At 57.9% G+C, this 457,702-nt stretch carries 435 protein-coding genes and 8 pseudogenes (1 of these 443 running past the window's edge); 200 read left to right on the top strand and 243 right to left on the bottom strand.

What is annotated here, in order from left to right; genetic code table 11:
* Positions 1-252 carry the final stretch of a sulfate adenylyltransferase subunit CysN gene (cysN, locus tag D0851_RS05900; RefSeq protein ID WP_117617792.1) on the top strand. It extends 1,407 nt beyond the left edge of the window, so 252 of the gene's 1,659 nt are visible here — the last part of the coding sequence; the start codon falls outside the window, past its left edge; the stop codon is at positions 250-252.
* Between the two features lie 68 nt (positions 253-320).
* Here cysN and D0851_RS05905 read toward each other — a convergent pair whose 3' ends face one another.
* Positions 321-1,529: an alginate export family protein gene (locus D0851_RS05905; RefSeq protein WP_117617793.1), complete on the bottom strand. Its 1,209-nt coding sequence runs from the start codon at positions 1,527-1,529 to the stop codon at positions 321-323.
* A gap of 611 nt (positions 1,530-2,140) precedes the next feature.
* Here D0851_RS05905 and D0851_RS05910 point away from each other — a divergent pair.
* The 6 genes from D0851_RS05910 (at position 2,141) to lnt (ending at position 8,804) form a co-directional block, all read left to right on the top strand.
* The gene (locus D0851_RS05910; RefSeq protein ID WP_117617794.1) at positions 2,141-3,157 is read left to right on the top strand and encodes a nucleoid-associated protein; all 1,017 of its coding nucleotides are present in this window, start codon (positions 2,141-2,143) and stop codon (positions 3,155-3,157) included.
* 238 nt (positions 3,158-3,395) lie between these two features.
* Positions 3,396-4,742: a tRNA (N6-isopentenyl adenosine(37)-C2)-methylthiotransferase MiaB gene (miaB, locus tag D0851_RS05915; RefSeq protein WP_117617795.1), complete on the top strand. Its 1,347-nt coding sequence runs from the start codon at positions 3,396-3,398 to the stop codon at positions 4,740-4,742.
* Positions 4,743-4,956: 214 nt separating this feature from the next.
* The gene (locus D0851_RS05920; protein WP_117617796.1) at positions 4,957-5,940 is read left to right on the top strand and encodes a PhoH family protein; all 984 of its coding nucleotides are present in this window, start codon (positions 4,957-4,959) and stop codon (positions 5,938-5,940) included.
* Entirely contained in the window at positions 5,937-6,410 is a 474-nt protein-coding gene (gene ybeY / locus D0851_RS05925) for an rRNA maturation RNase YbeY (protein WP_117617797.1), read from the top strand. Before D0851_RS05920 ends, ybeY begins: the two co-directional genes overlap by 4 nt.
* Positions 6,407-7,252, top strand: a complete 846-nt coding sequence (locus D0851_RS05930) for an HlyC/CorC family transporter (RefSeq protein WP_117617798.1) — start codon at positions 6,407-6,409, stop codon at positions 7,250-7,252. Before ybeY ends, D0851_RS05930 begins: the two co-directional genes overlap by 4 nt.
* The gene (gene lnt, locus D0851_RS05935; RefSeq protein ID WP_117617799.1) at positions 7,242-8,804 is read left to right on the top strand and encodes an apolipoprotein N-acyltransferase; all 1,563 of its coding nucleotides are present in this window, start codon (positions 7,242-7,244) and stop codon (positions 8,802-8,804) included. The genes D0851_RS05930 and lnt overlap by 11 nt, the downstream gene beginning before the upstream one ends.
* Here the strand turns inward: lnt and D0851_RS05940 are convergent.
* A complete protein-coding gene (locus tag D0851_RS05940) occupies positions 8,773-9,321 on the bottom strand; it encodes a zinc ribbon-containing protein (protein ID WP_117617800.1) in 549 nt (182 codons plus the stop codon). The two genes, lnt and D0851_RS05940, sit on opposite strands and share 32 nt — an antisense overlap.
* 499 nt (positions 9,322-9,820) lie before the next feature.
* Between D0851_RS05940 and leuS the strand changes: the two genes are divergently transcribed.
* The 5 genes from leuS to D0851_RS05965 all read left to right on the top strand — a co-directional run bounded on the left by leuS (position 9,821) and on the right by D0851_RS05965 (position 15,196).
* Positions 9,821-12,406, top strand: coding sequence for a leucine--tRNA ligase (gene leuS, locus D0851_RS05945; protein WP_117620303.1), 2,586 nt, complete (start codon positions 9,821-9,823; stop codon positions 12,404-12,406).
* A complete protein-coding gene (gene lptE / locus D0851_RS05950) occupies positions 12,390-12,995 on the top strand; it encodes an LPS assembly lipoprotein LptE (RefSeq protein ID WP_227539461.1) in 606 nt (201 codons plus the stop codon). Before leuS ends, lptE begins: the two co-directional genes overlap by 17 nt.
* Positions 12,992-13,999 (top strand): DNA polymerase III subunit delta, encoded by a 1,008-nt coding sequence (gene holA / locus D0851_RS05955; RefSeq protein WP_117617802.1) that lies wholly within the window; start codon positions 12,992-12,994, stop codon positions 13,997-13,999. The genes lptE and holA overlap by 4 nt, the downstream gene beginning before the upstream one ends.
* A 110-nt stretch (positions 14,000-14,109) precedes the next feature.
* Positions 14,110-14,373, top strand: coding sequence for a hypothetical protein (locus tag D0851_RS05960; RefSeq protein WP_117617803.1), 264 nt, complete (start codon positions 14,110-14,112; stop codon positions 14,371-14,373).
* 187 nt (positions 14,374-14,560) lie between these two features.
* Complete coding sequence (locus D0851_RS05965; RefSeq protein WP_117617804.1) at positions 14,561-15,196, top strand: endonuclease; 636 nt, start codon at positions 14,561-14,563, stop codon at positions 15,194-15,196.
* 112 nt (positions 15,197-15,308) lie between these two features.
* Here D0851_RS05965 and D0851_RS05970 read toward each other — a convergent pair whose 3' ends face one another.
* From D0851_RS05970 to bioB, 8 genes are all read right to left on the bottom strand, one after another.
* Positions 15,309-17,099 carry an acyl-CoA dehydrogenase C-terminal domain-containing protein gene (locus D0851_RS05970; protein WP_117617805.1) on the bottom strand — a complete coding sequence of 597 codons (1,791 nt, stop codon included), beginning with the start codon at positions 17,097-17,099 and terminating at the stop codon, positions 15,309-15,311.
* Between the two features lie 211 nt (positions 17,100-17,310).
* On the bottom strand, positions 17,311-19,110 hold the full coding sequence (locus D0851_RS05975) for an acyl-CoA dehydrogenase C-terminal domain-containing protein (RefSeq protein ID WP_117620304.1): 1,800 nt from the start codon (positions 19,108-19,110) through the stop codon (positions 17,311-17,313).
* A 487-nt stretch (positions 19,111-19,597) separates the two neighbouring features.
* Complete coding sequence (locus D0851_RS05980; RefSeq protein ID WP_117617806.1) at positions 19,598-19,843, bottom strand: flagellar basal body rod C-terminal domain-containing protein; 246 nt, start codon at positions 19,841-19,843, stop codon at positions 19,598-19,600.
* A 51-nt stretch (positions 19,844-19,894) separates the two neighbouring features.
* Positions 19,895-20,587, bottom strand: coding sequence for a dethiobiotin synthase (bioD, locus tag D0851_RS05985; RefSeq protein ID WP_117617807.1), 693 nt, complete (start codon positions 20,585-20,587; stop codon positions 19,895-19,897).
* Positions 20,588-20,648: 61 nt separating this feature from the next.
* Entirely contained in the window at positions 20,649-21,485 is an 837-nt protein-coding gene (bioC, locus tag D0851_RS05990; protein WP_117617808.1) for a malonyl-ACP O-methyltransferase BioC, read from the bottom strand.
* Positions 21,473-22,231, bottom strand: a complete 759-nt coding sequence (locus D0851_RS05995; RefSeq protein ID WP_117617809.1) for an alpha/beta fold hydrolase — start codon at positions 22,229-22,231, stop codon at positions 21,473-21,475. The genes bioC and D0851_RS05995 overlap by 13 nt, the downstream gene beginning before the upstream one ends.
* Positions 22,228-23,403 (bottom strand): 8-amino-7-oxononanoate synthase, encoded by a 1,176-nt coding sequence (bioF, locus tag D0851_RS06000; RefSeq protein WP_117620305.1) that lies wholly within the window; start codon positions 23,401-23,403, stop codon positions 22,228-22,230. Before bioF ends, D0851_RS05995 begins: the two co-directional genes overlap by 4 nt.
* Before the next feature lie 217 nt (positions 23,404-23,620).
* Positions 23,621-24,679 carry a biotin synthase BioB gene (bioB, locus tag D0851_RS06005; RefSeq protein WP_117617810.1) on the bottom strand — a complete coding sequence of 353 codons (1,059 nt, stop codon included), beginning with the start codon at positions 24,677-24,679 and terminating at the stop codon, positions 23,621-23,623.
* Between the two features lie 50 nt (positions 24,680-24,729).
* Here bioB and D0851_RS06010 point away from each other — a divergent pair, with 50 nt between their 5' ends.
* Positions 24,730-25,464: a ComF family protein gene (locus tag D0851_RS06010; protein ID WP_117617811.1), complete on the top strand. Its 735-nt coding sequence runs from the start codon at positions 24,730-24,732 to the stop codon at positions 25,462-25,464.
* A gap of 167 nt (positions 25,465-25,631) precedes the next feature.
* Here D0851_RS06010 and D0851_RS06015 read toward each other — a convergent pair whose 3' ends face one another.
* Complete coding sequence (locus D0851_RS06015; RefSeq protein WP_117617812.1) at positions 25,632-26,741, bottom strand: NAD(P)/FAD-dependent oxidoreductase; 1,110 nt, start codon at positions 26,739-26,741, stop codon at positions 25,632-25,634.
* 151 nt (positions 26,742-26,892) lie between these two features.
* Between D0851_RS06015 and D0851_RS06020 the strand changes: the two genes are divergently transcribed.
* Genes D0851_RS06020 through cmoB form a run of 5 tightly spaced genes read left to right on the top strand, consistent with a single transcriptional unit; the run spans position 26,893 to position 30,509 of the window.
* Complete coding sequence (locus D0851_RS06020) at positions 26,893-27,315, top strand: hypothetical protein (protein ID WP_162893691.1); 423 nt, start codon at positions 26,893-26,895, stop codon at positions 27,313-27,315.
* A gap of 9 nt (positions 27,316-27,324) precedes the next feature.
* A complete protein-coding gene (locus D0851_RS06025; protein ID WP_117617814.1) occupies positions 27,325-28,341 on the top strand; it encodes a serine/threonine protein kinase in 1,017 nt (338 codons plus the stop codon).
* Between the two features lie 32 nt (positions 28,342-28,373).
* Entirely contained in the window at positions 28,374-28,742 is a 369-nt protein-coding gene (locus tag D0851_RS06030; RefSeq protein ID WP_117617815.1) for a kinase, read from the top strand.
* Positions 28,735-29,514, top strand: a complete 780-nt coding sequence (gene cmoA / locus D0851_RS06035) for a carboxy-S-adenosyl-L-methionine synthase CmoA (protein ID WP_117617816.1) — start codon at positions 28,735-28,737, stop codon at positions 29,512-29,514. The genes D0851_RS06030 and cmoA overlap by 8 nt, the downstream gene beginning before the upstream one ends.
* Positions 29,515-29,516: 2 nt before the next feature.
* Entirely contained in the window at positions 29,517-30,509 is a 993-nt protein-coding gene (cmoB, locus tag D0851_RS06040; protein ID WP_117617817.1) for a tRNA 5-methoxyuridine(34)/uridine 5-oxyacetic acid(34) synthase CmoB, read from the top strand.
* Positions 30,510-30,562: 53 nt separating this feature from the next.
* Here the strand turns inward: cmoB and D0851_RS06045 are convergent, their stop codons facing one another.
* The 11 genes from D0851_RS06045 to D0851_RS06095 all read right to left on the bottom strand — a co-directional run bounded on the left by D0851_RS06045 (position 30,563) and on the right by D0851_RS06095 (position 43,579).
* On the bottom strand, positions 30,563-31,858 hold the full coding sequence (locus D0851_RS06045; RefSeq protein WP_117617818.1) for an adenylosuccinate synthase: 1,296 nt from the start codon (positions 31,856-31,858) through the stop codon (positions 30,563-30,565).
* 83 nt (positions 31,859-31,941) lie between these two features.
* Positions 31,942-33,123 carry an ATP phosphoribosyltransferase regulatory subunit gene (locus tag D0851_RS06050; protein ID WP_117617819.1) on the bottom strand — a complete coding sequence of 394 codons (1,182 nt, stop codon included), beginning with the start codon at positions 33,121-33,123 and terminating at the stop codon, positions 31,942-31,944.
* A gap of 178 nt (positions 33,124-33,301) precedes the next feature.
* Entirely contained in the window at positions 33,302-34,177 is an 876-nt protein-coding gene (gene hflC / locus D0851_RS06055; protein ID WP_117617820.1) for a protease modulator HflC, read from the bottom strand.
* 2 nt (positions 34,178-34,179) lie between these two features.
* On the bottom strand, positions 34,180-35,388 hold the full coding sequence (gene hflK, locus D0851_RS06060) for an FtsH protease activity modulator HflK (protein WP_117617821.1): 1,209 nt from the start codon (positions 35,386-35,388) through the stop codon (positions 34,180-34,182).
* An 83-nt stretch (positions 35,389-35,471) separates the two neighbouring features.
* Entirely contained in the window at positions 35,472-36,770 is a 1,299-nt protein-coding gene (hflX, locus tag D0851_RS06065) for a ribosome rescue GTPase HflX (RefSeq protein ID WP_117617822.1), read from the bottom strand.
* A 119-nt stretch (positions 36,771-36,889) separates the two neighbouring features.
* Positions 36,890-37,141, bottom strand: a complete 252-nt coding sequence (hfq, locus tag D0851_RS06070; protein WP_008170056.1) for an RNA chaperone Hfq — start codon at positions 37,139-37,141, stop codon at positions 36,890-36,892.
* Positions 37,142-37,173: 32 nt separating this feature from the next.
* Complete coding sequence (gene miaA, locus D0851_RS06075) at positions 37,174-38,181, bottom strand: tRNA (adenosine(37)-N6)-dimethylallyltransferase MiaA (protein ID WP_117620306.1); 1,008 nt, start codon at positions 38,179-38,181, stop codon at positions 37,174-37,176.
* Between the two features lie 28 nt (positions 38,182-38,209).
* The gene (gene mutL, locus D0851_RS06080; RefSeq protein WP_117617823.1) at positions 38,210-40,114 is read right to left on the bottom strand and encodes a DNA mismatch repair endonuclease MutL; all 1,905 of its coding nucleotides are present in this window, start codon (positions 40,112-40,114) and stop codon (positions 38,210-38,212) included.
* 20 nt (positions 40,115-40,134) lie between these two features.
* The gene (locus tag D0851_RS06085) at positions 40,135-41,493 is read right to left on the bottom strand and encodes an N-acetylmuramoyl-L-alanine amidase (RefSeq protein ID WP_117617824.1); all 1,359 of its coding nucleotides are present in this window, start codon (positions 41,491-41,493) and stop codon (positions 40,135-40,137) included.
* Positions 41,494-41,528: 35 nt separating this feature from the next.
* Positions 41,529-42,029, bottom strand: coding sequence for a tRNA (adenosine(37)-N6)-threonylcarbamoyltransferase complex ATPase subunit type 1 TsaE (gene tsaE, locus D0851_RS06090; RefSeq protein WP_117617825.1), 501 nt, complete (start codon positions 42,027-42,029; stop codon positions 41,529-41,531).
* On the bottom strand, positions 42,026-43,579 hold the full coding sequence (locus D0851_RS06095; protein ID WP_117617826.1) for an NAD(P)H-hydrate dehydratase: 1,554 nt from the start codon (positions 43,577-43,579) through the stop codon (positions 42,026-42,028). The genes tsaE and D0851_RS06095 overlap by 4 nt, the downstream gene beginning before the upstream one ends.
* 147 nt (positions 43,580-43,726) lie before the next feature.
* Here D0851_RS06095 and queG point away from each other — a divergent pair, with 147 nt between their 5' ends.
* On the top strand, positions 43,727-44,806 hold the full coding sequence (gene queG / locus D0851_RS06100; protein WP_117617827.1) for a tRNA epoxyqueuosine(34) reductase QueG: 1,080 nt from the start codon (positions 43,727-43,729) through the stop codon (positions 44,804-44,806).
* Here queG and orn read toward each other — a convergent pair.
* Positions 44,801-45,343: an oligoribonuclease gene (gene orn / locus D0851_RS06105; RefSeq protein WP_117617828.1), complete on the bottom strand. Its 543-nt coding sequence runs from the start codon at positions 45,341-45,343 to the stop codon at positions 44,801-44,803. The genes queG and orn overlap by 6 nt on opposite strands.
* Before the next feature lie 253 nt (positions 45,344-45,596).
* Between orn and rsgA the strand changes: the two genes are divergently transcribed.
* Positions 45,597-46,652 carry a small ribosomal subunit biogenesis GTPase RsgA gene (gene rsgA, locus D0851_RS06110; protein WP_117617829.1) on the top strand — a complete coding sequence of 352 codons (1,056 nt, stop codon included), beginning with the start codon at positions 45,597-45,599 and terminating at the stop codon, positions 46,650-46,652.
* 11 nt (positions 46,653-46,663) lie between these two features.
* Here the strand turns inward: rsgA and motB are convergent, their stop codons facing one another.
* Entirely contained in the window at positions 46,664-47,623 is a 960-nt protein-coding gene (motB, locus tag D0851_RS06115) for a flagellar motor protein MotB (RefSeq protein ID WP_117617830.1), read from the bottom strand.
* A 32-nt stretch (positions 47,624-47,655) separates the two neighbouring features.
* Positions 47,656-48,507, bottom strand: coding sequence for a flagellar motor stator protein MotA (gene motA / locus D0851_RS06120; RefSeq protein WP_117617831.1), 852 nt, complete (start codon positions 48,505-48,507; stop codon positions 47,656-47,658).
* A gap of 174 nt (positions 48,508-48,681) precedes the next feature.
* Between motA and asd the strand changes: the two genes are divergently transcribed.
* The gene (gene asd / locus D0851_RS06125; RefSeq protein ID WP_117617832.1) at positions 48,682-49,554 is read left to right on the top strand and encodes an archaetidylserine decarboxylase; all 873 of its coding nucleotides are present in this window, start codon (positions 48,682-48,684) and stop codon (positions 49,552-49,554) included.
* 17 nt (positions 49,555-49,571) lie between these two features.
* Here the strand turns inward: asd and epmA are convergent, their stop codons facing one another.
* Together epmA and efp are read right to left on the bottom strand one after the other, a co-directional pair.
* On the bottom strand, positions 49,572-50,540 hold the full coding sequence (epmA, locus tag D0851_RS06130) for an EF-P lysine aminoacylase EpmA (RefSeq protein WP_117617833.1): 969 nt from the start codon (positions 50,538-50,540) through the stop codon (positions 49,572-49,574).
* Between the two features lie 7 nt (positions 50,541-50,547).
* Complete coding sequence (gene efp / locus D0851_RS06135; protein ID WP_117617834.1) at positions 50,548-51,123, bottom strand: elongation factor P; 576 nt, start codon at positions 51,121-51,123, stop codon at positions 50,548-50,550.
* 45 nt (positions 51,124-51,168) lie between these two features.
* Between efp and epmB the strand changes: the two genes are divergently transcribed.
* From epmB to D0851_RS06150, 3 genes are all read left to right on the top strand, one after another.
* On the top strand, positions 51,169-52,209 hold the full coding sequence (gene epmB, locus D0851_RS06140) for an EF-P beta-lysylation protein EpmB (protein ID WP_117617835.1): 1,041 nt from the start codon (positions 51,169-51,171) through the stop codon (positions 52,207-52,209).
* Positions 52,210-52,431: 222 nt separating this feature from the next.
* Positions 52,432-54,237, top strand: coding sequence for a GTPase (locus D0851_RS06145; RefSeq protein ID WP_117617836.1), 1,806 nt, complete (start codon positions 52,432-52,434; stop codon positions 54,235-54,237).
* Positions 54,238-54,430: 193 nt separating this feature from the next.
* Entirely contained in the window at positions 54,431-56,515 is a 2,085-nt protein-coding gene (locus D0851_RS06150) for an EAL domain-containing protein (RefSeq protein WP_117617837.1), read from the top strand.
* Positions 56,516-56,526: 11 nt separating this feature from the next.
* Here D0851_RS06150 and serB read toward each other — a convergent pair whose 3' ends face one another.
* Both serB and parC read right to left on the bottom strand, forming a co-directional pair.
* Positions 56,527-57,759: a phosphoserine phosphatase SerB gene (gene serB / locus D0851_RS06155; protein ID WP_117617838.1), complete on the bottom strand. Its 1,233-nt coding sequence runs from the start codon at positions 57,757-57,759 to the stop codon at positions 56,527-56,529.
* A complete protein-coding gene (gene parC / locus D0851_RS06160) occupies positions 57,752-60,061 on the bottom strand; it encodes a DNA topoisomerase IV subunit A (RefSeq protein WP_117617839.1) in 2,310 nt (769 codons plus the stop codon). Before parC ends, serB begins: the two co-directional genes overlap by 8 nt.
* 275 nt (positions 60,062-60,336) lie before the next feature.
* Between parC and D0851_RS06165 the strand changes: the two genes are divergently transcribed.
* Entirely contained in the window at positions 60,337-60,594 is a 258-nt protein-coding gene (locus D0851_RS06165; RefSeq protein WP_117617840.1) for a hypothetical protein, read from the top strand.
* 113 nt (positions 60,595-60,707) lie between these two features.
* Here the strand turns inward: D0851_RS06165 and D0851_RS06170 are convergent, their stop codons facing one another.
* Positions 60,708-61,289 carry a YceI family protein gene (locus tag D0851_RS06170; RefSeq protein ID WP_117617841.1) on the bottom strand — a complete coding sequence of 194 codons (582 nt, stop codon included), beginning with the start codon at positions 61,287-61,289 and terminating at the stop codon, positions 60,708-60,710.
* 72 nt (positions 61,290-61,361) lie between these two features.
* Positions 61,362-61,907, bottom strand: coding sequence for a cytochrome b (locus D0851_RS06175; protein WP_117617842.1), 546 nt, complete (start codon positions 61,905-61,907; stop codon positions 61,362-61,364).
* Between the two features lie 559 nt (positions 61,908-62,466).
* On the opposite strand from D0851_RS06175, the gene D0851_RS06180 reads away from it, so the two are divergent.
* Positions 62,467-63,753, top strand: a complete 1,287-nt coding sequence (locus tag D0851_RS06180) for an EAL domain-containing protein (protein ID WP_117617843.1) — start codon at positions 62,467-62,469, stop codon at positions 63,751-63,753.
* On the opposite strand, the gene D0851_RS06185 is transcribed toward D0851_RS06180, so the two are convergent.
* From D0851_RS06185 to D0851_RS06220, 8 genes are all read right to left on the bottom strand, one after another.
* Positions 63,748-65,526: an SLC13 family permease gene (locus D0851_RS06185; RefSeq protein ID WP_117617844.1), complete on the bottom strand. Its 1,779-nt coding sequence runs from the start codon at positions 65,524-65,526 to the stop codon at positions 63,748-63,750. The genes D0851_RS06180 and D0851_RS06185 overlap by 6 nt on opposite strands.
* A 95-nt stretch (positions 65,527-65,621) precedes the next feature.
* Complete coding sequence (parE, locus tag D0851_RS06190) at positions 65,622-67,517, bottom strand: DNA topoisomerase IV subunit B (RefSeq protein ID WP_117617845.1); 1,896 nt, start codon at positions 67,515-67,517, stop codon at positions 65,622-65,624.
* Between the two features lie 67 nt (positions 67,518-67,584).
* Positions 67,585-68,061, bottom strand: a complete 477-nt coding sequence (locus tag D0851_RS06195; RefSeq protein ID WP_117617846.1) for a protease complex subunit PrcB family protein — start codon at positions 68,059-68,061, stop codon at positions 67,585-67,587.
* The gene (locus D0851_RS06200; protein WP_117617847.1) at positions 68,058-70,775 is read right to left on the bottom strand and encodes a S8 family serine peptidase; all 2,718 of its coding nucleotides are present in this window, start codon (positions 70,773-70,775) and stop codon (positions 68,058-68,060) included. Before D0851_RS06200 ends, D0851_RS06195 begins: the two co-directional genes overlap by 4 nt.
* A gap of 152 nt (positions 70,776-70,927) precedes the next feature.
* Positions 70,928-72,979 carry a TRAP transporter large permease subunit gene (locus D0851_RS06205; RefSeq protein ID WP_117617848.1) on the bottom strand — a complete coding sequence of 684 codons (2,052 nt, stop codon included), beginning with the start codon at positions 72,977-72,979 and terminating at the stop codon, positions 70,928-70,930.
* A 15-nt stretch (positions 72,980-72,994) separates the two neighbouring features.
* Complete coding sequence (locus D0851_RS06210; protein ID WP_117617849.1) at positions 72,995-74,005, bottom strand: putative solute-binding protein; 1,011 nt, start codon at positions 74,003-74,005, stop codon at positions 72,995-72,997.
* A gap of 58 nt (positions 74,006-74,063) precedes the next feature.
* Positions 74,064-75,128: a hypothetical protein gene (locus D0851_RS06215; RefSeq protein WP_117617850.1), complete on the bottom strand. Its 1,065-nt coding sequence runs from the start codon at positions 75,126-75,128 to the stop codon at positions 74,064-74,066.
* Between the two features lie 198 nt (positions 75,129-75,326).
* Positions 75,327-75,956, bottom strand: coding sequence for a TetR/AcrR family transcriptional regulator (locus D0851_RS06220; protein WP_117617851.1), 630 nt, complete (start codon positions 75,954-75,956; stop codon positions 75,327-75,329).
* A 148-nt stretch (positions 75,957-76,104) separates the two neighbouring features.
* Here D0851_RS06220 and D0851_RS06225 point away from each other — a divergent pair, with 148 nt between their 5' ends.
* The 8 genes from D0851_RS06225 (at position 76,105) to D0851_RS06260 (ending at position 87,718) form a co-directional block, all read left to right on the top strand.
* On the top strand, positions 76,105-77,901 hold the full coding sequence (locus D0851_RS06225) for an acyclic terpene utilization AtuA family protein (protein WP_117617852.1): 1,797 nt from the start codon (positions 76,105-76,107) through the stop codon (positions 77,899-77,901).
* A gap of 150 nt (positions 77,902-78,051) precedes the next feature.
* Complete coding sequence (locus D0851_RS06230) at positions 78,052-78,918, top strand: SDR family oxidoreductase (RefSeq protein ID WP_117617853.1); 867 nt, start codon at positions 78,052-78,054, stop codon at positions 78,916-78,918.
* 10 nt (positions 78,919-78,928) lie between these two features.
* Positions 78,929-80,545: an acyl-CoA carboxylase subunit beta gene (locus D0851_RS06235; RefSeq protein ID WP_117617854.1), complete on the top strand. Its 1,617-nt coding sequence runs from the start codon at positions 78,929-78,931 to the stop codon at positions 80,543-80,545.
* Positions 80,546-80,733: 188 nt separating this feature from the next.
* Complete coding sequence (gene atuD, locus D0851_RS06240; RefSeq protein WP_117617855.1) at positions 80,734-81,894, top strand: citronellyl-CoA dehydrogenase; 1,161 nt, start codon at positions 80,734-80,736, stop codon at positions 81,892-81,894.
* Positions 81,895-82,051: 157 nt separating this feature from the next.
* The gene (locus D0851_RS06245; RefSeq protein WP_117617856.1) at positions 82,052-82,873 is read left to right on the top strand and encodes an enoyl-CoA hydratase/isomerase family protein; all 822 of its coding nucleotides are present in this window, start codon (positions 82,052-82,054) and stop codon (positions 82,871-82,873) included.
* A 152-nt stretch (positions 82,874-83,025) separates the two neighbouring features.
* Entirely contained in the window at positions 83,026-84,996 is a 1,971-nt protein-coding gene (locus D0851_RS06250; protein WP_117617857.1) for an acetyl/propionyl/methylcrotonyl-CoA carboxylase subunit alpha, read from the top strand.
* Positions 84,993-85,820, top strand: a complete 828-nt coding sequence (locus D0851_RS06255; protein ID WP_117617858.1) for an SDR family oxidoreductase — start codon at positions 84,993-84,995, stop codon at positions 85,818-85,820. The genes D0851_RS06250 and D0851_RS06255 overlap by 4 nt, the downstream gene beginning before the upstream one ends.
* Before the next feature lie 68 nt (positions 85,821-85,888).
* Entirely contained in the window at positions 85,889-87,718 is a 1,830-nt protein-coding gene (locus tag D0851_RS06260) for a long-chain-acyl-CoA synthetase (protein WP_117617859.1), read from the top strand.
* Between the two features lie 220 nt (positions 87,719-87,938).
* Here the strand turns inward: D0851_RS06260 and D0851_RS06265 are convergent, their stop codons facing one another.
* Positions 87,939-88,919: an NADPH:quinone oxidoreductase family protein gene (locus D0851_RS06265; protein WP_117617860.1), complete on the bottom strand. Its 981-nt coding sequence runs from the start codon at positions 88,917-88,919 to the stop codon at positions 87,939-87,941.
* Positions 88,920-89,284: 365 nt separating this feature from the next.
* On the opposite strand from D0851_RS06265, the gene D0851_RS06270 reads away from it, so the two are divergent.
* The 5 genes from D0851_RS06270 (at position 89,285) to D0851_RS06290 (ending at position 93,988) form a co-directional block, all read left to right on the top strand.
* Positions 89,285-89,902, top strand: a complete 618-nt coding sequence (locus D0851_RS06270; protein WP_117617861.1) for a trimeric intracellular cation channel family protein — start codon at positions 89,285-89,287, stop codon at positions 89,900-89,902.
* A 154-nt stretch (positions 89,903-90,056) separates the two neighbouring features.
* Entirely contained in the window at positions 90,057-91,355 is a 1,299-nt protein-coding gene (locus tag D0851_RS06275) for an NCS2 family permease (RefSeq protein ID WP_117617862.1), read from the top strand.
* Between the two features lie 30 nt (positions 91,356-91,385).
* Positions 91,386-91,928 (top strand): adenine phosphoribosyltransferase, encoded by a 543-nt coding sequence (locus D0851_RS06280; RefSeq protein WP_117617863.1) that lies wholly within the window; start codon positions 91,386-91,388, stop codon positions 91,926-91,928.
* A gap of 23 nt (positions 91,929-91,951) precedes the next feature.
* On the top strand, positions 91,952-92,614 hold the full coding sequence (locus D0851_RS06285; protein WP_117617864.1) for a fumarylacetoacetate hydrolase family protein: 663 nt from the start codon (positions 91,952-91,954) through the stop codon (positions 92,612-92,614).
* 48 nt (positions 92,615-92,662) lie between these two features.
* Positions 92,663-93,988, top strand: coding sequence for an ABC1 kinase family protein (locus D0851_RS06290; RefSeq protein WP_117617865.1), 1,326 nt, complete (start codon positions 92,663-92,665; stop codon positions 93,986-93,988).
* A 110-nt stretch (positions 93,989-94,098) separates the two neighbouring features.
* Here the strand turns inward: D0851_RS06290 and D0851_RS06295 are convergent, their stop codons facing one another.
* Both D0851_RS06295 and D0851_RS06300 read right to left on the bottom strand, forming a co-directional pair.
* Positions 94,099-94,776, bottom strand: a complete 678-nt coding sequence (locus D0851_RS06295) for an SIR2 family NAD-dependent protein deacylase (protein WP_117617866.1) — start codon at positions 94,774-94,776, stop codon at positions 94,099-94,101.
* Positions 94,776-96,179: an FAD-binding oxidoreductase gene (locus D0851_RS06300; protein ID WP_117617867.1), complete on the bottom strand. Its 1,404-nt coding sequence runs from the start codon at positions 96,177-96,179 to the stop codon at positions 94,776-94,778. Before D0851_RS06300 ends, D0851_RS06295 begins: the two co-directional genes overlap by 1 nt.
* A gap of 190 nt (positions 96,180-96,369) precedes the next feature.
* On the opposite strand from D0851_RS06300, the gene serA reads away from it, so the two are divergent.
* The gene (serA, locus tag D0851_RS06305; RefSeq protein WP_117617868.1) at positions 96,370-97,599 is read left to right on the top strand and encodes a phosphoglycerate dehydrogenase; all 1,230 of its coding nucleotides are present in this window, start codon (positions 96,370-96,372) and stop codon (positions 97,597-97,599) included.
* A 69-nt stretch (positions 97,600-97,668) separates the two neighbouring features.
* Here serA and D0851_RS06310 read toward each other — a convergent pair whose 3' ends face one another.
* Together D0851_RS06310 and D0851_RS06315 are read right to left on the bottom strand one after the other, a co-directional pair.
* Complete coding sequence (locus D0851_RS06310; RefSeq protein WP_117617869.1) at positions 97,669-98,325, bottom strand: OmpA family protein; 657 nt, start codon at positions 98,323-98,325, stop codon at positions 97,669-97,671.
* A gap of 43 nt (positions 98,326-98,368) precedes the next feature.
* Positions 98,369-99,376, bottom strand: coding sequence for an alpha/beta hydrolase (locus D0851_RS06315; RefSeq protein WP_117617870.1), 1,008 nt, complete (start codon positions 99,374-99,376; stop codon positions 98,369-98,371).
* Positions 99,377-99,470: 94 nt separating this feature from the next.
* Between D0851_RS06315 and D0851_RS06320 the strand changes: the two genes are divergently transcribed.
* Positions 99,471-100,364, top strand: coding sequence for an alpha/beta hydrolase (locus D0851_RS06320; protein ID WP_117617871.1), 894 nt, complete (start codon positions 99,471-99,473; stop codon positions 100,362-100,364).
* Here D0851_RS06320 and D0851_RS06325 read toward each other — a convergent pair.
* Both D0851_RS06325 and D0851_RS06330 read right to left on the bottom strand, forming a co-directional pair.
* On the bottom strand, positions 100,342-100,620 hold the full coding sequence (locus D0851_RS06325; RefSeq protein ID WP_117617872.1) for a GIY-YIG nuclease family protein: 279 nt from the start codon (positions 100,618-100,620) through the stop codon (positions 100,342-100,344). The two genes, D0851_RS06320 and D0851_RS06325, sit on opposite strands and share 23 nt — an antisense overlap.
* Entirely contained in the window at positions 100,610-101,527 is a 918-nt protein-coding gene (locus tag D0851_RS06330; RefSeq protein ID WP_117617873.1) for a DMT family transporter, read from the bottom strand. The genes D0851_RS06325 and D0851_RS06330 overlap by 11 nt, the downstream gene beginning before the upstream one ends.
* Before the next feature lie 171 nt (positions 101,528-101,698).
* Between D0851_RS06330 and dctP (D0851_RS06335) the strand changes: the two genes are divergently transcribed.
* On the top strand, positions 101,699-102,805 hold the full coding sequence (dctP, locus tag D0851_RS06335; RefSeq protein WP_117617874.1) for a TRAP transporter substrate-binding protein DctP: 1,107 nt from the start codon (positions 101,699-101,701) through the stop codon (positions 102,803-102,805).
* Here dctP (D0851_RS06335) and D0851_RS06340 read toward each other — a convergent pair.
* From D0851_RS06340 to D0851_RS06350, 3 genes are read right to left on the bottom strand one after another with little or no spacing between them, the layout of a single operon-like run.
* Positions 102,779-103,582 (bottom strand): mechanosensitive ion channel family protein, encoded by an 804-nt coding sequence (locus tag D0851_RS06340; RefSeq protein WP_117617875.1) that lies wholly within the window; start codon positions 103,580-103,582, stop codon positions 102,779-102,781. The genes dctP (D0851_RS06335) and D0851_RS06340 overlap by 27 nt on opposite strands.
* Positions 103,583-103,592: 10 nt before the next feature.
* Positions 103,593-104,861, bottom strand: a complete 1,269-nt coding sequence (locus D0851_RS06345; protein ID WP_227539465.1) for a hypothetical protein — start codon at positions 104,859-104,861, stop codon at positions 103,593-103,595.
* Between the two features lie 34 nt (positions 104,862-104,895).
* A complete protein-coding gene (locus tag D0851_RS06350; RefSeq protein ID WP_117617876.1) occupies positions 104,896-105,735 on the bottom strand; it encodes a 23S rRNA (adenine(2030)-N(6))-methyltransferase RlmJ in 840 nt (279 codons plus the stop codon).
* Between the two features lie 138 nt (positions 105,736-105,873).
* On the opposite strand from D0851_RS06350, the gene D0851_RS06355 reads away from it, so the two are divergent.
* Entirely contained in the window at positions 105,874-107,199 is a 1,326-nt protein-coding gene (locus D0851_RS06355; protein WP_117620308.1) for an MFS transporter, read from the top strand.
* A gap of 12 nt (positions 107,200-107,211) precedes the next feature.
* On the opposite strand, the gene D0851_RS06360 is transcribed toward D0851_RS06355, so the two are convergent.
* The 6 genes from D0851_RS06360 to D0851_RS06385 all read right to left on the bottom strand — a co-directional run bounded on the left by D0851_RS06360 (position 107,212) and on the right by D0851_RS06385 (position 113,695).
* Complete coding sequence (locus tag D0851_RS06360) at positions 107,212-107,577, bottom strand: DUF4870 family protein (RefSeq protein WP_117617877.1); 366 nt, start codon at positions 107,575-107,577, stop codon at positions 107,212-107,214.
* Positions 107,578-107,645: 68 nt separating this feature from the next.
* Positions 107,646-109,286: a methyl-accepting chemotaxis protein gene (locus tag D0851_RS06365; RefSeq protein WP_117617878.1), complete on the bottom strand. Its 1,641-nt coding sequence runs from the start codon at positions 109,284-109,286 to the stop codon at positions 107,646-107,648.
* Positions 109,287-109,527: 241 nt separating this feature from the next.
* Complete coding sequence (locus tag D0851_RS06370; RefSeq protein WP_117617879.1) at positions 109,528-111,246, bottom strand: alkaline phosphatase; 1,719 nt, start codon at positions 111,244-111,246, stop codon at positions 109,528-109,530.
* Positions 111,247-111,257: 11 nt separating this feature from the next.
* Entirely contained in the window at positions 111,258-112,841 is a 1,584-nt protein-coding gene (locus D0851_RS06375; protein ID WP_117617880.1) for an alkaline phosphatase, read from the bottom strand.
* 229 nt (positions 112,842-113,070) lie between these two features.
* Positions 113,071-113,352, bottom strand: coding sequence for a hypothetical protein (locus D0851_RS06380; protein WP_117617881.1), 282 nt, complete (start codon positions 113,350-113,352; stop codon positions 113,071-113,073).
* Positions 113,353-113,443: 91 nt separating this feature from the next.
* Positions 113,444-113,695, bottom strand: coding sequence for a hypothetical protein (locus tag D0851_RS06385; protein ID WP_117617882.1), 252 nt, complete (start codon positions 113,693-113,695; stop codon positions 113,444-113,446).
* Positions 113,696-113,877: 182 nt separating this feature from the next.
* On the opposite strand from D0851_RS06385, the gene D0851_RS06390 reads away from it, so the two are divergent.
* The gene (locus D0851_RS06390; RefSeq protein ID WP_117617883.1) at positions 113,878-115,146 is read left to right on the top strand and encodes an alkane 1-monooxygenase; all 1,269 of its coding nucleotides are present in this window, start codon (positions 113,878-113,880) and stop codon (positions 115,144-115,146) included.
* A gap of 217 nt (positions 115,147-115,363) precedes the next feature.
* Here the strand turns inward: D0851_RS06390 and D0851_RS06395 are convergent, their stop codons facing one another.
* The gene (locus D0851_RS06395) at positions 115,364-116,143 is read right to left on the bottom strand and encodes a crotonase/enoyl-CoA hydratase family protein (protein WP_117617884.1); all 780 of its coding nucleotides are present in this window, start codon (positions 116,141-116,143) and stop codon (positions 115,364-115,366) included.
* Positions 116,144-116,251: 108 nt separating this feature from the next.
* Positions 116,252-118,054, bottom strand: coding sequence for an acyl-CoA dehydrogenase (locus D0851_RS06400; protein ID WP_117617885.1), 1,803 nt, complete (start codon positions 118,052-118,054; stop codon positions 116,252-116,254).
* Between the two features lie 284 nt (positions 118,055-118,338).
* Here D0851_RS06400 and D0851_RS06405 point away from each other — a divergent pair, with 284 nt between their 5' ends.
* From D0851_RS06405 to D0851_RS06445, 9 genes are all read left to right on the top strand, one after another.
* The gene (locus tag D0851_RS06405) at positions 118,339-118,527 is read left to right on the top strand and encodes a hypothetical protein (RefSeq protein WP_117620309.1); all 189 of its coding nucleotides are present in this window, start codon (positions 118,339-118,341) and stop codon (positions 118,525-118,527) included.
* A gap of 454 nt (positions 118,528-118,981) precedes the next feature.
* Positions 118,982-121,783 (top strand): monovalent cation/H+ antiporter subunit A, encoded by a 2,802-nt coding sequence (locus D0851_RS06410; protein ID WP_117617886.1) that lies wholly within the window; start codon positions 118,982-118,984, stop codon positions 121,781-121,783.
* On the top strand, positions 121,783-122,151 hold the full coding sequence (locus tag D0851_RS06415) for a Na+/H+ antiporter subunit C (protein ID WP_117617887.1): 369 nt from the start codon (positions 121,783-121,785) through the stop codon (positions 122,149-122,151). Before D0851_RS06410 ends, D0851_RS06415 begins: the two co-directional genes overlap by 1 nt.
* Positions 122,148-123,665: a monovalent cation/H+ antiporter subunit D gene (locus tag D0851_RS06420; RefSeq protein ID WP_117617888.1), complete on the top strand. Its 1,518-nt coding sequence runs from the start codon at positions 122,148-122,150 to the stop codon at positions 123,663-123,665. The genes D0851_RS06415 and D0851_RS06420 overlap by 4 nt, the downstream gene beginning before the upstream one ends.
* Positions 123,665-124,153: a Na+/H+ antiporter subunit E gene (locus tag D0851_RS06425; protein ID WP_117617889.1), complete on the top strand. Its 489-nt coding sequence runs from the start codon at positions 123,665-123,667 to the stop codon at positions 124,151-124,153. The genes D0851_RS06420 and D0851_RS06425 overlap by 1 nt, the downstream gene beginning before the upstream one ends.
* On the top strand, positions 124,150-124,419 hold the full coding sequence (locus D0851_RS06430; protein ID WP_117617890.1) for a K+/H+ antiporter subunit F: 270 nt from the start codon (positions 124,150-124,152) through the stop codon (positions 124,417-124,419). The genes D0851_RS06425 and D0851_RS06430 overlap by 4 nt, the downstream gene beginning before the upstream one ends.
* A 39-nt stretch (positions 124,420-124,458) precedes the next feature.
* On the top strand, positions 124,459-124,791 hold the full coding sequence (locus tag D0851_RS06435; RefSeq protein ID WP_117617891.1) for a Na+/H+ antiporter subunit G: 333 nt from the start codon (positions 124,459-124,461) through the stop codon (positions 124,789-124,791).
* Between the two features lie 96 nt (positions 124,792-124,887).
* On the top strand, positions 124,888-125,169 hold the full coding sequence (locus tag D0851_RS06440; protein WP_117617892.1) for a pyrimidine/purine nucleoside phosphorylase: 282 nt from the start codon (positions 124,888-124,890) through the stop codon (positions 125,167-125,169).
* Positions 125,170-125,338: 169 nt separating this feature from the next.
* The gene (locus D0851_RS06445) at positions 125,339-126,982 is read left to right on the top strand and encodes a fatty acid--CoA ligase (protein WP_117617893.1); all 1,644 of its coding nucleotides are present in this window, start codon (positions 125,339-125,341) and stop codon (positions 126,980-126,982) included.
* A 57-nt stretch (positions 126,983-127,039) separates the two neighbouring features.
* Here the strand turns inward: D0851_RS06445 and D0851_RS06450 are convergent, their stop codons facing one another.
* From D0851_RS06450 to D0851_RS06475, 6 genes are all read right to left on the bottom strand, one after another.
* Complete coding sequence (locus tag D0851_RS06450; RefSeq protein ID WP_117617894.1) at positions 127,040-128,293, bottom strand: D-amino acid dehydrogenase; 1,254 nt, start codon at positions 128,291-128,293, stop codon at positions 127,040-127,042.
* A gap of 145 nt (positions 128,294-128,438) precedes the next feature.
* Complete coding sequence (locus D0851_RS06455) at positions 128,439-128,795, bottom strand: translation initiation factor Sui1 (RefSeq protein ID WP_117617895.1); 357 nt, start codon at positions 128,793-128,795, stop codon at positions 128,439-128,441.
* A 37-nt stretch (positions 128,796-128,832) separates the two neighbouring features.
* Positions 128,833-129,360 (bottom strand): DUF4136 domain-containing protein, encoded by a 528-nt coding sequence (locus D0851_RS06460; protein WP_117617896.1) that lies wholly within the window; start codon positions 129,358-129,360, stop codon positions 128,833-128,835.
* A gap of 85 nt (positions 129,361-129,445) precedes the next feature.
* Positions 129,446-130,051 carry a YigZ family protein gene (locus D0851_RS06465; RefSeq protein WP_117617897.1) on the bottom strand — a complete coding sequence of 202 codons (606 nt, stop codon included), beginning with the start codon at positions 130,049-130,051 and terminating at the stop codon, positions 129,446-129,448.
* A gap of 51 nt (positions 130,052-130,102) precedes the next feature.
* The gene (locus D0851_RS06470) at positions 130,103-131,410 is read right to left on the bottom strand and encodes a sensor histidine kinase (RefSeq protein ID WP_227539466.1); all 1,308 of its coding nucleotides are present in this window, start codon (positions 131,408-131,410) and stop codon (positions 130,103-130,105) included.
* An 8-nt stretch (positions 131,411-131,418) separates the two neighbouring features.
* Positions 131,419-132,105, bottom strand: a complete 687-nt coding sequence (locus D0851_RS06475; RefSeq protein ID WP_117617899.1) for a response regulator transcription factor — start codon at positions 132,103-132,105, stop codon at positions 131,419-131,421.
* 178 nt (positions 132,106-132,283) lie between these two features.
* Here D0851_RS06475 and D0851_RS06480 point away from each other — a divergent pair, with 178 nt between their 5' ends.
* The 3 genes from D0851_RS06480 to D0851_RS06490 all read left to right on the top strand — a co-directional run bounded on the left by D0851_RS06480 (position 132,284) and on the right by D0851_RS06490 (position 134,570).
* Positions 132,284-132,628 (top strand): hypothetical protein, encoded by a 345-nt coding sequence (locus D0851_RS06480; protein WP_117617900.1) that lies wholly within the window; start codon positions 132,284-132,286, stop codon positions 132,626-132,628.
* A 62-nt stretch (positions 132,629-132,690) separates the two neighbouring features.
* On the top strand, positions 132,691-133,857 hold the full coding sequence (locus tag D0851_RS06485; protein ID WP_117617901.1) for a GNAT family N-acetyltransferase: 1,167 nt from the start codon (positions 132,691-132,693) through the stop codon (positions 133,855-133,857).
* Positions 133,858-133,904: 47 nt separating this feature from the next.
* The gene (locus tag D0851_RS06490) at positions 133,905-134,570 is read left to right on the top strand and encodes a hypothetical protein (protein WP_227539467.1); all 666 of its coding nucleotides are present in this window, start codon (positions 133,905-133,907) and stop codon (positions 134,568-134,570) included.
* Positions 134,571-134,583: 13 nt separating this feature from the next.
* On the opposite strand, the gene D0851_RS06495 is transcribed toward D0851_RS06490, so the two are convergent.
* Entirely contained in the window at positions 134,584-134,799 is a 216-nt protein-coding gene (locus D0851_RS06495) for a dodecin (RefSeq protein WP_117617902.1), read from the bottom strand.
* Between the two features lie 195 nt (positions 134,800-134,994).
* On the opposite strand from D0851_RS06495, the gene D0851_RS06500 reads away from it, so the two are divergent.
* The gene (locus D0851_RS06500) at positions 134,995-135,765 is read left to right on the top strand and encodes a DUF3750 domain-containing protein (protein WP_117617903.1); all 771 of its coding nucleotides are present in this window, start codon (positions 134,995-134,997) and stop codon (positions 135,763-135,765) included.
* 173 nt (positions 135,766-135,938) lie between these two features.
* Here D0851_RS06500 and D0851_RS06505 read toward each other — a convergent pair whose 3' ends face one another.
* Together D0851_RS06505 and D0851_RS06510 are read right to left on the bottom strand one after the other, a co-directional pair.
* A complete protein-coding gene (locus tag D0851_RS06505; protein WP_117617904.1) occupies positions 135,939-136,250 on the bottom strand; it encodes an AzlD family protein in 312 nt (103 codons plus the stop codon).
* Positions 136,240-136,992 (bottom strand): AzlC family ABC transporter permease, encoded by a 753-nt coding sequence (locus tag D0851_RS06510; protein WP_117617905.1) that lies wholly within the window; start codon positions 136,990-136,992, stop codon positions 136,240-136,242. Before D0851_RS06510 ends, D0851_RS06505 begins: the two co-directional genes overlap by 11 nt.
* Before the next feature lie 298 nt (positions 136,993-137,290).
* On the opposite strand from D0851_RS06510, the gene D0851_RS06515 reads away from it, so the two are divergent.
* Both D0851_RS06515 and D0851_RS06520 read left to right on the top strand, forming a co-directional pair.
* Entirely contained in the window at positions 137,291-138,412 is a 1,122-nt protein-coding gene (locus tag D0851_RS06515; protein WP_117620311.1) for a Glu/Leu/Phe/Val family dehydrogenase, read from the top strand.
* A 91-nt stretch (positions 138,413-138,503) separates the two neighbouring features.
* Positions 138,504-139,916 carry a sodium-dependent transporter gene (locus tag D0851_RS06520; RefSeq protein ID WP_117617906.1) on the top strand — a complete coding sequence of 471 codons (1,413 nt, stop codon included), beginning with the start codon at positions 138,504-138,506 and terminating at the stop codon, positions 139,914-139,916.
* 139 nt (positions 139,917-140,055) lie between these two features.
* Here D0851_RS06520 and D0851_RS06525 read toward each other — a convergent pair whose 3' ends face one another.
* The 4 genes from D0851_RS06525 to D0851_RS06540 all read right to left on the bottom strand — a co-directional run bounded on the left by D0851_RS06525 (position 140,056) and on the right by D0851_RS06540 (position 144,123).
* A complete protein-coding gene (locus tag D0851_RS06525) occupies positions 140,056-140,958 on the bottom strand; it encodes an NAD-dependent protein deacetylase (RefSeq protein ID WP_117617907.1) in 903 nt (300 codons plus the stop codon).
* 15 nt (positions 140,959-140,973) lie between these two features.
* Positions 140,974-141,705: a spermidine synthase gene (locus tag D0851_RS06530; RefSeq protein WP_117617908.1), complete on the bottom strand. Its 732-nt coding sequence runs from the start codon at positions 141,703-141,705 to the stop codon at positions 140,974-140,976.
* Between the two features lie 82 nt (positions 141,706-141,787).
* Positions 141,788-142,357, bottom strand: a complete 570-nt coding sequence (locus D0851_RS06535) for a DUF1415 domain-containing protein (RefSeq protein WP_117617909.1) — start codon at positions 142,355-142,357, stop codon at positions 141,788-141,790.
* A gap of 179 nt (positions 142,358-142,536) precedes the next feature.
* Entirely contained in the window at positions 142,537-144,123 is a 1,587-nt protein-coding gene (locus D0851_RS06540; RefSeq protein ID WP_117617910.1) for an ABC-F family ATPase, read from the bottom strand.
* Positions 144,124-144,306: 183 nt separating this feature from the next.
* Between D0851_RS06540 and D0851_RS06545 the strand changes: the two genes are divergently transcribed.
* A complete protein-coding gene (locus D0851_RS06545; protein WP_117617911.1) occupies positions 144,307-144,585 on the top strand; it encodes a peptidylprolyl isomerase in 279 nt (92 codons plus the stop codon).
* Between the two features lie 8 nt (positions 144,586-144,593).
* On the opposite strand, the gene D0851_RS06550 is transcribed toward D0851_RS06545, so the two are convergent.
* Complete coding sequence (locus D0851_RS06550) at positions 144,594-145,775, bottom strand: M24 family metallopeptidase (RefSeq protein WP_117617912.1); 1,182 nt, start codon at positions 145,773-145,775, stop codon at positions 144,594-144,596.
* A gap of 84 nt (positions 145,776-145,859) precedes the next feature.
* The gene (locus D0851_RS06555; protein ID WP_117617913.1) at positions 145,860-146,690 is read right to left on the bottom strand and encodes a DUF2059 domain-containing protein; all 831 of its coding nucleotides are present in this window, start codon (positions 146,688-146,690) and stop codon (positions 145,860-145,862) included.
* Positions 146,691-146,789: 99 nt separating this feature from the next.
* Between D0851_RS06555 and D0851_RS06560 the strand changes: the two genes are divergently transcribed.
* Entirely contained in the window at positions 146,790-147,497 is a 708-nt protein-coding gene (locus D0851_RS06560; protein WP_117617914.1) for a lysozyme-like domain containing protein, read from the top strand.
* Positions 147,498-147,503: 6 nt separating this feature from the next.
* Here D0851_RS06560 and D0851_RS06565 read toward each other — a convergent pair whose 3' ends face one another.
* A complete protein-coding gene (locus tag D0851_RS06565) occupies positions 147,504-148,403 on the bottom strand; it encodes a LysR family transcriptional regulator (RefSeq protein WP_117617915.1) in 900 nt (299 codons plus the stop codon).
* Positions 148,404-148,537: 134 nt separating this feature from the next.
* On the opposite strand from D0851_RS06565, the gene D0851_RS06570 reads away from it, so the two are divergent.
* Complete coding sequence (locus D0851_RS06570) at positions 148,538-148,732, top strand: hypothetical protein (RefSeq protein WP_117617916.1); 195 nt, start codon at positions 148,538-148,540, stop codon at positions 148,730-148,732.
* Between the two features lie 113 nt (positions 148,733-148,845).
* On the opposite strand, the gene D0851_RS06575 is transcribed toward D0851_RS06570, so the two are convergent.
* Both D0851_RS06575 and D0851_RS06580 read right to left on the bottom strand, forming a co-directional pair.
* Positions 148,846-150,528 (bottom strand): AMP-binding protein, encoded by a 1,683-nt coding sequence (locus D0851_RS06575; protein WP_117617917.1) that lies wholly within the window; start codon positions 150,526-150,528, stop codon positions 148,846-148,848.
* Positions 150,529-150,904: 376 nt separating this feature from the next.
* Complete coding sequence (locus D0851_RS06580) at positions 150,905-151,333, bottom strand: Lrp/AsnC family transcriptional regulator (RefSeq protein WP_117617918.1); 429 nt, start codon at positions 151,331-151,333, stop codon at positions 150,905-150,907.
* Between the two features lie 117 nt (positions 151,334-151,450).
* Between D0851_RS06580 and D0851_RS06585 the strand changes: the two genes are divergently transcribed.
* Positions 151,451-152,572, top strand: a complete 1,122-nt coding sequence (locus tag D0851_RS06585) for an arginine N-succinyltransferase (RefSeq protein ID WP_117617919.1) — start codon at positions 151,451-151,453, stop codon at positions 152,570-152,572.
* On the top strand, positions 152,562-153,368 hold the full coding sequence (locus tag D0851_RS06590) for a DUF1338 domain-containing protein (protein WP_117617920.1): 807 nt from the start codon (positions 152,562-152,564) through the stop codon (positions 153,366-153,368). Before D0851_RS06585 ends, D0851_RS06590 begins: the two co-directional genes overlap by 11 nt.
* A 39-nt stretch (positions 153,369-153,407) precedes the next feature.
* Here the strand turns inward: D0851_RS06590 and D0851_RS06595 are convergent, their stop codons facing one another.
* Positions 153,408-154,064, bottom strand: coding sequence for a protein-L-isoaspartate(D-aspartate) O-methyltransferase (locus D0851_RS06595; RefSeq protein ID WP_117617921.1), 657 nt, complete (start codon positions 154,062-154,064; stop codon positions 153,408-153,410).
* A gap of 232 nt (positions 154,065-154,296) precedes the next feature.
* On the opposite strand from D0851_RS06595, the gene D0851_RS06600 reads away from it, so the two are divergent.
* Positions 154,297-154,962 (top strand): hypothetical protein, encoded by a 666-nt coding sequence (locus tag D0851_RS06600; protein WP_117617922.1) that lies wholly within the window; start codon positions 154,297-154,299, stop codon positions 154,960-154,962.
* On the opposite strand, the gene D0851_RS06605 is transcribed toward D0851_RS06600, so the two are convergent.
* Entirely contained in the window at positions 154,959-155,732 is a 774-nt protein-coding gene (locus tag D0851_RS06605) for a TSUP family transporter (RefSeq protein WP_117617923.1), read from the bottom strand. The two genes, D0851_RS06600 and D0851_RS06605, sit on opposite strands and share 4 nt — an antisense overlap.
* A gap of 97 nt (positions 155,733-155,829) precedes the next feature.
* Between D0851_RS06605 and D0851_RS06610 the strand changes: the two genes are divergently transcribed.
* On the top strand, positions 155,830-157,707 hold the full coding sequence (locus D0851_RS06610) for a methyl-accepting chemotaxis protein (protein ID WP_117617924.1): 1,878 nt from the start codon (positions 155,830-155,832) through the stop codon (positions 157,705-157,707).
* Between the two features lie 37 nt (positions 157,708-157,744).
* Here the strand turns inward: D0851_RS06610 and D0851_RS06615 are convergent, their stop codons facing one another.
* The 4 genes from D0851_RS06615 to D0851_RS06630 all read right to left on the bottom strand — a co-directional run bounded on the left by D0851_RS06615 (position 157,745) and on the right by D0851_RS06630 (position 159,136).
* Complete coding sequence (locus tag D0851_RS06615; RefSeq protein WP_227539468.1) at positions 157,745-158,065, bottom strand: HigA family addiction module antitoxin; 321 nt, start codon at positions 158,063-158,065, stop codon at positions 157,745-157,747.
* Positions 158,066-158,079: 14 nt separating this feature from the next.
* On the bottom strand, positions 158,080-158,361 hold the full coding sequence (locus D0851_RS06620) for a type II toxin-antitoxin system RelE/ParE family toxin (protein ID WP_117617925.1): 282 nt from the start codon (positions 158,359-158,361) through the stop codon (positions 158,080-158,082).
* A 128-nt stretch (positions 158,362-158,489) separates the two neighbouring features.
* Complete coding sequence (locus tag D0851_RS20790; protein ID WP_264756469.1) at positions 158,490-158,612, bottom strand: hypothetical protein; 123 nt, start codon at positions 158,610-158,612, stop codon at positions 158,490-158,492.
* 122 nt (positions 158,613-158,734) lie between these two features.
* Positions 158,735-159,136 carry a hypothetical protein gene (locus D0851_RS06630; protein WP_205422276.1) on the bottom strand — a complete coding sequence of 134 codons (402 nt, stop codon included), beginning with the start codon at positions 159,134-159,136 and terminating at the stop codon, positions 158,735-158,737.
* Positions 159,137-159,332: 196 nt separating this feature from the next.
* On the opposite strand from D0851_RS06630, the gene D0851_RS06635 reads away from it, so the two are divergent.
* Entirely contained in the window at positions 159,333-159,605 is a 273-nt protein-coding gene (locus tag D0851_RS06635; RefSeq protein WP_117617926.1) for a type II toxin-antitoxin system Phd/YefM family antitoxin, read from the top strand.
* Entirely contained in the window at positions 159,586-159,858 is a 273-nt protein-coding gene (locus D0851_RS06640) for a Txe/YoeB family addiction module toxin (protein WP_117617927.1), read from the top strand. Before D0851_RS06635 ends, D0851_RS06640 begins: the two co-directional genes overlap by 20 nt.
* 102 nt (positions 159,859-159,960) lie before the next feature.
* Here the strand turns inward: D0851_RS06640 and D0851_RS21030 are convergent, their stop codons facing one another.
* The 3 genes and pseudogenes from D0851_RS21030 to D0851_RS21040 form a co-directional block, all read right to left on the bottom strand.
* On the bottom strand, positions 159,961-160,218 hold the full coding sequence (locus D0851_RS21030; RefSeq protein ID WP_117617928.1) for a DUF2931 family protein: 258 nt from the start codon (positions 160,216-160,218) through the stop codon (positions 159,961-159,963).
* Between the two features lie 14 nt (positions 160,219-160,232).
* A pseudogene (locus D0851_RS21035) lies at positions 160,233-160,487 on the bottom strand (IS66 family transposase); the annotation flags it as partial.
* A gap of 33 nt (positions 160,488-160,520) precedes the next feature.
* Positions 160,521-160,694, bottom strand: a pseudogene (locus tag D0851_RS21040) (DUF6444 domain-containing protein); the annotation flags it as partial.
* A 380-nt stretch (positions 160,695-161,074) separates the two neighbouring features.
* Between D0851_RS21040 and D0851_RS06655 the strand changes: the two are divergent.
* Positions 161,075-162,259, top strand: a complete 1,185-nt coding sequence (locus D0851_RS06655) for a YncE family protein (protein ID WP_117617929.1) — start codon at positions 161,075-161,077, stop codon at positions 162,257-162,259.
* Between the two features lie 7 nt (positions 162,260-162,266).
* Positions 162,267-163,685: a hypothetical protein gene (locus D0851_RS06660; protein WP_117617930.1), complete on the top strand. Its 1,419-nt coding sequence runs from the start codon at positions 162,267-162,269 to the stop codon at positions 163,683-163,685.
* Positions 163,686-164,007: 322 nt separating this feature from the next.
* Here the strand turns inward: D0851_RS06660 and D0851_RS06665 are convergent, their stop codons facing one another.
* Both D0851_RS06665 and D0851_RS06675 read right to left on the bottom strand, forming a co-directional pair.
* Positions 164,008-164,307 (bottom strand): helix-turn-helix domain-containing protein, encoded by a 300-nt coding sequence (locus tag D0851_RS06665; protein WP_117617931.1) that lies wholly within the window; start codon positions 164,305-164,307, stop codon positions 164,008-164,010.
* Positions 164,308-164,726: 419 nt separating this feature from the next.
* A complete protein-coding gene (locus tag D0851_RS06675) occupies positions 164,727-164,930 on the bottom strand; it encodes a group II intron maturase-specific domain-containing protein (protein ID WP_162893692.1) in 204 nt (67 codons plus the stop codon).
* 96 nt (positions 164,931-165,026) lie between these two features.
* Here D0851_RS06675 and D0851_RS06680 point away from each other — a divergent pair, with 96 nt between their 5' ends.
* Positions 165,027-166,088 carry a PA0069 family radical SAM protein gene (locus D0851_RS06680; protein ID WP_117617933.1) on the top strand — a complete coding sequence of 354 codons (1,062 nt, stop codon included), beginning with the start codon at positions 165,027-165,029 and terminating at the stop codon, positions 166,086-166,088.
* A 157-nt stretch (positions 166,089-166,245) separates the two neighbouring features.
* Positions 166,246-167,190: an alpha/beta fold hydrolase gene (locus D0851_RS06685; protein ID WP_117617934.1), complete on the top strand. Its 945-nt coding sequence runs from the start codon at positions 166,246-166,248 to the stop codon at positions 167,188-167,190.
* A 67-nt stretch (positions 167,191-167,257) separates the two neighbouring features.
* On the opposite strand, the gene D0851_RS06690 is transcribed toward D0851_RS06685, so the two are convergent.
* Positions 167,258-168,169, bottom strand: coding sequence for a LysR family transcriptional regulator (locus D0851_RS06690; protein ID WP_117617935.1), 912 nt, complete (start codon positions 168,167-168,169; stop codon positions 167,258-167,260).
* Positions 168,170-168,357: 188 nt separating this feature from the next.
* On the opposite strand from D0851_RS06690, the gene D0851_RS06695 reads away from it, so the two are divergent.
* Both D0851_RS06695 and D0851_RS06700 read left to right on the top strand, forming a co-directional pair.
* The gene (locus D0851_RS06695) at positions 168,358-169,869 is read left to right on the top strand and encodes a CoA-acylating methylmalonate-semialdehyde dehydrogenase (protein ID WP_117617936.1); all 1,512 of its coding nucleotides are present in this window, start codon (positions 168,358-168,360) and stop codon (positions 169,867-169,869) included.
* 28 nt (positions 169,870-169,897) lie between these two features.
* Positions 169,898-171,568: a GMC family oxidoreductase gene (locus D0851_RS06700; RefSeq protein WP_117617937.1), complete on the top strand. Its 1,671-nt coding sequence runs from the start codon at positions 169,898-169,900 to the stop codon at positions 171,566-171,568.
* A 77-nt stretch (positions 171,569-171,645) separates the two neighbouring features.
* Here D0851_RS06700 and D0851_RS06705 read toward each other — a convergent pair whose 3' ends face one another.
* From D0851_RS06705 to D0851_RS06720, 4 genes are all read right to left on the bottom strand, one after another.
* The gene (locus D0851_RS06705) at positions 171,646-172,317 is read right to left on the bottom strand and encodes an NAD-dependent epimerase/dehydratase family protein (RefSeq protein WP_117617938.1); all 672 of its coding nucleotides are present in this window, start codon (positions 172,315-172,317) and stop codon (positions 171,646-171,648) included.
* A 185-nt stretch (positions 172,318-172,502) separates the two neighbouring features.
* Positions 172,503-174,029, bottom strand: a complete 1,527-nt coding sequence (locus D0851_RS06710; protein WP_117617939.1) for a tripartite tricarboxylate transporter permease — start codon at positions 174,027-174,029, stop codon at positions 172,503-172,505.
* Positions 174,029-174,475: a tripartite tricarboxylate transporter TctB family protein gene (locus D0851_RS06715; RefSeq protein WP_117617940.1), complete on the bottom strand. Its 447-nt coding sequence runs from the start codon at positions 174,473-174,475 to the stop codon at positions 174,029-174,031. The genes D0851_RS06710 and D0851_RS06715 overlap by 1 nt, the downstream gene beginning before the upstream one ends.
* Complete coding sequence (locus D0851_RS06720; protein WP_117617941.1) at positions 174,472-175,449, bottom strand: Bug family tripartite tricarboxylate transporter substrate binding protein; 978 nt, start codon at positions 175,447-175,449, stop codon at positions 174,472-174,474. The genes D0851_RS06715 and D0851_RS06720 overlap by 4 nt, the downstream gene beginning before the upstream one ends.
* A gap of 259 nt (positions 175,450-175,708) precedes the next feature.
* Between D0851_RS06720 and D0851_RS06725 the strand changes: the two genes are divergently transcribed.
* The 3 genes from D0851_RS06725 to D0851_RS06735 all read left to right on the top strand — a co-directional run bounded on the left by D0851_RS06725 (position 175,709) and on the right by D0851_RS06735 (position 178,647).
* Complete coding sequence (locus D0851_RS06725) at positions 175,709-177,298, top strand: sensor histidine kinase (RefSeq protein WP_117620314.1); 1,590 nt, start codon at positions 175,709-175,711, stop codon at positions 177,296-177,298.
* A complete protein-coding gene (locus D0851_RS06730; RefSeq protein WP_117617942.1) occupies positions 177,295-177,984 on the top strand; it encodes a response regulator in 690 nt (229 codons plus the stop codon). The genes D0851_RS06725 and D0851_RS06730 overlap by 4 nt, the downstream gene beginning before the upstream one ends.
* Before the next feature lie 150 nt (positions 177,985-178,134).
* On the top strand, positions 178,135-178,647 hold the full coding sequence (locus D0851_RS06735; protein WP_117617943.1) for a DUF2244 domain-containing protein: 513 nt from the start codon (positions 178,135-178,137) through the stop codon (positions 178,645-178,647).
* A 27-nt stretch (positions 178,648-178,674) separates the two neighbouring features.
* On the opposite strand, the gene D0851_RS06740 is transcribed toward D0851_RS06735, so the two are convergent.
* A complete protein-coding gene (locus tag D0851_RS06740; protein ID WP_117617944.1) occupies positions 178,675-179,457 on the bottom strand; it encodes a substrate-binding periplasmic protein in 783 nt (260 codons plus the stop codon).
* A gap of 373 nt (positions 179,458-179,830) precedes the next feature.
* Between D0851_RS06740 and D0851_RS06745 the strand changes: the two genes are divergently transcribed.
* A complete protein-coding gene (locus tag D0851_RS06745; protein ID WP_117617945.1) occupies positions 179,831-180,721 on the top strand; it encodes a haloalkane dehalogenase in 891 nt (296 codons plus the stop codon).
* Positions 180,722-180,731: 10 nt separating this feature from the next.
* On the opposite strand, the gene rarD is transcribed toward D0851_RS06745, so the two are convergent.
* The 7 genes from rarD to D0851_RS06785 form a co-directional block, all read right to left on the bottom strand.
* Positions 180,732-181,622 carry an EamA family transporter RarD gene (rarD, locus tag D0851_RS06750; RefSeq protein WP_117617946.1) on the bottom strand — a complete coding sequence of 297 codons (891 nt, stop codon included), beginning with the start codon at positions 181,620-181,622 and terminating at the stop codon, positions 180,732-180,734.
* A 25-nt stretch (positions 181,623-181,647) separates the two neighbouring features.
* A complete protein-coding gene (locus D0851_RS06755) occupies positions 181,648-182,535 on the bottom strand; it encodes a DMT family transporter (RefSeq protein WP_117617947.1) in 888 nt (295 codons plus the stop codon).
* A 103-nt stretch (positions 182,536-182,638) separates the two neighbouring features.
* Positions 182,639-184,834, bottom strand: a complete 2,196-nt coding sequence (locus D0851_RS06760; protein WP_117617948.1) for a hypothetical protein — start codon at positions 184,832-184,834, stop codon at positions 182,639-182,641.
* Positions 184,831-185,565 (bottom strand): TVP38/TMEM64 family protein, encoded by a 735-nt coding sequence (locus tag D0851_RS06765; RefSeq protein WP_117617949.1) that lies wholly within the window; start codon positions 185,563-185,565, stop codon positions 184,831-184,833. Before D0851_RS06765 ends, D0851_RS06760 begins: the two co-directional genes overlap by 4 nt.
* 60 nt (positions 185,566-185,625) lie before the next feature.
* Positions 185,626-185,865, bottom strand: a complete 240-nt coding sequence (locus D0851_RS06770; protein ID WP_117617950.1) for a TIGR02647 family protein — start codon at positions 185,863-185,865, stop codon at positions 185,626-185,628.
* Positions 185,866-186,067: 202 nt separating this feature from the next.
* Positions 186,068-186,559, bottom strand: coding sequence for a hypothetical protein (locus tag D0851_RS06780; RefSeq protein WP_227539471.1), 492 nt, complete (start codon positions 186,557-186,559; stop codon positions 186,068-186,070).
* Between the two features lie 77 nt (positions 186,560-186,636).
* On the bottom strand, positions 186,637-187,161 hold the full coding sequence (locus D0851_RS06785) for a shikimate kinase (protein ID WP_117617951.1): 525 nt from the start codon (positions 187,159-187,161) through the stop codon (positions 186,637-186,639).
* A gap of 164 nt (positions 187,162-187,325) precedes the next feature.
* On the opposite strand from D0851_RS06785, the gene D0851_RS06790 reads away from it, so the two are divergent.
* From D0851_RS06790 to D0851_RS06830, 9 genes are all read left to right on the top strand, one after another.
* Positions 187,326-188,027, top strand: coding sequence for a lytic transglycosylase domain-containing protein (locus D0851_RS06790; RefSeq protein ID WP_117617952.1), 702 nt, complete (start codon positions 187,326-187,328; stop codon positions 188,025-188,027).
* Between the two features lie 22 nt (positions 188,028-188,049).
* Positions 188,050-188,982, top strand: a complete 933-nt coding sequence (locus tag D0851_RS06795; protein ID WP_117617953.1) for a LysR family transcriptional regulator — start codon at positions 188,050-188,052, stop codon at positions 188,980-188,982.
* A 68-nt stretch (positions 188,983-189,050) separates the two neighbouring features.
* Positions 189,051-189,866: a putative hydro-lyase gene (locus D0851_RS06800; RefSeq protein WP_117617954.1), complete on the top strand. Its 816-nt coding sequence runs from the start codon at positions 189,051-189,053 to the stop codon at positions 189,864-189,866.
* Between the two features lie 50 nt (positions 189,867-189,916).
* Positions 189,917-190,882 carry a TRAP transporter substrate-binding protein gene (locus D0851_RS06805; protein ID WP_117617955.1) on the top strand — a complete coding sequence of 322 codons (966 nt, stop codon included), beginning with the start codon at positions 189,917-189,919 and terminating at the stop codon, positions 190,880-190,882.
* A 58-nt stretch (positions 190,883-190,940) separates the two neighbouring features.
* Entirely contained in the window at positions 190,941-191,459 is a 519-nt protein-coding gene (locus D0851_RS06810; RefSeq protein WP_117617956.1) for a TRAP transporter small permease, read from the top strand.
* Positions 191,459-192,766, top strand: a complete 1,308-nt coding sequence (locus tag D0851_RS06815; protein ID WP_117617957.1) for a TRAP transporter large permease — start codon at positions 191,459-191,461, stop codon at positions 192,764-192,766. The genes D0851_RS06810 and D0851_RS06815 overlap by 1 nt, the downstream gene beginning before the upstream one ends.
* 31 nt (positions 192,767-192,797) lie before the next feature.
* Positions 192,798-193,532, top strand: a complete 735-nt coding sequence (locus tag D0851_RS06820; protein ID WP_117617958.1) for a 5-oxoprolinase subunit PxpA — start codon at positions 192,798-192,800, stop codon at positions 193,530-193,532.
* Positions 193,529-194,221, top strand: a complete 693-nt coding sequence (gene pxpB, locus D0851_RS06825; protein WP_117617959.1) for a 5-oxoprolinase subunit PxpB — start codon at positions 193,529-193,531, stop codon at positions 194,219-194,221. The genes D0851_RS06820 and pxpB overlap by 4 nt, the downstream gene beginning before the upstream one ends.
* A complete protein-coding gene (locus tag D0851_RS06830; RefSeq protein WP_117617960.1) occupies positions 194,211-195,146 on the top strand; it encodes a biotin-dependent carboxyltransferase family protein in 936 nt (311 codons plus the stop codon). The genes pxpB and D0851_RS06830 overlap by 11 nt, the downstream gene beginning before the upstream one ends.
* A 30-nt stretch (positions 195,147-195,176) precedes the next feature.
* Here D0851_RS06830 and putA read toward each other — a convergent pair whose 3' ends face one another.
* Both putA and D0851_RS06840 read right to left on the bottom strand, forming a co-directional pair.
* Positions 195,177-198,806: a bifunctional proline dehydrogenase/L-glutamate gamma-semialdehyde dehydrogenase PutA gene (gene putA / locus D0851_RS06835; protein ID WP_117617961.1), complete on the bottom strand. Its 3,630-nt coding sequence runs from the start codon at positions 198,804-198,806 to the stop codon at positions 195,177-195,179.
* 170 nt (positions 198,807-198,976) lie between these two features.
* Positions 198,977-202,480: an NAD-glutamate dehydrogenase gene (locus D0851_RS06840; protein ID WP_117617962.1), complete on the bottom strand. Its 3,504-nt coding sequence runs from the start codon at positions 202,478-202,480 to the stop codon at positions 198,977-198,979.
* A 160-nt stretch (positions 202,481-202,640) separates the two neighbouring features.
* Between D0851_RS06840 and D0851_RS06845 the strand changes: the two genes are divergently transcribed.
* A complete protein-coding gene (locus D0851_RS06845; protein ID WP_117617963.1) occupies positions 202,641-203,093 on the top strand; it encodes an Lrp/AsnC ligand binding domain-containing protein in 453 nt (150 codons plus the stop codon).
* Positions 203,094-203,123: 30 nt separating this feature from the next.
* On the opposite strand, the gene D0851_RS06850 is transcribed toward D0851_RS06845, so the two are convergent.
* Entirely contained in the window at positions 203,124-203,723 is a 600-nt protein-coding gene (locus tag D0851_RS06850) for a phenylacetic acid degradation protein PaaY (RefSeq protein ID WP_117617964.1), read from the bottom strand.
* 390 nt (positions 203,724-204,113) lie between these two features.
* Here D0851_RS06850 and paaG point away from each other — a divergent pair, with 390 nt between their 5' ends.
* The 11 genes from paaG (at position 204,114) to paaZ (ending at position 215,660) form a co-directional block, all read left to right on the top strand.
* Positions 204,114-204,905 (top strand): 2-(1,2-epoxy-1,2-dihydrophenyl)acetyl-CoA isomerase PaaG, encoded by a 792-nt coding sequence (gene paaG / locus D0851_RS06855; protein ID WP_117617965.1) that lies wholly within the window; start codon positions 204,114-204,116, stop codon positions 204,903-204,905.
* Positions 204,906-204,908: 3 nt separating this feature from the next.
* Positions 204,909-206,429: a 3-hydroxyacyl-CoA dehydrogenase PaaH gene (gene paaH / locus D0851_RS06860; protein ID WP_117617966.1), complete on the top strand. Its 1,521-nt coding sequence runs from the start codon at positions 204,909-204,911 to the stop codon at positions 206,427-206,429.
* Positions 206,426-206,872 (top strand): hydroxyphenylacetyl-CoA thioesterase PaaI, encoded by a 447-nt coding sequence (paaI, locus tag D0851_RS06865; protein WP_117617967.1) that lies wholly within the window; start codon positions 206,426-206,428, stop codon positions 206,870-206,872. The genes paaH and paaI overlap by 4 nt, the downstream gene beginning before the upstream one ends.
* The gene (gene pcaF / locus D0851_RS06870; RefSeq protein ID WP_117617968.1) at positions 206,869-208,116 is read left to right on the top strand and encodes a 3-oxoadipyl-CoA thiolase; all 1,248 of its coding nucleotides are present in this window, start codon (positions 206,869-206,871) and stop codon (positions 208,114-208,116) included. Before paaI ends, pcaF begins: the two co-directional genes overlap by 4 nt.
* 54 nt (positions 208,117-208,170) lie before the next feature.
* Positions 208,171-209,481, top strand: coding sequence for a phenylacetate--CoA ligase PaaK (gene paaK, locus D0851_RS06875; protein WP_117617969.1), 1,311 nt, complete (start codon positions 208,171-208,173; stop codon positions 209,479-209,481).
* A gap of 331 nt (positions 209,482-209,812) precedes the next feature.
* Complete coding sequence (gene paaA, locus D0851_RS06880) at positions 209,813-210,805, top strand: 1,2-phenylacetyl-CoA epoxidase subunit PaaA (protein WP_117617970.1); 993 nt, start codon at positions 209,813-209,815, stop codon at positions 210,803-210,805.
* 17 nt (positions 210,806-210,822) lie between these two features.
* Entirely contained in the window at positions 210,823-211,104 is a 282-nt protein-coding gene (gene paaB / locus D0851_RS06885) for a 1,2-phenylacetyl-CoA epoxidase subunit PaaB (RefSeq protein ID WP_008173800.1), read from the top strand.
* Positions 211,105-211,116: 12 nt separating this feature from the next.
* On the top strand, positions 211,117-211,881 hold the full coding sequence (gene paaC, locus D0851_RS06890) for a 1,2-phenylacetyl-CoA epoxidase subunit PaaC (protein WP_117617971.1): 765 nt from the start codon (positions 211,117-211,119) through the stop codon (positions 211,879-211,881).
* Positions 211,865-212,434, top strand: coding sequence for a 1,2-phenylacetyl-CoA epoxidase subunit PaaD (gene paaD, locus D0851_RS06895; RefSeq protein WP_117617972.1), 570 nt, complete (start codon positions 211,865-211,867; stop codon positions 212,432-212,434). The genes paaC and paaD overlap by 17 nt, the downstream gene beginning before the upstream one ends.
* A 13-nt stretch (positions 212,435-212,447) precedes the next feature.
* Positions 212,448-213,527 (top strand): 1,2-phenylacetyl-CoA epoxidase subunit PaaE, encoded by a 1,080-nt coding sequence (gene paaE / locus D0851_RS06900; protein WP_117617973.1) that lies wholly within the window; start codon positions 212,448-212,450, stop codon positions 213,525-213,527.
* Positions 213,528-213,614: 87 nt separating this feature from the next.
* Entirely contained in the window at positions 213,615-215,660 is a 2,046-nt protein-coding gene (gene paaZ, locus D0851_RS06905; RefSeq protein ID WP_117617974.1) for a phenylacetic acid degradation bifunctional protein PaaZ, read from the top strand.
* Between the two features lie 177 nt (positions 215,661-215,837).
* Here paaZ and D0851_RS20495 read toward each other — a convergent pair whose 3' ends face one another.
* The 6 genes and pseudogenes from D0851_RS20495 to D0851_RS06930 all read right to left on the bottom strand — a co-directional run bounded on the left by D0851_RS20495 (position 215,838) and on the right by D0851_RS06930 (position 221,094).
* On the bottom strand, positions 215,838-216,542 hold the full coding sequence (locus tag D0851_RS20495) for an ABC transporter ATP-binding protein (protein ID WP_227539518.1): 705 nt from the start codon (positions 216,540-216,542) through the stop codon (positions 215,838-215,840).
* Positions 216,543-216,752: 210 nt separating this feature from the next.
* Positions 216,753-217,202 (bottom strand): annotated as a pseudogene (locus D0851_RS20500) (hemerythrin domain-containing protein); the annotation flags it as partial.
* Positions 217,203-217,219: 17 nt separating this feature from the next.
* Positions 217,220-217,978 (bottom strand): ABC transporter ATP-binding protein, encoded by a 759-nt coding sequence (locus tag D0851_RS06915; RefSeq protein ID WP_117617976.1) that lies wholly within the window; start codon positions 217,976-217,978, stop codon positions 217,220-217,222.
* Complete coding sequence (locus D0851_RS06920; protein ID WP_117617977.1) at positions 217,975-218,982, bottom strand: branched-chain amino acid ABC transporter permease; 1,008 nt, start codon at positions 218,980-218,982, stop codon at positions 217,975-217,977. The genes D0851_RS06915 and D0851_RS06920 overlap by 4 nt, the downstream gene beginning before the upstream one ends.
* Positions 218,982-219,857: a branched-chain amino acid ABC transporter permease gene (locus D0851_RS06925; protein WP_117617978.1), complete on the bottom strand. Its 876-nt coding sequence runs from the start codon at positions 219,855-219,857 to the stop codon at positions 218,982-218,984. Before D0851_RS06925 ends, D0851_RS06920 begins: the two co-directional genes overlap by 1 nt.
* Positions 219,858-219,936: 79 nt before the next feature.
* Positions 219,937-221,094 (bottom strand): ABC transporter substrate-binding protein, encoded by a 1,158-nt coding sequence (locus tag D0851_RS06930; RefSeq protein WP_117617979.1) that lies wholly within the window; start codon positions 221,092-221,094, stop codon positions 219,937-219,939.
* Between the two features lie 307 nt (positions 221,095-221,401).
* On the opposite strand from D0851_RS06930, the gene paaX reads away from it, so the two are divergent.
* The 9 genes from paaX to D0851_RS06975 all read left to right on the top strand — a co-directional run bounded on the left by paaX (position 221,402) and on the right by D0851_RS06975 (position 232,473).
* The gene (paaX, locus tag D0851_RS06935) at positions 221,402-222,367 is read left to right on the top strand and encodes a phenylacetic acid degradation operon negative regulatory protein PaaX (protein ID WP_117617980.1); all 966 of its coding nucleotides are present in this window, start codon (positions 221,402-221,404) and stop codon (positions 222,365-222,367) included.
* Positions 222,368-222,418: 51 nt separating this feature from the next.
* A complete protein-coding gene (locus tag D0851_RS06940; RefSeq protein WP_117617981.1) occupies positions 222,419-223,315 on the top strand; it encodes an AraC family transcriptional regulator in 897 nt (298 codons plus the stop codon).
* A 475-nt stretch (positions 223,316-223,790) separates the two neighbouring features.
* Entirely contained in the window at positions 223,791-225,068 is a 1,278-nt protein-coding gene (locus D0851_RS06945) for a hypothetical protein (protein ID WP_162893693.1), read from the top strand.
* Positions 225,069-225,619: 551 nt separating this feature from the next.
* On the top strand, positions 225,620-226,876 hold the full coding sequence (locus D0851_RS06950) for an ABC transporter substrate-binding protein (protein ID WP_227539519.1): 1,257 nt from the start codon (positions 225,620-225,622) through the stop codon (positions 226,874-226,876).
* A gap of 148 nt (positions 226,877-227,024) precedes the next feature.
* On the top strand, positions 227,025-227,930 hold the full coding sequence (locus D0851_RS06955) for a carbohydrate ABC transporter permease (RefSeq protein WP_205422322.1): 906 nt from the start codon (positions 227,025-227,027) through the stop codon (positions 227,928-227,930).
* Between the two features lie 16 nt (positions 227,931-227,946).
* Positions 227,947-228,780 (top strand): carbohydrate ABC transporter permease, encoded by an 834-nt coding sequence (locus D0851_RS06960; protein WP_117617985.1) that lies wholly within the window; start codon positions 227,947-227,949, stop codon positions 228,778-228,780.
* 12 nt (positions 228,781-228,792) lie between these two features.
* Entirely contained in the window at positions 228,793-229,896 is a 1,104-nt protein-coding gene (locus D0851_RS06965; protein ID WP_117617986.1) for an ABC transporter ATP-binding protein, read from the top strand.
* Between the two features lie 44 nt (positions 229,897-229,940).
* On the top strand, positions 229,941-231,416 hold the full coding sequence (locus D0851_RS06970) for a mannitol dehydrogenase family protein (RefSeq protein WP_117617987.1): 1,476 nt from the start codon (positions 229,941-229,943) through the stop codon (positions 231,414-231,416).
* Positions 231,417-231,441: 25 nt separating this feature from the next.
* Positions 231,442-232,473: a carbohydrate kinase family protein gene (locus tag D0851_RS06975; protein WP_117617988.1), complete on the top strand. Its 1,032-nt coding sequence runs from the start codon at positions 231,442-231,444 to the stop codon at positions 232,471-232,473.
* Between the two features lie 77 nt (positions 232,474-232,550).
* Here the strand turns inward: D0851_RS06975 and D0851_RS06980 are convergent, their stop codons facing one another.
* From D0851_RS06980 to D0851_RS07020, 9 genes are all read right to left on the bottom strand, one after another.
* Positions 232,551-233,735 carry a YbfB/YjiJ family MFS transporter gene (locus D0851_RS06980; protein ID WP_117617989.1) on the bottom strand — a complete coding sequence of 395 codons (1,185 nt, stop codon included), beginning with the start codon at positions 233,733-233,735 and terminating at the stop codon, positions 232,551-232,553.
* 30 nt (positions 233,736-233,765) lie between these two features.
* Positions 233,766-234,332: an elongation factor P-like protein YeiP gene (gene yeiP / locus D0851_RS06985; protein WP_117617990.1), complete on the bottom strand. Its 567-nt coding sequence runs from the start codon at positions 234,330-234,332 to the stop codon at positions 233,766-233,768.
* A 29-nt stretch (positions 234,333-234,361) separates the two neighbouring features.
* Entirely contained in the window at positions 234,362-235,060 is a 699-nt protein-coding gene (locus D0851_RS06990) for a crotonase/enoyl-CoA hydratase family protein (protein ID WP_117617991.1), read from the bottom strand.
* Between the two features lie 313 nt (positions 235,061-235,373).
* Positions 235,374-235,766, bottom strand: coding sequence for a DUF2750 domain-containing protein (locus D0851_RS06995; RefSeq protein ID WP_117617992.1), 393 nt, complete (start codon positions 235,764-235,766; stop codon positions 235,374-235,376).
* Between the two features lies 1 nt (position 235,767).
* On the bottom strand, positions 235,768-236,466 hold the full coding sequence (locus D0851_RS07000) for an Rpn family recombination-promoting nuclease/putative transposase (protein WP_117617993.1): 699 nt from the start codon (positions 236,464-236,466) through the stop codon (positions 235,768-235,770).
* Between the two features lie 172 nt (positions 236,467-236,638).
* Positions 236,639-237,688 carry a mechanosensitive ion channel family protein gene (locus D0851_RS07005; RefSeq protein ID WP_117617994.1) on the bottom strand — a complete coding sequence of 350 codons (1,050 nt, stop codon included), beginning with the start codon at positions 237,686-237,688 and terminating at the stop codon, positions 236,639-236,641.
* Positions 237,689-237,765: 77 nt separating this feature from the next.
* Entirely contained in the window at positions 237,766-239,322 is a 1,557-nt protein-coding gene (locus D0851_RS07010) for a BCCT family transporter (protein ID WP_117617995.1), read from the bottom strand.
* Positions 239,323-239,557: 235 nt separating this feature from the next.
* The gene (locus D0851_RS07015; RefSeq protein ID WP_205422278.1) at positions 239,558-239,809 is read right to left on the bottom strand and encodes a dimethylsulfonioproprionate lyase family protein; all 252 of its coding nucleotides are present in this window, start codon (positions 239,807-239,809) and stop codon (positions 239,558-239,560) included.
* A 59-nt stretch (positions 239,810-239,868) separates the two neighbouring features.
* Positions 239,869-240,750, bottom strand: coding sequence for a DMT family transporter (locus D0851_RS07020; protein ID WP_117617996.1), 882 nt, complete (start codon positions 240,748-240,750; stop codon positions 239,869-239,871).
* 120 nt (positions 240,751-240,870) lie between these two features.
* Between D0851_RS07020 and D0851_RS07025 the strand changes: the two genes are divergently transcribed.
* Genes D0851_RS07025 through D0851_RS07035 form a run of 3 tightly spaced genes read left to right on the top strand, consistent with a single transcriptional unit; the run spans position 240,871 to position 242,549 of the window.
* Complete coding sequence (locus D0851_RS07025) at positions 240,871-241,503, top strand: helix-turn-helix domain-containing protein (RefSeq protein WP_117617997.1); 633 nt, start codon at positions 240,871-240,873, stop codon at positions 241,501-241,503.
* Positions 241,504-241,521: 18 nt separating this feature from the next.
* A complete protein-coding gene (locus D0851_RS07030; RefSeq protein WP_117617998.1) occupies positions 241,522-242,181 on the top strand; it encodes a hypothetical protein in 660 nt (219 codons plus the stop codon).
* Positions 242,182-242,204: 23 nt separating this feature from the next.
* The gene (locus tag D0851_RS07035; RefSeq protein WP_227539472.1) at positions 242,205-242,549 is read left to right on the top strand and encodes a hypothetical protein; all 345 of its coding nucleotides are present in this window, start codon (positions 242,205-242,207) and stop codon (positions 242,547-242,549) included.
* A 40-nt stretch (positions 242,550-242,589) separates the two neighbouring features.
* Here the strand turns inward: D0851_RS07035 and D0851_RS07040 are convergent, their stop codons facing one another.
* Entirely contained in the window at positions 242,590-242,964 is a 375-nt protein-coding gene (locus D0851_RS07040; protein WP_227539473.1) for a hypothetical protein, read from the bottom strand.
* Positions 242,965-243,113: 149 nt separating this feature from the next.
* Between D0851_RS07040 and D0851_RS07045 the strand changes: the two genes are divergently transcribed.
* Positions 243,114-243,683, top strand: coding sequence for an NnrU family protein (locus D0851_RS07045; RefSeq protein WP_117618000.1), 570 nt, complete (start codon positions 243,114-243,116; stop codon positions 243,681-243,683).
* Between the two features lie 18 nt (positions 243,684-243,701).
* On the opposite strand, the gene D0851_RS07050 is transcribed toward D0851_RS07045, so the two are convergent.
* The 4 genes from D0851_RS07050 to D0851_RS07065 all read right to left on the bottom strand — a co-directional run bounded on the left by D0851_RS07050 (position 243,702) and on the right by D0851_RS07065 (position 248,922).
* Positions 243,702-244,667, bottom strand: coding sequence for a putative zinc-binding metallopeptidase (locus tag D0851_RS07050; protein WP_117618001.1), 966 nt, complete (start codon positions 244,665-244,667; stop codon positions 243,702-243,704).
* Between the two features lie 241 nt (positions 244,668-244,908).
* A complete protein-coding gene (locus D0851_RS07055) occupies positions 244,909-246,018 on the bottom strand; it encodes a histone deacetylase (RefSeq protein WP_117618002.1) in 1,110 nt (369 codons plus the stop codon).
* Between the two features lie 91 nt (positions 246,019-246,109).
* Entirely contained in the window at positions 246,110-247,993 is a 1,884-nt protein-coding gene (locus D0851_RS07060; protein ID WP_117618003.1) for a monovalent cation:proton antiporter-2 (CPA2) family protein, read from the bottom strand.
* A 68-nt stretch (positions 247,994-248,061) separates the two neighbouring features.
* Complete coding sequence (locus tag D0851_RS07065; RefSeq protein ID WP_117618004.1) at positions 248,062-248,922, bottom strand: LysR substrate-binding domain-containing protein; 861 nt, start codon at positions 248,920-248,922, stop codon at positions 248,062-248,064.
* Positions 248,923-249,113: 191 nt separating this feature from the next.
* Here D0851_RS07065 and D0851_RS07070 point away from each other — a divergent pair, with 191 nt between their 5' ends.
* The gene (locus tag D0851_RS07070; RefSeq protein ID WP_227539474.1) at positions 249,114-249,389 is read left to right on the top strand and encodes a hypothetical protein; all 276 of its coding nucleotides are present in this window, start codon (positions 249,114-249,116) and stop codon (positions 249,387-249,389) included.
* Between the two features lie 13 nt (positions 249,390-249,402).
* On the opposite strand, the gene D0851_RS07075 is transcribed toward D0851_RS07070, so the two are convergent.
* From D0851_RS07075 to D0851_RS07095, 5 genes are all read right to left on the bottom strand, one after another.
* On the bottom strand, positions 249,403-250,320 hold the full coding sequence (locus D0851_RS07075) for a homocysteine S-methyltransferase family protein (RefSeq protein WP_117618006.1): 918 nt from the start codon (positions 250,318-250,320) through the stop codon (positions 249,403-249,405).
* A gap of 10 nt (positions 250,321-250,330) precedes the next feature.
* Positions 250,331-252,361, bottom strand: a complete 2,031-nt coding sequence (locus D0851_RS07080) for an alkyl/aryl-sulfatase (RefSeq protein WP_117618007.1) — start codon at positions 252,359-252,361, stop codon at positions 250,331-250,333.
* A 72-nt stretch (positions 252,362-252,433) separates the two neighbouring features.
* Positions 252,434-252,757, bottom strand: a complete 324-nt coding sequence (locus D0851_RS07085; RefSeq protein WP_117618008.1) for a hypothetical protein — start codon at positions 252,755-252,757, stop codon at positions 252,434-252,436.
* 18 nt (positions 252,758-252,775) lie between these two features.
* Positions 252,776-253,876 (bottom strand): mandelate racemase/muconate lactonizing enzyme family protein, encoded by a 1,101-nt coding sequence (locus tag D0851_RS07090; RefSeq protein WP_117618009.1) that lies wholly within the window; start codon positions 253,874-253,876, stop codon positions 252,776-252,778.
* Between the two features lie 129 nt (positions 253,877-254,005).
* On the bottom strand, positions 254,006-254,911 hold the full coding sequence (locus D0851_RS07095; protein WP_117618010.1) for a LysR family transcriptional regulator: 906 nt from the start codon (positions 254,909-254,911) through the stop codon (positions 254,006-254,008).
* Between the two features lie 106 nt (positions 254,912-255,017).
* Between D0851_RS07095 and D0851_RS07100 the strand changes: the two genes are divergently transcribed.
* Positions 255,018-255,644, top strand: a complete 627-nt coding sequence (locus D0851_RS07100; protein WP_117618011.1) for a class I SAM-dependent methyltransferase — start codon at positions 255,018-255,020, stop codon at positions 255,642-255,644.
* 306 nt (positions 255,645-255,950) lie between these two features.
* Positions 255,951-256,154 carry a DUF3185 family protein gene (locus D0851_RS07110; RefSeq protein WP_117618013.1) on the top strand — a complete coding sequence of 68 codons (204 nt, stop codon included), beginning with the start codon at positions 255,951-255,953 and terminating at the stop codon, positions 256,152-256,154.
* A 294-nt stretch (positions 256,155-256,448) separates the two neighbouring features.
* On the opposite strand, the gene D0851_RS07115 is transcribed toward D0851_RS07110, so the two are convergent.
* The 3 genes from D0851_RS07115 to D0851_RS07125 form a co-directional block, all read right to left on the bottom strand.
* Positions 256,449-256,850: a DUF2784 domain-containing protein gene (locus D0851_RS07115; protein ID WP_117618014.1), complete on the bottom strand. Its 402-nt coding sequence runs from the start codon at positions 256,848-256,850 to the stop codon at positions 256,449-256,451.
* Between the two features lie 34 nt (positions 256,851-256,884).
* Positions 256,885-257,265 carry a helix-turn-helix domain-containing protein gene (locus D0851_RS20935; protein WP_117618015.1) on the bottom strand — a complete coding sequence of 127 codons (381 nt, stop codon included), beginning with the start codon at positions 257,263-257,265 and terminating at the stop codon, positions 256,885-256,887.
* Between the two features lie 521 nt (positions 257,266-257,786).
* Positions 257,787-258,212 (bottom strand): NAD(P)H-dependent oxidoreductase, encoded by a 426-nt coding sequence (locus D0851_RS07125; protein WP_227539475.1) that lies wholly within the window; start codon positions 258,210-258,212, stop codon positions 257,787-257,789.
* A 13-nt stretch (positions 258,213-258,225) separates the two neighbouring features.
* Between D0851_RS07125 and D0851_RS07130 the strand changes: the two genes are divergently transcribed.
* The 3 genes from D0851_RS07130 to D0851_RS07140 all read left to right on the top strand — a co-directional run bounded on the left by D0851_RS07130 (position 258,226) and on the right by D0851_RS07140 (position 262,784).
* Entirely contained in the window at positions 258,226-258,840 is a 615-nt protein-coding gene (locus tag D0851_RS07130; RefSeq protein WP_205422281.1) for a substrate-binding domain-containing protein, read from the top strand.
* 346 nt (positions 258,841-259,186) lie between these two features.
* A complete protein-coding gene (locus D0851_RS07135; protein WP_117618018.1) occupies positions 259,187-259,705 on the top strand; it encodes a DsrE family protein in 519 nt (172 codons plus the stop codon).
* A 508-nt stretch (positions 259,706-260,213) separates the two neighbouring features.
* Entirely contained in the window at positions 260,214-262,784 is a 2,571-nt protein-coding gene (locus D0851_RS07140) for a GcvT family protein (RefSeq protein ID WP_117618019.1), read from the top strand.
* A gap of 26 nt (positions 262,785-262,810) precedes the next feature.
* Here D0851_RS07140 and D0851_RS07145 read toward each other — a convergent pair whose 3' ends face one another.
* Positions 262,811-264,193 (bottom strand): L-serine ammonia-lyase, encoded by a 1,383-nt coding sequence (locus tag D0851_RS07145; RefSeq protein WP_117618020.1) that lies wholly within the window; start codon positions 264,191-264,193, stop codon positions 262,811-262,813.
* Between the two features lie 331 nt (positions 264,194-264,524).
* Between D0851_RS07145 and D0851_RS07150 the strand changes: the two genes are divergently transcribed.
* Positions 264,525-265,643, top strand: a complete 1,119-nt coding sequence (locus D0851_RS07150) for a GlxA family transcriptional regulator (protein ID WP_117618021.1) — start codon at positions 264,525-264,527, stop codon at positions 265,641-265,643.
* On the opposite strand, the gene D0851_RS07155 is transcribed toward D0851_RS07150, so the two are convergent.
* From D0851_RS07155 to D0851_RS07170, 4 genes are all read right to left on the bottom strand, one after another.
* On the bottom strand, positions 265,635-267,338 hold the full coding sequence (locus D0851_RS07155; RefSeq protein ID WP_227539521.1) for a formate--tetrahydrofolate ligase: 1,704 nt from the start codon (positions 267,336-267,338) through the stop codon (positions 265,635-265,637). The two genes, D0851_RS07150 and D0851_RS07155, sit on opposite strands and share 9 nt — an antisense overlap.
* A 13-nt stretch (positions 267,339-267,351) precedes the next feature.
* Positions 267,352-268,281 carry a methylenetetrahydrofolate reductase gene (locus D0851_RS07160; RefSeq protein WP_117618023.1) on the bottom strand — a complete coding sequence of 310 codons (930 nt, stop codon included), beginning with the start codon at positions 268,279-268,281 and terminating at the stop codon, positions 267,352-267,354.
* A gap of 55 nt (positions 268,282-268,336) precedes the next feature.
* A complete protein-coding gene (locus D0851_RS07165; protein ID WP_117618024.1) occupies positions 268,337-269,698 on the bottom strand; it encodes a glycine cleavage T C-terminal barrel domain-containing protein in 1,362 nt (453 codons plus the stop codon).
* A 254-nt stretch (positions 269,699-269,952) separates the two neighbouring features.
* A complete protein-coding gene (locus tag D0851_RS07170; protein ID WP_117618025.1) occupies positions 269,953-270,948 on the bottom strand; it encodes an NADP-dependent oxidoreductase in 996 nt (331 codons plus the stop codon).
* 228 nt (positions 270,949-271,176) lie between these two features.
* Between D0851_RS07170 and D0851_RS07175 the strand changes: the two genes are divergently transcribed.
* Positions 271,177-271,938: an SDR family NAD(P)-dependent oxidoreductase gene (locus D0851_RS07175; protein ID WP_117618026.1), complete on the top strand. Its 762-nt coding sequence runs from the start codon at positions 271,177-271,179 to the stop codon at positions 271,936-271,938.
* A 6-nt stretch (positions 271,939-271,944) separates the two neighbouring features.
* The gene (locus D0851_RS07180) at positions 271,945-272,586 is read left to right on the top strand and encodes a TetR family transcriptional regulator (protein WP_117618027.1); all 642 of its coding nucleotides are present in this window, start codon (positions 271,945-271,947) and stop codon (positions 272,584-272,586) included.
* Between the two features lie 61 nt (positions 272,587-272,647).
* Here D0851_RS07180 and hypE read toward each other — a convergent pair whose 3' ends face one another.
* The 11 genes from hypE to D0851_RS07235 are packed head-to-tail and all read right to left on the bottom strand — an operon-like array spanning position 272,648 to position 282,631.
* The gene (hypE, locus tag D0851_RS07185) at positions 272,648-273,661 is read right to left on the bottom strand and encodes a hydrogenase expression/formation protein HypE (RefSeq protein ID WP_117620316.1); all 1,014 of its coding nucleotides are present in this window, start codon (positions 273,659-273,661) and stop codon (positions 272,648-272,650) included.
* Positions 273,662-273,686: 25 nt separating this feature from the next.
* The gene (gene hypD / locus D0851_RS07190) at positions 273,687-274,793 is read right to left on the bottom strand and encodes a hydrogenase formation protein HypD (protein ID WP_117618028.1); all 1,107 of its coding nucleotides are present in this window, start codon (positions 274,791-274,793) and stop codon (positions 273,687-273,689) included.
* A complete protein-coding gene (locus D0851_RS07195) occupies positions 274,790-275,065 on the bottom strand; it encodes a HypC/HybG/HupF family hydrogenase formation chaperone (protein ID WP_117618029.1) in 276 nt (91 codons plus the stop codon). The genes hypD and D0851_RS07195 overlap by 4 nt, the downstream gene beginning before the upstream one ends.
* The gene (gene hypF, locus D0851_RS07200; RefSeq protein WP_117618030.1) at positions 275,038-277,374 is read right to left on the bottom strand and encodes a carbamoyltransferase HypF; all 2,337 of its coding nucleotides are present in this window, start codon (positions 277,372-277,374) and stop codon (positions 275,038-275,040) included. The genes D0851_RS07195 and hypF overlap by 28 nt, the downstream gene beginning before the upstream one ends.
* Positions 277,371-277,655, bottom strand: a complete 285-nt coding sequence (locus tag D0851_RS07205; RefSeq protein WP_227539476.1) for a hydrogenase/urease maturation nickel metallochaperone HypA — start codon at positions 277,653-277,655, stop codon at positions 277,371-277,373. The genes hypF and D0851_RS07205 overlap by 4 nt, the downstream gene beginning before the upstream one ends.
* Positions 277,645-278,145, bottom strand: a complete 501-nt coding sequence (locus D0851_RS07210; protein ID WP_117618032.1) for a hydrogenase maturation protease — start codon at positions 278,143-278,145, stop codon at positions 277,645-277,647. The genes D0851_RS07205 and D0851_RS07210 overlap by 11 nt, the downstream gene beginning before the upstream one ends.
* Positions 278,138-279,427, bottom strand: coding sequence for a Ni/Fe hydrogenase subunit alpha (locus tag D0851_RS07215; RefSeq protein ID WP_117618033.1), 1,290 nt, complete (start codon positions 279,425-279,427; stop codon positions 278,138-278,140). Before D0851_RS07215 ends, D0851_RS07210 begins: the two co-directional genes overlap by 8 nt.
* Complete coding sequence (locus D0851_RS07220) at positions 279,417-280,199, bottom strand: oxidoreductase (protein ID WP_117618034.1); 783 nt, start codon at positions 280,197-280,199, stop codon at positions 279,417-279,419. The genes D0851_RS07215 and D0851_RS07220 overlap by 11 nt, the downstream gene beginning before the upstream one ends.
* A gap of 1 nt (position 280,200) precedes the next feature.
* Entirely contained in the window at positions 280,201-281,031 is an 831-nt protein-coding gene (locus D0851_RS07225) for an FAD/NAD(P)-binding protein (RefSeq protein ID WP_117618035.1), read from the bottom strand.
* Positions 281,028-281,498, bottom strand: coding sequence for a cyclic nucleotide-binding domain-containing protein (locus tag D0851_RS07230; protein ID WP_117618036.1), 471 nt, complete (start codon positions 281,496-281,498; stop codon positions 281,028-281,030). The genes D0851_RS07225 and D0851_RS07230 overlap by 4 nt, the downstream gene beginning before the upstream one ends.
* On the bottom strand, positions 281,495-282,631 hold the full coding sequence (locus D0851_RS07235; protein WP_117618037.1) for a 4Fe-4S dicluster domain-containing protein: 1,137 nt from the start codon (positions 282,629-282,631) through the stop codon (positions 281,495-281,497). Before D0851_RS07235 ends, D0851_RS07230 begins: the two co-directional genes overlap by 4 nt.
* A gap of 277 nt (positions 282,632-282,908) precedes the next feature.
* Between D0851_RS07235 and fabG the strand changes: the two genes are divergently transcribed.
* The 4 genes from fabG (at position 282,909) to D0851_RS07255 (ending at position 287,123) form a co-directional block, all read left to right on the top strand.
* Positions 282,909-283,652 carry a 3-oxoacyl-[acyl-carrier-protein] reductase gene (gene fabG / locus D0851_RS07240; RefSeq protein WP_117618038.1) on the top strand — a complete coding sequence of 248 codons (744 nt, stop codon included), beginning with the start codon at positions 282,909-282,911 and terminating at the stop codon, positions 283,650-283,652.
* Between the two features lie 24 nt (positions 283,653-283,676).
* Complete coding sequence (locus tag D0851_RS07245) at positions 283,677-285,572, top strand: PHA/PHB synthase family protein (protein WP_117618039.1); 1,896 nt, start codon at positions 283,677-283,679, stop codon at positions 285,570-285,572.
* 169 nt (positions 285,573-285,741) lie between these two features.
* Positions 285,742-286,365, top strand: a complete 624-nt coding sequence (locus tag D0851_RS07250; RefSeq protein WP_117618040.1) for a PEP-CTERM sorting domain-containing protein — start codon at positions 285,742-285,744, stop codon at positions 286,363-286,365.
* Between the two features lie 560 nt (positions 286,366-286,925).
* Positions 286,926-287,123 carry a KUP/HAK/KT family potassium transporter gene (locus D0851_RS07255; protein ID WP_162893649.1) on the top strand — a complete coding sequence of 66 codons (198 nt, stop codon included), beginning with the start codon at positions 286,926-286,928 and terminating at the stop codon, positions 287,121-287,123.
* A gap of 55 nt (positions 287,124-287,178) precedes the next feature.
* Here the strand turns inward: D0851_RS07255 and rhuM are convergent, their stop codons facing one another.
* Positions 287,179-288,180, bottom strand: coding sequence for a virulence protein RhuM/Fic/DOC family protein (gene rhuM, locus D0851_RS07260; RefSeq protein ID WP_117618042.1), 1,002 nt, complete (start codon positions 288,178-288,180; stop codon positions 287,179-287,181).
* Positions 288,181-288,316: 136 nt separating this feature from the next.
* Between rhuM and D0851_RS07265 the strand changes: the two are divergent.
* Positions 288,317-288,511 (top strand): annotated as a pseudogene (locus D0851_RS07265) (YtoQ family protein); the annotation flags it as partial.
* A gap of 170 nt (positions 288,512-288,681) precedes the next feature.
* Here D0851_RS07265 and D0851_RS07270 read toward each other — a convergent pair.
* The 4 genes from D0851_RS07270 to D0851_RS07285 all read right to left on the bottom strand — a co-directional run bounded on the left by D0851_RS07270 (position 288,682) and on the right by D0851_RS07285 (position 292,251).
* Positions 288,682-289,395, bottom strand: a complete 714-nt coding sequence (locus D0851_RS07270; protein ID WP_117618043.1) for an NAD(P)-dependent oxidoreductase — start codon at positions 289,393-289,395, stop codon at positions 288,682-288,684.
* 62 nt (positions 289,396-289,457) lie between these two features.
* Entirely contained in the window at positions 289,458-290,084 is a 627-nt protein-coding gene (locus tag D0851_RS07275; RefSeq protein ID WP_117618044.1) for an NAD(P)H-dependent oxidoreductase, read from the bottom strand.
* A complete protein-coding gene (locus D0851_RS07280) occupies positions 290,084-291,073 on the bottom strand; it encodes a cyclase family protein (RefSeq protein WP_117618045.1) in 990 nt (329 codons plus the stop codon). Before D0851_RS07280 ends, D0851_RS07275 begins: the two co-directional genes overlap by 1 nt.
* Positions 291,074-291,210: 137 nt before the next feature.
* Positions 291,211-292,251: a LysR family transcriptional regulator gene (locus tag D0851_RS07285; protein WP_227539477.1), complete on the bottom strand. Its 1,041-nt coding sequence runs from the start codon at positions 292,249-292,251 to the stop codon at positions 291,211-291,213.
* Between D0851_RS07285 and D0851_RS07290 the strand changes: the two genes are divergently transcribed.
* Entirely contained in the window at positions 292,234-293,145 is a 912-nt protein-coding gene (locus D0851_RS07290; RefSeq protein WP_205422284.1) for a DMT family transporter, read from the top strand. The two genes, D0851_RS07285 and D0851_RS07290, sit on opposite strands and share 18 nt — an antisense overlap.
* Positions 293,146-293,267: 122 nt before the next feature.
* Here the strand turns inward: D0851_RS07290 and D0851_RS07295 are convergent, their stop codons facing one another.
* Positions 293,268-293,723 carry a DUF4112 domain-containing protein gene (locus D0851_RS07295; protein WP_117618047.1) on the bottom strand — a complete coding sequence of 152 codons (456 nt, stop codon included), beginning with the start codon at positions 293,721-293,723 and terminating at the stop codon, positions 293,268-293,270.
* 329 nt (positions 293,724-294,052) lie between these two features.
* Between D0851_RS07295 and soxC the strand changes: the two genes are divergently transcribed.
* Positions 294,053-295,333 carry a sulfite dehydrogenase gene (gene soxC, locus D0851_RS07300; protein ID WP_117618048.1) on the top strand — a complete coding sequence of 427 codons (1,281 nt, stop codon included), beginning with the start codon at positions 294,053-294,055 and terminating at the stop codon, positions 295,331-295,333.
* Entirely contained in the window at positions 295,320-295,898 is a 579-nt protein-coding gene (locus D0851_RS07305; RefSeq protein WP_117618049.1) for a c-type cytochrome, read from the top strand. Before soxC ends, D0851_RS07305 begins: the two co-directional genes overlap by 14 nt.
* Before the next feature lie 123 nt (positions 295,899-296,021).
* On the opposite strand, the gene mtgA is transcribed toward D0851_RS07305, so the two are convergent.
* Both mtgA and D0851_RS07315 read right to left on the bottom strand, forming a co-directional pair.
* The gene (gene mtgA, locus D0851_RS07310) at positions 296,022-296,714 is read right to left on the bottom strand and encodes a monofunctional biosynthetic peptidoglycan transglycosylase (protein ID WP_117618050.1); all 693 of its coding nucleotides are present in this window, start codon (positions 296,712-296,714) and stop codon (positions 296,022-296,024) included.
* Positions 296,714-296,941 (bottom strand): hypothetical protein, encoded by a 228-nt coding sequence (locus tag D0851_RS07315; RefSeq protein WP_117618051.1) that lies wholly within the window; start codon positions 296,939-296,941, stop codon positions 296,714-296,716. The genes mtgA and D0851_RS07315 overlap by 1 nt, the downstream gene beginning before the upstream one ends.
* A gap of 123 nt (positions 296,942-297,064) precedes the next feature.
* Here D0851_RS07315 and D0851_RS07320 point away from each other — a divergent pair, with 123 nt between their 5' ends.
* The 3 genes and pseudogenes from D0851_RS07320 to D0851_RS07330 all read left to right on the top strand — a co-directional run bounded on the left by D0851_RS07320 (position 297,065) and on the right by D0851_RS07330 (position 298,038).
* A complete protein-coding gene (locus D0851_RS07320; RefSeq protein ID WP_117618052.1) occupies positions 297,065-297,367 on the top strand; it encodes a 2OG-Fe(II) oxygenase in 303 nt (100 codons plus the stop codon).
* Positions 297,368-297,389: 22 nt separating this feature from the next.
* Positions 297,390-297,525, top strand: a pseudogene (locus tag D0851_RS20940) (glyoxalase); the annotation flags it as partial.
* Between the two features lie 69 nt (positions 297,526-297,594).
* Positions 297,595-298,038: a YHS domain-containing (seleno)protein gene (locus D0851_RS07330; RefSeq protein ID WP_117618053.1), complete on the top strand. Its 444-nt coding sequence runs from the start codon at positions 297,595-297,597 to the stop codon at positions 298,036-298,038.
* Positions 298,039-298,157: 119 nt separating this feature from the next.
* Here D0851_RS07330 and D0851_RS07335 read toward each other — a convergent pair whose 3' ends face one another.
* Complete coding sequence (locus D0851_RS07335; RefSeq protein WP_205422286.1) at positions 298,158-298,640, bottom strand: hypothetical protein; 483 nt, start codon at positions 298,638-298,640, stop codon at positions 298,158-298,160.
* A 260-nt stretch (positions 298,641-298,900) separates the two neighbouring features.
* On the opposite strand from D0851_RS07335, the gene D0851_RS07340 reads away from it, so the two are divergent.
* The gene (locus tag D0851_RS07340) at positions 298,901-299,980 is read left to right on the top strand and encodes an alpha/beta hydrolase (protein ID WP_117618054.1); all 1,080 of its coding nucleotides are present in this window, start codon (positions 298,901-298,903) and stop codon (positions 299,978-299,980) included.
* Between the two features lie 5 nt (positions 299,981-299,985).
* Here D0851_RS07340 and D0851_RS07345 read toward each other — a convergent pair whose 3' ends face one another.
* Together D0851_RS07345 and D0851_RS07350 are read right to left on the bottom strand one after the other, a co-directional pair.
* A complete protein-coding gene (locus D0851_RS07345) occupies positions 299,986-300,717 on the bottom strand; it encodes a molecular chaperone DnaJ (RefSeq protein WP_117618055.1) in 732 nt (243 codons plus the stop codon).
* Between the two features lie 68 nt (positions 300,718-300,785).
* On the bottom strand, positions 300,786-301,481 hold the full coding sequence (locus D0851_RS07350; RefSeq protein ID WP_117618056.1) for a VWA domain-containing protein: 696 nt from the start codon (positions 301,479-301,481) through the stop codon (positions 300,786-300,788).
* Between the two features lie 326 nt (positions 301,482-301,807).
* Here D0851_RS07350 and D0851_RS07355 point away from each other — a divergent pair, with 326 nt between their 5' ends.
* A complete protein-coding gene (locus D0851_RS07355) occupies positions 301,808-303,106 on the top strand; it encodes an OprO/OprP family phosphate-selective porin (RefSeq protein WP_227539478.1) in 1,299 nt (432 codons plus the stop codon).
* A 322-nt stretch (positions 303,107-303,428) separates the two neighbouring features.
* Here D0851_RS07355 and D0851_RS07365 read toward each other — a convergent pair whose 3' ends face one another.
* From D0851_RS07365 to D0851_RS07375, 3 genes are all read right to left on the bottom strand, one after another.
* Positions 303,429-304,067, bottom strand: a complete 639-nt coding sequence (locus D0851_RS07365; RefSeq protein ID WP_117618057.1) for an SDR family oxidoreductase — start codon at positions 304,065-304,067, stop codon at positions 303,429-303,431.
* A gap of 311 nt (positions 304,068-304,378) precedes the next feature.
* Positions 304,379-304,621 carry a hypothetical protein gene (locus D0851_RS07370; RefSeq protein WP_117618058.1) on the bottom strand — a complete coding sequence of 81 codons (243 nt, stop codon included), beginning with the start codon at positions 304,619-304,621 and terminating at the stop codon, positions 304,379-304,381.
* Between the two features lie 151 nt (positions 304,622-304,772).
* Positions 304,773-305,228, bottom strand: coding sequence for a GatB/YqeY domain-containing protein (locus D0851_RS07375; RefSeq protein ID WP_117618059.1), 456 nt, complete (start codon positions 305,226-305,228; stop codon positions 304,773-304,775).
* Positions 305,229-305,423: 195 nt separating this feature from the next.
* Here D0851_RS07375 and D0851_RS07380 point away from each other — a divergent pair, with 195 nt between their 5' ends.
* The 4 genes from D0851_RS07380 to D0851_RS07395 all read left to right on the top strand — a co-directional run bounded on the left by D0851_RS07380 (position 305,424) and on the right by D0851_RS07395 (position 309,175).
* Positions 305,424-306,344 (top strand): patatin-like phospholipase family protein, encoded by a 921-nt coding sequence (locus D0851_RS07380; RefSeq protein WP_117618060.1) that lies wholly within the window; start codon positions 305,424-305,426, stop codon positions 306,342-306,344.
* 112 nt (positions 306,345-306,456) lie between these two features.
* Positions 306,457-307,437, top strand: a complete 981-nt coding sequence (locus D0851_RS07385; protein ID WP_117618061.1) for a ribonuclease Z — start codon at positions 306,457-306,459, stop codon at positions 307,435-307,437.
* A 90-nt stretch (positions 307,438-307,527) separates the two neighbouring features.
* Positions 307,528-308,490, top strand: coding sequence for a DUF6635 family protein (locus D0851_RS07390; RefSeq protein ID WP_117618062.1), 963 nt, complete (start codon positions 307,528-307,530; stop codon positions 308,488-308,490).
* A 16-nt stretch (positions 308,491-308,506) separates the two neighbouring features.
* Positions 308,507-309,175, top strand: a complete 669-nt coding sequence (locus tag D0851_RS07395; protein ID WP_117618063.1) for a glutathione S-transferase family protein — start codon at positions 308,507-308,509, stop codon at positions 309,173-309,175.
* Between the two features lie 412 nt (positions 309,176-309,587).
* Here D0851_RS07395 and D0851_RS07400 read toward each other — a convergent pair whose 3' ends face one another.
* The 3 genes from D0851_RS07400 to D0851_RS07410 form a co-directional block, all read right to left on the bottom strand.
* A complete protein-coding gene (locus D0851_RS07400; RefSeq protein ID WP_117618064.1) occupies positions 309,588-310,076 on the bottom strand; it encodes an RES family NAD+ phosphorylase in 489 nt (162 codons plus the stop codon).
* Positions 310,077-310,649, bottom strand: coding sequence for an antitoxin Xre/MbcA/ParS toxin-binding domain-containing protein (locus tag D0851_RS07405; RefSeq protein ID WP_205422287.1), 573 nt, complete (start codon positions 310,647-310,649; stop codon positions 310,077-310,079).
* 122 nt (positions 310,650-310,771) lie between these two features.
* Complete coding sequence (locus tag D0851_RS07410) at positions 310,772-312,463, bottom strand: methyl-accepting chemotaxis protein (RefSeq protein ID WP_117618065.1); 1,692 nt, start codon at positions 312,461-312,463, stop codon at positions 310,772-310,774.
* A 234-nt stretch (positions 312,464-312,697) separates the two neighbouring features.
* Here D0851_RS07410 and D0851_RS07415 point away from each other — a divergent pair, with 234 nt between their 5' ends.
* Together D0851_RS07415 and D0851_RS07420 are read left to right on the top strand one after the other, a co-directional pair.
* The gene (locus D0851_RS07415) at positions 312,698-314,608 is read left to right on the top strand and encodes a 3-oxoacyl-[acyl-carrier-protein] synthase III C-terminal domain-containing protein (RefSeq protein WP_117618066.1); all 1,911 of its coding nucleotides are present in this window, start codon (positions 312,698-312,700) and stop codon (positions 314,606-314,608) included.
* Positions 314,577-316,547, top strand: a complete 1,971-nt coding sequence (locus tag D0851_RS07420; RefSeq protein WP_227539479.1) for a hypothetical protein — start codon at positions 314,577-314,579, stop codon at positions 316,545-316,547. The genes D0851_RS07415 and D0851_RS07420 overlap by 32 nt, the downstream gene beginning before the upstream one ends.
* On the opposite strand, the gene D0851_RS07425 is transcribed toward D0851_RS07420, so the two are convergent.
* Positions 316,544-317,584 carry an AraC family transcriptional regulator gene (locus D0851_RS07425; protein WP_162893694.1) on the bottom strand — a complete coding sequence of 347 codons (1,041 nt, stop codon included), beginning with the start codon at positions 317,582-317,584 and terminating at the stop codon, positions 316,544-316,546. The genes D0851_RS07420 and D0851_RS07425 overlap by 4 nt on opposite strands.
* Positions 317,585-317,655: 71 nt before the next feature.
* On the opposite strand from D0851_RS07425, the gene D0851_RS07430 reads away from it, so the two are divergent.
* The 3 genes from D0851_RS07430 to D0851_RS07445 all read left to right on the top strand — a co-directional run bounded on the left by D0851_RS07430 (position 317,656) and on the right by D0851_RS07445 (position 320,071).
* A complete protein-coding gene (locus D0851_RS07430; RefSeq protein WP_117620320.1) occupies positions 317,656-318,465 on the top strand; it encodes a class I SAM-dependent methyltransferase in 810 nt (269 codons plus the stop codon).
* Positions 318,466-318,606: 141 nt separating this feature from the next.
* Entirely contained in the window at positions 318,607-319,203 is a 597-nt protein-coding gene (locus D0851_RS07435; RefSeq protein WP_117618069.1) for a DUF938 domain-containing protein, read from the top strand.
* A 418-nt stretch (positions 319,204-319,621) separates the two neighbouring features.
* Complete coding sequence (locus tag D0851_RS07445) at positions 319,622-320,071, top strand: hypothetical protein (RefSeq protein WP_117618070.1); 450 nt, start codon at positions 319,622-319,624, stop codon at positions 320,069-320,071.
* A gap of 39 nt (positions 320,072-320,110) precedes the next feature.
* Here D0851_RS07445 and D0851_RS20170 read toward each other — a convergent pair whose 3' ends face one another.
* The 5 genes from D0851_RS20170 to D0851_RS07470 all read right to left on the bottom strand — a co-directional run bounded on the left by D0851_RS20170 (position 320,111) and on the right by D0851_RS07470 (position 323,742).
* Positions 320,111-320,650 (bottom strand): hypothetical protein, encoded by a 540-nt coding sequence (locus D0851_RS20170; protein WP_162893695.1) that lies wholly within the window; start codon positions 320,648-320,650, stop codon positions 320,111-320,113.
* A gap of 117 nt (positions 320,651-320,767) precedes the next feature.
* Positions 320,768-321,982, bottom strand: coding sequence for a serine hydrolase domain-containing protein (locus D0851_RS07455; protein ID WP_117618072.1), 1,215 nt, complete (start codon positions 321,980-321,982; stop codon positions 320,768-320,770).
* 281 nt (positions 321,983-322,263) lie between these two features.
* Positions 322,264-322,641, bottom strand: coding sequence for a nuclear transport factor 2 family protein (locus tag D0851_RS07460; RefSeq protein WP_117618073.1), 378 nt, complete (start codon positions 322,639-322,641; stop codon positions 322,264-322,266).
* 147 nt (positions 322,642-322,788) lie between these two features.
* Positions 322,789-323,217, bottom strand: coding sequence for a DUF4399 domain-containing protein (locus D0851_RS07465; RefSeq protein ID WP_117618074.1), 429 nt, complete (start codon positions 323,215-323,217; stop codon positions 322,789-322,791).
* A gap of 90 nt (positions 323,218-323,307) precedes the next feature.
* The gene (locus tag D0851_RS07470; RefSeq protein WP_162893696.1) at positions 323,308-323,742 is read right to left on the bottom strand and encodes a thioredoxin family protein; all 435 of its coding nucleotides are present in this window, start codon (positions 323,740-323,742) and stop codon (positions 323,308-323,310) included.
* Between D0851_RS07470 and D0851_RS20510 the strand changes: the two genes are divergently transcribed.
* On the top strand, positions 323,647-323,961 hold the full coding sequence (locus D0851_RS20510; RefSeq protein ID WP_227539480.1) for a hypothetical protein: 315 nt from the start codon (positions 323,647-323,649) through the stop codon (positions 323,959-323,961). The genes D0851_RS07470 and D0851_RS20510 overlap by 96 nt on opposite strands.
* A 49-nt stretch (positions 323,962-324,010) precedes the next feature.
* Here D0851_RS20510 and D0851_RS07480 read toward each other — a convergent pair whose 3' ends face one another.
* Both D0851_RS07480 and dctP (D0851_RS20795) read right to left on the bottom strand, forming a co-directional pair.
* Positions 324,011-325,315, bottom strand: a complete 1,305-nt coding sequence (locus tag D0851_RS07480; protein WP_117618076.1) for a TRAP transporter large permease — start codon at positions 325,313-325,315, stop codon at positions 324,011-324,013.
* Complete coding sequence (gene dctP / locus D0851_RS20795) at positions 325,305-326,423, bottom strand: TRAP transporter substrate-binding protein DctP (protein ID WP_264756470.1); 1,119 nt, start codon at positions 326,421-326,423, stop codon at positions 325,305-325,307. Before dctP (D0851_RS20795) ends, D0851_RS07480 begins: the two co-directional genes overlap by 11 nt.
* A gap of 104 nt (positions 326,424-326,527) precedes the next feature.
* On the opposite strand from dctP (D0851_RS20795), the gene D0851_RS07490 reads away from it, so the two are divergent.
* From D0851_RS07490 to D0851_RS07505, 3 genes and pseudogenes are all read left to right on the top strand, one after another.
* Positions 326,528-327,025 (top strand): DUF2780 domain-containing protein, encoded by a 498-nt coding sequence (locus D0851_RS07490; RefSeq protein ID WP_117618077.1) that lies wholly within the window; start codon positions 326,528-326,530, stop codon positions 327,023-327,025.
* A gap of 368 nt (positions 327,026-327,393) precedes the next feature.
* Positions 327,394-327,579: pseudogene (locus D0851_RS07500) on the top strand (type II toxin-antitoxin system RelE/ParE family toxin); the annotation flags it as partial.
* Positions 327,576-327,866 carry a helix-turn-helix domain-containing protein gene (locus tag D0851_RS07505; RefSeq protein WP_117618079.1) on the top strand — a complete coding sequence of 97 codons (291 nt, stop codon included), beginning with the start codon at positions 327,576-327,578 and terminating at the stop codon, positions 327,864-327,866. The pseudogene D0851_RS07500 and the gene D0851_RS07505, both read left to right, overlap by 4 nt.
* Positions 327,867-327,928: 62 nt before the next feature.
* On the opposite strand, the gene D0851_RS07510 is transcribed toward D0851_RS07505, so the two are convergent.
* Positions 327,929-328,372 (bottom strand): cupin domain-containing protein, encoded by a 444-nt coding sequence (locus D0851_RS07510; RefSeq protein WP_117618080.1) that lies wholly within the window; start codon positions 328,370-328,372, stop codon positions 327,929-327,931.
* A gap of 692 nt (positions 328,373-329,064) precedes the next feature.
* On the opposite strand from D0851_RS07510, the gene D0851_RS20520 reads away from it, so the two are divergent.
* Complete coding sequence (locus D0851_RS20520; protein WP_227539481.1) at positions 329,065-329,277, top strand: DUF6635 family protein; 213 nt, start codon at positions 329,065-329,067, stop codon at positions 329,275-329,277.
* Between the two features lie 418 nt (positions 329,278-329,695).
* Here D0851_RS20520 and D0851_RS07530 read toward each other — a convergent pair whose 3' ends face one another.
* Positions 329,696-330,592: a LamG-like jellyroll fold domain-containing protein gene (locus D0851_RS07530; RefSeq protein ID WP_117618082.1), complete on the bottom strand. Its 897-nt coding sequence runs from the start codon at positions 330,590-330,592 to the stop codon at positions 329,696-329,698.
* A 120-nt stretch (positions 330,593-330,712) separates the two neighbouring features.
* On the opposite strand from D0851_RS07530, the gene D0851_RS07535 reads away from it, so the two are divergent.
* The 3 genes from D0851_RS07535 (at position 330,713) to D0851_RS07545 (ending at position 332,419) form a co-directional block, all read left to right on the top strand.
* Complete coding sequence (locus D0851_RS07535) at positions 330,713-330,997, top strand: DUF3175 domain-containing protein (RefSeq protein ID WP_117618083.1); 285 nt, start codon at positions 330,713-330,715, stop codon at positions 330,995-330,997.
* A 26-nt stretch (positions 330,998-331,023) separates the two neighbouring features.
* Entirely contained in the window at positions 331,024-331,155 is a 132-nt protein-coding gene (locus D0851_RS20800) for a hypothetical protein (protein WP_264756471.1), read from the top strand.
* A gap of 271 nt (positions 331,156-331,426) precedes the next feature.
* Positions 331,427-332,419 carry an MBL fold metallo-hydrolase gene (locus D0851_RS07545; RefSeq protein ID WP_117618084.1) on the top strand — a complete coding sequence of 331 codons (993 nt, stop codon included), beginning with the start codon at positions 331,427-331,429 and terminating at the stop codon, positions 332,417-332,419.
* Here the strand turns inward: D0851_RS07545 and D0851_RS07550 are convergent, their stop codons facing one another.
* From D0851_RS07550 to D0851_RS07570, 6 genes are all read right to left on the bottom strand, one after another.
* A complete protein-coding gene (locus D0851_RS07550; RefSeq protein WP_227539482.1) occupies positions 332,420-332,623 on the bottom strand; it encodes a cold shock domain-containing protein in 204 nt (67 codons plus the stop codon).
* A 119-nt stretch (positions 332,624-332,742) separates the two neighbouring features.
* Complete coding sequence (locus D0851_RS07555) at positions 332,743-333,039, bottom strand: type II toxin-antitoxin system RelE/ParE family toxin (protein WP_117618085.1); 297 nt, start codon at positions 333,037-333,039, stop codon at positions 332,743-332,745.
* Complete coding sequence (locus D0851_RS07560; protein WP_117618086.1) at positions 333,039-333,293, bottom strand: type II toxin-antitoxin system ParD family antitoxin; 255 nt, start codon at positions 333,291-333,293, stop codon at positions 333,039-333,041. The genes D0851_RS07555 and D0851_RS07560 overlap by 1 nt, the downstream gene beginning before the upstream one ends.
* A 189-nt stretch (positions 333,294-333,482) precedes the next feature.
* Entirely contained in the window at positions 333,483-334,106 is a 624-nt protein-coding gene (locus D0851_RS07565) for a DUF2931 family protein (protein WP_162893697.1), read from the bottom strand.
* Positions 334,096-334,470 carry a hypothetical protein gene (locus D0851_RS20175; protein WP_162893698.1) on the bottom strand — a complete coding sequence of 125 codons (375 nt, stop codon included), beginning with the start codon at positions 334,468-334,470 and terminating at the stop codon, positions 334,096-334,098. Before D0851_RS20175 ends, D0851_RS07565 begins: the two co-directional genes overlap by 11 nt.
* A 20-nt stretch (positions 334,471-334,490) precedes the next feature.
* On the bottom strand, positions 334,491-334,979 hold the full coding sequence (locus tag D0851_RS07570; RefSeq protein ID WP_117618088.1) for an Lrp/AsnC ligand binding domain-containing protein: 489 nt from the start codon (positions 334,977-334,979) through the stop codon (positions 334,491-334,493).
* Positions 334,980-335,173: 194 nt separating this feature from the next.
* Between D0851_RS07570 and ald the strand changes: the two genes are divergently transcribed.
* Both ald and D0851_RS07580 read left to right on the top strand, forming a co-directional pair.
* The gene (gene ald, locus D0851_RS07575; RefSeq protein WP_117618089.1) at positions 335,174-336,298 is read left to right on the top strand and encodes an alanine dehydrogenase; all 1,125 of its coding nucleotides are present in this window, start codon (positions 335,174-335,176) and stop codon (positions 336,296-336,298) included.
* A gap of 98 nt (positions 336,299-336,396) precedes the next feature.
* The gene (locus D0851_RS07580; RefSeq protein ID WP_117618090.1) at positions 336,397-337,782 is read left to right on the top strand and encodes an alanine/glycine:cation symporter family protein; all 1,386 of its coding nucleotides are present in this window, start codon (positions 336,397-336,399) and stop codon (positions 337,780-337,782) included.
* Between the two features lie 209 nt (positions 337,783-337,991).
* On the opposite strand, the gene D0851_RS07585 is transcribed toward D0851_RS07580, so the two are convergent.
* The 3 genes from D0851_RS07585 to D0851_RS07595 are packed head-to-tail and all read right to left on the bottom strand — an operon-like array spanning position 337,992 to position 340,529.
* Positions 337,992-339,794, bottom strand: a complete 1,803-nt coding sequence (locus D0851_RS07585; RefSeq protein WP_117618091.1) for a DEAD/DEAH box helicase — start codon at positions 339,792-339,794, stop codon at positions 337,992-337,994.
* A gap of 1 nt (position 339,795) precedes the next feature.
* Complete coding sequence (locus D0851_RS07590; RefSeq protein ID WP_117618092.1) at positions 339,796-340,212, bottom strand: helix-turn-helix domain-containing protein; 417 nt, start codon at positions 340,210-340,212, stop codon at positions 339,796-339,798.
* 5 nt (positions 340,213-340,217) lie between these two features.
* On the bottom strand, positions 340,218-340,529 hold the full coding sequence (locus tag D0851_RS07595) for a type II toxin-antitoxin system HigB family toxin (protein ID WP_117620321.1): 312 nt from the start codon (positions 340,527-340,529) through the stop codon (positions 340,218-340,220).
* Between the two features lie 444 nt (positions 340,530-340,973).
* Here D0851_RS07595 and D0851_RS07605 point away from each other — a divergent pair, with 444 nt between their 5' ends.
* From D0851_RS07605 to D0851_RS07615, 3 genes are all read left to right on the top strand, one after another.
* On the top strand, positions 340,974-341,534 hold the full coding sequence (locus tag D0851_RS07605) for a hypothetical protein (RefSeq protein ID WP_117618093.1): 561 nt from the start codon (positions 340,974-340,976) through the stop codon (positions 341,532-341,534).
* Positions 341,535-341,735: 201 nt separating this feature from the next.
* Positions 341,736-342,080: a PBPRA1643 family SWIM/SEC-C metal-binding motif protein gene (locus D0851_RS07610; RefSeq protein ID WP_117618094.1), complete on the top strand. Its 345-nt coding sequence runs from the start codon at positions 341,736-341,738 to the stop codon at positions 342,078-342,080.
* Positions 342,081-342,109: 29 nt separating this feature from the next.
* Positions 342,110-342,544, top strand: a complete 435-nt coding sequence (locus D0851_RS07615) for a DUF3010 family protein (protein ID WP_117620322.1) — start codon at positions 342,110-342,112, stop codon at positions 342,542-342,544.
* A gap of 127 nt (positions 342,545-342,671) precedes the next feature.
* Here the strand turns inward: D0851_RS07615 and D0851_RS07620 are convergent, their stop codons facing one another.
* The 3 genes from D0851_RS07620 to D0851_RS07630 form a co-directional block, all read right to left on the bottom strand.
* Positions 342,672-343,967 carry a mechanosensitive ion channel family protein gene (locus D0851_RS07620; RefSeq protein WP_205422288.1) on the bottom strand — a complete coding sequence of 432 codons (1,296 nt, stop codon included), beginning with the start codon at positions 343,965-343,967 and terminating at the stop codon, positions 342,672-342,674.
* 94 nt (positions 343,968-344,061) lie between these two features.
* On the bottom strand, positions 344,062-344,373 hold the full coding sequence (locus D0851_RS07625; protein ID WP_117618096.1) for a helix-turn-helix domain-containing protein: 312 nt from the start codon (positions 344,371-344,373) through the stop codon (positions 344,062-344,064).
* Between the two features lie 14 nt (positions 344,374-344,387).
* A complete protein-coding gene (locus tag D0851_RS07630; RefSeq protein ID WP_117618097.1) occupies positions 344,388-344,741 on the bottom strand; it encodes a type II toxin-antitoxin system RelE/ParE family toxin in 354 nt (117 codons plus the stop codon).
* Positions 344,742-345,270: 529 nt separating this feature from the next.
* Here D0851_RS07630 and D0851_RS07640 point away from each other — a divergent pair.
* On the top strand, positions 345,271-346,173 hold the full coding sequence (locus D0851_RS07640; protein WP_117618098.1) for a formate/nitrite transporter family protein: 903 nt from the start codon (positions 345,271-345,273) through the stop codon (positions 346,171-346,173).
* A gap of 47 nt (positions 346,174-346,220) precedes the next feature.
* Here D0851_RS07640 and D0851_RS07645 read toward each other — a convergent pair whose 3' ends face one another.
* Positions 346,221-347,213 carry a c-type cytochrome gene (locus D0851_RS07645; RefSeq protein ID WP_117618099.1) on the bottom strand — a complete coding sequence of 331 codons (993 nt, stop codon included), beginning with the start codon at positions 347,211-347,213 and terminating at the stop codon, positions 346,221-346,223.
* A gap of 19 nt (positions 347,214-347,232) precedes the next feature.
* Positions 347,233-347,955, bottom strand: coding sequence for a c-type cytochrome (locus D0851_RS07650; RefSeq protein WP_319922344.1), 723 nt, complete (start codon positions 347,953-347,955; stop codon positions 347,233-347,235).
* Between the two features lie 215 nt (positions 347,956-348,170).
* On the opposite strand from D0851_RS07650, the gene D0851_RS07655 reads away from it, so the two are divergent.
* The 3 genes from D0851_RS07655 (at position 348,171) to D0851_RS07665 (ending at position 349,960) form a co-directional block, all read left to right on the top strand.
* Complete coding sequence (locus D0851_RS07655; RefSeq protein ID WP_117618101.1) at positions 348,171-348,923, top strand: SDR family NAD(P)-dependent oxidoreductase; 753 nt, start codon at positions 348,171-348,173, stop codon at positions 348,921-348,923.
* Positions 348,924-348,960: 37 nt separating this feature from the next.
* A complete protein-coding gene (locus D0851_RS07660) occupies positions 348,961-349,452 on the top strand; it encodes an MOSC domain-containing protein (RefSeq protein WP_162893700.1) in 492 nt (163 codons plus the stop codon).
* Between the two features lie 73 nt (positions 349,453-349,525).
* Entirely contained in the window at positions 349,526-349,960 is a 435-nt protein-coding gene (locus D0851_RS07665; protein WP_117618102.1) for a tautomerase family protein, read from the top strand.
* Positions 349,961-350,021: 61 nt separating this feature from the next.
* Here the strand turns inward: D0851_RS07665 and D0851_RS07670 are convergent, their stop codons facing one another.
* Both D0851_RS07670 and D0851_RS07675 read right to left on the bottom strand, forming a co-directional pair.
* Positions 350,022-350,327, bottom strand: a complete 306-nt coding sequence (locus D0851_RS07670) for a hypothetical protein (protein WP_117618103.1) — start codon at positions 350,325-350,327, stop codon at positions 350,022-350,024.
* A gap of 137 nt (positions 350,328-350,464) precedes the next feature.
* Entirely contained in the window at positions 350,465-351,127 is a 663-nt protein-coding gene (locus D0851_RS07675) for a hypothetical protein (protein WP_117618104.1), read from the bottom strand.
* Positions 351,128-351,953: 826 nt separating this feature from the next.
* Between D0851_RS07675 and D0851_RS07685 the strand changes: the two genes are divergently transcribed.
* Genes D0851_RS07685 through D0851_RS07695 form a run of 3 tightly spaced genes read left to right on the top strand, consistent with a single transcriptional unit; the run spans position 351,954 to position 355,770 of the window.
* The gene (locus D0851_RS07685; RefSeq protein ID WP_117618105.1) at positions 351,954-354,191 is read left to right on the top strand and encodes an ATP-binding protein; all 2,238 of its coding nucleotides are present in this window, start codon (positions 351,954-351,956) and stop codon (positions 354,189-354,191) included.
* A gap of 2 nt (positions 354,192-354,193) precedes the next feature.
* Entirely contained in the window at positions 354,194-355,345 is a 1,152-nt protein-coding gene (locus D0851_RS07690) for a response regulator (protein ID WP_117618106.1), read from the top strand.
* 2 nt (positions 355,346-355,347) lie between these two features.
* Positions 355,348-355,770 (top strand): very short patch repair endonuclease, encoded by a 423-nt coding sequence (locus D0851_RS07695; RefSeq protein WP_117618107.1) that lies wholly within the window; start codon positions 355,348-355,350, stop codon positions 355,768-355,770.
* Between the two features lies 1 nt (position 355,771).
* Here the strand turns inward: D0851_RS07695 and D0851_RS07700 are convergent, their stop codons facing one another.
* The 15 genes from D0851_RS07700 to urtA all read right to left on the bottom strand — a co-directional run bounded on the left by D0851_RS07700 (position 355,772) and on the right by urtA (position 370,378).
* Positions 355,772-356,848 carry a restriction endonuclease gene (locus D0851_RS07700; RefSeq protein WP_227539523.1) on the bottom strand — a complete coding sequence of 359 codons (1,077 nt, stop codon included), beginning with the start codon at positions 356,846-356,848 and terminating at the stop codon, positions 355,772-355,774.
* A 78-nt stretch (positions 356,849-356,926) separates the two neighbouring features.
* The gene (locus D0851_RS07705; protein ID WP_227539484.1) at positions 356,927-357,931 is read right to left on the bottom strand and encodes a DNA cytosine methyltransferase; all 1,005 of its coding nucleotides are present in this window, start codon (positions 357,929-357,931) and stop codon (positions 356,927-356,929) included.
* A gap of 675 nt (positions 357,932-358,606) precedes the next feature.
* Positions 358,607-359,182 carry a HupE/UreJ family protein gene (locus D0851_RS07710; RefSeq protein ID WP_117618109.1) on the bottom strand — a complete coding sequence of 192 codons (576 nt, stop codon included), beginning with the start codon at positions 359,180-359,182 and terminating at the stop codon, positions 358,607-358,609.
* A gap of 43 nt (positions 359,183-359,225) precedes the next feature.
* The gene (ureG, locus tag D0851_RS07715; RefSeq protein ID WP_117618110.1) at positions 359,226-359,864 is read right to left on the bottom strand and encodes an urease accessory protein UreG; all 639 of its coding nucleotides are present in this window, start codon (positions 359,862-359,864) and stop codon (positions 359,226-359,228) included.
* A 22-nt stretch (positions 359,865-359,886) separates the two neighbouring features.
* Complete coding sequence (locus D0851_RS07720; protein WP_117618111.1) at positions 359,887-360,606, bottom strand: urease accessory protein UreF; 720 nt, start codon at positions 360,604-360,606, stop codon at positions 359,887-359,889.
* Complete coding sequence (gene ureE / locus D0851_RS07725) at positions 360,572-361,150, bottom strand: urease accessory protein UreE (protein ID WP_117618112.1); 579 nt, start codon at positions 361,148-361,150, stop codon at positions 360,572-360,574. The genes D0851_RS07720 and ureE overlap by 35 nt, the downstream gene beginning before the upstream one ends.
* 22 nt (positions 361,151-361,172) lie before the next feature.
* A complete protein-coding gene (gene ureC / locus D0851_RS07730; RefSeq protein ID WP_117618113.1) occupies positions 361,173-362,876 on the bottom strand; it encodes an urease subunit alpha in 1,704 nt (567 codons plus the stop codon).
* A gap of 148 nt (positions 362,877-363,024) precedes the next feature.
* On the bottom strand, positions 363,025-363,342 hold the full coding sequence (locus tag D0851_RS07735; RefSeq protein ID WP_117618114.1) for an urease subunit beta: 318 nt from the start codon (positions 363,340-363,342) through the stop codon (positions 363,025-363,027).
* Positions 363,343-363,352: 10 nt separating this feature from the next.
* Positions 363,353-363,655 (bottom strand): urease subunit gamma, encoded by a 303-nt coding sequence (ureA, locus tag D0851_RS07740; protein ID WP_070964506.1) that lies wholly within the window; start codon positions 363,653-363,655, stop codon positions 363,353-363,355.
* 172 nt (positions 363,656-363,827) lie between these two features.
* Positions 363,828-364,724: an urease accessory protein UreD gene (locus D0851_RS07745; protein WP_117618115.1), complete on the bottom strand. Its 897-nt coding sequence runs from the start codon at positions 364,722-364,724 to the stop codon at positions 363,828-363,830.
* The gene (gene urtE, locus D0851_RS07750) at positions 364,721-365,419 is read right to left on the bottom strand and encodes an urea ABC transporter ATP-binding subunit UrtE (RefSeq protein ID WP_117618116.1); all 699 of its coding nucleotides are present in this window, start codon (positions 365,417-365,419) and stop codon (positions 364,721-364,723) included. The genes D0851_RS07745 and urtE overlap by 4 nt, the downstream gene beginning before the upstream one ends.
* Complete coding sequence (gene urtD, locus D0851_RS07755; RefSeq protein ID WP_117618117.1) at positions 365,419-366,243, bottom strand: urea ABC transporter ATP-binding protein UrtD; 825 nt, start codon at positions 366,241-366,243, stop codon at positions 365,419-365,421. Before urtD ends, urtE begins: the two co-directional genes overlap by 1 nt.
* Positions 366,240-367,364: an urea ABC transporter permease subunit UrtC gene (urtC, locus tag D0851_RS07760; protein ID WP_117618118.1), complete on the bottom strand. Its 1,125-nt coding sequence runs from the start codon at positions 367,362-367,364 to the stop codon at positions 366,240-366,242. The genes urtD and urtC overlap by 4 nt, the downstream gene beginning before the upstream one ends.
* A 3-nt stretch (positions 367,365-367,367) precedes the next feature.
* The gene (gene urtB, locus D0851_RS07765; RefSeq protein ID WP_117618119.1) at positions 367,368-368,975 is read right to left on the bottom strand and encodes an urea ABC transporter permease subunit UrtB; all 1,608 of its coding nucleotides are present in this window, start codon (positions 368,973-368,975) and stop codon (positions 367,368-367,370) included.
* A gap of 95 nt (positions 368,976-369,070) precedes the next feature.
* The gene (gene urtA / locus D0851_RS07770; RefSeq protein WP_117618120.1) at positions 369,071-370,378 is read right to left on the bottom strand and encodes an urea ABC transporter substrate-binding protein; all 1,308 of its coding nucleotides are present in this window, start codon (positions 370,376-370,378) and stop codon (positions 369,071-369,073) included.
* Positions 370,379-370,736: 358 nt separating this feature from the next.
* On the opposite strand from urtA, the gene atzF reads away from it, so the two are divergent.
* The 8 genes and pseudogenes from atzF to D0851_RS07815 all read left to right on the top strand — a co-directional run bounded on the left by atzF (position 370,737) and on the right by D0851_RS07815 (position 380,692).
* On the top strand, positions 370,737-372,581 hold the full coding sequence (gene atzF, locus D0851_RS07775; protein ID WP_117618121.1) for an allophanate hydrolase: 1,845 nt from the start codon (positions 370,737-370,739) through the stop codon (positions 372,579-372,581).
* A gap of 73 nt (positions 372,582-372,654) precedes the next feature.
* Positions 372,655-375,094, top strand: a pseudogene (locus tag D0851_RS07780) (biotin carboxylase N-terminal domain-containing protein).
* Between the two features lie 212 nt (positions 375,095-375,306).
* A complete protein-coding gene (locus tag D0851_RS07790) occupies positions 375,307-376,020 on the top strand; it encodes a GntR family transcriptional regulator (protein WP_117618123.1) in 714 nt (237 codons plus the stop codon).
* Between the two features lie 445 nt (positions 376,021-376,465).
* Complete coding sequence (locus tag D0851_RS07795) at positions 376,466-376,735, top strand: ComEA family DNA-binding protein (RefSeq protein ID WP_117618124.1); 270 nt, start codon at positions 376,466-376,468, stop codon at positions 376,733-376,735.
* A 141-nt stretch (positions 376,736-376,876) separates the two neighbouring features.
* A complete protein-coding gene (locus D0851_RS07800; RefSeq protein WP_117618125.1) occupies positions 376,877-377,650 on the top strand; it encodes a (Fe-S)-binding protein in 774 nt (257 codons plus the stop codon).
* A 2-nt stretch (positions 377,651-377,652) separates the two neighbouring features.
* Positions 377,653-379,092 (top strand): LutB/LldF family L-lactate oxidation iron-sulfur protein, encoded by a 1,440-nt coding sequence (locus D0851_RS07805; protein WP_117618126.1) that lies wholly within the window; start codon positions 377,653-377,655, stop codon positions 379,090-379,092.
* Complete coding sequence (locus D0851_RS07810; RefSeq protein WP_117618127.1) at positions 379,089-379,742, top strand: LutC/YkgG family protein; 654 nt, start codon at positions 379,089-379,091, stop codon at positions 379,740-379,742. The genes D0851_RS07805 and D0851_RS07810 overlap by 4 nt, the downstream gene beginning before the upstream one ends.
* The gene (locus D0851_RS07815) at positions 379,739-380,692 is read left to right on the top strand and encodes a DMT family transporter (RefSeq protein WP_117618128.1); all 954 of its coding nucleotides are present in this window, start codon (positions 379,739-379,741) and stop codon (positions 380,690-380,692) included. The genes D0851_RS07810 and D0851_RS07815 overlap by 4 nt, the downstream gene beginning before the upstream one ends.
* A gap of 6 nt (positions 380,693-380,698) precedes the next feature.
* On the opposite strand, the pseudogene gloA reads toward D0851_RS07815, so the two are convergent.
* A pseudogene (gloA, locus tag D0851_RS07820) lies at positions 380,699-381,243 on the bottom strand (lactoylglutathione lyase).
* A 235-nt stretch (positions 381,244-381,478) separates the two neighbouring features.
* Between gloA and D0851_RS07825 the strand changes: the two are divergent.
* The 5 genes from D0851_RS07825 (at position 381,479) to D0851_RS07845 (ending at position 387,948) form a co-directional block, all read left to right on the top strand.
* On the top strand, positions 381,479-382,138 hold the full coding sequence (locus tag D0851_RS07825) for a GntR family transcriptional regulator (RefSeq protein ID WP_117618129.1): 660 nt from the start codon (positions 381,479-381,481) through the stop codon (positions 382,136-382,138).
* 394 nt (positions 382,139-382,532) lie between these two features.
* On the top strand, positions 382,533-383,555 hold the full coding sequence (locus tag D0851_RS07830; RefSeq protein ID WP_117618130.1) for a DUF6160 family protein: 1,023 nt from the start codon (positions 382,533-382,535) through the stop codon (positions 383,553-383,555).
* Positions 383,556-383,615: 60 nt separating this feature from the next.
* Positions 383,616-384,674: a lysylphosphatidylglycerol synthase transmembrane domain-containing protein gene (locus D0851_RS07835; protein WP_117618131.1), complete on the top strand. Its 1,059-nt coding sequence runs from the start codon at positions 383,616-383,618 to the stop codon at positions 384,672-384,674.
* On the top strand, positions 384,671-386,914 hold the full coding sequence (locus D0851_RS07840; RefSeq protein WP_117618132.1) for a glycosyltransferase: 2,244 nt from the start codon (positions 384,671-384,673) through the stop codon (positions 386,912-386,914). Before D0851_RS07835 ends, D0851_RS07840 begins: the two co-directional genes overlap by 4 nt.
* Before the next feature lie 86 nt (positions 386,915-387,000).
* A complete protein-coding gene (locus tag D0851_RS07845; RefSeq protein WP_117618133.1) occupies positions 387,001-387,948 on the top strand; it encodes a YbgA family protein in 948 nt (315 codons plus the stop codon).
* 88 nt (positions 387,949-388,036) lie between these two features.
* On the opposite strand, the gene D0851_RS07850 is transcribed toward D0851_RS07845, so the two are convergent.
* The 3 genes from D0851_RS07850 to D0851_RS07860 all read right to left on the bottom strand — a co-directional run bounded on the left by D0851_RS07850 (position 388,037) and on the right by D0851_RS07860 (position 390,666).
* On the bottom strand, positions 388,037-388,768 hold the full coding sequence (locus D0851_RS07850; RefSeq protein WP_117618134.1) for a YdiY family protein: 732 nt from the start codon (positions 388,766-388,768) through the stop codon (positions 388,037-388,039).
* A gap of 21 nt (positions 388,769-388,789) precedes the next feature.
* Positions 388,790-389,809, bottom strand: a complete 1,020-nt coding sequence (locus D0851_RS07855) for a rhodanese-related sulfurtransferase (protein ID WP_117618135.1) — start codon at positions 389,807-389,809, stop codon at positions 388,790-388,792.
* Positions 389,810-389,934: 125 nt separating this feature from the next.
* Complete coding sequence (locus D0851_RS07860; protein WP_117618136.1) at positions 389,935-390,666, bottom strand: DsbA family protein; 732 nt, start codon at positions 390,664-390,666, stop codon at positions 389,935-389,937.
* 127 nt (positions 390,667-390,793) lie between these two features.
* Between D0851_RS07860 and D0851_RS07865 the strand changes: the two genes are divergently transcribed.
* Positions 390,794-391,774: an NAD(P)H-dependent flavin oxidoreductase gene (locus tag D0851_RS07865; protein ID WP_117618137.1), complete on the top strand. Its 981-nt coding sequence runs from the start codon at positions 390,794-390,796 to the stop codon at positions 391,772-391,774.
* Positions 391,775-391,879: 105 nt separating this feature from the next.
* On the opposite strand, the gene D0851_RS07870 is transcribed toward D0851_RS07865, so the two are convergent.
* From D0851_RS07870 to tkt, 10 genes are all read right to left on the bottom strand, one after another.
* A complete protein-coding gene (locus tag D0851_RS07870) occupies positions 391,880-393,220 on the bottom strand; it encodes an ISL3 family transposase (protein ID WP_117618138.1) in 1,341 nt (446 codons plus the stop codon).
* Between the two features lie 12 nt (positions 393,221-393,232).
* Complete coding sequence (locus tag D0851_RS07875) at positions 393,233-393,484, bottom strand: hypothetical protein (protein ID WP_117618139.1); 252 nt, start codon at positions 393,482-393,484, stop codon at positions 393,233-393,235.
* 181 nt (positions 393,485-393,665) lie between these two features.
* Positions 393,666-394,052 (bottom strand): DUF86 domain-containing protein, encoded by a 387-nt coding sequence (locus tag D0851_RS07880; protein ID WP_117618140.1) that lies wholly within the window; start codon positions 394,050-394,052, stop codon positions 393,666-393,668.
* Positions 394,049-394,339, bottom strand: a complete 291-nt coding sequence (locus tag D0851_RS07885; protein WP_117618141.1) for a nucleotidyltransferase family protein — start codon at positions 394,337-394,339, stop codon at positions 394,049-394,051. Before D0851_RS07885 ends, D0851_RS07880 begins: the two co-directional genes overlap by 4 nt.
* Positions 394,340-394,515: 176 nt before the next feature.
* Positions 394,516-394,860, bottom strand: coding sequence for a chaperone modulator CbpM (locus D0851_RS07890; RefSeq protein WP_117618142.1), 345 nt, complete (start codon positions 394,858-394,860; stop codon positions 394,516-394,518).
* Positions 394,861-394,873: 13 nt separating this feature from the next.
* Positions 394,874-395,845 (bottom strand): DnaJ C-terminal domain-containing protein, encoded by a 972-nt coding sequence (locus D0851_RS07895; RefSeq protein ID WP_117618143.1) that lies wholly within the window; start codon positions 395,843-395,845, stop codon positions 394,874-394,876.
* Between the two features lie 206 nt (positions 395,846-396,051).
* The gene (gene fba / locus D0851_RS07900) at positions 396,052-397,116 is read right to left on the bottom strand and encodes a class II fructose-bisphosphate aldolase (protein ID WP_117618144.1); all 1,065 of its coding nucleotides are present in this window, start codon (positions 397,114-397,116) and stop codon (positions 396,052-396,054) included.
* Between the two features lie 238 nt (positions 397,117-397,354).
* Positions 397,355-398,515, bottom strand: a complete 1,161-nt coding sequence (locus D0851_RS07905) for a phosphoglycerate kinase (protein WP_117618145.1) — start codon at positions 398,513-398,515, stop codon at positions 397,355-397,357.
* Positions 398,516-398,572: 57 nt separating this feature from the next.
* The gene (gap, locus tag D0851_RS07910; RefSeq protein ID WP_117618146.1) at positions 398,573-399,613 is read right to left on the bottom strand and encodes a type I glyceraldehyde-3-phosphate dehydrogenase; all 1,041 of its coding nucleotides are present in this window, start codon (positions 399,611-399,613) and stop codon (positions 398,573-398,575) included.
* Positions 399,613-401,613, bottom strand: a complete 2,001-nt coding sequence (tkt, locus tag D0851_RS07915; RefSeq protein ID WP_117618147.1) for a transketolase — start codon at positions 401,611-401,613, stop codon at positions 399,613-399,615. The genes gap and tkt overlap by 1 nt, the downstream gene beginning before the upstream one ends.
* 225 nt (positions 401,614-401,838) lie before the next feature.
* Between tkt and D0851_RS07920 the strand changes: the two genes are divergently transcribed.
* From D0851_RS07920 to D0851_RS07980, 14 genes are all read left to right on the top strand, one after another.
* On the top strand, positions 401,839-402,840 hold the full coding sequence (locus tag D0851_RS07920) for a metalloregulator ArsR/SmtB family transcription factor (protein WP_117618148.1): 1,002 nt from the start codon (positions 401,839-401,841) through the stop codon (positions 402,838-402,840).
* 172 nt (positions 402,841-403,012) lie between these two features.
* Positions 403,013-404,203, top strand: coding sequence for a methionine adenosyltransferase (metK, locus tag D0851_RS07925; RefSeq protein ID WP_117618149.1), 1,191 nt, complete (start codon positions 403,013-403,015; stop codon positions 404,201-404,203).
* Positions 404,204-404,757: 554 nt separating this feature from the next.
* Positions 404,758-406,152 (top strand): adenosylhomocysteinase, encoded by a 1,395-nt coding sequence (ahcY, locus tag D0851_RS07930; protein WP_117618150.1) that lies wholly within the window; start codon positions 404,758-404,760, stop codon positions 406,150-406,152.
* Positions 406,153-406,164: 12 nt separating this feature from the next.
* The gene (gene metF, locus D0851_RS07935) at positions 406,165-407,034 is read left to right on the top strand and encodes a methylenetetrahydrofolate reductase [NAD(P)H] (protein ID WP_117618151.1); all 870 of its coding nucleotides are present in this window, start codon (positions 406,165-406,167) and stop codon (positions 407,032-407,034) included.
* A 279-nt stretch (positions 407,035-407,313) separates the two neighbouring features.
* On the top strand, positions 407,314-408,072 hold the full coding sequence (locus tag D0851_RS07940; protein ID WP_117618152.1) for a transporter substrate-binding domain-containing protein: 759 nt from the start codon (positions 407,314-407,316) through the stop codon (positions 408,070-408,072).
* A gap of 88 nt (positions 408,073-408,160) precedes the next feature.
* Positions 408,161-408,832 (top strand): amino acid ABC transporter permease, encoded by a 672-nt coding sequence (locus D0851_RS07945; RefSeq protein WP_117618153.1) that lies wholly within the window; start codon positions 408,161-408,163, stop codon positions 408,830-408,832.
* Between the two features lie 13 nt (positions 408,833-408,845).
* Entirely contained in the window at positions 408,846-409,592 is a 747-nt protein-coding gene (locus D0851_RS07950; RefSeq protein WP_117618154.1) for an amino acid ABC transporter ATP-binding protein, read from the top strand.
* Between the two features lie 166 nt (positions 409,593-409,758).
* Positions 409,759-410,841 carry an OprO/OprP family phosphate-selective porin gene (locus D0851_RS07955; protein ID WP_117618155.1) on the top strand — a complete coding sequence of 361 codons (1,083 nt, stop codon included), beginning with the start codon at positions 409,759-409,761 and terminating at the stop codon, positions 410,839-410,841.
* A gap of 182 nt (positions 410,842-411,023) precedes the next feature.
* Positions 411,024-411,188 (top strand): hypothetical protein, encoded by a 165-nt coding sequence (locus tag D0851_RS20180; protein ID WP_162893701.1) that lies wholly within the window; start codon positions 411,024-411,026, stop codon positions 411,186-411,188.
* A 117-nt stretch (positions 411,189-411,305) separates the two neighbouring features.
* Positions 411,306-412,034 (top strand): TorF family putative porin, encoded by a 729-nt coding sequence (locus D0851_RS07960; protein WP_008175315.1) that lies wholly within the window; start codon positions 411,306-411,308, stop codon positions 412,032-412,034.
* A 253-nt stretch (positions 412,035-412,287) separates the two neighbouring features.
* Positions 412,288-413,640 carry an adenosylmethionine--8-amino-7-oxononanoate transaminase gene (locus D0851_RS07965; protein WP_117618156.1) on the top strand — a complete coding sequence of 451 codons (1,353 nt, stop codon included), beginning with the start codon at positions 412,288-412,290 and terminating at the stop codon, positions 413,638-413,640.
* 30 nt (positions 413,641-413,670) lie between these two features.
* Positions 413,671-414,405 carry a 16S rRNA (uracil(1498)-N(3))-methyltransferase gene (locus D0851_RS07970; RefSeq protein ID WP_117618157.1) on the top strand — a complete coding sequence of 245 codons (735 nt, stop codon included), beginning with the start codon at positions 413,671-413,673 and terminating at the stop codon, positions 414,403-414,405.
* A 331-nt stretch (positions 414,406-414,736) separates the two neighbouring features.
* On the top strand, positions 414,737-415,966 hold the full coding sequence (locus D0851_RS07975; RefSeq protein ID WP_117618158.1) for a DUF445 domain-containing protein: 1,230 nt from the start codon (positions 414,737-414,739) through the stop codon (positions 415,964-415,966).
* A gap of 108 nt (positions 415,967-416,074) precedes the next feature.
* The gene (locus D0851_RS07980; RefSeq protein WP_117618159.1) at positions 416,075-417,124 is read left to right on the top strand and encodes an HDOD domain-containing protein; all 1,050 of its coding nucleotides are present in this window, start codon (positions 416,075-416,077) and stop codon (positions 417,122-417,124) included.
* On the opposite strand, the gene D0851_RS07985 is transcribed toward D0851_RS07980, so the two are convergent.
* Positions 417,107-418,468: a YihY/virulence factor BrkB family protein gene (locus tag D0851_RS07985; RefSeq protein WP_117618160.1), complete on the bottom strand. Its 1,362-nt coding sequence runs from the start codon at positions 418,466-418,468 to the stop codon at positions 417,107-417,109. The two genes, D0851_RS07980 and D0851_RS07985, sit on opposite strands and share 18 nt — an antisense overlap.
* Before the next feature lie 145 nt (positions 418,469-418,613).
* The gene (locus D0851_RS07990) at positions 418,614-419,549 is read right to left on the bottom strand and encodes a D-2-hydroxyacid dehydrogenase (RefSeq protein ID WP_117618161.1); all 936 of its coding nucleotides are present in this window, start codon (positions 419,547-419,549) and stop codon (positions 418,614-418,616) included.
* 81 nt (positions 419,550-419,630) lie between these two features.
* Here D0851_RS07990 and tmpT point away from each other — a divergent pair, with 81 nt between their 5' ends.
* From tmpT to D0851_RS08010, 4 genes are all read left to right on the top strand, one after another.
* Positions 419,631-420,284 (top strand): thiopurine S-methyltransferase, encoded by a 654-nt coding sequence (tmpT, locus tag D0851_RS07995; protein WP_117620326.1) that lies wholly within the window; start codon positions 419,631-419,633, stop codon positions 420,282-420,284.
* Positions 420,285-420,637: 353 nt separating this feature from the next.
* Positions 420,638-422,560, top strand: a complete 1,923-nt coding sequence (locus tag D0851_RS08000) for a PrkA family serine protein kinase (RefSeq protein ID WP_117618162.1) — start codon at positions 420,638-420,640, stop codon at positions 422,558-422,560.
* 33 nt (positions 422,561-422,593) lie between these two features.
* Entirely contained in the window at positions 422,594-423,889 is a 1,296-nt protein-coding gene (locus D0851_RS08005; RefSeq protein ID WP_117618163.1) for a YeaH/YhbH family protein, read from the top strand.
* On the top strand, positions 423,886-425,445 hold the full coding sequence (locus tag D0851_RS08010) for a SpoVR family protein (RefSeq protein WP_117618164.1): 1,560 nt from the start codon (positions 423,886-423,888) through the stop codon (positions 425,443-425,445). Before D0851_RS08005 ends, D0851_RS08010 begins: the two co-directional genes overlap by 4 nt.
* Before the next feature lie 76 nt (positions 425,446-425,521).
* Here the strand turns inward: D0851_RS08010 and D0851_RS08015 are convergent, their stop codons facing one another.
* From D0851_RS08015 to D0851_RS08030, 4 genes are all read right to left on the bottom strand, one after another.
* Positions 425,522-426,880, bottom strand: a complete 1,359-nt coding sequence (locus D0851_RS08015) for a TrpB-like pyridoxal phosphate-dependent enzyme (protein ID WP_117618165.1) — start codon at positions 426,878-426,880, stop codon at positions 425,522-425,524.
* Positions 426,881-426,947: 67 nt separating this feature from the next.
* Positions 426,948-427,685 carry an LrgB family protein gene (locus tag D0851_RS08020; protein WP_117618166.1) on the bottom strand — a complete coding sequence of 246 codons (738 nt, stop codon included), beginning with the start codon at positions 427,683-427,685 and terminating at the stop codon, positions 426,948-426,950.
* Complete coding sequence (locus tag D0851_RS08025; RefSeq protein WP_117618167.1) at positions 427,678-428,058, bottom strand: CidA/LrgA family protein; 381 nt, start codon at positions 428,056-428,058, stop codon at positions 427,678-427,680. Before D0851_RS08025 ends, D0851_RS08020 begins: the two co-directional genes overlap by 8 nt.
* Before the next feature lie 160 nt (positions 428,059-428,218).
* Positions 428,219-430,246: a methyl-accepting chemotaxis protein gene (locus D0851_RS08030; protein WP_117618168.1), complete on the bottom strand. Its 2,028-nt coding sequence runs from the start codon at positions 430,244-430,246 to the stop codon at positions 428,219-428,221.
* A gap of 513 nt (positions 430,247-430,759) precedes the next feature.
* On the opposite strand from D0851_RS08030, the gene D0851_RS08035 reads away from it, so the two are divergent.
* A complete protein-coding gene (locus D0851_RS08035; RefSeq protein ID WP_117618169.1) occupies positions 430,760-432,241 on the top strand; it encodes a WS/DGAT/MGAT family O-acyltransferase in 1,482 nt (493 codons plus the stop codon).
* Positions 432,242-432,265: 24 nt separating this feature from the next.
* On the opposite strand, the gene D0851_RS08040 is transcribed toward D0851_RS08035, so the two are convergent.
* Entirely contained in the window at positions 432,266-432,892 is a 627-nt protein-coding gene (locus tag D0851_RS08040; protein ID WP_117618170.1) for a TetR family transcriptional regulator, read from the bottom strand.
* Between the two features lie 195 nt (positions 432,893-433,087).
* On the opposite strand from D0851_RS08040, the gene D0851_RS08045 reads away from it, so the two are divergent.
* Positions 433,088-434,191: a ferredoxin reductase gene (locus D0851_RS08045; protein WP_117618171.1), complete on the top strand. Its 1,104-nt coding sequence runs from the start codon at positions 433,088-433,090 to the stop codon at positions 434,189-434,191.
* 54 nt (positions 434,192-434,245) lie between these two features.
* Positions 434,246-435,322: a fatty acid desaturase family protein gene (locus D0851_RS08050; RefSeq protein WP_117618172.1), complete on the top strand. Its 1,077-nt coding sequence runs from the start codon at positions 434,246-434,248 to the stop codon at positions 435,320-435,322.
* Here D0851_RS08050 and D0851_RS08055 read toward each other — a convergent pair.
* From D0851_RS08055 to D0851_RS08070, 4 genes are all read right to left on the bottom strand, one after another.
* Positions 435,312-437,147 carry a diguanylate cyclase gene (locus D0851_RS08055; protein WP_117618173.1) on the bottom strand — a complete coding sequence of 612 codons (1,836 nt, stop codon included), beginning with the start codon at positions 437,145-437,147 and terminating at the stop codon, positions 435,312-435,314. The genes D0851_RS08050 and D0851_RS08055 overlap by 11 nt on opposite strands.
* 113 nt (positions 437,148-437,260) lie before the next feature.
* On the bottom strand, positions 437,261-437,698 hold the full coding sequence (locus tag D0851_RS08060) for an RrF2 family transcriptional regulator (protein ID WP_117618174.1): 438 nt from the start codon (positions 437,696-437,698) through the stop codon (positions 437,261-437,263).
* Between the two features lie 24 nt (positions 437,699-437,722).
* Complete coding sequence (locus D0851_RS08065; RefSeq protein WP_117618175.1) at positions 437,723-438,115, bottom strand: YbaN family protein; 393 nt, start codon at positions 438,113-438,115, stop codon at positions 437,723-437,725.
* Positions 438,116-438,138: 23 nt separating this feature from the next.
* Positions 438,139-438,354, bottom strand: coding sequence for a hypothetical protein (locus D0851_RS08070; RefSeq protein WP_117618176.1), 216 nt, complete (start codon positions 438,352-438,354; stop codon positions 438,139-438,141).
* Positions 438,355-438,519: 165 nt separating this feature from the next.
* On the opposite strand from D0851_RS08070, the gene D0851_RS08075 reads away from it, so the two are divergent.
* Positions 438,520-439,005 (top strand): hemerythrin domain-containing protein, encoded by a 486-nt coding sequence (locus D0851_RS08075; protein WP_117618177.1) that lies wholly within the window; start codon positions 438,520-438,522, stop codon positions 439,003-439,005.
* A gap of 113 nt (positions 439,006-439,118) precedes the next feature.
* Entirely contained in the window at positions 439,119-440,111 is a 993-nt protein-coding gene (gene moaA / locus D0851_RS08080; protein ID WP_117618178.1) for a GTP 3',8-cyclase MoaA, read from the top strand.
* A gap of 51 nt (positions 440,112-440,162) precedes the next feature.
* Here moaA and D0851_RS08085 read toward each other — a convergent pair whose 3' ends face one another.
* The 14 genes from D0851_RS08085 to D0851_RS08150 form a co-directional block, all read right to left on the bottom strand.
* Positions 440,163-440,702: a nitrous oxide reductase accessory protein NosL gene (locus D0851_RS08085; RefSeq protein ID WP_117618179.1), complete on the bottom strand. Its 540-nt coding sequence runs from the start codon at positions 440,700-440,702 to the stop codon at positions 440,163-440,165.
* Between the two features lie 15 nt (positions 440,703-440,717).
* Positions 440,718-441,548, bottom strand: coding sequence for an ABC transporter permease (locus D0851_RS08090; protein ID WP_117618180.1), 831 nt, complete (start codon positions 441,546-441,548; stop codon positions 440,718-440,720).
* A complete protein-coding gene (locus tag D0851_RS08095; protein ID WP_117618181.1) occupies positions 441,545-442,477 on the bottom strand; it encodes an ATP-binding cassette domain-containing protein in 933 nt (310 codons plus the stop codon). Before D0851_RS08095 ends, D0851_RS08090 begins: the two co-directional genes overlap by 4 nt.
* Positions 442,474-443,742, bottom strand: a complete 1,269-nt coding sequence (locus tag D0851_RS08100) for a nitrous oxide reductase family maturation protein NosD (RefSeq protein WP_117618182.1) — start codon at positions 443,740-443,742, stop codon at positions 442,474-442,476. The genes D0851_RS08095 and D0851_RS08100 overlap by 4 nt, the downstream gene beginning before the upstream one ends.
* A gap of 224 nt (positions 443,743-443,966) precedes the next feature.
* A complete protein-coding gene (nosZ, locus tag D0851_RS08105; RefSeq protein WP_117618183.1) occupies positions 443,967-445,862 on the bottom strand; it encodes a TAT-dependent nitrous-oxide reductase in 1,896 nt (631 codons plus the stop codon).
* A gap of 65 nt (positions 445,863-445,927) precedes the next feature.
* Positions 445,928-448,036, bottom strand: a complete 2,109-nt coding sequence (nosR, locus tag D0851_RS08110) for a transcriptional regulator NosR (protein WP_413773554.1) — start codon at positions 448,034-448,036, stop codon at positions 445,928-445,930.
* Positions 448,037-448,184: 148 nt separating this feature from the next.
* Positions 448,185-448,586, bottom strand: coding sequence for a ribonucleotide reductase subunit alpha (locus tag D0851_RS08115; protein ID WP_117618185.1), 402 nt, complete (start codon positions 448,584-448,586; stop codon positions 448,185-448,187).
* A 35-nt stretch (positions 448,587-448,621) separates the two neighbouring features.
* Positions 448,622-449,008: a putative zinc-binding protein gene (locus D0851_RS08120; RefSeq protein WP_117618186.1), complete on the bottom strand. Its 387-nt coding sequence runs from the start codon at positions 449,006-449,008 to the stop codon at positions 448,622-448,624.
* A gap of 43 nt (positions 449,009-449,051) precedes the next feature.
* The gene (locus D0851_RS08125; protein ID WP_117618187.1) at positions 449,052-449,801 is read right to left on the bottom strand and encodes a Crp/Fnr family transcriptional regulator; all 750 of its coding nucleotides are present in this window, start codon (positions 449,799-449,801) and stop codon (positions 449,052-449,054) included.
* Between the two features lie 171 nt (positions 449,802-449,972).
* Positions 449,973-450,779 carry a peptidylprolyl isomerase gene (locus D0851_RS08130; protein WP_117618188.1) on the bottom strand — a complete coding sequence of 269 codons (807 nt, stop codon included), beginning with the start codon at positions 450,777-450,779 and terminating at the stop codon, positions 449,973-449,975.
* 123 nt (positions 450,780-450,902) lie between these two features.
* A complete protein-coding gene (gene narI, locus D0851_RS08135; protein WP_117620327.1) occupies positions 450,903-451,580 on the bottom strand; it encodes a respiratory nitrate reductase subunit gamma in 678 nt (225 codons plus the stop codon).
* A 23-nt stretch (positions 451,581-451,603) separates the two neighbouring features.
* Entirely contained in the window at positions 451,604-452,344 is a 741-nt protein-coding gene (gene narJ, locus D0851_RS08140) for a nitrate reductase molybdenum cofactor assembly chaperone (protein ID WP_117618189.1), read from the bottom strand.
* 10 nt (positions 452,345-452,354) lie between these two features.
* Positions 452,355-453,929: a nitrate reductase subunit beta gene (gene narH / locus D0851_RS08145; protein ID WP_117618190.1), complete on the bottom strand. Its 1,575-nt coding sequence runs from the start codon at positions 453,927-453,929 to the stop codon at positions 452,355-452,357.
* Entirely contained in the window at positions 453,926-457,669 is a 3,744-nt protein-coding gene (locus D0851_RS08150; protein ID WP_117618191.1) for a nitrate reductase subunit alpha, read from the bottom strand. The genes narH and D0851_RS08150 overlap by 4 nt, the downstream gene beginning before the upstream one ends.
* Positions 457,670-457,702 lie beyond the last annotated feature (33 nt).

Raw genomic sequence — 457,702 nt, forward strand, 5'->3', positions numbered from 1 at the left:
CTGGCATTGGCTCTGGAACGGGCGCTGTTTGATCAGGGTAAAACCACCATCGTGCTCAGCGAAGACAATGCCGGCAATGTTGATGATCGCCGCCGCTCCGCACAGGTCATCAGCGCCCACGGCGTCATCGCGATTGTGGCAAACCTCGGCTCGGACATCGCCTCGGCTTCCATCTGCGCAGACGACAGTGAAGAAATCGCAGGCGCGGTCAGCAAACTGGTGCAAGACCTGGTGCGCAACAAGCGAATCTGAGCCGAATGACGGATGAAAGGCCCCCGCTGGCAGTGGACGCCGCCGGGGCTTTTTTTCGGATATCAGCCTCAGAACTTGGCGGCCAGAGTCAGCCAGAGCTTGTCAGTATCCACTTTTCCGGTTGCTGCATCTCCGGCCATGTAGCGAGCGTATTTAATACCTGCTGAGTAGTTCTCCGCAAACTTGCGCTGATAGACCACATCAACCTCGCTACCCAAGTCACTGGCACCGCCAGGCGAGTCACTGGCCCTGAAGTCATGATATTTGAGGGTCAGGCCGCCGCCCGCCACGGGTGCCTTTACGCTGAGCGACGCGTCTTCCAACCCGACCAGCGGGGTGTTCAGAAACTGGTCAGCCCAGCCGTTCTGACCGTGCAGGGTTGCCAGTGGTGTAGAGAAGCCGTAGTTGCCATTATCCGACCCAAGGACTTCAAGTCCCGCTGAAACAATGACACCCGCGATATCAATGCCCGCATTCAGCTTGTAATACTCGGCATCAAAATCAGCACCGCCCGATTCTGCCTCCTGAATCGCATATTCGGCTTCGTAGATTATCCCCAGCGGCTCAAGGTCATACCGGCCAACATAACGAAGCCCGACGGTGTCGAGCGAGTTGTCAACGCCTTCATCAATTTCCAGCAGATAGGCATAGCCGGTCAGCTTGCCGAGGGGTGTTTGGTAGGCAACGTTGACTATGTGATCCTTGGATGGCAGGTCCCGGCTCTCGGCAAAGATGCGGTTGCGCTGACTCAGGAAGGCGTAGTCGATTGCGAGGTTGGTTGACGGGGTGTAAGTCAGGCGGGCCGCATCAAACGTCTGGCGATCCTGGCGCCAGCCAACGTCGCCAATAAACCGGTGATTGTCGTAAGTTATCACCTGACGCCCCAACCGACCGGTTATATCTCCGAACCTGTACTGAAGGTAAGCCTGGTCCAGCTCTGTTGTCTCGGGATCGGCAATAACAGAGTAATTTGGATTCTTCCCCAGCGTGTCGTTGTAGTCGTCAAGCCCAGCCACGTTCCGAACGTCCTCAAACTCGACAAGCCCGGATAACCCATTGTAATCCGCAGTACGATAGCCAAGGCGGGTTCGCAAAGTTACGCTTTCCGCGTCTCTGAGTGCATTGTCCTGTTGCACCTGTTCGAAACGCAAGCGAAGATCTCCGTATACCTCGGCCTTACTCAGGGCTTCATGAAACCCGGTCTGTGTGGCCTGCACCGAGCCACCCATCAGGGCAATCGCTATCGCCAATCCGGCCTTTTTCGTTACACATTGCATCGCAGTTCTCCGTTTCTGTTAAACCGACTGGTCAAGAGGAGACCGAAGAAAAATTCCGAGCCGCCTCACTGGCCATTTGCCAAAAAAAAAGCGCCTATTGAACCGAAGAAATCTCCGGGCCAATAAGCGCTTTTGCTTGAGTGACTTATTCCACGAGAATTGTGTCGCACGACACAACGCGACTCTTCCCGCTGACCTGAACCATAAGCATGGATTGCGCCAATTCTTGTTCAGGCCTTTACTCTGGCGCTTCCGACCCTTTCCCAACCTCTGCGGGGTAGCCCTGCCAAGCCTGAAAACTGCCCCTTATTCAGGCACAGGCACAGACATGGACCAGCCAAAGTGCGGGTCCCGAAGGCGGCTTCAGAGCTGAAAAGGCGATATTGCGGAATTCTCACGTGTCAAAATCGGCTTTGAACGATAATGCATCAGGATGGGTGGAAATTTGGATTTCCGCGTTTTTCATAATAAGCTGCCGCTCCTTGGACTATGGCCTTCTCTCCCATATCACTCACTGCGCAACCCATTGGATTTGACTGGCTTTACCATCCCGATGAAACGCTCATCATGGAGGCCTTTCAGTCAGGACAACGGCAACAGGGTAATTAACCATGGCAATCAAACACCTGAGGTCTGCCTTTTTTACGCATTTCCAGCCGGACCAGGCAGCCCATCTCAGTGCCGGAGACTCTCTGAGGGAGCCCGGTGGCGACTACGAGGGCCTGCACAAGCAGATGAAGCGGCTGTTTAACAGCAAGCCCGGCAAGAAATACGGACGGTTTTCCGAGGACCTGGGCGAGTGCCCGCTCAGTGCCTGGCTGAAAGACTACCTGGAAGACAGGCAAACCTTCGGCGCCATGACCGATCGCCTGTTCGGGCAGTGGCAGGAGCTGCTGACCGGCAGCCAGGAGGAGTTTGATGGCCACCTGATGATCGTGCATGACGCACTGGCCGACTCAGAGGTGGTTTATCTCTTTATCCTGGAGAACGACAGCGCCATGCGGTTTGATGGCAGTGAGTCACTGGATGCTACGGATGTGCTGAGTTTGTCCAGACTGAATCTGGCGGTTCGCATTGAGCTGGACGACTGGCGCAGCAACAACCCGGCGGAGAATTATCTGACCCTGGTCCATGGCCGCGGCACGGGTGAGCCCGGGGAGCTCTTTATTCGCCTGTGCGGGTTCACCAATCAGGTGGATGTGGAAAAAGAGACCATGACGTTCCTGGACGCGGTAGAAGCGTTCGCCAAATCCTCCGAACCGGAGAAAGCCGGCGAAGTGCGCAATAAGGCCTACGAGTTCTGCAAGGAACAGCATGCCCTGGGTGAACCGGTGGAAATCGAGGCACTGTCTGGCTATCTGGACGAAAACGAGCCGCAACGTTTCAGGGAATTTGCATCGAAAACCGCAGAGCTTCCGGAGAGCGGCGTGCTGCACCCGGATCATCGCAAGGTGAAGAAACTGGTGCGTATCGCGGGCTCCGGGGGTGGCATGAGCGTGTCGTTTTCATCCGACCTGGTGAATCAGGCGGTTTATTACGACCGCGATAAAGATGCTTTGACGATTACCCGGCTTCCCAGGGCGTTGCGGGAGCAGCTGCAGCGGTATCTGGAGGCTCGCGAGGAGTGAGGCGTCCGGAGTGGCCCGCTTCGTAACCTGAGAGCCGGGCGGGTATCCTGCACCCAAATCAGATCGCAACGGATAACACCAGAGCCAGACGGACACTAGCAACAAGCCGAGACAAAGGTGGTTGAAGAATGAGCACCTCGTTATAATACGCAGTTCCTTTTTGCTGGCGCCCCTTTAAATTAAAGCAAATTAAAGCACCCAGTTCCCGGCGCACCATCCACCAGATTACGTGAGACCCATGGCTAAAAAGCTGTACATCAAAACCCACGGCTGTCAGATGAACGAGTACGACTCCGCCCGCATGGCAGACCTGCTCAAGACCGGCGAAACCGTCGAAATGACCGATTCACCCGATGACGCCGACATCCTGTTGCTGAACACCTGCTCCATCCGGGAAAAGGCCCAGGAGAAGGTGTTTCACCAGCTCGGCCGCTGGAAGGGACTCAAGAGCAAGAAACCGGACCTGATTATCGGCGTTGGCGGCTGCGTGGCCTCCCAGGAAGGCCAGGCGATTATTGACCGCGCGCCCTACGTGGACATGGTCTTCGGCCCCCAGACCCTGCACCGCCTGCCGGACATGATCACCGAAGTTCGTAGCAAAGGTAATGGCGTGGGCGTGGTGGACGTCAGTTTCCCGGAAATCGAGAAGTTCGACAACCTGCCCGAGCCCGGCGCCGACGGCCCCTCCGCATTCGTTTCCATCATGGAAGGCTGCAGCAAATACTGCACCTTCTGCGTGGTGCCCTATACCCGAGGCGAGGAAGTCAGCCGCCCGGCGGACGATGTGATTGCCGAAGTCGCCCATCTCGCCGGCCAGGGCGTCCGGGAAGTCAACCTTCTTGGCCAGAACGTCAACGCCTACCGCGGCGAGACCCACGACGGCGACACCATGGACCTGGCGGAACTGATCGAGCTGGTTGCCGCCATCGATGGTATCGACCGCATCCGTTACACCACCTCCCACCCGGTGGAATTCTCAGACGCCCTGATCGACGTTTACGAGCGCGTGCCGGAACTGGTCAGCCACCTGCACCTGCCGGTCCAGAGCGGTTCAGACCGTATCCTGGCCGCCATGAAGCGGGGCCACACGGCACTGGAGTACAAATCCAAACTCCGCCGCCTGCGCAAGCTCCGGCCGGACATCAGCTTCTCCTCGGATTTCATCATTGGCTTCCCCGGTGAAACCGAGAAGGACTTCGAAGACACCATCAAGCTGATCAACGACATCGGCTTCGATATGTCCTTCAGCTTCGTCTACAGCGCCCGGCCGGGCACGCCGGCCTCGGACCTGCCAGACGAGACACCGATGGATGTCAAGAAACAGCGCCTGAGCATTCTGCAGGACCGGCTGAACCAGAACGTGATGGACATCAGCCGCAAGATGGTCGGCTCAACCCAACGGATCCTTGTGACTGGCCTGTCCAGGAAAGACCCCGGGGAGTATGCGGGGCGCACGGAGAACAACCGGATTGTGAACTTCCGACATGAGAATCCGGAGGTTGTCGGGCACTTCATTGATGTCGAGATTGTGGAGGCTTATCCCAATTCTCTTCGCGGGGTGCCTGTGGGTTTGGGGATGTTTTAGGCCTGGTGTTCCTATGGGTCCTGGGGCTGGTGCATGGCGAGTGGTGGTGAGCCCCTTCCCAAAAACCGCTACGAGCACGTCCATGTGCGCTTGTTTCCGGCCATCCTTGGCCTCCAACATTTTTGTGGCACAGGGGTCAGATGAAAGCTTTCATCTGACCCCAACTTCACAGCCAACTCCCCAAGAAACCGGGGGAGTATAAAACGGAGCAAGATTGAACACACACGACACCAGACAATTTGACCTGCACCCGGTGGACCAGCGCCGGCTGGCCACGCTTTGTGGCCAGTTTGATGAAAACCTGAAGATGATCGAGAAACGCCTTCAGGTAAAAGTCGGCCGGCGGGGCCATCATTTCCGGGTGGAAGGGGAAACCGAGCATGTGGCGGCGGCCGTTGAGGTTATCCGGCATCTGTATCGGGAAACCGAGGCCGCGGACGACATTCCGCCGGATACCGTGCACCTGTTCATCCGGGAAACCGGCTTTGAACGCCTGCCCGAGGACGTGCCCTATGACGGCGCAGTGTCGGTGATCAAGACACCCAAGCTGCAGGCCAAACCCCGGGGCGCGAACCAGCAGAAATACGTGCACAATATCCGCACTCACGACATCAACTTCGGGATCGGACCCGCCGGTACCGGCAAGACCTGGCTGGCGGTTGCCTGTGCCGTGGAGGCCCTGAAAGACGAGCAGGTGAAGCGGATCCTGCTGGTTCGGCCGGCGGTGGAGGCCGGAGAAAAGCTGGGTTTCCTGCCGGGAGATCTGGCTCAGAAGGTGGATCCGTATCTGCGCCCGCTGTACGACGCCCTGTATGAAATGCTCGGCTTTGAACAGGTGACCCGGCTGATCGAAAAAAGCGTGATTGAAATTGCACCACTGGCGTTCATGCGCGGCCGTACACTGAACAACTCGTTTATCATTCTCGATGAAAGCCAGAACACGACCCGGGAACAGATGAAAATGTTCCTGACCCGGATCGGCTTTGGCTCAACCGCCGTCATTACCGGCGACACCACCCAGGTGGACCTGCCCCGGGGTCAGAATTCGGGGCTGATTCATGCCGCCGGTGTGCTGAGCAAGGTGCCGGGCATCGGCTTTACCCGGTTTGAAGCGAAAGACGTTGTGCGTCACCCGCTGGTTCAACGCATTGTGGAAGCCTACGATTCTTTTGACGACGGGAGCGCGACCGGCCAGTGAGCGAGGTGACAGTAGACTTCCAACAGGTTTTCGAGGCACCCGGGGTTCCACCGGAACGGGCTTTTCAGGCATGGGCACAGTTGGCGTGGCAGGGGGAGGATCCGTCCGAGGTAACGGTGCGCATTGTCGGAACCGAAGAGAGCCAGGCACTGAATCGCCAGTATCGGGGCAAGGACAAGCCAACCAATGTGTTGTCCTTCCCATTTGAGGCGCCAGCCGGTATAACGGTGCCATTGGCCGGAGATCTGGTGATTTGCGCACCTGTTGTTGAGGATGAGGCCCGGGAGCAGCAGAAATCCCTGGACGCGCACTGGGCCCATATGGTGGTGCACGGCATGTTGCACCTCCAGGGTTACGATCATATTGAAGACGAAGATGCCGAGGTCATGGAAGCCCTCGAAGTCCGATTGCTGGCACAGCTCGGATTTGGCAATCCCTACGAAGCAGAGGAAACGGAAAAAGACTCATGAGCGACGATCAGTCGAGTCGCAGCCAGGGCAGCAAGTCCTGGCTGGAACGTATATCACAGGCCTTCTCCAGCGGGCCTGAGTCCGTCGAGGACGTGCTGGAAATCCTGCGGGACGCCGAGTCCCAGAACATCATCGATGTCGATGCCATGAGCATCATCGAAGGTGCCATGCAGGTGATCGACATGCGGGTGGATGAAATCATGATTCCCCGCTCCCAGATGGTCACCGTCAAGGCATCCCAGGACCCGAAAGAGTTTCTGGCAGAAATCATCTCCTCTGCCCACAGCCGCTTCCCGGTGATCGGCGACAGCCAGGATGACGTGATCGGCGTCCTGCTGGCCAAGGACCTGCTTCCCCTTGCCCTGAGCAACGACCTGAACTGGAACCGCATCCGGGAAATCCTGCGGCCGCCAACCTTTGTTCCCGAAAGCAAGCGCCTGAACCAGCTTCTCAAGGAGTTCAAGGAAAACCGCAACCACATGGCCATTGTGGTGGACGAGTATGGCGGCACCGCCGGGCTGATCACCATTGAGGACGTGCTTGAGCAGATTGTCGGGGAAATCGAAGACGAACATGACTTCGATGAGGAGACCCACATCAAGGCACGGGGCGATGGCAGCTACGCGGTCAAGGCGGTAACGCCGGTCGATGATTTCAACGAATTCTTCGAGACCGAATTCGACGAAGAAGAGTTCGACACCATCGGTGGGGTGGTACTCAAGGAGTTCGGACATCTGCCCAGACGGGGCGAATCGGTTGAATTCGGTGGCTTGGGCTTTACTATTGCCAACGCCGATAACCGTGTCATCCGTCTGTTGCAGGTAACCCGCAGTGAGCAATGACGTTACAAACGCCAAAGTCCTGAATACCCCGCTATCAACCAACCGCTGGCTCGGCGCGGCAACCCTCGTGGTTGCCGGCGCCCTGCAAACCCTGACCTTTTCCCCGTTTCAGTTCTGGTGGCTGGGGCCGGTCTCGGTTCTTCTGATTCTGCTGGTCACGGTTCCCCTGGCGCCGCAGAAACTGTTCAGGGCCGGATGGCTTACCGGCCTTGGTCTGTTTGGCAGCGGTGCCAGCTGGGTGTATATCAGCATCAGTGAACACGGCAACACGGCGATTCCCGTCGCCATCCTGCTGACCACCGCCTTTGTGGCGGGCCTGGCACTGTTCCATGGCCTGGCGTTCTGGTTCTGGGGCAAACTCGCAAAGAAGAATGCTATCCGCCGACTGATTCTGTTCCCTGCTATCTGGATTCTGGGGGACTGGTTCCGGGGCTGGTTGCTAACCGGCTTTCCCTGGCTGTACCTCGGTACCGCTCATACCGACGGCCCTCTTGCCGGCCTTGCGCCCTTAACAGGCGTCCACGGCATCACTTTCTGGATTACGGCTACCGGTGCTGCACTCTACGCGGGCTGGTGGCTGGTTAAACACCTGAGACCAGTCGCCGCCGGCGTAACTCTGGTGATTGCGCTGATTCCGTGGCTGATCGCTCCGGCCATGAACCGGATTGACTGGACCGAGCTCAGTACCGAGGCCACAACCTTTGCGGCCATGCAGGGCAATATTCCCCAGCAGATCAAGTGGGATCCGGAATTTCTCAGAGACCAGATTGTGACGTATCTGGGCATGACAGAAGGCCACTGGAACACCGACCTGATCCTGTGGCCGGAAACGGCCATTCCCATTCCCCAGGATCAGGCCGGCAAAATCATCGAGCACATCAGCACTGAGCTGGGCGAGAACAGCACACTGATTACCGGGATACCCTGGTACGGCTTCAGTGACCGTCTTGAGGACTTCACTTATCACAACAGCATTATTGCGATTGGCAATAGCGAGGGCATCTACCACAAGCAGAAGCTGGTCCCGTTTGGCGAATACGTGCCTTTGCAAAGCGTGCTTAGAGGACTGATCGGGTTCTTCAACCTGCCCATGAGCGATTTCAGCCCGGGCCCGGCCCGGCAGGACCCGCTCAGGGCAAATGGCATCAATATCATGCCGTTCATCTGTTACGAGGTTGCCTACCCGGATTTCGTCGCCTTCAACGCCCGGGGTTCCGGCCTTCTGCTCACCATCAGTAACGATGGTTGGTTCGGGGATTCCATCGGACCACTGCAACACCTGCAGATTGCCCGAATGCGGGCCCTGGAAACCGGCCGCTATATGCTCCGGGGCACCAACAACGGCGTGACCGCAATCATTAACCACCGGGGCAGGCTGACCAGGACCATCCCGCAATTCGAGCGCGCCACCCTGACCGGTGAGGTATACACCGCCAAGGGCAGTACGCCTTATATGCAAACCGGTTCCTGGCCGGTACTGACCCTGGCGGTCATCCTGATCGTGTTTGTCCGGGAGCGGATCATTCCTCCCGTTTCGGCCAGCGGCTCGTAACCCGCTCGTAGTAGTGGGAGCCGCAGGCTTCGCAGGGTTCCAGATGGCTGGTGGCTGTCAGGCAGCGCATGTGGCCACAATTCAGGCACTGGAACATACCCGCGGTGGCCACCTCACCTGAGATGTATTGACCCGCCTCCTTGTTCTCCAGCTTCTGTTTGAGCTCCAGGGTGTCTATCAGGGTTTTGTCGGCAACGGAGAACAGACTGTCCGCCAGTTGGTGTTCCAGCAAAGCGATATCAAGCTGCAACCATTCACTCAGGCCTTCGCCGGTTTCCTCGACGAAGTGCAGCAGGTGCTCAAGATCCCGCTGCAGATAGGCTCCCAGAAGATCCGCCTCTTCCCGGGTCATCTCCTCCAGTTCGTACTCGAACTCAACGGCTTTGCGTACTTCGTCCTCCAGCGTTTGCAGCGAGGTTTCCTCTAATTCATGGAGACGCGTTTTCACCCGCTCCAGCATTCGGTCATACACTTCCAGGGCTTTTCCTGAGAGATGGCTTCTTTCTGGTTTTGTCATAACTGCTCCTTCAAACAAACCTCGGGGTTCCAAAAAAACAAGCGTAAATCCGGACAGTTGGGGCAGGAGCCAGGCTGTGTCAGGCCCTTCCGGGACACGCTGTGAATACGTCCATGTACGCTTGACTGCAGCATCCATGCTGCAGACAGTCCCGGAAGGGCCTGACACACCCTGTCTCCCAGACGTTTGGTGCTCCCGTTCCTTGACAATAGCTCCCAGGGTTCGGGGCGGCGGCCGGTGCAGCTTCCTGAGACTGTGCGCAGCATGGATGCTGCGCTCAAGCCTACATGGACGTATTCACGGCGTGTCTCAGGAAGCTGCACCGGCCGCCGTCTCCCGCCAACACTATAAGTCTGGCACAAGAAAGTCTGGCACAAGAAGGGAAAATTGGCAGACTACCTGTAAAGCCAAGTGTGCGTTAGAATGTCCGGCCCGCTCCGGACATCATTTTGATACAGGGTTTTATTTTTCACACAAGGTAATTTCGGTAATGGCAGGAATGGACGAGCAATACAATCCCCGTGACGTAGAGCAGAATGCCCGTAATTTCTGGGAAGATAACAAGACCTTCATGGTCAGGGAAGAGCCGGGCAAACCCAAGTACTACTGCCTGTCCATGTTCCCCTACCCCAGTGGCAAGCTGCACATGGGGCACGTCCGCAACTATACCATTGGCGATGTCGTTTCCCGTTACCAGCGCATGCAGGGCAAAAACGTGATGCAGCCCATGGGCTGGGACGCCTTCGGCCTGCCCGCCGAGAATGCCGCCATTGCCAACAAGGCGGCTCCGGCCAAGTGGACCTACGCCAATATCGAATACATGAAAAACCAGCTCAGGCAGCTGGGTTTCGGTTACGACTGGGACCGGGAGCTGGCCACCTGCAAGCCGGATTATTACCGTTGGGAGCAGTGGTTCTTCGCCCGTCTTTATGAGAAAGGCCTGGTGTACAAGAAGATGTCCACCGTGAACTGGGATCCGGTGGATCAGACGGTTCTGGCCAACGAGCAGGTCGTGGACGGCCGTGGCTGGCGTTCCGGAGCCCTGGTGGAGCAGAAGAAAATTCCCCAGTGGTTCATCCGCATTACCGACTATGCCGAGGAGTTGCTGAACGATCTGGATCAGCTGGAAGACTGGCCCGAGCAGGTCAAGGCCATGCAACGCAACTGGATTGGCAAGTCCGTGGGTACCGAGCTGACCTTCCCGCTCAAGGACAAGGACAGTGGCCTGACGGTCTACACCACGCGCCCCGACACCCTGATGGGCGTGAGCTACATGGCGGTTGCCGCCGGGCACCCCCTGGCAAAAGAGGCCGCGGAGCGGCACCGTGATGTGGCCGAGTTTGTGGAGGAGTGCCGCAGCAGCAAGGTGGCCGAGGCTGAGCTGGCCACCATGGAAAAACGTGGCATTGATACCGGTTTCAAGGCCATTCATCCGCTGACCCAGGAAGAAATTCCGGTCTGGATTGCCAACTTTGTTCTGACCGACTACGGTACCGGCGCCCTGATGGCCGTTCCGGGCCATGACGAACGGGACCATGAATTTGCCCTTAAATACCGCCTGCCAATCAAACAGGTGATTGCTGCGCGCGATGGTCGAGAGATTGATGTTCAGGAGCAGGCCTTCACCGAAAAAGGCACGCTCGTGTCTTCCGGCAAGTACAGCGGCCTGACCAGTGAAGAGGCCTTCGACGAGATCGCCCGCCACCTGGAAGAGCACAACATCGGCAAGCGCACGGTGAACTATCGTCTGCGGGACTGGGGCGTGTCACGGCAGCGTTACTGGGGCGCGCCGATTCCGATGATGACTCTGGAAGACGGCACCGAGATGCCGGTTCCGGACGACCAGCTGCCGGTCCGCCTGCCGGAAGATGTCAAGATGGACGGCGTGCAATCGCCAATCAAGGCCGACCCGAAGTGGTGCAAAACCGAATACAACGGTCAGCCGGCCACCCTGGAAACCGATACCTTCGACACCTTCATGGAGTCGTCCTGGTACTACGCCCGGTTCTGCAGCCCCCATTACGACAAGGGCATGCTGGATCCGTCCGCCGCCAATTACTGGCTGCCGGTGGATCAGTATATCGGGGGTATCGAACACGCCATCCTGCACTTGCTTTACGCCCGTTTCTTCCACAAGCTGCTCAGGGATGTGGGCCTGGTCACCAGTTCCGAACCCTTTAATCGCCTGCTCTGCCAGGGCATGGTTCTGGCCGAAACCTACTACCGTGAGGACGGCAAGGGCGGAAAGGTGTGGATCTCTCCCGCGGATGTCACGGTTGAGCGTGATGAGAAGGGTCAGCCCATTCGCGCGGTACACAAGGACGATGGCGAGCCGGTGATCTCCGGCGGCGTCACCAAGATGTCCAAATCCAAGAACAATGGCATCGATCCCCAGGCCATCATTGACCAGCATGGCGCCGATACCGTTCGCCTGTTCATGATGTTTGCCGCGCCCCCGGAACAGTCCCTGGAATGGTCTGACAGCGGGGTTGAAGGCGCCCACCGTTTCCTCAAGCGTCTGTGGCGCCTGGTGAATGAACACGCGGCTTCCGGGCTTGCCCCGGCGGTGGACTCAGCCGCCCTGGACGATGGCCAGAAGAATCTGCGGCGCAAGACCCACGAAACCATCGCCAAGGTCAGCGACGATATCAGCCGCCGACTGACGTTCAACACGTCCATTGCCGCCGTTATGGAACTGCTCAACGATGTTGGCAAACTTCAGGGCGACACACCCCAGACCCGGGCCGTTCGTCAGGAAGCCCTGGACACTGCCGTTCTGGTGCTCTCCCCGATTGTTCCTCACATCTGCCACACGCTCTGGCAGGCACTGGGCCACGAGGATCCGGTAGTTGATGCGTCCTGGCCAAAGGCCGATGAAAGCGCCATGGTGCGGAGCCGGATTCAGGTGGTGCTTCAGGTCAATGGCAAGGTTCGGGCCAAGGAAGACGTTCCCGCCGACATCAACAGGTCCGATCTGGAAAAACTGGCTCTGGAGAACGAGAACGTGATGCGTTTCACCGAAGGCGCCACCGTGCGCAAGGTGATCGTGGTTCCCGGCAAACTGGTGAATGTGGTGGCCAGCTGATATGCCCCGGCACTCCGCCCTGCGCGCCCTGATCCGCATGTCGATTGCCGCCTCGCTGGTGGCGACTCTGGCCGGGTGCGGATTTCAGCTGCGTGGTGCGCCTCCGGTATCGGCAGCCCTTCAGCCCCTTGCCGTGGATTGTTCGTCAGCGGTTCCCGAAACGCTTTGTCAGTCAGTAAGGGAACAGCTCGAACTTGGAGAAATAGAGCTCGTTCCCGTTGCACGGGCTGACTATATTCTGCGCCTTGATAACTTTGAGCAGGACCGGCGCGCAAGCGCCATCACCGCCCAGGCTGCCGCCGCGGAGTACACGCTTCGCCACTCCGTGGCTCTTGAGGTTGTCAGCGCTGACCGCATTCCCGTGGTTGCCTCAACCCGCCTGAACACCAGCGAAAGTTACCGGTACGATGAAACCAACGTACTGGCGAGGCAGCGCGAGGAAGAAGCACTTCGCCAGCAGTTGAACGACCGCCTGGCGCAGCAGGTTCTTTTCCGTCTGGCTCCTCTGACCTCCGAACGGATTGATGCCATTCGGGCGGAATACAATCGCACTCAGGATGCCGGCGTTCCAGCAACAGGCAAACCATGAAAACCAATCCGGGACAGCTATCCCAGCTACTGAAAAAGAGCCTTTCACCAGTCTATCTGATTTCCGGGGATGAACCGCTGCTCGTTCAGGAGTGTTGCGATCAGGTCAGGCAGGCCGCGAAAGAAGCCGGATTCCATGACCGCCTGACATTCCATGCCGATCATCAACTGGACTGGAACGCGGTCGCGGACGAATTCAGCGCCATGTCCCTGTTCGCCGAAAAACGCCGCATAGAAATTCATCTGCCAACCGGCAAGCTCGGAGACGGCCGCGCCGTGCTCGAGCGTGTGCTTCAGTCTCCCCCTGAGGACATCATTCTGCTGCTGATCAGCGCCCGCCTGGACGCCGCGGAAACCCGCCGTAAATGGTACAAGGAGCTCCAGGGCAAGGGGGTGCACGTACCGGTCTGGCCAGTAGACGCAGACAAATTCCATGGCTGGCTTCAACAAAGGGCCAGCAGCCGCGGACTCAGCCTGACCCGCGGCGCTCTGGCGATCATGAGCGAACGCCTGGAAGGCAACCTGCTTGCCGCCAGCCAGGAGCTGGATCGGCTGGCGCTGCTGGCGAACGGCACTACGATTGACGAAGAAACCGTTGAACAGGCCGTCCAGGACAGCTCCCGGTTCAGTGGCTTCGAGCTGGTCACCGAGCTGATATCCGGCCGGGCGCCCCATGCCTGCAAGGTGATCAGCGTGCTGCAGCAGGAAGGTGAAAACCCGCTGGGGTTGCTGGCTGTCCTGAGCCGCGACCTGAACCTGTTGCTGGAACTGAAATCTTCAGGCGGCCAGGCTGAGAATCCGGCCTCATTCCTGAAGAAAAGAGGCGTGTTCCAGCCTCAGCGAGTACGAGCGATGGAACAGGCTGCCCGCCGGCTGAACCGCGCTCAGTTGCACGACGCCATTGCACTTTGCAGCAAGGTCGACCGAGCGACCAAAGGCTTCGACCCGCTCTCCCCCTGGCACTATCTCAGAGATATGTCGGCGCTCCTGGCCGCCCGCGCCTGATCCAGGTCAAACTCTTTCCTCCTTGCCATCTTGCGGCCCGGCAACCCCTTGACAGTTTTTTACAATCGGGCGCATTGTAAGCACACCATCAATCCAAGGAGGTGTTTCAGATGAGTCTTCAAGAAGAGTTCAAAAAACTGTCGGACAAGATAAAACAGTATCGGGATGAGGCGCGGGTGCAGCTTCACCTGGCCCGCGAAGACGTGAAGGACGAATGGGACGATCTTGAGCAGGATTGGGACCGCTTCCGGACCAAGATCGACCAGATGATGCACGATGCGGAAAACGCCTCCCAGGAAGCCCGCCAAACCACCCAGAAGCTGGGTGAGGATCTGAAGACCGGCTACCAGAATATCCGTAACAAACTGAAGTAAAAGTGTTAACCGGTTAACACTAAGCCACAAATCTCTACGCCAGGGGCTCCGTGGGCCGGAGTCTCTGTGTCATACTTCACAGTATCAGTGAACAAAGCGTCATAGTTTTGACCCGCCTGATCGAATCCTGACCAGCGGGGCCTGAATTGCCAGGGCGCTTGACCACACTGCGAGGTATAAATGGCGTATGAAACAATTCTTACTGATACCCACCGCACTCACCTTCCTGCTCACCACAACCCTCGTGATTGGCCAGAACATCCGTTTCAGTGATCCGGAAACCGTTATTTCCGAACATTTCTGGGGCAATCTCTACGCCAACGGAGGGAACTCATTCTTCTGCGACACTCCTTTTACCAGTAAAGGCTTCGTGCTGACCGACGGGTATGTATACCCGCTGGCCGATGTGCGCAGCGCGCTCGACTGTGGGACGTCGCGCCAATGTGAACAGGACAACCGTTATCGGCAGATAGCCTCAGACATGCACAATATGGTGCCGGTACGTAGCCGGACAGAAATGGGACGCCGCAATGTTCGATACGAAGACCTGGGTTCTGCCGTCAAGACCGACGAGTGCGGCATCCGCCAAAGCGCCCAGTTCTTTGAGCCCCCCGTTCGGGTCAAAGGCGATGTTGCCCGCACAGTTGCCTACATGGTCGACACCTACAAACTGCCCTGGCTGGGCTCTGCCGCCGTGTTCAAGGGCTGGAATCAGCTGGACCCACCTGACGACGGTGAGCTGACGCGCCATCGGCGCATTGCCGAAATTCAGGGGAACGAAAATCCTTTCGTCACAGATCCCGAGCGAATGGAAAGACTCTGAGCTTCAAGGCCGGAGCTGGTGCCAACCTCTATCAGATCAACAAGGAGTCATGAAAAAGGGGTCAGATGAAAGTTTCATCTGACCCCTTTTTATGCCCGCCTCAACTCTGAAATCAGAATTCTTCAGCAGTCAGAGCCATCATCGAGTCACTGCCGCTACGGATACCTTCGGCCAGGGAAACGGTTTTTGGCAGCAGGCGGTCAAAATAGAACCGCGCTGATTTCAGTTTTCCGCTGTAGAAGCCTGAGGTATCGCTCCCGGCCTTGGGTGCAGCCGCCTTCGCGATTTTCGCCCACATGTAGCCGAGGGCCGTCAGGCCGAACAGGTCGAGGTAATCTACTGAGGCAGCTCCAACGGCGTTCGGGTTGTCGCCGGCCTGTTTGATCACATGCTCTGTCACGTCATCAAGGCGCTCAACCGCGGCAGCGAGAGGCTCCAGGAACGGACGCAGGTGCTCGTCACCGCTGTTTTCCTCAAGGAAAGTCGCCACATCCTGGGCAAACAGTTCGTAAAGCTTACCCTGGCTGCCAACCACTTTTCGGCCCATCAGGTCCAGCGCCTGGATGCCGTTGGTGCCCTCGTAAATCTGGGTAATCCGGCAGTCGCGAACCAGCTGTTCCTGCCCCCACTCGCGAATGAAACCATGGCCACCGAATACCTGCTGACCCATGATGCAGGCTTCCAGGCCACGATCGGTCAGGAACGCCTTGGCCACCGGAGTCAGCAGCGCCACCATACCTTCGGCATGCTTGCGTCGCTCGTCGTCCTCGGCGTACTTGGAAATATCCAGCCACTGGGCCACGTAGGTTGAGAAAGCGCGGCCGCCTTCAACATAGCCTTTCATGGTCAGCAGCATACGACGTACATCCGGATGCACCAGAATCGGATCCGCCGCTTTTTCGGGCTGCTGTGCACCAGTGGGCGCGCGGCTCTGTATGCGATCAAGGGCATATTCCCGGGCACTTTGCAGTGAGGCTTCAGCGGCACCGATGCCCTGGATGCCAACGCCCAGACGCTCGTAGTTCATCATGGTGAACATGGCGGCCAGGCCTTTGTGCTCCTCGCCAACCAACCAGCCTTTGGCGCCATCGAAATTCATCACGCAGGTGGCGGAACCCTTGATACCCATTTTCTTCTCGATGGAGCCACAACTGAAGCTGTTACGCTCGCCCAGGGACCCGTCATTGTTCACCAGGAACTTGGGCACCAGGAACAGGGAAATGCCCTTCGGGCCTTTTGGAGCATCCGGAAGCTTGGCCAGCACCAAGTGGATGATGTTCTCCGCCATGTCGTGCTCGCCCCAGGTGATGAAGATCTTGGTACCTGTGACATTGAAGGAGCCGTCGTCGTTGGGCTCGGCCTTGCTACGGATAATACCCAGGTCAGTACCGGCATGGGGCTCGGTCAGGTCCATGGCACCGGACCAGACGCCGGAATACATGTTGGGCAGGTATTTTTCTTTCAGTTCCTGGCTGCCGTGGGCGTCCAGGGCGAGGCAGGCACCGGCGGTCAGCATGGGCGCCAGGCCAAAGGCCATGTTGGCACCCTGCATCATCTCCTCGAACTGGGCCACCAGCGTCTTGGGCATCCCCATACCGCCGAACTCCGGGTTACCGCCCAGACCGTTCCAGCCACCTTCAACGATGGTCTGGTAAGCCTCCCTGAAGCCCTCCGGAGCCGTTACTTCACCGCTGCTCCATTGGCTGCCCTGCTCATCACCTTCACGGTTCAGCGGGGCGAGAACGCCACTGGTAATCTTGCCAGCCTCTTCCAGGATGGCATCGGCCGTATCCGGGTCAACATTTTCGGCAATTTTCGGCAACGACGCCCACAGGGCGGGGGCGTCAAAAACCTCGTTCAGAACAAAGCGCATGTCACGTAGGGGTGCCTGATAATCAGCCATCTAAAACTCTCCAAAAATTCTGTCAGTCTGTCCAGGTGGTAAAGGGGCCTTGGTTCCGGCCAGTCACACCTGCTTGGGCTATGTGTCCGCTGAAGATTATTTTTTATGGGCGTTTATTCTACCTCAAAAGCGGACCGTAACTCATGAAAAAAGCCCGCCTCCGGGGAGCGCGGGCTTTTACGTCCTGTGGAACTGTGCTCAGTGCCCGCGCTTAGATAGCGAAGGCTTCCTCAGGCATATCCATCAGGCTATCAGCGCCGGCCAGCATGCTTTCGGCATGGGCTCTGGCACGGGGCAGCATACGCTTGAAGTAGAAGCGGGCAGTCTGCACCTTGGCGTTGTAGAACATTTCCTCGGAAGTACCCTCAACCATCTTGTCCAGGGCAACCTTTGCCATGCGGGCCCACAGGTACGCAAACACGGCGTAACCGGAGTACATCAGGTAATCCACAGACGCGGCGCCCACTTCTTCGCGGTTCTTCATGGCGGTCATGCCGATCTTCATGGTCAGGTCGCCCCATTCCTTGTTCAGAGCCGCCAGCGGCTCCAGGAATTCCTTGAGCTGTTCGTTATCGGCGTTTTCCTTGCAGAATATGTGAACCTGCCTGGTGAAGCCCTTCAGGGACTCACCCTGGGTCATCAGCACCTTGCGGCCCAGCAAATCCAGCGCCTGGATACCGGTGGTACCTTCGTAGATCATGCCGATACGGGCATCACGTACGTTTTGCTCCATACCCCACTCGGAAATAAAACCGTGGCCACCGAACACCTGCATGCCCAGGTTGGCCGCTTCATAGCCGATTTCCGTGAGGAACGCCTTGGCGATCGGGGTCAGAAAGCCCAGTGCCTCGTCAGCAGCCTTACGCTCATCCTCAGTCTTGCCGCTGTGAACGATATCAGCCTGCTGCGCAGTCAGGTAAATGAGGGCACGGGCACCTTCGGCAACCGCTTTCTGGGTCAGCAGCATACGACGTACGTCCGGGTGAACGATGATCGGATCGGCGATACCCTCAGGGTTCTTCGGGCCGCTCAGAGAGCGCATGGCCAGACGGTCCTTGGCGTAGGCCAGGGAGCCCTGGAAGCCCAGCTCGGCCGCACCCAGACCCTGGATGGCGGTACCGATACGAGCCGTGTTCATGAAGGTGAACATGCAGTTCAGCCCCTTGTTCTCAGGCCCGATCAGCCAGCCCTTGGCGCCGTCGAAGTTCATCACGCAGGTAGCGTTGCCGTGGATACCCATCTTGTGCTCAATGGAGCCACAGGAAACCGCATTGCGCTCGCCGGAAGAACCGTCGTCGTTCGGCAGATTCTTGGGAACGATGAACAGGGAGATACCCTTGGTGCCTTCCGGTGCGCCCGGCAGGCGGGCCAGCACGATGTGAACAATGTTCTCGGCCATGTCGTGCTCACCGGCTGAGATAAAGATCTTGGTGCCGGTGATGGCGTAGCTGCCATCCGCATTCGGCTCTGCCTTGGTCCGCAGGGTACCCAGATCGGAACCACAGTGCGGCTCAGTCAGGCACATGGTGCCGGTCCACTCACCACTGATCAGCTTGGTGAGGTAAGTCTGCTTCTGCTCTTCGGTGCCATGCTCTTCGATGGTATTGGTCGCACCGTGGCTCAACCCCGGATACATGCCGAATGACCAGTTGGCGGTACCCACCATTTCGCTCATAACCAGACCAAGAGAGTGCGGCAGACCCTGACCACCGTAGTTGGGATCAGCCGTCATGGACGGCCAGCCACCTTCCACATACTGCTGGTAGGCTTCTTTGAAGCCTGTCGGTGTTTTCACACTGTCTTCGCTCCAGGTGCAGCCTTCCTTGTCACCCACCTGGTTCAGCGGAGACAGAACCTGCTCACAGAATTTGGCACCTTCCGCAATAATGGCATCCACCATATCCGGAGTTGCGTCTTCAGCACCTTCCAGGTTGGCGTAGTGCTGCTCGCTGTTCAGCAGCTCGTTCATTACGAATTTGATGTCACGCAGGGGCGCTTTGTACTCAGGCATGGAATCCACCTCGGTTTTCGGTCTCAGCTGAAACAGGTTTGACAGCTTCTGGCCTTGGGTTTGCTCAGACACCGCAGCGCACTGCGCCGCAGCCTTAATTAAACACTTGTTTGAAACATACGTTTAGAGGCACAGAATTGTCAATAGCCGGATGCAAAAATTGTGTTGCCGTATGTCACAGGATCACGCGCCATAACAGTGCGCAGAGCAATCGCCCGGTCATCGCAAAGCGGAAAAATCAAGCGAGGAAAAGGAGTTGAGCAAAGACCGGTTCAGGCAGAAACAGGCTCGAACGATGAGGACCCGGCCCGGTCTTTCTCACCGTCTTTTTCAGCCATGGCGGAGACTGTTGAACTGCCGCACCAGCCCGGTGAACGCGTGCCGAACCCTGAACAGGAGAAGATACTCCGAAGGGCGTGGGAGAAACCGTTGGAAATACAGGAGGGAGTGAGGAAAGCACTTTCTTGGCCCCAGCATGGCCCCAGGCTCAGGCCATAATATCCAGCAACGTTCCGAGCGTCTCGTCCGCGGTTTTCACCACCTGCGCTGAGGCTTCGACACTGCGCTGGTATATCTTGAGGTCAACAATGGGCTCAATCAGGTTCCCCGCACCCCCGGCAGTCCCCTGGGGACCATCTACGCCGCCACGGGCAATCTTACGGGCGGCATTTTCCATGCCGACCATGCCGTCCTGAATGCCCTGGATACCAACTGCGAGTGTGTTGTTGATCATAACAGCTCTGCCCGATGACCATTATTTGACTCGATTAAGCCACATTTTTGGTCATTTTTCAAACAGGGAATCAATATTGAGGTAACTTGCCAGCATCTCCGGACGCGACTGTTCAAGCCACGGCAGTATTCCCAGGCACGGCGACGCCATGTGATTGACCAGGTAGTCCAGGGTGTCCTGCTCACAACTCATGGGCTCTGGCTCGGTCCGGTTGGCAACCCAGCCCGCCAGCATCAGCCCGTCATTGCGTATGGCTTCTGCCGTGAGCAAGGCGTGGTTGATGCAACCCAACCTGAGCGAGACCACGAGAATCACCGGCATGGCCAGCTGGCGCGGAAATTCTCCGTAAGTTTCCCGATCATTAAGTGGGACCCGCCAGCCTCCGGCACCCTCCACCAGCAGGAGGTCTGCAGGACGAATCTGCAAACCACGGCAGAACCCCACCAGGCGATCAACAGTAATGTGCCGGCCTGCCTGTTCAGCGGCCACGTGGGGCGCAATGGCCGGCTCCAGCGCAACTGGATTGATCAACTCATAAGCCAATGGTTCCGAGATGGCATTCTGCAGCATCAACGCATCTTCGTTGCGCAGGCCCTCGGGTGTCCGCTCACAGCCCGAGGCAATGGGCTTCATCGCCAGAGTCCGTTTCCTCATGACTCGTGCGGCGTGCAAAATCGCGGCAGATACCATGGTTTTGCCTACACCGGTGTCGGTACCTGTTACGAAATAGGATTTTTTCGCCATACTTCAGTCCTGTCAGGGGCACAAGAATATGCCAGCCTATTTCCTGTTTTCCGGTAAGGCCTCAGGTTTTCTTCCAGTAAATCCAGGCGGCCTCGTAGCTTGCCATAACCGTTCCGTCCGGCTCTTTCGAATACTGCCTGCACATGTCCCGCATCCTGCCCGGCGCGGTCACAGCCTTGCGGCGTTCAGCGCCCCGGAAACCTGCGCCAAGATGCCTGAGCTCACCTGCCAGCATCATGGGCGACGTGTAGGGCAGGCGGATGGTTCGGGTTTCGATGGTCGCCTGTGGCAGTTCAGCGTTCACTTTTGCACGCAGGGCCGTTTCAGTCTCGAAGCGGTTTACATGTTCATGCTCCGGATCCGCAGCTCTCCAGGCGTGTTTCAGCTCCTTCAGCGTACCGTCGAGGAGGCTGGAGACCATCAGCCGTCCACCAGGGCGCAGTATCCGCCGGCATTCCCGGAACACCGCCCGGGGATCCTCACACCACTGGATCATCAGGTTACTGAAAATCAGGTCGCAACTTGCATCCTGCAAAGGCAGGTGCTCGGCATCGGCAATGATCCAGTCAACGTCTTGAGAACCTTTTTCCCGGGCTTCCTGCACCATACCCTGAGACAGATCTACCCCCGCCACTGCCCCCACCTGCTCCATTGCCGCGAGCTTGCGGGTGAACCAGCCCGTGCCGCAACCAAGATCCAAAGCGCCTGAATCTGCCGCCACCGCGTTGCGGGTCAGGAGCTTCTGCAGCATGGTGTTGCCCATGAAACGCTGCAATCTTGAGGCACTCTCGTAGGTGCTCCGCGCGTTACCAAAGCCCCGGGCAATATCCGCCTTGAGCGTCCGGGAGGCGCCTTTCAGGCCGCCCTGACTACCGGTCACGGAACTCATGACGCCCATGCTGACAACTCCGCCTTCGAAGCCAGAAAAGAACGGATTGCCCCCCAGCAATCCGCGGCCGAACATCCACCCGGCCAGTGCGCCATACCCTCGACCACCGTCTGGCGACTGACGACCGGAATCTCAAGGTCGCCGGCCCAGGGCCTGACAACAATGTCCTGCCCGCCCATCACGTGAAGGGCGGGTGTGGCGAGCGATTGCCAAAGCGCTCTTTGATCCCCGGCATCCAGCCATGCAAGGCTCTTACAGAGATGATCGTTTGACACCAGGGTGCCTTTTTCGAGCCACGGCTTGAGCTTTTGCCGCTCCTGCTTCTCGTCGGCCGCTCCGTTGATCATCAACAGAAGAAAATGCAGCCAGTACCGTTGCGGATCCTGGCGAATGCCCCGGGCAAAAGCCCTGAACTCACGGGCCGCCATTCCATGGGGCCAGCTCTCATCGGCGACAAATTTCGGAAAACCGCCGAGAGTGATCGCACAGGACACCGAACCGGTTTCCCGGCAGGCGGCCTCCATCACAATCTGGCTGCCGAGGGACCACCCCATCCAGACCGACGGCTCGGGATACAGCGACAGCAACTCCTCGGCCACTTCAGGCACGGAACTGCAGCGGGCCAGCAGTTCATCGTCCAGCGAAACCGGCATCACCTCACCCGGCCAGAAACCATAAAGCCCGGCCAGCATTTCCGCCCGGACACCCCAGCCACCGACAACCACCAGACGCGGACAGACTTTCGCGGAACTCATATCGCCACTTCCGTGCCCTGAGCCAGGTGACGACATTCCGACAGCGCGTTCAACAGACAATCGAGATTCTCCTGAGTATGTGCGGCACTGAACGTAACCCGCAAACGAGCCTCACCCACCGGAACGGTGGGTGGGCGTATCGCCGACACCAGCAACCCCCTGTCTTCGAGCGCCTGGCTCAACGCCAGAGCAGCGTGGTTATCACCAATCATGATCGGCTGAATGGGCGTATGGGAGTGCATCAGATCATAACCCAGCGCAGACGCCTCTCTCCGGAACCGGGAAACCAGCCCCAACACATGTTCCCGGCGGGCATCATCGCGCTCGATCAGATCAATACTTGCGCAGGTCGCCAAGGCAAGCGCCGGCGGCATGGCCGTAGTATAGATGTAGGTTCGCGCTTTCTGAACCAGATAATCCATCAGCAGCGCCGGCCCTGCAACAAACGCACCGCTGGTACCGACCGCCTTGCCCAGGGTGCCGATCAGCACCGGAACATCCACTTCCGACAGTCCCGCCTCAGCCACACTCCCCCGCCCCTGGGGCCCGAGAACGCCAAGGCCGTGGGCATCGTCAACCACCAGCAGCGCATCATGGGCCCGGCAAACCCGCGCCAGCCCGGCCAGCGGCGCCACATCGCCATCCATACTGAACACACCGTCCGTCACCACCAGCTTGTGCCCGGACGTTTTCGCCAGCATCGCCTCCAGCGCGGCAACGTCCCCGTGGGCATACCGGCGAACCCGGGCCCGGCTCAGAATACAGCCATCGATAATGGACGCATGATTCAGCCGATCCGAGAAAATCGTATCCCCGCGACCGGCCAGCGCCGAAATCACACCCATATTGGCCATGTAGCCGGTCGAGAAGAACAATGCCGAACTGCGCCCGGTGAATTCCGCCAGACGCTGCTCCAACTGGTGGTGCGCATCATGATGGCCACAGATCAGATGGGAAGCCGCACCCCCGAGACCGGTGTCCGGTAGCGCGTCACGAAGTGCGTCAATGTTGGTGGGGTGATTGGCAAGACCAAGATAATCGTTGCTGCAGAAGGAGAGCAAAGATTTGCCGTTGGCAACCAAAGACGGCTGCTGGGGGCCTGAGATCAGTCGGCGTGTCCGGTACAAACCGGCCTGTTTACGCTGTTCAAGTTCAAGGGCAAAGTCCCGCACGAGCATGGCTCCGGATTAGGGGTTGCGCGTATAGCCTGGTGAAAGCTGCCGAAGATACCCGAAGTTTCCGGCAGGGTGCGGGCAGGGACCTCCGGGATTGTAGAGGGCCAGGGATGGCCCGAAACAAGCGCACATGGATGTGCTCGTAGCGTATCCCGGAGGTCCCTGCCCGCAGCCTGCTCCCCCCAAAGTCTGAAGGCCCAAAAAACCACTGATATCAGGCAGATTCCCGAGTAGCGTCATAGAACATATGGCGAGTCGCCTCATACTCCACCGCCTCGGCAATCGCCTCCTCTTCCTGCTCCTCGGAGGCACACTGCTCCCGCTGCTCCGGCCGGATCCCAAGACGCTTGAACAACAGCATATCGGCATCGGCTTCCGGGTTGGCAGTGGTCAACAGCTTCTCACCGTAGAAAATAGAATTGGCACCCGCCATAAAGCACAGCGCCTGCATCTGCTCATTCATATTCTCCCGGCCCGCCGACAGGCGCACGTGGGAAGCCGGCATCATGATCCGGGCCACCGCAATAATGCGAACGAACTCGAACGGATCCAGATCCTCCACATCCTCCATCGGCGTGCCCTTCACCTTCACCAGCATATTCACCGGCACACTTTCCGGATGGTGAGGCAGGTTCGCCAGCTGGACTAGCAGGCCGACGCGATCATCCTCATCCTCGCCCATACCCATAATGCCGCCGCAGCAAACCTTCATACCGGCTTTACGGACGTTATCCAGCGTATCCAGACGGTCCTGGTAGGTCCGGGTTGTGATGATGTGGCTGTAGTACTTCTCGGAAGTGTCCAGATTGTGGTTATAGTAATCCAGACCGGCCTCGGCCAGCTCTACCGCCTGCTCTTCCTTCAGCATGCCCAGGGTCATGCAGGTCTCCAGCCCGAGGGATTTCACCTGCTTGACCATATCAAGAACATAGGGCATGTCTTTCTTCGAAGGACTGCGCCAGGCCGCGCCCATGCAGAACCGGGAGGCGCCCTTCTGCTTCGCCGCCTGAGCCTCAGCCACCACCTTCTCGATTTCCAGCAGCTTCTCTTTCTCGAGGCCAGTGTTGTAATGACCGCTCTGAGGGCAATATTTGCAGTCTTCCGGGCAGGCACCGGTCTTGATCGACAACAGCGTGCTCACCTGCACCTCGTTGGGATCAAAGTGCTCCCGGTGCGCGCTCTGGGCACGGAACAGAAGATCGTTAAAGGGAAGCTCGAACAGTTCGCGGGCTTCCTGCAGTGTCCAGTCGTGGCGGAGTTCTGTAGCGGTCATGTAAAAGTCCTGTTAACCTTTCCCGGTCTCTGGGTTTACGGATGAATCAGATGATAAAGGGACTGAACTGGCTGTCAACCTTCATGGAACGAAAGGTTAACAGCATCAAACAGGGCGGACTTTGCGTCGCCTGCCTTTCTTCCAGTGCTTTCAATGGGTTATGTCAGCCATGCCGGGAAGATCTACCGGTTAACCGCTGGCACTGCCGCTGTTGCGCCCTGCCCCTGGCTTTTCCTTCTTCGGATCTGCTTTGCGGCGACTGTCTGAAATTCCCGCCTCCGTTCAAGACATCCTGCATTCCCTGGCGCTATCAGTATCCCCTGGATGGCATGATCGGCCGCTATAAATACAACGGGCAACGAAAGTTTGCGCGGCCGCTGATCGCGGATTTTGCCGGTTTTCTTGAACAGGAACTGGGCCGCGGAACGATAACAAGACCGGACGTACTGGTGCCCGCCCCCATGGATTCGCGACGCCGGCGCCGGCGCGGTTTCAATCAGGCCCAGGATATTGCCGAGAATGTTGGGCGGCACCTTGGGATTACTGTGGATGCCGGACTGGTGCAGCGGGTTCGCCGGGTTCGGTCGCAACGGGAATTGAGTCGGGATGAGCGGCTGGCGAATCTTCGCGGGGTGTTTGAAGTGACGTCGGTGGCACCTGAACGGGTGGCGATTGTGGATGATGTGGTGACGACGGGGGCAACGGTTCGGGTTTTGGCGGGGGCTCTGCGGGAGGCGGGGGCGCGGGATATTCAGGTTTGGGCCTTGGCTCGGACCCCTGGCTAGTTTCTTTGTGGCTCCGTGCAAGGTGGCTCCGTGCAAGCGCCGTGCCGGCAGGCTCTCCCGGGATACGCTACAAGCTCATCCCTGAGCGCTTGATTCGGGCCATCCATGGCCCTCAACAATCCCGGGAGAGCCTGCCGGCACGGCGCCCAAACCCTGCGATACGTCGATCAAACCAGCTTTTTCTTAACCAAGTCTGCTATCGCCAAACATGAAGTCAGTCCAGGCGATTCAACCCCAAAGAGATTTACCAGCCCCGGTACGCCGTGATCTTCCGGGCCATCAATTCGAAAGTCCGCAAAACCGCCATCAGGTCCACACAGCTTTGGTCGGATGCCGGCATAGGCCGGTTGCAGACGGGATGGGTCCAGGGTTGGCCACCATTGGCGGATACCCCTGGCAAAGGTTTCGAGGCGGTTGGGGTTGACGGTGTAGTCTTCATGTTCAATCCATTCCACGTCGGGACCGAAGCGGGCCTGGCCGGCCAGGTCAAGGGTCAGGTGAACACCCAGGCCGCCGGGTTCGGGGACGGGGTAGATCAGGGTGTTGAAGGGGTGGCGGCCGCTGTAGCTGAAGTAGACGCCGCGGGCGAACCATTGCTGCGGCTTGTGGTGGTCTGAAAGGCCTGCCCAGGTTTTGGCCAGGGGAACGGCGCCCAGGCCGGCAGCGTTGATGACCTGCGTCGCTTTTAGTGTCAGCGGATTGTCGCCTGCCACCCTGAGCAGGTGGTGGCCAGCAACGGACTCTGCCGCGACGACCGGTGACCGGAGGACGAGTTGGCCTCCGGCATCCTGCAGTTCTCCGAGCAGCGAGAGCATGAGGCCATGGCTGTCGATGATGCCGGTTTCGGGGGACCAGAGGCCGGCGCAGGCTTTGATTTGAGGAACCTGACGGGTAACGGCATCCGCGTCATGCATGGCCAGTTTGACGCCATTGCGGGCGGCGGCTGCCTGAATATCCTCAAGTTTCCGGGCTTGCGAATCACTGGCGGCAATAATCCATTTGCCACATTTCCGGTGGTCAACCTTGTGGCTCTGGCAGTACTCATAGAGGCGCTGACGGCCTTCCACGCACAGCAGGGCCTTCAGTGACTGCTCCGGGTAATAGATCCCGGCATGGATGACTTCGCTGTTTCGCGACGAAATACCGTCTCCGAACCGGTCTCCGCTTTCGAGAACGATCACATCGTGCCCGCTTTTTGCCAGTGCGCGCGCAATGGCCAGGCCGACGACACCAGCTCCGATAACAACGGTTTCTGTTTCAAGGAATTCTCCAGGCACTTCTTCCTGCTCCCGCTTAGCTGCCGATTACCGGAGCATACCCCATCCTCACACGCCAGCGGAAACCGGCCTCCGGGGTCTGAACACATTACTCAGGGACTCATACCGGTTATACTTGGCCCCGGAAATGAGTGCATGGAGTCCGGCGATGATGTCTGACAGGAAGCAGTTTGTACTGGTGATGGTGGTGGCCGCCCTGTTTGTAGGCTGGCTCGGCTGGCGCGGTTTTGAGGTTGTCAGCCTTAATGGGCGCCTGAAAGCCGACGATGTGGTTGCCAGCTACCCCTACAAACATCGGGTGCTCAGGGTGGAGGGCGATACCGCCATCATGAGCTCACTGCGCTCACACTCAACGTCTACCCACCATGCACTGGGCGCTGTGTTCCCCAGCATGCGAAATCTCGGGGACAGTCACCGGGACTGGCAGCGCGCAGAACGTGAACTGGCCCAGGTGCAGGCCCGTGCAGGGGATGTTGTACTTGGAGCTTCCGGCATATCCCGTATTCGCTGGGAGCTGGATGAAAACTGGTATCATCTGCAGTCCATGAAATCCAAATACGATACAAGGCTCTGACCTTCCACTATGACCCATGAACCCGCACTTGCAGCGTCCACCCACCCCTACGATTCCCTGACCCCGGACACCATTCTGGACGCGATGGAAGACGCCGGGTTTGCGGTAAGTGGCCGGCTTTTTGCGTTGAACAGTTACGAGAACCGGGTCTATCAGGTGGGTTTGGACGAAGGTCCGCCGGTGATTACGAAATTCTATCGGCCCGGGCGGTGGAGCGAAGCACAGATCCGGGAAGAGCATGACTTCACTATAGAGCTGGAACAGGCAGACATACCGGTCGTGGCGCCTATGCGGCTGGGCTCCGAAGATACTCTCGGTCACCATGGCGAATTCCTGTTTGCCGTGTTCCAACAGCGCGGGGGCCAGGCTCCGGACACCAGCGTGACAGACACCCTCTACAGGTTGGGGCAGTGGCTTGGCCAGATACACAACATTGGTGCCCGCAAGCCTTTTGCCCACCGGCCAGGCATTTCGTTACTCGATGGCATTGAATCCAGCAATCGGCTGTTAGTGGAAGGCGGCTGGATTCCAGCGGATCTGCGGCCCGCATGGGACAGTCTGATTCCGGATCTTCAAGCTCTGTGCGCTGCCCGTATTGATGAAGCGGGCCCTGTTGAGACCCTGCGTCTGCATGGCGACTGCCACGCAGGCAATATTCTCTGCCGGGAAGAACAGATGCTGTTCGTGGATCTGGACGATTGCCGCTCCGGGCCGGCCATTCAGGATATGTGGCTGCTGCTTAATGGTGACGACTTCGAGCGCGGTGCCCAGCTTGGGGAGTTGCTGGAAGGTTACGAGATGTTCCGTGATTTTAACCGCCGTGAACGCCACCTGATCGAGCCATTACGCTGCTACCGGCAGATCGCACACTGCGCCTGGCTGGCTAAACGCTGGGATGACCCCGCCTTTCCACGTTTTTTCCCCTGGTTTGCCCAACCCAGATTCTGGTCCGACCAGATTCTCTCGCTCCGGGAACAGCTGTCCGCCCTGCAGTCACCGGCAATTACGGTTCCAGGGCAGTACTAACCGCACATAAACACGCTTGAAATGAGGTAGGCATGAGCCAGAATGAGGCCCGTTACACCGTCCGCAGCCTGATCGTGACCGCGCTGGCTGCCATTATCGGCACTGTCCTGGTGCTTGAGATGACTGACAAGATAAGCCACACCAAGAACAAGGACCACGTCCCGGTTGGCGATTTCAAAGCCATTCATATCACCGGGGAGGAAACCTTCCGTATGTCTCCGAAAGCTTCGGAACTGCATGCAGTGTGCGAGAACGGCTACCTGGCCATTGCGGCGGATGTGGACCCGTCGTTCCGGGGCATCCTGGTCGATTACAAGAACCGCGGTGTGCGGTGCAGACGCCCTTCACCGACCGGGCCGGCAGTTCCACGGCAGCCGGAGACACAAGACGGCAATGAATAAGCCCCGCAAACCTTCCGTACCACCCGAGCAGGTGACGGACCGGCTGTTTGCCACCGAGCGCCGCCCGGAGGATTTCCGGTTTGATGCGTCGGTAGCACGGGTTTTTCCCGACATGATCCGCCGTTCGGTGCCCGGTTACACCACCATCATTCCGATGATCGAGGTGATCACCGAACAATACGCCCAGCCCGGCTCCCACTGCTACGATCTGGGTTGCTCGCTCGGTGCCTCGACCCTGGCAATGCGGCACGGAATTCCACACCGGGACTGTATCCTTGTGGGCGTGGACAACTCCGAGGCAATGATCGAGCGCTGCGAACATTACATTGCCCTGGACGACAATAACCTCCCCGTTACCCTGCGTTGCGAAGACATTCTGGACACCGAGCTCAGTAGCGCCTCGGTCACAACGCTCAATTTCACCCTGCAGTTTGTCGATCCGGACCAGCGGGCCGGCCTGCTCACCCGGATTGCCAAGGCAACCCGGCCCGGGGGCGTCCTGATCCTGTCGGAGAAAATCCGGTTTGAAACGGAAAGCGAGCAGGCGATACAGACCCGCCTGCACCACGAATTCAAGCGCGCCAACGGTTATTCAGATCTGGAAATCAGCCAGAAACGCACGGCCATTGAGCAGGTCCTGATTCCGGAAACACTCGCCGCCCACAAGGAACGACTCCAGGCGGCAGGCTTCGATCAGGTTCTGATCTGGTATCAGTGCTTTAACTTTGTTTCCATGCTCGCCATCAAGGCCAATACACCCGACACCGACTGACCATGGCAGAATTTGACTGGAAAACCCGATTCGGACCGCTTCTTGATCAGCTTTCAGATGACGGCCTTGATGCCTGGGCACAAACGCTCAGGCAGCAACTGACTCGCCACTTTGACGACAATCCCCATGGCGATCTCGATCGCTGGCAAGCCGCCCTCGCCCGCCTGCCGGATATGGCCGGTGTGGAGGCGCACCTGGACCGTTCCGCTGTAACCCTGACATCGCCACATGCCCTGACGCCGGAGCAGCAAGAGCACTTGCAGCAGGGGTTACGCGGGCTGATGCCCTGGCGGAAGGGTCCTTTCGAGTTCTTCGGCACCCGGATCGATACCGAATGGCGTTCCGACTGGAAGTGGGACAGAGTATCCCCCTACCTTTCAGACCTTTCCGGCCGTCGTATTCTGGATGTCGGTTGCGGCTCCGGCTACCACTGCTGGCGGATGCTGGGTAAAGGCGCTGGCCGGGTCATCGGCATTGATCCAGGCCTGTTGTTCATGTTCCAGTTCCTGAGCATCAAGGATTACCTGGGCAATGTGCCCGTGGACTTGCTGCCGGTCCGGATGGAGGATCTGCCGGCCGACCTTGAGACCTTTGACACCACGTTTTCGATGGGTGTCCTCTACCATCGAAGGTCACCGCTGGACCATCTGCTCGAACTGAAGGGTACGCTCCGGAAAGGTGGCGAGCTGGTCCTGGAAACGCTGGTGGTTGAAGGACCCGAGGGCTACAGCCTGATGCCCCGGGATCGCTACGGGCAGATGCGCAATGTCTGGTTCCTGCCCAGCTGCGACACCCTGCTGCGCTGGCTGGACCGCACCGGCTACCGCAATGCCCGGGTGGTTGATGTTTCGGCGACCAAAACCGAAGAGCAGCGCAGCACCGACTGGATGCGATTCAATTCACTGCAGGATTTCCTGGATCCGGACGATCCGTCGAAAACAGTCGAAGGCTATCCGGGGCCCCTGCGCGCAACAATAATCGCCGAGAAACCCTGAGCGCAAAAAAACCGCCGTGCCGTCTGGCAGGGCGGTTTTTGTTCCGCTGGCGATTACTCGCCGAACGGATGACGGAGCGTGATGGTTTCAATACGATCCGGGCCAGTGGAAATCACGTCGATCGGCGCTTCAATCTGCTCCTCAAGGAACCGGATATAGGCCTTGGCGTTCCCGGGCAACTGGTCCAGACTGGTCAGACCGACAGTGCTATCGCTCCAGCCCGGCAGCTCGGCGTAGACCGGCTCGATGTCCTTGTAGGTGTCACAGCCAATCGGTGGCCGGGTAATTTCGCCATTTGGCGTCTTGTAGCCGACACAGACCTTCACCGTCTCCATTCCATCCAGAACATCCAGCTTGGTCAGACAGATGCCGGACACGCTGTTGATCTGGATGGCGTGACGCAGGGCAACCGCATCAAACCAGCCACAGCGGCGGGAGCGACCGGTGGTAGTTCCCACCTCATTGCCCTTGACGGCCAGGTGCTGGCCCATCTCGTCAAACAGCTCGGTGGGGAACGGGCCTGAACCAACGCGAGTAGTGTAGGCCTTGGTAATCCCCAGCACGTAATCCAGGAACAGGGGGCCGAAACCGGAGCCGGTGGCGGTACCGCCGGCCGTGGTGTTGGAAGAGGTCACATACGGGTAGGTGCCAAGATCAATATCCAGAAGAGAGCCCTGAGCGCCCTCAAACAGGATGTTTTCACCACGCTTGCGGAAGTCATGGAGCATATCGGTAACATCCGCCGCCATGGGCAGGATTTCTTCGCCCATCAGTTTCAGCTCTTCAAGGGCTGCATCGATGTCCTCAGCCTCTTCCTTGAAGTACTCAGTCAGGATGAAGTTGTGGAAGGACATGATTTCACGCAGCTTTACCTCAAACCCGGCGGGATTGCACAGGTCGCCCAGGCGGAGGCCACGGCGTGAAACCTTGTCTTCATAGGCCGGACCAATACCGCGGCCGGTCGTGCCGATCTTGTCGACACCGCGAGCCCGTTCACGGGCCTGGTCAATTCGGACATGGGTGCGCAGGATAAGGGGGCATGCCAGGCTGATCCGCAGACGGTCACGAACGGCGACGCCATTGGCTTCCAGCTCACGCACTTCCTTGAGCAGCGCCTCCGGCGACAGGACGACGCCATTGCCAATCAGACAGTAAACATGCTGACGCAGGATACCGGAAGGGATCAGGTGAAGCGCCGTTTTCTTGCCGTCAATCACCAGGGTATGACCGGCATTGTGCCCGCCCTGGAAGCGAACGACGGCCGCGACCTTGTCGGTCAGCAGATCAACAATTTTACCCTTGCCTTCATCACCCCATTGGGTGCCCAGCACAACAACGTTTTTACCCATGATTCTCTCTCAATGCGACTGCCCCGCAGGACAGGCGTTTCGCAAGTTTACCTGTAAATGAATTCACCGAAGCCCCGGGGGCATCAGCCCAGCTTCTCCACGACCCACTGGCCGCCCTGTTTAACCAGCTTCCGGTCACAGCCTCTGGCGGCCGGATCAACACCGTTATCCTCCGGCAAGGCACGGACAACGGTTTCTGTCATTCTCAGGCCGGAAATCACGCCTTCCAGGGCCGGGTCATCATCCGCCGGCGCCCAGACTGCGCCGGACTTCCGTACCAGCCGCTCACCCAGGGAAACCAGTGCGCGGATATCGAGACTGAACCCCGTCGCGGGCCGCGCCCGACCAAAATCACTGCCAATGGCATCGTAGCGCCCGCCCTTGGCGACCGAGTCGCCATGACCGGGAACGTAAGCCGCGAACACAAGTCCGGTGTGATAGTTGTAGCCACGCAACTCGCAGAAATCGAAGCCGAAACTGACTTCCGGGTAGTCCCGGCCCAGCATGTCCGACACACGGCCCAACTGATCCAGTGCCGCATCCAGATTGTCAGATGCACCTTGCAGGACACGGCGTGCCCCGGCCAGCGCTTCCGGGCCGCCACTGACCCGTGCGAGCTCACGCAGGTGGGCACCGGAAGAACCCGCCGGACACCCGCCCAGCAGCTCATCGAGCTCGGGAACTGACTTGCGAGCCATGGCATCAAAAATCGCGGCTTCGGTGTCTCGGTCAAAATCCGCTTCGCCGATCAGGCTCTCGTAAATCGACACGTGCGCCAGATCCAGGTGAATACGCGGCAGCCCGGCAACCCGAAGGGTTTCCAGCATCAGGCTGATCACTTCCATATCCGCTGCTTCGGAGGCACTGCCAAAAAGCTCGCAGCCCGCCTGGATCGGCGTCCGTCCGGTCAGCATATGGCGCGGACGGGTATGCAGCACATGGCCAGCGTAGCATAGGCGGGTTATGCCATCCTGGCCCAGGGTGTGGGCATCGATTCGGGCAGCCTGGGGTGTCATATCCGCCCGAACACCCATCATCCGTCCTGTCAGCTGATCGGTCAGCTTGAAGGTTTGCAGTTCCAGATCGTGTCCGGTTCCGGTGAACAGGGATTCGAGGTATTCAATAAGCGGCGGGATTACCAGCTGATAGCCCCAGCGCTGGCAGGTATCCATTACATCCCGGCGAAGGGATTCGATCCGTCCGGCCAGCGGAGGCAGAATATCCTCTACCCCGTCCGGCAGTAACCAGCGATCAGATACTGTCATGAGATTCCGTTGTCCGTTATATCCGCACCGGCGCTGTTGGCTGGGGGATCACACAGAATTTAAGGCGACATTCGGGCAGAAAACCCGACACAAAACCGCCAGAATTTTACACGGTTGGCAGGCACAAAAAAACCGGAATACGGATGTATTCCGGTTTATTTCAACTTTCAGATGAGTATCACTTCGCGCCCTGGGGGTCCCTCAGGTACTTCATGAAATCGCCTTCCGAGTCGATCACCATGATGTCGTCCTTGTTGGAGAACGCATTCTGGTACGCGGAAAGGCTTCGATAGAAGCTGAAGAACTCAGTGTCCTGGCTATAGGCATCGGCGTAAATCTGCGCCGCCTCACCATCGCCCTGACCGCGAAGCTGCTCTGACTTGGAGAATGCTTCCGCCAGGACCACCGTACGCTGACGATCGGCATCCGCCCGAATCCCTTCAGCGGCCTCGCGACCACGTGAACGATACTCCTGAGCCAGCTTTTCCCGCTCAGTGGCCATGCGGCGATACACGTTCGTACGGACCTGCTCAGGCAACTCAATGGCCTTTATACGGATATCCAGCACCCGGATACCAAACTCTTTGAGCGCAGTTTCGTTGACCAGGTCCTTGAGTGAGGCCATCACATCATCACGTTCGCCTGAGACCACCTCACGCATGGTACGGACACCAAACTCATTACGAAGGCCGTTATCCACCCGCGACAACAAGAGATTCTGGGCCCGAAACTCATCGCCACCGGTAGCCCGGTAAAAGGTATCCACGTCGGTAATTTGCCAGGCAATATAGGAATCCACGTCCAGTGGCTTTTTCTCAATGGTCAGATACTGACGCGCCGGCAGGTCCATGGTAAGAACCCGAACATCAAACTCCCTCACTTCATCAATAACGGGGACTTTAAAGTGAATCCCCGCAGGAACGTTGGTTTCGATCAACTCCCCGAAACGCAGCAATACCCCACGGTGGGTTTCCGGAATAATATAAACGCTGGACGATACCAACAACAAAATGATGAGGGTACCAGCAAGACCGATAATGCTTTTGGGTCCCATGATTATCTCCCCGTTCTCGCGTTGGTGGACTGGCGATTGCGCAGTTCGCGAAGCACCTGATCCGTCAGGGACTGGATATCAGCCTGACCGGTCAGGCTGCCCGCATCCCCTGCGCTCTCGTTCCGGCCCGCAGACAGGTTGGCGCTGCCCTGACGGGTCAGACGATCCAGCGGCAGGTACATCATGTTATTTCCGGACTTGGTATCAACCAGCACCTTGCTGGAACTGGCAAGTACATTTTCCATGGCCTGCAGGTACATGCGCTCGCGAGTGACATCAGGCGCCTTCTCGTACACGGCCAGCAGATCCTTATACCGGGCGGTCTCACCGACCGCGCGCTCAACCACCTGGGCTTTGTATGCCGCCGCTTCCTCAACCATGCGCTGGGCCTTGCCACGGGCTTCCGGCACAACCTTGTTGCGATAGGTTTCTGCTTCTTCCTTGAGTTGCTGCTCGTCTTCACGGGCACGCTGCACTTCCCGGAAAGCATCCTGAACCGGCCCGGGCGGCTGGGTACTTTCCACGTTGACCCGCACAATCTCAAGGCCAGCACCGTACTGCCGCAGGAAGCTCTGGATTCGCTGCTCAACGTTTACCGCAAGTTCAACCCGACCCTCGGTCAATACCGCATCCAGAGTAGCACCGCCCGCTTCATGCCGAAGCGCACTGTCGGTGGCAAACGCCAGAGCCTGGTTAGAGTCACGGACATTAAGCACATAATCACGGGCATTACTGACCCGATACTGCACCTGCAAATCCACGCTCACCAGGTTCTCATCCTGAGTCAGCATCTGGCCCGTCGACTCGGCCGTACGGACGTTGGTAACCCGCACCTTGGTGACGTCATCAATCAACGGCACCTTGAAGCGCAGACCCGGGCTCTCTGTCCGGTCGTATTCCCCGAAACGCAGAACAACGGCCCGTTCCTGCTCGTCCACGGTGTAGAAAGACTGGAAGACGACGTAGCCAACAACAACAATGGCAGCCAGGGCGAGGATAGCGCCAAAACCAGGGCCGCCTCCGCCGGTGCTGCCATCACCACTGCCGCCGGACTTGCCACCTTTGCCGCCCAACATCTTGTTGAGCTTGTCCAGCCCTTTTTTCAATGCCTCATCGAGGTCTGGCGGACCCTGATCATTGCCGCGCCGACCACCACCGGTACCCCAGGGGTCGTTGTCGTTACGGTTTCCACCCGGTTCATTCCAGGCCATAGTGCTCTCCGTTTCTGACTTATAAAAAGAATGGCTGCAAATACTAGGGATTTATCTCCGCCCCGGCAATAGCCGTTGCGGTTTCAGGCATGCCCCAGCTCGAGCCTGACCGATTCTTCCCTCACTCCGGCCCGGCTCAGAAGCTGCAGCCAGTCCCGGTTCTGCAAACGAACTTCCAACACTGTATCCCCCGTTTCACGATGCTCCTCGCTAAGCACGGACCCGGCCTCATGCAGCAGCGCGCGCAGCTTGCCGTCGGCAGGCCCCAGCAAAACAAAATGATGCACAACGTCCTCTGCAAGTCTTTCCACAATGGCGTCATACAGGCCATCGAGCCCTTCCCCGGTCACCGCGGACACCCAGGCCCTGACGGGAACACCGTCTTCATTGCGCTCGATTCTCGGCGTGAAGTCTTCCAGCAGGTCAATCTTGTTAAACACCTGCAGCATGGGAATCTCATCTGCCCCGATCTCGGCCAGCACCTCTTCAACCTGCTCTATATTCTCGTCACGCCGGCTGTCGTGGCTGTCAATAATGTGCAGCAGGATTGTCGCTTGTGTCGTTTCTTCCAGGGTCGCCCGGAATGCTTCGACCAGCTTGTGGGGAAGGTGCCGGATGAAGCCCACCGTGTCCGCCATTACGACCGGCCCGACATCCGGAAGTTCCAGACGTCGCAGCGTCGGGTCCAGAGTCGCAAACAACTGGTCTGCGGCATATACGGAGGAAGTGGTAATCCGGTTGAACAAGGTTGATTTACCTGCGTTGGTGTAACCAACCAGAGACACGGTTGGAATATCCGCACGCTGACGGGCCCGTCGGCCCTGGCTCCGCTGCCGGCGAACCTTTTCAAGACGCTTGTGGATGGACTTTATCCGTTCCCGAAGCAGACGGCGGTCGGTTTCCAGCTGGGTTTCGCCGGGGCCCCGAAGGCCAATGCCACCCTTCTGCCGCTCCAGGTGGGTCCAGCCCCGCACCAGACGCGTCGACATGTGTTCGAGCTGTGCCAGCTCTACCTGCAGCTTACCTTCGTGAGTCCGGGCGCGCTGGGCGAAGATGTCGAGAATCACACCTGTACGATCGAGCACCCGGCACTTGAGTTCATGCTCAATGTTTCTTTCCTGACGCGGACTCAGCGCATGATTGAACAATACGACATCGGCTTCATTGGCGGCTACGGCGTCACGGATTTCTTCCAGCTTTCCCTCACCAACGAAAAATCTCGGGCTGGGTTGCTTGCGGGAACCGGTAACAATACCCGCCGGCTCAACGCCGGCGGACGTTACCAGTTCCCGAAACTCGCCGGGGTCTTCCGTACCGTCATGGGCAGTGAAATCGATGTGGACGAGTATCGCGCGCTCACCGACATCAGGACGTTCAAACAATTGGCATCAACTCCGGAACAGTGAAACTGTCAATATCATAAAAACAAACACCCGCGGCCATCAGATCCCTGAAAAGGATCTTCCGGAACGCGGGTGGCAATACCGGGAAAGCGGATGGATCAGTCTTCAGATTCGCCCTCTCCTCCCGGAGCCTGCTGCGGAATGCGGACATTGCGGGCAGGAACCACAGTGGAAATAGCGTGCTTGTAGACCATCTGGCTGACAGTGTTTTTCAGCAAAATCACGAACTGGTCGAAAGACTCAATCTGGCCCTGGAGCTTGATACCATTAACCAGAAAGATGGAAACTGGAATGCGTTCCTTGCGCAATGCATTAAGGTAAGGGTCTTGTAACGAATGCCCTTTTGACATGTGTTTTCTCCTGTTTTAGTAAGTGCAGATCGTCATTTGTCAGAGTTAAATGTGGTGCGAAGTCTGATTTTTTTCAAGGCGGCCTTAGCGATAAGTTTGTTTTCGCTGTCCAGCCAGTCCACATCAGACCACTTACGCAACCAGGTCAACTGCCGCTTCGCCAACTGGCGCGTGGCTGCAATACCCTTGCTTACAAATGTGTCGTAGTCGTCTGCCCCGGACAAATAGTTCCAGGCCTGGCGATAGCCGACACAACGCATGGAAGGGAGATCGGGGTGCAAGTCTTCCCTGAGCATCAGTGCCTGCACTTCGTCGAGAAAACCCGCCTCCAGCATCTTGAGGAAGCGCTGGCGGATTCTCTCATGAAGCACCCGCCGCTCCGGCGGCATCATGGCAAGCTGGACCACAGTATACGGTAGCAAAGATGTTTCGTCTGCCTGCCAGCGGGTGAAATAGGTGTAATCCTCAATATCGCTTCTACTGACAGACTCAGGCACGCCCTCGCTTTTACCGGCAACCTCTGCCTGCCAGAACGCTGAAATCGGCCTGCCGGTCACTCGGAGGACTTCCAGGGCCCGCAACAATCGCTGGCGATTGTTCGGATGTATCCGCTCCGCCGCGACAGGATCACCACTGCGCAGCTCCCGGTGCAGCGCTTCCCAGCCCCGCGCCTCAGCCTCCCGCTCCAACATCCTGCGCACTTTCAGGCTCGCCGCAGGCAAACCGGACATACCATGCAGCAGTGCCTTGAAGTACATCATGGTTCCACCTACCAACAAGGGTATCCGGCCCGCTGCCGTGATCTCGGCCATGGCAGCGAGGGCGTCGTGGCGAAAATCCGCGGCCGAGTAGGTTTGTGCCGGATCGCAGATATCGATCAGGCGATGCGGGGCCCGGGCCAGTTCTTCCGCCGTCGGCTTGGCGGTGCCGATATCCATGCCACGGTATATCATGGCCGAGTCGACACTGATGATCTCGCAAGGTAGCTGCTCGCACAGGGACATGGCCAGGTCGGTTTTACCGGACGCGGTCGGGCCCATCAGGAAAATGGCCGGCGGCAGTGACACCCTAACGCCCCCGCAGGAACAGCTTGTCCAGCTCGGACAGGGTTACCAGTGTCCAGGTCGGCCGGCCGTGATTGCACTGGCCGCTTCGCTCGGTGGCTTCCATATCTCTGAGCAATGAGTTCATTTCCGGAACGGTGAGCTGGCGGTTCGCTCTGACCGAACCATGGCACGCCATGGTGCCGAGCAGTTCGTGAGTGACCGCTTCCACCCGGTCGCTCTGACCATGCTCAATGAGATCCGCCAGCACGTCACGCACCAGCTGCTCAGCGTCGGCACCTCGCAAAAGCGCCGGCACCTGCCGGACAGCCAGGGTTTCCGGGCCGATCCGTTCTATCTGCAGGCCAAGCTTCTGCAGCTCATCGCCATGGCTCTCGGTCAGGGCGGCCTCTTTCTGGCTGACCGCCAAAGACAGCGGGACTAACAATGGCTGGCTTTTCAGGTCCTGCTCGGCAAGGGCCCGCTTCATCCGTTCATAGGTTATGCGCTCGTGGGCAGCATGCATATCTACCACGATCATTCCTGCCCGCCCCTGGGCGAGGATATAGATACCGTGCAGCTGGGCAATGGCATAGCCAAGTGGCGGCTCCTCATCACTGTCGGCCGGCGGCGTCGGAATGGGCGTGGCAACCCCGTCACTGACCGGTGTCGACTGCGGGCTTCCGGTTCCGCCACCGGCGTTCAGGGACTGATAGAACGCCATCTGATCACTGGCGCGCCATTCCTGCTGAGGCTGTGACTGACCTCCGAAACCGGCTGATGCACCTGAATGACCGTAACCCGGCACCGCTGGCTGGCCATTCCGGGAAGGGCCCCCCGGAGCACCCATGGCCGGTGAACTTTCCGCCTGAGCCGACGCTTCACGGCCGAAGGATTGAGCGACCGCACCCCGGAAATGATCATCCGGCCGAACATCGGCCAGGGCCTTGTGCAGGGTTCTGAAGATAAAATCGTGAACCAGCCGGCCGTCCCGGAAACGGACTTCGTGTTTTGTGGGGTGCACATTCACATCCACCGTGGTCGGGTCTACCTCCAGGTACAGCACAAAGGCCGGATGCCGGTTGTTATAGAGAACATCCCGGTAGGCCTGGCGCACGGCATGAGCCACCAGCCGGTCACGAATCACCCGGCCGTTGACAAAGAAATACTGCAGGTCCGACTGACTGCGGGAGAATGTCGGCAGCGCAACCCAGCCCCACAGACGAAGCCCCGTTGCTTGCGCATCGATAACCACCGCATTGTCGATGAATTGCTGCCCGCACAGGGCACCGATCCGCCGCTCCCGGTCAAGGGCTGAATCGGCAGGCCTCAGGCTTTGAACAACCCGCTGGTTATGACGGAGGGTGAAACCGGCATCAAACCGGCTCAGGGCCTGCCGGCGCAGGCACTCCTCCACGTGGTTGAATTCGGTTTTTTCGGTGCGCAGAAACTTGCGGCGGGCCGGGGTATTAAAGAACAGATCCCGCACTTCAACGGTAGTGCCCACCGGGTGTGCTGCGGGCGAGATCCTGGCGTCCATCTCCCGGCCTTCCACTTCCACCCGGGAGGCGGCTTCCTGTTCTGCTGTCCGGGAGGTCAGCGCCAGGCGGGAAACCGAACTGATACTGGCGAGCGCCTCGCCACGGAAGCCCAGGGAGGCAACGGCTTCCAGGTCATCAAGGCTGGCAATCTTGCTGGTAGCGTGGCGGCTCAGGGCCAGCGGCAAATCGTCCTCTTCAATACCGCTGCCGTCGTCCCGCACGCGGATCAGCTTGACGCCGCCCTGCTCCACCTCAACATCAACCCGGGTGGCACCGGCATCCAGGGCGTTTTCGACCAGTTCCTTGACGACAGATGCGGGGCGCTCCACCACTTCACCCGCGGCAATCTGGTTCGCGAGCCGTGGTGACAGCAATCGAATGGGGGGCATATTACGGGAAAACCTCTTGATCAGGACGCGGGAATACGAATGGTTTGCCCTACCATAACACGGTCATCCCGCAGGTCGTTATACTGCATCAGCTCACTGACCGTGGTCTGGTTTTGCCTGGCCACTCCGGAAAGCGTGTCACCATGCTGGATCCGGTAATGACTGACGCTGTTTCCACCTTGGCGATTCTGCTTCTGCCAGGCCAGCAAGGTGCCCGGCGGCGGGGTTTTCTGAAAGTAATCGTCAACGCCTTTCATAATAGCGCCGGCCAGCTTGTTGCGGTACCACTCAGTCGTCAGGTTTTTCTCTTCCTGGGGATTGGATATGAACCCGGCTTCCACGAGGATAGAGGGAATATCCGGAGACTTCAGCACCACAAACGACGCCTGTTCCACACTCGGCTTATGCAACTCCGCTACGCGTCCGAGCTTACCAAGAACCGAACTGCCAACACCCAGGCTGGCATTGATACTGGCGGTCATGGACAGATCCAGCAACACGCCTGCAAGCGTGTCATCACGGCCATCCAGGGACAATCCGCCAGCACCACCTATCAGGTCTGAACGATTTTCGCTGTTTGCCAGCCAGCGGGCGGTTTCACTGGTCGCCCCGCGCTGGGACAGGGCGAAGACCGACGCTCCCTTCGGCTGGGGCGTGCGGAAAGCATCTGCGTGTACGGATACGAACAGGTCGGCATTGTACTTTCTGGCCAGCAGCGTCCGGTTGCGAAGGCCAATGTAATAGTCGCCTGTCCGGGTCAGCTTGGCGGTGTATCCCGGCCGGTCATTGATCAGACCGGCAAGGGTATTCGCCATTTTCAGAACCACATCTTTCTCGCGCGTACCCCTGGGACCGATAGCGCCCGGATCCTCACCGCCATGGCCGGCATCAATCACCACGATAACATCCCGCTTGCCTGCCGAATCCTGGGTAACGGTTGGTTTGGCAGCCTTTTCCAGACGGCTGCCGCTCTCGTCAATCAGATCAACGACCAGCCGGTGGCCATATTGCTGGTTCGGCTCAAGCTGAAAGCTCCGGGGCTTGATGTCGGTTTCCAGATCCAGAACCACCCTCAGATCGTCTCCGTTGCGAGGCGCACTGCGAATCCGCTTGATCGGGCTGCCGGAAAGGTCCAGCCCTGAGAAATCCGCTTTCAGGCGGGTATTCTTGAGATCGATAACCAGGCGGGACGGCCCTGACAGGGAAAAGATGTTGTGCTCTACCTGCCCGGCGGTATCGAATACCAGACGGGTGTGGTCCGGCGCCGGCCATATCCGCGCACTTTCTACCTGTGTTCCGGCGAAAACGGGCAGCGCCAGAACCGCCAGTAACAGTGTCAGCGGCTGGACCAGTCTTGTTTTGAGTTCAGCGATTCTCATACAGCCTACCTGCCAGTTTCCATCAGGTTCCCGACCTAGTTGTGGCCCGGACCAATCAATTGCAGCTCATTGAGCACCGAGGCACCCCGCTCAGAACGGGCTCTGATAACGACGGAACGCCCCTCACCCTGCCGGTCCAGATGAATCTCCAGATCAGGGTCGGGCAGAATTCCTTTTCCCCGCTCGGGCCATTCGATCAGACACAGATTATCGCCGGCGAAGTAATCCCGGATGCCCATATATTCCAGCTCTTCCGCATCGCCGAGCCGGTAAAGATCGAAATGGTACGCCGGCGGCTCCAGGTCCTCATAGGGTTCCACCAGGGTATAGGTGGGACTTTTTACCGCGCCGGTGTGGCCAAGCCCACGCATGACACCCCGGCTGATGGTGGTTTTGCCCATACCCAGGTCGCCTTCCAGACAGATCACCAGGCCTCGGCCGGATTCGGCAACACGTCTCGCCAACTCCCGGCCAAGCTGTTCAGTTTCAGCCTCGCTTTCGAGAAACAGGCGGCGCTCATTCCCTGTCATGCTCATAAATCCCCCAGCACCCGACTGGGTTCAGACTCGCGGAATACCAGCGGCAGCGCATCAATCACATCGTTGGGTATCAACCCCATGAACCCCCGGGTCTCTGAGGCTTTGTCAGCCGCAGCCAGATGCACCGAAGCGCCGAGAACGGCCGCTTTGTCCGTCTCGCCAAGCTGGGCGTAAACGGCGCCAAGGATGCCTGACAGCACATCGCCCATACCACCGGTGGCCATTCCCGGGTTGCTGCCGCTGATAATATCGGCCGCTGCGTGTCCCGAGGCGACCACTGTGCCCGCCCCCTTCAGTAGCACAGTCCCGCCGTACATGGCCTGTAATCTATTGGCAGCGGCCACTCGGTCAGCTTCCACTTCCGGCACCAGACAGTTGAGCAATCTGGCGGCTTCGCCCGGATGAGGCGTTAAAATATGGTTATCCGCCGGTATGGCAACCCGACCAGACAACAGATTCAGCGCGTCGGCATCCAGAACCCGGGCCTTACCGCTGGAAATAACCTGTTCCAGCATCTGCTGGCCCCAGGCGCTGCGGCCTATCCCGGGGCCACAGACTATAACCGAGGCTGCTTCCAGCAACGGTGGCAATTCCGAGCCATGGATCAGGCCATGAGCCATCACAGAGGGGCACCTGGCCAGCGCGGCACTCACATGCTCGGGCCGGGTTGCCAGGGAAACAAGACCCGCCCCTGAGCGCGCTGCGGCCTCTGCCGCCAACAGGCCGGCCCCTCCAAACCCCCGGTCGCCGGCCACCACCAGTACATGCCCGAAACGGCCTTTATGGGCATTTGCCGGTCTTTCCGGCAACCAGGACATAACCGACGCCCAGTCACGACGGTGCGCAACCGGCTGCTGACCACTACCAGCAACCCCCTCAGCCGTGCCGAGGGGCTCAAACACAACCTCACCGGACACTGCGGCCCCCTGACCGGTAAACAGGCCAGCTTTAAGCCCGATAAACGTGACAGTCATTGTTGCCCTTACCACGTCACCCCCGGCTGCCCCCGTGGTCGCATTCAGCCCGGAGGGTAAATCCACCGCAAGCACCGGCGCTGACGCCTGGTTGCACCGCCTTATCAGCGCGGCAAAGGGTTCGCGGGGCGCCCCCGATGCGCCGGTACCCAGCATGGCATCAACAATCATTCCGGCACTGGCAAAACGCCCGTTGAGGCCAGATTCCGGAATACCCTCCAGTTCATCGACATCCACGCCGTCTGCCAGCGCCTTTTGCCAGGCCTTTCTCGCATCACCGGTGAGCTTTTTGGTTGGTGCGACGGCCACACAACGAACATCCATACCATGACGTTGAGCGTTGGCGGCAATCAGGTAGCCGTCGCCACCATTGTTTCCGGCACCACAGAGAACCAGCACCGGACCACCGTCCCGCCAGTGCCGGACCAGACAGCGAAACGCCGCCTGGGCGGCAGACTGCATCAGTTCAAAACCATCAACACCCTGCTGATCAATCACATAGCGATCAATCTGTCTGACCGCATCGGCGGAAAACAGCGCGTCTGGTAGACTGTGCGCAGCGGACGGCGGCATGAACCTTTGCTCCCGTTACAGAAACCGGTTTAAGAAAATTGGCCAGCTATCTGTAAAGCATAGCAAAACAGTTGAAAAGGTCATAACTTAATCAAATTAAATATCCGTACCCTCGTTCCCGGACGGATTTCATCACCGGCAGTTTCCATGAGCACCACGTCTACCTGTGACAAACCATCCCCGGAACTGGCTGATCTGCCAGCGCTAATCCGCCAGTGGGCAGCTGAGCTTGGCTTCTCCGATGTGGGCATCACAACGCCGGATACCGGTGAGCATGCAACTCATCTGCAAGACTGGCTTACCGAGGGATATCAGGGCGAAATGGATTACATGGCGCACCATGGCGACAAGCGTTATACGCCCACCTCGCTGGTGCCAGGCACCACCCGGGTCATCTCCGTGAGAATGGATTATCTCCCGGCGCCGGACAGCCCCCAAGATGCGCTCACTCACCGGGACAGAGCCTACGTTACCCGCTACGCACTGGGGCGTGATTACCACAAACTGATCCGCAAACGCCTGGCCCGGCTGGCAGGACGAATTGATGAGGCGCTGAACGGATACGACTACCGGGCCTTCGTGGACAGCGCGCCAGTGCTCGAGCGTGCCCTGGCCCAGAGAGCCGGCCTTGGCTGGATCGGCAAGAACAACATGCTGATTCACCCGAAAGCAGGCTCTTTCTTTTTCCTGGGAGAAATTTTTACCAGCGCTCCGCTGCCTGTTGACGCACCATTCGAGAAAGACCATTGCGGGAGCTGTTCAGCGTGTCTGGATGTGTGTCCCACCGATGCGTTTGTAGCTGCGCACAAGCTGGATGCGAGGCGCTGCATCAGCTATCTGACCATTGAACTCAAAGGCAGCATTCCGGAAGAGCTGCGGGCCCTGATGGGCAACCGGGTTTTCGGATGTGATGACTGCCAGCTGGTCTGCCCGTGGCAGAAGTTCAGCAAACCAACGAAAGAGCGGGATTTCCAGCCCAGGCACGGGCTGGATAACACCGACCTGGCCGAGCTGTTCCTCTGGACCGAGGAACAGTTTTTGAAACGAACAGAAGGCTCTGCCATTCGCAGAACCGGCTATGAGGGCTGGCTTCGCAACCTGGCCGTTGGGCTGGGCAACGCACCCTCAACCATTCCGGTTATTGAAGCCCTGAAAAAGCGCGCGGACCACCCTTCCGAAATGGTCCGTGAGCATGTCCAGTGGGCCCTGCGGCAGCACAACCTATAGCTTGAAGAAGTGTTCCCGGTAATGGCGCAGTTCGTTAATGGAGTCCCGGATGTCGTCCAAAGCCAGATGACTGCCTTTCTTTTTGACGCCGGCCAGCACATCTGGCCGCCAGCGGCGGGCTAACTCTTTAACGGTAGACACGTCCAGATTCCGGTAGTGGAAGAAGGCTTCCAGCTCTGGCATGTACTTGACCAGGAAACGTCGATCCTGGCCGATGCTGTTGCCGCACAGTGGTGACTGACCGGACTCAACGTGTTTTTTCAGAAACTCGATGGTCTGCTGCTCGGCTTCTGATTCGGAGATATCGCTTTCCTGAACACGCTTGGTAAGACCGCTTTCACCGTGCGTTCTGGTGCACCACTCATCCATGGCATCCAGAAAAGCATCTGGCTGATGGACAGCAATGACCGGACCTTCCGCTACTGTGTTCAGTTCCGAATCGGTGATAATTGTTGCCATTTCAATGATCCGCTCTTTTTCGGGGTCCAGGCCTGTCATTTCCAGATCGATCCAAACCAGGCGATCGCTATCTGCCATTATTTTCCCAGCCTTCTAGATTTAGGGGAGGCGGGGCTGGCATCGGCTTTCCGGAAACCGCTACAAGCACATCCATGTGCGCTTGACTCCGGCCATCCATGGCCTCCGACATTTCCGAAAAGCCGATGCCAGCCCCGCTCCGAAATTTGGAGATATGTCTTTATCGTCTTGGCAACGTCCAAGCCGAATAGGCACGATTCCAGTATGATGGCACACCACAGGCAAAACTTTCATCTGGTTATCCGGGACGTAAATGGCAAAACGGCGACTGAACAAACAGCAGCAATTCCGCATCAAGAGGGTCCAGGAAGAGCGAGCGGCCCGCGCGGCGCGCAAGGAAAGGAAGGTTCAGGAGCAGGCCGACGCTGGTGAGCTTGGGCCGGAGCAGGAAGGGTTAGTCATTGCTCACTATGGGCAACAGCTGGACGTGGAAGCACTGGAAGGTGAGCAAACCGGTGATGTAGTCCGGTGCTTTGTTCGAGCCAACATTGACAGCCTGGTGACCGGTGACAAGGTTGTCTGGCGACCGGGGCAAAATGAAACCGGCGTTATTGTTGCCCGCTGTGAGCGGCAGAATCTGCTGCAGCGGCCGGATAATTTTGGTGCCCTGAAGCCGGTGGCCGCAAACATTGATCATATTATTCTGGTGATAGCACCGGAGCCGGAGCCCCACGACAACCTGATTGACCGGTACCTGGTGGCCGCGGAAATCACAGATATTCCGGCGGTGATTCTGCTTAACAAGACGGATCTGCTTACCAACAGAAACCGGCAAAGCATTGATGCCCTGCTCCGGCGCTATGAAGCGCTGGGTTATGAGGTTGTGCGTACATCTGCAGCCGAATCTGGCGATCAGCCGTCATCGGAGGTTGAGGCCCTGGTCAAGGATCAGACCAGCGTGTTCGTCGGGCAGTCCGGCGTGGGCAAGTCGTCGATTATCCAGACGTTGATGCCGGGTGAGGCAATTCGCGTGGGCGCCGTATCGGAGAGTACTGGCAAGGGTGTGCACACGACCACAACGGCCAAGCTGTTCCATCTGCCGATGGGAGGGGATCTGATCGATTCGCCGGGTATCCGTGAGTTCGGCTTGTGGCACATGACACCGCAGGAGATCGAGCACGGGTTCCGGGAGATCCGGGACGTAATCGGTAACTGCAAATTCCGCAACTGCCGGCACATGGGGGATCCCGGCTGTGCGATTGACGCGGCGGCGGATCAGGGCAAGATCAGCCCGCAGCGGCTGAAAAGTTTCCACCGGATTCTTCAGGATATGTCGGAACAGCAGGCCCGCGGGCTGAAAGTGGACTAACGGATCCTGCCCTACCAGTTCAGCTCGCCCGGTGCCGGCTGTTCTTTTTCCTTGCGCCATTCCCCACTTTCAAGCCGCTCTCGGGCGGCTTCCTGCTCTGCTTCTGACGGGCGGGTAAGATCGATCAGGGGCTCATCGGTACGGCCCGCGCTGCTCTGGATGTTGTCTACGGTTTTCTTGTTCAGAACGATAATGGAAATGCGGCGGTTCACCGGCGCGGTCGGGTCTTCCTGATCGAACAGCACGGAGTCGCTCAGCCCTACCACCCGGGCAATCTGTTCCCCCCGAACCCCGCCAGCAACGAGCGCCCGGCGGGCTGTATTGGCGCGGTCAGCCGACAGCTCCCAGTTGGTGTAGCCCGGCCGGCCACTGAACGGTGCCGAATCGGTATGCCCTGTAATACTGAGTTTGTTATCGACGGAACCCAGCGTCTTGGCCAGTTCAAACAGGATATCCTGAGAGTAGTATTTAAGCTCGGCGCGGCCGCTGTCGAACATGGGGCGGCCTGACCGGTCGACGATCTGGATGCGCAGGCCTTCATCGGTAATGTCGATCAACAGCTGGTCCTTGAACTCCTGCAGGGTTTCGTTCTGCTCGATGCGTTCTTTCAGCTCCTGGAATAACTCCTCCATACGACGCTGTTCGAGGGTTTCCGAGAGCTCGTCCACGACCTGGTCTTCGATCTGAATCTGGCTTGATTCGATATCGGGACTCGCCTCGTTTATGACCGAAGCGCTGCCCTCAAGATCCACCGGGTTCGGTGAGCCACCCTCGGTAAATCCTACCGGATCACGAAAATAACCTTCCACGGCCAGCTTTTGTTCAGGAGACGCCGTCGCGGTCAGCCAGAGCACCAGGAAAAACGCCATCATTGCGGTAGCGAAATCGGCAAACGCAACTTTCCAGGAACCACCGTGGTGCCCGGCTGCGACAACCTTTTTGCGTTTGATTATGATCGGCTGTTCTTCCACGATTCGGCTCCGGAGATCAGTTGCAGGCGGTATTACTTGGAACGAACGTGATCGTTCAGTTCCTGAAAACCGGGACGCTTGTCCGTCGGCAATGCCTTGCGACCGAATTCAATCGCCATCTGGGGCGCTTGCCCCGACACTGTGGCTACGATGGCCGACCTTACGCATTCGTAGGCCTTGAGTTCGTATTTGGCGGCGTGTTCCATGGCAATGGACGTGGGGCCGACGAAGCCATAACCCATGAAGATACCGAGAAAGGTACCAACAAGCGCCGCGGCAACACTCAGGCCGATCTTCTCAGGCCCCTCGCTCATGAAGTTCATGGTGATGACAATGCCAAGAACCGCGGCAACAATCCCGAGGCCGGGCAGCGCGTCCGCAATCTTGTTGACGGCGTGCGCAGACTCTTCGATTTCGTGCTGGCGACTGTCGATCTCGTTTTCCATCATGCCTTCCAGCTCATGGGCCGCCATGTTGCCAGAGCTGATAATACGCAAGTAATCGGTAATAAATGCCTGCAATTCTTTTGACTTCATGATGGCAGGGTAACGACTGAAGATCTGGCTGGACTCGGGATTATCGATGTCTTCTTCTATTGCCATAACGCCCTGCTTTCGGGACTTGTCAAAAATCTCGTAAAGCAGGCTGAGAAGATCCATGTAGAACGATTTATTGTAGGGCGAACCGGTAAGCAGCTGAAAGCCGCGGCTAAACGTTTCCTTCAGGGTATGCATGGGGTTGGCAATGATGAATGACCCCAGAGCCGCGCCAAAAATTATCAGCACTTCTGTTGGCTGCCACAGCACCATGAGGTTGCCGCCATGGAGAACAAAGCCAGTAAATACACTGGCAATAACAATAACCGCACCGATGATCAGTAACATGGTAACTAAGCACGCCTTATGTTCTTGGTTATCGGCCGGAGCCGGAAGTCTTCACGCAAAAGGTGCCCTGATAATAGCAAGCCCCCCACAGAACCGCGAAGCCACGAAACAATTTCTATACAGGTCGCAGTCTTTGTTAAACTTCGCGCCTTTGAGCGCAAAGGATCACTATTCATGTTCGACAAGCTTTTTGTTCTGAGCCAGTACATCGCCCCGCAACGGGCGATTTCCCACCTGGCCGGTCGTCTGGCCGACGATGACCGTTCCCCCGCGCTCAAGAACCGGGTGATCCATTGGTTTATCGGCCGCTACGGGGTAGACATGAGCGAAGCCGCCGAGCCGGATCCGGAAGCCTACCCGAGCTTCAACGCTTTCTTCACCCGGGCACTGAAACCGGGTATCCGACCACTGGCCGAAGGTGAAGAAACGCTGGTCAGCCCTGTTGATGGCGTGATCAGCCAGCTCGGCCAGGTAACTGGCGACCGGATATTCCAGGCCAAGGGCCAGTCCTTCAGCCTGAGCGAGCTGCTCGGCGGAATTGAGAAAACCACCGCGCCGTTTGCGGGGGGCGAATTTTCGACCATCTACCTCTCGCCCAAGGATTACCACCGGATCCACATGCCCATGGCCGGCACCCTTCGGGAGATGATCCACATTCCGGGCAAGCTGTTCTCGGTAAACCCCGTGACCGCTGAAAACGTTCCCAACCTGTTTGCCCGCAATGAGCGCGTTGCCTGCATCTTCGACACTGACGCAGGCCCCATGGCCCTGGTACTTGTGGGCGCCATGATTGTGGGCAGCGTGGAAACCCGCTGGGCGGGGGTCGTGGTGCCGGGCAGCAAAGGGGTTACCGCAACTCATTACGAAGGCGAGCAGGCCGTGACGTTTGCCAAGGGTGAGGAAATGGGCCGCTTCCGGTTGGGCTCGACCGTGATCATGGTAATGCCCAAGGGTGCAGTCAGTTGGAACAGTGATCAGATCGCCGGCAAGACCGTGCGCATGGGCGAGGCCTTTGGCACACTATCCCGGACACACTCTCCCGTGTAGGAGAACGGCTTTCCGAATCATGCCCGCTCAAACGGAAATGCCAGCACCTCACGTATGTCCCCGGCGCCCAACTTGATCATCAGCAGGCGATCCAGCCCGAGCGCCACCCCGGAACACTCGGGCAGCCCCAGCCCGAGGGCTGCAAGAAAAGCCTCATCCAGCGCCATTTCCGGCTTCCCGGACCGTCGGCGCTGCTCATTATCCGCTTCAAAGCGGCGACGCTGTTCCCGTGGATCCGTCAGCTCCCAGTAGCCGTTGCAAAGCTCAAGGCCATTTATGTAAAGCTCGAACCGGTGCGCGGTTTCATGGCCATCCGACACGGAGACACGAGCCAGGGAGGCCTGAGCGGCCGGATAGCCAGTTATGAATACCGGCCGTTGCGTACCAAGGTTCGGTTCAACCGCAAAACTCATCAGCAGGTCCAGGCAGCCATCGCGCCCCAGGTCCGCCAGCTGTTCCGGTTCCAGCCACTGCTCGCAGCGACGCATCAGCTCGCGGTCCGTGGCCTCAAAGGGGTCGATATTTGCCCACCATTCCATCGCGTCCCTGTAACGGATGACCTCCGGCGGCCGGCAACCAAGCCAGCCACATACAAGGTCTGAAACCTCGGCCATCAATGCCACGTCGTCAAACCCTTCGCGATACCATTCCAGCATGGAGAACTCAGGGTTATGGCGTCGCCCAAGCTCGCCATTACGGAACACCCGGGAAACCTGATAAACCGAGCCGTAGCCCGCAGCCAGCAGGCGCTTCATGTGGTATTCAGGGGAGGTCTGTAGCCAGCCGCCGGTTCGGGCGCCGGCGGATACGTGCGCCTGAATGCCGTCCAGATTCGGATCGGTGACACCATGCTGCCCGAGAATCGGTGTTTCAACTTCCAACACCCCTCTTTGCGCAAAAAAGCCGCGCACAAACCCCAGTTGTTGTGCACGGCTTTTCAAGGCAGCCTGCGAGGCAGAGGGCTGCCAGACAGGTTCTTTGGTCATGTCAGGGTTAACTGCTCTTGACCCGGTTGACGTACTCTCCGGAGCGCGTATCAACCTTGAGTACTTCACCGGTGGTGATAAACAACGGCACATTGACCACGGCACCGGTTGAGAGGGTTGCCGGCTTGGAGCCACCCTGTGCCGTGTCGCCCTTCATGCCCGGATCGGTATCGACCACTTCGAGTTCAACGAAATTGGGCGGCGTAACCGACAGCGGCGCACCGTTATACAGGGTCACTGTGTAGACATCCTGCTCTTTCAGCCACTTCAGGGTGTCACCAACGGCCTTGGCATCAGCCGGGTACTGCTCGAAGGAGCCATCAGTAAGCATGAAATGCCAGAATTCCCCGTCGGTGTAGAGGTATTCCATATCCTGATCAATCACATCCGCCGCTTCCAGGCTTTCACCGGATTTGAAGGTGCGTTCCCAGACACGATTGGTCATGAGGTTACGCAGTTTGACGCGGTTAAAGGCCTGCCCCTTTCCGGGTTTTACGAACTCGTTCTCGAGCATGATGCAGGGGTCGCCATCAAGCAAAACCTTGAGACCACTGCGAAATTCGTTGGTAGAATATGAAGCCATGAAATGTCCACCTGACAAAATGCTGTTTAAAATTCAAAGGTCGCTATGATACAGCGAACCCCCGCCCATATAGAAGCCCACCTTTCTGACCAGGAGCAACGCAGCTGGCAGCAACTGCTCTCGGAGTCGGTCACATCGCCTGAAGAGCTGCTCCGGCGCCTGGGACTTCCTGACGAGCTGTGGCTTTCCGGCGCACGGCGGGGCCACCGGCTGTTTCCGATCCGGGTGCCGGAACCGTTCCTGGCCCGAATGGAAAAAGGCAACCCGGCCGACCCGCTGCTCAGGCAGGTGCTGCCACTTGAGGAGGAAACCGGCCATGTGCCGGGCTTTGTCAGCGATCCTCTGCAGGAGGCGGGCGCCATTCCGACCACCGGGCTGATCCGCAAATACCGCAGCCGGGCGTTGCTCATGGTCACCGGCCAGTGCGCGATCAACTGCCGGTACTGCTTTCGGCGGCACTTCCCCTATAACGAACAGCGTCTGAACCCGGAAGACCGACAACGTGTTATCGACACCCTGGCGGCCAGCCCTGAGGTGAACGAGGTCATTTTCAGTGGTGGCGACCCGCTGGCGGTCAATGACCGGCTTCTCGCCCAGTGGGCATCAGCGATCAGTGGCATACCTCACATTCGCCGCCTGCGTCTGCATACCCGCCTGCCCGTGGTGATCCCCCAGAGGGTTTGCGATGAGTTGCTGAAGTGGCTGTCAACAACGCCTCTGCAGGTGGTTATTGTTCTGCACATCAACCACCCGGCGGAAATTGATCCCCCAACCCGCCGGGCATTGGGCTATCTGAGGGCAGCCGGTGCCACGCTGTTGAACCAGAGCGTTATCCTCCGGGGCGTGAATGATCAAGCTTTTGTTCTTGAAGCCCTGAGCGAGGCCCTGTTCGATGCAGGTGTGCTACCCTATTATCTCCACGCCTTCGACCCGGTGGCCGGTGCGCACCATTACAATGTGCCCGATCAGGAGGCGAAGGAGCTAATGCATAAACTGCTGGGAAGGCTGCCCGGGTTCCTGGTGCCAAAGCTTGTACGTGAAGAGCCAGGAAAGGATAGCAAGACCCCGATCAACCTGTTCCCGTGACACGGTTCACGAAAAAGGCCTCAAAATCACTTGTCAAAGATTGTCAACTCGTGATCTTCTCGCTTTTTGAAACTGGTTTGCTACTTTAAAGTCCAGTAACGTTTAACGATAAAATATGTATTTACGGTGTTTTCCTGGCAGGCCGGCGGACAGCGATCAACCGCCAGCCGAGCAGGCCCAACCCCGGAATACCACCTGTGCTCCCGATATTGGCATGAATTCATGGAAGGTATGACCCTGAAACCAGATCTCCGCGTTCCCGAACAGAAAACGGCCAGCCTGTCGTTCTGTGACACAACGCCCAAAGCATTCAGGATCTGGACGGACCAGCTGCCGATGGCCAATATCGGTGAGGTATCACGGCAACTCTACCATGCCATCATTGAACTGAATCATCTGTTCCTGGCGCCGCATCTACGGATGCAATTTCTGGAAGTCATCCGTGAAAAAATTCACTTCGTCTGCAACGAACTCTCGCGACACTATCTGGGTCTTGCCGTCGCGCTTCCCGAAAAACAACGGAAAATCGCCAACCTGTCACAGGCACTGCAGTTACATCTGGCGGGTGGGTACAAGCTGTGCGTTCTCGAGTTCATTGACACCGGCGGGCTGGAAAAAAATCGCAGGCAGATTGCCAACGCCACTCACAGAGCCATTTACGAACTGGCAGCAACCATTCTGAGATCGCACCAGCTTTACTGCCCCAGCCCGGCCCGGAGCTGGCTCGAATGCCACCGCCTGTTCCGCTTCGCCTACCGCAACAAACTGTCCGTCATGCAGGTTGAAGACGACACCCTGCAACACCGCCGCACCAGTTCCGTTGCCGACAGCTATAAACGCATTCTGCTGCTCGGCTGTGCCCGGCCAAACCAACTCAGGCAGTCAGAGCTTCTCCAGGTGTACGAGTTATTCGAGTCCTGGACAGATCACACACGTTGCGGGCCGGACATCGGCGATGACAGCCTGTTCGTCGTCAATATGGAAACGGATAATCCGCCGTTCTATCGCAGCCTGCTTGACAGGAACCCGGGCGATGACAGCTTCGGTTTCGACACCCGCGAGTTATCGTCCATGCTTTCGGACACACTGCATGCCCGCCGGGAACACAAAGAAACCGACCATGAGCTGACGGTTCCGGCGAAAGTCAGCGATACCCTGCTTACGCATCTCAGCCAGGCGCTGGGCATTCTCGCGAAAAGAAACTTCAACCGTATTGCCAGCCAGGGATCCCTGGAAGTCTGCGTGGGCCTGACGGCCGCGCACTATTTTATTGCCGGCGAGAAAACCTTCACCGAATTCGTGAACGGCAATGACAGTAGTCATCAAGACGAGGAGAACCCGTTTATCCGTGCCTCGCGGCAGAAGCAGGACGCCTGGTCGGGCGCCCATGATGCCGAGCCAGGCGACGACAGACTTCTTTCGGCCGATACCCCGATTAACTTCCGCGGCAGGTACGGCAACGCTCAGGGTCCTGGTATTGACAAAAACCGCCCAAAATCGCACCACTCTTTTCTGATAAACACGAGCCCGGGCGGTTACTGCGTCGCCTGGGAGAGCAACGTGCCCCCCTCGCTTCAGGCCGGCGAGGTGCTCGGAGTCCGGGAGCAGAAAAGCCACCCCTGGAGCGTCGCGGTTGTTCGCTGGATTCGCCAGATCAAAAACCACGGCACTCAGGTGGGCATAGAGCTTCTTGCGCCCAGCGCTTCGCCCTGCGGCGTTCGCCTGATCCAGAAAGTAGGCAACAGCAGCGAATATCTCCGGGGCCTGCTATTGCCGGAAATCAGCGTGGTGAATCAGTCGGCTACTCTGATTACACCAAGGTTGCCGTTCCAGTCAGGCAGCCGGATTTCATTACTCCACGACGGTCGGGAGGACCCGGGGCAGCTGTCGCGCAAAGTATCCTCCACAGGCAGCATTAGCCAGTTTGAACTCAAGTTACAGAATGCCGCAGCACTGACCACCGGCACACCGGTGGCACCGTCCCGCGCCAGTGAGGATGAGTTCGACTCCCTCTGGCCATCGTTATAATCTTGCCAAACTGAGACGCCGGAGCCCCGGAGAGGGTTGTTATTGAACCGCAACCCCTGCATCATTCAGCGATAGTGAATGACCGGCCTTGCGACACCCGCAAACCGTTGACTGCAAGTTACTGTATTCAAACAGATCGCAGACTGCTAACGGTGGCCGCCTCCGCCAATGTGTATCACGAGACGTCTTACGAATGCAGAAAAAGAACGCGACCGTACACCTGCTGATTCTTGACCCATCTCAAAACGATGCCGAATCGCTGGTCAGCCTGCTCCGTAACTCAGGCAAGGCCACCAGGGCCCATCGCATCACTTCCGAGGAAGACCTCGAAGAAACCCTGAAAGCGGGTAACTGGGACCTGCTCCTGGCCCGTGATCTGGACCAGGAATTTTCGGCCGACGATGCGCTGGCCATGATCCGCCGGATGGACAAGGACATTCCGTTTATTCTGCTGACCGAGCAGGAAAGTCGCGAACGTACGGTAGCGATGATGAAGGCCGGCGCACAGGACACCGTACCGTTTGAGTACACGGATCTCCTGGTGCTGGTGGTTAACCGCGAACTGGCAGCCCTTGGTGAACGTCGCCGGCGCCGGGTGCTGGAATCCCACCTCAGGGAGGCGGAACAGCGCTGCCAGTTACTGCTCGAAAGCTCCAAGGACGCGATCGCCTACATTAATGATGGCATGCACATCTACGCCAATCAGTCCTATATGGAGTTTCTTGGCTACGACGATATCGATGACCTTATCTGCATCCCGGTACTGGACACCCTTACCCCGGAAAGTCAGGACACGTACAGGGAGTTCATGAAGTCCTTCGCTGAAAAGGGCGAAGATGGCATGACCATGAACTGCACGGCACGCCGCAGTGACGACCACGAACTGAATGTCACCATGTCGGTTTCCGCGGCAACCTATGATGGTGAGGCCTGCACCCAGATTGTGCTGCAGCCGGAGCACAGCGATGCGGAACTCGAAGAAAAACTGCGCCAGATCAGCAGCCAGGATCTGCTGACCGGTCTTTATAACCGCCAGTACCTGATGGATGCACTCGCCGAAGCGATCTCCAATGCCGGCAAGCACAACGAAACCGGTGCGCTTGCCTATATTGCCCTGGACAACTTCATGAACATGAAGAGCCAGGTGGGCATATCCGGCGCGGACCTGCTACTTGGCGATCTGGCTAACCTGCTCAAGGAGCAGGCCGGAGACGACCTGGCCCTCGCCAGACTGAGTGACGACGCCTTCAGTCTCCTGTGCCAGCCCTGCGATGAAAAAGCCATGTCTGATCACTCCGAGCGCATCCGCAAGGCAGTTGAAGACCATTTGTTTGATATCAATGGCCGCACCGTGCAACTCACCGTGAGTATCGGGGTTGCCGCGATTACCGAGAACTCGCCAAAGGCCGAGGAGTTGATGGCCCGGGCCCACATGGCGTCCGCTGAAGTCCGCAAACTGGAAGGCCATGCCCAGGGCAACGGTGTCGTAGCCTATAACCCGGCGGACTTTGAAACACTGGATGAGAGCAATTCGGTGGAGGCCATTCAGAAAGCCCTGGAAGAGAACCGCTTCCGCCTTCTGTTCCAGCCGATCATTAACCTGCGCGGAGAAGGCGAGGAGCATTACGAAGCTTTCGTGCGGATGCTCGACAAGGACCACAAGGAAGTCTCACCCTATGATTTCCTGCCGCCGATGGGACCGATCGACACCGCCATCAAGATCGACCGCTGGGTGATCCTGCAGACCATCAGGCAGCTTTCCAGTCACCGCTCCCGGGGGCACGATACCCGCCTGTTCCTGAACGTAACCGCGGAAACACTGCAGGACCAAACCTTCACCCCCTGGCTCAGCGTCGCCCTGAAGGCAGCGCGGTTGCCGGGTGATTCACTGATTTTCCAGATCCGCGAAGGCGATGCCAACAACTACATGAAACAGGCCAGGGACTTCACCAAAGCCGTTCATGAACTCCACTGCAAGGTTTCCATCGCCCAGTTTGGCTGTGCCCTCAACCCGTTCAACACGCTCAAACATATCGATACAGACTACGTAAAGATTGATGGCTCCTTTACGGAGGAAATCCAGAAGAGCGATGAAGCCAAAGAACAGGTGAAGGCGATGGTCAAGAGCCTGCAGAATAGCGGAAAGCTGACGATCATACCGCTGGTGGAAAATGCGGGTGTTCTCGCCACCCTCTGGCAGGCAGGTGTTAACTACATCCAGGGCTACTACCTGCAGGCCCCGGTTCCGGAAATGAACTACGACTTCGGCGACAACTGAGCCGGACCGGCTCAGAAGTCTGCCTGATCGAGCCCCTGATTGGTTTCGCTTTCCCGGAAACCAATCAGGTACAGGATCGCATCCAGCCCGAGTGTCGAGATGGAGTGACGGGCCGATTCCTTAACCAGGGGCTTGGCCCGGAACGCAACACCCAGCCCGGCCTGGCTCAGCATCGGGAGGTCGTTGGCGCCATCGCCCACGGCTATAACCTGTTCCCTGGAGATGTGCTCTTTTTCAGCAATTTCCAGCAGCAGTTCGGCCTTACGCTTGCCATCGACAATCTGCCCGGCGACCCGGCCGGTCACCTTACCGTTCTCGATTTCCAGCTCGTTGGCATAGATGTAGTCGATCCCCAGCTTGCGCTGCAGATGGCGGGCGAAATAGCTAAACCCGCCAGACAGAATCGCGGTCCGATAACCCAGGGCCTTGAGGCTGAGAATGAGGTGCTCCGCCCCTTCGGTCATGCGCAAACGATTGGCAATACCTTCCAGTACTGATTCATCCAGTCCTTTGAGCAGCGCCAGGCGCTCGGCAAAGCTCTGGCTGAAATCCAGCTCGCCCTGCATGGCCCTTTCGGTAATTTCCGCCACCTGCGCCCCTACTCCCGCTTCCATGGCCAGCTCATCGATCACCTCGGCTTCGATCAGCGTGGAATCCATATCGAAGACCACCAGACGGCGGTTGCGCCGGAAAATCGAATCCTCCTGGAAGGCGATATCCACATTCATTTCACCGGCAATATGGAGGAAGTCCGCGCGCAATTGCTCAAGGTCCGAAGGCGTGCCACGAACCGAGAACTCCACGCAGGCGATCCGGTTATCGGAGGCGTTCAGTGATGGCCTCGCAGAAAGCCTGGAGATGTTGTCGATGTTCAGCCCATGGCGAGCTGTAATGGCGGATACCCGGGCGATCTGTTCGGCCTTGATGTCCCGGGAAAGCAGGGTCACGATGTAACAGGCGCGATTCCGGGCCGCAGCCCAGGACTGGTATTCCTCAACGGTGATCGGCGCAAACCGGACTTGCAGATCAAGGGCGTGGAGCCGGAACAGCAGGTCCCGGATGACCGGTGAGGATTTGGATTCATCCGGAATATCGATCAGGATGCCCCAGGTGAGATGATCGTGAATCACCGCCTGGCCGATATCGAGAATCCGCACATCATAGCGCCCCATGATGCCGGTGATTTCCGATGTGAGGCCGGGCTTGTCCCGCCCGGAAACATTGATCAGTACCAGTTCACCCACGTTCGGCCCCCTCACTTTCGGAACTCGCCTCTTCCTGAGCCCGGGCGGCGGAAGGAATCACCTCAATGGCGTCGACCCGCTGCAGGCCCCGGGGCAGTTTGTGGCCACGACGCCCACGCTCGCCGAGATAGTGCTCGAGGTCGCTGAATTGCAGCCCCATCTTGCGTTTTCCGGCCCGGATCTCGAGCTGGTCATCCTCGGCGAACACCGCAATCGAGACCACGTATTCTTCCCGGTTCTGAACCCGTGCAGACGGTATACTGATGATCTTGTTACCCTTGCCCTTGGCCAGTTCCGGTAACTCACTCAGCGGGAACACCAGCATCCGCCCCTCGTTAGACACAGCCCCCAGATACAGCGTTTTTCCGGTGGCCGGTATGACAACAGGAGGCAGGATCTTCGCTCCCCTGGGGACACTCACCACCGCTTTGCCGTTGCGGTTTTTGCTGATCATGTCGTTCAGTGACGTCACGAAACCATAGCCGCCGTCAGTGACCAGCAAGGTCTTGCGAGACGGATCTCCCATCAATAGTCCCGAGAACGTGGCACCAGAAGGCGGATTGATCCGGCCGGTTAAAGGCTCGCCCTGCCCCCTGGCCGACGGCAGGCTATGGGCCATCAGCGAATAGGCGCGTCCGGTGGAATCCAGGAAGATCGCCTGCTGGTTGGTTCGCCCTCTGGCCGCCAGCGCAAATCGGTCGCCGGCCTTGTAACTCAGGCCTTCGGGCTCGATGTCGTGGCCCTTTGCGGCGCGAACCCAGCCTTTATCAGACAGCACCACTGTGACCGGGTCATTCGAGATCAGATCCACTTCACTGAAGGCGCGGGCTTCCTCTCGCTCGACAATCGGAGAGCGACGGTCGTCACCAAAGTTTTCGGCGTCCGCCTTCAATTCGTTCTTGATCAGTTCCCGCAGACGATCTTCGGAGCCAAGAATCGACTGAAGTTCATCCCGCTCCGCTGACAGCTCATCCTGCTCACCGCGGATTTTCATCTCCTCAAGCTTGGCCAAATGACGAAGCTTCAGTTCGAGGATGGCCTCGGCCTGGTCTGCAGACAACCCGAAGCGGGCCATCAACTCGGCCTTGGGCTTATCTTCGTTGCGGATTATCTCAATAACCTCATCAATATTGAGATAGGCAATCAGCAGGCCTTCGAGGAGGTGCAGACGCGCCAGGACTTTCTCAAGACGATGCTCGAGACGACGGATAACGGTGGCCCTGCGGAATGTCAGCCATTCAGTCAGAATCTGATGCAGGCCCTTAACGCCCGGCCGGCCATCATTGCCGATCACATTGATATTCACCCGATAGGTCTTCTCAAGATCCGTGCTGGCAAACAGGTGTGCCATCAGGCCATCGAGATCCACCCGGTTGGAGCGGGGCACAACGACCAGACGGGTCGGATTTTCGTGGTCCGATTCATCGCGGAGGTCTGCCACCATCGGCAGTTTTTTGGTCTGCATCTGATGGGCAATCTGCTCCAGTACCCGGGCGCCGGACACCTGATGCGGCAGATCCGTCACCACAATTTCGCCGCTTTCACGAATCCAGCGGGCACGCATGCGAAGCGAACCGCGGCCGGTTTCGTACATCTGCCGGATATCCTTGCGTGGGGTAATAATTTCCGCATAGGTGGGGAAATCCGGCCCCTTGATGTGTTCGCAGAGCTCATCAACGGTTGCATCGGGCTGATCCAGCAAACGGATGCAGGCGGCGGTGACTTCCCGCACGTTGTGGGGCGGAATATCGGTGGCCATACCAACGGCAATGCCGGTAGTGCCGTTCAGGAGCACGTGAGGGAGCCTGGCAGGCAGCACCGAGGGCTCATCCATGGTGCCATCGAAATTGGGCACCCAGTCCACCGTGCCCTGGGCAAGCTCGCCCAGCAGCGCTTCGGCAAAAGGCGCCAGACGGGATTCGGTGTAACGCATGGCGGCAAACGATTTGGGATCATCCGGCGAACCCCAGTTGCCCTGCCCGTCTACCAGTGGATAACGATAGGAGAACGGCTGCGCCATCAGCACCATGGCTTCATAACAGGCGCTGTCACCATGGGGGTGGAACTTGCCCAACACGTCACCCACAGTTCGGGCAGACTTCTTGTACTTGGACGTGGATTTCAGCCCCAGCTCGGACATCGCGTAGACAATCCGACGCTGTACCGGTTTCAGCCCGTCACCAACATTGGGAAGCGCCCGGTCAAGAATGACGTACATGGAATAGTCGAGATAGGCCTTTTCCGTGTAATCCCGGAGCGATACCCGCTCAAAGCCTTCATCCGTTGTCTGAAACTCTGGCATGGATGCCTCTTTTGCCTGTATTGCCTGATTTGAATAACGCCAGTGATGCTACTCCCTGCGCCTGAAATTATCACCGGCGCGAGGGAGGCCACATTATATGGAGCGCAGCGCCGATACACCAACAACCTGCGGATTTATTGGCCAAAACCGGCGATTTGTCGCAGCGGGGACTGATTCCAATAGCGGAATTCCCGCATGGAGAGTCTGTAACGTGCACCGTATGCTCGCCAACAGTGAATAGAAGACCGTTTTACTCATCTGACAAGCGGAACACTATGAAACCCAATATCAAAGCCTGCGGGCAAGCCATGGCCACGGCCCTGGTCAATGCGGTTCTGGCAGTGGCGCTGATGCTCCTCGTGGAGTTTGCAATCAGTGGCAGCTTCCAGGTCCCCGAGCCCTATCTTTGGGCGGGCTTGCTGATCTGGCTGGTCATCTTTGCGGGACAGTTCTGGCGCCAGCGCCACCTCTGCAAGTCGTGTGAACCGACACGCGAATCGCACGACCCGTCACACGGTAAGTCTACGCTTTGAATCATTCCCCTTACTCAGAAATGGACGGGGACTCAGGAAGGAAATGAAAAGCCTGGCAAAGCAGGTTCCGGGTATATACCCGGAACCTGCTTTGCCAGGGTGAGCCAGGCCGCCTACTGCCGGATACCTTCGACAGAAATGATCATCTCAACAGTCTCGGAGACCTTTCCAAGATCCATCGGGATTCCGAAATCTTCCAGACGAAGCTCGGTTTCGGCTTCAAAGCCCATGCGGTAACCACCCCAGGGGTCTGCACCGTGGCCGACCATTCCAGCATTCAGCGTCACTTCTCTGGTAACGCCACGCAGGGTCAGGTCGCCAATGATGTCGGCGTCACCCTCACCATCAACCACCACCCGCTTGCTCTTGAATGTGGCCTGCGGGAACTCATCAACGTAAAGGAAGTCTTCGCTGCGCAGATGCTTGTCACGCTCGGCGTGGTTTGAATCAACGCTGCCGGTGTCGATGGTGACATTCACAGAGCTGTTTTCCGGGTTTTCCGCGTCGTACACCAACTGGCCATCAAAATCATTGAATCGGCCATAGAGCCAGCTGTAGCCGAGGTGTGAAATCCTGAAGGTAATGAATTGATGGGTGCCCTTGGTGTCAAACGCATAGGTGCCGCTGTGTTCATCGGCATGAGCTACGCCCGCAAGTGCCATCGATACAGCGGAAGCAAGCAGAGCTTTTTTCATGGTTATCTCCCTTATTTCATTGATGCCCAACGCCCGGGCGTTACACGAATTCAGGTTCGGATGGCGCGACCCTTACTTCCCCAGCATACGAAGTAGCGTGTTATCGCGATCAATAAGGTGGTGCTTGAGAGCGCCGGCCGCATGCACCAGGGCCAGGCCGACAATCGTCCAGGTCGTCCAGTAATGGACAGTTCCGGCAACATCCTCCATGCCTTTTATCTGACCGGTCACCGAAGGTACCTCAAACCATCCGAACACACTGATCGAGGAGCCGTCGGCTGTTGAGATCAGATAACCGCTGGCCATGGCCACAAGAATCAGCACATAAACGAGTGCGTGGAGCAGATGAGCGCTTCGGATTTCCCAGGGCTTGTGGCCAGGCGGCGATACCGGCGACACGCTCAAAACTTTCCAGATAATCCGGAAGACCATCACCGCCAAAAGCAGAATGCCGACACTGCGGTGAATGTCCGGAGCCCTTTTGTACCATTCATGGTAATAGGACAGATCCACCATCCAGTATCCCAGCCCGAAAAGGCCAAAAATTGCCAGGGCAACAAGCCAGTGAATGGCGATCGCCACCAAACCGTAGCTGGATGCTGTATTCCGGATTTGCATGATGAAAATTCGCCTCGGCCCCTGGTCCAGATTTCGTTGTTGAAGTGTAGAAATGTGGCTTCACGAAAAAAATCAAAATCTTTTGCCGTCTTACATCAGAATTTCTGACCAACCTCTCATAATCTTTGCCTTTGTAACCTTTGCCTTTGGTCGCATACGGGTATTACGGATTGCCCGAAATTATAGCAGCGCTAAACTTTAAGCATATTTCAATGCCCCGTCCGGGGGCCTCATTGACCGAGAGGACAAGACATGGAACTTGAATTCGACGAAAGCGTGGTTGTACCCAGCAACAACTGATTTCCTGGCGGTCCTCCCGGGCCGCTGGGTTTAATTCTCCGCACTCTGACTGACCGCAATCCGCACTACCTCGCCGCAAAAGATACAAACCGTTTCCAGTTTCTACATGAAACAGTGGTAATAAACGCGTTTTTTTGGCAGTCTTCCTTCCAACTATCAGTAACTTCAGGATTTTTCAGTAATATCTGTACTGATAAAAGACAGTTCAGGCGTCTGATTCGGGCGACTGATGCATTCGTTTAATTAACCAGAATCGTCTATGTCGAAACGCCTCCCTGAAAAGCTGACGGCTCCGGAAGTGGAACTGTTATCCCCTATGCTGAAAAGGGAAGGTGACCGATGGACCGCTGATTTCCGGGGGCTTACGCTCAGAACGGCGCTTCAGCCCATCTACAGCATTTCCCACAAGCGGATCGTCGGCTACGAAGCGCTTATCCGCGCCTTTGATAACGACAACTCGGCCGTTCTCCCGCTGCACCTGTTTCAGCTTCCCGATTCCACCGCGGAGAATCTGCTGCTGGACCGTCTCTGCCGGTATCTTCATATACGCAACTACAGTGGCATCAGCGACCAACTGAACTGGCTGTTTCTGAACGTATCGCCGCAGGTGGTCACCAGCGGCAGCCAGGCAGATTCTTTTTTTGGTCAGCTACTCGCCAAAACCGGCCTTCCTTCGCACCGAATTGTGATGGAGATCGTGGAGCAACCAACGGATGACGCGGAGAGACTTCGGGAAACAGTCGCCTATTACAAAAAACTGGGTTGCCTCACCGCCATCGACGACTTTGGCGCCGGCCATTCCAACTTTGAGCGGATCTGGAATCTGTCGCCGGATATCGTGAAGCTGGACCGGAAACTGCTGACCCGGGCAACAGAAGATCACAAGGCCCGACAGATTCTCAACGGGATTGTGTCACTTCTGCATCAGTCTGGCTGCCTGGTACTGCTGGAAGGCGTCGAAACCCGTGACCAGGCGATGATCGCCATTGATGCGGGTGTCGACTTTGTTCAGGGTTTCTATTTCCGCAAGCCAAGCACGGACCTGGACCAGCTTTCCCACGCGCCTGCGGATTTCGACCAACTGCTGCAGGAATACAAGATTCGTAATCAGGTCACCCTGGACCCGACGAGACAACTGGTCGATTTTTTCAGCGGTTTCTTCGATCATGCCATCACGAAGCTGCGTAACGGCCAGGGTATGCAGGAATCCTGCCTGGAACTGCTGAACCACCCGGCGGTTTCGAGGTGCTATCTGGTGGATGACATGGGCGTACAGATTGATGACACGCTGGTATCCGACACCGGCACCCGCTGCCTGGACCCGCGCTTCAAACCCCTGGAGAGCACCAGCAGCGCTGACTGGTTCCGCCAGCAGTATCTGCGCCAGGCACTGGCTCAGCCAGAAAACCTGCACGTAACGGCACCGTACCTCTGCGTTACCGGCGCCTACATGTGCGTTACCCTTTCGCTCGGCTACTACCAGAATGGAAAGCTGCGGGTCCTGTGCTGCGACATTCTCGCCAACCCCGCAACGCCACCCTTATAGCCCCGGGTTTATGCCGTAGACCATGGCAATAACCGCAACCGTTACCAGGCCGACAAACACATTCATTGGCACGCCGACACGAACAAAATCACTGAACCTGTAACCGCCGGGACCGAACACCATCATGTTGGTCTGGTACCCCAAAGGCGTGGCAAAGCTCGCCGACGCGGCCATCATTACGGCGATCACAAACGGCTCTGACGCTACCCCCATACTGCTGGTCATGGAAAGTACAACCGGAAGAATCAGCACCGCTGCGGCGTTATTGGTGATCACTTCCGTCAGCACCGACACGGCAAAATAAACCAGAAAGACCGTAAGTAACACATGCCCCTGGCTGAGTTCCAGGATGCCCTCGGCGACAAAGCCTGCGGCACCGGTCTGTTCCAGCGCCGCCCCCATCGCAAAAGACGCAGCGATGGTCAGAATCACAGGCACATCCACCGATTTCTGGGCCTGACCGACCGAACAGCAGCCAGACAGAATCATCAGAGCCGCGCCCAGCAAGGCGGCGTTCAGCAGGCTCAGGATGCCGCAGGCTGCCAGGCCAACCAGAACCAACAGGATCCCCCAGGACAGCCAGGCGCGATCGTGCCGGGGGGTCTCTGTTTCCAGGTCGTTGATCAGCAGAAAATCCTTATTGTAACGCTGGCGACTGACAAACGCTGGCCGGGCTTCCAGCAACAGCACGTCACCTGGCTTCAGGCGAATGTTGCCCAAATTGCCGGATACCCGCTCTCCTCCCCTGGCAACGGCCAGTACCACCGCACCATAACGGTCCCGGAAACGGGCATCCCGGATGGTCAGCCCAAGCACATCAGACTGGGGCGACAAGGCCGCCTCGACCAGGCGCCGCTCTGCCCTGTCTTTGCTCAGGCTCGGCTCGTCTTCATGGACGGAGGGTACGATGCCGTTGATACGAAGCAGATCCGAAATGGCCTGGGTATCACCTGCGAACACGAGGCGATCACCACCTCTGAGCCGCTCTTCGGACGGCACCGCCGTTACCACGCTGCCATCACGCTCAATTTCAACCAGATAAAGCCGTTCCAGCTCCCGAAGTCCCGCTTCGCCAACGCTTTTGCCCACCAGCGGACCGTCGAACGATACCGCCACTTCCAGAGTGAACTCCCGCATGCTGCCGAACTTCTGCTGATCCTTACGGTCAGGAAGCGCTCTGGGCATAAATATCAACAACGCAGACACGCCGATAATTGCGACCGGCAGCCCCACGGCGGTAATGGAGAAAATGGAGAAGCCCGGCCCGCCGGTCAGCTGCTGGTACTGACCATTGACCACCAGGTTTGTGCTGGTGCCGATCAGAGTGAGGGTACCCCCGAGAATTGCTGAATAGCTCAGGGGAATCATTAACTTGGAGGGGGAAATGCCAATTTTCCGGGACCAGGCGTGGACCGCCGGAATCATGGTAGCCACAACGGGGGTGTTATTCAGGAAGCCGCTTAAAAGAGACACCGGAAGCGCAATTCGCACCTGGGCCGAACGGACTGTTTTGGGATTGCGAAGCAGGTGGTGTACCAGCAGATCCACGCCGCCGGAATGATGGATGCCCGCCGCCACCACGAACATGGCGACAACGGTGATAAGACCACTGTTACTGAAACCGGCAAGGGCCTGATCGGCAGAGACAATACCGCTGACACTGAGCACCACGAGCACACCCATCATAACCAGATGGGGCGCAAATCGCCCGGAACTCATCAGTACCAGCGCAGTGCCTGCGAGGCCCAGCGCAAACCAGCCTTGCCAGTCCATCAACGGTTCTTCCCGATCAGAAAACTGGCAGGATAACGAGTTTGAAGAATACTTAGAAAGAATAAAGGATGCTTTTTATAGCGCGAACGGGAATATCAGACTGCGATATCCGCCATGTTGCCGTAGGCTTCCAGCCATGCCCTGCGATCGGATGCGCGCTTCTTGCCGAGCAGCATATCCATGCGGCTGTCGGTATCGTCACCGTCTTCAATGGTCAGCATCACCAGACGCCGGGTATCCGGTGCCATGGTGGTTTCACGAAGCTGCAGCGGATTCATTTCACCGAGACCCTTGAAGCGGGTAACTGAAATCCTGCCCTTGCGCTTCTCCGCCGCAATGCGGTCAATAATGCCCTGCTTTTCGTGCTCATCGAGGGCGTAGAAGGTTTCCTTGCCCAGATCCACCCGGTACAGGGGCGGCATGGCAACGAAAACGTGGCCGGCGGCAACCACCGGACGGAAGTGTTTTACGAACAGCGCACACAAGAGTGTGGCGATGTGCAGGCCGTCGGAATCGGCATCCGCGAGGATGCAAACCTTGTTGTAACGGAGGCCGTCCAGCTGATCTGAACCAGGATCCACGCCAATGGCCACGGCGATATCGTGCACCTCCTGGGACGCCAGGATCTCGCCCGAGTCCACTTCCCAGGTGTTCAGAATCTTGCCCCGCAGTGGCATCACCGCCTGAAATTCACGATCCCTGGCCTGTTTTGCGGAGCCACCGGCGGAGTCACCCTCCACCAGAAACAGCTCCGAACGGGCGGTATCACTACCGGAGCAGTCCGCCAGCTTGCCGGGCAGGGCCGGGCCGGATGTCACCCTTTTACGTGCCACCTTCTTGCTGGCCCTGAGACGACGCTGGGCATTATTGATAAACAGCTCCGCCAACGCTTCCGCCACGTCGGTGTGCTGGTTCAGCCAGAGACTGAAGGCGTCTTTGACCACGCCGGAGATAAAGGCCGCCGCTTCCCTGGAGGAAAGGCGCTCCTTGGTCTGCCCGGAAAACTGCGGTTCCTGCATCTTGAAGGAGAGTACATACGCCGCCCGCTCCCAGATATCCTCCGGGGAGAGTTTCACGCCACGGGGCAACAGGTTGCGGAATTCACAGAACTCACGCATGGCTTCGAGCAGGCCGGTGCGCAGACCGTTCACATGGGTTCCACCCTGAGCGGTCGGAATCAGGTTTACATAGCTTTCCATGACCGCTTCACCGCCTTCCGGCAGCCATTGAATCGCCCAGTCCACGGCTTCCTTGTTACCCGAAAAGCTGCCGGTGAACGGCTCCAGTGGCACGGCTTCAATGTCGGCCAGCGCAGTGAGCAGGTAATCCCGCAAACCGCCCTCATAACACCATTCATCTTTTTCGCCGGTTTTTTCCTGCAGGAAAGTCACCGTCAGGCCCGGGCACAAAACGGCCTTGGCACGCAGGTTATGGCGAAGCCGGCTGACGGAAAAACTGGGGCTGTCAAAGTATGTCACGTCGGGCGTGAACTTCAGGCGGGTACCGGTGTTGCGCTTGCCCACCGTATCGATCACTTCCAGCTCGGAGGCCTTCTCGCCATTGGCAAAGGTCATCCGGTGCAGTTGGCCGTCCCGCTTGATGGTGATTTCCAGGTGCTTGGACAGGGCGTTCACAACGGAAACACCCACACCGTGCAAGCCACCGGAGAAGTTGTAGTTGCCCTGGGAGAACTTGCCACCGGCGTGGAGGCGGGTCAGGATCAGCTCAACCCCCGACAGGCCCTCTTCCTTATGCAGGTCCACCGGCATGCCCCGGCCATCGTCCTCGACACTCAGAGAGCCATCACTGTAAAGCACCACGTCAATACGCCGGGCGTGGCCCGCCAGTGCCTCATCCACACTGTTATCAATCACTTCCTGTGCCAGGTGATTGGGCCGACTGGTATCTGTGTACATCCCGGGGCGCTTGCGCACCGGATCCAGGCCACTCAGTACTTCAATAGCATCGGCGTTATATTGTTGCTGGCTCATGGGCAGGAACTGACTCCGCGATTGATATGAAAAACTGAGCCATAGCTTAGGGATTCGTGAAGAAAGATCAACGGTTGTTTTCGGCGCGGGTGATCCGGATATCGTTCCAGCCTTCGGCGGCTACTGCGATAACCGCGCAGGGGGTGGTCAGGGCCTGGGTGACCATTGTGCCGGGTGCCGGTTCGGCAACCCTTATGGTGAGCTGCAGGGTTCCATCAGCAACTTCCGAGCTCTCCAGTGTCACTCCGAAGCCTCCTGTTGGCTTTTGCCCGATGGAGGCAAGCACAACATGTTCTCGCTGATAATCAATATCCCTGAGCGCCTGAAGTGAAAAGGTGCGCGCCGGCAGCGCTTCAAGACGCGCCAAGTCCTCCAGGCTGCCGATATGGAGATATCCGGGCGCAGTCAGACCGCAATGGGCCGACTGGGCAACCTGCCTGGCGAAAGGCGCGCCGGCATCGGTCTCGGTCTGACTGACAGCACAGCCGGCACTCAGGATCCCCGCCGCTATCAGACTGCTACGAATCAGTGGTTTCACGTTCATGGAATCCGGGTCGCCTTAACGCGGGTGGACTGACTGCCAGTCTGCTCCGGGAGTAACCGGTAACCGGTGAAATCCGGCCTGGGCAGAAGCTCTGGCGAATTTACAGACAGGGCGGCCGGTCTGGAATAGCTCGTGGTCATGCGAAGCCCGGTCACCGGCTGATTCTCGCGCACTTCGACCACCTGCCGCAAACCGGCAACCGGGTACTCGGCACAGGCCTCGCCGGCATGACATATAAAGCCATCGTTATCGAGATCGGTTCCGGCAACCAGGAAATACTCGCCGGGCGGCACTTCATTCTGCAGCTCCGGGGCCTGACCGTCGTCCGGAAGGAACTCGAACTGATATCGGCCTTCGTTTACCGTTGCGACCGCCTGGCCCACGGTCACAAAAGTATTCGTTTGAGGATCGGGTTCCGGTTCCACCAGCAAAACGAAATGCCGGCCAGCGTCCCGGGCCTGTTGATCGGTGACCTGTCGGCCAATCACGGGTACCGTCAGAATAGCCTGAGATTCGGTGCCGGAATCGTAGGTGATTTCAAGAACACCCCGGGAGGACACCCCGAGCTTGAGCTTCGCCGGGTCCAGGACCAGAGCTAGCTGGGCAGGCGAGTTGCCCGAATTCATCTCAAACGGAAGCGTTCCGGATGCCAATGAAGCGGTAAACCAGTCATCTGAAGCAGAAATCCCGATAATCGTGACCGCATAATTGCCCAGCGGTGACAGTTCAATGCTCTCACTCGATGATAATCCAGTCTCCGAGGAGAGGTTCACAACCGCCGGTGATGCCGTCAGTAACTCCGGCGGATTTCCGGAAAGCACAGCCTGAACGGCTTTGCCCGCATCCACAACACCATAGCCCAGTTGATCGGTTCGGCTGCAGCCCGGTTCACAGGGTGGCGCAGTCAGATCTCCATTCCTGAGATAGCCTTCGATGGCGGCAGAATTCAGTACCGGGCTGGCTTCTTTCATAAGCGCCAAGACGCCCGACACATGGGGCGCCGCCATGGACGTTCCCTGTAACCCGCGATAGACCGGCTGCAGTCGATCATTCACGAAAGCGGCGCTGGTGCTACTGACCAGGTCGCCCTGGCCATCGCCGTTTCCATCGCGACTTGCATCGCCCCCGGGAGCGGCCAGATCAATCGTGCCACCAGAATTGGAATAGGATGACAGGTTGCCGGCGCCGTCCACGGCGCCGACCGAGAATACCTTTTCCAGGGCCGCCGGACAGGAAGGTTCACTGGTGGCCGAATTGCCAGCAGCCGCGACATAGACAATACCGGCGGCGACACCTGCATTGATAAATTCCTGGAGACTCATGAAGTTGTCATCAGGATTGATCGAGGAAATAGCGGGATCACCGCAAGGCAATCCACCCAGACTAAGATTAACGATGTCTGCGGACCGCCTCGACTGATCACCAAGCACCCACTGCATGCCCTCAAGCAGATCAGCTAGCGTGCCAGAGCCACCCTCGCCCAATACCCGCACCGGCATCAGGTTGGAGCCAAAGGCAACACCGGCGCCACCACTGCCATTAACGGCTGCCGCCACCGTGCCAGCAACATGGGTCCCGTGGTAGACGCTGCCGCCCACAGCATTCCCGGGATCGGCGGGAAAACCATCGCCGTCTACGGCGTCGAAGCCGGCGACGACATTGGCCGTCAGGTCCGGGTGCCACTGCCCGCCATCCCGGAACAAGCCAGTATCCAGAACCGCCACGTTCACACCTACTCCGCCGCCGGGGGCGAGCTGCCAGGCCACCGGGCCATTGATCAGGCTGTAATGCCACTGCTGCCCCAGCACCCGGCTGGCGTAAAAAGGCTCATCCACCGGCGTGGCCAGCGCGCGGGTCTTATAGTTTGGTGATGCGTGCCCGATGACCGGGTCGGCTCTCAGGCTCCGGATCCAGGCAAGGGTCTGTTCTGCCGGGCTACCCTGCTTCAACGCGGCCACCGCAGCGGGGCGCCGGACCATCCAGAGTCCGGGGGCGATCTGGCGCCCTGGTGCCATCAGTGCACTGGCTGGAAGCCCGCTGCTTCGGACACCGGGGTCGCGCAGGGAAACAATCGCCTCATCCTGAACAAATTGGTGATTTGGCCAGTCATAGGCAGTAGCGTTGATGGTTTCTGTTCTCGATGAGGACAGGATATACAGCATAGGCGACTCGCCAAGCGCTTTAACAGAGACTGTGTAGTCACCCACCTGTTCACTGTTAAGGACGATGCTTACGGACGCCCCGTTACCGGGTGCAATTGCCTGCCCGACATTCGTGCCGTCGGGCGCTTCCACGCTCAGCAGCAAATCAGACGCCGTTCCAAGCCTCGTGATAAAGCTCTGCAGGGTGAGTTCCAAACCGGCCTGCAACGATGCCACGTACCGATCCTCTTGATCGGGAAAGTACTGGAAGGCGTCAAACTGCCCGGGCAATAGGCGGTAGTCCCTGGCCTGCAACGTATCGCTCACATAGCCCGCAAGAACAAACTCAGGCGGTAAGAGCTGCACCGTGGTCAGCGGGGCACGCCCAAGCAACGCATCCGCGTTATCAGCATCGACCCGGGTGCCCGCCTCGATGTCGATAGTTCCGGCGAGAGCAACCTGAGCTGATGGCTCTCCGCCCCCGGAGCCTCCACCGCACCCGACCACAGCCAGGGCAAGCGCCACAGGCATGCATGTTTTACCAACGTTGCCGGGAACCGACGCCAGCGCCATAAACAATACTCCCCACCTTTTCCATCAGCATAACCCATCCCAACCGGCGTGTTATTTACTGAGTGTTAACCGATACGTGGACTGGTGCCCCCTGGATGCAAAAAAGCCGCCTGAAGTTCCCTCCAGACGGCTTGCAAACTAGCCTTCCAACATCACAGCGCGTAGAACAGCATCGGCACAAACGCCACCAGCAGCAATGTCGGCCCCATCACCGCCAGAGGCAGCAGTAAGCGCTCGTAGCGGTGCCAGAAAGAGCCTGTGCGCTCGGCCGCCAACACTTCCGTCTCGCCCACCACCTGGCGGGTCAGCAGATGGTTCAGTGCCACCGGCGGGCTCAGGTAACCGAGCTCGAACGCCACCAGGCAAACAATCCAGAAATGCAGCGGATCAATCCCCAATTGAATAGCCGGCTGGGCAATGGTGGCCGATACCAGAATCACGGCGCCGAACGGATCCATAACCATGCCGATGGCAGTGAGCATCACCACGATCACCAGCATGGCAATCCACGGGCTGGTCAGGCTCTCCGGGAACAGGGCGTGGACGATGTCCGAGCGTTCAAGAATCCCGCCAAGGCTGATTGAAAAACCGATGAGGGCCAGCAAGGCACCGATGTGGACGGCGGAGTCGCTGGCGGCGGCGGAACTCCGGTTCCAGAATGCCTTCAGGCGGGTTTCATCATCGCCCCGGCTGTCCCGGTTGGCATCCAGAAAAACCAGCGCCAGCATCACCAGTGGCAGGATCAGCGGCGCGCTGTATTCATTGAACCGAAGCCCGAGTACTCCCCAGATCGCCAGAATGACACCGGCGGCAACCAACACGTAGGGTAACAGTGGTTTCATCTGGAGGATCGATGCGCGGAACGCCCCGGGCGCGGGCCTGGGTTTCCAGTTTCCTTCGGTCTTGCAGACAACCAGGGAAAACAGCGTGGCTGACATGATGAATACCCAGAAACCCCAGCCATACATTTCCGTGGTTGTGACTTCCTTGTTCAGTGCCGCGACTACCACAATCAACAGGCATGGATTGAGCACGACACCCAGGCTCCCCGACATGGCCGTCGTGGCCAGGGAAAGCTGGCGCCCGGCGCCAGCGCGGCGGAGTTCGTCGTAAACCACGCCACCCACGGCAAGAATAAATATCCCCGAGGCGCCGGTGAACGCGGTGGGAAAGGCGGTTGCGAAAATAATCACAGACGCCAGCATGGGCGCCGGAAGATTCCAGGGTTTGATCACGTCCAGCAGCAGCTCTGGCAGGCGGGTCTGCTTCAGGACCATACCCACCAGAACATACAGGCCGATGTTGATGAACATCGAGGACAGGTTTGACATCATCCCGAAGTAGATGGCGAGGCCGGAGGCATAGCCATCCACCAGGAAGAAGTAACTCATGGCAATCAGGCCCATGACGCTGTACAACGGCAGGACCAGCCCCGAGGATAGTGCAAGACTTCCCGCCCGCATCCGTTCCGGCACGTTCACAAAACGCACCGCATTGATCACCATGAACAGGCCAAACACAGCCGTCCAGGCGTACTGGAGCTGGCTCGTCGATTCCGATCCCGGCGAACTGGCCAACTGGCCAAGATAGGCATTCAGAGACGCCACCATCAGCCCGTTTACGGCAAACTGCACACCCTGACTCAACCGCCACTCAGCGCGATTCCGGGGCAGACGCAACGCGATATGGTCGGCATCCAGGGCCGCGACCGCCGCCGCCAGGGCGAACATAGCAATGAACAGATACTTGGTGAGTTCAATGTTTTCCAGCAGGAAATCCGCCAGCCCCTGCTCCACACTCTTGAACACCCCGAGGGCCGGGGTGGCGTGCTTGAGATTCTGTTCGTAAGCCACGTACTCCTGCTTACAAAGCTCAAGGTTGCGCTCAAGGGAGGTCCGAATAGCCTCCGGATTGGGCGGCGAACTGAACAAATCATCCGGATCAGGCTTGTAGGCTTCCACCCGTTTGCGCACTTCGGCGTCAACGTCCATTTCCAGCTGACAGGTCGGCTCGGTGGCGTCGGGGTTCAGCAGGTAATAGTTTGGCCAGGTCTGCTCACCGACCCACAGCAGGCGGGAGTGGAGTGAATTACCCATCCCCAGGACAAGCGTGGAAAGGAGCAACAACAAGAGTACTGCCCCGTGCAGCCGGTGCACGGGGTACAGGGTCCTGACCGCCGGGGCCGTCAATGCGCGCCAGTTCATAGCCGTTGCGCCCCTTTATTCGCGATTGGCCGAGGTGCACTCGGACGCAGACGGGTTGCTGGCGCAACGGATCCTGCTGAGCAATCCAAGCATCTTGGGGTGGTAGACATCCGGCGCCCCGTTGACGCCGTCGCGCATCTCAATCCGGTTCTGGCGGAACATCTCCTGGTAGCCCTGAATATCCTTTTCCGGGATGCGAATCCATTTCTCCTCCGGAATCGCCTGTTCCTGGCTGGTGATCAGGTTCATGGCCTGCGGGAACATGCCCCAGGCAACTTCCCGCGCTTTCTGGGACGTGTCATCGGCGAGTACATCTTCCCGCGCAATGATCTGAATGGTCAGCTGTGCCAGCGGATAATCCACTATGCCGCCCTTGTCGCCGACCCCCTTGTAGAGCTCCAGCGCCTCATAGGCAAAAGCGGGCGCATAGGCGGTATCCACGGACCCGTTGTTGAACTTGCCCGCAAAATTCGTGATGTCCGAAGGCACCACCGTGGCCTTAATAAAGTTCACCATGTGAATGGCGTCTTTCTGATAATCCAGTGTTGCCATACGCTTGCCGGCCAGCTCGCCGGCGGTGTCAATGCTGCGGTCATTCACGAACAGGTAACCGGCACCAACAGGGATAATACCCAATACCTTATAGCCATTGGCTTTCATGAGGGGAGCCGCTTTGGGCTGAGCCAGTGTCGCCAGCAGGGTCTTGAGGTCATCATAGGTGGGGATGGCGCCCACCGCGCTGACACTGCCGGTAAACCTGTTGAACGGGCGGGTGCGAATGTCTGTGGCGGCCACCACATCGCACTGGCCGGCATTGAAATCCCCGACGGCAACGCCTTCATCGGTGTAGGGTTTGAGCTCGAAATCGACGCCGTGCGCCTTCATTTCCAGCGCATAGTCCTTGATCATGTTGTAGACATCGCCATTGGCGCCAATCACATCGAAGACACACATCTTCACGGTCTGGGCTGAGGCAATGGGTGCAATGGCAGCGAGAGTCAGAGCGGCAACGGATTTTCGGATCATAACGACCTCCGGGTCATTGTTGTGGTTATAGGTAATCAGAAGGCTTCGGACGCCTGCCTCAGAGCAGGTCGTCCAGATTCATGGTGTCAACGTTTTCCGTGCCCTGGTCCGGGCTCATGTTTCCGAAGGAACTTTGCGGGGTGCGATGGCCGTAACTGGCGGTCCAGTGCTTGTCTGATGAGAACCGGATAACACCCGCCGCCACTTCATCCACCAGGCGGTACTCTTCCCACACATCAATCCGGTCTTCGGCCGCGGCAAAGCGGGCAATGGCATCGGCGAGGACATCCGGTCGGCCAAAGGTTTCAGCCGCCACCGCCTCAACCGCCAGGGACGCACGGATACCAGCCTGGACACCCAGTTCCGAGCTGTGTTCGAGAACACTCCAGGGATCCGGCGAGAGTTCAGGGCGGGTATCCGGCAACAACAGCCAGACCAGGGCCCGAATGGCATTGGGCAACCCACCCCACTTTTCATTGTCAACGCAGGTCGCTGCCCGCTCGGCCTGGGGCGCGATGCTGCGGGGGATACCCGCCATGGCCCCTGAATTGGCATCATTGACGATGGCCTGCATGCCCGTCAGCAGGCCCAGCAGGAAGGTGATTTCATCCTGCTCGTTGAACAGGAAAGGGCATTCGACAGGTTCTGCAGCCGGGTCGAAATCGTAGGCTGCCATCGCACGATTAAACGCGCGATACCGGCGTTCTGCGGTTTTCGCGTTCAGCCGTTTGGCTTCTTCCCGGGCATCTTTGGCCGCGGGCACTTTGCCTGCATAATCGGCTCGCAGGTAGGCAAGCTCAGCCTCCCAGGCACGGTATTCCATGCAGTTTGCAGCCAGCAGCATCAGGAGGGAACCGGTGCTGTCCGGCGCCTCGGTAACGCGGGAAAACGAATAAAGCAGTGGGTCGACGCCTTCACCCAGGGCACAGGCCATTTCCGGATCCGACATCTGCATCACATAGGGTGTGGCTTCGCCTTCGGAGTAACCAGAGAGCACAACACCGGTCGTGGTGTAAATGGGGTTGGCTGAACAACCTGCCAGCGCGGCCACTGCCGCGAATGTGAGAGCCTTCAGGCGCGCGGCCGCCAGGTGCGGTGCAAGCCTTGCCAGTGAGAAGATCATATTTCACCCTGCGTTTCGTTGTTTTTGTAAGCCCGATCTGAATCTCGGTTTTTATCAACGGGTGCAAGAATGCGGCGAAAACTGTCCTACAAAAATGGCTCGAATGCCGACTCAGTCATGCCGATCAGGCCAATGGCCCGAAAGGAAAGGAAGGGAATTCATATTTTCTTCATTTAAAACAGGAACTTTCTGAAAGGGTCAACTGCTCTTCAGGGCCATCATCGCCATGACCTGATCCGTCAACCCGTCCAGCGTAAGGCCTCCACGCTCGGGTTTGTACCAGGTAACCGTCCAGCTAAGGGCGCCAGTTAACATCCGGCGCACCACGAAGGGTTCCGCCGCCAGGGCCCCTTCTCTTCTCAGGGATTCCAGCACATCCAGCCAGAGTTTCTCGTAAATATCCCTCAGTTCCAGCACGTCAGCCTGGGACGAAGCCGAGAGGCTTCGCCATTCAAAAACCAGCACCGCCATGGCCTCACCGGTCTGTCCGTTGATCGACTCCAGCTCGGCCCGGATCAGCCCCCGGAGTTTGTCGGAGCTGGATTCGGCAGCTTCGAGTGCCGCTTGCATCAACGCCGTATTCAGGCGGATGGTTTCCACCATGACTGCCTTGAGAATTTCTTCCTTGGTCCGGAAATGGTGGAACAGGCTGCCAGACTGAATACCGACTGCAGCCGCCAGATCCCGCACCGTTGTCCGCTCATACCCCTTTTCGCGAAACAGCCTGGCCGCTTCTGTGAGCAGGCGGCCCCGGGCGCCGTTGGGATCGGACACAAGGTTGTCGGCTATCAGGCACTGGAGAATCTGGTTCTGGCTCACTAACGCTATCCGGTTGACACTAAGACCCCTAATTCTACCTTAAACTTGCCTGTTTACAAACCAAGCGCTTGCTTGGTATTGTCAGTTTCATCTTTGGATAACACTGCCAGACCCAGAGCCTCGCTCCGGGCTGGCGACAGCAGACAAGGCAAACAAGATGGCCGATTCCCCGAAAACCGTCCGCATCGGATGCTCCGCCGCTTTCTGGGGCGACACGGAAACTGCCGCGGCGCAGCTCGTTCGCCAGGGCAATATTGATTACCTGGTGGCCGACTATCTGGCGGAAATCACCATGTCGATCATGGCCGGCCAGAAAATGAAGGATCCGACCCAGGGTTACGCACGGGATTTCGTCCAGACAGTCATTGGCCCCCTGCTCGGTGACATCAAAGAAAGAGGCATTCGGGTGCTGGCCAATGCCGGCGGCGTAAACCCAGTCGCCTGTCGCGACGCCCTGCAGGAGCTGTGCGAGAAAGCGGGCGTGGAGATGAAGATTGCCCTGGTGCTGGGCGACGACCTGCTGTTGAAAAAGAAGAAACTGGCCGACGCCGGCATTACCGAAATGAGTTCCGGTCAGCCCATGCCGCCAATGATGGTGAGCCTGAACGCCTACCTCGGAGCGCCAGGCCTGGTGGCGGCCCTGGAACAGGGCGCCGACATTGTGATTACCGGGCGGGTGGCGGACAGCGCCCTGGTGCTGGCGCCGCTGGTCCACGAATTCGGCTGGGGCTGGAACGACTTCGATAAACTGGCCCAGGGCAGCCTGGCCGGACACCTGCTCGAGTGCGGCGCCCAGTCCACCGGTGGTAACTTCACGGACTGGGAAGAGGTGGCCGGAGGCTACGCGAATATGGGCTTCCCCATTGCCGAGGTGAGTGCTAACGGCGATTTCCTTATCACCAAGCCCGACGATACCGGCGGCCTGGTCAGCCGGGGCACGGTGGCCGAGCAACTGGTCTATGAGATTGGCGATCCGAGAGCCTACCTGCTTCCGGATGTCACCTGCGATTTCACGGCTGTCGAGCTGGAGGAAACCGACACCGACAGGGTTCGGGTTCGGGGTGCCCGGGGACTTCCGCCAACAGACAGTTACAAGGTTTCCGGCACCTGGCCGGATGGCTTCAAGTGCACGGTCACTTTCCTGCTGGCCGGCATGAACGCGAGGGCCAAGGCGCAAACCGTGGCTCAAGCCATACTGGCAAAGACCTCGCGCATGTTCGGCGAGCGTGGCCTGCCCGATTACAGCGAAACCAGTATTGAACTGCTGGGGACAGAAACCACCTACGGCGCCCATGGCCGGGGCGGAGACTGCCGGGAAGTGGTGGTCAAGATCAGCACCGCCCACCCGAAGAAGGAGGCTCTGGTGCTGTTTTCCCGGGAAATCGCCCAGGCCGCAACGGGCATGGCCCCCGGGATTACCGGGATTGTCGGCGGCCGGCCTACCGTGTGGCCCAAAATCCGTCTGTATTCCTGCCTGGTGCCGAAAACCGAAGTGTCGGTTTCAGTGGACCTGAACAACGGCAAGCAACCGGTGGTGACAGGTACGGGCGGCGGCTTCGATCCAAACCAGCTTCAGACTCAGTCATTCAGCAGCAAAGCACCGGCAACCGACACAACGGTACCTCTGGTCAGACTGGCCTGGGCTCGCAGCGGCGACAAGGGCGATCACAGCAATATCGGCGTGATCGCCCGGCACCCGGAGTATGTGCCGTTTATCGAAGCGGCCCTGACGGAGTCCGCCGTGGCCGATTGGATGGCCCATACCCTGAATCCGGAGACCGGCAAGGTGACCCGTTGGGCGCTGCCGGGTTTCCATGCGTTCAATTTCCTGCTGGAGCACAGCCTGGGCGGCGGCGGTGTCGCCAGCCTTCGAATTGATCCCCAGGGCAAGGCGTTTGCCCAGCAACTACTGGAGTTTCCGGTGCCGATCTCTTCAAGGATCATCAACAAATAAACAAATGGAGCATGCACTGAGGCAGGGAGGGCTTTCCGGGACACGCTGTAAATACGTCCATGTACGCTTGAGCGCAGCTTCCCTGCTGCGCACAGTCCCGGAAAGCCCTCCCTGCCTCAGCGCCCGAACATCGATAAGGGTCTTCCACGTATGAGCTATCAATCAGTTTTTCATCCAGACTTGTTCAAGGACCAGGTGTTTATCGTCACTGGCGGCGGCTCCGGCATTGGTCGGTGTACCGCCCATGAACTCGCCGCGCTGGGCGCGAGGGTTGCCCTGGTGGGCCGTAAGGCTGAAAAAGTGGAGTCTGTTAAAGCGGAGATCACGGAAGACGGCGGCATGGCTTCCGCCCATGTCTGTGATATCCGGGAGGAAGAGTCGGTTAAAGCAACCGTGAAGGCGATTATTGCCGAACATGGCGGCCTGAACGGCCTGGTCAACAATGCCGGCGGGCAGTTTCAGGCGCCGCTGACCGGGATCAACCAGAAAGGCTGGGAAACAGTGGTGCGTACCAATCTCACCGGCGGTTTCCTGATGGCTCGGGAAGCCTACACCCAGGCGCTTTCCAAAACCGGGGGCGCGATCGTCAATATTGTTGCCGATATGTGGGGCGGTATGCCGGGCATGGGCCATTCCGGCGCGGCCCGGGCGGGGATGGTGAATTTCACCCAGACAGCGGCGGTTGAATGGGCGGCCTCGGGGGTTCGGGTGAATGCCGTCGCACCGGGCTGGATTGCCTCCAGCGGCATGGACAATTATCCCGAACACATGAGGCAGTGGATCCGCAGCCTTGATGACAATGTGCCCATTAAGAGACTGGGTACCGAGTCTGAAGTCAGCTCCGCCATCTGTTTCCTGCTCAGCCCCGGTGCGGCGTTTATCAGTGGCGATTGCCTGCGAATCGACGGCGCTGCATCCCAGGGTGGCCGGGTCTGGCCGCTGCCGAAAGCCAGGAACAATCAGCCGTACAACGGCTTTCACCGCGCCATTACCCCGAAAGTGCTGGGCGACGACTGAGGAGCCGATCATGCAGGTACTTGAGTCCACCGTAAGTTCCCGGTCTGACGACTTCCGCGCCAACGCGGAAGCCATGGAAGCCCACATCGCGGCTTTTCGGGAAGTGGAACAGAAGGTTCTGGACCTGGCAGAAGCCGCCCGGGAAAAGTTCACCAAACGGGGCAAGCTGCTGCCCCGGGACCGCATCAACCGTTTGCTGGACCGTGGCACGCCCTTTCTGGAACTCTGCTCCCTGGCCGGCTACAAGATGCATGATGACAAGGACGGCAGCATGGCCGGCGGCGGAATCATCGCCGGTATTGGCTGTGTCAGCGGTGTCCGGTGTCTGGTGGTAGCCAGCAACAGCGCCATCAAGGGCGGCACGATTACCCCGGCCGGTCTGGACAAAACACTGCGGCTGCAACAGATCGCCATGGAGAACAAACTCCCGGTGGTGTCCCTGTCCGAAAGCGGCGGCGCCAACCTGAACTATGCCACCGACATCTTCGTGCTCGGCGCCCGGGGCTTTGCCAACCAGGCCCGTATGTCCGCCGCTGGCATTCCTCAGGTAACCGTGGTCCACGGCAACGCCACGGCAGGCGGCGCCTATCAGCCGGGCCTTTCCGACTATGTCATCGCGGTGCGCAAGCAAGCCAAGATGTTCCTTGCCGGCCCTCCTCTTCTCAAAGCCGCCACCGGCGAAGTCGCCACCGACGAGGAACTGGGCGGCGCAGAAATGCACGCGCAGGTGGCCGGCACCGCCGAATACCTGGCGGAGGACGACGCCGACGGCATTCGCCAGGCCAGAAACATCCTCGAAGCCCTGCCCTGGAACGAGCAGTTGCCTCCCGAAAGGGAACTGGCCTGGGACGAACCGCTCTACCCGGCCGACGAGCTGCTGGGCATTATTCCGGCGGATTCCAAAAAGCCCTACGACGTTCGCGAAATTCTGGCCCGCATCGCCGACGGTTCGAAGTTCATGGATTTCAAAAATGAATTCGACGACCAGACGGTTTGCGGCACCATCCGGATTGAAGGCCACTCAGTTGGCATTATCGGCAACAACGGCCCGATCACCCCGGCAGGTTCCGCCAAGGCCGCCCAGTTCATACAGCTCTGCGACCAGGCCGGCACACCATTGCTTTTCCTGCACAACACCACGGGTTTCATGGTGGGCACCCACTCGGAGCAGAACGGCATCATCAAGCACGGCTCGAAAATGATCCAGGCCGTAGCCAATTGCCGGGTACCCAAGGTCGCAATCGTGATCGGCGGTTCCTATGGTGCAGGTAACTACGCCATGTGCGGGCGCGGCCTGGACCCGAGGTTTATCTTCGCCTGGCCCAACAGCCGCACCGCGGTCATGGGCCCGGCCCAGGCGGGCAAGGTGATGCGCATTGTGGCTGAAGACAAGCAGCGCCGGGGCGGCATGGAGCCGGATCCGAAGACGCTGGATTTTCTGGAGCAGGCGACCGCCAGGAAACTGGAGGAAGGTTCGACCGCGTTGTTTGGCACGGCGCGGTTGTGGGATGACGGGCTGATTGATCCGCGGGATACCCGGCGGGTTCTGGCGATGGTGTTCTCGGTTTGCCGGGAAGCCGAGGCTCGGCAGTTGCGGCCCAATACCTTTGGGGTGGCCCGCCTGTAGGCATTCGAGCTTTGGGGCAGGAACCGGTTTCAGAAAATGTAGAGGGCCAAGGATGGCCCGAAACAAGCGCACATGGACGTGCTTGTAGCGGTTTTCTGAAACCGGTCCCGCACACACGCCGACCAAGTTAAAGAACGTGCACCAACACAAAGAAGGCACGAACTTCCTATAACCAGGAGAACAAGAACGTGAAATTCACAGCTGAACACGAAGCCCTTCGAAAAACCGTCCGCGATTTCGTCGAGAAGGAGATTAATCCCCATTGCGACGAATGGGAGGCGGCCGGGGAGTTCCCGATTCATGAGCTGTTCAAGAAACTCGGCAACCTCGGGCTTCTGGGCATCCAGAAGCCGGAAGAGTACGGCGGTATGGGGCTGGATTACAGCTACAACCTGGTCGCGGCAGAAGAACTCGGCATGGCCCATTGCGGGGGTGTGCCGCTGGCCATCGGGGTTCAGACCGATATGTGTACGCCGGCCATTTCCCGGTTCGGTTCCGATGAACTGAAACGCAGCTTCCTGGCCCCGGCCATTGCCGGCGATATGGTGGGGTGTATCGGCGTCAGCGAGGTTGGCGCGGGCTCTGATGTGGCGGGGATGAAAACCACCGCGAAGAAAGACGGTGACGACTACATCATCAACGGCTCCAAGATGTGGATCACCAACAGCCCCAAGTCTGACTTTATCTGCCTGCTGGCCAACACATCCGACGACAAGCCCCACAAGAACAAATCCCTGATCGTAGTGCCTACTAAAACACCCGGGATATCCTTCAGCCCGCACCTGAACAAACTGGGCATGCGCTCCTCGGAAACCGCCCAGATTTTCTTTGACGACGTGCGCGTGCCCCGGCGTTACCGCATTGGCGCGGAAGGTACCGGGTTCATGATGCAGATGCTGCAGTTCCAGGAGGAACGCCTGTGGGGCGCCGCTAACGTGATCAAGGCTCTCGAGAACTGCATCACCAAGACCATCGAGTACTGCCGCGAGCGCAAGACCTTTGGCCAGCCGCTGATCGACAACCAGGTCATCCACTTCCGCCTGGCTGAACTGCAAACCGAAGTCGAAGCCCTGCGCGCCCTGACCTACCAGGCCTGTGAACTCCACGTTGAAGGCAAGGATGTGACCCGCCTCGCCTCCATGGCCAAGCTCAAGGCCGGGCGCCTGGGGCGTGAGGTAACGGACAGCTGCCTGCAGTACTGGGGCGGTAACGGCTACATGTGGGACAACCCGGTTTCCCGCGCGCATCGGGATGTGCGGTTGGTGTCCATTGGTGGTGGTGCCGACGAAATCATGCTCGGGATTATTTGCAAACTTATGGGGACCCTGCCAGGCAAACGGAAAGACTGATTTCGGGCCTTGGTGGAAGGCTTATCAGGCCGGGTCAGGCTTCCGGGACACGCCGTGAATACGTCCCTGTAGGCTTGATCGCAGCATCCATGCTGCTCACAGTCCCGGAAGCCTGACCCGGCCTGACAAGCCCCAGACATTTGTCATGGAGTCATTTATGGATCAGCTACCACATTGCGAAACACTGCTTTTAGAGAAACAGGGCCCTACCCTGTTTATCACCATCAACCGCCCGGACGTTCGCAACGCCATGAGCCTGCAGATGGTGGCCGAACTGTCCACGGTGTTTTCCCAGATCGAAACCGACCTGCACATCCGCGCCGTCGTGATCCGGGGTGCCGGTGGTCATTTCTGTGCCGGTGGCGATATCAAGGACATGGCCGGGGCACGAGGCCAGAAAGCCGCTGAAGGCGAGGCCGACCCGTTCTATCGTCTGAACAGGGCGTTCGGCCAGATGATCCAGCAGGTAAACGAATCCTCGAAAGTAGTCATCGCGGTTACCGAAGGCGCGGTCATGGGCGGTGGGTTCGGCCTGGCCTGCGTATCAGACGTCGCCATCGCAGGGCCGTCGGCAAAATTCGGCATGCCCGAAACCTCCCTCGGCGTTATTCCCGCCCAGATCGCCCCGTTTGTGGTAGAACGAATTGGCCTTACCCAGGCCCGGCGGCTGGCTTTACTGGGTTTGAGAATCGGCGCGAACGAAGCTTGCAGTCTCGGAATCGTCCATCAGGCAGCAACCTCGGACGACGGACTGGAGGAGATGCTAGCCAACGCCCTTGATCGCGTTCGACACTGCGCGCCAGTTGCCACCGCTGAAACCAAGGCTTTGCTGCATCGGGTTGGGCATGAGCCGATGAGCGGTTTGCTCGATAGCGCAGCGGAAAAGTTTGCCGAAGCCATTCGGGGAAGCGAAGGAACCGAGGGCACCTTGGCCTTCATGCAAAAGCGCCCTCCTGCCTGGGCAGGCGAATCCGAATGATGCGGAGCGAGGTAGGGAGCTCTCTGGCTTCCAGAAAATGTAGAGGGCCATGGATGGCCCGAAACAAGCGCACATGGATGTGCTCGTAGCGGTTTTCTGGAAACCAGAGAGCTCCCGGCCTTGCGGCGTACTCCATAAGGGAAAACAAGAACATGCTAAAGAAACTGTTAATAGCCAACCGGGGCGAAATCGCAGTTCGGGTAATCCGTACAGCCAAAGCCCTGGGTTACCGCACCGTGGCGGTCTACTCCGAGGCCGACGCCAAAGCTCTGCACGTGGAACTGGCCGACGAAGCCGTCTGCATTGGCCCGGCGCAGGTATCCGCCTCCTACCTGAACAGCGGCGCCATCCTCGATGCCGCCCGCAAAACCGGTGCTGACTGCATCCACCCGGGTTACGGCTTCCTGTCTGAGAATGCCGCCTTCGCCACTGCCTGCAAAGACGCCGGCCTGGTATTCGTTGGCCCGCCAGCGGCCGCCATCGAACTGATGGGGAGCAAACGCCGATCCAAAATTGCCATGCAGGAAGCCGGCGTTCCCGTGGTTCCCGGTTACGAAGGCAACAACGCCAGCGACGACGAACTCATCGCGGCGGCCAAGGATATCGGTTACCCGCTGATGATCAAAGCCTCCGCCGGCGGCGGTGGCCGCGGCATGCGCCTCATCGAGAGTGAATCCGAACTGGCCGGGAACATAAAACGGGCACGTTCCGAATCAAAACAAGCCTTTGGCGACGACGAACTGATTCTCGAGAAAGCCGTTATCGAACCCCGCCACGTGGAAATCCAGGTGTTCGCTGATCGGAACGGCAACGCCGTTTACCTCGGCGAGCGGGACTGCTCCGTTCAGCGGCGGCACCAGAAAGTGGTTGAGGAAGCCCCCTCCCCTTTCGTGACACCCGAACTTCGCAAAGCCATGGGCGAAGCCGCCGTCAAAGCCGCCCTGGCCTGCAATTACGAAGGCGCCGGCACCGTCGAGTTCCTGGTGGACAAGAACCGGAATTTCTATTTCCTGGAAATGAACACCCGCCTGCAGGTCGAACACCCGGTCACCGAGCTCATCACCGGTCAGGATCTGGTCACCTGGCAGCTTACCGTCGCAGAGGGACTGCCCCTCCCTCTGGCCCAGGAAGAAATCAGCCTGAACGGCCATGCCATCGAGGTACGGCTTTACGCAGAGGATCCTGCCCATGGCTTCACGCCCCAGACCGGCCGCCTGTATGCATTTGAACCGGCCGAGGGCGAAGGCCTTCGGTTCGACACTGGCGTACGCTCCGGGGACGCCATCACGCCCCACTACGACCCGATGCTGGCAAAGGTGATCGCCTGGGGTCAGAACCGTGATGAAGCCCGACGACGCCTGATCCGGGCGCTGGAGGACACCAGGGTATTTGGCGTCACCACCAACCGCTATTTCCTCAGCCGGATCATCGCCAACGAGACGTTCGGCGCAGGCGAAGCCACCACGGCCTTCCTGCAGCAGGCGTTCAGCAACGATCCGTCGCTACAGCCCCAGACCCCCGATATTCGCCAGCTGGCCCTGGCCGCCTGCGTGCTCGACCAGGGTAAGTCAGGCCAGGCCGCCTGGAGCAATGCCCCGGCCACCATGACCCCGATCAAGCTGGAAACCGGCGGCACCATCGTTGAGTTACTGGTCACCCGCAGCGGCAACCGGGTGTCTTTCAGCCTGGGCGAGACCCGGCATACCCTGATGCTTGAAAGCCAGCGTGATGGCCTTTTATGCATTATCGACAACGGCGTTCGTCAGACTTGCCAATATCACCGCCAGGGCGATTCCCTATATTTGCAGGCGTTCGGGCAGTCCTGGTCGGTGCGGGACATTACCCACCAGCCGGCAGCGGGCGCAAATGGTGCCGGCAGCGGTCGTATTCAGGCAACGATGGACGGCGCTATCATCGATGTGCTGGTGGAAGTTGGCCGCAGGGTTCGCCAGGGCGATACGCTGGTGATTCTGGAAGCCATGAAAATGGAACACCCGGTGAAAGCAGACCGCGATGGCGTGGTCGGCCAGGTGCACGCCAGCAAGGGTGACCAGGTAAAACGGAGCCAGTTACTGGTTGAAATCACCGCAGACGAAACCACCGAACAGGAGAACAACCCATGAACACTTTACATGACCGGACCGTTTTTATTACCGGCGCCAGCCGCGGCATTGGCCGGGCCATTGCCCTCGCCTGTGCCCGACAGGGAGCCAATGTGGTGATTGCCGCGAAGTCGGACACACCACACCCGAAGCTCCCCGGCACCATTCACAGTGTGGCAGAGGAAGTACGCGAGGCCGGTGGCCAGGCATTGCCCCTGGTTCTGGATGTGAGGGATGAGAAGCAGATTCGCCAGCGTATTGATGAAGCCGGCGGGCATTTCGGGGGCATCGACGCCCTGATCAATAACGCCGGCGCAATCCGGCTGACTGGGGTGGAAAATCTCAAGGTCAGCCGTTACGACCTGATGCATCAGGTCAACGCCCGGGCGGTGATGGCATGCAGCCAGGCAGCCTTGCCCTGGCTGAAGCAGTCAGACCGGGCCCATATCCTGAGCCTGTCGCCGCCCCTGAACCTGAACACCCGGTGGTTTGCCCAGTACGGCCCCTACACTACGACAAAATACGCCATGACCATGCTGAGCCTGGGCATGGCCGAAGAATTCCGGCGCTACGGCATTGCCGTTAACACCCTGTGGCCGAAAACCCTGATAGCCACAGCGGCCATCGAGTTTGAAGTGGGCGGGCCGCAAATGATGGCCCAGGGCCGCAAGCCGGACATCATGGCCGATGCCGCTGTCAGCATTTTAAGCCGCTCGGCCGATACCATGACCGGCCAGAATCTGATCGACGAAGACCTGCTCAGGAAGGACGGCATTAACGATTTCGAACATTACCGGTACGCACCGGGCGACAAGCCGCTGTTGCCGGACCTGTTCCTGGATTAGTGTCCCGGGGCATAGGTTGTTTCGGGGCTCGACGTTAGTACGATAATAAACAGACAACTGGACAGACCATGAGCCAGGACAACGTATCCGCACTGGACATAGCCCGCAGCCTGCCAGGCGTTATCCGGCGCCTGCCGGCCATTACCCGGGGTCTGTATTACTATGCCCTGAAAAACGAGAGCCGGGCGCTGACCCTTGGCACCCTCATCGAAACCAATGCCAATCGTGTCGGCAACCGGCCAGCCATCCTGTTTGAGGACCGCGCCATCACCTGGCGCGAGTTCAATGGTTGGGCCAACCGTATCGCCCGCTACCTGCAGGACCAGGGGCTCAGAAAAGGCGATGCAATTGCAGTGTTTCTGGAAAACCGCCCGGAGCTTCTTGCCGTCGTAGCCGGCGCCGCCAAACTCGGCGTGGCCTGTGCCATGCTCAACACGTCCCAGAAAGGCAAGGTACTCGAGCACAGCATCAACCTGATTGAACCGAAGATGGTTGTTGTCGGGGAAGAACTGATCGAGGCCTTTGACGGGATAAAGACAGGGCTCAGAACCGACCATCCCCAGCCATTCCAGTTTCTGGCGGATACCAACACCCTGAACGCCTTTGGCGATGCCCCGGACGGCTATACCAACATGGCCGAGCAGGTGAGCACCTTCAACAGCGACAGCCCGGTTCTGAGCGATCCGCCGAGAATGGGCGACACCGCCATCTACCTGTTCACCTCTGGCACCACCGGCCTGCCCAAGGCAGCCCCGGGCTCCCACCGAAAATTCATCAAGGCTTATGGCGGGTTTGGCCTGATGTCTCTCGCCATGGAGCCGGAGGATGTACTCTACTGCACCCTGCCCCTCTACCATGGCACCGCACTGCTGGTGTGCTGGGGCTCCGTGCTGGCTGGCGGCTCCGCCATTGCCCTGCGCCGCAAGTTTTCCGCCAGCGCCTTCTGGGACGATGTCCGACGCTACAAAGCCACCACTTTTGGTTACGTCGGTGAACTCTGCCGCTACCTCCTCAACCAGCCGCCCGGAGAGCAGGATCGTAACCACAACCTGACCAAGATGATTGGCAACGGCCTGCGCCCATCCATCTGGAAAGAATTCAAGGAGCGCTTCGGCATCGAGACCGTGGCGGAACTCTACGCCTCCAGCGAGGGCAACATCGGCTTCAGCAACTTCTTCAACATGAACAACACCGTCGGCTTCTCCACCGCTCCCTACAAACTGGTGAAATTCCACGACGGCACGCGGGACCCGGTTCGCAACGGAAAGGGCTTCATGCAGGAAGTCGCCAAAGGTGAACCCGGCCTGCTAATTGGCGAAATCACCAAGACATGGTCCTTCGAGGGCTACACCCAGACAGAGGCCACGGAAAAGTCCATCCTGCGCAACGCCTTCAGAAAAGGCGACGCCTGGTTCAATACCGGGGATGTCCTGAAAGAAATCGGCTGTGGCCATCTGCAGTTCGTCGACCGTATGGGGGATACCTTCCGCTGGAAAGGCGAGAATGTCTCCACCACGGAGGTGGAGAACATCATCGACGGTTCCGGACTGGTCGAGGAAGCCATCGTCTACGGCGTCAAAATCCCCGGCACCAACGGCAAAGCCGGCATGGTGACCCTGGTCCCGCAAAACAACGGCAGCCCGTTAGACGTCAACAGACTGTTCACCTACCTCCGGGACAACCTGCCAGCCTATGCCATTCCGGTGTTTGTGCGTGTGACCCACGCCATCGAGAAAACGGGGACATTCAAGTACCGGAAAGTGGATATCCAGAAAGCTGGTTACTCACTTGGCGATTCCGGTGAGGAAGTTTATGCCTGGTTGCCTCGTACTGACGGGTATACCTTGCTTACGCCGGAGTTGGTTGGTGACATTGACGGTGGCAAGGTGAGCTTTTGATATTGGCCTGCTTGTTTTGGCCCTGGCCTCAGGAGTCGGTGCAGGGCTGTGCCGGGCGGATATATCTCCATTGCTGGACGTTGGCGGTTGGAGCCCCCTCCCAAAAATGTGCGGAGCCATGGATGGCGGAGCCCAAGCGCACATGGATGTGCTTGTAGCGTTTTTTGGGAGGGGCTCCAACCGTCAACCTCCCCCCCCAGCCATCAGGCTACGTTATAACTCAAGAGCCGACTTTCAGCACAACCTTCCCGGTAGCCCGCCGTTCGGTCAACGCCCCCAGAGCCTTGGCGAAGTCCTCGAACTCAAAGACTTCGCTGATTTTCGGATCAATTTTGCCTTCGCCGTAGAGCTTCATCAGCTCCATCATGTTCTGGGCACTGGCCTCAGGCTCGCGCTGGGTAAAGCTGCCCCAGAACACGCCGACCACAGAACAGCCTTTCAGCAGGGTGAGATTCGCCGGAATCTTCGGAATATCACCGGCGGCAAAGCCGATTATGAGGTGGCGGCCGTTCCAGGCCATAGCCCGCAGGGCCTGTTCGGTGAAGTCACCGCCAACGGGATCGTAGATCACATCCACGCCTTTGCTCTTCGTGAGCTTCTTGACAGCGTCTTTCAGAGGCTCTTCGGTGTAGTTAATCAGTTCATCAGCACCGGCGGCTTTTGCGACGGCGAGTTTCTCGGCGGAGCTGGCGGCGGCGATGACTTTCGCACCCATGGCTTTGCCCAGTTCCACCGTCGCCAGACCGACACCACCGCTGGCGCCGAGTACCAGAAGCGTCTCGCCAGGCTGGAGGTTTGCCCGCTGCTTGAGTGCGTAATAGGAGGTGGCGTAGACCATTGTGAAAGCGGCGGCCTTTTCATCAGACATGCCTTCGGGAATTGGCAGCAGGTTCTGCTCGGGAACTACAACTTCTTCGGCAAAAGCACCGTAACCGGTCAGGCCAGCTACCCGATCACCCACGTTGAAACGGGTAACTTTCTCACCAACGCCGATAACCTCACCGGACATCTCGCCGCCCGGTGAAAACGGCATGTTGGGTTTAAGCTGGTACTTGCCCTCAATAATCAGGGTATCCGGGAAGTTCAGGCCCGCAGCTTTAACGCGCACCTTCACACCGTGACCTTTAACATCCGGGCTGGGCACGTCTTCGATGACGAGCTTTTCGGCCGGGCCGTATTCCTTGCAGAGGATGGCTTTCATGGGCTCTCCGTTGGTATTTGATCGGGTTTCAGGCCGGGGTTTGCCTGCTACTTGATACCCGTCAAGCTAAACACAGTCTAACCATGAAGCAAATAAAGTTCTCTTATTGAACCCCATAAGCCCTGCTTATTTCCTTCCACTTACCGGCCAGACGCATCAGGGACATAACGGCTCCGTACAGCAGGACGTACAGCAGAACAAAGGTAAGTTGGATACAAGATACCTCTGCGTCATGGATCACAGTCCGTCAGATTGCCCATTTTGCCAACCAACCCCTGAAGATGAACCAAAAGGCGTTTTCCGCTATCCTTCGCGCTCGGAAATTCGCCGCCAGGCCACTCCTTGTTCACTATTCAGGGCCCGCCATGCTCGACGTCATCTACGTGCTTGAAATGATTGGAATCATCGCGTTTGCCATTTCCGGCATGATCATGGCGCGTTCCAAGAATATGGACCCTGTCGGCGTGTTTACCATCGGATTCATTACGGCCCTCGGCGGCGGCACCCTCCGGGACATGATCATGGACAACCACCCGGTTTACTGGATCAAGCACCAGGAACAGCCCATTCTGATTCTGGGTATGGCGATTGTGTTCAGTTACTGGAATCGGGCCGAGCGGATTCGCGAGTCCAGAATCGTATTCCCTGACGCCATCGGCCTCGGTGTCTTTTCCATACTGGGCGCTCAACTGGCTCTCGATATGGGGCACTCCTGGTTTATCGCCTCGCTTCTCGGGGTGATGACCGGCACCTTTGGTGGCGCACTTCGGGACACTCTGTGTAACGAGGTACCCTACATATTCCGCAAGGACCAGATCTACGCATCCATTTCCTTCGCCGGGTGCTGGCTGTATTTCGTGTGCCAGTGGTTCCTTGAGAACGAAACCCTGTCCCTGACCATTGGGCTGCTGTTTATCACACTCGTGCGCATGCTTGCGGTGCGGTTTGATATCCGGCTGCAGCGGGACCCTCACGGAAACTGACCGCACTTTTCGGATGTGACAAACTGTCAATCATCCCTTGGCCCTGGGCCAACCAGCCGGTAAGATTGCCGTTTTTTTTCATGCACTCCACGTTTTCCATTCAGATCAGCCCCCAAACACTAACTTTCAGCATCCTGCGAGGCAGACACCCGTCATGCTTGAACGACTGTTCCAACTCCAGGCCCACGGCACCACTGTTCGTAAAGAAGTGGTCGCGGGCATAACCACCTTCCTGACCATGGCCTACATCATCGTGGTCAACCCCAGCATCCTTTCTTCCGCCGGCATGGATTTCGGGGCCATCTTTGTTGCCACGTGTCTGGCTGCCGTAATTGGCACCCTGATCATGGGTCTGTGGGCCAACTACCCGATTGCGCTGGCGCCCGGCATGGGGCTGAACGCCTTTTTCTCCTTCACCGTAGTTGGCAGCATGGGCTACAGCTGGCAGGTGGCGCTGGGGGCAGTATTCCTGTCCGGCTTCCTGTTCTTCCTGCTGAGCATTTTCAAGATCCGGGAATGGATCATTAACAGTATTCCCATGTCCCTGCGTTTCGGCATTTCGGCGGGTATTGGTTTCTTCCTGGCCCTGATCGCCCTGAAGAACGCCGGCATTGTGGTCGACCACCCGGCAACGCTGGTCGGTCTCGGTGAAGTCAAGGTGGCAGAGAGTCTGTTGTTCTTTGGCGGCTTTGTGCTGATCTGTGCACTGTCGTTCCGACAGGTAACCGGTGCGGTGATGATCGGCATTGTTGCGGTCACCGGCGTTGCGATGGCACTGGGCATGGTGGAATACAAAGGCCTCGTATCAGCACCTCCGGGTCTGGCCCCTACCTTTATGCAACTGGACGTGGCCGGTGCCCTGAACGTGGGTATGATCAGCGTGGTCTTTGCGTTCCTTTTCGTTGATCTGTTTGACACCTCCGGAACGCTCATCGGTGCTGCCCAGCGTGGCGGACTACTGGACAAGGACGACAAGCTCCCTCGGCTTGGCCGCGCGCTGATGTCGGATTCCGTCGCCACCATGTCCGGTGCCGCGCTTGGCACCTCGACCACCACCAGTTACATTGAATCCACAGCCGGTATTTCCGCCGGCGGCCGTACCGGCCTGACTGCAGTGGTAGTAGCGACGCTGTTCCTGGCCAGTCTTCTGCTGTCACCGATTGCCAGTATTATCCCGGCCTACGCCACGGCACCAGCACTGCTTTATGTGGCCGTTCTGATGGCCAGCGGTCTCAAGCTGATCGACTGGGACGACGTTACCGATGCCGCTCCCGCGGTGGTCACCGCGCTGATGATGCCGCTGACCTTTTCTATCGCCAACGGCATTGCCCTGGGCTTTATCACCTACGCCCTTCTGAAGGCACTGAGTGGCCGCTGGTCTGACCTGAATCCCAGTGTTGCTATTATTGCCGTTGTCTTTATCCTGAAATTCATTTTCCTGGACGTGGCATAGCCCGCGGCCGGAACAACTACCGGATCTGTTATGGATTATTTCTCAGAGAGCATCAAAACAGCTATTCGCACCGTACCGGACTGGCCGAAGCCCGGTGTCGCCTTCCGCGACATCACCACGGTACTTCAGGACAAGACCGCCTTCCGGAAGCTGATTGATGCCTTTGTACATCGCTACCACGGCCACAGGATTGACGCTGTCGCCGCCGTTGATGCCCGTGGCTTTATCATTGGCTCGGCACTGGCCTATGAGCTGAACGCCTCTCTGGTACTGGTTCGCAAGAAGGGCAAGTTGCCATTCGACACCCTGGTTGAAGACTACGAGCTGGAGTACGGCACGGCCTCCGTCGAGCTGCATAAGGATGCGTTCAAGTCCGGTGACAAAGTCGTACTGGTGGATGACCTGATTGCCACGGGCGGCACCATGCTGGCGGCAAGCCGCCTGATCCGGCGGATCGGTGCGGAGATTGTGGAAGTCGCCGCCATGATTGATCTGCCCGACCTCGGAGGCTCACGGAAGCTGCAGGATGAGGGGCTTCAGGTTTATACTGTGTGCTCTTTTGAAGGGGAATAACCAACAGCAAACAGGAGGCGACCATGCCGGATTACCAACACCACTGGAAGGACGGCACACCCGTTCATCTGCCTCTGGGCAAGATCGTCTGCATTGGCCGCAATTACGCCGAGCACGCGAAGGAACTGAATAATCCGGTGCCTGATGAGCCATTGCTGTTCATCAAACCCGCTACCTCAGCTGTCCACATCACCCGCCCGCTGGACTTCCCCAGAGACAAAGGTGCGGTTCACTTTGAGACCGAGCTGGCCGTACTCATTGGCCGCCCCCTGACCAATGCCACGGCCAGTGAGGCCGAAGCCGCCATCCTCGGATACGGTCTGGCGCTGGACCTGACGCTGCGGGACCTGCAAAGCAAGCTCAAGGAAAAAGGCCAGCCCTGGGAGCGGGCCAAAGCCTTTGACGGTGCCTGCCCACTTTCGCCCTTCGTGGCCGCCGAGAAGTTTGCCGGTGGCAATATTCACTTCACGCTGGACATCGATGGCAGCCGCCAGCAAACCGGCGACACCCGGGACATGCTCAATCCGGTGGCGCCCCTGATTGCCCACATCAGCAGCCAGTTCACTTTGCTGCCCGGTGATATCGTCCTGACCGGCACCCCCAGGGGCGTCGGCCCGCTGGACTCCGGCCAGACTCTGTCACTGGAACTGGAAGACCTGCTGTTCGTGGAGACCAAAGTGGTTTAACGTGCAGGCCCGACTAAACCCGAATCCGGTCAAAGGCGTACCTCTGTTATGGCAAAGAAACCGGTAACCTCCCGAAGTGGGCGCTTTTTCAAACTCGCAGGCATGACGGCCTCTGTCGCAGGGCAGTATGCAGGCCAGCGCGCGCGCCGACTGTTCCGAACAGAAAATGATGAAGGCGCCCAGAGCGAGAGTTACACCCGCATGGCGGACCAGATTGCCGACACCCTCGGAGAGCTCAAGGGCGCGGTTATGAAGGTGGGCCAGATTGCCTCCCAGACCCAGGATTTTCTGCCCAGGGAGTTTTCAGACGCGCTGGAGAAGCTGCAGAGAGAAGCGCCTCCGATGCCGTTTGAGGTGATCGTCGAGCAGATTGAGTCAGAGTTGGGAAAACCGGTCCCCGAACTGTTCGAATATCTGCAGGAAACCCCTTACGCCGCAGCCTCAATCGGCCAGGTGCACCGGGCGCGGCTGCAGGACGGTACCGATGTCATTGTGAAAGTTCAGTACCCCGGTGTGGACGAGTCCTGCGATTCCGATCTGAAGCAACTGCGTATGGCCCTGAAACTGGGTGGCTTGCTGAAGATGCCCAGGGAATCTGTTGACCGTCTGTTCGCGGAGATTCGTGAGCGGCTCAAAGAGGAACTGGACTATGAGAATGAAGCGAGGAATATAGAACTCTTCCGCCAATTCCACGAGAACCAGCCGTGGGTCCTTATTCCCGCTGTGGCGGAAAGCCATTCAACCCGTCGTGTCCTTACAATGGAACTGGTTGAGGGCGACCATGTCAGCAAAGTCACCCGTGACCGGTACAACCAGGACACCATCAACCTGATCGGCCACCGGATCTTCACCCTGATGGCAGACCAGTTGTTCCGCTTCCAGTGTATCCACGGCGACCCCCATGCCGGCAACTTCGCCTACCGTCCCGACGGAACCATCATCGTGTACGACTTCGGGTGCGTGAAGAAACTGAAACCGGAGATTGTCGAGGCTTACCGCAACGCCCTGGTGGCCGCCCTGAACGAGGATTATGAAGCCCTGGACAGCTACCTCATTGACCTCGGCGCCCGGGTCGGCAGCCAACCAGCGGTGGATGGAGCCTACTACGCCATGTGGCGGGATATACTCGTGGTGCCGTTCGAACACGACGAGCCCTATGACTTTGGCGAATCCGAAATTCACAAGCGGGTGGCCGCGAAAACCAGCACTGTTTTCAAATATCTCGACTATTTCAAACCACCGGTAGAGAGTATTTTTATCGACCGGATGATCGCCGGCCATTACTGGATGCTGAAGCGGCTGGGCGTTCAGGCGGCGTTCCGCTCGGAACTGGAAAAATACCTTGGGATTTCGGAGCAGGCTGAACCGGGATGAGGCTCCCAAAACACGCTCCTTGCGGCACATCCATGTGACGCTTGGGCTCCGCCATCCATGGCTCCGCACAGTTTTAGGAGCCTCATCCCGATTCAGCCCATTGTGCAGAGTTACCCTAAGCTATTTACCCAATCAGCCACACCCTCAACGGCCCCCTTACGAATAACCCGGGCCCGGGACACCGAAGCCGGCTCACCCGGATCAATGACCGTAATGGGCACATCCCTGTCCACTTCGTAAACCAGCCCGGCGGCTGGATAAACCTGGAGAGACGTTCCCACGATCAGCAGGTGATCCGCCGTGCGGACAATTTCGGCGGCTTTTTCCAGCATGGGGACTTCCTCGCCAAACCAGACGATGTGCGGGCGCAACTGGGCACCCCTCTGGCAAGCGTCGCCGGGGTTTATGTCCCGGTAGCCTATGTCATACACCAGCTCGGGGTACCTTGAGCTGCGGGCCTTGGTGAGCTCACCGTGGAGATGGATCACGTTGCTGGCACCACCACGTTCGTGGAGATCATCGACGTTCTGGGTGATCACCGTTACCCGGTAACACTGCTCCAGCTCCGCCAGCAGGCGATGCGCCTGGTTGGGTTGTGCGGATTCCAGCTGGCGCCGGCGGTCGTTGTAGAACCGCAGCACCAGCTCCTGATTACGGGCAAACGCCTCGGGCGTGGCCACATCGTAGACACTGTGCTGCTCCCACAATCCGCCGTTATCCCGGAAAGTGGAGAGGCCGCTTTCGGCGCTGATACCAGCGCCTGTCAGTACAACGATGTGATCCTGCATCAGTCGAAAATCTTGCCCGGGTTCATAATGCCATTGGGGTCGAAAACCCGCTTGATCCCTTTCAGATAAGCGATTTCCGCCTCACTGCGAGTGTACTTCAGATAGGGCTTCTTGGTCATGCCAACACCGTGTTCGGCAGAAACACTGCCCTGGTAGCGCTCAACAATCTCAAACACCCACTTGTTCACCTGCTGACACTTCTCGAAAAAGTCCTCCCTGGCCATATCCTCTGGCTTGAGAATGTTCAGGTGAAGGTTGCCGTCGCCGATATGGCCAAACCAGATGATCTCGAAATCGGGGTAATGCTCGGTGACCACCTCGTCAATTTCCTGCAGGAAACCGGGAACCTTGGAAACCACGACCGAAATGTCGTTCTTATAGGGGGTGCGGGGCGCAATCGATTCGGAAATCCGTTCCCGCAGCTGCCACAGGTTCCGGGCCTGGGTCTCACTCTGACTGATTACGCCATCCAGCACCCAGCCGTTTTCCATGCATTGCTCGAACAGGCCCATGGCATCGTCCATAACCTGGTCGGAGACCGCTTCAAACTCCAGCAATGCATAGTAAGGCGCCTCTGTCTCGAACGGCGCCTGCACCTGGCCGTGGGCCAGAACATGGCCCATGGCCTGGTGAGAAAAGAACTCGTAGGCAGTGAGGTCAATCTTCTTCTGAAAGGTCTGTAGCACATCCATGGTATTGGCCAGGTCGTTCAGGCCCAGAACCAGCACCGTCAGGTTGTCCGGTTTGCGGGAGAGCTTCATGGTGGCCTCGGTGATAAAGCCCAGGGTACCTTCCGCACCTATAAACAGATGGCGAAGATCATAGCCAGTGTTGTTCTTTTCCAGATCCTTGTTCAGATCCAGGATATCGCCCTTACCGGTCACCACTTTCAGGCCGGCAACCCAATCCCGGCTCATGCCATAGCGGATCACCTTGATGCCGCCTGCATTGGTGGAGAGATTGCCACCAAGCTGGCTGGAACCGGCGGAGGCAAAATCCACCGGGTAATAGAGGCCGTTTTCCTCGGCAGCATTCTGCAACTGCTCAGTCACAACGCCGGCCTGACAACGGACCGTGCGATCACTGGCATTGAAATCCAGAATCCGGTTCATGTTGTCGAACGCCACAACCACTTCGCCGTTGGCTGCCACGGCACCCGCGCTCAGACCTGTCCTGCCACCGGAGGGCACTAATGCCACCTGATTCGCATTGGCAAACTTCACCAGCGCCTGGACCTGTTCAGTGGTCTTGGGCAACACAATCGCCAGGGGATTGGGCGGATAGATCCGGGTCCAGTCCTTGCCGTAGGTGTCCAGATCCGCCGGGTCGGTCAGTACCTTTCCAGGGGCATCTCCGGAGGCCACCAGGTCTTTGAGGGAAGCAATGATCTGTTCGGAATTCATGGATTCGTCGGTCTCGTCAGGTTTGGGCCGGGGCATCCTGCAACAGGAATCACAGTCAGTTGATTCAGACAAACCGGCGCACTGTGAAAGTCTGCGTTTATGGTATCATACCGCCCCTGTTCTGTGAGCCAGCCCTGACGATCACTGGCCACGGGTCATTTCACGTGACGAAAGGTTCGGAAGCAAGCCCATGTCAAATACGTCTCTTGAGAAGAGCAAAATCCGGATTCTGCTGCTGGAAGGCGTGCATCAATCTGCCATTGATACCCTGAATGCTGCGGGCTACACCAACATCGAGTATCTGACTCACTCGCTGGCTGAGGAAGACCTGATAGAGAAGATTGCCGATGCGCACTTCATCGGGATTCGCTCTCGTACCCAGCTGACCGAGAAAGTATTTGAAGCTGCCAGGAAACTGGTGGCCGTGGGTTGTTTCTGTATTGGCACCAACCAGGTGGATCTGCAGGCGGCCACCCGTCGGGGCGTTGCGGTATTTAACGCGCCCTTCTCCAACACCCGGAGCGTTGCGGAACTGGTTCTGGCCCAGGCGATCCTGCTGCTGCGGGGCGTGCCTGAGAAGAACGCCAAGGCCCACCGCGGCGAATGGCTGAAGTCCGCGAAGGACAGCTACGAAATTCGCGGCAAAAAGCTGGGCATTATCGGCTACGGCAACATCGGCACCCAGTTCAGCGTCCTGGCCGAAGGCCTGGGCATGGACGTGTACTTCTATGATGTGGTTTCCAAGCTGTCGATCGGCAACGCCACCCAGGTGGGCACCCTGCAGGAACTGCTCAACATTGCCGATGTGGTCAGCCTGCACGTGCCGGAAACGCCGGCCACCAAGTACATGTTCAAGGCCGAGCAGTTTGCCCAGATGAAGCCTGGAAGCATCCTGATGAATGCCTCCCGCGGCACCGTTGTCGACATCGACGCCCTTGCCGATGCCCTGGGTAGCGGCAAGCTTCTGGGCGCCGCCATTGATGTGTTCCCGGTGGAACCGAAGTCCAATGACGAAGAGTTTGTTTCTCCGCTGCGGGAATTCGATAACGTGATTCTGACCCCGCACGTGGGCGGCTCCACCATCGAGGCCCAGGAGAACATCGGCCGTGAGGTGGCGGAAAAGCTGGCCATGTACAGCGACAACGGCACATCGGTTTCTTCGGTGAACTTCCCGGAAGTTGCGCTGCCGTCACACCCCAACCAGCACCGTCTGCTGCACATCCACGAGAACGTGCCGGGCGTGATGTCCGAGATCAACCGGGTATTCTCGGAAAATGACATCAACGTGTGTGGTCAGTACCTGCAGACCAAGGAAGACATTGGCTACGTGGTGATTGATGTTGACAAGGACTACGGCGAGCTGGCACTGGAGAAGCTGCTCAAGGTGAAGGGAACGATCCGCTGCCGCGTCCTGTTCTGAACCACGGCCTGAAACGAAAAAACCGGAGGCGCATGTCCTCCGGTTTTTTTATGGCTTCGAGTGCCCGGCTTATCGCATGGGCACCAGGGTCAGTTCAACGCGACGGTTCTGCTCACGACCGGCTGGCGTGTCGTTGGAGGCCACCGGGTAGCGCTCCCCATAACCAACGGCGCGGGTGCGCTTGGGCGCAATGCCCTGATTCAGCAGGAAATCCCTGACGGATGAGGCACGACGCTCACTGAGCAGCTGGTTGTAGCTGTCAGAGCCCGAGCTGTCGGTGTGCCCCTCAATCTGAATGATGGTCTTGTCGTATTCCATCAGGACCAGAGCCACGGACTCCAGGGTGCCGCTGAACGCGGGCTTGATGCTGGACTCATTCAGATCGAAGGTGATATTACCCGGCATCACCAGCTCGATCTGATCGCCGTTTCGAACCACGCGAACACCGGTGCCTTCCAGCTTCCGGCGCAGCTCTGCTTCCTGCTTGTCCATGTAGTAACCGATACCGCCACCAATCGCCGCACCACTGGCCGCACCAATCAGCGCGCCTTTGCCGCGGTCACTCTTGCTGGAGGTTGCGGCACCTATGGCCGCACCGCCAATGGCGCCAATAATACTGCCCTTGGTCGCACTCGATGTCTTTTCCTCGCCGGTGTACGGGTCGTAGGTCATACAACCGGCGAGACCGAAAGTTGCCACCGCAAACGCAAGAATCGTCTTCTTCACAGTTTTCTCCTGTACCTGATTGCTTCAGCAGGCCCTCTTTGGTTTAGCGGACTTCTGCTGCCGAGTTCGTGAATGTGTCAATGATGGTGTTGAATACGGTTGCCTGCAAATCCTGAGCTTCGTTCACAAGATGATGACGTCCGTCAGGGATTCTCAGTTCCTCTACTGAGGAAAATTTATTCCGGATAATGCGCAGATTGTGCTGCCAGTCTACCGTGAGATCCTTTTCACCCTGCACCACCGTCACCGGAAAATCGACTGGCCTGGCCGATTCGATGTGCGGGACCCATCTCCGAAGGGCACTCACCCAGTCCACATGGACGGCGCGGGCCTGAAGCGGATCGTGTTCCCGCAAAAATCGGAGGAACCTGGTGTTGCCGCTGTTTTCCGCAAACACCCGACGCCAGCGGGAGATAAATGGTTTTACCAGGCTGTGGAGCGTTTTGGCTCCGAGCCAGCCCATAGGCCTTATCAGCGGCGCCAGCAAGACCACGTTGCGGAAATCGGATGAGGCCTGATCGTGCTGGTTGGATAACAGATAGTCGATCAGGATCGCACCCCCGGTGCTCTGCCCGACCGCAAACCACGGCTCACGGACCTTGCCCCTGGCCCGCGCCAAAACGTCTGCCAGGACCCCCTGATACTCCAGAAAGCTGTCAATCGCCGCCGGTGTGCCACTGGACAGGCCATGGCCCGGCTGATCATAGGCCAGCACATCAAATCCCGCTCCAATGCACCGTTCAATCAACTGGCTGTAGAGCCCGACATGATCGAAGTAGCCGTGCAGGATAAACACCGTGCCCCGGCCCGGCTTCGCGTCCGGGAGCCGGAAATAGTGCACCATAACCTCGTGACCACCCGCCTTGATATAGCCCTGATGGTAATTTACCTCCGGATGCTCGACCCAGAGATCAAGGCCGTAAAAACGGCAGTAGGCGACCATCTCCTCACGGAGTTCCCGTGAGTGAGCGGGATCAAATGGTTCGAGCCTGTCCAGAAGCGAGTGTCTGTCCCAATCCGGTATTTCTATGGTATCTGTTTTCCAGTACACGTAGAGTTAAACGCCTGTCATGGATGAGTTATAAGTTTCCGGCTCTCAATCCTAACCTATAGCGGGCCTAACCCATAGCGAGGGTATACCACAGATGTTGCAACAGCTTCTCGAGACAGGGTTGCGCCAGACGATGAACAGTCTGGTGAAACCAGTCCTCAACCCAGCGGTTCCGGTTTCACTCCAGAGAAGAATTGTCAGCCAGGCATATCGCAGTTCGATACCACCGCGGGGCGCCCGGTTTCAGAAAGCCGCCGTTGGCGGGGTACCGGCAACCCGGACAACCTACGGAAACAACCCTTACGGAGCAGTGCTGTACCTGCACGGTGGCGGCTACATCATCGGATCCTCCGCCACTCATCGTGGAATGACCGGCCACCTGGCCAAAACCAGCGGCTGCTCTGTCGTTACGCCGGATTACCGGCTGGCGCCCGAAAATCCCTTCCCCGCCGCTCTGGATGACGCCGAAGCCTGCTGGAATGGCCTGCTTGAAGAGGGTTACAAACCGGAGCAGATCGCCGTCGCCGGCGATTCCGCCGGTGGTGGCCTGTCGATTGCGCTCGCCATGCGCCTGCGCGACAAGGGGCTGCCACTGCCGGCGTCACTGACCGTGTTTTCACCCTGGGTGGACCTGACCCAGGAACAGCTCTATGCGCCGGAATGCGAGCCGGTACTCCAGGCACGCTGGACCAGCAAGGCTGCCAGGCTGTATGCCGGTAAGGAACCCCTGACCAACCCACTTATTTCACCAATTTTTGGTGACCTGAGCGGTCTGCCCCCTTTACTGATTCAGGTAGGCAGCCAGGAAATCCTGCTGAACGATGCCGAACGCCTGGCCGACGCTGCGAACCGGGATAATGTGCAAACCCGGCTCGAGGTCTTCAACAGCCTCTGGCACGTATTCCAGGTGCACAGCGGTCAGCTCGATCGCGCAACCGCCGCCATGGAAACCGCCGGGGAACACATCAAACGTCATCTGGCAGGCTGAACTCGCCCCGGGCAAGCGCCTCTTTCCGTGACCGGGGCCATTGTTTGATATGCCATTCCAGCTTTGAAGCCCGGCTCCGGTCTCCGGCGGCGGTGCTGAACACCAGCTCAAGGGGCCCCTTACCGCGCAGACTCCGGGCACCCTTGGGGGTGCCTGCCTGATGCTCCCGGAAACGCCGCGCCACGTCCGTGGTGATACCGGTATAAAGCGCGCCCCGGGCAGTCCGCACCATATAAACGAACCAGTTAGCCGCCATGGGCAAGGGCCTCCTCCCTGGCTTTGACCTTTTTCTGCTGAAGCCAGAGACCCGCCACAATCAGAACAAGCCCGATGTAGGTCGAGGGCAGAATCTGCTCGCCCAGTATGAAATGGATGAACACCAGGGACAGGAACGGAGAAATGAAGATAAGGTTACTGACTTTTGACGTGTTTTCCGCCTTTTTCATGGCGTAGGACCATAGAACAAAGGCAACGCCCATCTCGAATACACCGACATAGACCGCCGCCACAAGCGACGTACCAGAGGTAACATAAACAAAAGACAAGCCTTCGGCCCACCAGCAGATCAGAAAAATGACCGGCAGCCCGAACAAAAAGTTCAGAAACAGCCCAACCACCGGATCACGGGTATCCCGCGTGGCAATAATCCAGTAGGACGCCCAGATCACGGTACTGCCCAGGGCAAGAGACACCCCGACAGGATCGGAAAAGCCCAGGGTTGAGATGGCGCCACGGGTTGCGATTACCACCACTCCGGCGTAACAGACAAGGCCCGCCAGAATATCCAGCTTGCGCAGCCGCTGGCCCAGGAAGGGAACGGACAGATAGGCCAGCACCAGTGCCCAGGTATAGTTCAGCGGTTGCGCTTCCTGAGCGGGCAGGCGATCAAAGGCTCCGAACAGCACCAGGTAGTAAAGGCAGGGATTGATCAGGCCCATACCAAAGGACTGGGCGTACTGCTTCCGGCTCAGGGAAAATGCCAGATGCCAACGGCCCTGGAGCATCAGGATTAACGCCATCACCAAAACCGACGCACTACTCGCAACCAGCAGCATCTGGAGGGGTGCCATCTCCCGCAGGGAAAGCTTGAACGCCGTTGCTACCGTTGACCACAACAGTACCGTGCCAAGGCCATACAGCATGGCCTGTTTCTGGTTCGTCATTCCCCGCCTCCGGCCGGCAACTGAAGCTCCATCGAGTCACTCCCATAGTCCCTGAATCGTTTTGGGCGACAGTGTAATCCAATCGCACCCTGTTACCCACGACCGCGGGTGTTCTTGTGTTACCTTGTATATCGATATCAAACAAGGACCGAGAGAACTGGAGTTCCCGTTATGCACACGTTCCGTTTCAGGTTTTGGCCACTGTGCGCCGCCTTGGTATTGGCGTTGGCCGGATGCTCGGACAACCAGAATGCCGGCAACGGGGACAGCACGGCCGGAACCCCAGAGCCGCCCGAGTATCCCGTCACCTGGCGGTTTGCCCTGGAAGAGATTGAGGGCAGTGTTCAGCATGCCTACGCCGAGGCCCTGAAAGAGCGCATTGAGGAGCGTTCCGACGGCAGGATTCTGATAGACATCTTCCCTTACGGCTCCCTCGGAACCTCGACCCAGCTCACCGAACTGGTCCGGAACGGTTCGGTAAACCTCGCTTTCGCCTCACCCGGGCACCTGGCCGACAAGGTGCCGGAAGCGGGCATCTTCACCCTGCACTTTATTCTGCCCGAAGACTCCCAAATCACCCGGCAACTGCTGGCAAGCCCGGAACTGACCGGTCTGTTTGAGCAGCCCTACGCGCGCCAGAACATGAAATTGCTGGGCTTCGTTCCGGAAGGCTGGATGGCCTGGACGGCGGATAAGGCTCTGCGCACCCCGGAAGATTTCCAGGGACTCCGGATCCGAACCATGACCTCCAATATGGCCGAAGAAGCCTATCGCGCTTACGGTGCCGAACCCAGCCAGATTCCCTATTCGCAGGTATACAGTGATCTCCAGCTCCGGAAGATTGATGGCCAGAGCAATCCCGTTTTTGCGATTGAGGAAATGGATTTCCATGAAGTCCAGAGTACGCTGACCCTTGCACGGCCCGCACAGTTTGTCTCGTCGGTTATCTCAAATCTGGAGTGGTACGACTCATTACCGGAAAACCAGAAACAATGGCTGGACAACGCCCTGAAAGATGTCGCGGAAATTGCCTGGAAAACCCAGGAAGAGCTCAATCAGACACGGCTTGAGAAAATGCTGGAAGAGGGTCAACTGAGCGTTGTTCGGCTCACCGATGCGGAACGGAAGGCTTTTCGTGAGGCGAGCAGGCCGGTGCGGGACATTTATCTGGAACGCACCGGAGAAAGTGGGCAGAAAATCCTGGAAAAGCTGCTTCAGCTGATTGAGGAGTTCGAAGCCGGAAGCCGCGAATCAGCGGTTTCCGGCAACGGGGGCTGAAACAAAACTGACTCCCTCGGCAGCCAGTGCACTTGCCCCCCGGGCCGTCAATTCGGAGATAAAGCGAAACTGGTCCTTCAGCTCAACCGGATAAGCCTTCAGGCGGTAACACATCCCCCAGGGATTATTGGAAACCACAACCACCACTGGCCGAAACGTCCGTGTGTGGGGGCACGTGTAGGCCACATCCCGCAGCAGGCCCAGAACCCTGCTTACATCATGGTGGGGCTCAAGATTGAATTCCGCCACACACATCAGGTTATCCGTGCCATCGTTGGAATTTGCGATCAGTGACGCCCAAAGCTTGCCATGGGGAATCACAACCACAGTGTCATCCGGTGTCACAAGTTCGGCAGCACGGGCACCGATCGAACGCACTTCCCCGTATTTGCCGTCCACTTCTATCCAGTCCCCCGGGCGGTAAGGCATCTCATACAGAGTCACGATGCCAGCAATCAGGCTGTTGGCGTAATCCTTGAAAGCAAAGCCAAGGGCCAGGCCCAGCGCACCAAAGATGGCCACCATATTCTCGAAAGAGGGTTCCACCAGGATCGGAACCACCACAATGATGGTCCCCACAATGATGATCAGCCGCAGCAGCGGAACGGATGCCAGGATGTAGAACCGGGGTTTGCCGCCCAGCTTTCCTGCGATTTTCGGAAGTAGCTTCTGAATGGCGATGGTCAGCGCTGTTGCGGCAAGCACCACGACCAGTGCCTCCAGCAATGCCTTGTAGGTAATCGCCGAAAACGCTTCCTGGATACCAAGATCACCCATGATTCATCTCCTAGAACATGTCTACCGGGAAGCCCCAGCTTTGCAGGTGTCGCCGGATAGACGGATATCCAGATGCAGTGACTTTCCAGCAATCGCTGGATTCCACTTGTTCAATCAGCTCTGAGCGGGCCAGCCGGGACAGCACGAAACCCAGTTGAGGCTCCTGGACACCTGTCACCAGCTCGAGGAACGATGTATTCAGCCCCTCATGCAGGAGCAAGGCATGTAAAACAAGACCAATACTGTCTCCCTGGATCTGTGGAACAGCCGGAAGACTCAACTGGTCAAACGGAACGACCCAACAGCGGGCACAGCTTGCGTCTTTAACAGGTTCTTCCGCCAGATTCTCCATTGCCGGGTTGTCTTCGGGGCGCGCTCTGAGTGACCGCCGCCAGATTGCGAGCGCAACCCCCGGATTGCCCCGGGCAACAGACGCCAGATCCCTGAGAAATCCACTGTGTTTGTGTTTTTTGCCCTGCACTGGATTCGCCGTTGGCAACACATAGAAGCCATCATCAGCCATCCGCGCGATCACTGCCTGTCCGCCAGTGCCTGAAGCAAGGCATTCAAACCAGTCTCCGAGCATTGTGGCCGTCATCGGTGCCGGAGTCAGCGGTGCCAGGTGGGTGTCTCCAAAGTAGGATGACCAGAACTGCCAGCACCAGCTGGAACAGCCAATGAGACCAGGGGCGAGCCCGCCAGCAGCCACTCGCCGAAGCAATTCACGAATCAACGCCAGGCCAGACAGATGGCGAAGCCAGAAATCGGCCAATTCCGGAATGACCCAAGGCCGGGAAAGATCCTGTCTATCCCACCAATCCCTGGCGCCCTGATCGTCGAGCAATAGATTCTCGGGAGGCGCTATCAGGGACCATTGATCTGTCCCACTGCTCCTCCCCGCCTGAAGCTCCGGGAAATATTCAAGTGCAGACCGCACCCCCGAAAATGGAGGCGCCACAAGAAAGGTCACGTCGCGGCTGGACCGCGCAACCGACCGACTGGCTTCCAGAGCACTCCAAAGCGCATCTGCCAGCTTTGGGAAATCCGGCTGTGGAGCCAGGCCCTGAAGCTCGGACTGGGCTAATTCAGGCAGGTTATCAAGGCTTTCAAAGGTTTCGTCTTCCTGCACAACACCCGCACGGATCTGCGCCAGGATGTGGAGAAGGGCATCCTTCAGTGACCGCCTGGCGGAGGTTTCGGGTGTTTTCCATTCGTCTACAGGGGTGAGGCCACCCTGCAGACAGGTGCTTTCAATCTTCTGAACCGGCTTTTCTGTCAATCAGATCGCTCCTCCGAACCGTCAACCGGCCGGGCTATTCAGACACCAGCCACTCGACTCCATGAGACAGATTCAGGGCATCGGGACCGGCAATATCATTCATCATCGCCGACAACCGGGTATCAAATCCCCAGGGCGGATTAATCACCAGAAGCCCAGAGCCTGTCATGCCCCGCTCCGGTGGCGTTCGCAGATGCACCTCACTGCACAGCACCTTACGGACAGCGGTGGCCCTGACAGCGTCTTTCAACTGCTCGTGAAGACCACTGGTCAGTACCGGATACCAGACAAGATAGACCCCATGCCGGCACTTTTGCCACGCTTTCCCCATAGTTTCGGCAACATCCCGGTAATCGGACTTGATTTCATAGGATGGATCAATCAGTGCCAGCAGGCGAGGCTGCTTCGGAGGTAACTGCCTGAGAAGGCCCGCCAGGCCATCCTGCCTTAGCACGCGGGCCCGGCCAGCAGACGCCCAGTCCGCCAGCTGTTCACCTTCAGCGGGATGGAGCTCAAACAGGGTCAGACCATCTTCGGCCCGGAGAAAATGCCGAAACCAGGCAGGTGACCCCGGGTAAACCGTCAGTTCTCCGCTTCCGGCATTGAACTGTGCCATAACATCCAGCACCGGCCGCCAGTCCTCCGATCGCAACTGTTCCCGGGCCTTCCAGAGTTTCTGGATACCGCTGTCCGCTTCGCCCGTTTTCCGGGCTTTTTCACTGCGCAAGTCATAGATGGCACTGCCGGCATGGGTATCAAAGCCGGCAATGCCGGATTTCTTAGCCTGCATCATTGCCAGGGCCAGCGTCAGCGCCGCATGTTTCTGGACATCGGCAAAGTTTCCGGCGTGGAAGGCGTGTAGATAGCTGAGCATAGGGCTTCCTGAATGGTCAGAACTCGCGCCTATTAAGCCGCAGGATTGTCTGCAATGCCACCCCGTCCGTACCCGGCATTTAAGCGAAATAGGATCAGCTGTTATGCTTTTGTGCTCATTTTCCCGGAGGACGATCGCTTGTCCACACAAGAACCTACGTCGAAAAAGCATGCCATCGATCAGCTCTACGCTCTGATTGCGAACGAGGAAGACGCGCGGGTCTGCAAGGATATTCCTGCAGAAGCCTGCCAGGAAGTGCCCCGCAATTTCTTTCTGATTCTGGCCAGCAACGTGCTGACCAAGCTGGGCGACCTGCTGATCAGCCCGAAAACCGTGCTGGCCTGGCTCATGAGCGCTGTTGGGGCACCCGCGCTGGTTGCCTGGCTGGTTCCCATCCGGGAATCCGGCTCCATGTTGCCGCAAATGGTCATCGCGGCCCAGGTCCGTCGACGGGCAGTTCGGAAGTGGTTCTGGACGCTGGGAAGTCTCGGCCAGGCGATAAGTGTCATCACCATGGCGGCGAGCGTGTGGTTTCTTGAGGGTTATGCCGCCGGTGGAGGAATCGTAGCCTCGCTCATCGCATTTTCACTGGCCCGTGGATTCTGCTCGGTGTCCATGAAGGATGTTCAGGGCAAGTGCATCCCGAAAACCCGCCGGGGAAGGCTCTCGGGGCTGGCGTCCACCATTGGTGGTACCGCAACCGTTATTCTTACAGTGCTCCTGTTCTGGGAGCGGGGCGATCCGACCATTGGTTTTTACACGGTACTTCTGCTGTTGGCCGCGGCACTCTGGGTGATCGCCGGCCTGCTGTTTGCCGGGGTAAAGGAATTCGAAGGCGAAACCGGTGGCGGCGGAAATGCCATCAACGAGGCATTTCGAAGCCTGTCCCTGCTCCGGGATGACGTTCCGTTCCGGAACTTCGTGATTACCCGGGCCCTGCTGCTCAGCTCGGCACTGGCTTCACCCTATTTGGTCGTACTGGCACAGAAAGAATCCGACATTGGCTGGATGTTGGGCGTTTTCCTGCTGGCCAGCAGTCTCGCCAGCTCGCTCAGTGCCAGTTTCTGGGGCTGGGCTGCCGATACCTCAAGCCGGAAGGTGATGATTCGCGGCGCCGCCATGGCCAGCGGCGTATGCCTGGTGGTTGGATTTACAGCGCTTTGGCTCGGCACCAACATCGGCAGTGTATGGTTCTACCCCATTGCCTTCTTTGTTCTGAGCATTGCCCACGCCGGTGTGCGACTCGGTCGCAAAACCTATCTGGTGGACATGGCCGGCGGAAACAAGCGCACAGACTACACCGCTGTCAGCAACACCGTGATCGGATTGCTGCTGCTTGCGACCGGTGGTCTGACTGCCCTTGTTTCAATGATCTCGGAGGTGGCCGTGATTATTGTTCTTGGCCTGATGGGGCTGGCTGGGATGTTCAGTGCCAGGGATCTGAAGGAAGTAACCGGGGATTGATAGCCGGCCCTTTCAGACCGGCGCCCTGCCATCATTCAGTGCCAGGGCCCCTTTGACGATCCGGTAGATAATCCAGATCGAAACGCCGAGGAGAATAAACCAGCCGATAATCAGCGGCGTGGTGACAATGCCGATCACCGTCCACAGCAGGCCAATCCAGAAGGTGCGGATCTGCCAGCGGAAATGGTGTTCTACCCAGGTGTTGCGCACATCATCCAGTTTGACATAGTTGATGATCACACCCACCAGACCCGTGATGCCCCCCAGGAAAAACGACAGCGCCTGAAGTATGTAAACCACAACGGCCAGGTTACGGGCCGGGTCTGACCTGCGGGAGGCGGGATCCGGATCGGCGGGGATAAATTCCGACTCAGTCAAGGCAAGGCTCCTGTTGAACGGTTATCCGGAGTCTATCACAGCATCCCGGGCCGGAAACGCCAGGCCGGTCAGTGATTGTCCGGACGGTAACCAAGACGGAAGCCACCCCAGTGCTTACCATTCACGTAGATAGGCACGGACAGATCGTGCATGATCTCGCCAGTGTCCCGCCGGTAGGTTTGCAGCAGCATGTTCTCGGTGTGCGTACCACAACGGATGCCGGTCCGGTCATTGAACAGTCGCTTGCTCCGGCTCTTGACCAGGTCCACCTTCGGATCCCCGGTCGGCGCGTGGGCAAAATCCCGATTGTGGGTGGGCACATAACCATCCGGCGCAGCAGCAATGGCGAAAACTATCGCCCCATGCGCCTTCTTGACCTGCTCCTGAACCGCAGGCAGGTATTGATCGGTGAATTTGTCAAAGCTACTGGAATACTTGGGCGGATGGGTGTTCGGGATGGGTGTTCGTTTGTTGTCGAACAGCGCGCTCTCTGACAACTTGCCGTCACGAATGGCCTGCTCGAACAGCTGGCCAATCTGGTCGGCACCGGCCCTGGCCTGATCGTAGAACGGACGGTGATAACTGGCCTCGCTGTTCAGTGCGAAGGAGGCATTGGCTTTTTCCGCCAGCTCCATCAATGTGGCGGCCTGCTCTGCCAGAGATGCCACGCTGGAATCGCTCTCGGAAATCTGGTCCCGTACCGTTTCAATGGCCGAGAACACCTGCGCCAGACTCTGCTCGTTGTTCTGGTCAATTTCAGCAATCCGGGAAACCTGCTGCTGAACCCGGTCAGACTGGTCCCGGATCTGCTCCAGACGCTCGCCCACGCTCTCCACGGAGGTCAGCCCCGCCTCAACACTGCGGGCAAGGTCTTCAATCCGGGACACAATCAGCGTGGTATCCGAACGGATTTCCTCGAGGGTTTCCGCCACTTCACCGGTCGCCTGGGCCGTGCGACCCGCCAGCTGACGCACCTCATCCGCCACCACGGCAAATCCGCGGCCCTGATCACCCGCACGGGCGGCCTCAATGGCCGCATTGAGTGCAAGCAGATTGGTTTGCTCGGCAATACCCTGAATGGTGGCGGTCACGCCCTGGATCTTGTTGGACTTCTCGTTCAGCTCCTGGATCAGCCGGAGATTCTCACCGGACTGCTGGTGTACCGCGCGCACACTGTCAATGGCCGAGATCAGCGCTTCGCGCCCCTCGATACTGACCTGCTTGTTCTGGAGAGCCATGGTGGCGGCATCGGTCGCCTGCTCGGAGGACTCCCGGACGGTCTCGGTAATCTGGCCCGCGTAATCGGCCATCTGGGCGGTTTCTTCCACCTGACGGTCCAGCCGGATCTTGAGCTGGTCTGCGGCGAAGGAGACCTGGGCGGCGGAAATAGCGTTCCTGTCCGCGCTTCCGGAGAGGGTTTCCACCAGAGCCCGCCCGGCTTTCGCATCGGAAAGCAACTGCCGACACTGGGCCCGGAGCGGATGATCTTCTGCCAGGGTGCCATCGTTCAGGGCCTTGAGCCCGCGTTCGGTCGGCTCCAGCACCCGGACGATCAGAAAGCCGCCAGCGGCCACAAGGCCAACCACCAGCCCAACCAGTGTTGATGCTGGTTCAAGACCTAGCAAAGGCGCCACCACTGCACTGATGATCGCAAGAACAACGGCAACCGCCACCCCCCATAGTATTGAAGCCCGATCCAGTAACCCCATAGAAACCTCTTCTTTATCGTTGCTTCTGCCAACATTTTGTTATTTAAGGCCATCGTGGAGACTAAAGAATTGATGTGAGTTAATAACTCATACTTTAGTGTATTCAACTGGCTTATCGGCAGGAAAAGGGTTTTCTGAAACAAAAAACCGCAAACCCGACCCACTCTGTTACCAAGTGGGCCGGATTTACGGTGTTTTCAGCGCGGATCTGATGCTCTAAAAAACGTCAACCTTACCGGGGTTATTGAACCTCCTGATTGGCAGCCCCGCTGATGTCGGCCGCATAATCCATTACATGATAGATCATGTTCTGCTCATTGGTGCCAGTCAGCAGGCTGGCGCCCGGGCCCCGGGCATAAATGCCTACGTCCTCTCCAGCGTGAGTCTCACTACCAAGCGGCACCAATGCCTCCTGATGATAGCCCGGTGAAGTGGTATCCACACTGGTCAGGTCCATTCTTCCGGCGTTGACCGGGTCACTATAGGTACGGTCCGCATCGGTCTCACTTCCATAGTCGCGCATGCCACGGCCATTGGCGTAGCCCAGCGTAGTGTATGGCAGGTCATCCGCCGCCAGTGCAGGCTGATCTTCCTCAATACCCACGACCTTGCCCAGAATCGGGTTACCGCGCCTGGGATAACCCGCCATCGTCAATACGTGGCTGTGATCCGCGGTCACAATGATGAGCGTATCCTCCGCACTGGTCTGATCCACGGCCACCTGAACGGCTTTTGCCAGTTCAATGGTATCGGTCAGTGCGCCATAAGCACTTCCCGCGTGGCTGGCATGATCAATCCGCCCCGCCTCGACGGTCAGGAAGAAACCATCGGTATCATTATCGAGAATGTCGATGGCCTTGGCGGTCATCTCACTCAGTGAAGGCTCACCGGCAACGTCATTGCCACGATCCGCCTCGTATTGCATGTGAGACTCGTTGAACAGGCCGAACAGCCGGGAGGTGGTTGCCGGGTCGACGCTGTCAAAACCTGCCTTGTCATACACGTATACGCCTTGTGGATACTGAGCCTGCCACTCGGCGATCAGGTTGCGGCTATCGGTACGGTCACCCTCAACACTGGACGTCGCATCCGGACTGTTGAATGCGGAATCCCCGGGCAGGAAGTGGCGACGGCCACCGCCCATGACCACGTCAATCCCATCAACATCCACGCCGGCGTAACGCTGTTCCAGAAGTTGCTCAAAACTGACCAGTTGATCGGCAATGTCCTTGCAGCCGGCCTGAACCGCTTCGGCAGGCATATCCGAAATGTCTTCCCAGTTGCGTTCCGCCGATTTGGCATAGGTAGCGGCCGGTGTGGCGTGGGTAATGCGTGCGGTGGAGACCACACCGGTGGCTTTGCCGCTAATCTCTGCCAGCTCCAACGTCGTTATCAGCTCATTGCCGGCAGCCGAGCTGCAATCGCCGCGGATAACGTCCTCATCCACGCCGAGCACGCCTACATCGGTTTTTACCCCAGACACTATAGCAGTCATAGTCCCGGCGGAATCGGGTACCTGTGCGTCCACATTGTAGGTTTTGGCTAAACCGGCGAAAGGAAAACGCTCGAAACTCAGTTGATGTTCTTCTCCAAGCTTGCCCAGATTCTGACCTTCCAGAATGCGGGCAGCGGTGACTGTGGACAGGCCCATGCCGTCGCCCACGAACAGGATGACGTTCTTTGCTTTACCCCGGGCGTCGGCAATGGCTTCCTGAACAGATTCGGATTGAGCAACAGCGTCCCCACTGCCGGTAACCGTGGCCCAGGTCTCTTTGGCTGCCACGATCTCCCGCTGGCCCTGCTGGAACCAGGAATTGGACAGAGATGTCTCGAGTTGCTTCGAGGAAAGACTGGTAACACTCTCATCGGCTGGCTGCACCGAGCTCTTGTCGTCGTCATTCATGCATCCGGTCAGACCGATCACTGAAGCCGTCAGTGCGCTGAAAAGGTATTTGTTCATTGCCTTGCTCCTTATTCTTCAATTAAGCCCAGGGCCTGATCGATCAGGTGAAAAACCGTGCTTTGCTCAATGGTGCCCTGCGCCAGATGAGCACCTGGTCCTTTTGCATGCAGGCTGACATCCTCACCGGAATGGGTCTCGCTACCGAGCGGAACCAATGCTTCCTGGTGATAACCGGTGGTGGTGGTATCCACGCCAGTGAGATTCTGACGTCCGGCGTTAGGTGCCTGGCTGTAGACCGCGTCTGAATCTGTTTCCATGCCGAGATTACGAAAACCGAGTCCGTTGGCGTATCCCAGGGTTGTGTAGGGCATGCCATCCTCGGCCATTGCCGGTTGTGTTTCACCAACACTCACAACTTTGCCCAGAATGGGATTGCCTCGCTTGGGGTAACCGGCCATGGTAAATACATGGCTGTGGTCGGCGGTGACCATCACCAGCGTCTCTTCCGGGTTGGTGTTCTCCATCGCCTGCTTGACCGCATCGGAAAGTTCAATGGCTTCGGTCAGGGCACTGGCGGCATTACCGGCATGGTGGGCGTGGTCGACGCGGCCAGCTTCGACCACCAGCAAATAGCCCTTGTCATTGTTATCGAGAATGTCGATGGCCTTGGCGGTCATCTCACTCAGTGAAGGCTCACCGGCAACGTCATTGCCACGATCCGCCTCGTATTGCATGTGAGACTCGTTGAACAGGCCGAACAGCCGGGAGGTGGTTGCCGGGTCGACGCTGTCAAAACCTGCCTTGTCATACACGTATACGCCTTGTGGATACTGAGCCTGCCACTCGGCGATCAGGTTGCGGCTATCGGTACGGTCACCCTCAACACTGGACGTCGCATCCGGACTGTTGAATGCGGAATCCCCGGGCAGGAAGTGGCGACGGCCACCGCCCATGACCACGTCAATCCCATCAACATCCACGCCGGCGTAACGCTGTTCCAGAAGTTGCTCAAAACTGACCAGTTGATCGGCAATGTCCTTGCAGCCGGCCTGAACCGCTTCGGCAGGCATATCCGAAATGTCTTCCCAGTTGCGTTCCGCCGATTTGGCATAGGTAGCGGCCGGTGTGGCGTGGGTAATGCGTGCGGTGGAGACCACACCGGTGGATAAACCCTTGATTTCCGCAAGTTCCAGGGCCGTTACTACTTCATTGCCTGCGACCGTGCCGCAATCACCCCGCTGGACATCCTCGTCCACGCCCAGCACACCCGCATCGGTTTTCAAACCTGACATCATGGCGGTCATGGTGCCAGCTGAATCCGGAACCTGGGCATCGGTGTTATAGGTTTTCACGAGTGTCGAGAAGGGAAAGCTTTCAAAGCTCAGCAGATTTTCCTCGCCGGGACGGCCCTGCCTCTGGCCTTCCAGAATGCGCGCAGCGGTAAGGGTGGACACCCCCATGCCATCGCCCACAAACAGAATGACGTTTTTCGCTTTATCCGAGGACTTCAGGGAGAGCTTCTGCTGAAGCTGTGCCTCGGCGTTACTAAACCAGCCATTGTCCTTTTGTGAGGTCGGTAGTATCCCTGCGAGGACACTGGCGGACAATGCCAGCCCGATTGCCACCGGAACTAACGTTCTTTCCAGATTCATAGCGCACATCCTTTCAACGGTGTTGTTGTCTGCCACTCCGGTACAACCTGTTCATCGAACAGAATTCCGGATCGACTCCGCTAAAAAGATAGGGGCTCGTTATGACGTTAATCCTGCATTTGTGTTACTCAGGCATGAAGGTTGCTTGGCAGCTTCAATACTTTCCTCCCCCGGACGCTGGCCAGGACCTGCCGGCGCGGACAGAGGCACGCCGGCGGAAATCCAAGCGTTATTGAGTAGCCTCCTCCATCCTGTCACCCGCTTCTTCGGCGGCATCGCCCATCTCCTCGGCTGCGTTTTCCGCGCCTTCCTGTAACTCGCCCATGGCGCTTTCGTCCTGGCCGGTGGCTTCCTCGTAGGTTTCCTCGACTGAATCGCCAGCCTCTTCCATCATATCGCCGGCATTGTCCGCAGCTTTTTCTACATCGACACCCTCGTTGTCTTCGGAGCTGCAGGCGGCGAGGCCCAGTGTCAGAACCACCAAAAGCGCACTCAGTGTGAGCTTGTTCATACCATATCCCTCTGTTGGTAAGTATTTACAACGCGAAACAGGGTACGGCGAGGCCCGGCCTAAAGGCAATTACCGGGCGATTACCCTTTGGTTAGCCGGCGCAGTCAGACAGCGACCGGCCATTGATGGTGATGAGGTGGTCAAACGGCAGCATGGTGCCTCGCCCCAGCAGCAGGAAGTCCTGCCCGGCCCGACTGCAAAGCTCGCGAATAACATCGTGAACCAGGCATATCTGGCCGGCACTGTCCCGGTAGGCCACCTCGATCAGTTTGCCTGAGCCGAGATACTCCCGGAGCATAGCCTGAACGGCATAAGAGGCGGTGGTGGAGGGCCGGTCTGCCATGGCTGATTCTTCCCTGTGATCGGGCTCTTCTTTAACTCATGAGTCTGGCTCAAAAAGCCGCCTTTGGCCAAAAAATGTCATTTGTCATTTTGAGCCAAGGCGCCCGCGATAATGCGCCGACCGTTGCATTGTCAGATTGTTCGACATAAATTGATAGTACGCGCACCGAACAGGAGAAAACAATGAACGCCAAGACCTCTGACAACCTGGAATCGCATAAAGTCATATCCCCTGGCGAAACCGATTCCACTGGCAACTGGAAGGATCCGAAACGCTATATGTGGTTGCTCGGCCCTGCCCTGCCGGGTATTGGGCTCGCGGCCCTGACCGGTTACGCCCTGGCACCGAAGAAGCTGAAAGCCCTGGCCTGGACCGGCCCGGCCCTGGTACACGGCATCATCCCGGCGCTGGACCGTGCCATTGGCGAGGATCAGAGCAATCCGCCGGAATCGGCGGTGCAGACCCTGGAACAGGACAAGTACTACGACCGGATCGTAAAAGCCTTTATTCCGACCCAGTACGCCATGACCTTTTTGGGCGCCTGGCTGGCCAGCCGCAGGAATACCCCCCTGGACGACAGGATTGGCCTGACGCTCACCGTGGGCGCCATCAATGGTGTGGGCATCAACACCGCCCATGAGCTGGGCCACAAATCGAACAGGCTGAACAAGCTGTTGGCGATGGCGGCTTTGGCACCCACCGGGTATACCCACTTTGTTGTCGAACACAACTTCGGCCATCACATGCGGGTGGCCACACCGGAGGATCCGGCCAGCAGCCGGATGGGCGAAAGCTTCTGGAAGTTCCTGCCACGGACAGTAATAGGCGGCATCAAGTCCTCCATCAGGATTGAGAAGGCGAGACTTGCCCGCAAAGGCAAGGGCTTCTGGAGCCTGGACAATGAGCTGCTTCAGGGCTGGGCCATGAGTGCCGGGTTCTTTGGTGCGACGACGTTGATTTGCGGCCCTCGGGCGTTGCCGTTCCTGGCGGCGCAGGCGGTGTATGGCGCTAGTTTGCTGGAGAGCGTGAATTACATTGAGCACTATGGCCTGCTGCGCCAGAAGGACAAGAACGGAAAATACGAGCGCACCCAGCCGGAGCATAGCTGGAACAGTAATCATATTGTGACCAATCTGTTCCTGTATCAGTTGCAGCGACATTCAGATCACCATGCCCATCCTCAACGCAGCTTCCAGGCTTTGAGGCACTTCGAGAAGGCGCCGCAGTTGCCGGGTGGTTATGCGTCGATGCTGCTGCCGGCTTACCTGCCGCAGTGGTGGTATGAAACCATGGATAAGCGGGTGATTGATCACTACGAGGGGGATCTGAGCAAGATCAACTGGGATCCGGATCGTAAGGAAGAGCTGATGGCCAAATATGCGGATTACGCAGCGGAGGTGGCGGCTGAGGCGAGGGCCCGGCGCGCTGCCGCCAAATCCGAAGCTGCCTGAAGCTCTGCGCCCAGCCTTCTTAGGTTGGTGCAAGCAGTCGACCGGGGCACTCCTTCCGGGAGACGCCATAAACCCATCCCTGGGGGCTTGAGCGCAGCATCCCTGCTGCGCACACTCCCGGAAGGAGCGCCCCGGTCGACTGCCCCGAACTTTGGCAAGATAGTCGAATTTGCCTGAAGCGCTAAAGACAAATCTTCCCCGGGAACAAGCTTGTAGCTCACTTCCCTCGAAATACCGCTTCCCGCCTTTCCAGGAAGGACTGAATTCCCTCTTTTACATCGTCACTGGCCATTACCGGCTGCAGATCCGGGAATAAACGCTGTTTCGCGACTTCCTGCCCTTCACTGACTGCGATCTTTGACGATCTCAGACTACCCTGGACACCCAGAGGGGCTGCCTTTGCAATTTTCTCGGCGATTTCCAGCGCGACATTAAACTGCTCACCCGGCTCCACCAGTTCCTGTATCAACCCCCATTGGTAGGCCTGATCAGCGGTCCATTCGTCGCCAGTCAGCAGGTATCGCTGGGCATTGCCCCAGCCGATTTCCCGTTGCAGCCGGATGGTCGCGCCACCGCAGGCGAAGATGCCGCGTTTGACTTCCAGTTGGGCAAAGCGGGTGCCTTTGGCAGCAACCCGCACATCGGTGTTGAGCATCATTTCCACGCCGCAGGTAAAGCAGATGCCCTGGGCGGCGAAGATGACGGGTTTGCTGAGGCCGGCTCCGGTAATGTGGAACGGGTCCAGTTCGCCCTCGCCCGGCTCGATGCCTTTGCCGTTGGCAAACACGCCGGCCCAGTCGTCCAGTTGCAGGCCGCTGGTGAAGTGGTCGCCTTCGGCGTACATCAGCCCGACCCGCAGATCCGGGTCGCTCTCCAGCTGGTAATAAGCCGCCGCGATCTGGTGGTACATCTCGCGGTTCATGGCGTTCATTTTTTCCGGGCGGTTCAGCCCGATCAGCAGGATGTGGTTTTTCTTTTCAACGTTAACCAGGGCCATTGCCTTCACCTTATATATCGTTTTTCTTTTCCGCGTGCTGCACCTAAGTCTGGGCGCAATCGGCTGGGACCCCTTTCAGGGACCCAGCCGATTGTGCCTCCTCTCAGATCAGAACCACTCGGATTTCATGTTGAGGCAGGTGTCATCCTGATTCCTCAGCAATACCAGGTCCTGAGCCACGGTTGGTAATTCCCAGTGGAAGAAGTACTGCGCAGCCTGGAGTTTGCCCTGGTAGAAGTTGCGCTCGTTATCGCTGTTGGCGGAACCCAGGGCGTGGGCAGCCGTGTTGGCCTGGCGGAGCCACATCCAGGCGACAATGATGTGGCCGAACAGGTGCAGGTAGCAGGAGGCGTTGGCCAGGGTTTTGTCGACTTCGCCGCCCACCAGGGATTTGCCGAGGCTCTGGGTGACTTTTACCGCCTGCTGCAGGGTTTCGCTCAGGGACAGGGCCCATTGCTGGCAGCGGTCGGTGGTGGCCGCTTCCAGATCCACCTGCATTTCCTGCATCAGCAGCTGCAGGCCGTGGCTCTGGTCCTGCCAGATCTTGCGGCCGAGCAGATCCAGGGCCTGAATGCCGTTGGTACCTTCGTGGATAGGGTTCAGGCGGTTATCGCGCCAGCATTGCTCAACCGGGTATTCCCGGGTGTAGCCGGCGCCGCCGTAGACCTGAATGGCCAGATCGTTGGCCTTGGGGCCGTAGTCGGAGGGCCAGGCCTTGATCACCGGAGTGAGCAGGTCCAGCAGCTTCCCGGCTTCTTCGCGTTTCTGTTCGTCCGGGTGGGTGTGCTGGTCGTCCATCAGTCGGGCGCCATAGAGGCACAGGGCCAGACCGCCCTCGCTGTAGGCTTTCTGGGCCAGCAACATGCGCCGGACATCGGCGTGGTCGATGATGGGGACCTGCGAGGATTCCGGGTTCTTCTCGCTGGCCTTGCGGCCCTGCAGGCGGTCTTTGGCGTATTCCAGGCTGTGCATGTAACCGCGATATCCGATCACGGCAGCGCCAAAACCCACGCCAACCCGGGCTTCGTTCATCATCTGGAACATGTATTTCAGGCCCTGGTGGGGCTCGCCAACCAGGTAGCCTTGGCACGGGGCGTCGTCACCGAAACTGAGGGCAGTGGAGGTGGTGCCCCGGTAACCGAGTTTGTGGATCAGGCCGGCAAGGCTGACGCCGTTGCGTTCGGTGGGGTTGCCCTCTTGGTCCACCAGGAATTTAGGCACGATAAACAGGGAGATGCCCTTCACACCCGCCGGAGCGCCTTTGATCCTGGCCAGCACCATGTGAACGATGTTGTCGGTGATGGATTGTTCACCACCTGAGATGTAGATCTTGGCGCCCTTGATCAGGTAATGGCCGTTATCCGCAGGCGATGCCGAGGTGCGGATGTCTGCCAGGGAGGAGCCGGCGTGGGGCTCTGTCAGGGCCATGGTGCCGCTGAACCGGCCGCAGAGCATGTTCGGCAGGAAGGTGGTTTTCTGCTGTTCGTTGCCGAAGACGCGGATGAGGTTGGCGGCGGCGGTGGTCAGGAACGGGTAGCCGGCGGTGCCGGGATTGGCCGCGGTGAAGAAGCCATTGCAGGCGGCCATCACGGATTCTGGCAGTTGCATGCCGCCCAGCTCATAGTCATAGCGTCCGGCGATAAAGCCAGCCTGGGCATAGGCCTCGACGGCTTCTTTGACCTGCGGCAGCATCTCGACCTGGCCGTTGACGAATTTGGGTTCGTCCTTGTCGGCGGCACTGTTGTGGGTGGCGAACTTTTCCCGGGCCATTTTGTCGGCGGTTTCGATGACGGCATCGAAGGTGTCGCGACTGTGTTCGCTGAAGCGCTCGCGGGTGGTGAGGTTTTCAGTATCGAGAACTTCGTAGAGCTGGAACGCCAGGTCGCGGCGGTCGATCAGGGTGTCGGTCATGCTGGGTCTCCTGTTTGTTGCAGACAGCCTCTCACAACTGGTTTTTTCTGGGAACCGGCGCTTGCGACATAATCATGGTCACTATTGCCACACTCTGGCCAAACCCTGCCTGCTACCGGACTCATCAGGTGCTCGCTGGCCGGGGCATGAAGCGGGCGGGTTCGGGCTCTGATCTCCCGCAGAATCGCTTTCTGGCGCGGGTTATGCAGCTAATTTTCCTGAAGGCCAGGTTCCGGCCGGTAACGTAAAGAATACCGACAGGTGTAGATATGGGGAGGTTCGCCATGAACGCACCAATCAGACAAAGCCAGGCAGATATTCTGGGCCGGCTCTATGATATGAAACGCAAACAGATCGAACACGCCCTCCAGCAGGGGAACAGCTTGCGCTGCCAGGTACTTGAAGCAGAAGCCGAGGCTATTTCAAGCGCGTTGAAATCCGTTCGGGAGCCGCTTGCCCCTATCGGCTGTTGATTGCCATTCCTGGTCACCTGTTGCCGTTTTCCGACGGTATCAGATGGCCGGCACCACTTCGGCACCTTGACGGGTGGCCCGTTGTACGCCGAACTTCCCCGGCGACATCCGCGCCACCAATCAGGTGCCGGGCACACCTTGATCAATGGCAAGTTGACTTGACCTTACGAACTGGCCACGTATCATCGGATTTCAAGTTTCACTGACGGAGCAACCATGACCGTAAGGTCTTTCGGCTGCATTAGCATTATCCGCCCACCTGTTGCCGCTGACATCGCGCGGCACCGGGGACGCCTGCCGTACTTCCCGGACCCGCCCGTTGCCTGCTGATCCACCCTGACACCCCCACGGTAAAGGCACCGGAATGCACTAGGCGGGGTGGCTGGCCGAAGACTAGACTCAGGCAAATACGCCTTAGATGTTCACGTGAAAGAAAACCAATAACGAGGTTGCGATGTCGCTACCGCTGGTTGTTTTACTGCCTTTCCTGGGCGCCATGGCCGCACCCCTGTTCGTCCAGGGTGGGCGGACCGCGATTGCCATCGCATCGTCGGTACCCGCCCTGATTGCCCTTGCGGCCCTCTTTCCCCACTGGCAAACCCTGGCTGATGGCGGTGTGGTGCTGCACAGCTATGAATGGTTGCCGGCCCTCGGTCTCTCGTTCAGTTTCCGGCTCGACGGGCTTTCGTTGCTGTTTGCCTTGCTGATACTGATCATCGGGCTGCTGATCATTCTTTATTCCCGCTACTACCTGAAAGCCCACGAAAACGTCGGCAAGTTCTACGCGCTCCTGCTGTGTTTCAAGGGTTCCATGCTCGGGATCGTGCTTTCGGGCAATCTTCTTTTAATCATGATTTTCTGGGAGCTGACCAGCCTTACCTCATTCCTGCTGATCAGCTTCTGGACCCACAAACAGGACGCCCGGCGCGGCGCCCGGATGGCCCTGGCCGTGACGGGCGGTGGTGGGTTTGCGCTGCTTGCCGGCATACTGATCATCGGCAACATTGTTGGCAGCTTTGAGCTTGATGATGTCCTGGCAGCGGGTGACCTGATCAAGAACCATGCCCTCTACCCGGTTGTCCTCACTCTCGTTCTGCTGGGTGCTTTCACAAAATCCGCCCAGTTCCCGTTCCATTTCTGGCTGCCCCATGCCATGCAGGCACCCACGCCGGTATCGGCCTACCTGCATTCAGCCACGATGGTTAAGGCCGGCGTCTTTCTGATGGCCAGGCTTTACCCGGCGCTGGCGGGCACCGAGCAATGGTTCTACATGGTCAGCTTTACCGGCATGGCCACCATGCTGCTGGGCGCCTACACCGCCATGTTCAAGCACGATCTGAAAGGCCTGCTGGCCTATTCAACGGTGAGTCAACTGGGCCTTATTACCCTGCTGTTCGGCATGGGCACCCAGCTTGCGGCCGTTGCGGCGATTTTCCACGTGATCAACCACGCCACCTTCAAGGCCTCCCTGTTCATGGCCGCGGGCATCATCGACCATGAAACCGGCACCCGGGATATGCGCCGCATTAACGGGCTCTGGCGTTTCATGCCGCACACGGCCACCCTGGCCATGGTTGCTGCCGCATCGAACGCCGGGGTGCCGCTGCTGAACGGCTTTCTGAGCAAGGAAATGTTCTTCGCCGAATCACTGGCGCTGAACCTGCCGGGGCTCTGGGCCTGGCTGCCACCAATCGTGGCGACCCTGGCGGGCGTCTTCACGGTGGCTTACTCCGCACGTTTTATCCACGACGTTTTCTTCAACGGCAAGCCGGTTGATCTTCCGATCTACCCTCCACACGAGCCTCCCCGTTACATGAAGATCCCGGCGGAGATTCTCGTGTTTGCGCTCGTCATGATCGGCATCTTTCCGGCCATCTCGGTCGGCCCGCTGCTTTACATGGCGGCATCCGCCACATTTGGCGGCAATGTGCCGGATTACCAACTCGCGGCGTTCCACGGTTTCAACCTCCCGCTGATGATGAGTTTTTTCGCTTTTGCCGGCGGTTTGCTCATGTACAGCCAACGCCAGCGCTTTTTCGATTTTCACGCACGGTTCCGGGAAATCGATGAAAAGGCCGTATTCGAGGCCGTCGTCTCCCGCATTGTCGACCTGGCCAACCGGTTTACCGCACGGCTGGAAAACGGTTCGCTCCAGCGTTACGCGGTGCTGCTGGTCGTCAGCGTGATCACAGTCGCGGCCATGCCTGTTCTCAGCCTTGGCATTTTTGTCGGGGAGAACGGTCTCAGCCCGATAGACTGGCCAACCGCTATTGCGGCCGGGGTGCTTATCCTCTGTGCGCTGGCCACCGCAGCCATGCACAGGGAGCGGTTCTACGCACTGGTTCTGCTGAGCGTGGTCGGCCTGATGGTGGCCCTTGCGTTCGCCCGCTTCTCGGCGCCGGACCTGGCGATGACCCAGTTGTCCGTGGAAGTTGTCACGATTGTTCTGCTGATGCTTGCCCTTTTCTACATGCCATCCTGGACGCCCGTCGAAACCTCCAACGGGCGGCGGTTCCGCGACATTGCCATTGCCCTGGCAGCGGGAACCGGCATGACGCTGGTTACCCTGGCGATGCTGACACAACCGTTCAGCTCCATCTCCGATTTCTTCCTCGAAAACAGCAAGCCCGGCGGTGGCGGCACCAACGTGGTCAACATCATTCTCGTGGACTTCCGTGGCTTCGACACCCTGGGCGAGATTACCGTTCTGGCCATCGCGGCCTTGGGCATTTACGCCATGCTCAAGAACATTGCCCTGACACCGCCACCCGGCGATGGTCAGGGACACGCGTGGACACGGGATGCCCATCCGTTGATGCTGCGCCAGATTGCCCGCCCGATGCTGCCGCTGGCGCTGATGGTTTCCGTGTTCATCTTCCTGCGGGGCCACAATCTTCCGGGCGGCGGCTTTATCGCCGGCCTGATCACGTCGGTTGCCCTGATCCTCCAGTACATTGCCAGCGGAATGATCTGGACCCAGGACCGGATTTCGTTCCGCTATCACAATGTGATCGGTCTGGGCCTGCTGTTCGCAACCGTTGCCGGCGCGGGCAGCTTTGCCTTCAGCTATCCGTTCCTCACCTCCACCTTTGGTTACATTACCTGGCCGGTGGTGGGCAAGTTTGAGGTTGCCTCGGCCCTGGTCTTTGATCTGGGCGTCTACCTGACGGTTATCGGAGCCACCCTGCTGGCCCTGGTGAGCATTGGCCGGCTGTCTCCCCACTCCGCCATCAAGAGTAAAAAGGAGGGTGCGTAATGGAGCTTGTTTTCGCACTGGTTATCGGTGCCCTGACAGCATCCGGCGTTTATCTGGTTTTGCGGGCACGCACCTTTCCTGTGGTGGTGGGTCTCACTCTGCTGTCCTACGGCGTGAACCTGTTTCTTTTTTCCAGTGGCCGGCTGGCGACCGGACAGCAGCCTGTTATCGGCACCGCAGCAAACTATTCCGATCCGCTTCCCCAGGCGCTGGTGCTTACCGCCATTGTGATCGGCTTCGCCATGACCGCATTTGTTGTTGTGCTGTCACTACGAAATCTGGCGGATCACGAGAACGACCATGTCGATGGCCAGAAACCCTATAAATCCCCCGCCCCCGAGGAAGAAGAGGAGGTAACCGGCCAATGAACCACTGGCTTACCGCTCCTGTTCTGATTCCCCTGCTCGGAGGTATCCTGCAGGCGTTGATGGGTTACGCCCCCATCAGCCTGCGCCGCACGCTGGCGTTGGCAACCACCGTTCTGATACTGGTTTCGGCCATTGTGCTGCTGGTGCTGGCCAACGACGGCAGCTACCGGATTTACGCCCTCGGGAACTGGCAGCCTCCGTTTGGCATTGTTCTGGTGCTTGACCGGCTGGCCGCCCTGATGCTGGTCATGACCGCCGTTCTGGCCCTGTTCTGCCATACCTTCGCTATTGGTGGCGCCGATGAGGGCAATCGCCAGTTCCATGCCCTGTTCCTGTTTCAGCTCATGGGCCTGAACATTGCCTTCCTCACTGGCGACCTGTTCAACCTGTTCGTTGCCTTCGAGGTTCTGCTCATTGCCTCCTATGGCCTGCTGATGCACGGCGGAGGAACGGTAAGAACCGTGCCGGGCCTGCATTATGTGGTGCTGAACCTGGTTGGCTCCGCGATATTCCTGATCAGTGTCGGGATGATCTACAGCGTTACCGGCACCCTGAATATGGCGGATCTGGCGGTCAAGATCCCCGAGGTTTCCGGTGAAAACCTGAATATCGTCAAGGCCGGCGGCATGATGCTGCTGGTGGTGTTCGGCTTGAAAGCCGCCATTCTGCCCCTGTGTTTCTGGCTGCCAAGAGCCTATTCGAAAGCCACGGCTCCCGTCGCCGCTCTGTTCGCGGTAATGACCAAAGTCGGCGTTTACGCCATTTTGCGGGTCTATCTGCTGATCTTTGGCGACAATGCTGGCGAACTCGCCAATCTCGGTATGGACTGGCTGTTCCCCATTGCCCTGGCTACCCTCGCCATGGGTGTCATTGGCGCTCTGGGCTCCGGCAGCCTGAAAACCCTGGTCGCCTGGCAGGTAATCATTTCGGTGGGCACGTTGCTGGCTCCGGTCGCGCTTGGCTCCGAGGCCGGTCTTTCCGCTGCCCTGTTCTACCTGCTGAGCACCACCTGGACCGTCGGCGGCCTGTTCCTGGTCTCGGAGCTGGTGGCTGACCAGCGGGGCACGGCCACTGACCGAATCGTTACCGCTCCACCGATGCAGAACCGCACTTTCCTGAGTGTCCTGTTCCTGATCGGTGCCGTTGCCGCGGCCGGCCTCCCGCCCCTGAGCGGTTTCTTCGGCAAGGTACTGATCCTGAAAGCCGTTGAGCCGGGAACCGAGATGGCCTGGCTGTGGTCGGTGCTCCTGATCGGCAGCTTCCTCACTATCATCGCCTACAGTCGTGCGGGAAGCATTGTTTTCTGGCGGACCGTGGACGGCCATATGGAAACGCCAGACCCACTCAACGGCCGGGTTTCCATCGCCACCGGCGCGTTGGTCGCCCTTGCGGTTGTCATGGTTGTGCTGGCAGGTCCCATCACCCGCTATACCGACGCGACGGCAGCACAGCTGCATAACAATGACGCCTACATCGAAACCTTAAAGACCCCCATGGTCGGGGAGGGTGACTGATGCTTGATCGCCTGAGTTTTCCGCAACCCTGGTTGAGCCTGATCCTGTTCACTACCTGGCAGTTGCTCAGCGACGGCGTGTCCGGCGCCAGTATCGTGATGGGCCTGATCCTGGCCTGGCTGATCCCGCAACTGACTCAGGGCTTCTGGCCCGAGCGGCCGGCGTTCGTTAAGTCCTGGCGGATGCCCATGTATCTGGCTGTCGTGCTCAAGGACATTGTGGTTGCCAGCTTCTCGGTCGCCCGCCTGATTCTGAGCCCGCGCCAGCCGCGCCCGATTTTCGTCTGTTACCCTCTTCAGCTCGAGCAGCCGCTGGCGATTACCATCCTCGCCAGCACCATTTCGCTCACACCAGGCACCGTCAGCGTCGATGTCAGCGATGACAACAAGACCCTCCTGATCCACGCCCTTGATGCAGCCAGCGACCAGGAGGTCATTGGCGCCATACACAACCGCTACGAGAAGCCGTTGATGGAGATGTTCCAATGATGACAATCGCCCTCTACACCTCGATTTCCATGGTCACCCTGGCGACCCTGCTCAACGTCTACCGGCTGATCAAGGGGCCGGACGCACCAGACCGGGTACTGGCACTGGACACGCTCTACATCAACGCCATTGCCCTGATTATCCTGCTCGGAATCGCCCTGGGGACGCGGATGTACCTGGAAGCCGCCCTGCTTATTGCTGTCATGGGCTTTGTCGGAACCGTGGCCATGGCCAAATACCTGAAGCGGGGCAGTGTCATTGAATAGGATTGCCCCGAACCGGTTTCGTCGCGGAGGATACTGACCATGAGTCTGATCACCGAATACGTTATTTCTGCCCTGCTGCTGCTCGGGAGCGCCTTTACCCTGGTTGGCGCCATCGGCCTGGCCAGGCTGCCGGACTTTTTTACCCGCCTTCACGGCCCAACCAAGGCTACAACCCTGGGGGTCGGCGCCATCATGCTCAGCTCGGTGATTTACTTCAGCGCCAGGGGCGAGGGCGTGGGCATTTCGGAGATCCTGATTACCCTGTTCCTGGTAATCACGGCCCCGGTCAGCGCTAACATTCTTGCCAAGGCGGCCATGCATATAGGCGTCAGAACGGTGGAAAACACCGCAGGCAAGCCCTGGGAGCAGTGAATGGCCGCAGTTGGCACACTGACCGGGATTTTGTCATTGGACTTGAAGATTTTTGCCGTATAGTAGGCCCCCAAACCCTTATGAGGAGCCCAGCATATGCTGAAAGTAAATGAGTATTTCGACGGTAAGGCCAAGTCCATTGCCTTCCAGACCGCCACCCTGCCCGCCACCGTTGGCGTAATCAGCCCGGGCGAATACGAGTTTGGCACCAGCAAGAAGGAAACCATGACGGTGATCAGCGGGGCCCTGACGGTTCTGCTGCCAGGCATGGAGGAATGGATGACCTACGGTGCCGGTGAGGGTTTTGATGTTGCCGGGCAGGCAAGTTTCAAGGCAAAGACCGACATCGACACCGCCTATCTCTGCACTTACGAGTAACATCCGGGACAACAACAGAATTTTCCGCAGAGCGAAACTGGATTTTTGCCTAAGCCACCGTTCGCTCTGCATTTTTTCACTTTTACCGGTTCCCGTTTCACCCAATCTGTGTCAGATTTAATCCTGTTTCTCGCGATAACACCAACAACTGGGAAAGAGGAAACGAGTAATGGCACAGACCCGCATTTTATCCCCGGCTGACAACGCCTATCAGTATCCGCTGCTGATCAAACGACTCCTGCTCTCAGGCCCCCGGTACAATCCGAACCAGGAAATTGTCTATTCAAACCGCAGCAAATACACCTATACCGATCTGGTTGAACGCATTCACCGCCTGGCAAACGCCCTGACGGATGCCGGTGTTAAACCGGGTGATACGGTTGCGGTAATGGACTGGGATACACCCCGGTACCTGGAGTGTTTCTTTGCCATTCCGATGATTGGCGCCATTCTGCATACGGTCAATATCCGGTTATCACCAGAACAGATCGTTTACACCATGAACCACGCCGAGGACGACGTTGTGCTGGTGCACGACGACTTCCTGCCGATTATCGAGGGCGTGAAAGACGACATCAAAACGGTCAAGACCTGGATTCAGCTCACCGACAACGATGCCCCACAAGCAACCTCTGTCGATGCCATCGGTGACTACGAAACCCTGCTTGCAAAAGCGAATGACCAGTTCGACTTCCCGGACTTTGACGAGAACAGCGTGGCGACCACGTTCTACACAACGGGTACCACAGGCAACCCCAAGGGCGTGTACTTCAGTCATCGCCAACTGGTACTGCACACACTGGCAATGACAGGCACGGTGGCCTCATTCGATGAGATGCCGCTAATGCGCTCCTCATCGGTTTACATGCCGGTAACGCCCATGTTCCACGTCCACGCCTGGGGTGTGCCCTATGCCGCCACCATGATGGGCATCAAACAGGTCTATCCCGGCCGTTACGAGCCCGAGTTGCTGGTAGACCTTCTAAAAGAGCATAAAGTCACCTTCTCTCACTGCGTACCCACCATCATGCAGATGATGATGGCCACCGAGTCCATCAAGACGGCAGACCTGAGCAACTGGCACGTCCTGATCGGTGGCAGCGCACTGACCAAAGGACTATGTGACGCAGGGACAAAACTCGGAATCAAGATGTACACCGCTTATGGCATGTCTGAAACCTGCCCGCTGCTGAGCGCCTCACACCTGAAACCCGAAGATTTGGAGCTACCCCTTGAGCAGCAGACCGCTATCAGGGTAAAGACAGGGATTGCAACACCGATGGTTGAGCTGGAAATCGTGGACCCGGACGGTAACCCGGTTCCGCACGATGGCCAGGCCAAAGGCGAAGTCGTGGCTCGCGCTCCCTGGTTGACCCAGGGTTACTTCAAGGAGCCCGAAAAAGGCGAGCAGCTCTGGGAAGGCGGCTGGCTGCACACCGGTGACGTGGCCTCCATGGAGCCGGACAACACCCTCACCATCAAGGACCGCATCAAAGACGTGATCAAGACCGGCGGTGAGTGGCTGTCCTCCCTCGACCTGGAAAACCTGATCAGCCAGCACCCGGCTGTGGCCGGCGCTGCGGTGGTGGGTGTACCCGATGAAAAATGGGGCGAGCGCCCGCACGCGCTGGTCACCCTCAAGCCCGGTGAAAATGCCGGTGTCGAGGACATCCAGAATCATCTGATGCAGTTCGTGGACAGCGGTGAGATCAACAAGTGGGCCATCCCCCGGCAGATTGATTTTGTTGAGGATATCCCGAAGACCAGTGTTGGCAAGATCAACAAGAAGCTGATCCGGGATCAGTTGAAGTAACTTGCTGTGTGAAAAAGGGGTCAGATGAACGCTTTCATCTGACCCCATTTTCAGTCTTTACAGTCCGGAGAACGTAAAATCCACCTCCGGCGTGCGACCATCAATAATATCGGCCAGGGCCGCCGCCGAGCCGCAGGAGTGGGTCCAGCCCAGCGTACCGTGCCCGGTATTCAGGTAGAGGTTGGCGTAGTGGCTTTTGCCAATGTACGGAACGTTGGAAGGCGTGGCCGGGCGCAAGCCGGTCCAGAATTCGGCCCGGTCCCAATAGCCTGCCTCGGGCATCACTTCCGCGGTGCGGCGGACGATGGCGCGGCAACGGGTGTAATTGAGTTTTCGGCTGTAACCACTGAGTTCCGCCGTGCCCGCGACACGGATCCGATCGCCAAGACGTGAGTAAACCAGCTTGTATTCATCATCGGTGAGGCTGACCTTGAACGCCGCTTCTTCATTCCTGACCGGCACGGTAATGGAATAGCCCTTGGCCGGGTAGATATTCAGGAAGATACCCAGTTGCCGGGCCAGTGCGGCACTGTAACTGCCAAGGCTCAGAACGTAGGCGTCCGCCCGCAGTGTCTCATGGCGTCCATCAGTCAGTGCCTGAACGCCCAGCACTCGCTCACCCGCCTCTTCAAAACCGAGGATCCGGGTGCCGTATCGAAACGCCACACCCGCCTCCGCGCAACGCCGGGCCAGGTTCTGGGTAAACATCCGGGCGTCACCGGATTCGTCCTCGGAGGTGTAGGTTGCCCCTGCAATCCGGTTCCGGATGGGTTTCAGGGCCGGCTCCAGTTCAACCGCCTGATCGGCATCGATAATCTGGCGGTCGCAGCCAAGAGACTGCATGATCCGGGTAGGCTTTTTGGCACCCTCAAACTCGGCAGGATTGGTGTAGAAGTGCAAAATGCCTTTCTCGAGGTGGTCGTATTGCACATTGGCAACCTTGCGCAGCGCCTGTAACTGGCTACGGCTATAGGTACCCAGATTGACTATCTGACGAATATTGTGAGCTGCCCTGGCAGAGGTGCACTCCCCCAGAAAGGACAGCGCCCAGCGCCACTGGGCAGGGTCGAGCTTTGGCCGGAACAACAGGGGCGCATCCGGTTGGCTGAGCCATTTCAGGACTTTCAGGACAGCCGACGGTTTAGCCCAGGGTTCGGCGTGCGAAACGGAAATCTGACCACCGTTAGCGTAGCTGGTTTCCAGACCCGCCTGGTTCTGCCGGTCAACAACGGTAATCTGGTGCCCCTGCGTCTGAAGAAACCAGGCCGTTGTTACGCCCACGACGCCTGCACCCAAAACCAGTATATGCATGCTTGCCTCCGGTCAAACGGAACCCGCAACCCATGGGGGTATACCCCGGGGTTTTCCGGCCAGACTCCGGTCAATTTGGAACTTGGGATTTGTTGCTTGAGGGCACTATTGTAATGTGAGCGTCCGGTGATTGCGTGTTATACCATCAGCCACCGGCGCGCTTGACTGCCCAGCCCTTCTGCTCCAGCAGGGGCACCAGGATGTCTCGCTGATCACCCTGAATTTCAACAACGCCGTCTTTCACGGTGCCCCCGGTACCACACCTCGCCTTGAGAATCTTTGCGTAGGCCTTGAGTTCCTTGTCGTCCAGGGGAATGCCAGTGATCAGGGTCACGCCCTTGCCCTTGCGCCCTTTGGTTTCGCGGCTAACCCGGACAATGCCGTCTCCGGCGGGCCGCCTGGAATCACCGCAGGTGCAGTCAGCGACGGGGTTTCTGCAACCCGGGCACATTCGACCCAGCCCGGTTGAAAAAACCAGCCCGCCCTCAGATCGCTTCTTCATTCTGTCTCCGTGCTGCCTGTTTTGCTCACTCCATCTTTCAGTCAAGGCCGGGAGGATACTTGGTAAACATTTCAGCCACCAACTCGTCGATCAGCGCTCTCCGGGTTTCGGGCGACTGGTTCTCGTTCAGATAGCGGCGACTGGCAGCCCGCCATACAACCTGCTTGGACTTGCTGTCCGCCAGCTCGACCACCAGCTTACCCTCTTTGATTTCGCGAACCGGAGGCGGCGCGGACAACGCCCAACCAAAGTTCCCGTGGCCAAAGCCGAACCCCAGTCCCAGGCCAGTCTGCTCGAGTCTGTCCTCGGGAACAATCTGCCAGCTCACCAGCAAACCGGCTTCCGCCTCCGGAACCTGCAGCAGCGCTTTGCGATTAAGCTCCCTTTCAATGGCGCTCCGCACCCGGTTGCCGTCCAGGGAGACAAAGGAGGACTCCGTGCCAGGCACAAACGCCCAGGACGTGTAGTTTCCGAAAACCACAGACGAGTTGTAGTCTGTCACCACATTGCTGGCGCAACCGGTCATGGCCAGTGCGACTATCGACAACATCAGTAAACGCATCATCACTTCTTCCCTCAATGGAGGATTTAACTGATAACCAGTATACGCACAGGAAACGCGAAACGCGCGAGGGTGCCCTTCAGACCCATCACCTTTCAAAACTGTAATCCAGTTTCTGGGCATCGCAGAAGGCCCCGAATTGCTGCGCCCTGTTCTCCGGGACCGACACGCGGGCATGCACGGACGGACCGTAATCGACCGAGTCCACCGACGCGCCATGCAACTCGCACCAGTGTCTCAGAGGCTGCTCGTCGGCGAAAGACAGGGTAACCCGCGCCTCAATCACGGGCTGCCGGACAACCCGGTCTACCGCAGAAAGAACACGCTCGGCAGCACCCGCATAGGCCCGCACCAGTCCTCCGGCACCGAGTTTAATGCCCCCGAAATACCGGATGACCATCACAAGCACATCGCCCATATCCTTGTACTGAATCACATTCAGTATGGGCTTTCCGGCGGTTCCGGAAGGTTCGCCGTCATCGTTCATGGCGGCCTCGGCCGCGGAGCCGGGGCGGCCAATCTGGTAGGCCCAGCAGATGTGGCGGGCGTCCGGGTGGTCTTTTTGGGCCTGCGCCAGCCAGGCTTTCACCTCATCGCGGGAGCCCACCGGGGCTACCCGCGCGATAAAACGGCTTTTTTTCACTTCCGTTTCCCGCTCAAGGTATCCCGCAGGAACCGGGTAATCTTTTTTCATGGAAAATGACCTATGGCCTCTGACGACAAATACAGCAGCGAGCCGGCGCCCTCACCCACCGATAAACACCGGAAGGCGAACCGTCACCCTCAGGCCGCCCGCCTCCGCGATGGTTGCATCAATCCGGCCATCGTGAGCGGAAACGATATCTCTGGCAATAGCCAGCCCCAACCCCCAGCCCGTTCCACCCCGGGACTTATCGGCCCGGAAAAACGGCTCGAACAGGTGTGACAGTGCCTCCTCCGGGACCCCCGGGCCATCATCTTCAACGGCCAGACTAAGCCACCCATCGGAGACCGATAGGGCAAGTTTCACGGCCTTGCCTGGCGGAGTATGGTCCAGGGCATTCTGCAGAATATTATCGATCGCCCGCTGCAACAGCCCCTCATCGCCAAGCACCGAGGTGCCGGCACTTTCCGGCGAGGCAACAAGTTTGCAGTCGACGCCCTGATGCTCCGCGTAATCCGCCGCATCCTGCAACACCCGGTTGATCACCTTTACCGGCTTCAGGGGCTCACGCTCAATATCCCCGCCAGCTTCGGTTACCCGGTACAGTGTCAGAATCTGGCCCGTCATCGTATCGAGTCGCTCGTTCTGGCGCAGAATGCTGGCCATCAGCTCCTCATCTGCACCGGCCTCGCTCGCCAGCTCAATGGCAATACGCTGGCGTGCCAACGGTGTCCGAAGATCATGGGAAATATCCCGGAGCAAGTGTTTCTGCCGTTCCAGCAGGCTGCACAGCTGCTCCGTCATGGCATTGAAGGCCGTTGCCAGCTGCCCCACTTCGTCTCTACGCCGGGCAATGCGATCACTTACACGAAGCGAATTGCCCCCCCGTGAAATTGCCTGGGCCGTTGTTTCCATGTGCCTGAGAGGGCGGGATACCCGCCGGGCAATCCACCAGCACGCGAGGGAAATCATCACGAAGGCAAGGCCGAGTTCAATGACTCGGAAAAACCGGGGGTCCAACCAGCCCTCCCCCACGGCCCTTGGCCATGCCACCAGGCGATAATCCTCGTTGATATCCAACACCGCAGGCTTCTGCGGATACCAGCGCGAATCCATTCGCTCACGAATGTGCGGGGGCAGCCTGCCATCATTTTTATCTTTTTCAAGCAGGATCAGGTGTAGATCGAGTCGCTCGCCCTCTGACTTGAGAAAACGCCAGACACTGCCCCGCTCGCCCGATTCACGGATTTTTACCGCTTCCCTGGCAAGGTCCAGCAGTCCCGCCTGCCGCTCAATGGCCTGCCGCTCCCGGTCGAGAAGCACCCGGGTCGCTATGTTGCTGACCACAACGGTCAGGGCCATGGCGAGCCAGATCGAAAAAAAGATCCGCCAGAAAAGTGGAAATATCACCTGATGCTTCATTCCGGTACCCGATAACTGTAGCCAAGACCTCGCACGGTTTCGATCCTCGGTGGATCCTCGTTACCCAGCTTCCTTCGAAGATTACTGACATGCATATCCAGGGTCCGGTCGTAGGCCTCAAGCCTTCGACCCAACGCCCACTGCATCAGATCGGTTTTGCGAACCACGCTGCCGGCGTGGGCCAGCAAAACCTGCAGCACTTCGTATTCCGTGGCCGTCAGTTCCAGTGCTTTATCGTTCTGATAAATTCGGCGATGGCCCGGTTCGACTCTCAGATCACCATAAGTCCGGGCAGCATTGACCTCTGTTTTCTGATCCCAGGCAATCCGGCGCAACAGGGCCTGTAAACGAGCCACCAGTTCCCGGGGATTGCAGGGTTTGGGAATGTAATCATCGGCACCGACTTCAAACCCGACGATCCGGTCGGTTTCATCGCCCCTGGCCGTCAGCAGCACAACCGGCAAGTGAGTTTCTGCCCTGAGCTCTCTCAGCACCTCAAGCCCACTGATATCTGGCAGCATAATATCCAGAACAACAATGTCGCAGTCCTGTCCCAACGCCAGAGCCAGACCATCCCGGCCATTGGCCGCTTCACGGACGGAGAAGCCCTGATTGTTCAGATAGCGGGCCAGAAGCTCTCGCAATTCATCATCGTCTTCGACCAGTAAAACCCTGCTCTGCATCTTTGCTCTCCACCTTGACTGCAAGAAGTCTAACACGCTCACGACAAGCCGCTGATTCGGCGTAATTTCCTTTGCAGAACCTTTACACAGACCTGACGCTCGTTGACGAAAGGTGGCGCTAACATAGCAACCGTTAACGCAACAGCTGCCAACGCAGCAACTATTGGAGAATAGCTTTATGAAAACACGCACCAGTTCAATCCTTGCCGCAGGCGCCCTTGCTTCCGCCCTGTTGATGAGCAGCCCGGCCCTCATGGCTGACGATCACGGTTACAAGCATCGGGGCGACAGACATGACATGGCGGAGATGTGTGAGAACCTCAAAGATGGCAAAGGTAAGTTCAACAGGGAAGAACGCCAGCAAGAGATGGCGGAGCGTCGTGAGGCTATGGCCGAGCGCCTCAAGCTGAACGATGAGCAGCGTGAAATCTGGAACCAGATGCACGAAGAAAGGCGCGAAAAGCACGAGAAGCGCATGAAAAACTGGCAGGAGGAACTGAAAAAACGCTGCGCCAAATCCTAGGGGTGATCAGAAGCCGGGTTCTGACGTATGGTATCGGGTAGATCAAGGAGTACTGCCCGACCATGCCAGAATCCGGACTTTCCGACCTCACCCTGGAAACCTGTGACAGCATCACTGCCATTCCTGCGCAGGAATGGCAACGACTGGCAGGACGCACCAACCCGTTTCTCCGCTACGAGTTCTTCCAGGCGCTGGAGGCGTCTGCCTGCACCTCTGCGGCTACTGGCTGGACGCCAAGTCACCTGGTTTTCCGAATGGCCGGTAAAATCGTCGGCATAGCACCGGCCTTTCTGAAAAGCCACTCCATGGGTGAATACATTTTTGACTGGGCCTGGGCCAATGCCTACCAACGTCATGGCCTCGATTACTATCCGAAGTTACTGATCGCCGTTCCCTTTACACCCTCCGCAGGCCCCAGGTTGTTGCTGGATCCGGATCTGCGCCGCCAACTGAGACCGGAACAGCTTCATGACTTGCTGGATACGCTGACCAGAAAGCTTGGTGCCCACTCCTGGCACCTGCTGTTTCCGGACAGCGATGACCAGAAGCTGCTCCATCATGACCGGGAGTTGCACCGCATCGGCTGCCAGTTCCACTGGCACAACCACGGTTACCGGAACTTCGAGGATTTTCTGGGAGCGCTGAATTCACGCAAGCGCAAATCCATCCGCAAGGAGCGTCGGCAGGTGGCCGAGCAAGGAATTTCTTTTGCCCGCTTTCACGGTCGGGGCATCCCGGACCATGTGCTCTCAGCCTTCTACGTGTTCTACCAGGCAACCTACCTGAAGCGTGGCCAGCGCCCCTACCTGAACAAGCGGTTCTTTGAACTTCTTCTGGAGCAACTGCCCGGGCATGTGCACCTCATCATGGCGGTTCGCGAAGGCGAACTGATTGCCGGCGCACTGTTCCTGGCCGGTGAGAACATCCTGTACGGTCGCTACTGGGGGTGCCGGGACGAATACAACCACCTGCACTTCGAGACCTGCTATTATCAGGGTATCGAGCTGGCCATGGACCTGGGCCTGACGCACATCGACGCCGGCGCCCAGGGCGAGCACAAACTGGTGCGGGGCTTTGAGCCCGTTATTACCCATTCCTGGCATGGCGTTCTGCACCCGGGCTTTCGCGAGGCCATCGGAAACTTCACCCGGAAAGAAGCAGACCACGTGCTCGATTACTTTGAAGACGCCAGATCTGTCCTGCCCTTCCGACAGCAGGGGCAGGATTAGCTTCTATACTGAAAGTCCGAGACAGGAATTCGACGGGGTCAGATACCATGGACACGGACGCGCTTTGGCGCATGCTCTCATCAGTCAATTTGCCGCTGCTGGTCGCTGCGGGAGCCTTACTGCTGGCCCTGATTTCCCTTAGTCTTATTTCCGGCGCCCGACACCGCAACCGGGACCAGCTGGCGAGCTTACGCGAGAAGTGCGACACGCTCTGGCGTGAGTTAGATGACATTCGGGTGGCGCAATTCAACCGTCCTGGCGATGCCGGAAGCGCTGGGGCGACCTCGTCATTTGAGGAAGCCCGCTACCATACCGAGATGGAGGCCTACAGTAAGATCTGGCCACAGGTGTGGCAACTTTACGAGCGCCTGGGCACCTTCCTGAGGGCCGTAGAAGCGGGTGAGCCCGCAGGGGAGTTGAGGCTGGAATCCCGGAACGCCGCCCTGGAAGCGCGTCACCTTCTGAACAGGAACCGCCCATTCTGCAGTGAATCCGTAGATGAACTGGTCACACGATTGATTGACGCCGAAATCAAGGCACACCTGGCTGCCTGCCAGTATCTGGATCTTCTTAAAGACGTCACCAGCGCCTCATCGAACCACGACCGGCGGGTCCTGCAGGACAAATGCCACAGTCTGCATGAGGGAGAAGCCCGGGACCTGATCAATCAGCTGGCGTCATCAATCCGGCAACGGGCCATCCGAAGTAGCTGAAGACCAGTGGGCCTTAGCTGTCAGTAATACGAAAACCCACTTTCATTACCACCTGATAGTGGCCCACCTTGCCTTCAACGATGTGGCCACGGGTTTCCGTCACCTCAAACCATTCCATGTTGCGGACACTCTTGCCACATTCTTCAAGCGCACTTTCGATGGCGTCTTCAATGCTTTTTTTGGACGAGCCAACAATCTCCACTTTCTTGTAAACATGATGGTCAGACATAATAGGCCTCGCTGAAAATTTGTTCGTGATACCCCTGAGCCTAGAAGACAAGCTTCGCTCCGGCAAACCACGGCACCACCCAGTGCTCATCCGCGAGGTAACCGCGATCGTACTCCTTCACTGCAATCCTTCTGCAGGCCCGGAACTTATCGGCGCTGACCAAGTCTCGAAGGTCTGACCACACTGGACAGGTTCATGAAACGATTTTTCAAATACATCGGGTGGCTTCTTGGTGGTCTGCTACTCCTGCTTTCCGGACCAATCCTCCTGGCCACCAGCGGCAGCCTGCAGGGCGCGGAAAGCTGGCAGACCGCCACCCGGGAGAGCGCGGGCATCGCACCGGCACCGGAGACAACCGAGGAAGCGATCGTGCAGGTTTATGGCGCACGGGCCTGGAGCTGGCGCGGTTATTTTTCGGTGCACACCTGGATTGCCACCAAGGAGAAAGGTGCCAGCTATTACCGTGTTCACGAGGTCACCGGCTGGCGCCACTATGTGGTCAACTCCCTACCGGGTGAACCGGACCGACACTGGTACGGCGCGAAGCCGGAGCTGTATGCGGACATACGGGGCAAAGAAGCAGAGAAACTGATCCCCGATATCTACCAGGCCGTGAAATCCTACCCCTACCCGACCGAGTACGAAGCCTGGCCCGGACCCAACAGCAATACCTTCGTTGCCTGGGTGATCCGGGAGGTGCCGGGGCTCGAAGTTGCACTGCCAAGCCATGCGATTGGCAAGGATTACCTGGGTGATCAGTTCGTCGCGGAGGTGCCGGGCGGGGCCGGTTACCAGATTTCACTGGGAGGCTATTTCGGTCTGCTGGCAGGAATCAGGGAAGGTCTGGAGCTGAATGTGCTGGGACTGTCGTTCGGAGTTAATCCGCTGGCGCTGGGCATCAAACTTCCCGGTGTTGGAGAACTCGCGTTGCGAAACACGAACCCAATGCCCGATACCACTCCTTAGCCAGGGGGAACAGGCGGGCAGAGCCTTCCAAAAATGTGCGGAGCCATGGATGGCGGAGCCAAGCGTACATGGACGTATTCACAGCGGTTTTTGGGAGGCTCTGCCCGCCTGTTCCTTGCTCCGATGCAGGGTTTCAGAGGCTAGAGAATTCCAATCAGCCTGGAATCGGCAGCTTACGCCAGATAACGCACGATCCCGGCCGCCGCGATGCCGGCAGCGATGGCTGGCAGCGGTTTACGCAATGCAAGCATGGTTATTGCGGTTACCAGCAAGGCTGCGAGAGCCCCCGCGTCACCGCTGACCGCCATGGGCACGATAATGGCGATCAGTACCGAGCTGGCCATGGTATTGATGAAACTCTCAATCCGCGGACTGATCTTTACAAAGGACATGATGAATACCCCGCCGAAGCGGGTCACCAGGGTAACGGCGGTCATGATCGCAATCAGAAACAGGATGCCAGCTGTGGTGGTTTCAATGATCATGGGCGCCCTCCTCCGTATCTGCCTCCGCATCGATGGCAGGCTTGCGCTCGAGCCAGAAGAACCCGATCGCGCCACCGGCCAGGGCGCCCACCACAACGTGGGAATTCGGCGGCAGCCATTTCCAGGCCGCCAGCGAGGCAAGCGCCGCAACGGTCCAGGCCACCAGCACCCTCGGTGATTTCTTGCCGCCCAGTGCCATGGCCAGCAGGAAGCTCCCCAGAACCATATCCAGCCCCAGGGCTTTCGGGTTCTGCAACAAGCCGCCAAAGTAAACACCCAGCCAGGTACCGACAATCCAGGCCAGCCAGAGCACCAGCCCGCCACCGAGAATCACCTCAAGGTTACGCCGGCCACTCTGATATTCCTGAGCCGAAACCGCCCAGTTGGCATCCGTCAGCAGCAACAACAGACCATACCGCTTGCCGGGTGACAGGTCCTTGAGCATCGGGTACAGCGAAGCCCCCATCAACAGATGACGGGAATTGATGGCAAATACCACGGCCACCAGAGGCAGGGCCGAAACCTCTCTGCCCCACATATCGATGGCGGCAAACTGGGCGGCACCGGCGAAAACGGTGGTACTCATCAGGATCGCCTCCAGCGGCTGAAGCCCCTTCTGGGTCGCGGCCAGGCCGAAGGCAGCGCCAAACGCCATCACAAACAGCGAGATGGGTAAGAGACGGAGGAATTCCGCACGCACTTTATGCGGCTGAATCTGATACGAATAGGTAGTGGCAGACATCTTAGGAAGCTATGCGGTAACTCGTTAAAAACGAATAGGTAAAAACCACCATGCGGCAAAAAATTTTTGCCCGAAGCTCAAACCGTTAGTTGAATAACTCATGAAAATTGCCAGCCATTCACCAATTTGAAATTGACGTTAACGTCAATCGTCGCTAATTTGTTCCTGTCCAGCCCCAAAAGGGCATTTCCCAATGGGAATCCGGACCGATGAAATCAAACTGCCGGCCATAAGCCGGACGACAAGAACAAGATACCCGCTCATGCCGAGATCCGGCCAGGTGGGAGAGGATTTCAAAATGCTCGATAGCACCCCCTCCATAAACGTATTCAGCCATCCTGAATTCGACAACCACGAACACCTGTCCTTTTTCTGCGACCCGGAAACCGGACTGAAAGCCATAGTGGCCATCCACAACACCTCCCGCGGCCCGGCCCTGGGCGGCTGCCGGATGTTCCCTTATGCTTCGGATGAAGCGGCCCTGCGCGACGTGCTGCGACTGTCACGAGGCATGACCTACAAGTCTGCCCTGGCGAACCTGGCTCTCGGAGGCGGCAAGTCCGTGATTATCGGTGACCCACGCAAACAGAAAACCGAAGCCCTGATGGAAGCCATGGGTCGCCACCTGGAAAGCCTCGGCGGCCAATACATCGCGGCGGAAGACTCCGGCACCAGCGTACCCGACCTCAAGGTGATGGGCCGGCACACCCGTCACGTCGCCGGAATCGCCTCGCGCACCGGGTTTGACGGCAACCCCAGCAACGGCGACCCGTCACCCGCGACAGCCTACGGCACCTTTATTGGCCTGAAAGCGGCGGTCAAACACAAACTGGGCCAGGATAGCCTGAACGGGCTGAAAGTGGCCATTCAGGGCATTGGCAATGTCGGTTTCCGGCTGGCGAAACACCTGAAGGAAGCCGGCGCCGAGCTGTGGGTGTATGACATCCACGAAGATAATATGCAGCGGGCCGTGGATCAGCTGGGCGCCAGGCCGGCAGCGGCCGAGGACATCCTGTTCCTGCCGGTGGACGTGATCGCCCCCTGCGCCATGGGCGCGGTACTGAACGATGGCAGCATTCCGCAGCTGCAGGCCAGCATCGTGGCCGGCGCCGCGAACAATCTGCTGGAACACCCGGAGCATGACACCATGCTGCGGGGCCGGGGCATTCTCTATGCACCGGACTTCGCCATCAACGCCGGTGGCATCATTGATGTGTTCTACGAGCGCACCGGTGCCACGCCGGAAACGGTTCGCGCCCATGTGGACACCATCGGCGACACCCTGGCCGAAATCTTTAACCGTTCTGACCGCTCGGGCCGCCCGACCGGTGAGATCGCCAACGAACTGGCGGAAGAACGGTTCAAAAAGCACACCGCCGGCGCCGGGCTGGCGCCTGAGCGGTTGGCCTGCACCGGGTAACCTGACGCCTGTGCATCCCCTGGAAGTTGCAGACCTCCGCAGCTTCCAGAGCTCCAATCCCTGACAAAAACAAGTACTCCAGGAGAAAGATATGTCTGCCAATTCATCAGGTTCCGCCACCTATTCGGGGACACTTGACGGTTCCAATGCGAAACGGGGCCTCTGGTCATCGCGCCTCGCCTTTATCCTCGCCGCCACCGGTTCCGCCGTTGGCCTCGGCAACATCTGGAAGTTCCCCTACATTACCGGAGAAAACGGCGGCGGCGCCTTTGTCCTGATATACCTGATCTGCATTGCCGTGGTCGGTATTCCGATCATGATGGCTGAGGTCATGATTGGCCGCCGGGGTGGCCACAGCCCCGTGAACAGCCTGCGCCTGATTGCCGAGCGCGACGGTCTGAAACCGGTCTGGCGGATGATCGGCGCCGTCGGCGTGCTGGCCGGCTTCCTGATTCTGTCGTTCTATTCGGTGATTGGCGGTTGGGCCGTATCCTACGTTGGAACCGCCGCCAGTGGCCAGCTTGCGGGCCAGTCCGCAGAGGCCATTGGCGCGATATTCTCCGGGCTGCTCAGCGATCCGGTAACCCTGCTGCTGTGGCACAGCGTGTTCCTGGCGCTGGTAATGGTGGTGGTCGCCCGCGGCGTCCGCTCCGGGCTTGAGCGAGCGGTAAGTATCCTGATGCCGGCGCTGTTTGTGCTGCTGCTGATCGTAGTCGGCTACGCCATGACCAGCGGCGGCTTTGGTCGTGCTGCGGCCTTCCTGTTCCAGCCGGATTTCTCGAAGCTGACCACCTCCGGTGTCCTGGTGGCCCTGGGCCACGCCTTCTTTACGCTGAGCCTTGGCATGGCGGTGATGATGGCTTACGGTTCCTACCTGCCCAAGAACATCTCCATCGCCAAAACGTCCATTACCGTGTCCATCATCGACACCGGCGTGGCACTGCTCGCAGGGATGGCCATTTTCCCGATCGTGTTCGCCAACGGCCTGGAACCCGGCGCCGGCCCCGGCCTGATCTTCCAGACCCTGCCGCTGGCCTTCGGCCAGATGCCCATGGGCTCGCTGTTTGGCACCCTGTTCTTTGTGCTGCTGATTTTCGCCGCCTGGACATCCGGGATTTCGCTGCTGGAACCCATCGTGGAATGGCTGGAAGAGCAGAAAGGCATGAACCGCACGGTGAGCACCCTGGGCGCCGGCCTGGTCTGCTGGGCGCTGGGTATTGCGTCGATCCTGTCCCTGAACCTGTGGGCTGACTTCGCCCCACTGGGCTTCGTGCCGATGTTGGAGGGCAAGACCATCTTCGACCTGCTGGACTTCTTTACCGCCAACATCCTGTTGCCGCTGGGTGGTCTTCTGGTGGCAATCTTCGCCGGCTGGGTGATGTCCCGCCAGGCACTGGAGAACGAATTGTCGCTGTCCGCGCCAATGTTCCGTTTGTGGTACGTGACGATACGCTTCATCACTCCGGTCGCCGTTAGCGCGGTGTTTCTCTACAACCTGGCCTGAAGCCGCCCCTGCAGAGCTGTGAAAAAGGGGTCAGATGAAAGCGTTCATCTGACCCCGCCTTCACTTCAGTTGATCCCGGATCAAAATCCGGGGTCAGATGAACGCTTTCATCTGACCCCGACTTAACGCCAGCTTCCGGTCACAGTTGCTTCAGTGCGGCTTCAAGCGTTTCGCCGATGCGGGCATTGAGCTTGAGGTCCACCAGTTCCTCCGCCCGGGTACGGCCGAGGTTAAGCGTTGCCATGGGCTTGCTCCATTCTCTCGCATAGCGGCAGAAACGAAACCCGGAATACACCATCAGCGACGAACCAATCACCAGCAGACCATCGCTGGCCCTGAGCACATCCAGTGCTGAATAAACCCTGTCTTTGGGCACATAATCCCCGAAAAACACCACATCCGGCTTCAGAATACCCTCGCACCTCGGGCAGTCCGCCGGCCGGAAATCCGAGAAATCCACCTCCAGATCGGCATCGCCATCGGGCGCGCGCTCCGCGGTATACCTGCGGAATCCGGGATTAAGATCCACACAACGGTCGTGCACCTCGTCCCGTGGGCAGCGGTAGCCGCAACTCATGCAGACCACTTCATCCGCCCGGCCATGAAGATCGGTCACCGCCCGGGTACCGGCTTTCTGGTGCAGCCGGTCAACATTCTGAGTCACCACCAGGCTGCTGTGGTTCAGCAGCTCGAGGTCGGAGATGTACCGGTGGGAGGGGTTGGGCACAGCGTTACGCATCACTGGCCAGCCAATCAGGCTACGGCCCCAGTAGCGCTGGCGGGAGTGAAAATCCTCCATGAACGCGTGGTGCTGAACCGGCTGCTTACGCTTCCAGGCACCGTCGCCATCGCGGTAATCCGGAATGCCGGAATCGGTGCTCACCCCGGCACCGGTGAGAATCAGCAGCCTTGGGTGGCGATGGATAAACTCCGCCAGCAACGCTCCCGCCTCTTCCGGCTCATGTAACACCGGCGGCTGATCCGGTTCGGGCAGACGCTGACTGGAGCTGAAAGGTCGGCTGCGGTGCGTGGTTACAGGCATACAAACTCCGGTTTCTCAGCCCGGCTTGCGGGCCACATACACGGTGTTGAACGATTCCCTGTTCTGAAACGGGTTAAAGAAGGATACGACGTGGCAGACGACATCGGTGAATACTTCATTCAACACGGCCATGAATTTTTCATCCTCGCCCTCGTTCGACCACATGGCGAACACGCCCCGGGGCCGGAGTTGCCGGGCCATCAGGCGAAGGTTGTTGGCGGTGTAGAAGCTGGCACTGGAGTCATGCAGCAAGGCCCGGGGCGAGTGGTCGATATCGAGGAGGATGGCATCGAATGGCTTGCCGGGGTTATCGGGATCAAAGCCGCCGGTTTCGGGGTCGGCGATAGCCAGGTCAAAAAAGCTGCCATGAACGTAGCGATTCCGTGGGTCGGCATTAAGGTCTTTGCCCAGGGGCACGAGCTCTTTCTGATGCCAGCCAATCACAGGCGCGAGGTATTCGACCACGAGCAGTTCGTCGACCCGCTGGTGTTTGAGAGCCGCCACGGCGGTGTAACCGAGGCCGAGTCCGCCGACAACCACACGGAGGTTTTCACCTTCGGTTTCGCCCAGTCCGATGTCGGAGAGGGCAACTTCGGCGTCCACGAACATGCTGGACATGAGGAATTCCTCGCCCAGCTTCACCTCGTAGATATCCCGGTCGCCAATCGCCGGAATCCGACGCCGGCGCAGGGTGATCTCACCGATCACCGAGGGTTGGCTGTCAATTTGCTCGAAAAGCAGTCCCATGTGTTCTGGCTCTTATGGTATCCGGTGGAAACGATAAATCTGAGTTTGCCGTCCCCAGCCTGAAAATCTGTGCAAGGAACGGTTACTCCCCATTCCGCCCAGGGGCGGACTCACCGAAACATGCTGCAAGAGTCTTTCGCATCTTCTCTGCGCCCAGTTGTTCCATCAACTCAATGTTTCTCTGCGGAATCCCATCCACATCCGGATAACTGTCAATCGCCGCTTCCAGGCTGGCTTCGCGCAACAGGTGCAGCATCGGGAACGGTGAACGGTTGGTGTAATTCTCCGCAGCACCCGACTCGGTGCCCTCAAACTGGTAATCCGGGTGGAAACTGGCGATCTGGTAAACACCTTCCATATCCAGATACGCCAACAAACCATCCGCAGCATCCAGAAATTCATTGTAGGAAGCAAAGTCCTGCAATACACCCGGGTGAATCAACAGGGTGGTTTCTATCTCCGGTTCGTCCTCCAGACGCTGAAGCTCCGAGTGAAGAGCGTGAAGAAGCTCATCTTCGGTCCCTGCATCCGACACCACAAACCGAACCCGGTTCCGGACCAGTTCCCGTTTGGCGAACGGGCACAGATTGTAGCCAACGACGACATCTTCGACCCATTTGCGGGTTGTGTTAACTATTTCAATCTCGCCCATGTTCTTTTCCTTAAAATGACCGAAGGCTACTCACAAGATTGAAGCGGGCGTGTGGGCCTGGCTTTCCAAAACTGTGCGGAGCCATGGATGGCGGAGCCCAAGCGTCACATGGACGTGCCGCAAGGAGCGTGTTTTGGAAAGCCAGGCCCACATGTCCGCCCGCACCCAGAGTCTAAGTCTTAGAGGTACCCCTGGCTACGAAGATAGTCGTCATAAGACCCACTAAAGTCAGTAACACCGTCGGCCTTAAGCTCAATGATGCGCGTAGCCAGCGAAGAAACAAACTCCCGATCATGGCTGACGAAAATCAGTGTCCCCGGATAGTTCTCCAGCGCCAGGTTCAGCGCCTCGATGGACTCCATATCCAGGTGGTTGGTGGGCTCATCCATCAGCATCACATTGGGCTTTTGCAGAATCAGCTTGCCGAACAGCATCCGCCCCTGCTCGCCGCCCGAGATCACACGGACAGATTTGGCGATGTCGTCGCCGGAGAACAACATGCGCCCCAGGGTACCCCGAACCAGTTGTTCGCCCCCGGTGGTCCACTGGGCCATCCAGTCAGTCAGGCTGTCATCATCGGCAAAATCTGCGGTATGGTCCTGGGCGAAGTAACCAACTTCAGCGCTGTCGGTCCACTTTACTTCGCCGCTGTCGGGCGCGTAAGCGCCGGACAGGCACTGCAACAGGGTGGTTTTGCCGATGCCGTTGGGGCCGATGATCGCTACCCGCTCACCGGCCTCAACCTGCAGGTTCAGGTTCCTGAACAATGGCTTTTCATCAAAGCCCTTGGTCATGTTCCTGAGGGTCACGGCCTGGCGGTGCAGTTTCTTGCCCTGCTCGAAACGGATAAACGGGCTCACCCGACTTGAGGGCTTTACCTCTTCCAGCTGGATCTTGTCGATCTGGCGGGCGCGGGAGGTGGCCTGTTTGGCCTTCGAGGCGTTGGCCGAGAAGCGGCTGACAAACTGCTGCAGCTCGGCGATCTGGGCCTTTTTCTTGGCGTTGTCTGACAACATGCGCTCGCGAGCCTGGGTAGCGGCGGTCATGTATTCGTCGTAGTTACCCGGGAACAGACGCAGTTCGCCATAATCCAGATCCGCCATGTGCGTGCACACGCTGTTCAGGAAGTGCCGGTCGTGGGAAATGATGATCATGGTGCTGTTGCGGGCCACCAGGATGCTTTCCAGCCAGCGGATGGTGTTGATGTCCAGGTGGTTGGTGGGCTCGTCCAGCAGCAGTACGTCCGGATCGGAGAACAGCGCTTGAGCCAGCAGTACCCGCAGCTTCCAGCCCGGCGCCAGGACGCTCATGGGGCCATTGTGCTGTTCCAGCGGGATGTCGAGGCCGAGCAGCAGCTCACCAGCGCGGGCGTCGGCGGTGTAGCCGTCCATTTCAGCGAACTGCACCTCCAGGTCCGCCACGGCCATGCCGTCTTGCTCGCTCATTTCCGGCAGGGAGTAGATGCGGTCCCGCTCTTTTTTAACGTTCCACAGTTCTTCATGGCCCATAATGACGGTGTCCAGCACCGAGCAGTCCTCATAGGCGAACTGGTCCTGGCGCAGTTTGCCGAGCCGGGTGTTGGGCTCCAGCATGACCTGGCCGGCAGAGGGCTCGAGGTCACCACCGAGTATCTTCATCAGCGTGGATTTGCCGCAGCCGTTGGCCCCGATCAAACCATAGCGGTTGCCGTTGCCGAATTTCGCAGAAACATTTTCAAACAGGGGCTTGGCCCCGAATTGCATGGTGATATTGGCGGTGGAAATCAAGAAACAAACCTGTCGATGTGGGGCCGGCCGGGCGCCGGCTAAAAGAAAGCCGGCATTGTACAGGTTTGCAGGCAGGACTGTGAGGCCGCAGAAACACGGATAAAAAGCACTTGCCTCCGGCGTGCGGTCCGGGCAGCATTCCCATTCTGACTAACCCATTCATCCGACAACAGGATATTGAACATGGCACAAGCAACCGCACGCCACATTCTGGTAGACAGCGAAGCAAAATGTGAAGAACTGAAAAAAGCCATCGAAGGCGGCCAGGATTTCGCCGAAGTGGCAAAGCAACACTCTTCATGCCCCTCCGGCCGAAACGGCGGTGACCTGGGCTCTTTCGGCCCGGGCCAGATGGTTCCCGAGTTCGACCAGGCCGTATTCAACAGTGAGCTGAACACCGTGATCGGCCCGGTCAAGACCCAGTTCGGCTATCACCTGCTGGAAGTGACCAGCCGCAACTGATCTGATTCTCAGGAGCCGAGCGTCCAGGGGTTGGACGTAATCGGCTCCGCGCCGGCATCCGTCACCAGAACTGTCTCACTGCACCCGATACCCCATTTCCCGGGCACGCGCAGGCAAATCGGGAGATGGAACACCATTCCGGGACTGAATTCCGTGTTACCACCGCGTGCGATAAAGCCCGAACCTTCCACCCAGGAGGGCGGAAACTGGGCACCAACGGTGTAGCCAAATACGCCGGAGAAAAACACGGTGCCGGCAAGGGGGGCCAGGGCTTTTTCCGCTGCATGGGCGGCAGAATCAAAGGTCACTCCCGGTTTCACTGCCGCCAGAAGGGCGTCCACAACGCGTCGACAACCGTCGAACACCTGTCGCATTTCCCGCGATGGCGTTCCGGCCACCACCGTTTGCATCATGGGTGCTGTGTAGCGCTGCCAGGAGGAACCGAACTCCAGAAACACCGGCTCGTCCTGCTCTATCCGGCAGCGTTTGTGGTTGGTGTGAATCACGCTGCTGCGCCGGCCTGCGGTTACGATGGGTTGCATGCTCATGAACTCACTGCCGGCTTCCAGGAGGGCCCGGGCACCAACTGCGGCAATGTCGTTATCCGTTAACCCTGGCCGGACTTCGGCAGCCGCCGCTTTTAACCCCTCTGCGGTGATACGCGCACTCTCGCGCAAGTACTGGATTTCACCCGCGGATTTGACAATGCGAATCTTCTTTACGAGGCCGCCACTATCAACAAACCGAACGCTGGAGAGCCTTGCTTTCAGGCCTTCAAGCACGCCCTGCCGGAGCGAACCGTGCCAGGCATCAATCCCGACAATATCCGCGGAACCATTGAGGGCATCAATCAATGGTGACAGCACTTCGCCAATGCCTTCCCACCGGTAGCCGGTAACGCTGGTAACCCGGGTGGTCACCATGGCCGGCCCCATTTCAATGGACGGCACCTGCAACAGCAGGGATGAGCCGGTGACCAACAGGGCAACGTGAACGGAGACCTCAAAAGTACTGTAACCGGTCAGATAAAAAATATCGGAAGGGTCTGTCAGCAGCAGCGCGTCCATGTCTTCAGCGGCCATCCGGTCCCTAACCCGGGCAAGCCGATGGTCAAATTCTTTCGCTCCGAAGGGGCATTCAGAGCCCCTTAGTTCTGCCGGAAGCGCTTTCTGATAGGCGTTAAAATCCATGGTCGCACCTCCTCGGTTACTCTTAACAAGGAGAGTGGACCCGAATTTGCATTTTCACAAATTTTAGAGAACTTTCAGCAGCATTTACTGGCTGTTTGCGGGCGCCGGTGAAAGAAACTGCGCCAGTTGTCTGCCAACGGATTCGATCGGGTCGGTAATCGCCTGCTGGATGCTGTTGGTAACAACCTTTGAGAACGCAGCACCGGCGGGACTTTCCAGGAACCCCAGATACAGGTTCATTTCCTGGGCTCCGATATTCTCGTAGGTATAGAGATAGCTGTCGTACACCTGCTGGCCGACGACACCTGTCAGCATACTGCGCTGGCTTTCAATGCGTTGCCGGAGCTGATCGTAATTGACCGAATCACTGCTGAACGCAGCCATGGCCGTTGCCAGCCCGAGTTGTACTGCGATGGTTGTATCCACCGCGCTTTCAGTAGCGCGGGAAGCGCGATCAAAGCGATCAAACATGTCCGCTTTGCGGGTGCCCTTGTATTTGCTGTTCAGTTCCGGAGCGCGGGCCTGGATCTGCTGCCAGGCAGTGGGCGCGGAAGCGGCAATCTCGGCGGCGGAAATCTTCCTTGCAACCGGTGTTTCATACCAGTCCTGCACCGCTTCAAGCTGTGCGTCCGTCAGTTGTTTTTGCAAATCGGTAATAATCTGCTGCTCAATATCAGCGGCCCTGAAACTGTTGCTCACCACATTACCGATCGTATCCGCCACCACTGGCGGCAACCGGCCGCTCCGTTTCAGACCTTCCCGAATGCCCTGGCTCATCATGGCAGGATATCTGGCGACAATATCGTCAACAGGTGATGCCGCCAGAACCTGGCGGGCATCCGGTGCCGCCTGGACCGCTCCGGCAAAGAGCAGGGCTGTGACTAAAAGAGGTTTAACTAGGGCAAATCGCTTCATTTACCTATCATCCCGGACGTATTGTTGATTCCCTTATGCCATGAGTGTGATGCATGCAGCAAGCAATCCCTCGGTCCCGGAGATGACGGTTTGGTAGGAATGCGGAAGAAACCTCGCCGGAACAGCAGACGCCGCCGGACGGCCATCGAGACCTGGAGAAGCCGGACCAGATGGTACGGACTGCCGGTGCTGGGTTTGCTGATGGCCACCTGGGCCACTTTGCGGTTCAGCCTGCTGGCACCGGATCCTCCGGCTAACCCGGAGAACCTGTGCGAAATCTTCCGGGAACATCCGGTCTGGTATGACTACGCCCGCGAATCCGAGCAACGGTGGGGCACACCGATCGCCACGCAAATGGCCTTTGTCTACTACGAATCGTCCTTCCGCAGCCATGCCCGCCCGCCGCGCTCGCTGCTCTGGGGCTTTATTCCCTGGACCAGACCGACAACCGCCTACGGCTATGCCCAGGCCCTGGACCCGGCCTGGCAGGAATACCTGCAGGCCAATGGTGAGGGCTGGTTTACCGTTCGCACCGATATGGAGTACGCGCTGGATTTTGTCGGCTGGTACAACCATCTGACCCACCGGCAGCTGGATATTCCGTTTTCAGCCCCGCGGCAACTGTATCTCGCTTACCACGAAGGCCGGGGTGGTTATGCCCGTAAGACTTTCGTGCAGAAACCGGCCGTGACGGCCCTCGCCTCCCGGGTGCAGACCCGGGCCTTTCGATATGACCATCAGCTCAAAACCTGTGAACAGGAGTTCCAGTGCTGGCGCTGGTACCAGTTCTGGCCTTTCTGTGGCTGAATCCCGTTAAGGCGCTGTTCTGATCTCCAACTGGGGTTCAAGCGCCTGCAGCCGCTCCACCAGATACTCCATGACAATCCGGACACGAGCCATCTGCTGAGTATCCTGGTTCACATGCAACCACAGATCCACACTCTCGCCTTCCAACGGGTCTGACAGGCGACGAAGCTCACGGGTACCTTCACCCAGATAGCACGGCAATACCGCCAGACCGGCGCCCGCCCTGGCAAGGGCATGCATGGACTGCAGGCTGTTGCAGCGAATGACAGATGCCACGTTCTTCAGATGCTTGCGATACCAACGACCCGTGGCCAGATGGCTGAAGGTTTCATCGGGAATAACCCACAGGCAGGCCTCCGGATGATTCTCAATGTCCATGTTGCGGTTTCGCCGACAATACCGCGCGGAGCCGTAAACCGCCGATTCGATGGCTGCAATCCGCTCTCCTTCGAGGGTTGCCTGCGGCTTGTTTTCCGGCCGGAGCGTCAGGTCCGCTTCCCGATGGCTGAGGTTGGCCACGTCGTTGTCCGTCAGAATTTCCAGCTCAATATCCGGAAACTCCCGCACCAGCTCCGCCAGTATCGGGCTGAGCAACTCATTCATCATGGCGTCTTCGGCTGCCAGGCGCACCTTGCCGACCGGCGCGGAGTCCTGCCCCACCAGTTTGCGTTCGAGATTTTCCATCTCCACTGCCAGCCGCTCGGCTTCCCGAAAAGCCGTTTCACCCACTGGTGTAAGCTGCAGTCCGTCTCTGCTTCGCTCAAAAAACTGCACACCCAGCGACTCCTCCATCTGGTCAAGTCGCCGTAAAACAGTGGTTTGGTGCACACCCAGTAATTCACCGGCCTTGGCAAGCGTTCCGCCTATTGCCAGAGCCCTGATATATCGAAGATAATCCCAGTCCATAGTTACTGCATATTTGCAACGTGAGTACGGATTTTAACGTATTTAAGCTGCAAATAAGAACCCTTAGAATACCGTGTAAATTAAAGGTAGATAACTAACTAGTCCACCCGATTAGATTAAAGGAGGAAGGCGCTATGACTCAGAACCATATCGCAACCGTTCACCCGCTGCCGTCCAGTATCCTCCACAACAGTGCTGAGGTCAGGCGCCAGTATACCCGTGCTGCGGCAAAGCAGGCGGTTCAGTTTTTCAGTCGCAAGATGCGGGGCTTCAACCGGAAAGCGGCACAGGTTGCTCCGGACATGACCCGGATGCAAGGTGGCCACTGAGCCAACGCTGAAATCCGGCATGAACGCGAGGACCGCGCAGGCTGGAAACAAAACACAGGGATTTGAAAACGCCGGCGGCACCCGAGGGGCCACCGGTGTTTTACGTCAGGGGATCAGAACTCCCAGACTACCTTTTTCTTCTGGCTGAACCAGCCGTCCATTTTTTGGTTGTAGAAGTCTTCGATCACATTCCGCTTGATCTTCATGGTCGGCGTCAACATGCCGTTCTCCATGGTCCAGGGCTCCCTGACCACCACTACGAACGCCACCTTCTCGTGGGATTCACACTCCGCGTTCACCGCATCCAGCTCAGCCGCCAGTTCCTGCTCCAGTTCACTGCGATCGGCACCGGTTTCCAGTTCACCCCGCGCCTCCTCCGAAAGCAGGATCATCAGGCACGGCTGCGGCTGGTTGGCACCGGCAACACAGACCACTTCAGCTTTGGGGTGGTTAAAACGGTTTTCAATGGGAACCGGAACAACGTACTTGCCCTTCGAGGTCTTGAAAAGGTCTTTCACCCGGCCGGTTATCCGGAGGCTGCCATCCCGGTCAATTTCTCCCAGGTCTCCGGTTTTCAGGAAACCATCCCCGGTGAGATCTTCTCTGGTTTTTTCATCATTCTTGTAATAACCCAGCATCTGGCCAGGGCTCTTTACCTGAACCTCGCCCCCCTCGCCAATGCGATGTTCCACACCCGGATTGGCCATACCGACAGAGCCAGCCCTCGCCTGACCCGGCCGGTTGGCGTGGGAGTAGCCGAAATTCTCGGACATCCCGTAGACCTCCAGCAACTCCAGCCCGAGATTCCGGTACCAGTTGACGATGTCGGCTGACAGGGGCGCGGCACCCGTGAGGGCCGCCCGACAATGATCCAGCCCCAGTTGCCTGAGTACTTTCTTTTTAACCAGGCCACTGACGATGGGAAGGCTGAATAGCAGCTTCTGTTTTTTGGGCGGCAATTTGGCGTTTACACCCAGATAGAACTTCATCCACAGGCGGGGAACGGAGAAGAACAGCGTCGGCCGCGCCCGCTGAAGATCTTCCTGGAAGGTATCCAGGGAATTGGCGAAGTACAGATGAAAGCCGTAATACAGGGACTGGGTTTCCACCGCCGCACGTTCTGCCACATGGGCCAGCGGCAAATAGGAAAGCATCCGTTCACCGGAAGAGACCGGGAACAGTTGCTGCAACCCGTCTGCCACCGAAATCATGGTACGGAAACTGTGCATCACCCCTTTGGGCCGGCCGGTACTGCCGGATGTGTAAACAATGGTCGCCAGGTTATCCGGGTCTGGCAGCTTCGGTTCCGCAGGCTCCTGGCCGGCGATGATCTCCAGCCACTTTGGCGTGTCGTCCCTTGGTGACATGGGCAGGGAAATAAGCGGCAAATCGTCCGGAATGTGGTTTTTGATGTCGTTCCAGCCGTCTGCCATACCATCGAGCTTACCGAGGAACAACAGTTTTGCCTCGCAGTGCTCAAGCACATAGGCCGCAGTATCACCATTGAGGGTGGGATACAGCGGCACCGACACGTGGCCGGCGGCCCAGATTGCCAGATCGGCCAGGATCCAGTGCGCGCTGTTCTTGCCCAGGATACCGATATTGCTCGGTTCGGACAGGCCCAGTCTGTTCAGGTAAGCTGCCATCCGGGACACCTGGTCAGCGGCCTGCTTCCAGGTGATGCCCTCAACACGGCCATCCGGGTATGGCTGGGTCAGGTAGACATGATCGGGGGTTTCCTCTGCCCAATAATACAGGCAATGGAGTGAGGTCTGCTTCCGGGGATCTACCGCCATAAACGGCTCCTTTGTTGTTATTGTACTGCCTGTTTCAGATTCTGAATTGCTGTTCATACTAGCGCCATTTCACCCGCACTCAATAGCATTTAATGCCCGGGCGATTGGCCAATTAATACTTCCGTGAGAACGGTCTCTCAAAAGCTTTCGTGACATTGGTCAAGTTTGATCTACAGTGAGGACTGTGGCGTATGCGTTCCATCACTTTAGGAGGTGACCATGAGAACATCGAATCGCTCTTTTCTGATTTTTCCCGCCTGGGGCGTTATCCTCACGGGTTCGGCAGCGTTCCTCTATTGCGCTTACGCAGGCTTGCTGGGGACCTGACCCTCAAGCTCCAGTCCTGGACTGGCCTGATCCGACACCAGACAGGACACTAACGTCGAAACCTGGTTTCAAGGACCACCGCCGAGTTGGTCCGCTCCACCCCTTCCAGGTTACCAATATCGTCCAATACGGCACTCAGTTCCTCCAGGGACTGGGCCTGGACGATGGCAATCAGATCGTACTCACCGCTTACCGAAAACAGTTGTGACACCTGGCTGATACCCTCCAGCGCCGTGTTTGTCCGGCCAGTCAGTTTCTGGAACACCTTGATCGACACATGAGCCTCAACCTGACTGGCCGAGAATTCCCCGCCCAGCTGAACCGAATAGCCCCGAATGACGCCGCTGGCCTCAAGGCGGGAAATGCGATTCTGCACGGTTGAACGGGACACATGCATGGCTTTGGCGAGCTCCGTGATACTGGCCCGGGCATTCTGGCGTAACAGCATCAGCAGCTTCCGGTCCTGCAGGTTGATCATTTTGTCAATTCCATTTTTCATTTTGACTTAATTGTAGACCATTTCGACCTTTCTGAAACTGCAATTTGTCATTGCCTGCTCTCATACTGTGCCAAAACAATGCTCAGGACGCTGGCCATGATTATCCGACCTATAACCCCCTGGGATCTCGATGCGCTCTATCGCATTGCCGTTGAATCCGGCCCAGGCTTTACCTCGCTGTTGCCAGACCGGGATGCCCTTGCGCGAAAGATTGACCATTCCGTATCGAGCTTCGCCAGGCCCGTCACCGCACCGGGTGATGAGCACTACCTGTTTGTCCTGGAGGACAACGCGACCGGAGAGATCCTCGGCACGACCGGTATTGAAGCCGCAGCTGGCCTGAACCGGCCACTCGTCCACTTTCGTCGCAATGCGGTTATCCAGCACGCCAACGTCCGCCGGATGCGGCACACTGAGGAAAGCCTGACCCGTTGCCAGCACTACACCGGCTGCACCGAAATCTGTTCACTCTACCTGCGACCAGGGTTTCGTCGGGCCAATGCCGGCAAACTTCTTTCCCGGGTGCGTTTCCTGTTCATGGCACTTCACCCTGAGCGGTTCTCGGACACCGTCATCGCGGAAATGCGGGGTGTTTCAGACCAGGCCGGGCGGTCTCCATTCTGGGACTGGCTGAAACACCATGTTGCCGACCTGGACTTTGCTTCAGCCACACAACTGGCCTGCACCGGGCACACCGGCTTTATTGAGGAATTCATACCCGCCATGCCGTTCTATACTCAACAGATGAGCCATGCAGCCCGGGCGGTTATCGGCCAGGTTCACGAAGACACCCGCCCGGCCCGGCACATGCTGGAACGGGAGGGCTTCCGGCATCAGGGTTTTGTCGATCTCCTTGACGGCGGCCCGACACTGGAGTGCCCGAAGGCGGAGATCGCCAGTGTGCGCAACACGCACATGGGCAAGGTTCAGCTTCACGCGGGGACAAAGTTCCCAGAGAATGATGAGAGTGCGGGCTATCCATCCGCCATCGTTGCCAACGCCAGCTGTTCCGATTTCAGGGCAACCGTGACCGACCAGGCGTATCCGGAACCCGGAGCCGGCCGTGTTGTGGTGGCAGCCCGACTGGCAGAGCATCTGGCTCTGGGCGATGGCAGCCCGGCCTGCTGTCTTCCTCTGGCCGCAACCCGCCAACAGTCACAGCCTGGTCAGCAGACCCGCCATACACACGCCACCGAGGAGATTCACTATGCATACTGATCCGGACACACTGTTCGCCCGGCTCTGGGAGTCCTATCGTCAGGTGACCCCTTCCGCCGAGCGCATCCACAAGATCCTGGGTGCCGAAGAAGGACAGGCCATCGTCAATGACCACATTGCACTGCGCACCTTCAACCTCGATCCGGTGCGGCTCGGGGCCCTGGCTGAACACTTTCTGAGCCTTGGTTACCAGCAAGGCGGCGAATACCGTTTTGAGGCCAAGAAACTGTACGCCCGGCATTATGAGCACCCCTCCAGGGAACTCCCCAAGGTGTTCATATCGGAGCTGCTCGTTGATCAGTGCTCACCGGCATTACAGGCCGTGGTGAAAAACCTGGTGGCTCAGGTGCAACCGGACGCTGTTAAGGCCGATAATTTCCTGTATTCCGGTCGCCACTGGACGATTGATTACGACACGTATCGGGACCTCCTCCAGGAAAGCGAGTATGCCGCCTGGATGGCTGCCTGGGGCTATCGTGCCAACCATTTCACGGTCAGCATCAACCATCTGGAACAGTTCCGGACGGTGCCGGACATTAACCAGTTGCTAAAAGATCATGGTTACACGGTGAATGCGTCCGGCGGGGAGGTGAAGGGATCGCCGGAAGATCTGCTGGAACAGTCCTCAACCATGGCAGACAGGGTACCTCTTACCTTTTCCGATCAGGCCGTGACAATCCCGAGCTGCTTTTACGAGTTTGCACTGCGGTATCCGAAACCGGACGGCGAGCTCTATTCGGGATTCGTGGCGGCCTCGGCAGACAAGATTTTCGAGAGCACCAACGCCGCGGGCTGAGGAACTTCTCGCCCGCTCACTCCATCCAAAACCATCTCGTCAAGACCACCCCTGCTCACCGAGCAGGGGGACAAAACGGACAGCTCCGAAGTCCTCGGTTCTGAATTCGCTCTCCGAAACCCGGGTTATCCGCAGTAACGACTGCACGGAATGCTCGGAGCCAACCGGAATCACCAGGCAGCCGCCAACAGCCAGTTGATGCTTTAACGCCTCGGGCACCGCAGGCGCACCGGCGGCCACGATGATGCCATCGAAGGGCTGGTGTTCTGGCCAGCCCAGGGTGCCATCACCGCAGCGGACCACCACGTTATCAAACCCTTCCGACGCCAGGGTTCTGGTTGCCCGTTCCGCCAACTCCGGCACTCTTTCCACGCTGAAAACCTCACTGGCGATACAGGCAAGAACGGCAGCGGCGTAACCCGACCCGGTTCCGATATCCAACACTTTTTCGCCCCCCTGAAGCTCCAGAGCTTCCGTCATTAACGCCACGATGTACGGCTGCGAAATCGTTTGCCCGGCGCCAATGGGCAGCGGCCCGTCATCGTAGGCACAGTCCTGCATGCTCTTTGGTACGAATTTCTCCCGTGCCACCCGGCCCATGGCCTCAAGAACCAGTGGCGACCCGACTCCCCGGGCGACGAGCTGATACTCCACCATAGACGCTCTCCGGGACTGGAATTCACTGCCCTGTGTCATTGTCTGCCTACCCCTCTGGTTAACGCCTGCGACCGCCGACGTCCGCTGAATCACCGAAGCTTCGGCAACCACTTACCGGCGGTTACAAAGCAGTAACTTTTTTACAACGGCGGTCACCGCATTATCTGACTACTTTTTACTCACCGACAGTCACAGAAACAACCGCCGAACGCAAAAACAATAAAACGAACAACGGGCTGAGAACCAGGGACCCCGTTGTTGAGGAGGAAAAATGTCAACATCCGTTAACCACCTCGACGAGCGGACGCGGGATTCCGCCGAGCTGCTTGAAGAAATCATGCCCTCTGCCATTACCCTGGCCATGATGCTTCGACACCGGAAAATGGCGGCGTGGCTGCGTACCGAATTTGATGGCTATCAGGACCTGGAGGCCGCCCCGCCCTATCGGCGGCAATTGCATGGACATATCGTTGCCAAGTCTCCCCAGTATGGCTGGATTCCCGCACCGATGGAGGATCAGCAAAAGAAAGAGTTCGGTTACACGGACCTGCTTGAGGGCGTGAAAGCCCTTGAGAAAGTGTGTGTCAATTGCAAGAAGGGCAGTGGCAATCGCGTACTGCTGGCCAAAGAAGACATGGCAGTCCTCCAGAAACAGATCAATCTTACTGCCGAACTGGCCATCAATCTCAGCCGGGACGTCTACTGCCGCCTGCTGAGGACTATCCGGGGAGCGATCTACCTCTGGACCCAGGAGCTCATGGCCGAGGGTATAGCCGGTGAACACAACCACTACAGCCCCGATGAGCGTGCGAAAGTGGCGCAACTGGATGACCCCGAGAAGTTCTGGCGCCGGGCCCTGGAAGAAGTGGACAACCTGCCGATACCAGACGTTCGTGAGGCCGGATTCTTTGAACGGGTATTCGGGCGCGCAGGCTAAAGGACGCTGACAATCCCGACGCTGCTCACCAGGAGCAGCACAGCTCCGAGCATACGGAAGAAAACCGGCGTCTCGGCCCGGAGAATGCGGTCGTGGGCATAGAGACCGATCACGTGGCCCACGGCTGCGCAGGGCAACAGCCAGAGATGGTGGATAAGCTGGAGATCCACGCCGGCCCAGACGAATGCTGTCATTTTGATCAGTACCAGAATGAACCAGAGTGCAAACAGCGTGTCACGGAGCTTCTCCTTCGGCAGGTGCTGTGCGGCGACCGCGATAATCAGCGGCGCCCCGATCAGGGACGTGCCACTGATGTAGCCCCCCACCATCAGAAACACCGTATCGACGGTTTTACTACCGCTGCGGAACGGCCGGTTGATGATATAGGACACCGAATAGAGCGCGACGGTCACGAAGATGATGGCACTGAGAATATCGGAAGGCATGGTGATCAGGCCGAACACGCCAATCAGCTTGGGCACGATCATGATCCCGAGGATCCGCCACAGGTACTGCCAGTCAACGGTTCCGGCAGCTGTGTCACGGGGCTGCCCGGCTCTGGTGCGATTATTCATCCAGATGGTCAGGGATGAAAATACCAGCAGATGAACCGCGATAATTGGGAGAAACACCAACGGCTCATCAAGAACCAGCAGAAGAAACGGTAAAGACAGGACGGCACCACCAAATCCCAGCCCGGACCGGACAAAGCCGCTCCAGACAAAAATAAGGGCAATCAGCAGATATTGATAGTTTGCGAGGTCTGACATGGAATCCCTGTTGAAAAATGGACCGGCCTTTTTCCGAAACTGATCTAAGCTCTGGTAGTTGCGAAGAAAAACAATAGCAAGCGGAGGATGTTAGTTAATGGCCCTGTCCTGGAAACAGAAGTTTATGCTGTTGATTGTTGCCACACTGATCGGGCTGGCGATTGCCACCATGGCGTCCCTGAGCGGGCTCGGCAAGGTGTCGGATGCCTATGAAGCACGCGGACAGGCCAGGTCCTATGAATCCGCTTCCCTTACCCTGCTGAACAGCTGGCTCGCGCTCGAAAGGCTGAGCGAGAGTCTTGCTCCGGAACAGGTTGATAGCTACCAGGAGCAACTTGAGTCCCTGTCCGAACAGGCATCAGCGCTCAGCGAATCCGCCGGCGCCCTGTCGGATGACGCTATCAATATCGCTGCTCAAAAAATCCGCCAGCAGGTTGCGGAGTATACCCGACTTCGGACCGAATGGCTGGCCCTGAACCGGCAACTGGGCCTGACCGCCGCCGACGGGCTAAGGGCGAAAATGTCCCGGGCCATCGACGATGGCCTGCGGAAGATCAGCATCTCGATCTTCAACGACGACATCAATACCATTTCGTCCACCTATCGGGATTATCTCTCCACTTTCGACGCCTCCTACGCCCAGGCGACCCGCGAGGCGCTTGAGCGAATGCAGGCTACTGTCCGGGACATGGAGTGGCAGGAAATAGACATCGGTAAGGCCGTACAGGCATTCGATGACGCATTTACCCGGGCCGGGGAGCTTATCGCCTCACTGTCCACTATCGAAAACCAGCTGGCAGACGCCGGTGCCAGCATTCGCAGTCTGATCACCGAGCAGAACAATCTGCTCCGGCGCGGGCTTATCGTCGCCACCAGCGAGCGCGCCGAGGAAGCCCGGACTTCCTCTACCTGGCTGATCATTATGACCGCAGCCGCCGTGCTGGTCATTCTGGTGCTTACACTGACAGCCGCCTCCAGAACTCTGGTAAAACGACTCAATGACGCCGTGCACCTGCTCACCCATGTCGCCGGGGGCGATCTCAGCCAGCGGCTCGAACCGGGCAAAAATCCGAATGATGAGTTCAGCCGGCTGGGCCAGGCCGCCAACAAGATGCTGGACGATGTGTCCCGCGTAATAGGCCAGGTAGTTGAAGGCAACCAGACACTCTCCAGTCTTCAGGTTGAGCTGGACGCGCTGGTCGATCAGATGGGGCGCAATGGTGAGCAGGTTGAAGATGAAACCGAGCAGACCGCCACCGCAGTTCAGGAAATTTCCCACACTGCGGTGGACATCGCCCAGTACACCCAGTCGGTCAACGAAGCCGTCCAGAACGCCAACGACGCTGCCCATTCCGGCGCCGGGGTTGTCAGGCGCAGCGCAAAAATCATGAGCGAACTGGCCGAGCGGATCCAGAAAACCCACGATCAGGTCGGCCAACTGAGCAAGACCGGTGAGAAGGTCAACTCAATCGTCGGCGTGATCAACGGCCTGGCGGAACAGACAAACCTGCTTGCCCTCAATGCGGCCATCGAAGCAGCGAGGGCCGGGGAAGCCGGGCGCGGCTTCTCCGTGGTCGCCGATGAAGTCCGGTCTCTGGCGGAAAAGACGGTTTCCGCCACCAATGGCATTGCCGAGATCGTGGACTCACTGAACCGGGAAACCTCGGCCATTACCACCCTCATGAAGGAAGGGCTGGATTCCGCTGGCAACGGCGAAGAAAGCTCCAGAGAAGCGGCTCATTCGATCGAGCAGATCACCGGCTCCATCCGCCAGCTGGCCGGGGATATGAATCAGGTAGTTTCTTCGGTTGAGGGAATTTCAACCACAACGGAAGAGATTGCACAGAAGGTCGAGCAGATTCATGGCCACACCCGGGAAACCTCGGACATTCGCCAGAAACTCAATGCCCACATTGCGCGACTGTCTACGCAGGTAACGTCACTGACCCAGGCATCGCAGGGGTTCCGGCTGTAACAGGCCAACGGAGGATAGCTCTGGTTGCACAGCCTGGTTATGCAGCATGCAACGGCTTAATCCGACTAACCTCCTCCTTGACCGATTGAGCCGCCGTCCACAAATCAACAGCGCGCTGTGCATTCAGCCAAAACTCTGGAGAGTTGCCAAACAAACGTGCCAGCCGAAGTGCCATTTCAGGGCTGACAGCACGGCGTTCACGCAACAGTTCATTAACTGACTGACGAGAGACACCCAGAGACTCAGCCAGCCCTGTAACCGTCAGATCATAGTCCGGCAAAAAATCCTCTCTCAGCATTTCACCAGGATGGGTCGGCTTGCGCTGCATGCCGGTAGTGTTAGAAATAGGAATAGCCATAGTCATCACCTCACTCAGTGGTAGTCACTCACTTCGACCTCGTACGCATCGCCATCGTCAAAACGAAAACAGATACGCCACTGATCATTTATTGCAATCGAGTGCTGCCCATGCCTCTTTCCGCAAGGTGGGTGAAGGCGATTGCCGGGCGGCACTTTCAAGTCCTCCAGCTGTTCAGCCAGATTGACGTATTCAAGTTTTCTGGCAGCTCTCGGAGCGATATCCGCAGGAAACCTTTTTGACTTACCTTTGGAGTACAGCTCTTGAGTTCGTTTGTCAGCGAAGGATTTGATCATGCATTAAAGCGTATTGCGTCACGTGACGCGTGTCAACAAGGTGAGATACGCCTGCGTAACGCCCGGCTCACGCGCCGGTTTGGAGCGGCAAAGCGGCGGAAAATCGGTCGCCGTGCAGCCGCCGCTGGTTATGTTTCGCCTTCATCAAGCTCAGACATCCGCAACAGTTGGCTCCTGCGCCGCACAGTTAGAATATCAATCTGGTCTTTGGCACTGTAAGCCTCTTCGAGCACCTCCAAACGCTCTTGCATACTCTCGTACTCGTGGACATCCAACAGCACTGCGACGTAAGCAATGGATTGGACTCCTCCTCACCTCACCGGCATCTACGTGCCAAAATGGTGAGTGATCAGTCATCACTAAAGTAACGCACCTATTTATCAACCCATTCGTACAGCGGCTTTCCTTTGTCGACTATATGCACTGTGAAGATTTTTAACGGCATGTCGCCAACCACTTTGAATCCAGCATGAGGTACGCCACGCTCGTTTATGATGGGCGCGCCGGTAGGAATCTTAATTGGATCTTTACCGGGTAGCTGGATCATTCCACCCTGAACGAAATAACCTGATTCGACTCCGTGATGGAAATGGCGCCCGACAACCTCGCCGGGTTTGTATTCACTAATTGACGATATCACCTCCATCCCGGGCGAACCAGAAAGGTCAATCCGCTTAAGCTCCTTTCTATTTTCCGAATCTTCGGCCAGGGCAGGCCCTACAAGAAGGGCGCCGAGAAAAATCGCAGTAATACTGAGTAGCCTGATTGTTTTCATCGCAGCTTCCTCCACTATTAATTCTCAATTAGTTCTCATTCCAAATCGGCAAGGCCATTATGTAGAGCCATGTCCCGAGCGGCAACGGAATGGAGGCGAAGCCGCAATGTAGAATGTAGTAGACGTCGCCGTGACTGGCCTTGTCAGGGCCATTACGATATAGTTGTACGGGCTTTCCGTACAGAATGGTGGAGTTATGGATATCATCAGTGTAAACAAATTCAGAGACAACCTGAAAAGCCTTGTAGAACAGGTTATTAGTAGGCACGAACCCCTCAAGGTGACGCGTCGCGCCGGAGAGGCTTTCGTGATTATGAGTGCTGAGGACTGGGAAAGAGAACAAGAAACCCTGCATGTTCTTCAAAACCGAGACCTGATGCAACAAATCGCGGCCTCCCTCGATACTCACGGCCGCGGCCAAGGATACACACCTAATGATGAGCAGATGAATGAGATCACTGGTATTTGAGGGCAGCACCTGGGAAGCCTATGAAAAGATGCGAGAGAAAGACAAAAAGCTGCACGAAGCACTCTGCAAACTGCTGAAAGAAATGCTCCGCTCTGACGACCCGTCAACGGGCATCGGAAAACCTGAACCGCTTAAGCACAACTTATCAGGCTTGTGGTCAAGGCGCATCTCACAGAAAGACAGGCTCATATACCGATTCGACGACAAATCCATTTATGTTTTCGCCATTGGAGGGCACTACGACCAGCTCTAACCGCCCGCCATCACCGGTGACAAATCCGCGGCGAAGCGGAGGTTTTGGCATCCGGTGAATGGGTTATGTGGTGACTAACTTCCAAACTATCGGGACGAGTACCTACCACCCATTCAGCTTGATCCCATTATCCCGAAGGTGCTCACCTTCTTTCTCTAAGTATTCATCTACCCATTGAGAATAGCTCGACTTCTCGTTGTTGTAAGGCCTGGCCTCGTACCGTCCTACCTCAATCGCATTCTCGCTCCGGTTCATAATCCACACTACGACGGTTCCGCCCGGTGCCAGACCAAAAACCAAGGCATCCCGAGGGTATTCCACTATCTCTCCAAAGCTTTCAAAAGGTGCAACTTCCTTCATCTTTTTGTAACTATTCAGTCGGTTTCATTTAAAACGTTCTGATCATTATCTGGTCGCGCCGTCATGAAGGCCGGCATACGCCCCTCGAACAGGGACATCAGCGCATCGGAGGCCGTCAGCTGCTGCTTGCGCGCCGTGGACAGATAGCTGCGCACTCGGCAGAAGATCTCCGCGCCTTCGATTGAACGGAAGCCGCCGGATACTTTCTGCTGCACCTTGAGCATACGGATATCCCGCTCACCCTGGTTGTTGGTGAAGGGTACCGCCGGATCCTCCACCGGTTGCAGCGTCTTGCCGATACGGCCCGGCTGTCCGCCCGGCTTGCGCTCGCTTTTGGGCCGGCTCTTCTTGAGTCGGTTGGGATCCTGGGAGGGGGGCTTGCTGCTGTTGGCACTGTTGGTGTTGATCCGACCGGTCAGAATCTGGATCAGCACCATCAGCAGCTCGATTGACGCCCGCCAAGACGGCGTCAACATCGATGTTGCTGATCTTCATGAACCTGAGTACCGTCGAGTGATGGGCTATTATCGCACGACTTTTTCAGGCTGGATTTTTCCTCCTGAGGGCCGTTTTGAACGATCTTTTCGTTGCCGGCACGCTCGGGGATGTATGGCAGCTCAAGACCGCAATGAAGGAAGAACAGGGGGGTTGAGCGCGATGTTACGGCAATGGGGCGAGTGTGGGTGAAGTTCTGCAAAACCGGGCAAAAACCCTGTCAAGAACTTTTTTCTGAGAATGAGCTGAATAGTTACTGCTTTGCTTTGCTTTGCTTTCCCATACAGCGTGAGCTATACCCTTCTATGAGACTGCCTGGGGTTGTCTCAGGTTGGTCGTGCCCCAGTCAGGAGGGCATCCCATGAAAACCGCAATCCACTGGACGTTTGCTGCCTTGGCAACGTTCATCCCTATCGGCACGGCGACGGCGGAAATCCTGGCCGTCATGAATTACGAAAGTAAACCGGCAGACCAGCTCAAAAGCCTAAAATTATCGGGTGACACAACTCGGCGCGAGGGTCTGGCGATCATCGATGTCGATCCAGAGAGCCCCAATTTCGGTAAGATCGTCTCGGATATCCCGATAGACCCCGCGACGGTCGCGCATCACATCTTCTACGACCGAACGATGAGCAAGGCCTACATCACCGGCCTGCAACAGCCTGCGCTTCAGGTTCTTGATCTCACGACGAACCCCTACCGTCTCTCCACGGTCGAAACGCCACCGTGCAACGTGGCCGAGGACGTCATCCTCGACGAAGCGAACGAGCGCTGGTATCTGACCTGCATGGGCTCCGCCAAGGTGATCGTCGGCGATGTAGCGAGCGACGAAGTGTTAGGCGAGATTGAGTTGCCGGGCACCTACCCGCATGGTCTCGCCATCAACAGTGCTATCGACCGCATCCTGGTCACCTCTACCATCACGGCGGACCTGACCAGCCCGGACGAGTTTATCTCGGTGGTGCGAGCCTCCGACCTCAAGCCGCTCGGCAAGATCAAGATGTCGGATGCCGAGTCGCCCTCCAAGGTCGCGCCCGTCGAGGTGTTCTTCGTGCCTGGTGCCGAGCCGGCGACGGCGATCGTGACCAACATGTTCGGGCATACGCTCGAGGCGCTGGTCTGGGATGAGGGCGCGCAGGACTTCATTCGCGAGACGATCTTCAACTTCGCAGAGCATGGCGCCGCTGTGCCGCTGGAAATCTACTTCAACGACGACACGAACCCCGATCGCATGTACGTTACGACGGCGATGAAGCCGGGTCACCTGCATATCTTCGACATCTCGGAAGGCCCAACGAAGCCGAAGCTGCTGAAGCAGGTCGTCACGGCCGACGGCGCACACCATGTTGGGTTCACGCCTGACTTCAGGTACGGATTCGTCCAGAACTCGTTCATCAACCTGCCGGACATGAGGGACGGCTCGGTCTCGGTGGTGGATCTCGAGAGCGGCGAGGTGGTCGCCTCGATGGACACCCTCAAGAATGCCGGGTTCAACCCGAACTCGCTCACGCTCCTGCCGGAGTGGAACCACCTAGCCGGACACTAGGCAGGTGATGCACTGGGGGGCTGCGCTGGCAGCCTCGCTGGTTCTCGCACCGTTCCAGGCCCAGGCCCATGCCTTCGGCGCGCGCTACGACCTGCCGCTGCCGCTCGGCATGTATCTTGCCGCCGCGGGGATAGCGGTGGCGGTCTCGTTTCTCGGCGCACTGCTCTTCCTCCGTGTCGGGCGGGCGCGCCCTCTGCATCTGGACATCCCGATACCCGCCAAAGTTCGCCGCGCATTTTCGACAGCGCTGGGTATTGTTGGCGTGCTTGGGCTGGCCGTCCTGCTCGGTGCGGCATTCTCCGGGCCGCAGGAGGCCGTGCGCAATTTCGCGACCGTCTGGGTCTGGGTGATCTGGTGGGTCGGGTTCGTGCTCTTCTCGGCCCTGGTGGTCTGCCTCTGGCCGCAGATCGACCCATTTCGCAGGCTTGCGGCGTTCTCGGTGTGGGGAACCGGACGGCCGTGGACCGACAGTGCGGCCAACCTACCGTCAGCTTTCGGCCTGCTGGCGCCGGCAGGGCTGCTGGCGATCGCCTGGATTGAGCTGATATCTGACTGGTCAGAAGATCCGCATGCGGTGGGCCTGCTGGTGACCGCCTATCTCGTGGTCGCGCTCCTCGGCGGGCTAGCCTTCGGGCTACAGTGGTTCCGTGTGGCAGATCCGCTAAGCCGCATTTTTGAGGTGCTTGGCCGGGTTGCGCCGCTCTCGGTGGTCAGCCGCAAGGCCCTGCGCTTGCGCCCACCGGGGGAGGGATTGCTGAACAGGTCAGAGCCGATCCGTGGCGAGGTGGCGCTGGTCACCGGGCTCATCGGGATTGTGCTCTTTGACGGCTTGTCCGAGACTCCGGTCTGGGCCGCGGTGCTGGATTTCGTGAGCGACTCGCAATCTCTGCGCCCGGCGCTGCTCTGGCTGCGCGCCCAGGGCGCGGATTTGATCCAGGTGATTCGCACCATCGGGCTCTTGGCGACCATTGCCGGCTTTTATGGCGCCTACTTGCTGTTAATCTTACTGATGCGAATGCTGGCCGGCGCCAGGCTCACGATCGGTCAGCTCGCGCGAGCCTTCGTCGGTACGCTCCTGCCTATCGCAGTCGCCTATCACCTTTCGCACTATATCTCGTACCTCCTGATCGCCGGACAGCTGGTCTTCCCTGCCGCCTCCGACCCTTTCGGCCTGGGGTGGGACGTCTTCGGTACGCAGAACTGGTCCATCAACATCAGCGTGATCGGAGCAAGGCAGATCTGGTGGATCGGCTTCACGGCCCTGATCGCGGGGCACGCGCTTTCCGTCCTGGTCGCGCACCGGCGCGCACTCCAGCTCTTCAAAGACTCGCGGCGGGCGGCGCTTTCGCAGATCCCGATGACCATTGCCATGGTCGGATTGACGGTGCTGAGCCTGTGGATCCTCTCACAGCCAATCACGAAGTGATTAGAACATAAGCTTGATTCCGCAACCGGCCGAGGTTTAACTGGAAATGCCCCGGCTTTTTTTCTGCGAGGAGTTCAATCGTGTGGTTTCCGGACTGTCGAACGCGGGTTACAGGGGCTTTGAAAAGGAGTGGTGCAGGTCATCACAACCATAGCGTCCTGATCGTAGTTGTAGTGCTTGAAGCGGGGCATTCCGACGGCTCCTTGTCTGTTTGCCTGATCCTAACAAACCGGGATGGGATTTTCGGTTTTTCAACAGCCTCAACGCTCGGCTTTGCGGCGTGCCGGAGCGCAACGTAGGCGCGTCCGACAACAGCCGCTTGTTAACCCCGGAGTTCGAGGTCTTCCCGGATGACCTCGGGATGGCGGAAAGCAATCTCGATGAGCGCTTTTGCTGGCCCAGAGGGTTTACGTCGGCCTTGCTCCCATTCCTGCAAAGTACGCGCAGAAATATGCAATACCTCAGCAAACTCTATCTGGGTCAGACCAGTTTTACCCCGTGCTTCTGCCACCTCATTAGGTTCTACACGACTGGTTCGTGCGGCTTTACCCGCTTTCATTTCTTTGACGGACTGGAGTAGCTTGTTGCCAAGCTCCTCTGCACTCAAAGTCTTGTTACTCATTTTCCAATACCTCACGAATCGACTTCAGGATATGAGCGGGTATGTTGCCCCTGACGGCCTTTTTGTAGATCACCAACAACCAGATCTCACCATTTGCCAGCTTGGTGAAGTAAATAACTCGCACCCCACCACGCTTCCCTGAACCCGCTACCGACCAACGAACCTTTCTACACCCTCCGCTACCTGGGATGGGGTCGCCAATTTCTGGACTGGCTGCCAGCCAAGCAAAGAAAGCGCTTCGCTCCTCCTCAGTCCAGATTTTTCTGGCGTCCGCTTCAAATGTAGGGTTTCGATAATGGTAAGCATGCCAACAAATATACGTCATTGACGGAGTTTTGCAAGATTGGAGTCAAAAAGGGTTAATCGGGATAGGGCGAGGCCTCACGGCCCCGCTCCCCCCACACCACCGGGCATACGGATCACGTACCACGGCGGTTCGGTTGATTGAGTTGTTCAGCGATCCACAAGGTCCGGCAGCCCCAGCGACAGGAAATACTGTCGGGGCAAAGCTTGCGCCGCACCCATTTCTCCAGGTCCTGGATCGGCGATTTCACTTGCGCAAAACCGTAGTAGCCTTTCCAGCCCCTCAGGTACACCGCTAACTCATCAATTACCGTCTGCATCGAAGGACTGTTTATACAGTATAATATACAGTATTGTTGAGGCGTGCCAGCAGAAGAAGCCAACATAGCCACATTTAAACAGTATCGGGTATGCCTATGAAAACTCGTGCCACCGGCCTGAATCCTCACAATCGCTTCCAACCCATTGTCACGGATCGCCAGTGTGATGATGGCTGGTATCAGGATCCGGAGGATGAGCTGAACCCGGACACCCTGGCGACCGAAGTGGTCTATGAAAACGTCCGGTCAATCATCAGCCGCAATACGTCGCCGGATGTACCCTTTGACCAGTCGATCAACCCCTACCGGGGGTGCGAGCATGCCTGCATCTATTGTTTTGCCCGGCCGACCCACGCGTACTGGGACATGTCTCCGGGCCTGGATTTCGAAACCCGCCTGATCGCCAAGCCCAACGCCGCCGGCAAGCTCCGGGAAGAGCTGGACCGGCCCGGTTACCGGGTTTCGCCCATTGCCCTGGGCATGAATACCGACGCCTACCAACCCCTTGAACGGGACCAGAAGATCACCCGCCAGATACTGGAGGTGCTGCTGGAGTACCGACATCCGGTTTCAATCATCACCAAAGGAGCCCTGATCCTGCGGGACCTCGATTTACTCTCCCGCCTTGCCAGCGAGGGTCTCTGCTCGGTGCGCGTGAGCCTGACCACCCTGAGCAACGACCTGAAACGTCGAATGGAGCCCAGAACCGCCGCTCCGGCAACCCGGCTGAAAATAATCAGGCAACTCTCGGAAGCGGGGGTTCCGACCGGCATTATTCTGGGGCCTGTCATACCGTTCATTAACGATCATGAGATCGAGGCAATTCTTGAGGCTGCAGCCAAGGCCGGGGCAACCCGGGCCAGCTGGATTATGCTACGTTTACCTCACGAACTGGACGAACTGCTCCAGGACTGGTTGCACCGGCACTTCCCACAGCGGGCGGAACACGTAATGAACCGGATGCGGGACCTGAGGGGCGGGAAAAACTATGACGCCGCATTTGGCCGCAGAATGACGGGCACAGGCCCCTATTCCGACCTGATCCGCCAGCGGTTCTCGAAGAAAGCACGGCGTCTGGGGCTCAATCTTCATGAGGAAGCGCCCCTGCGAAGCGATCTGTTCCGCCGACCCGGCGGTGAACAAATGGGGCTGTGGTAATCAAATGGAGACCACCGATGCATGGGCCAAGTCGTTTTTCCCTTACCACGGCACGGCTTACCAAGTGGCTGCCAGTCATTGCCGTTCGCAACGGAGGGCAATATTCCGTCCGACAGGATCCTGCTGAGCGCCCAGCATTGCCTCAGCGAATACATTGATGACCTCGACAAGGCCCACGTCGGTCCCTGCTGGCAACAGCGACCACCACATCCGGCTTCAGGATGGCAGGCGGCTGGCCTACACCGACCTGGGTGATCCCCGGGGTTATCCCATACTGTTCGGTCATGGCATGCCCGGTTGCCGGCTGGAAGGCCACTTCCTGCATGAGCGGGCGCGCCACCAGGGATTCCGCATCATTACTCCGGACCGTCCGGGGATCGGGTTATCGGATTACCGGGAGCGCCGGACACTCAGAAACTATCCAGAGGATATCCGGCAGCTGATCGACGCCCTGAAACTGCCGCGCTTCTCCTATATAGGCTGGTCCAGTGGCGGCTCCCGGGCATTGGCCTGCGGCTATGCCCTCTCGGACCGGATGGATCTCGGAGTCTGCCTTTCAGGCTACACCCACTTCCGCGAATTTCCCGGCCATCACAGACTGATTGAGGGCACGCGATGGCCCGGCCCCGGCCTCATGCGGCTGAGCCCGGCCCTGCTGAAGCTCGTCGTCCGGCTGGTCGTCTGGATTTCCCTCCGACACCCCAGCCTGTATATGCGTGAGGCAAAGCAGTTGGTAAGTGAACAGGACAGATCCCTGCTCCGCGCTTGTCTGAGAGGCGAATACTTTCGGCGCGACCAGTTGGAGTGCCTGCAAAGCGGCGGCCAGGCCATCGCCACCGACTTGCTGACCGAGCTGGCAGACTGGGGCTTCAAACTCAAGGGCGTGAAGGTGCCGATCCTCGTCTACCAGGGTCAACAGGACCCTTTCATCCCTGTGGACTATGCCCGTCATCTTGCAGACAATCTGCCCGACGCCGACCTGACCCTGATGCCAGACGCAGGCCACCTGTACCCTCTGTCAGGGCGGTTTCAGGAACACCTGTTTCAACGGCTGAACCATTATCTGAACAACCAGCACAGGGAACTACAAACTGAGCCATGACCCCTGAAATCAATGTTGTCTGGCTGGGCGGCTTTTCGGTCATGATGCTTCTGGATGCCACCCTCGGTTAGATCGCAGCGGACAGATTCCAGACCCCTGCCAGAGCTTCCAGCGCTTCTGAAATCAGAGGCTCGTCCTGCCGGTCACGGTGCCAGATAAAGCTCAAGGCACAGGGCAACTGAATCCCTTCGGCGATGACCAGCCCCTGTTCCTGGCGCTCAGCCATGGCCAGCGCATCCCTGGCAAGACTCAGGCCGACGCCGGCCCGAACCAGATCCAGCATGCAGGCCTCCTGGTCGACCTGGGCGACGCCACGGGGTGCCAGGCCCAGCGGTTCCAGGGTTCCCTTGAGTAACCGGTGGTGAACCGAGTCCTCCGGCGTCACAATCCAGGGCATGGCCGCCAGATCCGGCCACTGTGCAGACAGAATCCTCTGCCCCCAGCCTGCCGGCGCAACGACATAATAATGAAACCGGGTCAGTTCACGGTGGGTCACTTCGGGCGCCAGCACACCCGGGCCGACACCCGGCGGGGCCAGAAAAAACCCGACATCCAGGCGACCATCACGGACCTGCTCCAGAACACTGCCGCTCATCCCCTGCCGCAGTTCGGTCTCCAACTGGGGTGCACGTTCCACCAGCCGGTTCAGAAACGCCCCGAGACGAATGAATTCGGGATCCACAATGGTGCCGATGCTCAACCGGCCCCGCAGGGTACTGTGCAGTGCCCGGGCGCTCTGTCCGAACGCCGCCATGGCGGCCAGCGCTTTCTCGGCAGAAGGTAACAGGGCCTGGCCATCCGGCGTGAGGGCCAGCCCCTGGGGCTTGCGCAGGAACAGCTTCAGATCCAGTTCCTCCTGCAGGTGTTTGAGCTTCAGGCTGACGGCCGGCTGGGTCAGGTGAAGACGGGCTGCGGCACGGGAGACGCTGCCCTCACGGGCTACCGTAACGAACGCCCGCAAGCTCTGGAGGGGGTGCATAATATGCCTCATTCTCATTAAAGTGATATAAGCCTACATTATATCTGGCTTTTAGAAATCTCAATTGCTTTGGCTCCTGATCCACTCTAGCCTGTATGGTCAAATATCCACCAATACTGAAAGAAAGCCCTGAAAGACTCAATAACTGGCGTCATTCGAGGGATTCACGGGAAAAAATCGAGGCATTCATGACCAACGCGACCATCCTCCATTATATCAATGGCGAAATATCACCAGGCACCGCAAGCCAGACTCAGGACGTGTTCAATCCGGCCACTGGTCAGGTGACCGGTCAGGTTGCTCTCGCCAATCGTGCGGATGTGGACACAGCCGTTGCCGCCGCCGATGCTGCCTTCCCGGCATGGGCGGATACTCCGCCGATCCGGCGTGCCCGGGTTATGTTCAAGTTTCTTGAGCTTCTGAACAGACACAAGGACGACCTGGCCTGGGCCATCACCGCCGAACATGGCAAGGTCTTCACCGACGCCCAGGGTGAAGTGGCCCGAGGCATCGACATTGTGGAGTTTGCCTGTGGCATCCCCCAGTTGCTGAAAGGCGATTACACCGAGCAGGTCAGCACCGGCATTGATAACTGGACCACCCGCCAGCCCCTCGGTGTGGTTGCTGGTGTCACCCCGTTCAACTTCCCGGTCATGGTGCCCATGTGGATGTTTCCGGTCGCCATCGCTGCTGGTAACACCTTTGTACTCAAACCCAGCCCGCTCGACCCGAGCGCATCGCTGATGATTGCCGATCTGCTGCGTCAGGCGGGCCTTCCCGATGGCGTGTTCAACGTGGTTCAGGGCGACAAGGAAGCGGTGGAAGCGCTAATTGAGCACCCGGATGTGCAGGCCCTGAGTTTTGTCGGCTCCACCCCGATTGCCAACCTGCTCTATGAAAAAGGGGCAAAACACGGCAAACGTATCCAGGCCCTCGGTGGCGCAAAGAACCACATGGTGGTGATGCCCGACGCAGACCTGAACAAGGCCGTCGATGCCCTGATCGGCGCCGCCTACGGCAGCGCCGGCGAGCGCTGCATGGCCATTAGTGTCGCGATGCTGGTTGGCGATGTGGCGGACAAGATCATGCCACGGCTGGCCGAACGGGCCCGCACCCTGAACGTGAAAAACGGCGAGCAACTCGATGCCGAGATGGGCCCGATTGTCACGGCCGCTGCGCACCAGCGCATTACCGGCTACATTAACAAGGGCGTGGCCGAAGGCGCCAAGCTGGTGGTAGATGGCCGCGAGTTTGATGCCTCAAACACCGGAGAAGGCTGTGAAGATGGCTTCTGGATGGGCGGCTCGCTGTTCGATCAGGTAACGCCGGACATGACCATCTATCGGGAAGAGATTTTTGGACCGGTTCTGGCGTGCGTTCGGGTACCGGATATCGCCACTGCCATTCGCCTGATCAACGGCCACGAATTCGGCAATGGTGTGAGCTGTTTCACAGAGAGCGGCAGTGTGGCCCGGGAGTTCGGCCGCCGAATCCAGGTAGGTATGGTAGGCATTAACGTACCCATTCCGGTACCCATGGCCTGGCACGGCTTTGGTGGCTGGAAACGTTCCATGTTTGGCGACACCCACGCCTATGGCGAGGAAGGCGTGAAGTTCTACACACGCCAGAAATCCATCATGCAGCGCTGGTCCGATTCCATCGATGCCGGTGCAGAATTTGTCATGCCAACTGCCAAATAACGACCGAACGAGCTGCGGAGAAAACGCCATGTCCGACAACAAAAAGGCACAGGGACAGCAAGAGTTCGACTACATCGTGATAGGTGCCGGCACCGCCGGCTGCCTGCTCGCCAACCGCCTTAGTGCAGATCCGGCCAACCGGGTATTGCTGATCGAAGCCGGTGGCCGGGACAACTACCACTGGATCCACATTCCGGTGGGCTATCTCTACTGTATCAACAACCCGCGTACCGACTGGTGCTTCCGCACGGACCCGGACGCCGGTCTTAACGGGCGTTCGCTGATCTACCCCCGGGGCAAAACCCTGGGAGGTTGTTCCAGTATCAACGGCATGCTCTACATTCGTGGCCAGGCCCGGGATTACAACCAATGGGCCGAGATCACCGGCGAGGACGCCTGGACCTGGGACAACTGTCTGCCGGATTTCATGCGTCACGAGGACCATTACCGTCTGGATGACGGCGGAGACGCCGATCCGGAACACGACAAATACCACGGCCACGGTGGCGAATGGCGCGTGGAGCACCAGCGCCTGAAATGGAAGGTTCTGGAAGATTTCGCCACGGCCTGCGTGGAAGCCGGCATTCCCCGGACCCGGGATTTCAACCGGGGCGACAACGAAGGCGTGGACTACTTCGAGGTCAACCAGAGAGCCGGCTGGCGCTGGAATACCTCCAAGGCCTTTCTGAGGGAGGCGGAAAAGCGCCCCAACCTCACACTCTGGCACTCAACGCACGTGCTTGGTCTTGAAACAGAAGCCTCCGGCACCGGCCCCCGCTGCACCGGCGTGCGTGTTGACAGGCCCGGCAACGGTGAAGTCGTTGCCAAGGCACAGCGGGAAGTCATTCTCTCGGCTGGCGCCATCGGCTCACCGCAACTGTTGCAGCTCTCAGGAATCGGCCCTGCCGATCTTCTTAACGAGCATGGGATTGATGTAGTGGCTGACCTGCCCGGTGTGGGTGATAATCTGCAGGACCACCTGCAGATCCGGTCCGTCTACAAGGTGAAAGGGGTCACCACCCTGAACACCATGGCCAATTCACTGATTGGCAAGGCCCGGATTGGCCTGGAATACCTGCTCACCCGCTCCGGCCCCATGAGCATGGCACCGTCACAGCTTTGCCTGTTTACCCGCAGTTCCCCGGAACACAGGCATGCCAACATCGAGTACCATGTCCAGCCCCTGAGCCTGGACGCTTTCGGGCAGCCGTTACACGATTTCCCGGCGATAACCGCCAGCGTCTGCAACCTGAATCCAACCAGCCGCGGTACCGTGCGAATTCGCAGCAACGACCCGAAGCAGGCACCGGCCATTGCCCCCAATTACCTGAGCACGCCGGAAGACCGGAAAGTGGCCGCGGATTCGCTGCGGGTAACGCGGCGCATCGCTGAACAACCCACTTTCATGCAATACCAGCCGGAGGAATTCAAACCTGGCCTGCAGTACCAGACAGACGACGAACTCACCAAACTGGCCGGCGATATTGGTACCACCATTTTCCACCCGGTGGGCACCACCCGCATGGGCCGTGCCGATGACGAGCTGGCTGTGGTGGATCCGTATCTTCGAGTCCGGGGCGTGGCGGGTCTGAGGGTGGTGGATGCCGGCGTTATGCCGACCATCACCAGCGGCAACACCAACTCCCCCACCCTGATGATTGCGGAGAAAGCCGCCCGCTGGATCCTGGCCGGCAAATAGAAATGCCAAGAGCCGGTGATCCCGGGAATCGGGAATCGGGAAACGTCGGGTCGGCAGCTGTCGATATGGCCGGAGACTTATTCCGCCAGCCTGACAATGTCGCCGTATTCCCGAACCTGAACCACCCGTTCTGCGACCGGTTCAGAAGCCAGGCTGCAGGTTTCGTTGACCATGGCACTGGCCACCGTCTTCGCCTCAATGCCCCGATACTTGTCCAGGGGCCCAATCAGCAGTCGGTTAACCAATGGCATCGCCTTTATTCCCAGCGCCTCGGCCGTTCGGTGCTCTCGCCGATCCCCCAGCAGCAGGCTGGGGTGGTAGATGGAGAGATAGGGATAGCTGAGCTCCCTCAATGAATCCTCGAGCTCCCCCTTTACCCGGTTATAGAAAATCGTGGAGGAAGAAGACGCGCCGATGGCAGACATCAGAATAAAGGCCCTCGCCCCCTGCGACCTGCCGAGCTCCGCCGCCTTCAGGGGGTAGCCGAGATCCACCTTGCGGAACTGTTGCTGGGAGCCGGCCTTTTTGATGGTTGTGCCCAGACAACAGACAATACTATCAACGCTGAACAGATCCGCATGGTCCGCTAGCTGGTCAAAGTCGATTTCATGCTGCTCCAGTTTCTCGTGGAGGGTCGGCAGTTTGTGCCGTACCGGTGCAATCACCTGTGAAACTTCATCTTTAGCCAGCAAGCCCTCCAGCACCTTGCCACCGGTCAGGCCGGTGGCACCCAATAACATCACTTTCATAACACTCTTCCCTGGATAAACCTGTCCCCATCCTACCAAAAACCCACCGGAACGAGTTCATCATTCCATGTACATCACTGGCCGACAGTGTTGCAGATCTTCCCACCTGGGCCTATAAAAAAGCACCGGGCAAGGCCCGGTGCAAAGACTGACCACAGGTCGTCAGAGGGAGTATTTAAACCGCGTCAGTCGCTGACAGGGCTTTCCTTCATGGCCGCGTGCATGCGGCGACGGAGAATCGGACCAACCAGCACTGGCAGCACCAGACCGAGGCCGGCCACCAGCCATAGCCCGATGGACAGCGGGCTGGACCACAGCACACTCCAGTCCCCGTCGGACAGCACCAGGGCGTGGCCCAGGTTCTTTTCCATCTCCGGTCCTAAGAGCAGGCCCAGGATGACTGGTACCAGCGGGATCTCGAGCTTGCGCAGGAAGTACCCGGCAACACCGAAGGCCACCATGAAGTACAGATCAAAGGTACTGTGGCTGATGGAGTAAACCCCCACGAAGGCTACCATGGTCACGATAGGCAACAGGTACATGGGTGGTATCGAAAGCAGCCGGACAAAGAGGCCCACCAGCGGGATGTTCAACACCAGCAACAGCACGTTCCCGATCAGCAGCGCCGCGATCACGCCCCAGACAATGTCGGCATTCTGGGTGAACATCAGGGGGCCCGGGGTGATGTTGAGGGAGATCAGCATCGCCAGCAGCACGGCGGTGGTTCCGCTGCCCGGCACACCCAGGGTCAGCATCGGCACCAGGGCACCGGAAGACGCGCCGTTGTTGCCGGCCTCCGGAGCCGCCACGCCCCGGATATCACCTTCGCCAAACGTGCCCTTCTTGCCCAGCACCTGCTTTTCCAGGGTGTAGCTGATAAAGCTCCCCAGAGACGCACCGGCGCCGGGAAGCACACCCGCAATAAAGCCCAGAACGCCACCCCGCAGCTGGGTCGGAATGGTGCTGACCAGTTCCCTGAAGCTCAGGGTTATCTTGCCCACAGTCATCTTTTTGCGACCGCCTCCCATGCGCGACTCTACGAAAAACAGCAGTTCGGAAATCGCAAACAGGCCAACAATGGCAAGGATGAAGTCGATACCCTCATACAGCTCCAGAATATCGAAGGTGTATCGCTGGGTGCCGGTGGAGATATCAATGCCAACCGTGGAAACCATGATCCCCAGGGTCGCCGCAATCACCGTTTTCATGGGGTTCTTGCCGGTAATGCCGCCCAGGGTGGCGAACGCCAGCATGAACAGGGCAAAGTACTCCGCCGGGCCGAAGGTCAGGGCAAATTTCGCCAGAATCGGCGCCAGCATGATCAGACCGATCGTGCCGATCAGGCCACCGGTGAACGACGCCACGGCGGAGATGGCCAGGGCATCCGCCGCCCGGCCTTGCTGAGCCATGGGGTAGCCGTCGAGACAGGTCATCATGGCAGGCTCATCGCCCGGTATATTCAGCAGGATTGATGAGATTCGCCCGCCGTACATCGCGCCGGCATAGACCGAGGTCAGCAGGATCATCGCGGTTTCCGGGGGCAAACCCAGGGTGAAGGCCAGCGGAATCAGGATGGCCACACCGTTGGCCGGGCCGAGGCCGGGCAAACAGCCGATCAGGGTACCCACAAAGGCACCGAACAGCGCAAACATCAGGTTATACGGTGTCAGCGCGACTGCAAACCCCTCCATCAGAAAGCTCAGGGTTTCCATCAGTTCACCTCCAGCAAGCCACCGGGCAGGCTCAGGGACAGGCCGAAATTAAACAGCACAAACACCACCACCGCGCTGACCAGACCGGTCATAAACGCCTTGAGGGGCGCACCACCCATGCGCCAGCTGAGGGTGCCCACGGCCAGGGTCGTGGAAATCACAAACCCCAGGGGTTCCAGCAGCAGGGTGTAAACCACCAATACCACCAGTGAAATCGACAGCTCCAGGGCAGATTTACCGACCGGCCACTGAGCGTCCGGATCCGGCCTGATCATCAGATACAGGCTGCCAGCCACCAGCACCACCGAGAGAATGGTGGGGAAGGTTTCCGGTCCCACGCCCTCAGCGCCGCCGAATGGCTCGGGCCACTGTTGGGCAGCCCAGCCATAGACAACGGCGAGGACCAGAAGGCCCAGACCGAGAATGCGATCACCAAAGCTGGTCATTTCAGTAATCCGATTTCGCGGGACAGCTTTTCGATGTCCTGAACCTGGTTACGGACAAATTCATCGAACTGATCAGCGGGCGGATGAAAGGGAATCAGGCCATTGCTCTTCATGACTTTTTTCCATTGCTCGCTGGCGTACAGAGTGTCCACGGCGTTAACCCAGTACTCCTTGGCCGCTTGATCGGCGCCTTTGGGCATGTAGAAGCCACGCCAGTTCGGACCGAGGGCTTCAATACCCTGCTCTTTGGCCGTGGGAATATCACCAAACTTGCCGGGCAGGCGCTCTTCGGACAGGACAGCGAGAACCCGCAGGTCACCGGATTCCATGAAACCGGTGGCTTCCGAGATATCGCCGGTAAAGGCATCCACCTGGCCGCCGACCACCTGGGTCATGGCCTCGCCACCATTGTTGTACGACAGGTAGGGAATACGCGGCAGGTCGTCGGCGCCCGCTGCCTTGGCGGCGATCAGCACTTTCAGGTGATCCCAGCCACCCCGGGCGCTGCCACCGGCAAACTTGACGGATCGGGGATCATCCGCCACGGCATCCATCAGATCATTCAGATTCTTGTATTTCGAATCCTTGCCCACGGCGATGATGCCGTAATCGGCACCCAGGGCACCCACCCAGGTCACCATGTCGGCATTCATGCCCGGAAACTGCTTCTGGGCCAGGCGTGTGGTGGTCGCGGTGGACGCCGCTACCAGCAGTTTGTTGTCCTCGGCCCGCTTGCTCACCGTGTGTGCAAAGGCAACACCACCACCGGCGCCGGCCATATTAACGGTCTGCACGGAGCCATCCACCATGCCCAGCTCCCGCATCACATTGCCTACGCTACGACAGGTAAAATCCCAACCGCCGCCGGGATCGGCAGGCGCCAGACATTCCACTTTTCCGGAGGGTTCCCAGGCCAGGACAGACATACTGACGGCGGCCGCCGCCACAAAAGACAGGGTACGTTTGATCAACATTGTGTCACCTCATGCTTGTTGTTGTGTTCGCTCCCGAGGCAGGCCTGTTGGCTAGGCCGATGGGGCGACTCGCATACAGGTTAAAAGCGGATCGGCACAGTCTTGAAGCTTGTGGTCGTAACGCCTTTAAAGAAACTAATGGCCGTTTTGTTCATAAAGTTCACGGGCAATCCGCGCCACCGTGCATTACCCTGATGAGCAAACGACAACAACACCAGCAGTCCGTATCGTGTTCCGAAAAACCAAACTCAAAACCCGCATGATTCTCACCCTCGGGCTCGTCGGTGCCTTACAGACGATCCTGATTGGCGTGTTTGCCGGCTATTACCTGAGCGAATCCCTGTACGACGAGATCGGCCAGCGGGCCTTGATGGTCGCCAAGACCGTGGCCGCCACACCGGCGGTGATTTCAGGCATTCAGAACCGGGATGTGCCAGAACTCAATCACCTGGCGGCCCGGCTGGCGAAAACCAACGAAGCCCTGTTTATCGTGATCGGTGATCAGAAGGCCATCCGCCTGGCCCACCCGGATCCAACCCGATTGGGTCACTCCATGGCAGACGACGATGGTGATTATGGCCGCCAGGCCCTTGTACATGGTGAAGCCTATGTGGCCAGAGCTCTGGGCAGCCTGGGCGAGTCCATGCGCGGCAAGGCGCCGGTGATAATACCGGGCACCGGCGAGATCATCGGTATTGTGTCGGTGGGCTACAGTCTGGCGCAGGTTGAAGCCACCATTGCACGGTACAATTTTGTGCTTTACGGGGTGATCGGTGTGATGCTGATGATCACTATCCTCCTGGCCATTGTTATTGCCGGTCGGTTCAAACGGGCGATCTTTGGCCTGGAACCCGAGGAAATCGCCCGGCTGTTCCGGGAACGGGATGCAACGCTGCAATCGGTTCGTGAAGGCATCATTGCCATCAACCGGGAAGGTCTGATTACCACCGTCAACCGCACCGCCCTGGACACCCTGGGGCTGAAACCGGAAACACCCCTGGCCGGCCAGCCGGTGCTTTCGGTATTACCGGAAAGCGACCTGTTGTCGGTGCTGGAGTCCGGCATTCCTGATTTCGACCGGGAGGTATGGCTGCGTGGCCGGCAAATGATTGTGAACCGGCTCCCGGTGCGGGACGGCAGCGACATCATTGGCGTGGTGGCCAGTTTCCGGCTCCGTGATGAGGTGGACCAGGTCAGCCGCCAGCTGACCCGCATCCAGCAATACGCCGATGCCTTGCGTAGCCAGACCCACGAGTACTCCAACAAACTGCACACCATTGCCGGCCTGATCCAGATTGGCGCCACCGACGAGGCCCTGGCCCTGATCGGGAGCGAGGTCAGCGATCACCAGGCACTGCTGCACCTGCTGCTGGACGCGGTGCCCGACCCGGTCCTGGCCGGCTGCCTGCTGGGCAAATACAACCGGGCCCGGGAAATGGGCCTGCACCTGGACATTGATCCGGGCAGCCAGATGGCTGACATTCCCGAGCAGTTGCCCAGAGACCAACTGGTCAGCGTTCTCGGCAACCTGATCGACAACGCCCTGGAAGCAACCCGGTTGCACACTGGCGAAGGTGGCCGTGTCCAGCTCTCCATGACCGATCTCGGTCAGGAACTGATCTTCGAGGTGGAAGACCAGGGGCCCGGTATTCCCCAGGCGGCCCAGCAGAAGATTTTCGAGAAGGGGGTTAGCAGCAAGGAGGGCGATGAACACGGTATTGGTCTCCACCTTGTGCGATTATTCCTTAACCGCTGGGGCGGCTCAGTCATTGTTGAAAGCCTGTCGACCGGAGGTAGCCGCTTTACTCTATACTTACCCAAGACACCGGAAGCGAGGAAAACCAGTTGACCCCCATTCGACTCCTGATCATCGAGGATGACCGCAAAATAGCGGAGATTCAGCGACGGTTCGTAGAACGACTGGAGCAGGTCGAACTCTGCGGCATCGCCCACACCCTGGCCGACGCCCGGGATCAGATTGATGTTCTGACACCGGACCTGATCCTGCTGGACGTGTACTTTCCAGACGGCAATGGCCTTGAGTTATTGCGGGAACTACGGGCGGCAGACAGCGGCAGTGATGTCATCCTGATTACCGCCGCCAAGGAAGTCGACACCCTGCGCAGCGCTCTTCGGGGCGGCGTGTTCGACTACATTCTCAAACCTCTCGTTTTCGAACGGCTGCAGGAGGCTGTCAACCGGTACCGTGAACACCGGGAGCGGTTGTCCGGTCTGCACCAGGTCGCCCAGAAGGAAGTGGACGCACTACTACCCCGAAGCACCAGTGACGACACCTCCTCCGGGGACGAACGCCTGCCCAAAGGCATTGATGCGCTGACCCTCGACAAGATCCGGGAGGTGATGGCGAGCGGCGGCCACCAAAGCGCTGAAGAGGTTGGAGGCGCCATCGGGGCCTCGCGCACCACTGCCCGCCGCTATCTGGAGTATCTGGTTGGATCCGGGGAACTGTCGGCGGAAGTCACCTACGGCAGTGTCGGGCGCCCGGAACGGCGATACTGTGCCCACCATCACTGAACCGGGGCTCCGTTTAAAGTCGCGTGAGCGCCGCCAGGACGCGGTTCCGACAATCGCAGCCAGTCCACTGCGAGGTCTGTTTGCCAGGCACCTGCCGTACGATTGACTATTATCAAGTGAAATGGCCGGCAAACGATTGAGGCACTGCCCATGGTGGAGCGCTTACAATGCCCGGAGGGCCTCCGGTTACTGCTTACCCCGAACCGTTCCCTGAGCTGGAAAGGCAACATCAGGGTCTGGCTGTGCCTTTTTGCTGTCTCCGCCGTCACCACCACAGGCTTCAGTCTCGCGGGTGCCTGGGTGATCATTCCTTTTGCCGGCCTGGAACTGATCGCACTGGCATCCGGCATCTACCTTACTTCCCGCGATTGTCAGCGGCGGGAAGTGCTGACCATCGACGATACCGATATCCACATCGAGAAAGGCAGGGAGCGGAAACAGGCGGAGTGGACCCTGCCGAGACGGTATGCCCGCCTCCGGGTCAATGCTCCGGAACATCCGTTTGCTCCGGCGAAACTGGCGCTCACTCATCGCGATATGGATGTTCCTCTGGGGCAGTTCCTCAACATTGACGACACCACCATTCTCGTTGAACTTCTGGAATCCCGTGGAGTGGCTATAGAACGTAAAGAGCCCGATTCGAAAATCGGGCTCTGGTTCTGAGTTCCTTTCAGGGATAACCCCCAGCAGTTATTCGTAATGGGCCACAATCCTGTCGATTTCGCCCGCCTTGCGTGCCTCATCCAGCGCCTGCTGCAAATCCGCGATGATGGCCGGATCTGTGTTGGTGCTGAAGGCCAGATACATGGGCGTCTCGCGAAACACCAGCACCGGCTTGAGGCCGGTAATACCATGCTCTTCTTCAGCCACCAGCGGACCGACAAGGCCATCGGTCACCCACAGATCCGCCTGGCCCAGCGTCAGGCGACGTGCATTCACATCACCCGAGATGCCCATAACAACATTGAAGCCCTGGTCCACCAGATACCCGGACATGACATCGCCCTTGTAGCCGGCAATTCTCAGATCCCTGGCATCTTCCAGCGAATCCAGTGTAATGTCGGAGTCCGGTGCGCCAAATAACGTCCATTTGATGGACGCCAGTGGCCCTACCCACTGGAACTGATCTTCCCGCTGATCGGTCCGGGCCGTGCAGAAAAGGCCATGATTTTCCCGATCCTGAACCCAGTCGTAGGCATAGCTCCAGCCCCGCATTTTCATCACGTAATCGTATTCCACACGGGCAAATATGGCCTTCACCATATCGGTACAAATACCGGTAATGTCTTCTTCGCTGTGGGCGAAGCCTTTTCCGGATTCAGAGGTGTTATAGGGCGGGTAGTTTTCAGTAAAAATATACAGGCGTTCGGCCGCCAGAGCGGTCTGGCCGAGAGCAGACATTGCCAGCGCCATCACGCCGCATTTAATGCCTCTCATAACCTTTGAGGAGACCGATTCACGTTCAGTGGGCATTCTCTTGTCCTTTTCGACGATTCAGATGGAATGAAGATCGAGCGCCTGGAATCAATTCAGCGATAGCCATAGGCAGCAATATGGTTGAAAAAGCGGCAGTTTGGCACTTAACGCCAGCCATTATGGTCAATTCTGCCAGTAAAACCCATGATTGCGCGTCCCGCTGAAAAAGTCAGTGACAAAACGTATCTGAAAAGAGTGCCCGGGGGTTCAAAGGCCGCCGGCGGGCCATCGTTGGTCCCTGTCTTTGGTCGTCGGGTTTCGTTTGGCTGGCCTGTATTGAAATTGACGTCTCAAGGGAGACTGGGCAAACTCAATCGGGCACGTTTCCCACGATCATTTCCTCCCAATAATGAACAACAAGGCAAGTGCCATGGATTTTGTCAGAACCCCCGAAAAACGCTTTGAACGCCTGCTGGATTATCCCTTTGCCCCGCATTATGTGGAGTTGGATGGGCTGCGCATGCACTACGTGGATGAGGGCCCAGCCGAAGCCAGCCCGGTCCTCATGATGCATGGTGAACCCTCCTGGTCCTATCTTTACCGCCACATGATTCCGGTCTGTGCGGCGGCCGGCCACCGGGTGATCGCACCGGATCTGATCGGCTTCGGCAAATCGGACAAACCAACAGCCATCGATGATTACAGCTATCAGCAGCACATGGACTGGATGCAGGCGTTCATTGACCAACTGGAACTGGAAAACATTACGCTGGTGTGTCAGGACTGGGGGTCTTTGCTCGGCTTGCGGCTCGCGGCAGAAAACCCGGACCGTTTCCGGGCCATCGTGGTGGGTAACGGGATGCTGCCAACCGGAGACCAGAAAGCGCCGCCGGCCTTCAGGATCTGGAAGAACTTCGCGCTGCACAGCCCGTGGTTCCCCATTGCCCGGATCATCAACACCGGCTCGTTCCGGAAACTGGGCCCCGATGAACTGCGAGCCTATGACGCACCTTTTCCAAACAAGAAATACAAAGTGGGTGCTCGGGCCTTCCCACGCCTGGTTCCGATGCACCCGAACGACCCGGCGAGCGAGGCCAACCGTAACGCCTGGAAGGTACTGGAGCGCTGGGAAAAGCCTTTTCTGACCACCTTCAGCAATGGCGACCCGATTACCCGCGGGGGTGATGCCTATATGCAAAAGCGAGTTCCGGGCGCGAAAGGCCAGCCCCATGTCACCCTAAAGGGTGGTCACTTTCTTCAGGAGGATTCACCCGTGCCCTTTGCCCGGGCAATCAATAACCTGCTCGCCACCCTGACCTGACCGGTGCCACTCAGTCCTGGCCGACCGGCATCCTGGGCCGGTAGTGCCAGGACGACCAGCTATACAGCCCCAGTGCGATCCAGATCACCACAAAGCTGACCAGTTGGACATCGCTCAATGGCTCGCCGAACACCAGTAGCGCAATAAAAAACTGCAGGGTCGGGTTGATGTACATCAGGAAGCCGACCGTCGCCAATCGCAAACGCCGGGCGGCGCCTGCGAACAGCAGCAACGGGATGGCAGTGACAATGCCACTGGCCATCAGCAGGGCAGCGATGTAAGCACTGTTGCCAAAATGGGACAGCCCTTCGCGCGCGAGCCAGCCAAAGGCAAGCAGGCCCACGGGAAGCAGTAGCATGGTTTCCACGAACAGGCCGGACAGACCATCCAGTACCACCTGTTTGCGCAGCAGGCCATAGGTTCCAAAGCTGACAGCCAGCGCCAGGGAGATCCACGGCAGTTGCCCGAGCATCACCAACTGGATAAGGATACCTATGCCCGCCAGCACCACGGCGGTCATCTGCCATGGCCCCATGCGCTCACGAAGCACCAGCATACCCAGGGCAACATTCACCAGCGGGGTCAGGAAATAGCCGAGACTGGCCTGCAGAACATGGCGGGTTTCCACGGAATAGATATAGATGCCCCAGTTAGCCGCAATGAGCAAGGCGCAGCCCAGCACCCGCCAGAGCTGTGCCGGGTTGGCGAGGGCGGCCCGCACTGCGGACCAGCGCTGAAGCCCACTGATGACAAGGGCAAGGAAAACGCAGGACCAGATTATCCGGTGAATCAGGATCTCAAACGCCGGCACCCCCTCAAACAGGGCGAAGAACAGAGGGAAACAGCCCCAGATGGTATAGGCACTAAGACCATACCAGACGCCTTTGGTCACTTCCGTCATCCGTGAATCATTCCGGGAATCCTTGTTAAGCCGGTTTTTTCTGGGTAACCACCAAGGCCACGCCGACAATCGCAATCAGGCCGCCCGTCATGGCAAGCCCACCCAGTCGCTCATCAAACAGCAGATAGGCTTCCAGCGCGGTTACCGGCGGCACCAGGTAAAACAGACTGGCAACCTGAGAGGCGGCGCCCTGGCGGATCAGCCACATCAGTAGCAGGATGGCGCCGATCGACACCCCGAACACCAGCCAGGCCATGGATAACTGGAGTTGCAGGCTCCACTCCACCTCGCGGGTTTCCAGGGTGAATGCGCCGATCGCAAAGAACGTGGCTGCGGCGGCGTACTGAATCAGGGTGCCCGCCACCAGATCGGCGCCGGTGCCATGACGCTTCTGGTAAACCGTGCCCATGGAGATACCCGCAAGTGCAAAAAGCGCCCAGAGCAGGCTCCAGGGTGAAAATCCTGAACCGGCGCCGTTAGCACCAAATTTTTCAAGCAGAACGAGGGCAACACCCACCAGGCCCAGGGCCAGCCCAACCCACTGCCGGGCACTGACGGATTCTTTGAGAATGGCAACGGCCGCAGCCGCGGTCACCAGGGGCTGCAGACCCACGATCAATGACACGATCCCTGAGGCCATGCCCCCCTGGATGGCGTAATACACGCCGCCGAGATAGCAGCCATGCACCAGCACGCCGGTAACCGCCAGATGGCCGGCACCGCGCCAGCCCGGCCAGCGGGTTTTCATGATCCAGGCCAGCCCCGCAAGCAGCACCAGCGTCATCAGCATGCGGATCAGCAGCAGGGTAAAGGGCTCGGCAAACGGCAAACCATACTTGGCGCCGATAAAACCGGTACTCCACAGCCAGACAAAGAGTGCGGGGACAAAAAACGAGTAGAACAGTGAGCGCATGTATCGCAACCGGATTCGATGTATCTGTCAGTCAGCTTAGTTTATAAGTTAGCAGGCAAACAAAACAGATACAGAAAACCCGTTTCACGACCAGTACAGATTGTCACGGGCGAACCTCAGGGAGCTTCACTTCGATGTCGGGCTCGCCACGATGCCAGTTTCCTCGCCAGGTCACGTCCGGCGTATCGCCAGGCCGGGGCTCAATGGCTATCGAAACGGTTCCGAAGCTGGTCGGTGCCGGTCCGAACCGGATGGGTTTGCCCTGTTCGAGCCAGCGGGGCGGGACGCCCGCACAGAAAACCAGCCGGTCGCCCTCCTCCCGTACGAAGCAGTTGCGTACCATCATTACCCACTCTGCCGATGCCCAGACATGGTGCCCGTCCCCCATACAACCGCCTCCGGTTCCGGGATGAATGGCCTCTGGCCACTGTCCGGTAGGCGATGCCAGCCCGGCGACGGCGTCCACCAGTTCCAGATAACGGAGGTCCCCTGCCCGCAATAGCACCTGGGCAACATGGAGTGTCAGGTAGGCATTGAGGCCCGAGTGAATCATGTCCTGGTAGAAGGCCCCTTTCACGAAGCACTTCTCAAGCAGGAATTCGACACAGTCCAGCAACCTCGGGTCATCCGGCCTGCACAGCTGGGTGGGATACCCTATCGCCAGCGAACCGATGGCGCCTGCATCCAGCCGGCGGTAAGGTGACGCCGGCATGCCCGGGCGTTTCAGGCGCTCAGCACAGGTTGCCAGGCTGCGATCAACGGTCTGGGCAAATTCCCGGGCACCGGCGCCGAAGTGCTCGCTGGCTTCCCGGTCGACAGGTCTGAGCAGCTCCTCAGCGGCTTTCAGGCCGGCTATCCCCCAGAAGTCGTCCCAGTAGTAATAGTCATTGGGCCCCAGGTGCTCGGCGCTGAAGCCGGCCGGCAACAGACCTGCATGGGGCTTGTCCAGGGTATCGCTCAGACGCTTTTTCTGGATCCAGCGGGCGCCCTTGCGCACCGGTTCTTGCCATCGACGGTGCAGGGCCCGGCCGGTCAGTTCGTGGAAACGCCTCAGAATCCAGAGCACCTCGCCGTTCGCGTCCCACTCCCCTTCCTGGGAACGGAAATAGCCGTTTTTCAGTTGCCGGTGGGGAAACTGATGCAGCGCGCGCTCGGCGCGGTCCGTCAGCCCGACGCAGAGCAAGGCGTGAATAATGAACGCGGCATCGCGGAACCAGAAGCGCTTGTAGGTGTAGGGGCCGGGATAGACATCCTCCGGTGAGTGCAGCACCAGGGAGTGGATAGCGGCATCGTAGAGGAACTGCCAGGATTCATCGGGGCATTCCAGTTGGGCATACCCTTCCAGGGCACCGAGCCAGCTGTCCGGCCGAATCGCCGGAGCCGACTCGTCCGACAGCGGAACCCTTACGGTAAGCTCCGAGACCTCTCCGGCCCGCATCGGAAACAGCGCCGCTGCCGTGACCATGCCAACATCGCATTTGCCCTGGCTCTGGTCTTGATTGTCCTGGAGGTGAATCCGCACATCGCCCTGCCGATAGTCCGAGACGTGATGACGCTCGGCCGGCCGGCTGAAAAACACGGTCTGCTTTCTATCAACGGTCCAGGCATCGCGCTGCCCCGACAGACTTACCCGATTGATAAAACTGATGCCCTCCGGGTTTGCCGGTCGCAGTGAGAGCACCAGTGAGCCAGAGGTTCCTGACCTCGCCCTCAGCAACAGCTCACAAACCGGCTTGCCATTTTCCACCACGACCCGGGAGCGACTGGTCAGGCTCAACCCGCCCAATTCTGAATCGGTCACTACCACGGGACCATCCTCAAACGCCTGACGCTGCCGGGCAGTCTTGCAGCGGGAGGGCAGCAAGCAGCGGCCGTCATCGGCCAGCACCCAGGCATCCAGAGACCATCCGTCATAAAAAGGTGTCAGCAGGCCCCGGGGATCAACCACCGGCAACTCGGCCACATCCGGCTGTCCGATGGCCGTCCAGTTACGGTTACTCAGGTTGATATGGGTAATGGAAAACGCCCGGGGAATAAACGCCACGTCCCCGGGGTCAAACTGCCGCTCAATCCAGTATGGCCAGACCCAGTCCAGGTTATGCTGAATCACCCGGCTGTTGATCAGTCCCCGGGCATGGAACACCACACCGGCTCTCAGCAATTCAATCGGCTCCCCCACCTCCGAAGGCTGGGCAAAACTGTGCAGTTTTGCCAACAGCGCTATGGGATCCAGAAAACCATGGCGATGGGCCATCCGTTTCACCAGATACCGCCAGGGCAACCACTTCATCCAGCTCATTGCTTCGTCTCCCGGTCCGTTGGCTCGGTCTCGACTTTGTACCGGGCCAGTGCCCGCCGGGCGAGGCGATTGAGAAACACCACCGCCAATACCGTACCTGCGAAACCGGCACCGTAAATAGCCCACTCAAGAGGCGTTCGGCCGGACTCCCTCATTCCCAGAGTCGACAGATCCGCCGCCAGTGAGCCCAGATACACGTTGTGAAGCGAGAACGGAATAACACCAAAAAATGTGCCCGCAACGAAGCCACCAAACGAGAAATTGGTGAGACCGAACAGAAAGTTGGAAAGTTTTCCCGGAAAGAAGGGGATCAGACGCGTCAGCAACACGATTTTCCAGCCATGGGGCGCCATCTCGTTGCTCACCATGGAAAGCCGTGCGCGATTGCGGATATACACATGGGCGTGCTCACCGAGAAAGTGCCTCGCAATCAGGAAAGCGGCCGCCGCCCCCAGTGTGGTGCCGATCACCACATAGGTGGTGCCCTCAAGCACACCGAAGACGAAACCGGCGCCGGTTGTCAGCAGTATGCCCGGGAACAGGAACACCATGGCGAGCACCATGATGCCGATGAACAAAACCGCCGCCCAGAGCCCCTGGGCATCAAACCAGCGCAGCAGGTCCACGACCTGCTTGTGAACGCCCAGCGCGTAGAGCAGACCAACAACCAATCCGACTCCGGCGATGCTGGCCGCCATCCACAGAAACGGCGATTTCTTCCAGTCACTCATGCTCTAACCCTAACGCGAGAGCGCACCGGGTCTCAAAGGGACGAGCCGGCGCCCGTCTGTTCAGGGAGTACTGAGTATCGACTGAAGTTTCTGGGTCAGCTCCACCGCTTCCGCCCCGAGTGGCGTCAGGTAGCCGCCATCCCTCTGGCTGATCAGTCCCTTGGAATACAGGTTCTCCGCGGCCCTCACCATTTCCGGAGCCGCCGAGTGGGCATGCACCTTCAGCCCTTCCTGGTTCGAGGTGGACGGGAACCGACCCAGAAGATTGAGTTCCGCGAGATGATCAACAGAGAATGGCATGGCATTTCCTCGTATTATGGTCAGGGATTTACACTCAGCATAGCCGATTCACACCATGAAGCTTTCACGAATTCTCAGCAACCGTAATGGAATCAGTCGCAGTCAGGCCAATTTCCTGATCGCCTCCGGCCGGGTAACTGTGAACGGCGCCGCAGGCAACCGCGTAACTGCCCTGCATCGGGAAACCATGGGGGGCATCCTGTCAGATGCTGCCAGCCCGCTTGTCCGGTTCCTCTTCAAGCTCCTCCTCGGTATCACTCCACTGCTCCGAAAGAGCTTCATAGGCCTCGGAAAACCCCTTACGGGCACGTTCCCATGCAGATGCTGAACTGGCTTTGAGCTCCTGATACCAGTTCTGCACACGCGCCCGTTGTTCCCGCAGTGATTCCAGGCTCTTCTGGGAGCGCTCCCGGGCGAGGTCGCTCATGTCGTCCCAGTTTTCCGAGAGCTGTTGCTCAAGTTCCTCGATGCGCCGATCCAGAGCAGACAGTGTTTTATTGATGGAATCTTCTGCCTGCTCTTTCTGATCGGAACCATACTCTTTCAGGGCCTTACCCAGCTCCCGGGTTTCCTTCTTTAACGCCTCCACAGACGAATCCGAAGACGAATCCGAAGCGGACTCGGCCAGAACGGCCGCTGGGACCATCCCCACAAACACCAGGGTAAGCACATAAGCTAATGGCTTCATCATCATTAATCACTCCTGAATGTTTCCCTGAACTTTAGCAGCCTTGTCTGGTTACATACACCTTAACTAACCCTAATGCTGACTCACGGCTGACCTGAAAAAAGCCTCTGCACGACGGCGTCGCAGACCTCATCCTGATTCAGCCCTGCGCCTTTCACAATCAGGTCCGCGTAGCGGGAGTACAAGGCAAACCGCTCTTCAAACAACGCCTCCAGGGACTGATCCGGCCGCCGGGAAATGCCCCGCATGCTGTGATCACCGATTCGGTCCATGACCAGATCCAGCGGTATATCCAGAAAGACCACTGTCCCGTTCGCCTTGAGGTGCGCCATGGCACGGGCGCTGTAGACTGCACTGCCGCCGGTGCTGATCACTTTGTGCTGAACATCCAGCTTGAGCAACACCTGCTCCTCGATGTGGCGCAGGGCTTCATAGCCATCCTGGTCTATAATTTCCTGCAGGGTGCGCCCGGCGTCTTCCTGGATGAGCAGATCGGTATCGATGAACCCCAGTCCCAGTCGCTTGGCCAGCAACACCCCAACGGTGCTCTTGCCGCTACCGGGCATGCCGATAAGAACAAGGTTTCGGGTGTTGGTCTGGTTATCCATGATTTTTCCCGGTAAATGAGAACTGGCTGGCGATACCCGGAACGTAACATTTTTCCGACAAAGTGCGCGCTTTATTCAACCTCGCAAGGCCGTATAATCCCGGGAAAGCCGGCTTGCAAGAACGCCTTGAGCCGACCGTTGACCGCATCTTTCACGAGTGAATCATGATAACCGGCAGATCACGACTGATCCCATCACTGGCCGCTTTGCTGTTTGGCCTTTCCGCACCCATCCTGGCGGATGGCATCAAGCGCATTGCCCACCCGGATGGCACGGTCGAATTCACCAACGTGAAAAGCACCAGCCAACCCCGGGCCTCCACCGGTAACGATACGGTTTACCGGTACACGGATGAAAACGGCGTGGTGGCCTACAGCGGCATCCAGCCAGCCGGCGCGGAGTTCGATGTCATCAGGTTTCATTGCTATGCGTGTGATCCGGAGTCCACGGTAGACTGGCGCAAGACACCGCTTTTCACCAAACCTTTCCGATCAGAGATCCAGTCAGCCGCCCGGGAATTTGGTGTCGATCCGGCCCTGGTCCGAGCTGTCATTCACGCCGAATCAGCCTTCAACGAGAAAGCGCTTTCGCCGATTGGCGCCCAGGGGCTGATGCAGCTTATGCCTGGCACGGCTGAGGAGCTTGGCGTCCGCAACGCACTGGCCGCGGCGGAGAACATCCGGGGCGGCGTCCACTACCTGGCAAGGATGCTCAACCGTTTTAACGGCGATACCCGACTGGCCACCGCCGCCTACAATGCCGGTCCCGGCGCTGTGAGCCGTTACCGGGACGTTCCCCCATACGCCGAAACGAAGGCCTATGTCGAGAGGGTTGGCATCCTCCACGAGCGCTACGCTGCCCGATAGGCCCTTTGGAGGTCAGAAACCAATGAACTTCAAACGTCTGGAATCCTTTATCTGGGTGGCCACACTCGGGAGCTTTCGCAAGGCCGCCGAACGTCAGTACACAACCCAGCCTGCCATTTCCAACCGCATCGCCGCACTCGAGGAAGAGCTGGGCGTCAAGCTGTTCGAGCGGGAGTCAGGCCATACACAGTTGACCAGCAAGGGGCAGGAATTGCTGCCCTACGCCGAAAAAATTGTTTTCATGGCCCAGCAGCTGCGTAAACGGGCCGACCGGGTTGCCCTGCTGTCCGGCATTCTTCGGCTGGGCGTCTCGGAAACCATTGTCCATTCGTGGCTGCCCCGTTTCTTTCGGGAGTTGAACGAGACAGTACCCAACCTTGATGTTGAGATAACCGTGGATGTTACCGGGAATCTTCGCACCGGTTTGCTGGACCGGAGTCTGGATCTGGCCTTCCTGATGGGCCCGGTCTCCGAACCGAAGATCGAAAACCGCGAGCTCTGCAGCTTTCCACTGGTATGGGTGGCCAGCCCGGAGCTGAACCTGCCCGACAGTCGCCTGGATCTCAAGGAACTGGCGCAATGGCCCATCATCACCTACGCCAGAAATACCAGACCATTTGCCGAGATCAGCCAGAAGTTCAGTGAACTCGACGAACTGCCCGCCCGGTTCTATTCGTCCAGTTCCCTCGCCGCCTGCCGGCAATTAACCCTGGATGGCATCGGCATTTCCACGCTCCCCCTGAGCGTGATCGAGCACGAACTGGACAACGGCAGACTGGTTCAACTCCAGACATCATGGACGCCATCGGAACTTGCCTTTACCGCCTCTTACCCAGGCGTCCCCTTTAACCCGGTCGCGGAGCTGGCAGCCAACCTGGCTGTCAGGGTCTCCAGTGAGTATGCACAAGCGCCTCATCACGAAATGTTATCGTCAGGTCTAAAAAACGATAATTAGACATTTTCACGGCTCGGTATACCCTGAAAATTAGTTGCAGATAACAATTTCAATCAGGGGTTACCGACATGCACACAAGTGCGTATTCCGATTTCAAGGCCAGCCTGCTTGAGCAGGCCTCAGAACTGCGGGCACGCATTCGCTCGGGTACGCACACCGCCACCACAAGCGGAGTCGCGAACAGCCTGCTTCAGGGCAACGTGGTCATCCTGCCCTCCGAGTGGGCGGGAGAATTTCTTCTATACTGTCAGAATAACCCGGTTGCCTGCCCGCTGATCGGCGTTTCCCGGCCCGGCGACCCGAACCTGCCTGACCTGGGCCAGGACCTGGATATCCGCACCGATGTACCCGAGTACCAGGTCTTCAGGAATGGCGAGCGCAGTGAAAAAGTCAGTGACATTAAAAGCCTGTGGCAGGACGATTTCGTTACCTTTGTTCTTGGCTGTTCGTTTTCCTTCGAAGACGCCCTGAGCCGGGCAGGCCTCTCGGTGAGAAACGTCGAACAGGGCCTGAATGTTTCCATGTTCCGCTCAAACATTACCACCCGACCCTCAGGCCGATTCCACGGCAACATGGTGGTTTCAATGCGCCCTTTCGCCAGTGCCGATGCCATCCGGGCGATCCAGGTGACGACACGCCTTCCCAAGGCCCATGGAGCACCCGTACACATTGGCGATCCGGAACTGATTGGAATTCAGGACATCAACAAACCCGATTTCGGAGATCCGGTAACCATCCGGCCGGGCGAGCTTCCGCTGTTCTGGGCCTGCGGAGTTACCCCCCAGCTGGCTCTGGAACATGCCCGCCTGCCGATCGCAATAACCCACGTACCGGGAAAAATGCTGCTGACAGAGCGGCTGAATGAAGAGCTGGCGGTACTCTGAGCCACCAGACCCTTTGAAGGTGACAACAACAAAAGCACAGGAGATTCGTTATGTTTAAACAACTCGCTACAGCCACCCTGGTTACCGGGGCGCTGTTCACCTCATCCGTCCAGGCCGACCAGTGGCACATGCCGACGCCCTATGGCGACGCCAACCTGCCCACCCAGATCGCCTATGAGTTTGCCGAGGACATCAAAAACGGCACGGATGGCGACATCGACATCACAGTTCACTCTGGCGCGTCCCTGGTCAAGCACCCGGAAATCCCGAGAGCCGTCCGGACCGGTCAGGTGCAACTGGGAGAGATTTTCATCGGCATCATGGGTAACACTCATCCGGTCTTCAAGCACGATAACATTCCGTTCCTGGCAACAACCTTTGAAGACGCCGAAAAGCTTTGGGAAGCCGCAAAACCCGAGATTGAGAAACAGCTGGACAAGGAAGGCATGACGCTGCTGTACGCTGTCCCCTGGCCGGCCCAGAGCCTCTACACCCAGGCACCGGTAAACACGCTGGAAGATCTCAGGGGCCTGAAGATGCGCGCCTACAGCCCGTCGACTTCGCGCCTCGCGGACCTTATGAACACAACACCCACCACCGTACAGGTTCCCGAAATTCCGCAGGCGTTCAGCACCGGTATTATTGACGCGATGATCACCTCACCATCCACCGGCGCCAACGGCCAGGCGTGGGATTACCTCTCCCACTATACTGATATAAAGGCCTGGATTCCCAAGAACGTTGTTGTTGCCAATAAACGGGCGTTCCGCCGGCTGAGCGACGAGCAGCGGAAGGTTATCCTTGATGCTGCCGCCGCGGCCGAAGAGAAAGGCTGGAAAGGCGTTCGCAAAACCGCCGCCGAAGACACGGCAACCCTTGCAGAACATGGCATCATCGTCTCCGAACCGTCGGATGAACTGATGGCCGAGCTTCAGAAGATCGGGGACATCATGGTGAAGGAGTGGGAACAGGAAGCTCCGGAGGAAGTCGGCGCCATTCTGTCCCGCTATCGCTGAAGATTCATTCACAGGGAGCTTCCTGACGGCTCAGGGGCTCCCCTGAGAGGCATCGGTCATGAGCTCTCTTCGAGACAAGTTCTACCTGGCATCCGGCTACGCATCGGGCTTCTGTATCGCGCTGATCATGGTGGTGATCCTTGCCCAGATCGTTGGGCGCATATTCGGTTTCATCATTCCATCAGCAGAGAACGTGTCGGGTTACGCCCTCGCCGCCTCCACCTTTTTCGGCCTGGCCTACACCTTTCACGAAGGCGGACACATCAGGGTAACACTGGTCATTCAGAAGTGGAGCGGACGCCCGCGTTATATCCAGGAACTGTCAGTGCTGATTTTCGGCTTCGGACTCGCCAGTTACATGACGTTCTATAGCTGGCACATGGTCTGGGAATCCTACATCTTCGGGGAAGTCTCCCACGGCTATATCCCGATACCGCTCTGGATACCCCAGATTCCGGTCGGGCTGGGCATGCTGGCCCTGAACATCGCCATCCTCGACGACCTGATTGCCGTCATCCGGAAGCGCACACCGTCCTACCAGCAGCATGAAAACGAAATCAACCTGGAGGAAGTGTAATGGACGTTGCGTTTCTCTCCATTGTCCTGGCCGTCTCCATGATCCTGATGCTGGCGCTCGGGGTCTGGGTCGCACTGACCCTGGTCGCCATCGGCGTCCTGGGATTGCTTCTCTCCGGAAATGACCAGATTGGCCTGCTGTTTGCCACATCCAGCTGGGGCGCCAGCACTGGCTGGTCGCTGACCGCACTGCCGATGTTTATCTGGATGGGAGAGGTTCTGTTCCGGACGCGGCTGTCCGAGGACCTGTTCAAAGGTCTGGCGCCCTGGATGGGCGGCCTGCCGGGCAAGCTGCTGCATGTGAATATCCTAAGCTGCGGCATTTTCGCCGCCGTCTCAGGTTCTTCCGCAGCCACCGCGGCAACCATCGGCCGCATGACACTGCCGGAACTGAAAGCTCAGGGGTACAGCGACAAAATGGCGGTAGGCACCCTGGCTGGCTCGGGCACACTGGGGCTCCTGATCCCACCGTCCATCATTCTGATTGTCTATGGCGTTGCCGCGGAGGTGTCCATCGGCCGGCTGTTCGTCGCCGGCGCACTGCCCGGGCTCATGCTGGTCATCATGTTCATGGGCTACACCATGATCTGGGCAACCCTGAACAAAGATCAACTGCCCAAGAGCAAAAAGGAACACATTTCGTTTAGCGCCAAAATCAAGGCACTGAGAATGCTGCTTCCGATTCTCGGGCTGATCATTTTTGTGCTGGGTTCTATCTATACCGGTTTTGCGACACCGACCGAGGCGGCGGCCCTGGGTGTCTTCGGCGCCCTGATTCTTGCTGCGGCGACCGGCTCCCTGAGTGTCCGGAGCTTTCAGGACAGCCTGCTGGGCGCCGTAATAAGCTCCTGCATGATTGGCCTGATCCTGGTTGGCGCGCATTTCCTGACGCTGTCCATGGGTTTTCTCGGGATTCCCAGGGAACTGGCTGCCTGGATCGGCGGCATGTCCCTGTCCTCGTTTGAGCTTCTGGTAAGCCTTACGATCCTGTTTGTTCTCCTTGGTTGCTTCCTAGACGGTATCTCTGTCGTGGTTCTCACCGTGGCGGTTGTCATGCCAATGGTTCAGCAGGCGGGCATCGATCTGCTCTGGTTCGGTATCTTTATCGTACTGGTGGTTGAGATGGCCCAGATTACGCCCCCGGTGGGCTTCAACCTGTTCGTCATCCAGTCCCTGACAGGCAAGGACATTCTTTACGTTGCCCGGGCAGCGCTGCCTTTCTTCCTGCTGATCATGTCGGCGCTTTTCCTGATCGGCTGGTTCCCGGAGATTGCCACCTATCTGCCTCAGACCATGAGTCAGAGATAATGCACCAAACAATGTTTTCCGGAGATACGCGATGAAACTTAATTGCGACATGGGTGAGAGTTTCGGCACCTGGACCAAGGGCATGGACGCCGAAGTCATGCCCTACATTGACATGGCCAGCATCGCGTGCGGTTTCCACGCCTCCGATCCACTGACCATGGACCATACCGTGAAGCTGGCGCTGGCCCGGAACGTGACGATCGGCGCCCACCCCGGCTACCCGGATCTGCTGGGGTTCGGCCGCCGGGACATGGACTGCCGGCCGGACGAGCTCAAGGCCATTCTGGTGTACCAGATGGGGGCCCTCGATGGCATTTGCCGGGTTCACGGCGCAGCCATCGAATACGTGAAGCCCCACGGCGCTCTCTACAACCGGATGATGGTCGACAACACGACCCTGTCCGTAGTGATGTCAGCCGTCCGGTCCTATGCGCCACACTGCCCCCTCGTGGTCATGGCAACGCCCGAATGGCCGCAGGTTCAGGAGCGGGCTGAAGAATATGGCATCCAGGTCTGGTTCGAGGCGTTTTCAGATCGCGCCTACAGCGACGAGGGCAGACTGGTGAAACGGTCGGTCCGGGGCGCCGTCCACGAGACCACCGAGGCGATCGAACAACAGGTCACGCAGATCATCCGGGAAGGCACCGTCACCACCATTTCCGGCAAGCGGATCCCGATCAAGGCGGACACCATTTGTATTCATGGTGACAGCTACCACGCGGTTGATGCCGCACGGCACATGCGTCGGGTCGTCGAATCGGCATGAAGATTGAGTCGGTCAATGAAAACACCTGCATGGTGTACCTTGGCGATCAGATCGGCGCTGAGTCCGCGAGGCTGGTGAAACAGGTAACCGACGGAATTCGCCGCTCCATGGCGGATATCCTGGTGGACCTGATCCCCTCGTATACCTCGATTCTGGTGACATGGGATCTTGAAAGCGCCGACCGGTTCGAAATTGCCCGCCGGCTGAGGAGCGCTGCCAGCGAGACTGAAGACGCAAACGCGGAGGGCGCATCATCACGCGTCGTTGAGCTACCCGTGTACTATGGTGCGGAGGTCGGACTTGACCTGAGCGAGGTCTGCGACTACTCCGGGCTGACGGAGGAAGAGGTTGTCCGCATCCATAGCGAACCGTCGTATCAGGTCTATGCCATCGGGTTCGCTCCGGGTTTTGCCTACCTGGGAAGCACCGATGAACGGATTGCCATTCCGCGGAAATCGACCCCCCGACTGAAAGTACCCACCGGCAGCGTCGGCCTGGCCGGGACACAGACCGCGATTTACCCAAGCTCCACACCGGGTGGCTGGCAGATCATCGGCCGCACGCCGCAACCCATGATTGACTGGGAGAGTGAGTCCCTGGCGCTGGTTCAGGTTGGCGACCAGGTGCGCTTCCGCCCCATCAGCCGGCAGGAATTCATTGACCTGGGAGGAAGCCTTGATGAGCTTTGAGGTTCTCGCCCCCGGCATGCTTGCACTTATGCAGGATTCTGGTCGTCGCGGTTACCAGCACATCGGAGTGACCACGGGCGGTCCGATGGATGAGTTTGCCTTTTTCTGGGCAAACCGCCTGCTGGACAATGACCTTAACGCTCCCCAGATTGAGATTACTTTTGGCGGGTTCAGCCTGCTGGCGCACAATGACACCAGCATGGCCATCACCGGTGGTGATCTTGGCGCCCGCCTGAACAACCGGGATATCAAACCCTGGCGGACCTATCGGATCAGCCGTGGGGATCGCCTTGAATTCACCGCCCCGGTGAACGGTCTGCGCGCCTATCTTGCGGTCCGCGGGGGATTCAAGCCGGCCATGAAGCTCGGCAGTTGCGCGACGGTCAGTCGGGAAGGTCTGGGAGGATTGCACGGCAACGGTGCGAAACTGGCGAAAGGAGACCGGATCGGGTTCGCAAAAACCGACAACCCGGTTGATGCAGCCCTGCCGGACACCGAAATCCCGGATTACCGTGAACCACTCCGCCTGGGTCTGCTTCCCGGTTACCAGTTCCGCCACTTCCCCCCTGTTCAGCGCATGAAGTTTTTCTCGGACGACTACGAAGTCACCCGGAACATCGACAGAATGGGTTACCGCCTGCAAGGCGACGCCATTCATTCGGGTCTGGACGGGATTGTCTCGGAAGGGATTGCCTATGGGGCGATTCAGGTACCCAGTGACGGTCAGCCAATCGTGCTGATGAAAGACCGCCAGACCATCGGCGGCTACCCCAAGATCGGTTGCCTGAGCGCACTGGATGCTGGTCACCTGGCACAACGGGGGCCAGGAGCCAGCGTCAGCTTCTACCTTGGAGATGTCGCCGGGGCGGAAGCGCAACGGCTGCTGTTCAACCGTCGCCTGCGGCTCGGCGTCAGCGGGAACTGACACCGGCCGGGCTTTCCGGCCACATCCGGTTTACTCGGATGCGGCAATCAGGCTTGCGTTACCACCGGCAGCGGTGGTGTCCACACACAGGTGGCGCTCGATCACGAACCGCTGATCCAGGGTATGCTCGGTGATCAGTGGCAGCAAGGCACCGTCACGCCTGGCCAGGGCCTCGCGATACTCCTTAAGCAAGGCCTGGCCGGCGCAACTCACCACCGCCTCGAAGCCCTCTGCCGTGGCCAATGCTTCTGGCTCCAGCAGCCCTTCCACACCGGCAATCGGCAGGCCTGCCCTGGCGGCGCTGTCTACCGTTTCCTGAACACCCGGTGCAATCACGACCACCTTGTTGCCCTGGGACAACGCCGTACCGGCCTGTTCCAGAGCGGTTTCCTTGTCCGGCCCCAGACAGAGCACGACACCACGGGCATGGCTGGACAGGCGGTTGGTCTCGCCCGTCGGCCCCGGCAGCGCTTCCACGTAGGCATCCAGCGGCGCGGGAACGTCCCCGAAGATGGGCTTGAGAGCCTCAACCCGGGCTTCCGGCTTCGGTGCACTCAGCTTGTCGAGCTGGCCAATCAGCTTCTGGAGCTGTTTTGCGTCCACCTTTTTGGCGCTTGAGTCCGCTTCACGCACGACTGTCTTACCTTTCAGGAAGCGACGAACGTACTGCGGACCACCCGCCTTGGGACCGGTACCCGACAGGCCTTCACCACCGAACGGCTGGGAGCCGACAATGGCGCCGATCTGGTTCCGGTTCACGTAGGTGTTACCCACCTTGATCCGGCTGCTGATGCGCTCCACCCGACGGTCAACCCGGCTGTGGATACCAAAGGTCAGGCCGTAGCCCTTGGCGTTGATCGAATCCACCACCTTGTCGATGTTCTTGGCCTCAAAGGTAGCAACGTGCAGCACCGGCCCGAAGATTTCTTCTTCCAGCTCCTCGATGCCGCTCACGCTCAGCACCGCCGGAGACACAAACAGCCCCTTCCCGGGAACCGGCAGTTTCTTCAGGAGCTTGCCGTTACGCTCGAACTTCTCGCAGTGGTCGACAATCTTCTTGCGGGCGTTCTCGTCGATCACCGGCCCCACATCCGTGGACAGCAACCAGGGATCGCCAATGCCCAGCTCTTCCATGGCACCGAAAAGCATTTCCAGAAGACCGTCGGCAATGTCCTTCTGCACGTACAGCATGCGCAGCGCCGAACAACGCTGGCCGGCGCTCTGGAACGAGGACGCCAGTACGTCACGGACAACCTGCTCCGGCAACGCGGTGGAATCCACAATCATGGCATTCAGGCCACCGGTTTCCGCCACCAGCGGCGCGTCCGGGGCCATGTTTTCGGTCATGACCTTGTTAATGCGCTGGGCGGTTGCGGTGGAGCCGGTGAAGCAAACACCACTGACACGGGAATCGGAGGTCAGCGCCGCGCCGACGGTGGCACCGGTACCCGGAAGCAACTGGACGGCATCTTCGGGAATACCCGCCTGATGCATCAGTTCAACGGCCCGCACCGCCAGCAGGGACGTCTGCTCGGCCGGCTTGGCAACCACAGTGTTACCCGCCGCCAGGTTTGCCAGGATCTGCCCGGTGAAAATCGCCAGCGGGAAGTTCCAGGGTGAGATACAACACATTACACCGCGGGCGTCACCACTGTCCTTGTAGCGGATCGCTTCATTGGCATAAAACTGGGCAAAATCCACCGCTTCGCGAACTTCGGCAATGGCATCCGCCAGCGACTTCCCGGCCTCGCGGGTGGTCAGTGCGAACAGCTCGTCGACGTTTTCCTCATAGAGGTCACCGACCTTGCGAACACAGGCTGCACGCTCTTCCGCAGACTTCTGCGACCAGCTCCTGAAGCCTTCCGCCGCTGCGGTAATGGCAGCGTCCACATCCGCTTCAGAGGCCTGTGTTACGTGCCCGACAAGATCATCCGGATCCGCCGGATTGCGCACCACCTGGACTTCGGTACCGGCGACTTCACCGGCGATCACAGGCCCACCTTTCCAGCGATACTCCTTGTAAGCACCACGACCGTCTTCGATTGCTTTCACCGTGACCGGGTCAGTGATGTCCCAGCCCCTGGAGTTGCGACGGTTCTCACCAAACAGGTTGAACGGATGCACAATCGCCTTGCTGGAGATGTTGTCGCCCATCTCTTCCACGCTGACAATGGGGTCTTTCGCGATTTCTTCCGGGGTTATGCTGGTATCGACAATCTGGTTAACAAAGGAGCTGTTGGCCCCGTTCTCCAGAAGTCGACGCACCAGGTACGCCAGCAGATCCTTATGGGGACCAACCGGCGCGTAAATGCGGCAGGGCACACCACTGACTTTCAGCACTTCGTTGTGCAGGGACTCGCCCATGCCGTGCAGACGCTGGAATTCGTAATTGTCCACGCCTTTGGTTTTGGCCATTTCCAGAATGGCGGAGACGGAATGGGCGTTATGAGTGGCGAACTGCGGGTATATGCGGTTCGTCATGTTCAGCAGTTTGGTGGCGCAGGAGAGGAAAGCGACATCACTGCAGGCCTTACGGGTGAACACCGGGAAGCCATTCAGGCCCATCACCTGGGCGCGCTTGATTTCGGCATCCCAGTAGGCGCCCTTGACCAGACGCACCATGATCTTGCGGTCGTACTTCTCGGCCAGCCCGTAAATCCAGTCGATCACGAAGGACGAGCGCTTGCCGTAGGCCTGAACCACAATGCCAAAGCCATCCCATCCGGCCAGCTCGGGGTCCGACACCAGCGCTTCAATGACGTCGAGGGACAGATCAAGACGGTCCTGCTCTTCAGCGTCGATATTGAACCCCATATTGGCGGCCGCCGCCTTCCTGACCAGTTCGCGGGCACGGGGCAGCAACTCGTTCATCACCCGCTCCTTGTTGCCGTACTCGTAACGGGCCAACAGGGCCGACAGCTTCACGGAAATGCCCGGATTCTTGCGCACATCGCCCTTGCTCGCCCTGGCGATGCTGTCGATCGCATTGGAGTAGGCGTCGTAGTAGCGCTTGGCGTCGTCATCCGTGCGGGCAGCTTCACCCAGCATGTCATAGGAATAGGTATAGCCCTTGGCCATGTAGTCCTTGGCTTCGTCCTGGGCTTCATCGATGTCGCGGCCCAGTACGAACTGGCGGCCCATCTCTTTCATCGCCTGGCCGGCGACAGTACGAATCACCGGCTCACCAAAACGCTTGAGCAGCTTGCGCAGGGTTTCGCCCACGGTGTTGCGCTCGGAATCCTTGAGCAGGTTGCTGGTCATCAGCAAGGCAACGGTCGCGGTGTTGATAAGCGATGATGATGCCTTGCCCACGTGACTGCCCCAGGCACCCGACGTAATCTTGTCTTCAATCAGTTCGTGGATCGTGGTGTTATCAGGCACGCGCAACAGCGCCTCAGCCAGACACATCAGGGCAACGCCTTCCCTGGTGGTCAGGCCATACTCCGCCAGGAACTTCTCCATGATGGTGGACTTGGCGTTATTGCGGACGTTGCGTACCAGGTCGGCCGCACGGGCGGAAATGGCATCCCGCTCAGCCTGGGACAACTGGGCGCCAGCAATCATCTCGTGGATCACCTTGTGCTCATCAGCAAGAATGTATTCACGGATCGCCTGCCGGCTATCAACAAGCTCTGGCGTCTCTGATTGCTGCGGTCTCATAGCTGTACCCTCTTAGTTGTTTGTCTCTCCGGCATTCTACCGATATCAACAAAGACTATTTCTCTGTAAAATCCAGGCAAGCACGACATTACGTCTTTTTTACATGATCACAATTTAATAATTTTCTCGAAAACCATTAGTTTTTAGGTGCTTTGCCTGTTCCGCTTCCGCTATCCGGCTTTTGAGGCCAGCTCTCTCAGCATTCCATGAGCCACCGAGAAAACGGCACAATCCACATCGCTTGCGGATTGCATATCGCTCAACATGCGCTGCCACCGGCTGAGCAACGCCTGTTTATCATCTCGCCATGCATCCAGCCGCTCGACCGGGGTTCCGTCACCCGCTACCGGCTCGGAAAACACGCTGAGCGTCAGGTTCCGCAACTGGTGATCCAGTTCATCCCGGTAGTGAATGGTCGCCAGCACCTGCCAGTGGCCATTTGCCCGGAATGCCCGCATTTGCCGGTCGAGCCAGGTCAGGTTCAGACTTTCGCCAAGCCTGAAATAGACCCAGGCAACAGATCCCAGATCCTGGCCCAACTGACGGGAAATCTCGATCATATCCATCAGCCAGTATCGGCTTTCCGCGGAAGCGCACCAGGCTGACAACTCCTCCGGAACCTTCCGCTCACAATACTCAGCATAGCTTTCTTGCCAACGACTTGCAGGAATCACCGATTCCAGGCGCTCTTTGGAGGCCAGAACATCGGCCAGCGGCGCCCGGTAATGATCAATACACGACACCGGATCCAGCGCCTGGCGACGGTTCTGCAACAGCCAACTGGTGCTTCGGGTCACCAGGCGAATGGCATCGGCAAACAGCTCTGCCTGCACATCCGCGCTGACTTTTCCGTCCAGCGCTTCAATCGCTTCCCAGTGCGCGTCTACGTCATGAACCCGGAGGGAAATCAGGTAAGCCGCGGCAATCCGGCCCGCATCCGCGCCGGTGGCACTGCGGATCCGGTCGAACCAGGTGATCCCCATGCGGTTCACCAGATCATTGGCGATCTGGGTTGCCGATATTTCGGCCCGCAGCGGATGAGCACCTACCGCTTCCGGAAAAGCCGCCAGCAAGGACGCCGGAAACGCCGAGTGAAGCGCAGCGTTAAACCGGGGGTCATGCACAATCGGAGCTGCCACCAACGCCTGTTTCAGCTCGATCTTGGCGTAGGACACCAGTACCGCCAGCTCCGGCCGGGTCAGGCCGGCACCGCGCTCCCGGCGGGCCTGCAGTTCTTCATCGGAGGGCAGAAACTCAAGGCCGCGGTCCAGTTTGCCCTCTGTCTCCAGACGCCGCATCAGCCGCTCATACTGATCCGCGCTGGCGACCGCTGTGTTCTGCGCCAGGCTCAGCGCCATGGCCTGCCGGTAGTTGTTTCTCAGCACCAGGTCCGCCACTTCCGGGGTCATTGCCCGGAGCATGCCGTTGCGCTCGGGCAGGGTCATCCGCTGCCGGTGCACCAGATCATTGAGAAGGATCTTGATATTGACCTCATGATCCGAGCAGTCCACGCCACCGGCGTTATCGATGAAATCACTGTTGGCCGAGCCGCCGAGGCGGGCAAAATCAATCCGCGCCCGCTGGGTCACGCCGAGGTTGCCACCCTCTCCCAGCACCTTGCAACGCAGCTGGTTACTGTCGATTCTCAGGGCGTCGTTGGCCTTGTCGCCCACCTCTTCATGGGATTCGGAGGGCGCTTTCACGTAGGTGCCAATACCACCGTTCCACAACATGTCCACCGGCGCCCTAAGCAGGGCGCTGATCAACTCGGCGGGTGGCAGCGTCCGGGCCTTGGTACCAAGCATCCGCCGCATCTCCGGAGACACCGGAATGGACTTCATGGCACGTGAAAACACGCCGCCACCTTTACTGATGAGTCCGGTGTCATAATCGGCCCAGGTTGACCCCGGCAGATTGAACAGGCGCTGACGCTCACGGAAAGACGCCCCGGTATCCGGCTGCGGATCAATAAAGATGTGCTGGTGATTGAAGGCGCCAACCAGGCGAATCCGCTCTGACAACAGCATGCCATTGCCAAACACATCGCCTGCCATGTCGCCAATGCCCACCACGGTGAATTCGTCCGCCTGGGTGTCTGTGCCCTTTTCCAGAAAATGTCGCTTTACCGACTCCCAGGCGCCCCTTGCGGTAATCCCCATTTTCTTGTGGTCATAGCCCTCACTACCGCCGGAGGCGAAAGCATCACCCAGCCAGAAGCCGTATTCCGCGGCAAGCGTGTTGGCAATGTCAGAAAACGTGGCGGTTCCCTTGTCTGCGGCAACAACCAGGTAGGTGTCGTCGCCGTCGTAACGGACCACGCTTTCCGGGGGCACAACCCTGCCGTCTTCCAGGTTGTCGGTAATGTCCAGAAGCCCCCTGATAAAGGTTTGGTAGCAGGCGATGCCCTCCTCCCGCAGCGCTTCCCGGGACCCATCCTGCGGCGGCTGCTTCACCACGAAGCCACCCTTGGCACCTGCCGGCACAATCACCGAGTTCTTTACCTGCTGGGCTTTTACCAGGCCGAGAATCTCGGTGCGGTAATCCTCAATCCGGTCAGACCACCGCAAGCCACCCCGGGCGACAGGGCCAGACCTCAGATGAACACCCTCAATCCGTGGCGAGTAAACGAAAATCTCGAATTTCGGCCGAGGCCGGGGGATGTCCGGAATGGAGGAAGGGTCCAGCTTCAGCGAGAGGTAGCTCCGGAATCCACCATCCTCCTGGCGCTGGAAATAACTGGTTCGGAGTGTAGCCCGGATCAGCACGAAAAAGCGCCGGAGAATCCGGTCATCATCGAGGCTCTCTACCGCTTCAAGTGCATCAAGTATCTCTGCCTCAACCTTGCCTGCTGAGGCCTGGCCTTTCTTTCTCCCCTGCAACCCAGGGTCAAACCGTTTCTGGAAGAAGGACACCAGCATGGAGGTGATATGCGGGTGGCGGGCCAGGGTCTCGGCAATAAAGGGCTGGCTGAAGCCGAAACGCAGTTGCTTGATATAGCGGGCATAGGCCCGGATCAGGGACACTTCACGCCAGCCAAGGCCGCACAGCATGATCAGCTGGTTGAAATCGTCGTTTTCCGCAAAGCCATTCCAGATTTCCCGGAAAGCCCCCTGGATCAGCGGCCTGGCTGCGTCCAGGTCGGCATCCCGGCAGCGGGTATGGAGCTCAACGGTAAAGTCACTGACGCCGAAAGTTTCACCGTCCCGGCGCCGCACCCGGTAAGGATGTTCACCGAGCACCCGCATGCCCAGGTTCTCGAGGATCGGGATCACATCAGACAGAACAACCGGCTGCCCCTCGCTGTACAGCTTGAAATGGAATCCGGTTTCGGAAGAATCCCGGGGCTGGTAAAAGCGCATGGGTACATCGGTGCAGACGGCGATGGACTGGATCTGCTCAATATCGGCCAGTGCCTCCGCTACCGAAAACCTGGCCCGGTAGGCCGAGGGAAACCCGCCACTGAACACCTGGGCGTAACGCCCCCCGAGGGATTCACCAAAAACCCGAACGAGCTCGGCGTGCAGATCGTCGTCCCATGATCGGGATTCCTGAACCATCCGGGCGACAATCTCACGCAACTCAAGGGAATCGTCATTGTCGGTGGACTGGTTCTGAAGGACATCGGCAAGCTGTTCCAGCAGGGTTTGTTTTTGTAATGTGTGCGGATCGGTCATCGAAACTCTCCGGGCTTTTTTACACGTTCTTTCGGTAATAGCGTAGCTGATAGTATACGCAAGCCCCGGAAGTCGCTTTAACCGTATAGTTTCGGAATCGAGGAGTTTTGATTATATTTACCGGATGATTTAGCCATTAATACAGCCTGGAACCGACCACATGGCCGATTTGGACAGAATTGACCAATCCATTATTCGCGAGTTGCAGAAAAATTCCCGGATCACCGTTACCGAGCTCGCGTCCCGGGTGGGCCTTTCCAAAACCCCTTGTCAGGTACGGATGCGCCGGCTGGAAGAACAGGGTTACATCACCGGCTACACGGCCCTGGTCAACCAGACCAAGCTGGGCCTCAGCCACATCGCCTTTGCCCAGGTCACCCTGAACGACACCAGCAGCAATGCCCTGGCAGCCTTCAATAAAGCCGTGAAGCAGATATCCGCGGTGGAGCAATGCCACATGATTGCCGGCAATTTCGACTACCTGCTGAAAGTCCGGACCCGGAACATGCAGGAATACCGACAGGTCCTGGGTGAGGAGATATCGGCACTGCCCCACGTGCTCCAGACCAGCACATTTGTGGTGATGGAGAATGTCAGGGACGCCGGACTGTAAAAGCGACGCTTCACGGGCCGGCGCCGGCTATCACTCGGATTGCTCGTACTTCGGCTTGTACCCCCCGGCATCCACCCGGGGCCGGTCCTCTTCAGCATCTGCGAGTGGCTGTACTTCCTCGAGGCTGGCCAGGGAGCGCAGTGTCAGTCTCTGGTATTCCTCGGTTCCCTTTTTCTTCCAGGCGATTTCCTTGTCGCTGAGCATCCGCATCACTTTCGCCGGCGACCCGACAATCAGTGATCCCGGCTCACAGGTAAACTTTGCCTTCACAAACGCACAGGCTCCGACAATCGAACGGGGCGCTATACGGGCCTCGTCCATCACCACCGCATTCATGCCAATCATGGCGTCCTCGCCAACAACACAGCCATGCAGGATCGCGCCGTGCCCGACGTGGCCATTCTTCTCGACGATGGTGTCCATGCCCGGGAAGGCATGCATTACACAGGTGTCCTGAACGTTCGAACCCTGTTTGAGAATAATCCGGCCGAAATCGGCGCGCAGCGACGCCGCCGGCCCGACATAGCAGTCCGGGCCGATCCAGACGTCACCAATCAGCACAGCCGTCGGGTGTACATAGGCAGACGGATGAACGACGGGAACAACGCCTTCTATACTGTAACTGGGCATAACGCTCTCCTGGGCAAAGGTGGGTACCGGAAACAGATCAGGCCTGTACAGGGCCAACAAACATGGGACCCGATACGTTCTTGTGATTCGTTTTCTGTATCACATTATCGTTTTCCGGAGGGTTTTGCATGCCCTGAGGGGCCTATCCACCACCGAAGATCGGGTGAAAGTCCGGCCCGCACCGTCGCTAAATAAAATTTATATATGATTTTCAATGACGTAGAAAAGGCACAGCATCCACTAAGACCAAAGCGATACAGAACCTGGCGAGCACAGTCCTTGACGAGTATCAATTCTAAGATATACTCATTTTCCACAATCGATAGCACCGTACCGGTCCAAGACGCCTTTCACGCTATCCCCAACAACAAACAACAGGACAACAACGCCATGACTCAGCCGAGCATTCTTCTTGAAATCGATCAGGGCGTGGCTCTGCTAACCCTGAACCGCCCGGACAACCTGAACAGTTTCAATGTCGAAATGCACGAACGCATGCGCGATGCCATCAGCACTGTGCGCAAGGATGAGTCTGTCCGGGTGTTGGTTATCACCGGTTCTGGCCGGGGTTTTTGCGCCGGTCAGGATCTTTCAGACCGCAGCGTATCCCCGGACCAGGAAATGCCGGATCTCGGCGCCTCGCTAGAGAACTACTACAACCCGCTGATGCGCAGCCTGCGGGATCTGCCGATGCCGGTGCTCTGCGCCGTCAATGGCGTGGCGGCCGGCGCCGGAGCCAACATCGCCCTGGCCTGCGACATCACCCTCGCGGCCCGCTCCGCCAATTTCGTTCAGGCTTTCTGCAAGCTGGGCCTGGTACCCGACTCGGGCGGTACCTGGATCCTGCCCCGCGTGGCCGGCATGGCCCGGGCCAAGGGTATGGCCCTGCTGGGTGAGAAGATCAGTGCCGAACAGGCCGAGAACTGGGGCATGATCTGGCGCTGTGTCGATAACGAGCAACTCATGGAAGAGACCATGAAGCTTGCCCGCCATTTCGCGACCCAGCCGACCAAGGGCCTGGCCCTAATCAAGCGCGCACTGCATGCCAGCGCCAGCAATACCTTTGAAGAGCAGATCAATCTGGAGCGGGACCTCCAGCGCACAGCCGGGCAGACCGAGGATTACCGCGAAGGCGTTGCCGCCTTCATGGAAAAACGCACGCCGAACTTCAAGGGGAAATAAGCCATGCCGGCACTGGACACCCAAACCAAAGTTGCCGTCATCGGCGCCGGGGCCATGGGCTCCGGTATTGCCCAGGTAGCCGCCCAGGCAGGCCATCATGTTTACCTGCACGACCAGAGAGAAGGTGCTGCTGAGGCAGGCCGTGACGGTATTGCCAAACAGCTCCAGCGTCGGGTCGATAAGGGCAAGATGCAGCAGCAGGAGCTGGACGCCATCATCGGCCGGATCCAGCCGATTGAAAACCTTAGTGAAGCAGCCGATACCGGGCTGGTGATTGAAGCTATCATTGAGGATCTCGAAATCAAACGCCAACTGCTGGCTAAGCTGGAAGAACTCTGTGCCGGGGACACGATCCTCGCCACCAACACTTCGTCCATCTCCGTCACCGCCCTCGGCGCCGGAATGAAAAAACCCGGGCGCCTGGTGGGTATGCACTTCTTCAATCCAGCACCCCTGATGGCACTGGTAGAAGTAGTGATGGGCCTGGCCACCAGCAAAACCGTCGCTGAGACGGTTCACGCCACGGCAAGCGCCTGGGGCAAGAAGCCGGTCTATGCCACCTCAACTCCCGGCTTTATCGTTAACCGTGTTGCCCGTCCGTTTTACGCAGAGAGCCTGCGCCTGCTGCAGGAACAGGCCACCGATGCCGCAACGCTGGATGCCATCATCCGCGAAGCCGGCCAGTTCCGCATGGGCGCGTTTGAGCTGACCGATCTGATCGGCCACGACGTCAATTACGCCGTGACCAATTCTGTGTTCAACTCCTACTATCAGGACCCGCGCTTCCTGCCTTCGCTGATCCAGAAGGAGCTGGTGGAAGCTGGCCGGCTGGGTCGCAAGAGTGGCCAGGGTTTCTACCCCTACGGCGAAGACGCTCAAAAGCCGGAGCCACAGACAGAGCCGGCCCACCAATGCGATGAGACCGTCGTCATTGCCGAAGGCAACCCCGGCGCAGCAGCTCCATTGATCGAGCGCCTCAAAGGCGCTGGCCTGACCGTGATCGAACGCGACGGCCCGGGCCGGCTTCGCTTCGGCGATGCCGTGCTGGCCCTTACCGATGGCCGGATGGCCACCGAGCGTGCCGCCACCGACGGCATTTCCAACCTTGTACTGTTTGACCTGGCCTTCGATTACAGCAAGGCCTCCAGGCTTGCCCTGGCTCCGGCCGAACAGGCCTCGGAAGCGGCGGTTTCCTGCGCCTGTGCTTTACTCCAGAAAGCGGGTATTTCGGTAAGCCGGATCGCTGATCGCCCCGGACTCGTGATCATGCGTACCGTGGCCATGCTGGCCAACGAAGCCGCCGACGCAGCCCTTCACGGCGTTGCCACGGTCGCCGATATCGATCTGGCCATGAAAGCGGGCCTGAACTACCCCGATGGCCCCCTCAGTTGGAGCGACCGCCTCGGGGCGGGCCACGTATTTGACGTGCTCACCAACATCCAGAACAGCTACGCAGAAGATCGCTATCGCCCTGCCCTGCTGCTTCGGAAGAATGCATTCGCACAGAAGGGGTTTTATTCATGAGCGAGATGAACCCACAAACACTCGCCGAGGAATGCGCAAAAGCCATGTTCGCGCGGGATCAAGCCAGCCAGAAGCTGGGCATGAACATTGAGTCCGTTGCCCCGGGCAAGGCGGTACTGACCATGACCATAACCGGCGACATGATCCAGGGCCACGGTTCCTGCCACGGCGGCTATCTGTTCACCCTGGCCGACTCCGCTTTTGCTTTCGCCTGCAACAGCTATGACCGGGCCACCGTCGCCTCCAGTTGCAGCATTGATTACATGTCCGGCGCCAAAGAAGGCGACCGGCTGACCGCCACCGCCGAAGAGCAGGCCCGCGGCGGCCGCACCGGCGTTTACGACATCACATTAACCAACCAGGACGGCCGCAAGGTTGCCCTGTTCCGGGGCCGCTCCTACGAGGTTCGTGGCACCGTACGCAATTCGGAGGATAATTTATGAACGCGGACAATCTTCTCAAAGAGGCCTATATCGTCGATGCCATCCGTACCCCCATCGGTCGCTACGGCGGTGCGCTCTCCGCCGTGCGCGCAGATGACCTGGGCGCCATCCCCATCAAGGCGCTGACCGAGCGCCATCCGGATATGGACTGGTCTAAAATTGACGATGTGCTCTATGGCTGCGCCAACCAGGCCGGCGAAGACAACCGGGACGTGGCCCGCATGTCGTTGCTTCTGGCTGGTCTGCCAGTGGATGTACCGGGCAGCACCATCAACCGCCTGTGCGGCTCCGGCATGGATGCGGTCGGCAGTGCCGCCCGGGCAATCCGCACCGGCGAAACTCAACTGATGATTGCCGGCGGTGTGGAGTCCATGTCACGGGCTCCGTTTGTGATGGGCAAGGCCGAGTCCGCATTCAGCCGCAAGGCGGAGATTTTCGACACCACCATCGGCTGGCGCTTTGTAAATCCGGTGCTGAAAAAGCAGTACGGAATTGATTCCATGCCGGAAACAGCCGAGAACGTGGCGGCCGATTTCGGCATTTCCCGGGAAGACCAGGACGCCTTCGCCGTGCGCAGCCAGCAGCGCACGGCCGCTGCCCAGAAAAACGGACGGCTGGCCGCCGAAATAACGCCGGTGACCATCCCCCGTCGCAAGCAGGACCCGCTGGTAGTGGATACCGACGAGCACCCCCGGGAAACCAGCCTTGAAAAGCTGGCCACGCTGCCGACGCCCTTCCGTGACAACGGCACCGTGACCGCCGGCAATGCCTCCGGTGTGAATGACGGCGCCTGCGCACTGCTGCTGGCCGGAGCCAATGCCCTCAGGCAATACAACCTCAAACCCCGCGCCCGGATTGTTGCCATGGCAACCGCTGGCGTGGAGCCCCGGATCATGGGCTTTGGTCCTGCGCCGGCCAGTCGTAAAGTCCTGGCCACGGCCGGCCTGGAACTGGCCGATATGGACGTGATCGAACTGAACGAGGCCTTCGCCGCCCAGGCCCTTGCCGTCACGCGTGATCTCGGGCTGCCGGACGACGCCGAGCATGTAAACCCGAACGGGGGTGCCATCGCCCTGGGCCACCCCCTGGGCATGAGCGGTGCACGGCTGGTCACTACCGCCCTGAACGAACTTGAGCGCCGCCACGCGGCAGGCCAGAAAGCCCGTTACGCCCTCTGCACCATGTGCATCGGGGTCGGCCAGGGTATCGCACTGATCATTGAGCGGACGGACGCGGTGGCCTGACGCCACCGCCCGGACCGGAACGACCATCTTACAAGAACAACGCAGGACAGAATCATGAGCTTACCATTACAAAAACTTGGCAAACTTGACCGCATGGAGACGGCCAGCATTGACGAGCTCCGCCATGAACAGCTTCAGCGGCTGCGCTGGAGCCTGGTCCATGCGTATACCAATGTGCCCTTCTATCGCAAAGCCTTTGACGATCTCGGTCTCAAGCCGATGGACATCAACTCTCTGGATGACCTGGCCAGGATACCGTTCACCACCAAAGCGGACCTGCGCGATAACTACCCGTTCGGCATGTTTGCCACACCCCTGTCCGACGTGGTCCGGGTCCATGCCTCCAGCGGCACCACGGGCAAGCCGACCGTGGTCGGTTACACCCAGAGCGATATCAATACCTGGGCCGACATTGTGGCACGGTCTATTCGGGCCGGTGGCGGCTCCCGTGGCGACAAGGTCCATGTTGCCTACGGCTACGGCCTGTTCACAGGCGGCCTTGGTGCCCACTACGGTGCCGAGCGGCTTGGCTGTACCGTAATCCCCATGTCCGGTGGCCAGACCGAGAAGCAGGTCCAGCTGATCAAGGATTTCGAGCCTGACATCATCATGGTCACGCCGTCCTACATGCTGAACATCGCCGACGAGATGGAGCGGCAGGGCATTGACCCGCACAAACTGCCACTGCGCCTCGGTATCTTCGGTGCCGAGCCCTGGACCAACGCCATGCGTACCGAGATCGAGGAGCGCCTTGGTATCCAGGCCCTGGATATTTATGGCCTGTCCGAAGTTATGGGCCCCGGCGTGGGCATGGAGTGCATTGAGACCAAAGACGGTCCCACCATCTGGGAAGATCATTTCTATCCCGAAATCATCAATCCCGACACCGGTGAAGTACTGCCCGACGGCGAATACGGTGAGCTGGTGTTCACCTCGCTGACCAAGGTGGCCCTGCCGATTCTGCGTTACCGCACCCGGGACCTTACCCGCCTGTTGCCGGGCACCGCACGACCCATGCGCCGGATCGACAAGATTACCGGTCGCAGCGATGACATGCTGATTATCCGTGGTGTGAACGTGTTCCCGAGCCAGATTGAGGAACAGGTTCTGAAATGCGAGGCGCTGGCCCCGCACTACGAGATCGAGGTTTACAGGGAAGGCAATCTGGACTGCGTGGATATCCGGGCCGAGCTGAAACCAGACACGACCGACAACGCGGAAAGCCGTGCCGCGGCGGCCAAGGAACTGGCCCACCACATCAAGTCCTACATTGGCATCAGCACCCGGGTCGAGGTGGTTGAAACCAACCGCCTGGCCCGTTCGGAAGGCAAGGCCAGGCACGTGTTTGACCGTCGAAACACCTAAGTTTGCATGACCGGCAGGGGTCAGTCCACAGCCACTGCGGCTGCCCCCCTGCCGCCTGCCCCCAACGGCCGCGCACCCGCAGCCATCGATTTAATTTTACTTCTCCACTGCCGAGCTCAATAGTATTTACTCACGTATCACGTTTTTTATCATTAAAATCAACACTATAAGCGTCATCAAAGAACCTTTCATATATAACATGACACGCAACGACAATTCTTGATATTTATTCAGTATCATATAATATGAAGTCAATGGCCTTCAGTCGTTCCTGAGGGCATCGCTGTTCACGGATAACAGAACAACAAGCCCGATCCGGAGGTATTTGTTTATGTACGCCCAGCTCGTTGAAACCGGCGCCAAGCGCCTGAAGACCCTGGAAGAGATGTCGCCTGAAGAGCGCGAGTTTCAGGAAAAGGTCGACGCCGAAATCAAGATCGAACCCAAGAACTGGATGCCTGAAGGCTACCGGAAGACGCTGGTTCGTCAGATTTCCCAGCACGCCCACTCCGAAGTGGTCGGCATGCTGCCCGAAGGTAATTGGGTTACCCGGGCCCCCACCCTGAAGCGCAAGCTCCAGCTGATGGCCAAGATCCAGGATGAAGCAGGCCACGGCCTGTACCTCTACAGTGCCATGGAAACCCTCGGTGCAGACCGCGATGAAGAGATCGAGAAACTGCATCAGGGCAAGGCCAAGTATTCCAGTATCTTCAACTACCCGACCCTGAACTGGGCCGATATGGGTGCGGTTGGCTGGCTGGTGGATGGCGCTGCGATCGTCAATCAGGTTGTGCTTCAGCGTACTTCCTATGGCCCCTACTCCCGCGCCATGGTCCGGATCTGTAAGGAAGAGAGCTTCCACCAGCGTCAGGGCTACCAGATCCTGCTGGACATGATGCGCGAAGGCACCGAAGAGCAGAAAGCCATGGTGCAGGACGCGATCAACCGTCTGTGGTGGCCGGCGCTGATGATGTTCGGCCCGCACGATGACGAGTCTCCGAACTCCCAGCAGTCCATGGCCTGGAAGATCAAGCGCAAGAGCAACGATGAACTGCGCCAGATGTTCATTGACCAGACGATTCCGCAGCTCGAGTTCCTGGGTTGCACCGCGCCGGATCCGGACCTGAAGTGGAACGAAGAAACCGGCCACTACGATTTCGGTGAAATCAACTGGCAGGAATTCTACGACGTTCTCAAGGGCAACGGCCCCTGCAACCGCGAGCGCATCAACACTCGCAAGAAAGCAATTGACGAAGGCGCCTGGGTCCGTGAAGCGGCCGTCGCCTATGCCGAAAAACAAAAACAGCGCGCACAAGCCGCTTGATACCGGAGGAATACAACATGTCTGAATGGCGCCTTTACGAAGTCTTTGTGCGGTCCAAGCACGGCCTGAACCACAAACACGTGGGCAGCGTGCATGCCGCAGACGCCGAGATGGCCATGGAAAACGCCCGTGACCTGTACACACGCCGAAACGAAGGCGTAAGCATCTGGGTGGTTCCCTCCGACACCATCACGGCCTCCGCGTCCGACGAAAAGGAAGTGCTTTTCGACCCGTCGGAAGACAAGGTTTACCGGCACGCTTCTTTCTACAAGCTGCCCGATGAAGTCGGACACATGTAAGGAGCGGTACCAATGACACAAGCAGAAGCATTAAAGGAATACCTGCTGCGCCTGGCAGATTCCGACATGATCCTGAGCCAGCGCCTGTGCGAACTGTGCGGCAAGGCCCCGGCGCTTGAGGAAGAGATGGCACTGATGAACGTCGCCCTCGACCTGGTGGGCCAGGCCCGCAACTGGTACGAGTACGCCGCCGAGCTGATTGACGATGGCCGGGATGCTGACAAGCTGGCATTCCGCCGCGATGCCCACGATTACCGCAACCTGCTGCTCACCGAGCAGCCCAATGAGGATTATGCGGTCACCATGGGTCGGCAGTTCTTCTTTGACGTGTGGCACTACTTCACACTCAAGAGCCTGACCGAATCCAGCGATGAGCGCATCGCCGGGATCGCCGCCAAAGCCCTGAAAGAAGCCACCTATCACCTGCGCCGGTCATCGGAGTGGGTCAAGCGTCTGGGCGATGGCACCGAGGAAAGCCACCGTCGCATGCAGGATGCCGTGGATATCCTCTGGCGCTTTACCGGCGAACTGATTACCCCGGACGACACTGATCGTGTCATGGCCGAGGCGGGCATTGGCCCGGACCCTGACCAGTTGGCCAAAGACTGGCGCGGAATGGCTAACGAAGTGCTCATCCAGGCGACCCTGACGCCGGGCACGGAAGACGCCTGGATGTACATGGGCGGCAAGCACGGCGAGCACACCGAACACCTCGGTTTCATCCTGGCAGAAATGCAATTCCTGCAGAGGGCCTATCCCGATGCCACCACATGGTGATACAGACAGCCGGTCAGCCGTCGATATCCTGATTGCCAGTGATCGGGTGCCGGCAAACGCCCGCCCCGATCTGCTGACAGAGGATGACATCTGGGCACTTCTCGAGGAGGTCAAAGACCCCGAAGTGCCGGCAGTCAGCGTCGTGGAACTCGGTATTATTCGTGCCATCCGCTGGGACGGCAACGAATTATCCGTTGATGTAACCCCGACCTACTCCGGCTGCCCGGCCACCGAGTTGATTGAGGAACTGATCACTGAAGCCCTGCGCGCCGCGGGCTTCCGGGATCCGAAAATCAACCAGGTGCTGACCCCTGCCTGGACCACCGACTGGATCACAGACGAAGGCAAAGAGAAGCTTCGGGCATTCGGAATCGCACCGCCCGAGGGCAGCTCCAGCAAGATGAGCCTGCTCGGGGAACCGGAGGTCATTGCCTGCCCCCACTGTGGCAGCAAGGACACCGAGCGGGTCAGCGAATTCGGATCCACCGCCTGCAAAGCCCTTTACCGTTGCAAGGAATGCCTCGAGCCCTTCGACTATTTCAAATGCATCTAGAGCCGATACGATCATGAACAAATTCTACTCACTGAGCCTCAAAGAGGTCAGACCTGAAACAAGAAACGCCGTATCACTTGCTTTTGATCTGCCAGAAGACCTGGCGGACAAGTTCAGCTACAAGCAGGGCCAGCACCTGATTGTCAGAACCCAGATGGACGGTGAGGAAGTTCGCCGCTCCTACTCGATCTGCCGCAGTGTCAATGACCAGGAACTGCGCATCGCGGTCAAGAAGGTTGCCGGTGGCCGTTTTTCCACGTTTGCCAATGAGCAACTGAAACCCGGCCAGACGCTGGAAGTCATGCCACCCCAGGGCCACTTCTCCATCGACCTGGATCCCGAGCGCGAAGGCAATTACCTGGCGGTTGCCGCAGGCAGTGGCATTACCCCGATCCTGTCGATCGTCAAGACCACTCTGGAAACCGAGCCCAAGAGCGAGGTAACGCTGTTCTATGGCAACAAGGCCACCAGCAGCACCATGTTCCGGGATGAACTTCAGGATCTGAAGAACGAGTACATGGCCCGCCTGAACCTGGTGTACATCTTCACCCGGGAAGAGCAGGACATTGACCTGTACAACGGGCGGATTGATCACGACAAGTGCGACAAACTGTTCGACCACTGGATCAACGCGAAGGATCTCACCGCAGCCTTCATCTGCGGCCCCCAGTTAATGACAGAAGATGTGCGGGACTCCCTGCTTCGCCATGGCATGGAGAAAAGCAGGATCCATTTCGAGCTGTTCACGCCGGTCGGTGGTGCACCCCAGGCCCGTAAGGACCGAGCGCCGTCGAAAGTGGATCCGCAGTCCATCAGTGAAGTAACGGTGATTGCCGATGGCCGCTCCCTGACCTTCCCGCTGGTTCGTGATACCAAGAGCATCCTCGAAGCCGGCAACGAGGAAGGTGCCGATCTGCCCTACTCCTGCAAGGCCGGTGTCTGCTCCACCTGTCGCGCCAAGGTTGTCGAAGGCGAAGTGGAGATGGACCAGAACTTTGCCCTGGAAGACTACGAGGTGGAAGCCGGTTACGTGCTTTCCTGCCAGTGCTACCCGATCAGCGACAAGGTGGTTCTGAACTACGACGAGATGTAGCTTTCACCCCAATAACAAGACTCGAGCAAGGCAAGTCCCGCAACAACGGGACTTGCCTTGGCGTTTCAGACACCAATGGAGTTTCCCATGTCAGTCCTGAAAAGTTTCATTGCCGGCCAGTGGGTCGGTGAAAAGCCCGCCAAGGCCCTGCCCAGCGCCATCAACGGCGAAATCGTGGCACACACCCACGACGACACCCTCGATTTCAGGAAAGCCGTTGAGTATGGCCGCAAGGTTGGTGGCAAGAACCTGATGGCCATGGATTTCCAGGAACGCGCCCTGGCCCTCAAGGCCATGGCCATGTACCTGCAGGAGCACAAGAAAGAGCTTTACGCACTGTCGATGCATACCGGATCGAGCAAAGCCGATAACGGCATCGATATTGATGGTGGTTTCGGCACCCTGTTCTCCTACGCCAGCATGGGGCGGCGAGAACTGCCGTCCGGTAACGTAGTGCACGAAGGCCCGGTGACGCCGCTTGGCAAGAACAACCACTTTGCCGGTACCCACATCCTGGTGCCCCGGGGCGGCGTGGCTGTGCATATTGATGCCTACAACTTTCCGGTGTGGGGCATGCTTGAGAAATTCGCACCCACCTTCCTGGCGGGCATGCCGTCCATTGTAAAGCCGGCCACCTCTACCTGCTACGTGACCGAACTGGCCGTTCGCCTGATGCAGGAATCCGGCGCGCTTCCTGAAGGCAGCCTGCAGCTGATCATTGGCAGCACCGGCGACCTGTTCGACCATCTTGAAGAGCAGGACGTGGTTACCTTCACCGGCTCGGCAGCAACAGCTCGCAAACTCAAGAATCATCCGAACATCATCAACCGTTCGATTCCGTTCAATGCCGAGGCCGACTCACTGAACAGTGCCATTCTGGCGCCAGACGTGACCCCCGAGCACGAAGAGTTCGATATCTTCGTGAAGGAAGTGGGCCGCGAGATGACGGCGAAGGCCGGTCAGAAGTGTACCGCTATACGCCGGATTCTGGTGCCGAAAGATCAGGTGGACGCTGTCTGCGGGAAGCTGAAAGAGCGGTTATCGAAAGTCACCGTGGGCGATCCTTCGGTTGAAGGCGTACGCATGGGCGCTCTTGCCTCCATCGACCAGCTGGAAGACGTCAAAGCCAATATCCAGGAACTGCTGAAGACCAGCGAACTGGTCATCGGTGGCGACGACAGCTTCAAACCGACTGGCGAAGGCACCGAGAAAGGCGCGTTCATCGAGCCGCACGTACTGCTGTGCCGGAACCCGGAAAAGGGTTGTGGAGCACACGACATTGAGGCCTTTGGCCCGGTAGCAACGGTGATTCCCTACGACACCGTCGAAGACGCAGTGGCTCTGTGTGCGCAAGGCCGGGGCTCACTGGTCACCACCCTGACCACCCGCGATCCCGCCATTGCCGGCAAGGTCGCCCCTCTGTTGGCCGCCTTCCATGGCCGTCTGCACCTGCTGGACGCGGAAGCAGCGAAGGAATCCACCGGCCACGGCTCACCTCTGCCCATGCTCAAGCATGGCGGACCCGGTCGCGCCGGCGGTGGTGAAGAGCTCGGCGGCATCCGCGCGGTACATCATTACCTGCAAAGAACTGCAATTCAGGGCTCCCCGACCATGCTGGCAGCAGTCACCCGTGAGTACGTGCGCGGTGCCGATCTGATCGAAACCGAAGTGCACCCATTCCGTCGTCATTTCGAGGACCTGCAGATCAACGAATCCCTTCTGACTCACCGGCGCACGGTTACCGAGGCGGACATCGTCAACTTCGGCTGCCTGTCCGGCGACCACTTCTACATGCACTTTGATGAAATTGCGGCGCGGGACTCCCAGTTCGGCAAGCGCATTGCCCACGGCTATTTTGTGCTTTCCGCTGCGGCGGGCCTGTTCGTTTATCCGGGCGAAGGTCCGGTTCTGGCGAACTACGGCCTGGACACCCTGCGCTTCATCGAGCCGGTGGCCCCGGGCGACACCATCCGGGCTCGGCTGACCTGCAAGCGCAAGATCGATCAGGGTCGGACATCTCCGGACGGCCACCCCCAGGGTGTGGTGGTCTGGGATGTCCAGGTTCACAACCAGAACGATGAGCTGGTTGCGAGCTACGACATCCTGACACTGGTTGCCAAGAAGCCCGGGTAACACCGGACTGCGAGACCTTCTTCCTGTCCTGGACCCCAGGGAGAAGGTCACAGGTAAATAAATGGGGTCAGATGAAAGCCTTCATCTGACCCCGGCCTCAGCGAACATGATTTTCAGATTTAACGACCTGGCTAATGGGTGCCCCCCTTTTATTTGTGCTTTACATGCCCTGGGCGATTACATACCCAGGTAGGCCTCGCGAACCTTCTCATTACTGAGCAGCTCCCGGCCAGTACCTTCAACCACCACCTTGCCAGTTTCCAGCACATAGCCACGGTCTGCCAGTGCCAGCGCCTGGGAGGCATTCTGCTCTACCAGGAAGATGGTAATCCCCTCCGCCTTGAGTTCCTTGACGATGTTGAAGATTTCCTCAACGATCAACGGCGCAAGGCCCATGCTGGGCTCATCCAGAAGCAACAATCTCGGCTTGGCCATCAGGGCCCGGCCCATGGCCAGCATCTGCTGCTGACCACCGGAGAGCTCGCCGGCCAGGTTATGGCGCTTCTGGCGAAGAATAGGGAATTTCGTGTACATACGCTCAAGGTCATCCATCACCTCAGGTGTCTTGCCCCGGGTGTAGGCGCCCAGTAGCAGATTGTCGTGAACACTGAGGTCCTTGAACACCTGCCGGCCTTCCGGAACCTGCACAATACCGTTGGCTACCCGCTGATCGGCACTGATCTTAGCAAGATCCTTACCTTCAAAGGTGATCGCGCCCCGGTCTGTAGGCTGCAACCCGGAGATGGTCATCAGCAGGGTAGATTTGCCGGCGCCATTGGCTCCTACGAGCGATACAATCTCGCCACTGTTGATGTGGATATCCACATCATGCAGCACTTCAATCTGGCCATAGGACGTAACCAACCCCTTGATGGACAGCATTTCCTGTCTGGCATGAGGTGCAGTCACCCGATCCACATGCTTCAGGCCCAGGCCTCCGAACTTTTCGGGGGTATAACTGACAATCTGGTGGCGCAACTCCCGGAACTCTTCCCGCACCCGTTCACCAAACAACGGGTCGTTTTCCACGTCCCGCGCTTCGATGATCTGTTGCCAGTCTTCCTCAGTCAGCAGTTTACGGGCCCTTGGAATGACCACCCCTTCTTCCTTGCGAATATGCTTACGCAAGGCTTCGGTGAAACGAGCCAGGGCATGGCTGAACTCCTCACGTCCCTGCGGCCAGCCTTCCATGCATACGGCCAGTAACCTGCGCAGCTCAAGCAGCTTTTCATGCCCGATCACGTAGCCCTTGGCCAGCTTTTCCAGAAGGGGTGCCGTCTCCGGGGACTTCTCACTGAGCCGCTTGTAAAGCTCAATGTCCGTGGGTGTGCTGTGGACCCGCCGGGAGAAGTGCTGGATGTAATCAAAAATGGTACTGAGCAGTCGCTCATCAGGGCGCTGCTCATTCACATTCATATCGCTGAGAAGCTGATCCAGCAGATCCAGGATCCGCCACAGCGCCTGATGTTCCTGAACAATAATCCGGACGGCCTGCTCACTGCGTGACTGGGCAGGCGCCATTTCAGTGTGTTGCTCGCTCATGTGAAATGTCTCCTTGCTCAGCCACCCAGATAGGCGGCGATAACGTCCGGGTTCTGACGGATTTCCTCGGGCGTACCCTCGGCCAGAACACGACCATAGTTAAGCACCAGCAACCGGTCGGAAATGCCCATCACCAGTTTCATATCGTGCTCGACCAGCATCACCGTGATGCCCTGTTCCGCAATTTTTCGAATCAGATCCTCCAGTGCCGCTGTTTCGGTGGCGTTCAGGCCGGCCGCCGGCTCATCCAGAAGGATGACCTTTGGTTCAGCAGCCAGGGCCCGGGCAATTTCAAGTCGCTTGAGTGCGCCATAGGACATGGCGGAGGCTTCGGCATCCAGGTAGTCACCGCAACCCACGTATTCCATCAACTCAGCGGCACGCTTACGGGCTGCGGCTTCATTGCGACGCAGCGATGGCAGCCGGAACAAGGTGGTAAACAGACTGCTTCTGAGCTGGAGGTGGCGACCAAGCATCACATTCTCAATGGCGGTCATGTTCATACAGATCTGCATCTGCTGAAAGGTCCGGCACATGCCCCGTTCCGCAAGCTGGTTCGGTTCCAGCCTGGCGGTACTCTCGCCATTCAGCAGAATCTCACCCTTCGTGGGGATATAGAGGCCGGTAATCAGGTTGAACAGGGTGGTCTTGCCAGCACCGTTCGGACCAATGACAGAATAGACCTGCCCGGCCTCCACGGCGAAACTGACACCTTCCACCGCATGAACACCACCAAAGGCCTTATCCAGCCCTTTTACTTCAACCAGTGCTGTCATGCCTCACCTCCCGCTTTCTTGCGCATTCTTTTGGAAACGATTGCGGTGATGGTGGGCAACAGACCCTTGGGCATGAAGATCATGGTCAGCATCAGGATCAGGCCAAACATCACGGTTTCCAGTTCCTGGAAATCCGCCAGAACCTGGGGCAACAGTTTCAGCACCACGGCACCCAGAATCACACCGAACGTGGAACCCATACCGCCAAGGACTACCATGGTGATAAAGAGAATGGAGAACTCGAAGCTTGCCACCGCCGGGGTGATAAAGCCCTGAAAGTGGGCGTAAAGGCCACCCATTACGCTTGCATAGATCGCGGAGATCACGAACACGAGGCTTTTGTACTTTGCGGTGTCGACTCCCACCACGCTGGCAGCTACTTCCGAGCCTTTCACGGACCGTAAAGCCCGGCCAATGGGCGATTCGATCAGATTCTGGGCGAACCAGACCGCCAGCAGAAGCACCACGCTGGCCAGGATATACCAGGCCTGGACACCAGAGATCTCCAGTCCGAACAACGAATACTGACCAAAGGTACTGAGCTCCCAGCCAAAGAGATCGAAGGCCGGAACCGGCATGCCGTCCGGGCCACCGGTAATGGCACGCTCGTTGTTCAGAATGATGGTAATTATGAAGCCCACTGCGAGGGTTGCCATGGAAAGGTAATGCCCTTTCAGTCGCAGGATCGGGCGACCCACAACCCAGGCAATGATGCCAACCGCAATGGCACCGACCACCAGCGCCGGGACAGAAGACCAGCCGTAAGTCCCGGTTGTGATACCCGTGAAGTAAGCACCCAGGCCAAAGAAGCCCGCGTGACCAAGGCTGATCTGACCGGCAAAGCCCACCAATAGGTTCAGGCCGATAACGGTAGCGGCAATGATGGCCATCTGGATGACCAGTTCATAATGGAACGGGTTGCCCAGAAAAGCCGGAAGGATAATCAGGATGAGTGCGAGGACCAGCAGGCCCCGGAGGCGCGACTGCATAAACCGGTTCAACATTAGACACGCTCCACTACTTTGGCGCCGAAAAGTCCTCGGGGCATGAAGAAGAGCACCAGCAGAATCATGGAAAACGCTACCGCGTCCTTGTAATCGGATGAAATGTAACCGGCCGCCATGGCTTCAACAATGCCAAGGGCAAGGCCACCGACAACAGCACCCACACCGCTGCCAAGACCTCCGATAGCCGCGGCAACAAAGCCTTTCAGTCCGAGGATGATCCCGATGTCATAGGAAGTAAAAGTAATCGGTGCGACTACAATCCCGGCCACCGAGCCAAGCAGCGCAGACACCATGAATGCCAGCATAAGCACCATCTGGGTGCGGATGCCGACCAGACGTGCCGCCTCCTTGTTCATGGAGGTTGCCAGAATTGCCTTGCCAATCAGTGTCTTGGTGAAGAACAGCACCAAAGCCACCACCATGACCGCGCCAATACCGAGAACCCACAGGCTCTGGCTGTTCAGCACGGCACCAAACACCTGGATAGGCTGGTCGGTGCTGAAGTTCTGCATCACGTGGTACTCCTTGCCCCAGACTACCTGGGCGATACCGCGAATAAAGATGGATGCACCAATGGTGATAATGATCAGGGTAACCACATCGGCCTGTTTGGCCGGAGCAATAGCGAGGCGCTGAAGGGCAATCCCCAGCACACCAGCCAGAATGATTGCCAGCACGACCGCGAATATCATGGGCACTCCCATGGCGGTCAGGGAAACCGTTGCCATGCCTCCAATCATCAGGAATTCACCCTGGGCGAAGTTGATGACATGGCTGGCGTTGTAAATCAGGGTAAAACCGAGGGCTATCAGGGCGTAAGTCGCACCGATAGTAATCCCGGTGAACAGGTACTGTAAGAATTCTGCGAGCATAGCGGTGGTTCCGGTCGAACATCGGCTGACGACTTATCCGAAAGGATTGCCGCCAGCCGCGAGACAGGTGAAAGGGATATCAGTTAATCAGTTTCCATTCGCCGTTCTGGACTTCCAGAATGCGGAAGGAATCTGCATCAAGGCCGTTATGGTCGTCCGGAGCCATATTGAATTCACCGGTCACCCCAACGTAACCCCTGATGTTTTCCAGTGCATTACGCACGGCTTCGGGGTCGGTAGAGCCAGCCTCTTCAATGGCACGAACCGCGAGCATTAGCCCGTCATAAGCGTAGGCGCCAAAGGTGGAAACCTTGGAATCCCAGCGAGCCTCGTACTCGGCCTTGTAGTTCTGAACCACTTTTTTCTGGGGATCGTCTTCTGGCAGTGAGTCCGGAACCAGCAGCGGTGACGCCGGCAGGCGAAGGCCTTCAGCCGCGGAACCGGCCAGCTCAAGGAAGCTGTCAGAGGCTACGCCGTGGGATTGATAGAACGGAAGCTCCATTCCCAGTTGGGCATAGTTGCGGGTAACAATGGCCGGGCCCTGACCGAAACCGAAGTTGAGAACCGCTTCAACACCTTTTGTGTTACGGATATTGGTAAGCTGGGCGGTCATGTCTGTATCAGATCCGCTGTAGGTGACATCGGCCACCACTTCCATACCCATCTGCCCTGCCACTTCCAGGGTCTGGGTACGGCCGGAACTGCCGAAACCACCAGTGCCGGAGATCAGACCGATCCTGCTGATGCCACGGTCTTTCATGTCCGACAGAATGCGCTCTGCCGCCATGCGGTCAGACTGGGGAGTCTTGAACACCCACTTCTTCACCGGCGTGGTAATAACCACGGCACCCGCCAGGGAGATGAAGGGCACCTGTGCCTGCTCAATCAGTGGCACCGCTGCCATGGTGGCACCGGTGGTGCTGCCACCAACGATGATATCCACCCGGTCCGAACGGATCAGACGGCTGGCGAAGTTACGGGCGGAGGAGGCATTGCCCACGTCATCATAGTGGATCAGTTCCAGCTGACGGCCCAGAACACCACCGTCTTCATTGATTTTCTCAACGTACATCTCAAGCGTTTTCAGCTCGGGATCGCCAAGGAAGGATGCCGGACCTGTGACAGACAGGAACGACCCGATTTTGATGGGTTCAGCTGCCTGGGCACTCATCATCATGAGACCGGCAGCCGCAACGGCTGCGCATTTTCCGACGCAACGGATCATTGTATTAAGCATTGTTTTTGTTCTCCCGGATTGTGCAGGGGCTTGAGTATGTTGTTATTCCCTCATCCTTGATCAGATGCACTCCTGATTCTTCGCTTCCGGTATAATTCGATACCATTGACGAATATCAATTGAAGTTATTGTATCATAACTTCCATGTCAACCAATTTCAGGGCGACGGCCGATGCCCCTTAAGTAAAGCCGACGCTGTCACGGCGCGCCAGAACAGCACGCATAAAGACAAACCTTTACCTGACACGCAGGACCCGCATAATACGTGCAACGTGTTTCATTGATTCTTATTTGCGAACCCAGGGCCATGACTGCAAAAAGCCAGCTCGAACTGCTCGTCAGGAACTTTCAGAAAAAACGGCCGCTCCGTGCCGGCTCCCTCATCATTACCATCTATGGCGACGCCATCGTTCCCCGCGGTGGCAATGTCTGGCTTGGCAGTCTGATGAAGCTGGTAGAACCCATGGGCATCAGCCAGCGACTGGTTCGCACCTCCGTGTATCGCCTGGTCCAGGAATCCTGGCTGCAAACAGAAAAGGTCGGCCGTTGCAGTTATTACAGCCTCACCGGTCCCGGGCTGCGCCGTTTCGAGCAGGCCTTTCAGCACGTTTACAATCTCGATACCGAGGAATGGAGCGGCAGCTGGTGCCTTGTGTACCTGAATCAGCTGACTCCGGAACTTCGCCAGAAAGTCCGCGAAGAACTGAAGTGGCTCAGCTTTGGCAGCATGGCGCCGGGCTTGATGGAGCACCCCCGGTTTACCCGCAGCGAACTGATTCCCATGCTGCAGGAGTGGGGCGCCCTGGAAGACACTATCGTGATGCAGACCATGCCCATGGAGCAGAAAAGCCCCAAGGCACTCAGGTTGCAGGTGCGCGAGAGCTGGAACCTGGACGAGCTGGGAGGTCGGTACCGGCGCTTCCTGGCTCAATTCCGGCCCCTCTGGCGTGAGCTGCAATCGGAAGACACGCTCAGCCCGAAAGAATGCCTGATCCTCCGGATATTGCTGATTCACGAGTACCGAAAAATTCTGCTTCGAGACCCACTACTGCCGGACGAGTTGCTACCGGGCGACTGGGAAGGCCGCAGCGCCAAGCAACTCTGCCGGAACCTGTACCGGAAGATTTATGTGCGGGCGGAACAATGGCTGGATGAAACCCTGGAAAATGCCTCCGGCCCCCTCCCCGGCCCCGGCGAGAAATTCTTCAAGCGCTTTGGAGGGCTGAGAGACATGACCACGACTCAGGAAGAAACGCCGGAATCCGCTGTCTGAATACAGCGAACTGTTGTACTCTGAACTGAAAGGTCGGAATAACGGTGTTTCATGAGCTCCAGCAAACAGCGCCTGCAGCCCGAATTCGAGTGGGTCGATCAGCAAGGTGACGAATCGATCCGCTACCTTGATCATGGATACCCCAGCCCCCTTGTGCGCTGGCACTACCATGAGGAGTATGAACTACACCTGATCACAGCGACGTCAGGCAAGGTGTTCGTTGGCGACTACATTGGCAATTTCTCACCTGACAGCCTGATACTGGTTGGCCCCAACCTGCCCCACAACTGGATAAGCCAGCTGGATAAGGGGGAGCGCGTCGAGTTACGCGACCGCGTCATCAACTTCTCCCATGAGTTTGTGAAAGGATGCGAATCCTTCTTCCCGGAAGCACGGCTGCTGGCTCCGTTCTGGGAGCGCGCGCAGTATGGCATTGAGTTTCTGAACCCCGACAGCATTGCCAGGGCCGTGGAGCTGTTCGAAGACATTGCAACTTCCGGAGGTTTCAGGCGCCTGACCCGATTCTGGACGCTGATAGAGCTTCTTGCGGGCATTGATGATTACCGGGTGCTCTCCTCATCAACCTACATTCCGATCACCGATGAGAAGATCCTCCATCGGCTCAATCTGGCCGTCAATTACATCTTTGAGTCCTATGACACCAGCATCTCGCTTGAAGAAGTCGCAGACCATGTGAACATGGGGCCGACCTATTTTTCCAAATTCTTCAGGAAAGCGACTGGCCAGCGCTTTATTGAGTTCGTCAATACCCTGCGCATCAACAAAGCCTGCGAACATCTTGCCCATACCGACGAGCCGATTACTGAAATCTGCTTTTCGGTCGGATTCAACAACATCGCAAACTTCAACCGCCGCTTTTTTCACCTCAAGAAAATGACACCTTCGGACTATCGAAAGGCATCAATGGATGTTCTTTACCGGGGCTGACCCGCTTTTTACCTTTTTCAAACAATACCTTATAGCTGCATATCATTTTCCTCCCGAATCAGAAAGATGACGTGTTAGCCCCCATTCAAGGCAAAGTTCACGTCGACTCGCATAACCGATGACAGCTCACCTGATGGAAAAAAAGTACATAAATCTGGCGAATTATGTATTTGTCCGCTTTTCATGCCCAGCGTGTAATAGGACCCAGCACCCGATTGGGTGTACCGGCAACAACAATGTTGACGGGTTTCCAGATTTAGCCCGGATCGACCTACTCCAAAAATAAACAGAGGTTTGAACATGAGCACCAACACCCTTTTCCCGGCGCAGGTCGCAGCCGGAATCCTGACCGCATCCTCCTCCGCCATGACGGCAACTAAAGTCACTTACAGATAAACGAAGTTCCGCATAGATTTAATGCGACTACTCAGCGTGGAAATAAAACAAATAGCATCCATCACATGAGGTAAAATCAATGAGATTAATAAGCGCTTCAAAACTGGGGACGGTTTGTGCGTTGCTGGGGATGGCCGCCAGCCCCACTTACGCCACAGAATTGGGGCTGGCCTCCAGCCCCGCCCCTGGCACGGAATTATTCGACGGTAAAGTAGAAATCAAGGGCGCTATCATGAGCTCCTTCCAGGAACTGGAAGCTGACGATAATGCGTTCAATGTTGCTGATCGGTCGACCGACTCAGGCTTCAACCGGATACGCTTTTCTCTCGGCTTCGATATCCAGGTCTCAGAACGCATCAATGCCTTTGTGGAACTCAGCGAAGAACCGAATGACTTTGGCACTGACGATCAGTTCGAAATCTCCAACGACCTGTCGTTTATCAATTATATGCTCACTGATGACCTCACTTTTCGTTTGGGCGGAGTTGTCACCGCGGTGCGCAACTTCGGGGGATATTCAGACGGTGCCGTGGTACAGGGCAACCCACTGATTGGCAACTCACCCGCCGATATGGTTACCGCGGAATCCGGCTTCACCGTCTTGGGAAGCCATGATATCGGCAGCGGTTTTCTCAAACGGGTGAACTGGGACGCCACCGTGACTGTGCCCACCTTCTTCGAGGATTTCGGCGGGGATCGTGGCTATGATTACTTCTTCAAGGGTTCTCTGGACCTGCCCATGGGCTTCAGTGTCGGCGGCGGCTATGCCTTCAATGACCTGGGTGATCAGGTTACCGGCGATAATCCGCGCCCGTTCAGTGAGGTTCAGACGATGGGTATGGTGCAGGGTGACGGCGATAACTACAACTTCCCGGGCAGTGGTGCCGGTGCTCGTGATACCCATGCCGGTCTGGTGCCGGGTCTGGAAGTCGATGTGTGGCAGATCGGTGCCCAGTATGAGGGTGAGGATATCCCGCTCTATGCCCGCATCTGGTTCGGTCGGGCTGAAGATAAATTCAGTTTTGGAGACAGCTCAGGGAATCAAACCGTTGCTAGCCAGGCCACCCAGTTCCTGCAGCAGACAAGCGAAATGCAATTTTATGGCACGGAGGCCAGCTACTACATAATGCCTTCAAAACTCTACGGTGCAGTGCGCTACACCCTTGTGACTAATGAGTCCGACAATGCCGGTCCCGACGACGAGTTGACACGTACCCAGGTCGGCGGCGGTTATTGGCTAAATGATGTGGCGCTAGTAAAGGCGGAGTACGTGAGCCAGCAAGAGGGCGCGAATTCCCCCGGTCAGATCGGGGATGACTGGGATGGCTTTATGCTGGAAGCCTCTGTAGTTTTCTAGTTTCCGCTCCGGAAAAATTGGGTACAGACCCCGTTTTCTTTAATCGGGGTCTGTACTCAATTGATAGTGTTTCCGATTAGCATCTCTGCCGAAATCGATCTGGCAACCGAAGCTCGAGTGCTGGATCCTGGCCCGACTGCGTCACCGGGCATTCGATAACACATCGAGATGGCCGTGTGCAAATCGGTCACGTTCGCCGGAATACACAACTTTATCGCGTCAGATTTTTCCTTTTCTAACAGGACAATGCTTTACCGACAGCCGCTCAAAAGGTGGTTCACGGTGGCTGACGCTTAAGGGAACAGCTCGGCGAATGGCAAAAAAGTACATAAATCTGGCGAAGTATGTATTTGTCCGCTTTTCATACTCAGCGTGTAATGGGCTCATAGGATTCAGCACCCGATTGGGTGTACCGACAACAATGTTGACGGGTTTCCAGATTTAGCCCGGATCGACCTACTCCAAAAATAAACAGAGGTTCGAACATGAGCACCAACAGCTTTTTCCCTGCGCTGGTCGCAGCCGGAATCCTGACCGCATCCTTCCCGGCCATGGCGGCCACCAAAGTCACGATTGGCACCGTCAACAACGGCGACATGATTCGCATGCAAGGTTTGTCTGATGCCTTCGAAGCAGAATACCCGAATATAGACCTCGACTGGGTCGTACTTGAGGAAAATGTCCTCCGCCAGCGCCTGACCACGGATATTGCCACCGGCGGTGGCCAGTTCGACGTGATGACCATCGGCATGTACGAGGCCCCGATCTGGGGAGAAAAAGGCTGGCTGACGGTTATGGATGACCTGCCGGAAGACTATGACAAGGAAGATATTTTCCCGTCGGTCCTTGGCGGCCTCTCGAAGAACGGGAAGCTCTACGCGCTGCCCTTCTATGCCGAAAGCTCGATGACCTACTACCGCAAGGATCTTTTCGAAAAAAACGGGTTAACCATGCCGGCCCAGCCCACCTGGGAACAGATGAAGTCGTTCGCCAAAACCCTCCACAAGCCCGACGAGGGACAATACGGGGTTTGCCTGCGCGGCAAAGCCGGCTGGGGCGAAAACATGGCGCTGATCACCACCATCGCCAACGCGTTCGGTGCCCGCTGGTTTGACGAAGAGTGGAAACCTGAATTCACCGGCCCGGAGTGGAAAGACGCGCTCACGTTCTACGTCGACCTGCTGGGTAACTACGGTCCCCCGGGGGCATCCTCCAATGGCTTCAATGAAAACCTCGCACTGTTCAATTCCGGCAAATGCGGCCTATGGGTAGACGCCACGGTAGCCGGCGCGTTTGTTACCGACGAATCCCAGAGCAAGGTCGCTGATAAGGTTGGTTTTGCACTGGCACCAAGCCAGAAGACCGATAAGGGCGCTGGTTGGCTGTGGTCCTGGGCACTGGCCATTCCGGTCAGCTCGGATGCAAAAGAAGCCGCCAAGACCTTTATCACCTGGGCGACATCCAAGCAATACAGCGCCCTGGTGGCGGAGACCACCGGCATCGCAACCACTCCTCCGGGCACTCGGGCATCAACTTACGACAACGCCGAGTACCTTGCTGCCGCGCCGTTTGCGGCCAAAACCCTCGAGTCGATGGATAGGGCCGATCCCAATGACGCCACCCTGAAGCCGGCCCCCTATGTGGGCGTTCAGTTTGCCGCCATCCCGGAGTTTCAGGCCATTGCAACCCAGGTTGGCAAACTTTTCTCCGGGGCGCTCGCCGGCTCCATGTCGACGGAACAGGCCCTGATGGGCGCCCAGTCGATTACGACCCGCGAAATGACCCGGGCGCGTTACTACTCAAAGTAATCACGTCGCTATGAACTAACACAACTGGCACCTGTGGGTCCCGTCATGCCGCTCCATCGGCTTATACGGGCAGCCCACACCGTCAGGGCCCCTTCCCGGAGGCATTGGCATGGAAACAAAAACTTTGGATGCGGACGCAATCCGCACAATGCAAGACACGGCTCCGACTGCAGGAGGTGTCAGCAAACAGAAAGCCAGAGTCAGCCGGCTCATGGTATCGCCATCGGTGCTGTTGCTTCTGCTCTGGATGGTTGTTCCCCTGTCCATGACGATTTACTTCTCGTTGATCCGGTATAACCTGCTTTATCCCGGCGAAAACGAGTACGTCGGCCTGGAGAACTTCCGGTTTTTCGTGACTGACCTGGGGTTCATGGCCGGCATGACCAACACACTGCTGCTGGTCGGCTCGGTACTCTTGATCACAGTCGTATTCGGTGTCCTGATTTCACTGCTCATTAATCTGGCGTTCTGGGGTCAGGGGATTGTCAGAATCCTGTTGATTTCGCCGTTTTTCATCATGCCCACGGTAAATGCACTGGTCTGGAAAAACCTGCTGCTGCACCCGGTGTCGGGGGTCTTTGCCGCCATCTGGCAGTTTTTCGGCGCGCAACCCATTGACTGGTTCTCGGAGTTTCCGCTTTTCTCCATCATCATGATCGTGTCGTGGCAATGGCTGCCTTTCGCGATCCTTCTGCTGATGACCGCACTGCAGTCGCTCGACCAGGAGCAGCAGGAAGCCGCGCGACTGGACGGCGCTGGCCCATGGGCCCTGTTCTGGCACCTGACCCTCCCCCACCTGGCCCGCCCGATTGCCGTGGTGGTGATGATCGAAACCATTTTCCTGCTCTCACTGTTTGCGGAAATCTTCACAACAACCGGTGGTGGCCCCGGCTACGAAACCACCAACCTCGCCTACCTGATCTACAGCCAGGCGTTACTCCAGTTCGACGTTGGCCTTGCGTCAGCGGGCGGACTGATTGCCGTCATTCTTGCCAATATCGCCGCGTTCTTCCTGGTTCGCGTCGTCGGCAAGAGTCTGACCGATAAACAATAACGCCGGAGGTGACACCATGCTTAGCCTGAAACAACGCCGAAGCCTGACAACGGCCCTTATGGGTATCCTGGCCTGGGGCGTAGCCCTGGCCATCTTCTTTCCGATTTTCTGGATGCTGCTGACCAGCTTCAAAACCGAAATCGACGCGTTCGCGACGCCGCCCCAACTGTTCTTCACACCCACGCTGGAGAACTACACGCTGGTCAATGAGCGCAGCGACTACTTCCACTTTGCCTGGAACTCGGTGGTTGTGTCTTTCGGCTCAACGATTATCGGGATGCTGCTGGCGGTACCCGCCGCCTACTCCATGGCGTTTTTCGAGACCAAACGCACCAAGGCCACCCTGCTCTGGATGCTGTCCACCAAGATGCTGCCACCTGTCGGCGTACTGGTCCCGATCTACCTGCTGTTCAAAGACCTGCAGATGCTGGATACCCGCATTGGGCTGACCATTATTTTCACGCTGATCAACCTGCCAATCATGATCTGGATGGCTTACACCTACTTCAAGGAAATCCCGAAAGAGGTACTGGAAGCCGCGCGTATGGACGGCTCAACGCTGTTCCAGGAGATCTGGCGGGTTCTGCTTCCCATGAGCAAAGGCGGGCTGGCGTCCACCGTTCTCCTGGCACTGATTCTGAGCTGGAACGAGGCATTCTGGTCGCTGAACCTCACCGCATCGCAGGCAGCGCCCCTGACTGCCCTGATCGCCTCCTACTCGAGTCCCGAAGGACTGTTCTGGGCCAAGTTGTCCGCAGTCTCAACCCTGGCCTGCGCTCCGATCCTGATCTTTGGCTGGATCAGTCAGAAACAGTTGGTTCGCGGTTTGTCCTTTGGCGCAGTTAAATAACGGAGAATTCCCATGGCTGATTTAACAATAAAAAACCTGAAAAAATCCTTTGGGGATGTGGAAATCCTCAAAGGCATCAACCTGAACATCAAGGATCACGAGTTTGTTGTCTTCGTTGGCCCCTCAGGCTGTGGCAAGTCGACCCTGCTGCGCTCGATCGCCGGCCTTGAAGAGGTCACCAGTGGTCATATTTACCTGGACGACAGGGAAATCACCGAACTCGCGCCCGCCAAGCGGGATCTGGCGATGGTCTTCCAGAGCTATGCGCTCTATCCCCACATGTCCGTGCGCAAGAACATGTCATTTGCGCTGGAGCTGGCCAAGGAGCCCAAAGAGACGATCAAAGCCAAGGTGGCCGAAGCAGCTCGCATTCTGGAGCTGGAGCCTTTGCTTGAGCGTAAACCCAAGGAACTGTCCGGTGGGCAACGCCAGCGCGTTGCCATTGGCCGCTCCATCGTCCGCCAGCCCAAGGTGTTCCTGTTTGACGAACCGCTGTCGAACCTCGATGCCGCACTTCGCGTGCAGATGCGGCTTGAACTTGCGCGGCTTCACCATGACCTGAAAGCCACCATGATCTACGTGACTCACGATCAGGTCGAAGCCATGACCCTCGCCAATAAGGTCGTGGTACTCAACCAGGGGCAGATCGAGCAGGTCGGCTCGCCCATGGAGCTCTATCACAGCCCGGCCAACCGGTTTGTCGCGGGCTTTCTCGGCATGCCGAAAATGAGTTTCCTGCCTGCTACCGTGCTTGCATGCGATCATCAGGGAACCCGAATCCAGCTCGAAGATGGCGCCACACTCACCCTGCCGGTCGAGGGGACATCATTGCGCAAGGACAGCCGCGTAACCCTGGGCGTGCGGCCTGAGAACATTTATGTCTCCGACCCTGCGGAAAGCCACCTCACCGGCCGTCTGGACATAGCAGAAAATCTTGGCAGTGACACCTACTGTTACGTCAAAACCGGTACCGGCGAAACGCTTACGGTCCGGACACCGGGCAATTTCACATGCAACTTTGGCCAGCAGATCGGCCTGAGCCTCGAGCTCGACCAGTGCCACCTGTTCGATGACCAGGACCAGGCCCTGCCCAGACTCGAGCAGATCGCCGCCTGACACGCGAAGGGCCGGCCCCGCCGACCGGAAAACAGGGTGAACCTATGAAGCTGAACAAGACCACACTGTCCGACCTGCCAAGCGGCGTTTCGCGCCCGCAGTACAATCGGGCAAACCTGAAACATGGCATCATCCACATCGGGGTTGGCGGCTTTCACCGTGCCCATCAGGCCATGTACACAGACAGACTGTTGCAGCAAGGCGGCAACGACGACTGGGCCATCTGCGGAGTCGGGCTGCGTGAGGCAGACCGAACCATGCAGTCCGTCCTGGCAGAACAGGACTACCTCTATACCCTGATCGAGCTGGGCTCCGATGGCACCAATGCATTGAGTGTCATCGGTGCGATCACCGATTTTCTGTTTGCTCCGGACGACCCCGACCGGGTGATCGAAAAGCTTGCCAGTCCTGACGTCCGAATCGTTTCCCTCACCATTACCGAGGGAGGCTACAACGTTGATGACAATACCGGGCTTTTCAATCATGAGCATCCGGATGTGGTTCATGACCTGCAGCATCCCCAGCAGCCGCGCACCGTGTTTGGTTTTCTGACCGAAGCCCTTGCCCGCCGCAGAAACCGGGGACTGGCACCATTTACCATCATGTCCTGCGACAACCTGCCCCACAACGGCCATGCAGCGCGCAGCGCTTTACTGGCATTCGCCTACATGCGTGATGCCGGGCTGGCAGAGTGGATTGATCAACAGGTCACTTTTCCCTGCAGTATGGTGGATCGAATTACACCGGGAACCACGCCCGCCCATACCGAGTGGCTGAAACTCTCCCATGGTATCGAGGATCGCTGGCCAGTCATCTGCGAACCCTTCACCCAGTGGGTTCTGGAAGACAATTTCTGCAACGGCCGCCCGGACTGGGCGTCCGCCGGTGCCCGGTTCACAGGCAATGTGGCCCCCTACGAGCTGATGAAAATCCGGCTGCTGAATGCCAGCCACTCGGCCATGGCGTACCTGGGTTACCTTGCCGGCTATCGCTACACCCATGAAGTCATGGCAGACAGCCGTTTCACCGATTTTATCCGGGCCTTCATGGATGAGGATGTTACCCCGATTCTGGGTGACATTCCGGGCGTTGATCTCGTTGGCTATAAGGCGACACTGATCGACCGCTTTTCCAACCCACAGGTCGGCGACCAACTGGCCAGGCTGTGCCTTGACGGATCCAGCAAGATCCCCAAGTTCCTGGTGCCAACCATTCGAGCGCTTATTCAGGAATCCCGGCCCCTGGACCGCGTGGCCCTGGTCATCGCAAGCTGGGCGGTATACCTCAAAGGCAAGGACGAAGCCGGCCACCTGCATGAAGTTCGGGATCCGCTTGCTGAACGCCTGCAAACCGCAGTGCAGGACCGGGACAGCCTGAACCAGACGTTTCTGGGCATGGAGGATCTGTTCAGCAGGGATTTGATCCATTCCCGGGCCTTTTGCGCGGCCTTTGAGTCCGCCGTCAAAAGGCTGGAATCCGATGGTGTTCTGGCGACCCTGGAATCGTTGTCAGTCACTTAAAGACGCCCCAGGCAGGAAACAGACAATGCAAAAGGTTATCGCATTTGGAGAAGCACTGATCGACATGCTCTCCAGCAACGTCGGCAACACACCCGGAACCGGGACGACAGAAACAACCGGGCAGGAAACCTTCACCAAGTTTCCCGGTGGTGCTCCGGCGAACGTCGCAGCCGCGGTTGGTAAGCTGGGCGGTCGCAGCTACTTTGCGGGCAAGGTCGGAGCGGACATGTTCGGGGATTTCCTCAAGGCATCACTGGAAGACAACGGCGTAAATACCGACTACCTGCTGCAGACCCGCGAAGCCAAAACGGCACTGGCCTTTGTGTCACTGGACGCCCATGGCGAGCGAAGCTTCGAGTTCTATCGCAACCCTTCCGCGGATACGCTGTTTCGTTCGGAGGACTTTCAGGATGAATGGTTTCAGGAGCCGGGAATTTTCCATTTCTGTTCCAATACGCTGACCGAGCCCGGCATACGGGAAACAACCCTGGCGGGCCTGGAAAAAGCCAGGAGTGCCGGTTTTGTCATCAGCTTTGATCTGAATCTGCGGGAAAATCTGTGGCCAGAGAACAGCGACCCATTCGGCGCTGTATGGTCCTGCATCAAGCGGGCACATGTGGTTAAACTCAGCGCAGAAGAACTGGCCTTCCTCTGCGGTGATCAGGATGAGGATCTTGTCCTGAGGAGGCTCCAGAACGCCGGCGTCGCATTGATCGTGATCACCGACGGAGGAGCACCCATGCGTTATTACACAGGCAGCCATAAAGGGCTGATTCAACCTGTAGAGGTAACCATGGTAGACAGCACAGCGGCCGGCGATGCCTTTGTCGGCGGCCTGCTATACCGCCTCGCAGAAACGGAAGTGTCTCCGGCGCGATTGACTGCTCTGGGCGAACATCCTGAAGCCCTGAAAGAAATGCTTCAGTTCGCCAGCGCCTGCGGCGCCCACGCGGTAACCCGCGCTGGGGCATTTACCTCACTGCCGAGCCAGTCTGACCTGGAGAGCCTGCTCAGGATTTCCCGGCACCGGACTCAGCCAACTGTGCCCGGGTCTTGAGACGCCCCTCCCGGCGTGCCTGGGCATTGTCGAACCGACGCTTCTGCTGAGGGGTCACCGGGACAACCTCCGGCAGCTCAACCGACGACCGCAGTTTCGTCTTGACGCTGCTGTGCCCGCCTTGCCAGATGAAGCATGAGTACACCCAGCGCCATAACAACCAGAGTCAACCAAAGACCGTTGGTGTAATTACCCTCCACATCCGCCAGATAGCCGACGACTGCCGGTGCCACCATCTGCGCTATGCCATAACTGAAGGTCAGCCGGCTCATGGGCCGGGAGGGATTTTCGGGGAACACGCGCCCGACCATCGCCAGCATCATGCTGACAATACCGATAAAGCTGGCACCATAAATCACGGAACTGAGCATCACACTGGTCAGGCTGGTGTTCATGATCAGCATCAGGATACTCACCGAGTTCAGTGTGTAGGCCAGGTACAGTGCCAGCCACTGCCCCCAGCGACGGGAGAATACATCCCAGAGCCAGCAGGCCGGGGTGGCGGCAAGACCGGCAATCAGCCAGACCAGCCAGCCCTGGCCGCTGAGCTCGGGCATGGATTCGGCGATGGCCACCAGGAACGTGGCTGTCACCACATAGCCCACGCCGGCGCAGAAATACGCCAGTTGCAGTATACGGATGAAGCGGCTCCGCTCATCCCCGGTACCTTCACCCCCTGTGCGGGGCAGAGCGCAGGCCCGGTAGTCCGGCATCCAGCGCCAGGCAGGAACCAGAAGTGCCAGCGCCACCAACCCGTAGATCACCCATTGCTGATCCCAGGTGAACGGGTCCTTGATCAGCTCGGCCACCACGGCAGTCAGGACAATCCCAAGCCCGATGCCGGAAAAGAACACACCAAGCTCGGATTTCTGGTTATTCTTGATCAGCCAGCTCATCAGCAGGCCGGCTCCCAGCAACATGCCCGCTGAAGTGCTCAGCCCGGAGATAAAGCGCAGAATGAACCACAACCACATGTTGGTGGTGTACCCCATGAGCACCGTCGAAACCACGGCGACCACCAGTCCGAGCTGGTACAGCCTGACCTTGAGACCGAGATCGCTGATCCGGGTAATGAGCACCGCCCCGGTCAGGTAGCCGGCATAGTTCACGGTAGCCAGCATGCCGACAACGGATTTGCTCAGCCCCAGCGCAGCAACCATTTCCGGGATCATCGGCGTGTAGGAAAACCGGGCGATCCCCACCATGACCACAACGGCGATCACGCTGGCCACCAGCACTTTTATTGTTTCTATCGGTTTCACGCGGTGCCCTTACATCGGAACGAGTTCAGATCAGGCGCGGCCCAGGAACTTGCGCTCCTCCACGTTAATGCGAATGCGATCTCCGGTGGAGATATGTTCAGGCACCTGTACCACCAGACCAGTTGCAAAACGGGCGGGCTTGGTTCTGGCCGTCGCAGAGCCGCCTTTGACGGACGGATCCGTCTCTTCAATCACCAGTTCAACGGTGGGCGGAAGTGCGAGTGCAACCGGCGAGTCCTTCAACAGGATAACCATAACGCCCTGCGTGTCTTCGGAGATGAACAGCAGCTCTTCGGCAATGGCGTCCCGGTTCAGGCTGTACTGGGTGAAGTCCTCGGTATCCATGAACACGTACTCATCGCCATCCGCGTAGGAAAAGGTGGCTTCCCGGCGCGTCAGGTCAGCCAGGTTGAGCATGTCCGAATCCTTGAATGTCTCGTCAAGCTTCTGGCTGGTCACCACATCGTACATTCGCATCCGGTACAGGCTGCCACCGGCACGGCCCTGGGGGACCGAGCGCTCAATGTCTTTCACGAAATACACCCGTCCGTCGTATTCAACAGCGGAATTCTTTTTGATCTCACTGGCTCTGGGCATGTCTTCTGTTTCCGTAAAGGGAGTTTCGCTTAACCGTTCAGCCCCAAATGCTCTGAATCCTGCTCAATGCAACGATCCAGAAGCGCCAGGTAATCCGCCTTGGCTTTAACCTTGGTTTCCCGGTGCGCACGCATGTTCAGAGTCTTGAAGTGGAGCGCAAGCCCGGTGGCTCGTTCGATCAGTTTGTCCTGGGCAACCACCTCATCCAGGAACCCTGCCTCGACCGCGCCTTCAGGGCTGTAGATTTCAGCGTTTACAACCGAGCGGTAGAAATGAGCCGGCGCCAGACGGTGGCGGGCAATTTCGATACCGGCATGGTGCATGGTCATGCCAATCGCAACCTCATTCAGGCCCAGCTTGAAGGGCCCTTCGATACCAATGCGATGATCTACGGACAGCAGGATGAACGCTCCCTTGGCAATGGCATGGCCGCTGCACGCGCCGATCACCGGCAACGGAAACGCCGCGAGGCGACGGGTCAGTTTGGAGCCGGTAGTTACCAGCGCCGCAGCTTCCTTCGGACCTTTCTGCATTTCCTTCAGATCGTAACCGGCGGAGAAAATGCCCGGCTGGCCGGTGAGGATAACAACGGCCTTGTCCTGCTCCGCACGATCCAGCGCCTGATTCAGGCCCTCAATAACCTCATGACTCAGGGCATTCGCCTTGCCATTGCTGATGGTGATCGTCGCAACACCGTCTTTCAACTCGTAACCTACCAGCTCAGTCACCTGCCTTACCTCTCTACCAAAATTAAAGTGAGCGTTTGTTTACTTAGTCGGACCAGATTGTGGGTCAGCCGCGTCCGAGTTTCAACAATCTTTGCAAGAATTCGAAGGGCACGGAGCTCTGAATAATCTTACCCACAAAAACTGTGGATAACTTTGTGGGAACAGCTCGGACAGGTGTCTTCAGCCCTGCAATCACAGGGCTTCAGGGATTATGGCGTTTTAATGACCGGCTACGCCTTAAACAGCACGCTCGAGCTACCGAATAGCTTAGGATTGCAGCCGCAGGCTGACCTGTGGCGGTGCATGTCACGGGTCAGCCTCTGTTGAAATCCGACATCACATCCTGCAGATCCCGCTTGAGCTCCTCGGGTTCGGTGATCCAAACGGTTTTATCAAGGCCGGGAAAGACGCCGACATCCAGGCCATCCCTGGTCAGCCCGGGCACCCATTTCCTGAAAAAGTCTGGCAATGAAATACTTCGGGGAGACAGGTCATCGGCACCCTTGGCGTAGTCGGCGGCAAACGCCGGGGCAGGCCAAACGGGCAGGTACTCTACGTCGCCATCGTCGGAGGCAATTTTCAGGAAGCGATTCCCGGTATTAACCAGAATCCAGATTTCGCGCTCCTCGCCCACCTGGTTCAGGAAGTAGTCGTACCGCAGTTCGCCGTCCATTTCGATTACCGGGGTAAGTTCATCACTGCTCATATCAGGCACGCCACTCCAACAAGTTGCTTTCGGGTAGGTTTCGGAGCCTAACACGGAATCCGGGAAGACTGACTGTAGTACGTTCACGGATGCGGCTCATTGCCTTTTTAACCGGTTCATGTGCCACATTAGCCATGGTGAGCTCCTCTTGCCAGTGCTTAAAGAAAGTGATCCAGGCCGATAACGGTCCCGGCTCCAGACCGATTCGGTCTGCCTTGTTCAGTTCGATCAGGTTCATCTGCAAAATGTTCCCCAGCGATATGTCCGGCTGGGTTTCGTCACGCATCTCGAACCGACACACCGCTTGCCTACGTTCGTTCTCAGTTGCAGTGAACAAATCAAAATCCAGCAGGTGCAGCCCGACCGAGGCTCTCAGGTGCTGGTAGTCCTCCCCAGCATCCAGTTGCGTGCCCAGAGTACGCGCAAGGTAAAACAAACCGCGCTTATGCCAAGCACCGTACCTGCGAACCTGTATCTCGACATTATAGCAGTGGCCTTCCCCATCCCGAGCCAGGACATCCAGGATAATGTATTTGCCAGTCAGTTCACTGGCTTCGATATTCGGGTTCAGAATATCAACCGACATAATATCCGGAAGATCAGGGCGCAGATCATTAATCAGGTTCACCAACAGATCCGGGGCTTCTGCAAACAAACGCTTGAAAACGTAATCGTTGGTCGGATCGAGTAAGTCGCTCATGAGGCCACCTGAATGAATGACGGTTATTCTACCACCCCCCCCTCACCTCATCGGATAACACCAAAAACTCAAAAAAACAGGCCAGTCCCAGACCCGCACCCACAGCCAGACCCAGTATCCTTTAACAAAAGTTCAGTGATTGCTGAACGAGTTGGCGTATCGGCAGAAACCGTCAGCTTTCAACCATCCGGGCCCTCAGGCGCGGTAACTGGGCCGGGTAGTTTTCCTGGATGAAGGTCACCAGCCCCTCACGAACCGCGCATCTGAGATCCCAGTTCCGGCTTGAATCCGAAGCGCTCATCAGGAACCGCACCTGCATGGCCTGGTCGCTGGCATCGGTCACCTGCACCGTAGCCAACTTACCGTCCCAGAGTCCCGACTGAGCCAGCAACCGGTTGAACTCCTGCCGAAGCGGTTCCACCGGCATGGTGTAGTCCACCCAGATAAATACGGTTCCCAGCAGATCCGCGGTATTTCTGGACCAGTTCTGGAACGGATTCTCGATAAACCATTGCAGCGGAATAACCAGTCGGCGAAGGTCCCAGACCCTCAAAACCACATAGGTGGAAGTCACCTCTTCCACCCAGCACCACTCCCCCTGAACGTTCAGTACATCATCTATCCGGAAGGGCTGGGTGAGCGCAATCTGCATCCCCGCCAGCAAGTTGCTCAGCACAGGGCGGGCGGCGAAACCCAGGATCAGGCCGCCGACCCCCGCCGACGCGAGCAGGCTGGCGCCCATGTGCTGGACGGACTCAAAGGTCATCAGGGCCGCACCCAAGCCGATAATGACAATGAGGATATTCAGGGCGCGAACCAGAAACCGGGTCTGGGTTTCGACCTTGCGGGCGCGCTTCCACTGCCCCTCGAGCACCGGGTTCAGCGCCACGATAACCTCACCAATCGCGGAAGTCAGCCGAACCGCCGCCCAGGTGATCGCCAGAACAAGCAATAAAGTGGTGACTTGCTGCATGGCTGCCATCAACGGCAAATCCGCTGGCGCCGCCTCCAGCGCCCCGGCCAGCACCAGCAGACAGAAGACCACGCCGAGCGCCCGGGCTGCGGCGTCGAGAAACAATCGCAGCACCGTTCCCGGCTCGGAGAAATGGCGAAAGACCGCCAGCGCCAGCCGGTACACACCGTAGGTGGCGATAACCGCGAGGATCGCCGAGAATCCGGGCCACATCCACGCCTTGAAACCAGCCTCAAACGCTTCCAGCATCAGTCCCCCGCGAGTCCTTGTTCATCTGGGTTGCACAGAAAGAACCGGGGCCGCCCGGGCGCCCGGCTTATGCAAGACTAGACCAGCCCCTGCTCCCGTGCCATCGCCATGGCCGCTTTCGGCCCGGTCCACAGCGACGGCAGAATGATCAGCGATACCGGAATCGCTGTCAGTACGATGAACTGCTGCAGCACGCCAATCTGGCCAGCCCCCATGTACAGAAGAATGGCCGCCATCAGTGCCATGGCACCACCCCAGAACACGCGAATCCAGGGGCTTGGTTCATCGTGACCAGCACCCACCATGGCGATTGAGTAGCTCATGGAATCACCTGTAGTGGCAACAAATATGGTGGTAAGCAGCAGAATCGCGGCCGCCATCCAGGTACCGCCGGGCAGTGCCTGGGCCACGGTCAGCGTGGCGACATCAAAGCGGAAGTTGTTCAGCGCGCCCGTGAGGTCAAACGTACCGGCAAGCTGGTGATAGATGCCCGAGCCGCCCAGCAATGTGAACCAGATGGTCGTCGCAATGGGTGCCAGCAGGGCCACGGCCAGAACCATTTCCCGTACGGTTCTGCCACGGGAAATCCTGGCCACAAACACGGCCATCAGCGGCGTGTAGCCGATGAACCAGGCAAAGAAAAACACCGTCCACCATTTCATCCACCAGGCCGGAGCAGTTTCTGCCGTCATGGTTGCCATGGCGAAAAAAGAAGTTACGTATTCACCCATGGATTGTGTGTAGATGTTGGTCAGGAACAATGTCGGGCCAAAAACAAAGATCACCCCGGCAATAACCAGCGCCAGTATCACATTAAAGCGGCTGAGCAGCTGGATGCCTTTGTGAAGACCGGTCATGGCGGAGGTCATGTAAACACCTGCAAGAACCGCCAATACCGTCAACTGGGTGCCGTACCCGTCAGGCACGCCAAACAGTTCGTGCAGACCAAAACTCATCTGGGTGGCCAGAAAACCGATAGGACCAACCGTTCCAGCTACCACCGCAATAACGCAGAAAGCATCAATCACACCCCCGAGGCGGCCCTTAATCACTTTCTCGCCAAACACCGGATACAGCAGAGTCCTTGGCTGGAGAGGCTTGCCCTGCCCGTAATGGGCCCGGGTCAGAACGAGAGCAGTCAACGAGCCCAGCACCGCCCAGGCGAGAAATCCCCAATGAGTAAATGACTGGGCCATGGCGGGCGCTGCTGCGGCCGACGTACCGGCTTCCGTATCAAACGCCGGGGGCGTCACAACGAAGTGATAAACCGGCTCGCCAGCGGCAAAAAACACGCCGCCTCCCGCCAGCAACGTACACATGATCATCGACAGCCAGCGGAAACGGCTGATTTCAGGCCGATCCAGTCCACCGATACGCGCCGCGCCTGCACGGCTGAGCGCTGTGCCAATGGCGATGAAGAACGTCAGCAACAACAAGAGCTGAAAAAACGAACCAAGGTAGGTTGCGGTCCAGGCAAATCCACTTCCTATAAGATCGGCAACGTAGCTGCTATCAACAATAGAAGCGCCGACGAACAGCAGAATAAAGCCGATGGTGAGCGCCAGCACCACCGGGTCGCTGTCAGCCAGCGCCCCGGATTTTACCTGCGGGGCGGACTGAGATTGTATGGTCATGGGATCTGCCTCTCGAAGAAAAAGCCGCGCAGACTACACGAAATGCCTCGAACTTGCACTTACAGTGGGGTAAATACGCACATAGTGGCGGAAAGCATCAATACAGGTGTTTTTGCCTCGTCACGGCTTGAATAAGAATCTCATAAAGTTCTTTTTACTCCGGGATTGTTCTATGGTTACTGACATCAAGGTGTCCCGGATCTACTGGACCTGGTCGACCGGCTACTTTGCCCCATTACCGCTTGCGCGAAGAAAAGCTCATCTTCTGGTTGGCGAGCTTCTCCCCAGTCCCTGTCCAGGCGTAGGCCAGCAACGTAGGTTCGAAATCACCCGTTGTCATGCGGTGGGCTTTTTCAGGTGGGTTGAAGAACAGAGCACCGGGTGTAAACACACTATAGTTGCTGTCTGAGACAGAGCCGGTCAGGCAGATGTAGGATTCACTGATACCATCATGGCCGTGCTCAACGTGGTCTGAGAGTCTCGACATGGTACCTCTCCTGCGGTTCTCTGGAAGGTGGCCCATCAGGATAAGTGATTTGCTGTAGATCAAACAATGCCGCACCGGGATGGCCGGCCTCGGAACAGGACATAGTTCCCGAGCAGCGCCAGGGACGCCCCCAACACGGCCGTCACCGTCCATTCAAAACCTTCCAGCCAGGTCGAAACGCTCAGAGCAACCACCGGGAAAAGCACCGTTGCGTAGCCGGCCTTGTCTGCGCCGAGGGTCTGAATCACCGTGATGTAGCAATAGAATGCGACGATAGAACCCGGAACCGCCAGAAACACGGTTGCGCCCCAGAAGGTTGCCGTCGTGGGAACGACCCACTCCACGCCCTGCACCAGACACCAGACGCCCAGAATCAACGCTCCGTATACCATCGCCCAGGCATTTGCCAGGAACAGAGGCACCTGAGACATCCGTACCTTGATGCTGACCAGGTTTCCCATCGAAAACCAGAAGGTGCCAGCAACCGCGAACAGAATGCTGGTCGCAGTCGTGTTACCCAACTGCAGATCATGCCAGAACAACAAAGCCACACCCGTGATGCCCAGAGAAATTGCCGGATACAGGCGAGCAGTGGGTTTCAGCCGCAACCACAGCCAGCCATTCAGGGCGTTGAACAGGGCCGCTAATGAAAACACCACCGCCAGCAGGCCGCTGGTCATGGATTCTGCAGCACGGTAGATCAACAGGAAATTCACGCTGTAAAGGGTCAACCCCTGAAGCACAAGCCATCCGTGCTGCTTCAGCGTCAGTTTCTGCAGGCGTCGCATCAGAGCCAGAACCACCAGAGCCACGGTGGAGGCCATCACAAAACGGTAGAAGACGGAAATGTCGACAGGCGCTGCTTCAACCTGCAGGCGAATCGCCGTCCAGGTGAGGCCCCAGATCAATACCGTCAAACCATAATGAACAGAGATTGGCATGGCAGTGATTCCTGTAGGTAACGGGAACATTTGTAATTCAGGCGGTCAGGATAGGACGGAAAAGACAGCAAAACTTGTCAGATCCTGCTGAACCATGGATGATTCTTGCGGAGGCCAGATATGCAAACCGATCCTGAATCCGCATCACACCCGCGGACGCAATCACGTAAGGCTACCCGGGATATTGTTGATACCCTGAGAACCGCTGGCGTTGCCCCCCAGAGAATGCTGGAATTGGATCAGGGGCGGGCTCTGGCGCAGTGGCAAAATCATCAGGGCGAGGTGCGGTACGAACGGCCCCGACACCATGCACTGAGCATCTACATAGACAAGGGCGAACAAGCCAGACGTGTATTGAACGGGAAAGTTGTCAGCCGTCACTCCGACTTACCACAAACACTCCCAGAAGTGACAGGCACGCTATCACTTCGATACCGCCGACTTCTGCAAGAACGCATCAACGCTCAACTAAGCCAGCCACTGACGCTGGCCGATATGGCCAGTTGGGTCAATCTGAGCCCCTACCACTTTGCCCGGCTTTTCAGGGCAACCTTCGACTGCGCCCCTTATCAATACGTTCAGGAACAGCGATTGATCCGGGCCCGGGACATGCTTCGTGAACGGAGCGATAACATCACTGCCATTGCGCTTACATGCGGATTCAATGATTCCAGCCAGTTCAGCCGGGCGTTCAAATCAAGGTTCGGAATAACGCCTTCAGGCTACCGCGCAGAAGCTCACTTAAACCACTGACCCCGGAGCCAGAGGCCCATGCGCATTCGCGTTACCCATCAACGGATCACGATAGCTCTGCAGCTGATACTGCTTGCCGAGGCAATATTGGCCATCTGGGGCCAGCGGTGGTTTACCGCATTTCTGACCGCAATGATTATTGCAATTACGTTCTTCCCGGTGCTGTTTGAACGCCGTTTTCGGATTCACATTCCGCCCGAGTTGCAACTGGCTGCCATCGGGTTTGTTTTCGCCGCCCTGTTCCTTGGCGAGATACGCGATTACTACACACGGTTCTGGTGGTGGGACATGGCACTGCACACCATGTCGGGCTTTCTGCTCGGCATTCTCGGTTTTCTGCTGGTGCACATCATGAATGAAACCGAAAAAATTCAGGTGCACATGAACCCGGGTTTCGTGGCTTTTTTCGCATTCATGTTTGCGCTGGGCGTGGGTACCCTGTGGGAGGTTTTTGAATTCGCCATGGATTCCGTGTTCGGGACGAATATGCAAAAGCCGATGCTGGGCGATCCGTCGGGATTGACAGATACAATGTGGGACCTGATTGTTGATACGCTGGGTGCGCTGGTTATATCCTTCCTGGGCTGGCGTTACCTTAAATTCCCTGGTGGACGATCATTCCTGGAACGCTGGATAGATGCGTTCATTGAACGAAACCCGAGGTTTTTCGGGCGCTGAGGGGCGGAGAAATAATCGGCATTGTGAGAAGTAAAGCCTATGCTCAGGGGCTCTCCCCCGCTGCAAGCAACCCCGGAGGGACCCAACAGACCGGCTATGTGATCGAAACCGAAGCAGGCCGTTCGGAAGTTGACTGGCGCAACCTGTGCCCGGAAAGCCAGGCGGAAGCCGAGGATTCGCTGACGATGCTGGACTATATTTCGGTGGATGCCAGCGATCCCTCCCTGCAAACCTCCGTCGATAACCGGTACACCCGTGTGGGGTTCTCTCTGCCTTCAGCATCAAAACCGGGCCAGGGCTGCTATGTCGAATACGATTCCTTCGGCGACCCGGAGTGCACGGTTACCCAAGTTACCTCGGAATGCTGACATCCACTACGGGCCATAGCCATGACCTGCTGGGCACTGTCTACTTGACCAAACCCGATCTGGGAACCAGGCACTCCATTGCTGTGAGTGAGACGTCCCTGAATACGGCCTCTGAGGCAACGACGCCCGGGAATCTGTCGAAAAGCATCCGCCGGCAAGTGGATGTGCGGGCTTCACCCTTGCTGACACAATCAGCGTGAGCTTTTGTCCCCTCTCTCTCGCCAGTGGCGTCCACGCAGAACCCGGGAAGCTGGGTAAAAATCCAGTCGACCGCAGAACTGAGTTCAACCGGATTGGCCCGCAAATTGGTAAGCCGGCTGGCATCGATTGGCTCTGGCTGTTTGCGGGTCTGCTCCCAGAGAACAAACAGCAGGGCAGCAGATACCAATACAACAGTGACCGTGGGAAACTTCATGGGCGCCTTTTCAATCCGGTGAATCAGGCCGCCGATGATAAACGCTCAGGCATGTTCTGTCCCGGTTTCCTATACTGTCTTTGAATTCATACCCATGGTCCGTTCGCGGACAACGATTCCATCAACAAACTGACCAGGAGTTTTGGCAAATGACCACACTGATCGTTGGTCTGGTTCTGTTTCTCGGCGTGCATTCGCTGTCCATCGTCAACGAGCCGCTGCGTAATCGACTGCACGCATCCCTCGGTGAGGCTGCGTACAAAGGTCTCTACTCGCTCGCTTCCCTTGTTGGCCTGTTGCTGATCATCTGGGGCTACGCTGCCGCCCGAATGGACCCAACCGTGATCTATACGCCCCCGGCCTGGCTTCGGCACCTGGCCATGTTGCTGTTGATTCCGGTGTTCCCGCTGCTGTTTGCCACCTACTTCCCGGGCAAAATCAAGGCAAGGCTCAAGCACCCGATGCTGATTGCGGTCAAACTCTGGGCGCTGGCTCACCTGCTGGCCAACGGCATGCTGCAGGACCTGCTGCTGTTCGGCTCAGTCCTCGCATGGGCCGTGGCCGACCGGATTTCCATGAAGCACAGAAGCCAGCGACCGATTCCCACATTACCGGCCAGCAAGGCAAATGACCTTATTGCAATTGTCGGCGGCCTTGCGGTGTATGTGGTGACGGTATTCTGGGCACACCAATGGCTGTTTGGCGTGGCGCCGGTGTGATCGGGGCTGATCCGCGGATCAGCGCCCCTGAGCACCCCGTCGCAACCAGTCATGGACGAAGGCAAGCTTGCGTTGCGCCGTTTCCGAGAGCACGAAGGGATACAGGTCCGACAGGCCCATGGAACGGTTCACGTGATTGACCCGAATGGCCAACGACGCTGCCACATGAATCAGCAACGCAGTATCAGGCTCTGAGTAGGGATCCCAGCCGGACCGTGGCAATTCCGGCGACGTCAGACCGGATGCCACAAAACTGTCGGTGATGTCGGTCAGGTGCAGCAGGTGGGCCGCGGTTTCGGCCCAGTCCTCGTGCGGATGGGCCGACGCATAGCTGGTCAGGTAAAACAGCCTCCAGTCAGCCGGCGGGCCCTGATGATAGTGCCGTTGAAGTGCTGTGGGGTAGTCAGCGCGCTCATCACCAAACATCTCCCGGAACGCATTCAGAAAGTCGTCCCGCAGACTCAGACGCCACCAGAGCATATGCGCAATCTCATGGCGCATATGGCCCACCATGGTTCGGTAAGGCTCATCCAGGGCCTGTCTCCTGGTTGCACGCACTACCGGGTCAGCCTCGGCCACGCTGATGGTCACCACGCCGTTTGCGTGCCCCATGGCAACTGGCGTCAGCCCCTCCGCGAGCATATGGAAAACCGGGCGCGTCCCCGGATCTTCCGGCCGGAACCAGTGCCAGCGGCCGAGATTGTCCAGCACCCAGCGCTTTGCCGCCTCGGTTTTCGCCCAGTTCGGCATGGCGTTTGGAATGCTCGGATCCGGCGCCAGGGCCGTCATGGCACAGGAACGACAAAATGCCCCCTGCTCTGGTGCGATCCAGTTGCAACCAATGATCCCCCGGTTCACACAAAAGGGCGGCATGGGGAGGAACGCCCTTGCCTGGGGGTCATAAGCGACAGGGGCACCCTCGGCGGTGGTCAGATTATCAAACCAAAGATTACCGGAACCAACCGGGTTGGAATAAACCTTCATTGAGCTGGAGCTCCTTTTGAACGGCAGTGTGCAAAAAAACGGATCGCCGCTCTACCGAACCTATACCCTAAAGCAAAGGAACACCAGCCAGGGATTCGTTATCCAGATCCCGCTGCACCAGAAGGCGCCGCAACAGACCTGTCCCCGCTCCCCTTACAGATAACAGACCGAAGATGAGTAACTGGGTATCACGGGGCAAAGCCGCCCCATGCCGCCCTCTACAACGCCAGACATAACCGGGTCATTCTCCGGAGGACTCCCCGGCGAATGCGCTCAGGTGAAACGCGATAGCTTCCTCCACGGCTTCCATACCACACACTCTGGGCTCCGGGACACTCCCGCCGGCCAGTACATCCAGAACAGATCGCACACCGTGGGCCAGTGACTCCGTGTTGTAGCCGCCTTCCAGAACAAAGGCAAGCCGACCCTCACACAGCCGATCCGCCAACGATTGCACAATTCCCGTCATGGCGGCAAAACCCTCGAAGGAAACATTCATCGCAAGGTCGTACCAATGGGCGTCGAAACCTGCCGACACCAGAATCAGATCCGGCTTGAAGTACTCCGCGGCCGGCACAAGAATTTCATTGAAAGCCCTGAGGTAAGCGACATCACCAGCGCCACCCGGCATGGGCACATTCACTGTGGTGCCCTCGCCCAACCCCGCCCCGACATCGTGCAAATTGCCACTGCCAGGGTAAAAAGGTGAAGCCCGGTGGATATCGAAGAACATCACATTCGGATCCGCCCAGAAGATGTCCTGGGTACCGTTACCATGGTGGGCGTCCCAATCGACAATCAGCACTCTTTCACAGCCAAGCTCAGCCTGGGCATGGGCTGCTGCAACGGCAACGTTGTTAATGAGGCAGAACCCTCTGGCCCGAACCGGCTCTGCATGATGCCCAGGGGGCCTGATCAGGGCGAAGGCGCTGCCAGTACTGCCCGAACAAACTGCCTCCACCGCAGCAATCGCGGTACCTGCGGCCACCTCGGCAGCCTCGATGCTTCCGGGTGACACCGCAGTGGTATCCACATCCAGCCAGGCATTTTTGTCACGCAGGGAAAACACATCGTCCAGATACGACGTAGTGTGAACACGAGCCAGCTGTTCCCGGGTGGCGGACTTGCCGGGAGCGAATCGAAGCCCCTCAACCGGCTCTCGGACCAACAAATCGAGAATGGCCTGAATGCGTCCGGGGTGCTCGGGGTATTTCCATTGAACATTCAGCCCAGCAAGGATCCCTCGAACTCTTTTGTCCAGACGGCCAGGAAGAAAGGCGGCGTTCACATCGGGCGCGTGATTCAGAACGCGCTCGTCATAAACCAGAGTGACTTCTCTTTTTGCTGACACATGTATCTCCACGATTACGCATGGAAGTGCGCCACAGCCCTCGTGCAGTCAGCACGATCTCCAATCAGCATAGACCAGCGTTACTTTGCTGTCAGCGGTCAGGCGGCCTCCAGATCGGAACATCTTCTTGCTTCGGCTCTTCCCAATCCCGCTGCATGGCGCTGCTTAACGCCTCCTCCAGCTTCATAAACAACTCGCCGTAACGGGGGCTAAACCGGATACCTTCCTCGATTTCCTTCCAGGCCTCGAACAATTCGTCCTCGTGGGCTTGTTCATTGTCCACAAACGCCCAGGTCATCTGCCGGGCACGCATCGGATGCACACCCATAGCCGTAAGTGCGTGGCCGCCAAGTTCGAGAGCTGAGTGATAGGTTTCACTCACAACATCATCCGCGCCCGCTTCCCTCAACCGGTATCCGTGACCACGGTCAAAGGCGCGGGCAAGCACCCAGACACCGGGGAAAAACTGCTTCACGTGCTCCACCATCTGCACCGCCCGATCACGGTCGTCTATGGCCACCACCAGCAGGCGGGCCTGCTCGATACCCGCTGTCTCCAGCAATTCCGGCCGGCTTGCATCCCCGAAGAAACTCTTGATGTTGATCTGCCTGAGGTTCTCGATCTGCTCGATCTCATGGTCCAGCGCCACAATTGGAACATTATTGGCACGCAACAAACGGCAAACGATCTGCCCGAAACGACCAACACCGGCCACAATCACCGGAGCCTGCTCATCGATGGTGTCGGCCTCCCGGTCATCGTTCTTTGAACGCCGATAACGCGGCAGCACGATCCGGTCGTAGACAATGAACAGCAACGGCGTAAGAAACATTGAGAGCGCCACTACCAGCATGAGAATCTGCGACATCTCCACAGGAATCACGTGGTTCTGGACGCTGTAAGTCAAAAGAACAAAGCCAAATTCGCCGGCCTGGGCCAGCCCCAGCGTGAACAACCAACCATTGCTGCCGTGGACCCTGAAAAGCAGCGCCAGGCCGAGCAGAACCGCCGCCTTGACAGCAATGACCGCGACCGCAAGGGAAGCGACCGTGCCCCATTGCTCAGATAACACGTCAAAATTGACCCCAGCACCAACGGTGATAAAAAACAGACCCAGCAGCAGGCCCTTGAACGGCTCGATATTCGCCTCCAGCTCATGCCGGAATTCGCTGTTGGCCAATACCACGCCTGCCAGAAATGCACCCAATGCGGGAGACAGGTTGACCAGGCTCATGAGGGCAGCAATTCCGATGATCAGCATCAATGCCGTCGCGGTGAAAACCTCTCGCAATCCTGACTGCACCACATAGCGGAACAAAGGCCGGCTCAAATAGTGACCACCAACGATTACCGCTCCGATGGCAGCCACCACGACCAGCCCGTTAGCCCAGCCCGGAAGACTGGCCACCAGGCTCAGGCTACTGCCAGGATCATCAGAGGGGCCCGCAGCGTCTTTCAGTTCCGGCAGAGCCAGCAAAGGGATAAGCGCAAGTATGGGAATAACCGCGATGTCCTGAAACAGCAAGACTGAGAAGGCACTGCGCCCCCCTTCGGTTCTGACCAGTCCCTTCTCGTTTAGGGTCTGCAATACAATCGCGGTGGATGAGAGTGCAAAGATCAACCCCACTGCAAGCGCCGTCTGCCACCGGAGCCCAAGCCATGCGGCCACCGCCATACCGGCTACTGCCGTCAACACCACCTGAAGTCCGCCAAGGCCGACGAGACGAACCCTCATGGCCCAGAGCGCCTTGGGATCAAGCTCCATGCCGACCAGGAACAGCATCATGACCACACCAAACTCGGCGAAATGCTGAATGGTGTCCGCTTCCTGACCGACCAGCCCTGTCACCGGGCCGATCACCACACCCGCAACCAGATAGCCGAGCACGGAGCCCAGGCCAAAACGTTTTGCCAGGGGCACGGCGATCACCGCGGCAACCAGGTAGATAAAGGCCTGAATGAAGTAGACAGTCATGGGTTTTTCCTTGATTTGGATTCAGTCAGGCTGCGGATTTCGCAGGCGACCGTCCCTGGCAGATCTGTTTAGCGTAGACCCTGGAATGCATCTTTCACATGCGATGCAAGGGCATCATTCAGAGGGTTGGAACCCCGACGTACCAGCGCCAGTTGATAAAAGCCAATTGCCGGCAGGCTATCCCCGGCAATCTCTTTCAGCGGTGGATGTATCAGGCTTTTCGGAAACGGCGCTACGGCGAGATCAGCCAGCATGGCGGCTTCCTGCCCGGAGCAATGCTCGCAGGTGTAGGCAATTCTGTATGGCACACCGGCTCTGTCGAGCGCCCGAAGAGTCATCCGGCGCCAGGCACAGCCTTCATGAGCCATGGCAATTGGCAGTGGCGAACGCTGGAAGGCTGACGACCCTTCCCGAGCGGCCCAGACCAGTGGCTCTTCATGAACCACCTCACCGCGGGTAATACCGCCCTCCTCCGCCACTGTCACCAGAGTCATATCCAGCTCACCAGCGTCCAGAAGAGCCAGGTTTTGCTTGCTGGAGCCGACAACCACATCGACCAGAACCGCCGGGTAAGATCTCGCGAATTCCGCAAGTACCTCTGGCAGAATCCGGGTACCTACGTCGTCGGAGGTGCCGATACCCACTTTCCCCTCAAGCGTCGGTGAGATGAAGTGCCGCACTGCCTCCTCATTTAACCGCAACAACCGGCGGCTGTAATCGAGTAGAGTCTCACCCTCAGCCGTCAAAGTGACGCGCCGTGGTTCACGAATGAACAGCGTTCTGCCCAGATTCTGTTCGAGCTGCTTGATTTGCATGCTAAGGGCCGAGGGCGTCCGGTGCACCAATCTCGCCGCACTGGTAAAAGTGCCGCACTCAGCAATGGCAACGAAGCTCCTGAGTACATCGTTATCGAGTAGCGGAATCTTCACGGAAGGACCTCTTGTGTCGGTTTCTGGCGTGAAACTGACTTAAGCATAACTGAACGAGATATTAAATTCTTTTCGTTTGATTGAAGGCATAAAGAGTTCCAGAATAACGGCTGTTGGCACCCGCGTGCGAGTAAAACGAAATCTCCAGGCGAGCTGCTGCAAGCCATTCACCCACAGTCGGGGCCGTCGATATGTTGAACAGAACAGAGCAACAGGCAACCGCCGCAATGCAGCCGATCACCTCATGGATTCAGGGGTACTCAAAACGCCAGCAATTCCGCCGGATGGCGCAGTCATTGCTGAAGGAAAAGGATGACACCCTCTCAGATCTCGGGTACGACCGCCACGATCTGGAAGGCGCCCTGCACCTTCCCATCAGGAGTGACGCGGTGCAATACATTGAGGCGCGTCGCTCCAAGCGCGCCCTGGAAGCCCGGCGGGCAAAAAGCCACCGGCTCGTGGGCTAGCAACCTGTCGGACTTAAGGCTGATCTACTGCGCCGGCCAATTGAGAGAAACGAACCAGTTCGAAGTCGCCTGACAGCGCATCGGCCAGATGGCGGATGTGCTCAGGCGTGATTTCACAGCAGCCACCAACCACGCGGGCACCATCGTCCAACCACTGCCTCACTTGCACTGCGTAGGCCTCTGGCGAAATATCTGGCCGGGCTTCGAGTGCGTCTACCAGCGCCCCGCCAGCCATAGGCTCAACCGTTTTGAAGGCGTTGGCGTAACCGCCAGTACAGGGATACAGCACGGCCAGCTCGGGCATTGCCTTCGAAAGCACTTCTGGATCACAGCAGTTCAGCATGATGGCCGTTGGTGCGAACGCCTTGGCCGCTTCGACAGCCTGCGCAAGCGTTTCCCCGGACCGGAGGTTGCCATCAGTTTCCAGCCGGAATGCCACACCAAAGGGCTTGCCTGACTCACTGGCGGCCGCACAGGCGGCTTTCGCCTCGAGGATGTTGGTCATGGTTTCGATGAGAAAGACATCCGCACCGGGCTGCAGTTTCACAAGTGTGTCGTACTCTGCCTTCAAATCATCGAATGATCGGGCTGGCTGGCCCCTATAGCTACCGACCAGAGGCGGCAGGCAACCGGCGATATCAACGTTTGCACCAGTTATCTCGATGGCGCGTTGCAAAACCTCAAATGCCTTTCGGTGAATCGCTTCTATCTCATCACCGATGCCCTCCCTGGCCAGACGGGTCGGGGTTGCGGCGTAGGTATTCAGTGTCAGGGTCCGAGCCCCCGCCCGAATAAAATCAACATGAACATCGGTAACAAGCTCCGGCTGCTCCCGCATCACCGCCACTGACCAGAGCAGCGAGGTGACAGTCGTGGCCCTGCGATAGATTTCCTGGCCCAGGCCGCCATCAAGAAGTGCAACAGATTTCATAGGGTACTCATCAGGGTATAACAATATTAAATCGGCCCTGAGGCTGATCCAGCATGCTGAAGAAGCCTATCAGGTCGAGCTTACTTCCCTCAAAGCTGATCTCGTCACTGAACAGAAGTTCCTTCAGCCCTGCCTTGCCGATCAACAAATCCACGAACAGCGGCCGGGTCAATCGCAGGGTGGCATCAGCCGGCGTGTCCTCGCTGGTCAGGCGGTTGTGCAACACCGAATTTCGCAAGGTCAGCAGGTAGCTTTCCTCAAGGTCCGTGAAGGTGATCTTGATAGTAGCGCTTTCGCCTTCCGCGTCCTCGGCTTTGAGCCGAACGGCCATACTATCGAAGAACAACGCCACCGGCGTGTTGAGCAGCACCTCTCTCATCATGGCTGGCCTGAGGCCTTCGTCCGGCGAGCCGTGACGCAATTCATAGGCGCCGGTCAGGTAGAAGTCCCGCCACGGCGCCGACTCCGCCTGGTAACCGAGCTGGTCGTAGACACTGGCCAACAGCCGTTTCGCGTCGTCGTTATCCGGCTCGGCGAAGACAACGTGGTTGAGCAATTCCGCAAGCCAGCGGTAGGTATCCCGGCCCTCGGCCGCGTCCATATCGGAAGCCGCCTCAAAATCCTGCAGGGCTTTTTCCAGAACCTTTTGGGCACCGCCCATCATCTCGACATACCGTTTTGCCGAGTCACTTTCGGGCAGCGGGTTGAGCTGTGCCGGGTTGGCGGTAAACCAGCCCAGGTAATGCTGATATACCGCCTTGGCATTGTGGGACACGGTGCCGTAGTAGCCCTGGTTATGAAAATCCTCGTTCAGCGCAGGCGGCAATTGCAGTTGCTCGGCAATCTCCCTTGGCGTGGCGCCACGGTTCATCAGACGCACCGTTTGGTCATGGATGAATTTGTAGGTATCCCGCTGCACCGCCAGGAAATCCTGGATATTCTCCTGCCCCCAGAGCGGCCAGTGGTGGCTGCCAAAGTATACTTCCGCTTCCGTGAATCGGTTCTTCGCTTCATCAATAAAGCTACTCCAGAGCCTGGCATCGCGAACCTTCGCGCCCCGGAGGGTATAGAGGTTGTGCATGTTGCGGCTGACCAGCTCGGCACCACAGAACGCTTTCTGCTCTGGCAGGTAGAACGTGAACTCGGCAGGCGCTTCGGAACCGGACACCACCTGGAAAACCATCGGAACGCCGTCCACGGTAAGCTCAGTCCCCGTCTCACTGACCAGGTCGGTAGGTGGGGCAAAGCCAAAGGTACCGAAGGCAGGTCCTTTACCCAGGCCGGTACCAACATGGCCTCGCTCATTTCTCTCCAGACGCTTGCCATACATGAACATGGCGCGGCGGGTCATGGCAGGGCCAGCGATGATGTTCTCGCTCGTGGCCTCTTCCTCGAAGCCCGCTGGCGCGATGACGCGCAGGTTAGCCCTCTCTTCATCGGAGAGGTGCTGGAGAATGCCCTGCACGCCACCAAAGTGGTCGATATGGCTATGGGTAAACAGGATCGCCCGCACCGGTTTTTCACCCAGGTGTTCCCGGGCAAACAGGAAGGCCTTGCTGGCAGTTTCCCGGGCAGTCAGTGGGTCCACCAGAATCCACCCGGTATCACCCTCGATAATCGACATATTGGCCAGATCGTAACCCCGGATCTGGTAAAGCCCATCGGTGACCTCGAACAATCCATGAATGTTGTTCAGGGCCGCCTGGCGCCATAGGCTGGGGTTCACCGAGGCAGGCGCATTTTCACCCTCACGGTCGATAAAGCCATAGTCCGGCATATTCCAGACCTCACCGCCCTCAAGATGATCAATCACCAGGTCCGGATCCTGGGCAATCAGCCCACGCCGTGCGTTCTCAAAATCGCCACGGTTGTCGAAGGGCCGTTGGTCAAGCACCTGTTGATTGGCCTGGCCGGTGCTGGCCGTTGGCGCGCTGTGCCCGGCACTGTTGGCTTGAGGGGAATCCGGACCGGTATCACACCCGGCGATGGCCAGCGCAATACCGAACAGCGGAACAAGGTGAACCTTTCGAGATAGAGACATGTGGCAACTTATCGATCTGTTGTTATTGGTTAACCCGAGTTTACCCCGGTATCAGCCAGAGTCCTGTATCAGTCAGCCAAAATACTCCTGCATCCAGTCAAACAGCTTACTGGCAGTCATATCGCCAAGAGCCATCTGCTGGAAATCATTACCCACTTCATCCTCTATGGTCACGAATTGATAAAGAAGAGTGCCGGGCTGCTCATCGTGAAGTATAAGCGTGATACGCCGGCGAGTGCGAAGACAGTCAATGGTCATCACATCTGCCGGTATACCCGCATCACGCATGCCCCGGCGAACCTCCACAACCGGATTGATGTGATGGTGGGTTGCCTGAATGCGAGCATGGGCGTCGCTGGCAAGGTCGGACAAGGTTTTGAGGGCATCTTCAGACATTGGGCAGATTCACTCCGGTTATTCATAGACATCATGCAAAGCCAGCATTTTGAAGTCCGGGACCACACCCAGTCCAGGGCGGTCGCTGAGCGTCATACGCCCCCCGGATACCTCCGGAGCGCCGGTCGCAAGCTGAGTGGTGTTGTAATTATGGAGATCGGTCGTATTGAGCAACGCCCTTGCCGGGGTGCTTGCCGCCAGATGCGCGTAAGCAGCAGTTGCGATACCACTGCCCCAGGCATCTTCAATCGTCATGGGTATTCCAGCATCCACGCACACATCCCGGATAACGCGGGAAGGTGTCAGGCCGCCAAATTTGCTGACTTTCAGCGCAATGGCGTCTATGGCGTCATCCCGCAGGGCCCGCTGTAAATCGCCAAGAGAGTTCAGGCTCTCATCCAGCTTGACAGGGTGCCGCACTCGCTGCCTCACTGACAGACACTCCTCGTACTGGCGGCAGGGCTGCTCCAGATACAGATCTACGCCCTCAACCGCGCGGGAAAAGCGCAGCGCCTGGTCCCGGCGCCATGCTGCATTAATGTCGCCAATCCAGAGCTCATCGGGTTGCTTCAGCTTGCTCAGGGTTCGAACCAGCTCAATATCTTCATCAACGTCGTGCCCGAGCTTGATCTGAATATGGCGAAAACCCTCTGAGCGGAATTGGCGCAGCGACGCCTGCATCTCAGCCGGTTCGGCCAGGGGAACTATCCTGTGCAAAGGCATGGAGGGCGTCTGCAGGCCACCAAGCAGAGTATAGACCGGAAGGCCGGTCGCCTTGCCGAGAAGGTCCCAGCAGGCGATATCAATGGCTGCCTTGGCAACAGCCTGGCCGGTAAGAGCCTGATTCATCCGCTCATGAATCGCTGAGATTTGCCTCGGATCCTCTCCGATCACCGCGGGCGCCAGCAAGGACAGGCAGGCCGGAATTCCCTCGGCAAACGCTGGCATATAGTTGGGGCCGCAGGGACAAACCTCTCCGTAGCCTTCCAGGCCCGTGTCCGCCGTTAAAACCACAACTGTGCTGGTGAATACCTGATGGGAACGGCCACCGGCAAAGGCGTAGGCCTTGCCGGTGTATTCAAGATCTGCAGTGTAAGCTGCAATACTGGCGATGCGCATGACTGTCCCCGAGTTCTGACCCAACTGATCGATGGTACATCCAATTGAAGTGTAGTCCCCTAATCCGGGTATAACGCCTTTTGCAGGTTCAGCCCTCTGGAGCAAACACTAAGCCCCCATTCTGTTGAGTCAGTTCTCAGCTTTCCTGAAGCACTCAGCAAGTTCAGCAGCGAGAAAATCGAACACCGTCCGAACCCGGAGGTTCATCCTGAGTTCCCGGTGCGAGACCAACCAGACATCGCCACCGAACAGTATATCCTCAAAGACTTTCTCAACTCGGGGCTCGGCATCGCCCAGCTCAAGCGGTATCACTCCAATGCCGATACCGGCCCGGGTCATCTGCCAATGCACCAGATGACTGTCTGTACGGGCAACAAAGTGCTCCTCTCCCAGCTTGATACCGCGCTCCGCCAGCGCACTCATGTACGCCCCGTTATTCGACACGAAGCCGATGAACCGGCCTTCCCGGAGCTCCTCAGGAAAAGGGGATGGCAAAGTCGTCAGTATTTCCGGTGTGGCGTAAAGAGTGGCTGAGAACTGCCCCACCTTACGAGCAATAAGATCGGGTTCTGTCGGCCGAAAGTTGCGGATGGCGATGTCTGCCGCCCGGCGCCGAAGATCACTGGCTTCGTTGGAGGCAACCAGATCGATGCGAATTCCCGGGTACTCATTGCGAAGCTTGTGAAGGATGGGAGGCAAAATGTAGGCGGCCGTGATTTCCGATGCCGAAATCGCAATCTCGCCTTCAATGGAAGTTGCTCGCCCCGTTGCCGCCAGCGACAGACCGCTAGCAGCCTCGCCCATCGCCCGAACGTAGGCAAGCAATTCCAAACCGTTCTGCGTTAACTCCAACCCCCGACCTCCACGCTCGAAAAGGACTGTGGACAGCTCCTCTTCCAGCGCCGAGACCTGCCTGCCAAGGGTCGGCTGCGAAATCCCCAGAGCCTTTGCAGCAGCGGATAAAGAGCCTTCCTCGGCAGTCACAAGAAAGGCCCGAGCCCGGTTCCAGTCGAAGTTAACAGATCGCCAATTCATTCACTTATGCATATCAGGAATACGAATATGACGATACTACCAACAGAATTGCAGAGATAGAATGGGCCCCAGTGACTTAAAGCAGCCAGTCCACAGAGGAAACCCCATGAATTCGTATGTCAATTTCTGGAACCGCAGCGCCGCGCGCTACGCCCGACGCCCCATCGCGGACCAGAACGCCTATCTGAGAAAGATCGCCTTAACACAGAAATACCTCCATTCAGAAATGGATGCCCTGGAATTTGGTTGCGGCACGGGATCGACAGCGCTGATCCACGCTCCCAAAGTCCGCAGCTATCTTGCGACAGACGCGTCTGCCCGGATGATTGAGATTGCCCGGGAAAGCTTGGCAGAACAACCGACCGGCAATCTCAATTTCCAGGTTGCCACCCTTGACGACCTGCAACAGCGGCAACAGACATTCGACGCCGTATTGGGCTTAAACATACTGCACCTCCTCGAATATCCAAAGTCGGCAATCGAGCAGGTCTTCGGCATGCTAAAACCCGGCGGTGTCTTTATCAGCAACACCGCATGCCTTCAGGACACCTGCCCCTACCTCAAACCCGTCGCCCTGTTGGCCAGACTGCTGCGCGTCGCCCCCTTTGTGAATTTCCTGTCCCGCGAGGAACTGGAATCTGATCTTGAGCGTGCCGGGTTCCAGATTCAGTACCGCTGGGTCCCCGAGAAGTCAAAAGATGTATATTTCCTGATCGCCACTAAGCCGAAGTAAAATCGGAACCCTCAGAAAAAGCGTAGTTGCAACCAATGAAAAGATCCCTGCTCATAGTTGTATTAGTCACCATTGCGGCCGGATGCAGCCACAGGGCAGTCTATGACAACGTGCGCATACACCAGCGAAACGAGTGCGCAAATAAACCGCCGTCGACCTACTTTGAATGTATTGAACGCGCGAACAAGTCCTATGAGGAATACGAGCGGGAGAGAAAAGAAGTGTTGGAAAAGCCGGAATCTGATGCCAAGCTTCCATAGACTATCGGAATACCGCGCACATCTGCGCATTACAGGGAATAATCCAATGGGAAGCTCAAAACTGGTCGGTATCGTTCTACTCGTAGTGGGCATTGCCCTGCTCTACTTTGGATACCAATCGACACAGTCTCTCGGTAATCAGCTGACTGAAACCGTCACAGGCCGCTTTACTGACGACACCATGTGGTATCTGATCGGCGGCGCCGCCGCAACTGCGGCAGGCGCTTTTCTGGCATTCGTCAGGAAATAAATCCACTCGGCTGTTCCGTCAGAAATCCACTAGTGTCCCGTCTGGCTAATTCGCGAACCTACTGAGCCACTGAGGGCCTTGAGAGCAAGGCGCGGTGGTGAAGGTTTGGTGGTTCCAAATCGAGGCGGCGCAACGCGGCTATCAAGGCCCTCAGTGGCTCCCGAAGGGCGTAGCGCTGAGGCCTCTGGCCGGTGTTGCCAGCCCTTGATGTGGAACCACCACACCTGCAGACAGGCGCCTTGGCCAGAGGCCTCAGCGCTACGCAGTAGATTAGCGAATTAGCCAGACGGGACACTAGTCTCGGCGTCGCCTGGTCCTGACCAGAAACCAACTGGCCAGGACCAGCGCCCCGAAAACCGTATAGCCCAGGGTGAAAACCCAGTCCGGTGCGCTGTAATACAGGATGGATTGCAGCCAGTGCTGAATGAATGATCCCTCATAGCCCGCTTGCCCCGCCTTCTCCCGAAGTGCCATTTCCCACGCTGTGAGTGGGCAAAGCACGCCCAGCCAGGATTGCAGAACGACGATACCTATGACAATCAGGTGGCTCAGCCGGAACCAGAAATTGCGCACCCACCGCCATCCAAGGAAATGACCAACGAACGTCGCCACCAAGCCCAGAATGACAAAGGCGACCAGCATGGTATGCAGGATCAGCAGCATGTCAGCAAGTATCAGAACCCACCGGTTATTCACAAACGCCTCCCAAAAGCTGATTCGTGGCAGCCAGTTACCCCAACCTCGAGAAAAGCAAACGCGCACTCTCATTGGCAGGGAAGATCATCTCAACCCGCAATTCGGACAGAAACACATCATTCACCGGACCGAATCGTGCAATCATTGTGGTGGTTTCGAGGATATCATTACCCATGTTCAGTCGTTCCCGTAGAGGAATATCGAGCGTCTCCGCCAACCGCAGTACCACATCCCGCTTAGGTCGCGAACGGCCAGTTTCGATAAACGACAAGTGGCGCGGCGAAAGCTCCGCCCCCACCGCCAACTCAAGCTGGCTCATTCTTTTCTGGTTTCTCCAGAACCGTAGCTTATGGCCAAAAGCACTGTGTTGTGCGATCTGGCTGCCCTGGTCTATCGACCTATTTTTAACGGTCATTTATCCAGCCTTTACCTTTTCGGGAAGTGCGCCGGAAAGCTCGTCGGCGCATGCTCATACCCAGAGCATAACCAATTCTGAACATCAACGTGCGGAGGCAATCCACAATGCTTATTACCCGAATCGCGCCCGTTTTATTTCTCGCATTTACAAGCTTCACTCTCTGGGTGTTGGCCACCTCAGAGCAGAATTTCTGGCTATGGCTTCTAAGCCTGTTTACTGAGAAGGAGTCACTTCAGGTCGTTCTGGATCTTGGAATTGCCCTGTTGCTGCTTATGTATCTGTTGTACCGGGATCATATTGCCCAGGGCGGAAGCGCCAAAAGCTTCATCCCCTTCCTGGTTGTCCTGCCGTTACTCGGCGTCATCTCGCCACTGGCCTATCTCACCGCCAGAGCACTGAAGCCAGACTGGTTGCTCATGACAAGCGAGGTCGGACCCTTATCGAACGTTAGACGACAAGGCCCGTTTCAGAACCGGACGGAAGCCCTCAAGGGCTTCCTGGACACCACAGTTCGAAATTCAAAGCCGCCACCGCATTGGATGGTCCTGCCTGAGCACCCCTTTCTCATCCCAATCGTCCCAACCGGTAAACGGAATCGGGGGCTCGCAGGAAAGCGTGGGGATCCGCTCCGCCCAGGCCGCTTTCTTCTGCTCCAGTTGCTTTCTAAACGTACCCTCGCCCTGATACCGGATACCGCCGCCTTGAACGCCATAGCTAACCTGAGGCACCAACACATCGAACCCCACATAATAGAGCGAATCGTGCATCGGCCATAACCATTCAACCATGTTCCCAGCTCGACCGAAGGGCATGAACGCCTGTTCAGGGGAGCCGGCAGTCACGGAGCACATCGCCGTCTTGCCCCGGAAATGGCCCCGGTTGTAACGCCGGCTGCCGGAATAAAGCCCGCCATAGACCAGCACCCGGTCAAACCAGCCTTTCAATATCGCCGGCTGGGTGTGGCATTGTTTAAGCGATCGCGCAGCGGCTACACATCGAGCCCCGCCAGACGGGACACTAGCCCCGGCGTTTGAGGCGTTTCGCGCCCACTATCCGGACATCGAGCTGGAAGTTGTCATTTCCAATCAGGTTCACAGCCTGAGCAAGCGCGAAGCCGACATTGCCGTTCGCCCCACCCGGAACCCGCCGCAAACCCTGGTCGGCCAGCGGGCCGGATCCATTCAACAGGCCGTCTACGGCCAACGACGCCACTGGCAAGACGTGCCGGCTCCCCTGGACACATTGGCCAGATACCACTGGGTCGGTCCAGACAAGCACATGGGAGACAGTGCCCTGGAAACCTGGCTGACACAGCAAGGCCTGGATAACCACTGCCACTATCGGGTTGATTCCATGTTGGGTATGCAAACGGCGGTGCGCCATGGGACGGGCCTGGCGGTGCTGCCCTGCTATCTCGGGGATTCAGACCCTGAACTCATGCGGTTGACGGATCCCCTGTCGGAACTGGCCGTTCCGCTCTGGCTGCTCACCCACCCGGATCTGAGACGCGTCAGTCGGATCAGGGTATTCACGCAAGACATTGGAGAGTACATTCGACAAAGACTTGGATGAGAGGAAGCGACCTATAAAACCGGGACAGATCTATTTTCATCCCAAATAGATCTGTCCCGGTTTCGGTTGCTGGGTCACGTCTTGCATTTGGAGCCCGTAGCGTAAGTATGTTGTTCGGACTGTAGTTTCGGCCTTGATTCTCGTCAAACAAATACATGCTTGGCAACTGTTTTCAGGTCTATTTCAGCTTCGTGTGTTCGACTGCCAGAACCCCAACTTGCTCCAAATTGGTACATTTATGATATATCGTACCTGTATTAGCTTAGGGAAAATATTTTAGATTCTGGAGCATTTTTATGGGTTGGCTGACAAAAAAACAAGTTCCTATCCCTCAAGGAGATTTGTCATGAGCGTGAATTATAAAAGCATACTTCGCCGAATTCCCCCCGTCTTCTTTGCGGCGGTCTATATGGCCCTGATGTCTGTGCCTGCAGGTGCAGCCGGGTACGACAATGCCCTGAAGGGCGTTAAGAACTATGACGCTGTCTACGAGGTGAGCCAGGGAGATCCCAAGGTCGTTAACCCCGTTTTCTTGGTAATAAAGAACTCCTACAAAGCACCTGAAGTGAAGGCGCTTGCGAAAGAGCCCAACATCGCCATCGTTTTTCACGGGCCGGTGGTGAAACTGCTTTCGACTGACAGCGCATCATTTGATGAGGCAGAGCTGGCCGAGGTACAGAAATTCCAGACGACTCTTAAACAAATGAAGAAGGACGGGGTGACACTGGAAGTTTGCCGTTACGCGTTGAAAGGGATGGGTGTAGATGAGGCGACGATCATTCCGGAGGTCGACCCGGTAGATAATGGTTTCGTCTCGGTCATCGGCTATCAGATGCAGGGGTACGCGGTTGTCCGAATCCCCTAAACAAAAAATCGGTTGTTGCTCTGCGAGCTGAAGTTCACCTTGAGGTCCGCTGGTCAAGATTGATCACATAAAAGGTGGAACACGAATGCGATTGCTCGCAAACTGGAGGTTCCGGGGCCAGTGCACCACGTTCTGGTGACGTCGGACGGTCGCTAAGCCGTTTCCACTCATCCCATGAGCAGCGGAATCAGTATTATTGATCTGGACTCCGGTCCCATCCGCAAATAAGCAGGTGGCGTGGTCAAGTCCACGCGCCACACCTGCGGCAGTCAGGAAGCAGCCCTGCATTGCCACGAAGAATCTCTCCACAATACCGGTCGTTCCGACAAAAACTGACACATTGGGCCAGCCGGTGGCCCGGATTCTTCGGGGCTGCCTCTGCCGTTTTTGGACGACTCGGTGTCGTATTGGATTCACCTGCACTGAGCAATTAGAGCCACATTGAATCAGGGCCCTGGCCGATATGCGGCTGCGCGAGGGCGTTCATTGCAGGCAAAGGGGAACCAAAATGGCACAACTACCGAAACGTGCAAGAGTCGTAATCATTGGCCAGGGCGGTATCGTTGGCTCCTCGGTAGCACACCACCTGATCGAGCAGGGCTGGGATGACATCGTAGGACTGGAAAAATCCGCCATTCCCTCAGACATCGGCTCCACCTCCCACGCCTCGGATTTCTGCTTCACCACTTCCCACGACAAGCTGAACATTTACACCACCAAGTACAGCCAGGCCTTTTATGAAAAGCGTGGCAATTACGTGAAATGCGGCGGCATGGAAGTGGCGCGCGTCGATGACGACGAGCGCATGGACGAACTCCGCCGCAAGGTGGGTTCCGGGAAAGCCTTCGGCACAAATGTCAGCATGATTTCGCCCAAGCGGGCAAAGGAGCTGTTTCCATTGCTGGAGGAAAGCCAGGTCCAGGGCGCCATGTGGGACCCGGACGCCGGGCTGGTGGTACCCCGCTCCCAGAGCGTAGCCGGCGATCTGGTGGAAGAAGCCGTGGCCACCGGCAAACTCCAGGCTTTTGCCTACACACCGGCCATCCGCATTGATGTCCAGGACGGCCAGGTGCGTGGTGTTGAAACCCACAAGGGTTACATCGAAACCGAATACGTGGTGCTCTCCATGGGTATCTGGGGGCCGTTGATGGCCAACACCGCCAATGCGCCTCTGCCTCTGATGCCATTGGAACACCCCCTGCTGTTCTTCGGCCCCTACGAAGAACTGGCCGGAACCGGCAAACAGATCGTCTATCCGCTGTTCCGCGACCAGGGCAACTCCGCCTATGTGCGGGACACCGGCGACCCCACCACCACCGAAGGTGGCCGTATCGAGTGGGGTTATTACGAGGCGGAAAACCCTCGGCTGGTCTACCCTGGCGCCATTGCCGAGCCCGGTGATGCGCGGATGTCGCCCTCGATGCGGGATCTTTCACTGGATCAGGTCATGGACGCCTACGAAAAAGCCATCGAAATGACCCCGATCCTGGGCGAGTTGGGTTGGGAGGAAAAGCATTCCTTCAACGGCCTGCTGTCGGTGACTCCGGATGGCGGCTCACTGATGGGCGAATCCCCGGAAGTCCGCAACCTGTGGTTCTGTGAAGCAGTCTGGGTCAAGGACGGTCCGGGTGCGGGCAAGTTACTGGCGGACTGGATGACTCATGGATCCCCGGAGATGGACCCTCACAGCATCGATATTGCCCGCCATTACCCGCTTCAGAAAACACCGGACTTCGTGTACAACCGCTGCTATGAGACTGCCAAAAAGATCTACACCCCGGCGGTTCATCCGCGTGAGCCCTACCTCTCCGGCCGCAAGATGCGAACCAGCCCGTTCTACCTGCGGGAAGTTGGACTGGGCGCTTACTTTATGGAGGCCGCCGGCTGGGAGCGTGCTCACGGTTACGCCGCCAATGAGCCCACCCTGCTGGCGAAATACCGCGACCGTATCCCGGTGCGGGAGCACGAATGGGACACCCGGCATTTCTGGGAGGTATCCAACGCCGAGCAACTGGAGATGAGCGAGTCCGTGGGCATGATCAACCTCTCCCATTTCGCCATCTTTGACATCTCCGGCGACGACGCGGAGGCGCTGCTGGAGTATCTGTCGGTGGCCAAGGTGGGTGGCACCACGCCCCATGGCAAAGGCGTCTACACCCACTTCCTCGACAGCCGCGGGGGCGTGCGCTCCGACCTGACCATCATCCGGCGGGGCGAGAAAGACTATCGGGTCGTCTGCGGCGGCGACACCGGCCACCGGGACTATTGCTGGATCACCCGCATGGCCCGGGAGAAGGGCCTGGACAACATCCAACTGCACGACCGCACCGACGAACTGGCTACCCTGGGGCTCTGGGGTCCCAAGGCCCGGGAGACCCTGGCGCAGTTCGTCACCGACCCGGACCAGTTGTCGGCGGACAATTTCCCGTTTGCCACCGCGCAGGAACTGAACATTCGGGGCGTTCCGGTCTGGGCTTTCCGCATATCCTATGTGGGCGAACAGGGCTGGGAGCTTTACTTCCCATTCAGTTACGGCCTGCGAATCTGGGACCTGTTGTACGACGCCGGCGTTACCCCGGTGGGCATCGAAACTTACGCCAACACGCGGCGCCTGGAGAAAAGCCTGCGGCTGCAGAATGTGGACCTGGAAACGGAATACAACCTTTACGAGGCCGGACTGCAACGGCCCAAGGTCAAGGAAGCCGATTTCCACGGCAAAGCCGCTTACCTGGAACAACGGGAGTGGCCCCGGCAATCGGCCTACCTGTGCACCATGACCATGACCGGGCACCAGGATGCTAACGGCGTGCTGCGCTATCCGGTGGGCCAATGGCCGATTCTGGACCCGCAAACCGGCGAAGTGCTGGTGGACAGCCACGGCCGCCGCTCCTACAACACCAGCGTGGCCTGGGGGCCTTCGGTGGGAAAAATCATCCTGTTGGGTTATATCCCCGCGGAGTACGCCCAGGAAGGCCGTGAACTGACTCTGGAATACTTCCAGGAACACTACCCTATCCGCATTGAGGCAGTGGGTTACCGGGCGCTGTTTGATCCAGACAACGAACGGATCAGATCCTGACCGGTTTCAGACAAGAGGCAAGGCGGTCAGCACTCGATGATGTTGACCGCCAGCCCTCCCCTGGCGGTTTCCTTGTATTTGTCCAGCATGTCGCGGCCGGTTTCCCGCATGGTGTGCAGCACCTTGTCCAGGGACACGTAATGCTTGCCGTCACCCCGCAGCGCCATAATCGCGGCATCAATGGCCTTCACCGAGGCCATGGCGTTACGCTCGATGCAGGGAATCTGCACCAGCCCGCCAATGGGGTCACAGGTCATGCCCAGATGATGTTCCATGCCAATTTCGGCGGCGTTTTCTACCTGTTCCGCGGTACCGCCCGTCGCCGCTGCAAGGCCGGCAGCAGCCATGGCGCAGGCCGAACCAACCTCGCCCTGGCATCCCACCTCGGCCCCGGAAATGGACGCATTTTCCTTGAACAGCACGCCAATCGCCCCGGCGGTCAGCATGAAGCGCAAAATGCCCTCCTCGTTCGCCTGCGGACAAAACTCCCAGTAATAGTGGAGCACAGCCGGAACAACGCCTGCCGCGCCATTGGTTGGCGCCGTTACAATCCGCCCCCCGGCGGCATTTTCCTCATTGACGGCGAGGGCATAGAGATTGATCCAGTCCAGCGCACTCAGGGACGGTGAAATCAGATCCACCCGCTGCTTGTCCATCAGCGACCGATACAGCGACGCGGCCCGGCGCCGGACCTTGAGACCACCGGGCAATTCGCCCTCGTGGTGAATGCCGCTCTGTACGCACTCCCTCATCACCCGCCATAGCTCCAGAATGCCGCTGCGAATCTCACCCGGCGTGCGCCAGGCCTGCTCGTTGGCAAGCATGATGTCGGCGATGGTCAGGTCGTGCTCCCGACACAGCGTCAGCAGCGCCTTGGCGCTGTTAAAGGGGTATGGCTGTGGCGTATCATCCTCGCGGACTTTCAGGGTGCCATCAGCGGTCGCATCCACCACGAACCCACCGCCTACCGAGTAATAGGTTTTTTCGTACAGGCACTGCCCCTCACCGTCGAAGGCCTGGCAGACCATGCCGTTGGGGTGTTCAGGCAGTGATTTGCGACGGTAATAGACCAGATCGTTATTCTCACGGAAGCGAACGGGGTGTTGCCCTGCGATCGACAGGATTCCGCAGTCGCGAATCCGCTCAAGGCGAGCCGGCATTTCCTCAGGATCGACCCGGTCAGGTCGTTCGCCCTCCAGCCCCATCATTACCGCAGGGCCGGTGCAATGGCCCTTGCCGGTGGCACCAAGAGAGCCGTACAGGGACACCTTGAGCCGGCAAACGGAAGAAAGCAGCCCTTCGGTCACAAGAGCCCCGGCAAACCGTCGTGCCGCCTCCATGGGCCCCACGGTGTGGGAACTGGAAGGGCCAATACCGACCTTGAACAGCTCAAACAGACTGATCGCCAATTTCAGGCCTCCTGTTGAGGGACACACTCCAACAATAACGCCAATGCGGCCCCGCCGCATGCTCTCTGACGACACTGACAAGATGATTTACGACAGCAGGGCAGGTGGCGTTGAGACCATCCTGGAATCGCCGGTGTCGCATCTGAACCATTGGCACTCTGGCCACCCCCTTAGCCACCCCTTAGCCACCCCCTTAGAATGAAACCAACGTGGAGCTGATCACTTATTGCACAATGCCAGTGCAGCAGCTAGTGTTCAGGTTAGGGTGGTCGACACAGACATCCCGTTACCGGCCACCAAAGCTGGCCCAGGCAGGGCAAGGGGGTTGCTGATGACCACTGATACCGGCTCGCACACAGACAGGCCCGCCCAGCAGCCCTATCGGGTCGGCTTCCTGCTGATCGACAACTTCACTCTGATCGCCCTTGCCACCGCGGTTGAACCCCTGCGCATGGCCAATCAACTGGCAGGCGCCGAACTCTATTCCTGGAAGCTGCTTACCGCCGAGGGCGGCCCTGCCCGCGCCAGTGACGGCATCACCATGGTGCCGGATGCGTCCATTCAGGAAGAGCACGGCTTCGATCTGGTCATCGTTGTTGCCGGCATTGATGTCACCCGGAGTTTCTCCCGCAAGGAAGTCAACTGGCTGAAACAGATGGCCCGGCGCCATGTCCTGCTGGGGGCTGTCTGTACCGGCGCTTATGTGCTGGCCAGTGCCGGCCTGCTGGACGGCCACGCCTGCAGCGCCCACTGGGAATGCCTGGAAGCCATGCAGGAGGGCTTTCCACGGGTCCAGACCAACAACCACCTGTTTACTGTAGAGAGGGAACGCATGACCTGCACCGGTGGCACGGTGCCCATGCACATGATGCTCAGCTTCCTGGCCCGGCGCCATGGCCAGGAACTCAGCAACGCGGTCTCCCACATGTTTGTCTGTGACCGGGTACGGGAGGAAAGTGAACAACAACCCATGCCCATGCATCCGGGCCTGGCCCGCGCGCAACCCAAGCTGGCGGAAGCCGCCCAGTTGATGGAAGCCAACATTGAAGAGCCCATCGAACTTCAGGAACTGGCGACACTGGCCGGGATATCACGCCGACAACTGGAAAGGTTGTTCCTCAAGCACATGGGCTGCACGCCCTCACGCTACTACCTGCGGGTGCGGCTGAACCGCGCACGCCGGCTGCTCAAACAGACATCCTGCTCCATTGTGGAGATTGCCTCCATGTGCGGATTTGTCTCCGCCACCCACTTCAGTCGCTGCTATCGCAAAACCATGGGGCGCGCGCCCAAATACGAGCGAATGGAAGTTTACTCCCAGGGCCTGGGCCCCGCCGGCAATGTCCTGACCGATACCATGGCCAGTCTGCCTTCCTCTTCCCTGCAGGCACTGAGACGTGCGCGCACCGAGCCAACCTACGGTATTTTCGAGGACACCGGTTCAGGTTAGCCCCACAACCAGGCCGTTCGCATCAAGGGCGATATCCAGTGCCGCGGGACGGCGGGGCAGGCCCGGCATGGTCATGATGTCGCCACAAATCGCTACCACAAACCCGGCGCCAGCGGCGAGGCGCACTTCCCTGACCGGCAGCATGTGGCCGGACGGCGCACCCTTCACGGTCGAGTCCGCCGAGAAGCTGTACTGGGTCTTGGCAATACACACCGGCAGGTGGCCGAACCCCAGGCTTTCGTATTCCTCCAACTGCTGTTTGGCCAGGGTTGTAAATTCAACGCTTCCCGCGTGATAGATACGGGTGGCTATGGTGCGGATCTTGTCCGCCAACGGCAGGCTGTCCTCGTAGAGGAATTTCACCTCCGGTGTGCCTTCGTCCATCTGGTCGAGCACAGCCTGGGCCAGTTCCGTTGCGCCCTCGCCGCCGGTTGCCCAGTGGTCGGCGGGCACTGCCCTCACGCCCAGCTCTTCACTGATGGACTGCACCAGCGCCATCTCGTCTTCAGTATCGCCGGGAAAGCGGTTGATGCACACCACTGGGGTCAGGCCGAACTGCTGCAGGTTGCGGATGTGTCGCTCCAGGTTGGCGGCACCGTCCCGCACCGCGGCCAGGTTGGGAGTGCCCAACTGGCTCCGGGCGACACCACCCTGCATCTTGAGGGCCCGAATGGTGCAGACCACCACGGCGGCGTCTGGCCGCAAGCCCGTGTGCCGGCATTTGATATCAATGAACTTTTCCGCACCAAGATCCGCACCGAAGCCGGCTTCGGTCACCACAACGTCGTTCAGAGCCAGGGCCGCACGAGTGGCAGTCACGGAGTTACAGCCATGAGCAATATTGGCAAAGGGGCCACCATGGATGAACACCGGGTTATGCTCCAGACTCTGCACCAGGTTCGGCTGCAGCGCCTCTTTCAACAGCACGGTTAGCGCGCCTTCAACCCCCAGATCACGAACGGTGACCGGTGTCATATCGGAACGCCGGCCAACAATGATATTACCCAATCGCTGCTTCAGATCCGCACGCCCGTCCGCCAGGCACAGGATAGCCATAATCTCTGACGACACCGTGATATCGAAACCGGTTTCCCGGGGCACACCATGGGCTGCGCCACCCAGGCCACACACCATGTTGCGCAGGGAGCGATCAGTCAGGTCCATGACTCTGCGCCAGCTCACGTAACGTGGGTCCAGCCCGGCTTCATTGCCCCAGTGAATGTGGTTGTCGATCAGCGATGCCAGCAGGTTGTGGGCGGTGGTAATGGCGTGGAAGTCGCCGTTGAAATGCAGGTTGATGTCTTCCATCGGAATCACCTGCGCCCGGCCTCCGCCAGCAGCGCCGCCCTTCATACCAAAGCAGGGGCCGAGGGACGGCTCCCGCAGGCACACGGAAGAACGCACACCCAGGCGGTTGAAGCCGTCGTTCAGCCCCACGCTGGTGGTGGTCTTGCCCTCGCCGGCCGGGGTTGGGGTAATGGCGGTCACCAGCACCAGCTTGCCCCGGGGCGCGGTAGCGGAGGTATCGACATAGGCCATATCCAGCTTGGCCTTGTAGTGACCGAAAGGCACAAGGCTTTCACCCGGCAGTCCAAAACGCTGTTGGGCCAACAGCAGAATGGACTGGGGCTGGACCGAGCGGGCGATCTCAATGTCCGGGGTGCCCGGCGGCGGAAACTCCGCAATCGCCGGCATTACGGATGTCAGTTTACTGTACTGAAGACTCATGGAACTGCCCTCTCTGGCCCTCAACGGACCCGCTGTGCTCTTGAATCCATTGCGCCGACTGGCGCAGACCGCCGAATGGGAAGAGATGAATACCCCGGAGCAGGGTATCCGGGTTGTCCAGGCAGTACTGGACCAACGCTCGCACCATGCCGTCAGGCGTCCAGGCGCGCAGTAGTTTGGCGCTGCCCGGGCGACGCAGCATCATGCGGGCAGACGCCCCCACCCCGCATTGCGCGGCATAGGCAATAAGGGTTTTTACCCGCGTCGGCCCGGCCATTCCGATGTAGACAGGCACCTCTTCCAGGATATTGCCCAGGCTCTGCAGCCAGTCGATGACCACCTCGGCGTCGAAAGTGAACTGGGTCACCACCCACAGCCTCGTGGCTGTGGTGCGGGCGTATTCACGCTTGACGCTCAGGGCTTGGGTCAACGTGGCCCGGTCCGCCATGGGATGCCCCTCCGGATGGGCAGCCACGCCAATACCACGAAACCGGAATTGCGCCAACAAGCCGGATTCAAGCACCGCCAGAGTGTCCGGAAAGGGGCCGACCACCGCATCGCTGTCGCCGGCAATCAGCAGCAACCGGTCAACCCTGCTCTCATCGAGCTGTGCCAACCAGTCCCGCAGTTGCCCGCGGCTCTCGGCCATACGGGCGGGTACGTGGGGGATCGGCTGCATGCCCATATTGAGGAGGTGCCGGCAGGCTTCCAGAGTGTCGCTGAATTGCCCTTTTGGCAGGAATGGCACATAGACACAGGTGCCCTCGGGCAGCAGGTCCGGCAGATCTTCCGCTGCCAGTATCTGGCGGGGTGTCGCCTCAATCGAAGCCGAGCGCACCAGGGCGCGAAGCCGTTCCGCCGCCGCCTCATCGCGCGGGTTGGACGCCTGTTTTTCGCTCGCCAGTTTCATAAGCCGCGTACCCCCTTGCTGCCGGTGCCTGCTACCGCCTGCCCTTCCCGTTAGGCTAGTCGGCGAAGTCAATACCCTTCGCCCGGGCCCGTTCACGGGCGTTGGGGTTCACCGATGGCCGGAAGGGCACTTCCACCACCTCCGCCTCCACAGCGGTTGAGCCATCCGCCGCGGCATATTCCACCGGAAGGTGCACGGTCAAGCTGCTGCCAATACTGCTCAGATCAAACGGCACATAGGCCAGCGCGATGTTCGTCTCCAGTTCCGGCGAGTACCAGGGTGACGTGACATAGCCCTCCGGCTCGCCACCATCGGGCCCGCTGATCAGCCAGAAATCATTGGCGTAGTCAGTCACCTTGCCGCCGCCAAAGCGGATGCCCACCATAATGTGGCTGAACGGCGGACGACCGGCATCCAACTGCTCACGAACCTTCTCCAGCGTCTGCTTGCCGATATAATCCGCATCTTTGTTGCGCGGCACCTGGTAGGCCAGGTTGCACTGGAATGGCAGGGTTTCCTGATCCACATCCTGGCCCCAGGAAAGAATGCCCGCGGCTATCCGGCGATGGTGTGCGGGCGCTATCACCCGCAGGTTGTGCGGTTCACCGGCCGCAAGCACTGTGTACCAGAGGTCCTCGGCGTATTTAGTCGCTTCCTTGAGGTAAATCTCGTAACCCTTCTCTCCGGTGAAACCGGTCTGGGAAACGATGACATCGTGGCCCGCCACCTGGCCTTCCATCAGTCCATAGTAGGGAATGTCTTTCACGCCCTCACCGAACAGATCCGTCATAAGTGCCTCGGACTTGGGACCCTGGATCTGGACCGGTGCCACATCGATTTCCGCGATGCTGACGTTGAAGCCCATACCGACGTTTACGCCCCGCAGCCAGAATTCCAGATCACTGTCGGAAAGGGAGAACCAGAATTCGTCCTCGGCCACCCGAAGCAATACCGGGTCATTGAGGATACCGCCGTCCTCGTTGCACAGGATGACGTACTTGCCCCGCATGGGTTTGATCTTGGTAGCGTCCCGGGTGATCACATAGTTCACGAAGCGCTCCGCATCCGGACCCTTGACCTGGATCTGGCGCTCCACCGCCACGTTCCACATGGTAACGTCGTGTATCAGCGACTCGTATTCCACCATGGCACCACCGTCTTCCGGGCGGACATAACCCCGGGGATGGTACATGCGGTTGTAAACGGTCGCCCGCCAGCAGCCCGCCTCGTAGGCCAGGTGCCAATACGGCGACTTGCGGACCCGTGTGGAAATCAGCATCTCCACCGGCGTGGGGCCGGACTGACGCAGGTTGATGGGTACGCGGCGATCCGACTGGTCGACGCTGTCGGGCTGGCGCGCGGCACCGGCCCGTTGTTGCGGATCATCCTGAGGTACTTGTTCGAATTTAACGGCCATTGCTATCTCCCCCTTACCGGGTTGTCGATAGCCCTAATGTGACCGTCTTTCGGTTTTCCGGGAGGAACCAATACGACACGGATTCGACTAAAAGCGGCAGAGGGTTGGCCGCAGCTCCAGAAAAGCACCGCTGGATAACCCGTGTCAGGCCACCGAAAAAATCGCTTGCCATAGTACGTAGCCTCACAGCCTTACTGGCACCGACCGGCTGCGCCTCGATCAGCACGCGGCCGGATAACAGCAGCCGCGCCGGATTAAAGCTTCACCATCAACTTACCCTTGTTCTCGCCGGTCAGGAACAGGTTCAGGCCGTTCATGGCCGATTCCAACCCTTCCAGAACGTGTGTCCGGTATTTGATCTGTCCCTTCTGAACATAGGGTGTGAGCTTGGCGTGCAGCTCCTTCGTCCTGTGCCAATGATCAGGCATGGTGAAACCCTGGATCGACAGGCGTTTCTTGATGATGCGCATCCAGTTGGGGCCGGGACGAGGGTTCGCTGAGGTGTAATCGGCAATCATTCCGCACACCACAATACGGCCGTGCGCATTCATCCGCTCGAACACGTAGTCCTGGACCGGACCACCGGTGTTCTCGAAGTAGACGTCGATACCCTCCGGGGCCAGTTCATCCAGTTTCGCGCCCAGGTCGTCGGTCCTGTAGTTCACGGCACCGTCGAAGCCCAGTTCATTGACAATCCAGTCCGCCTTTTCATCGCTGCCGACGACACCGATAACCCGCAGACCATCGGCCCTGGCCAACTGCCCCACGATCGAGCCGACAGAGCCGGCGGCACCGGATACCACCAGGGTTTCACCCGGCTTGGGGTCACCATAACCATACAGCCCCTGGGTGGCGGTCAGACCGGGCAGGGCAAAAACCGACAGTACCATTTCCGGCGGCAGGCTTTTATCCACCTTGTTCACGCCCGTACCATCCGTCAGGGCCATTTCCTGCCAGCCAAACATCCCCATGACCTGGTCACCCACGGCAAAATCCGGGTGATTCGAAGCGACGACCTCGCCAATGCCCGATGAACGCATGACGTCACCCAACTCCACCCGGGGAATGTAGCTATCGGTGTCCTCACTCATCCAGCCCATCATGGCCGGGTCGAGAGACATATAGGTCTGCCGGACCAGAAATTCACCTTCGGCGGGTTCCGGAACGGTGTTTTCCACCACCTCGAACAGCTCCGGGCCGACAGTCCCCGCAGGCCGCTTCACCAGGTTAATCGCTTTATAGGTACTCATTGGCTGACTATCTCCTGCAGTGCGTGAAAGAACCGTTGATAATCACTGATATGGGGACAGGAGCCCTTCCTTAAAAGGGCACGACCGTAGTCCTTGCCCACGCCGGGTTTCTCAAAGACGCCCAAAGACTAATCCAGAACGCCAAAACTTAGTAACCAAAGGTTATTTACACAACAGAGAGACAGCCGTATATTAAGTGACCATCGTTCACTTAATAAGGAAAACACCATGAACTATGTGCTCATCACCGGCGCCAGTGCCGGCATAGGCGAAGAGTTCGCCCGCGCTCTGGCTGCCGAAAAGCAGAACCTGATTCTTGTGGCCCGTCGTGAAGACCGCCTGGCCTCCCTGGCTACCGAGCTTTCAGAAAGATCCGGCGTATCCGTCGAGGTTCTGGCTGCCGACCTGGCCACAGCCGAGGGCGCCGAAAACGTTGTCTCGGCCGTTACTTCAGCCGGATGGAAGCTTACCGGCCTGATCAACAATGCCGGTTTTGGCGACCGCGGCAGCTTCAGCGACCTCTCACTGGAACGCCAGCTCAACATGATTCAGGTGAACGTGACATCGCTGGTTGCGCTGACCTGGAAACTCCTGCCCAACCTGAAAGAGAACCGGGACAGCTTCATCGTTAACGTCGCCTCCACCGCAGCGTTTCAGGCGGGGCCCGGCATGGCCATTTACTACGCCACGAAGGCCTTTGTATTGTCCTTTTCCGAAGCACTGCACGAGGAATTACGAGGCTCAGGCGTTGCCGTAAGCGCACTCTGCCCGGGAGCGACAGCGTCAGAGTTCGCAGCTGAAGCCAATATGACGGACACCAGGCTCTTCAAAGCCGGCACCATGTCAGCCGAAGCGGTGGCAACCACAGCACTGGCCAGACGCCGCAGTGCCATCGTCATCCCGGGACTGCGTAACCGGTTGATGGTATGGTTGGGCAAACTTTCCCCCCGACTCATTACCAGGCGCCTCGCAGGCTGGTTACAGGCGTAAGAAACGATGACAATCAGGCTTTGTGGTGGCAAGCAGCGCGCACGCACGGAAGCGGAAAAAATCACAAGGGAACAGCAGATTCTCGATGCGGCGGCAGAGCTGTTCGTTAGTCGCAGCTATGACAAGCTGACACTAGCCGATGTGGCAGCAGCAAGTGGGCTGACCAAGGCTGCGCTGTACCGATATTTCAGGAGCAAAGAGCTGCTGTTCATCGCCGTCTACAAGCGTGCTTTCAGAGCCGTGGTGCACGAGGCGCAATCCAGAGAGTCGATGACGTTGCCCGAGGATCTGACCGGACTCTTGGTCGCGCATCCTCTTTTTTGCGGCCTCACCGCCATATTACACGTTGCCCTGGAAACCGGGCTGACCGAGCAGGAGGCCCGCGATTTCAAACTGTTCTTACTGGAACAATCACAACAGCTGGCAGCACCCATTAAGTCCGCCAGCGGTCGCGATGACGCCGCCTGTTTTCATTTTCTCATGCAATGCCAACAGGCGCTGATCGGATGCTGGCATATGACCCATCCGCCCGCCGCCGCGCGCAAGGCCATGGAACAACCGCCGTTAACGGTATTCAAAATGGCGTTCGAGCCGACGCTGCGGAGCCATCTTCGGGCACTGACCTGTGCTTTTGTGGCCCAGCCATGAGCTGAGCCCAGGTTTTCGAGCACAAGTCAGCAAGATCAGCAATACTTCCGGGCCCTTTGCTTCAGCATATACGGGGCAGCTGTTCGCCGGAGAGTCTGTCGATGACCCGGCTGGCGCCAATCATACTGGAAGCCGTAACCAAGCCGGCGGCCCCTTGCACAAAATGGCCGATTTCAACGGCCGCCTCGCTCACCGGGTACCTCCGGAGCACATCCACTGCCCGGGCAACATCCGGTTCAGCCACGACGGCGATAAAGCGGCCTTCGTTGGCCACATGCAGTGGGTCCAGCCCCAGCAGCTCGCAAAAGGCAGACACATCTTCGCGAACCGGGATATCGGCCTCACGGATCTCCGCTGCCACCCCGGCACTTTCCGAGACTTCCACCAACGCACTGGCCAGGCCTCCGCGGGTAAGGTCACGAAGGCAATGCACATCCACCCCCGCTTCCAGCAACGCCAGGACCGGCGGCGCGACCGAAGCGCAGTCGCTCTCAATCGCCGATTCCAGGTCAAGCTTCTCCCGCGCAGTCATCACTGCGACGCCGTGGCGTCCAAGGTCGCCACTGAGCAGAATCCGGTCGCCAGGCCGCACCCGGGCAGGCGCCACCGGCTGTGGCGCCACAACTCGCCCGACTCCGGCGGTGTTGATGTACAAACCATCCGCCTTGCCGCGTTCCACCACCTTGAGGTCGCCGGTCACGATTTGCACGCCAGCTTCGAGGGCTGCGGCAGCCATGGAATCGACAACCCGGCGCAACGTAGCCAGCGGCAAACCCTCTTCGAGAATAAAACCGGCACTCAGGTATTGCGGCCTGGCCCCGCACATGGCGAGGTCGTTGACCGTGCCATGCACCGCCATAGTACCGATATCAGAACCCGGAAAGAACAGCGGCCGCACCACGTAGGAGTCCGTCGTGAACGCCATGGCACCGGGCATATCGACCACGGCGCCGTCGTGTTGCCGTGCCAGCCAGGGATTATCAAACGCCGGACGAAAAATACCATCAAGCAACTGGGCCATGGCCCGGCCGCCACCACCGTGGGCTATTTTCACCACCTCATGGTCATCGTTCATCGGCGGGCAATGATTGTCGCAGCTGTCACTCACGCGCTGAACCTCCGGTCGGTCGTCGGTAACGATAATAGGCGGCGCAGGCGCCTTCCTCGGACACCATCGTCACGCCGAGGGGGCGTTCCGGAGTGCAGCGGGAGCCGAAGGCGGGGCATTGGTCCGGGCGGATTTCGCCCCGCAGCACTGCCCCACTGAGGCAGTCACCCCGCATCTCAGCCTCGCCGTTCACTGCGCCGAAACGGGTTTCTGCGTCGTAGGATCGGTAGGCGGGTGACAACCCAAGACCACTGTCAGGTATGTCTCCCATGCCCCGCCATTGCCTGGGCACCACCTGGAAGACCGCCTGCATTACCTGCTGGGCCATGGCGTTCCCCGGGCGGCGGACGGCCCGGCTGTACTGGTTTTCAACACAGCTCTCACCCTGCTCCAGCTGACGCACGCAGCGGTAGACTCCCTCCAGGATATCCAGCGGTTCAAAGCCGGTCACCACAATGGGCACGCCGTGCTTACGGGCAATGGGTTCATACTCTTCATACCCGGTGATCGTGCAGACATGGCCGGCCGCCAGGAACCCCTGAACCCGGTTGCCCGGGCGCTCCAGCAAGGCGCGAATCGCCGGTGGCACCAGCACTTGCGAGACCAGCACCGAGAAATTCCCGAGCCCCTCCCGCTGGGCCTGATAGACCGCCATGGCATTGGCCGGGGCTGTGGTTTCAAATCCGACGGCAAAAAAAACCACTTCATGCCTCGGATTCTGCCGGGCCACCGTCAGCGCCTCGAGCGGCGAATACACCACCCGGACATCCGCGCCCCGCGCCCTGGCAGCGGACAGGTCCGATTGGGTCCCGGGCACTCGCAGCATATCGCCGAAAGTACATAGGATGACCCGTGGAAGCGCGGCGATTTCGAGGGCTTTGTCAATGTAGGCGATGGGAGTCACACACACCGGGCACCCCGGACCATGGATCAGGGAGATTGCTTCCGGCAGCAACTGATCGATCCCGAAGCGAACGATGGCGTGGGTCTGCCCCCCACATACCTCCATGAGAGTCCAGGGACGGGTGGTGATGCGGGCAATGGCATCGGCATACCCCCGGGCAGCATCGGGCGCGCGATATTCGTCACGGTACTTCATTGCGGCACCGGCCTTCCTGGCTCCAGCTCGTCCGCCTCCTGCTCCAGGGTCTCGAGGCACTCGAGGTAATGGAAAACGCGCTCGGCTTCATGCGGGTCCACAATGGTAATGGCAAACCCCACATGCACCAGCACATAGTCCTGCTCTCGTACATCGGGCACGTAGGCCAGATTGACCGGCTTGACGATGCCACCAAAATCGACGCGCCCCTGACGGGTGAGTGGATCGTCGCCCTCAATGCTGATCACGCGTCCCGGCACGGCCAGACACATGCCCCCTCCCTGCCCCAAAGAGCGCCGGCCGCCCAGGCCAGCTGACCCACCGCCAGACCGCCATCATTGGGCGGCAGCCGGCACGGCCAGAACACCTGAAATCCGGCCCCCTCAAGGGCTGTTATGGTCAATTCCAGCAGGCAGGCGTTCTGGAAACAGCCGCCAGCCAACACAACTCTCGACAGTTTAGCCTGTTTCGCCACTGCCACAATGGCGTTGACCAGCCCCTGATGGAAGCCCGCCGCAATCCCGGATACCGGCTTCCCCCTCCGAAGGTCTTCCAACAATGCGTAAACCGCCGGCGCCCAATCAACCTGCCAGGGCCGGTCGGCTTCCGGCACCGACAGCTCGAACCGGTAGGGAGATGCAGTGTCAGTGCGATCCAGGGCTGCCTCCAGCTCGCCCGCTGCCTGCCCCTCGTAACTGGCCTGCAGGCAGATGCCAGTCAGCGCGGCTACGGCGTCAAAAAGCCGGCCCACACTTGAGGTTTCCGGCGCGTTCAAGCCGGCCTTGAGCGATTGAATCAACAGCTTTCTTTCCGCTTTGGAAAAGCTGTTCACCGGGGCCAGTGCCTGACACTCCATGACCTGCGCCCCCATCAAGGCATACAGCAGCCCGAAGGCCGAACGGCGGGGTTCTCGCATGGCCGCCTCGCCACCTGGCAGCCGGAATCGCCGCAGATGCGCCACGCGCTCGTAACCTTGTGAGTCCAGGCGCAGGAATTCTCCGCCCCACAAGGTCTGATCGTCGCCAACACCACTGCCATCCCACGCCACCCCAAGCACCGGCTCATTGACCCCGTGCTCAGCCATCACGGCCGCTATGTGGGCCACATGATGCTGGACAGCGCATTGTTCCTCACCACGGGCCTGGGCGTAGCGCGTTGTGTAATAGTCCGGGTGGCCATCGTGCGCCCAGTGCCGGGGAATGGTGGCAAACAGTTGCTGCAGATTATCCGTGGTGCGATCGAGCTCTTTCCGGCTCAGGATGCTGTCCATATCGCCCAGGTGCTGGCTCAACACTACGCCGGCGCGGGTGCTCATGGCCACGGTGGTTTTCAGGTGGCCTCCGGTGGCGCCCCGGCCGGGAGGCACCTGGATGGGCAGGGCCAGGTTCGGGGAGTAGCCACGTGCACGGCGAAGCAACTGCGTACGCCCCGCCACCACCCGGGCCACGGAATCATCCAGTGGTCGTAAAATGGGGCGATCGTGAACCAGAAATCCGTCCGCCAGGTCACCCAGGCGCACCAGGGCTTCCTCGTTGTCGATGGCAATCGGTTCGCCACTGCGGTTACCGCTGGTGGCAACAACGGGAAACCCCAGATCACCAAGCAGCAGATCGTGTAACGGGGTGCAAGGCAGCATCACGCCCAGATCCGCCCTGCCCGGAGCGAGGTTGGCCGCCAGATCATGGTTGCGCGCATGGAGCAGGACAATGGGCCGCTCGGCCCCCATGAGCAACAGGCTTTCGGGCCCGGAGACCGGGCACATCTGCCGCAAAGATGCCAGTGAACCAAACATGACTGCCAGCGGCTTTCGGGGCCGCCCTTTTCGTGCGCGTAACGTCTGCACCGAGTGACTATTGCGGGCATCTGCAAGCAGCTGAAACCCGCCCAGCCCTTTAAGCGCGATGATGCCACCTGCCCTCAGCCGCCTGACCGCCTCGGACAAGGCGGCCTCGCCTTCCGCCAGCACGCAGCCATCACCTTGGCAAAATGCGACACGCGGACCGCATTCCGGACAGGCATTGGGCTCGGCATGAAAGCGCCGACTCTCCGGATTACGGTATTCCGCCAGACAACGCGGGCACATTTGAAAGTACCTCATCGCCGTGCGTTCGCGATCGTAAGGCAAACCCTCGATCAGGCTGTAGCGGGGACCGCAGTAAGTGCAGCTGATGAAGGGATACCGGTAACGCCGATTATCGGGATCGTGCAGCTCCCCGGTGCACTGACCGCAGGGCGCCAAATCCGCAGGTAAACGTGTGGTGGCAGCGCCCCGCTCCTCACTCTCGCGTACGCGGAACGCCTGAAACGCCGCAGGCCTGGCCAGCGGTTCCGCACACACCGCCTCCACGCACGCATGCACCGGAGCCTGTTGCTTGAGCGCATCCACCAGGTTCTGCAACGCCTCGGGACGACCCTCAGCCTCAATGATCACGCCCTCCGGGGTATTGCCAACCCACCCCGTCAGCCCCAACCCTGTCGCCAGGCGATAGACAAAAGGCCGAAACCCCACGCCCTGAACCACGCCATAAACACGAACACGCCAACGAACTGGCGAGGGCTCCGCCCGGCATCTGTCATTCATGGGCCCGACCCATCCTCCGTTTCCAGCTCCAGGCTCTGCAACAGCACATCCTGGGCATTGGGGTGATTGATGTCATCAGACGTTTCAATCCGGAGGTGGGCCTGGTCCGCGCAGGTACCGGCTGCCTCCTGACGGAAGTGATCGGTGAAATGTTCCGGCGACATATGGCACAGCGCGCCTAGCCATACCGCAACCTCCACCACCCGTTCGGCCTCTTCGTCCGCGCAAAGCTTCTCCACCCTGTGAATCAGGTTCCTGACCAGCGCCGTTTCATGCATCATCGCTCTCCTGAATCCTGCATCCTGTGTCCTTTTCGATGGCATCAATCACCGCCTGAGTCACCCCGGGAATGGTGTCCGCAACCGGTTTTGACAGCCCGTCGCCCGCTTCGAAGCTGGCCGCCTCCACCGCAAACACCCGGCATACCGGAGGCAGCACATCGAGCGCGCGCGCCAGCTCAATCGCTTCAGACAGCCCCAGCGCATGGGACGAAAACGCGCCTCCCAGGGCTGGCAGCGGCGCGGCGCTGGCGTCGAACACCCGGAGGTGCCCCGGCTCCAGCCCCATGACAGCGGCATCGACCAGGTACACCGCTTCGGCGCCAGTCATCAGGTCCACCAGTCCGGCCACTTCGCCGCTGTGCTCAACCACGTCGACAGTTTCCGGCAAACGGTCATCAAGGGCATCCATCACCAGCGGTCCGAGGGCATCATCCCCCCGACCCCGGTTGCCGATACCAACAACCCTGATGGGCCGGGAAACATCACTCATGGCGGACATCCAGTTTGAGAAAGTGCGTTGCACAGGAGATGCAGGGATCGTAGTTGCGGATGGTCTGCTCACAGCGTTCACGCAGGGTATCGGCCGGCAAATCGAGCCAGCCGCCAACCAGCTCTTGCAGGTCGGCCTCAATGCTGGGCTGGTTCTGTGCCGTGGGCGGCACAATCTGCGCCTCGAGGATGGCACCGTTTTCATCAAGCCGGTAACGGTGAAACAGCAGACCGCGTGGGGCCTCGGTGCAACCGAAGCCTTCCGAGAGCCTCGGCTCGGCCGGTTCGAACGGTCGCTCAGGTTCCTGGTATCCGGCAATCACACGCAGAGCCTCATCACAGGCATACACAACCTCGACGCTGCGCACCACAATGCTCTGGAACGGGTTGTTGCAAGTAACACCCAAACCAGCTTCTTTGGCCGCCTCCCGGGCCAGTGGCGAGAGCTGGCCAAAATTGAGACTGTAGCGCGCCAGCGGCCCGACCAGATAACAGTCATGCTCACGCAAGTGCGAGTGCAGCGCCGTAGAGCGCTGCACGTGGGACTCCACAAAGTGGCGATTGTAATCCGCTACGGCGATATCCAGCCCACGATTGGACATAATACGCCCGACGTTCATGGCGTACTCGTCCGGATGGTGCAGTGCGACCAGGTGGTAGTCCCGCCCGGCCTCCGGCATGTCCAGCCCGGCCGTCCAGCGCACGGTTGCCAGGGCGTCCTCCCGGGCCTGTTTCAGGGTGTCGGCCAGCGGCTCCAGTTCCTTGCGGGTCGGCGTTCGATAGAATCCGCCCACTCGCACATTGATGGGATGGATTTCCCGACCGCCCAACAGCGTCATGATGGCATTGCCCGCTTTCTTCAGGGACAGCCCCCGTTTGACGATGTCGGGATAATCCCGGGCCATGTCCACCGCCCCGGCGTACCCCAGGAAATCCGGGGCGTGCAGCATGTAAATGTGGAGGGCGTGGCTTTCGATCCACTCCCCGCAGTACAGCAACCGGCGCAATGCCCGCAGCGGCCCCTCCACCTCGATACCAAGCGCGTTCTCCATCGCATGGACAGCGCTCATCTGATAGGCCACCGGGCAGATACCACAGATGCGGGCGGTCACATCGGGCGCCTCTGAAAAGTCGCGCCCACGCAGGAATGCCTCGAAAAAACGCGGGGGCTCAAAAATACGCAGTTCCGCATCGCTCACCTGGCCGTCCCGGACCGTCACCTTCAGGGCACCTTCGCCCTCGACCCGCGCCAGGTAATCCACCTTGATGGTCTTACGGCTCATGACGTTCGCTCTCCTCACGGAACGGGCCGGCCCAGGCGTTGAAAGTCCGGTAAAAGCGCAACCGCTCGGCCCGGCCCATGCCCAACTGATCCAGTCGCTCACTCAGCGCAGGCGCGTTGGGATTTTCGTTGGGCCCATAGCAACCGTAACAACCCCGATTATAGGACGGACACAAGGCATTGCAGCCGCTGTGGGTCATCGGCCCCAGACAGGGCGTTCCGTGGGCCACCATCACACAGACATTGCCCCTGAGCTTGCAGTCCAGACACACGCTATGGGCCGGCGTGACCGGTCGTCGCCCGCACAGAAACGCCGACACCACCTCCAGTAACTGCTGTTTGCTGATGGGGCAGCCACGCAATTCAAAATCCACGGCCACGTGGTCGGTGATCGGTGTGGAGGTGGACAGGGTTTCAATGTACTCCGGGTGGGCGTAGACAGCCGCCATGAAATCATCAATATCGGCGAAATTACGCAACGCCTGAATGCCGCCAGCCGTGGCGCAGGCACCGATGGTCACCAGCGTTCGCGAGCGCCGGCGCACGCTCTGGATACGCTCGGCATCGTGGGCGGTGGTGATGGATCCCTCCACCAGGGACAGATCGTAAATACCGCGAATACTGCCGCGGGTGGCCTCCGGGAAATAGGCGATATCGACTGCCCCGGCGACCTGCAGCAATTCATCCTCACAATCCAGCAAGCTCAGTTGGCAGCCATCGCACGACGCAAACTTCCAGACGCCAAGGCGTGGCTTGTGATCCGGGCGCGCCATGTCAAAACTCCTTGAGGTTCAGTAATCCGCGGACCCGATCAAACGACAGCACCGGACCGTCCTTACAGACAAACGTCGCTCCAAACTGGCAATGGCCACAATGCCCGAGCGCGCATTTCATGTTTCGCTCCATGGACAGATAAATCGCCCCATCCTCAACACCGGCACCCCGCAGCGCGTTGACCGTGAAGCGCATCATGATTTCCGGGCCACACACCATCGCCAGGGTGTCTTCAGGGTCGAAGCCCAGCGTCGGCACCAGAGCCGGAACCACACCGACCATGCCCTGCCAGTCACTGTCGGCGTGGTCCACAGTAATATAGACTTCAATATCCGGACGCTTGCTCCATGCCTCCAGTTGAGCGGAATAGAGGATATCGCCGGGACTGCGTGTACCGTAAAGCAGGATAACCCGACCGTACCTCTCCCGATGGCGCAACACGTGATAAATGGCCGGTCGCAAGGGTGCCAATCCCAGCCCGCCGGCCACAATCAGCAAATCCGCACCCTCGCCTTCCGTTATCGGCCATCCGACACCGAACGGGCCACGCAGGCCAACGGTGTCCCTCGGTTTCAGGGCCGCCAGCTTCCTGGAGACCGGGCCCACCGCCCGCACGGTATGAACCAGCGTCTCTGTCTGTCCGGTGTCACCACTCAGGCTGATGGGCACCTCGCCCACACCGAACACATAGAGCATATTGAACTGGCCCGGCAAACAGGGCCGGTTGCCGGCCGGTCCCGGCTCCAGTTCCAGTGTCCAGATGGTTTCCAGTTCCTGCTGTCGGCGCAGAACCCGAACCGGTTCGGGTACCATCAGATCGTCTGAAATCACTCGGGCTGCTCCGGAGTACCATAAACATCCAGAACCTGCATTTGTGTCGCGTGAAGCCGACTGGTCAGAATCGGCAGCAATCGTTTCAGGACTTCGTAGCCCAGAGCCGGATCATCATCGCACTTCTTCCTCAGGCAGTGGGCGTCCATCGCGATGGCACGGGTCAGCGTGATGGCGCGTGCATCGTAGGCCCAGTGATAGGGGGGCAGAACCCAGGACACCCCCGCCAGGTCGCCTTCATGGAGCGTCTGAAAACAGACCGACGGTTTTCCCGGCACCGCGATTTCCAGAGCCACCTGACCATAGCGGATGAGGTGCAGGTGATCGGCGTCTGTGCCTTCGCGAAACAGGTATTCCCCCGGATTGAACCGAACATTGCGGGCACACCCGCTGACCAGATTGCAGAAATCGCTATCCAGATCCTTGAAGAACGGATGCTCGCACACGATCCGGGCAATGTTTTTCATTGCCTTTCTCCCGATGAAACATCATCGTGAATGGCGCGAACCTCCTCCGTGATATCGATGCCCACCGGGCACCAGGTGATGCAGCGACCGCAACCGACACAGCCTGAGGTGCCGAACTGATCCACCCAGGTAGCGAGTTTGTGGGTCATCCACTGACGGTAGCGGGACCGGGTCGAGTTGCGAACACTGCCGCCGTGAATATAGGAAAAATCCGACGTGAAACACGAGTCCCAGCGCCGGCTGCGTTCCGCGCTGGCGCCTTCCAGATCCGAGGTGTCTTCAACCGTGGTGCAGAAGCACGTCGGGCAAACCATGGTGCAGTTCGCGCAGCTCAAACACCGGTCGGCAACGTCGGCCCAGCGCGGATGCTCCAGATTATCCATCAGTAAGGCGGGGATGGCGGTTTGCGGCATACTCCGGCCCATCTGACTGCGGGTTTTCTCCACCACAGCGGTGGCGGCGGCCTGGTGGGCATCTGTCGCGGGTTTGCGGGGCAATTCGGCGAGAATCGCCGCCCCCTGTTCGGAGCCCGACCGGATAAGGAAAAGGTGGCTGTCGTCGCCCAGAAGCTCGGTGAGGGCAAGATCGTACCCGTCCCTGACGTCGGGCCCGGTATCCATGGAGTCACAGAAACAGGTGCCGCCAGCCTCTGAGCAGTTGATCGCCACCATAAAAGCCTGCTCCCGACGTGACCGGTAATGAGGGTCGGCATAGTCGTCCCCCAGCAACACACGATCCTGGATGCCGATCGCCGCCAGCTCACAGGCGCGCACCCCGAAGAACGCATATCGAGGCGGATCATCCCGGGCAGGAACAAAGCGGAGTTCGCCGCCGTTGCGAGTCGCCTGCCACAAGGACACCTTCGGTGGGTGAAGAAAACGTTTCCAGCTATGGGGCCCCACGGCATAACCGAACAACGCCTCATCCGAACGCCGCTTCAACCGGTAGTGACCACCATCCTGCTCATCCGTCCAACCGGCGGGAAGCTCCCCGGTACGGGCGAGCTCATCGTACACAATGGCCTGGTCCCGAACGGTTGGCCCAAAAACCGTATACCCGCGCTCAGCCAATGCATCCAGCAAACACTGCAAGCCGTCCCGCGTGATGACAGAGGCATCGTCAAAGTTGTCCATGAGGAGACCTTCCGTGATTGGCAATCAGAAAATAAGGAATCAACTGATTGCTCACGACAAGCTTTAGCAAGTCCAGGGATTTTGTCAAAGGTGGAATGGGGGGTGGGTAAAGTGACTGAAATTCTTTGCGTTGGCGATAACTCATGCGCGCGGCCTGACCGGTTGCCTTGCGTTGATTTCTTGTGACCTTGTGGGGGCTCTGCTAGCTTGAAACTAGAAGTTGTCGAACAACAACGATTACTCAAGCCGTAGTTCAAGGCCATTCAAGGAGAGTGTTATGCAAGACCTCAAAGGCAAGGTTGCCATCGTCACCGGTGCCTCTCGCGGCATCGGTCGGCACATAGCCCTTCAGCTCGCCCAGCGCGGCGCCGACGTCGCCATCAACTACCGCTCGCGTCAGCCCGAGGCAGACGAGGTCGTCAAGGAAATTGAGGCGACCGGTGTCCGGGCGCTGGCCATCCAGGCTGATCTTTCCCAGATGCCCGCGGCCCGGAGCCTGATACGTCAGGTCCATGACCAGTGGGGGCGCATCGACATCCTGGTGAACAACGCCGGCATCACCAAAGACAAGTCCATGAAGAAGCTCACCGACGATGACTGGAACGACGTCCTCGATACCAACCTGGGAAGCGTCTACGCAACCTGCTCCGAAGTACTGAACATCATGATGGACCAGAAGTACGGTCGCATCATCAACATCACCTCCTTCGTCGGCCAGGCCGGCAACTTCGGGCAGGCCAACTACGCGGCCAGCAAGGGCGGTATCATTGCGTTTACCAAGACCCTGGCACTGGAAATGGCCAGGTACAATATCACCGTCAATGCCATTGCCCCGGGCTTTACCGAAACCGAAATGCTCGCCCAGGTGCCCGAGAATATCCGCCAACAAATCATTGCCCGCGTGCCGATGGGCCGTTTTGGTCAACCCGAGGAAATCGCCCGCGCGGTGGTGTTCCTGGCAGCGGAAGGGGACTACATCACCGGCCAGCAAATCAACGTTAACGGCGGCGTGTACATGTAGCACCGCCAGCTGGAGAGTGTGACCATGGCTGACAAACCGATTAAGACCAGCCCCCCGCCGGAATTCGAGCCCAACGTCGTGCGCCAGTCGCTGGTACGGGCGGGTGTGCATGGCGGCCATCTGCTGAAGCGTTCTATCCTGCGCCGGTTGAGCCGGGGCAATCCCAACCCGGTCAGCGTCAAAAGCATGGCCAAACCCTTTGTTTCCCTGACCGGCAGGCTCGCAACCCAGCCGGACACCCTGATCCTGGCCCAGATGCGCCTTCTCAAGAACAGCACCCGGTTCTGCTCGGGCCTGCTGGCCAGCAGCTTAAGCAACAAGCCACTGGCCGTGATGGAGCCGGAGCCGGGCGACGGGCGCTTTCGCGACCAGGCCTGGAATGAGGTCATGGCCTTTAATGTCATCAAGCAGGCCTACCTGCTGTCGAATCGCTGGATCATGGACACCCTAGATGATGTCCGCGGCCTGGACGACCACACCAGACGCAAGCTGCGATTTTTCACCGGCCAGATGACCGACGCCCTGGCCCCGAGCAATTTCATCCTGAGCAATCCCGAGGTGCTGCGGGCGACAATCCAGACCCGGGGCAGGAACCTGCTGCGCGGACTGGCCAACCTGTTGCGCGATCTGGATGAGGGCGCCGGCCCCATGCCCTTTCGCATGTCCGACCCGGACGCCTTTACGGTTGGAGACAATCTGGCCAACACGCCGGGTGACATTATTTTCCAGAACGAACTGATGCAGCTCATCCAGTACCGGCCAACCACCGACACCGTGCACCGTCGGCCGCTGCTGGTGATACCGCCGTGGATCAACAAGTACTACATTCTCGATCTGGGTGAGAAAAAGTCGTTCATCCGCTATTGGGTCGAGCAGGGCCACACCGTGTTCGTGGTCTCCTGGGTGAATCCCGGGCCGGAACTGGCGCATAAGAGTTTTGAAGACTACATGCTCGAAGGCCCCATCGCCGCCATGAACGCCATTGAACAAGCCACCGGTGAGCGTGAACTGAATACGGTCGGCTACTGCATTGGCGGCACCCTGCTCGGCTGTACCCTCGCCTGGCTGGCCGCCCGGGGCGACGACCGGGTCAAGAGCGCCACCTTCCTCAACAGCCTGTTGGACTTCTCGGAGGTCGGCGATCTGGAAGTGTTCATTGATGAGGACGCCATTGGCAAGCTCGAAAAAGCCATGAACAAACAGGGCTATCTCGAGGGTGCCTCCATGGCGACCGCCTTCAACATGCTGCGGGCCAACAGCCTGATATGGTCCTTCTTCGTCAACAACTACCTGCTGGGGCGTGATACCGCCCCCTTCGACCTGTTGTACTGGAACGCGGATGCCACCCGCATGCCGGCGACCATGCACAGTTTCTACCTGCGCAACATGTACCTGCACAACCGGCTGCGTGAGCCCGGTGGTATTGAACTGGCGGGCACCCCGATCGATCTGGGGAAAGTCAAGGTGCCGAGTTACTTTGCATCGGCCATCGAGGATCACATCGCCCCCTGGATTTCCTCTTATCGCGGCTCACGCTATCTGGGCGGCCCGGTGCGTTTTGTCCTCGGCGGCTCGGGGCACATCGCTGGGATCATCAATCCGCCGGACCGGAAAAAGTACGGCTATCGCGTCAACGAGGACAGCGACCTGGATCCGGATGCCTGGCTTCAGGGTGCCAAACAGTTCGAAGGTTCCTGGTGGCCCGACTGGGTCGCCTGGGCTGAACAGTTTGGCGGTGGCGAAGTGAAGGCCCGTACTGCCGCGGAAGGGAATCTGCCGGTAATCGAGCCGGCGCCCGGCGCCTATGTGCGGAACCAGCCGGCGCCACCGACTCCGGTTGTGCAAAAGCCCCGACAACCTCCGCGTCGAAAAACAGCGCCACGCAAACGGACAACGGCACGTACGAAAGTCACCCAGTGAGACCTGTTACAGAAATGAACAGGGTATGTCAGATAAACTTACACATGTCTTCTCATAAGCAGGACTGAAAGATGAAAGCACATTGAAATAACAACAAAAATATCGAACTGGCATCTCAATTGCTAAGTACTCCCGGCTATCAAAACTACGCAGTTGAGGAAAGTACCCCATGTCATTGTTCAGCCGTATCGCCGTTCTCAGCACTCTCAGTGTTTCTCTTTTCATCGCAGCACCGGCCAGTGCCAACCTTATTGTGAATGGCAGTTTTGAAGATCCGGATGTAGCTTCTGGTGCCTGGCAGGCCTTTGACGCCAGTGCAGTAGCTGGCTGGGATGGCAGCCGTATCGAAATCTGGGACAACTTCAACAGCGAAACCGCCTACCAAGGCGATCAGTTTGCCGAACTGAATTCCGATCCTGGCACCGGCACTGCGTTTAGCATTTTCCAGGATATTGCCACTGATATCGGCCAGGCCTACGACATGAGCTTTGCCTATCAGGCCCGACGCAGCATCACCGAAGAGTTCGCGTTCTCCGTCACTCCGGACGGAGGTGCGGCCATGTCCTGGCTGCTCTCCGACCACACGACCAATGGCTGGAGCGTCTTCTCCGACTCCTTCGTAGCCACTGCAATCAACACTCGCATCATGTTCACCTCGGTGGTTCCCGAGACTGGCACCGTTGGTAACTTTCTGGATGATGTAAAAGTAACCGTAGCAGTACCCGAGCCAGGAACACTTGCTCTGTTTAGTTTGGGGCTTCTGGGGCTGGGAATGGCGCGCCGCCGCGGCTAACATCCAAACCTTGCGTGTTAAAAGGCCGCATCTTGCGGTCTTTTTTTGTTTTGCCTTCCGCAATAATCATGGATGATTAGGCGCGCTCTCTATCACGTGCCACCATAACGACATCGCCCTCCTGATGAACCAGGGGTAGATGCCGCATACATGTAAACAATATCGACACGACTGTTTCAAATCTGAAACAGACGGCGTGCGAGGAGTAAACAGTTTCACCAACAGAATCTCTGTTGAGCACCCTCGGAAGCAACCCGGGCAATCTCGCTTCACATCGTCCGGCAACGCATTGAGCTTGCTGTGGGTACGCTGTTCGGTCAACGGCTCAAAATACCGATCATCCACTCGCTCGCCATACCACGACGATCTCTCTACCGGATCAAACCCTTCACCATAGAGATCGTCTATCTCCACCTCATCGGCCGACGAGTTTCCGACATTTTCCAAGCGATCTATGGCGAACGGCAACAGCGGCAAAAAACACGGTGCCCGAGCTTACAACGCAGCTGTGGCTGTTGACGCACCCGAACTTGAGGAGGGTAGCGCGGATACGGAGGTTTATGGACGAGGTAGGGGCGATGTTCGGCCCGATCATGGTGGCCTGGTTTCTGACCCTGGCAGCGCTGGGGATGAACAGCATTTTCGAGCAGGCGGCCGCCTATGGTGCGAGTGTGAATGCCACCATGCTTGTGACCACGATTCTGGCCTTCAATGTGGCCCGCGCCGACTCAAGCTGTAGAGCCGGCACTGCATGGTAATAAAGTCGGTAACCATTAAAATCTGGCTCGCACCAAGAGTTCCCATGTTTGGCGCTCAAGATTCGCTTTTCAAAAGCACAAAATGCTCAATCAAACGAATCATCAGCGTCTTCTGATCCGGAAGGCTTTCCGCCACCAGCAGGGCCAATGCCACTAGGGTATTGTCATTAATCAGTTGTTCCACTGGCCGTCCAAGTAAAGCTTCGTTACGGCGCAGGTACCACAAAAACAGAAACGAACCGCAGCGTTTGTTGCCGTCCGCCAACGGGTGATTTTTGATCACAAAGTAAAGCAGGTGTGCGGCCCGGCTGGCCACGTTCGGGTAAAACAGCTCATCCCCGAAACCCTGCTCTATGGTTGCCAGGGCAGAAGCTAAACCATCACCCCGCAACTGGCCAAACAGCTCCGTGGCTTCGCCTTTGGCAATCAGAGTATGTTTGAGCTTACCAATGGCCTTCAGTGCCTCATCCAGCTCCAGCTGCTGCATGTCCGGTTGATTGATGCCAATCTCGGCCAGCTGCTGCTCATCGTAGCCCTGCAACAGACTCCAGGAGCGGGCATAATCGCTGATCACCCGGGCGACCGCTTCGCCTTCATTGGATACCAGACCCTGATTAGTGAGGGTGCGGCTTAGCAGGTTAACAGCCTGCTCGAACTCGATGCCTCGCTCGGCCAGCCGACGCTGGTTGAGGGTATGACCCTTAACTAAATGGTCTTTCAGAACTTGAGTCGCCCACTGGCGAAATTGGGTTGCGCGTTTAGAACTGACTCGATAACCCACGGAAATAATGGCATCCAGATTGTAATGCTTGATACGGCGTCGAACCTGGCGATTGCCTTCCTGGCGAACTACCGAGAAATCCTCGGTAGTTCGATCTTCCTCAAGCTCGCCTTCTGCATAGACATTCTTCAGGTGTAAACCGACGTTATCAGTGGAGGTATCAAATAGGGAAGACATCTGGTTTTGGTTTAACCAGACTGTCTCCTGATCCAGCGCCACTTCAAGTTGTGCCTGGCCATCTGCGGATTTGAAGATTCGTACCTGTTGCTCAGCCATTCCGTTTTCCCATGATCAATTGCTCAGCCTCTTCCAGCTTGCGCAGTGCTTTTCAACATTTCAAGCAGCCCAGCTCTCCGAGTTACCAACTTTATTATGTTGTTACCGACTTTATTACGATCCCACACCAACTGTGTTCGGTGACAAATACAAGCAGTGGAACGCCGCCTTTGATGCCGGCTACTGCGCCGCCATGGGCACGCCCTACATTACGCTCCACAACGACGACATCGTTCACCCCCTTAAGGAGGTGGACGCGGCGGCTATAGCCTGGGCGCAGACACCGGAGGAAATCGTTGAGGTGTTGAAGTACGTCACCACAGCGAAGTAAGTTGGTACCGGGGTGTCGCATGTTTGATAGCGAACGCGCCTTCAGGGCTTCCGGCCGGAAGTTCTGCGGCACCCGGTAAAGCCACGCAGGCCTGATGTTTCGCATCAGGCTTTGCCACGTTTTCTCCGTTTGATGCCTCGCTCACCTTTAAACTCATCGATCGCGGTAAATCACCTGTTGTAGATCACAGGCATTCGCCCTTTCCACTGCTGCCATGTCTCGTCGCTTGAAATCAGCTCCGCCATGAAGTGCGCAACGTTGATCCGACTCGTTTTGCCGGCATTGAAAATCGCACTGCGGGTTGGCGAAGGAACCACGTCATAGGTCGTTGCCTGATCTTCATCAATCAGGGTGTCTGGTCGGACAGCCACCCACTCAAGGGCCGGATCGTCAGCGGTGACCTGTTTCGACAGATACTCCGCAGCCTTTTCATTGTCTGCATGGGGCGGAACAAGCACGCGAATCAGTCCAACCACGCACGCCTCAGCAAATGACGGAGATTCCTCGGGGTGGCTATTGCCCGCGGTATTCATCAACACCACTCGGACCGTTGTCGATGGCCGGGACGCCCGGATGGCCTCGCACAATCGCCGAAGCGTATCGGTCACCAACCACCGCGGCGAACCATACATCCCCTTGAAGGTCAGGTTGTGGCCAAGACACGATGCGACCGCCGAGCAGCCGTCAACGTGCTGCCGTATCTGGTCATCACTGAAATCCAGGATACTCCCATGAATGACCGACAAGGCCGGGTGGTCTATCAGCGCTTGCGGCAGTTTCTCGGGAGCTCGAGCAACCGCTCGAACCGGATTGCCAAGCTCAAGCAGCTGTTCCACCAACAACCGTCCTGTCGCACCAGTGGCGCCCACCACCAAAACCGTCATTGCGTACTCTCCATTGTTTGCCAACACCGATCCACGAACCTGTGGCCTCCCAAATCGATTCGCTATATCCGGATAACGAAATCGTCGTAATCGAACCGCACTTTTGGCAAGCCAGCGCTGCGGTCTCCCGCGCTTCTGCGCCCCAGAGCCACAATGGCGGAGGTTTCCAGCTCATGGTGGGCCAATCCCAGTACCTGATCAAAAGCCCGCGAATCAATGCCGGTCATTGGGCAACTGTCGATTTCCAACACAGCAGCCGTCGTTAGCAGGGTACCAAGCCCAATGTACGCTTGCTGGTGTGCCCATTCCCTTTTTTCCGTCCGGGATTTCGAGGCCAAAGCTTGCTTCATATGGCCAGCGTAGCCCGCGATATCCTGGTAGGGAATCTCTCTGACCTTCATGCACTGGTTTACGTAGCGATCCACCGTTTGATCGCCGATGCGTGTGTCGGTAGCAAACACAATCAAATGGGAGCAGTCCACCACCTTCTGCTGACCGAAGGCGTGCGGCAACAGGTCTCGCCGCACGGCTGCGGATTCGATCATGATCACCTTGTAGGGCTGCAAGCCATAGGACGAGGCGCTTTTGCGAACGGCATCCAGCAGTGTTTCAACGGCCTGGGTGTTCAACTGTTCCGGAGAAAATTCACGGACCGCATAACGCCAGTCCAGAGCGGCATGAATATCCATCACTTGTTCCCCTCATAAGGAATTGCGACCGGCCGCAGCGGCGCTGCGTCCCCACCACGGATCTTCAGTGGCGCACCGATAAACGCAAACTCATACACCCCGTCTTCTGCCAGCTCTTCCAGATTCACCAGCTCCATGATGGTAACGCCTTGCTGGGCCAGCAAATACGTGTGCACGGGTACATAGTTACCGTCGTCCTCCGATGGAAACGCTTCAAAACTCAGGTTGTCCGCGCCCACCGAAAGAGCCTGTTTCTCGTCGGCCAGAAAGCGCGCGGCGGACATGCCCAATCCGGGCGCGTTCTCCATAAACCGGCCGGCCTCCTGGTAATGCCGCATACGCCCTGTCCGGATCAGCACCACATCGCCCAGCGCAATATCGATACCCTGGACACTCAGCGCAAGCTTCAGATCTTCTCTCGTTATCCGGTAGCCCGGCTCCAGCTCTTTCAGGCCTTTGGCAGCGGGAATATCCAGCAGAACCCCTCGGGCAATAATCGGGGGCATTTTCTCAATGCCCGTTTTGTTCCAGCCCCGGTCGCCCAAGTGCTGGTCCGCTGAAAAGTGGTTCCAGATCTTGCCGTTCAGTCCGAAGTGGTTCAGAGCATCAATGTGGGTGCCTGTGTGCGCATACATCGAAAAGGCAGACCCCGTGTAGCTCACGCGGGCATTCATCTCTTCGCCCACAGACAGGGGGTCGTCCACTTCTGTGCCTTTTGGCGTGTGGGTCATCCACATCTGAAAATGCGGGTCGCCCGCCGCCTGCCAGCTGGGCATGCCGATGAAGTACTCAACGCTCAGATCGTAGGTCTTGGCCGGACTCAGGTTTTCCAGCGCGGCTTTTCTTGAATCGGCGGTCATCATGTTCAGACGGCCGATCTCATCGTCAGGCCCCCAGGGGCTCGAGGCTACGTCGGCGGCATTGGCCGCTGCAGGTGCCAGGAACAGGGACAGAATTACGGAATGGAATAATGCGGTATGACGCTTCATAGAGTTGTCCTCCTTCAGGTTGGAGTCTTCACTCTATGAAATCGCTTAGAACGGTTAAACGGACGAAATAGAACTATAGTATTTCCAAAAAGGAAATAATCATTGCAGCAAATTGATCAGTCCGGGTCAGGGGCGCCCTATTCCCAATAGGGTTTGTCTCCCAAATACTGATCCAGATGCTCCAGCAGAAGCCTGACTTTCGTCGGCTGTTTACGCCCCGGTGGGAAAAGCGCAAAAACGGTATAAGGCTTCGGAGGGAAGTCCTGAAGCAGCGGAATTAGCGATCCGCTATCTAGGTCCTGTTGCACCAGAAAGCGCGGCACCAAACCAACCCCCAAACCCCGCAACAGACTCTGGCGGATCGCCAGGCTGCTATCTGTCCGGAAATTACCATTAACGGTAACTTCCTCTGCACCCAGTTCCCAGACCCTCGGCCTATCGTGAAGAGCGAACGTCAGGCAATTGTGCCGGGCGAGGTCTGCCGGCGAATGGATCTCTGGCGCACTCGCCAGATATTGAGGGGAGGCGCAAACAATGTTTCTGGATTTCCTGAGCGGCTTGGCAAGCAGGCTAGAATCGGAAAGCGCATTGCGAACCCGGATCGCGATATCAACGCCCTGTTCTACCAAATCGACCATACGATCACTGAGTTGCAGGTCCACGTCGATATCAGGGTAACGTTTCAGAAAACTGTCGATAGCTTCCGTGATGTGAGTAAGGCCAAATGACATGGGCACGTTGATCCGGATCGTTCCGCGGGGCTCCGCCTGCACGCCTCGAGCCTCCAGTTCGGCATCCTCAAGGCCATCCAGAAGCGCCTGGGTTCGCTTCAGAAAAGCCAGACCCGCATCGGTGAGATGCATCCGGCGCGTCGTCCGGTTAATCAACCGGGTGTCAATGTCCTGCTCCAGAAACGCGATGTGTTTACTGACCGTCGCGGCGGTGATGTTCAGATCATCCGCGGCCTTCGTGAAACTTCCCAATTCCGCGACACGCCGAAAAATCTTCATGGCAACAAGCTTGTCGGTGGCCACCTCACGCTCCTGAATACTTTCCAATTTGGAATAAGTATTGTTCGGATCGCTCCAATTATCAATTGAATGAATTCCGGCACACTCAGGCTCACCACGTTTATATTCATACCCTGGAGCGAGCTGACCATGATAACCTTGATACAACGCCTGCCCTTTCCGCCTCAGGCCATTGTCTGGGGCCTGTTGATGGCCAATGGTTTCCTGATTGCGCTGATGCTGGCCCTGGCGAAAGCAGCCACGGCTCAGGGTGTGCCTGCCATCACCTATGCATTCTGGCAAACGCTCATTGCCGGCTTGATTTTGTTGCTTTGCTCAGCGAACTTCAGAGCCCTGTTCGAACAGCGTCTGACCATCTACTTTTTTATCAGTGGCCTGACGGGTATCGCGATACCCAATGTTATCGCCTTCTACCTCGTGACGAAGCTGGGGGCCGGCTTCACTGGCATCATGTACGCCTTACCGCCGATATTCACTTTTCTGATTGCAACAACGATCGGCCTGGAAAGACTCAGCTGGACGAAACTGGCCGGCTTGTCGGTTGCGGTTTCCGCCTGCGCCTGGATTGTTCTGCAACGCCATACCGAAATGGGCCAGTCCAATCTGCTGTGGTTCGCCCTCGGCCTGCTTATCCCGGCCGCGCTGTCGGTCGGCAATGTCTACCGTTCGGTCGCCTGGCCCGACCAGGCAAAACCCATGACGCTGGCTGCCGGCACCCTGCTCGCTTCGGCTATCGTACTGGGCTTACTCGCCAGGCTAACCGAAACACCGCTGGCCTCGGGGGGTTTTGGGTCTGCATTTTTAACTGTCATCCTCATCCAGGGTCTTCTGACCGCATTGACCTACTACTGCGCCTTCGAGCTTCAGAAGCGCTCCAATCCGGTTTTCTACAGCCAACTCGGCGCAGTGGCTGCCGTATTTGGACTAATCATCGGCGTAGTATGGTTTAACGAGCGATACTCACTGGGAATCTGGCTGGGCGCTTTAACTGTGATCGTGGGGTTGCGGATGAGCAACCGGACATCGCGCGGCAAGGGTTGATCAGAAACGCAACGATCGCGACAGAGATTCCGGCAACCAGAAATCTCTTTGCAAACTCGCTCTGCGGATTAAGCAATATAGCCAATCTGCATTAACCCCAACCAAGACCGCAGTGCTCACCACTACCAAACGAGCATCAACCCACCCGTAATAACGGCAAACAGAATGGACAACCAGATCAGGGTCTTCCAGGGAAAGGGTGGTGGGGGCGGCTGCACTGCGAGCTGCTTTTCCAGATCGTTTTTCAGCAACCGGGTATTGCGAATATTGGCCTTGTAGATGGCATCAAAGGCATCGCCTACCACCGGCAACAGGCCACCGAGAAAATCGATGCCCATATTGCGCAGCATACGCAGCTTCACATCCTTGCTGGCACCCGCCCGCTGCGCTTCGATCAGCACATAGCCGGATAACACCAAGCCGGCGAAGTCGCCTACTACCGGTAGCAGGCCAATAATGGAATCCACGCCAATCTGAAACTTGGTGAAGGGAATACCGATGCTGCTGTCGGTAAACCGGCTGAACTTATCCAGCCGCTCCAGTATCGCCCGTTGCTGGGCCTCGGTAGGCTTTGCCATTACATCTCCACAAACAGTTAACAGAATCGCGGGCCTAGCAGCCTGTCAGCCTTAAGTCCGACAGGCTGCTGGTATGGATTGCAGGCGACAGATCATCAGGGTAGCACGGAGGCAAGAATCAGCCCGAACTGGCACGGGTGATCGTCAAAGACAATTCTGCGCTGTTTTCCTATCCAGTTTGACAGGTGTCAGGACCAATGCTATTCCGTTAATGATTGATCAAAAAACACTCACATAATGTCGACCAGCACCATCTTGGCAATTGATGAAGGATTCCGGGTAGTTGGTGCAGTGACAGAGCTGCAGTGACAAAAACGAGGAACTGGACTATGGCTCAGATCAACCGCACGGATAGGCAGATAGAACGGCGGCAATTTCTCAAGCGCACCCTGGGAGCGGTAGGGGTAGTCAGTTTGCCTTTACCGGTCAGCCAGGCACTGGCGGCAAGCGGCGGCGCAGGAAATCTGGCACCTGATGTGCCGGAATGGTCCCTGTCCCAGGGTAAACCCATTCTTTCACCGGCCTATGGCCAGCCCTCAAGATTTGAGGATGGCGTAGTCCGCACACCGACGGACTTAACACCCACCAAAACCTCTTCCTGGAGTTTTACCCCGTTACAGGATCTGAATGGCACCATCACCCCCAATGGCCTGGTCTTTGAACGCCATCACGGCGGGGTTCCTGATATCGATCCTGAACAGCACCAACTGATGCTGCACGGCATGGTCGAGAAGCCGATGATCTTCGACATGGCAGAGATCAAACGCTTCCCCCAGGTCTCGATGAAGCGTTTCCTGGAGTGTTCGGGCAACACTCTGACTGAATGGAAAAAGCCCAGCGGCAAGACCGTTCAGGACACCCATGGCCTGCTCAGCTGTTGTGAATGGACAGGCGTGCGCCTGTCTACGCTCCTGCGAGCCGCGGGTGTCAGGGATAAGGCCAAGTGGATCCTGGCAGAGGGCGCCGATGCCGCCGCGATGACCCGCAGCATTCCCATGGAAAAAGCCATGGACGATGCGCTGGTGGTCTATGCCCAGAATGGAGAGGCCTTGCGGCCCGAACAGGGCTACCCTTTGCGGCTGATCCTGCCGGGCTTTGAGGGCAATACCCAGATCAAGTGGCTGCGCCGGCTTGAAGTCGGTGACGCGCCTTATATGACCCGGGAAGAAACGTCCAAATACACCGACCTGATGCCGGACGGGAGCGCTCGTCAGTTCACCTTCGTGATGGAAGCCAAGTCCGTAATCACCTTTCCGTCAGGGGGGCACACCCTTCCGGAAAAGGGCTTTTACGAAATCCGGGGGCTTGCATGGTCTGGCCGGGGCAAGATTACCCGGGTGGATGTCTCCACCGACGGTGGCCGCAACTGGACTCAGGCGAAGCTCGAAGGCCCGGTGGAGACCAAGGCACTGACTGCGTTCCGGCTGCCATGGCGGTGGAAGGGGGGCAGCGCGCTTCTGCAGAGCCGTGCCATTGATGAAACCGGATACGTCCAGCCCACCCGTCAGGCGTTAATCGACGTGCGAGGGCTGAAATCCGTTTATCACCTGAATGCCATACAAACATGGGAAGTCAGCTCTGATGGAGGGGTCAGCAATGTTCACGTATAAAACCATCGCACCCATTGTACTTGTATCCCTGGTCGGGACAGGCACGGTTATGGCTCAGGATGAAGATTACGGGCTGGGCCGGGACGCCACCGATCAAGAAGTCGCGGGCTGGGACATTGATGTACCGCCCAGCGGTGAAGGTCTGCCCGAAGGCTCCGGTAGCGTGGCCGAGGGCAAGGAGGTTTACCAGGCCCAATGCCAGAGTTGCCACGGCGCCGACGGTAAAAGTGGTCCGATGGACCGGCTGGTAGGCGGTAAGGGCACGCTGGCAAGTGACTCTCCGGTCAAGACCGCGGGAAGCTACTGGCCTTTTGCCACCACACTCTACGACTACGTTCACCGTGCCATGCCGTTCCAGTCCCCCCAATCCCTCTCACCGGATGAAACCTATGCGGTCACCGCCTATGTTCTTCACCTGAACGGCATTGTGGAGGAAGACACAACCCTCGACGCCAAGTCACTGCCCGAAGTCAAAATGCCCAACCGGGATGGCTTCGCCCACCCGGACCCACGCCCGGATGTTGATGCCAGGGCGTGTATGAGTGATTGTAGAAGTGGTGAGTGACGGACCAGGCGAGCAGTAGGCTTGTTACAGGAAAAGAGAAATAAAAAATTTCTCTTTTCCTGTAACAAGCCGTTCATCTAAAGTGGATCTGGTTCGGTTCGGTCGACCTTCCCGGTTTTCCGACTAAAGATCCCGCAAATGCCCGAGCCCAAGCTGCGCCATCTGGCCACGAATCCAGGCCTCCCGCTCCAGCACATAGGAGGATGGCGAAGCAGCACTCAACACTTTCGGATTCGGGAGCACGGCTGCAAGCCGCGCGGCCTGATATTCTGAAAGGTGCCGGGCAGGCTTGCCGAAGAAGGCCTGGCTGGCCGCCTCCACCCCGTATATGCCTGGCCCGAATTCGGCGATATTCAGATACACCTCCAGCACACGTTTTTTCGGCCACAAGCCGTCCAGCCCCAGGGCCAACACCGCTTCGATGGCCTTTCGGACGAAGCTGCGCCCGTTCCAGAGAAACAGGTTTTTGGCGGTTTGCTGGGTGATGGTGCTGGCACCCCGAAGCCCCTCGCCGGCCCGGTACTCCGAGAGCGCCTGCCGAATCGCCTCGAAATCCACGCCCGCGTGATAAGGAAAACGCTGATCCTCGCTGGCCACTACTGCCAGGGGCATCCAGGGGGAAATCTCGGACATGGACACCCAATCATAGGCCAGCGATTTGTGCGGGTACTCCAACTGGTAGCCCAGCATAAATGCTGAGGCGGGTGGATTCACAAACCGGAACAACAGCATCACCAACACGATCAGCACTAACGCGCCACCGAAGGTCCAGCCAAGCAGACGCAGGAATTTTCGGGCACCAGACATCTTGGCCATTAGTTCGAACCCACCCCATCAATTCGCGGCTCCGAGTGGCCCTTCAGAGCTTCCGGCCGACGCAGAGCCGTACCCAGAACCAGAACAAACGCGGCCAGCACAAATACCTTGTTCACAAACCAGTTCGTGCGCCAGACGGACCACTCCGGGCCTGCCAGAAACCAGATGAACAGGTGCGCGAGAAACGTGATCCAGGGGCTCCGAAGATTGTCAGTGGCCGATGCCATTGCGGTGCTCCTGTCCTTTAGTTCTATCTTTGCACACTGAGGGACCGGAGGCACAATTGACCACCACCCTACAGACCACGCAAACTGATGCCCGAGTCCCGTTTAAGAGCGAACGCATCTGCCATGCCAGCAAACGTAAAAACCCGGATCCTGTTCCACTCCAAACGTTTGAAGATATATCTGGTACGTTACCCTGAGGGCCATAAGGTCGTGCCCCACGTGGACATGATTTCTGAGGGCCAGCTATACAAACTCAATTGCGTTCTGGTGAAACCCAAAGCCGGTGGCAAATTTATCTGCGAGAAGAACATTTTTAACCTGTTCGGGCGGGTATACCTGTTTCGACCAGATCTTTACCAGCACCGGGTTTCAAGGATCGAACGCGGGAATCGGTGGTTGTTGAGCTTTGCTCTAAACAAATCCTGAGCCTGCACCCCAACAGTGTGAAGGTGGAAAGAGGCGCATGGAAAAGCCCCGTTTCTATTACCCGGGCGAGAAACCCTACCGGATGATTTCCGTTCGGGAACATTGTGGAAATCTACAGCCACAGCTATGAATTGATTTACGGCGAGGGCGCGTACTGAGCCGGGACGTAACAAAATCCCATCAGCGGTGTCTGAGGAATAGTCGCCTTCACCAAAAGGGGAAATGGCATGAAAAGGCTCTTACCGCTGATGGTCATCGCTCTGCTCTTCACAGCCAGCGCAATGGCTTCCGAACCGCCTGTCTACACCGGCTTACTGAGCAATACCGGCGCCGGTGGGTACGACACCGTCAGTTACTTCGAAACCGGACAACCCACCAAAGGCTCCAGCAACTTCACGGCCGAGTACCAGGGGGCCACCTGGCGATTTGCAAACGCTGAACATCTGGCCCGCTTCAAAGACAACCCTGAACGCTACGTGCCGGCCTATGGCGGCTACTGCGCCTGGGCTGTCAGCCAGGGCAACCTCGCCAAAGGCGACCCTAAGTACTGGACCATCAAGGACGGGCGGCTGTACCTGAACTACAACCAATCCGTGCAAGACCAGTGGCTGGAAGACCCAGACGGGTTTATTCGACAGGCGGATGTGAATTGGCCGAGGGTTCTGGAGTAGGAAATCAAAGCAGCTGTCAAACTCTTTAGCCAGACGAGACTCTCGAAAGACCATATTGTGGCGCCGGGTTGAAGATCGGCGCGAAGCGGAAGGTAACCACATCCAGCCCATGAATATCCTCAATACTCTCGATCGGGCCGATGCGTGAGCGATTGTAGAACGCGCCGTTCTGGTACCTCAATTCGCCGCTCCGAGTGGCCCTTCAGAGCTTCCGGCCGACACAGAGCCGTACCCAGAACCAGAACAAACGCGGCCAGCACAAATACCTTGTTCACAAACCAGTTCGTGCGCCAGATGGACCACTCCGGATCCGCCAGAAACCAGATGAACAGCGTCGTGATAATGAAAATCTCAACCACCGACATGCCAATGGCCAGCATGCGGGTATATCGTGGTCGCACCAACAACGCCCAGGCCAGCCAGAGATGAGCCGCCGGCCAAAGATCCCAGTATATATACGTTGTCCACGCCTCACCGCTGACCAGCGCAAAGCCAACCGGAAACAGATATTTGATAAAGACGGTCCAGGCCACGAGGATCAGGAACAGATGCGCGAGAAACGTGATCCAGGGGCCCCGAAGATTGTCAGTGGGCGATGTCATTGCGGTGCTCCTGTCCTTTAACCCTATCTTTGCATACTGAGGGCCCTGAGGCACAAGTTCATCTGCGAGAAGCTGGCCCAGCTCGCCGGTGGGCTCAAGGACATGTCCACACGTTTCGTGGTTTAATCCGCTGTGGGAGGAGAGCGCCTCGCAACTGGTGGTCAACCGGTCCGCCCCTTACCGTAACGTCCTGACAAACAAGGGGCTCCTGGGCAATTCTAGTCTTGGGCGGCTCTGATGAAACCCTGTAAGGACTGTATATGATATTTGGAATCGCCTGGTTCGCAATGATGTGGCTCGGACTGATCATGGTCGCGCTGGTTGCTGCCGTGGTGTTCGTCCTGCGCCGGCGTCACGATGCCGGGGATGACACCGAAGCGCCCACCCGCGAGCAACAAAGTGAGGCTCGCCAACAAGTGCTTGAAATGGTCGAGGGTATGCATACCGCCGCTGAAGGCCTCCATGGCCGCGCTCGTGTAAAGGCGTTGCGGAACTATATGGATAGCATGAGCGATGGTCTGGAACTGGTCTCGGCAATCCATTCCCCTGCCAACGGCTCCCCCAGGGGCGAATGGGTCATTGCGCCCGGCGCAAAACCCGAGCGTCGCATTCTCTACATTCACGGCGGCGCCTGGATCGCCGGCAGCCCCAAAAGCCATCGCGCCATTACTGACCGGTTGTCACGGCTGGCCCACGCCTGCGTATTCGCTATCGATTACCGGCTGATGCCGGAAAACCGCTACCTGGACGGCATCATCGACTGCCAGCGGGCCTATCGCTGGCTTCTGGACAACGGCCCGGACGGAAAGGCTCCGGCTGATTTCGTGGTGGTTGCGGGGGACTCCGCCGGCGGCAGCCACGCCTTGGGACTCATCGCCTGGATACGAGATCAGGGCCTGCAACCACCGAACGCCGCTATTGCATTGTCACCCTCCACCGAACTGATGCTGACCTCACTGGGCAGCCGGGCCAATCTGAAAACCGATGTCATGCTGGGACCAATCGTTAAAAAAATGTCCCGGGTACCGCTGCCGTTGCTATGGTGGGGAACCGTTCTGGGCATGCGGGTATTGCCCACCAGCCCTATGGCATCACCCCTGCGCGGAAAGTTACACGCTCTTCCGCCAACACTGATTCACGCCAGCGAATCGGAACTGTTGGTGGAAAATGCCCGGCGGTACGCAGAGAAAGCACGGGCGGCTGGTTCACCGGTGGAAGTGGAAACCTGGCCCGACATGGTTCATGTGTGGCATCTGTTTACGCCGCTGCTGCCGGAGGCGGAAGAGGCGTTCCAGCATATCGGGGCGTTTCTGTCGCGGGTGGAAGCCGGTTCAACCTAAAGGGATCAGCTCAGCAGGCGCTCTTTGGCTTCATTGATACGGGCTGCCAGATAGTTACTTCCGCCATGGTCCGGGTGCAGTTTCTGCATCATCCGGCGGTGGGCCTGGATGATCTCCTCCCGGCTGGCACCGGGCTCCAGCCCGAGGATGTCCAGGGCTTCGCTCTTGGTTAAAGGACCGCCGGCATCGCCGGAATTGGCACGATCACGGGATTCCCCGCCGTCATCGCTGGCCACGTCGTCCGCACGCCAGGAGTCTCCGAACCGGCGGTCAAGGTAGGACTCCAGCAGCCGGGCCGAGTCCTCGTCATGCTCCCGACAGTATCGTAACAGCTCGATAAATTCGCTCTCGCCCAGATCCGCCAGCGCCCGACCGGCCATGGGGCCTTTCAGGATTTTGCCATTCATGGTTCCGGAGTCGTGGTCCAGGCTCATTTCGAGAATGTCGCTGGACACATGGGATTGATTGCCCGGTTTGGCTTTTGCTTCCCCGCTCCCTGCCCCGGCCATACGCCCCATCAATATGGATGGCAGCACACGGCGTAGCAATGGGTAAAGAAACACCAACAACGCAAGCAGAAAGTGCACCCGGCCGGTAACGGCCAACAGAACCACCATCGCGATACCGGCAAACAACAACAGCTTGATAAGGGCCGGCTTGCGTTGGCTGGGCGGCTGGTTGCGCAGCCAGACCCATGCAAAAACCGACAGTACGATAACCAGTAGCGTTAATTGCACTCAGATACCCCGGGCTCATCAGCCCATCGTTGGATTGAAGGTGGCTTGAAGGTGAATGGAAACAAGCGCTATCTGATCTGCTTTGTCAGGCGCCTGACTTCCGGGGAGCTGCGGCTGGAAAAGTCCTGCAGGGCCCTGGCTCCCCCGGACGCATAGACCGCAACAGCGGCCATAAGATCCTTGAGCACCTGCGGGCTGTTTCGATCAAAGGAGGCATAGGCACCTCCGGACAGCTTGCTCACCTGCTGGAACACTGCCCGGGCATGGGCATCGTCGCCCTCATGGAACATGAACACCGGGGTTCGCAGCATTCCCAGTTCACCGGCGGTATGGCAGAGCTCGTCCACCGGCTCCTCGCAACAGTCCCCGATAAACACCACGGCCTTGACGGCCTTTGCGCGGGTTTCTTTCACAGCGTGCGCCAACACCCGGCTGATCTGGGTACGGCCACCCAGGCAGGAAACGCCGTTCATCAGATCCAACAGCTGACCGGTCTCGGTGACGAACCCGGTGGCTTTGAATTCACCAAAGCCACGGTAATAACACAGCTGAATGGCCAGACCACCCAGATCCCTGGTCGCCATGAACAGCTCACTCTGCAAGTGGCAGGCCTCATCCCAGGTCGCCTCCCGGCTCGCGGTGGCATCCAGGGCGAAAATCAGCCGGCCCTGCCCCCTGCCCTGTTTTGGCAGTTTCCGGACCTGGTGGATAAACTGGTCGATCGACTGTTTATCGGATTTGGTGCGTAGCTCTTTGTCGGACATAAGCGTCTGAAACCGCCTGGGCTGACCAAACTATCGTTATAAGCGTAGGGCAAAGACGAGGCAATTCACAGGCCCGGTTTTTTCTGAAGCAATGGAATCCGATCACCGCGAACACATCTCCGCTGTCATCAATTTTCCAGGATACGTCACAACAGCACCTTCAGGCCATCCAACTGACGGGGCCCACCTTTCTTGTGTTCCCGTTCGTGCTTGTTTTCTCGTTCGTGATTTTTATGATCAAAATATTCTTAATAAACACAATGGAACTTACCTTCTAAATATTTCTTCGATCAAAGGGTAACGCTATTTTTTAAATAGTTGCCGACATGGCAGCTCATATTAAAACAATCAAACAAAAAATAGGTTCTGGTAAAATCATGAAAAAAAATAGCACACAACTGGCATTCTCTATTGCAGCAGCATTAGCGAGTACTACTGCATTAGCAGACAGCGACACCCAAAAATTAGAACAGCAACTACATGATCTGCAAAAAGAATTCTCTGACTTAAAAAAATCAAGCATTTTCAATTTAGAGTTCGGTGGCCGGGTTCAGGTTGACTACAACTACTTTGAAGGTGCCTACAATGCTGATAACGGCGGTGACCCAAGCAGTGACTTTTTCCCTCGCCGTATTCGTACCTACGTAGAGAGCGAGCACGGTGATTGGGATCATAAATTATTACTCGATTTTGCTGAAGGTGCTGGTGAAATTGTTTTGGCACGAGTACGTTACAACGGTTTCGATAATGGTCTGAAAGTGCAAGTTGGTAAGTTGCGTGAAGATATCTCATTAAACGCACTAACCAGTAGTAAATATATCAATACTATCTCGCGTAGCTCGGTGGCAAATAGTATGTCGCCTTTCTTCCAGTGGGGCGCATCGGCCTACCAATACTTTAAAGATACTGGCTTTCGCTATGCTGTTGGTGCTTATAAAAATGAAGCATTTGGTGCCAATGGCAGGAATAATGATGATGGCTCGTTAGCGCTGTCTTTAACGGGCCGATTAACTTGGCAACAAGATTTACAAAATGGCGTATTACATCTTGGTAGCTGGTATTCAAAACGTGATATGGGGGGGCGTTTGTTAACGGAATCCTTCGCGCGTGGTGAAATACGCAACACAAATACGCGCCTAGTAAATTACGCCGCAGGCGGTAATCTAGTGAGCCTGAATAGCTTGCAACAAGCAGGTTTAGAGGCTGCGTATCAGTATAAAGGCCTGACCGTGGAGGCAGAATACGCGGCCCGTGAATTAAATACTGTAGATCCCACTTCGATATTAGATGGCGAACTCTATGACGGTTATAGCCTATCAGCGAGTTACTTCCTGGATGGCTTTCAAAAACAATACTCTAAAGGTTCTGCGGTATTTAAGCAGCCTAAAGGGGTTAAAAACGCATGGGAATTAGTTGCTCGCTTAAGTGGTACCGATGCGACATCAAGTACGCAAGGCACCGAGATAACAACTTATACTTTGGGCACGAGCTATTATTATTCATCACAAGTTAAATATATGGCGAACCTTATTTATTCAGAAGTGGATGGTCCAGGTGCGAATGATTTGGTAGGTGATGAAGATAACGGTCTTGGTTTTACCGCACGTATTCAATATTTATTCTAGCGCCCTTTAACAAAAGCTCACCTTATTATTGAGCTTATCGGATAGGCGAGCGATGGATTCAATGATCTGATCTGCCGTTTTGCGCCAGGCAAAGGGCTTGGGCGCGTCGGTGCAGGTCGCCAGATACTCCTTAATTGAAGCCTCAAGCTCGCGTGTGCCACGGTGGGAGTTGCGCTTGATCCATCGCTGTGAAATGAACGTGGTACCGGGGCCTAGTGTCCCGTCTGGCTAATTCGCTAATGTACTGCGAATTAGCCAGACGGGACACTAGCTGCAAACCAGGCCCGCACTTTTCAGTCTTAACAGCAGAGCCTGATGGAGGTTACAGTTTTGCCAGTGCCTCAGGCACTGGCGTGTCACCGGACACCACATCAAAGACGCGATTGGTGGCAGTGTCCAAATCCAGCACCGCCAGCAGGACGCGGGCAACATCCTGCCGTGGAATCGTACCGAAATCGTCCAGTCTCGCACTCACCGAAACCTTGCCCGTCCCGTCATCATCGGTCAGCCGACCCGGACGAACAATGGTGTAATTCAGGCCGCTGTTTTTCAGGTGCTCATCGGCGTTGTGTTTGGCCTGAAGGTAATGACGGAGTTTTTCCGGCCCCTTTTCCGGCTCCTCAGCTCGCATACTGCTCACCATGATAAAACGCTTTATACCCATGGCCCTGGCTGTATCCACCAGCCGGATAGCACCGTCCTGATCCACATCAATGGTTTTATCCGGCCCGGTATGCGGGCCTGAGCCAGCGGTAAAAATGACCGCATCGCAGCCTCTCATGGCTTCGCTACAGTCTTGCTCCAGATCGCCCAGCACGGTTTCCGTAGCACCCAACTGCTGTAATTCCGGGCCCTGATCCGGGTGCCGGATCAAGGCACGTGCCTCATGATCCCTGTCGGCCAATTCCCGTAACAGATGTTGCCCGATTTGCCCGTTAGCTCCTGCAATGAACACATGCATGGCGGATCTCCTGATTAGCTGATTGGCGTGCATATCTTTTATATGCCGAGTGCGCTGCACTTACAATTCAGGGCACCGGAGAGACAGTTTACGGGAATGTTACGGGAATGCGCGACACACGACTGGAGGGAGCTTTTGGATAAATCCGGGCGCTGGTCGCGGAAGGCGGCCGAACCCAGTGATACCCTGGACCTTGAGCGCGGCGTGCTTGCCCTTGAAGATCCCCGGTAGACCGGGCGGGTACATTAGCCTGCCATTCATAATCAGGGACCTGGCGGCGGCAGGATTTGCCACTGCCAGGCGCTTGATTGCTACGACATAGCGTCAAGTTTTTTTATCGCTTTTTTAAGTACCTTAACCGACTCGGCATGCTTCCCCTGGCTGTGCAGTGATTGGCCCTGATCACGGAGCGCTTTGATACTGGCTTCAGTCTTACTATCGAGTTGAGCTGACTGCAGTTGTTGATCAATCTGGCTAACCAGAGACGGGCACTGGCTGGCCAGCGCAGTGCCAGCTAGGAATACAGTGATTAATAGTGCAGCGAGATAGCGCATGAGACTTCCTCCTTTGGCGCACCCAGATAGCGTTGCTAGTCTGGTTATGATTTGACCAACTTCGGGCGGTTTAGTTCCGAAATCCGGGACAGATTTTCCGCCAGTAAATGGAATCGACCGGACCCGGGCGAATGAGCGGCAGCGCTGGATCTTAGCCCGCCAGCGCGGCCCGCACCTTCTTGCTCAGATGGCCCATGTCGACCCGGCCGAGCACCTGGGGGCGCAGGTTGTTCATGACACGTCCCATGTCCTGCATACCCTGAGCATCAGTTGAGCTGATGGCCAGTCGGATCAGGCCGTCCAGGTCATCCTCATTCAGGGCGGCGGGCATGAATTCCTCGATAATCACCATTTCCGCACGTTCCTTATCGCCCAGCTCCTCGCGACCGGCGGCATCGTATTGGCTGGCAGCGTCGCGGCGCTGCTTGAGCATTTTGTCCAGCACCTTCAGAACGTCCTCGTCACTCAAATCTCGGCGTTCATCAATCTCGATCTGCTTAACCGCGGCCTGAGCCATACGCAGGGTGACAAGCCGGGTTTTGTCCTTGTTCCGCATGGCGTCTTTCACGGCGCTGTTCAGTTGTTCCTTGAGTGTTGGTTCCGCCATTGTCGAGCTCCTGTTCTATGGGTTAAGGGGGACGGACTTCGCATAAAGCGAAAGGGTAGATTTAACGAAAAATCGGAAAAGGTTCAATCGTGGACAATGAAGGAGCCCCATAGGTTTCCTCCGGCTCGACGCCCTGTTAATTCTGTTAGAATCAATCCGAAGCTTCCCCTCTGAAACCTTAACAGGCGTTCATGCATGAAACCCAACCCCTTTAATACCCGTATCGGCCTGGCTCTGGGGGGCGGTGCTGCCAAGGGCATTGCCCACATTGGCGTTTTGAAAGCCTTCGAAGAAGAGCAAATCAAGATTCACTGTATTTCGGGTACCAGTGCGGGGGCGCTAATCGCCAGCTATTACGCCTTCGGCCGCCCGGCAGAGTCCATACTGTCGATTTGTTCAACGCTGAACCTGTCGAAGATTATCAACTTCACCCTTGAGCGTGGTGGCCTGTTCAGTACCAACGCCATTCGGGAGATGATCCACCGGGATCTGGGGGATGTCCGGATCGAAGATGCCGACATTCCCCTGGCCATTTGCGCAACGGATATCGAAACCGGCGAGCAGTTGATCTTCAGGGAAGGAAACCTGGCGGACGCCGTCTGTGCATCCATGGCGGTGCCCGGCCTGTTTGTGCCGGTGGAGGTGGATGGCCGAATTCTGGTCGACGGAGGGCTGGTTGAAAATGTCCCGATTTCACCGTTGGCGAAAATGGGCGCAGGGATTACCGTGGCCATTGATCTGAGCCATGTCAGCCGGTACCCGAAGCCGGAAGATACGTTTGATGTGATCAGCAACGCCATCAACATTGGTATCGATTTTAATACCCGCAAGCAGTTGAAGAACGCAGACATAGTGGTGCCGCTGGATTTAAGCCGCTACAGCCTCACCAACAACGCCAAATGTGTGGACGAGCTATACCTGGAAGGCTACCACCCCATGAAGAAAAAGATTCGCCGGGTGCTCTGGTACAAGCGGATGAACGTCGCTATCAGCCTTTTAAAAACGGTCAGGACATTGCTGCCCTTCAAGATGCCCGAGATTATCAAAGACCTTAAACGGCACGCCTTTGGCGTCCGTAATCGAAGCGAACCGGATACCCGAACCCCAGGATCTTGAGCGGCCAAAGGGCTCTACCATGTTCCCACTCCCATTTCCCTGGCACTCTTGATCTGGCACCTTTGACCTGGCAACCCTTGATTTGGCAACTCTGATCGCGAAACGAGGAACGATGGAATTCACCTTTCTGGGCACATCTGCCGGCACACCGACACGGTCACGCAACGTAACCGCCCTGGCCCTGTCGCACTCCGGCTACAAACCCTGGTACCTGGTGGACTGTGGCGAAGGCACCCAGCACCAGCTGCTACGCGCTCACTACTCGGTGATGCAATTGCGGGCGATCTTCATCACCCATATCCACGGTGACCACACCTTCGGCCTGCCGGGGCTGCTCACCAGTGCCTCCATGCTGGGCCGCACAGAACCGCTGGACATCATCGCCCCCGTTCAGACTCAACGTTTCATCAACGCGACGCTCGAAAACAGCGATTCCAGTCTCAGCTATGCCCTGAACTTCACCGATTCCGAAGCGTCGGACTTCTGCTGGCAGGATGACTATTTCGAGGTGACGAACGTAGCGCTGTCCCATCGGGTACCCTGCCGTGCCTACGTGTTTACGGAGCGAAATCTGGAGCGACAACTGTTGCAGGGCAAGCTGAAGCAGGACGGTGTCGAACCCGGGCCCAACTGGGGCGAGTTGCAGAAAGGCAATGACGTAACACAGGAAGATGGCCGCCTGCTAAGAAGTGACGACTACACGCAGATTCCCCGCGTTGCCCGCCGCCTGATCGTCGCCGGTGACAATGACAACCCTGCCCTGCTGACCGACGCCTGCAAAGGCAGCCATGTGTTGATTCACGAGGCTACCTACACCCAGGACGTGGCCGACCGGGTTGGCCCCTGGCCACAACACAGCTCCGCCGAACAGGTGGCCCGGTTTGCCCAACAGGCCCAGTTGCCCAATCTGATACTCACCCATTTCAGCTCCCGCTACCAGTCCACGCCGGGCGGCACGCCCAACATCAACCACTTGGCAACCGAAGCCATGCAACACTACCGGGGCCAGCTATTTCTGGCCCGGGATTTCGACACTTACCGGCTGGAGAAGGATATGTCACTGATTTGTCTGAGCACAGAAAACCCTTTTTAAAGTGAACGTCCTGAAAATCATCTGTCCCAGTTTTCTCAATTGCGGTGTAATGTGCCAGACACTCACTTGCCTGCAGATACGCCTGTCACTATGCCCATTGTCACATCGCCCGAGCAGAACATCTCCGAAATTGAGATAGAGCAGGCAATCCGCTCCGGTATCGAGCGCTACTTTGACGACTGCCGGGCGCGGGTACCGGCGTTTATTGACCGCCATTTCCATTACCCCGGTGCCATCGCAACCAACCGGATGGCGCTCGGATGGGACATGTTGCGGGCGCCCGTTAATCTTCTGTGGGCGCCGGTGTACGCCCTGGTATGCCTGGTGAAAATTCTGGTTCCCAAACGAGCAGGCCTGATGTGGCTGCAAGGTTTGGCAAATCGTGTACCCGCCGGTTTTACCACTCGGGTACAACAGCATATCTCGCACCTGATCCTGGTGGACCTGTTGAACAATGGTCAGGAGGGCCCGCTGCTGGAGAGCTATCTGATTGAGGCGCTGGAAGCGGTCTATGAGCGCCACACCTGCGAGCCGGTCGATCACCAGCAGTTCAACAAGCTGATTGAGCCGCTGGTGGCGGACACTCTCAGTCATTACCGGGTAACCCGCACGGCATCGGCCGATATCACCAACAGTATTACCTGCACGGTGCTGGGCGCGTTTGCCTTCCAGAAGTTTACCCCGGGTGGTATCGGGCTTGGGGTGGTGCTCGCATCCATGCTCGCAAAGACCCTGGCCGCCAGGGACTTTATTCTGGGTGAAACCATCGGCGGGTGGTACTACAGCGTATTTCCACCGGAGCCTTCGCTGGCGACAACAGCCAGCGTTATGGTCGCTGTCATGGCCTTATTGGCGGCGTTTGCGGCCTTGTCCGGTGTTATTTTTGATCCCGTTCAGGCGGCTGTCGGTTTGCATCGCGGGCGCCTGCACAAGCTACTGGACCACCTGCAGAGGGACGTCACACTCAGCACCCAAAGCAGCTTTCGCCCGAAAGACCAGTTTGTGGCGCGGATTCTGGACACGTTTGACATGATCAAGTCGGGTTTAATATAACGAACGGAGTGTCTGCATGATTACAGTTCATCACCTCAACAATTCCCGCTCACAACGCGTTCTCTGGATGCTGGAAGAGCTGGGCGTGCCCTACGAGATCCAGCGTTACGAGCGTGATCCCAAAACCATGCTGGCGCCGGCAAGCCTCAAAAAGGTACATCCGCTGGGGAAATCACCGGTGATCACCGACGGCAATCTGGTGGTGGCGGAATCCGGCGCCATTATCGAATACCTTGCCCACACCTTCGGCAAAGACACCATGCTGCCGGAGACCGGCGGCCAGGCATGGCTGGATTACACTTACTGGCTGCATTACGCCGAAGGCTCTTTGATGCCCCCGTTGGTGATGCGCCTGGTGTTTGAAAAGGTAAAAACCAGCCCGATGCCGTTTTTTATCAAGCCCGTAGCAAAAGGCATTTCCGACAAAACCAATGAAATTTTCATCGGCCCGATGATCAAGACCCACCTGGATTTTGTCGAATCCCACCTGGCCAAAAACACCTGGTTTCTCGGCGACAACCTCAGCGCGGCGGATATTCAGATGAGCTTCCCGCTGGAAGCCTCAGTAGCACGGGGTATCGTCGGCAAGAACCGGCCTCATATCACCGCCTGGGTGGCGCGAGTGCACGCCAGGCCTGCTTACCAGAGGGCGCTTGAGAAGGGCGGAGAATACGATTTTGCGTGAGTAGACCGCCAGGCAGGCGATCCCTGGTCCGGGGACATGGAGTTGAACCTGAGTGACTGAAACGCGTTGGTGCGTCGAACCATGATGCAGTAATCCAGCGAACCCAATCCGTTGAAGCTCACGCGCCAATGGGGATTCTTCTCGGCCCCGCCAGTGATGTAGTGCTTTGGACTGAACAATGGAACGTAGGCCTGCTTGATGGCCGTGATACCGTAGTGGTTTACGAGATGCGCGTAACCTGCGTATTGCATGCGCTTCCGTGTCTCCGCCTCTACAGCCAAGCTTTTTTACCCAATTGAAGCCTTTTTACACCAATCGTACTTTTTTTACACTTTTTCGGATTTGGAAAATAATTTTTACACACTCAGGAAACCGGGCCCCCCATTAGCCAGCCTCCCATAGCCCGGCTTTGTCATTCTTCCAAGTAGACACCCGCAAAAGCCCGAGGGTTAAAAATATCCTTGAAACTATGCTTGAACCTTAGCTTCTTGATGTCTTGGTGTCGTGGATTCACGACCATAATGTGCTCTAGCCCGCCTGATACGGCGCAGCTCGGCACAATCAGCCCAACCCCCTCAAGAGACTGGAGCCACTGATTGCCGATTTCCTGGGTGGATTCTGGATAAGGAAATGCAGACCAGTCCTCAGGGAGATCGCTCTCAATCAGCTCGCTGATTGCTGCATCGTCATCCAATTCATACAAGCCAAGTCTGTAGGATGGTGGAACCTTTCTCGGGCTGGCGGTGTAATTGGTCATCTCAAGCATGGCAACCGAAGCCGTCAGCCCAAAGTACATCACTGGTGTCTGAGGAAGGTTCCATCTCGCACCGTCTTCAAAAGACCCACCGAGCCCCGTGTAGTTTTCAAGAAATTTTTCCGGCGCGATTCGAAAAAGCCGCATTCAGCTGAAGTCCCCGTACTCGATTTTGCGGAGAACCTGGGACACCCAGCGCCTGCCCTCAAATGTGTCGAAAAGACTGATCGGCCTAACTCCGCCCAGAGCAGGCACTTCAGACTTCAGCCACTGCATTGCTGCATCTTCTGATTCCCAAACCTGGGCTGCTTGCCGCAGCAGTCGAACCGTATCCAGGACCTCCTCAGAATCTTCTCTGTTCAAGGCCTTTCTTTTGTAGATCCTGCTGAGGTTCGAGGAGGTGACACCGAGGATAGTGACAAAGGTGTCCCTGAGACCTGTCGCATCTATCAAGCCTTTAACCCAAGCGCCGGGAATTCCCGCCCTGGCTACCTCAATAAAGTTCTGGCGATTTTCGAAAATCTCAGGGGGAACCACGCCAAAAACCATCCCCTTCCTGGCAGATAGTTTCTTTACCCGGTTTGCCCCACCTTTGAGCTCATACTTCTCCAGCTCAGGATCGTAGCGAAGCTCAATACTTTTGATTTTATGGGTTTTTCCTGCTTTCAAGGCTACCCGCTTTTTGGGCTTTTCAACAGATGCGCCTTTAGCCGTAATCATCTCAATCACCTCACTTTGACGCCCTCATACTAGCATCATTTTGACGAATAAAAAGCATCAAAATGATTATTCTCGTACCTTGGTGAACCGGGGGAAATCTGCCCCGGTTTTCACGGTTTTCGTCAACTCCTGTCGTTACCAGCCAGCAGAAGATCCGGATTAAAGCCCATGATCACCGCACCCCAATGCTTGCCATCTACATGCACGGGGATCGATAGGTCGTTGAGAATTTCCCCCGTATCCCGGATATAGGTTTGTAGAAGGAACCGCTCTGTGTGGCTGGCCCTTCGTTTTTCAGTCTCATTGCTGTTGTAGAGCCGCTGATCACGGCTGTAGAGAAGGTCTTTTTCAGGGTCGCCGGTGATCGGCTGCGACGTGGCTCTATGATGAACGGGAATGTAGCCATTGACGTCCACCAACAGGCTGTAGACCGTGCCATCAAGGCGCTCTTTACTGCGGTCTGTCAGGTCCTGGAACGCTTGTTTAAAGCGATCGACGAACCGGGTCCGGTATTTTTGTGGCGAGGTATTCGGAACCGGTTCATAGCGGCGGTCAAAAATGTCCACACCCTGCCGGGCCAGCTCAGTGAGCCTTTGCTCGAATTCGGCAGCCAGCGCCTGGCGCTGCTCCAGAATTTCCTCGAAGGCGCCCCGGCCGATCCGGTAGCGGGCCAGCAGCGCCATGGAGGCCTCGGTGGCTTTGCGAAGCTGCTCGGAGTAGGCGTCCGATTCGGCAATCTCCTTCGCCAGTTCGCCGCCAAGGTGATGGATCTCGTTGCCGTGCTCGTGCACCTGACGGTTGGTAATACTAACTTCCTCCACGGAAGAGGTGATGGACAGAAGCTCCTCGTGCGCCTGCTCAATGTACTGCAACATGTCGTCGAACTGGGAAGCGGTCGAGGTCACCTCTTCCCGGGCCTGATCGGTTTGTTCAAGCAGCTGCTCGGTGTCCTTCTCGGTGTGACCGACCCGGGCATCCATGTCGCTGATGATCTGATGCACGTCGCCGGTCGCCGACGCAATTTTCTGGGCCAGTTGGCGGACTTCATCCGCCACCACGGCGAAACCGCGACCGGCCTCCCCCGCCCGTGCCGCCTCGATGGCGGCATTCAGCGCCAACAGGTTGGTCTGGTCCGAGAACCCCTGCACCATCTCTAGAATCTTGCCGATTTTGCCAGCGCTTTCGCTGAGCCCGGCCACGGTCTCGCGGAAGGTCAGCAGTTGGTCGTTGACCTGCCGAATTCGTTCGGCCACCTGGGACAACGCCTGATTGGACTCGCGCACCCCGTCGAGATTACGGGAATTGAGCTCCGAGACCGACCCGGTACGCTGGGTAATGTCCTCCAGTGCCGTGGCACCCTCACCACTGGACTGGGCAATCAGCTCGGAGACTTGTTCCTGCTTGCTGGCGCTCTGCTGCGCCTCGCCGGTGAGCTTGCGCAGCCTGGCCGACTGCACCGCCACCTGCACCGCATGATGGCGCAGATCCGACAGGGCGCCCCGCATGCTGGCCAACAGTTCATTATGTTCTCTGGCAATCCGCCCTGCCTGGCCGGAGCCGACCGGTTGGTCCCTTGATATATCCAGCACCCCGTGACTCTGGCCCGCATCGGGTTCAGTCGGCGTTTCAGCGCTGGCCACCCGGTCACGGCCCAACCACCAGGCCAACCCGGTTATCACGGCAGCCAACCCAAACCCGGCCATGGCAAATCCCGGCATCATCACAACCAGGGCGAACAGGACCAGAACCAATACACTGCTGACACGGAATACCAAAGGCTGCCGTGGACGACTTTCCGAAGCGACTGCATTCATTTTTATTTGCGTCCTCTGTAAGAGTAGGAACCGTTTTTGGGTTATCGGCAGGGCTCAACAGAACTTAAAAGACCAAAACCGGGACACCCATTAGCCTGCGAGGCCAAAAGAAGGCACAGGGCCAATAGCAGCTATACTGCCTAGTACACACCACCGAGAAACTGGCGAATTACCGGAGCAAAGTCTGATTCCCGGGGCCGGCAGAGACGCAGGCAGAATCTGCAAGGAGCATTCATGAAACCGTTTCGACTGAACAAACATGGAAAGCTGGTGTTTCCCTCAAGTATCTTTACCGAGCTCGACTTCTCGATCATCACCGATCTCAACCAGTTGAAGGCGATCATTCGGCGCGACTTCGAAGTGAAGGCTCCGACCGGCACTGAAATCGCCGAACGGGCGGCTGCGGGAGGCTATGCGACGCGCTATGACCTGTTGCGCGACATCGGCCTGCACCTTTTCTGGGCGAACCGTTACGCGCTGGTGATGTACGACAAGCAGCCGATGCGCTGGCGCGATGTCCCGCGGACCCGCGACGATGTCTTCGTGTCTTTGCTGCACCCCTGGGAGGGGCGGGAAGCCAAGTCCGCAAGTGTCCGCGAAGCCTACGGGCAGCTTCCGGCGAAGTGGAACGAAACGGCTGAAGACGAGCTGTTCGACATGCTCTTTGACGGCTTCTCAAACAAGCTCCATCTCGCAGCGTCACTGCCGCCAATCAAGGCCACGATTGCCGAGGCGCTCGCCACTGCCGGCGCTAAGACAACCACCCTCGGCAACTATAATCCCGACCACCCGCGCTACAGCATCGACGACATCCTTGATGTCTCAGACGAGCAGGCCGAACTCGAGGCGCTCCGGCGCTGGGCGATGGTGCTGCACAACCAGCACCCCTGGGACCGGAGCCAGGCCAGGCTGAAGCCATTGGCCGAGATGCAGGATGACGACATCGTCGTGCTGTATTATCCGAAGAACCGCCACGTGCTCGACTTCATCAACCACGAAAAGAGTGGTATCACCGGCGCGAAGCAAGCGCCGACGCCAGATCCTTCCGTCGAGCCCGTGCGACCCTATCCGCCGGTGGTGATCGGCGACGATGCACCAATCCAACCGAAGATCGAGGCGCTGGCAATCCGCAAGGGTGAGGTCGTCTGCTCAAACGAGGATGTGGTCCGGAACTCCCCATCCTCATGGTCGCCCATGAGCGCGGAGGAAATCGCCGACAAAACCGGCATCGAACGGCGCCGTTATACCGCCGAGCCACTGGAGAATATCGCCCTTGAGGCCGCGCGGGCAGCGATGACGCATGCCGGTCGCAGGTCCGAGGAGATCGGTGCAGTGCTGTTCTGCTCCTGTACCTCGAACCGACTGATTCCGTCGACCGCCACCTGGCTCTCAGGCCAGTTGGGCATCATGCAGACCCATTGCTCGGCCGACATCGTCGCTGCGTGCGCCGGGTTCCCGTATGGCGTCGCCGAGGCGGTCCGCTTGCTGCGGGAGATTGAACGTCCGGTCCTGCTGGTCATGGCCGAAAAGTTCTCGGACAAGATCGGCAATGCCCGACCGTCGCGGATGATCTTTGGCGACGGGGCCGCCGCCGTGGTGATCGCGCCGTCCGACGGTGAACGTGACATTCATGTGGTCCAGACCTATGCGAGCGGACCCGCCAGTCAGGTCAACTCAATCATCTGGCCGAATCACGATTTCGACAACGACATCACGGTCTATGGCCCCGAGGTCAAGGCGTTGGTCAAGCGCTACCTGAACCAGATGATGGGCGAGCTTTCCGAGCTCGGGCTTGAGATCGACATAATCGTGCCCCATCAGGCCAACAAGACAATGATCATCGAGCTTGCCGAGCCCCAGGGGATCGACGCCAAGGACATTTACTTCAACATCGCCGAGGTCGGCAACGCCTCAGCGGCGAGCATCCCGATCGCGCTGGCCGATGCCGTCTTCGACGGGGCGATCAGCAAACGATCGATGGTTTTCACTCCGGGCTTCGGCGCCGGAGCCGTCGGTGGCTACGTGATCCTGTCGCTGGACCCGGCGATGGTTGCGCCAGAGGTGACCACCACCCTCGCCATGAGCCCATCGTCGACGAAGGCGCATTCCTCGATTGAAGATATCAAGGAGGCGTTCCATACATAAATTTTCATTTCAGCGAATTGACGCGGCCATCAACCGCCTTGCTGAACTCAATGCCATTGAGGGCGTCTCGCCGGTATTCAAGGTGATCGAGGCGGCACAGCCCCTGATGTTCAGCCCCGAAGGTCTGGAAGCGCTTTACGAACGCGTGCCGGCCATTGAGGCGGCCGGGTTCTTTGGGGGTAGCGACTGGGACTATCCCCAGACGCTGGTGCCCTCCCTGGCCGTGCGTACGGTGCGCCATGGCGAGCCGGTCGCGACCCTGGTCGAAAGCCTGAGCCAGATTCGCCTTCTGGCGGTGGCCAAGGGCGACTACATACACCCTTCTATCTCGGCGGAACACGCCCATCACTTTCTCGTCCAGGTATTGGCGATGAATCTCGATCTGGTGGTCAGTGATCTCCAGGAGAGCGATCGGCTGCGGCCAGATGGGCTCGGCTACGCCGTTCAGAATCTGTATCACTACCTGCTCCGGTACCTGGGCTACGAGAACCTTCTGGAACATCTGGTGGCCGAAGTCTGGCGGATTCTCGAGCAACGCCCGGTCCAGGTGGCTGGTGTCAAACAGATGGTGACCCAGATTGCGGCCTGCCTGCAGAAACCGGACGCACTGGGTGGCGAAGTTGGCGACGACGCGCTGCAACTGATCAACGCCGTGTTCAGTCCCACCGAGGGTTGCCGTGAAGATCCCGGCCTCGATGTCTACGCTGAACGACTGGCGGAAATGGACGACGCCGCCCTCCTGCAAGAGGCCATCGCCTTTGCCCGAGCCATGCACAGTACCGGCCTGGTGTCGGCCTACATGCCGGTGTTCATACGCTACCTGCGTGGCCGCTGGAACGCCCTGATTCCAACGGCTTTGGGGCTGAGCTACACCGGTGCCGACGCGTTTCACTGCTACCCCGCGCTGATTCATACCCTGATTGACGAGGCCCTGTTTCCCGAGACCGGCCAGTGTGCCTATGGCCTGGCCATGATGCTCGAGCGGGGTATTCTCTACGCACCTCCGGTAGCGCCTTCCCTGTGGCGCCAGATACGCCTGTCACTCTGCGACGCTTCCGCCGAGAAAATTGTGGCCGTCTTTGGCAGCAGCCGCTCCCCCGAGTGCTTCTTGCTCGCCGACGTGCTCAACGTGCTCGGGCTCCCGCTGGGAATCGGACAGGGCAACTATCCCACCTGCCAGTCATCGCGCGCCCTGTCCATGTGGGCCTACAACATGCCGGCAGAACTGCTTCGAATCCTTGCCTGGGCGGCGCGCGACGACGAAGTGGTGATGCGCTTTGAAGGCAACAGCATTTCTTCACGGGAGCTCGGCGCCGGACTGGCGACCGAGCCGCCGGTGGATGTGGATGCGGTATCACTGCTGACTGTGCCGCACCTGGATCGCATCTATTTTGAAATGGGTCGACGCAGTGTCGGGCGTGGAGAAGATCCACACAAATGGGTCAACGCCGAATTCCACGGCGATCATGTTGGCCACGGATTTCGCATTGCCGTAGACGTTTTCACCGGTGGCCTTAAAGACTTCGAAGGGTTTATCCGGGATTTTTATGCGGCCTACCATCCTTTCTACAATGGCAACATTCCGGTCATCAACCCGCAACCGGCCGGTATTGCGGTGACCGACAGCGCCACGCGCTTTCTTGGCTGGCACGCCATCACTATCCAGCGGCTTGCGCTGGACTCAGACGAGGTTATGCGCGTCTACTTTTTTAACCCCAATAACGACAGCGGGCAAAACTGGGGCCAGGGGATTGTCACCTCAACCCAGGGCCACGGCGAGCTTTACGGAGAAGCCTCATTGCCGGTGGCCGAGTTCGCCTCCCGGCTGTATGTATTTCACTATGACCCGCTCGAAAAGGGTGAGCCGGGCGATATCCCAACCGATGAAGTCAATCGGGCCATGGAACTGGCCCAGGGCAGTTGGGCCGCGGGGCGCTAGCCAACCTGGACCGACCGCCGGAAGACGCTTGGGCTTACGCCCATAGAACGCTTGAAGGCGCGACTGAACGACATCTCCGACTCGTAGCCAACACTTAAGGCGATCGACAGGATTTTATCCGGCCGGTCCCTCAGCAGTCGCGCCGCCACCTGTAATCGCCATTGGCTCAGGTACTTCATGGGTGGCACCCCAATCACCCTACTGAACCGTTCAGCCAAAATGGATCGGGAACAATTCAGCTCGGCGGCCAATTTTTCAAGAGTCCAGGTCTCCGCGATGCGACTGTGGAGCAACGAAAGGCATTTTGCGATAAGCGGGTCGGCAAGCCCCCGCATCCAGGGGTTGTTCGTCAGACCCTGGTGTTGCAGATACTGTCTGATGACTTCAATGAACAGCAATTCCCCCAGCCGCCGCATCACGAAACGGCTGCCGGCCCATGAATGGCCGCACTCCCGGAGCACAATATCAATCAGGTCGTTGACAGGGCCCTCCAGCGCCGAGCGGGAAAGCAGGATGTAACGGGGCAACCCTTCAAGCAGCGGGTTCCACGGATAACGATCACACCCCAGAAAACCGCACACCAGTCGGTTCTGTCCAGGGCCGCCACCGCCATTTTCGATGATCAGGGGCAGCTCACCGGCTGCCATCAACGCGAAAAATTGCTGGGCGGGCTCGATATCCTCGTCAGACGGCCCCCGAGGTTGATTCGAAATGGCGTAAGCGTCGCCGTGCGGGAACAGGATAATGTCGCCACCTTCCAGCCTGACGGGCGGTTCGCCTTCCACGGTCGCCCAGCAGGGGCCCTCTATAACAACATGATAGGAGATCACCTGATCAGACGCCGGCAAAATCAGATCCCGGAAATGACGTTCATTCGGCACGCCAGTGGCGAAAGGCCAACTGGGCCGCCAGGCAAAAAACACCGCTCCCTGCAGACGGATGTTCTCAAGCACATTGGAGATGAGTGCATCCACGCCCCCTGCCGTCCCGGACGTTTGGGCAAGTGAATCGGACGACAGGTTATGGTTCCTTTTCATGGTAGTCCCTAGCATATGACGTAAGGGAACCGGATCACCATTGAGACCCGACGATGGAAAAGGAGGCTGCCATGTCCTCACTCAGCAAAGTGGAAACTAAACCCCCAAGCCCTGCTTTAATCTATCACCAACAATTTGTACCCGCATTATTTGGTCAGTGGGGCCCGCGACTTGCGGTCCAAGCCAACCTGCGCAGTGGCACAGCCATACTCGATGTGGGCTGCGGTACCGGTGTGCTGGCCTCGGCTGCCGCCGATATGGTCGGTGATGAATGCGTCACCGGTGCGGATATCAACCCCGACATGCTGGATATGGCCCGGCAACTGCGCCCAAACATCAAATGGCTCCAGGCACCGGCCGAAAACCTTCCGTTGGCTGACGCCAGTTATGACGCGGTTCTGAGCCAGTTTGCCCTGATGTTTTTTGACTCCCGTGTAAAAGGGCTGGCGGAAATGTGGCGCGTGCTCAAACCGGGCGGAACCCTTCTGGTTGCCGTCTGCGATGGCATCCACCGTTCGCCGGGTTACGCGGTGCTTGCTGAAGTGCTGAACAGCCTGTTTGGCCCCGATGTCGCGGAGTCTTTCAGGGCGCCGTTCAGTGCCGGTGACGCGGGCCACCTGCGCGAACTTGTGCAGGAAGCGGGCATCCCTGACGTGAGAATCAAACAACAACTGGGTACCGTGAGATTCGATACTATCGGCAACATGATCGCAACCGAACGCGCCTGTGTGTTCACCCTGGGTGGGATTCTGGATGATGCGCAGTTTACGCAACTGGTGCGCGAAGCTGACATGGCGTTCAAGGACTTTCTGACCGATAACGGGACCGTTGAATTCACCATGCCAGCCTTAACCATTCAGGCGCAGAAAAAAAAAGAGTGAAGGTTGTCGATATCAGGGTCACTGCATCTGGCGGGGGCTGAGCTACAGCATTTGCAGGAGTTGCTGGCTCTGGATTCAGGTCTGGAGCGCCAAACCAGCAGCGGTTTGTGATAACGTTCAGAGAACGGAGAGTATGACTCAATGACTACCAACCTGCCCTTTTCTCAAGCTTGTGAGAACAACAAAGCCCCGATCCTGGAGAGACTGCGTGAGATCTTTGAGGCACCGGGCAGGGTATTGGAGGTGGGGACAGGCACTGGACAGCACGCCGTACATTTCGCAAAGGCCATGCCCCACCTGCAGTGGCAACCGACTGACCATCCCGATGCGGCACACATAGGTCGCCCTCGACTGGAGCAGGCCGCGCTGCCGAATATCCTGCCCATGGTTGAGCTGAACGTAGGGACTGCCCACTGGCCTGTCAATTCCTTCCGATGGGCGTTCTCAGCGAACACCGCCCACATCATGGCATGGAATGAAGTCGAACAGATGTTCGACCACTTCGTGGAGCGCCTGCCAAAAGACGGAGTGTTTTGCCTGTACGGTCCGTTCAATCACCAGGGCCAGTTTTCCAGTGACAGCAACCGACAGTTTGACCAGCATCTAAGAGCCCGAGCACCCCACATGGGCATACGAGATCTGGAAGATCTATCTGCACTGGCAGAGGCGGTGGGCCTGATTCTGGCGGAAAACTACGCGATGCCAGCCAACAACCGGCTGCTGGTTTTCAGCCATTAGCTTTCGGTTTCAGCCACTGACTGATCTGCGCCTGGTTCACGACACCGCTCTGGCGGGCAACTTCCCGGCCATTCTGGAACAGCGAGCAAAAACCGGGCACGATTACCAGGGCCTGTCTGGGCCTCAGCGTCTCCTGGCTTGGGAAACACAGAGCCCTTTCTGTGCGTTCGAAGACAAGGTTAGCCGAGATGCTGGGTGCTTTGTACCAGCAACACCACTTCAACCTGATTCAACCCGGAAGACCCTCGAAAAATACATCTGTCCCGGCTTTCGGAAAGTCGTTAAGAAACCGTGACGATTTTTTTATTGTCATGTGAGGAACTCTCTCTGAGGCGGGTAGAAGCTACACCTAGCCCGTTGGAAATCCTGCGGGCCGGAAGGCAAAACGCGACAACTATACCGCCAAGGAGGATCCATCATGTCACGTATCGCTCTGCTTTTACTGGGAAGCTTTCTCATGGCCAGTCTGGCTCACGCCGACCCCGGCCAGCCAAATTTCATGCCCGCCCTCTGGGGTGATGGCGAAGTCTGGGGCACCAAAGGAACCACCACCTTGCCTTCGCCCAGGGCCAACAACATTCAGTCATTCGACGCACTCTACGTGGTGACAAATTCCAATAACCCTCAAGGTCAGCTGCCCGTCGCCGAAGCAGCACCTGGCAATTCCGCCTATAACGGTGGGCGCTGGTTCACTCACACGGTGGAATGGACCGAGTCCGCGTTCATGTATCATGGCTTCGTGCCGATTCTGAAATCCTATGAGGACATCCAGTATCACGAATCCATGAATCACCTGGTTATCACTCCGGGATCTTTTGCAGATGGCCCGCCGCCCTACTTCCAGTGCCCCTTGCTGCCGGTGAAGTAAGGTAAGGCTGAGAGCGGGCTGACTCAATCAGCCCGTTTTTCACGTTCGCTCCTTTCCAGACTTCGCACAACCATGCCAGCACATATCGCAATTCGAATCGCCTCTGGAGAGGGTATTCAGGCGAGTGTAATGTCCGTGCTGACCGTCGCTGGCGATAACATCCGCACCCGGCCAATCATAAAGACACCAGGACTTAAAGAAGGCATCGAGCTCGCCTTGGTCGCCATTCAATTCGATGACGCGACGAACAAAGGTTTGTGGTGGGCAGTGGGTCCAGTGCGTATAGGTATTGCTTCCTTCCGTCCATACTTTCACTTCATAACCTGGAGCACCCGGCGCACTGAACGGGAAAATCATTAGCGCCCGGAGAACCCTCTCCATGCGTTTTGCAGGGTCGCGGCTAGTGACACGAAAAGGCACAGATACGGTCGTTAGCATCCAGTTGTAAACCTTCCAGCCCAGATCGCCCACCAGTGTTTTGGCGTACTCCGAAGGCACTCCACGGGCCATCATCTCCTGGTAGGCGGCTGTCGTAATAACTGCGAGAAATACAGTGAGACGGTTGCCGAAGGTGGGCAAATAATCGAGCTCGGCAATTAGAAAATAAATCCGTCCCGGTTTTCATTCACATTCGTCCCGGTTTTCATTCATAGCTCGGCCTACCCGGCTTTCCCCCGAGTTATCGGGTTCTGTGGGTCACACCAACGCTCCATTAACGATGGCCCGCAACTCCTGACGGATCGGGTAAGTCGACGAGGGGATCAGTTGCGTCATGAAGATCACCACCAGTTCCTCGACAGGATCGATAAAAAAGTTGGTACTCGCCAGGCCACCCCAACCGTACTCGCCGACCGATCCGTTGGTCTGGGATTTGGCGACATCAGTCTTTACCGAAAAGCCCAGGCCAAAGCCACTCCCGGCATAAGGTGTCTCGCTGAACGCACCGACGGATAGACCTGGCAGGTCCTGATTGTCAGGTAGGTGGTTACGACGCATGAATTCCAGAGTTTTTCGACCAATAACCCGCCGCCCCCGAAACTCTCCGCCCTGACAAAGTGCCTGGGCAAAGTGGAAATAATCGTCAATGGTGGAAACCAGCCCGCCGCCGCCAGACACAAACTTACTTTTGTGCCGGAAAGGGGACGTCTGCGGATCGTCCTGCAGCTTGAACTGATCGCCGGGCTGGTACTGATAGCAGGCGGCGAAGCGGTCAAGCTGATCGTCGCGGACCTGGAAGCCGGTGTCAGGCATGTCCAAAGGTTCAAAGATATGCTCTCGCAGATACTCATCAAAAGGCTTATCAGCCAGCAGCTGCACCAGATACCCCAGCACATCCGTGCTGACCGAATAGTTCCAGGCCGTACCTGGCGAGAACTCCAGCGGCAGTTCCGCCAGCTGATTGACCAGTGCTTCCAGCGTCATACTCCGGCTGCCATCCAGCTTTAGGTCCCGGTAGGCAGCGTCAACGTTGGTGCGGTTCATAAATCCGTAGGTCAGGCCGGACATATGCGTGAACAGGTCGCGAATGGTCATGGTGCGAGTCGCGGGTTCGGTCAGGAAATTGGGATGGACACCGCTTTTATAAACCCGCAGGTTTTTCCAGGCCGGAATATACTTGTGTACGGGATCATCCAGCAGAAACCGCCCCTGCTCATAAAGCTGCATCATGGCGATAGATGTGACCGGCTTAGTCATGGAATAAATGCGGAAAACCGTATCCCGGCAGACCGGCTTGTTGCGCTCCACATCCATCAGCCCTTGAGCTTTTACATAGGCAATTTCCCCTCGCCGGGCCACCAGTGTCAGTGCGCCGGGCAATTTTCCAGGCTGGATATAGCGACGGTCAAGGTGGCCTTCAATGTTAGGAAGATGGTCCGATGCGAGGCCGGCAACCTGTTTGAGTTCCGCCATAGAGGAGGCTCCTTGATTATGTGGTTTTGGAGTCATTGCGGCGTTATTAAACAATGATCCTGGAGCTCGCGGCCAGCCGTGATTTGAGATTATGCAGCCCCGGAGGCCATGGGAAATAAATCCGTCCCGGTTTCAGTCCCGCTTTCAGCACCCAAAGCAGCTTTCGCCCGAAAGACCAGTTTGTGGCGCGGATTCTGGGCACGTTCGACATAATTAGATCGGGTTTACTTTAGCCAGCGGAGTTTCTGTATGATCACAAGGAACCCGGGACGTTTCTTTTTTCAGTCGGCTGAAGGCAGGCTCCCTCCCAGCATGTTTTCAACCACTGCCGCATTATAGAAAGTTTCAACGCACTGGATTTTGCCTTCCCGCACACGAAACCAGATGGCAAGGCGCACATCCCCGATCGGCTCAAAGTAGGTACGGTAATCCAGGATCGCAAACACGTGGTCACCGTCGGCACTGAGCTGACGCAGAACCAGGTCTTTCTGAATGGCAAACATACCGAACTGGTAGGCCAGCATGTCGTCCCGGCTCAGGAAACGCATGTTCGGCCCCACATATTCAAACCCTTCGGCAGCCAGCAAGGCCTTTGCTTCATCCAGCCGCTGGGCACGGATATCCGCGATGAACTGAGCCACAATATCCATTGGCTGCATGAATACACTCCAAGTTCCAGAACGGGCAAGGTTGAATACGCAGGATTTCATAAACAGTAGCGCACCAGGCTCCCTGAATACCAGAAAACAGAGCGGCGACAATGAGTCGATTGCCCCGGCCTGTCTGCCCCTAAACCCCGCGCTCAATTATTCAACCGTGATCGTGATCTGCTCAGAGACGACCGGCTGACTGTGCGGCACATGCGCATAATTGCCCAGTAACAACCGCAAAGTGTGCTCGCCAGGCTGCAGCGTAATCTCGGTTTCTGTTTGCCCTCCGCCGAAATGCTTGATTTGATCGGTGGCTGGAAGCGGCTTGCTCAAATCGGACGGCACCTCAGTATCGATCAACAAATGGTGATGCCCGGTACCCGCTTTCTCGACACCCGCAGGCGCGACACCCATATTCCGCAGACCAAACACGACCTTGAAGGTGCCCTCAACCGTTGCACCATCGCTTGGCTGAACAAAATACACTTCGGCATTTGCAGGGGCATCTGACATCATGCTCTCAGCAAACGCGTTTACTGGCACGATCAACAGAGCTGAAAACAAGGTGATTGCGATCCTGTTCATTTCACGTCCTCCTTTACATTCGTGAAATGCCAGTATAGCCGGCGAAATGGAGTATCGATATCTGCCAAACCGGGACGGACTTATTTCCCCTCACTCCAAAAGCCCATAAGGCCGCTCCAGCGCAGCACCCACATCGCCGATGGAGAACACCCTCGCGAATTCCGCGAATCGTTGCCCGCCAAACCACAGCTGGACAACAGGCAAAGAAAAGATACCGCGAGCAGCACACAACGGGCCGGCAGCTTCCTGGCAATCGATGTAAGCGGTCACCAGTTTCGGGAATTCCTCGCTGGCAAGCTTTTCGAGCTGAGGTTTCATGGCCTGACAGACGCCGCAGTGCGGTCCGCCAAAGAGGAGAAGAACAGCCGGTCTGGACTGTAGCAGTTCCGATAAAGCTTCTTCTGAGCAGACGTTTTTCACTCGGGTTTTATGACGAAAGAACTGCTGGCGTACCAGAGTGACTCGGTCTGCCGGCAGAAGATCAACGAAGGGCGGATGGAATACATCGACATTCACCTCTCCCATGTTGCCCAGCACGCCTGGTCCGGCTTCTTCGGTAAACTGGACGTGGCGGTGATCGAAGTGGCCGGCGTGACCGAGGATGGCAAACTGATTCCCTCTTCCTCCATCGGCAACATCGCCAACGCCGTACTCGCCGGCCTGAACGACGGTCCGTTCAAGAACCTGACCTCCTACACCGAGGTACTGCAGGATGGCATGCTCGGCTGGGCGTCATCGCCATAAACGGCATGATCGAGGCAGACATCCAGTGTCCCGGTTTTCCACAATGCCACTACCAAGGCCCCACCACATAACCAAGCTTCTCCGGCAACCACAGCGCGATGCCCGGCATCAGCATCACCACCAGCAGGCTGGCAGCCATGGCCGCGATAAAAACCAGCGCCCAGCCTATGGTATGTTCCAGGCGAATGTTGGCGATACGGGTGGTAACCATCAGGTTGACGGCAACCGGTGGCGTGAACTGCCCGATGGCAGTATTCATCGCCAGCAGAATGCCAAACCAGATCGGGTTCCAGCCGAAATGATTCATCAGTGGCAGCACAATCGGGATCAGGATCAGGTAGATGGAAATTGCATCCAGCAGCATACCGGCGATCAGTACCAGTACCATCACCAGCCCCAGCAGCACCCATCCGTTTTCCGAGAGAGAAAGCAGCGCATCAGCCAGATGCTGGAAGGTGCCCAGGGTGGCGCCGGCCCAGGCAAAGATGCCGGCCAACGCAATGATGAACATGACCACACCGGAGGTAACGGCCGCCTCGGTCATCAGGTTCCACAGGTCCCGGATGCCCAGATTTCGGTACAACAGGCAGCCGACCAGTACGCCATAGGTGACGGCCACAACCGCCGCCTCAGTGGGCGTAAAGAGCCCCGAACGCAGCCCGCCGAGAATGATCACCGGCGCAAACAGCGCCGGCAAAGCCGCCTTGAAGCTGGGCCAGAGCGGCGGACGCTCTACCGTCTCCGGATCTTCCCAGCGATACTTCCTGGAAAAATACAGCGCCGGCGCCAGCAGGGACACACCCGCCAGGATGCCCGGGAACAACCCGGCGGCAAACAGTGCCCGCAAATCCACGCCCGGCACCACAATGGAATAGAGAATCAGCGCAATGGACGGCGGAATCAGAATCGCGGTAGACGACGAAGCCGCAATCAGCGAAGCGGAGAACGGCTGCGGATAGCCCGCCTTCTTCATGCTCGGTAACATGACCATTGCCACTGCGGCTGCATCGGCAGGACCGGAACCACTCATCCCCCCCATGATGAGGCACACCAGCACCGCGACAACGGTAAGTCCGCCATGCCGGGGACCAATAATCGCCTGGGCAAACCGCACCAGACTGGCGGCCACCCCCGCACGCTCGAAAATCAGGCCGGTCAGAATAAACAGCGGAATCGCAATCAGCGGGTACTTGGCCACACTGTTGTAGGTGTTGGTGCCGAAGGTACCCAGCATGGCCAGAGGCAACCCTGCCACAATGCCGACAACACCACCCACACCCAGAGCTATAGCCACCGGCACACCCATCAGCAGAGCCAGCAGGAAGCTGGCGATCATCAACAGATCAGGACTCATGAATCACCTCCGGATCGATCTTGCCGCGCAGGCGATCAATCGTGTTCTGGGTCATCCGGATGATGATGGCCACTGACAACAACGGCAGCCAGATTACGTAGATCCAGTTGGGCAGCCCCAGCCCCGGTGACAGGGATTCCCACTGGTATTCCTGAAGGGCGAAGGTACTGCCATACCAGGTCATGATGCCCAGAACGGTCACACCAGCGAGCCACTGCAGCACGTAAACCACCTTGCGCGCCCAGAGTGGAAGGTAGTGTTCAATCAGCTCGATGCGGATGTGCTGGTTGTGGCGCGCAGCCACCGCCGCTCCCGCAAAAGTGAGTACGACCAGGCAGAAAACCGAAAACTCCTCGGTAAAGGCAAACGATGCATCCGTGGCGTAGCGGACGATGACGTTGCCAAGGCTGATCCCGCAGATCGCGATCAGGGCGATGGTGGCCAGGATCGCGTCCACTTCGCCACGGGATTTCTCGATCTCCCACTGGCCGGCATCAATCGCGGCCTGCTTCAGCAGGGCCTGATCTTCTTCGGAGAACTGGTCCCACACCTGGTTGCTGACGGCAAACACCAGCGGGTCTGCCATGTAGTGCCAGCGGGTCAGGTAGCTCTGGCCAACCTGATCGATACGCGCCACGTCGAAGACCGACAGCGGGTTTTCCTGGCCATCTACGGCACCGGTGGTCAGTGCCGGCTTGGCATCGGCCCAGCTCATCTGAGTGGGGTTGGCGCCCAGGGCGGTAAAGGTGTCCTGAAACAGCGGCGAACCCACAACTCGAATTTTCAGCCCGTCCAGATCGGCCGGTTCATCAATGGTCAGCTTGGAATTGGACAGCTCGCGGAAGCCGTTCTCACCCCAGGCCAGCGGGGTAACACCACGTTTCTTGATCGCGGCAAAGATCGCCTCACCTGTCTCCCCCCGGGTAATCGCATCAATGGCGGCATAATCCGGCATCAGGAACGGCAGGGAAAACAGATTCAGTTCCGGAACCTGGGGCGACCAGTTAATGGTAGAACCGACCGCCATATCGATCAGCCCGGAACGCATGGCGGAGAACTCCTTGGTCTGGTCTCCGGAGACCAGCTGGGAGTTGCTGTAAATCTTCATGTTGAAGAAGAGAAAAGCTGTCTCGGTTTACCACACTTTTATTCAGATCCTGCGCCCCGATATTTAGGTTACTAACGTCCCAACAACTCTCTCAAGGAATCTCAATGAACGCCATCCTCAAACAGTTCCTCCTGGTTTCAAGCATCTACCTCCTCGCTCCATCCGTTGACGCCTTGAGCCTGAACGACACCCTTTCCAAAGGCTCGGCAGCGATTTCTTCAACCACAGACGTCACGAGTGAGGCGCAGCAACTGGTCGGACAGCTGCAGGGTCAGCTTGGTGTTACCAAGACTCAGGCAATGGGTGGCACAGGCGCACTGCTGCAGTTGGCCAAGAACCAGCTCGGCGCCGAGACAATGGGGACGCTCACCGGAAAAGCTACGGGGCTATCCAGCCTTTTGGCGGGTGGCAGCAGCCTGAGCGACAGCCTGCTCTCCAACATCTCGTCCATGGACGGTGTGCAGTCGGCGTTCTCCGCACTGGGCATGGAAAGCGCCATGATCCAACAGTTTGTTCCCATCCTGATGAGTTTCCTGGGCGATCAGGGAGTGGGCTCATCAATACTGGGGCAATTACAGAGCCTTTGGGCGCCGGCGGGATAAGCGAGTGGTAAGGCCACACGAGGGCTGAACCTACCCTGTTGCCGCTACCACGATGCCTGTATCTGGGGACTAAGCTACAGCATGTTGCAGGAGCTGCTGGTGATGGCTCCCGAAAATAAATGACACTGTTGCTATGCAGCCTCCATGAGGCATCTGGCAGACCGACCGAACGTTACAGGAGAGCCCGAAACATCATCAGGCGGAAACTGAATCTGTCCCGTTTTTCTTGATTGGGCGGGAGTAAAGATCGAGAAAACCCGCTTTAACCGAATTGACGAGTCGCCAGTGAGGCCGATCCATGACGTCCTTAACCCTTCAAGCACTGCGCTTTACCCGATGAAGGGAGGACCCATGGATCCCACACAAAGTCATTGGGTGACGAGCTTTTCGAGATCCGCGCAAAAGCCAAAGAAGGAATCGGGAGAGGAATCTTCTGCTACATGCAGGGCAAGCGAATTATAATTCTGCATGCCTTTGTAAAGAAGGATCAGAAAATACCGAAGAAAGACCTGGAACTCGCGAAAGAGCGATTGAAGGAGGTCAAAAAATCATGAGTTTCGAACAGTTTAAGCAGAAAGCGCTGAAAGATCCCGAGGTTCGTCAGGAATACGATGCCCTCGAGGAAGAATTCAGCCTGATCGACCAGCTGATTTCCATGAGGACGAAAGCGGGCCTCACCCAGGAAGATGTCGCGAAGAAACTCGGAACGAACAAAAGCAACATCTCCAGGCTTGAGCGTGGCCGTAGCAATCCAAGCTGGGGAACGCTCAGCAAATATGCCGCAGCCTGTGGTTTTCGGGTAAAGCTGGAAGCGGTTGAAGACGACCGGGCATTAGCCTGATATCCGAGAAGAGGGTGGCGGGATCTATCCAAGAAGCACAGCAAGAGGTTGCCGGCTTTCCACTACAAGTGCAACGTAACGCCGTTTTTACTCAGCACTTTCGTGATGACCTCAATGTTCGGTGGGCCCGGAGGGATTTCCTTGTCCACCGCTGCGAACATCTGGGTCGCCTTACTCCCTGCACCGGTCACTTCCAGCATTTCGCCGCCATCCGGCCCATACTGGAATGAATGCACGGTTCCGCCCGGCACGAAAACCAGCGTGCCCGGCATACAGGTCTCCATTCTGCCCTCGCAGTTGAAGTCGACGCTTCCCTTGAGCACAAAAAATGCCTCGTCCCAATCATGACTGTGCGGGGGAGGCCCCATGCCTTTCTCCCCAGATTGAAATGTAAACTCCTGCCCCTGCGTGATCTGCTTTGCGGCGAGAACGGTAACATTCGTACCTACTACACTCAGCGCGTTCTCATAATCACCCGGTCTAACGATGGTTGAGTGCCTTTTCATCAGTGTGCTCCTGCCCGGCTTTTCATGCCCTTTAAGAGCATCACGCTGAGCTAGTATGTAACTTCTTCGTCGTGAAACGGCGTAAGGGCCCCACCCAAGAACACCTGGTCGTAATTGGAGTTTAGAACAGGGAGCGCAAACCACACTCAGAAAACCGAAAATGAATCCGCCAGGTTGTCGGCTCGCCTGAACCACCAAAGAATAGTTTCTTGGGCACGGGGCCCGTAACGGATTAAGGTAGAAGCTTTCCACCGGAGACAGACATTCCATGGCAACTGCGAACCTGATTTGGGGGCTGATTCTTTACCGTATCTCGTAACCAATACCCTGGCCCTGGTGGCTTTCGGCGTGGCACTCATGTTCTCGCCCCGGTTCATTGAACTCTGACCCATTCTCCAAAGCGATCGCCTATGCCTCTTGTATGCACAAGGGGGCCATTGGCCCCGAGGTTTTCCGGCGCAATGGCGCAATATAGTGGTCTCTGGCCTGAACCTACTGGCCCTGAAAGGCAAAACTTTCCGAGAAGTTTACACCTGGCGGCATTGGGCTCGGGGTGGTGCTCGCATCCATGCTCGCAAAGACCCTGGCCGCCCAGGACTTTATCCTTGGTGAAAACCATCGGCAGGTGGTACTAAAGCTGGTTTCCACCGGAGCCTTCGCTGGCGACAACAGCCAGCGTTATGGTCGCTGTCATGGCCTTATTGGCGGCGTTTTCGGCCTTGTCCGGTGTTATTTCCGATCCGGTTCAGGCGGCGGTCGGCTTGCATCGTCGGCGCCTGCACAAGCTACTGAATCACCTGCAGCGGGACGTTACACGCAGCACCCAAAGCAGCTTTCGCCCGAAAGACCAGTTTGTGGCGCGGATTCTGGACATGTTCGACATGATCAAGTCGGGTTTACTTTAGTTAACGGAGTTTTCTACAACCAAAACCACAACCAAAAGCCAGCAACCCCGAGAAGCAGCACTGCAAAATGGACAGCCAGGTTCTTCTGAGTCGTTGGGGCGGGCTTTTTGGGGAAACCGAAGTAATCCCCGCCAAACAGCCCCACGCCACAGCCTTCGCAGTAGTTTTTTGAGTACGAAACCCGCAGCGCAGATGGCTCAAACTTTTTCCGACAGCTGTAACAGCTAGGCTTAATCATTTCCGGCCCCAGGCAAAACGAGATTTGATAAAAATGACTGGCGCGATCAACAGAGCTGAAAATAAGGTAATGTCGGCGAAATGAAGTATCGTTATCTGTTGCTTCAACCAGACCCAACCGGGCAGAAACTCAGAAAATGAATCTGTCCCGGCTTTTCGATAAATGACCAGTATTAGTTCGCTATCTTTTACTCCTCCTGCGGAAAGCGATAACGGCCAAGCTGAACCCGAACAGCAGGAATGTTGGAGGCTCAGGTACTGAAACCGTTGCAGTTGCAAGTGCCATGATTTGTGCTGCACTCAATGGCGCATCATAGACTCGGACGTCGTCCAGCAAACCTTGGAAATATTCCGTTCCATAAGTCTTCCCTAATGAGAAATCTGACCCAAAGACATTGAGATCCGGCACAACCTTTGACCCGACAAGTAAACCATCATAAAAAATGTGTTTAGTCGACGTTGCTGAATCATAGGTCGCCGCTACGTGATGCCACATGCCATCTAACAATGACGGAGCGTGAGCGAAGTCGATATCGTACTCCCCGCTCCAACCATAGTGCGTTAACGTTTCATTAGTCCCAGTACGAAAAGCATTGACCTGACCGGCTGAACCATAATTACCCCAGCCGATAACTCCCCCTCGACCAGAGCTTGTCTTTCCCTTGAGCAGTGAACTGAACGCTTTCGAAAAGCTGCGCTCAGCCAATCGATCCATCACCCGGCCAAGCAACGGCACCTGCACGTGCCCCTCGGAAATCCAGGTGACCCTCGTTCGCTCCCCCTCAGGCTGCAAAACAATCTCTCCCTTCGTGTGTTGAACGGAGAACGGACTCGATCTCTCGATGCGATAGTCCATCCTGCTTGGCCTCGCGAACTGCGTGATGCGCTCGGTCAGTTCAAGCCGGCCTGCTCCGATAATCCTCAGGGCGCCAGTGCCATTCTTTTCGTCTTTGCCCTCCTCAACCAACAGAGACTTGTCGACTCCGGGAAACCGATCGTAGCGGGCGTGATCGGAGAGGGCCTCAAAGATCGTGTCGATGTCCTTGGCAAGAACCCGCTCAACGTGAATGCGGAACATAGTTACTCCTCAAAACCTTGGCTGACCAACAAGATACGCTTACGCTTCTTCAATTGAATGGGTTTTCTTCGATTCTTTGATACGGTTTGAGACAGCTCGAGAAACTTCTGGAGGCATAATTTGGCGAAATCCGACCGCTGGTCACAAAAGGTGACCGAATCCAGCGATGCCCTGACGCTGGAGCAGGGCGTATTCTCCCTCGAAGATCCGAGAGAGATCGCCCTGTCCCTGAAAAAGTCTGCTGAAGAAAGCACTCGGCGCAAATCGGACCCCTACCGGTCCGCCATGTCCATGCTGACGTTTTATATCAATCGTGCGGGGAAGCAACTCTCCGATGAGCAACAAGACCGTCTGGAGAGGGCGAAGGATGAGTTGAGAGCCCTGTTTGGCAGGGCTAAAAAATAAATCTGTCCCGGTTTTGGTTTTCGCTGATGGCAGAAAAAAAAGCGGCCGTGGAGAACAGGATTCGGGAACTGAAACAGGTCAGCATCCTGCTTGGCCGGGAACAACAACGGCTCGAAGAAAGCGCGGCAGCCCTACGCGAAAGCCAGCGCTGCAAATAACGAGCTTCCTGTATCCGAAAAACAACTCTGTCCCGGTTTTCAACATCAGAACGCCCTCGTCAACGCCTACCAGGAACTTGTCTGGGCGTCGGGCTCGGAGTGCCAAAATACCCAATGCTTGTTTGTTTCGAGGATCGTAGGTCCCTGCCATCAGTTCAACGGTGTTTCTGTAGAGAGCGGGCTGGATACGTCATGTGAGATCTTTGACCGGGTGTAAAAATCGATAAAAACGGCTATAACCGAATAGACCAGTCGCTAGTGAGCCCAATCCATGACCATCGACCGTGAACGCCTCGCCGCCCTTGCCGCGGAACCCCACTTTCACCGGGGCAGGTATCGAAACCTGGAGTCCGTGCCCCGCCATGGCCTGGGGGATTTCCTGCGCTGGCAGCTGGCCCCCGGCCGACGTTTCCCGCAGGGTAAACGCTACACGCTGCTGCGTCCGGATGGCCACTTGCTGATGAACCCGCCAGCAGAGCCACAACTGGCCTGGCTGGGGCATGCATCTTTCCTGTTCCAGTACCGGGGCCTGAACGTACTGACAGACCCAGTGTTGTCGGACCGTGCCAGCCCTTTCCGATTGGTCGGGCCGAAACGGTTCACGCCACCCGCTCTGACGGTGGCGGAAATGCCGCCGATCCACCTGGTACTGATTTCCCACAATCACTACGACCATCTCGACGAAGCAACGGTGCGCCAGTTGCACCGACGTTTCGGAGCTGACCTGTGCTTCTGTATTCCAATGGGACTTCGACGCTGGTTCGAGAAGCGCGGCATCCACAATCTGGTGGAACTGGACTGGTGGCAATCGACGCCCCTGGCCGGCAAAAACGAAGTGTTCTGCCTGCCAGCCCAGCACTTCAGCGGACGAACCGCCACCGATACCAACACCTCGCTCTGGTGTAGCTGGCTCCTCGAACTGGACGGCTTTCGGTTCTATTTCGGCGGTGATACCGGTTATGGTCGGGTGTTTCACAACATTGGCGAACTGCTTGCGCCCATTGATCTGGCTCTGCTACCCATCGGCGCCTACGACCCGCGCTGGTTCATGGCCCCGGTGCACGTGGCACCGGAAGAGGCAGTCAAGATTCACCAGGATATTGGCGCCCGTCAGTCTGTAGCCATGCATTGGGGCACCTTCGTGCTGACCGACGAACCCATGGACGAGCCACCCCGGCGACTGCGGCTGGCGTTGGAGAGGCAAGGCATGAGTGAGTCGGAATTTCGGGTAATGCAGCACGGGGAAGTTTGGTCGCCGCAGTGATTAACGGTACTGGAACCGCCCTGCCCTCAGCCGGCCCTGACCATCCCTCGTGATGCTGTAAGCCACCTTGCGATTAGAAACCGGCCGGCCCCGGCCTGCATAACTGCTGATATGAGCAAAGACCCGTTCACCACCGCCCTCCGGAGTAATGAAACCAAACCCCGTGGCGTCATTCCATGCAGTGAGTAACCCTTTCTGATTCAATTCACTATCGCCTTTAGAGCCTTATAGCAGCCTGTCGGACTTAAGGCTGATCTACTGTGCCGGTTTTCCCCTGCCAATAGTGCTTTTGATTGCGGGCAATGACGAAAGAATAGCCACCACTAATCCAGAAGCCTTTCGGGTGCATCCATGTCCTCGTGCAACACACGAACAACGAGCACGTCCGGCTCAAGCACTTGATAAAAAACAGCGTGATGCTCGACCTGCAATCTACGATACCCAGGGAGAACATGAGCATAGTTCGTGCCAAGTGACGGATGATTGATCAGCTGTTTCATTCCTGTCTCCAACTGATCCAGGTATTTATCCGCCTGATCAACATCCCATTCTTCGCAGGTATATATCCAAATTCTGATGAGGTCTGATTCCGCCTTCGGTGTGATGTTCAGCTTGAGCACTAATTAGCCGCCTTCATTCGCTTACGGCCAGCCGCCTTGATGGCGGATATATCAAGCGGCTTGGGTTTCCCGCTTGACTCACCCTCAGCGAGGGCCTGCCTCAGCATGGCAAGACGTTCTTTGGCCTGCTGATCCCTTCGGATGAGATCGCGGATATACTCACTATCATTGCCAAAGTGACCGCTTTCAATTTGACCTTTCACCCAGTCGTCTTGTTGTTCAGTCAGCGTGATGGTTTTCCGGTGCATGCTCATAGCTAGTGTTCCTAACACAACAGAAGTATGACAATATCATACCATTCCCTTGCGTCGAATCAATGCTCCACTTCTTGTCGCCCAACGCCCGCCATCACCGGTGACAAAACCAGAGCGAAGCGGAGGGTTTGGCATCCGGTGCATGGCTTTGATACTGTGGTGCCTGTTTCATAGGTCAAACGCACCGATTTACCAACCGTCGTACCGTATTCCATTTTGCTGAAGAAAATCTCCCTCCCTTTCGAGGTAACTTTCCGTACGGCGAGTATAGTCCTCTCCTTCCTTTTTGTGATCGTAGGGTTTTGCTTGGTATCGCCCTACCTCGATCGCATTCTCCGCCCCGTTCATAATCCACACAACCACCGTGCCGCCCGGTGCCAGACCAAACGTAAGGTCGTTACGAGGCATTTCAAAGGTCTTGCCATATCGCTCAAGTGGGGCGACTTCCTTCATTTTCTCTTCGATTTCCCGGGCATTCTCCAGTTTGATCAACGCTCGGTATGATTGCTGCTCGGCGAACGAAAACCACTTGATGAGGACTAATCCCGGCATTGCCTGCCATTCCGCATTCCCTCCAGAGGGCGCTTTCCAGCAACAGGAGACGATGCCAATGGGTGCCCGCCAACCGATTTCCCCCGACACAGATTCCAGGATAAAGGTCTCGACCCACGCATCGTAATGTTGGGGCACAACAACGGAGATGCTTCGGTAGGTGGAGTCGGGGCCATACGTTGGCCCTTCTGATTCACTATGATCTGAGCATCCCAGAAGCACCAGAGCACAGACGCTGACGGCGAGATTTTTAATACTCATGATACTCCCCTTCAATCCACGGCCCTTTGTTCGGATGGACGGCCCGTTTGCCATATTTGGCTGGTTTAAAGGGATAAAGCGGCCCAAGCTTCAAGTAATGATACGAATGGTGAATGTATCGTTGCTTCAGCAACGCTCTGGATTCTGGAGTCATCAGCAAGTTGCTGCCATGCCAGACGTGGGCGGCAAGATTTCTGGCAACAGTTATTAGTTCATCAGGCAGGGAGACCGATGAATCTTTTGGATCAATAACATCCAAAGGAACACCGGCATCCACCGCCAACTTATGCATCAGGTAGAGCGGAATACGCGCTAAAATAAATCTGTCCCGGTTTTCCCACACCTCCGGGTGATGCAGATTCACACGGTTGCCATCTGACCTCCCTAACTGACCACCCGCTCTGCCAGCGTCTTCATGTCCAGCTCCTGACCTTCTTTGACCGTTTCCATCACAATGTAGCTGCGGGAGTCCTTTACCCCCGGCAACGCCAGAATGGTTTCACCGAGTAACGCCCGGTACTGCTCGACATCGGCGACCCGGGCCTTAATCAGGTAATCGAAGTTACCGGACACCAAATGACACTCCTGCACTTGGGGCACGCTAATGGCGGCTTCTTTAAACCTGGCAAACACATCCGGACCAGTCCGGGTCAAGCTGATTTCCACAAAAACGGCGAGCCCCACGCCCAACTTGCGGGCATGGAGAATCGCTCGGTAATGCTTAATGTAGCCATCCCGCTCAAGCTTTCGGACCCTTTCCAGGCAAGGGGTGGGGCTCAGATTGACCCGGTTGGACAGTTCATGGTTGGTGACCCGGGCATTACTCTGCAGTTCTTCCAGAATAGCCAAATCAATACGGTCCAGTCTTTTCATAAACAGCCGACCCCTACCTGTAAATTTCCAGAAAGCAGTTATTTATACTTAATTTATAAAAATTGCAGATGATTATATTTTTATAAATTATTTATTCAGCACTTTATCCTGTCACGTCCTTATACAATTTTCAACTTCACCGTGACTGACGACGGAAGGTCATGGACAAACGTTGCCTGAACAGGAGAGTGAGTATGATTGTTGGCGTACCAACGGAGATTAAAAACAACGAATTCCGCGTTGGCCTGGGGCCAGAGGCGGTACACGAACTGGTGGCCCATGGCCATCAGGTTGTGGTGCAGGCCGACGCCGGCGCGGGTGTCGGTTTTACCGATGAGCAGTACCTGGCGGCAGGCGCCCGCCTTGCGGCATCGGCGGAAGAGGTATTCGAGCAGGCGGAACTGATCGTCAAAGTAAAAGAACCCCAGAGCAGCGAACGGGCATTGTTGCGCCCCCACCACACGCTGTTTACCTACCTGCACCTGGCTCCGGATGTCGCGCAAACCAAGGAACTGCTTGAAGGCGGCGCTACCTGCATCGCTTATGAGACGGTCACCGATGCCAACGGCGGGCTGCCACTATTGGCCCCCATGTCGGAAGTCGCCGGGCGCATGAGCATCCAGGCGGGCGCCCGGTGTCTGGAAAAGTCCCAGGCTGGCCGCGGGGTGCTGCTCGGCGGTGTACCTGGTGTCGAAGCAGCGACGGTCGTCATCATCGGTGGCGGTGTCGTCGGGTTTGCGGCCACGCAAATGGCGGTGGGCATGGGCGCCCGCGTACTGGTACTCGATAAGTCCATGGCCGTGTTGCGGCGTTTCGATGCGCTGTTCGGCAACAAGGTCCAGACACTGTTTTCCTGCGCCAAGACCGTTGAGCAATCGGTGCTGCAAGCCGATCTGGTGATTGGCGGGGTACTGATCCCCGGCGCGGCGGCACCAAAACTGGTAACCCGTGACCTGATCTCAAGAATGCCACAGGGAGCGGCGGTGGTGGACGTTGCCATCGACCAGGGCGGCTGCTTCGAAACCTCCAGGCCTACCACGCACGCGGAACCCACTTATCTCGTTGATGGGGTGGTCCACTACTGTGTTGCCAACATGCCTGGTGCGGTCGCGCGAACCTCCACTTACGCCCTGAACAACGCCACCCTGCCCTACGTCCTGCAGATAGCCGACAAAGGTCCGCGCCAGGCGCTGGCAGACAACAGCCATCTGCGCCAGGGCCTGAACGTGGTTAACGGAACACTGACCTGTCCATCCGTCGGTGTCGCCCAAGGTATCGACGCCATCACCCCGGAGCAGGGCCTGGAGCTTATGGCCTGATCCTGCGGTCGTTGTTTACGGCGATCCGCCAGCAATATTCTGAAACAGCAACAAAAACTTCCAGTTAACAACAACAAGACAAGAGAGGTGTATATAAGATGGAAACGCTGAGTTCTGCCTTCGAAGCGATCAACGGAGTCGTGTGGGGCTGGCCCATGCTCATCCTTATTCTGGGCGTCGGCTTTTTTATGAGTCTGGGGCTGAAATTGATGCCCATACTCAAAATCGGCACCGGCTTTAAACTGCTGGCTGGCGGTGTTCACACCAGAAAGGGTGAAGAAAGCGACGGCGAGGTTTCTCCCTATCAAGCCCTGATGACAGCCATGGCGGCCACCGTCGGTACCGGCAATATCGCCGGCGTTGCGACCGCCGTCTTCCTGGGAGGCCCCGGGGCGCTGTTCTGGATGTGGATAACTGCCCTGGTGGGCATGGCCACCAAATACTCGGAAGCCGTGCTGGCCGTCAGGTTCCGTGAAGTGGACGAACAGGGCAACCATGTCGGTGGCCCGATGTACTACATAAAGAACGGCATGGGCAAACGCTGGCGCTGGCTGGGTACCGCCTTCGCCATTTTTGGTGCCGTGGCCGGTTTTGGCATCGGTAACACCGTACAGTCCAATTCGATTGCCCAGGTGATTGAAGCCAACTTCGCCGTGCCCGCTCTGGCCACGGGCGTGGTGGCCATGGTGCTGGTCGGCGCCGTGCTGATTGGTGGCATCCGGCGAATTGGCTCAGTTGCCGGCACTCTGGTGCCGTTCATGGCAGTGGCCTACATAGTTGCGGGACTGGTGGTGCTGGCCATCAACGCCGATCAGCTTGGCGCTTCCATCGCACTGATTTTCGACAGCGCGTTTACCGGACACGCGGCCCAGGGTGGCTTTGCCGGTGCTGCGGTATGGGCGGCTATCCGCTTCGGCGTGGCTCGAGGCGTGTTCTCCAATGAGGCAGGATTGGGGTCTGCGCCCATCGCACACGCTGCCGCACAGACCAAAGACCCGGTTCGCCAAGGTTTGATCGCCATGTTGGGAACCTTTTTGGACACCCTCATTGTGTGCTCCATCACCGGCCTGGTCATTGTCAGCTCGGGCGTGTGGACGTCGGGTGAGTCCGGCGCAGCTCTGACGTCATCGGCGTTCGCCACTGCGTTACCCGGCGTTGGTAACTACGTGGTGGCAATTTCCCTGGCTATCTTTGCCTTTAGTACCATCCTCGGCTGGTCATTCTATGGTGAACGCTGTGTCGAGTTCCTGTTTGGCGTCAAGGCGATCAGGCCATTTCGCATTCTATGGATACTGGCGGTACCTTTGGGAGCCGTACTCAATCTTGACTTCGTATGGCTGGTGGCGGATACGCTGAATGCGCTCATGGCATTACCGAACCTGATCGCCATTGCGGCACTGAGCCCCGTTGTCTTTAAACTGACCCGAGAATACTTTGATCGTCAAACCCTCGGTCTGCCCGCAGAGTCCTCGGCATTTCAGTAGCCGTGTCGGAGTCCGTCAAGCGGACACCGTTACCGACGACCTGGATAGAACCTTCGGGCTTCTATCCAGGTCGCCAAAAAACCGGGATTAGAACTGTACTGAAGCGGCGGGCCGAATTGATCAAACCGGAAGTTCGATGATTTCACCGGCCACACAGGCTTCAGGACGCATTTTGCTGTGGGTGTCTGCGATGACTCCGATTTGCATGCTTACCCTTCATTCGCCTTACGATACTGCCCCTGATAATCAAAAATCCGTTCCTGCACCTGCCAATAGCGTTTCTGCTTGCGGGCAATGACAAAATCCGGCGCAGTCAACAAGGCCTGCATCTCAAGCACCTCATCCGTCCTGCTGAACGTTTTCGGAGCCTGGCTATTCGCGAAACGACGCCCAAACAGCGTGTTAAAGACGGTACGCTGCGCCGGCTTGCCGAAATCAAAAAACTCGCTGAGTTCTTCCCCATCTTCACCGTGATAGGTGATCCTCAGTTTGCTCCCGGTTTTGCTATTAAGAGCGCTTAACGTGATCCCGGCGCAACGGATCACCATGGCATCCTTGAGTTTCAGGGCATCTCTCAGCTGATCATCCGGGTCGATAATGGCTTTTTGACACTGCCCGCAGTTACGGGCCGCAATATCATTCTCGCCACCGCAGTGGGGGCACTCCTTGAAACGAAAACGGTAATCGCACTGTTCAGGGCGCCCGTTCTGCCCGGCATCTTCATCCCCTTCCGCAGGCTCCAGCAGGCCCTGACAACGGCGCCCGTAGTGCTCGATAACACGGCCTTCGCTGTCTGTCTTGCCCCAGAAGATATTGGCAAAACCACAGCCTGGGCAGAACACCTGCACCGGTTCACTGTCGGGGTTCGGTTTCGGCTCCCCCACCTCCGGATGATGCAGATTCACATGGTTGCCCGCGTAATCGATCACCAGACAATCCTGTTTGCCCTCGTCCAGACGAAGTCCGCGGCCCACGATCTGCTGATACAGGCTGACCGACTGGGTGGGCCGAAGAATGGCGATAAAGTCCACGTGGGGCGCGTCAAAGCCCGTGGTGAGCACGGACACATTCACCAGATACTTCAACTGCCGCTGTTTGAAGCGCTGAATCAGCAACGCCCGTTCATTCAGATCGGTCGCGCCGGTCACCAGGGCGGTTTGGTGTTCCGGCAGATAGCCGGTGATCTCCCGCGCATGATCCACCGTTGCCGCAAAGATCATCACCCCCTTGCGCTCAACGGCCAGCTCCATCACCTGCTCAATGATGGCACGGGTCACACGCTGATGTTTGCTCAGCAGCTGGTTAACGTCCTTCTCGGCGACTTCGCCAAAGCGGTCCTGAGCCAGCGCGGAGAAATCGTATTGCGCCACCGCCGCGTTCACCAACTCAGGCTTCGTGAGATACCCCCGATTGATCATGTAGCTCAACGGCAGCTCATAAATGCAATGCTGAAAGGGCTTATCCTGTTCTTCACTGGAACCGCGAACAAAGCCCCGGTAGTGATAGCGATAGATCCAGCCCATGGCCAATCGATAGGGTGTGGCGGTGAGCCCAAGCACTTTCAGGGCGTCATTCTGTTGCCGCAGCAGCTCGATGATCCGTTGATACTGACTGGTATCCTCACCGCTGACCCGGTGGCACTCATCGATGATGACCAGCGAGTATTCACCCCGGAACTGATCCAGATTCGCCGATACCGACTGCACACTGGCGAAGGTCACCTGATGCCGGATTTCCTTACGCTGCAGCCCGGCGGAGAAGACGCCGCCCGTTAACCCATAGCTCTGGTATTTGGCGTGATTCTGCTCCACCAGCTCTTTTACGTGGGTCAGCACCAGAATCCTGCGCCGGGCAAGACGGGCCAGCTCGGCAATGACCAGGCTTTTGCCTGCGCCGGTTGGCAGCACGATAACGGCAGATTCATCCGATTGACGGAAATGATTCAGCGTGGCGTCGACCGCTTCCTGCTGGTAGGGCCGGAGTTTGAATGGCGGGCCAAAACACTGAATCATCCTAGAAAAACAGTACCGGAGACACCCCAAACCGCTTGCCGAGGGCTTCCATGTGTTTGCGGGTCAGTTTTTTACCTTCAGCACCATTGAGAATCTTGCTCACATTGCCCTTTGAGCCCAACTCCGGCAGATCAGCAACCCCAAGACCGTGTTGAGCCATCAGGGTTTTCAGTACAGCAATCCCCCTGTCCGTTTCTGCAACAGCGGCATTGAAGTCGGAAAACTCTGCAGCCTGGTCCTCCCAGCGCTCAATACTGACAGCCAGAATCTCAATTAACAGTTTATTGGCGTCGTAGTCGTCCACCAGTTGGTCCATCAGCTCCAACGCTCGCTCATAGTCATCCTGGGTCTCAATGTGGGCCACATAAGGCACCCGGGCCAGCGCTTCTCTGATCTCAACAAAAGCAGGCGATAACATAAGCCTCACTCCCTATTGCGACGGTATTTGTCAGTCAGCCGGTCGTAATCGGCGTGGCTGCAAATGTGTTTCACATACATGCGATTATCACGAAACTCAATGAAGGCGATCAGCCGTAAATTGTTGCCGCCAATGTCGATAACCCACCATTTGTCCCGGTATTTGAAATTGTCCAGGGACGGGAACACCTGGCGCAGCTGATCAGGTGTTTCAAACCGTCCATAACGCAACGTGGTGTAGGTATTTACCAGAGCCTCCCGGTCATTGGGAAACTGCCTAGCCGCATCACTGAACGGCTTTCTTGAAATAATGTGCACGAACTTTCCCTGTTTCTTTTTTTGAAACCATAGCAAAAAGTTTCCGAAATAGAAACTGTGGGTCAGACGGTTTCTATCCTGCTTCCAAGCCGGAGCGTAAAAGCGGGACAGATCCATTCTTCAATATGGTGGGGAGAAACGGGCACCATCACCCTGGTCTGCCCTGGTATCAGCGTCAATCAGCAGGCCTTTTTCATAACCGGTGCCAACCATTTGCGCCTGGCCTTCTCCACCAGATCTCGAGCATCGTGAGTCCAGCGGTGGAAATTGGGGCTGTAGTAATTGAATGTACTTGTCATTGGTGGCCAATTGAGCGAATTCTCTGAGCTAACGGATAGCACTTCCTGGTTTTCGTGTTTCATTATCATCCTTGTCGGCACCCAACCATCGTTGTATCTTCGGATTCCTCGCCCAGGAAGGGCCATGTTTACAAGGAACGAAACAATGGAATCTGATCAACGCGAACACATATCCGTAGTCATCAATTATTTCTGGGGCGAAGGAGCAACCTCACCTGAATCTGTAAACCAAGGTATGGCTATCATCGCCTACGAGGCACTGGAAGAAGCACAAAGCTGCTCAGCAGCCTATTCTGGCATGAAGTTCCAGGTACCCGGATCACCCGTCGTCGTTGGGTCAATTGGTGCAAACCACGACATTCTGTTGATCAAGTATTCCGATACCGTCGGCAAGCGATACATCAGTTTCGGTACCGAAAACACACTCGAAACGGGAGGCTGCGGATGGTCTGATTTTTTCGAGGCAACGCTATCGGAAAAAGAAGCCCACAGTTGTGATCAGGCTAGCGTAGAGTCTTTCAAGAGCGTATTTGTTCAAGGTACGGATGCGGGCATCTGGAAAGCCGCAGATAGAGCTTACTACTTCTTCCTGCCTGATCAGGGTTCCTCGTTTGTCTTCTTTCAGTCCAACAATGGTAACCTGATCAAGTTGGAATCTGACTTTCTCGATTCTGATGGCTTCCGACGGATGTTAGGGGATATGTAGAGCCGCCGGAAACCGCGGAAACCAAGACACCCATTAGCCAGCCGTAGCCAAGGCACAATAGAAGACCTGACCCTGTTCTCCGTTTTCCTGTTCCCCGGTCCGACTCAGGAAATTATATCTGCCTATATCACCGTTTCCGCAAGCATGCTAAAAGATTCCTCACAGCAGTAGGCTGGGTACTTTCCTCATCAGGATATCAGCATGTCAGATAAATTTTTCTTCAAGGGCCGGCAGGACGCACGCCAGCACCACACCGCTTACGGCGGCTTTCAGACCAACGCCAGCCAGAAGAGTGGCAGCAGGAAGTATCCGCTCACGCTGGTGGTTACCAGTGAGGCGCGCAAACAGGAGGTTGAGGCACAGGTGGCGAAGGCGAAGCTGCACGCGAATATTTCGGTTGATACCCGCGAGGGCGCCGCTGAATCCATCACTGAGCTCACCGCTATCCTGAATAAAGGAGAGACGGTCACCACGGTAAAATCGCCCTCCCGCAACGACTTCTGTAACTGCGGTAGTGGCATCAAATTCAAGAAGTGCTGTGGCTGACGACAACCGGGGTATAGAGGGCAATGGCTATGATTGTTTGCGGGGTTGAGCTGACTGGCAGCGATGCGGTGGTGTGTTTGCTGAATATGGACAGGGGGCAGTTCAACCTGCCGGAGTGCAAGGTGCGCAAACTGTCACTGCCGAAAAACCATAGCCGTGAAGATCTGAAGCGGTTCCAGGCGGCCTTCGCGGAGTTAATGGCCGAGTACGGGGTCACCCGTGTCGCGATCAAAGAGCGGATGCCAAAAGGCAAATTTGCCGGTGGTGCCATCAGCTTTAAAATGGAAGCGGCCATTCAACTGACCACCGGTACTGAGTTTACCGTGACCCTGCTGCCCCCGGCACTGATCAAATCCACCCTGGCAGTCAACCCGCTGCCAATTGCTTTTGCCGATACGGGGTTGAAGGCCTTTCAGGAAGCGGCCTTTACCACCGCCTATGTAGGACAGCTGCACGGTCGTTGAACCTGAAAGGTGTGTACCGGCAATTAGAGATTATGCGCCTCCCGCACATCATCCGGCTCCTCACCCTGCCTTGGCAACTGCGGCATTACCATTCCGGGAAAATAAATCTGCCACGGGTTTCCCATGATTATTTCGGTGGCACTTCCTTGATGTACAGGTCTTGTTGCGGGAACGGGATGGTGATGCCTTCTTGCTTGAATCGGCGCCAGATCTCCAGATTGATGTCAGAGCTTACGCTACCGAAACCTGCTTGCGGGTCTGCAACCCAGACCCGGGCTTCCAGATGAATACCGTTGTCGCCGAACTGTGTTAACCGGCACACCGGCTCCGGCTCCGAAATCACGCGGGGGTGCTCCCGTGCAATCTCCAGCATGATGGCCATGGCACGCTCCACGTCATCACTGTAGCTCACCGAAACCGGGATCTTCAGGCGTACGTTGGGGTCCGAATAAGACCAGTTAATCACCTCGGTGGTAATAAGGTTTTCGTTGGGAATGAGCGTCTCCACGCCGTCGCGATTGCGCACCACCACATAGCGGGCATGCAGTGCGACCACCCAGCCGAACTTCTCACCGACGCTGACCACATCACCGGGGCGAATCGAGCGGTCGAACACAAGAATAAAACCGCTGATGAAATTGCTGGCAATACGCTGCAGGCCGAAGCCAAGGCCAACACCCAGGGCACCGCCGAACACCGCGAGCGCCGTGAGATCAATACCGACCAGATTAAGAACGGACAGTCCAGCAACGGTGATCAGCACCAGCTTGCTGACTTTGGAGAAACCCACGGCCGCACCGGGGCTCAGATACGGCAACTGGGACAGTCGCCGATCGATAATGCCCGAGAGCCATATGGCAACCACTAACACAAGGCCCATCAGCAGGAGTAGCTTGATGACCGCCAACAGGGATATGCGCAGGTCGCCCACGGTGAAGGCCAGGCTATCCATGGCCTCAAGCAATCCGGGCAGCAAGCCCACGAGATGCAGGCCCACCACCAGCCAAATGAGGGTACTGATGACATTTTCCGAAGCCTTGACCAAGGGGCCGCTTCGCATCCCCTTGCGCAACATGTAAACCAGGATGCGAATCAGGGCAAACGAGATCAGCAGCGGAACAGCCAGATCCAGCGCCCAATGGGCCTGATTCAGCGCGGCGAGTGACCCGCGACCCAGCATAACCACCACCAGCATCGAGATTGGAAAGGCAAGGCGCTGGATGGTGCGTTGCGTAAAGTGTCGCACGCCCTGGGAATCGGCAGCGGTATGCCGGGCAATGAGATGATGCAAATAGAACGCAGCCACCCCCGCAAACACCAGAACCGCGGCCTGCGGGATGACATCCAGCAAACTTATTTCCTGCATGGCCACCAGCAAATCCTGCCAGTATTCCACCATCGACAACTCCCGAGTAACGAGCATTCAGTAACTGGCCGCACTTGGCAGCATTCAGTCTGTTTACAGTATAGGAGCCAAAAAATAGATCTGTCCCGGGTTTCCAAGCTCCCAGCCTCGTTCAAGCCGCGCGATCAGATCCGTTATCCTCACCAGCCTGCAAAGTCCAGGTCATACCCAAAGCGCGCCCCGCTTTGACAAGCGTTGTGATGGTTACACCGGTATCCTTCTCATCTAGAAGGCGGTTAACCACAGTCCGGCTGGTATGCATTTTCTGGGCAAGCTGAGACTTGTTTACGCCGGCGTGCCCCATAGCCTGCTGAATCTGCCAGACAATTACCCGCTTCAGCGCCTCAGCTTCTACCTGCTCAAGCGTACCATCGGATTCGAGCAGATCATCGAGAGAGCTGCCAACGTGCTTATGCTGTGTCATTTTATTGCTCCCATTCAGACAAGATTCTTCTTTCGATCTCTCGCCTTCGCCAACTCTTGATCCGGTGTTTTCTGAGTCTTTTTGATAAAGCCGTTCAGCAACACCATATCGCCGCGAAACATCGTGAATATGACTCGTGCAATCCGACCGTTCGAGAGATCACTGCGGACTTCCCACAAGTCTGAATTGGCTTTGCCAGAGAAGCCCCTTACCAGGGGCATGCCCAGTGGCCATCCATATTCCACCGTCTTCAGGTCGGTCCCGATCACTGAACGATCCTCTTTATCAAGCTTCAGCAACCATTCTTTGACCGGCTCTCGACCACTGTCACTTCTGTAAAATACGACGTTAACCGTTTTCCTTGTCATACAACCCCTTCCTTGGCGCAAACCAGTGTACCTAAATAAGTACATAGATGCCAGTGCACAGCATCATTCGGCACAACCGGGAAAACCGGGACAGCGGAAAACCGGGACAGATCTATTTTCCGTTCTGGAGGTTCGCCAGGTAGTACTCAAAATCACGGTGTTCGACGAACACTGGTTGGCGGTTATGACCGCGTTGAACAATATGGTGGGGAAAACCGGGCACAATCACCCTGGCCTGTCTTGGCATCAGCGTCTCCTTGCTTTTGAATCACAGAATCCATTCTGTGCATTGAAGGTCGATGTTAACCGAACTACAGAGCCGGTTAATAGGGGCTCAAATTAGCCTCGAGGCACAGAAGCCGGAAAATAAATCTGTCCCGGTTTCTGTCCTATGAGAGATTTACCCGTACTCCGACCTGCGCGGTGTTCGATTAAAGCATCTAAGCTATCATAGATACCAAAGACAACTTTTCGGCGGGCTCAATCTTGCAGCAACACTTGCGTTTCTGGATAGCAAAGGAACAGTTGAATGAGTGACAGGGAAGCCAAGGAGGCTGCGGACGAGCAGGAGTCTCGCGTCAAGGCCCAGGATCGTGAATCCCGCGAACGGACACCGACGCCGAGCGAAAAGTCGCTGACTCCGAAAGAGCGTGAGACCGTAGCCGAACATAGCAATCTATCGTCGCTGACTGTCTACTCTATCATTCTGCGCGAGGGCGAAAAGGAGCTTGAACGCCCGAAAAGCTCGCTCTGGTGGTCCGGCGTGGCAGCAGGTCTCGGGATTTCGACCTCGGTCCTCGTCGAGGGGATTATCCGCTCCAATCTGGGCTCAGATCACCCCTACCTGACGTTGATTGAAAGCCTGGGCTACTCGTTCGGATTTGTCCTCGTGATCCTGTGCCGGCTTCAACTGTTCACCGAGAACACCATCACCGTCGTGCTGCCGGTTCTGGCCCAGCCGACGCGCAACCGGTTCTATTGTACCGCCCGCCTTTGGGGAATTGTGCTTGTGGCCAATCTGTGTGGCACGTTTATTACCGCCGCCATCGGCGTCCACGGGGGCATCCTTCCCGTCGATACCCTGGCCGCGATGGTGGAGATGTCGCGCCACCTGGCAACACTGACTCCGGCCGAGACACTTTTGCGGGGTATTCCATCCGGCTTTTTCATAGCGGCTATTGTGTGGATGCTGCCTTCGGCGAAGAGATCCGAAGTGCTGGTTATCGTCATGTTTACCTGGCTGATTGCGGCGGGTGACTTTACCCATGTGATTGCCGGGTCAAACGAGATTTTCACGCTAGTGCTCAGTGGGGAAATGAGCGTCTTCAACGCCCTGATCTATCATATTTCCCCGGTACTCATCGGCAACATTATCGGTGGTACAGGTCTGTTCGCGATGCTGGCCTACGCCCAGGTTCATGAAGAAATGTGATGCAGCGCCGAGCACTGGTATCCACACTGGCTGGTTAATAGGTGTCGCTAACCCGCGCCGTCGCCCAACGTATGTCCTCTAACGGTCTCGTTGTAGAGGCATTGGTGCGTGTGCCATTTCTCGTCCGTGCTAGCCTTGCTGCCTTCCCACCGGGGATCCTGAGGCCGTTCGTGACTGTTGATGAAGGCAGCCACATCCCAGGCTTGCTGGTCCGTGAGAACGGCTTCCTTCTCCACAGGACTGGCTTTTCCAAGAGGCATGTTGTATTTGATGAAGGCAGCCGCTGTGTTGACCCGGTGCATTCCAGCCCCCCAGTTGTAGGCTCCGGCACCCCATAGTGGCGGGAAAATCTGACGGCCATCGTCCGCGAATTTTCCACTGCCGTCACTGCCATGGCAAATGCTGCATTGATTCTGGTACACCTCCTCACCACGGCTCACGCTGCTTCCGTTCTGGGGTTCGGGAACAGCCGCGTAACCGCGCCCAGGCAGATTCTTGCCAATTGGTGCCCCCTCGGCCGACCAGAAAAAGAACGCCTGCAGATCCTTGAGCACCTGGCTATCGGGCTCGGGCGGTCCACCGGCCTCCGAACTGTTCGCATTCATCGAGTAGGTGAAGCAACCGCGAATGCGTTCATCCATGGTATTGACGTGGTCATTCTTGCCCCGGTATTTGGGATAAATACCCCACGCACCCCACATGGGAGCGGAGTTAGCGGCGAGACCGCCGGCCAGATGACAATTGCCGCAATTCTGCTTGTTGCCCACAAAGCGCTTGGCTTCCGGGTGCTGGCGCGTATTCACGAATGCCTCCCAACCGCTGCGCACGCTGTCACCGAACGGCCCCTCGGGAATATCGTCGAGGCTTGGGGGCTGATGGTACCCCTCCGCACCGGCTTCTGGAGCCGGTTCAAGTTCCACCTGCTTAGTGAGCGTCTCATCAACCTGGGCATTCACTGAAAGTGCAAAGAGCGCCAGGACCGCTGGCAACAGCGGACTCCGGATGCCACGAAGGGGGTGTTTGATGTCCTTTGCTGTCATGGCGGCCTCTCAGGTCGGATTATTGAACGTTATTGGAAGGCTGGGCGGGCAACGAGGCGAACCAGGCGGTCACCGCCTGGCTATCTTCGTCGCTGAGGCGTTTTGCAACCGATGCCATCAAACCATTGGGGTCGTTGTGGCGGCTGCCGGACTGCCAGGCCTTGATCTGGTTTTGGAGGTACGTTGCCGGTTGCCCCGCAATCGATGGGAAAGCGACACCCACGCCTTGACCCTGGAGGCCGTGGCAGGAGGTACAAGCGGGAATACCCTGTTGCCAGTCTCCACGCTGAGCGAGCGTCTCCCCCCGATGCAGGGTTTTCTGATCCACTTCCCCACCGGGTGCCATGGTCGGAGGTTTCAGGCTGGCGAAGTATTCCGCGACATCCCCACGCTGCTGTTCTGAAAGCGCAGAGGCGATGGGGGCCATAATCGGGTTACTCCGAGTGCCGTTAGCCATTGCTGTGAGTTGCTGGGCCATATAATCGGCATTCAACCCCGCCAAGCGCGGCCATCCGGCGGCTGCATTCCCACCACCCTGCGCGCCGTGACAGGAAGAACAGGCTTGCACCCCTTCACCGCCCTGTTGCGCCAGTTTTTTCCCTGCTTCGTTAGCCGCACCTATGGTGGGCATCAACAGTATCAGAAGTGAGAAACCAAACAGTCCACACGTAAAGCCGCCGCGACCGTGCATCGAGATGCCTCCTGGCCAAAAATATAACCCTGTCTCCCAGCCTAAAGCCATCTAGCTGGACACACATTAAAATCATAGTCCCTCGCGTCACTTTCTGATACCACTAGTCCATCCAGCGTAATCCGGAACAGATCTATTTTTTCAGAGCTGGGTATCCGTTCAGCTTAGCGGCAATTGCAAAGCGAAATTCAAAGAGGGAACCTAGACAAAAGAGTTCGAGGTCCCAAGCGGCGAGACGATACCTTGCGGGAAAACAGGAGCCTTCAATGACGTTTGATTTCCACGGCCGGCGCGTCATCGTCGCTGGCGGCAGCAAAGGTATTGGCCGGGCCATCGTGCTGGGATTTGCCCGAGCCGGCGCAAGCGTCTCTGTCTGCGCACGCGGGCAGGCGTCCCTGGACGGGCTGGCGGAAGAGGTGGCAGGCGAGGGGCTGGCGGCGCTGCATGTGGCCCCCTGCGACATCGGCGACAAGACCGCGCTGGAGACCTATCTGCAGAGCGCCATGGACGAGCTGGGTGGCCTGGACGTGCTCGTCAATTGCGCCTCTGCGTTCGGGCGAGAGGACAACGAAGAAGGCTGGCTGAGCAGCATTGAGGTGGATCTGATGGGCACGGTTCGCGCCGGCCATACCTGCCTGCCAGCGCTCAAGGAAACCGGGGGCACGATCATCAACATTGCCTCCATCGCCGCCCTGCACGCCTCGACACGCACCGCCCCTTACGCAGCCATAAAAGCCGCCGTCGCTCACTATACCGGCAGCCTCGCGGTAGCCATGGCCCCGCATAAAGTGCGGGTTAATGGCATTGCCCCGGGCTCGATCGAGTTTCCGGGCGGCGTCTGGGACCAGGCCCGGCAGAACAATCCAGAGCTCTACCAGCGTATTCGTGGAGGGATTCCCTTCGGGCGCCTGGGCACGCCGGAGGAAGTCGCCGACGTAGCGTTATTCCTGGCCTCCGATATGGCCCGCTGGATGACCGGCCAGACACTGGTGGTGGACGGCGGCCAGGTTTTGTCCTGAGCCTCCAACTCATCGCCCAAGGAGTTTTATAACGCCCATGCCCGAATCGACCCCGCTTCAAACCCTGCTCGACACACTTCCTCAATGCGGCCGCGTTGAGTGGATTGGCATCCGCCCTGCACGCGGTGAGCCCATGCAGGTGCTCGAGAGGGCGACTGTCACCCCGGGCAAAGGACTGGACGGAGATCGATTCAAGGGCCGCGACACCAGCAAACGGCAGGTGACCCTGATCCAAAAAGAACACCTACATGCCATTGCCGCCTGCCTGCAGCGGGAAGCCATTGACCCCGAGGTTTTCCGGCGCAACATCGTCGTCTCTGGCCTGAACCTGCTGGCTCTGAAAGGCAAAAGGTTCCGGATCGGTGGTGTGGTGCTGGAATACACGGGCCTGTGCCACCCCTGCAGCAAGATGGAGACCGCCCTCGGGCCGGGTGGGTACAACGCCATGCGTGGGCATGGAGGCATTACTACGCGGGTGGTTGAAGGGGGTGAGCTGGCTCGTGGTGACAATGTGCAGGCATTGCTATAGTGAAACAAGACCACCGGATTCCCAATCCGCGCCAAAACAAGTCCGAACAGGTCACTCTCCCCAGGATGTCGCCATGCCCACCTATACCGTTACGGTTGCCAATCTGCCCCTCTCACAGACGCAGAAATCCGAGATAGCGGAAGCGATAACAACCGCACATCACGCGCAAACTGGTGCGCCCCGCTTTTTTGCCCAGGTTTTGTTTTCTTCCACCAATGAGGGCGAGCACTTTGTCGGTGGCAAGGTAAACACGGCGCCCCAAGTGTATGTGCACGGCCTGGTAAGGCAAGGCCGCGCTACGGAGGTCAAGCAAGCCCTGATGAGCCAGATGCTTGAAGAGATAGTCCGGATTGCAGGCGTAACCGCTGAGGACGTCTGGATCTATCTGCAGGACATTCCAGCCACTCAGATGATCGAGTTTGGCCGGTTTTTGCCTGCGCCGGGAGATGAAGCTGAGTGGGAACGGGAAATGACGCCAGAAAAGCGCGCCAGGTTGCCCAAAGGATAGATCTGTCCCGGTTTTCCCGCCAGCATTGGCGCCCGCTTCTTGCCCCCGTTCTTTTTAAGCTTCAGCTTTCACTGAGGGTGGAAATGCCGTCTACCTCGGTTACTGTTTTGGCATCCGCCCGCTCAATGATTTTGAGGAGAGTGGATTGAATGGTTTCGTCTTCCCTGGCATCACCGCCGCTTACAAACGTTTGCTTCTGGGGATCCGCACCCTCTTCCTCGGTATATGAAATCACAACCTCGCTGGCTGAATCGGGCGTTTTACCAAAGTGCGCTTTACCAAAGTACTCTAGCGAAACCAACGGATAGCCGTGAAAGCCCTTCTTGACTTGCTTTGCGATACGCTTTTTTGCTTTATCCACATTCATAGTGAGGGCCTGTCGCTGCGGTTGTTATCTGAGTGCACATCCGCACCCAGTCGATACCATTCGCCAATTCTATGCCCTTAACCCCATCCAAAATAGGTCTGCCCCGGTTTTCCGAAAACCGTCGGCCACTGTTCAAGTCAGATCCTCCGCAAAGCATCATCAAGGTCCAACTTGCGAAACGTTTGGCGCAACGTGTCGCTGGCCAGTCGCGCCTCCCATTGCCTGCGCTGTTCCAGCATCGATTCGTCGGCAGCCAGGGAGTCGAGAACGGACAATGCATAATCCCGGAGCAGCTCACTCCGGCACTCGATGACAAGATCGGACGACGCCGCAGTACCGGACCCGGAGTAGGCAAAGCAGCGCTGGACATTGCGCCTGGCGCTTTCCCGTTCAACCGGTGAGATCGCAACCTCCCGCGCGTCGTTGTCGGGAACCAGTAAAACGTTCACGCCCCGCCCGGTAATGGCTTCGGTGGTCTGCTGCGCGTCGTGTGGAACGTGGACATTCTTGTGGTTTGGCCAGATGTCGAACATGCCATAGTCGGCACAGGGGCCCTCTCGCTGAAACGTAAAGAAATCCGGGTAGGCATAGAACTCTGGCCCCCGCTCGCGATAGCGGTCATAGAACGCGGTGACGTAGGCCATGATGAGGGTCATTGCACCAATGCCCTCAAACCGACGAGGGACAACGATGCCAAGGCGATCCGTATCCTGAAACGACGAAAACAAGTCCGAGTGCGGAATGGCCTCGCCATCCTGGGTGATTTTGAAATCGCTGCCTCGCAGGCTGCTGCTGTGCATGGTTATGTCGAACGCTTTCAGAAAATAGGCCTGTCCCGATTCTGAGCGGTCACGACCGGCCAGTCAAAAGCCATAACAACAAGCCAGCAACCCCGAAAAGAAGCACTGCGAAATGGACAGCCAGGTTCTTCCGGATAGTTGGGGCGGGCTTAGCGTTGAAGCTGAAATAATCCGCACCAAACAGCCCAACACCACAGCGCTCACAGTAGTTTTTCGAGTAAGAGACCCGGAGCTCAGATGGCTCAAACTTTTTTCGGCAACTGTAACAACTGGGTTTTCTCACTTCGGGCTCCGATTTGTCTGGAGGACCGGGCACAATCACCCCGGCCTGCCTTGGCATTAACTCCTCCTCGCTGTTGAAACACGGAATCCTTTCTGCGCTGAACGCCGATCTTAACCAAAGCACGCTGGAGGTTGTTAGGGACTTACTTTAGCGCTGGGCCATCAGCGAAGACGAAAAAATCGATCTGTCCCGGTTTTCCGATAGCCTCATTGCTTTCATGCGCATGACTGTCAGTAGTAGAGTAGGAAGTACACATAGCGGCACTAAAACGCTGTTGATTTTTCAAAGGAAAGTAAACCAGACTGACTGTAGACCAGGGCTGCTAATCAATACACGCTATAGTAACGTTCAACCAGATAAGGGCAAAATCACGCCTGTTGCTGACAAAGCGATGAGTGGACGAAAACTTCCAAGCACAGGTACTAGGCCATGCTTCTTATTTGAAAACAAGCTCTATCGATAGTTCGGGCTCTAATTCGATATTTCGATATACAGCCAACCGAATTACCGATCTCCGATGCCGCTGAGACAGGATGAAACGTAGTGACAGACCAAGAACAAATGTCATCTGAGGATGATGGTGCGGTTTCCCTTCGCCCAAAAGCACGCATTCTGAAGACCTTGGGTGAAGAATTGATCAGCAGTGAGACTGTGGCGCTAATTGAACTCGTCAAAAACGCATACGATGCAGACGCTCAGAACGTCCTTATATCCTTTTCAGAGGGCCTGATGGAGGGAAGAGGATTCATTAGAGTAATGGACGACGGACACGGAATGGATATGAAAACCATCCGTAATTCTTGGATGGTGATTGCGACTTCCACCAAAAAAAACAATAAGATAAGCAAAAGCGGAAAAAGACGAGTTTTAGGTGAAAAAGGGATTGGTAGGTTTGCCACAGCGAGAATTGCACAAGAGCTTGAATTAGTTACCAGAACAGCAGACCAACCTACAACTGAGTCATATGCTGTTTTCGACTGGACACAGTTCGAAAATGACGACCTCTTTTTAGACGATATTCTCTTTCTAGCAGATGAGCAAGAAGCTAATGCCATAGTTCCTGGTTGGCGATTGGAGAATTTCGCTGACGAAGCCTATGAAGTTCCATATCATGGAACAATTTTAACAATGAACAGATTGAAACATACCTGGGAAAAGAGCGATCTAGAGAACTTGCAGCGGGGTCTATCTAGGCTTCTTTCACCATTTTACTCAGAAAGCGACTTCAATATATTTATGGAGTTGCCAGAAGAGCACAGCGAATTTAGCTCACGGATTTCACCGCCTGAGATAATTAATTATCCTCATTACATTGTCCAAGGAAAAATAAAGGGCTCCGGTGAGTATTCATTTTCTGTACGTATCCAGGAGGAAGGTAAAGATCACAATTTTTCCGGGTTCCTCTATAAAACCTTCTCAAGAGGAGAGTGGATGCTACATACATCTAGCCAAGAATTTGAGCTTACCATCGAGAACCAGAAAGAGAGGTCTGTTGAATGTGGCCCTTTCGACTTTGAGCTCCGTATATGGGACCGGGACGAGTTAGAGAACGTAGACCAAAAAGTGGGTGGCGGCGTCAGGAGTATCAGAAAAGATTTAAATGCGATAGCAGGAATAAATATCTATAGAGATGGATTTCGAGTACTTCCATATGGAGAACCGGACAATGACTGGCTCAGACTTGACCTAAGGCGCGTGCAGTCCCCTACAAAAAGACTGTCTAACAACCAAATAACAGGTTACATTGCTATAACGGCGGATAAAAACCCACAGCTCCATGACCGCAGCAATCGGGAGGGTCTCGACAACAATCAGGCATATTTCGACCTCCAAGATATAATGAAGTTTATTTTGAACGAGACCGAAAATCTTAGGTATTCGTTCAAACGAAAAAAACCGAACGAAAAAAATAATGGTGAACAAAAAGGGCTTTTCGATTCTCCTGACTTTAGTGAGCTAGCCAAAGCTGTAAGCGGAGACGATATAAATAAAGAGTCCACATTAAAACTAATAAATAAAGCCGAAGATGACTGGAAGAAGCAGATCAAAAAGCTACAAGGCGTATTGTCCCAGTATCACGCTCTAGCCACCCTCGGCGGTATCGTTGATAAGATCCTCCACGATGGACGTCAACCTTTAGCAAAAATCCAAACCGAGGCAGGTTTAGGACAGGAGATTGCTGAAGATCTTGTCTCAGAAATACCTGAATCTGCTCAATTAAAAGAGCTTGAGAAGAGTTTTTTCAAGATAGTAAGTCAATCGTCTATTCTTAGAGATGTCTTCCGCAGAGCGGAGCCATTCGGCGGCCGCAAACGTGGCAGGCCAAAAAAATATTATATCGAAGACCTTGTAAATGAAATCTTCTCTTTATATTCAAAAGAATTTGATGATGCTTCTATAATTGCTGACATTCCATCCACGCAAACATTGGTAAGCATCGACACCACAGAACTTTCGGAGATATTTACCAATCTAATAACGAACAGCATTTACTGGCTGAAGTCTGTCCCTAAAGAATCCCGACGTATTCATGTGATGATCGAGCGCAGAAAGGACAGCTCATTGGAAATCATTTTTTCTGATACTGGCCCAGGTATAGATCAGAAATACAAGGATTTGATATTCGAGCCTTATTTTTCCCGAAAACCAGACGGCCACGGGCTAGGCTTATGTTTGGTTGGAGAAATTGTTCATGATTACTATAACGGAACCGTTGAACTATTGGATACTGGGAGTTCTGGTGGTACTGCATTCCGTATAATTATTAATAAAAGGGTTTAATGATGACGATGCCGAATTGGAGAGTTCTTTCCGTAGATGACGATGCAGATATGCATAAAGATCTTGAGAGGATACTATCCAGCAGGATGAACGGCCAAGATTTTGAGTTTACTTCTGTGACTTCTTTCGATGAAGGACTCTCGTTGATTGGAAGTCATAGGTTTGACTTGATCTTTTTGGACGTACATGAAGATAGGCATGATCCTGATCCGTCCGAAAATTTTGAGAAAGAAGATCAGCGCGGAGAGGAACTGCTGGATTCTCTTAAATCTATTCGTTTTGTTCCTGTTATTTTTTATACTGGTTTCCCTTCTAAAGTTAAGCATCTTGAGAGTCACGTCGTGAAAGTCGTCGACAAAGGTGCGCCCCCAGCGGAGGTGCGTACTGCTGTTTCAGCTATTCTTGAGACTGGTTTACCGCTCCTAACTCGGCACATTGAAGAACAGAGCAGGGCTTATATCTGGGACTGCCTTGAAGAGCCTCTCAAAAATTTGCCTGTTGATAATATTTCTAAAGATATCGCGCTTCTTGCAGCCCGAAACTTGGCTAACAATCTTTCTCAGACAAGCGTTAAAAGCTTACTCGGTTCGGATCTCGATCATATCACCCCCCTAGAGATGTATTTATATCCACATCGAGGAGATACCTGCAATCCTGCAGATATATTTAAGAAAAAGAAAGATGGAACATTATGGATGGTTCTTACTCCGGCCTGCGACTTTGAACAAGATAATGCAGAAAACGTACTTTTAGCAAGAATTTATGCCTTACCAGAGCACCATCTTTATAAGGATTGGCAAGCCGAGGCAAAAACATTTAAAGAGCTCCCTGCAGCCCAAAAAGGTAGAAAAAGCGAAGCTCGCGTAAGCGCGGCAAAAAACCGCGTAAAGAATCTTGTAAATAACAGGTACAAGGCCCGGTACAGGTTCCTTCCTGGCACATTTTTCTTACCCGATTGTGTTGTAGATTTTCAGGATTTGGTTCATTTGCCAAATTCCGATTCAGAAAAATATGAAGTTGTATGCTCTCTAGACAACCCCTACCGAGAGGAATATATGCAACTTTTTTCTAATTATTATGGTCGAATTGGTACGCCCGATTACAAAAAAGAGTATGTCTGGGAAAAGGTCGAACAATCGTTCGTGACGGACTAGTCATGCGCTCTGATATTTTGACAGCTAAACAACGCTCCTATTGCATGTCCCAAATTAAAGGAAGGAACACAAAACCAGAAATAATTCTACGTAGAGCGTTATGGCATTGTGGCTATCGATATCGCCTCAAGAGCAAGCTTCCGGGAAATCCAGATCTATTATTCACGACTTATAAGGTCGTTGTTTTTGTCGACGGTTGTTTCTGGCACAAATGCCCTGATCACTTTACGGCACCTAAAACCAGAGCCAGATTCTGGCAGAATAAAATTGATGCCAATGTCAAAAGAGATCAAAAAAACAACCAAATCCTTAGGTCGCAGGGGTGGCGGGTAATCCGAATATGGGAGCATGAACTTAAGTCTTCTTTGGAAGAGAGTGTTGGCCGGGTGGTTCAAGTCCTGAATGAACAGAAGAATAATCAGTGATTCAAAGACTTTCGAGCCATCGCTTGATCTGGTCTAGCGACCCTACGCGTTTCTTCAGAGTGGTAACAATGTCTATCCCAGAGATAATGACTACGGGATGCTGATCCTCTTTCAACTCCCTGTAGGCCTGAGTCGCAAGATAGGAAGTCGTTACAAGAACACCGAACTGTCTGTGCCTCAGGCGTGACAGCAGCCTGGATAGCTCTCGTACCCCGACACCCTTCCCATTTGGTGCATAACATTTTGCTTCCAGCGCGAACTCAACCTCAATTGCGCTCCTACCCAATCCTATTCTATACGCACCAACTGCATCCCTACCGCCGTCACGCCATGGGCGTGTTATCTCACAGTGGCCGATATCCGGCATAAAAAGCCTCGAAATCTCCACTGCAGCAGCTTCGAACCCAATCGGGTTATCCTGATATTTTTCATGGAGTAGCGAGAGGATATTGTAGTCCTCAGCAGTCTTGGGGAGTTGCTGTTCTTTGTTTCGAATGTCGATACTGTGCGGTGCATACAGGGGTGAATATCGCCGTCCAGACACCCATTCAAGCCAGAGTCTTGGAGCATGACTGGACGATACGGCGTTTCCGGCTTTTACGTCGTTCAGCCATTTACGGCTGATGACGGGCACATCGAGTATCGTGAATATCGACTTGTAGTTCTGAAATCTGAAGTTATCAGGCCCCTTCGATCGCCAAATCGCCACCAAATCGTCATCTGGCCCAAGATTCTGGGCTCCTGGCACAGCAAGCCCTAGGAAACGCATATCCCGATACTGTCCGGAGCCACCAAAAAGCAGGACAACAGGGAAGTGATCAAGGGAGACCGGAGAATGACGGGCATCGAATAGATTCCGAAGAATCTGGTTTCCCTGTCTGAGGGTATCGTGTATCCCGCGGGCTGTCTTGTTGTCGCCGTAGTAGGTGAACAGCCCACTTTCCGTATCCAAATGATCCGGCCAGTCAGGATCATTAAAGTTAGTTATCAATGCTAGTAATTTAAGGGTATCAATACTAGGCCGCTTTCCCAGGTGGCGGAAACCCGCGCCACTATCGACACCAAGCAGCTGCGGCAGAGGGTCGTCTTAGGCGTTTCCCTTGCGTGAGCCGCCATAAACATGGTCGACGATTAAGTCTGTATCAGACAAGCTCATTCAGGAAGCCAGCCCAAGCTCTTCATCTTCAATCTGTGCAATTTTCCTGAAAATGATCTCCATTACGGGAGAGCAGACGCCGTTACCGCACAATTTGATCTTGTCCCTTCGACTGCCATGGGGGAGTTCGTGCTTAGAGCCAGCACCCATAGCTTTTAGCAACTCGGGCGGCTGCAGCATTCTTAAATAAGGAACTCCACCTTGCCAAGTGACCAAACCAAACCGATCGAGAGTTGTTACAGTCCGCAGAGGAGCATCCAATGATTGCCACCCTCCAGCATAGTCCGAACCGTAATACACAATGATGAAGTCTTTGCCGGGACCCAACTCTTTGATAGCGCGCTCAGCCCTAACAATCGTGGCTTGAGCTCTCTTCTCAGTATAGAGGGGACGGCTTTTGTAGGTACCTGACCAATCGACTATCGATCGGGCGGACCGGACGGGCCGTTTGTGCATCGCTAATAGGTCTTCTCGGGAAATTATCGAGCCCTCTCGATCACATACCAAAAACATGCGTTTCCGTGATTGAGGCACACCGAAGTCTGCAGCATTTAGAACCAGATCGTTTACCTGATAGCCATGGGACTGAATAGCACTTATCAGTTCTTTGTGGCGCCCCCATTTCTTCATACGGTTAACGTTCTCAACTATCAACCAGCGAGACTTCATTGCATCAATCCAGGGGATGATCCCGATGGCAGTTTCTTTGCTCTGCTCACATCCGGGTTTGGCGCCGCGTGCAATCGAATGGGATGTACACTCGGGAGAGGTAAGCAGAACATCAGGACGATAGTTCGCTGCAAGTTCCTGAGGAGCAATATCTTCAATTGGTGAGCAGAGAACCTTTGCAGTGGGGAAGTTGCTTTTGTATGTTTCCGTGGCAATCTCCCAAGCATCCACCGCCAGGATTGGCTGGGCACCTGCGGCCACAGCGCCTCTAGCCCCAAAGCCTCCTCCACAGAAAAGATCAGCAAAAGTGAGCATGTGTCGTTTTTTACCTGCCATCGAATTTGCCCGCAATACTACCAGGTTACCAACTGCTTCGTCTCATTTGTGGATAAATTAGGTAATTCTGGCTTGTACCAGTATTACCGCCAGCGAGTAGCGTGCTCTGAATAGTCGCTGTGGAGATTTTCTCCAAGGAAATGAAACCAATACGGATCTAATGATGGGCGTTAGTTGATTACACCGAGAGACGCTGCTTGATCAACTCCAAATTCGCAAACCGATCCCCCAGCTTCATTGCAAACGACAACTTTTATGCAACCAGCAACACCGTAAGCCTGCCTTCTTCGATGAGGCGGAGAATCACCTCCCCAATCTGCGCAACAATATTTGTCTGGCCCCTCCCCGAGTCTATCCATAATTAGTCGCTGAGGCTCGATCACAAGCGTTCTTCAAATGTCTAACTGCTGTTGCTGGCCACCCGAGAGGTTGCCGCCCTGCGGGGCCGCATTTCCTTCAATACATGGAACAGCTCATAAAAACCCGCTCGGGAATTCAATTGCTGCAGTCCTTCGGCACTGCTTCGCATTGCGAAGATCTTCTTCCACAACAGGCACTGCGAACATCTACCGGTTCTGCCGAAAAAGGGTCAGATTTACTTTTGAAATGGCTAATTAAAAAGCCGCTCGGTTTCTCAAGCAGCTTTCCTGTTTTTTGGTAGTTTCTAAGTGCGTATCAAGCAGCTGCCAGGAATGCCCCAGCAATCGCGAACACACCACCAACACCACGGCTAAACCGGCTATCCGCCTTCAGCATCACGCTACCCAGCCCACGCCCAATAAGGGTGATGCCGAGCGTAGCGATTGAAAAACCAGCCAAGTAAGCGGCAAGTGTCGCACCTGCGGGCATTTCAGCACCATGCGCAAAACCGTGAAACAGCATAAACGCACCAACCAGAGTGCCACCCACAGCCGTCGGCAGTTTTGCCAGTGTGGCAATCAGGATGCCCGCGACCAGTACGGAGAAGGTAATCCCTGTTTCCACGCCCGGCAGGCTCAGGCCGCCCCAGGCGAGGGCGGCGCCAAGAATCATGCCGCCGATCACGAAGGCGGGGGTGGCGTTTTTCATGTGCTTGCTCTGGCGCACACTCCAGAAGCCGATGGCGGCCATGGCCAGCAGGTGGTCCAGGCCCAGCATGGGGTGCAGCAGGCCGCTGGTGAAGCCGCCTTCGGCGTGGCCGGAATGGGCCATGGCAGTGGCGGAGGCAGTCAGCAGCGCGGCAGCGGTGAGGAGTTTGGCTGTGAGTTTCATGGTTTTCTCCTGATGGTTCTCAAGTCGTTCGAAGTCGGTTGGCTCAGGCGGTTTCCGCCAGTTTTTCAGGGCGCCGCTCCGGCAGCATCCCCCGCTCCAGAATGAAGCTGATGATCGTCTCCAGCCCTACCCCGTCGTACAGGTTGGTGAACACGAAGGGGCGTTCGCCGCGCATTTTCTTGCTGTCCCGTTCCATCACATCGAGGGAGGCGTGCACCTGTTCGGCGATGTCGATCTTGTTGATGATCAGCAGGTCGGATTTGGTGATGCCGGGGCCGCCTTTGCGGGGGATCTTGTCGCCTGCGGAAACGTCGATCACGTATAGGGTGAGGTCGCTCAGTTCCGGGCTGAAGGTGGCGGAGAGGTTGTCGCCGCCGGATTCCACCAGTACCAGTTCCAGGTCCGGATGGCGGCGCTGGAGGTCGTCGATGGCCGCCAGGTTCATGGAGGCGTCTTCGCGGATAGCGGTATGGGGGCAACCGCCGGTTTCCACGCCGAGGATTCGGTCTGCGGCCAGGGCTTCGTGGCGCAGGAGGAAGTCGGCGTCTTCCCGGGTGTAGATGTCGTTGGTCACCACGGCGATGTCGTAGTGGTCCCGCAGGGCTTTGCACAACTGGCGCAACAGGGCGGTTTTACCGGAACCAACCGGGCCACCGACGCCAACTCTCAGACAATGTGTCATGGCAGATCTCCTCAATTGTTATTCAGCTTCTGAAAAGCCGTGAATACTGGGTTTCATGTAGGGCACTTCCGAGCGCCAGTCCCGGCAGGATGGGCCCGAGTTCGTGATCGTTTCGTTCCAGGGCGATGTCTACCGCCACCGCCAGCTGCGGCCGCAGCCGTTCGATAATGCGCTGGGCGGCGGTGTGGCCCAGGGGCAGTGCCTTGCAGGCCACGGCAAGCTGGTTTTCCAGCCATGCCCAGGCAAAACCGAGTAGCGTTTGTCGCACAGGCACAAACCGCTTGTGGGCTGCCCAGGCGAACATGGTGATGTAGCCGGGCTCTTCCGGAATCAGGTGTGGCTCGGGCAGCAGCTCCAGGTTGCGCAAAAGAGTAACGAGAGCGCCGCCGAGGCGAGAGTCTTCGTCGCTCAGTTCGGCGGTTTCCCGGGTGGCGTGCAGCCAATCGTTCCACTTTGCCAGGGTAATCGCATCGCCTTCGGCCCAGGCGGTCTGCAAACGCACCAGCAGGGGCAGCTCGCAGCGGCTGAGGCCGTCTTCCAGCACGCCTTCAACCCACTGGGCCAGTTCGGCCTCGTTGTTCACCCAGCCCAGTTCAAAGGCGCTTTCCAGGCCCTGGGACCAGGCGAAGGCGCCGATGGGCAGTGCGGGGCTGACCAGTTGCATCAGGCCCAGCAGGGCCAGGTCGTCCACCTGCGGGGTGGCGGCCTCAGTGGGTGTGTTTCTTACTGTGGCTGTGGCCATGGCTGTGCCCGTGGTCGTGATCGTGTGAATGACTGTGGCTGTTGCCGTGACTGTGACCATGAGAATGCCCGGCCTGGGAATAGGCACCGGGTTCCGGATCAAACGGGGCGGTGTGGTGCACCACGGTGGCGCCCAGGCGTTCGGCCAGCTCTTCCAGCACGTGATCCGGCGGGAAGCGCACCCAACTACCAAGCTCGTCTTCGCCGATGGCACCGCCGGAGCCAATCTGGAGGGAAACGTGGCGGTTGCCCAGGTGGTAACACAGGCGGGCCAGCGGCTGGCCGGATTCGATGCGGGCGGTCACTACCTGCTCTGCGGCGGCGCGGATGCGCACGATCTCGCCGGTTCGGGCCTGCAGCAGGTCGCCGTCCCGCAATACCGGGCCGCGATCCAGGAACAGGCCCACGTCCACGTTGGTTTCGGTGGTGGCCCGAAGCCGGCCGCGAATGCGCAGCTCGTAGGGCAGGATCAGGTTGTCCAGGATTTCGCTGGTGTCGATCCCGGTGGATTTCACGTCGCCGATGCGTTCAATCAGTTCCAACATAAAATGTCCTCTTTTCCCTGGCTCAGAACAGATGATAGCGCTGGGCCAGGGGCAGCTCAGTGGCGGGCTCACAGGTGAGCAGTTCGCCATCGGCATGCACTTCGTAGGTTTGCGGGTCCACGGTGATGTGCGGGTACGCGTCGTTCAGTTTCATGTCGCCCTTGCGCACGTCACGCACGCCCTTGCAGACGGATAATGGGCTGTCGAGGCCAAGCTCTTTGCCAATACCGGCATCAATGGCGGCCTGGCTCACAAAGCTCAGGCGGGTGGCACTGGCGGCCTTGCCGAAGGCGCCGAACATGGGGCGGTAATGCACGGGCTGGGGCGTTGGAATCGAGGCGTTCGGGTCGCCCATGGGGGCGGCGGCAATCATGCCGCCCTTCAGGATGGTGGCGGGCTTCACACCGAAGAACGCCGGGCTCCAGAGCACCAGGTCCGCCAGCTTGCCCACTTCCACGGAACCCACTTCATGGGCAATGCCGTGGGTGATGGCCGGGTTGATGGTGTACTTGGCGATGTAGCGTTTGGCGCGCAGGTTGTCGGCGCCCAGGTCTTCATCTTCCGGCAGCAGGCCGCGCTGCTGTTTCATCTTGTGGGCGGTCTGCCAGGTGCGGCACACCACTTCGCCCACCCGGCCCATGGCCTGGGAATCGGAGGCAATCATGGAGATCACGCCCATGTCGTGCAGGATGTCCTCGGCGGCGATGGTCTCGCGGCGGATGCGGGAGTCGGCGAAGGCCACGTCTTCCGGGATGTTGGGGTCCAGGTGGTGGCACACCATCAGCATGTCGAGGTGTTCGTCGATGGTGTTCACGGTATAGGGCCGTGTCGGGTTGGTGGACGACGGCAGCACGTAAGACTTGGAACAGGCGGTGATGATGTCTGGTGCGTGGCCGCCGCCGGCGCCTTCGGTGTGGTAGGTGTGGATGCAGCGCTCCTTGAACGCGGCCAGGGTGTCTTCCACAAAGCCGGATTCGTTCAGGGTGTCGGTGTGGATCGCCACCTGTACGTCGTATTTGTCCGCCACGGTGAGGCAGTTGTCGATGCTGGCCGGGGTGGTGCCCCAGTCTTCATGGAGCTTCAGGCCCATGGCGCCGGCCTGGATTTGCAGTTCCAGGGATTCCGGCAGGGAGGCGTTGCCCTTACCCAGAAAGCCGATGTTCATGGGCAGGGAATCCACCGCCTGGAGCATCTTGCCAATGTGCCACGGGCCCGGTGTGCAGGTGGTGGCGTTGGTGCCCGTAGCCGGGCCCGTACCGCCGCCGAGCATGGTGGTGATGCCGCTCATCAGGGCTTCTTCGATCTGCTGGGGGCAGATGAAGTGGATGTGGGCGTCAATGCCGCCGGCGGTGAGGATTTTGCCTTCACCGGCGATAATTTCGGTGCCGGGGCCAATGACGATGGTTACGTCTGGCTGGATGTCTGGGTTGCCGGCTTTGCCGATGGCGGCGATTCTGCCTTTCTGGATGCCGACGTCGGCTTTGACGATGCCCCACCAATCGAGAATCAGGGCGTTGGTGATGACGGTGTCCATCACGCTGTCGTCGGCGCGCTGGCTCTGGCCCATGCCGTCCCGGATGACTTTGCCGCCGCCGAATTTTACTTCGTCGCCGTAGTGGGTGCTGTCGCTTTCCACTTCGACCCACAGGTCGGTGTCGCCGAGTCTGACGCGGTCGCCGGTGGTTGGGCCGTACATGTCGGCGTAGGCTTGTCTTGTTATCTTCATCTTGTCCCTCGTTTTAACTTGGGTGCCTGGGCCAGTCGGGCAATCCCTTCCGGGAAACGCTCCTGGCGGCACATCCATGTGGCGCTTGGGCTCCGCCATCCATGGCTCCGCACATTCCCGGAAGGGATTACCCGACCGGCCCTGCTGATCATTTCGTGGAGTCGAGATTTCCCATGACTTCGGCTCGGAAACCGTAGATTTCTCGGCTACCCGCAAACGGGATTAACGTCACTTCCCGGCTTTGGCCGGGTTCGAAGCGGATCGCGGTGCCGGCGGCTACGTCTAATCGGTACCCCCTCGCCTTGGCTCGGTCGAAATCCAGCGCCGGGTTGGCTTCGGCGAAGTGGTAGTGGGAGCCGATCTGGACCGGGCGGTCGCCGGTGTTGGCCACTTCGATGGTGATGCGTTCGCGGCCTTCGCAGAGTTCGATGTCGCCGTCTTTGAGCTGGTATTCACCGGGGATCATGGCGCGCTCCTTACACGATGGGGTTGTGAACGGTGACGAGTTTCGTTCCATCTGGGAACGTAGCTTCCACTTGCACTTCGTCGACCATTTCGGCGATGCCGTCCATCACGTCGTCACGCGTTAGAATCTCGGTGCCGGCGGTCATGAGTTCGGCTACGGTGCGGCCTTCCCGGGCGCCTTCCATGATTTCGGCGCTGATCAGGGCCACGGCTTCGGGGTAGTTGAGTTTCAGGCCCTTGGCTTTGCGGCGTTCGGCCAGCAGTGCTGCGGTGAACAGCAGCAGTTTGTCTTTGTCTCTGGGCGTTAATTCCATTGTTGTTCTCCGCTTTCTATGGAGTTCATCGGCGCTATCTTGATAATTTCCTGAACAGGGCGGGGCAAACCGTCCGGGGATGTCGAAAACACGGATGTTTTCGTCAAGCGTACACGGACGTATTCACAGCGTGCCCCGGACGGTTTGCCCCGCCCTGTTCCCGCACAAAAATTCAGGTCAGCCATATCCGGGGCACCACCGCAGATTGACCAGTCAGCATTGGCCGGACCACTTCCCAGGCTTGCTGACAAATGCCCCAGGCTTCGTTTCTTTCGTTTCCCAGATACCGCAGCAACACCACTCCCCGTCGCTTGGTCACGGCCCAGTTTTTTGATTCGGATAATTGCTCGCGTATTGCCTCGATGGCACCGGCTTCGTCGTCCAGGCCAACTATCCAGAGGGTGGCCTGCACCGTGGCGCCACCCTGGCCCCAGTGGCCTTTGAATCTGGGGTGGTTCGGGTCCATGGGCTGGCGTTCCAGCCACAGGGGGCGGCCATCCATCAGCAGGCGGAATTTCTGCTCCAGGTGGCCGGAGATGAACGGCAGTTTGCTGGCCGGGCGGCCGAGGGCGAGGATTTCCCAGCCGATGCATTTAGCGCCGGCTGCCAGTTCGATGGTGGTGCTCTGTTCACCCCGGGAGCCGTCGAAGGCCAGGGTTTCCTGGGGCAGGTACTCGAGGGTTCCGCCCTTCTCCACTTTCAGACTGGTGTGCTGGGCCCAGGCGACGCCGTGGCTGTCGGCCTTGTAGAGTTTGGCGGCGGCCGGGGTGGTGAGCAGGGTGTGAGCGCCCTCGCCGACCCGGGCTTCTATGCTCAGGGCATCGCCGCTGACCAGTCCGCCCGGTGGGTGCAGCAGGTACACGTGGCAGCAGCCGTTGCGGCCTTCCGGGTAGAACGGACGTTGGACTCTCAGCGGGCCGTTATGACGCACGTGGGTCATGCGGGTGGCGGTGGTGTCGCCATCCGGGCGGGCGTCGAAGCCCAGCGAGATGGACGCCGCCCAGCGCCGACCTTCGTCGAAGCGGTGGCCGGAGTCGTTCGCGGCTTCGATTTGCTGAAAGACCGTCATACCGTCAGGTGCTTCTTGATGAGTTCATCGGTCAGGCCGGCAATCTCGTCTTCCGCCACCCGGCGGCCGCGATCGAGGATGGCAAAGCGGTCGGCGTATTTGCGGGCGAACGGAAGCTTCTGTTCCACCAGCAGCACGGTCAGGCCGTCTTCCTTGATGAGCTTGCGGATAACCTCGCCGATCTGGGCCACGATGTTGGGCTGGATGCCTTCGCCCGGTTCGTCCAGGATCAACAGGCGCGGCTCGATCACCAGGGCACGGCCAATGGCCAGTTGCTGTTGCTGGCCGCCGGAGAGGTCGCCGCCGCGGCGGTTGCTCATTTCTTTCAGTACGGGGAAAAGCTCGTACACCCGCTCGGGGATTTTCTTGCTGCCATCCTTGCGCACGGCCAGGCCGGTGCGGAGGTTTTCTTCCACGGTCAGCAGCGGGAAGATTTGGCGGCCCTGGGGCACGTAGCCGATGCCAAGGCGAGAACGGTCTTCGACTTTCTTTTTGGTGAGTTCCACGTCGCCAGCAAATTCAATGCGGCCGCTCTTGGTGGTTTCCTCCCCCATGATGCATTTCATCAGCGTGGTCTTGCCCACGCCGTTGCGGCCCATCACGCAGGTGCACTGGCCCTGGGGCACGTCCAGATCCAGATCCCAGAGGGTATGGCTCTCGCCGTAGTACTGGTTCAGCTTTTCGATCTTGAGCATTACGCCTCCTCCCCGAGATACACCTTGACCACTTCCGGGTCGTTGGAGACCTGATCCATGGAACCTTCCGCCAGCACGCTGCCCTGGTGCAGCACGGTGACCTTGCGGGCGATGGAGCGCACGAAGCCCATGTCGTGCTCCACCACCACAACCGACTGCTTGCCGGCGAGGCTGGTGAGCAGTTCGGCGGTGCGTTCCATTTCCTGTTCGGTCATGCCGGCTACGGGTTCGTCCACCAGCAGCAGGCGCGGCTTCTGCATCAGCAGCATGCCGATTTCCAGCCACTGCTTCTGGCCATGGGAGAGGATGCCGGCGAGCCTGTCACGCAGCGCCTCCAGGCCGATCATCTCCAGCACTTCGCCGATGCGATCCCGGTATTCGGCTTTCATCACAGCGGTCAGTGTGGGGAATACCCGCTTGTCCGTCGCCATAGCCAGCTCCAGGTTTTCGAACACGGTGAGGGCTTCAAATACCGTGGGTTTCTGGAACTTGCGGCCGATGCCGAGGGAGGCGATGTCCGGCTCGTTCATGGTGAGCAGGTTGTGGCGGCTGCCGAACCACACCGAGCCGGTGTCCGGGCGGGTTTTCCCCGTGATGATGTCCATCATGGTGGTCTTGCCCGCGCCATTGGGGCCGATGATGCAGCGCAGCTCGCCGTCGTCGATGGTGAGGTTGAGGTTGTTGATGGCCTTGAAGCCATCAAAGCTCACGTTTACGTCTTCCAGGTACAGGATGGGGCCGTGGCGCACGTCCACCGGTGACTTCACCTGGGTGAGGAATTCGAAGACGTGTTCCCGGTCGGTCAGTTCCTGAATAATGCTCATACCGTGGCCTCCTGCGCGGCGGGGGTGTTGCTGCTGTCATCGGCTTTCTTTTTGCGGAACAGCAAGCCGGCGATGCCTTTGGGCAGGAACACGGTGACCAGCACGAACAGACCACCCAGGGCGAATAGCCAGGCATCTGGCATTACGCCGGTGAATACGGTCTTGGCGTAGTTCACCAGAATGGCGCCGATCACGGCTCCATAGAGTGTAGCCCGTCCGCCCAAAGCCACCCACACCACAATCTCGATGGAGAACAGCGGCGAGAATTCGCTGGGGTTGATAATACCCACTTGCGGCACGTACAGCGCACCGGCCACGCCCGCCAGCATGGCGGACACCACGAATACGAACAGTTGGACCCGTTCCACCCGGTAGCCCAGGAAACGTGTGCGGGCTTCGGCATCCCGGCAGGCCACACTCACCCGGCCCAGCTTGCTGGTAACAATACCCCGGCAGATCACGTAGCCAATGGCCAGGGCGATGCCGGTGGCGATGAACAGCCCGAGGCGGGTGGCGTCCGTGCGCAGGTTGAAGCCGAGAATGTCCTTGAAGTCGGTCAGGCCGTTGTTGCCGCCAAAGCCCATCTCGTTGCGGAAGAAGGCCAGCATCAGAGCGAAGGTGAGCGCCTGGGTGATGATGGAGAGGTACACCCCGGTTACCCGTGAGCGGAAGGCCAGGAAGCCGAACACCAGTGCCAGCAGGCCCGGGGCCAGCAGCACCATGAGGAAGGCAAACCAGGCCATGTCGAAACCCTGCCAGAACCAGGGCAGCTCCTGCCAGTTCAGGAACACCATGAAGTCCGGCAGGATCGGGTCGCCATAGACGCCGCGGTCGCCAATCTGGCGCATCAGGTACATGCCCATGGCGTAGCCACCGAGGGCAAAGAAGGCGCCGTGGCCCAGGCTGAGGATACCGAGGTAACCCCACACCAGGTCCACCGCCACCGCCAGCAGGGCGTAGCACAGGTATTTGCCCAGCAGCGTCACCGTGTAGGCGCTCACGTGCAGGGCGCTGTCCTGGGGCATGAACAGGTGGAGGAGGGTCACTAACACCAGGGCCGCAAACAGCACCCCAAGAAACACTTGCGTGGATCGCTCTCGTAGAGGTCTAGTCAGCCACATACCTTAGCCTTCTGCTGCACGGCCCTTTTGCGGGAACAGTCCGCGGGGGCGTTTCTGGATAAACAGGATGATGAACACCAGCACAATGATCTTGGCGAGTACGGCACCGGCCCAGGGTTCAAGCAACTGGTTGATGGTGCCCAGGGAGAGCCCGGCAATGAGCGTGCCCCAGAGGTTACCGACGCCGCCGAACACCACGACCATGAAGGAATCGATGATGTAGTTCTGGCCCAGGTTCGGGCCCACGTTGGTGAGCTGGGACAGCGCCACCCCGGCCAGGCCGGCAACGCCGGAGCCCAGGGCAAAGGTCATGATGTCTACCCGGGTGGCCCGGATGCCCATGGAGCGGGCCATGGCGCGGTTCTGGGTAACGGCGCGCACTTCCAGGCCCAGGCGGGTCTTGCGCATGATCAGCATCAGTGCCGCGAAGACAATCAGCGCAAACGCCAGTACGTACAGGCGGTTGAGGGTCAGCGAGAGTGCATCGTTGATCACCAGGGAACCGCTCATCCAGTCCGGAGTGACCACGGTGCGGTTCTGGGGGGAGATCACGGTGCGCACCAGCTGCTGCAGGATCAGGCTGATGCCGAAGGTGGCCAGCAGGGTTTCCAGGGGGCGCCCCTTCAGGTACTGGATGACGCTGCGCTCGATGATGATGCCGGCGGTGGCAGCCACCACGAAGCCGGCGGGAATCGAGAGGATCAGTGCCAGGCCGGGCTGGCCGGGAAAGAGTTGCTGCATGCCCCAGGTGGTGTAGGCACCCAGCATGATCAGTTCACCGTGGGCCATGTTGATCACGCCCATCACGCCGAAGGTGATGGCCAGGCCGATGGCGGCCAGAACCAGAACCGAGCCGAGGGACAGGCCGAAATACAGGGTCTCGGCGGCGCGGTTCAGTTTGAGTTTCTGTTCGATGCTGTCCAGTGCTTTGGTGGCCCTGGCAGCCAGCGCCTCGTTATCACTGCGGACGGCTTCGTTCAGGGCTGCGCGAGCGCGCGGGTGCAGGCTGCCGGCAAGCACTTCCACGGCCTCCAGATTGCCCTCGCCCACCCGGTAGATGGCCACGGCTTCTTCAATTCGGTTGCGTACGCTGGCGTTCTCTTCCAGCTCCAGCCGCGCTTCCAGGGGCTCGACCAGTGAGGCATCCACTTTGCCCATCATCTCCTGTGCGGAGGCTTCACGCACGTCCGGGTCCGGGGCATTCAGGTCCAGCATGGCGAGTATGCCTTCAAGCTGGCCCCGAATTCGGTTGTTGATAGCGACTCTGTCCAGCTCACGGCGGGACATTTCGCCCATGTTCTCTCCGGTCAGCGGGTTGGCGATTTCCCAGTCCCGGCCCCGGTTGTTCAATACCAGTACCACCTCGCCTGTGTCTTTTACCCGGCTCAGGCGGTTGTTTCCGTAGGCTTCGAGCCAGCCCCTGGCTCTTTCGTCACCGCTGCTGACGATGGCGTTAACCGCCTCTTCCACCTTGCTGGCTGGCACCTCGGCAAGGTTGATTAGCAGGTCTCTGCCGGGGTCGTTATCCTGTGCCGCTGCGGGCAGCGACAACGGGGTGATAACGGCAACCAGGGCAAAAAGCAGCAATGTGAGCGATCGGAAGATGCCCATGAGTGTGTCCTGTCTGTTGAAAGCGAGTTGCGGGCCAACAACCGGGGGGCAGCTTAGTCACCCCCGATTGCCCCTGGTGCCATACCGGTTCTGCCTTACTCGGCTTCAGCCGCCATTTCGCCGGCAGACGCGCCACAAGTGCCGGTTGCGGTGTTGAAGGTTCCGCAGAACATCGGCTTGCGCCAGTCGGCGATCAGGTCCCGTGAACCCGGCAGGTAGTCAGACCAGGCATCGCCGGCCACGGTAGACGGGGTTTCCCAGACCACGGAGAACTGGCCGTTGTCCTGGATCTCGCCAATCAGCACCGGCTTGGTGATGTGGTGGTTGGGCATCATGGCGGCGTAACCGCCGGTGAGGTTGGGCACGGTCACGCCGATGATGGCGTCTTTCACCGCGTCCACGTCGGTGGTGCCGGCTTTCTTGACCGCTTCGATGTACATATTGAAGCCGATGTAGTGGGCTTCCATCGGGTCGTTGGTAACGGCATTTTCCTTGCCGGTGTATTCCACCCAGGCGTCGATAAAGTCGTAGTTGGCGTCGCTGTCCACGCTCATGAAATAGTTCCAGGCGGCCAGGTGGCCCACCAGCGGCGCGGTGTCGATACCGGAAAGCTCCTGCTCACCCACGGAGAAGGCGACTACCGGGATGTCGGAGGCAGAGATGCCCTGGTTGCCCAGCTCACGGTAGAAGGGCACGTTGGCGTCGCCGTTGATGGTGGAAACCACGGCGGTCTTCTTGCCGGCGGAACCGAAGCGTTTGATGTCAGACACAATGTTCTGCCAGTCGGAGTGACCGAAGGGCGTGTAGTTGATCATGATGTCTTCCTTGGCCACCCCCATATCCATCAGGTAGGTTTCAAGGATCTTGTTGGTGGTACGCGGGTAGACGTAATCGGTGCCCGCCAGTACCCAGCGCTCCACGCCGATTTCGTTCATCAGGTAGTTCACCGCAGGAATCGCCTGCTGGTTGGGCGCAGCGCCGGTGTAGAAGACGTTTTCGGAGGATTCCTCTCCCTCATACTGAACCGGGTAGAACAGAAGGCCGTTCAGCTCTTCCACCACCGGCAGTACGGATTTACGGGACACCGAGGTCCAGTTACCGAAGATCACATCGACTTTTTCCTGGGCCAGCAGTTCGCGGGCTTTTTCAGCGAACAGCGGCCAGTTGGAGGCAGGGTCCACCACAACGGCTTCGAGCTGGCGACCAAGCACACCGCCCTTGGCGTTCTGTTGCTCGATCAGCATTTCAACGGTGTCTTTCAGAACGGTTTCACTGATCGCCATGGTGCCGGAGAGCGAGTGCAGAATGCCCACCTTGATGGGATCGTCCGCCGCCACGGAATTAAAGGAAATGGAAAGTGCGAGTGCGGAGAGGCCCAGTTTCACGTGTTTTTTGAGGCTCATGTTGTGCGTCCTTTTCTTTAGTTGGGTCTTGAGTTCGAGGGTGCAGTTCGCCTTGAAACGCACCACGGCCTTTGCATCTGCTGTTCCACATTCCCTGCGTATCCATCTAAAACAATCAGTTATCTAGTATACAAGTCGCAATAGCGCCGCCAGGTATTCTTCGGCCACCCTCCAAACCCTGTTTTCCAGTTCAGTTTTGGTGCGCCCGCACCGCCGTTGGGCGGGCATGGGTTGAGCTCTTTCCAGCCAATAAATACTAACCATCTGTTTTTATTGGATTATCAAGAAATTCCCGCAAATGGCACAGGCATTGCCATTCCACATGTATACAAGTTGATAACGCACATGAGGACGACCAATGCCTGCAACTCTCGGATGGACCATAAAGGACTGGCAGAACGCCTATAGCGAAGGCGCTACGCCGGCCTCACTGCTGGGTGAGCTGCTGACCGGGCTGGATACCACGGATGTCGCCTGGATTTCCCTGCTGGATGGCAACGGCCTGGCCACGGCCCTGACGGAACTGGAACAGACCCTGGAAGCCGCCGGTGGCGACAAGAACGCACTGCCGCTTTATGGCGTTCCGTTCGCCGCGAAAGACAATATCGATGCCAGGGGCTTTGAGACGACGGCCGCGTGCCCCGCCTTTGCCTACAACCCGGAAGACGACGCCAGCACCATTGCCCGCCTGAAGGCCGCCGGCGCGGTGGTGATCGGCAAGACCAACCTGGACCAGTTCGCGACCGGATTGGTGGGCACCCGCTCTCCCTATGGCGCAGTGCCAAACAGCTTCAAACCGGAAGTAGTGAGCGGCGGTTCCAGCTCCGGCTCCGCCTCGGTGGTGGCTCGCGGCCTGGTGCCGTTTGCGCTGGGCACCGACACCGCAGGCTCCGGCCGGGTCCCTGCGGGGCTGAACAATCTGGTAGGTCTGAAGCCGACCAAGGGCCTGTTCAGCATTCGCGGTGTAGTGCCGGCCTGTCGATCCCTGGATTGCGTATCCATTTTTACACTCACGGTGAACGATGCCGGGCTGGTGGCTGATGCCATGGCCGGTTTTGACGCCGGTGATGCTTTCTCCCGCAAGGCACCTTACGCCCTGCCCCTGGACGGACCCGCCCTTCGCCGGCCCGGGCCCATCAGGAAACTGGCCATTCCGGAGCATCCCGAATGGTTCGGTGACCAGCAGGCCGAAGCGGCCTGGAATACCGCCATCAGCCGGTGGCGCGGGCTGGATGTGGAGCTGGTTCCCATGGATTTCAGCCCCATGCTAGAACTGGCGGCGCTGCTCTATGAGGGCCCCTGGGTGGCCGAGCGCCACGCCGCCGTGGAAGCGTTCATGGCCAGCCACGCCGATGACATGAACCCGGTGGTCAAAGACATCATCAGTAACGCCGGCAAGTTCAGCGCCACGGATACTTTCAAGGCCCAATACCGGAAAGAAGAGCTGGAACGCCAGATTGATGAACTGCTGGCCGATGTGGACGCCCTGCTGGTGCCCACCGCCCCCACGGCGCCCACCATTGAGGCGGTGAACGCAGACCCGGTCACCCTGAACAGCCAGTTGGGCACCTACACCAATTTCGTGAACCTGGCGGACATGAGTGCCCTGGCCATTCCCGCCGGCTTCCGCGACGACGGCCTGCCCTTCGGCGTCACGCTTATTTCAGGCGCCTGGAAAGACACCGAACTGCAACGCCTGGCCTGCCAGTGGCTGAATGCCCACCCCACAACTCTGGGCGCCACCGATAAAGACCGCCCCGAAGAAACGCCCGGCGCCGCCATTTCCACCCCCACCGTGCAGGTGGCCGTAGTCGGCGCTCACCTCAGCGGCATGCCCCTGAACACCCAACTGACCGAGCGCTTCTCGGTACTTCTGGAGCAAACCACCACCTCCGCCAACTACCGGCTGTACGCCCTGCCCAACACCACCCCGCCCAAGCCCGGACTGAAGCGGGTGCCCGCTGGCGGGGGTGACGGAAAAGGCGAGGAAATCATCGTGGAAGTCTGGGAAATGCCCGCCTCGGCCTTCGGCTCCTTTGTGGATCTGATCCCGGCACCGCTGGGCATCGGCAATGTGGAACTGGCCGATGGCCGCTGGGTGAACGGCTTTATCTGTGAAGGCTACGGCTTCGACGGCGCCCCGGATGTCACCGAATTCGGCGGCTGGCGCGCGTTTGTGACGGCTGAAAATGGGGTCAGATGAAAACGGGGTCAGATGAACATTTCATCTGACCCCGTTTTCATCTGACCCCACGTTCACAAGGGGAGAAACCTCTATGTTTACCAAAGTACTGATCGCCAACCGAGGCGAAATCGCGGTCCGCACCATTTGCACCTTCAAGGTCATGGGTGTTGGCAGTGTTGCCGTCTATTCCCATCAGGACCGCCACAGCCTGCACGTGACCCTGGCCGATGAATCGGTTGCCCTGACCGGCAACGGCGCCAGTGAAACCTATCTGGACAAGGCCCAGATTCTGTCGGCCGCCAAGCACACCGGCGCTGAAGCAATTATTCCGGGTTATGGTTTTCTCTCCGAGAATGCCGACTTCGCGGAGGCCTGCGAGGCCGACGGCATTGCCTTTGTCGGCCCCACCCCGGACCAGATGCGTGAATTCGGCCTGAAGCACCGGGCCCGGGAACTGGCGGAAACCGCCGGCGGTGGCGGCATCGGCCTGACCCGCTGCAACAGCGAGAGCGAACTGCGGGATGCCTTTGAAACCGTGCGCCGCCAGGGCCAGAGCTTCTTCAACGACAGCGGCGTGTTCCTGGAGCGCTTCATCGCCCGGGCCCGCCATGTGGAAGTCCAGATATTCGGGGATGGCGAAGGCAATGTGGTTGCCCTGGGCGAACGGGATTGTTCCCTGCAGCGCCGCAACCAGAAAGTGGTGGAGGAAACCCCGGCCCCGAACCTGCCGGCGGCCACCCGCCAGAAGATGCTGGATGCCGCCGTCGCCCTCGGCCAGTCGGTGAATTACCGCTCCGCTGGCACCGTGGAATACATCTACGACGCCGACCGGGATGAGTGCCACCCTGGACAACAAGCCGGTGGAGTTCTGGAAACCCATCACCGTGAAAGCCGGCCAGGTCAACCTGCCCGCCTGCACCACCACCGCACCCACACACGACCCGGCCCCGGCGGCCCCGGCGGCCCCGGCGGACCCGGACCTGATCCCGGACTACCCGGACCACTGGGAAATCGGCGTGCTCTATGGCCCCCACGGCGCCCCGGATTTCTTCACCGAAGCGTCCATCGAGAAGTTCTTCGAGCAGGACTGGGAGGTGCACTACAACTCCAACCGTCTGGGCATCCGCCTGAACGGTCCCAAGCCGGAGTTCACCCGCGCCGACGGCGGCGAAGCGGGCCTGCACCCCTCCAACATCCACGACTGCGAATACGCCATCGGCTCCATCAACTTTACCGGCGACATGCCCGTGATCCTGACCAAGGACGGCCCCAGCCTGGGCGGCTTTGTGTGCCCGGTGACCATCGCCAAGGCGGAGCTGTGGAAAGTCGGCCAGGTAAAACCCGGCGATACTATCCGTTTTGTCTCAATAGAAAACGACACCGCCGTGAAACTCTCCGAACGCCAGGAACTGGCGCTCAAGAGTCTGATGGCGCCGCCGGCGGTGGATCTGGCCAAGCCAGACCTGGCACCGCTGAACGGCCTTTCCGCCACCATCCTTGCCCACCTGGAAGAAACCGACGGCCGCCCGGAAGTCACCTACCGCCAGGCCGGCGACCAGTACATCCTGCTGGAATACGGCCCCAACGTGATGGACCTGGGCTTCCGCCTGCGCATCCACGCCCTGATGGAAGCCATCGCCGACGTGCAGCCGGCCGGCCTGCTGGAACTCTCCCCCGGTGTGCGCTCCCTGCAGCTGAAGTACGACGCTCGTATCCTGCCGCAGCATGCGCTGATGGAATACCTGCTGGACCTGGAAGCCACCCTGCCGCCCACAGACGAACTGAAAGTCCGCAGCCGGGTTATCCACCTGCCCATGGCCTTCGAAGACAGCGCGACTCTCGAAGCGGTGGACAAATACCGCCAGTCCGTGCGCGATACCGCACCCTGGCTGCCCAACAACGTCGACTTCATGCAACGCATCAATGGCCTGCCGAGCCGCGAGGCCGTCCGCGACATTCTGTTTTCGGCCCGATACCTGGTGCTCGGCCTTGGCGACGTTTACCTGGGCACCCCCTGGCTGCTGAGGTTCTTTGACCAGGTGTGCTACTACCCGGTTACCGAAGCCGAGCTGGACGAAATGCGAGACCAGTTCCGCGCCGGCCAGCTGACGGTGAAAATCGAGGAAGAAACCTTCGACCTGAAATCCCACCAGGCCTTCCTCGACGCCAACGCCGGTTCCATCGCCGACTTCCGGAAGATGCAGCAGGCGGCCTACGCTAAAGAAATCGCCCGCTGGAAGGACAACGAAACCGACGAACTGGATAGACTGGCCAAAGCGCCGCCGAAAGCGGATCTCTCCGGCCTGGAGAAATTCGGCGAGCTGGTGAGTGCGGAGATTGCCGGTAATATCTGGAAGTGTCTGGTCAAACCCGGGGATACGGTGGCTGAAGGTGATCCGCTGATGATTGTCGAGGCGATGAAAATGGAGTTCGAGGTGAATGCGACCCTTGCCGGGGAGATCAGTGCCATGCACGTGCAGCCCGGCAAGGCCGTGACTCCCGGGGAGCCTTTGTTGAGCATCAAGATCTAGGCTTAATAGGGGCCTCGGAGTTTTGCCTCTCTGGCCTCTTGTTCTGGAGTACAGCCGGTGGTGGGGTGCGGGTTTCAAAAGTGTGAGCAGCAGGGATGCTGCGATCAAGCCCCCATGGATGGGTTCACGGCGTCTTTTGAAACCCGCACCCCACCATCCGGCCCAGCGACGAACACCAAAAACAGAAGCCTCCCGCAAATAAGGGAAAGAAAATGGCAACTAACACCAAAAGAAAAGAGTCCATGGCAGACAGGGTTTACCAAGCCCTGAAGGACGACATCTTTGAGTTCCGCCTGATCCCCGGTGACAAATTCAGCGAGGGCGATGTGGGAACGCGCCTGGATGCCAGCCGGACCCCGGTTCGGGAGGCGCTTTACCGGTTGCAGCAGGAAGGCTACGTGGAAGTGTTGTTTCGCAGTGGCTGGCAGGTGAAGCCGTTTGATTTCCGGCAGGTGGAGGAACTGTATGACCTGCGGATTACCCTGGAACGGGCGGCCATGCACAAGATCTGCGGCCTGGATGAGGAGCCGCCGGCGCTGCGGACATTAACCGCGATCTGGAACCCGGACCACCCCTCCGAACGGGCGGTAGGCAGTACCGTTCGGGCTTTGGATGAGAGTTTTCATTGTGATCTGGTGGCCGCTGCCGGCAACCGGGAGATGACGCGGATTCACCGGGAGATTACCGACCGGCTGCGGATTATCCGGCGGCTGGACTTTACCCGGGATGATCGGGTGGATGCCACTTATATCGAGCACGCCTCGATTCTGGAGGCCTTGCGGAATGGCATGGCCAGTGAGGCCGCGGACCGGCTAACCCGGCATATCCGCATCAGCCAGAAGGCGGTTCGGGAAATCACCATGGAGCGAATCCGGGAGGCGGCCGAGGCGCACCGGCAGAAACCCGTTGAACTTGGGGTCAGATGAAAATGGGGTCAGATGAAAGTTCATCTGACCCCATTTTCATCTGACCCCATATTTGCTTACAAAACTGTAAGACATGTCGCACAATCTTCGGAGCGATTCTCCGATAGGTACAAATTCCAGTCCCGGTAGAATGGTCAGTGTCAGGGAGGACAAGCCAGCAAGGAATGTTGGCTCAAGGATGACAACTCCACGGATGAGGGGTTGCCCGAGGGATCAGGGCTTGCAGGGATGACCACAAGGAAGACGCGCTCAGTCAGGATGATGCGCACGCCTGAAGGAACAGGCAGGGGTCAGCCACGGAATCGGGGGTCACAGGGAACGTGGTCCCGTCCGTGCACTTTTCTGCCTACCGGACATTTCTGCTTCTCTTCTTACATTTCGTTTCTGCTGCTTCGCTCCCTGGCACAACACCAATAACGCAAGTTAGCCTCAGGAGCTCATACCCATGAAACGCACACCGCTTTTCGCCACCCTCGTTCTGCTGTTCAGCCTTGTTACCGGCTTTGCTTACGCGGAAGAAGCCACCATCAACATCAACACCGCAGACGTGGCCGCACTCGCCAGCCTGAACGGCGTTGGCCAGGGCAAGGCCGAAGCCATCGTTGCCTACCGGGAAGCCAATGGCCCTTTCGCCGTAACCGCTGACCTCGCCAAGGTAAAAGGCATTGGCGAACGCACGGTTGAAAAGAACGCAGAGCGTTTGACCGTCAAATAATCCCCTCGGGCAGGGGTTTTCTGCCGCTGCCCGACCACTCTGCCCCGCCATTGCAATCCTGCCCCTAAAGTCGTCTGGCAAGACCGCACGCGCCACCCTATTATTACTGGATAACAATTCCAAACGGTTGAGCGTCGGAACATGAGTGATCCCATCAAGGTTTACCCGTCAAAACCTGCCAAAGTCTATTTCTACGGCACCTGCCTGGTGGACATGTTCTACCCGGATGCAGGCGTTGCCGGTGTGGAGCTGCTGGAGCGGGAAGGCATTCAGGTGCTGTTTCCGCAAAACCAGACCTGCTGCGGCCAGCCCGCCTATACGTCCGGCTACCACGACGAAGCCCGTGCCGTCGCCAAGGCACAGCTGGACCTGTTTCCCGAGGACTGGCCCATCGTGGTGCCCTCCGGTTCCTGCGGCGGCATGATGCACAAGCATTACCCGGCCCTGTTCAAGGACACCACCGATGAGGTCAAGGCCGCCGGTATTGCCGGGCGGGTCTGGGAGCTGACCGATTTTCTGCTGAACGTGTGCCACATCAAGCTGGAAGACCTGGGCGAGCCCACCACCGTGGCCATGCACACCTCCTGCTCGGCCCGCCGTGAAATGGGCGTGGCGGAAGTGGGGCCAAAACTGCTGGGCCAGCTGAAGAACGTGAATCTGGTGGAACAGGTGCGGCCGGAGGAGTGTTGCGGGTTCGGTGGCACCTTTGCAATCCGCCACCCGGAAATTTCCGGGGCCATGGTCAGCGAGAAGGTGGATGCGCTGGTAGAAACCGGCACCAAACAGTTCGTGACCACCGATTGCGGTTGCCTGGTGAACATTGCCGGCTACGCCGAGAAGAACCACAAGCCGGTTGAAGGCCAGCACATTCTCAGTTTCCTGTGGGCGCGTACCCAGGGCAAAGGGGAGCAATAGTCATGAGCGAAACAGCCGAACACACTGACCATCACATCGATGCAAAACAGTTCCACCCCCGCGCTCAGGCGGCCATCCACAACCCCAAGATCCGCAAGAACTTCCGCAGCGCCATGGACGGGCTGATGGCCAAACGCAAAGCGGCGTTCGAAGGCTGGGATCTGGAAACCCTTCGGGATCTCGGTGCCAATGTTCGCCTGCGGGCCCTGGCCAACCTGCCGGACCTGCTGGAACAGCTTGAGAAAAAGCTGACAGAAAACGGCATCAGGGTTCACTGGGCGGTGGACGGCGACGAGGCCTGCCGGATTGTGCGGGATATCTGCAAGGCCCGGGATGCCAGGACGGTGATCAAGGGTAAGTCCATGGTCTCCGAGGAAATGGAACTGAACCATTACCTGGAGGAACAGGGTATCGAAGCCCTGGAATCGGATCTGGGCGAATACATTGTGCAGCTGGCCGGAGAGACGCCCTCGCACATCATCATGCCAGCCATTCACAAGAACACCGGCGAGATCTCCGAGCTGATGCACGAAAAGACCGGCACGGATCTCTCCAACGATGTGGAATACCTCACCGCCAGCGCCCGCCAGCAGCTGCGGAAAAAGTTCATGAACGCGGATGTGGGGGTGTCTGGCGTCAACTTTGCGGTGGCGGAAACCGGCACCCTGTGCCTGGTGGAGAACGAAGGCAACGGCCGGATGACCACCACCGTCCCGCCCTGCCACATTGCGGTAACCGGCATTGAAAAAGTGGTACCGAGCATGGAAGACGTCTCGGCCCTGCTCGCCCTGCTGACACGCTCTGCCACGGGCCAGCACATCACCACCTACTTCAACATGATCTCCGGCCCGCGCAAGGCAGAAGAGCTGGACGGCCCCGAGGAAGTTCATCTGGTGCTGGTGGATAATGGCCGGTCGTCCATCTACCAGGATGACGAGCTGCTGGACACCCTGCGCTGCATCCGCTGCGGCGCCTGTATGAATCACTGCCCGGTGTATACCCGCATTGGCGGCCACGCCTACGGCACCACTTACCCGGGCCCTATCGGCAAGATTCTGATGCCACACCTGATTGGCCTGGACGAGGGCCGTCACCTGCCCAGCGCCTCCAGCCTGTGTGGTGCCTGTGGCGAAGTCTGCCCGGTCAAAATCCCCATTCCGGACCTGCTGGTGCGCCTGCGCCAGGAATCCGTGGATGGCGACAAGCTGCACCCGGCCAAGGTGCGTGGCCATGGCGCAAAACGCAGCGCCATAGAAGCAATGATCTGGAAAGGCTGGGCCTGGATGCACGCCAGCCCGGGCGTTTACCGGCTTGGCACCGCCGCCGCCAGCAAGCTGCGGGCGTTGCAGCCTGCCAGTGCCGGCGCCTGGACCAACTGCCGGACGGCGCCAAAGCTGGCCGCCAAAACCCTGCACCAGCGGATGAAGGAGCGTGACCAATGAGTTCCCGGGAAACGATCCTGCAACGCCTGCGCAACCGGACCGGCGGCGAGCTGACGGTACCGGAATGTGATTTTTCGGTACTCGAGAGGCCGGACTGGTCCACCACGGAGCGTGTCGAGCGGTTCGAGAAGATGATCGAATCGGTGCATGGCGAGGTTCACCATTGCACCGAAGACAGCTGGATGGATCGCCTTGCTGAAATCCTGGCCTCCCGGGGCGCCCGCAACCTGCTGGTTGCTAAAGCCCATGAGATTGGCCAGTCCTTGCGCAGCGCCGGCCGTAACGATCTGCCGGAACTGCTGATCTATGACGAGCCCATCGAAAGCTGGCAGGCGCATCTGTTCAATGAAGTGGATGCGAGCATTACTTCCACCCGCGGCGGCATTGCCGAGACCGGCTCGCTGATCCTGTGGCCAACGGTGGACGAGCCACGGCTGATGAGCCTGGTCGCGCCGGTACACATTGCCATCCTCAAAGCCCCGGAACTCTACACAACCTTCCACGAAGCGATGAAGGCCCAGAACTGGTCCTCTGGCATGCCGACCAATGCCCTGTTAATCTCTGGCCCCTCGAAAACCGCCGACATTGAGCAAACCCTTGCTTACGGTGTTCACGGTCCCAAAGAGCTGATTGTGTTGATTATTGAATGATCCGAGGCGCCCTGCTGATCGCCCTGGCCGCCCTGCTCTGGGCGACCACGGGCATTGTTGCGAAATTCCTGTTTACCGGCACTGACCTTCAGGCCATCACCCTGGGCTTTCTGAGGCTGGCGGTGGCGTTGCCGTTTTTCTGGCTGCTGATGCGGCGGGAGCAGACACGGCTTGAGAAAGCCAATCCCGGCGCGAGGGTGGCCGGCGGTTCGCTGCGAAGCCTGCCTCCCGGAACGTTGCTGCCGTTGGCGGCGCTGGGGCTGTTCCAGGCTTTCTACCAGGGCAGCTACCTGCTTGCTGTCGACCTCACCGGTGCCGGCATTGCCACTCTGATTGCACTCTGCCTTCCGCCGGTACTGATCGCCCTTCTGGCGGCACCACTGCTGGGCGAAAAACCCGGGCTACTGACGGTATTGTCCCTGATTGCCGCTATTGCGGGTACCGCCATGCTGGTGCTCAGTGATATGGACACCAGTGGCACACTTCGCATTGCCGGCATTCTGATGGCGCTGCTGGCTGCCGTGGTGTACACCGGCTTTACCCTGACCAGCCGTTACAGCTCGGCCGGCACCCCGGTATTTACCACTGCGTTTATCTGTTTCTTTACCGCAGCGTTGATCCTGTTGCCGGTGGTGGCAATCAGTGGCGGATTCGAGGGACTGGCAAGCCTGGAACTCCGGCACTGGCTGATGGTGGGCTACATCGGCGTGGTGCCGACATGCATTGGCTATGTAAGTTTCTTCAGCGGCATGAAAACCACACCGGCGACGCTTTCCAGTATCATTGTGACCCTGGAACCCCTGTTCGTGGCCCTGCTGGCCTGGGTGTTCCTGGAGGAGATACTGGGGCCTATCGGCGTTACCGGCGCGCTGATCCTGACCGCGGCGGTGATTGTCGCATCCCGGTATGGCAGCAAGCCCGCCGCCGGCCAGAAGGCCGGCGCGGACTGAGGCGCATCAATCTTCCTTGCGCTGCTTTTCGAGCATGTCCGGCTGCAGGATTTCGATCCAGTAGCCGTCCGGGTCCTTGATAAAGGCCAGGCCTTTCATCTTGCCGTCGTCCGGCTTTTTCACGAATTCGACACCGAGCTTTTCGAAGCGATCACAGGCGGCGTACACATCCGGAACGGCAACGCCGATATGGCCGCCTGGGGCTCGTCGTTGCCATTGTGGTAGCCAAAACCGTTGTCGTCTTCGGTGCCCCAGTTGTGGGTCAGCTCGAGCATGGCTTCACGGCCGAAGGTATAGGTGGTGCGGTAGGCGTCGTCGTGTGGCACCAGGGCGGCATGGCGGTCGTCCAGGTAACCGAGGAAATACAGGGTGAACTTCATTTCCGGGAAGTCCAGCTTGCGCACCAGGCGCATGCCCATCACCCGGGTGTAGAAGTCCATGGAGCGCTCGGGTTCCTTGATGCGCATCATGGTCTGGTTGAATATATAACCTTCGGTTTCGGGAACGGGGGCGTCGTATAGGCCGGGGGCCTGTTCGAAATGCTTGGGCATTTTGGTTTTCCCTTTTTTCGCAGGATTTAACCATTATACCTGATTGCGTTTCAGGGGGATTTCAAGTTCGGAAAAAAGAACCGGGACTTACGAAACCAACTGATGCTCCCTGCCGGATCAAAGTGTTGTCGCTACCGGATTCAGAGGCTGTGATAAACTCATGCACACAGACTCCCACGCCGGCCCGACAACCTCAGGGACCAACCGGTTTTTACGACCTGTTCAGAGAACCTTTATGGATTTTCAGGCGCCCAACACCCTGGCCGAGCAGATTGCCAATTACCTGGCAGAGCGGATCATGACCGGGCAGATTCGCCCGGGTGAGCGGATTCAGGAGGTCACCCTCGCCGGCGAGCTGAAGGTGAGCCGGGCCTCGGTGAAGGAAGCCCTGTATGCCCTTGAACGCTGGCATCTGGTGGAGATCACGCCCCGCAAAGGCGCCTCGGCAACCCGGCTGGACGCCACCCACGCCTCCGAGCTGTACGATGTATATATGCATTTGCTGATGATGCTGGCCACCCGGCTGTGTGAGCGCTGGCAGGAGGGCGATAAGCCCGGGATGCTGGAGGCGGTGAGCAAGGTTATAGCGCAGATGAAGCGCCCGTCTACCGATATTACGGCGGTGGTGGAGGCGAGCTTTAATGTAATGGAGGTCTGCTGCGAGGTGGTCGATAATCCCTATCTCACGGAGGCTCTGTCAAACTTCAAACCGGCGGTTAGCCGTGCTTATTACCTCAGTGCTGATCGCTACCGCAGAGGTCTTGCCCAGACCAGTGAGTTTTTTGCCAATCTTCCGCAGGCGGTTCTGACGCGGGATTCGGTTAAGGCGCAGGCTTTAATCCGGGAGTTTGCGGAGCATCAGAAGTCTTTGATTCAGCAGGCCTTGGCTTCCTGACTTGGGTGGAGACGATGCGGGTAGGAGCACCTTCCAGAACCGTGCGGAGCCATGGGTGGAGTGCGAAGCACTTCACGGGCAAGCCATGGAGGGCTTGCCCCGGACCTTTGGCGCGACGCAGGAGCAATAAGCGCCAAAGGGCGGAGCCGAGCGTACAGGGATGTATTCACAGCGTGTTCTGGAAGGTGCTCCTACCCGCATCGCCCGCAACTCTTCAGATATTTTCCGCTCTTTGTTGTGAACAGTCTCACAGACCTTTCAGCTTTCCACGCCTATCGTAACAGTCTGTAACAAACCAAAACTTTTGCTGCATTGGTTGTGCTGTCCCCCTGCGGCCCGGGGAGTGCTTTAACGCTCTCCGCCAAAAACAATAAACCAGTCTTTTGGGGCCACCATGACTCTGTCACTTGCCTGTTGTCGAAGTACCACGTCTTCCACACTCTCGCTCTGGGTGCTCGCCCTGGCTCTTCCGCTGCCTGCGTTGGCGGAGTTCAGGCCGATGGGGGATGGTGCGCTGTCTGGCGTTACCGGCCAGGCGGGGGTGACGATTGAGCTGGAAACCAAGCTCAGCATTGACCGGTTCAGCTGGATTGATGAGGGTTCGCTGAATGTGAACGGTCTGCGCTTGTCCGGGCAGAACGATACGGTGCTGGACAACATGAAGCTGACCATCGATATTGCCGGCGATGGGGAGGTGCTGGAGCACGGATTTTCGGAGATTGCCCGTCGCGCCAATGCCGGGTTGCTGGCCCCGGGCAATCCGGATGTGGCCGATGCTCTGGCGAAGTATTCTGTCGCGGGCTCTTTTGGCAAGCAGTTCAATAGCGGTGATCTGGTGATGCACCTGGGTGCGACGGGCTATGGCGACCCGTCCAGTCTGGACGACTACCTGCGGGCGGTCGACTTTGAACTGGCGGCGGACAGTGTGACCAGCACCGGTACCGGGGGGACGGCCACTCTGTTCTCGAACATCCTGCTGCAAGGGTATATTGGGCCGACGGATCTGGTGATTCGTAACGGAGGCAGTTCCACCCGCACTCTGGCCAATGGCAATGAGGTGTCCGGCTCTGAGCTGCAGCTGGATACTCATTTCGAGATTACCAACGGCAGCCTGAACTGGGATGCCGCAGATGTGATTCTGCTGTTCAACTTTGCCGCCGTGGGTATCGAGGGGCTGCAGATTCATAACCGCCGGGGCGACGATACGCTGGGGCATTTCGGCATGGCCAGTGCGACGGCAAAACTCTCCCGGGGAACCAGTGCCGCCTCTGGCAAGGAAGGCCTGTCCATCCATGAGGTTGAGTTCCGGGCGGATATCGACATGCCCGTGTTCAAGGTGGGTGGCACAAGCATCGGCAGCGTTCAGTTCACGGACTTCGCCATCACCAACTCCACCATGATGGTTTATGGTCGCTAGCCTGGACACCAACCACTCCCTACCCTGTAAACTGCCCGTCTAACTCTTGACGGGCAGCCCATGACTGACTCCACTGACATCAATTATTCAAAGCGTGCCTCCGGGCGGCGGCTGGCGATTTTCAGCCTGCTGTTTGTCGGGCTTACCGCCGCCGGGCTGTATGCCGTTTACGATCAGTTTGCCGGGCGCAGCATTACCTTTGATTCCAGACTGATCACTCCGGAAACCCTGTTGTCGGTGGCTGGTTTGTTACTGGTCTATTTCATTTCTGACGGCCTTCGGCTCTACTACACGCTCAGGGCGCTTGGCCATCGGTTACCTCTGCCGGCCATGTTCCGGCTGGTGTTCATTAACCTGTTTTTCTCCAATATCACGCCTATGGCCACCGGTGGCGGCTTCGCGCAGATCTGGTATCTGCATAACCACGGCGTTCCGGTTGGCAGGGCCACGGCCGCCACCACCATCCGGACGGTGCTGGCGGTGGTATTTATCTTTTCCCTGACGCCGGTTTTCCTGTTGACGCTCAAGGCGCTGGATGGCCGTACCATTGCCGGCGACATTGGTACGGCCCTGGCGATTTTTATCCTGATTTACCTGGGCTTCTTCGCCGTTCTGTTGTTCCGCACGCACTGGCTGATCGGCCCCCTCAGCAAGCTCCTCAGAGCGGCCCGCCGGATTCATCTGATAAGCGAGCGTCGGCACCAGAGGTGGCAGTTCAAGGCCCGCCGGGAGATGCTGCGGTTCTCCCGCAGCTTCAGTGACTATCTGCGTGGCCGCCCCCTGTTCGTCGTTTTGTCGATTCTGTTTACCGCGGTTTTCCTGCTCAGCCTGTTCAGTTTTCCGGCGCTGCTGATGGCCAGCCTGGACTATGATGTGGATTACCTGGTGTCGCTGGGGCTGCTGGTGGTAACCACCTTCATCATGTATTTTTCACCCACCCCCGGCGCCTCTGGTATTTCCGAGGGTGTTTTTGGCAGCTTCTTCCGGGACATCCTCTCTGGCAATCACCTGATTCTGGTGATTGTCTTCTGGCGCCTGCTGACCATCTACCTGGGAATGATTATCGGCTTGATCGTCTTGCAGAAGGAACTTGTTGCCAACCGCGGGAGAACCGGATGATTTTCCGAAACCCACTCAAGCTTCTGTTCTACCTGTGCCTGCTGGTGGTACTTCTGCTGGTTGGCTATAAGGCCTACCTGAACCTGTTCACCGAGGATTTTGAAGGGGTACACACCGAGCAGGTTGAACGAATCCAGGGCACGGTCCAGCCGGGTGAATCCTTCAGTTTTGCGGTGGTGGGTAATATCAACAATTCCGTGGGGATCTTCGAGGACAGGATCATCCCGGAGCTGAACCGATCCAACCTCGATTTCATGGTATCGGCGGGTAATGCCGTCAGTGGTGGCGGTGAAGACAAGTACCGCGCCCTCTACGGCTCCCTGAGCCACCTGGAGATCCCATATCTGCTCACCTTCGGCGCCCACGAATACGAAGACTTTGGCAGTTTCCGATTTTATGACCATTTCGGACCACACTTCTTCAGCATCCAGGCAGGCAACAGCCGGCTGATTTTCCTGGACAGCACCGGCAAAACACCCTGGCGCTGGCAGATCCGCTGGCTGCACGAACTGCTTGCCAAGGACGAATCAAAGGCGCGGATCCTGTTTATTGGCCACCCACCGCTGCACCCGGAAGAAAATGCCCCGTTCGACAGACAGGATGACTACCTCGCACCGCCCGAATTCAGGGACGCGTTACTCCGGGCGGTGGATGAGCACGACATTGACCGGGTGTTCTCCGCCAACCTGTCTCTTTACTCGGAAAAGCAAATGGGGGATACCACGTTCATAACCACCGGTGGCGCCGGTGGTCTGGTGGTGAACAACGACATCAGTTTCTATCACTATGTACGAGTGGATGTGAACGCACAGGGGCAGGTCAGCCACACCCTGCAGCGCCTGGAGGTGGGCCAGCACCCGGTTCTGAAGCGCCTGGAAAGCCTCTGGTTTTTTATCTACTCCCTGTTCTACACGGGCTACATCAATTTCCTGTTGATTGTCGCGGTGTTCGCGGCCATTGCGATCAAATTGTACGGCGCGATTTTCATCGGCAAGGATTACTACCCGGATTACGATCTGGACCCGGCCCCCTGGCTTGAACGCCCGTTGCGAGTGGCCATGTTTACCAACAACTACCTGCCGTTCATCGGCGGTGTTCCCATTTCGATCGAGCGGCTGCGACGGGGGCTGGAAAAGCTGGGAGACAAGCTGCTGATCGTGGCGCCCCGGTACAAGGGCCAGCCGGAGACGGAAGCCCACGTGCTGCGGGTGCCCTCACTGCTCGCCATGGGGGAGAAACGGGAATTCCGGCTGGCCAATATTTTCCTCGGCCGGATCCGCAAGCGGGTTCGTGCCTTCGCGCCGGACATCATCCATCTGCACCACCCGTTCTGGCTGGGCTCGTTGGGGCTGTTCGTAGCGCGGCGACTGAAGGTGCCAGCGATTTACACTTACCATACCCGCCTGGAACACTACGCCCACTTTGTGCCCCTGCCGGGGATGCTGTTCCGCAACCTGATTTCCCATGCCCTGATCAAGCGCTTTTCCAACAAGTGTGACGGCGTGATTGTGCCAACCTACTCCACCGAGGAATACCTTCGGATGATCGGGGTAAAAACGCCGACCTTTGTGCAGCCCACGGGCATTGAATACCAGCGTTTCCGGGACGTTCGCCGGGAAGATATTGACCAGTTGCGTAATCAGCTGAATCTTGGAGACGAGAAGGTTTTCGTCAGCGTTTCACGGTTATCCAATGAGAAAAATATTGACTTCATGATTGAAGCGATTGATGCCCTGAGGCGGGAAACCGATGTGCCGTTCCGGTTCCTTATGATTGGCGATGGCCACCAGAAAGACCGGTTGCAGAAGAAGATAGAAGACCTTGACCTCCGGCAACATGTCACTCTGGTGGGTGCCATCCCCCCGGAAGACATGGCCACCTGGTACCGGCTGGGTGACGCCTTCCTGTTTGCCTCGAAATCCGAAACCCAGGGCATGGTGATCCTGGAGGCCATGGCGGCGGGGCTGCCGGTGGTGGCCGTGCGCTCCAGCGGCATCGAGGATGTGGTGCGGCACGGTTTCAATGGCTTCAAGACGCCGGAGAAGCAGGACCAGTGGCGGGCGCAGGTCAGGAAACTGCTGGAAGACGACGAACTGCGCAGCAAACTTGCCTCACAGGCTCTGGATTTTGCGAAGGACTATTCCGTCGAGCAGTTTGCCACTGACGTTCGCACAATTTACGCCACCACCCTGGCCATGTTCGCCAAGAAACGGAAACGCTCAGCAAGCAATCAGGAATAGTCAGGGTTATGGTTTCCCCTGCACCCTGATCGGTCCAGACTGAGTTCACGTATTATAAAAGTCGTTTTAACCATCGGAGAGTCTAAGTGAGCGGCATCCCCGTCGGAATCAGCACCTGCCTGCTGGGCAGGGAAGTTCGCCATGATGGCGGCCACAAACATTCCCGTTACTGCACCCAGGTGCTGTCAAAGCACTTTGAATTTCGTTCCATCTGCCCGGAGCTGGAAGCAGGCCTGGGCGTGCCCCGCCCGGCCATTCACCTGCGTGAATACAGCGATGGCCTTCGGCTGATCGAAACCAGGGGCACGGCAGATCACACCGGCGCCATGCACGGCTTTATCGACCAGATCATGCCCACCCTGGCGGACCTTCGGGGTTACATCCTGATGGCCAAATCGCCCAGCTGTGGCATGGAGCGCATCAAGGTGCACAACGAGAATGGCCAGGTGACCCGCAGGGACGGCCGGGGCATGTTCGCCGAAGCTCTGTTGAAAGCCTATCCGCTGATGCCGGTGGAGGAGGAAGGCCGCCTCAACGACGACATGCTTCGGGAAAACTTTATCGAGCGGGTCTTTGCCTACGACGACTGGATGCAGAATGTCGCGGGCGACAACCTTTCGGCCAGGGCGCTGATCGAATTCCACACCCGCCACAAGTTCCAGCTTCTGGCCCACTCCGAGAAGATCTACCGCCAGCTTGGCCCCATGTTGGGGGACCTGAAATCCGAGCCACTGGAAACTATCTCCGGCCGTTACATCAACCAGTTCATGGAGGCCATGAGCCAGAAAGTCAGCCGGGGCTCCCACCTGAATGCCATGCAGCACCTGATGGGCTACCTGAGAGACTCCATGGGCGACGAAGACCGTAAGGTGTTGATGGAGCAGATGGAGGCCTACCGCCGGGGTGAGGTGCCGTTGGTGGTGCCCATGACCCTGCTGCGCATGGCCCAGCGCCGGGAGCCGGTGGATTACCTGCACGCCCAGCAATACCTTACGCCCTATCCGGACGAGCTTGGTCTGAGAAACAACATTTGAAGCTTGAAAGCGGGGTCAGATGAAAAAGGGGTCAGATGAACTTTTCATCTGACCCCTTTTTCATCTGACCCCATTTTCACGCCGTTAATCAGAAGCCATAGAGGAGAGAGAGTGACGTCTCGGTGTCGGTGTTTTCAGAGCTGGCCGGTGCGTCGGATACGTGCTTCACCCGGACCGCGGCCTTCATCGAAAGGTTTCCCACCACATTGGCCTGCAGGGACGTCTCTGACTGGCTTATCGTGTTGTTCTCATCCAGCCCGATTTCGGTGCTGAGCTTCTGGCGGAACAGCGAATTGGCGGACAGGGCGTAGTCAAACTGCCCCGCAAGGCGGGCGATGGCCTCTTTTTCAGTATCTTCTCCCTGCGCGTTGACCGTATCCAGCTTGTTATAGCGGTAACCCGCACCCGCTGAGAGATCAAGAAAAGACCGATCGCCCGACCGCCAGAGCCGGTTCCCGTAACCAGTTGTCACTGTGGATTCGAAATCGTAGCCAGAGAAGCGGTCGTTCTCCCAGGAGCCGCGAAGAAACCAATACTGTTTTTTGTCGAACTTGTAGTCGGTTTCCAGAGCGGCCAGGTACTCCTCGGCCGTGGTTTCGTCCTCCGCTTCGGAGTAATTGGTGCTGAAGTCCCCGGTATGGCGCCAGGTTTCCACTTCACGAATCAGACCGAGACGGCCCTTGATGTTGGTCTCCTCGGTGTTGCCGGTGGTAACCAGCACACCAAGTTCGGTTTCGCCCTTCCAGTTATCCGCCTCCTGCCCATTGGCAAACGGCGCGATAGCAACTGCGGTGATGGCTACTGCCTGTCGTAACTCCATGAAGTCTCCTGTTGGTGTTGGTCAGGCTCCCTCGGTTTTGCTGGCCTTTTCACCGGCCAGGCTTTTCCGGGCCTGATGCTCTCTTTCAGCCTTTTTCCGGGCCTTGCGCTCGGCAATGATGCGGGCCGCTTCACCGCCCACGTGGGCCTCGCCACGCTGCCCTGCCAGGCGCATCTGACGTTCACGCTCGGCGAACCGGGCCTTCTGCACTTCGGTCAGCGAGTCGACGCACTGGTGACAGCTGACTCCCGGCTCATACTCCGGACGCTCTTTGTCTTCCTCGGTAATCGGCCTGCGGCAGGCGTGGCACTGATCGTACTCGCCACGCTCCAGCCTGTGGTTGACGGTTACCCGGTCATCAAACACGAAGCATTCTCCGCGCCACAGGCTCTGCTCTTCGGGTACCTCTTCCAGGTATTTCAGGATGCCACCCTTGAGGTGATACACCTCTTCAAAGCCCTGTTCCTTAAGGTATGCGGTGGATTTCTCACAACGGATACCGCCGGTGCAGAACATGGCCACCTTCCTGTGCTTCGATGGATCGAGATTCTGCTTCACGTATTCCGGGAATTCGCGGAAGGTCTCGGTGGCCGGATTGACGGCATTTTTAAAAGTGCCAATCTCGACTTCGTATTGATTACGGGTATCGACAAGAACCACGTCCGGATCGGAGATCAGATTGTTCCACGCTTTCGGATCCACATACGTACCGACAATGCGCTTCGGATCAATCCCTTCCACGCCCATGGTGACAATTTCCTTCTTGAGCTTCACCTTGGTGCGTTTGAAGGGCTGGATATCAACAAAGGATTCCTTGTAGTCAATACCGTCAAAACGCTCATCGCCGGTAATCCAGGCTTTCACGGCATCAATGCCTTCTCGGCTGCCGGCGATGGTGCCGTTGATACCTTCCCTTGCCAGCAGCAGGGTGCCATGGACGTCTTGCTCCAGCATCAGGTCCAGCAGCGGCTGGCGGAGGGACTTGTAATCGTTCAGGACTGCGAACTTGTACAGTGCGCAGACAACAACGTTGTTGCTCATCATTTTCTCCTGCGGGCCGGATCGTAAATCCGGAGCATGGGTTCGGGGTTATTCAAAGGCCGAAGCCTGAGAGGGCGCAGATTTTAACCAACTCAGGCTCACGATCAAGTGCGGGTTTTGCAGCACTACTCGGCCTTGCTGGCAAGCTCGCGCTCCACAACAGCGGAAAGCTGCCCCCAGCCCGGCCGCGTCAGGCGGATATTATCCACCAGAACGGTGGGTGTGCTGGTTACCCGAAGCTGCATGGCAACGCGGCGGCTTTGTTCTACGGCCTCGCGATGCAATTCGGTGGTCATACAGCGGCGGAAGCGCCGTTCTTCAAGGCCGAGGTCGCCGGCGTACCGGGTGAAGGTTGCCACCGGGTCGTTAGAGCCACTCCACTCGGTCTGGGAATCGTAGAGGCGATCGTGCATGGTCCAGTAGGCGCCCTGATCACCTGCACAGCGAGCAGCCTGGGCCGCGGGCATGGCGTTCTGGTGCTGCTGCAGCGGCAGATCGAAATAGACGAACCGGACCTTGCCCTCATCCACGTACTCCTGCTTCAGCCGCTTGCTCGCCGAGGAGAAGTTGCCGCAGGCCGGACACTGATAGTCTGCAAACTCCCGCACCACGACAGGAGCATCCTCCGGGCCCACTGAAACTCCGAACTGGTCCAACTGCGCCGGAAACGCCTCGGCATTGGCAGAAGCCACAGGCAGTTCGTCGGAGGTTGGCTCCGGTGCGGCGGTCAGGAACACCAACCCGAAAGCCACTGCGGCGACCACGAGCACACCGATGCCAATATAAAGCGGCTTGTTGGATTTTCCTTTTCGGGGAGGCGGTGCACCGGTTTGCTTGCGACGTTTTGCTTCACCCATGATGGAGCTCCTTTTTGTGTTTCTGATTTTCCGGAATTAATTAGCTGGCGACCGTTTTCAGAGCCAGCGTGGCACGCTAAGATCCTTTATATCCTACAAAAGTTCCAACAAAAACTAAGGAATCCTCATGCCATTACCCGCATCCCTGCAAGACACGCTCACTCTGCCGCTGGTTGCCGCACCCATGTTTCTGATTTCCGGCCCGGAACTGGCGCTGGCCTGTTGCAAACAGGGCATTGTGGGAAGTTTTCCGGCCCTGAACCAGCGCACCAGTGAGGGTTTTGAGGGCTGGCTGGTCCAGATGAATGAAGAGCTGGACGCCTTCCGGACATTGCATCCGGGTCACAAGACAGCGCCGTATGCGGTGAACCTGATTGTGCACCGGACCAATCCGCGCTGGCAGGCAGACCTTGAGCTGTGCGTGAAACACCAGGTGCCGATCATTATCACGTCACTGGGCGCGGCCAGCCAGGTGGTCGAAGCGGTGCACGGCTACGGCGGCGTGGTATTCCACGATGTGACCAACCAGAAACACGCACGGAAAGCGGCGCAAACCGGCGTCGATGGCATCATTGCGGTAGCGGCCGGCGCCGGCGGCCATGCCGGCACCATTAACCCGTTTGTACTGGTACACGAAATCCGTGAGGTGTTTGATGGCACCATCCTGCTGGCCGGCGGGCTGTCTCATGGCGAAGACCTGCTGGCTGTACAGGCCCTGGGTGCAGACCTGGCCTACATGGGTACCCGGTTTATCAATACCACCGAATCCCAGGCGGAAGAGGCTTACCGGAGCATGATCATCGAGGCTGTTTCCGGCGACATTATCCACACACCGGCGGTGTCCGGTGTGCCCGCCAGCTTTATGCGGCAGAGCCTGGAGGCCGCCGGATTCCCCATGGACAAGCTGAACCAGGCGGGCGACATCAATTACGGAGAAAAGCTCAAACCCATTGACGATGAAGCCATGGCCTGGAAAACCGTCTGGTCTGCTGGCCAGGGCGTCAGCCAGATCCACGACGTGCTGAGTGTCGCGGATCTGGTGAAACGACTGAGCGAGGAATACCAAAACGCCCGGGCCTGGCTAGTGTCATCTCCCCCGGCCCTCTGATGGCGACGGAAATCATCACGATTTATTGTCAGGGCATGAATACTGTTGGGAGCTATGAGTTCGCCTTCAAATTCAGGGTATCTGCATTTCGTGATTGATCCGGGGTCAGATGGCCCCATCCTCGATCAGCTTCACCAGTGTTGATAGATCGGCCCCGTAGTTGACCCCCTTCTCCTCCGGTTCCGGCCTTGTGAAGCTGATACTCTTCCTCATCATCACCCCACCAAATCCGGTATCCTGTGGCGGCTGACGCTTGCGCTTGAAGTTCGGGCGCTTGACCTTGTGAGCCCCCTCCGAGAAAAGGATTTTGACTCTCAAGGCCTCAAAGCTATAGCCACGACCCAGGCGATTCATCACCCGAATGAGGTTGTTCAGGCTCTCAGTGTAGGCATTGGTAATGGCGTGATCGAAGTAGGCGAAAATGTGCGGATGCCAGTTATCCATCGCCCTGACCAGTGGGTAAAACGCCTCGCGCACCTCCGGCACCAGGTTGTCCCTCCAGATGGCATAGGCTCGCTCTGCATCGGCACGGGTATCCATGTCCCAGATACCGTAGAACGCCTCTTTGGCATCGTAGGCAGCCTCCAGCATCGGGTAGTTGGCCGTCCAGCCCGAGAGCTTGAGGTATTCCTTGTCGGTGAGTTCGTTACGGCGCTTGAGCAGCACGAAGCGGTCGTGCATCAGTCCCCGGCGTTCTTTGGTGGTGAGTTCGGCACGCTGGGCCTTGCGGATCGTATCCAGGGCCTCATTCGCCATCCTGACCACATGAAACTTGTCGATCACGATGGTCGCCTGTGGCATCAGAGCCTCCACCGCCTCTCGGTAAGGGTTCCACATATCCATCGCCACATATTGCACCTTCTCGCGCCCCTGCATGGTCTGGAAGTGGCCCATGACCGTCTTCTTGGTGCGGTCGCGCAGAACCTCGACCGCCGTGTTGTGCTCAATGTTGGAGATAATGCAGCGGGGTTTCTTGATGATGTGGATTTCGTCAATGCCCATCCACTTCGGCACCTCGAAGCAAACCGTGCGCTCCAGCTCGTTGATGTAGTCGCGGAAGACGTTTTTGACGGTGTTCTCAGCCAATCCCACCTCATCGGCCAGGTGCGCGAAGGGGCGTTTGATGGCCTGCTTGCCCACCCAATCGACCAGGCGTGCGGTCATCAGTCGCTTCTCATCGACATCCGGTAGACGCTCGTAGAAGGTCTTTCCGCACTGGCGGCAGCGATAGCGCCTGGTATCGACATAGATACCGACACGTTTTCCGTGCATGGGCAGGTCGCGGATCAACTGCTCACGGCGTCCGAACCCGACAATCTCTCTGTGGCCGCAATGCTGGCAGGCGGATGGGTGCTTCGTTGCCCCGGCCCAGATGTGGTAGTCGTGGTCGTCTTCCTCGATGCTGGCGATAGTGTAGGAGGGAAGATTCAGAATATTGCGAGGCATGTTATTCGTGGGTCACAGCAGACTCTCCACGCATTCAAAACACCGGCAATCTGCTGCGTGTATCTCTATGGCATTCGTGCTTTTGGTGGCAACTTCAAAGAACGGCACTTCACTATTGTCCGTTTCTGCAACCCACATACCTTTCGCCGTTGACCAAACAATTGAATGCGGTTCTTGATCAATCATGATGGTATCGTGCTCATAGAGGTCGTTCCCGTTGGTATCCTCGAACCCAGTGAACAACTCCAGATCGACGGTTTCCATGCTGTTTACCGCTGTGCAACCCTGTTGAAGTTGAAACCACAAAACGGGCAGGTGCCGTCAATGCGTGAACGTGTGCGGTAGCGTTTGCAGGTTGAGCGATAGCAGGTGACGCTCTGGCTCTTACTTGGATGCCATTTTTGGCGAGGCGGAGAAACGGCTTGGCTTTGTTTGTCGGCGATACTCATGGGGATGGAGATGCCCCCGGATAATTGAGGAATTGAATTACCTCCCCAACCTGCACTTCCAATTCCGGCAAATCTCTCTCGACAGTCCTCCAGACCACATCCAGATCGACTTTGAAGTACCCATGCGCCAAGGCATTTCGCGTGCCGTAAGCCGCTTTGAGGGGAAAATCTGGATGCTTTATCGCAAAGTCAGGGAAATGACGTTGGATACTACCTGCCGCCTCACCGATGATCTCCAGGTTGCGGATCACTGCATCCTGTTTCTCTTCATTAACAAGGAACCCGACTTGATCAATGTCCTGGAGATAGCGCTGAATACGACCGATAGCCTGCTGGATGTGCCCAAGGTAGTCTCTCAGGGCGAGTTCATCCCGACGACTCATACAGCCCGAGCCTCATTGAGCACTTCCATTTTCCACCTGTCAGGCAGCGCAGCGGGAGTCAGTACATCAACCTCTACTCCGAGGAGTTCAGTCAGCTCTGTGCGAATAGCACCAACATCGAAGAGGGAGGTTTCCTCCGTGGTGTCGATGAGGATGTCCAGATCGCTTGCATCCGTATCCTGTCCGTGGAGGACGGAACCGAAGATACGCGGGTTTTTGGCATGATGCCGCTCCACGATCTGCCGTATGGCATCACGGTGCTGTTGATATGCGGTAGATGGCTTCATACAGAGGCCCTCATTGGTACTCAGATAGCCTAACTTTAGGGCATCTAGTGTCCGCCGTCAATCACGTATTGCGTTTTTGCGCCATAGTTACGGCATAGTTACGGCATTTGAATCGAGCAGAGGAAATCTACGCCGAGATTCAGGCGCTGGAGGAGAAGAAATAGCCGGGGGAGCCTTTACTCCCCCATCAACTGCCTGATCCGATGGTTGAGCCGCGCCACTTCCCGGCGCATTTCCTCAACCTCATCGAGCAACTCCAGAGACATCGCGAGGCCGGGCAGATTCATTTTCAGATCCCGTTGCAGTCTTTGGGCTTTGCGCAACCGGTTTAGGGCCGCGACATCGAACTGCCATTGCCGGGCCTCCGGGGAGTCCTCCAGTGGCGCAATGATGCCGTAGTCAACCAGTTTGATAACAAACTCGGCATGGCATTCGCCGCGTTCGCAGATTTCACGCAGGGTGAAGGTGCTGCCATCCTGGTCGAACACCTCTACCGTCAGAATATGGTCTTGCTTGTTCATCCCTTACTCCCGCTCACACGTGAAGCCTGCTGCGTGGATTGAAGTTTTTCTCTGCCTCGGCCAACTGGGCATAGAGCTTTTCAGCCTCCGGGCTGTGTTTCTCAGGCATGGCCACCTGAAGAACGACGATCTGGTCGCCCGGATGTTTGCCCGGGAAGCCTTTGCCCTTGAGCCTGAGCTTACGGCCGCTGGTGGAGCCCTTCGGGACTTTGACATTCACCTTGGAGCCAACCGTTGGCACAGTCACCGTTGCACCCAGAGCCGCCTCCCAGGGCGCCACGGGCACGGTAACCATGACATCGCGGCCTTCAATGGTGAAATGCGGATGCGGCGCGAACTCCACCTCGATGAACAGATCGCCAGGCTCACCGCCGCCAATACCCGGAGCACCCTGACCTTTCAGGCGGATATGCTGCCCCTCGCGCATGCCGGCGGGGATCTTCACTTTCAGGGTTTTCTGCCTCGGAATAACCCGGCCATGCGGGTCGGCTTCGTGCACGGTAAACGACACCTGCTTGTCGCAGCCATGGAAGGCTTCTTCCAGGAACAGGGCGATCCTGGCATGGACATCTTCACCGCGCATTTTCATGTTCTGGCGGAAACCTCCACTATCAGAACCACCGGAGAACCCACCCCGGCGACGGCCTCCGAAGATCTCCTCGAAGAAATCGCTGAACTGGCGGGCATCGGCCTCAGTATAGCCACCGCCGCCAAAACCGGATGCGCTCTGCCATCCGGGTGGCGGCTCGAAAGAACCATCAGCCTTGGCGCCGTACTTGCGCAGCTGATCGTATTCCGCCCGCTTCTCTGGGTCTTTCAATACTTCGTAGGCCTCACCAAGATCCTTGAACCTGGTGTCGGCGTCCTTTTCCTTGCTGACATCCGGATGATACTTCCGGGCCAGCTTCCGGTAAGCCTTTTTGATCTCCTCGGAGGAGGCAGACTCGCTCACACCGAGCACGGCGTAATAGTCTTTGAAGTCCATTCTGGTCCTCACCGCTGGTTAATCTGCTGAGCGAATTGCTCGTATACTAACCACTATATTTGATGAGGTTCGGGAAATTACAAGGGTGGGGTTGTTCTTACTTGAGGTGGATCAGGGTTTGGGGTGGACACTGGAGGTTGGCAGAGCCAGACCACCTGGGCGCCACCCTGAAGCCATCAGGCTACAAGACGGCGCACTCCAAGGGCTTACTTGACCTTCGGATCCAGCTCACCGGAGGCATACCGCTCAAACATGCGCTCCAGGTTGACCGGTTTGATCTTGCTGGCGTTGCCGGCACAACCGAAGGCTTCGTAGCGTGCGATGCACACGTCGGTCATGGCCTTCATGGTTTCCTTGAGGAATTTGCGCGGGTCAAACTCCGCCGGGTTTTCGCTCAGGAAGCGACGGACGGCACCGGTGCTTGCCAGGCGCAGGTCGGTGTCGATGTTGACCTTGCGCACGCCGTGCTTGATACCTTCCACGATTTCTTCAACCGGGACACCGTAGGTTTCCGGGATCTCGCCGCCGTATTCGTTGATGATCTTCAGCCACTCCTGGGGTACGGAGCTGGAGCCGTGCATGACCAGATGGGTGTCCGGGATACGGGCGTGGATGGCTTTGATCTGGTCGATAGCCAGGATGTCGCCTGTGGGCGGACGGGTAAACTTGTAGGCGCCGTGGCTGGTACCGATGGCGATGGCCAGGGCGTCCACGTGGGTCTTCTTGACGAAATCCGCGGCTTCTTCCGGGTCGGTCAGCATCTGGCTGTGGTCCAGGGTGCCTTCGGCGCCGATGCCGTCTTCTTCACCGGCCTGGCCGGTTTCCAGGGAGCCGAGGCAGCCCAGTTCGCCTTCTACGGAGACGCCACAGGCGTGGGCCATTTCAACGGTGCGGCGGGTGACGTCAACGTTGTAGTCGTAGTCGGTCGGGGTTTTGCCGTCTTCACCGAGGGAGCCGTCCATCATCACGGAGCTGAAGCCCAGTTGGATGGAGCGCTGGCACACGGAGGGGCTGGTGCCGTGGTCCTGGTGCATGACCACCGGGATGTGCGGGAATTCTTCGATGGCCGCGAGGATCAGGTGGCGCAGGAAGGGGGCGCCGGCGTATTTGCGGGCACCGGCAGAGGCCTGGACAATCACCGGGGAGTCGGTTTTGTCGGCGGCTTCCATGATGGCGCGCATCTGTTCCAGGTTGTTGACGTTAAAGGCTGGCACACCGTAACCATGCTCGGCGGCGTGATCCAGCATTTGCCGCATCGAAATCAGGGCCATGGGTCGTCTCCTTCATTTGGACTTTGGATGTTTGAATTCTGTTTTGGTGCAGACTTTGGTCGTCAGACGTTGGAGTCTGCTGCGGCAGGTGGGGACCGCTTTTCGGGACACGCTGTGAATACGTCCGTGTACGCTTGACTGCAGCATCCATGCTGCAGACAGTCCCGGAAAGCGGTCCCCCACCTGCCTTGCGATTCTGACCTTATTGCTAGCCTCAGTCAGAACCGCATCTATTTGTTCACTCTCCGCGCTCTTCCAGTACCGCTACCGCCGGCAGTGTTTTGCCTTCGACGAACTCAAGGAAGGCGCCACCGCCGGTGGAGATGTAGGAGATTCTGTCAGCAACGCCGTACTTGTCAACGGCGGCGACGGTGTCACCACCGCCGGCCAGGGAGAAGGCGTTGCTTTCGGCGATGGCCAGAGCGAGTGCTTTGGTGCCATTGCCGAACTGGTCAAATTCGAAAACGCCGACCGGGCCGTTCCAGAGGATGGTTTTGGCGTTTTTCAGTACGTCGGCGAACTTGCCAGCGGTTTCCGGGCCGACGTCGAGGATCATGTCGTCGTCGCTGACGTCGGAGATGTTCTTGGTGGTGGCGGTGGCGGTTTCGGCGAATTCGCTGGCTACCACTACGTCGACCGGCAGAGGGATTTCAACGCGGGAGGCAATGTCCTTGGCGGTGTCGATCAGGTCGTGCTCGCACAAGGATTTACCGACCGGGTGACCCGCTGCGGCCAGGAAGGTATTGGCGATGCCGCCGCCAACGATGATCTGGTCGCAGACTTTTTCCAGGGCGTTGAGTACATCCAGCTTGGTGGAGACCTTGGAGCCGCCAACGATGGCAACGACGGGCTTGGCCGGGTTGTCCAGGGCTTTGCCGAGGGCATCCAGTTCAGCGGCCAACAGCGGGCCGGCGCAGGCTTCGGGGGCGAATCTTGCCACACCGTGGGTGGAGGCCTGGGCGCGGTGGGCGGTGCCGAAGGCATCCATTACGTAGACGTCGCACAGGGCGGCGTACTTCTTTGCGAGGTCTTCGTTGTCTTTCTTTTCGCCTTTGTTGAAGCGGACGTTTTCAAACAGGACCACTTCGCCATCGGCGACTTCAACGCCGTCCAGGTAGTCCTTGATCAGGCGCACTTCCTGGCCCAGCACCCTGGAGAGATGGTCAGCGACGGGCTTCATGGAGGAGGCTTCGTCGTACACGCCTTCTTCCGGGCGCCCCAGGTGTGACATCAGCATGACCCTGGCGCCGGCGTCTTTGGCGGCCTTGATGGTCGGTAGTGACGCGCGGATGCGGGCGTCGCTGGAGACCTTGCCATCCTTGACCGGCACGTTCAGGTCTTCGCGGATCAGCACCCGCTTGCCGGCGAGGTTGAGGTCGGTCATTTTCTTGATGGCCATAACGTTCTTCCCTAAGTCTGTGTGAACACGTGAACATGGGTCTGCCCCCATACGGGGTCAGACCCCTTTTTCAGTCTTTTCCAGCCAACAGCGGCTGACATCGAGCATCCGGTTCGCGAACCCCCACTCATTGTCGAACCAGCACAGCACTTTCACCATGGTGCCCCCGGTTACCCGGGTCTGACCGCCGTCCACGATGCCGGAATGGGCGTCGTGGTTAAAATCGGAGCTGGCCAGCAGTTCGTCGGTGTAACCGAGAATGCGCATCAACGGGCCGTTGGCGGCCTCTTCTAACAGTTTGTTCACCGTTGCCACATCCGTGGACTTGCCCACATTAACGACCATGTCGATGGCAGACACGTTCATGGTGGGCACCCGCATGGCCACCGAACTGAACTTACCCACCATGTGAGGCAGCAGGCGCTCGATGCCTTTGGCGAGCCCGGTTTCCACCGGGACGATGTTGTGCAAAGCGCTGCGGGTGCGGCGCAGGTCCTGGTGATGATAGGCATCGATCACCGGCTGGTCGTTCATCGCCGCGTGAATGGTGGTGGTACTGCCCTGCTCCACACCGAAGGCTTCGTCCAGTACCTTGATTACAGGCACCAGGCAATTGGTGGTGCAGGAGGCGGCGGCGACGATGACGTCCTCCGGGCAGAGATCGCGGTCGTTGATGCCGTAGACCACGGTGCGGTCCACATCCGATTCCGCCGGCTGGGAAAACAGCAGACGTTTGGCACCGGCCTGGATATGGCGTTCTGCGGTGGCGCGATCGGAATAGGCGCCGGAACACTCAAGCACCAGGTCAACTTTCAGGAGATCCCAGGGCAGCTCCGCCGGTTCGGAATGGCGCAGGACCCTGATGGCGTCACCATTGACCATCAGGTCCTGGCCCGCTACGGAAATCTCACCCTGGAACCGGCCATGGGTGGAATCGTAGCGGGTCAGGTGGGCAATGGTGTCGATATCCGACAGCTCATTAATGGCGACCACCTGCAGGTGGTCGCGGAAGCCGTTTTCATAAAGCGCACGCAACACGCACTGGCCGATTCGGCCGTACCCGTTGATGGCAATGCGAAAAGGCGCGGAGTCTGTCATCAGGCGTCCAGCAGTTCAGCGGCCACTTCCAGAACATTGTCGACGGTAAAGCCGAATTCCTTGAACAGCTCACCGGCAGGCGCGGACTCACCAAAGGTGGTCATGCCGATAATACGGCCGTCCAGGCCCACGTACTTGTACCAGTAGTCGGCAATGCCGGCTTCGATAGCAATGCGGTTGGTCACGTCCAGCGGCAGAATCTGCTGCTTGTACTCGGCGCTCTGGGCATCGAAGGTATCGGTTGACGGCATGGAAACCACACGCACCTTGCTACCCTGCGCACGCAATTTGGTAGCGGCGTCCTGGGCCAGGCCCACTTCGGAGCCGGTAGCGATCAGGATCAGTTCCGGTGCGCCTTCGCTGTCAGACAGGATGTAAGCACCCTTGGCCACATCCGCGAGCTGCCGGGCATCGCGGTCCTGGTGCGGTAGTCCCTGACGGGAGAAGACCAGGGCAGTCGGGCCGTCGGTGCGCTCGAGGGCCGCTTTCCAGGCCACGGCGGTTTCCACCGTGTCGGCCGGGCGCCACATGCTCATATTCGGCGTGGTGCGCAGGCTGGCCATCTGCTCAACTGGCTGGTGAGTGGGACCATCCTCGCCCAGGCCGATGGAGTCATGGGTGAACACAAAGATTGAACGCTGCTTCATCAGCGCGGCCATCCGAACCGCGTTGCGGCAGTATTCCATGAAGATCAGGAAGGTGGCGCCGTAGGGCACGAAGCCGCCGTGCAGGGCGATGCCGTTCATGATCGCGACCATGCCGAACTCGCGCACGCCGTAGTGGATGTAGTTGCCGCTGGCGTCTTCCCTGGCCAGTCCCTTGCTGCCGCCCCAGATGGTCAGGTTGGAACCGGCCAGGTCGGCCGAACCACCCATCAGTTCCGGCAACAGGGGACCGTAGGCGTTCAGGGTGTTCTGGGAGGCCTTGCGGGAGGCAACCGTTTCGCCCTTGTCCTGGCATTCCTGAATGTAGGCGTGGGCCTTGCCGGCAAAATCTGAAGGCAGATCACCGGCCATGCGGCGCTTGAATTCCGCGGCCAGCTCCGGCTCGGCCTTTTCGTATGCGGCGAACGCCTGCTCCCACTCTGACTGAGCCGCTGCGCCTTTTTCACGTGCGTTCCAGGCGGCTGCGATTTCGGACGGAACTTCAAACGGGCCGTATTGCCAGCCCAGTTGCTCGCGGGTCAGCGTGATTTCGTCGTCACCGAGCGGCGCACCGTGGCTGTCTTCCTTGCCCTGCTTGTTGGGAGAGCCGAATCCGATGATGGTCTTGCAACAGATCATGGTGGGCTGATCGGTGTTGGCGCGGGCAGCCTCAATGGCAGCGCGCACGGCGTCGGCATCGTGGCCGTCCACCGCCGGAATCACCTGCCAGCCGTAGGCTTCGAAACGCTTCGGGGTGTCGTCGGTGAACCAGCCTTCCACTTCACCATCAATGGAAATGCCGTTGTCGTCGTAGAAGCAGATCAGCTTGCCCAGGCCCAGGGTGCCGGCCAGGGAGGCCACTTCGTGGGAGATTCCCTCCATCAGGCAGCCGTCACCGAGGAAGGTGTAGGTGTAGTGATCCACAATGTCGTGGCCGGGACGGTTGAACTGCGCTGCCAGCGCCTTTTCCGCCAGGGCGAAACCCACGGAATTGGCAAAACCCTGCCCGAGAGGACCGGTGGTGGTTTCAACGCCCGGGGTATAACCGTATTCCGGGTGGCCCGGTGTTTTCGAGTGCAACTGACGAAAATTCTTCAGGTCGTCAATGGAAACGTCGTAACCGCTCAGGTGCAGCAGGGAGTACTGCAGCATGGAGCCGTGACCGTTGGACAGCACGAAGCGGTCCCGGTTGGCCCACTGAGGGTTAGCCGGGTTGTGGCTCAGATAATCGTTCCACAGTACCTCGGCGATATCCGCCATACCCATGGGCGCACCCGGGTGGCCGGACTTGGCTTTCTGAACCGCATCCATGCTCAGCGCGCGAATGGCGTTGGCGAGATCTTTACGAGACGGCATTGACGTTTCTCCAGTGTTTATCGGGAAAGAATTCGGACTGCTTAAAAAAGAGGCGCGTATTTTCGCCGATTACTGTGTGCCGGGGCAAATCGGCATAGACCTCTTTCACGATTGTTTGCCTGTGGATTACCGAAACGGGCTGATTCCAAAGAATCACAAACCTATATCAAAATTTTTTGATATTCCTGTTGATTGACCACCCAAACCCCCCTAAACTTCTCAGCCATGACATCCCTGAACGCACACGCAAACGAAATGTCCTCCGTTGACGCACTGGCTCCGATCTTCAAGGCAAGCGGGGACCCTTTGCGCCTGGAGATCCTGCGTGTGCTGAGACGGGATACCTTTGGAGTGCTGGAACTCAGCCAGCTGTTCGATATGCGCCAGTCCGGCATGAGCCATCACCTGAAGGTGATGAACAAGGCCGGCTTGCTCGAGCCCCAGCGGGAAGGCAACGCGATTTTCTACCGCCGCCCCCTGCACCTGGACACTGACAAGCCAACGGACCAGACCATCCGCCAGATTTTTGAAGCGGTGGACAGGGTGCCTCTGCCGCCGAACCTTCAGGAAAAAATTGAAGCGATCCGCAACCAGCGGGCGGATCAGTCCCAGGCGTTTTTCGCACGGTACGCCGAACAGTTCCGGGAACAGCAGGAACTGATTGCAGCCTTTGATCTGTATGCCGAGCCTGTGGCAGCGCTGATTCGCAAGCGGTCCGGGAAACACCAGTGGCAGACTGCCCTGGAGATCGGGCCCGGCGAAGGCGCGTTCCTGCCGGTACTGGCGGAGCTTTGCGGGCATGTGGTTGCCCTCGACAACAGCCGGGACATGCTGGCCAAGGCCACCCGCACCTGTATTGAGCAGCGGCTGAACAATATTGATCTGATTGAGGGCGTAACCGACACACTGCTCGCCCGGGGTGACGGGTTTGACCTGGTGGTCGCCAACATGGTGCTGCACCACGTGCCCAGCCCGGCCGACATTTTTCTGGACGCATCGGCCCTGATGAACAACGGCGGCTGCCTGGTCATCAGTGATTTGTGCAGCCACGACCAGGACTGGGCCAAAGAGAACTGCGGTGACCTCTGGCTGGGTTTTGAACCGGAAGAGCTGACCGCCTGGGCCACGGATGCGGGTTTAAGTGCCGGAGAACAATTGTTTATCGGCCTTCGCAACGGCTTTCAGATACAGGTTCGGGAATTCTGGAAAAACGGCGGACAGATCTGACGACTGACATCTCAATATCAATAAATTTTGATATACAGATACGTAGTTTTACGTATCCTTACACAGACCAACAACCCGGTAACCGGAAGACACTTTTAAGATTGGCCCAAGAAAGGCTGAAGAAAGACTCTTACCGGTCTGAATTTGAAACGCTCACAGAGGAGCACGCTTTATGTCTGACTACAACATCTTCACTTCCGAATCGGTCTCTGAAGGCCACCCGGACAAACTGGCCGACCAGATCTCCGACGCGATCCTGGACGCGATCCTGACCGACGACCCCCACGCCCGTGTTGCCTGTGAAACCATGGTAAAAACCGGCGTAGCCATTGTCGGCGGTGAGATCACCACCAGCGCCTGGGTCGACCTGGAAGACCTGGTGCGCGGCGTGATCAAAGACATCGGCTACACCTCCTCCAAAGTCGGATACGACGGCGACACCTGCGGCATCATCAACATCATCGGCAAGCAGTCTGTAGACATCGCCCAGGGCGTTAACCGCCAGAAGCCGGAAGACCAGGGTGCCGGCGACCAGGGCCTGATGTTTGGCTACGCCAGCAACGAAACCGACGTGCTGATGCCCGCGCCGATTACCTTCTCGCACCGTCTGGTCCAACGTCAGGCCGAGGCCCGCAAGAGCGGCCTGCTGCCGTGGCTGCGCCCGGATGCGAAAAGCCAGGTGACCTGCCGCTATGAAAATGGCCGGGTTGCCGGCATCGACGCGGTGGTCCTTTCCACCCAGCACGATGAAGACGTTACCCAGGAAGATCTGAAAGAAGCGGTGATGGAACTGATCGTCAAGCATGCCCTGCCGGCAGAGCTTCTGCACAAGGATACCCAGTTCCACATCAACCCGACCGGCAAGTTCGTCATTGGCGGCCCGGTGGGCGACTGTGGCCTGACCGGCCGCAAGATCATCGTGGACACCTACGGCGGCATGGCCCGCCACGGTGGCGGCGCCTTCTCCGGCAAGGATCCATCCAAGGTTGACCGTTCCGCCGCCTACGCCAGCCGTTACGTCGCCAAGAACATCGTCGCCGCCGGGCTGGCCGACAAGTGCGAGATCCAGGTGTCCTATGCCATCGGCGTGGCACAGCCAACCTCGATCTCCCTGAACACCTTCGGCACCGGCAGGATCAGCGACGACAAGATCATCGACCTGATCCGCCAGAACTTTGACCTGCGCCCTTACGCGATCACCAACATGCTCGACCTGCTGCACCCGATGTACCGGGCAACCGCAGCCTACGGTCACTTTGGCCGCGATCCCTATGAGATGACCGTCGGTGGCAAGACCTTCACCGCGTTCCCATGGGAGAAGACCGACCGTGCGGCCGCTCTTAAGGATGCTGCGGGTCTGTGAGGCCAGGATTCCGGGTCTGAACATTGGAGTTAGGCCCGCTTTGGTTCAACCCGTCACCTTTCGGGGGTGGCGGGGATGAGTGATCTCCTTCGGGGACACGCTACAAGCACCCGCAAGCGGGTCCAGCCCGCAATCGCAGATTGCGGTCGTCCAGCTGTCGCATGAAGCTTCGCTTCATAAACGCTCGGCTGGACCCATGTGCGCTTGTTTCGGGCCGTCCATGGCCCTCTACAGTCCCCGAAGGAGATCACTCATCCCCGCCGCAGAATTGTGGTGAGGGCAGTTCAAAAAGCCTAGTGCCTTTCTATACGACACAGGAAAGGCCCAATCAGGTTTTCGAGCGTATTCATGACCGCATACGCCAAGAGTTTAAACAGAGGGGGTGGGGATAACCTGCCGTGGAATGTTGGAGGCCAAGGATGGCCGGAAACAAGCGCACATGGACGTGCTCGTAGCGGTTCCACGGCAGGTTATCCCCACCCCCGAAACTCCCAAAATCAGAGGCCAAGGGAATTACGTACACCCCGGCCAAATCAGACTGACAGGAGAACACCATGAGCACTCCCGCAGAAAAACTGAACAGCTTTGACGACTACAAAGTCCGCGATATCTCCCTGGCCGACTGGGGCCGGAAGGAAATCAACATCGCCGAAGGCGAAATGCCCGCCCTGATGAAGCTCCGCGAGAAATACAAAGCCGAGCAGCCGCTGAAAGGCGCCAACATCATGGGCTGTATCCACATGACCATCCAGACCGCCGTGCTGATCGAAACCCTGGTGGAGCTGGGCGCCAACGTACGCTGGTCCTCCTGCAACATCTTCTCCACCCAGGACCAGGCCGCAGCCGCCATCGCGGCACAAGGCATTCCAGTGTTCGCCTGGAAAGGCGAGACCGATGAAGAATACGACTGGTGCCTTGAGCGCACTGTCGGTGCCGATGTCGACGGCTGGGAACCGAACATGATCCTGGACGACGGCGGCGACCTGACGGCCCTGCTTCACGAGAAGTATCCGGAAGTTCTGGCCAACTGCCACGGTGTGACCGAAGAAACCACCACCGGCGTGCATCGCCTGCAGGAAATGCTGCGCGAAGGCACCCTCAAGGTTCCCGCCATCAACGTGAACGATGCCGTGACCAAGTCCAAGAACGACAACAAGTACGGTTGTCGCCACAGCCTGAACGACGCCATCAAACGCGCCACTGACCACTTGATGGCGGGCAAAAAAGCACTGGTTATCGGTTATGGCGATGTGGGTAAAGGCTCTGCTGCTTCGCTGCGCCAGGAGGGCATGATTGTGAAAATCACCGAAGCCGACCCCATCTGCGCCATGCAGGCCTGCATGGACGGTTTTGAAGTGGTGTCTCCGTACATCGATGGCGTGAACACCGGCACTGAGGCTGGCGTTAACCGCGCCCTGCTGCAGAACACCGACCTGCTGGTAACCACTACCGGCAACACGAACGTGTGTGACGCGCACATGCTCAAGGCCCTGAAGCCCGGGGCTGTGGTGTGCAACATCGGCCACTTCGACAACGAAATCGATACCGCCTACATGCGCAAGAACTGGGAATGGGACGAGGTGAAGCCGCAGGTTCACATTGTGTACCGCGACAAGGCCACCAACGACCACCTGATTCTGCTCTCCGAAGGCCGCCTGGTGAACCTGGGTAACGCGACCGGCCACCCGTCACGGATCATGGACGGCTCCTTCGCCAACCAGGTTCTGGCCCAGATGCACCTGTTCGAGCGCAAGTTCGCCGACCTGCCGGAAGATGCCCGGGAAAAAGGCGTTTACGTTCAGGTCCTGCCGAAGCACCTGGACGAGGAAGTGGCCCGGGCCATGGTGGAAGGTTTTGGTGGCGTGATCACCAGGATGACCCCGGAGCAGGCCAAATACATCGGTGTACCGGTCGAAGGCCCGTACAAGCCGGAAAGCTACAAGTACTGATCGGGTATCAAGATGCAATCCCAGAAACAGTTCAGACGCCGTTTCAGCTTTGAGTTTTTCCCGCCCAAGACCGACCAGGGCAAGGAGAAACTGCAGAACGTGCGCAACCAGCTGGCCGGGGTAAATCCGGACTTTTTCTCGGTCACCTTCGGCGCCGGCGGTTCCACCCGGGACCGCACCATTGAAACCGTGCTCAACCTGCACCGGCAGGGCATTTCCACGGCACCACACCTCTCCTGTGTCGGGGGCACCCGCCAGGAAATCGGCGAGCTGCTGGATCTGTATAAAGAGCACGGGATCAACCGGATTGTCGCCCTTCGGGGCGACCTGCCCTCCGGGATGGGGGCTGCCGGTGAGCTGCGCCATGCCAACGAGCTGGTGGCGTTTATCCGCGAGCACAGCGGTGACACCTTCAATCTGGAAGTCGCGGCGTACCCTGAGTTTCACCCTCAGGCCCGCAATGCCGAAGAAGACCTGCAGAACTTCGCCCGTAAGGTGAAGGCTGGCGCCAACAGCGCCATTACCCAGTACTTCTTCAATGCAGACAGCTACTTCTATTTCATTGACCGTCTGGAGCAAATGGGCGTCACCATTCCGGTGGTGCCGGGCATCATGCCCATCGTCAATTTCTCCAGCCTGGTCCGCTTCTCCGACATGTGCGGCGCGGAAGTCCCGCGCTGGATTCGCAAGCAGCTCGAAGCCTACGGCGACGACAGCGACTCCATCCGCAAGTTCGGCGAAGAAGTGGTTACCGGGATGTGTGAAAAGCTTCTCAAGGCCGGCGCACCAGGCCTGCACTTTTATACCCTCAACCAGGCAGAACCCAGCATCAGCATCTGGAAGAACCTGGGCATCAGTGATCGGGAAAAGATCGCCTTCTGAGTGAATCCCGGGGTCATGAATCCGGGGTCAGATGAACGCTTTCACAACGAAGTGAACTCGGGGTCAGATGAACGCTTTCATCTGACCCCATTTTCGACCCGACACCGTTAACTCTCCCCTCCCCAAGCATTTGATTTCCTGTGCACATCTGCGTAATAGTCTAAAGTGGTTGTGATGCAGTTCCATCAACGCTCCCCGGAGATCGCCGTCAACAGCAGTGGTTGGTCCGGCTTGCCTTACCGGGCGAATGGGGCCTCATAAAAAAGAAAAGGAGAAGGTATGAGCACGAAATGGCTGAAGACAGTCAGCACCAGCCTGGCACTCACCGTTGCCGCAGGAACCGTCAGCGCAGAAACCCTGCGTGTCGTCACTGACCCGAGTTTTGTTCCGTTTGAAATGATGGATCAGCAAACCGGTGAAATGATCGGTTTCGATATGGAAATCATCCGTGAGGTTGCTGACCGCGCCGGTTTCGAGATTGATCTCAACACCATGGATTTCAACGGCATCATCCCGGCACTGCAAACCGGGAACGTGGACATCGCCATCGCGGGCATCACCATTACTGACCAGCGCGAAGAGATCGTTGATTTCTCTGATCCATACTACGATTCCGGTCTGCGTATTCTGGTCCGCCAGGGCGAAGATGGCGTAACGGAGTTAGACGATCTGGAAGGCAAGAAAATTGGCACCAAGATCGGCAGCACCAGTTACGACTACCTGGTAAAGACCCTCGAAGAAGACGATGGTGTCACTCCGTATCCCGGCAGCTCAGACATGTACATGGCGCTGATGTCCCGTGCCATTGATGCGGTCTTCTACGATGCGCCGAACGTTGGTTACTTTGCCCGCACCAAGGGTGAAGGCAAGGTCAAGACGGTTGGACCGCTTTACGAAGGCCAGCAATACGGCATCGCCCTCAAGAATGGCAGTGAGTGGGTCGATGATGTCAACGCGGCTCTCGCGGCCATGAAAGGAGATGGCACCTACAAAACCATCTATGAAAAATGGTTTGGCCCGATGCCAGAAGGCATGTAAGGACCGGACCCGCAAGGTCTGATTCCCTGCGCCGGGGTGTGTTCACTCCGGCCGTTCCTGACTCCAAAACGCTGCGGAGATCCTCACTGTGGAATTCCAGTTTCAGTTCGACTGGCAGGCTGCCATCGACTCCATCCCTTTTCTGCTTGAAGGGATTCCCTACACCCTCCTGATTTCCTTCGGTGGCCTGGTCATTGGTTTTGCCCTGGGCATTTTCTTCGGCCTGCTGAGCATCAACAAGCGATGGTTCCTGAAATGGCCGGCGACCGCCTACATCGAAATTTTTCGCGGTACTCCGATCCTGGTCCAGGTCCTGTTTATCTTTTACGGCCTGCCCGACCTGATCGGCGGCCCGATCGATCCCCTGACCGCCGGTATCGCAGCCATTGCGCTGAACTCCGGCGCCTATATTTCGGAAGTGGTTCGCGGTGGTGTTCAGTCCATTGCCAAAGGCCAGAGCGAAGCGGGCCTTTCCCTGGGCCTGTCCAGAACCCAGACATTCTGGTCCATCATCTGGCCCCAGGCATTCCGCCGGATGATTCCGCCGCTGGGCAACCAGGCCATCGTCAGCATCAAGGACACGTCTCTTTTCTCGGTCATTGGTGTGGGCGAGCTGGTCCGCCAGGGCCAGATCTACATTGCCAACACCTTCACCGCGTTTGAGGTGTATTTCGTGGTCGCGATCCTGTATCTCGCCATTACCCTCTCTCTGTCCCTGATTCTCCGCTACGTCGAGCGGCGCGGACTGGTCTCTGTCTGAAGGAAAGGTACCCATGACTCATATTGTAGAAATGAAGGGCATGAACAAGTACTTCGGCAACCTGCATGTCCTGAAAGATATAGATTTAACCGTCGAACAAGGCGAAGTGGTGGTCATTATCGGCGCCAGTGGCTCCGGTAAGTCCACCCTGATCCGTTGCGTCAATGGCCTGGAAGAGTTTGAATCCGGTCATCTGAAGGTGGATGGCCACGAGCTTGCGCCAAAGAGCGGTAATCCGAAAGCCCTGGCCGAGATCCGCAAGGAAGTCGGTATGGTATTCCAGCAGTTCAACCTGTTCCCGCACCTCACGGTGAAGAAGAACATCATGCTGGCACCCCGGAAGGTCAAGAGCGAATCACCGACAGTTGCCAATGCCACTGCTGAACGACTGCTGAGCCGGGTTGGCATCGGAAATCAGGCAGACAAGTATCCAAGCCATCTGTCGGGCGGCCAACAACAACGCGTTGCCATTGCCCGGGCCCTGGCCATGGAACCGCGCCTGATGCTGTTCGACGAGCCAACGTCAGCCCTGGATCCGGAAATGATCGGTGAAGTGCTGGACGTCATGCGCGAGCTGGCCAAAGAAGGGATGACCATGATGGTCGTCACCCACGAAATGGGCTTTGCCCGCGAAGTGGCCGACCGGGTGATCTACATCCACGAGGGCCAGATTGTCGAGCAAGGCAAACCCGAAGACGTCTTCGACAACCCCCAGAACGAGCGCACCCAGTCATTCCTGTCACGGGTACTCGCGCACTGAGCTAAGCCGCCCAGACAAAGCCCCTGCTTCCGGGGGCTTTTCTTCAGGTTTTTCTTTTTTCAGGGTCGACTAATTGGTTTTCTGTAACTTTTTCGCAATGTTAGCCAAATACACTTACCCCGGTGTTCCAAAATACACAAGCAAACCGACAAGGTAAGAGAAAACCATGGCTAAGAAATATTTGAGCTTGATGCTGGCGGTTTCCGCTGTTTCCGCACAGGCCGGTACTGTTACGACTGACGGTGAGGACCTGGTGATCAATACCGAGAGTGGTATTGAGGTCAAAACGTCTGATGATTTGGCATCCTTTCAGCTTGGTGGCCGTATCCAGTGGGATTACGACGCAACGCAGTCGGATGACAACGGCGTTGATACCAAGGATTTTGATGTGCGGCGTGCACGCTTATACGTCAAGGGCCATTATGGCGACTGGGCCTACAAGACTCAGTTTAACGTCGCGGAAAGTGAGGGTGCCGACGGCGGTGACGTCGAAGACCTTTACATTCGGTACCTGGGGTTTGGCTCAGTTGCAAGCGTCACCATCGGTAAGCAGAAAGAGCCTTTCGGCCTGGAAGAACTGACAAGCTCGAAAGACATTTCCGCGCTAGAGCGCTCCGCCATGACCGAGCGTTATGCTCCCGGACGCAGTGGCGGTATTCAGCTGAGCGGGAAGGGAAGTAACTGGACCTACGGTATCGGTTATTTTGAAGCGGATGGTGACGGCAGCAACGACTTCAATAATACGGCGATAACGGCACGGGGTACGTTTGCGCCGATTCAAACGAATGATGCCGTTGTTCATCTTGGCGCGGGTTATACCACGCGTGAGGCCGATGTTCAGGCTGATGAAATCGATACCTACAATCTGGAACTGGCTGGCCGTATGGGGCCTTTCCACGCTCAGGCCGAATACTTCGATTCCGAGGAAGGGCAGTTGGATGTCGATGGCTACTACGTGCAGCTCGGCTGGGTCATTACCGGAGAGAGTCGCCCCTACAAAGCGGGCGTGTTTAAGCGGGTAAAGCCGTCATCGCCCAGAGGTGCCTGGGAAGTAATCGCCCGTTTTGAAGAGGGTGATGGAAAATACAGTGACGTGGGGCTGGCCACAACCGACGGCGAGCAAACGACGCTGGGTGTTAACTACTACGCCAATAAGAATGTCCGACTCGGCTTGAGCTACATGGACGGCGAGCAAGCCAGCGGCGAAAGCGGAGATGAGGTCCGTGCGCGGTTCCAGTATGCGTTTTGATCATGCATGATCCCCGGTTCCGCTTATGTAAGGCTCAAGCCAAATGGTAAAATTGCTGTATAAACAGCAAGATGGTTATTGGGTTTGGGTTCTGTCCGCGTTGGCGCTGATACTGGCGAGATAAAGAGTTAATCAGGTTTCAGGGGCAGATTTTTCTGCCCCTTTTTTATGGTGCGCCCGACATGGCGCGCAGCGCGTTGACCGGCGTTGTTCCGGTACAGCGCCGGGGCTGGCCGGATGACTTTGGGCGCAAAAAGGTCAAGGGCGACCAGGCTGGCACTAAAATCGAGCGCCACACTGATCGAACGATGGATATCGCTCCATTTTGGGGCGCTGCGGATTTATGAATCGGACTTCGCTACTGCTTTTTAGAATTAAAGTTATAATAAACAACAAGTTATAATGATTGGCACCTTGTTTGCTCCTGAGGAATGCGAAAAGCGCAACTTAAAAAGGTGTACATAATGGATAAGCAAGTTCTCAGAAAATCCGGATTGCTCGGTGTTGGTCTGTTTGCAGTTCTTCAGGCAACTCCTTCAATGGTCAGCGCTGACGTAAGCGCCAATGTAGGCGTCTCCAGCAATTACCTCTTCCGTGGCGTGACACAAACAGACAATTCAGCTGCTGTCCAGGGTGGGCTCGACTACGAGCATGCGTCCGGCTTGTATGCCGGTGTATGGGGTTCCAATGTGGATTTTGGCGACGGGACCAGCTATGAGTTTGACCTCTATGCGGGTTACTCGGGCGCTATCAACGATATCGGATATGACGTCGGGTATATATATTATGCTTACCCGGACGCTCCCGCCTCTATTGATTTCGGGGAGATATACGGGGAGCTGAGTTACGGGTATTTATCCGCGGGGCTAGCCTATACAGTAAACAGTGACAACAGCACACCAGGGCTGTTCGTGGAAGGTGATGTCTTCTATTACCTGAGCGCCCACATGCCATTGGAAAATGATTTCAGTGCAGGTGTTACATTAGGCTACTACGACTTTACCGACGACAAAAAACCGTCCGTGGGCGAGGCGAGCTATGGACACGCCGCCGTCAACGTGACCAAGGATGCGGGAACGCTCGGCTCCGTCAGTATCAATCTGGAATATTCGGATATCGACCCGGACAGCGCCCTTGGCTCCGTCAACTCGGATGATCCGAAATTCTGGCTTGGCTGGAGTAAAAGCTTCTGATTACGGACGCTTTTCCAGTGATTTTGGTCAAGTGAAAGCAGGCCCGGTCAATGGGCCTGCGTCCTGAAATCCTGCTACAGTAAATTATTGGGATTTTTTAATCCCCGTCCCATCAGCGTCCCCTTAGTCTTTCTTAAGGAATTCCGAGGCTCTGGAAGTTTGTCGGCATTGGCCAGTCGCCGCTGTTAACGGTAATATCCGCACAGGTTAACCGCCGACAATCCAGAACACGACCGTCTGATGGAGAATTCTCATGCGCAATGCTGACCTCGTCGCCCGTGGCCTCAAATCCGTGTGGCATCCCTGCACCCAGATGAAAGACCATGAAGGAACCCTGCCACTGGTCCCGATCAAGCGGGGCGAAGGTGTCTGGCTGGAAGACTTCGAGGGCAACCGGTTCATCGACGCCGTGAGCTCCTGGTGGGTCAACCTGTTCGGCCATGCCAATCCGAGAATCAACGCCGCGATCCAGGAACAAATTGGCCAGCTTGAGCATGTCATCCTGGCCGGCTTTACCCATGAGCCCGTGGTCAACCTGTCCGAGCGCCTGATTGAGGCAACTCCGGAAGGACTCAACAAATGCTTTTACGCCGACAACGGCTCGTCTGCGATCGAAGCCGCCCTCAAGATGAGCTTCCACTACTGGAAAAACCACGGTAAACCGGGCAAGAAAAACTTCGTGAACCTGAGCAACAGCTACCATGGGGAAACTCTGGGCGCACTGGCCCTCGGCGATGTATCTCTGTACAAGGACACCTACCAGCCTTTGTTGATGGAAGTCCTGACGGCGCCCTCCCCAGATGCGTTTAACAAAGAACCGGGTGAGACCGATGAGGATTACGCACTGCGCCAGTTTGAGGCCATGGAAACACTGCTGGCCGAAAAGCACGACGAAATCTGCGCCGTGGTGGTGGAACCTTTAATCCAGTGTGCCGGCGGCATGCGCATGCACCACCCGATTTACCACACCAGGCTGAGAGAAGCCTGCGACCGCTATGGCGTGCACCTGATTGCCGATGAGATTGCAGTGGGCTTTGGCCGAACCGGCACCCTGTTCGCCTGCGAGCAGTCGGGCATCACCCCGGATTTCATGTGTCTGTCCAAGGGGCTGACCGCTGGCTACCTGCCGCTGTCCGTAGTGCTGACCACCGATGATGTCTACAACGCATTTTACGACGACTATGAAACCCTCAAGGCCTTCCTACACAGCCACAGCTACACTGGCAACCCAATTGGCTGCGCTGTGGCACTGGCCACCCTGGACATCTTCCGGGACGACAACGTTATCGAGAGCAATCGCAGGCTCTCCACCTGCATGACCGAATCTGTTGCCCACCTGGCGGACCACCCCAACGTGGGAGATATCCGCCAGCACGGCATGACCCTCGCCGTAGAGATGGTGAAAGACAAGGCATCGAAAACCCCGTTCCCCTGGCAGGAACGGCGGGGAATCCGGGTGTATCAGCATTCATTGACCCGCCAGGCCTTGCTTCGCCCCCTGGGTAATGTGGTTTACTTCATGCCGCCTTACGTAATCACCGAAGAACAGATCCGGCACCTCGCCCAGGTCGCAACGGAAGGCATAGAAATCGCGGTTCGGGACTGAGAACCGTCCCGTAACCTGAGAGAACCATCCATGCGCATACCCCGCATCTACACCGATTCCGCCCTCAGCGAGGGCGCAACCGCTGATCTTGATGACAATGCCGCCCAGCACGTGGGCCGGGTATTGCGCATGCAGCCGGGGCAGGAACTGCTGCTGTTCAACGGTAACGGCAACGACTACCCCGCCACGATTATCAGTGCCAGCAAAAGAAACGTTGAAGTACAGGTGGGCACGCCGGAAGCCAACGCCACCGAGTCCCCCCTGGAAATCGTCCTTGGCCAGACCCTTTCCAAAGGCGACCGCATGGACTACGCCGTGCAAAAAGCCGTGGAAATGGGCGCCACCCGCATCGTGCCGTTAACCACCGAACGCTGCGACGTGAAACTCAAGGGTGACCGTGAGGACAAACGCCTGCGCCACTGGCAATCCGTCGCCATCAGCGCCGCCGAACAATGTGGCCGCGCCCGGGTGCCCGACATACTGCCGGTCATGACCCTGCCTGAATGGTTCGGGCACACCGAAGACTGCACCCTGCGACTGGTCCTCCACCACCGTACCGAACAATCCCTTGGCTCCATGGCCAAGCCCTCCCGGGTTGCCCTGATGATCGGCCCCGAAGGCGGCCTCAGCCCGGAAGAAATCACCGCCGCCGAAACCGCCGGCTTCCTGCCGGTAGCCCTCGGTCCACGAGTTCTCAGAACCGAAACCGCTCCGGTAGCGGCCATGGCTCTTTGCCAATGGTTATGGGGTGACATTGGCAACTGATTAGTCCCCGACCGTGCCGCCGTCGCAAGCTGGCGCCCAGGTCATTGACAGCGGGCGGCCTCAACAACATTATCCTTTTCGATTAGAAACGCAGTTGAAGACACCCCCTCATTCGGGGCTGCGTTACGGGAATGCATATCCAAAACTGTACGGAGCCGACAGAACACCGTAGCTTGATCGATCGAGCGGGCGGGCAGGCACTTCTGAAACCGTGCGGAGCCATGGATGGCGGAGCCGAGCGTACAGGGACGTATTCACAGCGTGTTTCAGAAGTGCCTGCCCGCCCGCTCAGACTCCGAGCAAAAATACTAAAGAGACTGCGAGTACCAGGATGACAAGCCTGCTAAACACCCAAGAATTCTGGCAATACCTCAGTATCCCGGTGATTGCCGCCCTGATCGGCTGGAGCACCAACTGGCTCGCCATCAAAATGACCTTCTACCCCCTGGAATTCATCGGCAAACCACCCCTGTTGGGCTGGCAAGGCATCATCCCCTCAAAAGCCCGGAAAATGGCCGCCATCAGCGTAGACGCCACCATCTCCAAGATCGGCACCGTTCAGGAAATCTTCCAACAGATCGACCCCAAGGTACTGGCCGCCCACATTGTTCACTCGGTCGAGCCACGCATTGAAGAGTACGTGGACGAATTGATGCTGAAGGAGCACCCCACCTTCTGGGAAAACCTCCCGGCTTCCGCCCGGAAAATGGTTTACGACCGGGTTCGAAAATCCACCCCTCAACTGGTCGACAACCTCGTTGAAGACGTCTCCGGTAACATCGAAGACCTGCTGGACATCAAGGGCATGGTGATCGAGCGACTGGCGAGCGACAAGGAACTGCTGAACCGGATCTTTCTTGAATGCGGCGAAGTCGAGTTCCGCTTTATCATCAACTCCGGTCTCTACTTCGGCTTCCTGTTCGGCCTGATTCAGATGGCTGTCTGGTACGTGTACCCGAGCTGGTGGGTGCTGCCATTCTTCGGCTTGCTGGTTGGCTGGGCCACCAACTGGATTGCACTCAACGTCATCTTCCGCCCGTTACATGCAAAAAAAATCGGGCCGTTCCGGGTGCAGGGCCTGTTTCTCAAACGACAGCCGGCAGTGGCGGAGTCCTTCTGCCACATCGTTACCCATGAAATCCTCACCGTTGGCAACATCATTAACGCGATTCTCGACGGCCCTAAAGGCGACCGCGCCCGCAATATGGTTAAGAAACACATCAAGCCACTGGTGGATGAAACCGCCGGCATGGGTAAGGCGCTGACCCAGGTCGCCTTTGGCCCCACCGGGTTTGCCTCCCTGAAAAACAAGGTTGGCGAAAAGGCGATCGAAATATCCCAGACGTCCTTCAACAACCCCGTATTCGAGAAAGATCGGGCAAGGGCCGTCGAATCCATTATGGTAGAGCGAATGATTGCCCTATCCTCCGTGGAATTTCAGGACCTGCTCCGGCCCTGCTTCCAGGAAGATGAAATCAAACTGATCCTGGTGGGCGCCTTCCTGGGCTTCGGCGCCGGTATCTGCCAGCTGGTCTTCGTGTTCGGGGAATCGTTCCTGTAAATTCCGGCTTCAATTCACGGGCTTAACCTGTGCAAGGATGCGTCGTACCTCTATACTCACAGAAACGGAGGTTCACTACTTCGAGCAGGTTCGACCCGGAGGCAACGGATGCCAGGTTTTCTCTCCTGGATTTCAGGATTATTCTCTACCTCACAACCCGCACCGCCGGCCCTGGAGGCGCGACTTTTCAATCCGGCACCGGAAGATCCGGCGAATGACACCCCGGACACTGGCCCCGAGCTCGCCCAGCAACTGGAAGATCACCTGTTTTGCTGGCTGCTGGACGCCGAGCCTCTTGCTCTGAAGGCCGATCTCTCGTCCTCTGGAGCTGTTCTGGAGGAACTGCACCAGCGCCTCTCCAATAACCGGGTGGACGAACTTCCCAGGCAGCCCATGAGCCTGCCAATGCTGATGCGGGCGCTATCCGACGAATCCACGGATCGTCAGCAGCTCACCGACATCATTCTCGGGGATCCTTCACTGACCGATCAGCTCCTGCAGATTGCCAACAGCCCCTATTTCCGTCCTGGGGACCATTCCATCGAGTCGGTGGATCAGGCAGTCTTTGTGCTGGGAGTCGATGGCATCCGGAATGTCATCGCCGCTGCGGTGATGCGCCCGATGATGGCCGCCAGGAACAGCCGTGAAGCGCTTTTCGGTCAGCGGGCGTGGCGCTGGGGCCTGACCTGTGCGCGAGCATCGGAACTTATTGCGAGAATACATGGCGAGGACATCAGCGCCCATTTCATGGTGGGGTTACTGCCTTCGCTGGCCTACATTACCATTCGGCGGGAACTCCAGCGGATCTGCCGGTCCCGGACAACCACCGCGGAGCCGGAGCCGGCACTGATTCGCCATGCGCTGGCTCGCTACCAATGGGCCACCTGCCAGTTGCTGGCCAATGAGTGGAATCTGCCGCCCAAGTACCACGCCTACCTTCTGGCCGCGGAACGCCCTGCCCCGAGGCAGAGACATACCCCCCTGACCGACGGCATGGTGATCGGTACCCGGGAAGTCCTCAGGCACGCCCATCAACGCAACCTCGCCGAAGAGGACCTGCCCAAGGTCGTCCGGCTGACAGACGACCAGATCAGCAACGTCCGCAGGGCACTTCAGACCATGCTCCGGGAAGGCGGGCGCTCAACCGTCAGAGGCTGAGACTGGCTCCGACTCGGCCCTTGAGCTGGTCTTTTGCGAGTCTCCTTCGCCGCGCAACAACTCGGCAAATGTCCGGGTTTCATCGGCTCTTTGCGTTCCCACCAGCTCCGCGGGAATCACATTCGGGAGCCGATCAACGACCCGGTCTTCATCGTTGCGGACAACCCTCAGTACTTCACCCACGGTAATCAGATCCAGTGCCCGCCCGGGCGCAAGCTGATCGCCCTGGCGCCCCGCCAGCGTCAAAAGCCCTGCCCGGATAAGCTTGTCGCTCAGGGCACGGGTCACTTCGCCGGGCACCTTCAGTTCCTGCTCCAGTGCTTCCTGTTGCGGCGCCGGCCTGCCTTCACTGAAGGGTTTGGCCACCAGCCACATGGTTGCCAGTGCAACCTTCTCCTGCAACTCGGGCGCCAGTTGCACCTGACGCCGCTTGGCCACGGTACCCGGATTTTGCAGATAAAACGCCAGGCTGGCACCGAGCAGCAGAATCATCCAGTTCAGGTAGATCCAGATCAACAGGATAATGCCAATGGCGAAACTGGAGTATATTGCCGCGTATTTGGCCGATCCCGCGACAAACGAGGCGAACAGCATCCCCGCCGCCTGCCAGGAAACCCCGGCAATCAGGCCGCCAATCGCAGCATAGCGCAACCGGACCCGGGTGTTGGGCATGAACACATAAACAAAGGTAAAGGCACCAACCACAAGGAAGAACGGGGTAAAACGACTGACGACAAGAATCACAGAGCCAAAGGGCTCAATCTCGATCAGTTTCTGGACAATCGTCGAGGAAAAAATGGTGGCACTGACACCAATGGCCGACACCATCAGAAGCGGGCCAACCATGATGACGCTGAGATAATTACTGAAGCGCTGGGCCACGGAGCGCATGTCCGGCACCCGCCAGATCATGTTGAAGGAACGTTCTATCTTCTGAAGTAGTGAAACAACCGTGTAAACCAGCAACGCAAGTCCGACGGACCCCAGCACCCCGACTTTCATGTTGTCGACAAATCCCAGAATCCGTTCCGCAAGTTCGATGCCCTGTGGCCCAAGGGGCTGAAAAAACTGGAACAGGAACGGCTCCATTCGCTGGTGCACACCCAGCGCCTTCAGCACCGAGAAGCTCAGGGCAAGTAACGGCACAATACTCAGCAACGTGGTGTAAACCAGACTCATGGCATGGAGCGTCAGCTGCCCGCTGAGAACATCCCGGGCCATTGCATACACCGTGCGCCCGACCTTGTACAACCAGGTCCAGGGCCAGCTCTGGGGCGGATTGGGGTTGGCCAGAATCCAGCTCTCCGCAGCCTGGAGCCGTTCTTTCAATTGGAATGAAGCCACTATAGGTCCTGTCGTTCCGTGTTTTATTCAGTTTATCAGACAGATATCCAGTCGGGACCTAGTATGGCTGATTCACGGCCTTTTGCGAGAGTCTGGATCACAATATATTCAAGAGTGAGAGTGCACTGCCGCCGAAGTGGTTTACTCAACCCCCCGACGCCAAGTTGGTGGCAGTAATACCGACAATGCGCTGCCGCGCTTCCCGGCTGGCCCAGGCAGAGTGCGGGGTAATGATCAGGTTCGGAATATCGTCCGCCAGCAGGGGGTTGCCATGCCGGGGCGGCTCCTCGGTCAGCACGTCAAAACCGGCACCGCCGATTTCGCCGGCCTTCAGGGCGTCCGCCAACGCCTGCTCGTTCACCAGACCACCCCGGCTGGTGTTGATCAGCAATGAATCGGGCTTCATCAGTTTCAGTTCACGGGCACCGATCAGATCACGGGTTTCATCCGTGAGCAGGCAATGGAGTGACAGCACATCCACTTGCGGCAGCAGTTCTTCCAGAGGGATCCGGGGGTAATCATCCACGACTCCCGCTTCCTGGCCCGGCCGTGCGCCCAACACAACTTTCATCCCGAATGCAGCCGCACGCTCTGCCACCCCCTGGCCCAGGTCACCGTAGCCGACGATCCCGAGGGTGCGACCCTCCAGCTCCATGATCGGATGATCCATCAGGCAGAACATGTCGCTCCGGCCCCAGCGCCCGGCCTGCACATCCCGGCTGTAATCCAGCAACCGTGTGGCCAGTGCCAGCATCAGCGCCATAGTGTGCTGCGCCACTGTGGCACGGCCGTAATTGGTCACGTTCATCACCTTGATGCCGTGATCCTTCGCCGCCGCCCGGTCAATGTTGTTCAGGCCCGTGGCCACCACCGCAATGGTCTTCAGCTCAGGGCAGGCCTCGAAATGCTCCCGGCTGAGCACCACCTTGTTGACCAGAACCGTATCAAAGCCCCGGATCCGCTCCAGTACCTGCTCCGGGGCAGTCCGGTCATACTTTTCAAGCTTGCCGGTCACCGATTCGATAGGCGACAGATCCACATCATCGCCGAGCGTCTTGGCGTCAAGGAACACCGCTTTCATACTTTTCTCCTGAATCCAGATAGCCACAGATTAAGCTAGACTGAAGCAAACGTCCAAATGTCCAAGAACAGGGTGGAAACCATGGAACACGAATTCTGGCACGAACGCTGGACCAAGAAGGAAATCGGCTTTCACGAAGGCACCGTCAATCAGTATCTTTATGATCACTGGCCCGAACTCGCCGGCAGGGGCACCGGCGCCGTCTTCGTCCCCCTCTGCGGCAAAGCCCACGACATGTGGTGGCTCCATGACCGCGGCCACCCCGTCATCGGCGTGGAACTGAGCGACATCGCCTGCAAGGACTTCTTCGAAGAGGCCGGAGAAAAAGCCAAAGTTCACCCTGGAGAGCCCTTCACCACCTTCCGACACGATAATCTTCAACTCTGGTGCGGCGACTTCTTCCAGCTGGCACCTGATGATCTCAGGCACGTCCGCCTCGTCTACGACCGCGCCGCCCTCATCGCCCTGCCCCCGAACATGCGTAAAGGCTATGTGGACCACCTGACCACCATCATCCCGGACGGCACCCGAATCCTGTTGATCACCCTCGACTACGCCACCGAAATAAAAGGCCCGCCGTTCAACGTCAGCGACGACGAAGTAAAAGCGCTGTACGCCGATGACTACAAGGTAGAGCACATCCTGACCAACACCCTGGCCAGGGATCACCCGTTCACCAAACGAAAAGGCCTGGAAGGCGCGACGGAAAGCGTGTTTCGCCTGACCAAGCTGTAGCGCGCCAGGGCGACTCCACGAGGCCTGATCGGAGTGTATCGGGGGTCTTTTTAAAAACGACCCCCGGTGCACTCCAGCCCCCAGAACAAGCCCAAAAGCCCAACCAAAGCTACAAAAACACCACACCCGCCCAACACAATTTAATGAACCTTAACCACTCGCCCACTGTCCAAGTTCGCGAGCGTGAACTAAGCTCAAAGTAAGCAAGCCGACCACGACCTGATCGTTTACCGGCTTGTAAGTATCCATTCCTTCCACCCATAACTAGACAGGCCGCCCGGACGGGCGGAGCCAACTGCAACGGGGAAATTGCGTGAACTGAAAGCTGAAGAACAGCGAGCGAGGGGCGATCTATGAGCATACTGCAGCACTTCAAAGACCGGTATGAGAGTACCCAGGAAGAAGAATACAGCCTGGAGGAATACCTGGAGATCTGCAAAAAGGACCCAACGGCCTATGCCGCGGCCGCTGAGCGAATGTTAATTGCCATCGGCGAACCAGAACTCGTCGATACCTCCCGTGATCAGAGGCTGTCACGCATCTTTTCCAACAAGGTCATCAAGCGTTACCCGGAATTTTCCGAGTTTTACGGCATGGAAGATGCCGTCGAAAACATCGTGTCTTTCTTCCGCCACGCGGCCCAGGGCCTGGAAGAGAAGAAACAGATTCTTTACCTGCTCGGCCCGGTCGGCGGCGGTAAATCCTCCCTGGCGGAAAAACTCAAGTCACTGATGCAGAAGGTGCCTTTCTACGCCATAAAGGGTTCGCCGGTGAACGAATCGCCGCTTGGCCTGTTCGACCCGGCCGAGGATGCCCAGATTCTGGAAGAGGAATACGGCATCCCGGCCCGCTACCTGAAAACCATCATGTCCCCCTGGGCCGTCAAACGCCTGCACGAATATGGCGGCGACATCAGCCAGTTCCGGGTGGTCAAGAAATACCCTTCAGTACTCGACCAGATCGGCGTGTCCAAGACCGAGCCCGGCGATGACAACAACCAGGACATTTCCGCCCTCGTAGGCAAGGTCAACATCCGCATGCTGGAAGATTTTTCCCAGGATGATCCGGATGCCTACAGCTTCAGCGGCGGCCTGTGTAAGGCCAACCAGGGCCTGATGGAGTTTGTGGAGATGTTCAAGGCACCGATCAAGGTGCTGCATCCACTGCTGACCGCCACCCAGGAAGGCAACTACAACACCACCGAAGGTATGGGTTCCGTGCCCTTTGACGGCGTGATCCTGGCCCACTCCAACGAATCCGAATGGCAGACCTTCCGCAACAACAAACACAACGAAGCCTTCCTTGACCGGGTCTACATCGTCAAGGTGCCTTACTGTGTGCGGGTGACCGAAGAAATCGAAATCTACAAGAAGCTGCTGAGCAACAGCTCTCTGGAAGGCGCGCCCTGCGCACCTGACACTCTGGACATGCTCGCGCAGTTCTCCGTGCTCTCACGAATTAAAGAGCCTGAAAACTCCAGCATTTTCTCGAAGATGCGGGTATACGACGGCCAGAACATCAAGGATACCGACCCGAAAGCCAAATCCATCCAGGAGTACCGGGATGCCGCCGGCGTGATGGAAGGCATGGACGGCCTCTCGACCCGGTTCGCCTTCAAGATCCTGTCCAAGGTGTTCAACTTCGACACCACCGAAGTGGCCGCCAACCCGGTGCACCTGCTCTATGTTCTGGAAAAGCAGATTGAACAGGAGCAGTTCCAGTCTGAAACCCATGAGAAATACCTCAGGTTTATCAAGGAATTCCTGGCACCGCACTATGTCCGGTTCATCGGCAAGGAAATCCAGACCGCGTATCTGGAAAGCTACAGCGAGTATGGCCAGAACCTGTTCGACCGCTATGTCACCTATGCCGATTTCTGGATTCAGGACCAGGAATACCGGGATCCGGAGACCGGCGAGATCCTCGACCGCTCGGCCATCAACGATGAGCTGGAGAAGATCGAGAAGCCGGCTGGCATCAGCAACCCGAAGGATTTCCGGAACGAGGTGGTCAATTTTGTGCTGCGGGCACGGGCCAACAATCAGGGCCGCAACCCGTCCTGGCTCAGCTATGAAAAGCTGCGCAGTGTGATCGAGAAGAAGATGTTCTCGAACACAGAAGACCTGTTGCCGGTAATCTCCTTCAACCCGAAAGCCAGTCAGGAAGATCAGAACAAGCACAAGCAGTTCGTCGAGCGTATGGTCGATCGAGGCTACACGGAGAAGCAGGTACGGCTCCTGGCCGAATGGTACCTGCGGGTTCGCAAGTCTCACTAAGTCAGTGACCACTCACTGAACTGGAGTTACGCCATGGGAATGACCCACATAGTCGACCGGCGACTGAACGGCAAGAACAAGAGCGCGGTGAACCGGGAACGGTTCCTGCGCCGCTACCGCCACCACATCAAACGTGCAGTGGCGGATGCGGTGCAGAAGCGCTCGATTACGGACATAGAGCGGGGCGAGAAAGTCAGCATTCCGTCCCGCGACATTGAAGAACCCATCTTCCACCACGGCCAGGGCGGCCGGCGGGAGGTGGTTCACCCCGGTAACCAGGAGTTTGTGGCCGGGGACACCATCCCGAAGCCCGAAGGCGGGGGTGGCCAGGGTTCCGGACAGGGGCAGGCCAGCCCGGATGGAGAGGGTATGGACGAATTCGCCTTCCAGATCACCCAGGAAGAGTTCCTGGATTTCCTGTTCGACGATCTGGAACTGCCCAACCTGGCCCGCAAGAAACTGAAAGACACCGAAGCCTTCAAATACGTCCGCTCCGGTTTCAGCACCCAGGGGGTGCCGGCCAAGCTGGATGTCGTGCGCTCCCTGCGCGGTGCCCACGCCCGACGCCTGGGCCTTGGCGGTGCCCGCAAGAAAAAGATCCGGGATCTGGAAAAACAACTGGAAGCCCTGAAATCCGCGCCGGACGACCTGGACCCGGCGTTCAGCCATGAAGACCAGATTCAGGTTCTGGAGGAAGAAATTGCCCGGCTGAAAGCGAATGTAAAGCGAATCCCGTTCATTGATGAAATCGACCTGCGCTACCGCCAGCACCTGAAGCAGCCGCAACCGGCCACCAGCGCTGTGATGTTCTGCCTGATGGATGTGTCCGGGTCCATGACCCAGATGCACAAGGACATCGCCAAGCGCTTTTTCATCCTGCTGTACCTGTTCCTGAAGAAAAACTACAAGAAGATCGAAGTGGTCTTCATTCGCCACCACACCAGCGCCAAGGAAGTGGACGAGGAGGAGTTCTTCTATTCCCGGGAAACCGGCGGCACCATCGTCTCCAGCGCCCTGAAACTGATGCGCAAGATCGTTGAATCCCGCTATTCTCCGTCTGAGTGGAATATCTACGCGGCACAGGCATCAGATGGCGATAACTGGAATGACGATTCCCCGGTGTGCAGCAAGATTCTGGCCGACAGTATTTTGCCGCTGGTCCAGTACTTCGCCTATGTGGAAATCACGCCGCAGGATCACCAGATGCTCTGGTATGAATACGAGAAGATCCACGAACGCTTCCCCCAGAGCTTTGCGTTACAGCAGATCGCCGACCCCGGCGAGATCTATCCGGTGTTCCGCCAGTTGTTTGAGAGGAAAGCCGCATGACCAACCTCATGGGCCGCCCGAACCCGCCGGGAAGTAACCAGCCCAGAGCCCGGGAGCCAATCTCCACGGGTTCTGAATGGACCTTCGAGCTGGTCCAGAAATACGACGACGAGATCGCCAAATGCGCCGCTGAGTTCGGTCTGGACACCTACCCCAACCAGATTGAGGTGATCAGTGCTGAACAGATGATGGACGCCTACAGCTCCGTGGGCATGCCCGTTGGCTACCATCACTGGTCCTTCGGCAAACAGTTCCTCAGTACCTCAAAGGGATACCAGCGCGGCCAGATGGGGCTGGCCTACGAGATCGTCATAAACTCCAATCCCTGCATCGCTTACCTGATGGAGGAGAATACCCTGCCAATGCAGGCGCTGGTGATTGCCCACGCCTCCTATGGCCACAATTCCTTCTTCAAGGGCAATTACCTGTTCCGCACCTGGACCGACGCCAGCGCGATTATTGACTACCTGGTGTTCGCCCGGAATTACGTGGCGGAATGCGAGGAGCGTTACGGCGTGGACGCGGTAGAGGAGATTCTGGATTCCTGCCATGCCATGATGAACTATGGCGTAGACCGATACAAGCGGCCGGCCCCCATCTCGGCCTCGGAGGAAATGCGGCGGCAGAAGGAGCGGGAGGAATACCAGCAACGGCGCATCAACGACCTGTGGCGCACCATCCCGAAGATGGACGAGGACGACGACCCGGTGAAGCGGCGCCAGCGCTACCCCGAGGAACCGCAGGAGAACATTCTCTATTTCATCGAGAAAAACGCCCCGCTGCTGGAAACCTGGCAGCGGGAAATCATCCGCATCGTGCGCAAGCTGGCCCAGTATTTCTACCCGCAGCGCCAGACCCAGGTGATGAACGAGGGCTGGGCCACCTTCTGGCACTATACCCTGTTGCACCGCATGTACGACAAGGGCCTGGTGAACGACGGCTTCATGCTCGAATTCCTCCAGAGCCATTCGGCCGTGGTTTATCAGCCGCCGTTTAACAGCCCCTGGTACTCGGGCATCAACCCCTACACTCTGGGTTTTTCCATTTTCACGGACCTTCGCCGGATCTGTGAGAAGCCGACGGATGAAGACCGCCACTGGTTCCCGGACATCGCCGGCAGTGACTGGCTGGAAACCCTGCATTTCGCGATGAAAAACTTCAAGGACGAGAGCTTTATCCAGCAGTTCCTCTCGCCCAAGGTGATGCGGGATCTGAAGCTGTTCGCAATCCAGAACGACGACCAGGAAGATGTGTACCGGGTAACCGCCATTCACGACGACCCCGGCTACCGGGAACTGCGAGAAAAACTGGCCCGCCAGTACAACCTCAGTTACCGTGAGCCGAACATTCAGGTGTGGAACGTGGATGTGCGAGGTGACCGCTCGCTAACCCTGCGGCACGTACCGGTAGATCGCGTGCCCCTGGGCAACGAGACCGAAGAAGTGCTGCGCCACGCGCACCGGTTATGGGGCTTTGATGTACACCTGGAGAGCGTGGACGACGGCGCCACCGTCCAGCAATACCATTGCCCACCCCAGGAATTCGAGGAGGATTGATCTGGCACCCACCGCCATCCGGCAACCGAACGCTGGCGGCGGGGGTACCATCTTTCAGCAGCGTAAAGACGACTGATCAGGCATTGACGGACGGGAGCCCGGACAGGGCCATGGCCAGTTCCTGCTCGTCGTATTCGTGGTCACTCAGGTCGCCGGCGAAATAGGAGGTATAGGCCGCCATATCGAAGTGACCGTGGCCACAGAGGTTGAACAGAATCACCTCTTCCTTGCCTTCTCGCTTGCAGCGCAGGGCTTCGTCGATGGCGCCCTTGACTGCGTGGTTGGCTTCCGGGGCGGGCACGATGCCCTCGTTACGGGCAAACAGCACGCCAGCCTCGAAGCATTCACGTTGCGTGTAGGCCACCGCATCAAACAGGCCCAGTTCCTTGGCGTGGGACACCATCGGCGCCATGCCATGATAACGCAGGCCACCGGCATGGAAGCCCGGCGGCGTAAACCCAGAACCCAGCGTGTGCATCTTGGTCAGCGGCGTCATCTGGGCAGTATCGCCGTAATCATAGGCGTACCTGCCGCGGGTGAGGGTCGGACAGGCCGAGGGCTCCACCGCAACGATCCGGGATTTTTCACCACCCCGTAGCGCATGGCCCATAAACGGGAAGGCAATGCCGGCAAAGTTGGAACCACCACCGGTGCAGCCCACGATGACATCCGGCCAGCAGTCCGCCATTTCCATCTGCTGCATGGCTTCCAGACCAATGATGCTCTGGTGCAATAACACATGGTTCAGTACCGAGCCCAGGGCGTACTTGGTGTTCGGATCCTGCACCGCCAGTTCCACCGCCTCTGAAATGGCAATCCCCAGACTGCCGGTGTGGTCCGGGTTGTCCGCCAGCACCTTGCGCCCGAATTCGGTCAGCTCCGAGGGCGAGGCCACACACCTGGCACCGTAGGTTTCCATCACCGCCCGGCGATAGGGTTTCTGGTTGTAGGAGACCCGCACCTGAAACACGGTAACGTCAATATCAAACAGCGAACCCGCGAAGGACAGGGATGTGCCCCACTGACCCGCGCCGGTTTCCGTGGTGAGGGTACGAATGCCCGCTTCACGGTTGTAAAAGGCCTGGGGAATGGCGGTATTGGGCTTGTGGCTGCCCGCCGGGCTCACGCCTTCGTATTTGTAGAAAATCTTCGCCGGTGTACCAAGCGCTTTCTCGAGCCGATGAGCCCGGTATAACGGGGCCGGGCGCCAGAGTTTGTAGACGTCACGCACCGGCTCGGGAATCTCGATTTCCCGCTCTGTGGTCACTTCCTGTTCGATCAGCGCCATCGGGAACAGCGGTTCAAGGTCCGACGGTCCTACTGGCTGCTGAGTCCCCGGGTGCAGCACCGCCGGCAGCGGTTCCGGAAAGTCCGCCTGCAGGTTGTACCAGTACTTCGGCATCTGGCTCTCTTGGAGAAGAAACTTGGTTTGCATGATTCTGAATTCCCTGATGTTCGATTTGCTCATTATTGAACGTTGGTTGCGGGCTCAAAGTCTCTGACTAGACCGGCAGCCAGGACGCAAGCATATCCACCAGCCACGGCACCAGCAAGGCGGTGGCAAAAGCCGAGAGCGCCATCGCCAGCCCGGAAAAGGCCCCCATCTGGGAGCTCACCTGAAAGGCCCGGGCGGTTCCGATGCCGTGCGCCGCGACGCCCATGGCAATGCCCTTGGCGGTGTCATCCCGTACCCGGATCCACTCAAACAGCTTGGTGCCTAGCACGGCGCCGGTGATCCCGGTGATCACCACCAGCACGGCGGTCAGCGAGGGAAGCCCGCCTATCTTCTCGGAGATGCCCATAGCCACAGGCGCAGTCGCCGATTTTGGTGCCAGGGACATCTGGATTTCCATGGAGCCGCCAAGCAGCCGGGCCAAACCAATGGAGCTGCCGGCAGCAATCACCACGCCACAGAACAGTGAGATCGTTACCGGCAACCAGAGTTGGCGCAGTCTGGAAAATTGTTGGTACAGGGGAACAGCCAGGGCAACTGTGGCCGGCCCCAGCAGGAAATGAACAAACTGGCCACCTTCAAAGTAGTCATTGTAGGAAGTGCCGGTAGCCAGCAACAGAATGATAAGCATCGCAACCGACGTGACGACCGGATTAGCCAGCGGATTGGAGTTGGTTTTCAGGTATAGCCGGTAGGCCAGGCCATACGCCACCAGGGTAATGGTAAGCCCCAGCAGCGGAGAGGCCGACAGGTAAACCCAGATATCTTTCAGACCCGGCTCATTCATCATGCTCACCTTTCCCGGCGAGGGGCCGGGTAAACCAGCGAGTGGTCACCTGCATGATCAGGGCTGTGGCCACCATGGTGATCACGGTACTCAAAAGCAGAGCCAGAGTGATCGGCACCCACTCGTCGGCGATGCGGCCAAAATGCGCCATCATGCCCACACCAGCAGGCACGAACAGCAGCGAGAGGTGGCTGAGCAACGCGGTAGACGCCTGATCAACTGACTCTGGCGCCTTTCCCCGGATCATCAGGGTTATGAATAGCATCACCATGCCAAGCACCGGCCCGGGAATGGGCAGGCCTAGCAGACGAACCGTGATTTCGCCCACTAACTGATACACCAGAAGGAGGGTAATACCATTCAGAAAAGTCATTTCTTACTCCGCTCAGGTCATCGTCAACCCGCACTGGCGCCGCGTTAAGTACTGAAGGCGTCAATGATCTGAGCATACGCAGGAAGGACCTGCCAGGAAAGCCCCAAATCGGCAGGGGAAGCGCTCCTCCCCCACTTCTCCGGTATGCACGCCAGCTTAATCAGGCAACCTTGAAATGAACCACAGACTGCAGCAGTTCCTGAGAGAGGAGCGAAAGATTCTGGCTTGACTCCGCCGTTTGCCCGGATGCTGTTGCAGCCTGCTCGGCCACGCCCGCAATATTTTCGACATTCAGATTCATTTCATCTGCAACCGTTGTTTGCTGATCGGCAGCACTGGCGATCTGCGTGTTCATGTCGTTGATCACCGCGACCCGTTCAAGTATCGACTCCAGTGAGCGACCGGTTACTTTGGCCAGCTCGACGCTTTCTCCGGTATTTTTCCTGCTTAACTCGATTACCTTGACGGCGTCAGCGGCACCGCATCTCAACTTTTCGATCGTGGCGTCGATCTCTTCGGTGGAACTCTGAGTTCGGGCCGCTAGCGATCGAACCTCATCCGCAACAACTGCAAATCCACGGCCACCTTCTCCCGCCCGGGCCGCTTCAATGGCGGCGTTCAGGGCAAGCAGGTTGGTTTGTTCCGCGATTCCGTTAATCACCTCAAGTACCGTACCGATTTCACTGCTCTGTGACTGCAGCTGAGTCATCACTTGCCCGGCATCTTCCATAGCCTCCGCAAGCACATTAACTTTGGCGACCATTTCCTGAAGCACCCCCCGGCCTTCACCGGCTTCGCTATTGGCCTGATTGGCAGCTTCTGCCGCCGCTACCGTATTGCAGGCCACCTCACGAACGGTAGCGCTGAGTTCACTCATGGCAGAGGCTACCTGTTGGGTTTCAGCCCGCTGCTGAGAAACGCCTGCGGCCGTTTGCTCAGTGACGGCGGACAGCTCTTCCGCAGCCTGGGCCACTTGCTCCGTCGATTGGATCACGTGCTTAACCACTTTCTCAAAACCTGAGACCATGACATTCAGAGATTGGGCCACACCCGCCAGTTCATCTTTTCCACGGATGTTAAACCGTGCAGTCAGATCACCTTCACCAAGCTTGCCTGTTGTTTCCTGAAACTCTTCAATGCTGTCGATCACACCGCGATAGAACGACAGGAACAGGTAAAGCACGACCAGCAGAGCCAGGGCCATGACCGCCAGAGTGATGGTTCTGACCTGTGCAAATCGGCCCTTCCTGGCCGCCATCAACCCATCCAGCACAGGCAGGGTCTGATCAAAGACATCGAACACCTGATTGATGGCCTGAGTGCCTACGCGTACAACATCTCCTGCGGACACGGACAGTGTCTCCGGATCAAGCAGTTGGGTCTGAACCAAATCAGAGAGGTTACGAATACTTCTTTTAGTCTGATCCCCCAACTCCTTAAGTTTGGCACCCAACTCCGGCTTGTAGGAAAATACACGCTCCAGATTGTATTCAAATGCATTGAGTTGCTGGACAATCCTGTCCTGACGAACTGCAAGATCCGCCCATGAACGGCCCTGATGTGTGCCAGCTGCAGCCACACCTGCTCCGATCCCACGGGCCTGCCCCATCGACTCGGTCAAAGAGGGAAACTTATTGACTACAAGATCAATCAGATAGAAGGTATCCACCTCCGGATCCAGGATCAGATTTGAGGCCTCCGCCAGCAACCCCGTGAGCTCAAACAGTTTATCAATCAGGGCAGTATGCGATTCAAAGCTCTGCGCAGCAGTCATCCCGGTGACCGATCCTGAAAGTCGTTGCCAGTCCCGCTGAATCATCTTCACTTTCCCGGCAATTTCCTTTGAGCTGGCATCTGCGCTTGCCAGCCGATCCAGATTTTCCAGGGTCTGATCCACTTCTGCAGCTTTGCTTCTGATATCGTTAAGAAAGTCACGGTTTCCACCATGAAAGCCAGCGGAAAGCCCACGGTGTTGCTGAATGAGGGCCAGAGGCCTGCGGACCAGGTCAATATCCGACAGCCCCTGCCGCTCTTTGTCAACAAAATGGATCTGAGAGGCCATCTCCGCTTGCAGAAGGTAGCCAAGACCGAACAGGGGGATCAGGAAAACGAGTGAGATGAGGAGAAACTTCTGGGGGTACCGCAGGTTATTCAACAGTGCCGTACCGGGTCGCAATAAGACTTTCATGTTGTGGCCTCTCGGGTCGCACCAGCCGCGGAGGCGCACCGTAACCCCAGACCCCGGGCTAGCGAACGGAATCTGTCAGGGTGGCTTGCCCGGTATTGCCGCATGGTGGATGTGTTTTTATTTTTTATTACAATCCAGGGAACAAGGCTTTCATTAAGCCTTGCCCAAAATTGATTCATAAAGAGTAATGCTTATTGAGAGGCTGACCAGTCAAATCTTGCAAAGATGCGTAACCGTCTTTTACAGGTAGGGCACGCCCATAAACCGCCGCCGGTATGGACATGGCACTGGATTCCACAGTGCCTCCGGATGTTTTTGTTTTTACCGCAGCCAACCGGTGAAAAGTAGCACAGACTGTTCACTTGCGGGAGCATTCAACAGCAACCGCTTGTAACCGGGAAACCACGAAAACCAGAGAACTTTCTGGCCGGGAGGATCGTGTCCTGAAGCAGTTATCAGTATACTTGCAACAGATAACTAAAATACCTGGACACTCGTGGAGACACTCAAGGAATGAAACGCCTGGGAACCCTGGATGCCTCTTGGCTGGCAGTAGAATCCGAAGACACCCCGATGCACGTGGGCAATCTGCAGATCTTTTCGCTACCCGAAGGCGCCCCTGAAACCTTTCTTCGGGACATGATCACCCGCATGAAAGAAACCGGCGACGTAGCGCCTCCGTGGTGCTACAAGCTTGCCTGGTCCGGCTTTCTGGGCCGGGTACTGGCACCGGCCTGGAAAACCGATAAGGACATCGACCTGGATTACCATGTCCGCCACTCTGCCCTGCCCCGACCTGGCGGTGAACGTGAACTGGGCATTCTGGTTTCGCGGCTGCACTCCAACCCCCTCGATTTCGCCCGCCCGCTCTGGGAGTGCCATGTCATCGAAGGGCTGGAGAACAACCGCTTTGCCCTGTACACCAAGATGCATCATTCAATGATTGATGGCATCAGTGGTGTTCGCCTGATGCAACGGGTGCTGACCACAGACCCGGACAAAAAGGACATGCCTCCCCCCTGGTCGGTTCGGCCAGAGCGCCGCCGGGGCAGCAAAACCGATTCCGAAGCCAGCGTACCGGCTGCATTTTCACAGGCCATGGATGCCCTGAAGTTGCAGGCCGATATGGCACCACGGCTGTGGCAGGCGGGGAACCGGCTGGTCCATTCGGTCCGCCACCCGGAGGATGGCCTCACCGCGCCTTTCACCGGGCCGGTGTCGAAGATCAATCACCGGGTAACCGGCCAGCGCCGGTTCGCCACCCAGCATTACCAGCTGGAACGCATCAAAGCGCTCTCCCAGGTATCGGGCGGCTCCCTGAACGATATCGTGCTGTACCTCTGCGGGACCGCCCTCCGGCGCTTTCTGCTTGAGCAGGATGAGTTACCCGACACCCCCCTCACGGCCGGTATACCGGTTAATATCCGGCCAGCCGGTGACCAGGGCACAGGCACCCAGATCAGCTTTATAATCGCCTCCCTGGCGACCGACGAACCGGACCCGCTAACGCGACTGCAAAATATCAAGACATCAAGCCGGCGCGCGAAAGAACACCTGCAGAAGCTGCCCAAGAGCGCACTGACCCAGTACACCATGTTGCTGATGTCGCCCTACATTCTCCAATTGATGTCCGGGCTGGGCGGGCGAATGCGCCCGGTGTTCAACGTCACCATCTCCAATGTACCCGGCCCCCAGAGAACGCTCTACTATGAGGGCGCCAGGCTGGAGGCCATGTACCCGGTGTCATTGATTACCCACGGCGGCGCACTGAACATTACCTGCCTGAGTTATGCGGGGTCCCTGAACTTCGGCTATACCGGTTGCCGGGATACCCTGCCAAGCATGCAAAAACTGGCGGTGTATACCGGAGAGGCACTGGATGAGCTGGAAAGTCTGATTTTGCCGCCGCCGTCGAAGCCTGAAGCCGCAACAAAAAAAACGGGAACTGCAGCAAAACCCCGGGCATCGCGAAAGAAGGCCGCACCGAAAGAGTGAAGGTGTCCCCGGCCGGGCCCTGACTCAGCCCGGGCTTTTCCAGTTAGCAGCGCCCACGAAGATCAGCTGAAGGAAGCGGGTAGTCCGCTTCCGGATCTGCTCAATCTGGTAATCATCATCCGGTGAAACACCCAACAGGTCGGTCAGGCTGAAGGCGACGCTTCGCACCACCAGATCAGCGGTCATATCCAGATCCTGGTCGGTAAGGTGATCCACCAGCCTCAACCTGCGCAGGTCGTTGGCCAGCTCGCTGGCGAAGAACCGCATTTCGCTGCGAATGCCCTCCTGCACTGCCCGGCTCTCGCCGGCAAGCCCTTGGGCCATGAACATAAAAAAGCTCCGGTTGGCCTGGGCATGGCTGATGAAGATAGCCACGGATTCTTCAATCAGCTTGTCCGCCTGCAACACATTAGCCCGGGCCTCACGCATCATCCGGCGCAATACCAGCCCCAGCTCATCCACCAGCTGCAAGCCCAGGTCATCCATATTGCGGAAGTGGCGATAGAACGAGGTTGGAACCACCCCGGCCTGCCGCGTTACCTCCCGGATACCCAGACTGGCGAAATGCCGCCCCTTCCCCACCAGTGTTAACGCCGCATTCATCAGTTTCTCGCGGGTTTCACCGGGCTTTCTTCGTTGTTTTTCCGCCATCGCCTGCCCGTAATGACTGCCGTTGATCAATGGCTGACAAGTGTACACATCCCGAAAAATAAAAGTACAGAAAGCGTGTCATTTTGCGCCAATGCCCAGGCACCCATTGCCTCCCTCCACAACCCTGTGTACATTCGTACACATTAGTGTACAAGTGTGCACATCGGAACAGAATATTTACGGGAGACAAGCACCATGTTAGCCAAACAGACCCAGAGCCGAACGCTGCACTGGCTTGGCAGGCAGCTATTTAACCGGGATGACCCGGCTGCATTTTTCGACCCGCTGCTTGAGTCCATCAATCCGATGTGGATACAAGAGTACACACCGGCACGGGTGGAACAGATCATCCAGGAAACCCCGGACACCAAAACCCTGGTACTGCAGCCGTCCCGAAGATGGTCCGGATTCAGGGCCGGTCAGCATGTGAACATCTGTGTTGATGTGGGTGGCATTCGCCGTAATCGCAGCTTCAGTCTCTCCAGCTCCCCGATTCTCTGGCAGGAACAGGGGCGGGCAACCCTGACCATCAAGCGCCTGCCGGGCGGACGGGTGACCAACTGGATACACGATGACCTCCAGACCGGCACGGTGATCGGAATGGGCGAGGCCTTTGGTGACTTTCAGATTCCCGAACCGGCTCGACCGGTGCTGTTCATCGCGGGAGGCAGCGGGATCACGCCGGTGCTGAGCCAGCTTGAAACCATGGCCGCCACCAATTACCGGGCGCCGGTGACGCTGCTGTATTTTGTGCGCATAGAGGACGACGTAATCGCCCGGGAAAAACTTCAGGCCCTGGCAGCACGCTACGGCGCGCTGACCCTGCACATCATCACAACCCACGAGACAGACACACCCCGCTACCTGTGCGACGCGGATCTTGGCTCAATACCCGGGATCAATGCACGGCAGGTTTACCTTTGCGGCCCGAAAGGGCTGATGGACCTGGCCCGGGAGCTACTCCACCAGCGTGGCATTGCCGACACAGACATCCACAGCACGTTCTTTTCGGTGCCACAGGCCGATCCGGGTAACGAGCCACTGGGAGGGCAGGTCCGGTTTTCCGAAAGCAAACTGGGGGTTGGCTCCGAGGGCGATGCCACCCTGCTGGAAATAGCCGAGGCGGCCGGCCTGTCACCCCGCTACGGCTGCCGGATGGGCATTTGCCACCAATGCAGCTGCCGCAAAACCGCCGGCACCGTAATCAATCGTCTGACCGGTCAGGCCTCCGGTCACGGCGAAGAAAACGTCCAGCTTTGCATTTCGGTGCCCAAGGGTCCGGTTTCCATCGACATTTAATGACCAACACCCGATTTCATCGCGGAGCCTTGAAGCTCCGCAAGGAGTAACACCATGAAACACATGACCGAAGCACAGCTCTCGGAACTCGAACAGGATCTCAACGTCATCCGGGAGGAGGTGATTGCCGATCTCGGCGAGCGGGACGCCCAACACATCCGTCGTATGGTGCGCCTCCACCGGATGCTGGAAGTCGGAGGCCGGGTGATGATGCCCCTCGGCTTCATCCCACCGGTCTTCGTTGCAGCAACCGCAACTCTTGGGGCTGCCAAGATTCTGGAAAATATGGAGATTGGCCACAATGTGATGCATGGCCAGTACGACTGGATGAACGACCCGAGCCTGCACTCCCAGACTTACGAATGGGACACCGTCTGTACCGGTGATTCCTGGCGCCGCACCCACAACTATGAGCACCACACCTACACCAACATCATCGGCAAGGACCGGGACTACGGGTACGCGGTTCTGCGCCTGAGCAATGATGAGCCCTGGAAGCCCTGGCATGCCCTGCAGTTCATCAACTACGTTCTGCTCAGCGTGTTTTTCCAGTGGGGTGTGGGCCTGCACGAACTCGAAACCGAGAAGCTTCGGCGCAGGGAGATCAGCTGGCGCGAGAAGCTGCCGTTCCTGAAAGAATTCGCCCGCAAAGGTGGCCGGCAGGCGTTCAAGGACTATGTGTTCTTTCCGTTGGTCACCTTCCCGGTGGCCCCCATTGTTCTGGCCGGAAACGTTGGCGCCAACCTGATACGCAATCTCTGGTCATCAACGGTCATTTTCTGCGGCCACTTTACCCGGGACGCCGAGACCTTCAGCGAGGAGGAATGCGAAGGCGAGAGCAAGGGTCACTGGTACCTTCGCCAGCTAACCGGCTCCTCAAACTTTACCGGGGGCCGCTGGCTGCATATTTTGAGCGGGCATCTGAGTTACCAGGTGGAACACCATGTGTTTCCCAACCTGCCGGCACACCGTTACCCGGAGATTTCCGGGAAAGTACAGGCGGTCTGCCAGAAGCATGGCATTCACTACAACACCGGGAGTTTCGCCCGGCAGTACGGTACCGTATTGAAGCGGATCCTCCGGCACTCCCTGCCCGAACGTCTTGGAGGAGGGGCCGCCACTACGGCATAACGGGCTCGCAGGTTCCGGAATGCAGGTTGCCGGGCGAATGGACCGTCACCCGGTTCCGGCCAGCCTGCTTGGAGGCATAGAGAGCCTCGTCCGCCGCCGCAATCAGCTCGCACGGGTCCACGGAAGTGCCACCGGGCGCCATCGCCACGCCAAGACTGACAGTCACCGCAACCGGGCGCCCTTCCCATTCAAATTGAAGATTACGCTCAACCGTTGCGCGAACCTTCTCCGCGAGCGCCCTGGCTCCGGTGGCATCAGTGTAAGGCAGGATAATGGCAAACTCTTCTCCGCCATAGCGCGCGACTATATCCGTCCCACGCCGGACAACCATCGTCAAGGTGTCAGCGAGCCGCTGCAGGCACGCATCCCCGGCCTGATGCCCCAGACTATCGTTAAAGGATTTGAAATGATCCACATCGACCATGATCAGGGCCATAGGACCCTGACGCCGGCAACGGGCAGCTTCTTCCGCCAAGCGGGCATCAAAATAGCGACGATTGAATACGCCTGTTAATCCATCCGTTGAGCTCAGGGCTTCCAGTTGCCTGTTGGCGGACTCCAGCTCCGAGGTTCGCTCGGCAACCCGGGATTCCAGCTTTTCGTTCATTTCCTGCTGGATTTGCTGGGTCTTGAGCGACATATGCCTCAGGCGGTCAGCCAGGGCAATGGACAGCAGAATGACTTCGAAAGCCGAGCCGATCTGGATGCCGAACTCGGTGAGAAAGTTGGCTGGCACCAGGGCAAACGTCTTCAGAGTGTACAGAAGCATCCCGGACAACAAGGCGGTCCAGGCCACCATGAAATAGCGGGCCGGCCGGAACCTGCGATACAGGCAAAGCCCACCTGCCAGGATAACGAATCCAACCGACACGGCTGCCATAAAGGTGTTTACCCGGATTACCGGGCCATAGTCCGGCCAGAACAGTGCCCCCGCCCCGGCGAGAACAAAGAACACCATCAGCGAAAGGAACACTTTTTCAAGCCGGGGTGCGTTCTCCCTGAGAGCCAGGAACGAACGGGAGAATCCGAGAACACAGAACATGCCGGTAGCAATCAGGAACGCCACCGCACGATTGTTCCACCAGGGCGATTCCGGCCAGAGATGCTCAAAGGCGAGCCCATTCAGGGTGAACTGGAGCAAGCCATAGGACAGGATATAGGACACGTACCACAGGTAGTTGGTATCCCTGAACGACACGAAGATCAGAAAATTGAAGATCGCCATGGAAACGAGAAGCCCGTAATAGAGTCCCAGCAGGAACCGCTCCTGGTGATCCGCCGAACTGAAGTCATCCGAGTTCCACAGCAGGGTACGCATCTGCACAGCCCCGGAGGTCCTGACACGGAAAAACAGGTCAACACTCTGCCCCGTCGGCAGCTTCAGGAAAAAATTGATATTGTGGTGGTCCTTGGGGCGCTGCCGAAAGGGGATCGCGTCTCCCGCTATCTGACGACCAACGCTCCCGTCCGCCCTGACAAAGAAAACTTCCATTTCATCAATGATCGGATACAGGCCTTCAATCACCCAGCGATCATTTGGGCTGGAACTGTTGATAACCCGGGTGTGGAACCAGTAGGTCGAATCGGTAAAGCCGAAGTTATAAGCTTCATCCGGAATGCCAACGGATGCAATTTGCGGCCAGCGCCGGACGATCTGGGAGATATTCAGGCTGGAAGAAGGATCTTCATAGTAGGTTAAATGGCGGGATATATCGAGCCTTCCGCTGTCCTCATCCAGCACAACGGGAAAACTGTCCGGTGTTCCGGTTGCGGACGCGCCTGCCGAACACAGCGCCAGCAACACCAGCAAGGCAATATGAATCAAACCGGCCCCGACAACGATTGTTGTTATTTATGAATCCGGTTCCATGTTATCGGACCCGCGGGCTCACCAGCGGTTTAAAATGGATTTGATTCGTAAGTTTCTGTATCGCCCCGTCAGGCGATCTGGAGCAGTCTCAGTAACTGAGGCCTGTGCTGCTCCTGGATAATATCGGCCAGGGTGTATTTATCGAGCACCTCCAGGAAGGCGTTCAACGCTTCTCCGAACATCGATTTCAAGCCACACACCGGGGTGATCCTGCAAGCATTTTTCGACGAAAAACACTCCACAATACTCAGATCCTGCTCGGTTTCGCGTACCAGGATACCGACATTGATGTCGGACGGCGCCATGTGCAGACGCATACCACCCTTCTTGCCGCGAACGGTTTCGATGTAGCCTTTCTTGTTGAGCTGATGAACCACCTTCATAAGATGGTTCTTGGAGATATCATAGCTGTCGGCAATCTCCTGGATGGTTGCCAGTTGATCACCCTGCACTGCGAGATAAATCAGTACGCGAAGTGAGTAATCCGTGTAACGGGTGATGTGCATTCAATACTCCAGTCGTTAATAGGGTCAATAAGACGGCCGGGTCACCAGGTAACAGGCGGTGCCACTAAGAAACACGCCTGAAATCGCCAAAGTCATTGCCGATGCCCCGAAAAGAGCCAGCATCCCCCAGCTCAGCGCCATCATGCCGCAGGCCAGCACCTTTGCCCGCCCGGGGACAGCCCGTCGTGTGCGCCACTGATCAATAGCAGGACCAAACCTGGGATGGTCTTCAAGCCATTGCGCAAAAGCCGGCGACCCCTTGCTGGCAAAAAAGGCCGCCAACAAGACAAACGGCGTCGTCGGTAACAACGGCAAAATCACACCCGCCGCAGCCAGCGTTACCGATATATACGCAAGAATACGAAATCCGGTTTTCCCAAAACGACCGCCCATCACAGGGTTCTCACCAAGGCTCATAACTGCATCTATTCTACCGGTATTCAGTGAACAGGTCTGCCCAAACGGCTGAGAAATACCAGCCTGGCAACGTAAGCGACCTTGATACCCACCGCAAAAAGCAGGGTTCCAACGTGCGCAAGAATCTGGATGGCCATGGGAAAGTAGTGCGCCATCGGATAGGCCACCACTATTGTCAGCACCAGTCCCAGCAATGACCAGGCCATCGCACTGTTCGCCCTGAATAGCAGATTTTCCATTTGAAATCTCCTGAACACACCTTTAACATGTATTTTATAAACTCCTTTTATGGAAATTTCAACCCGGGTCAACCTTATTTTATAGGCACTAACCAAAAATTCAGACGGAAAAGCATGACCGAACCAAAAAACATTTATTTATTTTGCATCTAAAGGAGAAAATCAATGTCCCCACAAACCTGGCTTGAAAAAGCCTCAGAGGAAGAACTGATCGAACACATCCTCAACCGCTATCACGACACCCACCGGGATCAGTTGCCCGAAATGATTCGGTTGGCCCAGAGAGTCGAGCGGGTGCACGGTAGTCATCCTGAATGCCCTTCTGGCCTCAGTGCCCACCTTGAGACGATGCGGGCAGAACTCGAAACCCATATGGCCAAGGAGGAGCAGATTCTGTTTCCGATGATTGCGCGCGGAATATCCGGCATGGCCCGGGGCCCTATCTCGGTGATGCGCGCTGAGCATGAGGACCACAGTACCGCGCTTGCCCGGCTTGACGCACTCACCAACCATTTGGATCTGCCAGAGGATGCCTGCAATACCTGGCGGAAGCTCTATGAACAGATCGCCACTTTCCGGGAAGACCTGAATGCACATATCGCCCTGGAAAACAGCGTGCTGTTTGCCCGGATAGACGGCCGGACGGCTTAGCATCCCGCCTGGGCAGTTCAATTACCTCCCGTGGGGTATCGGATTCGTTGATCCAATCTGCAATACTTGGTCTATACTCAGATCAAAAAACAGGCGGTAACAGGATCAACCCGATGCCCCAGAGCAAGCTCACAGACCGTTTCGGCCGCACTGTCAACTACGTGCGGCTCTCCGTTACTGATCGCTGTGACTTCCGCTGTGTCTACTGCATGGCCGAGGATATGACTTTCCTTCCCCGCCAGCAGGTTCTGACTCTGGAGGAGATTGCCCGGGTTGCCCGCAATTTCGTCGATCTGGGCACCGAGAAAATCCGCCTGACCGGTGGCGAGCCTCTGGTACGCAAGGACATCCTGGAGCTGGTCAGGGAAATCGGCACCTATGGGCTGCGTGACTTTGCCATGACCACCAACGGCAGCCAGCTGCCCACCATGGCCCTGCCCCTGCGCAAAGCCGGAATGCACCGGCTGAACATCAGCCTCGATTCCCTGGACGCCGAAAAATTCCGCAACATCACCCGCACCGGCAATCTCGGCCAGGTGCTGGATGGCATCGATGCCGCCCGCGAGGCCGGCTTCCGGGGCATCAAACTCAATACCGTGGTCATGAAGGGGCGCAATGATGAGGAAGTCCCCGAGCTGATTGAATTCGCCCGAAAGAAGCAGGTGGATATCAGTTTCATTGAGGAAATGCCCCTGGGCGAGATTTCCGAGCATGACCGGGGCTTGGCCCTGTGTACCAGCAAGGAAGTGCGGGACATCATCCGTCAGCACTACGAACTGGTGCCCGCCACTGAGGATTCCGGCGGCCCCGCCCGTTACTACCGAATGCCGGGCAGCCCCACGAAGGTGGGTTTTATCTCGCCTCACTCTCATAATTTCTGCTCGACCTGCAACCGGGTACGGGTCACCGTCGAGGGCCGGCTCCTGCTCTGCCTCGGCAATGAGCACTCCGTGGACCTTCGCCGCGTTCTGCGTGGCAACCCGGTGACCGACGACAAGCTCCGCCAGACCATTATTAACGCCATGGACCTGAAGCCGGAGCGGCATCACTTCTCCACCAATGGGGATGTTCAGATTCTTCGGTTCATGAATATGACCGGGGGTTGAGCAGCCAGCATAAAGAAGGGGTCAGATGAAGGCTTTCATCTGACCCCGGGTTCACATATCCTTCATGTCACTCATCTTCCCTGTCGAAGCGCCATCTATAAGGTGATCCAGGGTGATTTCGCTGTATTTCAGAACCTGGCCGCCATATTCCCTCATGAACTCATGGGCAGAGCTTTCGGTAGCGAATGAGGCCAGTGTTGGGCCCATGGCACCGGTTCGATCGGAGCCGGCTACGTAGAATGCGGCCCTGGCGTCGATCAGGGCGGTGTCGTCCGGGCTTTGCCAGCCAGTCTGGGCCATATCGTGGACGTAGAGGGTGTGGTCGCGGTTGATGTTTTCCGGCTGTAGCATCCAGGCGAACATGTCCCTGGTGGAGCAGAACTTGCGGACGTGCTGGTCTTTTTCGGTGATAGCCTGGCCTTTGGGGCCGGGGAAGCCCTCGATGATCATGCCACAGACATGGCATTCGTCGCCGCTTTCAAACTGCACCGGGGCAGGCTTGGCAGTGGTCTGTTCTTCGCTGCCTGAGCAGGCAGCCAGTGTAAAAACCGCCAGGGCGGCGAGAAGCCAGTTCAGTTTGATTCGGTTCATCAGGGGCACCTCCGTTCAGATACGACGATTCCGGAACAGCAACAGGGCGCCCGCCAGCGGGATGGCAAACCACAGCACCAGGCCGATCCAGAGGCCGGAAGCACCGATGGGCAGGTCGGCGCCCAGGCTGAGGACACCACTGAGCTGCGCTGCGCCATCGAAGGCCACAATGTTGAGAAGACGGTAGATGTCCGTGGGGTTCAGCATCAGCAGCCAGGGCAGCAGCTCGGCGCTGAACTTGCCCTCGCTCGCCACCAGGGTGCCGAGCAACATCAGATCGAAAATCAGCACGAAGAAGAACCAGATGGCCAGGGCCAGGCCAGCGGCGATGGACTTTTCACTGACCCGGACGCTGATCACGTAGGCAAGTGCAATGAAGCCCCAGCCCAGCAGGACGGTGGAGGCGATAAAACGGGCCATTGCGATGGCCAGACTGGCAATGGCCACGTCCTCCACCAGCAGGGCGATAGCCACACCGGCAACGCCAAAGCCGATCAGGGTGGCCAGGGCCAGGGTCAGGCCGTGGCCCAGGAACTTGCCCAGCAACAGCTGGCTGCGGCTGAGGGGGTAGGTCATCAGTAACAGCAGGGTGCCGCCCTCTTCTTCCCCAACGATGGCGTCGTAAGCCAGTAGCAGCGCAATCAGGGGAATCAGGAAGATCCCGAGGCTGGCAAGACTGGCAATGGTGGCTGGCGTGGAGGCATAGCCCACGTGGCCGGAAGCGGCGGCGCCGAACCAGGCGATGCCCAGGGCCAGGGTGGCAAAGACCAGGGAAATGGCCATCAGCCAGCGGTTTCGCAGGCTGTCGCTGAGTTCCTTACGGGCAATGGTCCAGACGCTGTTCATTGGTTGCCTCCACGGTGGGCCAGGCCACCAGAGCCGATGAAATGCACGTAAATATCTTCCAGGCTGGGTTGATGGATGCTGATATCCGCCACCTCGCCCGAGGCCATGACCGCTTTCAGCAAGGCCATCTTCTCCCTCGGTTGAACATCCACCTGCAGGCGTCCGTTATCGGTCTTGATCATCAGGCCACTGTTGCTGGAAGCGCTGTCGATGACCTGCTCCAGCGCAGAAATACTGTTGGCGGGATCCAGCGACAGGGTCACAGGCATATTTGCCTGCCGCCTCAGCGCCGCCAGATTTCCGGCCGCTTGCAAGGAACCTTCCGTGAGAATGGCAGCGCGGTCGATGTAAGGCTCGACCCCGGGCAGAACATGGGAACACAGCACAATACCCGTACCCTCATCCCGCAGCACCCGGAGCAGCCGGTACAGGTCTGCCGTGGCCACCGGATCCAGACCCACGGTAGGCTCGTCCAGCATCAGCAGCTTCGGCTTGCCCAACAACGCCTGGGCCAACCCTAAACGCTGGCGCATGCCCTTGGAGTAGGTCTTGGTCCGGGCATCCATGGCATCGCCGAGACCCACCTGTTTGAGCAGCTCAGGCACCTGCCGCTGTGAGGCTCCCTTCAGCCGCGCGAAATGGCTCAGAATCTCCCGACCGGTCAACTGCGGGTAGAACATCACATTCTCTGGCAGGTAACCGATGTGCTGGGTGACCTGAGGATCACCGGCGTGACCGCCGAGCACCGACAACCTGCCCTGAGTTGGCTGCATCAGCCCAAGAATGAGCTTGATGGACGTGGTCTTACCGGCCCCGTTATGGCCAAACAGCCCCAGGATTTCACCCGGCTCCAGTGTCAGGTCTATGCCCTTCAGCACCGGACTCTTGTCGTACCGGTAACTCACATTCTCAAGACGAAAACAGCTCATCGGATCTCCGGTTTCAGATCGGCAGGAGGTCGCATCAGCGGAAAAGAGTCGGCAACCCCGGCATCTTTCACCACCGGGAAGGCATCCTGCACCCAGCGCAGGGTATCCACCGCCGGGCTGAACATCAGGATCTTTGCCTCCGGATACTTCCACAGCAGCCGGTCGACATTGTCATTGGGCTCATAGGCCACATCCCCGATCCCATCCTGATTGCGATCCCAGCCCAGGTAGTCACTCCAGTAATTGCCCTTACCGTCCCTCGACCACTCCTGAGTGCGAGTGGCCACATACTTCACCTGCCGCTGGTTATTCACAAAAGCATTCCCGAACACCTCGTTATCCTCGGAACCGGCGGTCAGATGAATCCCGATGTTGCTGTCCGCAAACAGATTGCCCGCAAAGGTGTTGTACAAGGAGTTATAGATAAACACCGCCTTGCCCTCGGCGCCATCAATCACCACACCACCGGTCCGGCCCTCGGAAACCCCGGTCACCACATTCCCCCGCAGCTCCGACTGGGTAATGAAGTTCATCAGAATCCCGTAGTTCTCATCATTCACCGACCGGTTATTGATCACCCTCAGCCGTTTGCTCTGCATCAGCGCGTAACCGGTCCGCGTGCCACGGGTGACATTGTTCTCCAGCAGGTTATTCATCGAATACATGTAGTGAATGCCATAACGCAGATCCGACATCTCATTGCCCCGGATCGTATTGTTATTCGCCGTCTCAATATAGATCGCATCCCGGGTCTGACGGATGTCGTTCCCCTCAATCAGCGCCCCGGTGGTATTGAACAAGTGAACCCCGTTGCCCCGGTCATTCGGACGCATGCTGGCATCGCCACGAATTGTATTGTTGCGAACCGTCACATCCGGCGTGGCATCCAGCCACACCCCAAACGCCGGCCCCTGCAGACGGTTATTCTCAACCACCGCCCCCCGGGCCTCCCGAGCCACAAAAATCCCCGCATCCAGCTCGTTCAGATCCCGGCCCCAGTTGCGCACCGAACAACCGGACAACGTCACCTCCCCGGCGACAATATCCACAGCATTGCCCTGCCCGCCCCCGTCAATCACCGTGTCGGAATGGCAAGACACCGTCACCCCGGGCACCCGAATAGCCAGAGAGGAAACATGCTCAGGAGGAAGCTCAAAGGTTGCGCCCGGTTCCAGGGCATCAAGCTGTTCTTGCAGGCCCGCGCTCGCGGTCAGCGATAAAAGAGCGACTGTCAGGGCCACTCCATAACGCAAAATTTGGTACATCAATGTCTCTCTGAGAGATGAAATTTCTTTGGGCCTTGCCAGAACTCTGGCAATCCGAGAGGAGGCTGCTTTCCAAAACTGTGCGGAGCCATGGATGGCGGAGCCCAAGCGTCACAGGGACGTGCCGAAGGAGCGTGTTTTGGAAAGCAGCCTCCTCTTGGATTGCTTCTCCCAAGTGGAAGGGAAAGCCGGAACCTCATAAAGGAGTCCCGGCGGAGAGAAGATCAGGCCTTCTCAACAAGCATGCGACCCCGCATCTCCATATGCAGCGCATGACAGAACCAGTTGCAATAGTACCAGTGAACCCCCGGCCGATCCGCCACAAAGGTCACCGAAGACGTCTGCTGCGGACTGATCTCCATGCTCACACCATGGTTCACCATACAGAAACCGTGCGTCACATCCTCAATGGTGTCCAGGTTGGTCACGTACACCGTCACCTCATCGCCCTGCTTCACCTTGAACTCCGTCATCCCGTACTGCGGCGCAATAGAGGTCATGTAAACACGCACTTTATTGCCGTCACGGACAACCTTGTTGTCGGCTTCCAGGGTAATGCCATCCTTCTTTGCCTGTTCACGGGCCGAGGCGAAGAACGGATCATCACGGGTATAGATCTTCTTCGTCTTGATCTGGTCACGGCGCACCAGGATGCAGTCATGGGGCTCAGCAAAAGTCGGGCCATCGTGCACCAGCTTCATTTCCTCACCGGAAATATCAATCAGCTGGTCATTTTCAGGGTGCAGCGGCCCTACCGGCAGGAAGCGGTCCTTCGAGAACTTCGACAACACCACCAGCCACTTGCCATCCGCATCCCGGGACTCGGTCAGTGAGGCGTGGTTATGGCCCGGCTGATATTGAACATCCAGCTTCTGACGGATGTAGTTCACATCCTCGCCGTTGTAATGCTTGATCGCATCGGCAATATTCCACTTGCACACCTGGCTGTCGATAAACAGCGTGGTGTAGGCGTTACCCCGGCCGTCGTAGGTGGTGTGCAGAGGCCCAAGACCCAGCTCTGGCTCAGCCACCACGGTATCACGGGGCTCAATCGCTCCGTCGAACAGATCATCCAGCTTTTCGATCGAAATAATGGTGACCGTTGGCGACAGCTTGCCATTGGCAATAAAGTACTTGCCGTCCGGGGAGGTATTCAGGCCATGCGGGTTCTTGGGAACCGGGATGTAACGGGTCAGCTCGGAGCCATGGCGACCATCCACCACCGGCACTTTAGAATCACCCAGCGTCTTGAAGTCGCCATTTTTGACGGCTTTTTCAATACGCTCAATATTGAATACTACTGCCCAGTCGCGGTCATTACGCATGGTGCCGGCAAGATCCAGGGCTTTCTCGGAGTTGTAACAGGTAGCGCAGGCGTATTTGCCGGTGTAGTCCGCATCGGTGTTGTCCAGGTTGCCGTCCACAATCACCTGGAAGGCCACTTCCATGGTCTCCGCGTCCACCGCATTGAACATGGTAAAGCTGTTTTCAAGGCTGGTATCGCTGCCGTCGTTCGGGTGCGGGATCACGTACTCCGCGTTGCAGAACACGTACCTGGTTTTGGGCACCTTCTGCAACCGCAGACCATGAATGGCCTGGACGTTGGGAATGGTGGTGATCTTGTCACACTTCATGATGTCCAGGCGGATCCGGGCCACCCGGGTATTGGCCTTGTCATTGATGAACAGATACTTGCCATCGTAACGGCCATCGGTCATGGAAATATGCGGGTGGTGGGCGCCACCGTTCAGGTGGGTATTGTCATGGCCCAGTACGTCCTTGCTCTCGTTGCTGATGCCCCAGCCTGTCGCAGAATCCACGTTGAAGACAGGGATGCGCATGAGTTCCCGCATGGAGGGAACGCCCAGTACGCGCACCTCACCGGAGTGGCCACCACTCCAGAAACCGTAGTACTCGTCCAGTTCGCCCGGGTGCACAATGAAATTATTGCGCGCTTCTTCGGCGGCGGCCGCGAACGATTCCCGGCTCATCACTGCAGTACCAAGACCGGTTGCCCCGGCCACGCCGGCCAGTGCCGCTGCGCCCATAAACCGGCGACGGCTCTGGCCGCTTTCCGGTAGCTCCGGTGTAGCCTTGGTCAGATCATCTTTCTTTTTCATAACATCCAACTCCGTTATTGATAATGGCGGTTTTTACTTCTCATGCTTTCTTTTTTTTCGACTGCTCAGGTCACCTGAACCACCGGGATTTCCTCCGGATGGCCGGGCGCGTTATGACCCCGGCGTTTGCCGCGACGCTTGACGATCAGCGGCGGGCACTTGTGGTCATCGAAATAGGTCATCTGGCAATCCAGGCAGTAGTGACATTCCATGTAGTTAATGTGCCCGTCCGGGTGAATGGCCTGAACTTCACACTCGTGATCACACAGCCGGCAGGGGTTGCCGCATTCCTTGCGCCGCTTTAGCCAGTCAAACACCCGCAGCTTGGTGGGCAATGCCAGCGCCGCGCCCAGGGGGCACAGATACCGGCAAAAGGCCTTGCGGGTGAACAGATTGACCACCAGCAACAGGACGGCGTAGGTGACAAAGGGCCAACTGCGGTCGAACTTGAGGGTGATCGCAGTTTTGAAGGGTTCCACCTCGGCCAGGCGCTCGGCGGTGGCCATGGAGTCCAGCGACACCCCGAACAGCACCAGCAGAATGATGTATTTGATGGCCCACAGCCGTTCATGCCAGGCAAAGGGCACGCTGTACTGGGGCACCCTGAGCTTGCGGGCAATCTCGTTCAGTAACTCCTGCAGGGCCCCGAACGGGCACAGCCAGCCACAGTAAACCGCCCGACCCCAGAGCAGGATGATGCCGGCCACCACCGCCCAGAGTACAAACAGCATCGGATCGATCAGGAAGGTTTCCCAACTGAAGCCGCTGATCAGGCTGTTCACAAAGGTCAGCACATTCACGATGGAGAGCTGCCCCAGGGCGTACCAGCCGATGAAGAACAGGGTGTAGGTCAGGAAGGCATGGCGGATCCAGCGCAGCATCCTCGGCTTCTGCACCAGCCAGTCCTGGAAAAACAGAATGAACAGCAGCACACCGATGCCAATACCGAGCACCACAATCTGGAACTCCCGCTGGTGCCACATCTGCACCCACATGGGCTGGTCCGCCAGCATGTCCTCTTCGGTCATTACCGGTTCCGGGCGGGTGTAGTACTGATCCGGCAGCTGGTAAGTAAGCGGAAATACCTGGAACTCGCTGTCCAGCGGACCGGTCTGGCGTTTGACGGTAAGCTCCAGGGTCCATTCAGAGCCCGGATCAAATTTATATTGCTGCCGGATAATGAAGATCGCCATCTCTTTGAAGTCCGGCATGCCCTCAGCGTAAACGTCGCTCAACCGGTAAAAATCCAGGTCACGGAAGTTGAAAGTATCACCGAACTGGCGGATCTGGATGCGGTCGAAGATACCGCCACGAACATAACCGGAACCCTTGAACGAGTATTCGCCATTGGCCATCACGGCGATGGCATGTTCGCCCTCCTTAAGCTCCGAAGTCAGCCACTGGAACTGGCTCTCGCCCAACAGGTTACGGCCGATGGTTGGCACATCCAGATAGGCGATGTACAGATCAATCAGGGGCTTGCCGCGCTGTTTCGGCGGTGTTGTGTCGATCCCCTCCGCATCCGTGCCCTTGAAGGCGTCATCCGCCTGGCCACGGGTCAGCTTCAGCCGGCGCACGGAACCTTCGTCGGTGAGTGCCTGCCAGCCTTTTTCCTGAAAGCTGTCGGTCTGAACACTCGCGGCTGGCGGGCGGTCATCGCTCAGGCTCTGGACAAGCCCCAGTTCGGCGCCAACACGGTGGGCCGATTTCATGATGACCTCATTCACCACCATGACGGTTACCGTGGCACCGGACAAACCGTCCACGGCCACCTTATGCTCTGAAGTTGTACCGCCGACCGTCACCCTCTGGTCCGCCGCCAGCCCCACGTACTGGTCGGTAAAGTCATGGAGTTTGCTCTCGGGAATACCGACAAGCAGAATCGGTTCATGATGCTCGATAACACGTGAGCTCACGATTTTCCCGTCCGTATCCAGGACCACCACAATATTCAGCGGCTTGCCGGAATAGGCCGGTGTCTGGATGAAGTCGAGACTCTGGTAAGCGTAGCCTTTCAGCTCGTCTCCGGCATAGAGTTCCTGGATGGCACGGTTGTCCTCCCGCGGGACCACGGTAGTGACCGTCGGAAACGCCTTCTGGATGACCTGGCGACCGGCAACGGGGTCGTACTCAGTCACAGGCGCTGCATTCAGGGCCATAGCCATGATCGACATGAACACAGGAAAAACAAAGCGGGAAAAAACGGTCACTGAAGGCTCCATGACACAGAACGTCTGTACTACATAAGCCTAGACAAATTAGAGGAAAATCACATACCTCTTTTTGGATACGCCAAACAATGGAATAGGCGGTTACACGCTGTCAGCCCAGGCTGACAGCGTTTCCCCGTGGATCAAGGGGAAGGTAATTCCCAATATGGCCCAGGCGAATCGACTCCACCATCATGGTCAGCGGCTGCTGTGCTTCGTCGGTAGACGGCGCCATGCCGCCACGGCCAGACATGGCAGCGATGAACACCACATCCCAGGCCTGGCCAGTGGCCCTGGACTCTTCGGCAAGGGCCCCAAAATCGGGCGCTTCCTCCGGCGTCTTGTCAACACAGATGACCGGTGTCAGGGCACCGCCCTCACCGCGTTCAAACGCGGCCTTTTCTTCAGCACAGGCATCGTCGGGCAGTTCGGCCCGGCAAAACACGAATAACAGGCGCTGGGCCTCCTGTTGGTTGCGGGACGCCTGAATCAGATCACTGTAACTGCTGATCATTTGGAAAATCCTTGCTGGTATCGAGCCACGGCGATTTACGCCTGGCGGGCAATTAGCTGGTCGGACGAGGCGAGCCTGCGAACTTCTTCACACACTTCTTCCACGGCGTCGTCGCCGTAACTCTGGCCGTAGTGCTTTTTGAAGCCAAACTCGTAGAGCCGCATATGCTCATCAGGTTCAACGCCGATGTTTTCGAGACAGGCGCGGGCACAGTGCAGCGGGCAACCGTCGATCACGGTGATCGGGCGACCGGATCTGGCGGTTTTCACCAGCGAGGGCACCTTGCCGCCCACTCCGGAAATACACGACATTTCAAATTCGCCGGCGTGGTCGAGCCGCACTGCCGCATTGTTGGCCAGCTGCGCCACATCGGAGCAGCCAGAGCAGGAGTAAATCAGCGGGCGTTGCTTTCTTGCAGTCACTTGTCCTCCTTTTCAAAGAGCCGGGAGGCTTGAACAGGGTCGGTTACTGGCTGATTTCGATCAGTCGTTGAGGATCTGAAATGAACAGTCGGCTGCGGTTAACCCGCACCAGTCCGTTGGATTTCAGATCGGCCAGAATCCGGGAGAAGGTCTCCGGCTGCATGGCCAGCCTGGAAGCAACCAGGCATTTGGGCAATGGCAACTCTACCTCACCGCCCTCTTCCGGGCCGTTTGGCAACAGATCAATCAGGTAACGGATCAGCCGGTCACGGGCGCTCTGGACCGTCATGATTTCCAGGTCGTGGAACCGGGAGACAGCCCGCTTGGCATAATGGCGGAGGGCTGCCCGGGCATACTGGAGGTTGCTCTCAAGCAGGTCCTGGTAGGCATGTATGGGAATCATCAGCACTTCGCTGGATTTAAGGGCTTCGGCGTAACAGGCGTACCGGGGCGGGTCGGCGTAGATCATGACTTCGGCGATGCTGTCGCCAGGGGCGATGCTGTCGAGGGTGCGGTCGATCCCCGAGGAGTCCAGGCGGTACAGGCGCAGGCGGCCGGAGATGACGAAGAAAAAGTGATGGGCCGGCATGTCCTGGCGATACAGTAACTGATGATGCCCCAGGCGTAGTCTTCGGGACTGCTGGATCAGCTGCTGCAGATCCTTGCCACTGAGTTCCGAGAACATTGGATGACTGCGTAAGACCTTCAGGCCACCCTCGTCGTCAAAGGGTTTGTTCACGGCGACCAGGACGGGTTTAGTGTGGCGGGTTTCGGCAGTTTGTGAAAGTGCCATTGATGTATCCCCTCTGCATGTTAATGCATCCAAAATTATATTTTTAATAGTAGAGGGATACTGGTTAAAAATCGCTCCCCCCATGGGGGTAATAGGGGGATTATTCGGGAGTAATTGATCTAACTCAAAGATTTTCATTTTTAGCCAGCTTGGCGTTTGGGCGCGCGCCTTCTACTGCATCAGGGGAGAGTCTGGAAGTTCCAGATCGACACCTTCTACACCAGTTTCAGCAGCCAGAACCTGCAGGTACTGGCGGAACGCTCTTCTGGTCACGCTTTCGCTCAGGTACTGCCGGATCTGGGGCTTCACGTGCTCATAGGGCAGTTGCTCGCCGTCGATGCGTTGGTCGACGCGGACGATGTGCCAGCCGTAGCGGGTTTCGATCAGTTCGGGGTTGAGGCCTTCCTGGAGGGACAGGACGGGGCGTTCGAATTCTTCCACCGTCTGGCCTTTGCTGATCTGGCCGAGGCTGCCGCCCTGGTGGCGGGATTCGCAGGCGGAGTATTGTTTGGCCAGATCGGCGAACTGGGAACGGCCGTCGATGAGTGATGACAGCAGTTGGTGGCCGGCTTCTTCCTGGCGGATGCGTTCCTGAACATCGTCCGGGGCGGCGGCGAGGAGGATGTGGCTGACGGCCATCAGGGTCGGGCTGCAGAAGCGGGCCGGGTTGGCGGCGTAAAAGCGTTCGCAGTCCTGTTCAGTGGGGTCCGGGACGTTGAGTTCCAGTTCCAGCACGCGGGCGATGCGGTCTTCCTCGTCGGCGATGTCGCCGAGCTTGAGCCGGCCGGCCTGTTGCAGCAGGAGTTCGCGGATGACGAGGCTCCTGGCGGCTGCATGCCAGGCTTCGGCGACGTCTTCGGCCGGATGGTGCTGCATTTCCCGGGCAATGTCGTCTTCGCCGATGAGGGTTTCACCCACGGTCACCGGCGGGAACTGGTTTCTGGGTTTTTCGGCTTCGCCGACGGGGATCAGTTGCATGGTGTTAACCTCAGTGAAGTTGGGGTCAGATGAAGGCGTTCCGCTAGTGAAGTTGGGGTCAGATGAAGGCGTTCATCTGACCCCAGGTTTGGAACGCCTTCATCTGACCCCGTTTTCAGTACTTCAGGCCCGCTTGCGCACCACCTGGTACTTGCGTCCGAAATACTCCACCGGCACGCTCAGCATGTGCACCAGGCGGGTGAACGGGAACAGCACGAAGATGGTCAGGCCCAGGAAGATGTGGGTCTTGTAGATCCAGTGCACGTCGGCAATGTAGTCCGCCACGCCGCCCTGCAGCGTGAAGATGCCCTGGGCCCAGGCGGAGAACTTGAGCATGGTGCTGCCATCCAGGTGGCCCAGGGTGGGCAGGATGGTCAGCAGGCCGAGCGCCAGCTGGATGATCAGGATTACGATGATCATGTTGTCCGCGAATGAGCTGCTGGCCTTCACACGGGGGTCGGTCAGCCGGCGCCAGGCCAGCATGCCACCACCGATGATGGCCATGACGCCAGCGATGCCGCCGACCACAATGGCCATAACCTGCTTCTGGCCCGGGGTGATGATCCACTCGTAGGCCCAGTGCGGGGTGAGCAGGCCCACAAGGTGGCCGAAGAAGATCACCAGTACGCCAACATGGAACAGCACGCTGGCGATTACCATATTTTTCTTGCGCAGCATCTGGCTGGACTGGGCTCTCCAGGTAAACTGGCCCTGGTCATAACGCGCCCAGGTACCGATAACAAGCACAGCCAGGGCGATGTACGGGTAAATCCCGAAAATCAGTGTATTCAGATAGGACATCATTTTCGTTTCCTCCTGCGCCCTCAGGCGCGCCCTGCCTGACGGGGTATGGCATCCGTCATCAGCTGATCACTCAGGTGAATGGTCTGGGTCTGTTCCAGTTCGCGGCGGCGCTGGCCTACAACGCCGCCAGTGCTGCAGGAACCGCCCTGGTCATCGACGAACTTCACCATTTCCTCTTCCCAGACTTTATCCAGGGCTTCCGGGGTGTCGTCACGCTCTTCCGAGGCCACGATCCGGGCCAGCTCCTGGCGGTTGGCCTTGCGGCCAGACAGCATCAGCAGGGAATCCATCACCACGTGATAGAAGCTCTCACGTTGATACAGGCGCTCACCCAGCAAGCCCAGGATGTGGTGGATGTCCTCCAGCCAGTTGCGGATTTCATCCCAAGGGCGGGTGGAGAGGTACTCCAGGAACAACGGCAGGTAGTCCGGCAGTTCCCTGGCGTCGATCTCCAGACCATTGGTGCGGTATTGCTCCATCAGGTCCACCATGGCCTGGCCACGGTCGCGGGATTCGCCGTGCACGTGTTCGAACAGCAGCAGGGACGTTGCCCGCCCCTTGTCGAAGGTGCCCACGTAGGCCTCCTGCAGATCCAGCAGGTCGCCGTCGCACAGCATTTCCACGCAACGGAGCAGTTGCTCCTTGTTCTGCCGGGGCAGCCGGCTGTCCTCAAGGACAGCGGCCACCAGGGCGTCTCTGGAGGCCTGGAGCTCTTCGGTGGGGTACTCAAGAACCCGTGCCATTACTTTTAAAAGTTGCATCTCGGCCTCCTTATTCCTGCAGCTGCTTCGGATCGATCTGTTTCACGGTTGTCAGCTTCTGGACCATGCTGGTGGTCTGCTTGCGGCCACCGAACATGTTGAATTCGCTGTCACCGTTGCAGCCGTCGCCGAAGCTGAAGCCGCAGCCATTGCGCTCGCCGTAGGCGGTGGCATCCGGGAAGGCCTCTTTGGCCAGCTCGCGGTGGCTGGTGGGGATCACGAAGCGGTCCTCGTAGTTGGCAATCGCCAGGTAGCGGTACATTTCATCGGCCTGGGCCTTGGTCAGTCCCGCTTCCTCCAGGGCGCGCAGGTCTTCCTTGCCGTCCACGGTTTCTGCCCGCTTGTACAGGCGCATGGCCATGATCCGCTTGAGGGCCCGGACGATCGGCTTCTCGTCACCGGCGGTGAGCAGGTTAGCCAGGTACTTAACCGGAATCCGCAGGCTTTCGATCTTCGGTAATACGCCGTCAAACTCGACCTTGCCGGCTTCCGCGGCTGACTGGATCGGGCTCAGGGGCGGCACGTACCAGACCATGGGCAGGGTGCGGTATTCCGGGTGCAGCGGCAGGGCCAGCTTCCAGTCCACCGCCATCTTGTAGACCGGGCTCTGCTGGGCCGCTTCGATCACGTTCATGGGGATGCCGTCTTTCTTCGCCTGCTTGATCACTTCCGGATCGAACGGGTCCAGGAAGATTTCCAGCTGCTTTTCGTACAACTCGTGCTCGCCCGGGGCGCTGGCCACTTCCTCGATGCGGTCGGCATCGTACAGCAGCACGCCCAGGTAACGGATACGGCCTACGCAGGTCTCGGAACACACGGTCGGCATACCGGCTTCGATACGCGGGTAGCAGAAGATGCACTTCTCGGACTTGCCGGTTTTCCAGTTGAAGTAGATCTTCTTGTACGGGCAACCGGAGACACACATCCGCCAGCCGCGGCACTTGTCCTGGTCGATCAGGACGATGCCGTCCTCTTCCCGCTTGTAGATGGCACCACTTGGGCAGCTGGCAACACAGGCCGGGTTCAGGCAGTGCTCGCACAGGCGCGGCAGGTACATCATGAAGGTGTTTTCGAACTGGCCGTAGATGTCTGCCTGGACCTGGTCAAAGTTCTTGTCCTTGCGGCGCTTGGCGAACTCGGTACCCAGGATTTCTTCCCAGTTCGGGCCCCACTCGATTTTCTGCATGCGCTGACCGGAGATCAGCGATCGGGGCCGGGCTATCGGCTGGTGTTTGCTGTCGCCCGCGGTGTGCAGGTGCTGGTAATCGAAATCGAACGGCTCGTAGTAGTCGTCAATTTCCGGCAGGTCCGGATTGGCGAAGATGTTTGCCAGCACCCGGAAGCGGCCACCGATCTTCGGGCGGATCTTGCCGGAGCTGTCGCGCATCCAGCCGCCTTTCCACTTGTCCTGGTTCTCCCACTCTTTCGGGTAGCCGATACCGGGCTTGGTTTCGACGTTGTTAAACCAGGCGTACTCCATGCCTTCCCGGCTGGTCCATACGTTTTTGCAGGTGACTGAACAGGTGTGGCAACCAATGCACTTGTCCAGGTTCAGCACCATGCCGACTTGGGAACGGATTTTCATTTTACAGCCTCCTGAACAGTGTCATTGCCTTCACCGTCGAGCCAGTCGACGTTGTGCATCTTGCGCACCACCACGAATTCGTCGCGGTTCGAGCCTACGGTGCCGTAGTAGTTGAAGCCGTAGGAGTACTGGGCGTAACCGCCGATCATATGGGTCGGCTTCGGACACACCCGGGTGACCGAGTTGTGGATGCCGCCCCGGGTACCGGTGATCTCCGAGCCCGGAATGTTCACAATCCGCTCCTGGGCGTGATACATCATCACCATGCCCGGCATCACCCGCTGGCTGACCACAGCCCGGGCCGCAATGGCGCCGTTGGCGTTGAACAGCTCGATCCAGTCGTTATCCTCGATGTTCAGTTCCTTCGCATCGTCCTCGCTCAGCCACACGATCGGGCCACCGCGGGAGAGGGTCAGCATCAGCAGGTTGTCGCTGTAGGTGCTGTGGATACCCCACTTCTGGTGCGGCGTGATCCAGTTCAGCGCTTTCTCGGCGTTGCCGTTACTGCGCTGGTTCAACATACTGCTGACCGTCTTGGTGTTAATGGGCGGACGGTAGACCAACAGGCTCTCGCCGAAGGCCCGCATCCACTCGTGGTCCTGGTAGAACTGCTGACGGCCGGTCAGGGTGCGCCAGGGGATCAGCTCGTGGACGTTGGTGTAGCCGGCGTTGTAGGACACGTGTTCATCTTCCAGGCCAGACCAGGTGGGGCTGGAGATGATCTTGCGCGGCTGCGCCACGATGTCCCGGAAGCGGATTTTTTCCTCTTCCTTGTTCTTCGCCAGATGGGTGTGGTCCAGGCCGGTCATCTCAGACAGCGCAGCCCAGGCTTTCACCGCCACCTGGCCGTTGGTTTCCGGCGCCAGGGTCAGGATCACTTCCGCGGCATCAATGGCGCTTTCGATCTTCGGACGGCCAGCGTTGGCACCTTCCACATGCTTGTAGTTCAGGTCACCCAGGAACTTCACTTCTTTCTCGGTGTTCCAGTTGATGCCCTTGCCACCGTTACCCAGCTTGTCCATCAACGGCCCAAGGGAGGTAAAGCGTGCGTAGGTGTTCGGGTAATCCCGCTCAACGGTGATGAAGTTGGGTGCAGTCTTGCCCGGGATCAGATCGCACTCACCCCGCTTCCAGTCCTTCACGTCAAAGGGCTGGCCCAGTTCCGCAGGCGCGTCGTGCAGCAGCGGCAGGGTAACCACGTCTTTCTCGACGCCCAGATGACCTTCGGTCGCTTTGGAGAAGGCCTTGGCAATGCCCTTGTAGATTTCCCAGTCACTGCGAGCTTCCCAGGCCGGATCAGTGGCTGCGGTGAGCGGGTGAATGAACGGGTGCATGTCTGAGGTATTCAGGTCGTTCTTCTCGTACCAGGTGGCCGTCGGCAGCACGATGTCGGAATACAGACAGGTGGTGGACATCCTGAAATCCAGGGTCACCAGCAGGTCGAGCTTGCCCTCGGGCGCCTCGTCATGCCATTTGACCTCTTTCGGCTTGGCGCCGCCTTCGTGGCCGAGATCCTTGCCCTGCAGGCCACTCTTGGTGCCCAGCAGGTACTTCAGCATGTACTCGTGGCCCTTGCCGGAGGAGCCCAGCAGGTTGGAGCGCCAGATGAACATGTTGCGCGGGTGGTTCTGGGGTGCTTCCGGATCCTCACTGGCAAAGGCCAGGGAGCCATCCTTCATGGACTGGGCCACGTAATCCGACACTTCCATGCCGGCTTTTTCCGCTTCGGCGGCAATGCCCAGCGGGTTGCGGTTCAGCTGCGGTGCAGACGGCAGCCAGCCCATGCGCTCGGCGCGCACGTTGTAGTCGATCAGGCTGCCACCGAATCTGGACTTGTCGGCCAGCGGCGACAGGATTTCGTCAACACCCAGCTTCTCGTAACGCCACTGACCGGAGTGGGCGTAGAAGAAGGAAGTGGAGTTCATGTGCCGGGGCGGGCGCTGCCAGTCCAGACCAAAGGCCAGCGGCTGCCAGCCGGTCTGCGGCCGCAGTTTCTCCTGGCCAACATAGTGCGCCCAGCCGCCACCGCTCTGGCCGATACAGCCACACATGATCAGCATGTTGATCAGGCCACGGTAGTTCATGTCCATGTGGTACCAGTGGTTCATACCGGCACCGACGATGACCATGGAACGGCCCTTGGTCTTGTCGGCGTTGTCGGCGAACTCACGGGCAATGCGAATCACTTTTTCGGCAGGCACGCCGGTGATCTTTTCCTGCCAGGCCGGGGTGTAGGGCTTCACTTCGTCATAGGAGGTGGCGCCGTCATCCTCGCCCAGGCCACGGCTGATGCCGTAGTTGGCCACCATCAGGTCGTAGACGGTGACCACGCGACCCTCGGTTCCATCAGCCAGCTGCACCTTGCGGGTACCCAGCTTGTGCTTGAGGATGTCCTTGATTTCAACATGCTGGAAATGGTCATGCTCGATGCCGCCGAAGTAGGGGAAGGCCACATCGACGACGTCGTCGTGTTTCTCCACCATGGACAGCTGCAGGTTTACGTCGGCGCTGTTGGCGGTCTGCTTGAGGTTCCATTTGCCCTTCTCACCCCAGCGGTAGCCGATCGAGCCATTCGGCGCGGTCAGCTCACCGGACGCCTCATCAATGGCGATGGTTTTCCACTCGGGGTTGTTCGCTTCACCCAGGCCATCCACCAGATCGCTGGCGCGCAGAAACCGGCCCGGCACGAAGCTGCCATCGTCCTTCTCGTCCAGCATGACCAGGTAAGGCATGTCGGTGTAGCGGCGCACGTAGTCGGTGAAGTATTCGCTTGGCTTGTCGACGTGAAATTCCTTCAGGATCACGTGGCCCATGGCCATACCGAGCGCGGCGTCGGTGCCCTGCTTGGGGTTCATCCACTCGTCGGACAGCTTGGAGACCTCGGCGTAGTCCGGGGTGATGGCCACGGTCTTGGTGCCCTTGTAACGCACCTCGGTGAAGAAGTGGGCATCCGGCGTCCGGGTCTGGGGCACGTTGGAGCCCCAGGCGATGATGTAGCCGGAGTTGTACCAGTCGGCGGATTCCGGCACGTCGGTCTGCTCACCCCAGGTTTGCGGCGAGGCCGGCGGCAGGTCGCAGTACCAGTCATAGAAGCTCATGCAGACGCCGCCAATCATGGACAGGTAGCGGCTGCCAGCGGCGTAGGACACCATGGACATGGCCGGAATCGGAGAGAAACCGATGATGCGGTCCGGGCCATGCTTTTTGGCGGTGTAGACGTTGGAGGCGCCAATCAGCTCGTTGACCTCATCCCAGCTCGAACGCACAAAGCCGCCCATGCCTCGGCGGGGCTTGTACTCAGCGGTTTTTTTCGAGTCTTCGACAATGGAAGCCCAGGCTTCGACAGGGTCGTTATGTTGCATTTTCGCCGCACGCCAGAGCTTCATCAGGTGCTTGCGCATTAACGGGTACTTCAGGCGGTTGGCGCTGTACATGTACCAGGAGTAGCTGGCGCCCCGGGGGCAGCCGCGGGGCTCGTGATTGGGCAGATCCGGGCGGGTGCGGGGGTAGTCGGTCTGCTGGGTCTCCCAGGTGACCAGGCCATTCTTGACGTAGATTTTCCAGCTGCAGGAGCCGGTACAGTTAACGCCGTGGGTGGAACGCACGATCTTGTCATGCTGCCAGCGCTGGCGGTAGCTGTCTTCCCACTCGCGGCTGACGTCGTGGGTTTCGCCGTGGCCGTTCGCGAACGGCTCGCGCTTCTTCCTGAAGTAGTTCAGTTTGTCGATCAAATGACTCATGGTCTCTCTCTCCATCTGCCCGTCTGCCGGATC

Source organism: Marinobacter sp. Arc7-DN-1 (genome assembly GCF_003441595.1).
GTDB lineage: Bacteria > Pseudomonadota > Gammaproteobacteria > Pseudomonadales > Oleiphilaceae > Marinobacter > Marinobacter metalliresistant.

What these genes read in the sequence shown, in the direction of transcription:
- D0851_RS05905 (WP_117617793.1), bottom strand. Translation starts at nt 1,529, where the DNA reads ATGCAATGTGTAACGAAAAAGGCCGGATTGGCGATAGCGATTGCCCTG.
- D0851_RS05910 (WP_117617794.1), top strand. Translation starts at nt 2,141, where the DNA reads ATGGCAATCAAACACCTGAGGTCTGCCTTTTTTACGCATTTCCAGCCG.
- miaB (WP_117617795.1), top strand. Translation starts at nt 3,396, where the DNA reads ATGGCTAAAAAGCTGTACATCAAAACCCACGGCTGTCAGATGAACGAG.
- D0851_RS05930 (WP_117617798.1), top strand. Translation starts at nt 6,407, where the DNA reads ATGAGCGACGATCAGTCGAGTCGCAGCCAGGGCAGCAAGTCCTGGCTG.
- D0851_RS05940 (WP_117617800.1), bottom strand. Translation starts at nt 9,321, where the DNA reads ATGACAAAACCAGAAAGAAGCCATCTCTCAGGAAAAGCCCTGGAAGTG.
- leuS (WP_117620303.1), top strand. Translation starts at nt 9,821, where the DNA reads ATGGACGAGCAATACAATCCCCGTGACGTAGAGCAGAATGCCCGTAAT.
- lptE (WP_227539461.1), top strand. Translation starts at nt 12,390, where the DNA reads ATGTGGTGGCCAGCTGATATGCCCCGGCACTCCGCCCTGCGCGCCCTG.
- holA (WP_117617802.1), top strand. Translation starts at nt 12,992, where the DNA reads ATGAAAACCAATCCGGGACAGCTATCCCAGCTACTGAAAAAGAGCCTT.
- D0851_RS05960 (WP_117617803.1), top strand. Translation starts at nt 14,110, where the DNA reads ATGAGTCTTCAAGAAGAGTTCAAAAAACTGTCGGACAAGATAAAACAG.
- D0851_RS05965 (WP_117617804.1), top strand. Translation starts at nt 14,561, where the DNA reads ATGAAACAATTCTTACTGATACCCACCGCACTCACCTTCCTGCTCACC.
- D0851_RS05970 (WP_117617805.1), bottom strand. Translation starts at nt 17,099, where the DNA reads ATGGCTGATTATCAGGCACCCCTACGTGACATGCGCTTTGTTCTGAAC.
- D0851_RS05975 (WP_117620304.1), bottom strand. Translation starts at nt 19,110, where the DNA reads ATGCCTGAGTACAAAGCGCCCCTGCGTGACATCAAATTCGTAATGAAC.
- D0851_RS05980 (WP_117617806.1), bottom strand. Translation starts at nt 19,843, where the DNA reads ATGATCAACAACACACTCGCAGTTGGTATCCAGGGCATTCAGGACGGC.
- bioD (WP_117617807.1), bottom strand. Translation starts at nt 20,587, where the DNA reads ATGGCGAAAAAATCCTATTTCGTAACAGGTACCGACACCGGTGTAGGC.
- bioC (WP_117617808.1), bottom strand. Translation starts at nt 21,485, where the DNA reads ATGGGCGTCATGAGTTCCGTGACCGGTAGTCAGGGCGGCCTGAAAGGC.
- D0851_RS05995 (WP_117617809.1), bottom strand. Translation starts at nt 22,231, where the DNA reads ATGAGTTCCGCGAAAGTCTGTCCGCGTCTGGTGGTTGTCGGTGGCTGG.
- bioB (WP_117617810.1), bottom strand. Translation starts at nt 24,679, where the DNA reads ATGACCGCTACAGAACTCCGCCACGACTGGACACTGCAGGAAGCCCGC.
- D0851_RS06010 (WP_117617811.1), top strand. Translation starts at nt 24,730, where the DNA reads ATGATAAAGGGACTGAACTGGCTGTCAACCTTCATGGAACGAAAGGTT.
- D0851_RS06020 (WP_162893691.1), top strand. Translation starts at nt 26,893, where the DNA reads ATGTCTGACAGGAAGCAGTTTGTACTGGTGATGGTGGTGGCCGCCCTG.
- D0851_RS06025 (WP_117617814.1), top strand. Translation starts at nt 27,325, where the DNA reads ATGACCCATGAACCCGCACTTGCAGCGTCCACCCACCCCTACGATTCC.
- D0851_RS06030 (WP_117617815.1), top strand. Translation starts at nt 28,374, where the DNA reads ATGAGCCAGAATGAGGCCCGTTACACCGTCCGCAGCCTGATCGTGACC.
- cmoA (WP_117617816.1), top strand. Translation starts at nt 28,735, where the DNA reads ATGAATAAGCCCCGCAAACCTTCCGTACCACCCGAGCAGGTGACGGAC.
- cmoB (WP_117617817.1), top strand. Translation starts at nt 29,517, where the DNA reads ATGGCAGAATTTGACTGGAAAACCCGATTCGGACCGCTTCTTGATCAG.
- D0851_RS06045 (WP_117617818.1), bottom strand. Translation starts at nt 31,858, where the DNA reads ATGGGTAAAAACGTTGTTGTGCTGGGCACCCAATGGGGTGATGAAGGC.
- D0851_RS06050 (WP_117617819.1), bottom strand. Translation starts at nt 33,123, where the DNA reads ATGACAGTATCTGATCGCTGGTTACTGCCGGACGGGGTAGAGGATATT.
- hflC (WP_117617820.1), bottom strand. Translation starts at nt 34,177, where the DNA reads ATGGGACCCAAAAGCATTATCGGTCTTGCTGGTACCCTCATCATTTTG.
- hflK (WP_117617821.1), bottom strand. Translation starts at nt 35,388, where the DNA reads ATGGCCTGGAATGAACCGGGTGGAAACCGTAACGACAACGACCCCTGG.
- hfq (WP_008170056.1), bottom strand. Translation starts at nt 37,141, where the DNA reads ATGTCAAAAGGGCATTCGTTACAAGACCCTTACCTTAATGCATTGCGC.
- miaA (WP_117620306.1), bottom strand. Translation starts at nt 38,181, where the DNA reads ATGGGCCCGACCGCGTCCGGTAAAACCGACCTGGCCATGTCCCTGTGC.
- mutL (WP_117617823.1), bottom strand. Translation starts at nt 40,114, where the DNA reads ATGCCCCCCATTCGATTGCTGTCACCACGGCTCGCGAACCAGATTGCC.
- D0851_RS06085 (WP_117617824.1), bottom strand. Translation starts at nt 41,493, where the DNA reads ATGAGAATCGCTGAACTCAAAACAAGACTGGTCCAGCCGCTGACACTG.
- tsaE (WP_117617825.1), bottom strand. Translation starts at nt 42,029, where the DNA reads ATGAGCATGACAGGGAATGAGCGCCGCCTGTTTCTCGAAAGCGAGGCT.
- D0851_RS06095 (WP_117617826.1), bottom strand. Translation starts at nt 43,579, where the DNA reads ATGCCGCCGTCCGCTGCGCACAGTCTACCAGACGCGCTGTTTTCCGCC.
- queG (WP_117617827.1), top strand. Translation starts at nt 43,727, where the DNA reads ATGAGCACCACGTCTACCTGTGACAAACCATCCCCGGAACTGGCTGAT.
- orn (WP_117617828.1), bottom strand. Translation starts at nt 45,343, where the DNA reads ATGGCAGATAGCGATCGCCTGGTTTGGATCGATCTGGAAATGACAGGC.
- rsgA (WP_117617829.1), top strand. Translation starts at nt 45,597, where the DNA reads ATGGCAAAACGGCGACTGAACAAACAGCAGCAATTCCGCATCAAGAGG.
- motA (WP_117617831.1), bottom strand. Translation starts at nt 48,507, where the DNA reads ATGTTACTGATCATCGGTGCGGTTATTGTTATTGCCAGTGTATTTACT.
- asd (WP_117617832.1), top strand. Translation starts at nt 48,682, where the DNA reads ATGTTCGACAAGCTTTTTGTTCTGAGCCAGTACATCGCCCCGCAACGG.
- epmA (WP_117617833.1), bottom strand. Translation starts at nt 50,540, where the DNA reads ATGACCAAAGAACCTGTCTGGCAGCCCTCTGCCTCGCAGGCTGCCTTG.
- efp (WP_117617834.1), bottom strand. Translation starts at nt 51,123, where the DNA reads ATGGCTTCATATTCTACCAACGAATTTCGCAGTGGTCTCAAGGTTTTG.
- epmB (WP_117617835.1), top strand. Translation starts at nt 51,169, where the DNA reads ATGATACAGCGAACCCCCGCCCATATAGAAGCCCACCTTTCTGACCAG.
- D0851_RS06145 (WP_117617836.1), top strand. Translation starts at nt 52,432, where the DNA reads ATGGAAGGTATGACCCTGAAACCAGATCTCCGCGTTCCCGAACAGAAA.
- D0851_RS06150 (WP_117617837.1), top strand. Translation starts at nt 54,431, where the DNA reads ATGCAGAAAAAGAACGCGACCGTACACCTGCTGATTCTTGACCCATCT.
- parC (WP_117617839.1), bottom strand. Translation starts at nt 60,061, where the DNA reads ATGCCAGAGTTTCAGACAACGGATGAAGGCTTTGAGCGGGTATCGCTC.
- D0851_RS06165 (WP_117617840.1), top strand. Translation starts at nt 60,337, where the DNA reads ATGAAACCCAATATCAAAGCCTGCGGGCAAGCCATGGCCACGGCCCTG.
- D0851_RS06170 (WP_117617841.1), bottom strand. Translation starts at nt 61,289, where the DNA reads ATGAAAAAAGCTCTGCTTGCTTCCGCTGTATCGATGGCACTTGCGGGC.
- D0851_RS06175 (WP_117617842.1), bottom strand. Translation starts at nt 61,907, where the DNA reads ATGCAAATCCGGAATACAGCATCCAGCTACGGTTTGGTGGCGATCGCC.
- D0851_RS06180 (WP_117617843.1), top strand. Translation starts at nt 62,467, where the DNA reads ATGTCGAAACGCCTCCCTGAAAAGCTGACGGCTCCGGAAGTGGAACTG.
- D0851_RS06185 (WP_117617844.1), bottom strand. Translation starts at nt 65,526, where the DNA reads ATGGACTGGCAAGGCTGGTTTGCGCTGGGCCTCGCAGGCACTGCGCTG.
- parE (WP_117617845.1), bottom strand. Translation starts at nt 67,517, where the DNA reads ATGAGCCAGCAACAATATAACGCCGATGCTATTGAAGTACTGAGTGGC.
- D0851_RS06195 (WP_117617846.1), bottom strand. Translation starts at nt 68,061, where the DNA reads ATGAACGTGAAACCACTGATTCGTAGCAGTCTGATAGCGGCGGGGATC.
- D0851_RS06200 (WP_117617847.1), bottom strand. Translation starts at nt 70,775, where the DNA reads ATGGCGCTGGCGTCGGTTCCCGGCAACGTTGGTAAAACATGCATGCCT.
- D0851_RS06205 (WP_117617848.1), bottom strand. Translation starts at nt 72,979, where the DNA reads ATGAACTGGCGCGCATTGACGGCCCCGGCGGTCAGGACCCTGTACCCC.
- D0851_RS06210 (WP_117617849.1), bottom strand. Translation starts at nt 74,005, where the DNA reads ATGATCCGAAAATCCGTTGCCGCTCTGACTCTCGCTGCCATTGCACCC.
- D0851_RS06215 (WP_117617850.1), bottom strand. Translation starts at nt 75,128, where the DNA reads ATGATCTTCTCACTGGCAAGGCTTGCACCGCACCTGGCGGCCGCGCGC.
- D0851_RS06225 (WP_117617852.1), top strand. Translation starts at nt 76,105, where the DNA reads ATGGCCGATTCCCCGAAAACCGTCCGCATCGGATGCTCCGCCGCTTTC.
- D0851_RS06230 (WP_117617853.1), top strand. Translation starts at nt 78,052, where the DNA reads ATGAGCTATCAATCAGTTTTTCATCCAGACTTGTTCAAGGACCAGGTG.
- D0851_RS06235 (WP_117617854.1), top strand. Translation starts at nt 78,929, where the DNA reads ATGCAGGTACTTGAGTCCACCGTAAGTTCCCGGTCTGACGACTTCCGC.
- D0851_RS06245 (WP_117617856.1), top strand. Translation starts at nt 82,052, where the DNA reads ATGGATCAGCTACCACATTGCGAAACACTGCTTTTAGAGAAACAGGGC.
- D0851_RS06250 (WP_117617857.1), top strand. Translation starts at nt 83,026, where the DNA reads ATGCTAAAGAAACTGTTAATAGCCAACCGGGGCGAAATCGCAGTTCGG.
- D0851_RS06255 (WP_117617858.1), top strand. Translation starts at nt 84,993, where the DNA reads ATGAACACTTTACATGACCGGACCGTTTTTATTACCGGCGCCAGCCGC.
- D0851_RS06260 (WP_117617859.1), top strand. Translation starts at nt 85,889, where the DNA reads ATGAGCCAGGACAACGTATCCGCACTGGACATAGCCCGCAGCCTGCCA.
- D0851_RS06265 (WP_117617860.1), bottom strand. Translation starts at nt 88,919, where the DNA reads ATGAAAGCCATCCTCTGCAAGGAATACGGCCCGGCCGAAAAGCTCGTC.
- D0851_RS06270 (WP_117617861.1), top strand. Translation starts at nt 89,285, where the DNA reads ATGCTCGACGTCATCTACGTGCTTGAAATGATTGGAATCATCGCGTTT.
- D0851_RS06275 (WP_117617862.1), top strand. Translation starts at nt 90,057, where the DNA reads ATGCTTGAACGACTGTTCCAACTCCAGGCCCACGGCACCACTGTTCGT.
- D0851_RS06280 (WP_117617863.1), top strand. Translation starts at nt 91,386, where the DNA reads ATGGATTATTTCTCAGAGAGCATCAAAACAGCTATTCGCACCGTACCG.
- D0851_RS06285 (WP_117617864.1), top strand. Translation starts at nt 91,952, where the DNA reads ATGCCGGATTACCAACACCACTGGAAGGACGGCACACCCGTTCATCTG.
- D0851_RS06290 (WP_117617865.1), top strand. Translation starts at nt 92,663, where the DNA reads ATGGCAAAGAAACCGGTAACCTCCCGAAGTGGGCGCTTTTTCAAACTC.
- D0851_RS06295 (WP_117617866.1), bottom strand. Translation starts at nt 94,776, where the DNA reads ATGCAGGATCACATCGTTGTACTGACAGGCGCTGGTATCAGCGCCGAA.
- D0851_RS06300 (WP_117617867.1), bottom strand. Translation starts at nt 96,179, where the DNA reads ATGAATTCCGAACAGATCATTGCTTCCCTCAAAGACCTGGTGGCCTCC.
- serA (WP_117617868.1), top strand. Translation starts at nt 96,370, where the DNA reads ATGTCAAATACGTCTCTTGAGAAGAGCAAAATCCGGATTCTGCTGCTG.
- D0851_RS06320 (WP_117617871.1), top strand. Translation starts at nt 99,471, where the DNA reads ATGTTGCAACAGCTTCTCGAGACAGGGTTGCGCCAGACGATGAACAGT.
- D0851_RS06325 (WP_117617872.1), bottom strand. Translation starts at nt 100,620, where the DNA reads ATGGCGGCTAACTGGTTCGTTTATATGGTGCGGACTGCCCGGGGCGCG.
- D0851_RS06330 (WP_117617873.1), bottom strand. Translation starts at nt 101,527, where the DNA reads ATGACGAACCAGAAACAGGCCATGCTGTATGGCCTTGGCACGGTACTG.
- dctP (WP_117617874.1), top strand. Translation starts at nt 101,699, where the DNA reads ATGCACACGTTCCGTTTCAGGTTTTGGCCACTGTGCGCCGCCTTGGTA.
- D0851_RS06340 (WP_117617875.1), bottom strand. Translation starts at nt 103,582, where the DNA reads ATGGGTGATCTTGGTATCCAGGAAGCGTTTTCGGCGATTACCTACAAG.
- D0851_RS06350 (WP_117617876.1), bottom strand. Translation starts at nt 105,735, where the DNA reads ATGCTCAGCTATCTACACGCCTTCCACGCCGGAAACTTTGCCGATGTC.
- D0851_RS06365 (WP_117617878.1), bottom strand. Translation starts at nt 109,286, where the DNA reads ATGGGGTTACTGGATCGGGCTTCAATACTATGGGGGGTGGCGGTTGCC.
- D0851_RS06370 (WP_117617879.1), bottom strand. Translation starts at nt 111,246, where the DNA reads ATGAACAAATACCTTTTCAGCGCACTGACGGCTTCAGTGATCGGTCTG.
- D0851_RS06375 (WP_117617880.1), bottom strand. Translation starts at nt 112,841, where the DNA reads ATGAATCTGGAAAGAACGTTAGTTCCGGTGGCAATCGGGCTGGCATTG.
- D0851_RS06380 (WP_117617881.1), bottom strand. Translation starts at nt 113,352, where the DNA reads ATGAACAAGCTCACACTGAGTGCGCTTTTGGTGGTTCTGACACTGGGC.
- D0851_RS06385 (WP_117617882.1), bottom strand. Translation starts at nt 113,695, where the DNA reads ATGGCAGACCGGCCCTCCACCACCGCCTCTTATGCCGTTCAGGCTATG.
- D0851_RS06390 (WP_117617883.1), top strand. Translation starts at nt 113,878, where the DNA reads ATGAACGCCAAGACCTCTGACAACCTGGAATCGCATAAAGTCATATCC.
- D0851_RS06395 (WP_117617884.1), bottom strand. Translation starts at nt 116,143, where the DNA reads ATGGCCCTGGTTAACGTTGAAAAGAAAAACCACATCCTGCTGATCGGG.
- D0851_RS06400 (WP_117617885.1), bottom strand. Translation starts at nt 118,054, where the DNA reads ATGACCGACACCCTGATCGACCGCCGCGACCTGGCGTTCCAGCTCTAC.
- D0851_RS06405 (WP_117620309.1), top strand. Translation starts at nt 118,339, where the DNA reads ATGAACGCACCAATCAGACAAAGCCAGGCAGATATTCTGGGCCGGCTC.
- D0851_RS06410 (WP_117617886.1), top strand. Translation starts at nt 118,982, where the DNA reads ATGTCGCTACCGCTGGTTGTTTTACTGCCTTTCCTGGGCGCCATGGCC.
- D0851_RS06415 (WP_117617887.1), top strand. Translation starts at nt 121,783, where the DNA reads ATGGAGCTTGTTTTCGCACTGGTTATCGGTGCCCTGACAGCATCCGGC.
- D0851_RS06420 (WP_117617888.1), top strand. Translation starts at nt 122,148, where the DNA reads ATGAACCACTGGCTTACCGCTCCTGTTCTGATTCCCCTGCTCGGAGGT.
- D0851_RS06425 (WP_117617889.1), top strand. Translation starts at nt 123,665, where the DNA reads ATGCTTGATCGCCTGAGTTTTCCGCAACCCTGGTTGAGCCTGATCCTG.
- D0851_RS06430 (WP_117617890.1), top strand. Translation starts at nt 124,150, where the DNA reads ATGATGACAATCGCCCTCTACACCTCGATTTCCATGGTCACCCTGGCG.
- D0851_RS06435 (WP_117617891.1), top strand. Translation starts at nt 124,459, where the DNA reads ATGAGTCTGATCACCGAATACGTTATTTCTGCCCTGCTGCTGCTCGGG.
- D0851_RS06440 (WP_117617892.1), top strand. Translation starts at nt 124,888, where the DNA reads ATGCTGAAAGTAAATGAGTATTTCGACGGTAAGGCCAAGTCCATTGCC.
- D0851_RS06445 (WP_117617893.1), top strand. Translation starts at nt 125,339, where the DNA reads ATGGCACAGACCCGCATTTTATCCCCGGCTGACAACGCCTATCAGTAT.
- D0851_RS06450 (WP_117617894.1), bottom strand. Translation starts at nt 128,293, where the DNA reads ATGCATATACTGGTTTTGGGTGCAGGCGTCGTGGGCGTAACAACGGCC.
- D0851_RS06455 (WP_117617895.1), bottom strand. Translation starts at nt 128,795, where the DNA reads ATGAAGAAGCGATCTGAGGGCGGGCTGGTTTTTTCAACCGGGCTGGGT.
- D0851_RS06460 (WP_117617896.1), bottom strand. Translation starts at nt 129,360, where the DNA reads ATGATGCGTTTACTGATGTTGTCGATAGTCGCACTGGCCATGACCGGT.
- D0851_RS06465 (WP_117617897.1), bottom strand. Translation starts at nt 130,051, where the DNA reads ATGAAAAAAGATTACCCGGTTCCTGCGGGATACCTTGAGCGGGAAACG.
- D0851_RS06475 (WP_117617899.1), bottom strand. Translation starts at nt 132,105, where the DNA reads ATGCAGAGCAGGGTTTTACTGGTCGAAGACGATGATGAATTGCGAGAG.
- D0851_RS06480 (WP_117617900.1), top strand. Translation starts at nt 132,284, where the DNA reads ATGAAAACACGCACCAGTTCAATCCTTGCCGCAGGCGCCCTTGCTTCC.
- D0851_RS06485 (WP_117617901.1), top strand. Translation starts at nt 132,691, where the DNA reads ATGCCAGAATCCGGACTTTCCGACCTCACCCTGGAAACCTGTGACAGC.
- D0851_RS06490 (WP_227539467.1), top strand. Translation starts at nt 133,905, where the DNA reads ATGGACACGGACGCGCTTTGGCGCATGCTCTCATCAGTCAATTTGCCG.
- D0851_RS06495 (WP_117617902.1), bottom strand. Translation starts at nt 134,799, where the DNA reads ATGTCTGACCATCATGTTTACAAGAAAGTGGAGATTGTTGGCTCGTCC.
- D0851_RS06500 (WP_117617903.1), top strand. Translation starts at nt 134,995, where the DNA reads ATGAAACGATTTTTCAAATACATCGGGTGGCTTCTTGGTGGTCTGCTA.
- D0851_RS06505 (WP_117617904.1), bottom strand. Translation starts at nt 136,250, where the DNA reads ATGATCATTGAAACCACCACAGCTGGCATCCTGTTTCTGATTGCGATC.
- D0851_RS06510 (WP_117617905.1), bottom strand. Translation starts at nt 136,992, where the DNA reads ATGTCTGCCACTACCTATTCGTATCAGATTCAGCCGCATAAAGTGCGT.
- D0851_RS06515 (WP_117620311.1), top strand. Translation starts at nt 137,291, where the DNA reads ATGCTCGATAGCACCCCCTCCATAAACGTATTCAGCCATCCTGAATTC.
- D0851_RS06520 (WP_117617906.1), top strand. Translation starts at nt 138,504, where the DNA reads ATGTCTGCCAATTCATCAGGTTCCGCCACCTATTCGGGGACACTTGAC.
- D0851_RS06525 (WP_117617907.1), bottom strand. Translation starts at nt 140,958, where the DNA reads ATGCCTGTAACCACGCACCGCAGCCGACCTTTCAGCTCCAGTCAGCGT.
- D0851_RS06530 (WP_117617908.1), bottom strand. Translation starts at nt 141,705, where the DNA reads ATGGGACTGCTTTTCGAGCAAATTGACAGCCAACCCTCGGTGATCGGT.
- D0851_RS06535 (WP_117617909.1), bottom strand. Translation starts at nt 142,357, where the DNA reads ATGGGCGAGATTGAAATAGTTAACACAACCCGCAAATGGGTCGAAGAT.
- D0851_RS06545 (WP_117617911.1), top strand. Translation starts at nt 144,307, where the DNA reads ATGGCACAAGCAACCGCACGCCACATTCTGGTAGACAGCGAAGCAAAA.
- D0851_RS06550 (WP_117617912.1), bottom strand. Translation starts at nt 145,775, where the DNA reads ATGGATTTTAACGCCTATCAGAAAGCGCTTCCGGCAGAACTAAGGGGC.
- D0851_RS06555 (WP_117617913.1), bottom strand. Translation starts at nt 146,690, where the DNA reads ATGAAGCGATTTGCCCTAGTTAAACCTCTTTTAGTCACAGCCCTGCTC.
- D0851_RS06560 (WP_117617914.1), top strand. Translation starts at nt 146,790, where the DNA reads ATGCGGAAGAAACCTCGCCGGAACAGCAGACGCCGCCGGACGGCCATC.
- D0851_RS06565 (WP_117617915.1), bottom strand. Translation starts at nt 148,403, where the DNA reads ATGGACTGGGATTATCTTCGATATATCAGGGCTCTGGCAATAGGCGGA.
- D0851_RS06570 (WP_117617916.1), top strand. Translation starts at nt 148,538, where the DNA reads ATGACTCAGAACCATATCGCAACCGTTCACCCGCTGCCGTCCAGTATC.
- D0851_RS06575 (WP_117617917.1), bottom strand. Translation starts at nt 150,528, where the DNA reads ATGGCGGTAGATCCCCGGAAGCAGACCTCACTCCATTGCCTGTATTAT.
- D0851_RS06580 (WP_117617918.1), bottom strand. Translation starts at nt 151,333, where the DNA reads ATGATCAACCTGCAGGACCGGAAGCTGCTGATGCTGTTACGCCAGAAT.
- D0851_RS06585 (WP_117617919.1), top strand. Translation starts at nt 151,451, where the DNA reads ATGATTATCCGACCTATAACCCCCTGGGATCTCGATGCGCTCTATCGC.
- D0851_RS06590 (WP_117617920.1), top strand. Translation starts at nt 152,562, where the DNA reads ATGCATACTGATCCGGACACACTGTTCGCCCGGCTCTGGGAGTCCTAT.
- D0851_RS06595 (WP_117617921.1), bottom strand. Translation starts at nt 154,064, where the DNA reads ATGACACAGGGCAGTGAATTCCAGTCCCGGAGAGCGTCTATGGTGGAG.
- D0851_RS06600 (WP_117617922.1), top strand. Translation starts at nt 154,297, where the DNA reads ATGTCAACATCCGTTAACCACCTCGACGAGCGGACGCGGGATTCCGCC.
- D0851_RS06605 (WP_117617923.1), bottom strand. Translation starts at nt 155,732, where the DNA reads ATGTCAGACCTCGCAAACTATCAATATCTGCTGATTGCCCTTATTTTT.
- D0851_RS06610 (WP_117617924.1), top strand. Translation starts at nt 155,830, where the DNA reads ATGGCCCTGTCCTGGAAACAGAAGTTTATGCTGTTGATTGTTGCCACA.
- D0851_RS06615 (WP_227539468.1), bottom strand. Translation starts at nt 158,065, where the DNA reads ATGGCTATTCCTATTTCTAACACTACCGGCATGCAGCGCAAGCCGACC.
- D0851_RS06620 (WP_117617925.1), bottom strand. Translation starts at nt 158,361, where the DNA reads ATGATCAAATCCTTCGCTGACAAACGAACTCAAGAGCTGTACTCCAAA.
- D0851_RS20790 (WP_264756469.1), bottom strand. Translation starts at nt 158,612, where the DNA reads ATGCAAGAGCGTTTGGAGGTGCTCGAAGAGGCTTACAGTGCCAAAGAC.
- D0851_RS06630 (WP_205422276.1), bottom strand. Translation starts at nt 159,136, where the DNA reads ATGAAAACAATCAGGCTACTCAGTATTACTGCGATTTTTCTCGGCGCC.
- D0851_RS06635 (WP_117617926.1), top strand. Translation starts at nt 159,333, where the DNA reads ATGGATATCATCAGTGTAAACAAATTCAGAGACAACCTGAAAAGCCTT.
- D0851_RS06640 (WP_117617927.1), top strand. Translation starts at nt 159,586, where the DNA reads ATGAGATCACTGGTATTTGAGGGCAGCACCTGGGAAGCCTATGAAAAG.
- D0851_RS21030 (WP_117617928.1), bottom strand. Translation starts at nt 160,218, where the DNA reads ATGAAGGAAGTTGCACCTTTTGAAAGCTTTGGAGAGATAGTGGAATAC.
- D0851_RS06655 (WP_117617929.1), top strand. Translation starts at nt 161,075, where the DNA reads ATGAAAACCGCAATCCACTGGACGTTTGCTGCCTTGGCAACGTTCATC.
- D0851_RS06660 (WP_117617930.1), top strand. Translation starts at nt 162,267, where the DNA reads ATGCACTGGGGGGCTGCGCTGGCAGCCTCGCTGGTTCTCGCACCGTTC.
- D0851_RS06665 (WP_117617931.1), bottom strand. Translation starts at nt 164,307, where the DNA reads ATGAGTAACAAGACTTTGAGTGCAGAGGAGCTTGGCAACAAGCTACTC.
- D0851_RS06675 (WP_162893692.1), bottom strand. Translation starts at nt 164,930, where the DNA reads ATGCAGACGGTAATTGATGAGTTAGCGGTGTACCTGAGGGGCTGGAAA.
- D0851_RS06680 (WP_117617933.1), top strand. Translation starts at nt 165,027, where the DNA reads ATGAAAACTCGTGCCACCGGCCTGAATCCTCACAATCGCTTCCAACCC.
- D0851_RS06685 (WP_117617934.1), top strand. Translation starts at nt 166,246, where the DNA reads ATGACCTCGACAAGGCCCACGTCGGTCCCTGCTGGCAACAGCGACCAC.
- D0851_RS06690 (WP_117617935.1), bottom strand. Translation starts at nt 168,169, where the DNA reads ATGCACCCCCTCCAGAGCTTGCGGGCGTTCGTTACGGTAGCCCGTGAG.
- D0851_RS06695 (WP_117617936.1), top strand. Translation starts at nt 168,358, where the DNA reads ATGACCAACGCGACCATCCTCCATTATATCAATGGCGAAATATCACCA.
- D0851_RS06700 (WP_117617937.1), top strand. Translation starts at nt 169,898, where the DNA reads ATGTCCGACAACAAAAAGGCACAGGGACAGCAAGAGTTCGACTACATC.
- D0851_RS06705 (WP_117617938.1), bottom strand. Translation starts at nt 172,317, where the DNA reads ATGAAAGTGATGTTATTGGGTGCCACCGGCCTGACCGGTGGCAAGGTG.
- D0851_RS06710 (WP_117617939.1), bottom strand. Translation starts at nt 174,029, where the DNA reads ATGGAAACCCTGAGCTTTCTGATGGAGGGGTTTGCAGTCGCGCTGACA.
- D0851_RS06715 (WP_117617940.1), bottom strand. Translation starts at nt 174,475, where the DNA reads ATGACCAGCTTTGGTGATCGCATTCTCGGTCTGGGCCTTCTGGTCCTC.
- D0851_RS06720 (WP_117617941.1), bottom strand. Translation starts at nt 175,449, where the DNA reads ATGTTGATCAAACGTACCCTGTCTTTTGTGGCGGCGGCCGCCGTCAGT.
- D0851_RS06725 (WP_117620314.1), top strand. Translation starts at nt 175,709, where the DNA reads ATGATTCTCACCCTCGGGCTCGTCGGTGCCTTACAGACGATCCTGATT.
- D0851_RS06735 (WP_117617943.1), top strand. Translation starts at nt 178,135, where the DNA reads ATGGTGGAGCGCTTACAATGCCCGGAGGGCCTCCGGTTACTGCTTACC.
- D0851_RS06740 (WP_117617944.1), bottom strand. Translation starts at nt 179,457, where the DNA reads ATGCCCACTGAACGTGAATCGGTCTCCTCAAAGGTTATGAGAGGCATT.
- D0851_RS06745 (WP_117617945.1), top strand. Translation starts at nt 179,831, where the DNA reads ATGGATTTTGTCAGAACCCCCGAAAAACGCTTTGAACGCCTGCTGGAT.
- rarD (WP_117617946.1), bottom strand. Translation starts at nt 181,622, where the DNA reads ATGACGGAAGTGACCAAAGGCGTCTGGTATGGTCTTAGTGCCTATACC.
- D0851_RS06755 (WP_117617947.1), bottom strand. Translation starts at nt 182,535, where the DNA reads ATGCGCTCACTGTTCTACTCGTTTTTTGTCCCCGCACTCTTTGTCTGG.
- D0851_RS06760 (WP_117617948.1), bottom strand. Translation starts at nt 184,834, where the DNA reads ATGAGCTGGATGAAGTGGTTGCCCTGGCGGTATCTGGTGAAACGGATG.
- D0851_RS06765 (WP_117617949.1), bottom strand. Translation starts at nt 185,565, where the DNA reads ATGAGTGACTGGAAGAAATCGCCGTTTCTGTGGATGGCGGCCAGCATC.
- D0851_RS06770 (WP_117617950.1), bottom strand. Translation starts at nt 185,865, where the DNA reads ATGCCATTCTCTGTTGATCATCTCGCGGAACTCAATCTTCTGGGTCGG.
- D0851_RS06780 (WP_227539471.1), bottom strand. Translation starts at nt 186,559, where the DNA reads ATGATGATGAAGCCATTAGCTTATGTGCTTACCCTGGTGTTTGTGGGG.
- D0851_RS06785 (WP_117617951.1), bottom strand. Translation starts at nt 187,161, where the DNA reads ATGGATAACCAGACCAACACCCGAAACCTTGTTCTTATCGGCATGCCC.
- D0851_RS06790 (WP_117617952.1), top strand. Translation starts at nt 187,326, where the DNA reads ATGATAACCGGCAGATCACGACTGATCCCATCACTGGCCGCTTTGCTG.
- D0851_RS06795 (WP_117617953.1), top strand. Translation starts at nt 188,050, where the DNA reads ATGAACTTCAAACGTCTGGAATCCTTTATCTGGGTGGCCACACTCGGG.
- D0851_RS06800 (WP_117617954.1), top strand. Translation starts at nt 189,051, where the DNA reads ATGCACACAAGTGCGTATTCCGATTTCAAGGCCAGCCTGCTTGAGCAG.
- D0851_RS06805 (WP_117617955.1), top strand. Translation starts at nt 189,917, where the DNA reads ATGTTTAAACAACTCGCTACAGCCACCCTGGTTACCGGGGCGCTGTTC.
- D0851_RS06810 (WP_117617956.1), top strand. Translation starts at nt 190,941, where the DNA reads ATGAGCTCTCTTCGAGACAAGTTCTACCTGGCATCCGGCTACGCATCG.
- D0851_RS06815 (WP_117617957.1), top strand. Translation starts at nt 191,459, where the DNA reads ATGGACGTTGCGTTTCTCTCCATTGTCCTGGCCGTCTCCATGATCCTG.
- D0851_RS06820 (WP_117617958.1), top strand. Translation starts at nt 192,798, where the DNA reads ATGAAACTTAATTGCGACATGGGTGAGAGTTTCGGCACCTGGACCAAG.
- pxpB (WP_117617959.1), top strand. Translation starts at nt 193,529, where the DNA reads ATGAAGATTGAGTCGGTCAATGAAAACACCTGCATGGTGTACCTTGGC.
- D0851_RS06830 (WP_117617960.1), top strand. Translation starts at nt 194,211, where the DNA reads ATGAGCTTTGAGGTTCTCGCCCCCGGCATGCTTGCACTTATGCAGGAT.
- putA (WP_117617961.1), bottom strand. Translation starts at nt 198,806, where the DNA reads ATGAGACCGCAGCAATCAGAGACGCCAGAGCTTGTTGATAGCCGGCAG.
- D0851_RS06840 (WP_117617962.1), bottom strand. Translation starts at nt 202,480, where the DNA reads ATGACCGATCCGCACACATTACAAAAACAAACCCTGCTGGAACAGCTT.
- D0851_RS06845 (WP_117617963.1), top strand. Translation starts at nt 202,641, where the DNA reads ATGGCCGATTTGGACAGAATTGACCAATCCATTATTCGCGAGTTGCAG.
- D0851_RS06850 (WP_117617964.1), bottom strand. Translation starts at nt 203,723, where the DNA reads ATGCCCAGTTACAGTATAGAAGGCGTTGTTCCCGTCGTTCATCCGTCT.
- paaG (WP_117617965.1), top strand. Translation starts at nt 204,114, where the DNA reads ATGACTCAGCCGAGCATTCTTCTTGAAATCGATCAGGGCGTGGCTCTG.
- paaH (WP_117617966.1), top strand. Translation starts at nt 204,909, where the DNA reads ATGCCGGCACTGGACACCCAAACCAAAGTTGCCGTCATCGGCGCCGGG.
- paaI (WP_117617967.1), top strand. Translation starts at nt 206,426, where the DNA reads ATGAGCGAGATGAACCCACAAACACTCGCCGAGGAATGCGCAAAAGCC.
- pcaF (WP_117617968.1), top strand. Translation starts at nt 206,869, where the DNA reads ATGAACGCGGACAATCTTCTCAAAGAGGCCTATATCGTCGATGCCATC.
- paaK (WP_117617969.1), top strand. Translation starts at nt 208,171, where the DNA reads ATGAGCTTACCATTACAAAAACTTGGCAAACTTGACCGCATGGAGACG.
- paaA (WP_117617970.1), top strand. Translation starts at nt 209,813, where the DNA reads ATGTACGCCCAGCTCGTTGAAACCGGCGCCAAGCGCCTGAAGACCCTG.
- paaB (WP_008173800.1), top strand. Translation starts at nt 210,823, where the DNA reads ATGTCTGAATGGCGCCTTTACGAAGTCTTTGTGCGGTCCAAGCACGGC.
- paaC (WP_117617971.1), top strand. Translation starts at nt 211,117, where the DNA reads ATGACACAAGCAGAAGCATTAAAGGAATACCTGCTGCGCCTGGCAGAT.
- paaD (WP_117617972.1), top strand. Translation starts at nt 211,865, where the DNA reads ATGCCACCACATGGTGATACAGACAGCCGGTCAGCCGTCGATATCCTG.
- paaE (WP_117617973.1), top strand. Translation starts at nt 212,448, where the DNA reads ATGAACAAATTCTACTCACTGAGCCTCAAAGAGGTCAGACCTGAAACA.
- paaZ (WP_117617974.1), top strand. Translation starts at nt 213,615, where the DNA reads ATGTCAGTCCTGAAAAGTTTCATTGCCGGCCAGTGGGTCGGTGAAAAG.
- D0851_RS20495 (WP_227539518.1), bottom strand. Translation starts at nt 216,542, where the DNA reads ATGCTGTCCATCAAGGGGTTGGTTACGTCCTATGGCCAGATTGAAGTG.
- D0851_RS06915 (WP_117617976.1), bottom strand. Translation starts at nt 217,978, where the DNA reads ATGACAGCACTGGTTGAAGTAAAAGGGCTGGATAAGGCCTTTGGTGGT.
- D0851_RS06920 (WP_117617977.1), bottom strand. Translation starts at nt 218,982, where the DNA reads ATGTTGAACCGGTTTATGCAGTCGCGCCTCCGGGGCCTGCTGGTCCTC.
- D0851_RS06925 (WP_117617978.1), bottom strand. Translation starts at nt 219,857, where the DNA reads ATGCTCGCAGAATTCTTACAGTACCTGTTCACCGGGATTACTATCGGT.
- D0851_RS06930 (WP_117617979.1), bottom strand. Translation starts at nt 221,094, where the DNA reads ATGCTTAATACAATGATCCGTTGCGTCGGAAAATGCGCAGCCGTTGCG.
- paaX (WP_117617980.1), top strand. Translation starts at nt 221,402, where the DNA reads ATGACTGCAAAAAGCCAGCTCGAACTGCTCGTCAGGAACTTTCAGAAA.
- D0851_RS06940 (WP_117617981.1), top strand. Translation starts at nt 222,419, where the DNA reads ATGAGCTCCAGCAAACAGCGCCTGCAGCCCGAATTCGAGTGGGTCGAT.
- D0851_RS06945 (WP_162893693.1), top strand. Translation starts at nt 223,791, where the DNA reads ATGAGATTAATAAGCGCTTCAAAACTGGGGACGGTTTGTGCGTTGCTG.
- D0851_RS06950 (WP_227539519.1), top strand. Translation starts at nt 225,620, where the DNA reads ATGGCGGCCACCAAAGTCACGATTGGCACCGTCAACAACGGCGACATG.
- D0851_RS06955 (WP_205422322.1), top strand. Translation starts at nt 227,025, where the DNA reads ATGCAAGACACGGCTCCGACTGCAGGAGGTGTCAGCAAACAGAAAGCC.
- D0851_RS06960 (WP_117617985.1), top strand. Translation starts at nt 227,947, where the DNA reads ATGCTTAGCCTGAAACAACGCCGAAGCCTGACAACGGCCCTTATGGGT.
- D0851_RS06965 (WP_117617986.1), top strand. Translation starts at nt 228,793, where the DNA reads ATGGCTGATTTAACAATAAAAAACCTGAAAAAATCCTTTGGGGATGTG.
- D0851_RS06970 (WP_117617987.1), top strand. Translation starts at nt 229,941, where the DNA reads ATGAAGCTGAACAAGACCACACTGTCCGACCTGCCAAGCGGCGTTTCG.
- D0851_RS06975 (WP_117617988.1), top strand. Translation starts at nt 231,442, where the DNA reads ATGCAAAAGGTTATCGCATTTGGAGAAGCACTGATCGACATGCTCTCC.
- yeiP (WP_117617990.1), bottom strand. Translation starts at nt 234,332, where the DNA reads ATGCCCAGAGCCAGTGAGATCAAAAAGAATTCCGCTGTTGAATACGAC.
- D0851_RS06995 (WP_117617992.1), bottom strand. Translation starts at nt 235,766, where the DNA reads ATGAGCAGTGATGAACTTACCCCGGTAATCGAAATGGACGGCGAACTG.
- D0851_RS07000 (WP_117617993.1), bottom strand. Translation starts at nt 236,466, where the DNA reads ATGAGCGACTTACTCGATCCGACCAACGATTACGTTTTCAAGCGTTTG.
- D0851_RS07005 (WP_117617994.1), bottom strand. Translation starts at nt 237,688, where the DNA reads ATGCTGGAAGCGTTTGAGGCTGGTTTCAAGGCGTGGATGTGGCCCGGA.
- D0851_RS07010 (WP_117617995.1), bottom strand. Translation starts at nt 239,322, where the DNA reads ATGACCATACAATCTCAGTCCGCCCCGCAGGTAAAATCCGGGGCGCTG.
- D0851_RS07015 (WP_205422278.1), bottom strand. Translation starts at nt 239,809, where the DNA reads ATGTCGAGACTCTCAGACCACGTTGAGCACGGCCATGATGGTATCAGT.
- D0851_RS07020 (WP_117617996.1), bottom strand. Translation starts at nt 240,750, where the DNA reads ATGCCAATCTCTGTTCATTATGGTTTGACGGTATTGATCTGGGGCCTC.
- D0851_RS07025 (WP_117617997.1), top strand. Translation starts at nt 240,871, where the DNA reads ATGCAAACCGATCCTGAATCCGCATCACACCCGCGGACGCAATCACGT.
- D0851_RS07030 (WP_117617998.1), top strand. Translation starts at nt 241,522, where the DNA reads ATGCGCATTCGCGTTACCCATCAACGGATCACGATAGCTCTGCAGCTG.
- D0851_RS07040 (WP_227539473.1), bottom strand. Translation starts at nt 242,964, where the DNA reads ATGAAGTTTCCCACGGTCACTGTTGTATTGGTATCTGCTGCCCTGCTG.
- D0851_RS07045 (WP_117618000.1), top strand. Translation starts at nt 243,114, where the DNA reads ATGACCACACTGATCGTTGGTCTGGTTCTGTTTCTCGGCGTGCATTCG.
- D0851_RS07050 (WP_117618001.1), bottom strand. Translation starts at nt 244,667, where the DNA reads ATGAAGGTTTATTCCAACCCGGTTGGTTCCGGTAATCTTTGGTTTGAT.
- D0851_RS07060 (WP_117618003.1), bottom strand. Translation starts at nt 247,993, where the DNA reads ATGACTGTCTACTTCATTCAGGCCTTTATCTACCTGGTTGCCGCGGTG.
- D0851_RS07070 (WP_227539474.1), top strand. Translation starts at nt 249,114, where the DNA reads ATGTTGAACAGAACAGAGCAACAGGCAACCGCCGCAATGCAGCCGATC.
- D0851_RS07075 (WP_117618006.1), bottom strand. Translation starts at nt 250,320, where the DNA reads ATGAAATCTGTTGCACTTCTTGATGGCGGCCTGGGCCAGGAAATCTAT.
- D0851_RS07080 (WP_117618007.1), bottom strand. Translation starts at nt 252,361, where the DNA reads ATGTCTCTATCTCGAAAGGTTCACCTTGTTCCGCTGTTCGGTATTGCG.
- D0851_RS07085 (WP_117618008.1), bottom strand. Translation starts at nt 252,757, where the DNA reads ATGTCTGAAGATGCCCTCAAAACCTTGTCCGACCTTGCCAGCGACGCC.
- D0851_RS07090 (WP_117618009.1), bottom strand. Translation starts at nt 253,876, where the DNA reads ATGCGCATCGCCAGTATTGCAGCTTACACTGCAGATCTTGAATACACC.
- D0851_RS07095 (WP_117618010.1), bottom strand. Translation starts at nt 254,911, where the DNA reads ATGAATTGGCGATCTGTTAACTTCGACTGGAACCGGGCTCGGGCCTTT.
- D0851_RS07100 (WP_117618011.1), top strand. Translation starts at nt 255,018, where the DNA reads ATGAATTCGTATGTCAATTTCTGGAACCGCAGCGCCGCGCGCTACGCC.
- D0851_RS07110 (WP_117618013.1), top strand. Translation starts at nt 255,951, where the DNA reads ATGGGAAGCTCAAAACTGGTCGGTATCGTTCTACTCGTAGTGGGCATT.
- D0851_RS20935 (WP_117618015.1), bottom strand. Translation starts at nt 257,265, where the DNA reads ATGACCGTTAAAAATAGGTCGATAGACCAGGGCAGCCAGATCGCACAA.
- D0851_RS07135 (WP_117618018.1), top strand. Translation starts at nt 259,187, where the DNA reads ATGAGCGTGAATTATAAAAGCATACTTCGCCGAATTCCCCCCGTCTTC.
- D0851_RS07140 (WP_117618019.1), top strand. Translation starts at nt 260,214, where the DNA reads ATGGCACAACTACCGAAACGTGCAAGAGTCGTAATCATTGGCCAGGGC.
- D0851_RS07150 (WP_117618021.1), top strand. Translation starts at nt 264,525, where the DNA reads ATGACCACTGATACCGGCTCGCACACAGACAGGCCCGCCCAGCAGCCC.
- D0851_RS07155 (WP_227539521.1), bottom strand. Translation starts at nt 267,338, where the DNA reads ATGCCGGCGATTGCGGAGTTTCCGCCGCCGGGCACCCCGGACATTGAG.
- D0851_RS07160 (WP_117618023.1), bottom strand. Translation starts at nt 268,281, where the DNA reads ATGAAACTGGCGAGCGAAAAACAGGCGTCCAACCCGCGCGATGAGGCG.
- D0851_RS07165 (WP_117618024.1), bottom strand. Translation starts at nt 269,698, where the DNA reads ATGGCCGTTAAATTCGAACAAGTACCTCAGGATGATCCGCAACAACGG.
- D0851_RS07170 (WP_117618025.1), bottom strand. Translation starts at nt 270,948, where the DNA reads ATGAGTACCTATAAAGCGATTAACCTGGTGAAGCGGCCTGCGGGGACT.
- D0851_RS07175 (WP_117618026.1), top strand. Translation starts at nt 271,177, where the DNA reads ATGAACTATGTGCTCATCACCGGCGCCAGTGCCGGCATAGGCGAAGAG.
- D0851_RS07180 (WP_117618027.1), top strand. Translation starts at nt 271,945, where the DNA reads ATGACAATCAGGCTTTGTGGTGGCAAGCAGCGCGCACGCACGGAAGCG.
- hypE (WP_117620316.1), bottom strand. Translation starts at nt 273,661, where the DNA reads ATGAACGATGACCATGAGGTGGTGAAAATAGCCCACGGTGGTGGCGGC.
- hypD (WP_117618028.1), bottom strand. Translation starts at nt 274,793, where the DNA reads ATGAAGTACCGTGACGAATATCGCGCGCCCGATGCTGCCCGGGGGTAT.
- D0851_RS07195 (WP_117618029.1), bottom strand. Translation starts at nt 275,065, where the DNA reads ATGTGTCTGGCCGTGCCGGGACGCGTGATCAGCATTGAGGGCGACGAT.
- hypF (WP_117618030.1), bottom strand. Translation starts at nt 277,374, where the DNA reads ATGAATGACAGATGCCGGGCGGAGCCCTCGCCAGTTCGTTGGCGTGTT.
- D0851_RS07205 (WP_227539476.1), bottom strand. Translation starts at nt 277,655, where the DNA reads ATGATGCATGAAACGGCGCTGGTCAGGAACCTGATTCACAGGGTGGAG.
- D0851_RS07210 (WP_117618032.1), bottom strand. Translation starts at nt 278,145, where the DNA reads ATGAGTGATGTTTCCCGGCCCATCAGGGTTGTTGGTATCGGCAACCGG.
- D0851_RS07215 (WP_117618033.1), bottom strand. Translation starts at nt 279,427, where the DNA reads ATGAGCCGTAAGACCATCAAGGTGGATTACCTGGCGCGGGTCGAGGGC.
- D0851_RS07220 (WP_117618034.1), bottom strand. Translation starts at nt 280,199, where the DNA reads ATGGCGCGCCCGGATCACAAGCCACGCCTTGGCGTCTGGAAGTTTGCG.
- D0851_RS07230 (WP_117618036.1), bottom strand. Translation starts at nt 281,498, where the DNA reads ATGAAAAACATTGCCCGGATCGTGTGCGAGCATCCGTTCTTCAAGGAT.
- D0851_RS07235 (WP_117618037.1), bottom strand. Translation starts at nt 282,631, where the DNA reads ATGGACAACTTTGACGATGCCTCTGTCATCACGCGGGACGGCTTGCAG.
- fabG (WP_117618038.1), top strand. Translation starts at nt 282,909, where the DNA reads ATGCAAGACCTCAAAGGCAAGGTTGCCATCGTCACCGGTGCCTCTCGC.
- D0851_RS07245 (WP_117618039.1), top strand. Translation starts at nt 283,677, where the DNA reads ATGGCTGACAAACCGATTAAGACCAGCCCCCCGCCGGAATTCGAGCCC.
- D0851_RS07250 (WP_117618040.1), top strand. Translation starts at nt 285,742, where the DNA reads ATGTCATTGTTCAGCCGTATCGCCGTTCTCAGCACTCTCAGTGTTTCT.
- D0851_RS07255 (WP_162893649.1), top strand. Translation starts at nt 286,926, where the DNA reads ATGGACGAGGTAGGGGCGATGTTCGGCCCGATCATGGTGGCCTGGTTT.
- rhuM (WP_117618042.1), bottom strand. Translation starts at nt 288,180, where the DNA reads ATGGCTGAGCAACAGGTACGAATCTTCAAATCCGCAGATGGCCAGGCA.
- D0851_RS07270 (WP_117618043.1), bottom strand. Translation starts at nt 289,395, where the DNA reads ATGACGGTTTTGGTGGTGGGCGCCACTGGTGCGACAGGACGGTTGTTG.
- D0851_RS07275 (WP_117618044.1), bottom strand. Translation starts at nt 290,084, where the DNA reads ATGGATATTCATGCCGCTCTGGACTGGCGTTATGCGGTCCGTGAATTT.
- D0851_RS07280 (WP_117618045.1), bottom strand. Translation starts at nt 291,073, where the DNA reads ATGAAGCGTCATACCGCATTATTCCATTCCGTAATTCTGTCCCTGTTC.
- D0851_RS07290 (WP_205422284.1), top strand. Translation starts at nt 292,234, where the DNA reads ATGATAACCTTGATACAACGCCTGCCCTTTCCGCCTCAGGCCATTGTC.
- D0851_RS07295 (WP_117618047.1), bottom strand. Translation starts at nt 293,723, where the DNA reads ATGGCAAAGCCTACCGAGGCCCAGCAACGGGCGATACTGGAGCGGCTG.
- soxC (WP_117618048.1), top strand. Translation starts at nt 294,053, where the DNA reads ATGGCTCAGATCAACCGCACGGATAGGCAGATAGAACGGCGGCAATTT.
- D0851_RS07305 (WP_117618049.1), top strand. Translation starts at nt 295,320, where the DNA reads ATGTTCACGTATAAAACCATCGCACCCATTGTACTTGTATCCCTGGTC.
- mtgA (WP_117618050.1), bottom strand. Translation starts at nt 296,714, where the DNA reads ATGGCCAAGATGTCTGGTGCCCGAAAATTCCTGCGTCTGCTTGGCTGG.
- D0851_RS07315 (WP_117618051.1), bottom strand. Translation starts at nt 296,941, where the DNA reads ATGGCATCGGCCACTGACAATCTTCGGAGCCCCTGGATCACGTTTCTC.
- D0851_RS07320 (WP_117618052.1), top strand. Translation starts at nt 297,065, where the DNA reads ATGCCAGCAAACGTAAAAACCCGGATCCTGTTCCACTCCAAACGTTTG.
- D0851_RS07330 (WP_117618053.1), top strand. Translation starts at nt 297,595, where the DNA reads ATGAAAAGGCTCTTACCGCTGATGGTCATCGCTCTGCTCTTCACAGCC.
- D0851_RS07335 (WP_205422286.1), bottom strand. Translation starts at nt 298,640, where the DNA reads ATGACATCGCCCACTGACAATCTTCGGGGCCCCTGGATCACGTTTCTC.
- D0851_RS07340 (WP_117618054.1), top strand. Translation starts at nt 298,901, where the DNA reads ATGATATTTGGAATCGCCTGGTTCGCAATGATGTGGCTCGGACTGATC.
- D0851_RS07350 (WP_117618056.1), bottom strand. Translation starts at nt 301,481, where the DNA reads ATGTCCGACAAAGAGCTACGCACCAAATCCGATAAACAGTCGATCGAC.
- D0851_RS07355 (WP_227539478.1), top strand. Translation starts at nt 301,808, where the DNA reads ATGGCAGCTCATATTAAAACAATCAAACAAAAAATAGGTTCTGGTAAA.
- D0851_RS07365 (WP_117618057.1), bottom strand. Translation starts at nt 304,067, where the DNA reads ATGCATGTGTTCATTGCAGGAGCTAACGGGCAAATCGGGCAACATCTG.
- D0851_RS07370 (WP_117618058.1), bottom strand. Translation starts at nt 304,621, where the DNA reads ATGCGCTATCTCGCTGCACTATTAATCACTGTATTCCTAGCTGGCACT.
- D0851_RS07375 (WP_117618059.1), bottom strand. Translation starts at nt 305,228, where the DNA reads ATGGCGGAACCAACACTCAAGGAACAACTGAACAGCGCCGTGAAAGAC.
- D0851_RS07380 (WP_117618060.1), top strand. Translation starts at nt 305,424, where the DNA reads ATGAAACCCAACCCCTTTAATACCCGTATCGGCCTGGCTCTGGGGGGC.
- D0851_RS07385 (WP_117618061.1), top strand. Translation starts at nt 306,457, where the DNA reads ATGGAATTCACCTTTCTGGGCACATCTGCCGGCACACCGACACGGTCA.
- D0851_RS07390 (WP_117618062.1), top strand. Translation starts at nt 307,528, where the DNA reads ATGCCCATTGTCACATCGCCCGAGCAGAACATCTCCGAAATTGAGATA.
- D0851_RS07395 (WP_117618063.1), top strand. Translation starts at nt 308,507, where the DNA reads ATGATTACAGTTCATCACCTCAACAATTCCCGCTCACAACGCGTTCTC.
- D0851_RS07400 (WP_117618064.1), bottom strand. Translation starts at nt 310,076, where the DNA reads ATGCGGCTTTTTCGAATCGCGCCGGAAAAATTTCTTGAAAACTACACG.
- D0851_RS07405 (WP_205422287.1), bottom strand. Translation starts at nt 310,649, where the DNA reads ATGATTACGGCTAAAGGCGCATCTGTTGAAAAGCCCAAAAAGCGGGTA.
- D0851_RS07410 (WP_117618065.1), bottom strand. Translation starts at nt 312,463, where the DNA reads ATGAATGCAGTCGCTTCGGAAAGTCGTCCACGGCAGCCTTTGGTATTC.
- D0851_RS07415 (WP_117618066.1), top strand. Translation starts at nt 312,698, where the DNA reads ATGAAACCGTTTCGACTGAACAAACATGGAAAGCTGGTGTTTCCCTCA.
- D0851_RS07425 (WP_162893694.1), bottom strand. Translation starts at nt 317,584, where the DNA reads ATGAAAAGGAACCATAACCTGTCGTCCGATTCACTTGCCCAAACGTCC.
- D0851_RS07430 (WP_117620320.1), top strand. Translation starts at nt 317,656, where the DNA reads ATGTCCTCACTCAGCAAAGTGGAAACTAAACCCCCAAGCCCTGCTTTA.
- D0851_RS07435 (WP_117618069.1), top strand. Translation starts at nt 318,607, where the DNA reads ATGACTACCAACCTGCCCTTTTCTCAAGCTTGTGAGAACAACAAAGCC.
- D0851_RS07445 (WP_117618070.1), top strand. Translation starts at nt 319,622, where the DNA reads ATGTCACGTATCGCTCTGCTTTTACTGGGAAGCTTTCTCATGGCCAGT.
- D0851_RS07455 (WP_117618072.1), bottom strand. Translation starts at nt 321,982, where the DNA reads ATGGCGGAACTCAAACAGGTTGCCGGCCTCGCATCGGACCATCTTCCT.
- D0851_RS07460 (WP_117618073.1), bottom strand. Translation starts at nt 322,641, where the DNA reads ATGCAGCCAATGGATATTGTGGCTCAGTTCATCGCGGATATCCGTGCC.
- D0851_RS07465 (WP_117618074.1), bottom strand. Translation starts at nt 323,217, where the DNA reads ATGAACAGGATCGCAATCACCTTGTTTTCAGCTCTGTTGATCGTGCCA.
- D0851_RS20510 (WP_227539480.1), top strand. Translation starts at nt 323,647, where the DNA reads ATGACGAAAGAACTGCTGGCGTACCAGAGTGACTCGGTCTGCCGGCAG.
- D0851_RS07470 (WP_162893696.1), bottom strand. Translation starts at nt 323,742, where the DNA reads ATGGGAGAGGTGAATGTCGATGTATTCCATCCGCCCTTCGTTGATCTT.
- D0851_RS07480 (WP_117618076.1), bottom strand. Translation starts at nt 325,315, where the DNA reads ATGAGTCCTGATCTGTTGATGATCGCCAGCTTCCTGCTGGCTCTGCTG.
- dctP (WP_264756470.1), bottom strand. Translation starts at nt 326,423, where the DNA reads ATGAAGATTTACAGCAACTCCCAGCTGGTCTCCGGAGACCAGACCAAG.
- D0851_RS07490 (WP_117618077.1), top strand. Translation starts at nt 326,528, where the DNA reads ATGAACGCCATCCTCAAACAGTTCCTCCTGGTTTCAAGCATCTACCTC.
- D0851_RS07505 (WP_117618079.1), top strand. Translation starts at nt 327,576, where the DNA reads ATGAGTTTCGAACAGTTTAAGCAGAAAGCGCTGAAAGATCCCGAGGTT.
- D0851_RS07510 (WP_117618080.1), bottom strand. Translation starts at nt 328,372, where the DNA reads ATGAAAAGGCACTCAACCATCGTTAGACCGGGTGATTATGAGAACGCG.
- D0851_RS20520 (WP_227539481.1), top strand. Translation starts at nt 329,065, where the DNA reads ATGGCCTTATTGGCGGCGTTTTCGGCCTTGTCCGGTGTTATTTCCGAT.
- D0851_RS07530 (WP_117618082.1), bottom strand. Translation starts at nt 330,592, where the DNA reads ATGTTCCGCATTCACGTTGAGCGGGTTCTTGCCAAGGACATCGACACG.
- D0851_RS20800 (WP_264756471.1), top strand. Translation starts at nt 331,024, where the DNA reads ATGGCAGAAAAAAAAGCGGCCGTGGAGAACAGGATTCGGGAACTGAAA.
- D0851_RS07545 (WP_117618084.1), top strand. Translation starts at nt 331,427, where the DNA reads ATGACCATCGACCGTGAACGCCTCGCCGCCCTTGCCGCGGAACCCCAC.
- D0851_RS07560 (WP_117618086.1), bottom strand. Translation starts at nt 333,293, where the DNA reads ATGAGCATGCACCGGAAAACCATCACGCTGACTGAACAACAAGACGAC.
- D0851_RS07565 (WP_162893697.1), bottom strand. Translation starts at nt 334,106, where the DNA reads ATGAGTATTAAAAATCTCGCCGTCAGCGTCTGTGCTCTGGTGCTTCTG.
- D0851_RS07570 (WP_117618088.1), bottom strand. Translation starts at nt 334,979, where the DNA reads ATGAAAAGACTGGACCGTATTGATTTGGCTATTCTGGAAGAACTGCAG.
- ald (WP_117618089.1), top strand. Translation starts at nt 335,174, where the DNA reads ATGATTGTTGGCGTACCAACGGAGATTAAAAACAACGAATTCCGCGTT.
- D0851_RS07580 (WP_117618090.1), top strand. Translation starts at nt 336,397, where the DNA reads ATGGAAACGCTGAGTTCTGCCTTCGAAGCGATCAACGGAGTCGTGTGG.
- D0851_RS07585 (WP_117618091.1), bottom strand. Translation starts at nt 339,794, where the DNA reads ATGATTCAGTGTTTTGGCCCGCCATTCAAACTCCGGCCCTACCAGCAG.
- D0851_RS07590 (WP_117618092.1), bottom strand. Translation starts at nt 340,212, where the DNA reads ATGTTATCGCCTGCTTTTGTTGAGATCAGAGAAGCGCTGGCCCGGGTG.
- D0851_RS07605 (WP_117618093.1), top strand. Translation starts at nt 340,974, where the DNA reads ATGGAATCTGATCAACGCGAACACATATCCGTAGTCATCAATTATTTC.
- D0851_RS07610 (WP_117618094.1), top strand. Translation starts at nt 341,736, where the DNA reads ATGTCAGATAAATTTTTCTTCAAGGGCCGGCAGGACGCACGCCAGCAC.
- D0851_RS07615 (WP_117620322.1), top strand. Translation starts at nt 342,110, where the DNA reads ATGATTGTTTGCGGGGTTGAGCTGACTGGCAGCGATGCGGTGGTGTGT.
- D0851_RS07620 (WP_205422288.1), bottom strand. Translation starts at nt 343,967, where the DNA reads ATGCTCGTTACTCGGGAGTTGTCGATGGTGGAATACTGGCAGGATTTG.
- D0851_RS07625 (WP_117618096.1), bottom strand. Translation starts at nt 344,373, where the DNA reads ATGACACAGCATAAGCACGTTGGCAGCTCTCTCGATGATCTGCTCGAA.
- D0851_RS07630 (WP_117618097.1), bottom strand. Translation starts at nt 344,741, where the DNA reads ATGACAAGGAAAACGGTTAACGTCGTATTTTACAGAAGTGACAGTGGT.
- D0851_RS07640 (WP_117618098.1), top strand. Translation starts at nt 345,271, where the DNA reads ATGAGTGACAGGGAAGCCAAGGAGGCTGCGGACGAGCAGGAGTCTCGC.
- D0851_RS07645 (WP_117618099.1), bottom strand. Translation starts at nt 347,213, where the DNA reads ATGACAGCAAAGGACATCAAACACCCCCTTCGTGGCATCCGGAGTCCG.
- D0851_RS07650 (WP_319922344.1), bottom strand. Translation starts at nt 347,955, where the DNA reads ATGGCTTTAGGCTGGGAGACAGGGTTATATTTTTGGCCAGGAGGCATC.
- D0851_RS07655 (WP_117618101.1), top strand. Translation starts at nt 348,171, where the DNA reads ATGACGTTTGATTTCCACGGCCGGCGCGTCATCGTCGCTGGCGGCAGC.
- D0851_RS07660 (WP_162893700.1), top strand. Translation starts at nt 348,961, where the DNA reads ATGCCCGAATCGACCCCGCTTCAAACCCTGCTCGACACACTTCCTCAA.
- D0851_RS07665 (WP_117618102.1), top strand. Translation starts at nt 349,526, where the DNA reads ATGCCCACCTATACCGTTACGGTTGCCAATCTGCCCCTCTCACAGACG.
- D0851_RS07670 (WP_117618103.1), bottom strand. Translation starts at nt 350,327, where the DNA reads ATGAATGTGGATAAAGCAAAAAAGCGTATCGCAAAGCAAGTCAAGAAG.
- D0851_RS07675 (WP_117618104.1), bottom strand. Translation starts at nt 351,127, where the DNA reads ATGCACAGCAGCAGCCTGCGAGGCAGCGATTTCAAAATCACCCAGGAT.
- D0851_RS07690 (WP_117618106.1), top strand. Translation starts at nt 354,194, where the DNA reads ATGACGATGCCGAATTGGAGAGTTCTTTCCGTAGATGACGATGCAGAT.
- D0851_RS07695 (WP_117618107.1), top strand. Translation starts at nt 355,348, where the DNA reads ATGCGCTCTGATATTTTGACAGCTAAACAACGCTCCTATTGCATGTCC.
- D0851_RS07705 (WP_227539484.1), bottom strand. Translation starts at nt 357,931, where the DNA reads ATGGCAGGTAAAAAACGACACATGCTCACTTTTGCTGATCTTTTCTGT.
- D0851_RS07710 (WP_117618109.1), bottom strand. Translation starts at nt 359,182, where the DNA reads ATGAAACTCACAGCCAAACTCCTCACCGCTGCCGCGCTGCTGACTGCC.
- ureG (WP_117618110.1), bottom strand. Translation starts at nt 359,864, where the DNA reads ATGACACATTGTCTGAGAGTTGGCGTCGGTGGCCCGGTTGGTTCCGGT.
- D0851_RS07720 (WP_117618111.1), bottom strand. Translation starts at nt 360,606, where the DNA reads ATGGCCACAGCCACAGTAAGAAACACACCCACTGAGGCCGCCACCCCG.
- ureE (WP_117618112.1), bottom strand. Translation starts at nt 361,150, where the DNA reads ATGTTGGAACTGATTGAACGCATCGGCGACGTGAAATCCACCGGGATC.
- ureC (WP_117618113.1), bottom strand. Translation starts at nt 362,876, where the DNA reads ATGAAGATAACAAGACAAGCCTACGCCGACATGTACGGCCCAACCACC.
- D0851_RS07735 (WP_117618114.1), bottom strand. Translation starts at nt 363,342, where the DNA reads ATGATCCCCGGTGAATACCAGCTCAAAGACGGCGACATCGAACTCTGC.
- ureA (WP_070964506.1), bottom strand. Translation starts at nt 363,655, where the DNA reads ATGGAATTAACGCCCAGAGACAAAGACAAACTGCTGCTGTTCACCGCA.
- D0851_RS07745 (WP_117618115.1), bottom strand. Translation starts at nt 364,724, where the DNA reads ATGACGGTCTTTCAGCAAATCGAAGCCGCGAACGACTCCGGCCACCGC.
- urtE (WP_117618116.1), bottom strand. Translation starts at nt 365,419, where the DNA reads ATGCTCAAGATCGAAAAGCTGAACCAGTACTACGGCGAGAGCCATACC.
- urtD (WP_117618117.1), bottom strand. Translation starts at nt 366,243, where the DNA reads ATGAGCATTATTCAGGAACTGACCGACCGGGAACACGTCTTCGAATTC.
- urtC (WP_117618118.1), bottom strand. Translation starts at nt 367,364, where the DNA reads ATGTGGCTGACTAGACCTCTACGAGAGCGATCCACGCAAGTGTTTCTT.
- urtB (WP_117618119.1), bottom strand. Translation starts at nt 368,975, where the DNA reads ATGGGCATCTTCCGATCGCTCACATTGCTGCTTTTTGCCCTGGTTGCC.
- urtA (WP_117618120.1), bottom strand. Translation starts at nt 370,378, where the DNA reads ATGAGCCTCAAAAAACACGTGAAACTGGGCCTCTCCGCACTCGCACTT.
- atzF (WP_117618121.1), top strand. Translation starts at nt 370,737, where the DNA reads ATGCCTGCAACTCTCGGATGGACCATAAAGGACTGGCAGAACGCCTAT.
- D0851_RS07790 (WP_117618123.1), top strand. Translation starts at nt 375,307, where the DNA reads ATGGCAACTAACACCAAAAGAAAAGAGTCCATGGCAGACAGGGTTTAC.
- D0851_RS07795 (WP_117618124.1), top strand. Translation starts at nt 376,466, where the DNA reads ATGAAACGCACACCGCTTTTCGCCACCCTCGTTCTGCTGTTCAGCCTT.
- D0851_RS07800 (WP_117618125.1), top strand. Translation starts at nt 376,877, where the DNA reads ATGAGTGATCCCATCAAGGTTTACCCGTCAAAACCTGCCAAAGTCTAT.
- D0851_RS07805 (WP_117618126.1), top strand. Translation starts at nt 377,653, where the DNA reads ATGAGCGAAACAGCCGAACACACTGACCATCACATCGATGCAAAACAG.
- D0851_RS07810 (WP_117618127.1), top strand. Translation starts at nt 379,089, where the DNA reads ATGAGTTCCCGGGAAACGATCCTGCAACGCCTGCGCAACCGGACCGGC.
- D0851_RS07815 (WP_117618128.1), top strand. Translation starts at nt 379,739, where the DNA reads ATGATCCGAGGCGCCCTGCTGATCGCCCTGGCCGCCCTGCTCTGGGCG.
- D0851_RS07825 (WP_117618129.1), top strand. Translation starts at nt 381,479, where the DNA reads ATGGATTTTCAGGCGCCCAACACCCTGGCCGAGCAGATTGCCAATTAC.
- D0851_RS07830 (WP_117618130.1), top strand. Translation starts at nt 382,533, where the DNA reads ATGACTCTGTCACTTGCCTGTTGTCGAAGTACCACGTCTTCCACACTC.
- D0851_RS07835 (WP_117618131.1), top strand. Translation starts at nt 383,616, where the DNA reads ATGACTGACTCCACTGACATCAATTATTCAAAGCGTGCCTCCGGGCGG.
- D0851_RS07840 (WP_117618132.1), top strand. Translation starts at nt 384,671, where the DNA reads ATGATTTTCCGAAACCCACTCAAGCTTCTGTTCTACCTGTGCCTGCTG.
- D0851_RS07850 (WP_117618134.1), bottom strand. Translation starts at nt 388,768, where the DNA reads ATGGAGTTACGACAGGCAGTAGCCATCACCGCAGTTGCTATCGCGCCG.
- D0851_RS07855 (WP_117618135.1), bottom strand. Translation starts at nt 389,809, where the DNA reads ATGAGCAACAACGTTGTTGTCTGCGCACTGTACAAGTTCGCAGTCCTG.
- D0851_RS07860 (WP_117618136.1), bottom strand. Translation starts at nt 390,666, where the DNA reads ATGGGTGAAGCAAAACGTCGCAAGCAAACCGGTGCACCGCCTCCCCGA.
- D0851_RS07865 (WP_117618137.1), top strand. Translation starts at nt 390,794, where the DNA reads ATGCCATTACCCGCATCCCTGCAAGACACGCTCACTCTGCCGCTGGTT.
- D0851_RS07870 (WP_117618138.1), bottom strand. Translation starts at nt 393,220, where the DNA reads ATGCCTCGCAATATTCTGAATCTTCCCTCCTACACTATCGCCAGCATC.
- D0851_RS07875 (WP_117618139.1), bottom strand. Translation starts at nt 393,484, where the DNA reads ATGGAAACCGTCGATCTGGAGTTGTTCACTGGGTTCGAGGATACCAAC.
- D0851_RS07880 (WP_117618140.1), bottom strand. Translation starts at nt 394,052, where the DNA reads ATGAGTCGTCGGGATGAACTCGCCCTGAGAGACTACCTTGGGCACATC.
- D0851_RS07885 (WP_117618141.1), bottom strand. Translation starts at nt 394,339, where the DNA reads ATGAAGCCATCTACCGCATATCAACAGCACCGTGATGCCATACGGCAG.
- D0851_RS07890 (WP_117618142.1), bottom strand. Translation starts at nt 394,860, where the DNA reads ATGAACAAGCAAGACCATATTCTGACGGTAGAGGTGTTCGACCAGGAT.
- D0851_RS07895 (WP_117618143.1), bottom strand. Translation starts at nt 395,845, where the DNA reads ATGGACTTCAAAGACTATTACGCCGTGCTCGGTGTGAGCGAGTCTGCC.
- fba (WP_117618144.1), bottom strand. Translation starts at nt 397,116, where the DNA reads ATGGCCCTGATTTCGATGCGGCAAATGCTGGATCACGCCGCCGAGCAT.
- D0851_RS07905 (WP_117618145.1), bottom strand. Translation starts at nt 398,515, where the DNA reads ATGGCCATCAAGAAAATGACCGACCTCAACCTCGCCGGCAAGCGGGTG.
- gap (WP_117618146.1), bottom strand. Translation starts at nt 399,613, where the DNA reads ATGACAGACTCCGCGCCTTTTCGCATTGCCATCAACGGGTACGGCCGA.
- tkt (WP_117618147.1), bottom strand. Translation starts at nt 401,613, where the DNA reads ATGCCGTCTCGTAAAGATCTCGCCAACGCCATTCGCGCGCTGAGCATG.
- D0851_RS07920 (WP_117618148.1), top strand. Translation starts at nt 401,839, where the DNA reads ATGACATCCCTGAACGCACACGCAAACGAAATGTCCTCCGTTGACGCA.
- metK (WP_117618149.1), top strand. Translation starts at nt 403,013, where the DNA reads ATGTCTGACTACAACATCTTCACTTCCGAATCGGTCTCTGAAGGCCAC.
- ahcY (WP_117618150.1), top strand. Translation starts at nt 404,758, where the DNA reads ATGAGCACTCCCGCAGAAAAACTGAACAGCTTTGACGACTACAAAGTC.
- metF (WP_117618151.1), top strand. Translation starts at nt 406,165, where the DNA reads ATGCAATCCCAGAAACAGTTCAGACGCCGTTTCAGCTTTGAGTTTTTC.
- D0851_RS07940 (WP_117618152.1), top strand. Translation starts at nt 407,314, where the DNA reads ATGAGCACGAAATGGCTGAAGACAGTCAGCACCAGCCTGGCACTCACC.
- D0851_RS07950 (WP_117618154.1), top strand. Translation starts at nt 408,846, where the DNA reads ATGACTCATATTGTAGAAATGAAGGGCATGAACAAGTACTTCGGCAAC.
- D0851_RS07955 (WP_117618155.1), top strand. Translation starts at nt 409,759, where the DNA reads ATGGCTAAGAAATATTTGAGCTTGATGCTGGCGGTTTCCGCTGTTTCC.
- D0851_RS20180 (WP_162893701.1), top strand. Translation starts at nt 411,024, where the DNA reads ATGGCGCGCAGCGCGTTGACCGGCGTTGTTCCGGTACAGCGCCGGGGC.
- D0851_RS07960 (WP_008175315.1), top strand. Translation starts at nt 411,306, where the DNA reads ATGGATAAGCAAGTTCTCAGAAAATCCGGATTGCTCGGTGTTGGTCTG.
- D0851_RS07965 (WP_117618156.1), top strand. Translation starts at nt 412,288, where the DNA reads ATGCGCAATGCTGACCTCGTCGCCCGTGGCCTCAAATCCGTGTGGCAT.
- D0851_RS07970 (WP_117618157.1), top strand. Translation starts at nt 413,671, where the DNA reads ATGCGCATACCCCGCATCTACACCGATTCCGCCCTCAGCGAGGGCGCA.
- D0851_RS07975 (WP_117618158.1), top strand. Translation starts at nt 414,737, where the DNA reads ATGACAAGCCTGCTAAACACCCAAGAATTCTGGCAATACCTCAGTATC.
- D0851_RS07980 (WP_117618159.1), top strand. Translation starts at nt 416,075, where the DNA reads ATGCCAGGTTTTCTCTCCTGGATTTCAGGATTATTCTCTACCTCACAA.
- D0851_RS07990 (WP_117618161.1), bottom strand. Translation starts at nt 419,549, where the DNA reads ATGAAAGCGGTGTTCCTTGACGCCAAGACGCTCGGCGATGATGTGGAT.
- tmpT (WP_117620326.1), top strand. Translation starts at nt 419,631, where the DNA reads ATGGAACACGAATTCTGGCACGAACGCTGGACCAAGAAGGAAATCGGC.
- D0851_RS08000 (WP_117618162.1), top strand. Translation starts at nt 420,638, where the DNA reads ATGAGCATACTGCAGCACTTCAAAGACCGGTATGAGAGTACCCAGGAA.
- D0851_RS08005 (WP_117618163.1), top strand. Translation starts at nt 422,594, where the DNA reads ATGGGAATGACCCACATAGTCGACCGGCGACTGAACGGCAAGAACAAG.
- D0851_RS08010 (WP_117618164.1), top strand. Translation starts at nt 423,886, where the DNA reads ATGACCAACCTCATGGGCCGCCCGAACCCGCCGGGAAGTAACCAGCCC.
- D0851_RS08015 (WP_117618165.1), bottom strand. Translation starts at nt 426,880, where the DNA reads ATGCAAACCAAGTTTCTTCTCCAAGAGAGCCAGATGCCGAAGTACTGG.
- D0851_RS08020 (WP_117618166.1), bottom strand. Translation starts at nt 427,685, where the DNA reads ATGAATGAGCCGGGTCTGAAAGATATCTGGGTTTACCTGTCGGCCTCT.
- D0851_RS08025 (WP_117618167.1), bottom strand. Translation starts at nt 428,058, where the DNA reads ATGACTTTTCTGAATGGTATTACCCTCCTTCTGGTGTATCAGTTAGTG.
- D0851_RS08030 (WP_117618168.1), bottom strand. Translation starts at nt 430,246, where the DNA reads ATGAAAGTCTTATTGCGACCCGGTACGGCACTGTTGAATAACCTGCGG.
- D0851_RS08035 (WP_117618169.1), top strand. Translation starts at nt 430,760, where the DNA reads ATGAAACGCCTGGGAACCCTGGATGCCTCTTGGCTGGCAGTAGAATCC.
- D0851_RS08040 (WP_117618170.1), bottom strand. Translation starts at nt 432,892, where the DNA reads ATGGCGGAAAAACAACGAAGAAAGCCCGGTGAAACCCGCGAGAAACTG.
- D0851_RS08045 (WP_117618171.1), top strand. Translation starts at nt 433,088, where the DNA reads ATGTTAGCCAAACAGACCCAGAGCCGAACGCTGCACTGGCTTGGCAGG.
- D0851_RS08050 (WP_117618172.1), top strand. Translation starts at nt 434,246, where the DNA reads ATGAAACACATGACCGAAGCACAGCTCTCGGAACTCGAACAGGATCTC.
- D0851_RS08060 (WP_117618174.1), bottom strand. Translation starts at nt 437,698, where the DNA reads ATGCACATCACCCGTTACACGGATTACTCACTTCGCGTACTGATTTAT.
- D0851_RS08065 (WP_117618175.1), bottom strand. Translation starts at nt 438,115, where the DNA reads ATGAGCCTTGGTGAGAACCCTGTGATGGGCGGTCGTTTTGGGAAAACC.
- D0851_RS08070 (WP_117618176.1), bottom strand. Translation starts at nt 438,354, where the DNA reads ATGGAAAATCTGCTATTCAGGGCGAACAGTGCGATGGCCTGGTCATTG.
- D0851_RS08075 (WP_117618177.1), top strand. Translation starts at nt 438,520, where the DNA reads ATGTCCCCACAAACCTGGCTTGAAAAAGCCTCAGAGGAAGAACTGATC.
- moaA (WP_117618178.1), top strand. Translation starts at nt 439,119, where the DNA reads ATGCCCCAGAGCAAGCTCACAGACCGTTTCGGCCGCACTGTCAACTAC.
- D0851_RS08085 (WP_117618179.1), bottom strand. Translation starts at nt 440,702, where the DNA reads ATGAACCGAATCAAACTGAACTGGCTTCTCGCCGCCCTGGCGGTTTTT.
- D0851_RS08090 (WP_117618180.1), bottom strand. Translation starts at nt 441,548, where the DNA reads ATGAACAGCGTCTGGACCATTGCCCGTAAGGAACTCAGCGACAGCCTG.
- D0851_RS08095 (WP_117618181.1), bottom strand. Translation starts at nt 442,477, where the DNA reads ATGAGCTGTTTTCGTCTTGAGAATGTGAGTTACCGGTACGACAAGAGT.
- D0851_RS08100 (WP_117618182.1), bottom strand. Translation starts at nt 443,742, where the DNA reads ATGTACCAAATTTTGCGTTATGGAGTGGCCCTGACAGTCGCTCTTTTA.
- nosZ (WP_117618183.1), bottom strand. Translation starts at nt 445,862, where the DNA reads ATGAAAAAGAAAGATGATCTGACCAAGGCTACACCGGAGCTACCGGAA.
- nosR (WP_413773554.1), bottom strand. Translation starts at nt 448,036, where the DNA reads ATGTCGATCATGGCTATGGCCCTGAATGCAGCGCCTGTGACTGAGTAC.
- D0851_RS08115 (WP_117618185.1), bottom strand. Translation starts at nt 448,586, where the DNA reads ATGATCAGCAGTTACAGTGATCTGATTCAGGCGTCCCGCAACCAACAG.
- D0851_RS08125 (WP_117618187.1), bottom strand. Translation starts at nt 449,801, where the DNA reads ATGGCACTTTCACAAACTGCCGAAACCCGCCACACTAAACCCGTCCTG.
- D0851_RS08130 (WP_117618188.1), bottom strand. Translation starts at nt 450,779, where the DNA reads ATGCAACTGATCCCCGTCGGCGAAGCCGAAAAACCCAGAAACCAGTTC.
- narI (WP_117620327.1), bottom strand. Translation starts at nt 451,580, where the DNA reads ATGTCCTATCTGAATACACTGATTTTCGGGATTTACCCGTACATCGCC.
- narJ (WP_117618189.1), bottom strand. Translation starts at nt 452,344, where the DNA reads ATGCAACTTTTAAAAGTAATGGCACGGGTTCTTGAGTACCCCACCGAA.
- narH (WP_117618190.1), bottom strand. Translation starts at nt 453,929, where the DNA reads ATGAAAATCCGTTCCCAAGTCGGCATGGTGCTGAACCTGGACAAGTGC.
- D0851_RS08150 (WP_117618191.1), bottom strand. Translation starts at nt 457,669, where the DNA reads ATGAGTCATTTGATCGACAAACTGAACTACTTCAGGAAGAAGCGCGAG.